This window comes from Antarcticibacterium sp. 1MA-6-2, assembly GCF_021535135.1.
GTDB lineage: Bacteria > Bacteroidota > Bacteroidia > Flavobacteriales > Flavobacteriaceae > Gillisia.
The window spans coordinates 3,343,077-3,804,449 of record NZ_CP091036.1 but is presented as its reverse complement, the minus strand read 5'-3'; the positions used below and the strand labels follow the sequence as shown (position 1 = coordinate 3,804,449).

Sequence of the window (461,373 nt, the reverse complement as noted above, 5' to 3'; positions counted from 1 at the left end):
CAATCTGGTTTTACCTCGCCACGTTTGTAACGGTTGCAGTATTACACATTTTCAATAGCCTTGCACTACCTGTAGGATTATTTAAAAGTTATTCAGCTTATGCAGGGGTGCAGGATGCGTTAGTACAATGGTGGTATGGACATAATGCAGTTGCGTTCTTTCTAACTACTCCGTTTTTGGGTCTTATGTACTATTTTATTCCTAAAGCTGCAAACAGGCCTGTTTATTCCTATAAGCTTTCAATTATCCACTTCTGGTCATTAATATTTATCTACATCTGGGCTGGTCCTCACCATTTATTGTATTCAGCTTTACCAGATTGGGCTCAAAACCTGGGAGTAGCATTCTCGGTTATGTTGCTTATGCCTTCCTGGGGAGGAATGATCAATGGATTATTAACTCTACGTGGAGCCTGGGATAAAGTAAAAACAGATCCCGTATTAAAATTTATGGTTGTTGCCCTTACTTAGTTATGGGATGGCCACTTTTGAAGGACCCATGCTATCTCTAAAAAATGTAAATGCAATTGCCCACTTTAGTGACTGGATCATTGCTCACGTACACGTAGGAGCTCTGGCCTGGAATGGTTTCTTAACATTTGGGATGGTCTACTGGTTAATCCCCCGAATGTTTAAAACAAAATTGTATTCAACCAAACTAGCCAATCTCCACTTCTGGTCTGGAACACTGGGCATAATAATCTATACAATGCCACTTTATGTAGCGGGATTTGTGCAGGCTTCCATGTGGAAACAGTTTAATCCTGATGGAACATTAACGTATGGTAATTTTCTAGAAACAGTAACAGAGATCATTCCTATGTACTGGATGCGTGCAATTGGTGGTAGTTTGTATATAGTAGGGATGTTCATATTAGTGTACAATGTTTACAAAACTATTAGGGCAGGTTCTGAAGTTACAGATGAACTGGCGGAAGCAGCTCCGTTACAAAAAATAAGTGGTAAGCGATTAGTAGGTGAAGGTTTTCATACCTGGCTGGAACGTAAACCTGTGCAGCTTACTATACTTGCAACTATAGCTATATTAATAGGAGGAGTTATTCAAATTGTTCCAACTATCCTGGTGAAATCGAACATTCCAACAATCAGCAGTGTAAAACCCTATACTCCACTGGAACTTGAGGGACGAGATATTTACATTAGAGAAAGTTGTGTTTCCTGTCACTCTCAAATGGTAAGACCTTTCCGTAGTGAAGTGGAGCGTTACGGTGAATATTCTAAAGCGGGGGAATACGTATATGATCACCCATTCCTTTGGGGTAGCAAACGTACTTAGTCCCGATCTCATGAGGGTAGGTGGAAAATATTCCGATAACTGGCACTTTAACCATATGTATGATCCCCAAAGCACCTCTTCAGGTTCTATTATGCCCGGATATAAGTGGTTAATTACTGATGAACACGACTAGTCAAAAACTCAGGAAAAGATGGAAGTGATGGTAAAACTAGGCGTGCCGTACACTCCTGAAGAAATAGCAAATGCTTATGCCCATATGGACGCACAGGCTACTCAAATTGAAAAGAACCTTTACAGTGATCCGGATTTTGTCAAAACTTATGAAGCAGATAAAAATTATGCTGAAGAAAACGGATTGGAATTCGTAGAAATGCGAAACCGGGAAATCATCGCTCTAATTGCTTATATGCAACGCCTGGGAACAGATATTAAAGTTAAAGATCCTAAAGTAACATCTATAAAATAACCAGCTATGTTCAAATTTATAAAAGGCCATATGGAGACAATAGCGGGGGTAGAAGTCTACCCCATCATCTCCCTTCTCATCTTCTTTATATTCTTTGTATTGCTATTCTGGTGGGTTTTGACTGCCAATAAGGAATACATAAAAGGTATGGAAGAAATTCCTCTCGAATCTGAAAACGAACAAACACTATGAGAAATCTAATTCCTGCCTGGTTACGGGTAACCGCAATCTTTTTAGTAATAATCGGCTTAACTGAATATTTTATTGATTCCGGAAAAAACCTGGCTATTATTGAAAACCCCATCCTTCAGGTGGTGCTGTTGGTAGCCTTGTTATTCCTGATTTCTGCTGAAGTAATTGTTTCTGCGATTGAAAATACCATGTTCAAAACTCTTTCCGAAGAAGCGAAAGAGAATTACATGAGAGCCGAACAGGCAAAAGCCGAAAAATACAACCTGAAAAAAATAATGAGAAAATGGTCTGGCACCCGGCCGTTATCTGAAGAAAGAGACCTGGAACTGGACCACAATTACGATGGAATTAAGGAGTTGGACAATACGCTCCCGCCCTGGTGGCTTTACTCCTTCTATGCTACAATAATTTTTGCAGGTGCCTATATGGCCTGGTATCATGTTTTTGATGGAATAACTCAGGAGCAAGAGTATCAAATGGAAATGGCAGAGGCCAACATCCAGATCGAAGAATACAAAAAAACTGCACCCGATCTTATAGATGCAAATACTGTAGAACTTCTCACCTAAGCCAGGAAGATGTAGATGCAGGAAAAAGCATTTATGTAGCCAATTGTGCAGCGTGCCATAAAGTAGATGCCGGGGGAGGTATAGGTCCAAATCTAACAGATGATTACTGGATATTGGGCGGCGGAATCAAAAATGTCTTCCATACCATTTCTGAAGGAGGCCGTTCCGGGAAAGGAATGATATCATGGAAAACGAATCTAAAGCCAAGAGAAATGGCACAGGTAGCAAGCTATATTCTTAGTCTTCACGGCGCAACTCCTGTAGATGCTAAAGAACCAGAAGGTGAAATATGGATGGACGAGGACGCATTAATTGATGACGTGAATTTCAAAGAAATTGATTCAACTACAATGGAAATAATTATAGAGGACGACCCTATTGACCTGGATCTAAAAACAGAAAAAGAATAACAGGTAATCAAATTACAGGCCTGAATAATTCAGAATAAATTACAGTGAGACCAACAGAGACAGAGGAATATAGAGACAGGATATCTACAGTAGATGCCGAGGGGAAGCGCTCGTGGGTATATCCAAAAAAACCTGAGGGAAGATTTTACGATTACCGAACCGGGTTAACCTACGTCCTTCTCTCCTTCCTTATTTTAAGTCCGTTCATCCACATCAACGGGAATCAGTTTATGATGTTCAATTTTCTTGAAAGGGAATTCAACATTTTCGGCCAGCCGTTCTGGCCCCAGGACTTTTATATTGGAGTGTCGGCAATGATAATTGCAGTGATCTTTATCACTCTTTTTACTGCAGCTTTTGGAAGAATCTTTTGTGGCTGGATATGTCCCCAAACCATTTTTATGGAAATGGTTTTTCGAAAAATAGAATACTGGATAGAAGGAGATCGAGGGGCACAGATAAGGCTTGACAAACAGGAATGGAATACAGAGAAAATTAGGAAAAAAGGTTTAAAATGGTTTATATTTTTTCTCTTCTCCTTTCTTATCGCTAATGTTTTCCTGGCTTATCTTATTGGGAGTAAAAAGCTGCTAAAGTACATTGAGAACGGCCCTGTGGAAAACCTTAGCACCTTTGTCGCCCTCTTATTTTTTACGGGAGTATTTTACTTCGTATTTGCCTGGTTTCGGGAGCAGGTTTGCACTATTGCCTGCCCCTATGGAAGATTACAAAGTGTATTACTTGATAGAAAATCTGTAGTAGTTGCTTACAACCACAAACGCGGGGAAAGAGAAAATGGCCGGGCCAGGTTTAAAAAAAATGAAAACTAAGCAGGAGCTAGGAAAAGGGGATTGCATAGATTGTTTCCAGTGTGTAAATGTATGTCCCACCTAAGCATAGACATCAGGAACGGGACTCAGCTTGAATGCATAAACTGCACCGCCTGTATAGATGCCTGTGATGCGATCATGGAGAAAGTAGATCTTCCAAAAGGTCTAATTGGATTTTATTCTGAAGAAAATATCGAGAAAGAGGAGAAATTTACTTTTGATAACAGGATGAAAGGCTTCTCTGCAATTCTGTTTGTGTTAGTGGGATTACTCGTGGGCATGATGTTCCTTCGAACAGATGTTGAAGCCACTGTTTTAAGATTACCTGGACAGCTATATGAGGAACAGGCAAATAACGAGATAAGTAACGTTTATACGTTTAAACTGATTAACAAAACCACTGATGATTTTAACCAGGTACATTTCGAGCTGCTTTCTCATAAGGGAACAATACAATCGGTCACCAAAGAAGATATTAATATCCCAGGGAAGGGTTATGCTGAAGGAACCCTGTTTATCAAACTAAATCAGGCAATACTTAAAGGAGAAAAAGAAGACATTGAAATAGGAGTATTTAACGGAGAGGATTTAATAGAAACAACCCGGACTAATTTTATGGGGCCGCGAAGCTTCAGATAAAATAATTAGAACTAATAATTATCGAACTATTTTCTGACTTAAAATCTTCTGAAAAACAGATTAACAAAAGTCACGACGGTTGCAGTACGACTTCAGTGTAAATGATAAATATAATATTCCCGCGGGAGAAATTCACTGGCTAGCGATGAATGAAGTTGGTGTTGTAAATGATCAAGGGTTGAAATACTAAGAGGCTTTATTTGCTTCTACAAACATCTTAAAAATAACAAAATGAAAATTAGCTGGGGAACAGCCATTGTGCTGGCAATAATTAGTTTTATGACCTTTATTCTATACCTGGTCATTTCAATGACAACAGATAAGAATTTTAATCACGACCTGGTCACAGAGGAATATTATAAACAAGAGCTGTCTTTTCAGGGAAAGCTGGACCGTGAAACGAATTCCCTAAACCTTCTCTCGAATATTAAGGCTTCTGTAGAAAACGAAGGTGTGGTAATATATTTTCCCGAAAATTTAAATTATGAGGATGTGAAGGGATCTATTTTTCTCTACAGGCCCTCAGACAAGGAACTGGATTTTACCATTCCTATTGAGCTAACTGCCCATCAGGTTTTAATTCCTGCAAAATTCCTGAAAGAAGGACGCTGGAATATTGAGATCGATTGGTCATACCTGGGGGAATCCTACTATTTCAAAAAAGAATTTACATACTAAAAATGCTTTACACCGCTTTTATATTAGGCTTGCTCGGCAGTTTCCACTGTATAGGAATGTGTGGGCCTATTGCTTTTATGCTTCCGGTTTCACGGGATAATAAGCTAAAGAAGTTTTTTCAAATTTTTCTGTACCATGGTGGGAGGCTTCTGGCCTACAGTACCATTGGGCTTGTTTTTGGCGTGGTGGGCAAAAGCCTGAATCTCTTTGGAATGCAGCAACAACTTTCAATTTTTATTGGGATTTTAATGATCCTGGTGATCCTGATACCTGCAGCAAAATTTAATAAATATAATTTCTCCCGGCCTATAAACAGGTTCATTGGAAAAATAAAGTTTTCTATGGGTGCAGCATTTAAAAAGAAAACCCCGGATACTTTTTTTACTATTGGTTTTTTAAATGGGCTTTTACCTTGTGGGCTTGTATACATGGCAGTATTTGGTGCGGTTGCTACAGGAAGTATTTTGAGCGGAAGTGCATATATGCTGTTGTTTGGCCTGGGAACAATGCCCTTAATGACTACAGCGGTTTATTTCAGCAACCTCTTAAGTAACAGCTTACGGCTGAAGATGAGAAAACTTGTACCTGTTTTTATAATCATTATAGGCAGTCTTTTTATCTTACGAGGTCTTGGTTTGGGAATACCCTATGTCTCACCTCAACCTGTAAACCAGCAGGTTACAGCTACTTTAAATTGTCATTAATAAACTTATTAAAAATTAGTTGAAGCCCCACCCGGGGCTTATTTTTTGTCTATTTCTGAATGCAAACGTTGTAGTTGTCATCTTCTGAAAAGCCGCAGCGGTAAAGGTTTTCAGAATCTTTTGAAAACATTCCAAAACCTGATACTCGTCATAATTTATCCTGCATTCCTGGTGCAACTTTGTATCAAATTAAAAAGGTAAATCATGAAAACTCTAAAGAACATTAAACTGGTAGTAGGAACTGTACTAATGATGGTGGTAACTGCTCAATTTTCTATAGCCCAAACTTATAATCTAAATAATACAGCTTCCACTTTAAAAGTAGAAGGAACCTCTAACGTTCACGACTGGGAAGTAGTGGCAAAAGACCAAAAAGGGAAACTTGTGGCAGAGTTTGCCGATGGTCAACTGGTAAAGATCAGCCAACTGGAATTTGCAGTACAGGCTGAAAGCTTAAAGAGTGGAAAATCCGGGATGGATAAGAATACTTACAAAGCTTTGAAGACAGATAGTAACAAAGACATCACTTACAAGCTGAACAAGGTAAACAATATAGACTGTGTCACTGCCGGAAGCTGTAAAGTAACCACCAGCGGAACTCTCACTATAGCCGGAACATCAAAACCTGTAGAGATCACTTTTGACGCTAAAGTAACAGGAGACAAAGTAACCCTTACCGGAAGCAAAAGCTTAAAAATGACTGAATTCAAGGTAGATCCTCCAACAGCGATGTTTGGTACCATTACTACCGGGGACCAGGTCAACATAAAATTTCAATCAACATTTTCTAAATAAAACTATCCACAACAACAATTAATTCTATCACAATGAAAACCTCAGTTAAATATTTAAGCATCGCACTTCTGGCACTAGTTGGTTTACAAGCCCAGGCACAACAACGCGACCTTGAGAACTACAGACTTCCTGACCAACGTGGGATCAACCAGTTTGAAGCTCCAAAAGATACTACCGATACTTTTGACGGTGTAAATGTAAGAATGGGAGGAGCCTTTGCTATCCAGTTCCAGGCTCTTGACCACGAAAGTACAGGATCCCCTGTGAACGCAGCCGGAGAACTAGGTGGGACTAATAGAGATTGGGAATAACTTCAACCTTCCTACTGCCAACCTTGACCTTGATGTTGAGCTTTATGATGGGGTGAGAATGCACCTTAGAACTTACCTTTCTTCACGTCACCACCCGGAGCCATACGTAAAAGGCGGGTATATCCAAATAGACAAGCTTGATTTTATAAGCGAAGGCTTTATGCAGCCCCTTATGAATAATATGAGAATTAAGATTGGTCATATGGAGAACAACTATGGTGATATGCACTTTAGAAGAAGTGATAACGCAATGGCACTTTACAATCCCTTCGTTGGAAACCTTATAATGGATGCCTTTACCACCGAAGTTGGTGCAGAAGTGTACTACTTCAACAATGGCCTTATCGCTATGGGTAGTGTAACAAACGGTAAACTTAACCAGGCTGTAAGCAATCCGGATGTAACAGGACCTTCTTACATAGCAAAACTTGGATATGACAACAATGCCGAAGAAGGACTAAGATTCCGCTTAACAGGATCTGTATACCACACCAACAAGAGTGCTAACGCATACCTTTACAGTGCAGACCGTGCAGGATCAAGATACTATCTTGTAATGGAAGCCACAGGAGCAACCCCTGCAGCCAACTTTAGCTCAGGCAGGTTCAACCCGGGCCTAAGAAATGAACTTACCGCCTTTATGGTAAACCCATTCTTAAAGTATGGCGGACTTGAATTCTTTGGAACCTATGAAAGAGCTACCAGTAAAGCAACAGCTGAGCCCGATACAAGAACCTTCAACCAGTATGCAGGTGAGCTTATCTACCGCTTTGGAAATAACGAGAACTTCTATGTAGGTGGTCGTTACAACCTTGTAGACGGAGAGTTAACTGCAGGTAAAGAAGTAGATATCACCCGGTACAATCTAGCAGGTGGATGGTTTATGACAAAGAACATCCTTGCAAAACTTGAATACGTGAACCAGGAGTACAATGGATTTGCCAATACAGATATAAGAAACGGCGGCGGATTCAACGGACTTATGTTTGAAGCAGTAATAAGCTTCTAAAAAGAAAATGTTGATCTAATAAGGAGGGGCAATCGCCCCTCTTTTTAAACTTAATAAGATGAAAAATTTACTGTTATGTTTGCTGGTTTTTTGCCTGGGCTTTACAGGCTTTTCGCAAAATAGTTATGAGAAGAAAACAGTACGAATTTTACCAGACAGTCACCTTAAAATCACAGGTGACACCAATATTAGCAAATTTAAATGCGACTTTAATACTGCTCGTCTTGAACGAACATCTTCTGTAGAATATAAGGTGCACGAAAACCATATAAAGTTTTCCAATGCCACACTAAAACTGGAAAATGAAGGCTTTGACTGCGGAAATAAAGCTATAAATAAAGATTTTCATTCCCTGCTAAAGACGGATAAATACCCCCAAATTTCTCTGGAATTAACCGAAATTCATTTATATAAGGAGAAAAGCGGTAAGGCGTACGTCACAATTACAATAGCAGGAAATAAGAAAGATTATACATTACCTGTTGAAATCTCAAAAAAAGCCTCTGCAGCTAATTATGCAGGAACTTTAAAACTTGACATTCGGGATTTTGATCTTGAACCACCTAAAAAGATGTTTGGTTTAATAGTAATTAAAGATGAGATCGAAATAGATTTTAATCTCGCTGTAAAATTTTTGTAAATATGATCCCCCAGCTAAAAATAGTATCAGCACAGGATGCCGTCTCCCTTGTAAAATCAGGACAACGGATTTTCCTCCAGGGTGCTGCAATGACTCCCAATACATTAATTAATGCCTTGTGTGAGCGTTATGCGGAATTACAGGAAGTTGAATTATTTCAAATTCATACCGAAGGAATAGCGAAGTATACGACTGCCCCCTACAGTGAGGCATTTAAAACTAACAGCTGCTTTGTGGGTGGGAACGTAAGAGAGTCAGTCAATTCAGAATACGGTGCTTATATCCCCATTTTTCTAAGTGAAATTCATTTGTTATTTAGAAAAAACATTCTCCCTATAGATATTGCGTTTATCCAGGTTTCCCCTCCCGATAAGCACGGCTATTGTTCCCTTGGAGTTTCTGTAGACATTACTTTACCTGCAATTCAAACAGCCAAAAAGGTAATTGCGCAGGTCAATCCTAATGTCCCACGTACTCACGGGGATGGGATAATACACGTGAGCAGTATTGATGCAGCCATAGAAGTAAATGAGCCCATTCATTCTACCCATATTAATATCCCTACAGAAATTGAACAACAAATAGGAAAACATGTAGCTGAATTAATTGAAGATGGCGCCACCCTGCAAATGGGAATTGGTGGTATTCCAAATGTAGTTTTAAATAACCTCCTCAACCACAAAAGACTAGGTATCCATACCGAAATGTTTTCCGACGGAATACTGCCTCTGGTGGAAAAAGGAATTATTACAGGGGAAGACAAAAAAGTTAAAACCGGAAAGATCGTTACCTGTTTTGCTGTTGGTTCACCCAAAATGTACAATTTTATAGACGATAACCCCATCGTCCATTTTAAGGAAGCAGCTTATACTAATGACACCGCCATTATAAGACAAAACCCTAAAGTAACGGCAATAAATTCAGCAATAGAAATAGATCTAACGGGACAGGTTTGTGCAGACACAATTGGAAAATATCAATATTCCGGAGTGGGTGGACAAATGGATTTTATTCGGGGTGCCTCTTTATCTGAAGGTGGGAAAGCAATTATAGCTATGCCTTCAGTAACAAATAAAGGAGTATCTAAAATTGTTCCATATTTAAAGGAAGGAGCTAGCGTTACTACAACGAGAGCACACGTTCATTATATAGCTACAGAATACGGAATTGTAGATCTTTATGGTAAAAACCTGAAGCAAAGAGCAAAAGCACTTATTTCCATTGCACATCCCAATCACCGGGAACAGCTGGAACAGGAATTCTATAGCAGATTCCAACAAGTAGTTTAGAAAGAATTTCAAGTGGCAACAATTCCTTAAAATACTGGCAGGTACCAAAGATTTTGAATAAATTGTATGGACAAAATTATAGGCCATGAAAAGTAGTTTTAGTGAAATTATTAATGATGAAAAACTAGGTACTTGTAGATTTCTTTGCAGACTGGTGTGGACCTTGTAAAATGCTTGCTCCAATTTTAAAGGATACAAAAGAAGAGTTGGGTGATGCGGTCAAAATTGTGAAAATTGACGTTGATAAAAATGAAGAGTTAGCGGGAAAATATCAGGTACGTGGAGTGCCAACAATGATCCTGTTCAAGAACGGAAAACAATTATGGAGACAATCCGGCGTGATACAAAAATCTGATCTTGTTCAAATAATAAAATCCCATCAATAAAAATTATGATTCCAGAAAACCTTCTGCTTGATTTTGGTGCTAGAAAAATTGCTTATGGAAAGGGCGACCAGTTATTCAGAGAAGGAGACACAGCAATAAATTATTACCAGGTTGCATCGGGAGAAATTAAAATGAACAACTTTAATCTTGACGGAAAGGAGTTCATTCAGGGAATATTTTCCACAGGACAAAGCTTTGGGGAACCTCCCCTATTTGCTAATGTGAAATATCCTGCTAATGCTGAAGCTATTTCAGACAGCGAAGTTATTCAGCTTCACAAAACAAGTTTCCTCGATTTACTGGCTTCACATCCCGATATTCATCTTAAGATCACCGAGACTTTAGCTAAAAGACTTTTCTACAAAGCCATCATGGCTTCAGAAATTTCCAGCCAGGAACCGGAGCACCGCATTTTAAGAATTCTGGACTATCTCAAGAAATACGTTCACAAAAAAGAAGGAAAATTTACCTTTAAAGTAGACCTCACCCGTCAGCAAATTGCCGATCTCACTAAGCCTGCGGGTAGAGACTGTGATCCGCTCTACAAAAGCTTTGGAGAAAAAAGGTGAAATAAAAATTCAAAACAGGAAGGTCTTCAGGTAATCTGTCCAACATCAATAGATTCAAAATCAAATAGTTAAACCCTGAAAGATTCAGGAGAAATTGCCCGTTTTATGATCCTGATCATATTTCTTCCAGGGCATTGTTTATAGTTTTACAGTAGTAAACAAAAAACAAAAACTATGAAACTTTATAATGCTTTATACAAAGATTTTGATGATCTATTCGTTGGTTCTTCTGCACTTTCCATAATTTTATCCAGTTGTTTAGGATCTGTAGCTGTAATGCTTATTCTTATGAATGGGCACAGTGTGGTTCAAATGGTACAATTATTCTTTGCCGTTGTTGTTTGTATGGGATATAATACCGCAGTACTTGCACAACTTAAACATAAACTTGTTTTTAATTCACTTTTGGTAAGCCTGGCTGTAAGCATTATCTTAATCTTCTGGAATATTATCATCAGGTACTAGAATTATTAGCTGAAATAATGAAAAATGATATACAAAACAGGGGTGATGTTTTCGCCCTTGTTTCTGCTTTTTATACTAAAGTAAGAGAGAACCAGGAAATTGGGCATTTCTTCAATGAAACCATTAAAGACTGGCCAAAGCACCTGGAGCAACTCACGGACTTCTGGGAAACTAACCTTTTTATGGTAAGTAAATTTCGAGGAAATCCGGTGCGGGCACACAAAGAGGTGGACGATAATTTTAATCACAGTATTGAACAAAAACATTTTGGAGAGTGGCTGACCATGTGGTATGCTACTATAGATGACATGTTTGAAGGTGAAAGAGCAAATATTGCAAAGAATCGCGCCCGAAATATGGCTCATAATCTCTTTATGAATATGTATATGAGCAGGACCAAAGAAATAGATTTTTAGTTGCTCAGTTTTTCAATTGATCTACAACAAAAAAATTTCCTGTTCCCTTAAAATTTTAAAATTATAAATCCTGCGTTTTATGATATATATCATAAACTGGCATTTTTAAGATAACAATCTTTGAGGTTTATTTTAAAAAATCAGGATTTATGAATTCCCTTTCTCCACACTCTTTCCATATACCCGTTATGGGATTAGCTTTCACTATAGACTCTCCCATTAAGGTAGCCTGCTATGGTATTAATTCTGCAATTTCTATTATTGAGGATAATCTTATAGAGGTCATGCGGAAGTATTATTATCAGCAGAATAATGAGCCATACGAACCAATAGAAAAAACTGAAGAAAATTACCGCTCGCGCCGGATTACAGATTATTTAAACCTGGTAAACAGGAGTGTGCAGACAAAATTTGAGAAACTGCGCGCATCTGCCTTTGAAACAGGGTCTGAAATCGTGAAGTATTTTGAATTGTTGCCGGAGGAGAGTTTACTAAAGCAACAATATTACCGCTTTACCAATTCTTCTAATACAGAAGAGAAACAGGAACTGGAACAATTCCTACGTTCGAACTTGAGACCCGGAGCGATTGAAGTGAATATTATGACCAAGGTTGATAAAAACAATCTTGATGCTAAGGGAGAAATTATTCCAGATGGATCTGATGCTCTTGGGGCTTTAAAAGCTTATGCCGAGAGTGATCTGGAAAACTCGGCAGTTATCTTTTCTGCAGGTCTAAATCCGCGACTGTACAACTACCTCGAGAATTTCAGGGAATTTGATGCTACCGGATGGGGAGTTTTTAAGAAGAGGGTAATTATAAAAGTAAGTGATTACTAGGTCTGCGCTCATCCAGGGAAAATACCTGGCAAAAAAAGGAATTTGGGTAAGTGAATTCAGAATAGAATCCGGATTAAACTGTGGCGGACATGCTTTTGCTACCCAGGGAATTCTATTGGGACCCATTCTGGAGGAATTCCGCAGTAAAAAGGAAGAACTGGCTGCAGAATTGTTTAATCTTTATAACCCCGCTGTAAAAGCCCGTGGTGAAAAAAAATTTGAGAAACCTCATCCAATAACTATTACTGTTCAGGGTGGTATTGGTAATCCTGAAGAGAATGAACTGCTGCTGAAACACTATCAAATAGACAGAACAGGTTGGGGAACTCCATTTTTGCTGTGCCCAGAAGCCACTACCGTAGATAAAGAAACTATGGATCTGCTGGCTAAAAGTGGAAAAACGGACGTCGTACTGAGTAAATCCTCTCCTCTTGGAGTTCGATTTAATTACCTGAAAGGCACCAGTTCAGAAAAAGAGCGGCTAGAGCGTATTCAAAGAAATAAACCGGGAAGCCCCTGTACAGAAAAGTTTTTAGTCTCCAATACTGAATTTACCAAAGAACCAATCTGCACCGCTTCGTTGAAATATCAAAAGCTGAAGCTTGAGCAACTAGCAGCCTCTAACCTTCCGGAAGCAGAATACCAGAAACAAAAAGACGAACTTCTTGAAAAAGAGTGCCTGTGCGTTGGCCTTAGCAATTCTGCCTCTGTTAAATATAAAGAACCTTTCCTAAAGAAACTTAGTGCCGTCACGATTTGTCCCGGGCCAAATATTGTGAATTTTTCTAAAATTGCGAGTCTGCAGGAAATGACAGATCATATTTATGGAAGAAATTCCCTGCCACTGGATCCTAAACGACCGCATATGTTCATCAGGGAGTTACAACTTTATGTTGAATATTTAAAGGAAGAAATAAAGGATTGTTTTCAACCTACTGCCAAAGAAATAAAGAACTGGATAGTCTTCTGTGATAATTTAATAGCGGGATTGGCTTATTATGAAGCTCTGCAACTCACTACTAACCTTATAAATAACAAACAGGATTTCTTATGTAATCTATTGCTCGCCGGGGAAGAAATTGCAGGAATAAAGCAGTGGCTTGAGAAGCAATAAACCTTTAAACTTGCTGAAGACTTTAAACTTGCTGAAGATGAGATATGACCTGAGTCATACCTCATCTTTTCTTTTACCTTTTTCTTTGCTGAAGAAAAATTTACAAAAATGACTGAAACTATAGATATATCAGGACTGGAAAAAGGTCATCCCGTTGCTATCTATTTTCTTGAAAAAGATATCATTATCGGTTTGTTGCAAGAATTTCAGAATGCAGATCCGGTTTCTGAATATCAGAAATTTTACAACATCTTTAATCAGCTACAGGAAATAGAGCGCATTAGTTTGAACGGAAGGAGAATCAGCTTTTTCCATTTCTTGAAAAGAAAGGTTGGAATGGACCTTCAATGAATATGTGGTCCTTTCATGACACCATAAGAGAACATTTTCGGTTACTGCGGAAGAAGATCGAGTTACGGGAGGTTCATAACCTGGAGCAGGATCGTTCTTACCTCATTAGTAACATTCACCTAGTTATTACTCACTGAGGAACATACTTTATTTCCAAATGCTTTAGACATCCTGTCTGAGAAAGACTGGATGGAAGTTCGAAAGGGCGAAGAAGAGATTGGCTGGATGTTACCTGAAGAACCTGTACAATTTCCCAAAGAAGAGTACATCCACCCTTCCCGGGATTTTACCAAAAGAGAACTGTCTTTTTCAACAGAGAACTCCACGCACTATGATGAGGGTTATATGACTGTGGAGCAGGTAAATTTATTGCTGAAGACAATGCCACTTGACCTTACTTATGTCGACGAAAATGATAAGGTAATTTTTTATAACCGCGGGGAAGAACGGGTATTTCCCAGAAGTGCAGGAATTATCGGGCGGGAGGTAAAATTCTGCCATCCCCCTAAAAGTGTGGGAACGGTTTTAAAGATTCTCGAAGAATTCCGAAAGGGAACAAAAAGTGAATCCTCCTTCTGGATCAATTTTAAAGGCCGTCTTATCTACATCAGGTATTTTGCAGTACGCGACGCTCAAAAGAATTATAAGGGCGTAATTGAAATGTCTCAGGATATAACCGACATTAAGACTATTGAAGGAGAAAAAAGGCTCCTGGATTGGAACTAAAAAATTGCCCCTGGCTTCAGCCAGGGGCAATTTTCATATTGTCATGGAGAACAGCTGGGTCTCCGGCTTACTCCTTTGCAGAAGTAAATCAAAAGCCATACATACATTTCTCACATAAGGCCGACCAGCTTCCGTTATTTTAATGCTTTTACTGCTCATTTCCACCAGCCCGTCACTCTCCATTTCTTTCAGCTTAATTAGAATGTCAGGAATTTCGGAAAAATAGACATTTTTATCCTCCCAGGAAGTTTCAAGCCTGCACATAAGATTTAGAATATGCTGCCGGATCACCTCATCCTCTTCAGTTAAAATATGACCCCGGTATAACGGAAGTTCATTCGCCTCCAGCCTGTCATAGTAGTCTTCGATCTTCTTTTCGTTTTGGGCAAATCCGCTCCAGCTGTCGCTAATTGCAGACACTCCCAGACCAATCATTACCTTCGTTTTGGAAGTGGTATAACCCATAAAATTCCTGTGGAGCTTCTTCTCCTTTACTGCCTTATATAAAGAATCAGATTTTAAAGCAAAATGATCCATTCCAATTTCTACATATCCGGCTTCGGCGAGAAGCTGCTTTCCGGTCTCATACATCTCGCGTTTCACATCGGCCGTTGGAAGATCTTCTTCTTTAAAACCGCGCTGCCCGTTTCCTTTTATCCACGGCACGTGAGCATAGCTATAAAAAGCGATCCTATCCGGCATTAATTCTTTTGTTTTCGCAATGGTGGTTCTTATATGTTCTACTGTTTGAAACGGCAGTCCAAAAATTATATCATGGCCTACAGAAGTATATCCTGCTTTTCTCGCATTTTCTGTAGCATCTTTTACGTTCTTAAACGGCTGAAATCTATGAATTGCGAGCTGTACTTCCAGGTTGTAATCTTGAACTCCATAGCTCACCCTGGTAAAGCCCAGCCCGTAAAGCATTTCCAGATGTTCCGGCTTTGTATTATTAGGATGCCCCTCAAAACTAAAATCGTAGTCCTCTGCCCTGTCTGCTTTTTTAAATAAACCTTCAATGAGCATTTTCAGATTTTCCGGAGAGAAAAAAGTTGGAGTTCCACCTCCTAAATGAATTTCCCTTACAAGCGGCCGCTCCTTCAAAAGATCAGTATAAAGATCCCATTCCTTTAAAACTGCTGTGATATAGGGTGATTCAACTTCGTGTCTCTTCGTAATTCGTTTATTACAACCGCAAAAAGTGCAGAGACTTTCGCAAAATGGCAGGTGGATATATATACTTATTCCTTCTGACTTATTACTGGCTGCAAAGGAATCCTGTAGGCTTTTTTTATAATTCTCAACAGAGAAAAGATCGGAATTCCAATAGGGCACAGTGGGATAACTTGTATACCGTGGTCCCGCGACATTATACTTCTGAATAAGTTGACTGCTCATGTTTCAAAGTTTGGAAAGCAAAATTACAGCCACTGTATTTTTTGTAATATGATATGGATCAGGAAAAGACAATAAAAATGGAAATTATATTCGTTTAGGAATTCTATCCCCTTCTGTGGAATCTATTCTTTATATAAATTGAATGTGAGCTTCTCTCCAGGCTTTACGAGCTCCCAAAATCTCATTGCATTTTTTGGAAAAGCTATTTGTATAGATTTGATTTTCTCCGGATTTCTCATTTCTTCTGAATTTTTACCCGTATTAATTACAGCAATAATATAATTCAGAATATCATTCCCCGTACAAATTTGCCTAAATGCAGGAATTACTTCTGCACTTTCTGCCATACAAACATTTCCGAATTGATCTTTGTCAGCAATAAAGCTTAGGCCCATATGACCCGCAATTCTTTGAGCCAACTCTTCATCCAGATCTGCAGGCGTAATTATATGTTTAGGATTTTTAGTTCCTTCGTGCAATTGCCGATTATCTGGACTTATTTTCCAGAAGTTGCAATTCGGAAATATTTCGTCCAGAGTAAATTCGAGATCTTCAAGATTTCTTTCAAAACCCATAAAAGCTGCACCTTAATTTTTAATATACTGCTGAAGTTAAAAAATTCTACGAATGAAGCCTTCGATAAGACAGTAAAATCTGGCACTCTTAATGCCGGAATTTTAATAACTTGCCGCTCCTGAATTTAAATCCCGCTGCTTGAAACTAAAAGCAAAACGACGATTAATCACTTACCTGAATATCCTTGACCAGCCAATACGGTTTAGTCCCTTTCTTTTCAGCAGGAATTTCCTGCTATGGGCTCTTCTGGGAATAATTGGAGGTTTAATTTCAGGTATCTACTGGATCGTTTTGGAAGCTTTAACTCACGGTCTGGAAATTTTCACTAGCTGGTTGGTTATCCCAACCATGGCTATAGCGGGATTTGCGGCGGGAATTATCATTCATTTCTTCGGAGATCCGGGGGAAATAGATCTTATTGTGAACAACATCAGGTTCAATAAGGGCAAACTAGATCCAAAAAATAATCCATCCATGATTTTATCTTCTCTCCTGTGTGTTGCTTCAGGAGGAAGTCTGGGCCCCGAAGCTCCCCTTGTACAGGTGACTGGCTCCACGGGATCCTGGTTTGCAAAGGTTTTACGCCTTAAAGGAGAGGATTTTCGATCTATGACCATAGCAGGAATGGCATCAGGGTTTACAGCACTTTTTGGCGCTCCATTAGGTGGAAGTTTATTTGCCCTTGAGATCCTGCACCACAAACACGCGGCAGAATATTATCAGGCTATTATTCCTGCTTTTGTTTCCAGTTGTTTCAGTTATATCATATTTGCTCTTATAATTCATCTGGGCCTTGGTCCCATTTGGGACCTTCCCACTTATGAAATGCAGGATAAATTCGATTTTGCCTATGCAGTACTCTTTGCTGTAGCCGCTACTCTCTGCGGATGGATTTTCATTTTCTGCACCAAAAAGTTGAAATCTGTATTTCAAAATTTTCCTCTTCCCATTTACATAAAAACATTTATTGGCGGACTAGCCCTGGGAGTGATTGCCTTTTATTTTCCTCTAACCCGGTACTTTGGTCATCATCAAATAAATGAACTACTTCTAAACGATCTCACCTTAAACATTCTTTTTGCCATTTTAGCCTTTAAAATTCTCGCTATTGCAATAACAGTCACCTCAGGTTGGAGAGGTGGATTCATTATTCCCTTATTTTTTGTGGGAGCCACATTAGGATTAATCATTCACAGGATCTTCCCGTTTGTTGACCCTGCTTTGGCAATTATAAGTTGTATGGTAAGCATTAACGCCTGTGTCACGAGAACACCTATGAGTACAACCATTTTACTGGCCACTCTTACAGGATTTACTTACTTTATTCCAATTCTTTTTGCCAGTCTTACCGGATATTTTCTTGCCCCACGCATTCCTTTTATTGGCTCTCAATTGCAAAGAACGAAAGAAAGCTAAAGGAAGAATTTTGTCTTAGCCGAAATAATTTTAAATTGGAGGAAACTCAAAGGATAATTAATGTCTTCAAATAACGAAATCTGGACCATTGGACACTCTACGCATCCTCTACCCGAATTTTTGGAGATTCTATTTTCCTTTAAAATTGAAATTCTGGTGGATGTAAGGAGATTCCCCGGCTCAAGGAAGTTTCCGTATTTTAACAAAGAGAATCTTCAAATTTCGCTTGCTGAAAATAAAATTAAATACGTTCATTTTGAAGACCTCGGCGGCAGAAGAAAGGTGCAGGCAGATTCTAAGAACACAGCCTGGCGCCTTCCCTCTTTTCAGGCATATGCCGATCATATGGAAACAGAGATTTTTCAGGATTCTGTTGAACAACTCCAGGAACTGGCTATAAATTCCCGGGTAGCTTATATGTGTTCCGAAGCTGTTTGGTGGAGTTGCCACCGCTCTCTAATCTCAGATTACCTAAAGGTCCGGGGGTGGAAGGTGAATCATATAATGAGTATCAACAAAGAAATGGAGCATCCTTATACGAAACCAGCCAAAATTGTTGATGGAAGGTTAGATTACTCCAAGCAGGATACTAAGGGAGAGGTGTAACCTTTAGTGCATCCAGACCTTCGATAATTCAGACTTGAAAATATTCGAAATTTCACCCAACTGTTTTAAAAACAAAAAACCGAACTGTTTCCACAATTCGGTTTTTAAATTTCTTGTTGGCCTACTCAGTCTTTTTTCGACTGTATTCAAAACTTCCAATCACAGGAAATATAAGTTCGAAATATTCTGAAAAAACTAAAAAAAACTCTTAGAAATTTTCAATTGAAGTTTACCTACCGGGGCTCCCTTCGGCTTTAATTCAGTACAGGCCTCCCGCCCTACATAATCAAAAACAAAAAACCCGAACCAAAGTTCGGGTTTTCAATTGAAGTTGGCCTACTAGGGCTCGAACCTAGACTCTTCTGGACCAAAACCAGACGTGTTGCCAGTTACACCATAGGCCAGCGTTTCAATGCGGATGCAAATTTAAAACAAACTTTATTCTACACAAATATTTTTTTCACTTTTTATCATCTTCTTTTCTTAGCACCTCAAAAACAGAGTATAAAAAATAATTTCATTTGAATACCGTTATTAAACCATTCCTTTAAATATTTCTTAAATTCGCCACATCATTTTTACAACCATAGCAAAACATGACCGATTTTAGCTTGAGTAAGTGGAACAAAATACTGGGCTGGCTGGTATTTTTAATCGCACTTATAACCTACACTCTTACCCTGGAACCAACAGCAAGTTTCTGGGACGCAGGGGAATACATCGCAACATCTGCAAACCTTGAAGTAGGACATCCGCCGGGAGCACCATTGTACCAAATGATGGGAGCCTTCTTTGCAACCTTTGCATCAGATGCTAGCCAGGTGGCCTTAATGGTCAACTTCATGTCTGCAGTAGCAAGTGCCTTTACTATTCTTTTCATGTTTTGGTCTGTAGTTATTCTACTGCAAAAAATGATTAAACCTGAAGAAACTTTAACATCCTCCAATAAAATTGCCATTCTGGGCAGTGCTTTTGTCGCTTCACTAGCTTTCACGTTTACCGACAGTTTCTGGTTTAGTGCCGTGGAGGCAGAAGTTTATGCCATGGCCACTTGTTTGATGGCTCTGCTCTTCTACCTGGGACTACTGTGGGAAAGAGATATGTTTGCTCCACGAGGAAACCGATGGGTAATTTTAATTTCCCTAATTGTAGGATTGGTTTTTGGGGTTCACTTTATGGCACTTCTTACTATTCCCGCTATTGGTTTTCTCTACTTCTTTAAAAATTACCAAAGGGTCACCGTTAAAAACTTCATCATTGCAAACATTGCTGTTGTAGTGGTACTTATGTTTATCTTCAAACTCCTCCTGCCATATACGCTGACTTTCTTTGCAACTTCAGAAGTTTTCTTTACCAACACTATCGGCCTCCCCTTTAACTCGGGAACCATAATCGCTACCCTGATTATAATTGCAGCTTTCTATTATGGAATTCAGTATACCGGGAAAAACAATTATTACCAGCTAAACACGCTGTTTCTTTGCATCTTGTTTATCCTTATTGGTTTTTCCAGCTGGACAATGCTCCCTATAAGAGCAAATGCCAATACAGTCATTAATGAGAATAGTCCTGATAACGCAAGGGAATTACTGGCCTATTACAACCGGGAGCAATACGGGGAAACTCATCTTTTTTTCGGGCCGCAATGGACAGAAATGTATGCAGGACTTGATCCTGATAATCCTTATATGGATGATAAACCCAACTATGAAAAGGCTGAAGAAACAGGAAAGTATGTAATCGTGAATGACTACAAAAATGCCCGTCAAAACTTAGATGACAGGCATAAAGCGGTGCTGCCAAGGATGTGGAGCACCCAACATGCCACTAACTATATGGAATTTACCGGGCCACTCGAATTCAAAGTTAAACCGGAATACCAGGGGGAAGAGCAGTTGTTAATGGCAATTACTGAATTCAGAAAAAATTACGCCCAGGGGCGGATGGACTACGAGGATTACCATAGTTTTCTAACCCAGTTTAGTCAATATATTGATGTTGAAAAACCCTCCTTTGCTTCCAACATTGGTTATATGTTCGAGTACCAGTTTGGGTATATGTACTGGAGATATTTCATGTGGAACTTCGTAGGACGCCAAAATGATGAACAAGGCCAGTATACCGATCTTAAAGGGAACTGGTTGAGTGGTATCGACTTTATTGATGAATGGAGGCTTGGAAATCAGGATGAACTACCGGGTGATATGAAAAATAACAAAGCGAGAAATACTTATTATTTCCTGCCATTTATTTTAGGAATTATTGGTCTCGTATTTCATTTTAACAGGGATATTAAAGGTTTTTGGGTACTCACCGTTTTCTTCCTCTTTACAGGAATTGCCTTAAAAATTTATTTAAATGAAAGGCCATTTGAACCTCGGGAAAGAGATTACGCCCTGGTTGGTTCTTTTTATGTCTTTGCAATATGGATAGGATTTGGAGTTTATGCCATTTACGATTTCTTACGAACAAAAATAAAAGCTACTGTTGCGGCACCCGTAGCTATTGTAGTTAGTTTACTTGTGCCCGGCATTCTTGTGGCAGAAAACTGGGATGATCACGACAGGGCGGGAAGGTATACCGCACTTGCCATGGCAAAAATGTACCTGGATTCCGTAGATGAAAATGCGATCTTATTTACCATTGGCGACAATGATACTTTCGCACTATGGTATGTGCAACAAATTGAAGGGTATCGAAGAGATGTGCGTATTGTAAATACAAGCCTTTTTGCGACCGACTGGTATATTGACCAAATGAAAAGGAAAGCCTGGGAAAGTGATCCTATTCCTTCACAGCTGGAACACAATCAATATCGCGCAGGAACAAATGAATTTGTAATTCACCAGAATATTACCCAGGATACTATGTCTATTCAAAACTGGATGAACTGGATTGCGAGTGATAACCCTGGTACAAAGGGAGAACTTCAAAGTGGCCAGGTGGTAAATACTTTCCCTACGAAGAACATAAGGGTTCCTGTGAAAAAGGAAAATGTTCTTGAATATGGAATAGTCAAACCAGAAAATGCTGATGAAATTGTAGACAATATCTTTATCAAATTAGAAGGAAACGTTATTTATAAAAACCGACTTTTAATGCTGGACATTATTGCTAATAATGACTGGAAGCGGCCAATATATTTTACCGGAGGAAGCTTTGGTAATGACGACTATTTATGGATGAAAGATTACCTGCAGCTTGACGGTGTGGCTTATAAACTTGTACCAATTCAAACCCCTGTTAATCCCCGTACTCCTTTTGATATGGGAAGAATAGATACAGATAAGATGTACGACATCGTTATGGACTGGGATTGGGGGAATATGGAAGATCCGGGAATATATCACGATCCTGAAACCCGAAAAAATTCCATTACCTATCGCAGCAACCTTGCAAGATTGACTGAGGCTCTTTTAAATGAAGGAGATACAGCCAGGGCAAAAGAAGTATTAGATCTGGCTATAGAAAAAATGCCAGTAGACCATTATGGATTTTATACACTTCTGGAACCGTACATCAGTGGCTATTTTGAAGTGGGTGAACCGGAAAAAGCAAAGGAGCTTTGGCAAAAGGTCGCCGAAAAGTATCAGGAGAACCTGAAGTACTACAGCAGTTGGGATGTTGAGAGACAATTTGATAATGCCGATATCATTATTTCTGATATGGAACGATATCGCGGATTAGTAGACATTCTTTTCATGCACGGGGAACAGGAATACGCGAGGAAAAAAGCCGAAGAATTTAATACTTATTTGAGTTTGTACCCGAGATTCTATCAGGAAGATGAGGAGATACAGGAGCCGCCGAGACCAACGAATAATGCAATTGACAGGGAGCTGCGGAATCCACAACAAATAGATTCCCTGGACAGTACTCTGGTGCAATAGTGCAAAAATATGTCCTTCTTAAAATATACTTCTATGGCAGGGAAGTTACTCTTCCCTTCCCTGCTTTGGAAGCATAAGGAGAATTCCCCCATTATATATTTAACCTTTGATGACGGCCCGATTCCGCAGGTTACTCCCTGGGTATTATCACTTCTGAAGGAGTATGACGCAAAAGCAACTTTCTTCTGCATTGGAGATAACATCAAAAAACATCCGGAAATTTTTCAGCAGGTTTTAGCTGAAGGGCATTCCATAGGGAACCACACTTTCAACCACCTTAACGGGTGGAAAACTTCAACCGGGGATTACATCCAAAATGTACTTTTAGCTGAAGAAGAAATTTTCAAACAGGTTGGAAATTCCAAATTCCAAATTCCCAATTCCGGGATTTCAAGACGACAAAAAACCGAAAACAGAAAACTGAAAACTGAAAACCTACAACCCACAACCAAAAACCAAAAACTCTTCCGCCCACCCTACGGCAGAATAAAACCTTCTGAAATGAAGGAACTAAAGAGATTGGGATATACAATTGTGATGTGGGATGTTATAAGTGAAGATTATAACCAAAAAAGATCAGAAGAAAAATGTTTTCAGGGAGTTGTAAGTCAGGCTGGGCAGGGTAGCATTATAGTCTTCCACGACAGTAAAAAAGCTTCAAAAAACCTGATGGAAATTCTGCCACGACTACTGGATTTCTATAAAAATAAAGGATATAGTTTTAAAGCTCTCTAGACGTATTCTTTGAGTAGGCCGATAAGAGTATTTGCATCCTGCTCTCCACTCTGTCTCCACTTCATTTCTCCGTCTTTATAGATCATTAAAGTAGGAAGTCCTTTTACTCGTAAAGCTTCAGCCAATTGGGTATTTTTATCGACATCAATTTTTATGATCTTGGCTTTGTCTCCAAGTGCTGCTGCAACATCCCTAAGAACCGGGTGCATAGCTGTGGAAGCCTCATTCCAGTCGGTATAGAAATCTAAAAGCACCGGAATATTTAAATCTATTAATTCCCCAAATTTTGACATAAAATAAAAAACTAATTAAGACCAGATTCAATACCAATAAATAATATATAAAGCCAAATATACTAATTTATCTTAATTACACAGGTTTTGCTCCTTTACGTAGTTCAATTACTGTAATTTCCGGCCAGATGCCAACTCTACCTGGATAAGCCAAATAACCAAAGCCACGGTTCACATTAATGTACCTACCGAACTCCTCATATATCCCTGCCCAGTTTTCATAGCGATACTGCACAGGACTCCACCTAAACCAGCCAGGAATTTCAATTCCGAACTGCATTCCATGGGTGTGACCACTCAAGGTAAGCTGGAAGTTCTTAGGATCTGTTTTTACCTTCTCCTGCCAGTGGGAAGGGTCATGACTAAGTAAGACCTTAAAATCCTTTTCAGATAATCCAGCCGAAGCTTTATCAAGATCCCCTGCCTTTTTAAAACCTCCAATTCCCCAATTTTCGACACCCACCAATGCAATTCGCTGCCCGTCTTTTTCAAGAAATCTGTGCTCATTAAGGAGTAAATCCCAACCCATCTTTTTGTGAGTATCCTTAACCGCCTGAAGATTTGCAAATTTTGCCCTGTCTGTCTCCCAGCTCACATAATCTCCATAATCGTGATTCCCCAAAACTGAAAATACACCATCTTTAGCCCTTATCTGCCCAAAAGCCCCCACCCACGGCTCCATTTCTATAGCCATGTTATTTACAAGGTCTCCTGTAAACAAAACTGTATCACTTTGCTGCTCGTTAATTAGATCTATCGCATACTCTATTTTCTTCTTGTTGTCAAAACTTCCGCTGTGCACATCACTAATCTGCGTGATGCGGTAACCATCAAAAGCATCGGGTAAATCAGGAAAATGGAGAGAGTATTTTAAAACCTTATAATTATATTTTCCCTGGTACATTCCGTAGATAAGAGAAGCAAAAGGAATGGCCGCAATTCCAAGTGCAACCTGGCTAATAAACCTTCTCCTCGATGGAAGAGAAAATGATTCTGAAGGGGTAGTAACTTTTACATAACTAAGCAACAATTAATCGCACAATGTCTTCTCCAAACATTACTACTGTCGTAATAAGATTGGCCGATAAAAATGCTAATAAAAATCCCAGAGCATAACCTCTGCCACCAGTAAATCCGCCATTAGGATTTGGTTGTGTCCACTGATAAATAAAATTCCCAAGAATGACCAGAGACAGGAGAATGTATGCCCCAAGAACCCAATTGCTTTTCGTAAGAGTTTTTAAGGCCTGGAAAGAGTAAATATTAAGCAGAATGTAAAGAACAATAAATATAATCCAGCGCATTTGTAATTTTTCTTTTTTTGCAAAGATACTCCTAATCATTGCTTTAGCGCTCCTTTTGTTTTATAATTAACCTTAAAATGATTTGGAGCTTTTGTGTATTTCCTGATGGTCACGAATTATGCCATTCATAATTTTAAAAATGTCTCCTGAATATTTTATCTTTAAATCCTTCGGAATTAATTTTTATGAAAAGACGCAAATTTATTAATCGCTCTATTTTGGCAGGTGCCGGAATAACATTTTCGCCTTCAATCCTGAATGCGACAAATCCCTTAAACAGTTTATCTCCAATGACAAAATCCTCATTCCCCATTACCATTGCGACGTGGAATTTTGCAAATGCCAGCTTAAAAGCAGGTGAAATGATGGCTCAAGGTGCCACAGCGCTTGATGCAGTCGAGCAGGGAGTAATGGTGGAAGAAGCTAATTTAAAGAATACTACCGTAGGAAAAGGCGGCGCGCCGGACAGAGAGGGAAATGTGACTCTCGATGCCTGTATTATGGCTCCTGATGGCAATGCGGGCTCTGTCGTATATTTAAAGAACAACACTCACGCAGTTTCTGTAGCCAGGAAGGTAATGGAGGAAACTCCGCACGTGATGCTGGCGGGGGAAGGTGCCGACCAGTTCGCGAGGGAAATGGGCTTTGAAAAAGAAGACCTCTTAACTGAAGACTCTGAACGGGCATATAAAGAATGGCTGAAAAAGAAGGAATACAAACCCATTATTAATATTGAAAATCATGATACTATAGGAATGCTATGCATCGACCAGAATGGTGACATAGTAAGTGCCTGCACCACTTCGGGCCTGTCATATAAAATGAATGGTCGTGTTGGAGATTCGCCTATTATAGGATCGGGTTTGTTTCTTGATAATGAAGTTGGAGGAGCAGTAGCTACAGGTTTGGGAGAAGCTATAATGAAAAACGTGAGCAGCTTTCTTGTGGTGGAATTAATGCGAAATGGGAAATCGCCACAGGAAGCCTGTGAAATAGCAATACAAAGGATAATCGCCAGAAGTCCTGATTTTAAGGATTTCCAGGCTGCTTTAATTGCCATTAATAAAAAAGGAGAAGTGGGATCTTATTGTATCCAGAAAGGATTTACTTATGTGAAATATCAGGATGGAACTAATAATAATATTCCTAGTAAATATTATATCTAAAATTCCCCTGACTGAAGTCAGGGGCAATTTTGTGACTGAAGCCAGAGAGACTTTTACTGGCTCATTGCTTCGCTTTGATCAAATTCCCTGGAAGTTTGAGGTTTTTCAACATTGTTTTGTGAGATAGGGCTTTGCTCCTGCAGTTCCTGTACAAGTTTGGTTACCTCAATTATCATTTCGGTACAAATCACTATTAGGGATCCTTTTTGAGCATTTTTTATGGCATACGTCACAGCCTCTTTTTCATCTTTAATAACAGTTGTCTTTTTATCGGGATCGTGAGATGCTATACCTTCTTTAATAAATCCAATAATTTCTTCGGCAGTTCTTCCTCTTAAATGTACATCCTGCCTGATGATGATCTCATCAAACATTTGAGCAGATATCCTGCCGATACTCTGTGTATCCTCTCGTTTTCTATCCCCTACTCCGGTTATGATCCCAACTTTTACACTGGCATCTATTTTATCTGTAAACTCCTTTACAGCCAGCATTCCTGCAGGATTATGAGCATAGTCCAGCAGCAACTGAAAATCGTTGAACTGAAAGAGGTTCATTCTACCAGGAGTTTGTGAAGGAGAAGGCTGAAATGTTTCTAACGCCACCTTTATATCTTCAATATTAATTCCTTTAATATGTGCTGTAAGTACTGCAGGCAAAACATTTTTAATCATAAATTCTGCTTTGCCTCCAAAAGTGAGGGGCACCTGGGCAGCCTTTATTATTCGCAATTTCCATTCGCCTTTACATATGGTTATATATCCATTTTCATAAACAGCGGTGAGGCCGCCCTCCTTCTGCATTTCTTTAATCCTTGGATTATTTTCATCCATGGAAAACAGAGCAACATTCGAGACAACATCCTTTCGCATATCATATACAAGGTCATCATCTGCATTTAATATAGCATAGCCATCGGGCAGAACGGTTTCAGGAATTACACCTTTCACCCTTGCCAGCTGTTCCACCGTGTGAATCCCGTTTAACCCAAGATGATCTTCAGAAATGTTTGTGACTATTCCCACATCACAATGGTGGAATCCTAAACCCGCACGCAGCAAGCCGCCCCGGGCACACTCCAGTACCGCGAAATTGACTGTGGGATCTTTCAACACAAATACTGCACTTACGGGTCCCGTACAGTCTCCTTTCATTAAAAGCCTGTTTTGAATATACACGCCGTCACTGGTTGTGTAGCCAACTTTATAGCCTTCCTGTTTTGCAATATGAGCTATAAGACGCGTAGTGGTTGTTTTTCCGTTTGTACCTGTAATTGCCACAATAGGTATCAATCCTGTAGATCCTTGCGGAAAAAGTTTATCAATAACAGGCGCTGCAACATTTCTGGGTAAACCTGTTGCAGGAGAAAGATGCATTCTGAAACCCGGTCCTGCATTTACTTCAAGTACAGCTCCTCCTGTTTCAGAAAGCGGCTTACTAAGATCTGTTGTCATAATATCAATTCCACAAATATCCAGGTCGATAATTTTGGAAATTCGTTCAGCAATAAAAACGTTTACAGGATGAACTTTATCTGTAACATCTTCTGCAGTACCTCCCGTACTTAAATTAGCTGTATCCTTCAGAATAAGCTTTTTACCCTCTTCAAGAATGCTGTCGAGGCTGTAACCTTCAGCAGCAATAATAGTTTTAGTAAGGTCATTTATAGTTATTTGAGTAAGAATTTTTTCATGACCGTAACCTCGCCTGGGATCTTTATTGACCTCTTCTATAAGTTGCTGAATTGATCGTGTGCCATCACCTGTTACGTGAGCGGGATTTCGCTTTGCGGCAGCCACAAGTTTGTTATTGATCACCAGAAGCCTATAATCTTCACCAATTATCTGCTTTTCAACAATTACCCTGCTGGAAATCTTTCTTGCAGCTCTATAACCAGTAAGAGCTTCTTCCATAGAATTTATATCTACAGTAATTCCCCGACCGTGGTTTCCATCAACCTAGGTTTTGTAACGAGAGGAAAACCTATCTTCTCCACCACCCTTTTCAGCTTTTCCTCACTCCTTATAATCCGTCCCCGCGGCACGGGAATTTCTGCCTGTTCAAGTAAATATTTTGTCTCCTCCTTATCACAGGCAATGTCTACAGCAATATTGCTGGTTTCACTCGTCACCGTGGCCTGAATTCTTTTTTGATTGGCACCATAACCAAGCTGGCAAAGAGAATATTTATTAAGTCTTATCCAGGGAATGCCCCGGGATTCTGCCTCTTTTACTATAGACCCTGTACTCGGTCCCAGCCTAACTTCCTCACGTAGTTCCCGCATCTCCTGAATATCATCTGTGAGATCGTAATCTTCTCCTTTAATTAAAGCCTCACAAATCCTTACTGCTGCCCTGGCTGCATAACGTCCAACTTCCTCTTCCATATAAGAGAAGACCACATTGTAAACTCCTTTTTCACCAAAACCCCTTGTCCTGCCAAACCCCACATCCATCCCGGCCATTGTTTGAATCTCCAATGCGATATGTTCAATAATGTGACCCATCCACGTTCCTTCATCTACGCGTTCAAAAAATCCTCCCGGAGTACCAACAGAACAGGTGTGTTCATACAAATTGGGCAAAAGCTTCTCTAAATTCTCTCTAAAACCTACTATTTTATTGGATGGCATTTCTTCCATCTCCTCGAGGTCCAGCACCATCACTATCAATTTATGCTTACTTACTGACCAATAATTTGGTCCCCGCATCGCGTTAATCTTTCTAATTTTCATGAATTCTTTTTCTTTTTTATTTCCTTTTTTCCCGGAAGGATTTAAGGATTACCCCTCTTAATTTATGAATCAAAATATAATTAAGTTAGTTTTGCAATCAATTTTAATGTTATTTTATGATTAAAGGAACCCTCATCCCAATTGGAGGAAATGAAGATAAAGGCTATCATAAAGCCAACAGATTCAGGTTGGAATATATAAGTAAGGGCATACTTGCAAGAGTACTGCTTGAGAGCGGAGGAAAAAATTCAAAAATCCTTGTGGTAACCACCGCATCAGGTATACCCGAAGAAGTGGGAAATATGTACATTGATGCCTTCCGTAAACTTGGATGTGAGAATGTAGAACCTCTTTATATTGGTTCAAAGGCTGAAGCAGAGTACGAAGCCAACCTTGAGAAATTGCGTACTGTAGATTGCGTTTTATTTTCCGGAGGAAATCAGTCAAAAATTACCACTTATATTAAAAAAACTGAATTTCACAAGATCCTGATATCTCGTTATAAAAATGAAGAGTTCGTAGTGGCAGGTACAAGTGCTGGTGCGATGTGTATGTCTTCAGAAATGATCTCCGGCGGGAGCAGTAAAGAATCTTTCATAAAGGCTTCTACCAAAATGCGACAGGGAATGTCTCTACTTCCCGATATAATTATAGATACTCATTTTATCCAGCGAGGCCGCTTTGGAAGATTGTCTGAAGCCGTAGCAAGATTTCCCAATAAAGTGGGAATAGGCCTGGCTGAAGACACGGGAATGGTAATTAAAAATGGAGATGAATGTGATATTATAGGATCGGGAATGGTTATCATTTTTGATCCCGGACAATTAACACATAATAACTATAAGATCCTGAAGGACGGAACTCCCCTCACAATGCGCAATTTAGTAACTCATGTGCTCTCCTGGGGTGATAAATATTTTATATCTGATAGAAGAGTGGAGGTAATGGCTACTTCCAAAAGTTTGATCTAGATTTTTTGGAGATCGGGTTAAGTAAAAAAGGTCAGAGGAATTTCAGATTTAATAAAGTGAAATAATCTTTATCCATAAATCGAAACCTCTTCTAAACCGGAAGAGGTTTTAAACCCCCTGTACATTCCTTCCGTATTAAAAGGTAGGGCGACATTACCTTTAGAGTCTACAGCAATTAGTCCGCCGTCACCTCCTATTTTAAGTATCCGGTTATTAATAACTTCGTTTGCAGCTTCTTTAAGGCTCAAACCTTTATATTCCATCAATGCGGAAACATCGTAGGCTACAACACCTCTTATAAAAAACTCTCCGCTCCCCGTACATGACACCGCACAAGTGTCGTTGTTTGCATAATTGCTTAGCACCTATCATCGGGCTATCTCCTACTCTCCCAAATTTCTTATTGGTCATTCCCCCGGTAGAAGTTGCCGCAGCAATATTTCCCTCTTTGTCACAGGCTACTGCTCCCACAGTACCGAACTTCGAATCTTTTTTCACAGAATGGTCCAACTGAAAGCTATCTGAATCTTTTATTTCCAGCCACTGCCCGTGCCTGAATTCATCATAAAAATAATCTGCTTCTTCAAAAGAATAGTTAAGTGTTCTTGCAAATTTCATCGCCCCTTCCCCTGCCATAAACACATGGCCACTTTTCTCCATCACGTCTCTGGCGAGAGAAATGGGATTTTTTATTCCGCTTATGAGGCTTACCGCTCCCGCATGTAAATTTTTACCATCCATAATGGCCGCGTCCATTTCATGAGTTCCATCTGCAGTAAAAACACTTCCTTTTCCCGCATTAAATAAAGGAGAATCCTCTAAAATTTTTACTGTTTTTTCAACTGCATCTACGGCCGTCCCTCCCTTTTCTAATAGTTCATAACCTGTATCCAGTGCGCTTTTCAAAACCCGGCGATATTCTTTTTCCTTTTCAGCTGTCATTTGTCCTTTCAACAAAGTACCTGCACCTCCATGAATTGCAATTGAAAAATTCTGTTCCTGTTTCATACTCAAGTTTTTCCTTTTAAAACGGAAGGTAAAAAAGATGAAAATCGTCTTGCCGCTCCTCATTCATTCTCAATACTCACTTTTCAATTCTCAATACTAACCTTCCCTTCTCCCCCAAAATAACGAATTGAATTTTAATTGCGGCAGGAAGTTTCGTAGTTTTACTTTCTCTTAAGATTTCAATCAATGGCAGATCAAAAACGCTTATTCCTTCTCGACGCATACGCCTTAATTTTCCGCGGCTATTACGCATTTATAAAGAACCCGATTGTGAACTCCAAAGGCATGGATACTTCAGCAATTATGGGGTTTATGAATTCCCTTTTTGATGTAATCCGCAGGGAAAAGCCCGATCATCTGGCTGTATGTTTTGACAAAGATGGCAGTACAGAACGTACAGAAATGTACAGTGAATATAAAGCAAATCGTGACGCCACACCCGAGCCAATTTTAAAATCCATTCCATATATACAGGATATTTTAAAAGCCATGCATATTCCGGTAGTTGTGCTGCCGGGTTGCGAGGCCGATGATGTTATTGGAACACTTGCAAAGCAAGCGGAAGGAGAAGGCTACAAGGTTTTTATGGTAACTCCCGATAAAGATTTTGCCCAGTTGGTAAGTGAAAACATTTTTATGTACCGTCCCGCAAGAATGGGGAATGGTATAGAGATTTTAGGAATTCCCGAAGTAAAAAAGAAGTTTGGAGTAGAACGTCCTGAACAGGTGATAGATTTTTTGGGAATGATGGGAGATGCATCAGATAACATTCCGGGAATTCCGGGAGTGGGCGAAAAAACTGCCATGAAATTCCTGAAAGAATTCGGAAGTATGGAAGCTCTTCTTGCAAATACTGATAAGCTGAAGGGAAAGATGCGCGAAAGAGTAGAAATGAATGCGGAACAAGGGTTGCTATCCAAGAAACTCGCTACTATTAAATGTGATTGCAGCGTACAATTTCATGCTGAAGATTACGAGCTCTCTCCACCTGATGCTGAGAAGGTGCAGGAAATCTTTGAGGAACTTGAATTTAGAAGGCTTAGAGATCAATTTATAAAGTTATGGTCTGGCGAGGATAACGGGCCACAACCCCAGGTGACTTGGGACAGCTACAGGTAAAGCACAGGCAGTAACTGCTTAGTGCCGGGCAGTTTTCGTTGTTTGGAGAAGACGCTGAAAAAATAGAAAAGACTTCAGGAAGAAAGAGTTTAAAGAACAAACCCCACGTGTATCAAAGCATTGCACCCGGTATGGCTATGTCACTTTTTCTTCAGAATTTAAAAAAACAAAAAAGCGTATGCTTTGATACTGAAACAACCAGTGAAAATCCGCTGGAAGCGAAATTACGCGGAATTGCCTTTTCCTGGGAAGCTGTAGAAGGATTTTACCTCCCTTTTCCGGAAGACGATTCAGAAGTGAAGGAATACGTTGAGCAGCTAAGACCTTTCTTTGAGGATGAAAACATTCAGAAGATCGGGCAAAACCTGAAATATGAAATTAAAGTTCTCGCTAAGTATAATATTGAAGTCAAAGGGCCTCTCTTTGACACAATGATAGCTCATTATCTCATCAATCCCGACATGCGCCACACGATGGGCATTCTTGCTGAAACTTATTTAAACTACTCCCCACAGCTTCTGGAAGATCTAGTCGGTAAGGGTAAAAATCAAAGAAAGATTAAAGATATTCCACTCGATAAACAAACAGAATATGCTGTTGAAGATGCAGATGTGGTATTGCAACTAAAACAGCATTTTGAGCCGGAATTGAAAGAGGCAAATACAGAAAAACTTTTTCAGGAAGTGGAGATTCCACTGGTAAGAGTTCTGGCAGAAATGGAGCTTGAGGGAATAAGGCTGGATGAGGAATTTCTTCAGTCTCTTTCCGTAGCATTAGAAAAAGATATTGCAGAGCTTGAAGAAAACATTTTTGCTAAAGCAGGGGAAGAATTTAATATTGGTTCGCCCAAACAACTTGGAATTATTCTTTTTGAAAAACTGGAACTTGTAAAGAAGCCAAAGAAAACCAAAACGGGACAGTACTCTACAGGGGAGGATGTTCTTTCTGTACTGGCTACCGAACATGAGATTGTACGATGCGTTCTCGATTACCGCGGACTTGTAAAGCTGAAAAACACATATATAGATGCACTGCCAACCCAGGTTGAAAAAACCACAGGACGTGTACACACAGATTATATTCAGACCGTTGCTGCAACCGGAAGATTAAGTTCAAATAATCCTAACCTTCAGAATATTCCAATTAGGACTGAAAGGGGCAGAGAAGTAAGAAAAGCTTTTGTTCCAACGGATGAAAATTATGTACTATTAGCTGCCGATTACTCCCAGATTGAACTTAGGATAATTGCTGCTTTGAGTAAGGAAGAAAATATGATCAAAGCTTTCCAAAGCGGGGAAGACATTCACACTTCTACAGCAGCCAAAGTCTTTAATGTGCCTCTTGAGGAAGTAACAAGAGAACAAAGGAGCAATGCGAAAACCGTAAATTTTGGAATTGTGTATGGAGTTTCTGCATTCGGATTAAGCAATCAAACCAATCTCTCAAGATCTGAATCCAAAGAACTTATCGAAACCTATTATGCTACCTATCCTCAATTAAGAGATTTTATTAATGAGCAGGTAGAATTCGCAAGGGAAAACGGTTATGTTCAAACAGTTTTAGGCAGAAGGCGATATTTAAAAGATATAAATTCCCAAAACGCAGTGGTGAGGGGTGCCGCCGAAAGAAACGCAGTAAACGCCCCTATCCAGGGAAGTGCTGCCGATATCATAAAACTGGCCATGATCAATATTCATCAAAAGCTAAAAGAAGGCAAATTTAAAACGAAGATGTTACTACAGGTGCATGATGAATTGGTATTTGATGCACACAAGGATGAAGTGGAGCAGGTGAGCAAGATTATCAAATCTGAAATGGAAAATGCTTTTAAACTGGATGTACCTTTAGAGGTGGAATTAGGCATAGGTGATAACTGGCTGGAGGCACATTAGAAACGCTTTCTGGTTTCTGGTTTCGAGATAACAGACCTCACAGGTTTTAAAAACCTGTGAGGTCTTTCTATTTCCTTTCCAAATCCATCTTTTAAAATCTTCTTAACTACTTTCTCCGCAAAACTTCCCTAAATTCAAAATTATCAATAGGAAATTATATTATGCCTGAAAACGAAAATTCGGTGAAGCAGTACAACTTTGTTCAAAAAGTTTGGATTGTTGCTTAAGCATATTTTCTTTACTCGCAGCGATCTTTTTACTTTTTGAAGCCACTTTTAGTGTGCTTATCCTAATTTTTGCTTAAGTGTGTTAATCGCCTCTTATTTTAGGGGATTTAGCACCTGGTTAAGGAAGAGGACAGGATGGAATTCAAAGATTACTCTTAGCCTTTCTATTTTCATTACCCTTGCATTAGCAGTTGGTTTCTTCTGGCTGGTGGGAGCAAAGGTGAGCCAGCAAATGGCGGAGCTGGAAGATAATCTGCCAACGCTATTTGAAAAGGTTGAAAAAGCTCTTAATGGCAGCACTATAGGACATGAGATTGTGGAAAAAGGAAATGAGGTCAGGCAGTCTGAAGATATGGCGACTTATATTTCCAGGTTTTTTGCTACCACTTTTGGTTTTCTGGGTGATATTTATATTATTCTGATAATAGGTGTTTTTTTTACTGCCTCTCCTTATATGTATAAATCGGGTATTATTCAACTTGTACCTCCAAAACGCAGAGAAAAGGCTAATGATGTTTTTGAAAAACTGGCTTCCGGACTAAAAAAATGGCTGGCTGCAAAATTTTTAGCCATGCTCGCTGTTTTTATTTTAACGGCAATTGGATTGATCATTTTGGATATTCCTATGTGGCTGGCTCTGGCCTTATTGGCCGGACTTCTTAATTTTGTTCCTAATTTTGGACCTTTGGCTGCAGCCATTCCCGCAGTATTGGTAGCACTGGCAATAAGTCCTTCAACTGCCTTATGGGTAGCAGGTCTCTACCTGGTGGTACAACTTCTGGAAAGCAGTTTGATCAATCCTCAGGCACAACATCACCTCATAAAAATACCACCCGCCCTTATCATTATTTCCCAGCTTTTAGTGGGATCCCTCACGGGAATTTGGGGAGTTATTTTTGCCACACCCCTCGTCCTGGTTATAATTATTCTTGTGCAGGAATTGTATATAAACCAACTAAATAAAAATAAAGAGCAACAAGAAACGGCAAAAGCGGAATAGGAGTTAATTGCAATTATAAAAGCTTGTTTTAAATTAAAACAAATCAGGAATTCAGTACAATTATAAGTAATCGACACTCACTACTCAATTCTCAATACTCAATACTAGAAAAAAATAAGTTAAGCGAGAAAAATTCTGCACTTAGCTGGGGGATTAACACTTACTGTAATATTGGTGTGGCTCCGCTGTGTCGGGAACCTTTTACTTTTTAATTGACCTTTCTATATTTCATTTCAACATTTCCTATTGAAGAAGTTGCTGTTCCTGAATCATCATTAATATAACGAGACGCTTCACTACGGGGAAGAGAAATTGACAATAGCTGATTATTTTCTGTAAGAATAATTGTTCTTGTTTCAGAAGCACTTTGGCCATTAAATACGAAGGAGATTTTTAGTTGATCTCCGGTTAAAGTATAACTGGCAGTATAAGTCCCACTGTCACAGTTTTCAATTCCTGTATTATTATAATTAAAATAAAGCCTCGCCTGAGTAGCAGTTACAGCACTTAGCAGCATCAAAAACATAATTCATACCGTCAAAACAATTGGTCTCAAGTAGAATATTAGTATTTTTTACATCATCTGCATCATTAAAATCTACAGGCATATCAGAAATCATAGATTCCAGCTTCCAGGTTCCAACCAAATCTGCCTGATCAAAAGTAATATCGGCAGTTACCAAGTCCTGAGAATAGATCTCAGCATTAAGGTCATCCAGGTCTTCACCTCCACAAGATAGTAGAGATAAGCACAGACCAGTTAACAAAACAGAATTTTTAAAATAATTTTTCATAGCAGGGGGAATTAATCGTTTTCTTTTTCGGGGACAAATTTAGAATACTTTGACAGAATTTTATGACATTATTAACACTTAAATTGCCGTTAATCGTTATTTAAAGTATTTGGTCGATTAAATTTGCTGATTAGTTTTAGTAGAATGGACACAAAACAAGGTTTTAGATTCATTTAACTCCCTGTCCGTTATCGATTTTCTTACTTTTGAAAATTATTCCAAACAAGTTAATTCACTTCTAATAAATTAATTACCTCCAGTTTGCATTATGAATTTATAATTGTACATTTGCACCCCTGTTTTCACGAATCAAATCGTGTTAGCGGGAATGGAATGTTTAATAACAAGTAAATTTAATTAGTGTGGACACATTAAGCTACAAAACAGTATCGGCCAACAAGGCTACCGTGACCAAAGACTGGGTACACGTAGATGCTGATGGTCAGACTTTGGGTCGTCTTGCTTCCGGGGTTGCTAAACTCCTTAGAGGTAAGTACAAGCCAAACTTCACCCCACACGTTGATTGCGGTGACAATGTAATTGTAACAAACGCTTAGTAAAATCAACTTAACAGGAAAGAAATGGGATTCTAAAGAATACATTCGCCACACCTAAGCTATCCTGGGGGTCAACGCAGTTTAACTGCAACCGAATTATACAATAAAGCTCCTGAGAGGCTTATTGAAAATGCGGTAAAAGGAATGCTTCCTAAGAATAAATTAGGAGCGGCAATATTCCGTAATCTAAAGGTTTATGCAGGATCTGAACATGATCAAACTGCTCAAAAACCTAAAACTATTAACTTAAACGATCTTAAGTAATGGACGTTATTCACAAAATTGGCCGTAGAAAAACGGCTGTTGCAAGGGTATATGTTAATCAGGGAAAAGGTAACATTACTGTTAACAAAAAAGATCTAAACGAGTATTTCACAACAGGACCTCTTATCTTCAAGGTAATGCAGCCTCTTAACATGACTAATAACGAAGAGAACTTCGATATTAAAGTTAATGTATACGGTGGTGGTATCACAGGTCAGGCAGAAGCTATCCGTCTTGCTCTTTCCAGAGCTATGGTTGAGCTTGATGCAGAGAACCGTGCGATCCTTAAACCGGAAGGTTTAATGACAAGAGACCCAAGAATGGTAGAGCGTAAGAAATTCGGACAGAAGAAAGCGCGTAAGAAATTCCAGTTCTCTAAGCGTTAAAAAATTTGGGCACTGCCCTAAAAGTTCATTTAATATTAAAAGATTTTTGTTGTTATTCCGCTTGCCGCGGAAGTTAGTTTAGCATCTAAACGGTCAGGGCCGGATTATAAATCGCCACCTGGTTGTTGCTATCTCAACAGAACGTAAACTATTACAAAAATGGCAAACAAAGTAGAAGTAAAAGAATTACTTGATGCAGGTGTACATTTTGGACACCTTACAAGAAGATGGAACCCAAACATGGCCCCATATATTTATATGGAGCGCAACGGGATTCACATCATCAACCTATATAAAAGTGCTGCAAAAATGCAGGAGGCTAAGTGAGGCCCTAAGAAAAATTTCTGCCAGTGGTAGAAAAATTCTTTTTGTAGCTACTAAAAAACAGGCAAAAGAGATCGTTACCGAGCAGGCTGAAAGAGCAAACATGCCGTACATCACAGAAAGATGGCCTGGCGGAATGCTTACCAACTTTATCACCATTCGTAAAGCCGTTAAAAAAATGGCTTCTATTGACAGGATGAAAAAAGACGGAACCTTTAATACTCTTTCTAAAAAGGAGCGTTTACAGGTTGACCGTTTAAGGGCTAAGTTGGAGAAAAACTTAGGATCTATTGCAGACATGAGCCGTCTTCCGGCTGCATTGTTTATAGTAGATATTACCCGTGAACACATTGCTGTAAAAGAAGCGCAAAAATTAAACATTCCAATCTTTGCGATGGTTGATACAAACTCAGATCCGCGCGAAGTAGATTACGTGATCCCATCTAACGATGATGCATCTAAATCTATAAGCAAGGTGGTTTCTTACGTTGCCGATTCTATTATAGAAGGTCTTTCTGAAAGAAAGAATACTAAGGATTCTAAGGATGACGAAGATTCTAACGAAGAAAGAGAACCAAGAACAAAAGCCCCTAAAGCTAAGAGATCTAAAGAAGACGCAGAAGTTCCTTCTAAAGATCCTCAGGATGTGAAAGACATGAAAGAGGCTAAGCAAGATGTTAGATTAGAGTCCAAAAAAGAGACTGTAGCTAAAGCTACTTCCTCAAACGACGAAGAAGAATAACATCAATATTTGATTAAAAACATGAGTCGTTTAGTTTTCTTTTCTAAAAAAACTAAGCGGCTCATTCTTTATAAACTAAAAATATTTTAAACGTCATGGCAAATATAACCGCCGCAGAAGTAAATAAATTAAGAAAGTCTACGTTATGCGTATGATGGATTGTAAAAAAGCTTTAGTTGAAGCTGAAGGAGATTTTGACAAGGCTATTGAAGTTCTTAGAAAAAAAGGACAGAAAGTAGCTGCAAACCGTGCCGACAGAGAATCTACTGAAGGTGCTGTTATTGCAAAAGTAAACGACGACTCTACAAGAGGAGTAATTGTTTCTCTTAATTGTGAAACTGACTTCGTTGCCAAAAACGAATCTTTCATTCAATTGGCGACTGATCTTGCTGACATGGCTCTTAACACTTCTTCAAAAGAAGAATTACTTGCTGCTGACTATAAAGGAATTTCTGTTCAGGACAAACTTACTGAGCAAACAGGTGTTATTGGAGAAAAGATTGAAATAGGTGACTACCGTAGTTTAGAAGCTCCTTTTGTAGGATCTTATATTCACGCAGGTAACAAGATCGCTGTTCTAACAGGTCTTTCTAAAAAAGTTGACGGTGCTGAAGAAGTTGCAAAAGACGTATCTATGCAGGCTGCTGCAATGAACCCTGTGGCACTTAATGAAGAAGGAGTTGACCAAACTGTAATCGATAAAGAAATTGAAATTGCTAAAGATCAATTAAGAGAAGAAGGAAAGCCAGAAGAAATGCTTGACAATATTGCTAAAGGTAAGATTAAAAGATTCTTTAAAGATAATACTCTAGTAAATCAGGACTTCATTAAAGATAACAAAATGAGTGTTTCTGAATACGTGAAAACATTAGACAAAGATCTTAAGATTGTTGCTTTTGAAAGAGTAGCTTTAGGATAATCTTTTCTTCTGAAGATTTTCAGAATATATAAAATTGCCGTCGGTTTCAACTTAGCGGCAATTTTGTTTATTCAATTTTATATAAAACAGGCCTTGAAGGTGCCGCATCATTTTCAAAAGATGCCACCTGAAGATTAAGTAAATAATCTCCGTCTTCTATCTTATTAGGAACATAAATAAGTTCTGTAATAGTGGAATTGATCCTGGTATTCTTTGGGTAGTCCCAAAAAGCTTTATGTGCCAGTAATTTGCCTCCGTCCTCTTCCCTGTCTACGGAAGGCAGATCAATAAGTAAATGTTTTATTCCGCAATCCCTGATGTATTTTGCTGTGGCTTCAGAGAGGTATGGCCAGTTGGTGTGTGAGTAATGCCGGGTCCGTTTTTCAATATAATTGGGAAGAGTTCTAATTACTATAGCATCTACTTCCCCGGGCTTTACTTTTTTGCTGATCAGTTCTTCAGTAATGATGTGGTCCTCTCCTCTTCTTTCCGGTTCAACAGATATTAATCTGGCTGTGAAAAAGAAAGTTTTGAGGCTTTCATTTATGCTGATAAATTCCCTCGTTATATGTCCAACACATTCTGTATGGGTGGCATGTGCATGCGGGTTAAAATGTATACTATTAAAATTTACTGATCCTCCCTCGCTTACTTTACCCACAAAGCCTTCACCTTTTACAGCCTGTATTTTTGGGGCATCAAGATACCAGGCCACAGGATTTTTATTGTCTCCTCTTAAACCAATAGAACAATCCAGAGGTCTGGAGAGATCAATTTTATATTTTTTATTGTTGTAGGTTATTTCTGCTTTCATTGAAAAATTTAGGCCTTAACATACCTCCTTTGGCTGCCAATCCCTATAAAAAGGAGGAATGTTTATGAGGTCTTTGCTCCTTCCCTTTTTTAAGGGAAGGTGGCTTAATCAGCACTAGCTGATTAAGACGGAAGGGTTCCTCGTTACCTGCTCCCGCTCTTCTTATTCCTCATCCAAATTTACCAAAAACAAATCGGCAGCGATGCCATCGCTCAGGAATTTTCCTTTATCTGAAATTTGCATTTTGTCTCCATCTATAATCAATAACTCCTTCCTCAATGGTCCCTGTGCCTGCTCCATGAGATACTCTAAGTAAGAATTTCCAAACCGCTGCTGTACCTCTTCCAGAGATATTCCCCACATAGTTCTAAGGCTCGTCATTACATATTCATTGTATTTGTCAGTCACAGAAAGTTCTTCCACCTCAGCCGGAATTTCTCCTTTCTGAAGAGCTTTAATATATAGCGAATTATTACTAACGTTCCACTTCCTGTTTTTACCGTCATAGCTGTGAGCTGATGGCCCTATGCCTACATAAGATTTCCCCATCCAGTAAGCTGTGTTATTCCTGGAAAAATATCCCTTCTTCCCAAAATTGGAAAATTCATAATGAACATAACCCGCTTCTTTCAGCACTTGCAACAGGACCTCAAAATGCTCTTTGGCAGCATCCTCGTCAACAGGTTTTATACTTCCTTTTTGGATAAGTTTTTTTAAGGCGGTGTTATCTTCTACTGTAAGGGCATAACAGGAGAAATGTGGTAACTCCAGGTCCAGGGCTATCCGGATATTTTCCCTCCAGCGGCTCTCGCTCATTTCAGGAATTCCATATATAAGATCGATTGAAATGTTGTCAAAATACCTCTTCGCCAGCTGCAGACTTTCCATCGCCTCTCGCGCATTGTGGGCCCTGTTCATCATCTTTAGATCTTCTTCAAAAAAAGACTGCACTCCAATACTAAGCGTTAATACCGGAATTCTTAAGAACCTGTAGCTTTTCCTCATCGAGATCATCGGGGTTGGCTTCCAGAGTGATTTCAGGATCTTCAGAAATTTCGTAATAAGAGTAGATCGTAGTAAAAATTTGCTCTAATTCTTCAGCATTGAGTAAAGAAGGGGTTCCGCCTCCAAAATAAATTGTTTCCACCTTACTTCCCTCCAGCTCATTTTTCCGACGTTCCAGTTCCCGGCACAGCATATCAACCAGTTCATCCTTCTTCTTCATAGAAGTAGAAAAATGAAAGTCGCAGTAGTGACAGGCTTGTTTACAGAAAGGAATATGTACGTAAATGCTTAGCCATTAGATTTATTTAGTAGTGAGTATTGAGTAGTGAGTATTGAGAATCTACCTGACTTTATCCTGATTTTGCTTTACAAAAGCATCCCAACCTGTGTAGCTTTTGCCAATTTCAACTTTACCCGAATTGTAAAAATGGCAAACTGCAGCAGCAAGTCCGTCTGTAGAGTCGAGATTTTTAGGAAGTTCTTTCAGTTTTAGCAGACTCTGGAGCATTTTTGCTACCTGTTCTTTACTGGCATTTCCATTTCCTGTAATGGCCATTTTAATTTTCTTCGGAAGGTATTCGGTTATGGGAATTTGACGTGACAATCCTGCTGCCATTGCTACTCCCTGTGCCCTTCCCAACTTTAGCATTGATTGCACATTCTTTCCGAAGAAAGGTGCTTCAATTGCAATTTCATCAGGATTATAGGTTTCAATAAGTTCAATGGTACGCTCAAAAATACATTTCAGTTTCACATAAGGATCTGTATACTTACTCAACTGCAACTCATTCAGCTGAAGAAAAGTCATGGTTTTATTCTCGACTTTTATAAGTCCAAAACCCATTATCGTTGTTCCCGGATCTATTCCTAAAATAATTCTTTCGGTCTTCAAAAGCTTAAATTGTGGATTTACCGCCTACTCCAAAAGGCACTACAAAGCTAAGCATTTATAAGGAGCTATTCTTACCTTTAAGCCGCACTTACGGCACCCGGATGATCTTCTTTTCAATTCTTATTACAGCTTTATATTGCCTGCTCATTGGAGCCCTATATATTGGCTGGAGAAGGATTCCTGAAGTTGAAAAAATATATTCAGAACCTGAAAAAAGATTTTCGGTCATTATCCCCTATCGAAACGAAGCTCAAAATCTTCCCGGCTTATTTTTATCCCTTTCTAAAATTGTATACCCGGAAGAACTGTTTGAAATTATTCTTATAGATGATGAATCCGGTGATGATTCTGAACCACTCTGCATCTCATTTAAGGAGGATCATCCTCACCTTAGGGTGAAGCTTCTTAACAACTTAAGAAAAACAAATTCGCCCAAAAAAGATGCTATTAATGAAGGAATAAAATATTCCCAATATGAATATATTATAACTACTGATGCGGATTGTGTAGTTGGTGAACTTTGGCTGAATCATTTCAACAACAGCCTTGTTAAGAGTGGCGCCAGTTTTATAGCTGGACTTAGTAGATTATCTTCCTTCAAAAGGGATGAAATATTTTCAGGCTTTTCAGAAAATGGATTTTATGAGTCTGCAGGCAGCGGGGGCAGGAGGATTTGGGTTGAATTTGCCATTTATGTGCAATGGTGCAAACCTATGTTATAAAAAAACCGCTTTTTTAGAAGTTGAAGGATTTTCAGGAAATGAAAATATTTCCAGTGGGGATGATGTTTTTTTACTTCAAAAATTCACTGCACATCATTTTCCTGTAGCTTTTCTAAAATCGAGAGAGGCAACGGTTTTTACCAAACCTCAACCTGATATTAATTCATTAATTTCTCAACGCATTCGCTGGGCAGCAAAAACACCTGCATATAAAAGCTTCTTTGCAAAAACTCTCGGCCTGGTGATCCTGCTTATGAATCTGTGGATATTGACAGGTGGAATTTTTGTATTATTTGACTCTGTTGACCCGGAAGTTTTGGTTTTAAGCTTTTTCCTGAAGTTCATTTTCGATCTGCTTTTAATTTTTCAGGCAGCAAAATTTTTCAGAAGAAGAGATGTCCTACAGCACTTTCTTTGGAGTAGTATTCTTTACCCATTCTTTTCTGTTTACGTAGTTGTACTTTCTCTTTTTAAAGGATTTGAGTGGAAAGGCAGAAGGTTTGTAAGGTAGAAAAGTGAAGTTAGAAGTACGAAGTTAGAAGTACGAAGTTAGAAATACGAAGTTAGAAATACGAAGTGCGAAGTTAGACGTTAGAGGTGCGAAATCAAATAAGGAAAGTTGGGACCAGTTAAGGACCACCACGTCCGCCGGGGCGGACACCCCTCCGGTGGAGGGGAATTCATTGGTGCAAACTGGAATAACCTATCCTCTTTCCACTCTCCTCTCTCCACTAAAAAAAGCTTAGTTCTCTTCAGCCTTAATAACTATCGGCATTCTATAGGTGCTTGATACAGGGATACCTCTTTTGCTTGCGGGGTGGATTTTGGGGAGGGAATCAACGCTTTGCTGAAGCCATAATTTTATATCAGGCAACTGATTGGTAACTGTAGTATCCAGGTGTATAGAATCAATTGCAGGACGACCATTTTTGGCAATTTGCAAATAAAGAACAACTGTATCGTCTATTGCTTCAGTCACTATCGGCTCCTGCTTTTCAAGATAAGCGTAGATGGAATTTGCCATTGTGCGTTCAAAGCAATTTCTGGCTCGTTCAATTTCAGTAATATTTTTGCAGTTTTCAAAAGCGGGATACTCATCTACTTCTTTCCAGTTAAGGCTTTTGGACTCCTGATCCAGCACTTCTTCCGAAGAAATTTTACGGGTTTCAAAATTTTCACAACCCACTGTAACAAAAAATAAAAACAGTAGAAAAAGGATTCTCATGGGCTAATTTTGATGCTTTGATTATAAGTCAAAAATAGCGAAATCATAACCAACACGCCTAGACAAATAACATTTTTACCTGCGACATCTTATTTTCCTCCTATTATAGTAAAGATTTTTTCATTGGTGGTCGCAGTTTGGTATTAATAGGTTAAAAAATGTGCATTTTTAAAGCATTTCACCATCCCAAATCAATACATCCATTTTATAAATCCTGAATTTTACAAATCTACCCGAACGCTAACAACCATTATCCACGGTTTTCGAATAACCTTAATTCAGATAAATTTCCTTTTTGGCAATTTGAATGTCATCAGCAACTCCCGCTCTTATATGTGTACACATTGAAAAAGATTTTATAGCAGATAAAAATCCAGATTAATGATTATGGCGTGTTATAATATTTAGTTGATAAGGATAAATAACCTATTTCAAAAATCTGTCTCTGGTATGGAATTCTTATAAAATAAGAATGATTATAACAACCCAAAAAAGTTACTTGATCCTGAATGGAGATGCAGGCAATCCTTCTTTATTTTGCAAATTAGGATTGTCGGGATTATCTGCCCAGGCATAACGGACGTATTTTGGATTTGGAACATCTTCACTCCAAACGATCACGTTGTCACCTTCTATCTTCGTTTTTGCCCAAACAAATTTTTTATCCTCTCCTGCGATTGCAAACTCACCTGGATCCTCACCATCATCTGTAACCAGGCCGCTACCAATATTAGAAAATGAAATTATTACTTTATTTCCTTCGATTTTATAATCTTTATAAAGAGGCCCAGAGAAAACGACATCCTCTCCATAAGCAAGTTTTTGAGCGGCAAGGGCCATCCGTTCTCCCACGTCTTTCTTGTTGTCAGGATGTATGTCATTCCATTCTCCTAAATCTATATTCACTGTCATAGCGGTATTGGGGGAAGAGAGAGCCTTAAGTTGAGATTCCCTTAATTCAGCCCAATTACTTTCCGAAGGCATGTAATTTACATCCATGAAATTAGGTAGCTGCGCATAAATAAAAGGAATACCAGATGAATTAAAGACCTCTCTCCAGCCATTGATGAGAGCATCCATATAGGACTCATAAGTTTGAGGGTTTCCCGTATTGCTCTCCCCCTGGTACCAAAGAATTCCTTTTAATGAAATTTTGGTAAAGGGAGCTACCATGGCGTTATAGAGTGCCGTGGGTTCGTTCTGAGGATTTATCCTTCTTGGCCGCGGCTCATCCTCATTATTTCTTGAAAAGAAGGAATAGTCAAATGGAGCAAATACTTCTCCCACTTTGTACTGCCAATACCCCTTAAGATCTACAGTATCTTTATTTGTAAAAATGTAATAGGGCTTGTCCGGTACGAAACCGCCTTTACCTGAGTTATTGGTTACTCTTATAACAAAAGTGTTCTTACCGGATTTGAGCAGGTCAGCCGGAACGTCATATCTTCTTTGCGGATATTGATAAGTGGTATTTCCCACTTTGGTACCGTTAATGTATAACTCATCAGCGTCCACAATTCGCCCAAGGAATACTGTAGCTTCGTTACCTGCCATGGATTCAGGAAGTTCTATTTCCCGGCGATACCAAACCACTCCGTTTAAATCTCTCACTCCCTGATCTTCCCAATATCCGGGAATGTTTATTCTCCTCCAGTTCTTTGGTGTAAAATTCACATCAAACCAGGGTACTTCTCCAGTTAAACCTTTGTCTGATGATTTACTTGAGGGTTGGTTAAAGGATGAAGGATTTCTCATTTGATTATTTACAAATGCAGTGTCCTTATTTTCTTTAATAATTTCTGAAATTTCCGGAAATGTATTAAATCCTTCTTCAGGTATCCAGGCCTCGATGGGAGTACCGCCAACACTTGCGTTAATTAGTCCTATCGGAATTTGATGCTTTTCATAGATCTTTTTTGCGAAAAAATATGCGACAGCAGAGAATGGTCTCAATTCTTCACCCACTGCTTTTTGCCATTCCCCACCGGGAAGATCCTTTTGAGGTCCTGAAAGTGCGGTGGCAGTAGGCACTTTAAAATGCCGTATTTCAGGATAATTGGCTGTGGCAATCTCCCGGGCATATGTAACATCATGGATGTCCATTTGATGTACCATATTAGATTGTCCTGCGGCAAGCCAAACATCACCTATCAATACATCTTTAACTTCAATTCTATTCTTACCTGCAATAATCATAGTAAAGGGACCTCCCGCTTTCATTTTGGGGAGCTTAATACTCCATTTCCCCCCGGCCGATGCCCTCGTTTTATACTCCTTTCCCTTAAAAGTGAGGCTAATTCGCTCGTCAGGATCGGCCCATCCCCATACAGGAATTTCGGCATTCCTTTGAAGTACAAGACCGTCGCTAATAATTTCGGGAAGTTTTACTTCTGCTAAACAGGTGGAAATAGAAGCTGTTAGGATTAAGGTGAATATTACAAGTACTTGTTTCATTACAATAAATTTTTTTAGCTCACTCTGAAAATGATTTCTCTTTCTGATTCACTTCCATACAATAGGAGATCCTAATGAAGTGTCATCAGTAAAACTCTTTTTTAATATAATTTTTCGCCGTAACAGACCTCTTTCTGCTAAATATATCTTTTAATGTTTTTACCAGATGTAATTTTTACTGTGAAGGTGAATTACATAAAATATATTTTACAGCTTTATCCATACCTCTCTGCCACTTTTGCTTTGAGGAGTCAAAACAGCTTTTAGATTTGCATTCACTAAATCACGCAACTTTAATCCAATTTTAATTGCTATTGTTTGTAGTTGTTAGCATATATCCCATATATAGCTATAGTCCCTATTTCTTATAATTTTCTGGTTCTTACAATTCAGAAAAATTTGATGTTCCCATAGATTATTCAGCTTCTAAAAGGAGATCAATAATTCCCACACTTGCCTGTTCTTCCGAACCTATTCTTTTAAAAACAAAATACACATCCTGAAGTTTTGTATCCTGTACATCCCGCAATACTTTAAGAGTAGCCTGGGAAGGTTTACGCACCTCTACTCCTACTCCCAGAATTTGTTCCCCCAGCAATTCTCCCTCGGGATTCCCAAGTCGCATTTCCATTTTCCATCCCTTTCCTGTAGTTTCTCTCATCCCATAACTCACCTGCACCGCATTCACATCATAGAGACTGATTTGAGGAAATTTGATCCAGCTATTGTCCTCATTTATTACTTTGATCTCCTTACCTCCCATAGTCATATTGGAAATACCAGAAGATGTTTCTCCTGTTTCCAATTTAATTAATGGATTACGGAGAACATAATTTTCCATTTTTGTAAGCGAAGGCAGCTTATTAAAGCCTTTATCTGCATAAGATGCTGAAATTAGGATATCACCTTGAGGTTTCAATTGGAATTTTTCTGAAGGAATAAAAGAACCTTTCATTGGCATACTCTTCTCCTGTATATCCTCGTTAGCCAGTGATAAGATATAAGTAACAATTTCTTTGGCATCAGATAACGGAAGGTCAGGATGTGCAGCCATCGCCATTTGACCCCAATTGCCACTACCTCCTTTTATAATAGTTTGCGGCAGGAAGTTCATTGCTTCCGGATTATTTTTGTAACGTTTTGCCATTTCCTTATAAGATGGCCCTATAGATTTTTCATCTGCTTTATGACACGCCACACAATCCAAAGACTCAATTTTAGTTTTTCCGGGAAGACCCTTAGCCATAGACTGAAGTGTTGAGCTATGAAGTGCAGCCTGATCTGAACTTTCCAAATAATCTGCTTTTACATAACCTCTGGCCTGTAAATCTTCCGGTCCCAGTTCTCCATCTTCGGGATCCTTTACTTCAACATTATAGTTAATTGCTTTACCCGGAAAATAGAAAGTGGAATTTCCGGCAACGTCTATATTAATTTGTGGGCGGCTGTTCCCTGCAAATACCTGGATCTCCTCACTTCTTGATGTAGTATTTTGTTCATCTATAACAGTTAAAGAAACATTATAGATTCCACTTTCATTGTAAGTATGTTCAATGTAGGGATCCTTAGTCTTTTTCTTCGACCCATTGCCTAAATCCCATACATACTTTAACTTATCACCATCAGGATCAAATGTACCTTCTGCTGAAGCTTTTATATTTAGTGGCACGGCCTCAGCATCTTGATCCAGCGTATATTTGACTACCGGGGGGCGGTTGCCACTGTTGTATTTAAGTACTGAAAGTGCTGCTCCAGGATTTTGGGAATACCAGCCTTTTCCGTATTCCACCACATAAATTTGCCCATCGGGACCTACTTCCATATCACTAATGGCCCGAAAAACGGTATTTTCCATAAATGGTTCTATAGCTTCCAAATCTCCGTTTTCACTCATTGTTACAGCCATTATCCAATCCCGCACCCAGTCATATATAAAAAATTTACCATCATAGTATTGTGGGAATCTTTTATCTTCAGGAAAATCATTTACATGATATATAGGACTAGCCATGGAAGTACGGCCCCCGTTCCCCAGAACCGGAAATTCACGGGAAACAGTATAAGGATATTCAATAAAAGCTGCTTGTCCCGGTGGAAGTTCTATTAAACCTGTATTATTGCGGGAATTGTTACCAGGACCTTCGGGATTAAAAGCCTGTCCTGATTCTCCTGTTTTATAATTATATTCCCGATAAGGATAATTTTTTCCTATAAAATAAGGCCACCCGAAATTCCCGGCTTTTCTTGCCTGATTAATTTCATCATATCCACGGGGTCCCCGGGTAGCAAGGCTGTCATTATTTGCATCTGGACCTACCTCACCCCAATATAAATAGTCTGTCTTTTTATCTACTGAAATTCGATATGGATTCCGGGTTCCCATTACGAAAATCTCAGGACGTACTTTAGGATCGTCTTTTGGAAAAAGATTTCCCTCCGGGATACTATAAGATCCGTCTTCATTGACTTTTATACGTATAATCTTTCCACGAAGATCAGCAGAATTGCCGCTGGAACGACGGGCGTCATAATTTTCCAATCCGGGTCGATCATCCAGAGGAGCAAAACCGTGGGAGTTAATGGGATATGTTTTTCCGGTTTCCGGGTTAATCTCATCGAAGGGAGTAGTATTGTCTCCGGTAGAAAGAAAGAGATTTCCATTGGAGTCAAATGCTATTGATCCCCCCGTATGGCAAAATATTTCCCGGGTAGTTTCTACCTCAAGGATCACCTGTTCTGAATCCAGATCAAAATTTCCGTTCATGAATTTAAACCTGGACAAACGATCTACCGATTTATCTACTGGAGAGTAATACAGGTAAATCCAGTTATTGGTAGAAAAGTCTGGATCGGCTTGCATTCCCAACACTCCAAATTCGACATTCACCTTCGCTTCAAGAGCCTTATAATACACATCCATATTCGCCACAACTGAAAGAGTTTGGCTACCTGCACTATAATATTTTATTGCTCCTTTTCTTTCTGCAATTAGTATATCCAGGTTTGGAAGAACTGTCAATTCTGTTGGTTCATCCAGCCCTTCTGCCAGAATTTCCTTAGAAAAACGATTTTCTTCCGGCACCTTTAAAGCTGTTGCCTTTCCATAATCTAATTCGTTGTTTTCCCCAATAGCATAATCAATTCCGGCTTTTAATAAGTTTAAAAAATCAGGATCTTTGTACGATTCCGGCGTATGCCCCAGTGCCATATAGAATCCTCTGCCACCATCATATTCGTGATACCAAACCACAGGATGCTCTTCTCCATTTTCTCCGCCTTCATAACTTTCTTCATCAATACTCACCAGGACGTTAACATTTTCAGGAAGTGATATAAAATTATACCATTCGTCAGTTCTTACCCAGGGGTTTGGTAGAGATTCTGTAATTTCAAATTTTTTATCGGCATGTATATCTAGTTTCGCTTCCTGAATGGCAGGATGATTTTTAAAATATGCGCCAATTAACTTTCCGTACCACGGCCAGTTGTATTCTGAATCAACAGCACCATGAACTCCCACATATCCCCCTCCTGCCTGAATGTAACGCTGAAACTCGACCTGCTCCCGGGTATTCAAAATATCCCCCGTAGTACTCATGAAAATAACAGCAGAATATTGCTTTAAAGTATCTTCCACAAATTTTGCCGAAATCGATGTAGTATCTACTTTAAAACCGTGTTCCTTACCAAGTTCCTGAACAGCTTTAACTCCATCGGGAATAGAAGCATGTTTAAATCCCGTTGTTTTCGTAAAAACTAACACCCGGGGTTCCCCCGCACGCCTCTCGCTATTACTGGAACAACCGGAAAAGAGCAAACCAATAATAAAAAACGATACAGGTAATAAATTCTTTAAGTTCATCTTATTCGCAAATATTTTATCCTGAAAAATTATACCTAAGGTGGGGGGGGGGGGGGGGGGGGGGTTATAGTATATATGACAATAATAAAAATTTTTGCAATGATATATGCAATTTTTGCAAAAACATTTTGTTACAAATATTATTTCTGAAGTTTAATTAGACAAGATCTCTCATTTTTAAACTAATTTAAAGGGTAAAATCCTCCTTAATTCTCTTTTTCTACTTAAGATGGTTATTATTATTTTTTTTTGAAACTTTAAATATTTTTCCATTTTTCAGCTTTAAACGATCTTAATAATAATTAATATTTTTACTGGTTCAAATTAATGAATGTGCATTAGGTTTATTAAATTGTCACCGATTATTGTAATTCAAAAAAATATAAAACAAGAAAAAAATGGGTGTTAAAATCAAATTAGGAATAGTTGGTGGTGGTGGTGATTCCCTTATCGGGGTTCTTCATCGCGTAGCTTCTGCAATGTTCGATCGTTACGAATTAGTAGGTGGCGTTTTCAACCCTGAACTAAGTGAAAGTATTGCTTTTGCCAAAGAAATAGGATTAAGAACAGATAGGGTTTATAAAGATATCGATTCCCTTATTGAAGAAGAAGCAAAACTACCGCAAGAGGAAAGAATTCAGGTAATCTCAGTCTTAACTCCCAACTTTCTCCATTTTCCTATGGCCAAAAAACTGCTGGAGAATGGTTTTCACGTGATTTGTGAAAAACCTCTTACTACCACTTATAAAGAAGCAAAAATATTAGAACAGACTCTTCAAAATTCAAAAGCTATTTTTGCCGTTACCTATACCTATACTGGATTATCCAATGGTAAGGCAAATGAGAAAGTTAATTGCCGCAGGAGAAATAGGGAAAATTCATAAAATAGATGCACAATACTATCAGGGCTGGATTAATGAAATAGTTCATGATCAGGAAAAACGTTCCACAGTTTGGCGCCTAGATCCAAAGAAAGCAGGTATAAGTAGTTGTGTGGGAGATATCGGGACCCACGCTTTTAATATGGTAGAATTTGTTAGTGGTCTTCAGGTAAAAGAAATTCTGGCAGACCTAAACTATCTTTATGAGGATAATAAACTTGATATAGACGGAACCATTTTAATCCGATTCTCAGATTATGTGAAAGGCATCATTAGATCCAGCCAAATTGCAACCTAGGTGAGGAGAATAATCTTTCGATAAGTGTATATGGAGAAAAAGGAGGCCTGAAATGGGAACAGGAAAATCCAAACTACCTCTACCACATGGTAGATGGGCAACCAATACAGGTATTGAAGCCGGGGCACTCGTATAACAGTAAACTTTCACTTGAAGGAACTAAACTCCCTCCTGGACATCCTGAAGGAATTTTTGATTCTATGGGAAATATCTACAAAGGGGTTGCTAAAGCAATTAAAAATGAAGATTACGATCCAGCCGAATTTCCAACAATGCGAGACGGCATTCGGGGAATGAACTTTATTGAAAAAACGGTAGAATCCCATAAGAATGGCAATGTTTGGGTAGAAATTGATGAGTAAAAATATTTATAAGTCATCACCCTGGCCACTAACCCCGGAGGTTGGAATATTTTGAACCGGAGATTTTTATAATTCCGAAAAATCTTAATTTCTCCAAAGAACAGGAGAAGCACCTCCAAACAGTTAGCTATTAGCGTTAAATAAAAAAGCGATCAAGCCAAACTTTACCTAGCTTGATCGCTTTTTTTTAACAACCCTTTTTAAAGGCAACTATCTTTAGTGATTAGCGCCTACTACTGTTTCTTGTTTTGTGTTTTTTTGCCAGAAAAATAGAATTGTAAATAAGACGATCAAAATAGCTGGAAAGGCTATCATTTTTTCGAGAGTATCCTGACCTGCAGCCAGCTCCAATGCGTCTCCTGCAAGGCCCGCGGCCCGATTATCTTCCATTGCGTTATCAATCCAGCTTCCAATTATAGGTTGAAAAATAGCAGTAGAGAACATTCCCACACCACCAATAACAGACATTCCCAAGGCACTGCTCAATGGTACCCTTTGTGCGACAGCACCTACCATTACAGGCCAAAAATAACTTATCCCTATGGCAAATATTACAGCCGCCACATAAGCCATAGGTCCGGTAACTGTACTAAACATATAAATTCCAATTGTAGCTAAAATTGCAGAGATTAGTAAAACTCCTGTTTGGCCCATTTTTCCTACCACAGGTCCCCCAAAATATCTCGCAACTGCCATAAGCCCAGTAGTAAGTGCTAATATGATCATAGGTTCTGCACCGCTGCTACTCAGGATTATTGTCACCCACTGGTTGGGACCAAACTCTGAAATTGCTGTAAGGGCCATACATACAAACAGAAAAATATAAAGAGGACTTAACATGGCCTTAAAGTTTTGAGCAAGAGAAGTTGCTCCTTCCACTTTTGGACGAGGAAAAGTTTTTCCAAAAACATTACAGCGTAAATTATAGTTGGCACCATAATGATCCACATTTGCACCTGCCAGGAAAGACCTGAATCTGTCATGAATTTAGAAATTAAGGCACCTAAGAAGATTCCGCCCGGAAACCACATATGGAATCTATTCAACATCTTATTCATTCTTACCCCGGTATACATATCTGCAATCATCGGGTTACACGCAGCCTCAGTACATCCATTCCCAAATCCAATTAAAAGCGTAGATAGAAGTAAGCCTGTATACCCTCCTGCATAAATGGTCAAAATAATTCCGAGAGTATGCGTTACAAAAGCCACTATCATTATATTCCTGGGGCCGAATGAATGATAAACCAATCCTCCTATGATCATAGAAATAGGCATTCCAAGGAACCACATGGAATTAATAAATCCTAACTGTTCAGCGGAAAGTCCAAACTCATTACCTAATTGAGGAAGTATTCCTGCTCTTATGGAAAAAGAAAATGCAGTGGTTATGAGTGCAAAGCAACTCCCATAAAATAAAGCGTTTTTGTTAATGGTCTCATTCATGAATTTCGGTTTAGATGATTAGAAGAAAATATTTCCAATCCAGGAAACTAGAAGTAAAAAAACAGAACTTAAATAAACCTGGTGGTCATTAAAAAAATACTCAGTGAAATTTCTATGTATACTCTTTTTAAATAGCTATAAAGTAATTTATAGCCAGGGCAGCACTAATAATTAATAAGCCAAAAAATTCCCGTGCCTTCTCAATATGTGGTTTTGTGGCCTGCATGCTTTGAACAATACTTTCTTGTTTATACTTCGTTATCCAGTCAAGCACTCCATCTTTTTCAAAAAACAATTTTATTGCATAACCTAAATAAAAACTTATGACGACAAGATAAAATACAGGAAAATACATTTCAAACATTGCCAGTCCACAGGCTATTGATGCAATTAAATAAATTGGTACCCAAAGGAAAGAGTCTCTGTCATTTAAATTCACATATGCAAACCCTGCAAAGGCTATACAAAAGAGGGCATTTAAAATAATAAACAACATACCAGGGGGATTATTTTAATTTTAAAAAATATTTTATTTTCATGCCTTTTCAGTTTGAAGTTACTTACAACCAGGGACGCAAAAACAACCTCCAGATTGCAGCTTTTAAATCATGAATAATAGATTATACTTTTAAAGTTCCCTCACCCAGATATTCCGGAAACTAACCGGGTTACCATGATCCTGAAGATGAATAGGCAATTTATCCTCGTGTGCTGTATAATTAGGAATTCCTATATATTCTGTAGGACCGCGTAATTCAAAATTATTCTGAACCAAAACACCGTTGTGTAAGACAGTTATTCTCGCAGGTGTTACAAGCATTCCTTTGTCATTAAACCTGGGAGCAGTAAAAATTACATCATAAGTGTTCCATTCCCCGGGTGGATTGGTCGCATTAACAAGAGGAGGAGATTGTTTATAAATACTCCCGGCCTGTCCATTAGTGTAAGTGTTGTTCTCATATGAATCCAGGATTTGCAACTCGTATTTTCCCATAATAAAAACTCCACTATTTCCTCTTCCCTGTCCTTCTCCCTTAATTTGAGAGGGAGAACGCCATTCCAGGTGGAGTTGAATGTCACCAAAACCCTGTTTCGTTTTTATTCCTCCTGTTCCAGGATTTACGGTCATATTTCCTTGTTCTACAATCCACTTAGCCTCAGCACCTTCTCTCTCACCTTCCCAGGAAGAGAGATTTGTTCCATCAAAAAGAACAATAGCATCACCAGGAGGTGTAGTTGTAGATTTACCCGAAGAAATGACCGGGGGTACAGGTTTATAAAATTCTGTTGCTTCGGGTGGAAGTTCTGTTTTTTGAGCCTTGATATCGTGACTCATTAAAAAGAAGGAGCAGCTTATAAAAACTCCGGAAATCATTTTTCTCATATCAAATTTAATTAAAAGATATATTGGGGTAAATGTTACAATTTATTAAACGAGTTTTTTTTTGTTCAGTAAACTTTTAAAATAGTTCCTGCAAAAGATGCAGAACATGGTATGGGTGAATTAATCAATTATTCTGACCTTAATTAACCTTAGATTAAACCTGTAATAAGATTTCCATTTATCTCCTATTCGTTCTTCGTAATCTTTCCCGCAAAGAATTTTATTAGCAAAAAACCTTGTCTAGTGACAACTTGTTGAATAATAAATTCGGAAATACTCTACCTTCTGAGCAAGCTGAATTACTCTAAGTGTCTTAAATTTTTATCCACATTATTTCTAAACCTTCCCTAATTTTCTAAAATTTATGGGACCAGGTAAAAATTTCAAAATAGTTTCAGAAAACAAGTATTCGAAGTATTTTCTGAAACTATTTTAAACATTATTCAGGAAAAATTTTGATCTATTTTGCCTTTCTCTTTAACACTTTTTCTGCTGCCTTTATAATTGCATCACTGTTGAGCCCGTACTTTTCCATTAACTTTTCAGGGATTCCGCTTTCCCCAAAGGTGTCCTGAGTTGCTATGAATTCCTGGGGAGTAGGTAAACTTCTGGACAGAAAACCAGCGACACTTTCTCCAAGGCCTCCTAAATAATTATGTTCTTCTGCTGTTACCACACAACCTGTTTTTTTAACCGATTTAAGGATCGCCTCTTCGTCTAATGGTTTAATAGTGTGGATATTAATAACTTCCGCTGAAATTCCTTTTTCTTCAAGTTTTTCCGCAGCCTGTATTGCTTCCCAAACTAAATGTCCTGTAGCTATAATTGTTACGTCACTACCTTCATTGAACATAACTGCCTTTCCCACTTCAAATTTTTGATCGGGATCTGTAAAAACAGGAACTTTAGGACGGCCAAATCTTAAGTATACTTAGCCCGTCATAATCAGCAATGGCAATGGTCGCTGCTTTTGTTTGATTGTAATCACAAGGATTGATAACTACCATCCCCGGTAGCATCTTCATCAATCCAATATCTTCCAGGATTTGATGGGTAGCACCGTCTTCCCCTAGAGTAAGTCCTGCGTGAGAAGCGCAAATCTTTACATTCTTTCCAGAGTAAGCAATAGACTGACGGATCTGGTCATAAACTCTCCCTGTGGAAAAATTTGCAAATGTACTTAGTGAAAGGAATTTTTCCGCTAATGCTCAAACCTGCGGCAATACCCATCATATTTGCTTCAGCAATTCCTACCTGAAAAAAGCGATTTGGGTTTTCATCTATAAAATCCTGCATTTTTAGAGATCCTATCAAATCGGCACAAAGAGCAACCACATTAGGGTTGTTCCTTCCCAGTTCAGTAAGACCGTCGCCAAATCCGCTTCTGGTATCATTCGTTTCTGTATATGTATATTTTTTCATTTTATTTTAATATCATTATGGCATTTACTTTATCTACAATCTCCTCTTTGCTTTAAGATCTAATAATCCCCTAAAGTTTCTGGATTTTGGGCTAATGCTTTTTCAAGTTGTTCGTCATTTGGAGCTTTCCCGTGCCAGGCGTGGGTATACATCATAAAATCTACCCCGTGACCCATTTCTGTATGCATAAGAATACATACAGGTTTTCCTTTACCTGTTCGCGATTTTGCTTCTTTTAGACCATCTGCCACTTCCTGAATGCTGTTTCCATTTTCAATTTCCATAACCTCCCAACCGAAGGCTTCAAATTTTGCCCGGAGGTTTCCTAAAGGCAAAACATTTTCTGTACTGCCGTCTATTTGTTGCCCATTTAAGTCAATGGTAGAAATTAAATTATCTACATTATTTCCGGCTGCATACATTATAGCCTCCCAGTTTTGCCCTTCCTGTAATTCCCCGTCGCCATGGAGACTGTAAACAGTCCTGTCATCATTGTCGAGCTTTTTGCCCAAAGCTGCACCAATAGCTACAGACATTCCCTGGCCCAAAGAACCCGATGCAACCCTTACACCTGGCAATCCTTCATGTGTGGTAGGATGCCCCTGTAAACGGGAATCAATTAATCGAAAGGTGTGTAATTCTTCTACAGGAAAGTAACCACTCCTGGCGAGCACACTATAAAAGACCTAGTGAAATATGGCCGTTTGAAAGAAAAAAGAGGTCCTCCCCTTTCCCGTCCATATTAAAAGAAGGATCGTGTTTAAGGATTTCCTGGTATAGCACTGTAAAAAATTCGGTACATCCCAAAGAACCTCCTGGATGACCAGAATTTACCTTATGTACCTGTCTTAAAATATCTCTTCGCACCTGGGTAGCAAAGTCTTCTAATTGTTGAATATTCATGATTTATAATTTAAAAGATTTAGCGTCTTCCAGAAATTTTTCAAGTCCGCTGTCGGTAAGTGGATGCTTAAGTAAACCTTCAATGGAAGATAAAGGACCTGTCATTACATCGGCACCAAGTTTAGCACAGTTAATTACGTGCATGGTATGTCTTACGGAGGCAGCCAGTATTTCGGTTTCAAAGCCGTAATTATCATATATAAGTCTAATATCTGCTATAAGATCAAGACCATCTGTTGAAATATCATCCAGCCTTCCAATAAAAGGAGAAACATAAGTAGCTCCTGCCTTTGCAGCGAGTAGTGCCTGTCCTGCAGAAAATACGAGCGTACAGTTGGTGCGTATCCCTTTATCAGAAAAATATTTTATAGCTTTTATGCCCTCTTTTATCATCGGAACTTTTACCACAATTTGTTTATGTAGTTTCGCCAGCTCTTCTCCTTCTTTTACAATATTGTCAAAATCTGTTGCAACTACTTCAGCAGAAACATCGCCATCTACGATATCACAAATGTGAAGGTAGTGCTGTAAGATATTCTCTTTTCCTGTAATACCTTCCTTTGCCATTAATGAAGGATTGGTAGTTACACCATCCAGCACTCCAAGAGCCTGAGCTTCCCTAATCTGATCAAGGTTCGCCGTGTCTATAAAAAATTTCATTTAATTTTAATTTACAATTTATTAATTTATTATTGCCCGTTAAAAATAATCATTACCCACGCAACAGCAGCAAGAATAAGTACAGAAAATGCAATATCTTTCCAATTATAACTGGCTCTGTTCTCCACCTTGTCTTCTGCAGAAATGGTTTGGAAGGTAAGGTTTCTTATTTTTTCTACTGTAGGAACTGAGCTTAACCAGCTAACCACTGTTACCAGAATTACACAAAACAAGAAGAACCAGGCTCCAAAAGAAAGGAAATTTGCACTTCCAATAACATACAGCACCCCATTTGGATCCAGATCATCTTTAATCAATTCCAGCACAATTCTCGCTGCCCCAACGAGAAGACCAACAACAAGAGTCACAAAAGCACCTAATCCATTGATCCTCTTGTAGAAAATTCCCAGTAGGAAAACTGCCGTTATAGGAGGTGCAATATAAGATTGTACAGACTGCAGATACTCATAAAGTACTCCCGAAATGTTAGCCATAATGGGTATCCATAGAATTCCAATGATAACAATTATTACGGTGGCAATTTGTCCTGTTCTTACCAGTTTTTTCTCCGGAGTATTTGGTTTTAATTTTTTATAAATATCTACAGTAAAGAGTGTAGAACAGGAATTAAATACTGAAGCCAGAGAGCTCATTAGTGCAGCTAAAAGACCCGCCGCAACCAATCCTCTTAATCCTGAAGGTAATAAATTACTCATTAAAACTGGAAATGCTTCATCTGGACTATCCCAATGTAATTCTCCTCTCATTTTAAGGGTTAAAGCAATAATACCGGGAATGAGGAACAGGAATACAGGAAGTAACTTTAGGAGAGCGCCAAAAATAGTACCTCGTCTTCCTTCTTTTATATTTCTTGCCGTAAGAGTTCGTTGTACAATATATTGATCGGTACACCAGTACCAAATCCCTACAATTGTACTTGTTATTAAAAGAGAAGGCCAGGGAAAATCAGGATCAGTGGCAGGTCGCCACATATTGAGATATTCCGGTGAGACAGTTTCTTTCATGCTTTCCCATCCCCCAACAGCATCAAGACCTATAAAAGTTAAGGCACCAGCTCCAAGAACAAGGATCATAGCCTGCAAGGTCTCAGTATAAACAACAGCCTTCATTCCTCCTAAAACGGTATAGATTCCCGTTAAAAGTACGGTCGCTATTGCCCCTGTCCAAAAATCTATTCCCAGCAAAGCCGATACTACAACTCCACCTGCATATATAGTCACCGATATTTTAGTAAGCACATAAGCTATAATAGAAAAAATAGAGAGCACCCATCTCGATCTCGCATCAAACCTTTTTTCCAGAAATTCGGGCATAGTGAATACCCCACTTCGCTTATAAAAAGGCAGGAATACCCATCCCAGAATAAGTACTACCCAAGCCTGAATCTCATAAATTAACATAGGGAGTTTATCTCCTGCCCCTGCTCCTGCCAGCCCAACCACGTGTTCCGAACCTATATTAGATGCAAATATTGATGCCCCTACAACAAACCAGCCTACATTTCGGCTAAGCGAGGAAATAATCTTCTGTATTCTCCTGTTTTTTGGCTATTACCCAAACTACGATCCCCGCAAGGATTAAAAAGTATAGCCCTATTGCTATCCAATCGTATAAATCTAATGGTATCATAGCCCTATTTTACAGAAAACTTAAAGGAAGTTTTAGAAGTATATTTTTCTCCCGGTTCCAATACTACGGAAGGAAAATTTTCCTGATTTGGGGAATCGGGATAATGTTGAGTTTCGAGACAGAAACCTGTCCTTCTATCATAAGTTCCCTCTCCGCCAGCTTGTGGCAAAGTGCCATCCAGAAAATTCCCAGTGTAGAACTGAATACCGGGTTCATCTGTAAAGACTTCCAAAAACCGACCGCTGGCAGGATGATGTGCAGAAGCGGCAAATCTTACTCCATTATCCTGCTCGTTTAGCACCCAGCAATGATCATAACCTAAACCTCTTTTTAATTGAATATCTTCTTCTTCAATTTTTTCTCCTACAACTCTGGGCTCGGTAAAATCAAAAGGTGTACCTGCCACTGCTTTTATCTCCCCGGTAGGAATCAATTTTTCATCCATCTAAGCACGATACTGTCGGCATTAATTTCCACAACATGATCAAGGATTGGCTCATCAAAATTAGCCGATAAATTAAAATAAGCGTGCTGTGTTAAATTGACTACGGTTTTCTTATCTGTTGTCGCTTCATAAAGAACATCCAGGGAATTATCATCATTAAGGGTGTAGGTAACAACAGTTTCCAGCCTACCGGGATACCCTTGTTCCATATCTTCACTGATGTAGGTTAATTTAAGTGAATTTGAATCTTTTCCAGGTTCTTCAGCTGTCCAAACCACTTTATCAAATCCTTTATCCCCCCCATGAAGATGATTTTCACCATCATTTTTGGGCAGGGTATATTCTTCTCCATCCAAAGTAAATTTTCCTTTTCCTATTCTATTTCCGTAACGACCAATTAATGCTCCAAAAAAAGGATTATTTGAGGTGTACTGACTCAAAGAATCAAAACCTAAAACCACATTCTCTAATTGACCATTTTTATCAGGCGCTTTTAAGGATGTAATACGGCCTCCATAGGTAATAATTTCAACCTCCATACCGTTTTCATTGGACAGGGTATAGTGATCTACTTTTTCACCACTGGGGGTTGTCCCATAATCTCTCTTTTTAATTACATTGCTATCTTCCATATTTGTAACATCATCATTAACTTCTTTTTTTTCGTTTTTACACTGTACAGACATTAAAGCCAGACTCAGAATGATCAAAAAAGAAAGTGGTTTGTTTAGTTTTTTCATAATTGTGGTTATTTAGTTTTACATCCTGTGTTGAAACAAATGAAAGTAAGCTTCATTGGCATTAATTCTATCCTTATAATCTCTAATACTGGTTTTTTGATCAATTACTAAAAGTTCTATTCCGGCAATATCAGCAAAATCTTCAAGAAACTCTGTAGTTAAAGCCTGGGTATAAACTGTATGATGTGCACCTCCCGATAGGATCCAGGCTGTAGCAGCAGTATCAAGATCGGGTTTAGGATCCCAAAGGACACGTGCTACAGGTAAGTTAGGTAATTCCCCTTCAGGTTTAACAGCTTCCACTTCATTTACAATAAGCCTGAACTAGGTTTCCAATATCTACCAGTGATGCATTTAAAGCTGCACCTTCAGGAGAGTTAAAAACTAACCTTACCGGATCCTGTTTTCCTCCAATTCCTAAAGGATGAATTTCACAGGAAGGTTTAGCATCGGCTATTGAAGGACAAATCTCCAGCATGTGGGAACCTAAAACATAGGATTTTTGAGGAGTAAAATGATAAGTATAATCTTCCATAAATGAAGTCCCACCTTCTAATCCTGTAGCCATTACTTTCATTGCACGTAATAGAGCTGCCGTTTTCCAGTCTCCTTCAGCCCCAAAACCATAACCATCGGCCATTAGTCTTTGAACAGCTATTCCCGGCAACTGCTTTAATTCTCCAAGGTTTTCAAACGTATCAGTAAAAGCTTTAAATCCACCTTCTTCCAGAAAGGCTCTTAAACCTATTTCTATTCTGGCTGCATCAACTAAAGAACTTCTTTGCTCCCCACCTTCTTTAAGCACATTAGAGAGAGCATAGGAAGATTCATATTCAGCAAGAAGCTTGTTTACATCTTCTTCTTTAACGGCCTTAATATGTTTTACAACATCGGAAGAGTCATAACCGTTAACGGACATCCCAAAACGCATTTGCGCACCTACTTTGTCTCCCTCGGTTACAGCCACTTCCCGCATGTTGTCTCCAATACGGGCCACCTTTAAATGTTGAAGTTCATCCCAACCTAACACGACGCGTGACCATATACCCAGCTTTTTCTGAACCCGGTTTGATTCCCAATGTCCTACTACTACTTTTCTTTTCTTACGCATACGGGTCATTATAAAACCAAATTCCCTGTCGCCATGGGCTGACTGGTTAAGGTTCATAAAATCCATATCAATACTTTCCCAGGGAATTTCAGCATTAAATTGAGTATGCAAGTGACATATAGGTTTATCGAGAATATTTAAGCCTCTTATCCACATTTTAGCAGGAGAAAAGGTATGCATCCAGGCAATAATACCTATACATTTTTTCTCAGCGTTGGCGAGTTGAAACAGGTGTGCAATTTCATCTGGGGTTTTGACCGTATCTTTATGTACGATTCTTACAGGAATATCCTTAGAAACATTCAAACCATTAACTATAGCTTCAGAATTTTTTGCTACCTGTTTTAGGGTTTCTTCTCCGTAAAGGTGTTGACTTCCGGTAACAAACCAGATTTCCTTTTCTTCTATTTTAATCATTAAGATTTGATTGGAATTAGTATTATTTTATTTTTGGCCGTAATAAGCGTTTTTGCCATGTTTACGCTCATAGTGTTTTTTAATAAGGGAATCTTTTAACCTGGGTGCTTCAGGATTTATTTGCAGGGTTAAAAATGCCATACGTGCCACTTCTTCCAGCACTTTTGAATTATAAACTGCTTTAGCGGCATTTTTCCCCCAGGTAAAGGGACCGTGATTCCCAATAAGAACCATTTCCACTTCTTTATAAGAAAGTTCTTTTTCTTTAAAACAGTCCAAAATCTGGATCCCGGTGTTATGTTCATAATTTCCTTCAATTAGATCATCGCTCATTGGAGCAGCACAGGGAATATCCTTTGTAAGATGATCGGCATGGGTGGTGCCAAAAATTGGAATGTCTTTTTGTGCCTGAGCCCAGGCTACCGAGTAAGTGGCGTGTGTATGAGCAACACCTCCAATATCTTTCCAATTCTTATAAAGAAAAGAGTGTGTTTTAGTATCTGATGAGGGGCGCATTTCACCTTCAATTATATTATTGTCAAAGTCCAGAATGACTATATTTTCAGGTTTTAGATCCTCGTAAGGTACTCCGCTGGGTTTTATTGCAAATACATTTCTATCACGATCTACAGCACTAACGTTTCCGAATGTATATATTACCAGGTTTAGAGCATTCAACTGCATGTTAGCTTCGTAGCATTCCTGCTTTAGTTCTTTAAATTTTGACGGCATGCCTTTGTTTATTTTGGTTAATAGTCTCTTCCATAAAAGAACTCAAATTCTGGTATGATTTAAGATGTTGCTCCAAATCCTGTAGTTTATCTACCTGGGGATGATATTCTGCTTCAAAGTTACTTCCCAGTACCTTCGCTGCCTCTACTACATTGGGGTACAAATTTGCAGCCACAGCAGCATAAATGGCCGCACCCAAAGCCGGAGCTTCATCAGACTCGGCAATTTTAATAGGCTTATTAAGAACATTGGCGAGGGTTTGCATAATATAAGGTGATTTTCTTGCCACCCCTCCAATTCCAATAACAGTATCAATTCGCACTCCTTCCTCTTCAAAGCGGTCCACGATCATTTTTGAACCAAAACATATGGCGTTAATAAGTGCCTTAAAAATGTGCGGTGCATTGGATCCTAAAGAAAGATTGCTTATTGCAGCTTTTAATTCCTGATTGGCATCTGGTGTTCTACGGCCGTTGATCCAGTCCAACGCAACCGGAATACTTTCAGACAACTCAATTTTTTCTGCTTCTTCTGAAAGTTTTTTGATGAAGTTATCATCTATTTCCTGTTTCAGCTTTACTTTTTGATCTTCAGATAAAATACCGGACTCTAAAACCAGCTTGTCTATGGGCCATGAAAGTACATTCCTGAACCATGCAAGCACATCTCCAAACGCAGACTGACCTGCTTCCAGACCAATCATTCCCGGGATTACAGAGCCATCTACCTGTCCACAAATTCCTTTTACGGTTTTAACTCCAAGGTTATCTTTTGAAGATACAATAATATCACAGGTAGAAGTCCCCATTACCCGTACCAATGCGTGCTCATCAATTTTAGCACCTACTGCCCCGGCGTGAGCGTCAAAAGTTCCCACTGCTATGACAGTATTTGTGCTTAAGCCCAGTTTTTTAGCCCACTCCTCATTAAGATTACCCGCAACTTCATTGGAAGTATAGGTTTCCTCATATAGTTGATCCCGAAGATCTCCCAGGTATGGATCCAGTTTTTCAAGGAATTCTTTAGGTGGTAACCCATTCCAGTCCTTATGCCACATTGCTTTGTGATTAAGCTGCACAACGGCTGCGTTTAAAGCTTCCCAAATCCTGATTATCTGAAAGTATAAAAGTCATCAAATCACAATGCTCCATCCAGGAATAGGCAGCGTGTTTTACCTTCTCATCTTCTCTAATGATGTGGAGGATCTTTGCCCAAAACCATTCCGAAGAATAAATACCACCCTCATACTTTGTGAAATCTTCCCCACCCCAGTTTGCTGCCAATTCATTAATCTCATTGGCCTCCTCAATAGATGTATGGTCCTTCCAAAGCACCATCATCGCGTTTGGGTTTTCTTCAAAACCTTCAACAAAGGCTAAAGGAGTTCCATCTTTAGTTACCGCAATGGGAGAAGAACCAGTGGTATCTATACATATTCCAGATACTTTCCGGGCATCAATTCCGCTTTTTTCCACTACCTTTCTTATAGTTGATTCCAAACCTTCTATATGATCCAGAGGATGTTGCCTGAACCTGTTTGATCCCGGATCACAAAATTTTTGTTCCTGCCATCGTTTATAAAGGTGAACGGCGGTGGCCAGCTCTTTACCACTGGAAGAGTCTATTAATACAGATCGTACTGAGTCTGTTCCATAATCTACTCCTATTACATATTTTTCCATTCTAATTTTAAATTCTGAAATTTTACTGTTTTTTCAATAGTCTTACATCATAAATACCTGCAGTTCTGGAGCCGGGATTAGCCTCAAAGCGTATGATAATCTTCTCCCTATCCTTATGATCCAAATCTTCTGGTAATTTATATTCCTTTGAAAAAAATAGGTCTCCTTCTTCTCCCTGAAAATTTTCCTCTGCCAGGATCTTCTCATTAATATAAATGGAAAATTGACGACCTGAATCTTTTCCGTAGTAGGTGATTTGAAGCTTTTCAGCATTATGATCCCTGTTTTTCAACTCGTAGCTAAACCAGCCTGTTGCATCCCGCCAATGACGATTTTGATGAACGCCCGTATTAGAATTCTTACTCTTAATAAAATGATCAGATTCTGGTTGTTGCTCTCCGGGAACTACCCTGTCTATAGTACGGGATTGCAGTTTTCGTTCAGCAATTTCCAGTTTTTTTAATTCTTCCTGCTTTTCCTTATAGCTTTTACTGGTTTCCAAGGGTAGATAAATGGCATACCGTGACTCGTGAATATTATAAAAAGGAATAAACTCCAGTTCCTTAAATTTTTCAGGATAAATAACTTCATTTACTGAAAAACTAAGGTCTTCAGCATTTTTCTTTTTTACCTTTTTCACCAGATCTTCCAGATCATTAGTTAAAAAAATAAGCATGGCTGAAATTGGAATCTGTGGGCCTTCTGCAATATGTCCGCCGCGACTGTCATCAGCAAAAACTCCTTTTTGATCCTCATTTCCGGTTTTTGTTCCCAATACAACAGGACCGTATTTTAATGCAGCATAATTCGATCCGTCGGGTAATTTTTCTGCAGTAATCTGCATTGGCAATTCTGCCTTTATCCTGTCTCCGTTTTTCCAGTTACGTTCAATACTTACGTAAGAGCCTGGTTCCTGATTTACCGGAAAAAGCTCATCATTAATAAAAATTTTGAACTCACCTTTTTCTACCCAGGAAGGATACCTGATCTTTAGCGTGAAATTTTGAGGCTTTTGGGTTTCTATTTTAAAACTCGTTGCTTCTTCTTTGGGAAAATTGGTTATTTGATAAAGTTTAATCCCCATTTCCTCCCAGGTTAAAGTTGAGGGGATAAATAGATTTACATACAACTCATTTTTTGAGTGCGTATAAATGAATTCATTGTATTTCCCATGATTTTCTATACCCGATCCCACACAGCACCAAAAGCTAGTTTGTGGCTGGGAATAAACCCGGTAATGACCCGGTTGCATTGGGGTAAAATAAACAAAACCTCCCTTTTCCGGATGTTGCGAAGAAAGGATGTGATTGTATAAAGCCCCTTCATAATAATCTATATATTTTTCATCGGCATTTGAGAGGAACAATTTTTCGCTCAGCTTCAGCATATTGTAGGTGTTGCAGGTTTCAGGACCCTGTACGCTGGAAATCATTTCAGAGAAATCGTTTTCGGGATGAAAATGCTCTCTTACACTGTTTCCCCCTATGGCAACTGAACGTTTATTGACAACATTATCCCAAAAATAAGTTGCTGCATCGTGATAATCTTTATTGTTATCTAATTCAGCAATAGTTTCGAAGCCAATCACTTTTGGGATTTGGGTATTGGCATGCATTCCATTAAGGATATCACTGTTGGAAGCTAATGGATTCAGTAATTTTTGATGGGAAAACTTATATGCCAGCTCCAGGTATTTGTTCTCGCTAGTAATTTTTGCTACATCGGCAAAAATTTCATTTAAGCCTCCATGTTCCGAAACCAATATTTTTTGCATTTGTTCCTCAGAAAGATGTTTGGTAACTCCAAGCATCCAGTCAGAAAACTTTATCAGCATTTTTTTGGCACTGGAATTCCCGGTAATTTGATAAACATCCCTTAGTCCCGCGTAGGTCTTATGAATATTGTATAGGGGAACCCATTTCCCATTCAGGCTAAAACTGGCTGCATCAATAGTTCCGTTCTCAATTTCATCCCATAGTTTTTTACTACCGGGAACGCCTCCAATATAACCGTTCCCATTGGCCTCCTGCACTCTTTTTAATTCCCCTAAACTATAGGTAAGCAGGGAATCAGCCTTTTTACTACCCGCAGAAGCCTGCATTTGGGCAAGGGCTGTTAAATAATGACCGCCAATGTGCCCATCTAATCCTGAGTTTTCCCAGTTGGTATAATTTTCTGCTTTTGGTTTTAATCCGGCTTCACGTAAAAAAGGGGCTAAAAGTTTATCAGGGTTTAATTCCAGAATATAATTTAGATCCACCAACATCGCATTGCGAAAAGGCCCATCTTCCAGGCTGACATCCTCAAGCTTAAAAGTTTCCAATTTCGACTGCTGCCCCAGCATAACTGAAGTAGCAAGAAAAACAATTAGACTTAGAAGATTTGTCCGAATATCAGCAAAGAATAATTTCATAGAGAATTATTTAGAGGATAACACCACTACAGAAAACGGTGGCAGGCTTATTTCCAGCTTTCCTTTTCTTAGCTTAAAATCTTTAAATTCGCTGATGTTGATTTTATCGGGATTATCAAAAGTATTGTGGTCCTGAATTTTTCCTGATCTCAGGATTTGTCCTGCAATATCTTTTACATTCAGCCCTTCCAGATCGATCTCAAGTTTATGTTCCTTTTTAGCATCAATGTTCACCAAACTAATATTGGTTTTTCCTGCCTCATTTTTAGAAGCTGAAACAGAGATCGCGGGTATTGATTCACCTTTAAAAGTGTACATTGGCGAATCAAAATCAACTAAGCAATAACTGTGCATCGTGATGTACTGTGTACATCTTAAAGACATGATAGGTAGGCGTGAGGAGCATTTTCTCTCCGTCTGTGAGCACAACAGCCTGTAAAACATTTACCGTTTGTGCAATATTGGCCATTTTCACCCTTTCACTATAATTATTAAAGATGTTTAAAGTGGCACCCGCAATCATAGCATCTCTCATCGTATTTTGCTGATAAAGAAATCCGGGATTGGTTCCTTCTTCAACGTTGTACCAACCTCCCCACTCATCTACCACAAGATCTATTGTATTATCGGGATCATATTTATCCATTACTTCGGAATGCTTTTCCACAAACTCTTCCATTTTTAGAGCTTCTTCCATACTTCTGAAGTAAATCTCCTCATCATATCCTGTGGCAGATCCTTTGTTTTCCCAGTCAATCACCGCATAATGATGTAATCCCACTGCTTCTATTAAAGACTTTGGAACCTCCCGCATTAAAACTTCGGTCCAATGGTAATCACCACCTGATGCTCCTGCAGCAATCCTATAAAGATTGTTCTCATTTTCCCAGCTGGTCATGAAAGTGGCATACTGCTTATAAATATTCGCATAATATTCCGCAGTCATATTTCCTCCGCATCCCCACATCTCGTTTCCAATTCCCCAAAATTTCACATCCCACGGCTCTTCTCTGCCATTTTCTTTCCTCAATTTTGCCATTGGACTTCCTTCGGAATGATTGGTGTATTGTAACCAATCCATAAAATCTTCTACTGTTCCACTTCCTACATTGGCAGAAATAAAAGGCTCAGCCCCCAATTCTTCACATAGATTTAAGAAATTGTGGGTTCCAAAGCTATTATCCTCTGTCACCCCACCCCACCAGGCATTTACCATTGTAGGTCTTTCCTCCGGTGGTCCTATCCCGTCTTTCCATTGATAAGTATCGGCGAAGCATCCTCCGGGCCATCTTAGATTAGGTATTTTTATCGCCTTTAAAGCTTCTATGATATCTGTCCTAACGCCATCTTTATTAGGGATCGCACTCGTATCTCCCACATAAAAACCATCATAAATAGATCTTCCAAGATGTTCAGCGAAGTGGCCGTAAATATGTTTACTAATTTTTGGAGCACTTTCAGAAGGCTTAAAAACTATTTTAGTATCCTGAGCATTAATGCTAAAAATACATCCAAGCATTAGAACTAATAAAATTTTTACCTTCATATCCTTATTGTTAAGATTAAAATTAAATATATTTACAGACCTTAAGTGTTAATTGTACATTTCCAAATATAATTAAATTTAGATGTGTAAAACAATTTTAATTAACATATTTTTAAATTTTTTAATTTATCCCCAATATTAGCAGTGCACTTACTTCTAAATTTTAATAAAATGCAGCATGATTTATAAATATCAATCAGAAGACAAAGTTCTACTGGCAGTAGATTGTATTATTTTCGGTTTTGATGAGGAAGATCTTAAAATCCTTCTTATCAAAAGAAATTTTGAACCTGAAAAAGGGAAATGGTCATTAATGGGAGGTTTTTTAAAAAATAATGAAGATCTTAATATGGCAGCCAATAGAATTCTCTTTCAATTGACGGGCTTTGAACAAATCTACATGGAACAGCTATACGCCTTTAGTGAAATTGACAGGGATCCGGCGGAAAGAACTATCTCGGTTGCATATTTTGCTCTTATTAATATTAAAAAACACGATAAAACCTTAATTGACAAACACTCGGCCAAATGGTTTAGCGTTACTGAGCTTCCAGAATTAATATTTGATCATTCCCAAATGATTAGCAAAGCTATTGCGCGATTGCGCTATAAAACCTCCAAAAAGCCAATAGGTTTTGAACTGTTGCCTGAAAAATTTACTATGCGACAACTTCAAAAATTGTACGAATCAATTTTAGGAGAAGAACTGGATAAACGAAATTTTATAAATAAAACAAAAGCCCTGGATATTTTAATAAAACTGAAAGAAAAAGACATGAATTCTTCGAGAAAGGGTTCTTTTCTTTACAAGTTTGATGCTACGAAATATAAAGAAAAGGTAGAAGAAGGTTTTTCTTTTAAACTATAAGAGGAGAATTTAAAGACACTTTTATCAAAAAATAATGAGAAAAAATGGTAATTTATACCTTCTATATGAAAGAAATTATCATTAAAATAACTCATTTAAAAAGGTCCACCCTATTATCTGCTTTTATTTGTCTCATACCAATTGCTACCTATTGCCAGGTAGGAAATCTTTTTTCTACAGATGGAGAACTTTCCAGTAGTTTAATAAATCAAATCTACCAGGATGACAAGGGATATATCTGGATTGCAACTGAAGATGGTTTGGATAGATATGACGGAGCAAAATTTACTATTTTCAAGCAGAAAAATAAGGATTCTACTTCCATTTTAAATAATTATGTAAAGTCTGTTTTTCAGGATAGTAAAGGAGGGCTCTATTTTGGTTTTTTTAACGGCTTGCAATATTTTGACCATGCTACTGAACAATTCCACGAGATCTCTTTATTAACAGAGGACAACACCCCCTATCCTGCTCACGTCACTTCTATGACCGAGAGGAAAAATGGGGAAATATTAATTAGCTCATCCGGTCAGGGAATATTTAAATTATTGGAGAGCAATGGGAAACTTGTGGCCCGCAAATTCCCAAAAATGGTCCCCAGCTCTTATTTGACAGGTATATTTGAAGATTCCCATGAAAACCTCTGGGCACTTAGCCAGGATAGAGGACTATTTAAGATCACGAAAAACAATAAAATTCACGAATATTTCCATGAGAACGAGTACGAGACAAACATCTCGAGTATTGCTGAAGATGAAAAAGGCGATCTCTATGTTGGGAGTTTAACCAAAGGTTTATTTAAATACGACCGGGGGAAGCAAAAATTTATTATCATAGAAGACTCTGAAAACCTCCCGGTAAAATCACTTTTCGTCACTGATAATAATGAAATATTGGTGGGTACCGATGGGATGGGTTTAAAGATCTATGATCCCGTTAAGAATAAAATGAGTTTAAACGATTTTAGCATTGCTAATTTTGACTTTACTAAAACAAAAATCCACTCGGTTATACAGGATGAAGCAAATAATCTTTGGTTGGGGATCTATCAAAAAGGAGCTTTACTAATACCTGATAAAACAAATAATTTTGGATATATAGGTTACCAATCTTTAAATAAGAACATAATAGGTTCTAATAGTGTAATATCAGTATTTAAAGATAATCAGGATGTTTTATGGGTAGGTACTGATGGGGATGGGTTATACGGCATCACCAATTTAAATAATCAGGAGTTTCATTTAGACAGCAATGGTAGTCGAAGTTCTGCCAGCATAATGAGTATTTATCAAGACTCAGAAAATGATTTATGGATAGGAACTTATTTAAATGGCTTAGCAAAACTTGACAGGAAAAAGAGGGAATTACAGTTTATTGAGAATCTAAAGGACGAGCAGGAGAATACTGTAGAAAGAGTTTACAGCATTATTGAAGATGGCCAAAAAAATCTCTGGATAGGTTCCCTGGGATTTGGACTTTATTCCTATGATCTCAAAACTAAAACAGCCCAAAATCATAATGTAATTGAAGGAGGAACCGCTTATGACAGATTACATAATAGATGGATTAATACCCTCTTACTATCGTCAGACAATAAACTTTATATAGGTACCTATGATGGTCTTTCAATTTTAGATCTTGAAGAAAATACTTTTCTGGACGGGGAGGGAAAAAATCATATATTAAATAATAAAATTGTTTACAGCCTGTACGAAGACGAAAAATTTAATTTATGGATTGGCACTTCTGAAGGCTTACTTTATAAACCATATAAAGACACCATAACGGAAATTTACACTACCGAGGATGGGCTTCCCAGTGACGTAATATCAGCAATTGAAAAAGATTCCAACAACAATTTATGGATAAGTACCAATAATGGGATCTCAAAATTTGAACTTCAGTCAAAAGAATTCAAAAACTACTATTTCCGCGATGGGCTTCAGGGAAATGAATTTAATAAAAATGCTTCTTATGCCGGGGAGAATGGCCGCTTGTTCTTTGGCAGCACCAATGGTGTAACCTTTTTTGATCCTTCAGAAATAACATCAAAAGATAGTGATGTGGATCTTCGAATTACCGGGTTTTACCTTCAGGACAAGTAAAAAAAGGAATGAAATCGGGACCATATTCTATTATTGACGAGGCAATTATTGAAGCAGATACAATTAAGCTATCTCACAAGGACAACGATTTTAGCATTGAATTTTCATCATTTACGTTTAAGAATCAGGACTGGATAACCTATACCTATTCTTTAAATTCAGAAAATTGGATAAAATTAAGACCCGGATTAAATACTGTAACATTTAACAATCTTGTACCGGGAACATATGAATTTAAAGTTAGAGCTAAGGATTATGGAGAATTTTATGATGAGCAGGAACTCACCATAATTATCTACCCACCCTGGTATTTTACTACCTGGGCGAGAATTATGTACCTGGTGCTTTTTGTCATTATTGCTATTGTAATAATCCAGCAAATCTTACAGAGGCGAAAAACGAAAATGGAGTTGCAGGAACACCTGCGGGCAGAACAAATTAATGAAGCTAAACTTCAGTTTCTTACAAATATTTCCCACGACTTAAAAACTCCGATATCCCTAATAATAAATCCATTAAGGAAATTAATGAGGAAAGACAAGGAGGAAGAGCGTCAAAAGCTCTATAAAATTATGGAGCGAAACTCCGAAAGAATCCTTCATCTCCTAAACCAACTAATTAATGCGAGGAAGTTTGACCAGGGTAAGATTGAATTAAAGTATCAGGAAACAGAAATAGTGAGCTTTGTTAATTCTATTATATCCCTTTTTGAAGACCAGATTGAAAGCCGCGAGATACAGTTTAAGCTCAATCATCCCGATACAAATTTAATGGCTTATATAGATCCTAACCATTTTGATAAAATAATTCAAAATTTAATTTCTAATGCTATAAAATTTACTCCACAAAAAGGCACAGTTGAAGTGAATATTGGACGGCTTGAGAAAGAAGATAAATTCTACATTAGTGTTAGAGATAATGGAATAGGTATCAAAGAAAGTGAATTAGGCAATATCTTTAATCGTTTCTACCAGGTTTCAAATAATAAGAGTAGACAGTTTGAAGGAACGGGTATTGGTCTACACCTTACAAAAACTATAGCCGAGTTACACCACGGAACAGTTAAGGCAGAAAACAATGAAGATCAAAAAGGTTGTAAATTTATAGTTACTGCACCGCTGGGGAAAGCCCACCTTGACAAACAGGAAATAATTTTAGAACCTACCTCGGCAGTTGCCACTAAAACCGAAACACTGCCAATAACCTCAGCCTATGTAACAGATGAGCTTAAGGAAATAACTCCGGAAAGAAATAAACCCACCATTCTTATTGTGGATGATGACAGCGATACACGAAATTATATTGCTGCAGAATTGCTTAGCCATTACAACATCATAAAGAAGTCTAATGGAAAATTAGCCTTTCCCGAGGTGGTAAAAAACTTACCCGATTTGATCATTAGTGATGTGGTAATGCCGGAAATGGATGGGATCACCTTAACCCGAAAAGTCAAAAAAAATATTAACACCAATCATATCCCCGTAATTCTCTTAACCGGAAAAACCGATAAGGAAACTAATTTGGAAGGGCTTGATATGGGTGCAGATGCTTACCTCAATAAACCTTTTAATATAGATATCCTCAAGAAGACCGTTAAGAATTTAATCAAAAACAGGACTTTATTAAAAAACACCTATTCCGGTAACCAGTTACAGGAGGATAAAATTAAACAGGTAGATGTAAAATCGGGAGATGACGCTTTATTAAATAAATTTATGGATGTTGTAAATAAAAATATAAGCAATCCGGATTTAAGCGTGGAAATGGTAGCTTCGGAATTGGGAATAAGCAGGGTACATCTTTATCGTAAATTAAAACAATTCACCAATCAATCTGCCGGAGAGCTTATAACCAATATACGATTGAAGCAGGCAGCCGATCTATTGATTTCCAAAAAAATAAATATTGCTGAAATAGCCTATGCTGTTGGTTTTTCCAGTACCTCAAAATTTTCAACAAAATTTAAAGATTTATACGGAATGCCTCCCAAGAATTATAGGGAAAAACAAACACAAAATTAGTTATTAATACAAGCTCCAGGTGGCGGGTTTTAGTGAAAGAACCCGCCTCTAAAGTTTAATGTAACTTCATTTCAAAATATAAAATTCTCAAAATTTTAAAACCGACGTTTTATTTGGATATAAACACCAAATAGAATTTACTTTACAGAAAATAATAGTTCTTTACTTCTGAGTTTTAAATAACAATGGGGCAAGCTGGTATAAGCTACGACGCCAGGTTTGGAACTCGTGTGCTGTTCCTTCAGAAACATATGAAACCGCATTAAAACTAGCTTTCTTTAATTCAGAAACTGCTGTTTTTACAGCATCAGGTCTTTCTTTGCTTCCGGTGCTAATAAATATTAAATCGGGTTTGGTTCTTCCTTTAAGTTCTTCCGGATTATAGGTGCCTCCGCTAAACAAGGCATAACTGGAAAATACCTCCGGCTTGTTAAGAGTGATAAGTTTGGTTTCAAAAGCTCCCATCGATAAACCTGCCATTGCTCTATTTTCCTTATTGGCCTTTGTTCTGAAATTATCATCTATATAAGGAATTAATTCATCTACCAATACAGTTTGAAATGGTTTAATATCAAAGTCTCTCAAACCTCCAAATTCAATTTCATTGGTCATCCCATAAGTCATGACAATAATAAAAGGTTCTGCTTTTCCATCTGAGAGAAGGTTGTCCATAATAAGATTGGCTTTACCCTGGTTAGGCCATGAAGTTTCATTTTCTCCATAACCATGCTGCAGGTATAAAACAGGGTATCTTTTTTTAGGATTTTTATGATACCCGGGCGGAGTATAAACATAAGCCGTACGGGAAGTATTCGTGCTTTCTGAAGGAAACAGGATTTTTTCAACAGCGCCATGGGGTACATTTTTAAGTTCATAAATTTCCTGATCACGTGCTGGTACATCAATTCCACTCCCCCACCGATTTGCTCCAAAGAAAAATAAACTACCCGGATCTGGCACAGAAGCACCATCTATGTTTAACTGATAATAATGAAACCCTTCATCCTGAGGAGCGGACTCACCAGTCCATACACCCTTATCATCTTTTACCATATCATATTTAACCCCGCCAATGTCCAGCTGAACCTTTTTGGCTTCCGGGGCAATTATTTGCGCACGTACCTGCCCCTTAGCGTTAACCATGGGATATTCCCTGCCCGGCTGATTTACAGGAGATGGTTCAAATTGATCTTCCTTGCTCCCCTGTTGCTCTTGTGCAACACCAAGCTGGAATAAAAAAGTTAATGCCAGAAAGAATATTGTCTTAGAATTTTTCATAATTCAGGTTTATTTAGTGGTTATTCATAAAATTTAATAATGATTAATAGTTTGAATTCTGCATCCATTGCTTAGAATAAGGACCGCATCAATTTCTTACCTGAACAGCAGTGGGGCAAAGGAGAACAGGTTGTGGCGCCAAACTAAGCCAGGTATGTCCGCCGGGATATTCACTGTATTTGTAATCTATTCCCAACTCGTCAAATTTGGCCATCATAGCCTTGTTATTATTAAAAGCTATATCTTCTTCACCACCCATAGCAATCCAGAAAGATTTAAGATTGCTATTAATCTTTGATGCATTCTCCTTCATAAATGCGTATTCCGGTTGGGACAGCTCCTGATTGTTAGCAAACCAACCCGAGCTAAAAACACCTAAATAGCCAAACATATCGGTATTATGAATGCCTGCATAAAGGGTTTGAAGCCCTCCCATTGATAGTCCTGCCAAAGCCCGGTTTTCTGACCCCGGTGCCACACGATAATTTTTCTCTACGAAAGGAATGACTGCCTGCTTCAACTCCTGCTCGAAAGCCTGAAGAGATTGACCAAAGGATTCACGGGAACCCAGGTTGCCATCCATCATTACCACCAGCATTGGTTTTGCAGTATTTTCGGCTATAAGATTATCAAGAATCAGGTCCGCACGCCCCTGGCTTGACCAGCCACGTTCGTCCTCACCACCACCGTGTAACAGGTATAGAACAGGATATTTTTCATTTACAGAGGTATCATACCCTGGAGGGGTGTAAATGAGCATTCTGCGCCAGGTGTTTGTTACATTAGAAAAATATCGTTTGCTGCGAAGATCTCCATGCGGCACTTCTTTTAAGGAGTAAAAATCTCCCTCCCTGTTAGGAATTTCAATTCCGCTAGCCATACGACCCATACCATAAAAAGTTTCACTGGCGGGATCGGCTACAGATACCCCATCAATAACTAAAGAATAATAGTGAAATCCACGTCCTATGGAATCGGTAGTAACCATCCACGTTCCGGTGCTGTCTTTTTCCATGTCATATTTACGGCCGAGATCAATCTGTACTTTTTTTGCTTCCGGAGCATTCACTTTGAAGATCACACGATTATCCGGAAGAATTTGAGGATAGGCTGCGTTACGGATATTTGTGGTAGCCGGAGTTCCCAGTACTGTATATTTTGAGAAGGTCGATTTATCTACTGGTTTAAACAGAAACTGGCTAAACATATACAAACCACTTTTCCAAACTTTAAAATCGTGTCCACCTGGCTCCAAATAGTAAACATGTGGAATATTCTGCTGGAAAAGGAAATCATGCGTACGTTGGCTGATATAAAGAAGATTGTCTTTATCTCCACAGGAAATAAAGAGCAGTTTCAATTTTTCTTCGGCTTCCCCGGGGTTAGGGATAAGCAACTCCGGTTGTTTAGTGTTGGGTGCGGCCGAAAAAGCTCCTACCCAGGCAAATTTATCCAGATTTCCCAACCCAAAGTTCAGGGATTGTCCTCCACCCATGGAAAGGCCTGCAATTGCCCTCTTTTCACGATCCTTCAGCACCGGGTAATTCTTCTCAACATAAGGAATCAGGTCGGTCAGTAACTCCTGCTCAAACCAGGCTAAAGGCTTCAATCTTATCTGGTGAGAAAATATTACCTACAGGCTTAGTCATCTTTCATTGCTCTTCCGTTTGGCATGATCACCAGCATTGGCTGGAGGTTATTTTCTGCGTACAGGTTGTCGAGGATAACCTGGGGATTAGCACCATTTAGCCATTCCTTTTTATCACCCCCAATGCCGTGAAGGAGATATAATACCGGATATTTCTTCCCTTTTGTATATCCCGGAGGAAAATAAATTAATGCCTCGCGTATATTTCCTACTGTTTTGGAAGAATAAGAAATGGTGTCAATTTTTCCTTTGGCAATGCCTGTACGTTCAATATCAAAACCCGCAGGTGCTTCCAGAGGAATTTCCTGAGCCATTGTGAAATTCCCGAGCATCAGAAAAATAAACAATAGAGAATTAAGTGTTTTCATAAAGACAAATTTTTAGAATAATGTAAATGACTACAGTAGCGAAAGCATTTTTCTTCCATAACGCTCCCCTAACTCCCTATATCCCGCTGCCGAAAAATGTAATCCATCATTTACGGCTTCACATCCTTTGGAAGAGATTATGTGAGCATTCGGAATTTTCTCAGGAAGCCTCGCAAGTATACTATTCATACTGGCACATTTGCCGCCCTGTTCTTCTGAAACCATTTCTCCGGCTAATAGCGGAACATCTTCAGCATTTAAATTTAAATCCCGTAATAAATTATTATATACTGCTTTCACCTTTTCGGGCCACTCCTCACCTCCCGTATTTGACTCCCCCTGATGCAAAAGAATTCCTTTAATTACCCCCTTTTCCTGGGCTTTGCGTGCAAGATCTACTAAATGCCCATAAGGATTCCCATTGTATTTATTAATTGCCGGAACCATCCAATGTGGAGCACTGGAGACGTATTCTTTATAATTATCTTTATCAAATAATTCAATTTTGGAACCTCCTACTGCAACATTAATTACCCCTACTTTTATATCTTCAGGTAAATTTTGAACCAGGGTTCTTCCAAAATAATCGGTTGGAGTTAAGCAGGTATCACACCTGGACAATGGAGGGACCGCCGGGTACCACTTCCCAGCTTCCCGACCCAACTCGGGACAATCTACGCTTTGTAAAACCTGGAATCTTTCATTTACCAGAGTATCCTGCGCTTCAAACTTTGCGTGGCCTTCCATATTAGATTGGCCAAAACTTAAGTAAACGTGGAAATTAGGATCCTGAGCAAAACCAAATTGCCCAATAAAAATAATCGCTATAAGAAAATATTTTGCTTTCATATTAAATCCTCTATAAAAATTAAAATAGTTTGAATTCCAGATATTTAGTTGGCTTGTGGAGTAATAATTTGATATTTACCACTTAAATGCATCAGGCTAAACAGGTAAAGCAGCCCATCGAAATAAGGGTCAAAATACCCATCTTCATAAGGTTCTAATCTTGCGTTCCACACCTCATCTAAAAATTTCCAGCCTTTCGGGTGAGTAGCCATTAGTGAAGCTGTACCTAAGCAGTAGAAACTAAACCAAGTGAATGCCTCAATTTTTGATAACCTCCCGCCGGGAGTATCCAATCAGGAGTGGATCCATCAATATTATATTGATCTACATATGTTTCTAAACCTTCGCAATAAAGGAAGTTCTGTATTCGGTCTGCGTATTCCTGCTGCCACTCTATATCCTTCGCATACCAGCTATAATCCATGGCGATATTCATAGGCACACGCCAGGAATCATATCTAAACGCATCTCCCATTTTTCCGCTGCAATGCGGTTCCCCGCTAAATTCAGAATAGTCTGGTGTAAGTCCGGTTTCGGGATGGGTCGCCCGGTGAAGAAAAGCCCGGGAGGTATCGGCAACTTCTCGATAAAAATCTTCGTGGCCATCATGGGCATATTCTGCCCAAACTTCGAAAAATGCTTAGACATGATATGAAGGATCTGTCCAGTCATATCCTCCATCGTGAGGTACAAAATTTATTTGCTTATGTTCTACATTAAGTACATTTCTCACCCCAGCCGTACCGTCTTTGCTCCACATGGCATCAAGAATTCTTCTGGCTTCGGAATAATAATCAATTCCTGTATCGTTACCCCAAAGATTGGAAGCGAAGAGGAGAGCAGTAACAAAATACAGTTCCCCATCTGAAGCTGATCCATCTGAATTTTTCTTTCCCGTTTTTGGATCTACACTCCAGGCAAAATATGCTTCCCGCGGTCCTTCCTGGTGCTGCATATACTTTACAGTCCACCGCCACAAGCGATCAAAAACATCTTTTTTATCAAATTGAACTGCTACCATTAAACCATAAGAAAGACCTTCGGTACGTGCGTCTTTATTTTTAACATCAGAGACGTAAGCCAGGGAATCCTCAACTTCAAAATATACTTTATCAGGCCCTTCAAAAAGGTCATAATAAGCTTTTTCCAGCTTAGCATCTATCGCTGCCTGAGGATATCCGGCCTCAAGGAAGAGGTTCCGGTATTTTCCCGTTTCCCAGGCTCCCTTTTTCCAGGGCTCCGTATGTCCCCGAGGATCTTCAACTTTTTCTTTACAATCCTGTGCAACTATTATCCCTGAATAACACAGCAGGCTAAAAAAGCATAGAATGTATGTGTAATTTTTATTTTTCACTATTTCTCTTAGTCAGGGTTGATTTTAAGTAAATACTATTCCGCAGGAATAGCGTCATTTGCTGTTGTTGCATATAAGCCTAAAAGAGTACCTGTAAAACCGCTAAGCTACATTGGTAGATAATATATCACCCGACACAGTACCACCTAAATTTTCAAAATCCCCACCGTTTAAGGCATAACTAAATTTATAATCATCTCCTTCTGCTTCTACCTTAAGCTGAATTTTTTCTTTAAAATCTATTTCCTTACTGGCAAGTATTTTAGAAGAACCTTTCTCCGTTCTTTCTAATACTATAAAATGCTTTTTGTCCTTTCTGGTAACTCCAAAAACATAATTAAACTTTTCACTTTGTACAGCCGTAATTCCTGCCAGTTCTTTTTCTGACTTAGGTTTATATTCCAAGGTAGTGGTAAAGGAAAAGTCTTTATGTTGCTGCCTGTGAAAAAGAGTGGAAGTAGGTTTTACCTCTTTAATGTTTACTTCAAATGGATTTATTTTTAGTCCCTTCTTTGTGATCTCAATAAAATCTTCCCGCGGGCCTCTTAACCCAATCCAACGATAATCCAGTTTTTCTGAATTAAAATCTTCAGAATAAGTAAAATTGCCATTTGGAAAAAATTCTCCTTCTCCCGCTTTATATTCTACACCTTCAGGTAACTTAAGTGTCGGTTCCATTGGGACCAAACCATTCTCGAAAACAGGAAATTTACCTGACCAATCAACGGGTAAAATAAAGGTTTCCCTTCCGGTATTTACTCTGTCCTTATCATTTGGCCGTATTCCTAAAAATACCCCATAGTACTTATCATCGGGACCCACAACCAAATCGGCGTGTCCTACCCAATCTACTTTATTTTCCCTGTTTCCTGGGAAGTGACGCTGGGTTAGAATAGGATTACTGGGTGCGGGTTCATAAGGGCCCATTGGATTATCACTTACAAATATTACTTCACTGTGCCAACCTCCGGTTCCACCTTCAGCACACATTAAATAATAAAGACCGTCTTTTTTATATATATGAGGTGCTTCAATCCAAATAGGTTTTTTTGACAGATCCACTCCCCCGTTGACAATGATTTTATCAGTCCCCGGCACAACCTGATCTTTTTCCAGATCATATTCCCAAATCTTAATAACTCTATGTCCCTGATATAATTCTTCTCCTTTATTAGGAGCATCATTATGAACTACATAAGCTTTCCCGTCATCATCAAAAAAAATTGCAGGATCTATCCCCTGAAAATCAAGTTTTATAGGGTCACTCCATCCCTCCCGTGGGTCTTTCGTTTTTACTACCATATTACCGAAACCACCTGCAAACTGAGTAACGATCATATAAAAGGTATCGTTGTACGGATTATAACGAATATCCGGAGCATAAATACTAGCACTAATTCCCGTATCGTGGACTTTTAACTGTGTTTTACGATCCAGCACATGACCAATTTGCACCCAGTTTACCAGATCATTGGAATGAAAGATGGGGACACCGGGAACCATTGCAAATGAAGAGGCTACCAGGTAATAATCATTTCCTTTACGTGCAATGGCGGGATCTGGATAAGTACCCTGTAAAATTGGGTTGTAAAACTCATCAGCTTTAAGTGGATTCTCATTATATATATCATCATTCCCTTCGTACACTACCTTGGAGAAAACGGGAATATTTTTTTGTGCATTACAGCTTGTAAAGACAAACAAAGCCAGAAGGACCGGGAATAAAACAACTTGATTCTTTTTCATTATAACTTTTAATTATTAATTCTTATGGTATTTAAATTTATTTTGAAAATCTCCAGTAGTCAAAATGGAGAATCTGGCCAGGAGCCTTTCCTTTAAAGACAAAAAACACATCATGAACCCCTGTTACTTTTTCCATTTCTGTAGTGACAAGTTCCCACCTGTCATCACCTCCGGTTAAGGGAACTTCAATAGATCCCAGAAGTTTTCCATCTCTTGCATCGAGCCTTATTTCCAGACTAACATCACCATTATGAGTCGTTCCAACTCTCCCCGTAAATCTGGAAGCACCATGTTCTCCAAAATCTACTGCCTGCACCTTTATAAAGGAATTATTGCGAGTCGCCACTATAAAATTTCCGACCACATCATTCTCTTTCGAATTTATACCTTCAGACCAGGCAATGGTTTCAGCCTGGTTCATCTGGTAAGGATTGATTTTTTTTAAAGCATCCTGTATTCCATTCGTCATTTTTACAGGTTTTATTGAGCCGTCCTTATTGAAATTTAATTTTTCTACAGCTACAGAGCGTTTAAAACCACTTCCCCGGGAAGTGCCGCATTGTGGTAGAAGAAGTAGGTATTCTCTTTAAAATCTACAACTCCCGGATGATTGGTAAAAGCACCACCTTCCTGCGGCATTACCACACCCTGATATTTATAGGGGCAGTAATACTCTTACTTGTGGAATAGCCAATATGCTCCGGGATAGGCCCGGCAGCAAAAAATAAATAGTAGATTCCGTTTTTTTTATAAACCCAGGGACCTTCTTCATATGTCGTTGGCTAAGCGTTCGTCCTTTTCACCTGTACGTTTTCCAAACGTCTCAATAGTATTGGGAATCTGGGAAATTTCGCCCTCAAGGCTTATCATATCTTCTTTCAGTTTTACAAAATACGGCACAGGATTTCCCCAAAAAAGATATGCCTGCCCATCATCATCAATAAAAACCGAAGGATCTATATCATCCTGACTATTACTAATTAGTGGTAAGCCTAAAGGATCTTTGAACGGTCCATAAGGACTATCAGCCACCGCAACGCCTATTCCATTTTTTCCTTCCTTGCTGGTAATTGGAACGTATAGAAAAAACTTACCATTTCTTTCTATGGCCTGAGGTGCCCAGGCATTTTTACCCGCCCATTCGAAATCGTTATAAGCCAATACTGCACCGTGATCTGTCCAATTAACCATATCTTCAGTGGTATATAAACGCCAGTCGTTCATAGTAAACCATGTAGAATGATCTTCATCATGTGAGGTGTATAAATACAGTTTATCATTATAGACCAAGGGTGCAGGATCTGCAGTGTAGTTAGTTTGGACAATGGGATTTTGGCCTATACCTATCCTGAACACCATTATTAAACCCAGGCACAGTAAATTTCTTTTATACAGCATATTTTCCGTTCTGCTTTATTTTACTTTTTAGTTTTTAATGTTCCCTTCCTTTGATCCTTTAGGAGATCAATACCACAAAGATTTAAATGAAAACTTAAAACTGAAGCACCACTTAATTCTCATTTATTTTATTCATTTTCAGCGAATATTGTTTTCCTTTAGAAGTTTTCAAATCATATTCAAAGACCTTCTGTATTTGCACTTCATTTAACCCGGCTTCTTCTGAAACCAGAGGAGATTTTATTTCAGGAATGCTATAAAATTCATTAGAATTATTTCCTTTGGCCGCTTTCAATCCTTTTCCTTCCAGTGGCCAATATGACCTAATTCTGAGGTTTCCACCCAATTTTGAATCGACTATAACTTCAGCGTTATTCTCCTTCCAGTCTATGGCAACCTCAAAACCTCCCCGAGCTCTTAAGCCGGAAATATTTCCTTTTTTCCAGTCTTCCGGTAAGGCCGGGAGCAGGTGGACTGCACCATCATGACTTTGAACCAACATTTCTGCAATTCCTGCCGTACATCCAAAATTTCCATCAATTTGAAAAGGAGGATGTGCATCAAAAAGATTAAGATAAGTGCCGCCTTTTCCTCCAAAACCTTCCTGATTAGAGGGGGTTAATTGATCTTTAATTAACTTTAGAGCGTGGTCACCATCCAGCAATCTCGCCCAAAGATTTACCTTCCACCCCATAGACCAGCCAGTAGATTCATCTCCCCGGGCCATTAAAGAAGTTTTGGCAGCATTAAATAATTGCGGGTTTCTATATGGAGAAATTTGATTTGAAGGGTAAAGACCGTAGAGGTGAGACACGTGTCTATGATCAGTCTCAGGATCATCCCAATCTTTTATCCATTCCTGTAACTGTCCCCAACTTCCAATATGCATAGGAGGCAAGTGCTTAATTTTATTATTTAAGGCAGCTATAAACTCCTTATCATCTCCAAGAATTTCTGCAGCTCTTGCGGTTTTAGAAAAAAGATCGAATATCAATTGATTATCCATTGTCGTCCCATAGGTTAAAGAAGATTCCGGATGTGCTGTAGGTGCATGTTCCGGAGAAATGGAAGGGGATACTACTAACCAGTTATTTTCCGGTTCTTTGATCATAAAATCCAGGTAGAATTTAGAAGCATCTTTTACTACGGGGTATACAGATTTTAAAAATTCCTTATCGCCTGAAAATTCATATTTATCAAATAAGTGCTGAGACAGCCACACTCCACCCATAGGCCACATTCCCCAATAAGAGCCGTCTATTGCACTTAGTCATACGCCAGATATCTGTATTGTGGTGCATCACCCAACCCTCTGCATCATACATCTCCCGGGCGGTTTCTCTTCCGGCTTCTGAAAGCTCCTTAACCATTTGTATAAGGGGTTCATGGAATTCGGCTAAATTGGTGATCTCCGCAGGCCAGTAATTCATTTCTGCATTAATATTGACAGTGTATTTACTATCCCAGGCAGGAGTTAGCTGGTCATTCCATATTCCCTGAAGGTTTGCTGGCTGGGTTCCCTGCCTGGAAGAAGTGATTAAAAGATAACGACCAAACTGAAAATAGAGGGAGACAAGGGCAGGATCATCTCCGGTTTTAAAATTTTTGATCCTTTCATCTGTGGGTAATTTTGCTGCTGCGGTTTGACCTAAATCAAAGGAGACTCTATTAAAATAAGATTGATAATCTTCGAGGTGTGTTTGATAGATTTTTTCCTGATCTTTATTTTTTAAAGCAGAAAGGTATCCTGCCGCTTTTTCAATTTCATCTATACTTAAGTCTTTATAATTTTTAAAATTAGAGGCGATGGAAATATAAATGGTGACATTGTCTGCATTCTGAATTTTAAGAACATCGTTTTCTGCAATTATTTCTCCACCTTCATTTTTAATTTTTGTAATGGCCAGAAATTTTATTTTCCCTTCCACTCCTTCAAAATCACTGGTCTTACCGTGTAGTTTTAATTCACCATTATCGGTAGTAGAAATAATAGCGCCTTCGGGACGATCCATTGTTGCCGTGAAATTGAGCGATCCCAATTTATCTGCTTTGATTTGAACAACAATTACCTGATCTGGATGTGAAGCGAAAACTTGAGTTTCATAGCCTACCTCTCCAACTTTATACCGGGTTGTGGTGACCGCATTTTCTAAATTGAGTTCACGATAATAATCGGAGTAATTTTGATGATCGGGAAATGATAATTTTAAGTTTCCCGCGGTTTGATACGGCATACCGTGAGAGGTTTTGCTTATAAAATGTTGATTGACCAGCTCCTGGGCTTCCCCGCTCTTCCCTTCAAATAAAAGTTCCTGTACCTTTGATAAGTATTTTTTGGCTTCGGGATTATCATTTCTGTTAGGCTGTCCTGCCCAAACCGTATTTTCATTTAATTGAATTACCTCCTCAACAGGATTTCCATAAACCATTGCGCCCAAACGACCGTTTCCTATTGGAAGTGCCTCCACCCATTTTTCTGCAGGCTTATCATACCAAAGTGTTAATGCAGACTTTTCCTGGCTCTGCACCTGGAAGGTCGATAACAGGCAAAAAACTCCTATTAATACGAAAATGCGGTACCTGAAAATAATGTTCATAAGCATCTTCATTTATTAATATTCATCTCTCAAAGATTTGAGCTGGTTAATTAAAAAATCTATTTCTCCAAAATCACTTAGTTCCGGGACATTACGGGATATATTAACTATTTTTCCTTCCTGTTTAAGGTAGAGGCATCCTCTATTTTAAAGTAATCAAAATCAGCAAAGCCTCCCGCCTCCTGAGTAGCGTAAGTAAACAAAGCAAATCTATAGCCCATAAAATGAGGAAGCGTGTAAGACATTTTAAGTTCGTTACCTATTGATTTCCAGTTTCTACCATCCAGACTATAATAAAATTCCGCAGTATCTTTCCTATTCCTAAAATCACACACAGCTTTGAGATATAGCACCTCCTGTTCCAACGGGATTCTCTCAACCTCCAAAGGTTTTTCAGAAGCACCATTGATCATAACAACATGCTTAAGATTGTTTTCGATCTTGGCACCAACGAACCCAAAATTTTTCTGAAGTAGTCCAAGTCCAGCATAATCCCCTTCCTTCATTCCTGCAATGTCAACTTTAGTAATTGCAGTACTCTCTGGACCAACAGTTCGTTGCGTAAGGGTATTTCTTGTATTCAAAAAAGAGGTGTCAACCCTATCAGTAGTTAATCTTAAGTAACCCTCTTTATCTTTTAAAGACCAATAATCCTGTTGCGGATTATGGTTCCATTGCCAAACCAGGGGTAAATCTCTTTCACCAGACTTTCTGCTAAAATCATCTGAGGCCACAATTCCTGGAATTAAACCTTCACTCGCTGGTAAATTTAAATTTTCGGGCACTTTTCCATTTTCCCCTAAAACCTAGCCAGGCATCTTCCCACTGTAGGTACCAGATAAGGAATTCGTCCTACTGCGCCATAATCCCGAAACAAGTAAGCAAACCAATCCCCGTTTGGTGTGTCAATTAAGCCTCCCTGTGCCACGCCTTTATCCTGAAAAGCAAGCTTTCCTTCGTAAGGACCAGTAATCTTATCGGCTCTATGAATGATGACTGTTCTCATCCCCTCCCTTGGCCAGGCGATATTGAATAAATAGTATTTACCTTTAACCTTAAATAATTGAGAACCTTCTGCAGGTAGAATAATTTTTGATCCAATAGGCTCAGTAGCATTCTCTATTAACACTCTTTCTGTTCCTTCTTTCACCCCTGTAAGATCATCCTTAAGCTCAACCATTCTTAAATTCCCACCTCCCCAAATGAGATAAACTTTACCGTCATCATCAAAAAATAATGTATTATCGTGGTATGAGGGAGAAAAGGAAATTTCTTCCCATGAACCATTTTCAATATCCTTTGTTTTAAAAATATGGGTCTTACCTGTATTTTTGGAAAAAGTGGTCACATAAAAAACTCCTTTATGGTACCGCAAGGAACTTGCCCAGGAACTAAGCGCCATAGGCATCTTCACCATTTTCCAATTGAAGAGCATCTTCGTTTCCTAAAATATTATAGGCATAATTGACTATTTCCCAGTTAACCAAATCACTAGATTTCATTATTGGTAACCCGGGACTCATATGCATTGTGGTACTGCTCATGTAATAATTATTCCCTACTCTGATTATAGACATATCGGGAACATCGGCATGAATAATAGGATTATGAGCCTTCTTTTGTGCTGAAGATACATTGCCTAAAAACAGACTTAATAGTATAAGCAGTAAGTTGTTAATTTTCATATAAGTTTGTAACAATCCTGATTATTAACCTGGAGTATTATTTAATTTGTAATTACAAAACCTCCCTGCGGTTGAAGGATTACTTCAAATTTTCCGCTCTTTCGTTTAATTTCTTTTTTTCAGATCTTCCTTTCCCGGTATCGTTTATTATATTAAAGTTACTTCCCTGAAGCTGTGGCAGGGAAAAATTAATTTTCCGGGGCTCTTCTGAAGCATTAATCCCGGCGATATACCACTCTTCCCCATGTCTCCTGGCTATAACACTATACTTTCCCGGTTCGCCTTCTATAAAGATAGTTTCATCCCAGGTAGTGGGAATATTTTTCATGAAATCTATAGCAAATTCGGGAGCATCTTTGAGATTATTGGGGGTAAGTGCAAAAAACTGGACAGGAGTTTGAAACAAAACAGCCGTTGCTAACTGGAAAGCATCAGATGTTTTTCTAAAATTCCCTCCATCATTGTTTCGGTTATATCTTTCATTTAAAACAGTTCCCCCAAAATCCATACTTCCCACAGTATTACGTATGAAAGGGTGAGTTGCGGCACTTCGGGCTTCCTGATCATTAGCGTACTGACTAAACATAAGATTCTCTGAAGCAAGAACGGCTTCGGTACTAATAAAGTTAGGATACATTATCTCCCATCCTCTTGGAATTGTGGCTCCGTGAAAGATCATCATCAATCCGTGATCATTGGCATCGGACATAATATCTTCGTATAGCTGAATGGTCTCTTGTTTATCCCCTCCCATAAAGTCAACTTTCAAACCTTTCACGCCATTTTCCTGCAGCCATTGCATTTCTTTTTTCTGGAGATAGCCCTGTGCATTTTATTCCTGGGAGTCATGGGTGCGTCATTGGCCACTCCGTTGGAGTTGTACCATAAAAACACATTCACATTTTTACTCTTCGCATACTTAATGAGATCTTCCATTCTTTCGTAACCAATCTTCTGGTCCCAAAGTGCATCAATTAAAATATATTCATAACCCATTTCGGCAGCAAAGTCTATATAAGTAACCTGGTCATTATAATTCATACTTTGATCCTGCCACATAATCCAGCTCCACACGCCCCGACCAAAACTGTAATCCTCAGAAGCCTCATAAAGCGGCTCTACCACATCAAAAGGAATAGTCGTTTCTACTATTGGTTTAAGGCTTTCTCCTACAGTAATAGTACGCCAGGGAGTGCTAAAGGGAAGTGAAATTGCCGCGCAAGTACTTCCAAAATCATTATTTTCTGTACTGTGAGGAAAAGCAATACTGTATTCACCTTCCTCAGTGGGATCGCTCAAATGAGATCCTACATAGGTCCCGTCTACGCCTGTTTCTGAAAGTAATACCCAGTTATTTTCAGTTTTAAATAAACCCGGAAAAGTATAGCCATGATTATTGACTGAAGCTGTAGTAATATCCTTGTCCAAATAGTAGCCTTCCTCATAACTTGGTTTGGTACGTTGAAAACCTACCATAGACTTCGATTGGGGTGTTAAAAAACTTTTGGCTGTTTGTGGAAAATCAAAACCCGTAAATTCCGTTGTGATTATATGAGCAACGGTATCATTATATTTGGGAAGGTGATATCTAAAAGCTATATCGTTATTACTCACCTGAAAAATCACATCCATTTCCTGCCCTTTTTCATTTACGAAAGTGCAGGTTAATTCCTGTGCCTTATATTCAATCTTTGATTCTTTAAGCTTATGAGATTCGTAAGTTTTTTCTACAGATTTAGTCTCACTTCCCTTATAGCTTAGATCTTCGGAATAATTGGTAATATTGGTTCTTAATCCTAAAGGAGATTTTTCCAGCACAATATCTTCCTTGTAATGTACTGAATACAAAGGTTTTCCTGATTCAAGGTATACTTGTAGTTTTATGGCTTCATCAGGACTATTTATTACAGCCTCCTGGGAAAAACCACAATTGAAGAGGTGTAGCAGGCTTATAAGAAAAATAAGATTCTTCATCAATAATTTTAGAATTTCATCAGGTTATTTTGCTGAAGCTAGTTCAATAAGTGCATTTACCACTGGCTTTGCCTTGTTTTCACGATCGAACAGCAGGGGATAATCGGTCCTTCCTCTTACTGGCCAGTTGTTTTTCCAGGAATTTCCATCGTTCACTCCCCAAAGAGCGACGCGTGAAATTTTATCCTGATGTTTCAGGAAAAGTTTAAAAAACTCCAAATATCTGTTAGTGAATTGTTGCTCCACTTCTTGAGGTAAGCCGTTGGGAAACGGGTTCATCTTATCTTCATATTCATAATTATCTGAAATTTCTGCGCTTAAGCATCTCCCCAGGGGGATGGTAAAACACTGAGATCAAGTTCTGTAATCATAACTTTACCAAGATTCCCATAAGCTTCCAGGCTTTTTTCAAATTCTCTAATATCAGGATTATTTAAGCCTATATGTCCCTGCATTCCTATTCCGTGAATTGGAATATTTTCACTTTGTAGCTTTTTAACCATTTTGACAACACCGTCCCGTTTTCGGGGATTGGCCATAGAATAGTCATTATAATAAAGCTGCGCATTAGGATCAGCCTCATGGGCAAATTCAAAAGCCAGCCTGATAAAATCCTCACCTATTATCTCATAGAATTTACTCTTTCTAAAACTTCCGTCATCTTCAATGGCTTCGTTTACCACATCCCAGGAATGGACTCTGCCCTTATACCGCCCTACTACCGTTTGAATATGATCTTTAATACGTTTAATAAGGACTTCTTTAGAAACTGTATTTCCATCTTCCCCAACAAAAAACCAGTCGGGAGTTTGGGAATGCCATACTAAAGTATGTCCATGAATATGCATATTGTTTTCTTCACCAAATTTTACAAATTCATCGGCAAGAGAAAAGTCAAATTCCCCTTGTTTAGGTTGAATTCTGCCGCTTTTCATTATATTTTCAGCAACAATAGAATTGAAATGTTCCTTTGCAACTTTTACTTCCTCCGGCTGTCTTCCCCTAATTTGCCATGCGTTAAGGGTGGTTCCAATATGGAAATTATTTTCAAATGCCCCCTTCAAAGTTTTATCGCCTGATACTGTTGTGAGATCCAGGTCCTTATTACTTTTACAGCTTACCAGTGATACACAAACACAGGCAAGCAAAACAAACAAGAGACGTTTGCAATTTTTAAAGGTCATTTTTATAAGTTTTAAAATAAATTTCTAATTTTTAAATTCCCTGCTTCTATAAAATGTTTGTACTGGTTTAGCACTATTTCCTATTCCTGGTTTATAATTTACACCATGGGAACCCTTAACTCCCAGCTTCAACTACAAAATTCTCCAATGGCTCATTAAGGCTAATTTAAAATGTGAATTTCTCACCTCAAGTTTAAACAGGCTGTTCATTAAGGTGTAAACCATCACTGTAGCCAATCTTTCCTTTTGGTGTTAATGAGCCTTAGGAGAACTATTATTAAATCAAGAGTAGCAATTAAAGGTATGTACCTTCCCTGTTTAAACTCCTTTAAAAAAGAGGGGAACTGCAGGATTAAAATAATTTCTTTCCAGGTTCTGTTTTTGGTTTATAGATTTTTCAGTGCATCTGCAAAACTTGCATAAGGTAGGTTTCCTGTTTAAATTAACCGTCCATAAGCCCTGAAATTCTCCCGGAAGCCAGTTTGCATTTGCAGGACTATCAGTAACTCCCCAAACAGTAATACCATATCTTTGCGACTGTGGAACATTTTCCTCGTAAGCCTCCACGACATACCTATACATATCGGCTTGTTGTTGTAAAATTTCAGCTGTAGGTTCAGAAACATTTGTTCTTACATCCAGTTCAGAAACTTTTACCAGTTTCCCGGTTGCAGCAAGAAGCTGGAACATTTCTGCTATTTTATCTTTATCAGAATCTATACTTATATGCATTTGAGTGCCTATTCCATCGACGGTTGCACCCTGACTTTCGATGTATTCAACAAAATCAATAATACCACGGGTTTTATCCAGGTTATATTCCAGATTGTAGTCATTTATGAATAAAAGGTCGTCCGGATCTCCATATTGCCTGGCAAGGTTAAATGCCTTTACTGCATAATCCTTACCTAAATAGTCCTGCCAGTAGAACTCATCGGCCGCTAATTCCCTTCCAACACCTGTTTTAAGTTCAGAAGGATTTCCATCGTCCATGGGTTCATTTACTACATCCCAGGCATGAACATAGTCGTTGGCAACTTCCATCATGCCCGCAATCCATCTTTCCATTTCGGCGGTAATTATCTCCTCCTTTTCTTCCGGTGTTTTCTCTATAACACCTCCAGCATTGGGGTTCACACGCGAAAGAGTTACGTCATCAATATAAACCGTGCCTGCAAAGTCACCATAGCTAATAATAAATCGTGAACGGTCATCCTTGGTAATCGTCGTTTGCAAAGTAATCTCCTCCCAGTCTTCCGATACATTAAATGTCCCAAACGCATCACTTGAATAATCAGATGGCGATTGTATCTCGGCACGAATAGTACTAAGCAGTATTTGCCTTTACTTTAAAATTCAATACATAAGTTGCCCCCATTTCTAATATTGGAAAATCATAAGCAATCTGTGCCTCCCAAAAATTCACAGCGGAGGGATTTGTAAAAGTAAAAGCATAACCAGCACCACCATAGCCTTCACCTTCTGCTGAGCGCTCCCTGGTAGAGCCATTTCCCCAGCCACCCCAGCCGTCGATGCTATTTTCAAAATCAGAATTGGTAATTACACTTGGATCCAATGCGGGACCACCACCACCGCTGCCCTCCTCGTTATATTTTTTCAGGCTTATGTTATCAAAGTAATAAGTAGTGGCAACAGTGCCGAGATTAAAAGCAATAGTACTTGTCCCTGCAACTTCTTCAGAGACAATAATTCTTTTGGTGAAAGTTGTCCATTCAGGTGAGGAGGGAATAGCACCAAAAAAATCCCAGTGTTTATATTCGCCAGGTTGAATATGAGCCTGCGTAGCAAAAGAAGCATCAACATCTGAACGAACATCCATAGTAAGTTCATATTCTTCCCCTACTACCATAGGCGGAGAAAACTTTAAAAAGAACTGGCTTTCCCAATCGTTTGCCCGAACTTCTTCATTGGTCACAGCCAATGCCCTGCCCTCACCGTCTGCACCTTCTCCGTCAGCCGTATAAGAAATTACAGCGTTTACGTTACTCTCATAATTTGCTGCCTCATCTGTTTCAAAGTCAGCACTGGTAACCTCATCCCAGCTTGGTCCGCCTCCTGTTACCGTTGGCGCAATAGTGCTGTTCAGGTATTCAGCATTTTGGTTGGCATGCCACACAAGGGTATGGCCATAAACAGATAATCCGGCTGCATTTGCAGTTTCGAGAAATTTCCCGACATCCGCTAGATTAAGACTTCCGTCCTCCCTTACCACGGCCCCATGTTTCATTCCATATCCCGCCGTCACCTCCTGGAAATTTGAATTGACGAGGCGATACATTACCCCCTTAGTGTTATATTCCTGGATGCTAACTGCTGCGCCCAAAGTGATATTAGAGGCATCTTCTCCCAAATAAGTTTTTAGAGCATCGTAACTGTTTAACTCTTCCTGATTTGCTATGCTTTCAGGCTTTTCTACCTGAAAATTATCAAGGGGTTCATAATCTGTGCACGAGGTTATCAGAGATAATCCTGCCACACAAAATCCTATTTTATATAAACTTTTCATACAATTTTCATCTTTATATTATTTGATTATTCGAGGACAGGAGTAAACAGTTCCATTTCTACACCCCGATTTCTTAATACCAAAGTGTCAGAAGAGGAAACGCTAAAGTTTTCCAACTCAACCTCGTAATTTAGATAGATAGCATCGCGGTCCTGATTACCCCAGCTATTTACTTCTCCATCCTTTACAAATTCTCCGCTGCCAGTAACAGTGAAATCATTAGAATTAGTTCGCACTGTAATATTTCCTTCCTCATCAAAACTCAGGATTAGCGGCACATCAATATCGGTTTCATCGCTGGCTTTAAAAGTTAGAGAAAACAAGACTTCGTTCAGGGATTGAGTAGCCAGCATAACTACTTCATCATCTTCAACAAATTCTTCACTTCTAACAATCGTCTGATCAAGTTCAGAATTTCCATTATTCCCTACAATAACATCCTCGCCTCTGCGCAGGTAATATCCGTGCAGGCGATTTATATACTTTACAGCATATAATACAAAGTCTTTAGGCTGGACTGCCCAATCACCCGCTACCGTTCTTCTCCCTTCTCCAGCCAGCGGTTCCCCCACCAGAATAGAGTCAGCCTGCTGAACATTGGTCATTCTCACTGGAATTACATAATTTCTATGTATTGACAGCGAATCTGCAAAAAACGCTTCTGTGAGTTGAACTTCAACACCTCCTGTTACCCTACCTTTAGGAATAATAATATTGTCAGAAGCCAAACTATAGTAATTGCCGGGCATTGCCAATACTTCTCCTCCATTTGCAAAAGCTAAATCATTGACCAAATTATTATCAACTGTTATGTCTATGATTACGTCATTTACATTTTCATAGACCCCACCTGTTGTGGCCATAATTTGAAATTTCCATTCATTATCCAGAGTGGTATCAAAAATATCCTCACCCAATGTAATTGTTCTTACAGGATATTGATGGGCAAAGTACACCGTCTGGTACTCAAAATCCGGAAATTCCCAATCTTCATTCTCGCATGAAACGAAGAATATAGAAACAAATAAGATTGAGAATAAATAAGCTATCTTTTTCATGTTTTTCAGTTATTTTAATTTCAATTAGATATCCGGTAATACCGATTTCATCGGTGTTTACCATCCCATATTTTGTGTAAATCCAAACTTCAATATTTCGCTATACGGGATGGGACCGTAAATCATATAGTCGGCATAAAGTCTGGGTTCAACCGGAATAATTGTATGATTCCCGTTTTCAATCTTATCTCCCATTGCCATTTCTGAAAGGTCTTCATTCCACCTGCGTAAATCCCAGAAACGGAAACCTTCAAAACTAAGTTCCAGCCTTCGTTCATTCCGAATGAGTTCTCTCATTGCATCCTGATCAGCTTTAATAGACTCCAGATAAACATCACCACCATTTTCACTGAGTCCTGCCCGCTCACGTATGGCTCTAATTACATCATAAGCTGAATATGTGTTCCCTCCACTGTTCATGGGACCCCAGGCTTCGTTAGCAGCCTCTGCATAATTCAGGTAGATTTCAGTGTATCGAATAAGTGGATTAATGTGTCTCTGCTGATTCACGCTTTGAGGATTAAGATTAACATCCTCCCGAAGCAGCTTGCGAAGATAGTAACCCGTACGGGTCGAAGATTCTACAATATTTAACCCATCAATTGTACCTCCATCAACTGCGGTAAGGATAGTTTCATTAAAAGGTCCAAGTTGACTGCCATTCACTACAATAAACTCCAGTAAGCGCGGATCGCGATTAGCATAAGGATTTGCAGGATCGTATCCGCTTTCGAGATGTGTAATTGGAAAACCATTGGCCATTGGAAAAGCATCAACCAGATTCTGGGTAGGATTAACCAATCCATCTCCAAAAAGTGAGGGAGGATAGATTTGCTCTTCAAGCGCACTACTTGGCCCGGGCATATTGGAACGCCAAAGAATCTCAGGCGGGTTAATGCCCGCAGCAAGATTATCAATCTCTGATCTATTATCGTACCAGGTTACACCATTTGAAGCCAGGACATTCCCGCCGTTTTCATCTATAACATCTGCAGCATAGTTAGCCGCATCTTCCCAGGTAGTGGTCGTACCCTGGTTGAAGGCAGGACTGGCCGCCAACAAGGCAGCTCTTGAACGAATTGCAAGAGCAACACGTCCGGTCATACGAAGGCGATTAGTTTTTCCTAAAACCCGGTTATAATCGTTAACATTTGCATCCATATTCAGGTATACGTCCGGGATTCCAGCTTCACTACCAATGTCTTCGTAGTCAAGCGGAAGCAAATCAATGGCATTTTGTATATCACTGTAAATTTGCTGCATAACAGCCTCAAAGGTAGCTCGCTGCAGACTTGAAAAATCTGTATTGGAATCTTGTGGTTCAAGGAAAATGGGAACTCCCAGGATCTCACCTCCAGCCATACCACCGTGGGCTTGCAGGAGGTTGTGCATAAAAAAGGCACGCAATCCATATACTTCCCCTTTAGTACGGTCCTTAAACATCTGGTTCACTGCAGGGCTCTCAGCATAGGTAACTGTATCAGCCTTTGAAAGCATCAGATTCAAATACTGGATCGCGGCATATGAATTTTGCCACTGACTTACAGGGTTAAAATTGGCAGCCCATTGCCCAGTGGCCATATCAGAATAAGCATTATCCTCGTCACTACTTACAGCATCATCTGTAGCCATATCATTGAATGAGAAGCCTCCCGGTAAACGAGTGTATCCATTATAAAGCAACCCCAGGGCAAAACTCGGCTCATCCTGAATATCGTTAAGGTCACGATTGTTTTCAATTGCTGGTTCAAGAAAGTCCGCTTCACAAGAAGACAATCCCAGGGCAACCAAAACAAAAAAGAGTATTTTCTTATACATAATTTTTCAATTTTTAAATTCCATTAAAAGGTGGCTGTAACACCAATATTGTAAAAGCGTGTCTGAGGTGCACTTCCTATATTTAATTCCAAGATGTCCCTATTGGGAGCAATTGTTAATAAATTAGCTCCATTTAGATACACCCCGAATTCCTTTACCAAATCGCCGCCGAAAAAATATTCCGGAAATGTATAGGAAACCTGAACCCTTGCCAGATCGAAACGGTTGGTGCTGTACTGCCAAAAATCTGAATTCCGGAAGTTATTATCCCCGCCCCCGGTTGTGAGTCGTGGATATGTAGCTGTTTCCATAGTTTCTTCAGTCCAACGATTCCTAACAACCTCTGAATATTTATCCTGACCGTTTACCCAGAAATAATTGTTGTTTTTTATACCTATTGCACCCATACGAGCAACTCCAAGAGCAAAGAACGTGAGGTTCTTCCATTTTGCCGTTAAGTTAACTCCCCCGGTAAAAGGAGAACTTACCCAACCGCCTCTTCCAAGGTATACCTCGTCCTGGGCATTAATTACACCATCTTCATTTTGGTCTATATATTTAATATCCCCCGCTTGCACTGCACCAAACGCAGATTCTGGTGAGTTAGCAATATCTTCAGCACTTTCAAAGAAGCCATCACTTTCTAAACCCCAAATGGCATCTACGGGTCTTCCCTGCCTGTTCTGATATTCATTCTCAAAAAATTCGGCTCGTTTGGAAGCTTCAGTTGTGTAATAAGTTCCCACTAACCCAACCGTCCAGTCTACTTCTCCGGTGCGTTTATTCAGGTTCAGACTAAAATCAAATCCTGAGCGTATATCTTCATTATAATTCACATACGGGATAAAAGATGAATTTGGCCATCCGGTTTGAAAATAATTGGGATATAAAGAAGAGAGTTGATCTACAAGCCCTGTCATCCTGCTCATAAAAATATTTCCATTAAAGACCAAAAAATTATTAAAAAGAGCAGCATCCAGACCAAGGCTAATTTCCTCACGCTTTGGCAAAGTTAGACCCAGATTCTCACCCCGACGTGAATCGGTGCTTCGGGCGGGCGCAGATAAATCTGCCCATCCGTACCAGGCTCCATCTGTTTGTGTATAGATAGCTTCATAAAGGTAATAATCATCAATATCCAAATCGGTATGTAATATACCCGCCGAGACAGACAACTTTAAATTGTTGATAACAGAGGAAGACGCCAAAAAGTCTTCTTCGCTAATCCTCCAGCCTAAAGATAATGTAGGAGAAAATGCAGTCCTGTTGTCTTCCGGTACTCTCGTAGAGTATATCATGGCACCATTAAATTGTGCGAAATATTTATTTTTAAAGTCATATCCCAGATGTAAACCAAGATTAGCATTATTGATGCCCTGGTAGATACCAGATTGAGACCTTTGAAAGCCTCCCGCAATTAACATTGCAGTTATATTATGATCATTAGCAAACAGAGTTTCATAGTTCAATTGTCCGGAAAAGGCCAGTGTTTGACGATACGAGCTATTGCTAACATTTAGATCACCCGAGCGGGCATCCTGTCCATACTGAGTTAGAGAACTTATCATATCAGTTCCCGCGTAGTTGGTCCAGTTTGGCTGAAATACTGCATATTCATTATTAAAGGCTTGAGTATATGAGGTGGCATAATCTATCCCAAACATGGAACTAAAAGACAAGCCTTCCAATACATTTTGTAAGTCGGCATCAACACCAGCATTGAATTGAAATTGCTTAGCTTGTAAATGTATTAGAACCACTAAGCATAGATACCTGCAATTGGATTGCTTTGATCCAGTTGCGTACCTCCTAGCAGGTACTGCCCGCCTATTAAATTATCGGTCCCTTCTATCAGGTCCCAGGAAGCCTCATCACTTTCTTCGATCATACTGATTGGGATAAGCGGGGTAAACTAGTGTGGTCTTAAACTAGCAGCACCTCCCCAATAGTCGGTGTTGACACCTATATTATTGGAGAATATAGCACCTAAGTCTACATTGGCAGTAATATAATCACTCAATTCCATGTCTACGTTACCCCGGATATTGAACCTTTGATTTTTATTGTTCTCAGCTTCACCAAAATCCAGTAGCGAACCTTCTGTAAGAAACCCCATGTTAGTATAGTAACGGGCCTTTTGGTTTCCACCAGCAATTTCCACCGTTCCATCATAGCGGCTATAAGCTTTTTTTAAATAATCGTCTGAATAATAATCCACGTTAGGGTAGCGGTATGGATTAATACCTGCAGCGTGGTTATAGATTTCTTCCTCAGAAAATAAGGTGCCAAGCCCGTCATTTTCCCGGGCTTCATTGTAAAGCGTCATATATTCCGCAGAACCCAGAAACCTGGGATAACTTTTCGGAACAGAAAGCCCTGCATTAACCCTGACATCTACCGTTTGTTCGCCTATTTCCCCCTTTTCGTGGTGATAAGGATCGCGCCTTTGGCAGCCCGGCTACCATACAATGCTACCGCGGAAACTCCTTTTAGAAAAGTAATTTGATCAATTGCAGTAGGTTGAACACTACCTACATCACGAGGTACACCATCTACCAGCACCAGGTACTCGTCCATACCCCAAAGGTTACCGTGAAAACCCGCTACCAGGGCTTCCATATTGTCCAGAGGATAAGTGATATAATTTTTATCCAGTAATTCAGGCATATTTATATAAGATATGCCCCCCAAAAGGTCCTCCTTTTCTTCTTTACGATAAGCTACCTGTACCAGCTCCATACCTGAGCTTAGCACAATTTCCTGCAGGTCCTGAGTTGCAGCAGCAAATTTAGTTCCATATTCAGCAGTACTAATTGACAGGATAGCATTAGGCGAGACTTCCAAAGAAAAATTTCCAAGACTATCAGTAAGCGTTGAAACATCATCCTGCTCACTACTTACAACAGCTCCCTTAACAGGCAATCCTTCCTCCGTTCGTACCACCGCCATTACATTTATCTTTGTGGTAGTTTGTGCGAAAAGCAATACAGGAAGTAGAATCACAATAGCGCACAAAGCAATTTTTAGTGTTATATATTTCATTAGTTAGTGTTTCGTCGTTAAGATCTTTTAATACCTAAGAATTAAACCATTTCATTACCCGCTACCATCCCGGATTTTGGTAGAAATCTGGACATATACTAACATCCGATACTTTTAGAGGCAACCAGTAGTGTTTCTCACTGAAATTTCGTTCAAGAATGACTTCTTCTCTGAGATTCAGTACACGGTTTTCCCTGGGGGTTTCCGGATCAAAGGATGCTGCCCTGTCAAATTCGTGGGATGTTTTAATGGTATAAGGCTCTTCAATTAACAACAACCAACGGCGAAGATCATTAAAGCGGTGACTTTCAAAAGCCAGTTCCACGGCACGTTCACGTCTCAGTTCCGGCAAGAAAGCATCTACAGAGCCAGTAAATTGACTATGTACAGGATCTACACCAGCCCTGGCCCGCACAACATTCACCGCTTCCACTGCTGTTAGGCCAAAACCTCCCGCAGTACTAGTGGGATTATAACCAACTGCGGTAGCCTCGGCATACATCAGGTAAACATCGGCCAAACGCATATAAGGCACCATAAGGTGAAGGGCATAGCCATAATCAAACCTTCGGTCAAATCGGTTGGCTGTTAAGGGAATAAATTTATGATTAGCATAACCAGTACGGCTTCCGTTAATCTCATCACGGTAAGCACCTCCAGTGAAAAGACTTGCATAACGTAGCTGCTGCGGATTTTGTTCACCTGGAGGTATGGATCCTTCGACAACCTGTACCCCGTCATAAAGAATATCGTGGTAAAAACGGGGATCACGTCCTTCCCAGGGATGTTGAGGATCATATCCAGATTCAGGATCGGCCTGTGTTATATCATCAGGCAAGGGCAATCCATTGGCCATACCATAGTAATTAACATAATTGGCCGTAGGATAAAATCTGGAAGGATCCCCATGGTCATTTACTACAGAAGGCAGATATTGAGCGCTAATTCTCCAGTTCGAAGCATTAGCAGAAATATAAGTTGGGCGGAAAATAGCTTCAGTACCACCCGGGATAGCCCAGTTCTGACTAGGTTGTATAAAAATTCTCACTGTACCTGTCAAAAGGAAGCAGGGCATATTGAGTTTCCCCAGCTTCGACCAAAGACAATAATTCCCCGAATGCAACTGCCGCCCGTTTAGCATATTCCGAATTATAAGTCCTACTTCCGGTTGATTCATAATTCATTAAGGGACTGGCAGCCCAAAGGAGGTTTTTGCCTAAATAACCCAGGGCCATTATCTTATTGATGCGCAAACCGTTTTTTCCAAGTGTACGCCTACCTGCCACTGTATTGTCCCAATTGATCGGCAAAAGGTCAGCAGCCGCTCTTAAGTCTGTTGCAACGCGGTCTGCACTCTCATGATAACTCAGACGGGGTTCACATAATGGTTCATCTGAAGGGAGCACCCTGTCGATGTAAGGCATGCCTCCAAAGTACTGGATCAATTGAAAATGACACCAGCCCCTGAAAAATAGTAGTTGACCTTCAATCAGGTCTCTTTCCTCCTGCGTAGCATCTGTCATGAGGTCGAGATTGGCCAGACCAATATTTGCTTTTCTAATTCCATACCAGGCAAGCGCCCATAAGCCTCCACTACCGTCGGTAGCAGCACTCCCGTCCATCCAGCTTAAGCACCCCAGCCGTCATGCTCAGCTTGCCACCCCCAGAAGTCTCCATTTTCAATTTTAACCCCAAAATGAAAGTTAGGACCAGGAGATTGGATCTCATCGTCCCCCCAGTTCCAGGAAGAAGTATAGTAAGTGGTAGTAAAGTTTGGAACCACCATATAAAGCTCTTCTGTAAATCCCTGAAAATTTTGAAAATTGCGAAAGGCAGTTTCTTCTGATAAAACCGATTCTGGTGATCTCTCCAGATAGTCCTCACAGGAAACTATCATGAGCATTGCTATAAAAAAGATGCTCTTAAATATAATTTTTATATATACTTTCATAAAAATGAATTTAAAATGTAACATTTAAACCTAGATTAAACCTTTTAACCGTTGGGTATGCTCCCTGGTTACCTATTCCCGAAAAGTTTGATTCCCGATCGTCAGGCATTTCAGTCCACAGCAAAAGGTTATTACCATTTACATACACCCGCAGGTTTTGAAGACCAAACCTACTCACCACATCAGTATCGAAACGGTAAGCAATTTCTGCATTCTTCAGGCGGAGGTATGAACCATCGTAGAAATACCGGTTCCCCATAAAGTTTCCGGGAGGAACCGAACTCCAACGTGGCATTGGCGTATCGGCATTTGGGTTGTCTTGGGACCAGTAGGTACCCTGCTCAAAAACTGTATTGGTTTGTCCTCCAAGGCTGGTAAGCGGTACATTACGTGTAACATTATTTACTCCGTAGAACTGCGCAAATACGCTAAAGCCTTTCCACCCAAATCCCAGATTGGTGCTAAAGGTATTCTCCGGCACGCCGGAATATCCGAAAGGGGCTGCATCAAAAGTATCAATTACTCCATCACCATTATAGTCAAGGATCTGGTAGTTCCCGGGAATTTTATTGAGGTTATTGGTATTGTGGACGGTGCTCGCATATAGTTCGTCCCAAGTATTGTAATACCCACTTGCAATATGGGTACGGGTCTGCCCCAGTGCATATCCCGCCTGCTTTTGATAGTCGGGTAACAAGGCGGGATCATCCCGATCAATTATTTCATTCTCTGCATGAGTCATTGTAAAGTCGCCCCATACGTTTAATCCATTTGTAAAGGTGTGGTCAAGTCCTACAGTAATTTCATAACCCTGCGTACGTACCCGACCCAGGTTGGCTGCAGGAGCATTTACTCCAAAATAGGTAGGTACTGCCCTGTCATCCCTCATAAGGATATCCTTTCTGTCATTCCTGAAGACGTCTACAGACCCATCAATTAAACCCTGGAAAAAACCAAAATCCATACCCAGGTTAGTCTTGTATACTGTCTCCCAACGAACAAAAGGGTTACCCACCTGTTCCTGTGTGTACCAGGTATAAGGGCTTCTTTCACCACCCTCACCAACTAAGCCAAGTTGAGAATTTCCTCCGTAAGCCCACTCATCCATGAACAGAAACCGGGCACCTATTTGGTCGTCTCCCACTTCTCCATAATTAGCTCTCAATTTCCAGGTGTCCAGGAAAGAAACCGATTCCATAAAATTTTCTTCAGATATCATCCAGGCAAGTCCTCCTGAAGAGAAGAAAGCAAACCGATATTCAGGAGCAAATTTTTCCGATCCATTGTAAGCACCGTTATACTCCAGCATATATTTTCCTCTATAATTATAGGTAGTCCGGAAAACCCAGTCTTCGCGAAATTCTGGAATTCCATTGCCCCTGGCATCTTTCTGCTTAGTTCATCAGTCCCATCAGGTTAAAGTTATGATCCTCTGCAATGGTAGTTGCATAATCCAGCTTTAACTGATAGAAAATCTTACGCCAGGCCGCACCAACACTTCCACTGGCAGGAGACCATTGTGGGCCTGGAGTATAAAAATCCAGCCCTGTGGTAGAACTTACACCCTGGGCAAGAACTACCCGCCCGGTTTCGGGATCAATCCACTTTTCCTGGGCGGCATTGAACTGGTCATTAACTCCCCTGTCATTTTCTATAAAGGTGTTATCCACAGCCAGTGTACCATTAAAAGTCAATCCTTCTAATAGCATTCCTAAATCCTGATCAAGCACAAAGGTTGTATTGATACGGGCAGTAGTTTCCATTTCTACTCCACTAATGGCCAGAATCCGGACAGAGTTATACCCTAGTTGTATATTAGGAGCATAGTACCCATAGAGACCGTCTGAATATTGTGGCATAAAAAGGGTAGGATCACCCCGATAAGCGGCATCCCAAAAACCATAATCATTACCCCCACCCCAGGGACTTCTCCGGACACCGTAGGTACCTCCAAGGTCAGTTCGTAATTTAGTAGTGGATGTAAGTTGAAAATCTAAATTACTACGGAAATTAAGGCGATTATATTCATAACCAGGATCGTAATCCCTGTTATTGGTGAAATCCCGAAACAAATCTCCTTCATTCTGAAAATCGAGAGTAGCAAAATATTTAACGAATTCTGTCCCTCCGCGGATGTTTACGTTAGCGTTGTAAGCCATGGCATAATCCTTAAACAATACTTCCTGCCAATTAACATTAGGATAACGTTCCATTTCCTCAATATTGGCCGGATTAAGGTACTTATACCTCGTTGCTTCAGGAATAATATCGCCCCAGCTGGAGGGATTGTCGGAAAGTTCATATTCAATTGCCCTGTTCCTAACCCCAATGGCATCGTAAGCATCATATTTACCAGGCAATTTAGAAACCGCCTTCACGGTTGAACTAAAATTGGCTGTGATCTCTGCCTTACCTGTAAGTCCTCTTTTTGTCGTTACAATGATTACCCCATTGGCACCCCGGGAACCAAATACCGCGGTAGCCGAAGCATCTTTCAAAACAGATATTGACGCAACGGAACTTATAGACATGTTATTGAAAAATTCAGGCCGCTCTACTCCATCCACCAAAATCAAAGGAGATGCACCATTCCAGCTATTTTGGCCCCTTATCACAATTTGGGGACTTTCCCCTCCGGGTATACCTGTACTGGCAGTGGTTACTAAACCGGGTAAAGCACCTGTCATTGCAGCACCAAGATCTGATACTCCACCGGTACGTTCCAGGACTTCGCTAGTGGTTTGAGCAACGGCACCCACAACAGTTTCCTTCCTCTGCGTTCCGTATCCTACGATGACAACTTCTTCAAGAGAACTTTGATCGGTTTGCATTATGACATCAATCTCAGTGTTATCTCCAATTTCCCTTTCTACAGTCTCAAAACCTATAAAACTGAAGGTTAAGGTAGTAGCTGACGCGGGCACAGTGATTTCATATTCCCCGTCAATATTAGTAACAGTTCCTATAGAAGTACCCTTAACGATCACATTTACTCCCGGTATACCTAAGTTATCCTCAGCAGCTATTACTGTTCCACTAATAGTTTTTTGTTGCTCACCTTCTCCTCTCAGCTCGTTTTCATTAGCATAAATAGTGGTAGTAAGCAGAAATTGAACTATTAGTCCTATAACTGTCAATTTTGTCAGATATGGAAATTTTTGAATTCCTATTCTCATATTATAAAATATTTTAAAACTTGATTAAAATGACACCAGATCACTACAAGGTGCTTAGTACACAAATACGATATCGATATAGTAGAAAGATAAACTTCAGCCATAACAGATGAATATTTTATAAGCTGAGGGAAATTTGCTCCTGGATATTGGAGAGTAATTTAGAATCATATTAAGTGATTTTTCGATTAACTTTTTTCACTTCCTCATTTTATAGATTAATTTTTTAAGATAATCTTAAGAACCAGATACCTTTTATAACCTTAAATGTGAAAGTTTCTTTAAAATCTTAAAATCAAATATATTTTTTAAATGAATTAAACCCGGCCCGCTATGTTACAAATCCTTTACGCTATGTTACATGGCTATAAAAGCAATGAAAAATGAGGGTTAATTTGATAGAATATTTAGATAGATAAAAATAGCTCATCCCTTTATTCAAGAGGCATTTGAGAGAATTACTTGAGAGTTGAAGGAACAGCTTAAAGTAAATGTTAATTTTACACTTTAAAAAGGAGTACAGGTTTGGTAAAAGGTTTTATTAAGCCGATATTTTTATTTTAGGGCTGTGTTTCGCGCCTGTATTTTTACCCATTTTGTTCCTAATCCTCAAATTAACACCGGAAGAGTCAAATTATCCTTAATTGGAAAAAGTGTAAATACGCAAAAAGAAGGGATATTATTTTTAATAAAAAACTAATTATTGTCTAGCTATTCTTAGGAAGATAAATTACAGAAGAAACAAGACACTCAAATGTAATAGTAGCAAATTCCATCATACTATAGCTTACCCAGGAGATTTTTAAAAACAATCCCGAAAACCTACTCAATCTTTAAGGGAAAAATAAATTAGAGAAGCCTAAATCCATAGTACAGGCATTTTGTTCTCAAATGAAAATATAGCTCACAGCAAATTAAGCTTGAGTAGAAGATGTACTTTATTCTCCCTCCAAATGACGTTGCTTTTTTAGATCTGCAATTCTTGATTCAGCCAAATTCAGCAAGCGCTCATCTCCTATAGAATTATATTTGTCGAGATAGGATTGATAGTAGGAAATAATTGTAGATAAATCCTTAAAATAATTATCTGCTACAACCGCACGTTCATATAGTGCGCGTTCATTTTGTGGGTTTTCTTCCAAAGCTTTATTCAAGTATTCCAATGCATCCTTAAATTCTTTCTTATACTTAAGAGTTATTCCCAGGCTGAGATATTCTGCATCCACGGGTTGTTTTTTTATAAGAATAGCCATTAATAAATGTGCTTCAGATTTTTCAAGTTCACCCTGAAGAGCGTATAATTTTCCCAGAGAGTAATGAGTTCCGAAGTTTTTATCCTCAATTTCAAGTGCGCTCAGGTATAAGCTGTTATGGCATCTTCCAGATTGCCTTCGTGAAGATAAGCGTAGCCAAGCCTGGTAAAAATAAATTCACTCTTCTCCCCCAGTTCGACGAGTTTCTCAAAAGGAGGAATAGCTTTTTTATATAATGCCCGTGCAGAGTATGCCTGAGCAAGAATAGAAAGTAAGGACACATTCTCCGGATGGTGCTCAAGTCCCATTAAGGAGTAATTCTTGGCCATGTCATAACTCCTGTTTTGAAGCTCATTCTTTGCAAGCTTGTACAAAGCTGGCTGGTGAGACTGGTCTTTCTCAATCGTAAGTTTATAGAAGGGCAGGGCCTCTTCATCATTCTCCTGTTCCTGCTCCTTTATTAATCCACGCTGGTAGTAAAAATTTGCATTTTCAGGATATTTTTTATTCAATTCCCTGTAAACACTGTCAGCTTTCATTAGCTGATTATCTTTTACAAGAGCTTTCGCATACTCTATTGTTGCCAAAATTTTTTCAGGATTTTGGTGCAGGACTTTTTCATAATATCCTACTGCTTCTTTAATATTTCCTTTGGCAGCATTATACTGCGCCAGTTTAAGAATGATAGAAATAGTGGCAGGGTTAGAACCTTCCAGCATCTCTATGGCTTTTGCGGTCTCTCCTACAGTAAACAGGCTATCTGCAACAGCCAAAGCCGGAGTTTGTGCTCCGGCCCTGACAGCTAACAAAATAATAAAGGTTATTACCAGCTTATTCACCTACCTGGAATACTATAGGTAGCGAGTAAGACACGTTTACCTCCTGACCATTATGTTTTCCAGGCGTTATTACGGTAAGCTGTTGATTACGCGTTTAGCTTCTTCTTCCAAAGCAGGATGTGGTGCGCGGGAACGAACATCTATTACCTGCCCCTGAGAATTTATTTTAAAAATTGCAATTACTCTATTACGCCCTGTTAAACCTAATTGTTTACCCAGGCTTGTATTAAATTCCTTTTGTACGTGTTCCTGAATCTTTTGAGACATACAATTTTTTCGTTCTTCGTTTGTTTCAAGGCCTTCACATCCAGGAAATACTGGCACCTCTTCAATTACAGCAAAAGGAATATCGTCGCCTTTCTCGTATTTTATGGTTTCAGATTTTTCTTCTCCATTAGCATTCTTAGTACTTCCGGGTAAATTTATATACATATCATACTTGTCACTAACTTCTAATTTTATGTATCCTTCTGGTACTTCCTCATTCCTACTATGGACAGAATAAGTTATTTGATTTCCTTCAATGGTTGCCCAGCTTACATAATCCGGATTGTTAATGAGAAAATCCTCATATTTTTTGTGGATCTCCCTCTTTTCATTGGACATTTCCTCTTGTTTGTTCATGGTATAACTATACTGGGAAAGTGAATCCTCTTCTTGATAATTCATAGAAGAATTCTCATCTGAGCAGGCCACGTAAGTGAGCATTGCCATCACTAGCGGTATCATTACCAGATACTTTAATTTTGCTGTTGTTTTTGATCTTGACTTTTGTAACATAACAATTCGTTTTTTGATTAATGATTGATTTATAAATTGGTTGATGAATGAAATATTTGTGGTGTTAAAAGCTGAATTTAATAGTTGTTCGTAATAAGATCTTTTAGGTGTACTCTTCACCACGCTTGCATCGGCAATAAATTCGTGAACAGCCGCCATCCTGTTCTGGTAGATATAAACGAGCGGATTAAACCAGAAAATGATCTTTAGTATCTCAAAGAACAAAAGGTCCAGACTGTGCTTCTGCTTAACGTGGACTAATTCGTGAGACAGGATTTGAAGTTTTTCGGTTTCAGTTAATTGATCACCTAAAAAGATTGTTCTGTAAAACGTGCAGGCGATGTTGGAATTTGGAACCTCAATAATGCGCAGATTCTTTTCAGCAGAAATTGCCCTAAAACGGAATAATCGGCTCAAATTCTGAAATTTTCTGAAGAAAATCCCCAGGCTTACCACTACTCCCGTTCCATAAACCAGCAGCCACCAGTTAATCTTAGCAATTTCCGCAGAAGCTTCAGTAGTAAAACGACTTTGAGCCGCTACTAAGCGCATCTCCAATAAAAACTTCCGGCAACCAGATGAGGTAGTTTCCCGCCATAGCCTCTGCAGGTACTATATAAGCAAGTGCTTCAATTTTTAAGAACGGTAATAAAAGTGCTAATACTGAAGTAGTAAGTAAATACCACCTGTTGTAAGTGAAAAAAGTTTCCTTCTTCAGCAGCACTTCATACACCAGTAAGAACAGGAGTTGAAAAAATACGACTTGTAAAATATATGCAGTCATTTTTTAAAATTTAAGATATCACACTTAACGAAGATCTTTTTCTGTACTTGAATTGGTAGGGGCTTTACTTATGCTACTCATTATTATCGTACAGCATAAAGTACTCCAGCGACCTGACCATTGTGTTTTCCTGGCTCCATCTGCGGAAGGGAATTTACTGCCTTGATTGCTTCCCTTTCAAGGATTGATCTTTCATCCACATCAAGTTTTGGAGAAGTAGCCCTTGCCTTTGCACCTGTTACTTTTCCTGTTTCATCTATTCTAAATACCACAGTTACATTTCCCCCTTCAGGTTGTGTAAATAAATTTACAGTGTCTTCGGAAATATTAGTTTTTACGAAATTTGTTACTTTTTCTGCCATACAATTTTTACGCGCATCACTGGAATCAAATTTTTCACATCCCGGATAAACGGGTGCTTCCCCGACTACTGCGAAAGGCACATCAGGCACAGGTTGTGAAGAAATGCTTGTGCCCGGATTTGGAGAGATCTTTCCCTGCTGTTCTCCTGTTACAGGGTCTACGCTAAATTCCAATGTTTTTTTATCATCTTTTACAACTAAGGATTTATAGGCTCTCTTTTCCATTACCAGGGAAACCTTGTTTTCCAACATCCTTTTTTGTTCTACGGAAAGCTGGTCGAGATCTTTAACTTCAATAACTAAATCTTTAGATGAAGTATCAATTGATCCTATTTGTTGCTCAAAAGAATAACCTGTAAATGACAGCATTATCAACATTAGAGGTAAAACCACCAGGAATTTGGTTTTAGCTATAGCTTTTGATTCAGATTTTTGTAACATAATGATTCGTTTTTTGATTAATGAATGACTAAAAAATTGATTGATGAATGAAATGTCCCGGGAACTGAAGGCGCTGTTGCAACTGCTCATAATAATTGCGCTTCCCGGTTTCCCTGACAACAGCTGCATCGGCGATGAATTCGTGCAGAGTGGAAATTCTGTTTTGATAGATATAAACCAGGGGATTAAACCAAAGAACTACTTTTAGAAATTCAAAGAAAAGAAGGTCGATGCTGTGTTTCTGCTTTACGTGTACCAGTTCGTGAGGAAAAATTTGTTGTCTCTCATTTTCGGTTAATTGATCACCAAGGAAAATGGTTTTGTAAAATGTACTGGCAATATTAGAATTGGGAATTTCAATGATCTTCCAACCTTCTTCCGAAGCAATAGTTCTAAACCTGAACAATCTCTCCAGTTCATTATATTTCTTCTTTAACAGATAAATACTTCCGAAGACACCTGCAGAATAAATGATGATAAACCAATTGATCTCTGCACCCCCTCCATTGATCTCTCTTGCAGGAGTAGATCCAGAAATTCCAGATTCCAATAATGCTAAATTAGACCACCATATATCTGAAATTTCCGGAAGAGCATTAGGAGTGATAAGAAAGGAAAGCTCTTCCAGCTTGAGAAAAGGCAATAGAAATGAAATGGCTGCTGTCATAATTAAATACCACCTGTTCCAGTTAAAAAAAGTTTCTCTTTTAAGCAGCACTTCATACACCAGTAAAAACAGGAGTTGAGAAAATACGACCTGCAAAAAATAGCCAATCATCCTATTGATCTTTTTTATTAATTTCCTTTAATATTGCTTCCAGCTCTTTGGTATCAAGATCATTTTTCTTCATAAAGAAGGAAACCATACTTTTAAAAGAACCATTAAAATAGCTGTCCATTAGTTTATTCATACTTTGGTTGGTGTAAGTTTCCTTATCCACCAGAGGGAAATAGAGGTAGCCTTTTCCCTTCTTTTCATGGTCTACAAATTCTTTGCTTTCCAGGATTCGTACAATTGTTGAAACCGTATTATAGGCGGCTTTAGGTTCCGGCATTACATCTATAATTGCAGCAACATTGGCTTTCTTAAGCTGCCAGAGAATTTGCATGATCTCTTCTTCGGCTTTGGTTAGTTGTTTTATTTTCTCCATTTCTTCTTTTAATTCAAAGGACTCAATTTCAAATTTAAACTAAATAATTAGTTTCACCTAATTTTTTAGTTGAATAATTATAATAAAAATAATTTTCTTACTTAACACAGTTTGAGAAGCCGCTATAAATAAATTCCTTATTTTTAAATTTAATTTTCTAGAAATGGATAAAGAAGAGATCAAAAAAGAATTTAATCAGTTCCTGGATTCAGCTTCAGACGAAACTATTAAGGATTTTTTACAGTTCCTAAAAGACAGAAAAGCAAAAAAATCTATTCCACAATTAGATTTCACCAAAGACATTAAAGTTGATCCCAGCCTCTTTAAAAACAGGGCTAATTAATGGACATAATTTTAACTGCTATAGGCGGGATTTTAATGATAGTGGGGATCCTGGGAAGTTTTTTACCTGTTTTACCGGGAGTTCCTGTTAGCTGGGTTGGCTTGCTCCTTTTGCACCTCTCCCCTTCTGTTCCTATGAATTACTGGTTCCTGGGAATAACATTTGTAATAGCAGCATTTATTTATGGGTTAAATCTCGTAATTCCGGCAATGGGCACTAAAAGATATGGTGGCAGCCGTACAGGAATGATTGGTGCTACTATTGGTTTAGTAGCGGGCCTAATTACACCTATACCCTTTGGAATTTTTTTAGGAGCATTTATTGGGGCATTTATTGGAGAGATCATTAATAAAAGTGATCGTAATTCGGCTTTAAAAGCAGCCTATGGATCATTCATAGGTTTACTTGCCTCCAGCTTCATGGAATTTATTGTGGCCTGTGGTTTCCTTATCCTGTTTCTTTATAAGGTGTGGGATTTCAGGGAAGTGCTGTTTTAAGCAAAAGCCCGCTACAAAACAACGGGCTCTAACACAAAAAACAAAATAAACAATACCGTTTCCGGTATTAATGGGCCATAATTACAGCTTTTCTCTTCTTCAGCTGTTTTTCAATCTCACGGGTAGTTTCTTTTGCGGCTAATTCAAAATTATGATCCCTGGAGGAGGCAAATATTTTGGGCCCTGGTGTACTCAGTTCTATTTCGCAGATCTTACCGTTTCCAGATGGATCATTTTCTTTTTTAAAAAATACCCGGGCCTGAGTTATCCACTGATATCTTTCACCTAATTTTTCCACCTTACTTACCACATATTGCGTCATAGTTTCACTAAAGGGCATCTTCACATATTGTACATTAATATTCATAATCTGAAGTTTTAGGAATTATTTTACTCAAAGGTATAGACTATGTTCAGCTCTAAATATGAGGATTATCAGGTTCTGTAGGATTTCCATATTCTTTTCAAAAACAGCTTAAGAGCAACATCATTTTAAACTCCTGAATTATTAGGAACAGAATTCTATTCAATTGGACATCTTTCCCAATCTCCTGTTCTTCCTCTAATTCGATTAGTCTCTTAACCATCTACAATTGTCCAACTTTAAATTATCCTTTCGACATTCCTCCAATTTAAAGACCATTTAAGCCGACAGCAAACGACAACAAACAATTGCAAACGACCATAAATGAAAGTAAATATTTATCTACCGAATAAAGATTTACACCTCATCTAAGTTTGTCTCGTTGAATCATAGGAATTCAATTGCATTAACTGTTTAACATTTAAAAATTTAAAATTATGAACGCACTTAGAAACAAAGTACAGTTGATTGGAAGAGTAGGACAGGATCCTGAAATTTTAAACCTGGAAACCGGAAAAAAACTGGCGAAGTTTTCCATCGCCACCAATGAGAACTTCACCAATGCTAAAGGTGAAAAAGTTGAACACACAGACTGGCACAATATTGTCGCCTGGGGAAAGACTGCCGAGATTATAGAAAAATTTGTCAATAAAGGTAAAGAGGTTGCAGTAGAAGGAAAGCTTACCAATCGCTCCTGGGAAGATAAAGACGGGCAAAAGAGATACACTACGGAAGTAGTTTGCAATGAATTGCTTTTGCTTAGCAAATAACAGGTTCCAGAATTCGCCGGAAGATCCTCCTCCGGCGAATTTTACTATGGTAATATTCACTTATTCAGATAAAACAGCAACTTATGTATTTCGATTATGGAAAAATGTCAAAAAATAATCAGGCTTCTAAAAACACATTTCGGTTTTGAAAATTTTAGATTAAATCAGGAAGAGATTATTAAGGAAATACTTTCTTCTAAAGACACTCTTGCGATAATGCCAACAGGAGGTGGTAAATCTATTTGTTTTCAATTACCTGCTCTCATTTTAGAGGGAACAACAGTTGTAATCTCCCCTCTCATTGCTCTTATGAAGGATCAGGTAGATTCCCTATTAGCTAATGGTATTGCAGCTGCCTTCTAAAACAGTAGTCAAAAGCAGGAAGAACAGGCATCGATATTACAGAAACTAAAACAACAAGAACTAAAATTATTGTATGTAGCTCCCGAAAGCCTTATGGGTTTACTTCCAATTATTCGCTCGTGTATAATAAACTTTTTTGCTGTTGATGAAGCACACTGCATCTCCTCCTGGGGCCACGATTTTCGCCCTGCTTATACTCAATTATCTATACTAAAATCAGAATTTCCTGATAAACCTATACTAGCCCTAACAGCTACTGCCGATCCTGCTACACAGGATGACATTTTAAAACAGTTAAATATTCCCTGTGCCTCAAAATTCATTAGCTCGTTTGACCGAAAAAATCTCTTTCTCGAAGTACGGCCGGGAAATGACAGGAACCCACAAATTTTAAAATTTTTAAACCTCCGCTCCAATGAGAGTGGAATTATTTATTGCCTTACCCGAAAGAGCACTGAGAAACTGGCCATTTTCTTACAGGACCAGGGGTTTGATGCCAAAGCATATCACGCAGGCATGCCCCCTGAAGAGAGAATGGAAATTCAGGATGATTTCCTTAGTGATAGGTTATCCATTATTGTTGCAACCATTGCATTTGGAATGGGAATAGATAAAAGTAATGTACGTTGGGTAATACATTATAATTTACCTAAAAATATAGATGGATATTATCAGGAAATTGGCCGGAGTGGGCGCGATGGTTTACAAGCCCACGCTTTGCTCTTTTACAGCTATTCAGATATAAGACAACTAAGAAAGTTTATCATAAATACCCCTACAGAAAAATTCCAATTGGCAAAATTAGAGCGAATGCAACAATTTGCTGAAGCTTTGAGCTGCCGAAGGATTATTCTATTAAATTATTTTGGGGAACAGGTTTATTCAAACTGCGGAAATTGTGATAACTGTAATACTCCTCCCAAAGATTTTGACGGTACTATCCTGGCACAGAAAATTTGTTGTGCCATTGCCCGACTTAAAGAAAAGGAGGCTGCCGGAATGGTGATCGACTTCTTAAGGGGTTCCCGGAATTCTGCAATTTATGACAGGGGATATCACAAACTTAAAACCTATGCCGTCCTTAAAAATATTTCCAGGTTCGAGGTACAACAATACATTATTCAGTTGATAAACAGGGGGATTCTTGAAATCCATTTTCATGACAATAGTAAATTATGTCTTTCTCCTTTGGGAAAATCTGTTTTGCATAATAATACCATTGTAAAACTCTCTCGAATAGAGCCTATTGAAAAAGAAGATTATAAAGAAGAACATAAAACTGAGATTAACCCCGACAATTTATTTGAAAAGTTACGAAAGCTCCGGTTAAACCTGGCCAATCAAAAAAAGGTACCTGCATATATAATTTTCAACGATGCCAGCTTAAAAGATATGCTTATGAAACTACCTGTCAATCCCAAAGAGTTCGCGCAAATTAATGGGGTAGGAAGTGCAAAACAGGAAAAATATGCAGAAGCATTTACTAAGTTAATAAAGGATCATCTTCAACAACAACAACAACAACAACAACAACAACAACAACAACAACAACAACAACAACAACAACAACAACAACAACAACAACAACAACAGGAAGAAGATCATTATAAAGCAACAAGGCGCAGCTTTTCATTAGAAGAAAAACGAGCAGTTTACAAAAACGCCTATTCCCCATGGAGACGGGAGGATGATGAAAAATTGCAATTGTTCATTTTAAAGGGGATGCTTGTAAAGGAGATAAGCGAAATTTTCGAAAGAAATCCTGGGGCTATCAGGTCAAGAATAAAGAAGCTTCAATTATAATAGAGTAGAAAAAATTCTTCTGTTCACAAAACCCGGGAAAAATTTCAGATAGGCTAAAAAAGCTTGCTCCTTCTTCACCTGGTGTTAAATAAATTCCAAACCTGTTTTATCTTATGGAGTTACAGTGCAGATATTCTAATTTAGGAGAAATGATTTAGCCCACTATGGAAAAATTAATCACTCTCACAGTAAATCCAGCCCTGGATGTTTATACAACAGTAGAAAAGCTCGAACCTGAAAAAAAATTACGCTGCACTCCCTCCTCTAAGGACGCAGGAGGAGGTGGGGTTAATGTTTCCCGTGTTTTAAAAAGATTGGGACATGACGCCAGGACAATTTACACCCGCGGCGGCTATACAGGAGAAATTTTTGGAGAGCTTCTTAAAAAAGAGAATATTAGCCAGGATCCTGTAGAGGTGAAAAATGACCTAAGGCAAAATTTCGCAGTAAGTGAGACTTCCACAGGAAATATTTTTAGATTCGGATTTCCGGGGGCGGAACTCGAAGAAGATGCATATAACAGGATCCTACAAAAACTTGAAAATATTGAGGGAGCTAAATTCCTTGTCGCCAGTGGTAGTTTACCTCCCGGGGCACCAAAAAATTTCTACACAAGAGTAGCACGAGTGGCTAAAGAGCAGGGATTAAAATTAATCATGGACACCTCTGGAGATGCTTTATGTGAAGCATTAAAAGAAGGTGCTTTTCTAATTAAGCCAAACAGTGAAGAGTTGCAGGATATAATAGGTAAAAAAGCATCTAATAACGAGGAGCAAAAAGAGCTGCTAAGGGAAGTTTTGGAAAAATTTCCTGTTGAAGCTATTGTTCTTTCGCAGGGGCCGGACGGCGCCTTTCTCGCCACCCGTAAGGGAATTAATCATTTTCCTGCACCTAAAGTTGAGTTTGTAAGTTCAATTGGTGCGGGTGACAGTATGGTCGCAGGAATTGTCTCCCGCCTATGTAAAGGAAAATCTCTTGAGGATGCTGTTCTATACGGCCTCTCCTGTGGAAGCGCTACTATTAAATCTCCCGGAACAGAACTTCTCAAAAAAGAGGATGTAGAAGAATTATACGCGAAGCTCGTAGAGCGGGTAAAACAGGAGAGCTGAAAAGTCTAAATCCATGTATGAATTATGAATACATGGTTTTATAATGCTTCAATACGTTCCCAGCCCTGGATAAATCACCGCCTTTCATTTTCAGATTATGCTGCATAAATTGAAAATTTTATTCTGAAAGATCTACTGTCCCTATATTCTTTTTAGCCACTCTTCTTTTAGAGCATTCACCTTCCTGGTAACAAATACAAGCTTCAAAGAAAACAAGGCTTCACCTTCTTCAGAAAAAAATACCTCTACTACCGAATTACGAAATTCAAACCTGCTCCTCAGAAGAAAGCTCTTATTTTAAGGTAATTTTTCCACTAAAGCCGCTAAAGGAAATTAGTGTCAAACTCCTATTCTTCACATTTTTCCAGTTCATTCCAAAATCCAATACGTTTAGGAGCAATTCAAATACTCGATAACTCCACAAATGTTACACTTTTCCCAAGGTAGATAGCCTCCATTAAATTATTGATTATTTTTATTTTCTATGGAAGAACATTACCTTATTTTGGCGGCTATAGGTTTTGCTACACTTGTAATGGCCTGGCTTCCTTCTATTTCCAAAAAGATTAAAATTAGCTTTCCAATTCTTCTCCTGTTCATAGGCTTTGCACTATTTTATATAGGCACTCCACTAAAGTGGCCTGACCCTTTATGGGGTGATGAGGAAATGATGTATTTCTCTGAAGCTATAGTAATTATAGCTTTAATGGGTGCAGGTTTGAAAATAGGGAGTGTTTTCTCCTTTTCTTCCTGGAAAAGACCTCTGTTGTTGGTATTCGTTACAATGCCACTGGCAATGGCTGCTGCTTATTTCTTAGGAATTTATTTTCTGGCGCTTAGCGTCCCTTCTGCCCTTTTACTGGCAGCTATACTTGCACCTACAGATCCCGTCCTGGCTGCTGAAGTACAGTTGGATGAACCCACCCGGGAAAAAGAACCCGAAGATAAACGCCGCTTTACACTTACTACAGAGGCAGGTTTAAATGACGGAATGGCTTTTCCCTTTACTTATTTAGCAGTAATGGTTGCACAAGCAGGGGTTGGGCCACTTTAAATTTCAGCAACTGGTTTTGGGATAAATTGTTGTTGAAGATCATTATAGGGGTCGTAATTGGAATTATAATAGGGAGATTAATGGGCTATTTGCTTGATCGTTTACACGTAGTTACTGGCGTAAAGACTTTTGATGGATTTGTTTCTCTTTCTCTCACTTTTATGACCTACGGCTTAACCGAGTTTCTCCATGGATATGGATTTCTTGCAGTTTTTTTTGTAGGCCTAACCCTGAGGTATTATGAAAAGATAAGTGGGGACTATAAAAAGAAAATGCACGATTTCATTCACGAAATTGAACGGCTGCTTCTAACAGTTTGGATTATTCTCTTTGGTGGCTCCTTAATTAATGGTGTCCTGGAAATGACCGATTGGCGCGGCTTGGTATTTGCTCTTATTTTTATCCTTATTATTCGACCTCTTGCAGGTTTAATAGGACTTGCAGGAGTTAAAGATCCTATTAGGTCGAAACTTGCAGTAGGTTTTTTGGGTATACGGGGAATTGGTTCTGTGTTTTACCTGGCCTGGGCTATGGTGAAATTTGAAGAATTCGAAAGCAGAACAGAACTTTACGGCATTACCGCCTATGTTATATTAATTTCTATTGTATTACACGGTATTACTGCACCTTCTATTATTGAATATTTTAAAGATTCCAGAACCCAAGAACAACCTGAAAAATCAGGCAAGGCTGAATAAACAATAACAGTATCCGGACTTTCCTTTGGAGGAGGATCTCTTCTCTAAACATTTCACAAATAGTATTAAAATTTTTAATCTTCTATTGTTGCGACTTATCTTAAAGAGAAGAGATTATACACAGTATTAAAGGCTATAAAATGAAAAGGATCAAAAAAATCAAATCCCCCAAAAAAATCAAATTTTCCGGATGGAAGAAAATTATTGTAAAAGTAAAAGATCGAATTGCAGAAGATAATCTTACAATTGTTGCAGCAGGTGTAGCATTTTATGCTTTTCTGGCCATTTTTCCTGCCCTGGTCGCCTTACTTTCCATTTATGGTCTTGCTGTAGATCCACAGCAGGCTGAGCAACAAATTACCCAACTATCAGGCATGATGCCTAAAGAAGCTTTTTCAATTATTAAGGAAAGAATAGATAATTTTCTTGAAACATCGGGTAGTACACTAGGCTGGGGAACTGCATTGGGAATTTTAATAAGTTTGTGGAGTGCAAATGCAGGCACAAAATCTCTTTTTGCAGGAATAGACATTGCTTACAATACCAAAAACAAAAGAGGATTTATTAAACAGAATGCTCTCACTCTCGTCTTTACCTTAGGAGCTATTATTACCCTGTTTTTAAGTATGGCACTTATCGTAATTTTCCCGGCTGTCGTCCACGCATTTGGCCTTCCTGAAAAGATTGATCTTCTAGTTAGTTGGTTGCGCTGGCCACTTTTAGCAGGTATAGTAATATTCGTTATTAGCCTCATCTATAAATTTGCACCAGACAGGGGAATCCCAAAATTTAAATGGGTAATGTTAGGTGCATCATTAGCTACCATTTTATGGCTTATTGCCTCCCTGGGTTTTTCCTTTTACGTAAGTAATTTTGGGAACTATGGAGAAATGTATGGTTCTATAAGCGCGGTGGTAATTATGCTTTTATGGTTGTTTCTTACCAGCTTCATAATTTTAATTGGTGCCGAAGTTAATGCTCAAACTGAAGTTTATGCCGAAGAAAATTACTAAATCCTAAACCTATAATTTTTCTTTAAAAGAAGGTTAGCCTAGTTAAAACTGTGTTATTTCAAACTCCCTTAACTCTTTAAGCTTCAAAAACCCGAAATTAGATAACTATAAAAAAACATTAATGACATTAAACGGCAAAGTGGCTGTAGTAACAGGAGCCAGTAGCGGAATTGGAAAAGCTATAGCGTATAAATTATCTGAGTATGGCTGTAAAGTAGTGCTTGCGAGCAGGAGCAAAGAAAAACTGCAGATGATTAGCGACAGTTTAAAGGGTGAGAGCATGGTGGCAGAAATGGACGTAAGCAGTTCTAATAGCGTTGCCGCAGCCTTTAGAAGGATCAAAACGGAATATAATAAAATTGACATCCTGGTAAACTGTGCGGGAGTAATGCCGTTAACTTACTTAAAGAACAGGCACCTTGAGGAATGGCTGGAAACCATTGAAGTTAATGTTAAAGGTACTTTACGCTGTATACATGAAGTGCTTCCTTTTATGAAGGATCAAAACAGTGGGCATATTGTAAACATTGCTTCTGTAGACGGAAAAGAAGTATATCCCGGCGGAGCGGTTTATGGCGCGTCAAAGGCTGCTTTAATTGCATTATCAACGGCCATGAGAATGGAACTTTCTCCTGAATTCAACATTAGAATTACGGCAATAGAACCCGGCACTGTTGATACTGACCTGAGAAAGGATATTACAGACCAGGAGTTGCTGGATGATAAAGATTATGGAAATGGGGAGGCAAAGCTAAAGCCGGAAAATATTGCAGATGGAGTATTTTATGCTCTTACCCAACCCGAAACTGTAAACGTAAATGAAATATTAATAAAGCCAACTGGCAAATCATAGGATTACTAATTTAAAAATCAGAAATTATGAATACCGATACAATTGTAGAACTGGGAAAAAAATATTTAAAAGGTAAAGTGGCTATTAAAGCAGGAAAATATTTACTGACAAGACGGGCAGGATTTATTGGACTGGGTATAGGTGCAGCCGCAGGTGCGGGTTATCTGGCTTACAACTACTTTAGCAATAAAAAGAACGGTACAATTACTCACATAGATGATATTGATGCTAATCATCCAGAAACTAATGGTGAAAAGAAAATTGTTATTTAAACAGTATGTATAATTTAAAAAGGCCTGGTAAATTAACTTACCAGGCTTTTTTAATTAAATACTTATTTCACCTGCAGCTATAGCCTTATCAAGATCTACAAGAACGCTGGTATGGCTTTGAAAAAATTTCTTCCCATCACCCCTTTTTAACCTGGCCTGCCTTATTCCATCTTTTTTTGTTTCAAGAGAAACTATTTCAACCTCATTGCCAAATTCTCTTTTATAATTCACAATTCCACCCCTTTTAATTATAAAATTTTTCTTCGGAAAATGAATATGTTGAAATTCCTGTCCTGAAGGTTTTTCAATGGTAACTATAGTTCCTACCTCTAAAGTTTTTAGTTCCTGAGCCTGAACTTCAAGGGCTAATATTATCATAAATGCAATCAACAACGTCTTTTTCATATTTTTCGAATTTAATGTTCTTTTTGGAATACCAAATTTGTCAAAAATACAAAAAATTCTAAAATTGAACAGGGACTGGAATGCTCTTTGGGTGAAAATTAACCGGGAAATTAAATGACAGGATTAAAATTTTTAACCGGAAGTGTTGATTCTCTCTCAACAATAGTGGTATCAAGGATTTCCTGAACCATTGGTGCAGCTAATTTTTTTTCGATCCTCTTTATCATAATTTCTGCTGCCAAAGCTCCCTGCTCCTCTGCATGTTGTTCCACAGTAGTGAGAGAGGGAACAAAATTTTCTGCCATTATTCCGTTTGTAAATCCTATGACCGATAACTGTTCAGGAATTTTGTACTTGTGCTTTAAAGCATTCTTAATAACCGAAATAGCAGAGAGCTCGTCTGAAGCAAGAACCGCGTCAACTTTCTTTTCCTTTAGAACCTTTATTAATGTTTCTTCAAAACACAAATAGTTTTCCATGTAGACTGAGAAGGCTGTAATACCTAATGATTTCATAGCCTCATTGTAACCGTTTTCCCTTCTATTACCTACGCTGGTGCCGTGAATAGTGGAGAGAAAAATAATATTCCTGCATCCTGTATTATAGAGATAATGGGTAGCCTTTTTTGCGGCCTCCTTATCATTAATGGTAACTTTATCACAGGGAAATCTTCCGGTAATCCTGTCAAATAATACTACCTAGCAGGTCATACCTTACCGCATCATTAAAATGATCGTAATTCCCTGTAGATTGTGTCTCTTTGGAAAGGGACATAATAACCCCGTCTACATTCCCATTAATAAGATTTTTAAGACTTTCAGCTTCCTTTTGCAAGGATTCATTGGAGAGACATATAAATACTTTATAGCCATTTTCATTTGCTGTAGTTTCAATACCGTGCATAGCCTTGGCAAAAAAGTGGGCTAAAACGTCAGGAATTATTACCCCAATCGTCTTCGTATTTGATCCCTGTAAACTTTGTGCTAAAGGATTCGGGCTGTAATTGTGAAAGGCAGCCACCTCTTTTACACGTTGGCGGGTGATTTCACTAATTTCTGAACTATTGTTTAAAGCTTTTGAAACAGTAGAAATAGACAAATTCAATAATTTTGCTAAATCTTTTAAAGTGGTCTTACCTCTCATTTTGAAGCCTGGTATAGTGAATGTCGGGTAAGTTTCGTAAAGCTTCTGCAGCCTGTTCGGCAGTAATATCTCTTTGGGGGCTGGCGAATAACTCATAACCCACCATGAATTTCTTAACAGTTGCCGATCTAAGTAAGGGCGGATAAAACAACATATGAAAATGCCATTCAGGATGATCTTCCCCTCCAGTAGGAGCCTGGTGAATCCCTGAAGAATAAGGAAAGGAGGTATTAAAAAGGTTGTCGTAGCGTATGCAGAGTTGTTTTATAATTTCAGCAAAGGCTGATTCCTCTTCAGTATTGAGCTGTCCAATATGTTGATAATGCTCCCTTGGAACGATCATTACTTCATAAGGCCATACCGCCCAATATGGAACCAGGGCAACAAAATGATCGTTTTGAAGAATTACCCTTTCCTGGGTTTCCAGCTCCTGCTCAAGATATGCCTTGATCAAACTCTTTTTGTTTACTTCCCAAAACTCCAGTTGATGTTTGGACTTCTTTACAATTTCTGGCGGAAGCGATCTTTGGGACCATATTTGACCATGAGGATGAGGGTTGCTACAACCCATTACGTCTCCTTTATTCTCGAAAATCTGGACATAATTTATTCCCGGCTGCGAACCCAGCTCCTTATACTCTTTCTTCCAGGTTTCGATGACTTTTACGATATCCTGAATTTCCATTAAAGGAAGCGTGAGAGAATGATCTGGCGAGAAACAAACAACTTTACAAATACAGGTTTCAGATTCTGCCTGTAATAAGCCGTTGCTAATCTTTTCTGAAGGACCTTCGGGCATCAAAGCAGGAAAATCATTTTCAAACGTAAATGGCTCCTTATAATCGGGATTTACAGCACCACTTGAACGGGTGTTTCCGGGACATAAATAACAATCTGGAACGTACTGAGGCCTTTTCTCAACAGCAGCTTTTTCAGATTTTCCCTGCCAGGGTCTTTTGGTGCGATGGGGAGATACCAAAACCCATTCTCCTGTAAGAATGTTATACCTCCTGTGAGGTGCAGAATTTAAGGTTTCGCTCATAGCACTCGAATATTAGGAATAAAATTTTATTTCTGCAATAGTTAAACCTACAGGGGAAGAATAAATTGTCAAATTTTGTTTACTATAGTTCCTTCTCCCGGCACAACCGTAATAAATTCGGGTTTAATACCAAATTGTTTCTCATACGCTGTTGAAATTTCAATTTCAAAATCAGCAATTTTATCTTCCTCGATAAGATTTATGGTACAACCCCCAAAACCACCTCCCATCATTCGGGAACCGTGAATAAAACTTTTATCCTCAGTAGCTTTTACCAAAAAATCCAATTCTTTACAACTTACTTCATATAGATCCCTTAGCCCATAATGAGATTGGTACATCAATTTTCCAAATGATTGGAGCTCTCCTGCCATAAGGTGTTCTCTACTCTTCAACACCCTTTTGTTTTCACTTAATACAAAACTAAGCCTATTAAATTGTTTTTCGTTAAGAAGGTCCCGGGCTTCTTGCAACATCTCCAGGGATACATCTCTCAAGGTTTGCACTTTATCATATTTCTTCTGCAAAATTTCCAAAGCAGACTCGCACTCACGCCTTCGGGTATTATATTCTCCTTCTGCAAGGCTGTGGGAAACCCCGGTGTTAATTAAAAGAATTTTGCAGGAATTAAAATCAGCAGGAATAAAATCTGCTTCCAGGGAAAGACAGTCGAGAAGTAGCAAATGATCTTTCTTACTCATTACAGATGCGTATTGATCCATAATTCCGCAGTTAGAACCCACAAAATTATTTTCGGCCGCCTGGGAAAGATATACTATTTCCTGCTTTGACAAATTTAATTGGAACAACTCATTTAACCCCGATGCCAGCCCGCATTCCAGGGCGGCAGAAGAACTAATTCCGGCTCCAATGGGAAGTTCACTGTTAATTACACAATCAAATCCATCGAGAGTTTTTCCCAGTTTTTGTATCTCATCCACTACTCCCAAAATATAATTTTCCCAATTGGAACTGCTTTTCCTAAAATCCCGAAGGTTAAAAGAAAACCAGGAACTAAAGGTTTTACTATAGATGTTACAGGTGTGGGAATGGCCATTTCTCTGTAATTCGAAATAGATCTTTTTGTCAATGGCCGTGGGCAGTACAAAGCCCATATTATAATCTGTATGTTCACCTATAAAATTAATACGGCCCGGAGATTCTACAGATATACTCCCCGAAAAATTTTTAAAAAGGTGTGGGATGTCCTTTTGTTTTGGTAAATCCAAAAGCTCTATTTTAAATTGTTGCTGATTCTTCCTAAATTCCAAAGATAATAAACGTAAACCATACCTTTAATTGAATCTTTAAAAAAATAAAAGCAATTGCATATATTTAGCATAAATACCAAAACGCTCATTCATGGCTGAATTTACAATGGATTATTATGCCAATAAAGACAAAATGTATGTCGCAACCGATTGTATTATTTTTGGATTTGATGATGGCAACCTTAAACTATTGATTTTTAAAAGACGTGTAGAACCACTAAAAGGGGTGTGGTCTTTAATTGGAAGCTTTGTAAGGATTGATGAAGATATTAAAGATGCGGCCAAAAGGGTGTTAAAGGAAATCACCGGGTTGGAGAATGTATTTATGGAAGAACTACGTGCATACGGTGCAGCCCAACGGGATCCCGGTTATAGATGTATATCCATTGGTCAATATGCCTTAATAAGAATTAATGATTACGACAAAGAACTTGTAGAAAAGCATGGCGCTCACTGGTACGACATTGATGAGGTGCCCGAGCTTGTGCTGGATCATGATAAAATGGTAGAAGATGCCCTGTTAAGGATTAGAAGAAAAGCCCGGTACAAACCTATTGGCTTTGAATTACTACCAGAAAAATTTACAATTCCCCAATTGCAGCAACTTTACGAGGCTATTTACCGAACCCGGCTGGATTCCCGAAATTTTAGAAAAAAGGTACTTTCTCTCAACGTGCTAATAAAGCTGGACGAAAAAGATAAATCCAGCTCGAGAAGAGGAGCATTTCTTTATAAATTTGATCACAAGAACTACACTAAATTACAGGAATCTGGTTACAACTTCGAAATAATGTAATTTTATAAACGAAAAAACGGCTTTATTACAAAGCCGCTTATCCGTTACTATTTTATTCTTTAATTCTGCCAGTGCGTGTCTTAGAGAATATAATCTGTACTCATGAAATTAGAATTACTGCTTTGTAGCAAACTTCTTATTATTTCATTATTCTTTTCATTGTCTTTAGAAGCTACAAATGTTCTAATTGAAAATGAACGCAATGCATCATGAACACTTAAAGTCCCAACTGCCGAATCTTTTCTACTGGTAAATGGAAAAACATCTGGTCCTCGCTGGCAGGAACTATTTAAATTAACTCTACATACAAGGTTTACCAAAATGTCTATTAGCGGAGCAAGTTTTTCAATATTTTCTCCAAACAAACTCACTTGTTGCCCATAATTAGAATCTGCAATTTCATCCAGAAGCTCATCAATATCAGTAAATGATTTTATTGGAATAACAGGACCAAACTGTTCTTCCTGATAAACTCTCATCTCCTGGGTTACGGGATACAAAACGGCGGGAAAAATAAAATTATCTGAAATTTCACCACCTCGCTTATTTAAAACAGATGCTCCCTTGCTTTTGGCATCTTCTATTAATTCGTTGATGTATCCTGGCTTTTCAGGTTCGGGTAAGGGAGTGAGACTTACTCCATCTTCCCACGGATTTCCAAATTTTAGTTCATCTACTTTTTCAGCAAATCTTCTTGTAAATTCTTCCCGTATCTTCTCGTGCACGTGTATAATTTTTAAAGCTGTACAACGCTGGCCGTTGAATGAAAGCGTACCTGTGAGACATTCCTGGATTGCGAGATCAAGATCTGCATCTGGAAGAATAATTGCCGGATTTTTTGCTTCAAGACCTAATACAAGACGTAACCTGTTTTTATTTGGATGCTGATCCTGGAGAGCAATAGCAGATTTACTGTTACCAATGAGAGCCAGAACATCTATTTTTCCTGATTTCATTATTGGCGCAGCAACTTCCCGTCCTCTACCGTAGATAATATTTACGACACCTTTAGGAAAACTGTTTCTAAACGCCTCCAACAGAGGTGAAAGTAAAAGCACCCCATGTTTGGCAGGTTTAAATACAACTGTATTTCCCATTATTAAAGCAGGAATTAACAAAGCAAAGGTTTCATTGAGCGGATAATTATATGGACCGAGACAAAGCACAACCCCCAAAGGCCCACGCCTAATATGAGCATTGACATTTTCACGCTTATAAAATTTAGCACTGTCCCTGTCCAGCTGCTTATACTCTTCTATAGTATCCTCAATATATTCTACTGTCCTGTCAAATTCTTTTTGTGAATCTTTTAAAGTTTTTCCTATCTCCCACATTAATAGTTTTACGACCTGCTCGCGTTGGGTTCTCATTTCCCTAACAAAGGATTGCATATTCTCTATTCTCTCCGCTACCTTCATTGTAGGCCAATCTCCCTTGCCTTTATCATAAGCTTTTGAAGCAAATTCCAATACTTCTATGGCTGTTGAAGCATCCATATGTGGGACGCTTCCCAATAATGTTGGTTCATATTTTTCTGAAGAAGAAATAGTGGAATAAACTTCATCTTTTTTTCCGTTCCACTTGATCAATTCTCCATTCGCGAGGTAAGTTTCCTGGTGTAGTAAATCTGTGATTTGATAGTCTCTTGATTCCATTATAATTGTTCAGTTGTGAGGAAACAAATTAGCTTAACTGTCTCCTGAATTAATTGACTAACCTACTCTAAATTTTAGGAAAGACAAAATCCATAAGTAAATATTTTATCCAAATAAATGAACAGAATTCCACTACAACGATTGAATCCTGATTTAAAATTATTTATTTAACAAATGAAGCAATTTAAAAAGTTTTGAGAATTATTTAAACCATCCACACATTTAGCAGTCTAAAAATTAAATCCTTATAGCACTCCTAATAATTTACCTTCAAAATTTCACCTATGCCCTCAAAGATTACTTTCATCTTCTTATTATTTTCAGGAATTATTCACTCACAGGAATTTAATATCACTAAGCAAAATTGTAGATGTAGATGGCGAGCCACTGGAATCTGCCACCATTTTTGTTGAAAAATTTTCTGACAGCAGCCTTGTTACCTACACTATTTCAGAAAGAAGTGGAGATTTTGTTTTGAAGGGAAGGTCCAGTGAACCTAAAGCATATCTATCTGTTTCCTACACGGGCTATAAAACTATTCGCCGAACAATTTCCCTTGAAAAAAGTATGGTAATGGAACCTGTTGTGCTGGAGATTTCAGAAAATTTATTAGGCGAGGTTACTGTCACAGCATCAACCCCTCCTGTTACAATAAAGAAGGATACCCTGGAGTACAATGCCGATTCTTTTACCACCCGGCCCAATGCTAATCTGGAAGAGCTCATGAAGAAGCTTCCGGGAGTAGAAGTAGATACTGAAGGAAATATTACTGTAAACGGTAAACCTGTAAATAAATTTCTTGTAAATGGAGAGGAATTCTTTGGAGATGATCATAGGATCGCAACAAAAAACCTTCCGAAGGAAATAATTGAAAAGATACAGGTGATGGACACCAAAACAAGATCCCAGGAATTTACTGGAGAACCGGGTGACCCCGATAATAAAACTGTTAATATCACCATCAAAGAAGATAAGAATAAAGGTTATTTTGCCCGTGCCACTGCTTAGTGGAGGGACAGATGAAAGGTATGAGTTAAGTGCTATTGCAAATTACTTTCGTGACAAACTAAGGTTAAGTGCATTGGCCAGTTCCAATAATATTAACAGTTCAGGGTTTAGTTATGACGAAGTTTTTGGAATGATGGGCAGGAATGCTTAAGCAGAAATGTTTTTAATGGCAACGGGGGAGGAATTACAAAATCGGAAACTGCCGGGATAAATTTTGTGAACGAATGGGATAATGAACTGGAACTTAGTGCCGATTATTTTTTTGGGAGAAATGATACTGAGAGAAGAACCACAGCAGCCAGAGAAAATATACTGCCGGGCTCCCGTTATTTTACCAACTCCGATAACAGAAGTAATTTGCTTAATGACAGTCACCGTGCAAATTTGCGCTTTGAAGTTGAATTTGACACGCTTACCAGGCTTTCCATTAGCCCCAGGTTTAATGCAAACTATGGAGAATCCTATAGTTCCAGGACTGAAGAATCACTTGATGAAAACCGCAATTTGATCAATAATACCGAGAGCCGCGAAAATGAGCTTTTGGAAAGGGAGAACTTTAGAAATAATATAGATTTTATTAAGCGTTTTGGTAGCAGGGGTGCTTATTTAAGATTGGGGGCAGATCAAAATCACAGCATCCAGAGAAATGATAATTTTTATTATTCTGAAAGTATATTTTTTGTTGAAGGTGACGAGGTGACAGAAATTCAGGATCAATTTATAGATGAAGATGAGAAGGAGAACTCTTATTCCTTTGATATTAGTAACAGAAGTGTACTGGCTGAAGATTTTTTCCTAAATATTTCCTACGATTTTGACTATTCTACTTCAGCCAACAAAAGATACGTCTACGAGAGCGAAAACGAAGACGGGAACTATACGATTTTAAATAATGTTTTGAGCAGTGATTTTGAAGTAAAAAGTTTTAGGCACACACCCAACCTGGGGTTAAATTATGAAGGAGAAATTTGGAGAATTAATACTAACATAGGGCTTCTCCACACGAAGCTTGAAAATGAAAATTTTCTTGAAGAAAGCGGCTTTAAAAATACATATAACAACCTTTTCCTTGAGGCAAGGCTAAGATATGAAATTGAAAGATCAAAGAATCTTTCCTTTCGCTACGGCACTAATATAAACGTTCCTTCTATAAGACAATTACAGCCTGTGGTAGACCGCACTAATCCCTTAAATATTGTGGTTGGAAATCCTTCCCTGGAGTAGCTTATCGCCAAAGTATCGACCTGGATTATCGCAATTTTGACCATGCTACAAGGAGCGGATATGCTGCCTGGGTAGATGTAGATTTTACAAATAACAACGTGGTGCCAATAACTACAGTAGATGAAGATCTTGTGAGATACACCACCTTTACTAATGTTGATGGTGCAATGAGTGCCGGGATTGGTACTTTTTTCAACAAACAAATAAAAAGAGAAACTTACGAGCTAAGGTTTAGAGGTGGAGTAAACACTTCTTATAATAAAAATATTGGATTTATAAATGGGGAAAAATACCAGGCAAACAGGTATGGCATAAATCCAAATATTAGATTTAGCTATGTAATAGATGAAGTCCTGGATATTAATCCTAATTATTCCCTGAATTACACCACGAGTAGTTATGACATAAGTTCAAACAGGGATGAAGAAGCAACAAACCATCGAATAGGTTTGGAAACAACTACTTACTGGCCTAAAAATTTAATCTTTGGAAATGATATTTCGTATAATCGATTTGGAAATGTCTCTCCCGGCTTTGACAATACTTCTATCCTCTGGAACCTGAGCCTTGGCTACCAGTTCTTGGATGAAAATGCCACAGTAAAAGTAAATGTTTATGATCTCCTGGATCAAAATGTAGACACAAGGCGAATAATAGGAGATGACTTTATCCAGGATACAAGAAGCCTTATTCTTACGCGCTATGCTATGCTTAGCTTCACTTATAAGTTAAATAATTTAGGAGGAAATCAAAATGATAGAGGCGGAAGGAGAAGATAGAAAGAATAATAAATAGAACTAATTACCTTAATTGCTGCTGTATTTTTAAAAGAAGTTCTTCTATATCAAAAGGTTTTGCAATAAAGTCACTGGCGTGATTTTCTGCCAGATTTTCAAGATTGGCGTGGGCAGACATTAAGACAACGGGCACATTATTAGTTTCTTGTTTTTCACCCAGTCCCCTGCACAAATCAAGACCATTGCCATCTGGTAACATAATATCCATAAGAATAAGATCTGGTTGTTGAAGAGCTATAGATTTTCTAAAAGCTTCGGCAGTTGGGAAGGAAGCAACTGAATAATCTGCACTGGAGAGAAGATACTCCAGTAACTCCCTAATGCCGTTATCATCCTCAACAATATAGATTTGTTTCATTCCATAAAAATAAAAACCAGTTAATCCTACAGTGAAAAAATCTTGTTAAAGTTTTTTAAGGCTTCGGATTTAATTAATCTCTAAACTTCTTATTCATTTTTAAGTGGCAGGTAAAAGCTGAATTCTGACCCTTCTCCCAGAGTACTTGATAGACTTATCTCTCCTTTATGCCGATCAATAATTTGTTTGGTGAGATATAATCCAATTCCCAAACCACTTATACCTTTTGTGTTCTCGGCCCTGTAAAATCTTGTAAAAAGTTGTTTTTGTTGTTCTTCAGAAAGGCCTATTCCCTGGTCCTTAACTTTTACCACCACCCTATCTTTGTGAACCTCAATTTTCAGGTAAATCCTGTCAGCTTCAGGTGAGTATTTTATAGCATTAGTCACAAGGTTTATAACTGCCTGTTCAATTCTCTGCCTGTCTCCATGAACCATGGCAGACCCTACGCCTAAATCGAACAAAATTTGATGCGTACTATAGGAGTAACTAAAAGTTTCAATAATTTCCAATACCATCTCACGAAGATCAAAATCCTCGAGAGTAAAGTCCAGTTTTCCCGCCTCTATCCGCGACATATTAAGAAGATCTTCTACAAGTGTGTTTAGCTTATTTACCTGGTTAAGTGCTTTGTCAATAAAAAGTGCGGTCATTTGGTCCTTTTCTTTCTTTTCCAGAACCTGCAGATATCCTTTAATAGTAGTTAAGGGAGTTTTCAATTCGTGACTGGCCAAAGCGATGAATTCATCTTTCTTATCACTTAAGGATTTCACCTGCTCAAAGAGTTTAGAATTATCCAGTGAAATAGCAGCCTGAGCAGCAATGTTCACCACCATTTCTTCATGTTCATGTTTAAAAACCCCACTTTCGGGATGCCCAAATAGAAGACCACCTATAACTAAACCAGATTTTGAAATAACAGGAACCGCCAGATAACTTACCACCGGAAGATGTCCTAGTGGCATTCCTGAAAGAGGAAAATTCTTCCCGTACCTGGGATCTTTTGTAATATCATCTACCCTAATAGGACCCTCTCCCGTAAATGTTGGCCGAAAAACATCTGTATGCCGTGGCATCCCGAATTTTTCAAATGCCTCCCTTGGGGCCCCAGATAAATTATAGAGCATCATAGCCCTGCCCTCTTCATTAATATGGTTATAAAAAAAGGCTCCAAATTGAGCTCCTGTGAGTTTAGTTGTAGCATCAGTAACGCGCTGGAGTACTGCCTGAACGTCCAGGTTTTCAGAAATACTTTTTCCTATTGAATTAAGAATTTCCAGATTTTCAGTATATCTCTTAATCTCCTCCTGTGCCCTTACCTGTTCCGTAATATCACGTGCTATTTTTGATGCTCCAATGATAGTATTCTTGCTATCTTTAATAGGTGATACAGAAAGTGAAATAGGAATCTCTTTGCCTGATTTCGTCCTACGCACTGTCTCAAAGTGGTCCAGACTCTCGCCGTTTCTTATTTTTGAAAGAATTTTAGCCTCCTCCTGAAGCCTTTCTTTAGGAATAAGAATAGTGATGGATTTGCCTACCACTTCTTTTTCTGAATATCCGAAGATCCTCTGTGCTCCCGGATTCCAGCTTCTGATGATTCCGTTTAGGTCTTTACTAATAATAGCATCATCTGAAGATTCTACAATTGCTGAAAGCATAGCCTGCTTTTCTTCGACCTTTATTCTATCTGAAATATCCCTTGCAATTTTTGAGGCTCCCACCACTTTACCCTTAAAATTTCTGAGGGGAGAAACGGTGATGGATAATGGTATTTCTTTACCATTTTTAGCTTTTCGAATAGTTTCAAAATGATCTACCCTTCTTCCCTGTCTTATTTTTGAAAGAATTTGTGTTTCTTCTTCTAACAAGTATTCCGGAATGAGAATAGTAATGTGTTTACCCAGGACTTCTTCTTCTGTATACCCAAATATTCTTTGGGCACTTCTATTCCAGCTAATGATCTTTCCCGTAAGATCCTTACTTATAATTGCATCATCGGAAGATTCTACAATTGCTGAAAGAGTAGACTGTTTTATTTGCCCACTTTGCTGGTCTGTAACATCAACAAGAGAGCAATATGCGCCTATTATGTTTTGATTTTCATCAAAAATGCGCTGTGGAAATGCCAGAAGATTTTTAATTGATCCATCAGGTCTTTCAATGTATATTTCCTGCTTTATTAATGGGTCTTCATTCCCAATAGCCTTCGCCATAGGACATTCCTCTCTCTCCATAGGCTGGCCGTTGGGGTGAAAGGTTTTCCACGAACCACACCAAAACGTCTCACCTAAGACGGGTTCAACCCCCCATAAACGGGCAGCTGCAGGATTATAATAAATGATACGGCCCTGGCTGTCGCAGGCATAAAAAGCAACAAGAGAATTGTCGTGAAAATGCTGAAGTTCCTTCAATATATTTTTTTTCTGGAGATCCTCTACTTCTGTTTGCACCTTCTCGATCTTACCGGACGAAAAAATAGATTTCATTAATTTGGCTTTTTCAGTCAAACCTAAATTATTTCAAGCCGCTGATGAGACCTCAATATTACGAAACTATTCGCTTCTTAAGTTTTTTTTAGGGAATGTTTAAGATTCCAGTTAACATAGATTGCTAATTCGAAATTATAGACTTCTCACCTGGCATTACTTTTTTATAATTGGTAAAATTAGTAGTTGTTCTATAGAAGAAACAGGAAATTAAAAAGAGGGGCGATTGCCCCTCCTTATTAGATCAACATTTTCTTTTTAGAAGCTTATTACTGCTTCAAACATAAGTCCGTTGAATCCGCCGCCGTTTCTTATATCTGTATTGGCAAATCCATTGTACTCCTGGTTCACGTATTCAAGTTTTGCAAGGATGTTCTTTGTCATAAACCATCCACCTGCAAGATTGTACCGGGTGATATCTACTTCTTTACCTGCAGTTAACTCTCCGTCTACAAGGTTGTAACGACCACCTACATAGAAGTTCTCGTTATTTCCAAAGCGGTAGATAAGCTCACCTGCATACTGGTTGAAGGTTCTTGTATCTGGCTCAGCTGTTGCTTTACGGTAGCTCTTTCATAGGTTCCGAAGAATTCAAGTCCGCCATACTTTAAGAACGGGTTTACCATAAAGGCGGTAAGTTCATTTCTTAGGCCGGGGTTGAACCTGCCTGAGCTAAAGTTGGCTGCAGGGGTTGCTCCTGTGGCTTCCATTACAAGATAGTATCTTGATCCTGCACGGTCTGCACTGTAAAGGTATGCGTTAGCACTCTTGTTGGTGTGGTATACAGATCCTGTTAAGCGGAATCTTAGTCCTTCTTCGGCATTGTTGTCATATCCAAGTTTTGCTATGTAAGAAGGTCCTGTTACATCGGGATTGCTTACAGCCTGGTTTAGTTTACCGTTTGTTACACTACCCATAGCGATAAGGCCATTGTTGAAGTAGTACACCTCTGCACCAACTTCGGTAGTAAAGGCATCCATTATAAGGTTTCCAACGAAGGGATTGTAAAGTGCCATTGCGTTATCACTTCTTCTAAAGTGCATATCACCATAATTGTTCTCCATATGACCAATCTTAATCCTCATATTATTCATAAGGGGCTGCATAAAGCCTTCGCTTATAAAGTCAAGTTTGTCTATTTGGATATACCCGCCTTTTACGTATGGCTCGGGGTGGTGACGTGAAGAAAGGTAAGTTCTAAGGTGCATTCTCACCCCATCATAAAGCTCAACATCAAGGTCAAGGTTGGCAGTAGGAAGGTTGAAGTTATCTCCAATCTCTATAAGTCCTACAGGTTCTCCGGCTGCGTTCACAGGGGATCCTGTACTTTCGTGGTCAAGAGCCTGGAACTGGATGGCAAAGGCTCCTCCCATTCTCACGTTTACACCATCAAAGGTATCGGTAGTATCTTTTGGAGCTTCAAACTGGTTGATCCCACGTTGGTCAGGAAGTCTGTAGTTCTCAAGGTCGCGTTGTTGTGCCTGGGCTTGTAAACCAACTAGAGCCAGAAGTGCGATGCTTAAATATTTAACTGAGGTTTTCATTGTGATAGAATTAATTGTTGTTGTGGATAGTTTTATTTAGAAAATGTTGATTGAAATTTTATGTTGACCTGGTCCCCGGTAGTAATGGTACCAAACATCGCTGTTGGAGGATCTACCTTGAATTCAGTCATTTTTAAGCTTTTGCTTCCGGTAAGGGTTACTTTGTCCCCTGTTACTTTAGCGTCAAAAGTGATCTCTACAGGTTTTGATGTTCCGGCTATGGTGAGAGTTCCGCTGGTGGTTACTTTACAGCTTCCGGCAGTGACACAGTCTATGTTGTTTACCTTGTTTAGCTTATAAGTGATGTCTTTGTTACTATCTGTCTTCAAAGCTTTGTAAGTATTCTTATCCATCCCGGATTTTCCACTCTTTAAGCTTTCAGCCTGTACTGCAAACTCCAGTTGGTTTATCTTTACCAGTTGCCCATCGGCAAACTCTGCCACGAGTTTCCTTTTTGGTCTTTTGCCACTACTTCCCAGTCGTGAACGTTAGAGGTTCCTTCTACTTTTAAAGTGGAAGCTGTATTATTTAGATTATAAGTTTGGGCTATAGAAAATTGAGCAGTTACCACCATCATTAGTACAGTTCCTACTACCAGTTTAATGTTCTTTAAAGTTTTCATGATTTACCTTTTTAATTTGATACAAAGTTGCACCAGGAATGCAGGATAAATTATGACGAGTATCAGGTTTTGGAATGTTTTCAAAAGATTCTGAAAACCTTTACTGCTACAGCTTTTCAGAAGATGACAACTACAACGTTTGCATTCAGAAATAGGCAAAAAAATAAGCCCCGGGTGGGGCCTGTATTAAAACCAAATAATAAAGTTTTTAAGTGATATCTATTATTTCCAAATTTCAGGAACACCTTCTTTTTTTCCGAAGAAAGGATCAGTATCAGGAATTGGAACTTTTGAAATGTTCTTATCAGCTGCTAGGTCTTTCTCCCTCTTTTCCGTAGTTCATATTATAGTCCCGTCCATCAGGATAAGCTCCAACAATTTTAAAATTTTCACTTCCTAAATTTTTGTGGCCAACTCCGGCAGGAATTACAATTATATCTCCTGCCACTACTTCAATTTTCTCTCCTTCTTCCCCACCAAGGTGCAACAAAGCTTTGCCGCTATAAACTCCCAGTACTTCGTGGGTATTGCTGTGGTAATGGTGGAAATCGTATACTCCATTTCTCCAGGAATTCTTCCAATTGTTCGATGTAAAGTTCTCCTCAAGCATATTCGCAGCTTCTTCTCCGCTTTCGATAAATGCTCCTTTGTAGAGTAATAAAGGGAGTTTGTTATTGGGAATTTTTCCGTCGTCTTTGAAATTATACTTCTTCAGCTCCATAAGATGTAGTTGTAAATGTTCTTCTTCTGAAGTTAAAAAAATTTTGGGAAGAAAAAACCAGAAAGATTCTCCCTCTTTCCGCTAAAGCTTAAAACTACCCCGATCCATTTTCAGAACCGGAACAGCTCCGGAATCTTCGAAGATCAGTTTGGTAATTGCTGTTTTTCGAGGGTGTACTTCGCTGCCGGAGTAATGAGTATGGAAAACGTATAGCAATTCATTCTTACTGTTCCTAAAAAGATCCCCATGGCCAGGACCATTTTCACCCATAAAGCTTCGGGAAATGATGGGGCCGTTATTAGCTTTTCTCCACGGCCCCAGCGGACTTTTACTGGTTGCATAGCCAACAGCATAATCTGGATTTCGAAAATCATTGGCAGAATAAATAAGGTAATAGTATTCCTGATATTTAATTACAGTAGGACCTTCAGTTCATAAGCCACTCAACATTTTGAGTATTTTCCCATTCTTCCTCCCCAGAAATAATTTCCTGAAGAGTTTCTGTTTTAATACTTTTGAAATCATCGTTCATTTCAGCAACAAAGATCCTGTTTCCATCCTGGAGACGAACGTGGTAAAGATATTTTTTGCCTTCTTCATCAATAAATATAAATGGATCTATTTGTTTTACCGGGGCTTCTAAAGCTTTTGCTGAAGAATTTAAAAAGGGCCCCAGAGGACTTTTAGCAGTTGCTATGGCGATTTGTTCATCGGCAGTGTATGCCATGTAAAATATACCTTTATATTTGAATACCTGTGGTGCCCAAAAACCTTTAGTTCCAAAAGAATCCCCCTTTTTTAGTGCAAAACCATCCTTCGCACCTACAGGTCCCTTCCATTCCCTCAGGTCCTTTGAAGTGTACACCAGGAAGCCCTGTTCTTTAATGGAAGGATCATTATTGGTACCATACAAATAATATGTTCCTTCATTTTCAAATACAGTGGGATCTGCAAGTAAAATTGTTTGAGCGTTGGCCTTTAGGTAGTTTGTGTTCTGCGAAAAACCTTGTTTGAGTACAAAGCACAATAAAAAGGTTATTATAAATTTCATCTTTCGCTTTCTTATCTTATAAATCTTAAATCTTATTTCCATTCATTTGCTCCCTCTCCCTCTCCAATAACCGGAAAAGCACTTATTCTTAACCTTGCTGCGCCCATAGGAATTAATTCTACCGTCTCAACGGGTTCATTAGACTTTACGGGACTGTCATTTAATTCACCTGCCAATCCATGTTCATCTATCTTCCATGAAGGAATTTTTTTAGCTTTAGCCTTAATAACTATGGGCGCAGATTCAACCGTGAATGGAAAATTATTTTCCGGCCACGCCCGATTCTCAATAGTAAAAGATTCCTGAAGATCGTCTTTATTTATAATTAGCCCATAATTCCAAGGTGTTGTAGGGTGTATTTCAAATGACGGCCATTCCTCCTTATTCACCCCTTCCTGCCATTTGGAATCACCTATTGCCGTTTCATCGCTCTCTTTTTTAATATAATCTTCCCCTATTTTGAGGGAAAACGTCAATGGACCGTATGCGACACTAATACTGTTGTGGTTTTTCTCCCAGGTGGTTAATTTCAATTCTTTTGGTAAGGACAATTTGACCACATCTCCATTTTTCCAGTTTCGGGAAATACGAAGATATTTTCCTGCTTCAGGAGTTGCTTGAATTTGTTTATTGTTGATAGAAACAGAAGCTGAGGCAGCCCAACCGGGAATTCTTAGATACAGAGGGAAATTAACTTCTGTGCTGTCTAAATTTAGTTTGAATTCCAGATCCTCCTCAAATGGATATTTGGTATCAGAGGTAATTGTCACTTCTTTACCATCAGCAACTTTGGCATTAACAGTACTCGGAGCATAAATGACTGCAGCCAAACCATTATCAGGGGTAGCCATCCAAAGGTTTTCTATTAAATACGGCCATCCCTGCCCGTGGTTGTGTTGACAGCAACGTGAACTAAAAGGATTCATCATAAGAAATGGTCCGTCGTTCATAATTCCCGGACGGTGATTTTGGTCATCATTTAGAACCATATTAGGACTGGTGATGTACCTTAAAGCTTTAAAATCTGGCATCATTGTCGCCGGAAGCGTATTAAAGGTAATTTCTTCAGTATGATCAGCCCAAAAAATGTCTCCCGTTATTTGTAGAAGATTTTCATTGGAATTCATTTGCTCCACCACGCCGCAGGTTTCTATCCCCTGTCGTGGGTCATCATAACCCGGTCGGGCGTTTTCATCTGCTCCAAACATTCCACCCGGTACCTGGCCAAAATGTTCTCTAATTATCCTAAAGTTTTCATACGTTGCCTCCAGATCCTCCCCGTTATGGCTTAACTGGTAATATTGTGCTTAGTTCACGAAATCCCTGAGCAACATTAACATTATGCCAGTCCACCAGGTTAGAATACCAGGAAGGCCAATCTGTGCCTTCCCTGGTTTCCTTCCAATTTCCTATTTCTTCCAGGGTATTGTCTCTTTTAGACCAGGGAGCAGTGTTCCGGTGAATTTTTTCAGCCAAATTCAAAAGCCATTCCTCCCCTGTTCTGTTGTAGAGCCAAAAGACACTATGTAGGTTATCACCTCCCCTTATGCGTTGCCAGTAATGACTTTTAGATAAGAATTCTTCATCAGGCACCTGTAACTGGTATTTAAAATACCTGGACATAAAATTTATTACCCACTCATCACCACTATATTCATAGTAAGATTGCAGGCAATATAACATGATCATATTAGACCAGAAATCCTGAGTCCCATCCTTACCGATCATCTTGGGGCCAAAATTTCCATCGGGCCGCTGACTCGAAAGCGCAGCTTCTATCCATTTTTTGGTTTCCGCAATCATTTCCTCATCTTTCAAAATATAGGCTGTATTGCCATATCCTTTAAGCCAGTAAGGTACTTCTTCCCAACCCCAGGATCCTGTTCCGTCTTCTGAAAGCCAGGCATTGTCTTCTTCTTGAAGCCAGGCACTGATTTCTCCCAGGTTTCCCATCAACCCATTGGCCTGTCTCTCCAGAGCGACCTTCAGCCAGTTTTCGGGTGTGACTGCTCCTACCGGGAGTTTTATAAGGACACTCGATGTGAGAGGAGAACGGTTACTTAAATAATTTGAGTTCGTAGAGCTGGTATCTGGAATTATTACATTCTGAATGTTCAATACCTGCGACTTTTCCGTTTGACAGGAAATCATAAAAATTACCAGGCTCAAAAACAAGCAGGACAGAAGTGTTTTCATGTTCAGAAATATTAAATTCCAGTGGGTTTTTTAAATCCTATTCCCACTTTTCCTGTAAAAGCTTTATAAAATAACCTCCCACCACGCTTCTGGCCTTAAAACCTCTCACGTCCCCACTGGTAGTAAAATGCCAGTCACTCATAGGAACCCTTCCACCTGTCTCTGTCGCGAATTTGTATACGGGAGTAATAAACTTTTTAAATGTTTCATCACTTTCGGCAAGTGTAGCCGTCCATATTATCCAGTCAGATTTTGAATAATCGGCGCGATTATCTAAGGGTAGCCCATACTCATTTTGTTTTGTGAGGTAAAATTTAAGCTCCTCATCAAAAACTTCCCTGGGGAAGATATTTAGATCCATTACCTTATCCCATACAAGATTATATTTTTGACTCCAGGTATTCTTATCATCAAAAGTCAGGGCGTAATGATCTCCGGCATCTGCAAGTTCCATCCACTTTTTAGCCATAGATCTGGCCATAATTGTATATTCTTCAGCCGTTTGAGTTTCTCCAATTTGTTCTGCCATATATCCATAGCTTCCAATTGCTACAATAGCTTTAACAGATAGATTAGCATTTCTTGCCAGGTGCCCGGAGAAATCATCAGTAGACAATTGATTGGCCGGGTCAAGTCCTTCTTCTGCAAGATAATTTGCCCACTGGGTTAGTGACTCCCAATGTTCCTTTGCATACTGTGCATTGCCTTCAGCTTTTGCTATAGCAGCAGTAAGAATTATCATGTTTCCTGCTTCTTCAACAGGCATATCCTCTCCATAAGTTTGTCCTGTTGCAATTGGATATGTACCTAAATCGTGAGCCGGAAAAGGCTTCTTCCATTTTCCGCTCTCGCTGTAATAAAAGATTCCGTTAAGCATACCTTTTAAAAGGTCTGGATTATAGACCAGATATAATGGAGCAGATGGATAAGTTACATCTACAGTATTAATGGATCCGTTACTATTATTCTCCTTAGACAGGAATAGAATTTCCCCTTCCGGACTTTTTACCAGTTTGTGGGCCGCAATACTTTGACGGTAGCCTATTTCAAGTAATTCAGCATATTCTTTTCCTCCGGCTTCAATACCATCTTCGTAAAGCTTTTTATCAAATGCCTTACATTTTTCTATTATTGAAGAATAGTTTTGATATGCCTTACTCAGCTCCTTTTCCAAAGTGTTTTTACCATCTGAATTCCACCATGGACGCAGGTTTTTTCCGAAGTAATTAATAGAATATTCGTCGTCATAACCCAGAAGTACAAGATGATCTTTTTCTGAAGTTATTTTGGTTTTAGGAAATACAGTATTAAGAATTAAATTCTGGCCTTCTCTTACTGGCTGTACTTTTGAACCTTTAAAAGCATTAAAAGCATCGTTAGCCAGAGAAACAGTTTGTTTTGCATTAGCATCTTTTGAAGCTGCTACGTATAAATATCCCCAATCTATTCTTAGATCATCTCCGCTTTTTTCTAATATCTCCTGAGATTTTGTTCCGGCTTTTAAATAGCTGAGTTCATTTGTAGAAGATAATTCTGCTGTAACTATTTGATTAGATTCGTTAACTGCGATAGCCGTTGAAGCTCCAAAATACACCTGCACCTCATGTGCTTCATTATCATTAGGAGTAGTTTTAATAGAAATATAAGAAACTAGTCTTGCAAGAACATCAAGATCATCCATAAGGAGTGGAGAGGTAAAAGTAAGATTCACATCTACTCCCCCACATCTTAAAACATATTCGGTTTGGGTAGCTCTAAATTCCACCGATAATTGCTCTGCAGCTTCTTTTTTACTTTTGTCTTCCAACTCCCGTACTATTCCTATATCAAGGAACTGGCCTCCTGCGGTATTGTTTACGTGAACCGCCAAAATATTGTCCTTGCGTTTTAGTTTTTTAACTGCAGCCTGTGGGATTTCAAAATACTCATACTTATGATTCCAACCATTTCTGCTGAAGATTTGTTCTCCATTTAGAAACACCTCTACATTATCATCGTGGCTGAGTTTGAGATAAAGTTTTTCATCCTTCACCTGTTCAAGATCAAATTTTCTTCTCAACCATAAATTATCACTTTCCCAACGTGTTTCTGCCTGTTGAGTATTGCCAAAAGGAGCAGAAGCCGATTTCCAGTTCCTGTCATTAAAGTTGTTCTTCTCCCACCCCTGTGCAGGCTTTTTTTCAGTTATCTGAGCCTGATATTTTTTTTGATCTGAAGCTGAAAGCACATCCTGATAATTACGGACTTCGCTCCCCAAAAACCAGTAATTAACACCATCCACATTTATATAGCCGAGGAGGTCATGATCTGTTCCCGTCCAATGTTTTGTGGGCTGAGTATTAATTTCATCTGTAAATGACCATATACTCAAATATGGATCATGTGTAATTAGCGGATAAGCAGGAGCTTCCCGGTCCTGGGCGTAGAGTAAATTACTTAAGCCTATAAGTGCAATAAGAAGGAACTTCTTCATAACAAAAATTTAATTTTTATCTCCAACAGTAGAGAATTTATAAATAGAAACTGTATTGTATTCTTCCCCCGGTTCCAGTGTAATAGAAGGAAAATCTTTTTGGTTTGGGGCATCAGGGAAATGTTGGGTTTCCAAAGCAAAGGCTGTTCGATAATCATCTTTAGCTCCACCTTTGAACGTATTTTTGCTCTCCATAAAATTACCGCTGTAAAACTGAACTCCCGGCTCTTCAGTAAAAACTTCCATTTTGATACCGGATTTGTCTCCAATAAAAGTGGCGGCTTTATTCATACCGTTCTCCATGGTGCCATTCAGAACAAAGTTATGATCGTAACCATCCCCGTTTTTCAGCTGTTCATTATCAGCTTCAATAAACTCTCCTATAGTATGCGGCTCCCGAAAATCAAAAGGGGTACCTTCTACATCTTTTAATTCACCCGTAGGAATTAATCCTCCATCTACCGGAGTAAACTTGTCGGCATAAATTTCAACTTTGTGATCCAGGATTGTTCCACTGCCTTCGCCATTGAGATTAAAAAAGGCATGATTAGTAAGATTTACAGGAGTAGATTTATCTGTAGTAGCTTCATACTCCATTTTTATTGCCCTGTCGGTAGTTACCGAATAAGTAACTTTTACATCAAGATTTCCAGGAAATCCTTCCTCTCCATCGGGTGACCTATATGTAAGTATTAGAGTTTTATCATCCGGCTGCTCCGCATCCCAAACAACATATTGAAAACCTTTGTTTCCTCCATGAAGGGAATTTCCATTGTTATTGGCTGGAATTGTATATTCCTGCCCATTGAGCTGAAACTTCCCCTTTGCAATACGGTTACCTACCCTCCCTATGGTAGCACCAAAATAAGGCTCAGTTGAATTAGCAAATCCGAAAACACTGTTCATCCCGACAACAACATCTGTCATCTCTCCATTTTCATCGGGAACCCATAGTCCTACTATTCGACCACCGAAATTCGTAAATGCTACTTCTATGCTGTCATTCTTTATCCAGTAGAGTTTCACTTCTTTTTCATCAATTACAGTGTTAAAATTTTTAGCTTGTAAATTGTGCTCAGAAGTTTCTGCTTTTGTAGTCATATTGTTATCGGGATTTTCAACTTTTTTGTCCTCTTTGCAGGAAGCTGCCAGCACAAGAGCGCCAATAAGGAGAATGTAAAGTTTTTTAGATTGTATCATCTCTAAAGTATTATGCAGATTTTATAAGTATTATTAATATTTGAATGTAATGCTACAAAAGTATCTATCCTTTAATTTGATTATTCGGAAGCTTCTTTGTTCAATTTTTTAATTAGATCTACTTCTTCCTGCTTAAGGAGTGCCATCTTTTCTGAAAATATCATGAAACCATTCCTCAGGCTCAGCGCCACTTTCAATAGGGGTATCCCAGGCATAGATCGTATTTGTTTTTCCGTTTACTAATCCCCAGTTAATAGCACCAACATTGTATTCTTTCAACATTGGTAAAGTGTTCTGAAAATAATTATTACGGGTACGAGCCATATATTCCGTACATATCATAGGACGGCCGTGAGATTTCAAAAGTTCGATTACCCTCCTATGCCAGTCCGGCGACTCATAATCGTGGTAGGTAATAATATCAGAATGTAATGCCTGGTAGGCGTTAAGATCGGTTAAATTCCACGCCCAAAGTCCAACAGATACAGGTTGGGAAGGGTTTACTTCTTTTGCCCAGGTGAAAACCTTTTTAAGCAAAGGAAGGGATTCATTTCCTTTATTATTGTTGCCGGGTTCATTGTATAAATCCCAGAAAAGAACACGCTCATCATTGGCATAGGTCCTCAAAATATCTTTTACATAAACTTCCAGCTCCGGAAAGAGGGCCTCATTATTTGAAGCAGGATACCCGGGATCCTGCATCCAGCCGGAATTATGGATTCCAGGCTTCGGTGCTCGCTGTTTCCCAATTTTGGGATTTGCATCCCAAACGTCATCAAAAAAGACGAAAATGGTCTTGATGTTATGTTTGTCTGCAATTTTAAGATACTGTTCAATTCTCTTTTTGAATCCTTCTTTGTCAGCTTTATAAACAAGGCTATGAAGATATACCCGCATGGTATTAAAGCCAATCTCTTCAGCAAAACCCAATTCCCGGTCTATGGTTTCAGCATCAAAAGTATCAGCCTGCCACATTTCAAGCTGGTTAATTGCAGTACTGGGAATGAAATTGGCTCCTGTAATCCAGTCATGTTCGGCGTACCATTCTTCTGCCTTTTCTATAGACCATCTGTTATTTTCTACAAGAGATGCTACTTCCTGGGAAGCAACAGTTTGAAATGTAAAAAGTACAGTAAGGGCTAAAATAAAATTCTTTATCATTTTTCTCTTTTTTTAGCTATTAATAATCATCTTATTTATGGTTCTGAAGGTACAGGTAGTTCCCTGCCTTCGGGAACAGGAATTCCTAAATTGGGAGTACCGTCCTTATTCCATGAAATTTTCTGCATTCTTGGCGATCTTTCTCTTCCACAACCCTCGCCCGGTTCTGAGTTAGCGTGATACAGCAGCCAGTCCTCAGTACCATCAGGTGACTTAAAAAAGGAATTATGCCCGGGACCATACACTTCATTTTCACCCGACTGCTGAAAAATGGGTTTTTTATGCTTAGTCCAGGCAGAAGGATCCAACAGGTCTTTTGTTTCATCAAAACTTAACAGACCAAGACTGTAATTATCTGTCCAACATCCGCTGGCAGAAAAAACGATAAAAACTTCACCTCCTCTTGAAAGAAACTGCGGCCCCTCGTTCACGTAAACGTGGGAAGGATTTGAGCCAGCACCTAAATACCCATAAGTTTCCCAGGAATTTACGGGCTGCGCTATTAAAGTTCTTTCTCCCTCCATTTCGTGAGGGTTTCTCATTTTGGCGATATAAATATTCTGTTGTCCATTTTCGTTGCCTTCCCAGCCGGACCAGATCATATATAATTGATCTTTATATCTGAAGACATTTCCGTCTATAGCCCATTTATCTGATTCTGTTGCCAACTTCCCTTTAAACACCCAGTTATCCGTCAAAGGATCTTCGGAAGTATTTTCCACCACATACATCCTGTGGTTTTCATTTTGGCCATCATCTGCAGCAAAATAGACATACCATTTGTTATCAATGAAATGTACCTCCGGCGCCCAAATATTTTTTGAATAGAGAGTATTTGGAGGAGGTACCCAAATTGTTTTTTTCTCAGCAGATTTTAAATCGGCAAGGCTTTTTGTTTTCCAAAGCACGAGGCGATTGCCTGCCGTATTTGTATAATAATAATGGCCATCGTGGTAAGTACTATAAGGATCGGCTCCCGAGGGCATTAGAGGATTAGTAAACGTTTTTTCCTGTGCAGATCCGGAGAAAGCAATAAGCACAAAGCACATTATTAAATATAGCTCCCGAATCATAATTCTTCAATGTTATAGCTGATAGCAAAAAATGAAAATTTCGTAAGCTCCTGATTACTTCCATTATGGAACAAGCCGGGCCTGGCGCTCCTGTCCCATTGCGGAAGATAATTGCCATCATAGAAATCGGTAGTGGCACCCTGGATTTCCTTCCATTGATCTTCACTCAGGCTCCAAAAGAACCTGCATTTATAACCATCTTCAACCAGCATTTTTATGTTCAAAGCTGCTTCTGAACTAATAGCTTCTTCAGCTAAAACAGTTTTCACGTTATCTTTTATTTCCACTAGCTGAAGTTTACCTGCCTCTAGTCCAAAAAGTACTGCCTGATTTGCATCTCCATATAAAACCAGTCCTTTATAGGAAGGGTTTCTGTTTATCACTTCGGTGCTAATTTCATAATCACCAAAAGCCAAGCCTTACAGTGAGAACTGTTCCTGCCTTGTTATCCTCTTTAGTATTTCCTGATAAAATAAGGTTCCCATCTTCCAGTTTTACTTCAGGCTCAGCATTTCTAAAATCCCATTGCCAAACAGGAGAAAGAGAAGAAGACTTAAAATCATCCCGAAAGGAGTTATTGACTTTTTGCTTCTCTGCCTGCTCAGAAATATCTGCCACGGAGGAAGGAGCATCTGCACTTTTAAATTGCGGCCAACCTGAATCCTGATCCCAGCTAATTTCGTCTAACAACGCCTGTCTACTGGTATAAACATCGTCTTCCTGACTGTAGGCATGATACATATAAAACCACCTCCCGTCTTCAGCCTGAACCATAGTTCCATGCCCGGGACACTTCCACTCTTTATTTTCCTTCAGAATGGGATTACCTTTATAAATTTGATACGGACCGGAAAAAGATTCTGCCCGGGCTACCCGAATATCGTAATCACAGTTTCTGCCACAGCAAGCACCTTCAGAATAAAAGAGGTAATAAAAATTATCCTTTTTAATTATGTATTGCCCCTCAATTCCGCGGGAATTCTCATCTTTTAATAACGAAAAAGGTTCACCTTCCACTTCCAAACCATCTTTTGAAAGTTTTGCAGCAAGAATTTCTATTGGCCTTTCTGCAAGGCCATAAGCTTTCCAGCTAAGGTAAAGCTGATCCTCATCTTCTATAATAAAAGGATCTATGGCTTCATTCCCATAGGATAATAGTACACCCTGATCTTCAAAACCCTGGAGTGGATCTTTAGAAGTTGCTACTCCAATACAGGAGATACCATCACTTTTCCTTTTCGCCACGTAGTACAAATAAAAGGTGTTGTTGTAATGGAATAATTCAGGCGCCCAAAAAGAGGAAGATGCCCACTCGGGTGTTTCAGGTAATGCATAAGATTGCTGTTCCCAGGTTCTCAGATCTTTTGAAGTGAATAAGGGAAAATGTGGCGCCCATTCTGATGATGTACCAACAGCATAGTACGTATCCTCTACCCGAATAACTGAAGGGTCTGCGAAATCTCCGGAAATTACGGGATTCGAATAATTTAAACTTACCGCAGCTTCATCAACTGGTTCAGCAGCCGAATGATCTTGTTTACAGGAAACAATCATTATGGCTACTAAACCCAGGATGATAAAATAAAAGTTCTTCATTTAATGGAGAAATACTTTAATCTAAGGCATTAATGACTTCCTGGTTCGCTTGTCTTATTCTTTCGATATCCAACTTATCTACTTTTCTGTCATAAGTCATCAAACCATTCACCTCTCCTTCAACATCGGTGGTTTGAGTATACACCGCCCCAGAAAATCCAGTTTTCACCAGGCGCTCCAGTTTTTCAGCAAATTTCACATACTGGTCGGTAACTTCTTTTGAATTTTTAAATTCTACATAACCCCAGTTCCTGTCGGTTGCCCACAGGTGGTCCTCCAAAGCCAGGCCTATTCCACCGTATTCTCCCAAAACTGTTACTCTTTGCGCGTCATAAAGGTATAAGGAAGGATCTGGATAATTATGAAGATCAAGAATATCTCCTGTTTGGAAATGATTCCCGCCACTGGCAGAGTTTACCAACCTGGAAGGATCGTAATTCTTCGTCCACTCAGTAATTTCTTCAGTTTTGAATTGTCCCCAGGCTTCATTAAAAGGTACCCACACCACTATACTGGGATAAGAGTACAGGTAATCCATAATGTTCTTCCATTCTTTTCGGAAAATAGCTTCTGATTCTGCCGATCTTTGAAGTTCATTCCCTTCAAAGTATTTTCTCATTTGCCAATTGGGTTGAGCATCACCATTTGGCATATCCTGCCAAACCAGAATTCCAAGTTCATCACAGTGCGTGTACCATCTTGCAGGTTCTACTTTAACGTGCTTACGAATCATGTTGAAACCCATTTCTTTGGTTTTTACGATATCATATTTAAGAGCTTCGTCTGTTGGGGCGGTGTATAAACCATCAGGCCACCATCCCTGGTCCAGTGGTCCAAAATGGAAATAATCTTCGTTATTAAGTTGCATCCTAACGATGCCGTTTTCGTCCCGTTTTTTAGAGATTTTCCTCATGGCAAAATAACTCTTCACCTCATCTGTTACCTTACCGTCACTTATAAGTTTTACGGTTGTTCTATAAAGAAAAGGAGATTCCGGGGACCACAACTTCGGGTTATCTATATAAATTTCAAAATCCTGATCAGCAGATGCTTTCACCTTTTTGATCTCTTTTGAACCATCATAAACAGTAACTTCAACAAGATCTCCATAGGCAGAATTGGAAGTTTCAGCAGAAAATTTTACCACATTTTGATCAATGTTAGGGATAAATCTTAGGTCTTCAATTTTCTTCTTATTTACTTAGCTCCAGCCAAACTGTTTGCCAAATACCTGTAACAGGTGTGTACCAAATTCCTTCAGGATTTTTTACCTGCTTTCCTCTAGGTTGAGGTCCGTCATTAGAAGGATCCCATACTTTAACAGTTAGTTTCTGAGATTGCCCACTTACAAGGAAAGGTGAAATATCAAAAGAAAAAGGATCAAAACCACCTTCGTGAGAACCAATTTTGATGTCATTAATCCAAACATCAGCTCGCCAGTCTACAGCTCCAAAATTGAGCATAATGCTCTTATTTCTCCACGATTTTGGCACATTAAAGCTGGTATTGTACCAAAGTTCCTGATCAGTACCCACGGTTTTCATTACTCCGGAAAGACTGGATTCAACCGCAAAAGGAACCAGAATTTTTCCATCCATCTGGGTTGGCCGTGGCTCTCCTCGTTTTGTTATTTTATAATCCCAAAGTCCATTCAGGTTTTGCCAATCGTTTCGCTCCATAATTGGCCGGGGGTATTCCGGAAGAACATTGTTGGGATCCAGATTTTCACCCCAGGTGGTCTTAAGCTTATCTCCAGCTGGTTTCCATTGAGCTTGCAGAGCAGGTGATAGGAATATTAACAGCAATACAATAATTAAGAATTGATTATTTCTCTTTTTAAACATTTTTAAATTCTTTATTTAAGAAGGAGTACACATAATTTTGTTCTGTAGATTTTCTTAGAAATTCTATCTAACAATTTTACCGTACTCCTTCTAAGGGGATTAATATTTGGGTACTTGCTACAAAGTTAATTTTTGGACAGGAGAAAATAACATATCTTCAACTCCTTCTATTTTCACTCCAATTCGGGCGAAAATATAGTTCCTGTCATAGTCGCCTGGAATTTCAACGCTCATCATAAGGTTACTTAAATCTTCCAGGTTTGCATCACCTCCCGCAATATTTTCATCACTATTTTCTGAAACGAATTGTGCGTCGTTAAGGTAAAGTGTTACCCGCTCAACATTTCTTCCACCTTCTCCTGTAATGATTTGATTTAAACTTGCAGATCCTTCAACTACATTTCCTGAAACATTATAGGCTGCATTGCTGATCATATAATAGGGAGTTACCTCGATATCCATAGTTGTATTCCCATTAATAATTATCTGTTCCTCACCAGTGTTTGCCTGGAATGGACCTTCTCCACTTAGAAGACTCAGCAGGTATTCTCCACTAAAAAGAACTGCACTAAATGATCCATCCTGCGCAACATGAACATCTAAAGGACCTTCATTCCCAAATCCAGTTTGCCAAAGCTGAAATCTCACCTCATCTGCTGCAACCCTTACAGGCTCACCCTGATATGTAAGCTGACCGGAAAATAATGCATCCGGTTCGTCATAATTATCAATTTCACAGGATCCCAGTGACAGGATGACTCCAAGAAATAAAATAAAATATATAGTTTTCATAAGTTTACTTTTTGTTTCTGTTATTGATTTGGATTTCTTACTATCAACGGATTGTTGTTGAGAATATCCTGCCCTATTTCGGAATAATAATTTCCTAACCTAAAACGGTAGGCTCCTGTTACTCTTGAGGGAAGGACAATATCATAAACCCAATCTTCATGATCTTCACTCCCAGGATTGTAAATTTTGTATGGCCATAGACCATAAGGTTGAGTATTTTTATCTGTTGGATCACAAACATCTTCAACCACATCACCTTCAGACATAGCGGTTCCATCCAGAACAGTATGGGCTAATCTCCATCTTTTTAGATCAAAGAAATAAAGACCTTCAAAGGCAAACTCTACGTATCTCTCATGGGCAATTCTGTCAAAATTAATGTCTCCCGGAGTAAGTTCGGTAATAATTCCTGCTCTGGAACGTACCTGGTTCATATAATCTGCAGCAATACCTGTTTGACCCAATTCAAAGGCTGCTTCAGCTGCGTTTAATAATACTTCTGCATAACGATACCTGATAAACCACACGTCACTTTGAACGCCACGTTGTCCAGACCCCGCTTTTGGATCTAAATATTTTCTGAGGTAAAACTTAGTTTGGGCAGTATGTTCCAGACCATCTACAGGTCCATCAAAACCTACAACCTTTTCCTGCCCGTTTGAACCTGGAAATTCTTTTTGTTGACCCCGGGCATCCCCTGAAACGATTTCTCCACCAGGAAGCAGTATCCCGGCCATTATATCCACTTCTCTACCTTTGAAAGTTGAGCCTGGTACTATTACAGTTCCCTGTAAACGGGCATCCCTACCTGCAAAAAGGTCCTCTGGTTCCTCATATTCTATAAAATTTCCAGAGGCATCTTTTATAGGTAAAGGTTTACATTCACCTTCAATAGTTTCAAAGGACTGAACAAGATTTAAAGATGGATTAATTCTCCCTCCCTCTTCCTCTTCTGCACCATACCTTGGCTGATTGGCAATAGTAAAGCCATGCACTTTTCCACTTTGCAACATATAATCTTCTACAAAAATGGCTTCCGGATTGTTAGATTTATCGTAGAAAATACTCGCGAAATTTTCAGAAAGCTCTGGTTTTTTCATATAAAGTGAATAAGCTCCCGCTTCGCCGTTAATAATAGCCTGTGCTGCATCAAGGGCGGTTTGATAATATCCATCTGCTCTGGAAGCCGGAATACCCACTTCTCCACCCGGAAGAGAAACCTGGGGAGTTCCACTCCCATACTTTGCAATTGAACTAAGCGTATAAAGCGGCCCGACTTTGCATTGCAAGAACGGCCCCTTTTGTAGCTCGTGATTTCCTGTTTGCATTAGCAGGCAACATGTCTTTAATTTCTTCTGCCTCCTGGATAACAAAATCATATATTTCAGCTTCAGTTGAACGTGGAGTTTGCAGGTATGTAGGATCGCCGCTAAAATCGTAAGTCAGGGATTCAGTTATAAGAGGTACACCCCCCATTCGTTTAACCAGTGTGAAGTAATAAGAAGCCCGAAGAAACCTGGTCTCTGCTATTAAAGCATTCCTATCTTCTTCGTCCAGTGCTTCTGAAGCTTCAAGCCTTTCAATAAAAAGGTTCATATGTCTTATATAGCCATAATCCCAGGTACCCCAGTCTCCATAGCCCCGCTCTGGATTTTGAAAACGCCAGTAATCTCCCTGATTTGAGTAGAACGCCTGATTAAAATCTGCCAGGGTCCACCACTGTTCCACGCTGCCGAAGTCATGATAACGATTATACAAATCTGCCAAAATGGATACGGGCAATTCAGGATCACTAAAAATTTGATCCTCTGTTAGGATATTTGTGGGTTCTCTGTCCAGGAATTCCTGATCTGAGGTACAACCCACGGCAATAATTGCCATTATTAAAAATACTATTACGTGCTTTTTCATTTTTTCTAAATTTATATAGAGATATTCACTCCCACATTAACAAATTTATTCTGAGGATACTGTAACCCGTTGGTATCAGAAATTTCCGGATCAATTCCAAAATCTTTTAGATTATCGAAAGAAAATAGGTTGTATCCATTTACATAGAACCTTGCTCTTTCCAGGTTAAGTTTTGTCAATAAACTTTCCGGCAAAGAATATCCTAATTCTAAAGTTCTCGCTCTTAAATATGTAACATTATGCAACCAGAAAGTCGAATTTTTATTGTAGTTACTGTGCCCACTATTATTGTAACGTAAAGCAGGATATTTGCCGGGTATCCATTCACTATCTGGATCAAAAGGATCTGCTCGATGCCACCTATCTAAAAATATTTCATTTAAAGCTCCACCATTTTGGAAAGGTATTCTGGTTTCCCACTCCTGGTTATAAGAATATCCTGATGCTCCTGAAAAATCTGCCGAAAAGTCAAAACCTTTGTAAGCAACGTAAATACTCAATCCCATGTTTACCCGAGGACTGTAGTTATTAAAACCAATTGGCCGCTGATCATATCCATCTATTCTTCCATCATCATTAACGTCTTCATAAATAATATCTCCGGGAAGAAGACTTTCATTTCCTCTTCCGTCAATATTGACCGGGTAATTATCAATTTCTTCCTGAGACTGGAACTGCCCAAGTGCAGTGTACCCCCAGAAAATATTTTGATAAGGTCTTCACTGGAGTTCCTGTATTGGTCCCAGGAATTGTTAAATCGCGGCTTATACGAGGAAATAAATTTATTTCGGGCCAGGGAAGCATTTGCAGAAACGTTAAATGTTACTTCTCCAATTTTATCATTGTACCCTATTGCTCCTTCAACTCCAAAAGAAGCATCACTATTCACATTCTCATCTGGTAGTCCATATCCTAATTCGTTTGGAAGAAGAATATCGTATTTTCTACCCCTTAATCCTGTACGCAACCTGTAGAAGTAATCAAAAGTTGCAGAGAGCTTGTTGTCAAAGAAATAAGCATCTAAACCTATGTCTGTAATCTTACTTTTAAACCATGTAATATTGGTAATAGGCTGACCCCGATCCCTACTTGCTATAACTGGAACACCATCTAAAATAGCTACCCCCTGGTTGTAGTTATATCCTACTCTATAATCAAATGCTCCAATACCAATATCATCATCTCCCAACACTCCATAAGATCCTCTTATTTTCAAATCATTAAGAAAACTATCTGACCCCAAAAGATTCTCCATAAAAGGTTCTTCAGTAATTCTCCAACCTGCTGATGCAGAAGGGAAGTACCCTACCCTTTTATCAGGATGAAATTTCCAGGATGCATCTCTTCTTCCGGAAAGTTCCAGGTAATATTTATCTCTGAAATTATAACTGATTCTTGCAATGTACCCTATTCTAGCTTCTTCACTTTCACTATCATCATAAGTATCCACATCAGAAAAATAAATAAGCGGTAAAGTATTGGTTTGCGGTACAGCATGAACCCAATTTCGGGTATATTTTGCTTCCTGCCGCTCTACGATAAACATAGCGTCTACGGCGTGGTCACCAAAGTCTCTCTTATATTGTAGCTGTCCCTGGTATATATTACGAATAACTTTATTTTGTTCGCGCTCTCTCCATGGGTTAGTACTACCACCAGTTACGTTATAAGTTTCACTCTCTGGATCATAAGTATAAGCCTCATAGGTATATTCATGCCCATCCATTACATGATCTGCAATATAATAAGAGTACATACCGCTTATTTCAAGCCCTTCAATATAAGGAATATCATATTCTGCAGTAAAGTTGTTTTGAAGTACTCTCCAGGTATCAAGTTTGTATCCTCCTATTTCGAAATTATGTAATGCCCAGTTGGTTTCGTTATGACCAATATCGTTTAGATATTCCGGATTATCATTGGCATATGGCCGCTCGTAAGGTCGGTTCCTTAAGATTGCAAATCGTGGTAACCAATAATCATCAAACCCTGGTATTCCCGGATTTTCCCTTGTTTCAATTCTTCCATTAATTTGAACACCAACCTGTAAGCGATCTGTAATGCTTGCATTCACATTACTTTGGATATTGCTCCTATCAAATCTAAATTCATCACCTAATACTGATTCCTGAGACAAATCTGTAGCAGATAAATAGTAATTTATATTCTCAGAACCACCGGAAGCGCTCACCTGCACACTGGTTAGCGGGGCATTCTTCTTAATAATAAAATCTTTCCAGTTAAAGGACTTATATCCTTCCTCTGTTCCAACTCTATATCTCTCAAGTTCATCCTGAGTTATATTTGTTGATCCAAACTGGTTGACCTCAGCTTCTGCCTGTAGCCTCACATAATCATAAGAATTAGTTACGGGCTCAGGAAATCTAGACCAATTTTGCCAACCTGTATAAGCGTTAATAGTAACCGTGCTCTTAGTATTTCTTTTTCCTCGTTTAGTTGTAACAACCACAACTCCATTTGCCGCTCTCACACCATATATAGCAGCTGAGGCGTCCTTAAGTATGGTGAGACTTTCTATATCTCCCGGAGCAAGGTTGTTGAATTGGCCTTCATCTTGCTGGATTCCATCTATAACATATAGAGGAGTTCCCATATTTCTTATCTGGATACTCGCACCTGCACCTGGGCGTCCATCATTCATCCGGAAGTTAACTCCCGATAGTTTTCCAGCGAGACCAGAACTTACCGTAGCACCACCGTGCACCCTTTCCAGGTCTTCACTTGTCACTGTGGAAATTGCGCCTGTTATAGATCGTTTCTCCTGAGTTCCATATCCTGTTACTACCACTTCATCAAGTGCCGAAACGTCTTCTCTTAATACAACATTAATTACACGGTACTCCATCAACAGCAACCTCTCTTGATGCAAAACCTACATAAGTAAAAACCAAGGTAGAATTGTCCGGTGCATTTATGCTGTAATTTCCATCAAAATCTGTAACAACGCCATTGGTTGTACCCTTCACCATTACCGTAACACCCGGGAGCGGTAAATCGTCCTCACCCGTAACATTTCCAGTAACTTCAATTTGGTCCTGCGAAAATGATTGTTGTGTTCCAAGAAAACACATAAAAACAGGAACCAGAAAAAGACTCTTCTTCAAGAAGGCATGTAATAGTTTTTTCATTGATATTCATTTTAAGTAATTAATATTTCAGGTTAAACAATTCCAGAATCTTCATCTATATCCTTCCTCCTAATGATTAGCCATTTTTAATTATAAATTTTGTTTCAGGGGGACAATAAAATATTCAGGAAATAGGAAAGGCTAAATCGATATAGTTTTATAAACGTAAATATTACTCTTATTTTTAAATTATCAAAAATTTATATTAATTTTTTTCTCAAAAAGTTTAATATCTCCTTAATTTGCTCAGTCTCTCACCTATTTATTGATAAATTTATTTAAGCTAAAACGATTAACCTTTTAAAAGAATGTCTATCTTACGCTTTTATTTTAAAACTTATTTATGAAAAATCTCCTCTATTTGTCTATCCTTTTTTTTGGAGTAGGATGTTCAGCTCAAAAAAACCAATCAGAAACTTCCGGTAATAACAATCCTGTTTTTCCCGGGTGGTATGCAGATCCTGAAGGAATTATTTTTGACGACACATACTGGATTTTTCCAACCTACTCTGCTCCATACGAGAAGCAGGTTTTCTTTGATGCCTTTTCTTCTCCCGATCTTGTCAACTGGACAAAACATGAAAAGGTATTGGACACCTCTGCAATTAAATGGGCTAACAGGGCAGTTTGGGCTCCTTCCATAATAAAGAAAGATGATCGTTACTTCCTGTTCTTTGGAGCAAACGACATCCAGAGCAACGAAGAAAAAGGTGGGATTGGAGTTGCAGTTGCTTCTACTCCTGAAGGACCCTATAAAGATCATATAGGTAAACCCCTTATTGATAAATTTCACAATGGAGCACAACCAATAGATCAATTTGTATTTAAAGATGTAGACGGGGAGCATTACCTCATATACGGAGGATGGCGTCACTGCAATATTGCCAAATTAAATGATGATTTTACGGGCTTTGTACCCTTTGAAAATGGTGAAATCTTTAAAGAAGTAACTCCTGATAATTATGTGGAAGGCCCATTTATGTTCGTAAAAGATGGAAAATATTATTTTATGTGGTCTGAAGGCGGATGGACAGGACCAGATTACAGCGTTGCTTATGCCATTGCTGATTCCCCTATGGGGCCATTTAAACGTATTGGAAAAATTCTCCAGCAGGATCCAAAAATTGCTACCGGAGCAGGACATCATTCAGTCATTAAAGTACCTAATGAAGAAAAATATTATATAGTTTATCATCGCAGGCCTCTTGGTGAAACCGATAGAAACTCCAGGGTGACTTCTATTGAAGAAATGCACTTCGACGAAAATGGATTGATAAAGCCTGTAACTATAACTCATGAAGGTGTAGAAGCCTATCCTTTAAAAAAGTAATTACCTCGAAGCGACTAATAGAACATTTAATGATACTGCACCCATTGAAAAATAAATCTCTCTCCCTTCAAAAGATCTTCTATACTTAAGCATTTGTGCTGTTGTATTACCCTTCTTCACAAGCTGCGAAAAATCTGTTGCCAAAGAAGGAGATAATGTAGAATTAGAAAATCTGGAGGACCTTGCTCAATATGTAGATCCCTTCATAGGAACTGCAAAAATGGGACACACCTATCCCGGAGCGACAGTGCCTTTTGGAAGCGTACAGTTAAGTCCTGATACCGATACTATTCCTTACGCCGTAGATGGAAAATACAATCCTGATGTTTATAAATATTGTGCAGGATATCAATACGATGATGAAACCATTGTGGGATTTAGCCATACCCACTTTAGCGGAACAGGACATTCCGATCTTGGGGATTTTTTAATTATGCCTACTACCGGAGATTTAAAACTTAATCCCGGAACTGAAACTAATCCTGACAGCGGCTATCGATCCAGGTTCTCCCATAAGGAGGAAACTGCGGAACCCGGCTATTACAGCGTCCTCTTAAAAGACTATAACATCAAAGCAGAATTGACGGCAAGCAGCCGTGTTGGGATGCACCAGTATACTTTTCCGGAAGCCGGAACTTCTCACATAATCCTGGACCTTGTAGCGGGAATTTATAATTATGATGATAAAAATGTATGGACTTTTGTAAGGGTAGAAAACGATACTTTAGTGACAGGATACCGCCAAACCAATGGCTGGGCCAGAACCAGAAAAGTATATTTTGCTCTTTCATTTGACAAACCCATTAAAAATTACGGCCGGGAGAGATATGACCAACAGGTGTATGGTGGTTTCTGGAGGAAATTTGATCAATCCCGTAACTTCCCTGAAATAGCAGGAGAAAAAATTAGAATGTATTTTGATTTTGACACGAAGGTGAATGATAAGGTAAAGGTGAAACTTGCAATATCTCCTGTAAGTGCTGAAGGTGCTTTAGAAAATATGAAAAAAGAAATTCCTCACTGGAACTTTGAACAGGTAAAGAAAGAAGCACGGGACAAATGGAATAAAGAACTTAACAAAGTTATTGTTAAAACAGATAAACGTGAGGATATGGTGAACTTCTACACCGCTATGTACCACGCCTTTTTAGGTCCTACGGAATATATGGATACAGATGGACAATACCGCGGGATTGACCAGGGAATTCATAAGGCTGAAGGTTTCACAAATTATACAAGTTTCTCCCTGTGGGATACCTATCGCGCATTGCATCCTCTTTTCAATGTACTACAGCCAAAAAGAAATGCTCACATGGTAGAGTCCATGATGGCCCATTATGATCAAAGCGTGCATACTATGCTTCCGGTGTGGTCCCATTATGCCAATGAAAACTGGTGTATGATAGGCTACCACAGCGTATCTGTTATTGCAGATGCTATTGTAAAAGGTAACGCCGATTTTGATCAGGAAAAGGCTTTAGAAGCCATGGTGCAAACAGCAAAAACGGGCTATTACGATGGCCTTCAGTATTATATGGATATGGGATATGTGCCTGAGGATAAAAATGGAGCTTCGGTCTCAAAAACTTTAGAGTATGCTTATGATGACTGGGCGATAGCACAGGCTGCCAAAAAATTAGGTAGGGAAGATATCTATAAGGAGTTTATAAAGCGTTCTGAAAACTACCGAAATGTCTATGATTCAAAATCGGGATTTATGAGGCCTAAATTGAGTGATGGTAGCTTTAAGAAGGAATTTGATGCGCTGGACACTCACGGCCAGGGATTCATTGAAGGAAATGCCTGGAACTATAGTTTATATGTACCTCACGCTCCGGCTGAAATGATGGAATTGATGGGTGGTAAAGAAAAATTCTCACAACACCTCGATTCGTTATTTACTATGGATCTTCCGGATAAATATTTTGCAAATACCGAAGATATTTCGCGGGAAGGCATTATTGGAAATTATGTTCATGGAAATGAGCCCTCCCATCACGTCGCATATTTATACAATTGGACCAATACTCCCTGGAAAGCTCAGGATAAAATAAGAATGATATTAAAAGATCAATATCAAACCGAGTGCAGACGGGTTGGGAGGTAATGATGATTTTGGGCAAATGAGTGCCTGGTACATTTTTAGTTCTTTAGGTTTTTATCCGGTTGCTCCCGGAAGTGTGGAATATGCTCTGGGAAGCCCTGCAGTTAATGAAGGCCTTATTAATCTGGAGAATGGAAAGAAATTCAAGATTATTGCGGAAAACCAGAGCGAAGAAAATGTTTTTGTTGAAAAAGTAGAATTGAACGGAAGGAAACTGGAAAAACCATTTATACAGCACGAGGAAATTTTAAAAGGTGGGGAATTAAAATTTTACATGAGTTCAACCAGCAATTCCGAAATAAGATAAACAGCTTTTGGCAGCTCCCGGGAGGGCAATTTTTGAGTCAGAGTTTCACAAATTTAATTTTCAAATTTTAACCAGGATATTTCTTATAATGCATCAAAAATTTAAATTGGAGGAATAAATAAAAGAATCCATATAATTTTTATTCGCATTTTATAAAATATCGTAACCTGAACCTCTCTCCGGAATTCTCCTTTGATTAAAAGAAAAATTGTGAAATTTATTTTTCAGCTAAATAGGATTTGCTTTGAACAGCTTCCTCATCCCCTTTGCTATGTAGGGCATATGAAAATCCTGGATGTATGCAATAAGAGCCTACCTCTCCATTCTTATTCAGTGCCAGAAATGCCACCTGAAAATCCTTTAAATCTGTAGGTTTTTTTACAATCCTCTCTACCGCAATTTCACAGGCTTCCTGAGGACTTTTTCCTGATCGCATTAATTCTACAATTAAAAATGTACTTACATTTTTAAGAATTTCTTCTCCCAAACCTGTTGCCACTGCACCCCCAACTTCATTATCAATAAAAAGTCCCGAGCCAATTATTGGGGAATCCCCTACCCGCCCTCTCATTTTGTAAGCCAAACCTGAAGTTGTACAGGCACCTGCTATATCCCCCTTTGAATCCAGGCAAAGCATTCCTATCGTGTCGTGATTTTCAATGTTTATAATAGGTTTATATTCCTTCTCAACCAACCAGTTTTTCCACTGTTTTTCCGATTCTTCAGTTAATAAATTTTCCGGTTCAAAGCCCTGGCTTAATGCAAATTGATAGGCTCCCTCGCCAACTAACATATTATGTGGTGTCTCCTCCATAACCTTTCGTGCTACAGAGACAGGATGTTCAATATTCTCAAGAAAAGCAACACTGCCAAAATTACCATTTGGTGCCATTATTATAGCATCCAGAGTCACCTTTCCATCTCTATCTGGTGCACCACCTTTTCCAACGGTATGATTTTTAATATTTGACTCTTCTATTCTCACCCCTTGCTCAACTGCATCGAGAGCAGAGATTCCCTTTTGTAGTAACTCGCCTGCTGTTCTATTAGCTTCCTGAAAATTCCAGGTGGTAATAGAAACCGGACTATGAACTGGTATATTCTTATTACCAGATAAATCAAAAGATAGATTGTTAGGGATCAAAGGCAAGCCTACACCTGCTATTCCTATATTTCTTATAAAATTTCTTCTTTTCATAATATTATATGATTGAATTAAAAATTAAACACTTAATCCTGTTAAACCACATTTTTCTTTCGGTGAGAAGCAGAGGTTAAAAAATTAGGTTGGCACCTATAACTTTATCCGGATATCTTACATTCAAAATCATTTAAATACACCCCCACTTCTTGATCAATAAACGTTCTTTAATAGTTCACAATGGGTTTATCTAATTCAAAACTGGTATTGACATTTTCAGTTTAATTCAGAAACTTCAAACTAACATAATTTATTTTCTCCCGATTGTAGGTATACGTAATATGAATTTGTCCATCTTCTCCCTGGATGATTGCCGGGTAACTAAATTCACCTTCAGCTTCATTCTCCAATTGCAATATATCCTGCCAGTTTTCTGCATCTTTTGAAACAGCAAGATTTAATTTATTCCTGCCATTAAACCAATCCCGCCCAGAAGCTAAAGGATTGTAAACCATAAGAAACATTCCATTATCAAGGCTAACAGCATCAATTCCGGAATTTGGATTTGGCAATTTTGAGGGTGTAAAAGCAGACCAATTTTCTCCATCATCCTTACTCACACTTTCCAAAATAAAATCCTGATCACTTCGGAAAAAAGCTTTTAAAATTCCTCCTTTTAGCTGAACAATACTCGGCTGAATTACTTTATATTCTGAATCGTGATTCACCAGAATCTTTCTCCAGGTTTTTCCTGAATCATCTGAAATTTCCATATGTGCACGCCATACTTCACCGTCGTCCAGTTCCACACTTGAAGGACTAATAATCCTGCCACTTTCTAACTGAATTGGTTTATTCTTTATAGGACCTAAAATTCCAGATGGTAATAATACAGCATGAGACCATGTTTTCCCGTTATCTTCTGAAGTTTTATAGGCTCCCCACCAGGTGGAAGGGGAAGGTCCAATTTTATAAAAAAGGAATAATGTTTTTTCTGTGTTAAATAAAACCGGATTCCACGTGGGATAACGCAAGCTATCATTAATTACACCATCTGCAACCTTTTTAGGAGGAGACCATTTACCTTTCTTTTTAAAACTTGTGTAAATACTTACATCTTGATGGCGTTCGTGGGTACCGCCAAACCATGCACTAATCAATTTACCGTCTTTTAGTTCGGCAACTGTAGAGGCATGAGAGCTTGCAAAATCGGCCTCGGAATATATAAACTCATTTTTAAGAATTTCAAATTCTATATCCTCCTGAGCCCTGGATGTAATACAGCTCAGCAAGATCATAAACCAACAAACCCTTGTTTTCTTTCTCACATTTAATATTAATAATTGAAGACTCTCCTGTTTAACTTTAATTCTCAATTAAAAATGCAATTGCAGATATGTTTTTAGTGGACCTGATTTTTTGGGGTATTACCACCTCCAACTTGTTTCCTTTTATTTTATATCTAACCTTCTCCCCTGTTTCCAACAATGTAATTTTAGCTTTTTCTGATGGCAAATTTTTAGACCAGCTAATTGTCCCCGGCAATTGACTTTCATCTTCAAAAACAGCAATTGCATACAGCTTTTTTCCGTTCTCAGTAAAAAAGACATTACCGTCCTGGTAATTATCAATAGCATTAGTATGATAAATAGCTTCACCATTTTTGTCCAGCCAGTTCCCTATTTTCTCTAATATATTCACAACCTCATATGGCAATGTTCCATCTGGCTTGGGACCTACCCCAAGGAGCATGTTTCCTCCTTTGGCAACAACCTCTATGAGATTATGAATTACTGTTGTTGGGGATTTTAGAGGATCATTTGGCACGTAACCCCAATTATTTCCTAAGGGCAGGCAACTTTCCCAAGGAACATCCAATTTGGTTTCGGGAATTTTACGTTCGGGTGTCTGGTAATTTTCGTAGGGGCCATGAACGGTACGATCTGCAAATATGATTCCCGGTTGCGCTTCCCTTGCCATTTCAGCGATTTTGGGCATGTCAATTTCCTGACTTGCTTCGGGAATTGGTGCACCCCAGGCACGAACTTCGTCATTTACTGTTTCTTTTGGCCGTATCCAGCCACCATCTAACCACAGAATATCAATGCTTCCATAATCGTGCATCAATTCACTTATTTGATTAAAAGAAAACTCTTTAAATTTGTTCCAGCGCCAATCATATTTTTCAATATCATAATTTGCGTTTCTGTTTGGAGTGGCGTATTTATCCCACCAAAAATACTGGGAATGCCAATCGGGTTTGGAAAAATAAGCTCCAATCATAAAACCTTTATTGCGGAAAGCCTCGAACACGTATTTAGCAACATTCGCTTTTGGATGATTTTGAAAAGGCCCGTTGGTGATCTTATAATCTGTTTGCTGCGTATCAAACATATTAAAACCGTCGTGGTGTTTGGTAGTGAAAACTACGTACTTCATTCCTGCATCTTCCGCAGCATCTGCCCAACTCTCAGGATCAAAATTAACAGGGTTGAAAATCTTGTCTAAATTCCAGTACCATTTTTTGTAATCATTATAAGCAATAGTACTGTCGCGCTCAATCCAATCTTCAGAATTTAAATTCCACGACTCCATAATTCCGGGAACCGAATAAATTCCCCAATGGATTAGCATCCCAAATTTCTGGTTCTCCCATTTCGAAAGTTTCTCCTTTACCAAAGGATCTTTTGGCGCAACATATTCCTCTGATCGTTGGTGCACTCCCTGTTCTTCCTGTGCTTCTATTAATTGGCAAGAAAACCCCAGGACAAATATGACAAGGATTCTAATTTTGTTAATTCTAAGCATCTTCCTGTTTAATTTTTTATTGCTATTGTTTCCTGTAATTCAAAAGAGGTTTCCAATCTGATATCTTCAGAGGAAGAACCAATCATAAAAAGAAATTTTCCCGCTTCTGCCACCTGCTCCATTTCAACGTTATAAAGGGATAATTCTTTTGGAGTTAACTCAAAAAGAATGGTTTTAATTTCTCCCGCTTTTAAAGAAATCCTCTCGAATCCCCGTAATTGTTTAACCGGAGTGAGTACACTGCTGGTCATATCCCTTACATAAAGCTGGACCACTTCATCGCCATCCTTATTACTTATGTTCTTAACTTTTAAACTAACATGAAGCTTTATATCCTTTCCTGTTCCTTCAACAGATAAGTCTAAATCGGAATATTCAAATTCGGCATAACTTAATCCATAACCAAAAGGATAAAGAGGATGGGCATCGTTTTCTACATAATCCCTCCTGGTCGGAAACCAGTAGTTATAATAAACAGGTAGTTGTCCTATGGATTTTGGTACGGAAACAGGTAGTCTTCCCGCAGGATTATAATCACCAAAAAGGACATCTGCAACAGCATTTCCACCTTCCTGCCCGGGATACCAGGCATCTAAAATAGCAGGAACATGTGCTGAAGGCCAATTTAATAACAAAGGCCTGCCTTTAATTAAGACCAAAACCGTAGGCGTCCCGGTAGCTACAACAGCTTGTAATAATTCCAGTTGTTTCCCCATTAAGTTAAGGGTAGAACGATCATAACCCTCACCACTCTCCATATCGCTTAAAATTTCTTCTTTTGAAGAGGAAACTGTTGCCGCTCCTGTTTCTAAATATTCAGTCTTAAAATTCCTGGCACTGGACCCTCCCAATACTACAATGGCAACCTCAGCATTTTTAGCAGCTTCTACAGCTGCTGGAATATTAGTTTGAGTAGTATCCCGAACAGCGGTCCCTTTTACGTAATGAATTTGGGTGTGGGGCATTTTATCCTGTATTCCTTCCAGTACGGTTACTATATTCTCTTTAGCCTGGGGAGCTGTGTAATCTCCTAATTGGTTGTATTGCACATCTGCATTGGAACCAATTACAGCAATTCTTTTCAGGTTCTTGCTTAGAGGCAGGAGGTCATTTTCATTTTTAAGTAAGATCATGGATTGACGGGCAACTTCTCGGGCTAATTTTACATGCTTGGGATTCCTCACCACTTTTCCGGCATTTTCAACATTCACATAAGGTTGATCGAAAAGTCCTAACTTAAATTTTACAGTTAAAACTCTTTTTACTGCTTCGTTGATCCGCTTTTCTGAAACCTTACCCGATTTTACTGCATCCAGTAACGCACTATCAAATCCATTTCCGCCAAGGTCGACATCCACCCCGGCATTCATGGCCACTGCTGCAGCATCTTCTGCAGTAGAAACAATATGATGACTTCCACGAAGCCCTTCTATACTACCAAGGTCAGATATTACAAATCCATTAAAGCCCCACTCTTCTCTTAAAGTGTGAGTTAATAAACCTTTATGAGCCGTACTGGGAATACCATCAATTGAACTATATGCCGTCATTATAGATAAAACTCCTGAATTTACGGCCTCTTTGACAGGGTACATATAATTCTGAAATAAATCCCGCTGTCCCACATTTACTGCGCCTCCATTATGCCCGCCTTCAGAAACTCCATAAGCGGCAAAGTGTTTTAAAGTAGCAGCCACATGTTCTCCATTTTTAAGATCTTCCGCAGTCTCTCCCTGAAATCCAAGGATTATTGCCTTGCTCATTTCTGAAATGAGGAAAGGATCTTCACCAAAAGTTTCTTCCACTCGGGACCATCGGGGATCACGGGCAATATCAATGATGGGTCCATAAGCTACATTTGCTCCCTGCGCTCTAATTTCCTTTGCGATAGCCTCAGCCATTGAATTAATGAGCTCTGTATTCCATGTACTACCCTGTCCAATCGCTGTAGGAAAAACAGTTGTTCCAATGGCCATATGACCATGCATAGCTTCTTCTTCTATCAAAAGAGGAATTCCTAAACGGCTGTTCTCTATAGCATATTTTTGAATATTATTAGTAATTTTTGCCGCTTCCTTAGGACTAAGTCCTGTTTCTAATGTTTTTTGCGTCCAGGGATCGGCTCTTAGTAAGCCCCACAATCCGCCAATGTGTCGGTTATTAATTTCCTTTTTGTAGAGTTCGCTAATTTCGACAGTATTATCTTTTTTAGCATACATCTTCCAGCCTAGAGGGGTGGTAAGTTGACCTATTTTCTCTTCCAAAGTCATTAAAGAAACAAGATTCTCAACCCTGCCTTCTACCTTTAAAGATGCATCCTTATAAGCAGCGTTCTTAATGTCCTGACTTAAAAGCGTATGAGTAATTAAGAAAAAGAGAAGGCAACTTTTCTTCATCGGTATTATACATTTAAGGGGAGTTGATCCTCGCTAGAGAATCGATTCCCGTTCATTATTAAGATAAACTGACTAGTACCTCTCCTATTCGCCAATTTTTTTCCACTTTAAGAAGCCATTTTTTACACTCCAGTCGTTTCCAAAAAAACTAGCGCCTAACACTCCTTTTAATCCTTCTTTGCCCATAGTATTGTCAAAGATCATTATATCAGGAAAAAATGTACCGTTAACCAAATAGTCATTGGCATAAGCCGCATACATTCCTTCTTCCCCGGTAGCTGTCACTACACCCACGCTGGCAATTTCACTATCTGCCCTGGGATAGATAAAGTAGGCCCCAAGGTTTTCTCCCTTAATGATCTTTTCTCCTATTTGCATTTGATTATTTGAAACCTGTACAGGTGCGTGGTTCAATACCTTCCTCCAGGCGGCATTATTGGATTTATTGCCATATATGATCACATTTCTATCTGGAAAATCTGAAGCTTTAAAATCGGTATCTTTTACAATATCCACACTTCCGTTTGCTCTGTAATAGAATTTTTCGGCATCAAATTTCGCACGATTATAATACCACTCATTTTCATTTTTAGATCCCTTTGAAGCATAAACAAAAACCACATTATTTCTAAAAGCATCTTTAAAGCTGCCGTTCCTGTGAGGACCTTTTTCTGAAGCTTCCGGTTTTTTGGAAATTTTCCAGTTTCCATTTTCCTTCTCCAGGTAAACAAGCTTAGCTTCGGGTATCGATATTTCCTGGTTATCAATACTAACCTTTGATAAGTCTGCCTGCTGCATCGCTTGTAAATCTATCGCCAGGGTTAAAACATTTATGGTTTTAAGTTCAAACCCATTTTCTGTTCTCTTGAAATCAAAGTTGCTGATTTCAAATGGAGTTTCCTGCTGAAGAATATCTACAAAATGAGAACCTGCAGATACCCCGGGAGAGGCGGTTGTGAAATCAATTTTATTAATTTCATTGTCTGCCTTTATTTTTCGCTAAGTTAAAGAAATAGAATATTGGCGGCCAGTCTACACTTTCATCACCAAACCAATGCTCTCCACCGGGATATTCATAATATGCAAAATCATTATGAAATTGGCCCAGGCGCTCTCTCATTTCCTGAGCAAGATAAGTAGGTACCACATTATCTGAATCACCATGAAGTATATAAACCCCGTAATGCAGATAATTATTCTCCAGTTTCAGGGTACGGCTTGGATTACCCGCCCTTTTGATTATTTCATCCAGTTGTTCTTCTTCAGCATTGGAAAAATCCTCACTCATTCTTTCCTCAAATTCTGCCTTAGTCATTTCAAAATACTGCTGAATCTGATCTTCAGACATGCGGCTCATACGACTTTGCCTGTACCCTAAAAGGTCGGGATAACCTGCTGCGGGTGCGATAGCTGCAAACCTATCGGGATAAGTGGCCCCAAGATACCAGGTTCCATGTCCTCCCATTGAGTAGTAAGTCAAATAAGTTTGTTGCGGATCTGTTTCCAATAATTTTTCTGAATGATTTAAAACCTCCATTGCATCCAGCCTTCCCCAGTCTTCCCAGGCAAAACCAAAAGGCCTCCTGTTAGTAGGAGCAACAACATGTCCCCAATCTTTTTGTTTATAGGCGTTTGCCTGATTTACCGCTTCTACAGACGCACCATGTACCGATAAAAATAGTGCCTGATTTTCTTTGTTTTTGGTCAGTGAGGGTACGAGGCTGTAATACTGAACGCTCTTGTCAATATCACTTAAAAATGTGTTTTTATGATGTTTGTATTTTGATTTTACCCCCAATTCTATTTTTGTGGTATCGATAATTTTATTCCTGCCATCTTTTAGATAAAGTATAGCTTCCACAGATTCTAAAGCCTCTAAATTTGAGGGGATTGGAATAGAGAAAGGCACTTTCCTCACATCCATTGGTAATATATCGGCAATTTTTGTTTCTCTTGAAGCATCACCTACTTCAACTAAAATTTTTCCACCTTTTATCCAGGTATCTTTCATATTTATTACCCTAATTGCTCCCCAAAGTGGGGATTTTTCTTCTATCAGTAAATCGGGTAAAGTAAGATCCCTGCTTGTGAATTCAACAGGTTTATAAGTATTTAGAAGACGGGCACGCATATGAGAAAATCTCCCGCCAGACAGTACAAATTCATTCCTTCCTTTTTTAAGCTTTACGGGAATAAGACTCCACCCAAAATCATAATGGTCCCCTTCATGTGGAAAGCCATTAATAAGAACGGTTGTATGCCCCGAAGCTTCAAAAAGTACCACTTGTTCTACCTTAGAATCATATTCCAGGTACAAATAACCTGATCCCAATCTTCTTTCATTAAACTCATTGTTTTCTTTAACTTCAATTCTTTCCCACTTTACTTCCTCACCCTTAAAATCTTTCCCCTCGCTTTTACCCTCGGTAATTCCACTTTCGGATTTAGCTATTATCCGTGCGAAAATAGGATCACTTAGAACAGATTTTGGTTCAGTAGGAAAATTTCTCCTACTATACATGAGGCCCTCTTTAAAAATATGGATGATATCCCCCTCAAGAACATCTTCTACTTTTTCTTTTCCAAAATATTCTACAATATTCCCTTCTTTTTCCTGACCATATGAAAAGGAAAAGAGCATCATTATGATTAGCAGGTTAATAGCATTAAATTTTTTCATTACTGAATACTTAAAGTTATTTAAAAAAAAGGGAACTTTTTAAAATTCCCTTTTTTCAAAATCCAAATAATTTTACTAATTGACTTAGGGCTTTTTATTGAATCGGCCCGGCTCCGTAGTCAGGATTTTCTTCATCCCACCAAATCCTTTCATTATTCAGGATATTAGGATCGTTGGTTCCTGTTGTAAATCCCTGATTTGTATAAGCTTCCATTGCATTCTGGAAATTTTTATTATCCTGTGTAGGAGTATTAATCATAAATCGACGAGGAATAATTAACTCAGAACCTCCAGCCAAAAGAGGATCCCAGGCAAACACTTCACTGTTTCTCTTAGGAATTCCTGAACGACGCACAGTTGTCCATAGATCACCTGGAGTTGCAGCGAAATTAATATACTGCTGGATATAAACTTTTTCCAGACCATTTGAACTTAGATCATAAGCTGGTTGAGACAGTAAGTTTTGTATTTCCCCAGATTTTAAAGCAGTAGCACCCGCCGCAGCTAATTCAGCATTCGTGTACACGGGATCTTCATTATAATATGGAAAACGGTTATTTTCTGCCAGTTCATCTAATCTTCCAACCGAAAGCTCTACTCCTCTGTTAAAGTATTCCTGAGCTTCTCCAGGTATATTTGCACCCAATAATTTAAATTCAGCTAAATAAAGATAAGTTTCCGCTGAAGAACCTAATATCACTTCAAGAGGCGGGTAATTATCTCTTAATTCCAGAACACGTCCTCCAGGTTTTGTAGGATACACAAACGGATAACCAGTACGAACTACTCTCTCATTAAAATCTGAGGTAGACTCATACGTTTTTTCAACACCACCTAAATTTATCCTGTTTACGATACCCTGATTGAAATAAAAATCATTTCCACCCTCGAAAACTGCATCTGGAGCAAGAGGTGCTCCAAAATATCTAACCCAGGGCTCACCCGGTCCAGACCATCCTGCGAAATTTCCGGATCCATCAAGTTGTACATATTGTTCTACGTATGGAGGTAAAGGTTTTCCTGCATCAATAAATGCCTGTACCACCTCACCGTTAAATGAGTTTTTTTCAAAAAGAACCCGTACTCTTGGATCCTTATTATCAACCATAAAGTCGATTAAATTTTCCCCACCAATACCTGGTTGCACTCCTTCTCCTGTTCCAAAATATTCTATTCCTCTTTGGTAGATAAAATCGTCCTCAAGACTGCTCATATAACCTGCAGGAGAGTTTATGACTTCAGCTACAATACCAAGAGCTTTTGCCCTATCAGCATTTACAAGTCTGGCAGCAATTTTTAACTTCAGAAGATTACAGAATTTAGCCCATTTAGTGTAATCACCACCATAGATTACATCCTGTGCACCAATTTCAAATTGATCTGGTGCCAGTAAATCCTCTATAGCAGCATCCAGTTCAGCTAACCAAATATCAAAGAGTTCTTCCTGTGAATCATACTTAGGAGTAATTAATGGAGGGGAAGTATAAGGAGCCATCCCCGCTTCTGAATAAATAATAGAACCATAATAATCACTAAGGCTTATAGTAAGCTGAATTTGGATAGGAAAGGTCATGGCTCTCATTGCCCGTCTCTCTTCCTGCTGTTCAGGACTCATCGCGTCGATTCTTGCTCTTATATCTCTTACAGTTGGAATTAAAGATGCATATATATTTTGATCACCAGTAGGCCCCATCTCAACGACACCCTCTGTATTACCACTGTTTACACCCCCTGTAACTACCTGGGACCATGGGTAAGTGTAATCAAACGCGTTGTAAAACCAACTCGTATAATCATTCCCATACATCTGTTCCACTGCCTTAGTAATGGAAAATCTTAGCTCCGGTTCAGAAACCGTAGATGGATTACTATTTAATTCTGCAAAATCCTCTTTGTCACACCCGATGGCAAAAATCATCAGGAAGAATAAGATTCCTTTATATGTATTTTTCATAATAATTACTATTTTTTCTTAAAAATCTAACGATACTGTCATTGTATAACTAGCCTGATACGGTGTAAAAGATCTTTCCCTAAAAGAGTCAGAACTCGTTGTACCCCTGAAGCTTTCAGGATTAATATTATTAGGCATTGAATTATATAAATAAGCTAAATTTCTCCCATTAACACCAATGTACAGGTTGCGGGCATTTAATTTTTCACTGATGCTTCTTGGGAAAGTGTATCCTATAGAGATATTTCTCAAAGAAACATAAGTAAGTTCAGTAAACCAGTCATCATTTACAACACCACCCCCCCAGGAATTAGAAAAATAGTGATAATAACCAGCGTGTGTAGGCTCAACATAGCCCTGATCAAATGCTTCCTGATATGTCATTCCTCCAACCTCAACGACAGCACCATTTGGTGTAGTAACTGTTTGTCCTGATTGAAAAACTCCTTCGGGAATAATTCCATCACCAAACTGTTGCCCCTGTGTATCAGGATAAGTTGAAGTCCAGGAAACACCTCCAAATTCAGGAGCTCTACCTCTTAATGAAGCATCTAAATATCCATAGGCCGTTCCATATCTACTGGAATAAGAAGCGATATGTCCTCCAATTCGAGCATCCATTAAGATTGACAAAGAAAGACCTTTATAAGTAAATTCATTGTTCCATGATCCTTCAAAATCTGGTTGAACTTTTCCAACCTCTTCCACCGTGCCACTTCTAACAAAGGCGGCTCCTCTCCTTGAATCACTGTAATTCAATAATGGCATACCATTTCTTGGATCGTCAATAGGATTCCCGTTAGCATCTGTAGATTGCCATAATTTCTTTGCACTATCAGACATTAAAACTCCATATTCTCCTCCTTCAAAAGCAACAGAACCTATTCGGAAATTTCCATAAGATATATCTCCTCCTAAAGTTTTATAATCACCATAATCCTCATGTAGATCTAATACTTTTGTTGTATTATTCCAGTAATTAAATATTGATCTCCATCTAAAGTCTTCTGTTCTAATAGGATCTACTGTTAAACTTAATTCAACCCCATAATTACTAAGAGTACCAATATTGGTAAATAAATTATTGTAACCTGACTCATAAGGAATAGGAACTGAGCCTATCTGATTCTTAATAGTTTCGTCATAGTAAGCAACATCCAACCCAAGACGGTTATCAAATAATCTTACATCTGCTCCTATCTCAAATGAGTTTTTTCGTTCTGGTTGTATCTCCCTGTCAACTAAAGTAGTTGATATGCTGTTATGATAAACAAAATTACCACCTTCCATTTCATAACTTCCAATACCATACCCCTGGTTTATTGCATAAGGGTCTGTATCACTACCTACCTGAGCCCACGATGCACGTAATTTACCAAAAGTAACCCACTGTGGTAATTCAAAAGTTTCATCAAAAATCCATGAAGTGGAAACTGAAGGATAGAAATATGAATTGTTACCAGTTCCATTTGTGTAAACTAATGCCGAAGACCAGTCATTACGTCCAGTTACATCAAGGAAAAGTTGTTCTTTGTAACCAAAACTTGATAAAAAGTAAAGAGAATTAATTTGTTTAGTACCGGAAACACCAGCAGTACCAATTGGATCTCTCCTTGAGTTTCCTATAAAAAATCTTCCCGGAACTACTAGTCCTCCGTCTGTTCTAACATTACTATTAGACCTCTCCTGATCCCATATTTCACCTCCAACTAAGAGTTGAATTGAAAGGTCATCACTGATTTGTCTGTTTGCGTTTAAAGTTATTTTTCCGGTTCTACTTACATCTCTTGAATGATCTAGTGTATAACCTCCTCCTTCATTAGCAAAGCCAGATCCTAAAGATTTTGATTCATAATGAATGGTGTAATAATTCATACTACCTTCTACTCCCAAAGTTATTCCCGGAGCAAGGTCCATTGACAAACCGACGATAGGTCTTACAACAGTTTCTTTGCGCGCATCATCCATGGTATTAAATCCAAACCAAAGACCGCGATTAGGTGCATATGCATATTCATCACCATAGTTAGTACTTGGTACCCCTCCGTGAGGAGCCTGCCAATATTGTCGCTGAGAAAACTTATCGGTATTATAAATCCTCTCAAATCCTCCTGAGAAAAACAGTTCCGAAATATCACTTCTGGCATTTCTCGCCGCAGACTGTGTAAAGGAAATAGAACCATTTGCTCTTAACCATGGAGCAAGTTCATATGCAGCTCTAAGAGATACAGAGTTTCTATCAAAACTATTATTAGGTAAAACTCCGGTTCTTGTACTATAGGAATCCGATAGGTAAAAGTTACCTTTTTCATTTCCTCCACTCACTGCAACGTGAGTATTACTATTTAAACCTGTCTCATATGCATCGAGCATATTATCTTCCTGAGGCAAATATGGCACCATATTACCGTCATAATCCTGAATTTCCCTTCCATCAAATCTTGGCCCGTAGCTCAATCCGCCTCCAGGGTGATTAATTAAAGTAGGATCTCCCTCTTCATTATAATAAAACTGAGGAGAAAACCTATAATAGTTACCTTGCTCATCCTGCTCTCCATAACCTACATAGCCGGGAAGAGTTCCTGGACCATATTCATTTTGTAGACCAGGCTGCCTGTAAACGTGATCAATACCAATAGACTGACTTATATTTACACCTAATCCTCTCATCTAGCACCACTCTTAGTCTCTATTAATATAACTCCATTAATACCTCTTGATCCATATAACGCAGTGGCAGCAGCACCTTTTAGAATCGAAACACTTTCGTAATCATCGGGATTAAGGTTCTTTAAAATGTTACCGTAGTCATTGGCATTTGATGCCCAATCTGGACTTTCATTCGAAACATTATTATCCAGAATTACTCCATCTATAACAAAGATAGGCTGGTTATTACTGGAATTTAAGGAAGATACCCCTCTAATTTGAATTTTAGAATTACCAAAAAGACCTCCATCTGATGCTCCAATACTTACCCCAGCAACTTTTCCCTGTAATCCACGTACCGGGTTAATGGTATTGGTCTGCACCAACTCCTCTCCGTCCACCTCACTCATCGCATATCCCAGTGCTTTAGTCTCTCTCTTAATACCTAAAGCTGTTACAACTACTTCATTGAGAGATTCCATATCTTCAGAAAGCTGAACATCAATGTTGGTTTGTTGACCAACTTCAACTTCATAAGAGCCAAAACCAACCATTGAAAAAACCAGAACAGCCTCAGAAGGCACATCAATGGAATAATTTCCATCTATGTCGGAGGCAGTCCCATTATTAGTGCCTTTCTCGACCACCGTAACTCCCGGTAGAGGCATTCCGCTTTGTGCATCGGTAATAGTTCCAGATACCGTCTGGTCCTGAGCAAAGCCGTTTTGGCTTAAAAAACCGAACACAATACTGTAGAAAATAAGTAATTTAATTTTCATGTTTTTATAATTTATTTTAATTGTGAATGAGGGTAAATATAAATCAATTGTTATAATAGTGTTAAGTATAAACACCATTTTCGACGAACAACAGCAGGCAATAGCTGAACAACATGCGGTCTAAATACTTACAGCAGAGAGCGGGAACTACTTTTTATTGGTTAGATCAAAGTCAAGCCTGGAAGCTTCTAATAAACTCTTAAAAGAAACAAAAAATGTGTTTTTCAAACTTCTCCCGTTAAGGCTAATATCCTTAATTATCTTATTTTCATCTGAAGCATTAGAGCTTATAATGAGTTGACTTCTATTAAAATAATTTCTGTCTAAATTAATAGTGATTTTTTCAAAAGAAGGGGCAATTAAGGTATACATAGGCTTACCCGGAGTAATGGGATATATTCCCATCATAGAATAGATTACCCACGCACTCATTGTTCCCGTATCATCGTTCCCGGGGAGACCATCCGGAGAGTTTTTATAATAAGTCTTTATTAATTCTCCTATCTTTTCCGAAGCTTTATACTCTTTCCCCGGGATAAAATTATACAGGTAACCGTAAGCAAAATCAGGTTCATTCGCCATGTCAAAATGTCCCCTGGCGAAAAGCTCATCCAGTCTTGCCTCAAATTTACGCTTACCTCCCATTATTTTTATTAGACCATCAATGTCATGAGGAACCATAAAAAGGTACTGCCATGCATTTCCTTCAATATACCCAGGATTTTTGGTAAAGTTGGCCCCTGCCAAAGGATCAAAATCTGCATACCAGGAGCCATCCTTGTTTTTTGGCTGGAGAAATTTTGTACTGGGGTTATAAAGCTTTTTGTAAGATAAGGATCTATCTAAAAATTCCTGATAATCTCCTTTCTTTCCTAACTTTTTCGCCAATTGTGCGATGGCATAATCTGCAATGTTATATTCCTGTGTAATAGAAACAGGGCCTTCAATATTGCTGTCAACACCTATGTATCCATTATCAATGTACTCCTTTAACCCCGGCCGCAAAGGATTATTTACCGTATCTCTTGCGCTTTTCAACATAGCTTCGTAAGCTTTCTCTACATTAAAATTTGTAAGGCTCTGCAAATAAGTGTCTGCCAACACAACTGCAGCGGGATCACCAACCATAGTAAAAGTTTCAGTAGAGTTCAATTCCCATTTTGGCAACCAGCCGTTTTCATCATACATCTCCAGCATGGATTTTACCATGTTCAATTGTTCTTCAGGATAAAGCAAACTCATTAATTGGTGATAATTTCTATAAGTATCCCAGAGTGAGAAAGTAGTATAGCGGGTTCCTTCAGTTTTCCCCGTTTTTCCTGTAGCTATTTCAGGATATTCTCCATTGATGTCATTCAAAATATTGGGATGAATTTGAGTATGATATAGAGCGGTGTAGAAAATAGTTTTTTCATCTTCAGTTCCTCCCTCAACTTCAATAACTTTCAACTTCTTATTCCATTCCTCCCTTGTATTGGTATAAACTTTTTCAAAATTGGAATCTCCTACTTCTTTCTCCAAATTTTCTCTTGCATTTTCTATACTCACATAAGAAACTCCAATTTTTACCTCCACTTGTTGGGGTTTTTTAAAGTCGTAACTCATATATGCCCCAATGCTATCCCCCACAACCTCACGTGTAAATCCATTTTTAATACGGGTTTTTCCATTGTAGGTCATCCACTGTGCCTCCACTCCTTCATATTTGTAAGGTGTTTTCCAAATCCCAAAATCATCAGTAGTTCTGAGAATTTGGCGACGAAATAAACCGGATAAGCCTCTTCTGCACTATTATAGCAAAAACTACCAACCATACGCATTCCTTCAATTTCGCTGGGGGAAACAATATGAACCATCGCCCCCTGCTCATTAGTTAATCCCAAACCTAAGTTGAGCAGAATGTTGGATTTCCCTGCTGGAAAGGAATACCTTGTAAGTCCGGTCCTGGTAGTGGCAGTCGCTTCTGCCTTTACATTATACTTATCCAGGTTAACCGAATAATAACCAGCTTTTGCAATTTCCTTTGAATAGGTAGTGCCGTATTTTAAATGATCTGTTTCAAGTGATCCCGTTGTAGGCATTGTAATAATGACTCCCAGCTCGGGACAGCCTACCCCACTCATATTTACGTGACTAAAACCCGTTAAAAAAGTATTCTCGTATACGTAAGGATTTGACAACCACTGGCTGTCTTTTTCAAGTTTGTTTTCCTTTCCCGCAACATTAAAAGGAGAAACACTCGCCATTCCTCTTGGTGCAATTGCTCCAGGGTTTGTCGCTCCGTAATTGGAAGTTCCAATAAATGGATTTACATAATTTACTAGAGTGAAAAATCTTCCTGTGCTCTACAAAAATGAACTGAAGCTAAAACCAAAACCCCCGATACAAATAATTTTAACCCTGAAACCATAGTTTTATTTTATTTCAATTTCATCTAAAAATAACCAGGAACCTCCGCCTGTGGGATTTTCTTTTAAAGGCACGGCGGTTACTCGAACAAAGCTGATGTTATTTTGAGGTTCAAACTTTATAGTAAAATTTTCAATTTTTGCTCCAGGATTACTTTGGAATTTGCGCGGTAAGTTTCCTACAGTTCTATAATTCATTCCATCTTCAGAAACCTCGACTTGAATGCTTTCAGGAAAATATATTCCCGTTCCCTGCTCCTCAAGACTTCCTACTATAACCTGATTAACATCTAAAGGCTCTTCCAAATTAATAGTAACAACTGCAGGACGATTTATCCATCCCTGCCAGCGACCGTCTTTGAAATATTTACTTCCTCTTAAAACATCCACAAGTCCTGTTTTTCCGCCTCCATTATAATTCTCGTTATATGGAAATTTATATTCAACAGGTTTGGCAACAGCCTTATGAAAAACATAAGATTTGTTCATAGTAAGCCCCAGCAATTTTCCATTTTCAAAAACTGCTGCTTTTAAGGAAGTAGATGAATCAATTTTTAACGGCTCTCTATATATATTGGCATTAGCTGTTAATTCTGCATCACCAAAAGCATATTTAATCTCCACATCGGGAAATTCCGCTTCAAGAGAAACCGTTACTTCTCCCGTTTCCAGGTTAATTTCTGATTCAGGTTGTATGCCGTAGGCGCTTTTTGCGTAATTAATTCCCATAATTTCAAATCGGTCCATCAACTTCTGAACTCTCACCGAAAAATCTTTCCATTCCAGCTGATCATCTGGTGTCCATACCACTTCTGCTAAAGCTGCTAATCTTGGAAAAAGCATATATTCTGAATGTTCCGGAGTTGGAATATATTCTGCCCAAAGGTTCGCCTGTCCTCCAAGAATATGCTTCTTTTGCTCAACCGTCATTGAATCTAAAACCTAGCCTGAATTGATAAACCTGGCTAAGTGATGTAAAAGCATTAAAAGCAATCAAGTTCGTAATCGGGACTTCCCTGATAATAATCAAAGTACATAGGGCTTGTTGGGGTCATTACAACATCATGCCCTTGTTTAGAGGCTTCCCACCCTCCTTCATATCCGCGCCAACTCATAACAGCTGCATCTTCAGGCAGGCCGCCTTCCAAAATTTCATCCCAGCCAATAAGAGTTCTGCCATTTGCTTTCAGAAATTTCTCTATGCGTTTCATAAAATAGCTTTGCAGCTCATGTTCATCTGCAAGTCCTTCTTCTTTAATCCTTCGCTGACAATCGGGGCAGGTTTCCCAGTTAGTTTTAGTAGCTTCATCACCTCCTACGTGAATATATTTACCGGGGAACAAAGCCATAACTTCGATTAACACATCCTCCAGGAATTCAAATGTAGACTCCTTTCCGGCACAATAAATACTGGTAATAGGCCAGACACCTCCTGAAGGAACAGCGATAGGTTCTCCAGTACAGGAAAGCCAGGGATAGGAAGCAATTGCACTCATTACGTGGGCTAAGCATTTCAATTTCAGGAATTATACGAATTCCTTTTTCCTGAGCATATGCAACAATCTCCTTTATATCATCCTGAGTATAATATCCACCATAAGTTGCTTTGGTTTCCAGATCATTTACGCTTCTTGCATTCCAGTGCTTCTCTTCCTGATTTACCCTGAAGGCTCCAACTTCTGTTAATTTGGGATATTTTTTGATCTCAATTCTCCACCCCTGATCATCGACCAAATGAAAGTGAAAAGTATTCAATTTCAGAAATGCCATTCGGTCAAGGTGAGCTTTAATATATTCCTTTCCGAAGAAATGGCGGGAAACATCTAACATACTGCCTCTCCACGAATATTGTGGTGCATCCAAAATTTCCACATTTGGAATTGTCCAGTTGATGTTTGATACTATTGATCTACTTTCTACTTCCTTTGGTAGTAATTGCCTGATGGTTTCCAGTGCATATACAAATCCTAACCTGGAATTGGCCTCAACAACCACTTTATCATTAGTTACCGAGAGCTGGTATCCTTCTGCGGGAATTTCAGAATTTTGCGATAATTCAATAAAATTATCCCCCGGAACTTCCCTGGAAAGTTCCAGTTGAAAACCTAAGCAGATTTTTCGAATAGATCATTTAAAATGCTTGTAATAGAGCTTAAACTATCTGCTGGTATTACTAACCTGGTATTTTTATCTACAATAAAACTTCCTCTATTAATTTTAATTGATTTTGGTTGCGGGATTAGAACCAGGTCTTCTTTTTCAAAGGATGGATTCTCAGTTTCTTCGCAGCTTATTCCCAACAAAAAAAGAGAAATAAGAAAATACTTGGCAAATTTCATATTTATCAAAAGTGTTCAGGTGTGGACACAAGTTCACTCGCCCCTGCCTCCAGTCTCCCTGTAATCAATACAGGGAGCTTTTCCAGTCAAATATTTTCAATACTCAAGATCCAGAAAAGTACTGAGGCATGGGAAAGGTACCCGTGTTATTTTTTTGAATTTTTCACGGCTTCAAGAGTTTCGGGAGTAAATGCCTGCCCGTCAAAAAACGAAATACCTTTTGCCCCGTTGTCTTTTGCCAACTGTATTGCCTTACTTAGTTTAGCGCCGTCCATATCGGGAAGATATACTCCCGTGTGAAGTTCCACATTTTTACTTTCCAGGTCTTCAACACCCTGTTTGGTAGCAAATCCAATCCAATCTATTTCTTCATTGTAAAAACCGTGATAAATCATGGGAAGCACAGCGTCTATTTTCCATTTATCCCAGCGTTGTCTTACCATATGATCTGCCATTTCGGGATAAGGAAAAACTGCTGCCGTTAAAATTTTACCATTCTTATGCGCAATTTCATAGGCATCATCAACCACTTCTTTTATTTTGTTCAGGCGAAATTGTTTCCATTCCATATCTATGGCAGGATTTTCAAAATTACGTGGATTTTTATGATGAATTTTCTCAAATTCTGCCACACATACGTCACAATAGCAAAAATCAAATTCCGGAAGTTCCGTTTCCTGTTTCAAATTGTACTTCGGAAGTAAACCTATGGGTAAATAAATGTCTGGTAGGCGAATATAGTCAAGGTGAACACTCGTCACTCCTTTCACCTTTGCCAAGCCTTCCACCAAACTCAATACGTGATCCCTGGAACCTTCACGGGTTGGGCAGAGCCACTGGTAATAATCCACATAAGGTCTGGTATCAAAAGAAGAATTTCCTTCCCTGCTCACTGCATACCAATCGGGATGCTGTAGTGCGATACTATCTCCCGGCCTGTTCATTGCCATAATCCAGGCGTGTACTTCAAGACCTTCGTTTGTGGCAAGAGGAGTTAAACGGTCAAGCAGTTGAGGATCAGTATTTGTATTAATTAACACAGCATCCAGGCCGTATTCCTTATATTTTTTAAATTCAGAGGTGTAGGACGAATCGGGTCTATTAGAGTCTGCTGTGATCCAGGTCCAGTATTTAAAGTCTGTCTTTTCTGCTTTTTCTTGTGAAGCCAAATTCTCTTTTGACTTTTGAGTGGCAGGCATGTTATCCTGGCAGGAAACACTGCAAAAAGAAACGCTTAACGCAAGAAGTAAAAATTTCAGTTTCATAATTTAGGTTTTGATCTTCAATTGCCAAATGGCTGCTTAATTAGTTACTTAATTGAATAAATTTTCCATTGTTATTAATCAAATACTTAATTCCTGTAAAAGGACTTTCTATAACTATATTATATCCTGCGGAATGAATTTCGATTTCAGGATGAACAGGTGCTCCTAAAATAGAAATGGGCTCAAGTTCAATTTTCTCTATTGAACGTGCCCATTTTTGATGCTTTTCAAAATATTTCTTCTGCGCCCGATATAGCTCGTACATCTTCCAGCGAATATGCTCATCTTTTGGAAGAGAAAATGTGAAATTCTTTGAAGGATTATTATCGCTGAAGTAGACATATCCCCAATGTTCTGGTTCATGCATATTGATCACGCCCTGCGGGGACCATACCCAGTTATATTCCGGCAAAAAATTACCATCCTCAGCTTTCTTTCTTGAATACCTCCCTTTCGATATATGATGATCCCAGTTCACCCTCGAGAAATTCACCCGCCAAAAATCATTAACCGGAGTTTTACTACTATTACCAGCCTCAGTCAATACAGACCAGGGCATAGCAATTTCAACTTCCCAATATTCATCAATATCTCCAGAATTATTTAGGGTTCCTTCGATGTTTACTGCAGATTTCACCCCAACAATATTCCAACTATCAATCGCATTTCCTCCTTCCCTGTAGGCTTCAACTAACATTAAATCCCATACGGTATTTAAAGCATTCATCTCAAATTCCATATATTTTTGAGCGTCACCATCAGGATCAATAAAAACTTCAAAATCATTATTGTAAAAAATAACAGTATCTCTTTGTTTTAGCGTTGCCCATATATGGGGCTCCTCCATTTTTGCGTAAACATAAAAGTATTTCTCATCCCAAAGCATCTTTACATTCGTTTTGTACTTCGGAATTTTTTGACCTTCAATATCAATAAAATCTGCCGTCCAAAGGGCCTCTTTCCAGTCTTTTTCATCTGCCCTCCCGTCAATGTCTATATTCTCTGAAGCTTTGTGAGCCACATACACCCGCGGAGGATCCTGCGCAAAACAATTCAGAAAAAATAGATAACCAAAAATGGCTGAAAATATTTTCATCTATAGCGTGTTATTCTTTACAAATTCAATGATGTTGCTAATCTTTCCAAAAGCAACAGCGGTTACAGTATCCGCAGCTCCATAATATAACGCAAGTTTATCCTCCTCATGAGAATGCAATGCAGCACAAGGGAAAACGACATTTGGAACATCCCCGGCAAGTTCGTATAATTCAGCCGGAGCCATAAGATAAGGCTGAGAGCGATATTTCACCTTCTCGGGTTCCTTTTCATCTAAAATAGCAGCACCTACAGAATATCGAAATCCATTACAGGTGGCAATAACTCCATGATAAAACAATAGCCAACCTTCACTTGTCAATATTGGCACAGGACTGGCACCTATTTTTGTACATTGCCATGCGCTTTTTTCAAAGGGAGCAACTTTCATAACACAACGATGCTCTCCCCAATACTTCATATCTGGACTATAACTAATATAAATATCACCAAAAGGAGTATGCCCATTATCACTTGGCCGACTGAGCATAGCATACCTGCCGTTGATCTTTTTAGGGAATAAAACTCCATTGCGGTTAAAGGGCAGAAAAGCGTTTTCACACTGAAAAAATTCTTTAAAATCAAAGGTGTAAGCTATTCCTATTGTGGGTCCATGATAACCATTACACCAGGTAACCCAATAACGATCTTCGATAAAGGTTACCCGGGGATCATACTTATAATCAGATTCAATCATTTCAGTATTTCCCGTTTTCATTTGAATAGGTTCGTGGTTAATCTTCCAATTTAACCCATCATCACTAAACCCTGCAAAAATATTCATTTGCACCGCCTTGTTGTCACATCGAAAAACTCCGGCAAAACCATTTTCAAAAGGAACTACAGCACTGTTAAAAATACTGTTAGATGTAGGAATTGCATAGCGGTCTATAATTGGATTATTGTCATAACGCCAGAGGACATCTTTACAACCTTCTGGTTTATCCTGCCACGGGATATTCTTCATTCTCTATATTTTTTAATTTATTTACTTTATCCAACCAGGTGAATTTCAGTATAACACTTGTCACTATAAAAACTGTAAGCGTCATCCACATTTTATCATAATCCCTCACCACCAGAAATATGGGTAGTAAAATCATACCTGACTGCCAGATAATGCCGATAATACAATTGAACATATCTAACCAGAAGTGATTATTCTTCTCCACTTCCCCGCCTGCAAAATTATCTTTTCTAGCTTCCAAAAACCCCAGGGGCGAACATTTTTATAAAAAAGTTTCAAGGTCTTCATATCTGTAGGTCTTGTGAGGAAGGTTCCTAAAAAGGATCCCAGCAAGGAGAAGCTAAAGATTATTGGAAAAAGATATATCGCGGGAATTTCAGAAAGGTCGTGTAACAATGTTCCTGCTCCAAAATTTCCTTTATTTTGATCAAGTACATATTGAACAGTAGCTATTATTAATCCTGCCAACATACCCCAAAAATACCCCCAACCATTAAAGCGCCACCAAATCCACTTTAGAAAATTGGAAGCTATATAACCCCCGTAAAGTGCACTGGTAATCCAAAGAGTGATTGAATTAATAGAATCTGCAAAAAATCCCATTATAACTCCTAAAATAACTACGGCAAAGGAAGCAATATGGCTAATTCGCACAAAATGCTTATCTGTAGCAAACTAGTTTAAAATATTTCTTATAAATATCGTTCACTATATACGCGGGATCAGCATTTACAAATGCTGAAAAGGTTGACATAAACGCTGCAAGTAAACCTGCCAGCAAGAGTCCTTTTATTCCAACAGGAACGTGGTCATTTATTACTTTTGGAAGGACGACTTCTAAATCATTTCCTGAAACCGCACCACTTTCTATCATTTGAGGAGCTACGAAAACCAATCCTAAAACAACAATTCCTGCAATAAGCAAATATCGTGGAATAAATAAAATTAAATTAGTAAAACCGCTCATATAAGCAGCCTCCTTAACATTGCGTGTAGAAAGGATCCTTTGCATGTCGTAACCCGGAGTGGGACTAAGCAACGCTGGCAAAAAACCCTTTAAATAATGTCATACCAATAAAGGCTCCAAACATTTTATATCCCTGCGTATCAATGAGCTGATTGAAATCTTCATAATCTTTAGACCAGAAATTGGAAAGTTCGTTCGCGAAAGCAACATTTTTCCATTCTTCAGGAATTAGTGCATTAATTTCAACATCAGTAAAAGCGTAGAATGTATAGCTAAGCGATTAAAAATCCTGAAAGTACCATAATGCCGTACTGTAAAACTTCAGTAGTAACAACAGAAAACATTCCACCTTTAATGGTATAAATTGTTGTGAAAAATATAATCCATAACGCGTAACTCTGTTCAGAGGTGAGCAGGATTACATTGCCTACAGTAAAGCTTAGATCCCACGGTAGGATTACAGTCATAAATTTACTTAAGCACCTTCAAAAAAATATGCAATAAAACCTATGGAAGCAATAACAGCAAAAATCGCCACTATTAAATGGGAAGCACGTCCAGCTTTACCATCCCCAAATCTCGTAAGAATCCATTCAGACCCGGTCATGACTTTGGATCTTCTTATCCAAACTGCAAGAAACATCATTACAAAAACCTGATTCCATATGGGCCACATCCACATGAACATAAAGCTTTTTACCCCATAAAGGAATAATATCCCCACCATCCAGGCTGTACCAGAAACATCAAACATTCCCGAACCATTACTTAAACCCAGGTAATACCACTTAATTGTTTTACCGCCCAAAAAATAAGATTCCAGGCCCTTGCTCGCCTTTTTAGATACCCAAATACCTACACCAAGGGTTATGAAAATATAAAGTACAATAATAATAAGATCAATAATATGCATAAGCCCTGCTTATTTTATCCCCGGATTTAATTTTTTAATTATTATGAGCTTAAGATTTTGCTATTCTCCAAATTACCGAATCAATGAAATTTAAGATCGATCAACTTTAATATAATAATCTTACTGCAACATCAAGAGGTATTTTAGGATTCCGGCTCTTATCTTTTCGACCCTGAATCGAAAGAGAAAAAATTACTGCGGACTTAAAAATTTCTGCAAAGCGATGCATATTTTTGTCTGAAATTAAATTCATTTATATCCTCTTTTAAGGGTTTGCAAAATAACAGTTGATCCCCTCTTTAAATATCTATGGAATACACCTGAATTAAATATTTGGGGAGTAGACATAAAATGTTAAAGCTTTTATAAAATTGAATATATTGAGGCGATAAAAAAATAAAATTAGACCAGTAACAATTCCACTGGGATAAACGACCAAATACACCTAATATGTCTGTTAAAGGATGGCTTCAAAGGGAGTTTTATGTAAACTCTTCTACCAGTTTTAAAGTAACCACTGTACACCATATAATATTTTGGACCATTTATTTCTTATTTAATTTTTTAAGGTGGGGAAGTTATTACGATAACTATGCACTTTCTTTAAAAGGAAATCTATTAGGTTTCCCAATTCATATCATTTTAAGTTATTTTACTATATATTTTTTACTCCCCAGATACATTTACAGCCGGAAATTCTTCAAATTTTCTATTCTACTGCTCGCGGCACTTTTTATAATGGTCTATATTAAATTTTATCTCACCTATTTTTTAATTAGCAATAATGTATGGCCAGAGGGTCCCGTAGAGACTTCCAGGCTCACTGCCAATTACATTATAACAATGATGTTGGGTGAGCTCTATGTTGTTTCTTTCGCAACTGCTATAAAACTTACTATTGACTGGATGCAGGAGAACAAACGCGTATCTACTTTGGAAAAGACTCATCTTGAAACTGAATTGAGATTTTTAAGATCTCAAATCTCTCCACACTTTTTCTTTAACACCTTAAATAATATATATTCTCTTACGTTAGAGAGATCTAATAAAGCTTCTGATACTATTTTAAAATTATCAGAACTTATGCGTTATTTACTCTATGACACCATTGAAAACAAACAATATCTTTCAAAGGAAATAATGTGCCTTCAAAATTATATGGATCTTGAGAAGATCCGCTATGGACAATCCCTGAAAATAAATATGGCAATAGGTGGGGATATAGAAGATAAGCTTATTGCACCTATGTTATTAATTCCGTTCCTCGAGAATGCGTTTAAACATGGAGCAAATAAAAATTTAGGAAAAGTATTTATAAACCTTGATCTTCAAGTGGAGAATAGTTTTTTATACTTTAAAATCACCAATACCTTACCACACGTACAGGACTCCTTAAACCTTTCTCAAGGCTCTGGAGGAATAGGTATAGCCAATGTGAAAAAAAGGCTTGAGTTAGGTTATAAAAAAGGAGAATATGAGCTTAAAAATTATGAAAAAGATCAAAGTTATATTGTTGAATTAAAGTTGAAGCTGGAATGACCTATAAATGTTTAATAATAGATGATGAACCACTTGCAATAAATGTGATAAAAAATTATTTAGCACAAGTTAAAGATCTCTCGGTACCCGCAACTTTTAGTAATGGCATAGACGCTTTAGATTATCTTAGAGAAACAAAAGTAGATTTGCTTTTTTTAGACATTAATTTACCTATTTTAAATGGGATTGGACTTCTTAAAAGTCTGGATAAAAAGCCATTGGTAATTATTACTACTGCACATGAAGATTATGCTGTACAAAGTTATGAGTTGGAAGTTCTAGATTATCTGGTAAAACCAATTTCATTTCCCCGCTTCTTAAGAGCAATTAACAAAGCACGAAATAAGTTGCAGGAGCAAAATAGAAATCCACCAATACCAGAAAAAGAATTTATCTTTATAAAAATAGACTCTAAAAAATTAAAAAAAATATATCTGGATGATATATTGTTGATCGAGAGCTTAAAAGATTACATCAAAATCGTAACCGCACCTAAAAATTACATCGTACATCAAACCCTGAGCAGTTTTACTAATAAAGTTTCTGATTCAAATTTTATTCGTATTCACAGATCTTATACCGTAGCAATAAATAAGATAGATATTATAGAAGGAAATAGCGTAGAAATTGCCGGGTATCGATATACTATTGGCAGAAGTTATTTAAATGAGGTGAAGGAACGAATTCTGAATCGTCTTAGTGACATTAATTAAGTCCTTATACTTGTTTTTTGATCTTTTTATAAAAATACAGAAACAGAAAGGAGTTAATATGGCTCCTTAATCCAGAAGGAATTAAATTTTAAAATTATAATATTTTTACTCATTGGTAAGTATTACAGAGACTTTTTTAGCCCCCTGTGCACCAGTTACTAATGTCTGTTCAATATCAGCTGTTTTAGAAGGACCTGCAATAAATAATCCATAACTGTAATCTTTTTCTTCTACCCGTTCATAAGCTTCATCCATGGTAGGTACCAGCTGATTTTTGGAGAGCAAAATGATCAACTCTTCAGGAAGAAATGCTAATATCCTAAAGGGAAGGACTTCATCATCCAACCACATTGCTGCATTCTCGGCAACCCCAAATCTTGCTTCACATAAAAAAACATCTGGAGTGTTGGCTTTGTTAAACAGATCTGTTTCGTTCAATAATATTGGATATTGTTCTTCATATCCTTTTATGGAAGATTGAATGTTCTTGTTATCTTCTATTGAATGAAGTACTTCTGAAACATTAGTCTTCGCAACCTCGATTACCTCTATACCTGCTAAAGTGGCCATTTGAGTGAACTGTTCGATCAGGAAATGATTTTCGCGATTATAGTTCATTTCAGGCAAATCGATCTTTAGTGATTGAGCTGCTCTTAAACTAACCAGAATCTTTTCCCTGCTCTTCATTTTTTATTCTTTTTATACCATTCCCGGAAACTCTCTTTAGGGAGATCTGAAAAAACCCTGCCTTTATTCCATGGATTAAAATCGGACTTTAATACTACGGAAGAAATTTTCATACGTGCACATTTTCCTGCCAGGCTGTATGCAGTTTTATTAGAAAGTAATTTTGTTCCAACTTTCATCCCCACTGTTTTTTTAAAGTCTCCTGAAGTTTCCAGAGTAAGCTTCTGTCTCCATTTATATAGCAATCCCGCCAGATCAATTTTGACGGGGCAAACATTATTACAGGATCCACACAAAGTTGAAGCAAACGGCAGGTCTTTGTTCTCCTCCTTACCATAAAACGGCGCTAAAACACTTCCTATTGGTCCCGGCACAGTATTATGATAAGAATGTCCTCCAGAACGACGGTACACGGGGCAGGTATTCATACAGGCTCCACACCTTATACACTGCAGGGCTTCTCGAAATTCCTCATCCTTATAAATTTCCGTTCTTTTGTTATTAACTATAATTATATATTCTCTCGTCTCTGCCCGGGGTCTTCTGTAGTGGGAGGTATAAATAGTAATTGGTTGTCCTACAGCCGACCTGGCTAATAATCTCGTGAAAACGGAAAGTTCTTTTAGTCCGGGAACTAATTTCTCTATTCCCATACAATGTATCACTACCTTTTTACTATGTACCCCCAGATCGGCATTTCCTTCATTTGTACATACTACCACACTTCCGTTTGAAGCTACTCCAAAGTTTACTCCGGTAATCGCAGCCTCTGCCCTTATAAAGTCTTTTCTTAAAGAAACACGCGCTGCCTCTGCCAGATAGGAAGGATTAAAATTTCCTTCTTCAGTATTTAAAAATTGATGAAAGGTATCACTCACCTGCTCCTTTCTCAAATGAACGGCAGGAACAACGATGTGACTTGGATGCTCTTTGCGTAATTGAACTATACGTTCACCAAGATCGGTATCCACAACTTCGAAACCGTTCTTCTCCAGGAATGGATTTAAGCCGCACTCTTCGGTGAGCATCGACTTACTTTTAACAACAGAGGAAACATTATTATCCCTTAAAATTTTAGCGACCAGCTCATTTACTTCTGCACCATCCCATGCCCACTCCACTATCATTCCGTTTTTTTTGGCCGCAGCCTCGAATTTCTCCAGGTAATCAGGGAGATACGATAGGGTATGTTTTTTTATCTGGGAGGCAGTTTCCCTTAATTTCTCCCATTCCGGCAACTTATCTTTAGCGATGTCTCGCTTTTCACGCAGGAACCACAGGGTATCGTTATGCCAATCAGCATCTTTGCGATGAGCCAGAAAATTTTCGCTTAACTGGGCATGTTTGGCTTTCATAGCTGGGAATTTAAAATTTCAGTGATATGTAATACTTTAATTCCTGCATTGTTCTTATTAAAAACACCTTCAAGATGCATTAAACAGGACATGTCTGTCGCAGTCAGGAATTCCAGCGCCTCCTCTTGAACATTTTTCATTTTGTCTTCTCCCATTCTCACCGAAATCGCATTTTCAAACACAGAAAAGCTTCCTCCAAACCCACAGCATTCATCGCACATGGAGGGTTTTACCAATTCAAGACAATGAACTTTATTCAACAAGTTTTCAATTTTAGAAAACCCTGATCCACCAAGTTCTGATGCTTTGGCTAATTCAAGACCTCTTAGTCCATGACAGGACTCATGTAAACCTACTCGATGCGGGAAATGGCTTCCCAGAGTCACATTTGGTTTTAGGTCATGTAAAAATTCTGTTATTTCCCGAATTTTATCCAGTTGGTCCCTACCTGTTTTTTCCTTTAATAAATGATGAGTTAAATGATAGGCACAGCTTGCAGAGGGTACCACTAAATAATCAATCTTTGGAAGAGCTTCAAGAAACGGGGTGGCATAATTATTTTTATCGGTATAATGTTGAAAACCGCTGTTGTCCATAGGTTGCCCGCAGCAGAGAATATCCTCAAGAAAGATCACTTCACACTCTGTCTTCTCAAGTAGTTCTAAACTTGCCTTTCCAACCTGCGGATATAATTGGTCTATGTAGCAGGGAACAAATAATCCAACTTTCATTTTATTCATTTAGAGAAAAAATTTTATCCATTAAAACCCACTTCTCCCCCGCTCCTGAAGTTGGTATTCGCTCCTGGTATTTCCACATTAGCTCTTCCCACTCCCGAACCCTGAAATTTTTATCATCCATCTCCGCCTTTTTTTCAAAAGAAAAATCAGTTGTGGTTTCAATTACCATAACCAGGCGGTTACCTACACTAAAAATTTCCATGTTTTGAATTCCACTCTGCCTTATACTTTTCAATACTTCCGGCCACACCTTTTTATGATGTTCTATATATTCCTTTTTTAGCTCATCATCATCCTTGAGATCACAGGCAAGAACATACTTCTTCATTTAAATCAATTTATACGTTTTTTATAGACATTTCTTCCGTAGAGCCCCACTACCAAAAAGCAAATAGCCGGGAGTATAAAGGAAAAATTTACTTCTGGCACCCCAAGAATGGTCGTATCCACGTATCCCGGACCACCAATATCCAGCAACAGCCCCTGTAGACTGGGCATTAATGCACCCCCAACAATAGCCATTACCAGGAACGCGGCTCCAAATTTGGCATCTTCTCCACGTCCTTCTAAAGCAATCCCGTAAATAGTAGGAAACATAATAGACATAAAAAAGGATATCGCCACCAGTGCATACAAGCCTGAAGGTCCTGTAATACAAATGGTCAAGATAGTGCAGATCATGGCACCTATTGCAAAAACCATTAATAATTTACCTGCATTAATGTACCTGAGAAGCGCTGTACCTATCCATCTTCCAATAAGAAATAGCACCAGGGCTGAAATAGCATAATTAACTGCTGTACTATTTGGTATTCCTATGGATTCAGCGTATTGATAAATATAGGTCCAACACATTATCTGAGCTCCCACATAAAAGGCCTGTGCTACAACACCACCATAAAATTTTGGATGCTTAAACAGTCTCTTTATAGATTTAATTATAGGAACATTTGATTCTTTATTCTCATTTTTAGGCATTTTTACCAAGAGGATCACCACGAAAAAAAGGACCACCACCAAACCAAGAAAAATATAGGGATCCCTGATCACCTCAAGATCTGAAGTGCGAATATTTTCTCTCGCCTCTTCTGGTAATGTACTATAAATAAGATTCCCCTCTTCATCCAGATCATCAGTCTTTAAAGCATTAAGAATGAAATTTTGTGCAACGATGAGACCTCCTAAAGCCCCCAGGGGGTTAAAAGCCTGAGCAAGATTTAATCTTTGGGTGGCAGTTTCTTCTGCTCCCATTGATAATATATAAGGATTTGCCGTTGTTTCAAGGAAAGCCAATCCAAAAGTTAAAATGTACAGAGCGGCAAGAAAATAATTGTATTCCTGAAAAGCAGCTGCAGGATAGAACAATAAAGCTCCACAGGCATACAACGCCAGTCCCAGTAATATTCCCTTTTTGTAAGAAAACCAGTTCACAAATATAGCTGCGGGAATGGCCATGGTAAAATAACCTCCATAAAATGCCAGCTGCACTAAAGAAGCCTGAAAGTTATTTAGTTCCAGAATTTTTTTAAAAGCTGAAACCATTGGATTGGTTATATCATTGGCAAATCCCCATAGAGCAAATAAAGAGGTGATAAGGAGAAAAGGAAGGAGGATTTTTCCTGAAACCATAAGTGCTGTTGTTCTGGCCATATAAAACTCTACGTTAAGGATCTATCCAGGTGAACATACCCACCATCTGGATTAAAAAATTGAGCAGTAGTATGAGAAGATCTTTCAGAAAGCAGGAAAACGGCAAGATCTGCTATCTCCTCGTCTTTGGTCATACGCTTACCCAACGGGATTTTTGAAATTATCTCTTGCAGTTTCATTTCGGAGTCTTCAAATGACTCCAGCCAACTTTTATAAAGCGGCGTCATAACTTCTGCAGGCATAATGGCATTTACACGAATCTTATAAGGCAAAAGTTCAGCAGCCCATTCGCGGGTAAGCGCCAGTTGAGCACCCTTTGCAGCAGCATATCCAGAAGTACCTCCCTGGCCTGTTAAAGCGACTTTGGAACTAATATTTAATATATTTCCCTGGGAAATTTTTAAATGTGGGAGACAATAATGCGCCATCTCGTAATAATGGTTTAGATTATTAAAAACCGAATTTGCAAAACTGGCTGGATTCCCTTTTTCAAGTCCTACACCGTCATTTATTCCCGCATTATTAACCAGGGCATAGATGTGTCCAAATCTCTGTACCACTTCCTCCACGACTCTTTTACTGGTGTCTATCTCATTTAGATCTCCCTGTACAAAAGCTCCCTGAAGGTTTTTCTCACGCAACTCCTCTTCAAGGCTTTCTCCTGACCCGGGATTTCTTCCAACAAACAAAGGCACCCCACCTTCACGGGCCACTGCCCGGGAGATAGCACCACCAATACCCTGTGTTCCACCTATTACCAAAATAACTTTATCTTTTAGTTTTAAATCCATGGTTCTTATTTCTGATTTAGCGTGATCACCCCTATCTCTCCAATTGAGATTGCTCCACTATTATCTGTGGTTCTTATTCCTTTTAGTTTTATATATCGGGCATTTACCTAGGTTTAAATGTTACGGTTTGCTCTATGGGATTGTTCTTTATGTTTCCAAATTCACCTGAAGCTGCTGTTTTCCATGTTTTATTGTTGGAACTCACCTGAAAATTGTATTCTGAGATGATTCCAAACGTCCATCTTCCTTGGGGGGGAGTATAAGTAAACCCCTGCAAACTGTATTCTTTTTTCAGGTCAATCACCACTTCCTGTGGCAGTCCTCCATCTCTTGCTGTAGACCACGAGCTATTTATATCTTCATCAATTATTTTAGATGCTTCTTCAGTTTTACCAGAGCTTACCTTTACAATCTCCCAATCTTTTTTTGCAATATCAAAATTTATAGTTTTTGATTCGCTATACTCCCCTGTTTCAGGATTAAAAGCCACGGCTTTAATTTTTAAGGGTTCTAACCGTGTAAAGGAATTAGTATATTTTTTTGACTTTTTCGTTGGCTCACTACCATCTAAAGTATAGAACAATTCTACATTTTCATCTGGAACCTGTAATGTGATTTCACCCGAAGTAGTTCTTTGAATCTCTGGAGCTACCAGTAAGACAGGAGCATTATAAACTTCAATATTAGAAATAAGTGCACCTGCTTTGGCATCCAGTACTTTAAATCTTATCGACGTCGCTTTTACAGGATCAAATCTTAAAATACGCTTATAGCCAATAGTTGTTTGCCTGTCGATTTCCTTCCAGGTTCCGTTTACCAAAGCCTCGATGCTGAATTCTTTTACCCTTTGTCCCAATGAGATATACTCCTGAGCCAAAAATCTATTAAAAGTCGTCTCCTCCCCAAAATCAAGTGTAAGAGTAGCCTCCACCTCAGCCTCTTTAGGCGCCCAGTATGTTTGCTTATCTCCGTCTATAGCTTTACCAGCAGTATATTTTAAAGCATTTCCTCTTTCTGAGCTTGCAGTTATAACAACATCTTTAGCTAGGTTTGTCTTAAAATCTTCATCAATTTTCTTCCGAAGCTTCATTAACTGCTCTACATCTTTTTCATGAACCAGCCCCCTATTATCGACAGGAAGGTTAAGCAGCAGGGAAGCATTTCTTCCTATTGAACGATAGTAAATATCCAGCAAGTGAGGTAAAGATTTCACCAAATGATCCTCCTGAGGATGGTAATACCAACCGGGACGTATGGATACGTCCGCCTCAGCGGGCACCCAGTGAGTACCGTCTTCATGTCCATACTGTAGCTCCTTATACTTTGGCCAACCGGGATATACTTCATCTCTCCTTATTATACTCCAGTTAGTTTTGCTAAGCAAAACCTTCTTCGTTACCTACCCATCTTACATCAGGGCCATTATCACTAAAGATCACGGCGTTGGGCTGATACTTTCTTACCATTTCCGTAACTTTATCCCATTGATAGTAGGTCCTGTTATCAATTTTACGCTCTTCATTAGCTCCACCATAATAACCTGTCCCGCCGTTCGCACCATCAAACCATACCTCGAATAACTCTCCATAATTGGTTAGCAGCTCTTCCAGTTGTTTGTGAAAAACCTCAACATATTCTTCCCATCCATATTCGGGATGGTTCCTGTCCCACGGAGAAAGGTACACTCCCAGTTTGAGCCCATACTCCTTACAAGCTTCTGCAAGCTCTTTTATTACATCACCCTCACCTTCCTTCCAGGGAGAATTTTTTACTGAATGTTCTGTCGTTTTAGTAGGCCAAAGCGCAAATCCATCGTGGTGTTTAGCCGTAAGAATTATTCCTTTCATACCTGCTTCCTTCGCTACGCGCGCCCATTGACGGGTATCCAGATTTGTAGGATTAAACTTTTCAGGAGATTCCCCTCCCTCTCCCCATTCCATATTGGTAAAGGTGTTCATGTTGAAATGAACAAAAGCATAGTATTCCATTTCATGCCAGTCTAACTGCCGCTGAGACGGCAGGGGACCAACAGGTTCGGGTTCCTGGGCACCTGCAAAAAATGTTGAAAGTAGGAACAGGCTGATAAAACTATATCGATATAGGGTTTTCATAAATAAAGTTTTTAGGTAATCTATTGATTAACTATTGGTTATAATGTTTTAAGGTCAGCACTAAGAATTACTTCCTTGCCGGAAAGCAGGTTTATTACAACTTCAGTTCCTGCGTAATGAATCTTTTGTTTTTTCCCTTCCTTGGCTCTTAAAACCAGTTCTTTTAATAAACCTTTTTCCCACCGGATATCTACTTCAATATCTCCTCTTGCCTTTAAACCTGCAATTTCTCCGTTTTCCCAGGATTCTGGAAGTGCAGGAAGGATCCTTATAAAGTCTTCGTGGGACTGAAGAAGCATTTCCGCTACTCCTGCAGTAAATCCAAAATTACCGTCTATCTGGAACGGGGGGTGCAGATCAAATAAATTTTTTGCCAGAGAGATCTGCATAAATTTATCTATGTTTTCTTTGGCCGATCGCCCGTCCAATAGGCGTGCATTAAAGTTGATCATCCAGGCACGACTCCACCCGGTTCCTGCCCCTCCATGCTGAAGACGGTAATCAATAGAATTTTTTGCAGCCTCAAAAGCTCCAGGTGTGGATTGGATAATATCATTTCCCGGATGCAGCCCGTAAAGATGAGAGAGATGTCTATGGCCTTTTTCCGGTTCCTCATAAGGTTCATTCCACTCAAGCAACCTTTCATCGGGACCCACCACAATCCCGGGAAAAAGGTTTTTTCGTTTTTCTTTTACTTCTTTGACAAAATCATCTTCTATTTCCAAAACCTCAGCTGCGGATAGGATATTGTCGAATACCTCTGCAATGATTTGATGCCCCATGGCGCTGCCATAAGAGACCGCTGCCCTTTTTCCTTCCTTATTAAGATAAGAGTTTTCCGGAGAAGTTTCAGGAAAAGAAACCCACTTTTGGGTCTTTTCATCCCATACCAACCAGTCAAGATAAAATTCAGCAAATGATTTTATAGCGGGGAAAGCCCTTTCTCTGAGAAAAGTCTTGTCTTTTGTAAAATTATAATGCTCCCAATAATGTTGTGCCAGCCAGCCTCCACCGTGTATCCAGCTTCCCCAGTAAGGTTGCTCGGCACGCATAAATGCGGGGGCCCAAAGATCTGTAGCCTGATGAGCTACAGCTCCTCTTTTTATACCATATTGTTCCCTTGCTGTTATACGACCCCGTTCTATGAGCTTATCTGTAAAATCGAAGAGGGGCATATGCAATTCGGTAAGGTTCGTCACTTCTGCGGGCCAATAATTCATTTGCAGGTTAACATTCAGGTGATAATCAGCATTCCAGGGTGCGGCAATATGTTCATTCCAGAGACCCTGTAGATTCGCAGGATTAGTTCCCGGGCGCGACGATGAAATTAGGAGGTAGCGACCAAACTGAAATAGATCTGCTACTAATCCCAGATCTTCCTTTCCGGTTGCCAAATTTTTGAGCCGAATATCTGTGGGCAAATTTACCTTTTGTGAATCCCCCAATTGAAGACTGACTCTATTGAAATACTTTTGATGATCCCGAACGTGTCTTTTAAAGATTTCAGAATATTTTATGTTGGAAAGACGGCGCAACTCTTTTTTGTTCTTATCTTCAAAATCCTTGTTATAAAAGGAGGTGTTCGCAACTACTTTTAGAGTTACTTTTTTTACACCCTGCAGAATTAGGCCACCATTTTGGGCTGTTACAGTACCACCCTCATTTTCGGCTTTTAGAACTGTCTCAAATTTAACACCATAGTCTAAAGGTGCTTAGTTGAGAATGTTTTCTTCCCCCATATTGGGTTACTTCACCTTTCATAGAAATTTCAGAAGAGGATGGATTACTAAGGGTAACTGTTGAGTGACCCTCATCTTTTGGCCGATCTAACCTGAGTTTAAGATCCATTCCTTTTTTTGAAGTAGTAGATAGTTCAATAATTACCACATCATCGGGCGCACTGGCCAGAACTTTTTGGTTATAATCTGCGTCTCCTGAAGTGTAATTTACTACCACTTCGGCAGTATTAAGATTGAGAGACCGCCTGTAATTTTCTATAGGACCGCGATCTTCAAATTGTATAAAAAGATCGCCCATAGTTTGATGGGAGCGTACAATTCCCTTATAAGAAAACCTTTCAACGATCTCGTTATCGGCCTGTTCAATATTTCCATTTTCAATCAATTGCCTCAGAAATTTTAAATCTTCAGGAGTTCCTTTGGAATTTCCCCAATCTGGTCCACCGGGCCACATGGAATCTTCATTAAGCTGAATTCTCTCATTTTCAGGATCACCAAATACCATCGCCCCCAACCTGCCGTTCCCTATTGGTAAAGCCTGCAACCACTCTTCTGCTTAAGTGCTTCATACCATAAAATGTGTTGAGGAAGAGTATCTGGCTGCACCTGAACTTGCTCCGCTTTAAAAGAGGAACAGGAAACCAACACCGCAGAAAACAAAACGGAGATCTTCTTAATCATATTTTATAAAATTTCAAAGCATTATTACCCATTACTTTTTCCAAAGCGGAACTACCACGCGTGGCAAAAAAACTTTCTATGATTTGCACTGTATCCCCATAAGTTCCTGCTGCAAGGCATACTTAGCCAATCTGATCCAAACATCAATCGATCTTCCCCGAAAACACTTAGCCACAGTATCTATAAAAGGCGTAAAATCATTGGAACTCCATTTATAATCTTCTGTCTCAGTAAGAAATCCTGACACTTTACAATAGACATTATCACAAGCTCCCAAATTGCTGATGTTCTTCTCCCATTTCCCGGAATGACCAAATGAAATTTGAGGTTTCGCCATATGATCCAGAACAAAGCGCTGGGAAGGAAATTCTTTTACAAACTCAACAATTTCTGGTAATTGTTGTTCCTGTACAAGCAAATCGTAAGTGAGATCAAATTTACTGAGGAGTGCAATTCCTCTTTTAAAATGTGGAGTGATAATCTCCCTTAAATCTTGACCCTGCAGCGAGTATCGTATTCCTTTAAATAATGGATTTTCTAAAAAATATTCTAACCGCTCTTCACAATTATCGGCAGCCAGGTCCACCCAGCCAACCACACCCTTTATAAAAGAGTTCTGACGTGCCAGGTCTAGTAAAAATTGTGTTTCTTCTTCTGAATTATTTGCCTCCACAGCAATACAGCCATCGAAATGGTGCTGAGAAAGAACAGGCTTAAGATCTTCAGGAAAAAAATTCCTGCGGATGGCCTTCATATTCTCATTTATCCAGCTTTCCCGTTGCGAATCATAGGCCCAGAAATGTTGATGGCTGTCAACTCTCATTTATTTTTTATAAGCTCTTGCTGTTTGTTTGGATGTTCCCAGTCCATCAATACCCAGTTCTACTAGATCTCCCGGTTTTAGGTAACGTTGTGGGTTAAGTCCCATCCCAACCCCAAAAGGGGTTCCTGTTGATATTATGTCGCCTGGTAAAAGGGTCATAAATTGACTTATATAGCTTACTAATTGGGGAATATTAAAAACAAAATCTGAAGTATTACTTTGCTGCTTAATCTCTCCATTTAATTTTAGCCATAAATCTAAATTATGTGGATCCTTTATTTCATCTTTAGTTGCCAAAAAAGGACCGAGGGGTGCGAAAGTGTCACAGCTTTTTCCCTTCACCCATTGCCCCGATCTCTCTATCTGGAATTCTCTTTCACTGTAGTCATTATGTAGAACATACCCTACAACATAATCCATAGCTTCTGCTTCATCTACATAGGAGGTTTTCTTACCAATCACTACACCCAACTCCACTTCCCAATCTGTTTTCTTACTTCCGCGGGGAATGATCAAATCGTCATTAGGCCCAACAATGGCACTGGTTGCTTTAAAAAAAAGAATAGGTTCTTTAGGGACATCCATCCCACTTTCAGCAGCATGTTTGGCATAATTTAGACCTACACAAACAATTTTTGAAGGACGTGCAATAGGAGAACCAAGCCTTACATTTTCCCCAATTTCCTCGCAATTTTCTTCATTTGAGCTGAGCCAGGTATTTAGTTTTGAAATTCCATCATTAGCAAAAAAATCTTCGGTATAATCTGACTCAAAGCCAGAAACGTCAAGACGCTTTCCATTTGCCAGTTGTACTCCAGGTTTTTCTTTTCCCGCCTCACCAAATCTTATTATTTTCATTTTTATAGAAATTAGTAATTTTCAATTTTAAATGTCCAGGCATCGTGGGAAGGTAATTCCCCATATTTTATCTCACCTGTGTTTATATATAGTTTTTCTTCCTTATACCACCATTTTAAATCTCTTTCCAATCCCAGCATTTGAACTGTGGCTCCGTCCCGGGGTTTTGGTATGTTTAACTCCAAAATTTCTTCCGGCCATTCAAAGCTTATGGCAAACACCGAATTAGTATTCCTGGTATACGCCATATGAGTTTTCAAAGAATTATATTCTCCTGAAATTCCGGCGTCATTTCGATTTTGATCTAAATAAAAAGCTGAAGGTGGAATAATATCCTTTTCTTTTCCCTTTGTGCTCCAGGACAACTTTACCATGGCATTTTGCTTCTTTTCCCTGTACTCCAGCACCAGGTAGTAAGGCTTATTTGCCGTAAGATTTATCTCTGCCCGGTTGGAATTACTGGTATTGGCATTCATAACCTCAGCCTCTTTGTCTGGGGCTGTATAATTGTTATTTATAATAGTTTTACCGTCCAGTTTAAGAACTGCTTCATCATCAGCTTCCAGTTCCAGAATGTACTTCCCGCTTTGGGGAGGAAACAGAAATCCTTCCCATTTCACAGAAAAATCATCCTCCCGAATTCCCTTCATTGGTGCATTACGTACCCAGTTAAAGTTTATATTGTTATCTATTCTTGATATTTGAACTTCTTTCTCTTCTTCAATTACAGAAAAAGATTTTGTACCATAAATTGCTTCTCCATTGATCTTAAGCCACTTCCCTAACTGTACAAGGCGTTCCTGCTGGATCAATGGGATCTGCCCGTCAGCTCCGGGACCTACGTTGAGGATCATTCCACCACCATTGGCAACCGCTTGCACAAATTTTTCAACCAATTCCTTTGAAGTGCCATAGGCTTCCAGATCTTCATTTCTATTAAGGCCGAAGGATCTCCCAATTCCCCTAACTTCTGCCCAGGGCCTGGTAGTTTCTTTTATTCCCGCACTATATTCAGGGGTGAGAAAACCTACATCCAGCCCACTTCCCCAGCGGTTGTTTACAATAGCCTCATCTCCCACCAGATTATAATACCAGTTTATTAATTCTGCTGAATGCCATTGCTCTGCAGTATTGAACCATTCCCCATCAGCAAAGATTAAGGAAGGTTTATAGGTGCTTACCAGTTCTTTAAATTGGGGGATCATATAGGTATCAACATATTCGCCTATACTATCATGGGGATCTGCATACCAGCGGTGCAAGGGATGATTCCATTCTGGCAAGGAGTAATACAGTCCCATTTTTAATCCTGCACCCCTTACAGATTCTGTAAGTTCTCCCACAATATCCCTTTTTGGACTTGTTGTCTGCACTATTCCAGTTCCTGTTGTATTTACTTGGCCATAAGGCATATCCATCGTGATGTTTGGACACCAATACTACATATTTTGCCCCCGCCATTTTAAAAAGATCAGCCCATTCTTCCGGATCAAAAAGTTCTGCTTTAAACTCATGGGCCAGGTCGTTATAGGTAAAATTTTCGCCATAGGTGTTCTTCAAAAAATTGGTGCGAAGACTGTCCTTCATTTGTAAGCCCCTCAGAAACCATTCAGAATAACTCTCCTTGCCGCCATAAGCAGGAACTGAATATAACCCCCAATGCACAAAAATCCCCAGTTTAGCATCCTGAAACCAGCCAGGGAATTCCCGGTTCTCAATCGCTTTTTTCGCCTCTTCGTGGGAAGTTTGACCGTAGGCTGTTGCTAAAAAAAGCGAACAAAATAAAGTAAGTATTATTTTCATTAACCGTTTAGTTTAATAAAACCTCCATCAATGGGAAAATTAGTTCCTGTAATAAATGATGCTTCATCAGAACATAGATACAATGCTAAATTGGCTATCTCCTCTGTAGTTCCCATTCTTCCAATGGGCTGGGTTTTGGAAAGCTTTTCGAACATTTCGGCCTCTTTGCCCGGATAATTTTTGGTAATAAAACCATCAACAAAAGGTGTGTGAACCCGGGCGGGAGAAATACTGTTGCAACGAATTCCAAAATTAAGATAATCTTTAGCTATAGAATAAGTCATCGTTAAAGCAGCTCCTTTAGACATTGAATATGCAAACCTATCTGCTATTCCCACGACCGATGCTATACTCGCCATATTGATAATACAACCTCCGCCATTTTTTTTCATATATGGAATTACAGCAAAAAGGCAATTATAGACCCCTTTAATATTTACCTGATAAAGGCGATCCATATCTTCTTCGGTGGTATTTTCAACATTTCCCACGTGAGCAACCCCTGCGTTATTTACAAGAATATTAATTGGTGTTGACTTAGCTATTTTCGATATTACCTGCCTTACCTCTTCCTGCTTTGATACGTCACAGGAATGAAACTCAGCTTTACCTTCATTCCCGCGAATTTCTGCCACCAATTTTTCTCCCTCCTCAATATTGTATTCCAAAACGTGAACAGTTGCACCCCGGGCTGCAAATTTTTCGGCTATTGCCTTTCCTATTCCGCTACCACCTCCAGTAATTACTGCTGTTTTCCCTTTGAGACTAAATAAAGACATTTGTGTAGTTACTTTAATTTTATTTCTAAAGTTGTTGCTATATCATTTCTTTCAGCTTTAGGTACCTTTATAAAAGTTCCATAGCTTGTCTTTTCTAATTTTGCTTTCCTTCCGGAATCATAAAAATTTACTGACGCTATTTCTGCATCAAATTTTTTAATAAAAACCAGTTCCTGGTCATCCAGTAGATGCAGATAGATTTTACCGTTTTTTTGAGTGGAAACCATTTGTTCATCTGCTAAGTATAGGTCCCTGTTTGCTGCCATAAATAAGGTCTCCATATTGATTTAGCCAGCTTCCAATACTCCTCAAGGTTTGTTTGTGGTTTTCCTGAATTTCCCCATTAGGCATTGGCCCCACGTTAAGGAGAAAATTCGCCCCATAACCTGCTGTTTGGATCAAATAGCGAATTAACTGCTTGTCTGATTTATGAGTATCGTCCTGTAAATTAAAACCCCATGAATTGTTGATAGTCTCGCAAGTTTCCTTAGGGAGTGCTCCCACACTTGCAGGATCATTTCTATATCCTTTTGTATTCTTTCCGGGAAGGTCTTTCTCAAACATTTGAAAATCTTCTCCATCTATTGGAGCTGAGTGATGATTATTCCCAATGAGGGCCTGGGGCTGTAAATCATGAATAAGTTTATAAATTTCGTCGTAGTTCCAGTTGGCTTCAGGTTTATCCCAATGGCCGTCAAACCAAATTCCACCTATTTCACCATAATTTGTAAGTAATTCTGTGAGTTGAGCTTTCATAAAAGTTATATACTCCTCCCAATTGCCTTTTGTGGATCTATCCCGGATTTCCTTACCCGTTTTCCCTTGCGGATAATAATCGGGATGCCGCCAATCCAACAGGGAGTAATAGAAAAACAATTTAATATCCTCCTTCCTGCAGGCTTCTGCCAGCTCTTTTAGAATATCCCTTCCAAATGGAGTATTATTTACTATGTTATAATCTGAAGCTCTGGTGTCGAACATAGAAAATCCATCGTGGTGTCGTGAGGTTATGGTAATATATTTCATCCCGGCATCCTTGGCCACTTTTACCCACTCTTCAGCATCAAATTTTGTGGGGTTAAAAAATTTAGGAAGCTTTTCATAATTTTCAATTGCTATATTCTGGTTGTTCATAACCCATTCCCCATCTCCAAGGTTACTGTAGACTCCCCAGTGGATAAACATCCCGAATTTAGCTTCCTCAAACCATTGCCTGGCTTCCAGGTTTTCTTTGTGAGGCACGTAATTACCCTGAGCTGTTCCAGCCTGGATACTCAAAATCATTACCAGTAATAGAAAAAGATTTTTCATTTTCTCTTTTTAAAGTGATACTCCCCGTTTCCACGGAATAAAATCGTCCTGACCAAGATTGTCTGCACAAGTCTTTTGTCTGCCACTTGCTACCTCTATAATAAGATCTAAAAGATCATTTGAGAGATCCTCTAAAGATTTCCTTTCCGAAATAAATTTTCCGGCATCAAAATCAATAATATCCTTCATTTTTTGGGGTAGTTTAGAATTGGAAGATATTTTTATAACAGGACAAACAGGATTTCCTGTAGGAGTTCCTAATCCTGTTGAAAAAAGTATAAGGTTTGCTCCAGATCCCGCCAAACCTGTGGTACTTTCTACATCATTCCCGGGGGTGCAAAGAAGATTCAAACCCGGTTTTGTAACATACTCTCCGTAATCCAGAACATCTGCAATGGGAGCTCGTCCTCCCTTAGTCGCAGCTCCTGCAGATTTTATGGCATCTGTTATAAGACCATCTTTAATGTTACCGGGGGATGGATTCATATCGAAACCAGATCCAACCTCCCTTGCCCGATTATTATAGGCTTCCATTAAGGAAATAAATTTTCCCGCTATGTCTTGATTAACACATCTATCGATCAAATCCTGCTCCACACCGCACAATTCAGGAAATTCAGATAAAATTGTAGACCCTCCAACAGCATTTATTTTATCAGACACTACACCAATTAAAGGATTTGCAGTTATTCCTGAAAGCCCGTCTGATCCTCCACACTCCAAGCCCACAACTAATTTACTTAAAGGTGCAGATTTCCTGCTGAAGGTATTAACCACTTTTAGTTCCTGGTAGGTTTTATCAAGAATTTCAGTAAGCATATGATTTTCTGAAGAGTACTGTTGTTGTTCGAAATATAAGACTTAACTTTATGATTATTTAGGAGATCCAGTGCTTCCTGAAGCATACTCATTTGAGCATGTTGACATCCCAAACTCAAAACAGTTGCCCCCGCCACATTAGGATTTTTAATGTATCCTGATAACAAATTTATTAGGGCCTGGGCATCGGCTCTAGTTCCTCCACAGCCGCCTTCATGGGTCAGAAATTTTATTCCGTCAATATTTTCAAATACCTTTTCTTCGTTTCTTTGAAAAAAATCATCCTTACCGGAATGTTCACCATTTATAAGCGTCCTAAGCTGTAATTTGAGCGAATTTTCTTTTTTATACCCCAACTCTGTTTCAAAAGCCTCCTTTAGCACTTGAATATTTCTATTTTGACAAAATACCAGGGGAATAAAAAGCCAATAGTTCGCCGTTCCTACCTGTCCATCTTTTCGATGGAAACCACTAAAGTATCGCTCTTCAAGAGCAGGAAAAGAATCCGGTTTGTAGTAGATTTCCTCTTTGAAATCATCATTAATTCTATAGTAAGCAGTGCGGTGTTTTACATTGCTGGTAGTTAGCACCCCACCCTTAGGAATAGGCCTCACTACTTCAGCAACAGGAACACCATACATAATTATAGTATCTCCTACATTGAAAGCCTCGAGTGCCAGTTTGTGTTTTGCAGAAATATCTTCCACAAGCCTTAAGGATATTCCGCGGAAGTTCAATTCCTCTCCCGCTCTTAAATCCTCTAAAGCAACAGCAACATTATCCCCGGATGATATTATTGTAATTTTGTCCAAAAATGGAATAGTTTAAGTACATCTATAATCCAAAAATAGGATATAATAGGGCAGCTACTTTGTACAATTTTATAATAATATTGAACAATATTTGCAGGTAAGGCAATAATATTATTATTCTTGCTAAATTACTTCAATATGAGGCTCCATTACTTACATAAAAATTTAAGTACTAATGTTCAGTTTTCTGTACATACCGAAAAAGAATTTCTGAGATTATGGCATTATCATCCCGAACTGGAACTAATCTACATAGTGAAAGGTGAAGGCACCTTATACGCAGGCGATTTTATTGGGAATTATACTGAAGATGATATCTTCATTTTAGGAAAGAACGTTCCTCACATGTTCTCCAGTAAAAGCTTTGCAGAAACACAAATAATATCTAAAGCCTGTGTTTTCCATATAAACTACTCTTTTCTAAGCAGTGGTTTTAGCACTTTGCCAGAGTTTCATTTTTTACAACACATCCTTAAGATTAGTGAAAGAGGAGTCATGTTCAGGGAGAAGCGGAATAAGGAAATTCTTGGGTACCTTGAAAACCTGGACCACAATACACCTTCAGAAAATGCCCTGATGGTTTTTCAACTACTTTTACATCTCTCTAATTATAAAACTTTCAAAAGCCTTGGCAGTCTTAACTGGCTTGACTACTTTCAAATTTCAGACTTGCGAATTACTGATGTCATTGAGCACATTATTCTTCACTTTAGAGAGGAAATACCTCTTGAAAAGGCAGCGGAAATATCGGGTATGAACAAATCAGCTTTTTGTCGCTACTTCAGGAAAAATACTTGCAAGACATTCATTAGTTATTTAAACGAAGTACGTATTAACTACGCCTGTAAACTTCTTACCGAAAACATTCCTTCAGGATCGATTTCAGAAGCTTGTTACAAATCCGGGTTCAACAGCCTATCCTATTTTAATCGGACCTTTAAAAAAGTAATGGGTGTATGTCCTACCCAATATCAATCTAAAATTAATCTCCCTTCTAATTCCAGATCATAACCTCCTATTTCCCGAAAAAATACTATAGTCAACTGCGTTTGATTTTTAGAAATAATGGATTGAAGAGATGTTAAACAGGGAAATTATAAAAGGAATGCTGGGAATTTAAATAAACTAGCTAATTCTCTGACAGGTAAAACTTTGATTAAACATTTAAGTAAAAAAATAAAACAGCCACATATACAATAGCTAACTATTACTCCTAAGTTTCATTATTTGAAATTTACAGGGATGTGTCGGGGAGATATAACAATATAATCAAAACGGAATACTACCCTTCTTTAGTTACATTCTTTACAGGAATAGAGTTCAGTTTTAGTCAAAAAATTACGGCCTAACTTTAATTGCGGCTCATATTCTATTCAAATGCGACAGTATTAAATCATAAACATCTACAGGTTCGATAGTTGAAGATTTATTGACAGTGTTATTTTGAGTTATAAACAATGGCCAGTTTTCAGTTTGCTTACTTAAGCGTCCGTGAGACCCCTTCACCAGTGTGGCATCCAGGGGAATAACATCCATTAAATATCTAAACCCAAGTTTTTTCTTTAGGAGCGTCCATCCAATTTTTCCTTTCAGGAATTTAATTTCCGGATCGGCAATGGTTTCTACAGGGTCATAACCCGGTTTACGATGTATGTCTACCGTTCGGGCATAATCGGGTGCTTTTTTGTCGTCCAGCCAAAAGTAATAGGTGAACCAGGAATCTTCATTCGCCATTACTACCAAATCTCCCGCCCTGTCATGATTAAGGTGATGTTCTTTTTTCCTTCCTCATCCAGAACGAGTTCTATTCCCGGAGTATTTTCTAAAAGCTTCTTTACGGCAGGAATATCCCGGTAGTCTCTTACATAAACATGGGCCAATTGATGATCGGCCACTGCAAAAGCTTTACTAGCCCAGGTGTCCAAGGTTTCCCTTCCAAGCTCATCTTTTACAGCTATATAATCATTATTCCTGAGAATCCTGTTAATATGTACTGGATTGGAAACATCGGTTATTCCGTATTCTGATACAATCACTACCTCTGCTCCCTGTTTTTCGTAATAGGTAATTAGATCTTCACATACTTTATCGATCTCCTGCAGGTCCCTGCCAATCTTATTGAAATCTATACCTACTCTTTGCAGATTATAATCGAGGTGCGGCAGGTAAATAAGGGTGAGAGTTGGATCGTGCCATTTATCCACAAGCATAGAAGCATCAGCTATCCAACGGGTGGAGCTAATGTTGGCATTAGGTCCCCAGAATGAAAAGAGAGGAAACTGCCCCAGCTCATTTTGCAGCTTTTCTCTAAGATCCATGGGCTGGCTATGAACATCGGGTAGTTTAAGTCCTGTGGCGGGATAAAGTGGTCGGGGTGTAACTGCGTAGTCTACTGTAGAATTCATATTGAACCACCAGAACATATTGGCGCAGGTAAAATTTGGATCTTGCTTCTTCAACTCCTCCCAAATCTTCGGAGCCTGAACCAGCTTATTTGACTGCCTCCAAAATTTTATTTCATACTCATCTTTAAAGCACCAGCCGTTACCAACTACTCCGTGCTCTTCCGGCCATTTACGGTGAAATAAGTAGCCTGGGAGGAACAGGTTACAGTAAGCAATAGCGGTTTCACATTTAATAAAGATCCTTTTTGGGACCATTCCCTGAGGAAAGGTGTATGCTCCCCTATAAGCCGGGGAGAAAGGGCTACCACGTTTAAAACAACGGTTTTCTTCATTTTAAAAATTTTTCTGTACCCATTTTAATTCCCTTACAATTGAATCTACAATTTCCAGTTGAATATCATTGGGTAAAACTTCCCAGGTATAAGTCTCCACCTCCAGGTGACGGGTCGTTTTCTCGTTTTTTAGATGGTTAAGCACGTCTAAAATATCTTCCTGGGTAGATTGCAGTTGCCCGTAACGGGAAAGAAAAACAGGGACGTGAAAGTGCGTGCGCCATTGTGTGGCATCAGTTTTATTAACATTTTCAAGTGCCTGAGGCAGGTCGGGATAATGAGTGAGAAATCCTTTCACATCCTTTTCTACCACCTGGTGTAAATATGTAGACTCCACAAAAGGTGCAAAGGCATCTTTCAGCCAGGTCCGGTTTTCTATATCTTTATGCAGATCAGCTTTTAGGGCAGCACTTATCTGGACCTTTCCAATTTTTATTCCTTCAGCTTCCAGCAATGAAAAGACTTGTGCAGGTTTTTCATAAACAATAGCAAAATGACACACGTCGTAACAAAGGCGGATGTGATTTTTAAGACATGCTTCTGCTTGCTCCGCAGATAGATCCAGGTGTTCCTTTAAGTAAACCGTTCCCATAGGAATTAGCCAGTTTCTATACCATTCAATTACTCCCTGGGTATTTTCCAGGAGTCCGTCTGGCTCTGGTTCAATATCCAAATGTAATGTCTTACCTTCATTCTCCTGAAAATGATAAAGCCGCTCTGCCACCTTCACCATATGGAGCGTTGCATTTTCAAATACTTCCTGTTTATTAGTACTCGCAGCCTCCCAGTATTTGTAAGATAGTGGAGATGTTGAAATGCCGCCCTCCATTCCCTCAGGAAGAATACTATTAAGTATATCAAATAGTCTAAGAGTATAATCCAGTCGTTCGGTCGTGGTCCAGTCAGGATAATGCACCTGATCTTTTACAGCTTGATGATGGAAACCTCCAAAAGGAAATCCGTTCATAGTAAAGACATAGCAGTCATTTTCGATTAACCAGTGTTTAAAATTCGAAAGATTTTTTTCCTTTTTTAGTGATATACTGGCATCATTGGATAATCGCAAACCTATCCCAAATGCAGCATCGGGTGAAACTTCGGTCTTTACTTTGGGAATATAATTCTTTAAATTTTCAAAAGTCTCCTCCCAGCTCTCTCCCGGGTGGATATTGGTACAATAGGTAAGATGATATCCGTTTTTATACATTTTAAGAATATTTATTCAGGCAAGGTCGTTAGGCAAACTTAAAACCTTCTTCCTGAAACTCCTGAAGTTTGTCTGCTGAATTAGAAATTACTGTGGAGTCCATTTGATGAACCTCCACTCCCTTTCCTATTTCATCAAGCAGCATAATAGTTAATTGCCCTCCCAGATGTTCCCTGAATTCCTCCAGGCCTTTCAGAAGGTTTTCTCCGGATAATTCCGGAATATGAACAGCAAAATTTAATTTCTGAAACAAATTAATGATCCTGTGTAAATCCTCTTCAGAAATCATTCCTTTGAGATAAGAATAAGTTGAATCCAAACATATACCTATAGCAACAGCTTCCCGTGGCGCAGGTTATAATTTGTTAATTGTTCTAACTTATGTGCCGCCCAATGACCAAAATCAAGGGGTCGTGAAGAACCAGATTCAAAAGGATCTCCACCTGCAATATGGTCAAGATGCATTTGTGCACAGCGATAGATTAATTCCTCCATTGGCGGCATCTCCCTGCTAGCCAGTTTTTCAACGTTGGCTTCTATCCATTCAAAGAAAGAAGCATCTTTTATAAGAGCCACTTTAACAGCTTCAGAAATACCCGCACACCAATCCCTCGGGTCTAAAGTTTTTAAAAAAGTACTGTCATTTATTACTGAAAAAGGAGGAGCAAATGTTCCGAGGAAATTTTTTTTATTATAGGCATTTACGCTATTCTTTACTCCTATTCCCGAATCATTCTGAGCCAGAACAGTGGTTGGGATACGTATATGTCTAATCCCCCTGTGGGCAATAGCCGTTGCAAAACCTACCATATCAAGAACTGCACCTCCACCAATGGCCACAATAAAAGAATGCCTGTCTATACCGTAGGTATTACTGGCCTCCAGAATTTGCTCAACGTAAATTTTCTCATTCTTGACACCTTCACCTCCCGGTATAACCAGCGGGTCTGCGCACAGCACAAAAACACCTAAGTGTTAGCCTCAGCATAATTTTTAATATTGTTGATTAGGGAAGGGTGGGTATTTACTACCCCATCATCAATAACAAAGAAAACCTTTGCTACCCTTGAAGTTTTAACCACCTGTGCAAAAATGGGGTTGCTTATATTGAATATATCTTCTGTAAAGTGAACAGCGTATGTAAATGGAACAGAAAATGTCTGCTGAATAGATTTCATTTAATTAATTTATTATAGTATATCCTCCGGATCTTCTCAGGTAACAGAAAATTTTTTTGCAATAACCAGGGAAATTGGCAACAATAATAATACCAGCAGCCCATATATCCAGCTAAGCAAATACTGTAGCCAGTGAAGCATCAAACACAATAAGCGCCAGAACACCTGCCTTAACAGCTTTCCCTATTAATTGAGGCTCCTGTTCTTTCAATGCTTTAATAAGTGGCCGGAAGATTAGAAATGAGAAAAGAAGCACAAATGGCACCGCCTGCCACCAGGGTATGATAGATGTAAAAGCAAGAATAATTATTGCCACAATTATAATGGTGTACATAAAAAATCCTGCAATGATCGCTTTTCTATTTCCTCCATGAACTTCTCCCCTACTTATCATAGTAATTGCTGCAATATAGATTACTGAGTAGCAAAGCGATCCACCAAAGATCCTGAAGAGCAGCTGGAATGACACTCATCCCTAACAACAAATTTGTCCCCCTGCACAGTCCCATATTCACAGGTCCAAATAAGGTTTGATGTTTCCCCCAAGAATTATACATAACAGCTAGTACGGCTACCACAACGGCAATTAAACCGCTGAGAGAAGATACCTGAAAGGCTGATATGATGCCCACAATAAATAATATTGCCCCCAGGACACTGGCGCTTAGCACCGAGGCTTTTCCGCTGGGAATAGGTCTTTCCGGTCTTTCTATTTTGTCAAGTTCAGCATCAAAAACATCATTAAAAACAATTCCTCCACCATATAATCCTATAGTGGCCAAAATTAACCACAGTAAAGAATTCAATAAAAAAACGGATTCCCCTCCCCTGAATTAAAAAGTTCCACCGCAGCACCAGATACTGCATAGCCCGCTAAAATATCTGCAATTGCTGTTAGAATATTTGCAGGACGCATCAACCGTAAGTGAGCGAGGAAGGAGTTCATTTATAGGTTCTAAGGTAATTCATCTTAATTTTCAACGAAATCTGAAGATGTATCACCTTCTACTTTTGGGGTTTGGCCTCCCCGTAACACGGTATTACCTGAAAGCTTTTTGCGTTGATCTATAGGTTCTGCATTTAACCAGTCACTTTCTCTCATCTGTCCACTCTGCCCATAAGCTGTAAGAGCATTTTGGTAGCAGGCAAGATGAATAAGATCCTCTCCTATACCTTTTTCCGCCATTAATTTGGCAGTCTTGGGAACAGCAAGGGGGTCACTAATGCCCCAATCGGCAGCACTATCCACAATTATTCTCTCTGCCCCATATTGTTTTATAATTTCAACCATTCTTTCACTACCCATTTTAGTATGTGGGTAAATAGTAAAGGCAGCCCAATAGCCTCTATCTAACACTTCTCTTACCGTCTCCTCATTGTTGTGATCTACTATCACCATAGAAGGCTCAAGCCCATGTTCTTCACTTACATCCATACTTTTGGTAGTCCCTCTTTTCTTATCCCTGTGAGGAGTATGGATCATAACCTAAGCAAATTCACTTCTTTGGCCAGATCGAGCTGAAGGCGGTAGTACTTATCCTCAGCTTTAGTTTGATCATCATAACCAATTTCCCCCACTGCAACTACTCCCTCTTTTCCAACGTATAAAGGCAACAACTCCATTACCTGTTCTGCCAAAGCTTCATTATTTGCCTCCTTGGAATTTAAGCCGATAGTACAATAGTGTTTAATTCCAAACTGGCTCGCCCGGAAACGTTCCCAACCTACAAGGCTATTAAAGTAATCCTGAAAACTTCCTACTTTTGTACGGGGCTGGCCCAGCCAAAATGCAGGTTCTATAATAGCTTTAATACCTACCTTTTGCATAGCCTCGTAATCATCGGTTGTACGTGAGCTTACGTGAATATGTGGATCTATATACATTCTATTCTTTTTTTAAAAGCTACAGAAAGCGTAGCAGATTTATTTTTTCTGAAAATATTATTTCTTTCTCTTTAGGCTCATCCTTTTAAGCACCTAATTCATTACTTAGAAAGTTCGGTCCGGTATTCCTCACCCACTAAAGTCCAGTTCAATTCCCCGGTATGTATGCTATTCTTTACATCAGGAAACTGATCAAGTAACTGTTTTGCCTCAGGAAGCTCATTTTGAGAACAGGCCAGTAAACCTGCTCTTTTTTCAAGATCTTCTCCTTTAACTACTTTTTCAATATCATTAAACCTTTCAGAATTTAAAAACGGACCTACAAAACGCCATAGTTCCGGTAAAACTTTTCTGTTTGCTGCCCACCGTTCATGGGCAAAGTCTATAAGCATTGCAGCTAATTCAGGATTTGCACGTTCATCTGCACGATAAATACGGTACAAAGGTCGTTGCATAAAAACAGCTTTTAAAACCATTTGATTCCAGGCTTAGCTCATTAAGAAAATCGGCAGGATAAGGATTGTCCAGAGCAATGGCATCAAAAACATCGGTAATATTTGTTCTTATTCCCTCCGCCGCACGTTTTGAATTAATTGAAGGATATGGAAGAAGTGGTAATGCCGCATATAAAGTTACCTGTTCCTCAACATCTGCCGTTTCGTGAAGTTTGGTAAGATTATGTTCGTAGGCTTCAGCATCTTCTTGTGGAAGCATTAAAAGGAAATAGGTACGCACACATTGCAGTAAATTCCAGGATTGAGGTTGGAACCCTTTGCGAATACTATCTGCACGGGCTAAAATCTCCTCAGCACTATCAAGATTACTTTTCCTGATAAAACGAGAGGCAGAACTGAAAGCAAGGTAAAAAGAACGCAATTCAAAATTATTCTGAAGTTTATCCTCCTGCTTAGGTTTACCCATTCCAACTCCTTTACATTGGAATTTTTTTCAATAATATTTTTCAGAAACCTGGAAGCCTGCGAAAAATCTACCTGAGCGGTCATAAATCATTTATATTTTAGAGATATAAAGGTAAAGATAAAACATAGGTTAACACAGCAAAACTACCGGGATTTTCATGTTTTAACTGAATCAACAAAAGTAATGCAGGCAACTTAAAAAGATAGTCTTTCCGCCGAATTTATGACTTTAACCGGGCTAGGTTTTTAGAACGTTTTATGAACCATCCATTTAATGCTGCCAGGCCTATAATTAACGAAACTATAAATAGCCCAAAAGACTCCCGGGCAACTTCCATATCGGGAGTTTTCATAGAAAGATCTGCCTGTTGCCACTCCTGAAGAACCCAATCTCTCACAGAAGAAGGAAATAGGTATATCCCTCCAAAAAATGCTGCTATGGCTACCACTATTAGGAGCGGTAGATAAAACCGTTCAAAGGCTGCAAGTACGCACATTAGTGCACTGAAGAAGTAGATACTCACCCAAACTTCGGGATCAGGATCGTTCCATTGCCAATAAGCGAAGAGAAGAAATAATAAGCTCCATATCGCAAAAAAGATACGGGAAACCTTCATAAAAAATACACTCTATTTTGAATTTTACCTTAATCCTAAAAATGCCATTCCGTAATCATGGAATGGCATCTCAGGATATTTTTTTTACCTGTTACTTCTTCGATTTATCATTCAAAGAGTTTATATAGGCTGCTATTTTTAAACCGTCTTCTTTAGAGACCTGAGGCATTGGAGGCATTGCAACAGGATAATCGGGCCAGTTCTGAGGTTCCGGATTATGAATAAGCTCCAGGATCCTTTCATTGCTATAGTTTCGTTTGGCAACTTCCATATAAGAAGGACCAATTTGCTTTTTATCCACAGCATGACAGGCAAAACAAGTATTCCGCTGAAGAATTGGCTGTATAGTTTCAAAATCTGGCACCTGCTGCTTTGAGGTAGCTACAGTGGTTTTAGTTGATTTTGCAGTTTCTGCTTTTGCTTTTGCCGCTGTCGTAGTTTCTTTTGCACTACTTGTCTTTTTCAAGTCAGCCAGCTTTAATTTCTCTCCATCTGGAATAACATTTAAAGTATAGTAGGCAGTAGGATGAACTAACGAATAAGAATTTTCTTTAGCCCTAACTCCAAAAAGGGAAATGTTATGAACGAAATTCTCTCTAAGATTATCAACTACTATCCGCACCTTCATTCCGTCTTCTGAAACCTTTACACCCTGGATTTCATTTTCTTCAAGATTAACCGGGGGACTTCCATAAACAGCATAATATTTATATATAAAGCTATTTACAAAATAGGAAGCCGGATCCTCTGCCGTTTTGCGATCTACTAGCATAGTGAATTCTATTTCAAATCCATCAGGCATTGCCCGAACGGCCTTCATTTCAAAAGGAAGTTTTTTATTCCACACCAGGCGCTGTAAACCCTGGTTAGCCTCACTAAGCAGATCCCCATCCACGGTTAGTCTCACCTACAAAAAGAGAACCGTCCTTTGCCCAGGCCAATCGCAGTACTCCCGACTGGAAACCACTTCGGAAAGCAAATGCAGCTCCCTGGTGAACTCCATTGATCTCCTCCATGAAAACTCTCATGATCATACTCATTCCCTGATCACCTACCAGCAATTGACCTTCAAAAGGACCAAAATTTCCTTCAGGTATCTTTAGAATTTCAGAATTAGAAATTCCCAGAATTCCGTGAGGCAACCATACCACAGGAGTTTTAAGTTGTGGAAATTCATCTTTTAACTCGTACAAACTTACGAAGTCTGTATTTTGAGAATTTTCTGGTTTGATATATCTTCCATTCTCATTCTTTTCCTGCATTGGGTCAACCTGGGCATACAATTGTTCTGTAGTGATATTTACTGGAGAACCGGGTTTATTAGACCAGCGCAAACCTGCAGGATGCCCGGTAAAAGTTCCTTTATCTACTTTCCACACACCACCGGATCCCATCCAGTCTCCCTGATTTTCAGCGTAGAAAAATTCTCCATCAATCATTCCAAGACCTGCAGGAGATCTCATACCTGTAGCCCATGGTTCCATTTTACCATCTTCGCTAATCTTCATCGTCCACCCTCTCCATGGCACACGACTCTCTCCTCTCCACCATTCTTCATCCCCAAAAGCAACATTACCTGTTACAAAGAAGGAACCATCTGGTGCTATTTTAGGTCCGAAACTATATTCATGATAATGACCGGACAGGGGCCAGGAATAAACTGTTTCATAGACATCGGCCTTTCCGTCGTAATCTGTATCTTCCAGTTTAGTTAATTCCCCCCGTTGTGCTGCATAAAAAGCGCCATCCTTATAAGCCAGGCCCAGAGGCTCATGTAATCCGGAAGCAAAGTGCCGGAAGAAAGGTCGCGAGCTGGTGGGATTTTCCACAATATATATTTCCCCGCGGCGTGTAGCAATTCCTAGATTACCATTGGGAAGAACACAAAGACCTCCAACCTCCAGAAGTATTCCTTCAGGAGTCCTTATATTTCTAATGTTAAAAAAATCCTCCTCCATAGGCGATTCCTGGGCAGAGATAGTCGTACAAAACCCGGAAGTCAATATTGCAAAAATAAGGAGATGCAACTTTGGTAGAAAAAATTTACGCTTGTTTGGTATCATTTTATAAGCCATATTATAAATATTAAAAAAGAAGGGTGTAGGTAAGCTCTCTGTCTACTGGCACCAAAAGTTCCTGCACATTGTTACTGCCTTTCACAACAGGTTTTGCCTTGCCAATATTATCCAGGCGGATGTAGTATTCCTTATCACCTACCAGGTATAACTCATTTGAAAGCTTCTCTATTTTCTTCCCACTAAGCAAGTCTTACGTGTAAGTTTTCCACCGGGGAATCAACTGAAATCTTTCTTTGAATTCCGTTCGCACCGTCCAATAATCTTGCGACGTCTTCCACCTTTACACCGTAGATACTGTACCTAAACGTAGGCATATCATTTTCATCAAGTTTATATCCAAGATTTCTAAAATTACTACCTGTGGTATCTGCTGCCCATTCCTGTTGTGGAGATGAAAGTTTTCCTAACGATCTTGTTGGTTCTCCAAGATGTAAAATGCTTCCCTGTGGTCGTGAGGTACCATTCCCACGACTATACCACATAGGAGTAGCATCAAGAAATCCCCCACGCCATAATTGCACAATAGCGCCTCTGTTAAGATCGTAAGTATAATGTAACTGTTTAGGATTACCAACAGAGACTGCATGGGTAATTAAATAATTTTTTGAATCCTCACCTCCGGGTAAGTTCATAAAACTGCGGAACACCTTCGGGGTATTTGCTTCTACCAAAATAGGATCTACGGGATCTTCAAGATTTCCCCCATCTTCACTTATAAGGTATTCTCTAATTCCTTCCCCTGAAAGGGTTAAGCCTAAACCTGGGTCGGCCCAATCCTGGAATTTAGAATACAGTAGTTCAAAAGGAAGTTCCCCGGCTGTAAATTCACGGTAGCTCTTCCTCTTCCGTTAGACAAAGGAACAACTTCATTTCCGTTTATCCTTATCAAACCTGCCCCACCAGAAGTATTCAGGTTGAATGTATATTCTCCTGCCTCTTCCACCTGAAGATCGCTTGTATACCTAATTAAAAATTGTTCTGATTTTGTACTTAAATCTGAAGTTAACACCACAGATTCACCTTCAGCTTCAGGAGGAAGATTATTGTAGTTAGGTTCTTTATCAAATTTTCCTTCGTATACTTTAAATTTAAGATTTGTCAATTCAGGACGTGGCTTATCAAAACCTGTGATTTCCATATTACGAAATGCTACCGCCCCGTGATCTCCCTGGATACGAAGAGGTCCTTTGGCTTTATCCCCAGCTTCCATACTTCCCCGGGTAGGTCCTGAAAGTTCTAAATCTTCGTGAATGGTTACCCCATTCAACCTCACATATATAAACTTCGCGTTTTCTATTTTTTCTCCCTGCCCATTAAATCTGGGAGCCTGAAATGAAACCTCGAGATGCTGCCATAAACCAGGAGCCCTGCTAACATTTTGACGGGGGGCATATCCCTGATATCCTTTCTCTCCTTCCGGTTTTTTATCATCCCAACGCTGGTAAACCCCTCCATTCTCACCAGAGGTAATAGCTGTAAGACCCCAACTATCTTTTAACTGAAGTTCATATTGTCCCTGAAAATAAATTCCTGAATTTGAACCTTTGGCCATCATATAATCCACTTTCAAATCTATGTTACCATATTGATCTTTAGTGTAAAGATCCTGGCCAGCCTTATTTTCGGGATCATTTACGAGGATCCCTGTACCTCTGGAGGTTTCCAGTTCATTAGTCTCATCCAGATCTGCATGAACATTGCCAACAATTTTCCAGCTCTTTCCTGGATTTTTAAATGCAGAAAGATCCTGAAAATCAAATTTCTGCACCTGGCTATAAGAATTCTGTACCAGGACCAGAAGGGCCAGAAGAAGAATGGTTCTTCCACTCCTAAAAGGGTGGCAAAAATAGGTGTGTTTCATATTGAATTGCTATGGGTTTATTAAAAATTTAAACTTGAAGTAAATTGCTAAATCGTTTGAGCCTTTGAATCGTAAAGATTGCGCTTATTTTTAAAAATATCAAAAATAAACATTCTTTTTTCGTTTTTACAAATTAGATCCACCTTTGGGCACATTTATTCCTGGAATATAGAACTGCTGCGAATAAAGAAAATGTTTCCCACCACTTTAGGATCACTGGATTAGGGAACTTAAATATTTTTAGGCCTACATTTACTTTTTTTTATTTACTTTATCAAATTAACACTTCCCGCTTAATCTTTGAATTTTTTGAAAATGAAAAAACTATTTTTATTACTCCTGGTAATTTTCTCCAACAATACTAATCTCTATTCACAGGATTCGGAATTTGATAAACTTATGCAACAGGATTGGGCAAATCTACAGAAGTACAGCAGCGACAATAAAAAGCTTCAGGAAGAACAGGTAAAACCATCTGTAGTGTTTATGGGCAACTCCATAACTGAAGGTTGGGCAAGAGCAAATCCACAGTTTTTTTCTAATAATAACTTTGTGGGAAGAGGAATTAGTGGGCAAACAACTCCTCAAATGCTCATTAGATTTTTTCCTGATGTCATTGATTTAAATCCAGAAGCTGTAGTAATCCTGGCTGGCACAAATGATATTGCAGGAAATACCGGGGCTTCCACAGTGAAAATGATTACAAATAACATTACAGCAATGGCACAGCTTGCACAGGCAAATGGGATAAAGGTAATATTAGCCTCTATATTACCTACTTATAATTACCCCTGGAGAACCCAAATAAAACCTATTGAAAAAATTACAGAAATAAATGAGTGGTTAAAAGAATATGCAGAAGAAAACAATCATACTTATTTAGATCTTTACTCAGCACTGGTAGATCACAGAAAAGGCCTCAAAGCTGAATATTCTGAAGACGGAGTCCACCCCAATGAGAAAGGCTACTCAGTTATGGAACCATTGGCAAAAGAAGCAATCAGGCAAACCCTGAGCAAATAACTTTATATATTTTTACTGAAAATATTTTACAGGAGTGAGAGATCATAAGGTCGTCAATCAGCACATAGGGCTAATGGAAATTACCTCAGCTTTGGTAAAATGAGTTTTATTACTAACAGGATTATTAGGTAAAAACCTGGTAGTAAGAGTATGGCCTCCATAAATAAGAATAGATCATGACAAGTAGAAACCTTTTAATAAACTTTATTTCCGTCTTTAGCCTTTTTTTCTTCAGTTGCCAGAAAGACTTTTCTTTATCAGAAAAAATTGAGGTTTCTACAACTAAAGAAACTATTGACAACAACTATCAAACTCTTAATGAGTTGGTCCATAAGGTAAATGAGCAACATCTTCTTCAGGAGGTGCAACAAAAATTTCCTAATTCCGCAAAACCTGTAATTCAGGCAAGGGTCGTAAAGACAAAAACTTCTTTTGAACTTCCGGGAAAAAAAAGCGAGACTTATAGTCTGTCGGTAGACCTTTCGATGAATTATGAGAAAACTAAAGCCGAAGAAGCCGCTGCAATTTTAAGGTTCTATAAAGAACTCTACAGTGAGGAATTGAGAAAACTCAATGTGCCCGTAAAAAATTCAGAAGAAATAGTTTGGGCTGAATAGAAAAAGATCTGTTAGTTTACTGTAACTACCACTTTTCATCAAAATTAAAAGCAGATTTTTTTTCACTAAATCATAAGAGCACCTGTGCATCACTTCCCAAAACTCATTATAAATTATCGAGAAGTGAGGTAAACTTCAAATAAAAAGCCATTCCTTTATTTTATCTTTATAGGATCTTCCGGAAGTAATTACAGTTTTAGCAGCATCAGTCATCGCGATACTGTACCTGTTGTTAAAATATTTTTGGACATCCTTCACGTGCTCCTTATTTAAAATAAAAGATTTATGTACCCTTATAAAATTGGGTGGGAGTTTAGCATCTAATTCTGCAAGTGAGATATTACTCAAAAAATTTTCTTTGGCTGTCTTTACAATGACATACTTTTCACTGGCTTCGAAATACAGGACTTCTTCCAGCTTTACAAAAACAAGCCTCTCTCCTTTTTTGACACTTATAGAAGTTAGGGCTTTTGTTTTCTCCTTTAGCGCAATATTTTTTAAAAAAGACAGGATTTCAGCAGGTGAAAGCTTACTCTCAAAATGCTGTAATTTCTTTACGGTTTGTTCTAAACGTTCAAGGCGAACTAGGTTTTAGGAGATAATCCAGACAGTTGGTTTCAAAGGCTTTTAAGGCATATTGGTCGTAAGCAGTACAAAAAATTACAACAGGAAGTTTATCAAGTTTTTCTAACACTTCAAATCCTGTAAGTCCAGGCATTTGAATATCAAGAAAAATTAAATCAGGTTGTAGTCGCTGAATTTGTTCCCTCGCCTGACTTCCGTTTTCGGCAGTACTAATAACATTAAATGTCTCCGGAAAATTTTTCAATAGTTGTGATAATCTCTCCCTTGCAGGAGGTTCATCATCTATAATGAGAGTAGAATAAACTCGGTTATTCATGAGGGTCGTTTATTACTGTTGATCTATTTTAATTTTAATCTCCTTTACAGCGTATTATTCCATTGAATAGTTGCTTTATTGCCATAGCTAATGCGCAGCAGGTCATAGATGGTTTGCAAGCCATGGCCACTAACCAGTCCTTTAGGGAAATCAGGACCATTGTCTCTTACCGCAATAATCATTGACTTGTCTTCTTTATAAATAGCAAGAATAATCTTACCTTGTCCTTCAATTTTTGAAATTCCATGTTTTACGGCATTCTCAATAAGGGGCTGAATGATAAACTTCGGAATTTCTTTTAAATTTAGAGAAGGATCTATTCCAATTTCAAAATCAAGACGATCCCCAAATCGTATTTTTTCTATCTCCAGGTAATTCTTCACCATTTCCACCTCATCTGCAACTGTTGCTGTCTTCTTGTTCTTCTGATTTATGGTGTACCTAAAAAGATCAGATAGACTTAGCGCCATCTTTTCTGTCTTAACCGCATCAATAGATGCCAACCCGGCAATTGAATTCAAAGAGTTGTAAAGAAAATGGGGATTAATTTGAGCTTGTAACAATTGAAGCTGGGATTGCGAATTGAGCTCTTTGATCCGGCTTAATTCCAATTCTTTTTCCTTTACCAGGGATTCTGAATAATGGTTGAGGTACAGCAATATTCCCCTACCCAAGGTCAACAACAATGCAATATTTGTGAATAAAGTAGAATCAAATTGATATGCAAAATATTCTTTTACTAAAGTAATTAAAATGATGATGGGGATTTGAATGGACAAGAATAGAAAGAGCATTTTCAAGATCAATTCCAATTTAAAATTTGATTGTCCCTTAAGGGCAAATTTTTCGAGGAGCCACAAAATCAAAGAAACAACAATAGCCAGTAAAATTCCCGCTGCATCCACCAGGAGAAGCACTTTATCTTGCACAAATGAATGGGTAAAAAGTATTTTATAAAGAAAAACCAGGTTTATGGTCAAGAAAGAAACGATCAAAAAAGGAAATAAATAATTAAAATAAGTGAACCTGAACTTTTTTCGGGAGAAAACATCCATAGAAAAAACTAATGTCAATACTATTATTAAAATGAACAATGTAAAGGTCAGTGACATCATCAAATCATAGTTCAGGAACTGGAAAGCATACCACCAGCTATATCTACTGTATAGATATTCTTTGAATTGCTCCAGAAAATCATCAGAATATAACTTTTGGATCAAAAATTTGTCATTCTCGGTAAGAGGAAAATTTTCAGGTGTAAATTCTGAAGTATGAAAAAGGGGATTTATTTCGGGCTCGCTCTCCTGCCTTTCCTTCTGTTCAAATTTCACCAGACACAAACTTCTCCAAAAGGAGTAGGCAATAAGTTCCTTTCTTTGTTCAGGTGAAATGCTATCAGTTAATTTAAATGATATTGTTGGAGCTAAATAAATTTCCCCGCATGATGTTCAAATGCTACCTCATTCCCATTTTGGGAATAATCTTTTCTCAGAAATTCATGTTGTTTATTTTCAAAATTGAAAAGTATAGAAGTTGCGCCTCCCTTTGGAAGGGGCTTATCATTAGGCCATAATGTTGTGAAATCACCTGCATATATAATATTGTTGTTTGAGATCAAATCCTTAAGATCACTCACTAATCCATCTATAACAAGACTATCTTCCTTTGTAGCTCCCCAAAGAATAGGTAAAATATAATGTCCTAGTTTAGGTGCGCGGGAAGTTTTACCATCAAATAAGCGGTTTTCCACATACTTCCAATTTGTATCCGATGACGCCCCATATCCCATTCCATGAGTAACGAAATGTTTCACGTTAGAATCAGAAGAGAATTTATACTCCTTAAATGAAAAATTACCATTGGGTGACCGCCTCATCATATCACCCACATCTGGTTTTAACAGAAATGGAAAAAGTATAATGGCAGTTAAGATAGCCAGCAAATAGTAAGATTTTTTCATGATAGTGGAATGATAGATTTATTCCGCAAATAAAGGACGGCAACCAGGAAAATAAAATAACTTTCTGATGAACTGCACAGGGTGGGAATGTACTGCATTTCCGGTACAAAATTTTCTTTGGCCTTTCTTACAGATAATCTTTTTGTGAAAAGAGAGATTTAAAAGGATACCATTATACAAGTTATAGAGGTATACCAGAGAAGTTCAGTAATTAAGATTGTGGTTTTTTAAATATAAAGATTTTTAACCTAACTGGAGATCAATTGTCGTTCTTCCAAAGATTATAAAATAATAAAGTGTAAAAGGTAAATCTACTCTATTTATTAATCTCTATTAATTCATCCGCTCTATAGCCAGTTTTCTAACTTCACTATCATTATCAAAATTTGCAAAATGCGACAGCGAACTTTGACTGGTTAGTCTATTAACCGCAGCCTTTCTCACTTCACTGTCCTGATCAAAATTTGCTATGTGAAAAAGCGAACTTTGCTTTGTCAACCTTTCTACGGCTACTTTTCTAATTTCCGCATTTTGGTCAAAACTTGCGATATGAAAAAGTGAACTTTGCTTTGTCAACCTTTCTACGGCTGCTCTCCTGATTTCCACATCCTGGTCAAAACTTGCGATATGAAAAAGTGAACATTGCTTTGTTAATTTTTCTACGGCTGCTTTTCTAACTGCGCTAACCTCGTCAAAACTTGCAATATGAAAAAGTGCACTTTGATTTTGAGGTCTCTCTTGTTTGTTTTCTTTAAACCCCTCTGTGACAGCTGTTTTAGTTGAAGAATGTTTTACTTCATAAGTAAAAGTGGTACAGGAAAAAAGAAGCGAAGTTCCTGATAAAAGTAGAATATATCTTCTCATAGTGCGGATTTCTATATTGTTTAATTTTATTGTCCCTAATTGCTTTACCTCTACTCTTCCCTATATACCATTATATCTGTCCCTTTCATATTGGTTATATACTCCCTAACATTAGAGACAACCAAAGTTTTTTCGTCAATTTTACTATAGGCTTTATACTCCCCATTATCCAACTTTTCACTAATTACGTAGATGTGCCACATATTTTGTCCCGAAACCAGAGACACGAGGACGTATCGATTATTAGACAACTCCTCATCTATAGCTTTAAACAAATCTGTTAACGGGAAATTAAGGTCGCGTTTAAGATTAAATTTATGAGAGAATCGAAGACCATTTATTAATAGATTATCAAAATTTTTGAAGGTTCCATCTGTTTTGTTTCCCCATATTTGCTGATAGTTATAGAAATCGGTTTCAACTTTACAGTTTAATTTTAATATCATTTCAACACCTGATGGAATGCAGGAGCTTGTATTAATTTGCTTAAGTGCAGATGGATTATCTCTTCCTGAAACTTATTTGAAGCACTGCTTTGTGCAGAAGTTTTTAAACTGAAAACTATGCTTATAAATAAGATGAGGGTAGTATTGAGAATAGGATTATAGTTTGTTTTCATATAAGGAAATTGACTGGCAATAATTTATCATATTTTATTTAATTAAACGGCAACAATTTTCCTTTTCTACCAATTTTTCAGAAAACTTCGATCCTCAATTGATCTAAAAATAAATAACCTATGTTATTTTTCGGTTATAACTTCAATTTTCCCACCTCTTTTAAACAATTCATGAGGAACAAAATAGGAATGATGCTCCATCCCATCTACCAAAATTTTCTTTAAATTTCTTCCTCCTTCAGGCTTTTCAATTATGAGAGTGTTATTCCCTACCTTCCATTCTATATGATCAAAAATTGGAACGGTAACCAGGTATTCAGTATCTGCAGGCGATAATGGATATAAACCTAATGCAGCCATGACATACCAGGATGACATTTCTCCTGCATCATCCATTCCTGAAAGGGCCAAACCATCCTCCCCTATTCCGTAATAATTTTCCAGAAGCTGATCTATAATTTTTTGTGATTTTTCGGGTTTCCCCACGAAATAATATGAAAAGGGCGCCTCGTGATCTGGCTGATTTCCATGGCTATATTGTCCCATAAAACCTGATACATTCCGTGCAATATGTTTAGGATTCCAGGGAAATGTAAACAGAGAATCCAGTTTTTCCTCGAACTTTTCTTCTCCACCATATAATCTCACCAGTCCCGGCATATCGTGGGGAACATAGAAAGACACCTGCCAGGCATTGGCTTCCCTGTACATATATTCGTAATAGGGATATTCAGCATTAAAAGGAGTTATCCAGTCACCATTTTCCAACCTTCCACGCATAAAATTTTTATTGGTATCAAAAACATTTTTGTAGTTGCCAGATCTTTTCATCAGCTCTTCATATCGTTGCTCATCTCCTAATGACTTTGCCAACTTGGCTAAGGAATAATCATCATAAGCGTATTCCAGGGTCTTGGAAACTCCTGCTTTTGCTTTTGTCTCCACAACTGGGTTCTTCACATCGGGATCAGATATAAAACCTTTTTCAATATACTCGGTTATATGAGGACGTGGCCCTCCTTCTTTAGTGGCATTATTAAGAAGGAACTCATAAGCTTTTTTTGCATCAAATTCATCAACTCCACGCGCATAAGCTCCGGCGATGAAAGGCGCTGCATGATCACCATGAAAAAATGTTGGTATAAACCCTGTTTTCTCACCCTGATCTATCAGGGATTTAATCACATCTGTTGTAACATCTGGAGAAACAATAGTTAACAGCACCAGTTTATTTCTATAAGTGTCCCAAAAGGAGGGATTTGTATAATAATTAAAATCCTTCGTTTGCACCTCTCCCTTTACATCTGTAAATTGACCGTTAATATCACTCCTCAAGGCTTAGCCAAAGAAAGGACCGATAGAGAGAGGTATAAAATAATTCATTTTGTTTATTGTTGCCGCCCTTCACATCTATTTTAGATAATAAAGAATTCCAGGTAGATTTAGCATTCAGGTGAACATCCTCAAATGTGGAGGAGCCAATTTCTTTTTCAAGATTTTCAGCAGCATTCTCTGTACTCACATAGGAAAGACCTATTTTTAAAATTACCGGACCCGCTCCACCATTCCTTAAATTTACAAGTGCATAGCCATCACTTTCTCCAGGCTTTTCCTTAACTATATCAGTCACAGGATGACTTAGGGTTGCAAAAAAGTAAATCTTATCCCTGCCAACTCTTTGGTAACCACTAACTGTTTTATCTGTAATTTGGTTGATCTCCCAATTGGATACCCTATTATTTGCTTTCCCGAGGTCAAAAAGTATCTTTCGGCTATTTCCATTTTCAAATGTGTATTCGTGTATTCCACTTCTTAATGTTGAGCTTAGCCTTACATTTACTTTTGTATCTTCCAGATAAACGCTATAGTAACCCGGGGAGGCTTCTTCTTTTTCGTGAAGGAAAGATGACTTAAAAGGGTATGTTCCCTCACCAGAAACCGGAAGAACAGGAATATTTACCAGGTTCCAGTGCCCTTTATTTGTATGGGCAAATCCTAAGATTTCTGTGTCTTCATATTCATACCCTGCCCCTGTTCCATATTCAGTAATTGGGCTTAACTGCACCATGGCATTTGGTAAGGCCGAGCCGGGATAAACCAGGCCTGCCCATACTCTCCAACCTTCAGGGGGAGTATATCCAATAATTTTAGTATCAGTTAATGGTGCAGTCCCGATAAAGGGATTTACAAAGGCTGTATAATCTTTTTCTCCTTCGTTATTTTTTTCCAGTGGAGTAGTATCCTCGAATTTGCAAGACCCAGTAAAAAAGATAATTCCCAAAAGGGTAAAAACCCGTAATCCATTGCTGTTGAGGATGTAAAATTTTTTTTCCATAGAATATTTTATAATTTAAATTTTCCAGTTAAAGTAGCAGGACTGGTACAAAAAATTAATTATCGAGTTGGCAGCTCCTTTTTAACGCTTTTCCAAAATTCTTCATTAAAGAGGTAGGAGGAACCAATAATACTTGCTTCTTCTGTATTTTCAATAATATTTGTTGCAACCGTACAATTTTTTTGCTCCCAGTATTCTTTGAGCTTTGGCAAAAAGAGAGCATGAGCTTTAGCTATATTACCGCCCAGGACTAAAAGATCTGCATCAAATTTTTCCAGATAGGGCAGCATAAACCTGCTTAAGTTTTGAGAAAATTCTTCAAATATATTTTTAGTACTTATACTATCTTCATTTACAATCTCCCTAACCCCTTTTATACCATTTGATCCGGTCAAATCATAATGACGTTGCAAGAACCATCGCGTAGAAAAATAATCATCAGCAAAACTTTCTTTAAATTCTTTATCCCATAGACAACCCCCTTCAGGAACATCACTACCATTTACTACTAGCACTCCTTTTTTGAGGAAAGAGGCCCCAAAGCTTAAGTGCCCAGAGTAACTGCTATTGTATTTTTCGCATCTTTTAATTCAGTACTGAGGGCTCCCCCAATCCCGAATGAAGAAGCATCGTTTAGGAATCTTAATTTCAAATCTTTATATAAAAGGTATTTTGGAAATTCTTCTCCAACCGGAACCTGAAACAAAGCTTCATATTTATCATTTTCCTCAAAAAGGGCTATTCCTTTTCGATATTCAAAGGGACCGAGCATGGCCACTCCAATTCCCAGCAGCTCATTTTCCTCTACTTCCTGAAGTGTAAGATTAATGACGGCAGCCCACCGTTTAAAAATTTCATCTTTTGATGCTTTACTGTCAACCTCACCGTGATGATAGGTGCCGGGAATTGTTTGATGGGTTAGTAAGTTGACTGCAGCACTACTAATGTGGCTGCCCCCAATGTCTACTCCAATAGCTATTGGCATTTCATTTATTTTATTTAATGTCTCCTGGAACGGCTTTCTGGTTGTTCAGAAGCAGGAGCAGGAATAGGGATGGGCTTACTGATTTGAGTTTTTGCAAATATAAAATATTCGGCAATATACTAAAACGATTTAGTAATTCAAATGAAAAATTATTTATGATTATATTTTTTTTATAATTTTCAAGAAGTTATTATGAAATATTTAGAGAATCCCGGCTTTAGAAGAGTTTCTCACTTTTAATTTTGCCTCAAGGACAACTTTGTGCAAAGGTTTTTTTTCAGCACCAGACTCCAGGAGATCAAACATGATATTCATAAGTTCTTTCCCAATTTTTTCAAGGGGTTGAGCCACAGCAGAAATAGAGGGAGTGTATATTTTGAAGAGATCATTATCGTCAAAGGTAATTATTCCAAATTCATAAACTTTTTGCGGAAATTTTTCCTGGATCACTTCCAGGCCTACCTGAGTAAGGTAATTAGTAGAAAAGAAAACCGCGTCTAAATCTGGATTCTCCTTGATGAATTCTAAAAAGAGTTTTTTGCCACTTTTTGAACCTGTTTCGTTGAAAGGAATTTTCAACACATATTCCTCCAGGCCGTTTTCTCTCAAAGCTTTTTGATATCCTTTTAACCTGTCAACCATTTGAGTTTGAGCAACATCAACAGTAATAAACCCTATCTTTTTAAAGTTACTTTCCATTAAATGTAAGGTTCCTTTGTAGGTAGCATTTTGATTGTCCAGTATAACATAGTTGGTTTCTAGATCAGGGAAAAATCTGTCAAACAAAACAACTGGAATTTTGTTCTCAATGAGCATTTGTATTTGATCTTTAATGCCGGGTGAAGGAATAATTATAAAACCATCGACCTGTCTTTCATAAAAAAGCTGGATCAATTCACGGGAACGTTCATCATTGTTCTCGTTACTACAAAAAAGCACTTTATAGCCCTTTTTATAGGCAATATCCTCAATTATACGCGCAATTTTAGAGAAGAAATAATTACTTATGTCCTCCACCATAAATACCAGGATATGCGTTTTTCCAGTACGAAGGCTTTGAGCAAGCTGGTTTGGTTTGTAATTTATCTCATCTGTATATTTTAGAATTTTTGCCGCTACTTCGTCTGAAATTCTTTTTTCTTTAGCTTTGCCATTTAGAACAAAGGAGACAGTAGTTATTGAAACTTTTAACTCTGAGGCTATATCTTTAATGGAGTGCCTTTTATTTTTCATTAAACGGATAGTATTAATTATGTACCATAGTTCCAATCGTTTTAGAACTTTAAATAGGTAATATCAGAACAATTATTATTTGCGTAAAACCACTTCAGGTTAAGGGAACTTTAAAAGTAAGCATTTTAAATTCAGATATAGATTGCTATTTTTTAAATCTTTTACCTACTCCGTTAAAGATGCCTGTTCAATATTAATGGAAAATTATATATTTGCCACCATTATTCCTCTTTTACATGATAAATATATAAAAAATGTACATAATGCATTTTTTATACTCTGCTAAAAGGTTATAGCAAATAATATTTTCTAACTTCCATCCCAAAATGTAATTCAAAAAATTTCCCGAGAAAAATGGAAAATAAACAATCTTACCGCAAAGCATTCATATTTTTAACCATCTTGTTTTTTTTATGGGGATTTATTACGGTACTCGTAGATTCTCTAATTCCACGACTTCGTGAAGTTTTTACTCTTAGCTATTTTCAGGCAGGAATGGTCCAGTTCGCATTTTTTGGTGCGTATTTTTTACTTTCAATTCCTGCAGGTTATATCTTATCACGTATTGGTTACAAAAATGGAATTATTTTAGGACTCGGTACAATGGCAGTGGGCTGTCTTTTATTTTATCCTGCAGCTTCCTACAGGATCTTTGGAATATTTATGTTAGGTTATTTTATACTCGCAGGTGGAATAACAATTTTGCAGGTGGCAGCAAATCCATATGTCACCTTGTTAGGCCCGGAAAAAACTGCGTCGAGCAGGCTTAATCTTTCTCAGGCGTTTAATTCCTTAGGTACTGCTATTGCTCCGGCAATTGGTGCTTTATTTATTCTGAAGGATAAAGTAAAAACCAAAGAAGAAATTGAATTGCTGGATGCTGCTCAAAAAAACGCATATTACATTTCTGAAGCTTCCACTGTCCAAAACCTATTTATAGGAATTGCCATCTTTATCGTATTAATAGCCATCATTTTCGCTTTCGTTAAACTTCCTAAGATTGGAGACACAGCATCATCCAACGACTATTCCCGTGTACTAAAAAATAAAAACTTAATAATGGGGGCATTTGGGATATTCTTTTATGTAGGAGCAGAGGTTGCTATAGGAAGTTACCTGGTAAATTATTTTCTTAGTCTGGACCTGGCAACAACAGTTAGAGATACACCCTTTATGAAAACTGTTGCTGAATGGATATTAACATCAGGAGTATCGGAATCAAGCGATATGGCGGTGGTTGGAGTTTTCGTTACGTTTTACTGGACGGGAGCAATGATAGGTCGTTTTATTGGATCCTACTTTACCAAAATTTTTAATCCTGCATTCATCCTAAGTTTCTTTGCTTCCTGTGCGATAATTTTAATAATAATATCTACCCTTTCTGTAGGACTTACAGCCATGTGGTCTATAATCGCTGTGGGACTATTTAATTCTATAATGTTTCCCACCATTTTTAGTATTGCTCTGGATGGGCTTGGAGATGATAAGCCCCAGGGATCGGGAATATTATGCACTATGATAGTAGGAGGTGCTTTGATTCCTCCTGCTTTTGGTTTTCTAACTGATAGTTTTAATTTCCATACCGCCTTAATCCTGGTCATGGGATGTTATGCCTATATCCTTTATTATGGATTTAAAAATGCGAAACGAAAGGTAGCTCCCATTATCTAATAGTAGAAAATCTACAATTAAAGAGGTTCTTTAGGGGCCTCTTTTGTTTTATAGCCTTTCGTATCCTTTAGAAATAGTATTAAATCAACGCTCTTAAAAAATTTTGACTAAATCGATTTAGTTTTTATAGAAATTTCTTAACTTTCCCTTTCTCTTAAGAAGTAGGGGAAATTCTCTCTCTTCAACATAAAAATTAAACTTCTAATGAAATCCTCATGAAAAAATTACTGGCAAGTTTATTTGTCTTTTTTATCTGCACTCAGGTACAACAGGCACAAAATGAGCTCATTGACAATGTTAGCAGCCCTGTAGATTGGGTTAAGCCTTTAATGGGAACAGACTCCAGCCCGGGCTTGTCTACAGGAAATACCTATCCGGCAATTGCCATGCCCTGGGGCATGAACTTCTGGACACCTCAAACAGGTAAAATGGGTGATGGTTGGGCATATACATATGATGCTAATCAAATTAATGGTTTTAAACAAACCCACCAACCCTCTCCCTGGATGAATGATTACGGCCAGTTCGCAATTATGCCTATAACAGGAAAGCTAAAGTTTAAGCAGGACGAGAGAAAAAGTTGGTTTTCTCATAAAGCAGAGGTCGTTAAACCTCACTATTACAGTGTTTATTTAGCCGATCACGATGTCACCACAGAGATAACTCCAACAGAAAGAGCTGCACGGTTTAGGTTCACCTTCCCCAAAGCTGATAGTGCCTATGTGGTAATTGATGCGACTGACGAGGGTTCCTATGTGAAGATCCTGCCTGAGCAAAACCGGATAATTGGTTACAGTTCGAAAAATAGCGGAGGAGTTCCTGAAAATTTCAAAAATTACTTCATAATTGAATTTGATAAAGAATTTACCTACACCGCAACCTTTAAAGACGATGTTCTTTCAGCTTCCCGGGAAGCCGAAGCAAACCATGTAGGTGCTGTAATAGGTTTTAAAACAAAAGAAGGAGAAATAGTAAATGCCAAAGTTGCCTCCTCTTTTATAAGTCACGAGCAGGCAGAACGAAACCTCAAAGAGATTGGCAATAAAGATTTTGATGCTTTAAAGGAAGAAGGAAAACAAATTTGGAACAAAGAATTGAGCCGAATTAAAGTTGAAGGAGGAACTCCAGATCAAATTGCGGTTTTCTATTCCTGTTTATATCGTTCGTTACTTTTCCCCAGGAAATTTTTTGAATACGATGAAAATGGAAAGGTAGTTCACTACAGCCCCTATAATGGAGAAGTAAGACCAGGCTATATGTTTACTGATACCTAGCTTCTGGGATACTTTTAGATCCCTCTTCCCATTCCTTAATTTAATGTACCCAGAGCTAAACGGAAAAATGCAGGAAGGTCTCTCTAATGCTTATGATGAAAGTGGATGGTTGCCGGAGTGGGCAAGCCCTGGTCTAAGAAATATTATGGTTGGGAATAATTCTGCTTCTGTAGTGGCTGAGGCTTATCTCAAAAGCGGTAATGCATATAAGTACGACATAGAAAACCTATATAAGGCTTTAATAAACGGTGCTAACAACGCTGGTCCTATGACAGCTGTGGGACGTGCAGGAGCTGAATATTATAAGGAACTGGGATATGTCCCCTATGACGTTGATATCAACGAGAATGCCGCAAGAACGCTTGAATACGCTTACGATGATTTCGCGATCTACCAGCTTGCTAAAGCCCTTAATAAACCCAAAGAGGAAATTGAACTTTATAAGAAGCGCAGCCAGAATTACAAGAATTTATACGATCCGGAAACTCAATTAATGAGAGGAAAAAATAAAAATGGTGAGTTTATGACTCCTTTTAATCCTTTCAAATGGGGAGATGCTTTTACTGAAGGAAACAGCTGGCATTATTCCTGGTCAGTTTTTCACGATATGCAGGGACTTATAGATCTAATGGGTGGAAATAAGGAATTTACAGATCAACTTGACAGAGTTTTCTCTCTTCCTCCCATTTTTGATGAAAGTTACTACGGAGGCGTCATTCATGAGATAAGGGAAATGCAAATTGCCAATATGGGACAGTACGCCCATGGAAATCAACCAATCCAGCATATGATTTACCTGTACAATTATGCTTAGTGAACCCTGGAAAGCTCAATACTGGGCAAGAGAGACTATGAACAGAATGTATCACCCTACCCCTGATGGTTATATTGGAGATGAAGATAATGGGCAAACCTCTGCCTGGTATGTCTTCTCTGCATTAGGTTTTTATCCAGTAGCCCCTGCCACAGATCAATATGTGCTTGGTGCACCTTTGTTCAAAAAAATAACTCTTAAACTGGAAAATGGAAATGAAGTGGTGATAACTGCTCCTAAGAATAGTGCTGAAAATATCTATATCCAGAAGATGACGGTAAATGGAAAACCATATACTAAAAACTGGTTAAGCCATAAGGAGTTAATGAAGGGAGCTACTATAGATTTTGATATGACCAGTAAACCCAACAAAAGCAGGGGAACGAAAAAAGCAGATTTCCCCTACTCCCTTACAAACGAATAAGTTTTAGGTTTGTTTAGACGGTGATTAACCGGAAAAAGCGGGTTCCCTACAGCTCCTTTTTCCGGTTTTTCTATTTAGAATTGGGAAAGAATATAACTTCCACTATATTCTACAGTTGAGAGGTACACTGTTCTAAAACTGTTTTGAGAAAATTGTATTTATTATTTTACTGAAAAGTCTTCAGTAAAAATAGTGCAACATCAATTTTACTGAGGATGCTCAATTTACTGTATAATCCACGAGAGCTGAAAATAAGGAACTGGAAGAAATTATTCCCTCTCCAGAATTAACCTTCTGATATTAATTTTTGACTTCCCAGGGTTGTTCTGAAAACGCAGAGTAATGGTTTCTTTAAATTCATCTATTACCAGGTCACAGATATATTTTTTATCTTCCAGTTGCCTTTCTTCAGCATAAAATGAAACAGATTTTGCCAACTCTTTTTGCCTTTGCCAAACACTAATTTCTGTACCGTCAGGTGACTTTTCTATATCTGCATATAATTTATAAGAACCACTGGGAATATCGCTAAGATCAATTCTCACCTGCCCTTCTGTAGTTGAAATAAGAATATCTCTGTCTACCTCAACCTTACCCGCAAAACTGTATTTCATTAATTGAGGGTAGAGCACAAAAGTATTTGGAACATAAACCAAAGTGTTTTGATTACTCGGTTCTTGTTGCTCCAGGTGAACAGGAGCATCAGCATAATAATAAGCTGTTGAAGTATAATCTACTAGGTTTATTATTCTCTTCAGGACCATGTTCTATAGTATGATGTATTTCTTCATTAAAAGGCATCTTATCAGAAATAAATAACCTGTATCCGCCTGTTCGTGAAAACGGAAGAGAATAATCAAGAGCACCGTGTAAGGGCAAACTAATTTTTCGATCCCATCTATCGAGAAGAGCATACCACCCTCCATTAAAGTAATCTTCAGATCCTGTACCGTGTACTCTCACTTCTCCATCAATAGTAGTTACATCATCTCCTTCAAAAAATAGCGTCATCCCGGGTTCTAATCCCTGCGCCTGTAATACGGTACCCACGTAATGCCCTTTTCCTTTCCCTTTTAACAAGAGATGAGGCTCACCAGTAGGTGCATTAAAATTACTATTCCAGTAGACGTAAAATTTCCCTTCTTTTTCCCGATCCCTTTTTTCTTTCCTGAAATAGATCTTTCCTTTAACAGGTATTGCATTATTCCCTGCAGAGGAATCTGGGGAGCGATATACTATTTCAATTTTGGCTCCGGAATCAAAAGGCATAGGAAAATAACTGTAATTAACATTGTCTTTGGTGCCTAACAATAAACTTTGCATTGAGATTTTACCAAAGGCATATCCAAAAAAATCTGCCAGCGGGGCATAGATTGCTTAAGCTTATTTTCCCCATTCCAGGTAATTTTAATATCCACTAACTTCCTGAGTCCTTCAAATACTGCTGCATTCTCTATTTCCAAACCAACGATTCTCCCTCCTTCTGCAATTTCGCCAAGTGTGATCGTCTCGCCGGGTTGGACCAGGGTATCGGTTTCTATGACCTTTACCTTATCAAAAACACCAATATGCTCCCATTTCAAAATTAATTTTTGCAGTTCTTCCCGGTCTTCTATGGAAAGTTCTTCAGAAAAATTCGTGACATTGTAATTGCGGGGAAGACTACGGTGCTGGATTTGATAAAACTGAAGGTGTTTCCCGCGGAAAACAATTTTACAACCATCCTTAAACGGAATAGGGAAATAATTATAATATCCGCCAATCTCATTCCCTGCGAGCGGACTAATAAAAGGATAAACTTTTCCCGAAAATAAATCAGAGAACTTTACCGAAAATGAAGGTTCTTTTGACTTTCCGAAGTAAAAATCCAGAGTATCTTCTGTAGGAGTGGGTGTCCAAATGCGGTTAATTACCCCTTTGCCTTTTTCTTCAAATATTACCAGGGAGCTGTCGGGATTTCTCCTAATAAAGGAATATTTGCCACTAAAGCCATCGTCATTACCACCTGTTGTATCATGAGAGGAAACTTGTAGGATTCGGGTGCCGCTTTTATAATTGGGAAGTTTATCAATTTCCCTTAATTCCTTTAATTGGGAAGCTACAGTTACAATTCTTTCCTGAGCCTCCAATTGGGCAGAGAAAAAAAAGAATCCTACAAGAACTAACAATACAATTCCTCTCATTTTTTATCTAATTAGATTATTACAGCGCAAAATTTTCTCTGGTACAGGTTTTAGATTTACTAATACTGGATTTGGGGGAAAGTCTCTTTCGCCTTTGTTAACTGGTTTTCCCATTCAGTAGGCCAGCCAAAAGCTTCCTTAGCCAGGGGTTGCAAATCTTCACCCGCTGCACCACTCCAAAAGTGCACAAACTCGCCCATATCCATTCTTCGTGAAAAAGCAGTTCCCTGGTTATTTTTGGGAAAATGTTCAGCCAGTAAATCATAAAAATTATTTAGAACTTTAGACTCACCATACTGAGTATAAACCGGATAAAACCAATCTTTAAACCATTGAGTATCAGGTCGCGGAAAATCATCATATTGATTCAACATCTCATCGTGAAATTGTTGAGCGAAGCTATCTTTTCCTATTCCTTTATAGACATCATAGATAAAAATTTCTGCCCATTTACTGTCCTTCCAAATATCCCACGCCGGATTATTTTTAATTCCGTTTGTTGATCCCTCTACTATATGGCCCACTTCGTGAATTATTAAGTTTAATCCTTCCTGAGGTAAAGCTTGTCTCCAGCTATAGGGCCCACAGTCTACTACATTTCTATAATCGTGACTTGCATCCATATATACCGAAGGATGACCTCCACTGTACCTGCCTGTATGGAGAATGGCATACAATCTTGGATCTTCTCCAAAATTTCCGTAAACACTTTTAATATACTCCCATACATCTGAAAGTATAGTTTTTGGCCACTCAATCGTTCGATCTACATCATTGTCATAATAAAGCGCAAGGTCATCGTCATAATAAACTCTTGTTACCAGTTGATTATGTTCAAACCAATGTTCTCTCCACAATTTTGGAGGAGCATCTGCTGCTTCTCCTTCATCGGGTGTTTCGTTCTCTTTTGGTGTATCAACGACATTCTCACTGGAGGCATCACTTGATGAGCAGGATGATAAAAAACTGCTGCACATCACAATAACACAAATAATTACTCTTTTTAAACTCATAGCTTTATTTGTTGATAACTATTAAATGATCCCGGGAGCTTTTTGATATGCTGCCCAAAGCTCATCCAGAGATTTCCCGGTGTATTTTTCCCAAAGTTCCTGGTCATAAGTTTTTTCCCTTAGATGTTTGTCCAGCTTAAAAACGAAATCCTTATCGTACTGCTGAGTAATCCATAGTAGGAATCGAGCGGTTATACGGTAACTTTGGGTATAGTGATTTTTAGAAGAGTACGCAGGTAAAGACCATCCTGCTCCAACATTATCAACACCGTAGACGTGCCGTGCGTAATCTGCAATACCTTCTGTAAGCCACCCGGGGCCACTGTGATTTGGATAAGATTGTACAATATGCATTACTTCATGAGTTATAACATCAATATCCTCCGGCTTCTTCCGCAACCATTCAGAACTTATTGTAATTTTTCCATTGTGTGCATATGCCACCTCTTTATAAGAGGTATCAATTTTAACCTCCAGTGTTTTTATAGCTTCAGGATTAAAGGCTTGTACCAATTTTGGATAAACAGCAAAAAATGTATTGATGAGGTCATTTTTTACTTCTGCTTTAAATTGAGGATCCTCATTAATAAACACAAGAGTAAGATCTCCTCTTTTAAAGGTTTCTTGCTGTTGAGACCTTGCTGAAATTGAGATAATTATTAGCAAGAAAAAAAATAGTTTACCCATAAGACGTACTATATTCCTGTTATTAATTTTGAGCAGTTGCCTTTGTTAAAGAGAAAGGTTTGTCTTCAATGTCTGTTCCCCTATCCTTATTAGGATTTTTGCTCATTTGATAAATTAAATTTCCTCCGGCGGTCAAATCCTGGTATCTAATATAATTTTTAGAATAAGAAGCTCCATTAAGGGAAGCCGATTGGATGTAAACATTTTCTTTGTTATTGTCTCTGGCATCGATCACAAACTTTTCACCATCTTCAAGGGTGATTGTTGTTTTTTCAAATACAGGGCTTCCTAAAACATATTGATCTGTTCCGGGTGTAACACTATAAAATCCAAGCGCACTTAAAACATACCAGGACGAGGTTTGCCCCTGGTCTTCATCTCCTGGATAGCCATTTTCTGTAGAATTATACATTTTTTCCATTATCTCACGTGCTCTGCTTTGGGCCTTCCATGGTGCACGGGAATAGTTGTATAGATAGATCATGTGTTGAATGGGTTGATTACCGTGAGCGTACTGTCCCATATTGGCCATTTCCATTTCGGTCATCTCATGAATCCTTCCTCCGTAAGTCCCTACATTTATAGTGTTCGGAACAGTAAAAACTGAATCCAGCTTTTTATTAAAATTCTCTTCTCCACCCATTAAATCTATTAATCCCTGTGGGTCCTGAAAAACTGACCAGAGGTAATGCCATGCATTTCCCTCTGTATAAGGCCCACCCCACTCATATGGGTCAAAATTTTCTACCCAATCTCCATTGGATTTCCTGCCTCTCATAAAGCCGGTTTTGGGATCATAAACATTTTTATAGTTATACATTTGACGGCCAAAAACATCCTTATAGAATTGATTCTTAGTCATATCAGCAAGCGTATAACCACACCAGTCGTCATAGGCATATTCTAAAGTTTTAGCTGTCGCTTCACGAATTTCAGGATAAGGAACATAACCTAAAGTGAAATATTCCTTCCACCCATGTCTTCCATTGGCGGGACCCCACGGTCCTTTGTTTGTTGCTTCATGATAATAAGCATCAAGGGCCTGTTCAGGATCAAAAGTTCTAATTCCTTTCGCCCAGGCATCTGCAAGTAGGGATATTGCATGGTTTCCTATCATACTCCCGGCTTCACTTGGGAAAGACCATGATGGCAACCAGCCGCATTGTTCCTGTGCATCAAGCAGTGCTGCAACATACCTCCCCTGCATTTCTGGATATAAAAGAGCGTTAAGAGGAAACTGGGCTCTAAAAGTATCCCAAAAGCCTAGGTATCTGTATACATATAACCGTCATGGACCTTTCCATCGTAAGGGCTATAGTAGTAGGGTTCTCCTTCTTTGTTTATTTCATAAAATTTCCGGGAAAATAAACTGGCTCTAAAAAAGCAGGAGTAAAAGGTTTTCATTTGCTCCTCAGTACCTCCTTCAACAACTATTTTGTTTAGATGCCTGTTCCAAATATCTTTAGCGGCCGCCCTGGTGTCTTCTAATTTTCGATGTTTCCCTAATTCTGTTTCAAGATTAAGTTCAGCCTGTTCGGCGCTGATGTAGGAAGAAGCGATTTTAGCCTGGACCGTTTGCCCATCCTTAAATCTAATATATGCACCAATACCTTCCCCTTCTTCTGAAGTCTTGTTCTCCCATTTTTTGCCATTCCTGTTTTCCCAAATTCCAGTTGTTACAAAAGGTTTGTCAAATTGAATTACAAAGTAATTTTTGAAGTTTTCAAATCTTTGCATCCCTCTTCCATTGTGAACATAGCCCGTTATTCTTCTATTTTTTACATCTATGTTAACTTCACTTCTTCCTGTATATCCATCAAGGACAACAAAAGCATCCTGATTTTTGGGAAAAGAGAAACGGATATGCACACCTCTTTCTGTAGGCGACATTTCTGTAGTTATATTATTTTCAAGCTCTACCTTGTAGAAATAAGGTTTGGCTACTTCCTTTTCGTGACTAAACTTTGCTGCCCTGGCCTCATCGTCCAGCACCAGTTTTCCAACAACCTAAGCATCAAAGAGAAGACTGCATAATCGTTGCTCCAGGAACTACATTGATGCGCCTGTTGAAACCCTCTAATGGAATCTTTAAAGTATTGATATTTCCAGCCATCACCGTTTCTACCTAGTTTGTGGCGTCCAGGTGTTCATGGCAAAAGGTAAAGCTGTAGTAGGATAAGTATTTCCCCTGGTTAATTCATGTTTTGAATTTGTACCCTGTAATGTATTTACATAATCAACAAGGTTTTTTAATGGATCTTTTGTGGTAGACCAACTACAAAAAGTAGAAAAAATAAATAGAAGGGTAACATAAAATAATTTCATTATATCAGAATTTACTTTTTATTCAAACAAGATTTAAGACTGGCTATTACGCATTGTATATAAATCATCAGAAGTCATTTTTTCTAAAATTTATATAGTGCTTAGTATTATTCAATTCCATTTTTCACATTGTGCATTCTGGCAAACATTTCAATAAAACCGCCCTGATCCAGCAATTCTTTTTGTGTATTAATAACAGTACTTTCACTGGCTCCCTTAAAGCTTCCAATGAAAAGTCCACTTTCGGGATCACGGGAATTTTGCCAGGCAAGGTCAAGAGAATCCTCATACGCGTCTATATATTTTGGCTCATTATCTACCTGATATAATTCAACAAAACCTCTAAACATAATTGCTGAAAACCAGATGTGCCTATCCCTGACTATTCTCATTTGGTTACCTCCCGTAGTAATGTAATTTTCAAAGAAATGCTGATAACAGGCTTCTGCAAGAGTTCGTGCATCTGTAAGGTATTGTTGCTCCCCGGTGACATTGTACAATAAAACCGCAGCCTGCATCATTTGGCCCGAATTGTAGTGGTATTTAGCTTCATCTATGGAACCATCGGCAGTACGGATATTATCCCAATAGAGATAATCCGCCGGATCCTGAAGATTTTCTTTTGTCCAGGCATACAACTCTTTTGCCGCGACCAGATATTGCTCATCCTGTGTCACCTGGTACATTTTAACTCCCATAACCACGACTGGTGCATTAGAACAGGTGTTTTTGGTGCTGTGGTCACCTTCTTTCCAATAAACTCCGTCTCCAAGAACTTCATCCCTGCCGCTCATAATAAAATTCCAAACGATTTTTGCCTTCTGAAGGGTCCAGTCTTCCGGAGTATGTTCATATAATTCAAGAAAGTCAATTCCAATCCAAACGTTATCATCATAATATCGGTCGTCATGACTGTTCCCAAAAGATGCATAACCGGGAGGGGACTTATCTGAATTGTCATAAACAGCAAGACCGTCAAAAAGAGCATCCCCGTATAAATCATAATACTCTTCATAGCCACCTTCAGTTTTTGTATGATGGGTAAGGGCATTATAACCGGAAAACACAGATGAAAAGCCCCATAAAAAGGTAAAGCCTCTATCGTAGGGAAGCCTGGAAGAAAAGTTAGAGGAGCGTCCTGCACTTTCGTTAGGGTATTTATCGTAAAAAACCTTTTCGGTATCATTCCACATATTGCTAAAAATACTGTTCATAGTAATTTTAGCACGGTTAAGAAATTTGTTTTCAGCACTTTCAACTCCATCCTGAACAATACTCACTGCTTTGACCTTTTGCCCCGCTTTAACCGTTATACTGGAAGATCTTCTTGTTGTACCAGTATGGTCCAAGGGTTCTACAAATATCTCATCATTACCCTCACCTTCAGTTTTACTGAGGCTAAACCAGGAATCATCCTCCACAGTTATCACCCATTTAGAATTTGATTGGATGTTAAAGCTCTTTTTATCGTCCTGTGCTGTAAAAATCAATTCGCTTTTTGAAATATTTAAAGTCGCATTTAAAGGTTCCTCCACCCCTTCTTCATCTTTTGAACAGCGTAAAGGCCAAAAACAGGAGAAGGAAAAATGTTAAGGATTGATTTGAAAAGGTCATTGTGTTAGTTGTTGCCATTTATATTTGAGTTTAATTCCTTCAGGATCCATTCCCATTTAAGTGAAAAGATTATAGAATAGCAATTTCTTCTGCTCTTCCACATTTAAGAATCCATCAGGATAAAATTTAAATCTGTTTTGCAAATAATTATCACCTGATTCACATCACATTAGGTTAGCTAAAACGATTTATTTATAAATATAAACTTATTTTATGAAAAATTTCACTCTATTCATTTTTATTGCTCTTTTTCTTTCTTAATTCTCCAATAGGTAATGATGAAATTGATAAAATATCAATTGTGCTAATCGATAATAAAGAAATTTACGTTAACCATTTAAACGTTGGATACCTTGTGAAAAGTGAAGTTCGTTTTCCGGTTTACGTAAAATTTCGGGAGCAGCAGGACCGAAGCCATCTTAATTCATATTAATCAAGTAGCCTATAAAATATACACTTCAGAATAAAGAAAACGTCTGAACCAAAAAATATATCCTGGTAAGTACATTTGGTGCGGAGTTGTATTACAGGTGTGCATTTAAAGTCGAATAGAAAAGTAAATGATCGAGCTAAGAACCTCTCGAATATTTTCTAATCTATAATTTTTACTTATACTGAATTAACGTTGGACTATTATTTCAGGACCTGGAAATATTGAATTAAAAAGCCGGGAATCGTTATCCCGGCTTTTTTTAATAATTTGATTGAACTTATTTATAGAAGCACAACTATCTTAAAAATATTATTCTGCAAATAGACGCCATTCTGCAACCTGGAAAAGACTGGCTCCACCATTAGCATTTATCTCCAGTTTATAGTAAGTGTATGTATCCATATTATCACCAACCAAAAACTCCTTAGTTTGTCCTCTTTCATCAAAAACTATATCTGTCCTTTGATCGATTTGAGTAAAATTCTCATTATCATTCGAACCGTACAGCGTCCAGCTTTTCGGATCCCTTTCAGATGCGTCATTCGCCGAGGTTAAGGAGTATTTAGTTACCCTCACCCCTGGTGAAAAGTTTAGCGTAAGGTCCAATGGAAAAGTAACATCAAAAGTTAAGAACTTTGTAGTAAGATCATTATCTACTAATTTTGTTGAACCTTCATTAGAGTCTGCACCACTTCTATTTTCTTGGTTTACTGTTAATATTCCTAGACCAGTAACATCCTGTGGTCCAAAAGTAAGCAGCTTTAGATTTATTAATCTCCACTCCGAGAGCTGTATAAGACCTCCTCCATTATTGGCATCCAATCTAATTCTATAGTACCTAAAAGCCTGTTCATTTTCAAAAATAAACTCCTTTGTTTGGTTCCTTTCCGAGAAGGTAATATCAGTTCTCGAATCTAATTCTTCAAAATTTCCACCATCATTGGAACCCAGTAATACCCAGGTTTTATAATCCCTGTCTGGGGCGTCATTACCAGAGGTAAAAGTATAACGATTTACAACCTGTGGTGTTTCAAAAACTTGTTGCATATAAAATTCCTTTGGAAAGCCTGATGTAAGGAATTTGGTCGAAAGATTGTTATCTATTAATTTGGTAGATCCTTCTCCACCTTCTGGACCAGAACCATTTTCACTGCTAACCTCTATCCTGGCATTTCCTACACTCGTCACATCTATTAATTCTGAAGCAGGTTCAAACGGATAATTCAAACTAGGAAACTCACCTCGTGCCTGCAACAATTCCTGTTGATTAACATCACCAAAATTAAATGCAGCTTGTGCGAGGTCTTCTAAATCGTCACCTGTAGATCCACTAAAAAAGTGTACTATTTCACCTAAAGTTAAATTTCTAGCATATTGGTCGCCGTCAATTGGATAATTGGATGATAATAAATTAAAAAATCTTCGGAAGGTGGTTGCACCATCATAAGTCTCATACAATGGAAGGAAGAAATCGCGGAACCAGTTAACTCCATTAAATGTAGTTTCCATGTACTCTGCCTTAACTCTTTCAGCATCTGCTTCCATTCCAAGACCCACATAGAGATCATAAGTAAAAATTTCTGTAAATGCATCTCCCCAAACTTCTGAGCCTGGCGCTGTTTTTACATTATTATTCGCATTTTCAACTAAATCAGCCAACAACATTATGGCCTCATCTGTCGTTTCCGGAGTCATTTCAGAATTCAATATTGGAAAATCGATAATATTTCTATTTCCTGTTTCCTCGTCGAAATAAGTGGAGAAAAAACTCGGTTTTTCCTCACCATGTCCTACAACATAAAGACTATTTACTGAACCAATTTTTCCATACGTATTGGTTATATAACTCCAGGCATTCGGAAAAAACTCAAGTGGCCATTCTATAGAGCGATCTACTTCGGGATCATAATAAACACCTACCGAACCAGATAAAATTTGCCTGTTTAGTATTTCGTCGTGGCCGTTATAATTTTCCGTAAAGCCTCTGGGAGGCGAACCCTCAGGATCTGTGTTTACAATTGAATCTGGTAAGCCATCTATAAATGAGCTATTATCTTCTTCACATGATTGTAAAAATAAGAATAGTCCCACCAAAAGTATTTGCGATGTAATTCTTTTCATAATACATAATGTTTTTTAGTATTCATCAAAAAAGGTATGTCTATCTGTAAATTTTTAAATTATTTTAAAAGATTTTGCCCCTCTCAATTAAGAGGGGCAAATTCCCCGGCTAATTGAAAATTACCATCCTGGATTTTGGTTTAGGGATGGATTAGCATTTATTTCATCCTGGGGTATAGGCCATAAATAATCCTGAGGTCTAAATACCCTATTCTCAAATTCTACAATATTGTAGAAATCGGCTTCCTCCCTGGCATTTATATCCATTCCATAAGCGGGTCCATCCAAAACTTCATCAGCAATTAACCAACGCCTTACATCAAAATATCTTACACTTTCCACGAACAATTCAACGCGACGCTCTTTGTGGATAGCTTCACGCATCTCAGCCTGAGATGATGGCGCTTCAAGAGCAGGAGAACCGTAAAGAGGAATGCCTGCTCGTTCTCTTATGAGGTTCAGGTATTTCAGGATATCAGCATTTCCCGGATCATACTCATTCAAGGCCTCAACATAATCCAGATATAATTCTGCTAACCTAAACATAGGTAAGGCTCTGGAGGGGTAACATTCTCCCACAGGGTAAGATTTTCTAACAACATATCCCGTTGGAGGATAATCATTTGTACCAGCTCTTCTTCCTGAGTTACCACCATACCAGGTTTTAGTAAATATATCTCCACCTCCACGGTTTAACCACAGTGCTCCATTGTACGTTATACTATTGTAAAAACGAGGCTCTCGATTAGTCCAGGGATTGTAGGTTGTTCTGGTAGTAAAATCAAAGGGTGCCTGAAATTCTGAAAATCCATCTTCAGTATAATTAGCCTGAGGGTCATCTATGGACCTACCGTTTGACGTAAAAAAAGCATCTACTGCTGCCTGGGTTGCACTCAAGCCACCGCCACCTCTGTTACAACCGTCTGCACCAAGATGATAAGGAGTAATATCATACGTGTAAGCATCTCCACCTCGTGGACGCGCATAAATTATTTCTTCATTAAAATCGGTAATCATGACATTACGAACCGATAGATAGGGATTTAAAGAACCGTCAGAATTCTGTTCGGTATATAATCTAAATTTATTCGGAACGAACATTTCAATGAAAGCTTTGGAAACATCTGCTGCTGCTTTCCACTTTTGCTCATTATAAGTTTGAGGAATTAAATTCTCACCTTCTGAATTTACAAAGTCTGAATATTGTGTATTCCCATTGAATAAAGGACTTGCTGCAAACAAGAGCGTTTTTTGCTTAACAAACATTGCAAAAGGAACACCCACTCTTCCAGCCTCACTGGTCTCTTCAAAGGAAACATTTTCAAGATCTTGAATAGCTATATCCATTTCAGAAGTGATATATTGAGTTACTTCATCTATAGAATTTCTTTGCAATCCAAGCTCCTCCAAATCGGCATCAGGAGGAATTGGTGTATCACCTAAAAGAAGTACCGGACCCCAGGATCTCATTAAGTTATAGTAATAAAAAGCTCTTAAAATTCTGGCTTCGGAAGTATATTGCTTAATATCCTCTTGTGTACAATCTGCACAATTTTCAATGTTTGCAATGAAAGTGGAAGCAGATCGAATTCCTCTGTAAAAGTTGGACCACAAATTACTTACCTCTTGAGTTGTTGCATTCCAATCGGCTACATTTAAGTAATTCCCCATATGAAATCCCCATACGTATTCCGCCTCATCAGAAGCTCCTGTCCAGGGACCGGAATTGTCTGAGGTTGTATATCGTTGAGCATATTCACTTGGAATTTGGGAATACACATTTGCAAGATAGCGTTGTGCATTTACTTCAGTTTTAAAAGTATCTTCAAAAGTTAACCTGTCATCAGGCACCTGATCTAGAAAATCATCATTACAGGATACGATAAAAATTGTGCTAATTATAGCAATGAATAATTTTTTCATCTTATTTATTTTTTTTGATCTATTTCTCACGGTCATTTTTTAAAATTGGAAGGTTCCTCCCACTGCTACAACAGAAACATTTGGATAACGACTACCATTATTAGTATTCAATTCCGGATCCCATATTTTAAAGTCGCTAATCGTGAAAATGTTAGTAGCTCTCGCATAGATCCGGAAATTATTAATTCCCACTTTCTCTGTTAATTCTACAGGAAGAGTGTATCCTAATTCCGCAGTTTTAAGTCTTAAAAAATCGATATCCCTTAGCCACCAGGTACTGTTTTGTCTGTTATTATTTGATCCGGCACTGGACGATCCAAAAGACAATCTAGGTGAAGTAGCATAAGGATCATTATTCTCTGGTGTCCATCTATCTAAGCTGGCCTCATAAAAAGTACCTTCTCCTCCATCCCCAAGAAAGGGTTGTATTCCGGCGCCACCAATAAAACGATCTGAAAAGTTTTGCCCCTGAAAAAATGCGCTAAAATCAAAACCTTTGATTTGTGCAGTTATTCCAAAACCATAAGTTAATGCAGGCACATCCCCATCTCCCAGAACTTTTCTATCAAAAGCGTCAATTTGACCATCTTCATTCAGATCCTGATACTTGATATCACCTGGCTGGATTTGTCCAAATTGAGTTGGAAAACCATCATCTGGGGTTATAAATCCGTCCCCATCAATGTCATCTTCTAAGGTAAATAATCTTTCAGCAACATATCCCACATTGGCTATCAATCCCGTCCCTCTACGATCTAACCAGGGAAATGGCTGAACAGGCACTCCATTCTCAATAATCTTATTCTTATTATAAGAGAAAGTACCTCTAAAACCAAGTTTTAATTCCTGTGCGATTATAGTATTGTAATCTATTGTTCCGTCAAATCCTTTATTATCAATGACCCCAAGGTTTCCGAATGGATCAGAATTCAAACCAATGTAATTGGGGATATCACTTCTTCTAAGAAATGCTCCTTCTGTTCGTTCTGTAAACAAATCAACAATAATTCTTAAATCATTATTAAAAGCATTTACTTCTATACCTAAATCACGTTTCCTGGATTCGGCCCAACGAACGTCTACTCCTGTAAACGTTTCTGCTATACCACCTATACCGTTACCACCATTAGAGCCGTAAGTATAACCATCAGCTCCCTCAACCCGGCTTAAATAAGAGAATCTTCCAGCTCCAGAATCTGATCCCACAAGACCATCGGAATATCTAATTTTTAGGTAATCAATTGTACCGCTTAGAGGTTCAAAAAACTTTTCGTTGGAAATTACCCAACCAGCTGCTACAGAAGGGAAAAAACCATAACGGTTATTGGGCGCGAAGTTTTCTGATCCATTGTAACTAAGCATTTACTTCGAAGAAATATCTATCGTCGTAAGCATAAGTAGCACGACCTGCAAGACCTTGATTTCTAAAAGGAATAGCATCTGTGAAATTTCCGGCAAACGCATTTACATAATCTGTTCTATTGGCGAGTAACAATCCACTAACAGCATGCTTTCCAAACGCTCTATCGTAGTTAAGGGACATCTGCAAATAAAATCTTCTATTCCCTCCATTATTATTAGAATAACCAAGAAATTCACTACCAGATGTATATGTTTCATTTAACACATATTGACCATCTTCTGTAATAGGAAAATCCTGATCAACAAAATAAGTACTTTGTCTTTTAGATCTAATTAAATTTTGCGCACTATAGGTATCAAATGCGAACAAACCATTTAAAGATAATCCCTCTGTTAGGAAAGATAGCTCCTGACCAATATTAAGGTTCGTATTTAACTGGTTCTTTGTAAGAGTTCTGTACCCTCTCAATGCAACATCGGCATAAGGATTTCTTAATCCTCCATTTGCACTTTTCCCCGGTACAAAACCTCCTGGATATAAAACAGGATATTCTACAGGTGGTACCTCCAGAGCTGCACCAAATATACCATTCACATCAACATTGTTGGCATCACCACCTGTTGCTCCCGGATAAGTACCTTCTGAGAGGTAACCCTGTATTCCCACATTAATTTTGGTAGTTTTGGTAATATCAATAGTGAGATTAGAAGTGAAATTGTAACGTTTAAAGCGGGTACCGGAATCATAATCCTCTAACCCGTCTGTTACAAACAATCCTGTTTCATCATAGTAACCCAATGAAACATAATACTGTGCGTCCTGAGCACCACCATTAACGTTAAGCAAAGCCTGCCTATTCCGTCCATAATCTTTAAAAAGTTCGTCCAACCAGTCTACATTAGGATATAGGATTGGATTTACACCAGATTCTGTAAGATCAATATACTCCTGGGAATACTTGGGTACTTCGCCACGGGTTGTCAAAGCCTCATTGGCAAGATTCATATATTGAACCCCATCAACAATTTTAGGCACTTGTGTGAAATATGTTAAACCTTCGTAATAATCTAATGTAACGCTCGGTTTGCCTTCTTTACCTCTTTTTGTTTCAATTAAGATTACTCCATTTGCACCACGCACTCCATATACAGCGGTTGCAGAAGCATCTTTTAAAATTGAAAATGAAGCAATATCTCTGGGATTAATATTATCCAGAGAACGCTCAACTCCATCTACCAAAATTAGAGGCCCTGAATTTCCGAATGTAGAAATTCCTCGTATCCATAAATCGGCTCCATCAAAACCTGGCAAACCATCTCTTTGAACCCCTGTCACACCAGCTATACGTCCGGCTAACATTGTTCCTAAATTTGCAATCAGCAATTCAAGTTCTTCAGCCTTAATAGTAGAGGTAGCTCCAACAACGCTAATTTTCTTTTGTCTTCCATAACCCACGAGAACCACCTCATCTAAAGACTGCGCATCATTGGCCATTTGGACATCGATGTTTGACTCTCCATTTACAGGTATCTCTGCGGTCTTTAGACCAACATAACTAAAAACCAGAATTGCATTTGCATTTCTTACTTTAATAGAATAATTCCCATCGAAGTCTGTTAGAACACCATTTGTGGTGTTTAATTCCTGAACATTCACACTTGGCAGAGGCATGCCATTACTATCTGTGACTGTACCGCTAACAGTAATTGAACCATCATCCTGCTGAAAGGCGAAGGTAGGTTGAGCTACCGAGCCAAGAAAAATTAGAAATAGACCCAGCAGAGACATTTTGCCTTTTCTCATTTTTGAACAGGTTTTTTTCCTGAAAAATTTAGTAGTAGTTGTTTCTTTCATTAATGTTAATTTTTTGGTCAGTTTAACACCAGTTTAATACTAGCTAATATACTAAATCGTTTTAGTTATAAAAATTTTGTTCGACTTTTTTTACTAATTATATAATAATCCTCATGCTTTAATGATATAATAGCAGTCTCATGGCTTATTAACAGTGGAAAAATGTGTTTTTTTTGAAATTAATAATTATTGTAAAAAACAAACTGTTTGTTACATTAACCGGAGATTTTAACGAATTTCCTGATAAACTTAAAATTACTAAATGGTCAAAAAAGAGAAGCTCCTCCAAAAATGGAGAAGCTTCCTGCTGATAATTTTAGCTACTTATTAATTTCTTTAAAATGAGCGTTAAAAAAAAGTAAAGGATTCTATAATTTGCGAAAAGGAGCTACAAAGAAGATGTTATTTAAACCAATACCCAAAACATTAAGACGCCATTTAAAATTGCCTTAGAAAAGGGCCTCTTCTTGTATAGAACATTAATATTTCCTAATTACACCCTAATATACTTGCTTTTTGCTGTTGAGTGATGAGACCCTCCTTGACAAGATTATTAGCAACTGTTGTAATGGCATTTCGTCTTAGCCCTTCAGTGAGATAAGAACCTCCTTCAACTTGATCAAATAAATCAGACATCCATACCCCGCATTCCAATGTCTCTAAATTCGGCACTCCCGAATTACAGGCTCCTAGGTGTACTGTTGCCTCAAGGTTAGAATTAAGATACCCATCATTTAAAACATCTTCCTCATAATCTACACAGCCATCGGCGTCATTATCTTCACATAATCCAAAAGCAATGTTGTCAACACCCACCCAGGCATCATTATGGGAGGATGACAAGACTATTTGAGAAATGGTTTCTTTCCCCGTAGTTCCCCAAAATAAACCCGAAAAAGAAGCTTTCACAATTTCTTGTACCAAACCTGTAGAAAATGTCACTTCAATAGTTACTTCTTGTGAAGCTTCTGGTATAGGAACTGGAGTAGGTTCAGTACCGTCTGTTCCAGCTTCCATTGCATATGGAAAACTTAAAATTTCAAGACTCACACTTTGCACATTAGGAACAAATCTTATTACAAGTTCATCACCCGCGGTTTGAGCATAGATGACTTTCGAATAAGAAGATCGCACCTTCTGACCGTAAAGTCCAATAATGGATTCCTTTCCACTATCGGGATTTAGAGAAGAAATCTCAACACCTACTTCTATTTCATTTGGCTGAAATTTTCCCACCCAGGATAGAGAATTTAAGGGTCCATAAAAAATTCCGGCATCATCCGGGGCTATACGACCATCTTCAAAACCCTCCACCGTTAAATTATTACAGAAAGTATTAAAAAATACTGCACCTTTATCTAAAGAAGAGTTTTCAGCATGGGATTTGTTTAAGTTTGCTGATTTCGCCTCAACTTTCTGAACTTTATTAATATAAGCTTCAAGGTCAACACCCGAATGAACAAAATCGTAAAGATTTTTTGGCTTCTGCTTCTCTGTTAGTTCCATTTCAGGTGATTCAATAGATTCTTTTTCACAGCCTACTGTTAGGGCTAAAAATAAGATTAATGCAGAACATAATTTAATTGATTTCATAATAAGAGAATTAAGGTTTATACGTACAAGTGGTTTGATAAATTTTTTCCATTAGAGAGCATTGCAGCGATAAAACATACCACTACTTCAAAAAAATGTGGGGAGAAAATTGTACCAGGAGTTAGGGAGACTTGAATACGAAATAAATCTATTTAAAAAAGAAACTCCTCAAAAAAGATTTAGATGAAATACCTGCTTATTTGTCAAGATGCATTGGTTAGAATAAAACTTACAGAATTTCTTACATTATTGGCAATCAATATAATATGCTTCCTCAGATGAAATTGCAAATGGATAGTAAGTGCTAACCTATACTGCTAAATTAAGGCTGAAAAAATTGAGAACCTTGTATTATTGCATAAGCTGGAGTAAAGCAAACACAATAAAAAAGAATGGGAAAACGCTTAGATAAAAAAACAAAAAAGCCTCTTTCCAATCAAATGGAAAAAAGCTTCTCATTGGTGCAACACTAATTAAAAATCAGTATTTCAACCACACTCCCGAAAAGTCGGGAACAACACAACTTCTTATATAACAAAAGAGTCAGAAAAAACTCTTTTGCTCCCAAACCAGTTAAGATTTAGATTCAATAATTTATCAGGAACCAATTTTAGTTTCATCCTGAAGGAATAGCTAAGGACAAAGATATAGAATTTCATTTGCTGAAGAAAAAAATGATTCTTTAATTCTGCTGCTTTTGGAAGAAATTACCTGTTAAGGTACCCTCTCCGGGAATTGAATTAAAAGCCAAAAAAATAATTTCAATTTAATTTAGTTCATTCAATCTCCTTCTCCCTGATTTATTTCTCCTTCCCCACCATACTACAAATCCCGTAACCGGAAGAGTGGCGACAAACAAGCTACCTACAAAAGCTAATATTTTTCCTGTTAAGCCCAAATATTGCCCGGTATGCAAACCATAGCTCATCTCCTGTAGCTGCAGTCCAAAACTCTTATCTTCATATAAATGTTTAACCAGAAGTCCCCCAGTTTGCGGATGAAAATAAAAATTAGACTGATGATCAAATTCCAATGCATCCGGATAAGAACCTGAAACAATGGGAGCATCGTGGCCCTGCTCCCAAACAAAAGACATATTGCTTCCGGGTTGCATTTCCAGGGTGTGAATAAAGGCCAAATCTATAGCCGGAGTCGTTGTAGGAGAAGCTGTGGGAGCAATTATTGGTGAGGGCTCATCCTCGGGGTAATGCTTTCCAAGATTTCCTATCGTATAAAAACTTTCGTGCATCCACTCGTAAGAAAAACTAAGACTGGGTGATTGCAAGAAACATTGCAAATATTGAGAGATAAACTCCTGTAGATTTGTGCAGATCATAATTTTTGCGCCGCCACCTTGCGTCCCATTTCACCTTTAAATTCTTCCTAAAACTCTTTTTCTGCTTTGGCCACCATAAAATAATTCCGGTAAAGAGCATTACAATGAAAATAAGAGTTGAGACTCCGACTACCTGTTTTCCTATTTTTTCAGGCAATAAAAGGTGCATATGAAGATCCTGAATAATAGTAAAAAAATCATTATTTAAATTTTGAATTTTCAGAAGATCACCAGTATAGGGATTAAAGTAAATATTATGTGGTACTTCATTCAGAATAGTAAAAATATGCCCTGGCCTTTCCCTGTCCTGGTAAATTACCATACTTACATCTGCATCAGGAAATCGTTTTTTTACCTTTTGCTGAATGACAGAGGGAAGAACAAACGCAGACTCCTGAGACGGAATTTTACGCCAATCCTGGGTTATATCCTTGATCTCATCGTGAAACACAAAAATACATCCGGTCACAGCTACTATAAAAACGATAATTCCGGAAGCTAAACCCAGCCAGAGATGTAATTTCCCTGCCCATTTTTTTAATTTACTGTATTTTCTCTTTTCACTTTTCATATAAAAACCGCCTGACGCAAAGATCATCAGGCGGTATGGCCTCAAAATTATTTAAAAGTTATAGGTAAAGCTTGCTGCAAAATTTCGTGGGGTTTGGGGATTTATTGTTGACCACCCATTGTAATATTCTTTATTCGCAAGATTATTAAGCTTCAGATTTACAGAGAACTTTTTCACGGAATAAAAGAGAGCTGCATTTAGCACTGTATAAGAAGGTAAGGTGAAAACGCCACCTAATTGCCTGTTAAAGATCATGTTTTCACTGGCATAGTTTCCGCCGAAACCAATTCCCAAACCTTGCATATTACCAGAAGTAAGCCTGTAACTGGCCCATATATTCGCCATATCTTCGGGTCCTGCCGATTCTGGTCTTCTTCCGAGGAAATCTGTTTGGTCAGATTCCGTAAGTTTACTGTCGTTGTGACTGTAACCAGCAATGATATCAAAACCTTCAAAAGGAGTAGCTGTAATACTGGCTTCAAATCCGCGGCTATACTGTTCCCCGTCCTGCACAAAATAAAATGGCCTTCCGGTTTCTTCCATAACTATATTGGAAACCTGAATATCGTAATAACTGAAAGTGGCCGAAACTTTATTCTGCACCAGGTTTAATTTTGTTCCCACTTCCAACTGTCTTGCTCTTTCAGGATCAAATGTTACCGTTGTTGTTACTCCCTGAGCAGGATCTCCCTGTTGAGCTGCTACATTACTAAATCCATCCATATAGTTTGCAAAAAGGGATACCCTGTCAAGTAGTGGCTGATATACTATTCCAAATTTTGGAGAAAGAGCTGTCTGGCTGTTGTTCTCACTTTCGAACTGATCTATACGCAGACTGGCCATAGCTGATAATGCAGGCGTAAAATTGATAACATTAGAAATGTAAGCGCTATAGACATCTTCTTTGGTTGAATTGTTATTAAGTTCTGTTCCTGCAAGTAAATTGTCTGAAGCTGCTCTCGACAATCTGCCGCTGTCATTACTATAAATATATTGTGAAGGATCATAAATGCCAAAGACACTTTCATTTATATTCTCAATACTGGCATTTCCTATATATACGTCACCATTTTTTACATATCCTGAACCGTTATCTATAACCTTACGGTTAAAATAATCCAGCCCTATCACTACCCGGTTTCTCATATTGCCCAATTGAAAATCTCCAATAAAATTCTGTTGAATATCGGTTGAAAGGGTTGAGGAATTCTGCTTATTCATATATCTGGTGAACACTAATCCTTCATCCAGATTAGTTATCTCTCCCGGTACCTCTTCCCTCCCCTGTAAATATTGAGTAGTTTCATATAAATAAGAATAATAACCTAAAGACCGGGAAGCACCTCTTGAGAATACTGTTTGCGAAGTCCAGCCATTCCCCATTTTGTAGTTCATTTGTCCCTGTAAGCTAAAATTGGGATTTCTAAGAGTGAGGTCGTTGCTGGTATAGGAACGGTTAGGATCATAACCCAACTCCTCAATATTAGTTGCTCTTAACGGCGCCCCACGATCCACAAAAAGCATAGTAGGATTAGTAGTTTCGCCTTCAAAAATTTCTGTATTAATGAAGAATGATAGCCTGTTATTCACTTTATAAGATAGAGCAGGTGCTATAAAGAAAGATTCCCGGAAACCCAGATCCTGGAAGCTGTTCTGCCTGTGATAAGCAGTATTTACTCGTAAGGCAACCTTCCCTGCTTCATCCAATGGTGTATTTACATCGGCAGTAACCCGATTAAGTCCAAAACTTCCCATAGTGTAAGAGACGTTTCCTCCAAAGTATTCATAAGGTTTTTTCGTTGCAATGTTTATAAGTCCGCCATAAGAGATAAGACTACTGCCATAAAGGGTTCCTGAAGGTCCTTTAATAACTTCAATTCTATCAATATTAGCAGGATCGGGGCTACCGTTTGTAAGGCCGGGTAAGCCATTTACCAGAGTAGGTTGTACAGGAAAACCTCTTAAGGAAAAATATCCTGCTCCATCATTTCCGCGTCCTGTTGACTCCCATAATTTAGAAATTCCGGGAGCATTTTTTATAGCATCATCAAAGGAAGTAACAACCTGCTCTTCCAGTAATTCAGCTGTAATATTGTTATAAACCTGTGGATTTTCAATATCCTTTAGAGGAAGTTTAGCTACAAATTCACTCTTCCCCCGGGTAAAATTATTAATGTTTCCATTAGCCCGTACAACTACCTCTCCAAGATTTTCATTGTTAGGATTAAGAACAATTGCAGGCAGGGAAATGGTTTTGCCGGGAGTAACTGCAACTGCCACTTCTTTCGTCTGGTAACCTACATATGATACTGTGAGTTGATATGCACCTTCCGGAATGCCATATAAATTAAACCTTCCATCTCTGGTAGTTTCAGTACCTATTGTGGTACCCTTAATATTAATATTTACATCCGCGAGCGGTTCTCCGGTGGTTGTAATAATGGTTCCTGTTAAATTTCCATTTGATTGACTAAAGCCAATAGTCGTGGCCAGTGTAAATAAGCATAAGAAGAAAAGCTTCCTGATCATAATGAGGATATAATTTATTTAGATTAAATATAAATAGAGCTGCAAATGTAGAATAGAAGAACAAAATAAAAAAGCTTATTTATAATTATTATAAATAAAAAAGCAGACGCAATGTGTTAATTTAAGTGTATCAGCGATTTATGGGAAAATTGACTTAATACTACTATGAAGTTATGCAGTAGCCAGTTTTCTTTTCTTCACGGGCCGGGCTGAAGCTTTGGATTTGCTCTTAAAGTTTCGGCCATACCAGATTATAAAACCAGTTACAGGTAAACTGGCGCAAATAAGACTTGCAAAAAATGCCAGTATTTTTCCCGGTAGTCCTCCTATAGCTCCTACGTGGATGTCATAGTTCATACGCATCACCTTCTCTGAAAATCCTGCTTCTTCGTAAGCACCGTAGATGGTTGGTGAAGCTACTTCCTCAAGGGTATTTTGATCATAGAAGCGATAATCAGCATTATAATATACACCTTCTGTATAACCCACTTCTACGTAAATACTTTCTGAACTCGTATAAGGATAATGAAATTCCAGATCTTTTGCCTGTGGGTATTTTTCCTTAAGCTGAAAATAGAGCCTGTCCATTGGTGCAGTTTCAGCATATTCGGTAACAGAACCGGAAGGATTCTCCGGCACTCTCCACAACACCTCCTTTTCACCACCCAAAGTTTTATAGGTTACTCCATTGAACCACTCAAAGGCCATAATAAGACCTGTGAACACAATAATGACTGCCAAAAAGCTTATGTAAAACCCCGCCACGGAATGAAGATCATAATTTTTTCTCTTCCACTTTGTAGAATTCTTCCAGTCGAAAGAGAAGCGTTGTTTCCTGCTTTTTTTATTTTTAGGCCACCACAGGACAATTCCCGTGATAAGCATAATAGCAAAAATTACTGTACTCCACGCCACGATTTGTTCTCCTATTGGTTTTGGCAACCAAAGATATCGATGACCTCCAAGAACTATAGGAAAAAAGCAGTAAGGTTGTTCTCTACCTTCATCACTTCTCCTGTGTACGGTTGTAAATAAACTGTACGATAAAATTCAGGTTCAGGTTCGTAAAAAATTACTTTTACTGGATCAGTCTCTTCTTCGTAAAGGGTACCGTGAACATGTTTATCAGGATAAATGCTTTTTGCTATACTTTTGGCTTCAGTGGGCAAAATGACTGCTGTATCCTGGCTTTGAACTTCCGGCAGATCATAAGTGAGAGCAGTAATTTCTTCCTGAAATGCCCACAAACATCCGGTAATAGCGACAATAAAAATAACAAGACCGCTGGCCAAGCCCAGGTATAAATGTGCCTGTCTAACAAATTTCTTAATTGTATACCCTGATTTGCTTTTGCTCATTCCGCTTATATTTAGACTAATTCTAAATAAAATGCTAAAGTAAACTGCCGTATCTATATACGCAAAAAAATATTCAGAATTTTTTTCGGGAGATATTAAAAATTTTTTCTAAAAATATTTTATTCACTGTTATTCAACCTATTAAAGATCTTCTTCCCATTAATTGCACCTCTAAGACAGTATTCACATTACAGGGTTTGAGGTTGTGGCTTTCGGGAAAATATCTCTAACCTGCACAATTAAACACAGACTTTCCCCAGGCCGATGAGCAAAAAGCGCATGAATCCTCTCTTGCAAACTGGACTAGAGACACAGAATTTTGTCCCGGTAGAACCTGAAAACCTTTATTCCTATTTTTACAGTTGCTAATTATAAATCCGGATTTTTAGCTATTTTGGTTCCGCAATAAAAGACCTCAATTCTCTATAATGACAAAATTTCAAACTCTTGCTCTCTTATTTTTTTGTTCAACTTTGCTAAATGGATGTTCCTCTGATGATGACTGCATGAAAACCGTTATTGTCCAATATGAACACACTGTAAATGGGCCTTTGGGATCTGTTCATTTTCCGGAAAAAACACAGGACATTCCTTGTGATGCTCCGTCACCTGAGGTAGAAGAGATACAGGAAATTGCTGCCATGGAAAATTTTTCTTACGAGGTAATATCCTTTGTATTCACTCCAGATACAGGTAATAATACGAGCAGGTTACAATTTGAAATAGAACTTCAAAATCAAAATAATTATCCAGTTCAGGGCGTACCTGTTTTGACGTTAATTACAGATGGACTTGAAACTTCAGCCAGCTATTCCCGATATACCACATCCCCTTGCTATGAAATTGGCGCTAATTCCACCTGTACCCTGATATATGACATGGAATCTTCACTAGATATTGCTCTTATTGAGAAGGTAGAATTAGTATCTGTTCAATATGTTCTTAGTAATTGATATTCTATTAATCAATTATTTACAATCAAGACCTTATTCCTTGTAGTGGTGAGGTCACTATTTAACCAACCTGTCACTTTGTAAAACAAAATTTTTTTAAAAAATTAATTCAATTTTAATTTATAAAGCACTAGAATTAGTTATAACCATTCATTCTTTATTTACGGGAATCAAGTATTAACTCTACTCATTGTATTTTTCCATACCTGAGGCAGAGAAGCTATTAAATCTGGCCTTTAAAGAAGATCCAGAAACATAATAAACTCTAAATTTTAAGGCAGACCAATTATATTCTGCTATTTTAGCCTACTTAACTTTAAAACCCAAATCATGAAAAAAATTGTTGAAAATATCCAGACAACCTTTGAATCTTTCCAAACAGAAGCTACTGCTCAATTAGAAGATGGCAACAAAAGCGCAGGAACCCGGGCAAGAAAATCTTCTTTGGAATTAGAAAAGTTGCTAAAAGAGTTTCGTAAAGTATCTATTGCCGAATCAAAGAAGTAAGAAGCTTTCTAAACATAAATGCCCCCAAAAAGTTTGAGCTTATTGGGGGCTTTCTTTTTTAATTGAAAAATTTAGAGATATAGCTTCTCTATTTATTAAGAGCATAAGTCTAAAACTGTGCCTTTAGAAATCTACTTCTTCCTACCATTTCTGGTGAACTTCTTCCTTTAAAAAATTTACATAGATTTCATTCATCTCCTGCACTTTTTTGTTGCTAAGCTCAGGCAAATCATAGATAGATAAATTAGAGAGCAATTGCTCTTCTTTGGATGCACCGGGAATAGTACAGCTTACTTCAGGATATTTTAAAATCCACTGTAAAGCAATAGGAGCTAAGTTTTGAACTTCAGGAAATAATTTTTTAAGCTCCTCTACAGCTCTCAAACCATGATCAAAATCAAGACCTGAAAAGGTTTCCCCTTTATCAAAAGCTTCCCCATTGCGATTAAAATTACGATGATCTTCTTTATCAAAGCTCGCATTCGTATCGAACTTCCCGGTCAATAAACCGCTGGCAAGAGGAACACGCGCAATAATTCCAATATTCTTCTCTCTTGCCTGCTGAAAGAAAAGTTCTGACGGTCGTTGCCTGAAAAGATTGAAAATAATTTGAACAGTATCTACAATATCATATTCAATTGCTTTCAAAGCCTCTTCCACTTTTTCAACACTTACCCCAAATTTGTCAATCTTTCCCTGCTGTTGAAGGCGGTCAAAAGTTTCAAAAATTTCAGGTAGGTAATAAACATCGGTTGGAGGACAATGAAGCTGGATAAGATCCAGTCTCTCCAAACTAAGTATTTTTCAAACTGTCTTCTACAAATTTGGTTAGAATCTGTGGTGTATAGCCTTCAGTCTCATGAGGAGATATTTTACGTCCACATTTGGTAGCAACATAAATTTTCTCTGATCTCGACTTAACCACTCTTCCAACTGCAGCCTCACTTAATCCGTTTTCATAAACATCTGCAGTATCTATAAAATTAATTCCCTTGTCTATTGCAGTATGTATGGTTTTTTCAGCAATTTTATCGCTAAAACCTGATCCCCATTTTCCTCCAATTTGCCAGGTGCCAAGTGAGATTTCTGAAATTTCGAATCCTGTCTTTCCTAATTTTCTATAATTCATTTTTTATTTCTCTTTATACAATTTAATAGTTGTGGTCCCAGAATAAGATCTATACTTACAAAGTTTAATTCTTTGAATTTAATAAGTCTTGCAGGATTTCAAAAGTAAAAGAAGTACAGTAACCCTAAATCATACTAAACTTCTCGAAGTACCTCTCCACATTTTCCATTGATTCCAAGATCAGGATTGTCAAATAAGTTTAAGATCTGATTTTTTCTATTTCACTTTCGCACTTTCCGGGGGGCCTAAATAGGAATTTTTCTTTTCTCCGGTTATAATAACTATTTTTTGAAGCACAATACCCGTTTCTATTGCCCATACCTTTAGGGTGTGATTTCCTGGGTTGAAATTAACTGTAACACTTACTTTTGTAACATTATTCGCTACTGAAGTATCCCAATTATCCTTAGTTTGCCCTTGCATATTAATTACCTGAGGCGCTCCGTCATCAACAGAATAAGCAAACTCCAGCCCCCCCTGATTTCTGAAATCAATTGTGGGGGATAAATAAAACTCCACCTCAGCCTTTCCCTGAGTAAAGCTGTAAAAATCATACGCCAGGTAAGGATTATCTTTAGATACTTCCTGTTGGGTAGGCTCATGAGGAAAAGAAGTCATTGCAGCGCCTGTTCTTCCAAGATTTGGAATAAGTTGCCATCCTTTTCCATCTACCTGTACGTTTTCTGAAAAATTATCAGCTTCCATCGATATAAACCCATTGCTTTCTACAAAACCCTGAATTTTCCCTTTATTAAAATTTTGAACGGGAACTTTAATTGTAACTTGCTTATAGGTTCCATTGACCTGAAAAGAACAGGTACTACTTCCTTTTGGCGCTTTCCCCCAATTCACCTGCACCTTAAGTCTCTTTTGATCCTCTATAGTACCCTTTTCTTCGGAAAGTTCTAACCAGGATGGTTTTTTCTGAATATGATGCTCAAAAGGCTTCTGCCCCTTATTAAAAATTTCTATGTAAAACTCCTGATCGTTAAATGGATCAAACGCGGGAAGAGTTGTGGTAGAACCATTCCCCGTAACCACGCTTTCCAAACCCTGGACTCCTACTCCCATTTCAGCATTTTCCTGAAGCGGAATCTCGCCAACCTCCGGCATGTTATTCTGGTCTGGCTGTTGCCAGTAAGTATAACCAATGTGAGTTTGAGACATCATGTGATTCCATTTTCCGCTAAGCTAATTCAGTGTGGTACTGGTTGGTAAGTTCCGCGTCCTTTTCAAAAAGTTCTTTCGTTTTCGCGGCATATATATTTGCTGCGGCTCTCCCCTGCGCTGCATACAATTTATTCTTTGCTGCAGATACATACAACTCATTAAGGTTCGCAGATGCCTTTACCGGGAACAGGACCAGTTGGAAATAGGCGTCTCTATATTTTTTCTGAATCTGTCTATAGATCGCTTCAGCTTTTTCTACCAGCTCGTTATACTCTTTTACAACTCTCTCAGCTTCATTAAAATTAGAAAGGCTGTACGTCCCGGGACTAATCAATTCGGGTTTTCTACGGCTGTTATACTTCGTATATGTTAAAAGAATATCTGCTATTTCTTTAGAAAATTCTTTACCTAATTGCCGGGCAGCCCAGTTTTGAGTATATTCTTTCAGGTCTCCTGCTCCTATTTTTTCAGGATCCCAGGCAAAATCCAGGAAGAAACTTGTGGGATATTCCATAGGTTTAATATCTCCCACATTTACTATCCACAGCTTGTCTGCTCCAAATTTATATGCCAGGTTCATTTGCTCCCAAACTCTGGAAATTTGAGTGGTGTTGAGCCATTTATAATTTCTTGGACCTCCTACATAATCAAAATGATAGTATATACCATACCCACCTTTCCGGGAAGCTTCCTCAGGATTTGGTAGCTTTCGAATATTTCCCCAGTTATCATCTGCCAAAAGCAAAGTTACATCATCGGGAACCCGCATTCCCTGGTCATAATAATCCTGTACTTCTTTATATAATGCCCAAACCTGAGGAGTCTCCTCTGCTCAGCTTTCCGGTTACTTCCGAAATAATTTGCCGCTGGTCATTAACTATTTTTTCGAGTAATTCAATGGCAGTGCCTTCACTCATAGGTTCATCGCCATCACCACGCATGCCTACAGTCACCACACTTTCGTAGTCTCCCATTCTTTCAATTCCACCTCTCCAGAATTCCTGAAGATTTTTTGGATTTGTATTATAATTCCAATCCCCTTCACCAAATCGCCGCCACTCGTCGTGTGCCCGCATTAGAGGCTCATGGTGAGAAGTCCCAATAACTACTCCGTACTCATTTGCGAGTTCAGGATTGCGGGGATCATCATCGTAAAAAGCTCTTCCCCACATGGTTAGCCACAGGTAATTTCCCTGCATGCGCAGTATCAATTCAAAAACATGTTCGTAAAATTTACTGTTGAAACCACCGAAGTTTTCTGTTGCCCACCCCGCGAGTGCCGGAGCTTCGTCATTAATAAATATCCCCCGGTATTTTACTTTTGGAGTACCTTTTGTATGTAACCCTGGCTGGACATAAAGAACATCAGATTTATTTGGGGGAACATCTGCCCAGTAGTACCAGGGGGAGACTCCAATTTCTCTGGAAACGTCATACATCCCAAAAATAGTACCCCGTTTATCACTACCCACGATCACAAACGCTTGTTTCACTCCAGGAAATGGATTTTCTACTACCTGAATAGCAAAAGTTTCCCATTTTCCTTCTATTTCTGATACACCGATCTTCCTGGTTTTTACAAGCTCATCAATTAATTTGCTTTTCCCCAGTGTTCCAACAATAATAAGCATCCCTGTAGATACCTCAGCAACTGTTTTAAGTTCGGGTAGCTTCCCGGTTACCCTTTCAATATCTTTTTGAAGATCTTCAGCTACACGATGAACCCCTTTAAAATCATCCTGATCAATGTAAATAGCTGCAGTTCCATTTACAGAGACCAGCGGGAAATATCCTGTTTCTTCAGAAGTAGTAATGTAAGATTCCTGTGCATAAAGCCCGGAGTTCATTCCTAAAACCGACAGGAACATAAAAAGGATTATCGTGTATTTAAATTGGGCTGTCATCCTGTTATTTTAACTATTCTTCTTCGACATTTTCTTCATTCCCGAAATTTATGACTTCATAATACACCTTCTTTCGCTGCATATTCTCATCAAACAAAAGCGGATAATTTTTTCTGCCTTCCACTGGATAATGATCCAGCCAGGAATATTGATCGGACAAGTTCCAGAAGGTCACTCCCGTCAACCCATCTTTGTAATCCCTAAAAACTTCAAAAAACATTTTATACGCCTCTACCTGACGCTGTTCAAGCTCGGGAGTAAAGTCATCATTATCCTCAACTGTTAATTCCCGTTGTTCCTTTTCCCAGGGGTATAGTGAAACATCCAGTTCCGTGATCTGTACATACAGCCCTAAAGAGGAATACATTTCCATAGCTTTTCGCAGTTCCTCTTCAGAGGGTCCGTGAATAGACCAGTGGCCCTGAATTCCAACTCCGTCAATAGGTACATCATTATCAACCAGGTTCTTCAGCATTTTATAGATTCTATCTCTTTTTTCGGGAATAATGGCGTTATAGTCGTTATAAAAAATCCTGGCATCAGGATCAGCTGCACGTGCATATTCAAAAGCTTTTGCAATAAAATCTTCTCCAATGATCTCCAGCCATTTTGATTTACGAAGCAACTCATCAGGATTGTCAGAGATTGCTTCGTTCACCACATCCCAGGCATAAATAATTCCTTTATAACGTCCCACTACAGAGTCTATATGAGTTTTCATCCTTTTCAGTAATTCTTCTCTGTCTACATCATTCCCATTTTCGTCTTCAAATATCCATCCCCCGGTTTGCTGGTGCCATACCAAAGCATGTCCCCGCATTTTGAGACCATTATCTTCTGCAAAAGCAGCAATCTTATCAGCATCCTCCCAAAAGAATCTATCTTTTTCAGGATGAATGGGTCCCATTTTCATCACATTTTCAGGAGTAATGCTGTTAAATTCAGCCATAATAAGTTCGGCAGATTTTCCTTCAACAGTTCGCGGTGCAACTGCTACCCCCATGGGAAAATATTCTGAAAAATAATCTTTCAGTCCCTTTTCCTGCTGTTTCTCCTGAGCTATAGGATCCTGTTCATCTTTTTCCGATTGATTTTTACAAGCTGTGAAAAGCAAAATAGGCAGCAGTAGATAAGCAGATTTTTTAATAAGTTGCAATGGTTCCATATATTTCACTTCAGGTTTTCCAGTATTCCAAGTTCCAGTCCCCGCAATTCAGCCAGTCCTTTTAATCTTCCAATGAAGGAATAACCTAAGCATAGTATTTCTTATCATTTTCCAGGGAGTGCAGGTAACCATGATCGGGCCGCATTGGTAGGCTTTTTTGTTTTTCCTGCTGTAATTTTAAAATTTTCTTCATTACTTCAGCCATTGGAACGTCACCGTCGAGATGGTCTGATTCCATAAAGACGCCTGAAGCTTCCTTCCTCACATTCCGCAGATGCAAAAAATGAATTCTGTCACTGAATTTGTCGAAGATCTCCAGTAGATCGTTTTCGGGGTTTGCTCCCAAAGAGCCTGTACAATAGCAAAGTCCATTTGCCGTTATATCAACATTCTGAAAAATGTATTCCAGATCCTTCTGCTTACTCACCACCCGTGGCAATCCCAGTACTGAAAAAGGTGGATCATCGGGATGGATTGCCAGTTGCACCCCATTTTCGGCCGCTACAGGAGCAACTTCTGAAAGGAAAGAAACTAAATTCTCCCGCAATTTTTCGTCATTAATGTGTTGATATGTTTCCAGCTGCTCTTTTATAATTTCCGGGGTAAAATTTTCTTTACTCCCGGGAAGGCCCAACAGTATATTTTTAAATAGCTGCTCTTTTTCTTCTGAAGATAGTTTTTCCCCCAACTCTTTTGCCTGGGCAATTGCCTCCGGGGAATAATCATTCTCTACGTTTTTCCTCTTAAGTAAAAAAAGGTCAAAAAAAGCGAAGGTAACGGGGTCATATCGCAATACAGTAGCTCCCTCCTTATTCTCAAAATGGTGCTCTGTGCGCACCCAATCAAGGATAGGCATAAAATTATATGCCACTACATTAATCCCGGATTTTCCAATGTTTTGGAGGCTTAACTTGTAATTGGCAATGTACTCTTCATAATTTCCGGCTCTTTTTTTTATATCCTCATGCACCTAAGCAGGCTCTCGATCACACTCCAGTTTAAACCGGAATCTTCTATTTCTTTTTTCCTCTCCAAAATTGCCTTTTCAGTCCAGACTTCCCCAACGGGAATTTCATGCAGGGCAGTAACAATACCAGTGATGCTTAGCTTGTTTTAATTCCTTTAGCGTGAGCACGTCGTTAGGACCGTACCACCGCATGGTTTGAGTCATTTTGTACATCTTAAAAACCTATTGAGTTTCCACCATCAACCCGTAGTACAGTACCAGTGGTGAATTTTGATTCTGAAGTTGCGAAGTAGTAAACTGCATCTGCCACATCTGATGGTTCCCCTAACCTGCCCATAGGTGTTCTGGACAGCACCTTATTCTTACGTTCAGGATCATTATCCAGCGCTTTACTGGACATATTCGTTTTAATAAATCCAGGGGCGACAGCGTTTACCCTAATTCCAAATTGAGCAAGATCTACAGCCATGGCACGGGTCATCCCGTCTATTGCCGTTTTACTGGCCGAGTAAGCAATTACTTTTGGAATCCCATATTGAGCAGCCATAGAACTGATGTTAATAATACTCCCCGAATTATTTTTCTTCATCACTTTGGCGACTTCCCTGCTTATAGCAAAAAGTGCCAGTACATTAGTATGAAGTATAGATTGGAATTCTTCATTGGTGACTTCAAGAAACTCCTTTTTCATATTGATCCCGGCATTGTTCACCAGGATATCAATTTTTCCCGCTTCCTCCGTCACATTTGCGACTGCTGCTTGTATTTCATCAAGATTGTTGAGATCGAGGATAAAAGGTTGAGCATTGGGTCCAAGCTCTTCACAAGCTTCCAATGTCTTCTCCTTATTTCTGCCATTTACAAAAGTTTTAATTCCGTTGTCACAGAATTTCTTTGCGGTTGCAAAGCCCAGACCAGCATTGGCGCCAGTAACTATTGCTGTTAAGTTATTATTCATATTTGTTTTTAATGCCAGGAAGGACTAATGCCAGGGGCATAAGGAAATTCCAGCGATTGATAATATTCTAGATCGTGTTCAGGTTCAGGAATGAAATCGGGTAACTCCATGCCCGAAAACTGCTGAAAGTACAGAAGTACTGCATTACGCCACCATTTCGCTTCTTTTAATTGAATTTGCAGCAGCATTTGAGTCTTTTCAAAGCTTTGGTCATCCACATACTCCTTCATGGAATTCCAGGTCTTCACCATCTCCTCTACATCTTCCACACCCTCCTGGTATTTTGCTGCCATATTATACCACAAGGTATTACCGTTTCCCATTTGGTAATCCCAGGGCAGGTGATGGAACCAAAGCAGGTATTTTTCCGGAGTGGTTTCAACGGAATTATATTTTTCCACAATAGGAGCAGCATACTGTGAAAGTGCTTTACTCCCCGTAGCCGTGCGATCAAAACCTACTCCCAAAGAGTCTGCCCTGTGATAATAAACAGGATTCCATTCAGGACGACCTAAATTGTCAATCCAGGGGCCGGGGCCGTAATGATGCCCCGTATCCATTATATGGTGAAGCCCCAACGGGGTCATATAATTTACCACTGCTTCCCGGGAAGCCATCATCATCTCGCTAACCTCCTCCACAAATTTTTCTTCATTAGAAAAGGTCATTTGTAACCATTCTTTCGCAATCTCTTCAGAATCCAGATAAGGATCCCAGGCAAGTCGACCGAAACCATACCAGTTAGCTTGCCCAAAAGGATGGCCTGTCCAGTTTTTTGCAGTTCCAATATTGGCAACTCCCGCAATTCCCGTTAATTTTTTATTTGACAAGGTCCCGTCAACCACTTTCGACACGGTTGATCCTTCTCCATTTACAAAAGTATCTTCATCCAGAACCTCTTTAAACATGGCAGGTAAATACACCAGGTGGGAACTAAACCCAAGATATTCCTGGGTAATTTGAAATTCCATCATAAGAGGAGTATCTGGCATTGCACCAAACATAGGATGAAAAGGCTCCCGTGGCTGAAAATCTATTGGCCCGTTTTTGACCTGTACCAGCACATTGTCGTGAAACTTTCCATCAAAAGGAACAAATTCGGAATAAGCCTGTTTAGCCCTGTCTTCAGGATCGTGTTGAGAATATACGAATGCACGCCACATCACGATCCCATTGTGAGGGGCAACAGCTTCAGCCAGCATATTGGCTCCATCAACATGAGATCTGCCATAGTTATTAGGACCGGGTTGACCTTCAGAATTTGCTTTTACCAGGAATCCGCCAAAATCAGGTATTTCAGCATAAATTTCCTCTGCTTTCTTTTTCCACCATTTCCTTACTTCCGGGTCCAGAGGGTCGGCAGTTTCAAGATCTCCCGACTCAATAGGCGAAGAAAAGCGAGCAGTTAAGTAGACTTTAATACCGTAGGGCCTGAATACCCCGGCCAGGGCTTTCACTTTTTCGATATAATGAGGCGTGAGAATTAGGGAATTGGCATTGACGTTTGTTAGTACTGTCCCGTTAATTCCAATGGATGCATTAGCCCGGGCATAGTCAATATATTCCGGTTTAATAAGATCAGGCAGGTGGTGCCAGTCCCAAATTGAGAAACCTAAGCATAACCCCTTTCCACAGTCCTATCCAGGTTATCCCAATGATTGAGAACCCTTAATTGGATTTTTGGGGAGTCCCGTATATTTAATGCTGTAATACTATTTTGCAACTGCATTTCCTTAATAAACCTAAAGGTACCATAAAGTACTCCAACATTAGTATTACGAGTAACTACGGTAATGGGCGAATCCCTGTAGGAAATACTTTTAACTATAAAACCTTCTTCATTTATTTCGGAAAAACTTTTTTCGAGAAGATCTATAATTCCTGCTTAAGTAGAAATTCTTTTGTTCCCAGTACTACAGAATTTGGCCTAATATCGGGTAGGGATCTAAGGTCCTTTTGTAATAAACCCATATAAGCTCTACTTATCTCCCCGGATGCCACTTCAAGAGTTGGGCTGTCACCAAAAACTTTTAAGTTCTGCAGGACCTTTAAATAGTCTTTCCTGGTTCCAGAATCTTCAATTTTATCATACTGCAACCAGAGATCATATCCTTCCTGTGCTTAAGCAATATCCCTGGCGATCCACAAATAATAAGGGCTGCAAGGAGTATTTTTTTTATCATAATAGGGTACTAATTAGAGGTTACGCATCTACATTTAAAATGTTGCGGAAGGAAAATTAGGCAAAAATAAAATAGCTTCAAAATATATTGCGCAATCGGTTGCGTTTAATTTAAATTTATGTTTAATTTGTTAAGCTTATCTCCTCCAAATGATTATCAAAATACAAATGCTCTTTACCCTATTATGTCTTATGAAAAGAGCTATATTCAGGGTCGTTTTTAAAATGATCCCTATAACATTACACGGTTATCCAGATGCACGAAAAAATACTTTAGTTAGAAATTTTAAAAATATTAACCAGAGGTTCTACCCGGGAGAAAGATTTATGAGTCTTAATTATACTTTACCTATAATTTTAATTAATAAAATACTTCCCCAAAATCCTGTTATTCCTGAAATTTTTTCCCAAATAACCTCATTTAAAATAGCCAACCAAACCTGAATAAATGAAAAATTTTATAGATGAAGATTTCCTTTTGGAAACTGAGGCTGCAAAAACGCTGTATCACCAATATGCCAAACACCTCCCGATAATTGATTACCACTGCCATTTACCAGTAAAAGATATAGCTACTGATCGAAATTTTCAAAACCTTACTGAGCTTTGGATAGAGGGTGATCATTATAAATGGCGGGCAATGAGAACATTGGGGATTCCAGAAAAATATATTACAGGCGACAGCACAGCTGAGGAAAAATTCGAGAAATGGGCTGAAACCATACCATACACCTTTAGAAATCCTCTCTATCATTGGACACACCTGGAACTTCAGCGGTATTTTGGAATTACAGAAATCCTGAGCCCTTCCAATGCCCGAAAAATATTTAATCAATGTAATTCCCTTCTCTCGACTCCTGCTTACTCCACCCGAAATTTGCTCCGCAAAATGGAGGTGAAGGTGGTTTGCACGACCGATGACCCTGCAGATGATCTTGAATACCACCGCCAAATAGCTGAAGATAATTTTGAAATTCAAATCCTTCCCACCTTTAGGCCGGACGGGCTGTTGAACATTGAAAGTAAAGAGTTCAATAATTATTTAAAAGAAATAGAGCAAAAGACAGGAATAGCAATTACAACAATCCAATCTTTCCTGAAGGCAGTAGAAGCCAGAGTTGAACATTTCCATGAGCACGGCTGCAGACTCTCTGACCATGGTCTTGAATTTACTCCGGCTGAAGATTTTACTGATGAACAATTGAATGACATCCTTCAGAAAAAATTAGATAACAGTGAACTTAATACTGAAGAAGTACTGGTTTTTAAATCTGGTTTAATGTTCCATTTGGGTAAATTTTATGCTCTAAGGAACTGGTCAATGCAATTACACCTGGGACCCATTAGGGATACTAATTCCCGCATGTTAAATGATCTGGGTGCTAATGCCGGAGTAGATAGCATTGGGGATTTCCCGCAGGCAAAGACCCTGGCAAAATTTCTAAATTCTCTGGATCAAATAAAATCCCTTCCTAAAACCATATTATACAATGTTAACCCTGCAGAAAATGAAGTAATGGCATCAATGGCAGGAAATTTTATGGGAGACACTCCCAAGGGGAAGATCCAGCACGGTGCAGCCTGGTGGTTTTTGGATCAAAAAGATGGTATTGAAAAACATCTTAATACGATTTCAAATATGGGATTGATAAGTTGTTTTGTGGGAATGTTAACCGATAGCAGGAGTTTTCTATCGGTTCCCAGACATGAATACTTTAGAAGAATTTTGTGTAATTTGTTCGGGAATGATATAGAGAAGCAAGAACTTCCTGCAAATTTTGAATGGATTGGCAAAATTATTCAGGATATATGCTATCACAATGCTAAGGAATATTTTCAATTTCCTGAATTGGTAAAACTGGAAAAACAACAGTAATATGCAAAAACTTGTAAGCCTTGGCGAAATTCTAATGCGGTTAACCTGTGAAAATTATTTAAGGTTTTCACAAGCAGAAAAGTTGGAAGTTGGCTATGGTGGCAGTGAAGCAAACGTATTAATTTCAGCTGCAAATTTTGGAAAACCCAGTGAATTTGTATCTGTTCTTCCTAATAATGATCTTGGAAAAGCAGCAGTCGCAGACCTTATACTCAATGATGTTGGCACTACAAATATCATTTATAGAGGAGAAAAGCTTGGGTCTTATTTTATGGAAAGGGGCGCAATTAACCGCTCTGGAAAAATTATTTATGACCGGGCCTATTCTGCCTTTTCTGAAATTCAAAGGGAATGGTTTAACTGGAGGGAAATTTTAAAGGACTGTGATTGGTTTCATTGGTCTGGCATTACTCCTGCCGTTTCTAAAAATGCAGCAGATGTTTGCCGGGATGCTATAAAAACTGCAGCCGAAATGGGAATCACTATATCTGCAGATCTTAACTATCGTGCTAACCTTTGGCAGTATGATGTAGATCCACAGGAAATAATGACAGAATTTGTGCAGCAGAGCCATATCCTCCTGGCAGGAAATTTTCCCTGTGAGAAATTTTTTGCTCTTCAAACAGAAGGGTTAAACAACGAAGAACTAACTAAGCTTTTAATTGACAAATTCCCGAATTTAGAAAAGATTGTCGTTACCAACAGAAAAGAAATCAATGCATCCCACCATACCTGGTCAGCATTTCTATTTAGTAATTCCAAAGGATACACTTCAGATACTTATGAGATCTTCCCAATTGTAGACCGGGTAGGCACTAAGCGATAGTTTCATGGGTGCACTTATTTATGGTCTTCAAAGCTTTGACGAGCAAAAAGCCCTAGAATTTGCCACTGCCGCATCCAGTCTTAAACATACAATCCAGGGTGATTTCAATCGCGTAAGTAAGGATGAAGTGCTTGGGGTTGTAAAAGGCGAAAGATCGGGTAGAATTAGTAGATAAATATTATGAGAAAACATTCAAGACCAGAGATAGCTACAAAATTAAAAGAAACGGGATTAGTTCCACTTTTTTACCATGCCAATTCACAAATTGTAAAAGATGTTGTGCTTGCCTGCTATAAAGGGGGAGCAAGATTTTTTGAGTTCACCAACAGAGGCGAATTTGCACACGAAGTTTTTGCTGAAGTAATAAGGTATTCACGTAAACACTGCCCCGAAATGATCCTTGGAGTAGGATCTGTAACAGATGCTGCTTCGGCTTCTTTGTATATGTCATTAGGTGCAGAATTTGTTGTTAGTCCGGTACTTAGGGAAGATGTTGCAAAGGTATGTAACCGCAGAAAAATACATTACCTGCCGGGTTGTGGTTCGCTAAATGAAATTTCCATTGCTGAAGAATTAGGTTGTGAAATTATTAAACTATTTCCCGCTGCCGTATATGGACCACAATTCGTGAAGGCAGTGAAAGGACCTCAACCCTGGACATCCCTTATGCCAAGTGGGGGTGTATCTCCAGACAGGGAGAATCTTAAAAACTGGTTTGATTCCGGAGTATTTTGTGTGGGAATGGGATCTTCTTTAATAACCAAAAGTTTAATTGAACAGGGAGATTATAGTGCTCTTGAAAAAAACGTGTCAAATGTTCTGAAGATAATTTCTGAAGTTAGGAACGAATGAAAAAACGGCTGACGCTTATCTTTCTTGTTTTATCCTGCTTCTCCTGTCAAAAGGAAAATGAGACAAAATTCCTTAAACTGGGGCATAGCCTGGGATTGTCTCACCCTGTTCACATAGCAATGGAATTTTTTGCAAAAAGGGTGCGTGAGAAGTCGGGAGGAAAGTTAATTATAGAAATTTATCCCAGCGGTCAATTGGGAGGAGAAAGAGAAAGCCTGGAACTTTTACAAATTGGCAGCCTGGCTATGACCAAAGTTTCTTCTGCCGTAATGGAAAATTTTTCTCCTAAACTACAGGTTTTTGGTTATCCTTATTTGTTCAGAGACAAAGAACACAGATACCAATTGTACGATAGCGAGCTTGGACAGGAACTGTTAGCTGAAGGAAAACAATACTGGCTTAAAGGTCTTACTTATTTTGATGCAGGCAGCAGGTCATTTTATACTAAAAACACAAAGATCACAAGACCTGAAAATCTTGAAGGTTTAAAAATTAGGGTAATGGAGAGTCCCACTGCCATTAATCTTGTGAAAACATTGGGAGGTTCACCTACCCCTGTGTCCTGGGGAGAACTCTACACCTCCCTGCAACAAGGAGTGGTTGATGGAGCTGAAAACAATCTCCCGAGTTTCTATTCCTCCAGGCACTACGAAATTGCCAAGGAATTTTCTGTAGATGAACATACCTCTATTCCTGACATTCTTGTAATAAGTACTCTAATATATGATAGCCTTACCACCGATGAACAAAAGTGGCTACAGGAAAGTGCCCGGGAAGCTGCTATAAAACAAAGGGAACTTTGGGAAGAAGCAGAGACAGAAGCTTTAAAAGAAATTACAGCAGCAGGAGTGAACATTACCTATCCAAATAAGGGGCTTTTCAGGGAAAAAAGTCTGGTTCTTATAGAAGATCTCAAAACCAGGGACAAAGCTTTGTATCAATTAGTACAGGAAATTAAAGAATTGAATTAATGCGGAAGAATCTAAATCTATTGCTGGAATGGATCGTGGTTATTCTATTAATCGTAATGTTGCTAAGTGTTCTTTGGGGCGTATTGACACGTTATATTTACGACGACCAAAGTACCTGGACAGATGAGCTTGCCAGGTTTATGCTTATTTGGGTAAGTATCCTTGGAGCCGCCTATGTTTCCGGTAAAAATGCCCATATAGCAATTGATCTCTTACCAGCAACCTTTTCAAAAAAGAAAAAGTTTTTACTGGATATTATGACCAGTATTATTATCACAGTATTTGTTTTTGTAACCTTTCTCGTAGGAGGACTGCGTTATATATATATTTCTTTTAAGCTGGGACAAACTTCAGCTGCTCTTGAAATCCCTATGGGTTATGTTTACCTCGTACTCCCTGTTGCAGGAGCTTTAATTATTTACTTTAAAATTTTGGCCATCCTGGATGCCCGTAAAGCTCTAAAACTTATTGACTAATGGAAATTTTTATGCTTATAGTAATTTTCATTGTTCTAGTAGGGATACGTGTTCCAATTGCCTGGAGTATAGGAATTGCCTCACTGTTTACCATTTTGTTCAGCATAGATTCAATTGCGGCTTTTACGACTATTTCCCAACGTGTAGTCACTAAGCCTTGACAGCTTTTCTCTTCTTGCTATTCCGTTTTTCATTCTCGCTGGACATATTATGAACAGCGGTGGAATTGCAAAACGCCTTATAGAATTTGCGAAATCGCTGGTAGGCTCCCTCCCTGGCGGTCTGGCCCATGTGAATATAGTTGCAGCCATGATGTTTGGAGCTATTGCAGGCTCTGCAGGTGCGGCAGCCGCAGCAATAGGCAGTTTTATGTCTGAGAGAATGGAGAAAGAAGGCTATACCAGGGAGTACGGGGTAGCAGTAAATGTTACAGCAGCAACTACCGGGCTTTATTAATTCCGCCAAGTAATATCTTCATTATATACTCCCTTGCCAGTGGTGGGGTAAGTATTGGAGCTTTATTTCTTGCTGGATATATACCCGGAATATTAACAGGATTAATTTTAATGATCATCGCTCTCATTTGGGCTCGAAAAAAGGATTTCCAACTTCTAAAAGAAGTTCAGCCGCACATATTTTTAAGTCTTTTCTTGATGCACTTCCCAGTTTGCTACTTTTGATCATTATTATTGGAGGAATAGTAGGCGGAATTTTCACTGCTACCGAAGCTTCTTCAGTAGCAGTAATTTACTGTCTCCTGTTGGCATTTTTGTATAAAGAATTGAACCTGAAAAATCTAAAAGTTGTTTTGGTTCAATCAGTTGGTACCATTTCCCTGGTAATGCTTTTAATCGCCATGTCCATCGCTATGTCCTGGGTAATGTCTTATGAAAACATTCCGCAGGAAGTCACTTCTGCATTGTTGTCTTTTAGTGACAATCCTATAGTTGTAATGATTCTTATAAATCTAATTCTTTTATTTATTGGGATTTTTATGGATATGACCCCCGCTGTTTTAATTTTTACTCCCATTTTTCTACCTGTAGCTGTAGCCATGGGAATTGACCCGGTACATTTTGGAGTAATAATGGTGTTAAACTTATGCATTGGGTTATGCACTCCTCCTGTGGGAGCAGTACTATTTATTGGAGTTGGGGTTGCTTAAGCACAACTATACAAAAAGTGGTAAAACCTTTATTACCTCTTTTTGCAGGAATGTTAGTTTCGTTAATTCTGGTGATACTTTTCCCTGCGCTAAGCTTGTGGTTACCCAAAGTTTTTGGGTTTTAGGAAGGTTTCCTTCTGCTGGAATCCCTAACAATAACTTCTGTGTCGAGCATTGTAATTTCAGAAATACTGGATCCTAAATTGTCCCTTGAATGCTCTAATATTTTTTGAGCAGAGAGCTCTCCCATTTTACGGGCAGGATGAGAAACTGTTGAAAGAGAAGGCTCTACGATGGAGGTGACAGGATCATCATTAAAACCAATAATTGCAAGATCCTGTGGAATTCGAATCCCTTTTTGTTTAGCCAATAAGATAGCACCAACTGCAGCAGTATCATTAGCTGAAAAGAGCCCGTTAGGTGGACGTTCCATATTTAAAAGATTTTCCATAGCTTCACTGCCTTCTTCTAAACTCAGAGTCTTTAATTTGATAATTAAACTCTCATCGACTTCCAAACCACTCTCCTGTAGTGCATCTACATATCCCTTTTTCCGGAGTTTGTAAACCTCTACGTGTTGGGCTCCGGCAAAATGAGCAATTCGGGTACAGCCTTGTTCTATTAAGTGTTTTGCTGCCCGGTATCCCGCAGCATAATTATCAATGATGACCCGGTAAGAATTAAATTCCTTAGGAACCCTATCTACAAAAACAACCGGAATATTCTTTTCTAAAAACTGCTTAAAGTGGCTTGTGTCTTTTGTTTCCATTGCTAAGGAAACTATTAACCCCCCTACCCTACTATCATATAGAGCTTTAGCATTATTTACCTCATTTTCATAACTCTCATTTGACTGGCTTATAAGAACGTTATAATTGCCCCTTCTTGCAGCATCCTCTATACCGCTAATAAGAGTAGACATAAAGGGACTATTGATCCTTGCGATCATTATTCCAATGGTCTTGCTCTTGTTGCTGCGCAGGCTAGCTGCAAGGGTATTGGGACGGTATCCTAAACGTGCAGCCGTTTTCTGCACTTCTTTAGTGGTTTTTTTTCCAATACTCTTGTGATTATTTAGTGCCCGGGAAATTGTAGAAGGAGAAAAATTCAGCTCTTTTGCCAAATCATAAATAGTAACTTCCTTTTTCTTCATGGAAAAGTTATTGAAAGTAGCTCTAGGCTGAGATAAATTAAATTAGAAGATTAAAAATAAACATTTTCGATCAATGTAGGGCACTATTTTTAATTAACTTCTTCCACTTTTCCTAAATTTTTTTAAAACTCAAAGTTAAAACCTCGCTTAGTTAATTTTTTATAGATCTCCTCATCAAACTTATAAAGCTTTGCTGCCCGATGTGAGACATCTTTCTGCTTTTCATTTACGTCAACGAGTAATTTCATTCGTAAAAACTTCCTTCTAAAGTTAGGCTTATCCATCTCTATGCCCAGAATACGTTCATAAAGTTGCATGAGTTGCAGGAGAGTAAATTTTTCGGGCAAAAGACTAAAACCAATTGGAGCCTGTCTTACTTTTTTCCTTAGATTTTCCAGACTATACTCCAGGATTTCAGTGTGATCATAAATCAACTCAGGAGCATCTTTTATGTTGAACCATTTGGCTTCAGAAGCAGTGAAACCTGCCCTTGCGGGATACTCCTCTCTCTTAACCAGCGCATAGTAGGCTACGGTAATTACTCTCCCTAAAGGAAAACGATCCGGCTCTCCAAAAGCTTTTAACTGCTCTAAATAAATATTCTCAAGTCCTGCGACTTCCCGCAATAACCTGTGAGCAGCAGCATCAATCCCTTCTTTTTCCTGTATCCACCCTCCCGGAAGTCCCCATTTTCCCTGACTTATTCCCTGTGCATGCTTCACCAAAAGCACCTCAAGCTCTCCATTTTCAAACCCAAATATGGTACAATCTATAGTTATTGAACCCATTCCTTCAGGATTTAATAACATACCTGATTCTATATTTAAATAACCTCTGTTCATTCCAGTTTATAACCAATTTACACTCAGGATAAATTTTTTCTTCCGCTATCTTTTAAGATAAAACTAATCCACAGGATTAATTTTAATATTCCTTTAATATTAGCATCAATTAATTGCTAAATTAAAAATAAATATTTAAACTTGTGGTCATAGTAACCATAAGGATATTGATAATGGCAGAACCTCAAACTTTTAACAGTAAATACATTGTGTTGATTACCGTTGTTGCCAGTCTTGGCGGCCTCCTTTTTGGCTATGATACGGCGGTAATCTCAGGCGCCGTAGGGGCTCTTAATAATTTTTTTATAAGAAGCCTTGAACAGGATCCTCAACTGGCCCTTCAGGCAATTTTGGAATTTAAAATAATCATAAGTATTTGTATCCTGGCAATAGGTATACTTTTCGCTTCCTTCATTCTTAAATTCTTTAAACGAGGAACAGCTATAGGAATTATCGCTCTTATACTACTCCTTGGAGGTGCAATTTATTATTTCCAGTTCCTCACACTTCCAGGCGTACTAACCGAAAATTTAAAAAATTCCATTTTAGGGTTTATGGTAAGCAGTGCCCTGGTAGGGTGTATAATTGGAGCTGCATTAGGTGATAAAACAGCTAACTCTATTGGTAGGAGGAACGGGCTTTTACTTGCAGCCTTTCTTTTTCTATTATCAGCCGTTGGTTCAGCCTATCCCGATGGGATGAATTTTTTCTTTGGAAGTTCTCTCTCCTCCTTTATCCTGTATAGAATTGTTGGAGGAATTGGGGTGGGACTCGCCAGTATGCTTGCCCCCTTATACATTGCCGAAATGGCCCCTGCGAAAATTCGCGGAAAACTTGTTTCTTTTTATCAGCTCGCAATCGTTACAGGTATGATGGTAGTATACTTCGTTAACTATTTTATTGTGCAGGGGCAAAGTGAGGAATGGATAGATGCGACAGGCTGGCGTCAAATGTTCCTTTCAGAAAGTATTCCATCTTTTCTGTTTTTTATATGCTTGCTTCTGGTTCCAAAAACTCCCAGATTTCAGGTAATGAAGGGCAAGGATGAAGAAGCTATGAAGGTTTTAAATAAACTTAATCCTCCTGAAAATGCCCGGAATATACTTAGGGATATAAAAGCCTCTTTCAGCGTAAAAAAAGCACACTGGCTGGCATTTGGATGGGGAGTAGTTGTAATTGGTCTGCTACTTTCAGTTTTTCAGCAGTTTGTAGGTATTAATGTAGTACTGTATTACGCGCCTGAAATATTCCGCGGTATGGGAATGGAAACCGATGCTTCCTTGCTGCAAACCATTATTGTGGGGGCGATCAATATGATCTTTACTGTAGTGGCCATTTTTAGTGTGGACAATTTTGGCCGTAAAAAATTGATGATGATTGGTAGTGCTGTAATGGCTTTTAGTATGATTGGCCTTGGCTTTGCTTTATATACCGGGAATACTGGTATGCTTGCATTATTGCTTATGCTGTTATATATCGCCGCTTTTGCTATGTCCTGGGGCCCGGTGGTATGGGTTTTACTTTCAGAAATTTTCCCTAATTCCATTAAAGGGGTAATGGCGGTTGCAGTAGCTGTACAATGGCTGGCAAATTTACTTGTTTCCTGGACCTTCCCTATGATGAACAACAACAGCTTCCTTGTAGAGACCTTCAACCAGGGATTTCCATACTGGATTTATGGTGGCATGGCTGTACTCTCGGGATTATTTATCTGGAAATTTGTTCCTGAGACAAAAGGAAGAACTCTGGAAGATATGGAAGAGATCTGGAGGGGTAATAAGGAAATTGAATAATTAAAATTAAATTTTATGTACTTCTTAGGGATAGATCTTGGTAGCTCTTCAATTAAATTATCAATTTTAGATGGGGATAAGGGCTTAAGCATATGTTCGGTTAAAGTTCCGGAAAATGAAATGGAAATTCAAGCCCCCAGGTTTGGTTGGGCAGAGCAGGATCCCAACATGTGGTGGGAATATGTGAAACAGGGATTTGGACTGCTTAAAGAAAAGAACAATATAGATCTCAAAAAAATAAAGGGAATAGGAATAGCTTATCAAATGCACGGACTGGTGCTTACTGATGATAAACTAAACCCGGTACGTCCATCGATAATTTGGTGCGATAGCAGGGCGGTGGAAATTGGAAATAAGGTATACCAGGCTATAGGAGCTGAAGTTTGCCAGAGCCAGATCTTAGGGAGCCCAGGAAATTTTACAGCATCAAAGCTTAAATGGGTAAAAGATAACGAGCCGGAAGTTTTTAAAAAGGCTTCATTTATGATGCTCCCCGGCGACTTTATTGCCGCAAAACTATCGGGAGTTCCTCAAATAAGTACTTCAGGATTATCTGAAGCAGCATTATGGGATTTTTCTAAAGGTAAAATTGCCTCACAGGTTTTAGATCAAATGGAGATTTCCATAGATCTTATTCCTGAGGTTGTTCCCAACTTTGGCCATCAGGCAACAGTTAGTGCTGAAATGGCTGCAGAATTAGGCCTTGCTTCCGAAGTTAAAATTACTTATCGCGCAGGAGATCAACCAAATAATGCTTTTTCCCTGAATGTTCTTAAAAGCGGGGATATCGCCACCACGGCAGGTACTTCTGCAGTAATGTATGCTGTTACTGATGAAAATACAGGCGATGCACAAAACAGAATTAATACTTTTTTACACGTTAACGACACAGAACTTCAAAAATCTAACGGTGTCCTGCTTTGTATTAATGGATCAGGAATCACCTATCAATGGCTTAGAAAATTACTATCCTATGGCCGGGAGGAAATGGTTTCTTATGAAAAATTAAATGCCGAGGCTTCAAAAGTAGATCCCGGAAGTGATGGTTTAAGATTCTATCCTTTTGGAAATGGAGTTGAAAGAATTTTTAATAATAAAGAAGTGAATTCCGGAATTGAAAATCTTAACTTCAACATACATAAACCCGCACACCTGGTAAGATCTGCCTGTGAGGGAATTGTATTTGCCATGAATTACGGCTTTGAAGTAATGAAGTCTCTCGGGGCAACCGGGCAGGTTATCAGGGCAGGAAAGGAAAATCTATTTTTAAGCCCGGTCTTCAGGGAAATTTTCACCAGTACCACTCAAACAACTTTAGAACTTTACAATACATCGGGATCTGAAGGCGCTGCCAGGGGTGCAGCTTATGGTTATGGATTTTATTCCCAATTCGAAGAAGCCTTTAATAGCTTAAAGTGTCTTGATACTATTGAGCCACAAAAGGAGCTCTCTTTACAGTACCAGGAAATTTACGAAGAATGGAAAGCAAATATTAAAATAAAACAATGATCATGGAGAACAAATTTTTTAAAAACGTAGAAAAAGTCAAGTTTGAAGGGAAAGGGAGTAACAATCCTTTAGCTTTTAAATATTACGATGAGAATAAAGTAGTTGCAGGTAAAACCCTGAAGGAGCATACGCGGTTTGCGATGGCCTACTGGCATACCTTAAACAATACAGGATCAGATCCTTTTGGAGGACCTACTGAAGTTTTTGAATGGGATAAGAGCAGTGACGCAATCACCAGGGCCAAAGACAAAATGGATGCGGCTTTCGAATTTATTCAAAAACTTGGACTGGAATTCTATTGTTTCCATGACGTTGATGTAGTAGATGATGCTCCCACGCTGGGAGAATTTGAGAAGAGGTTGCAAACAATGGTGGATTACGCCAAGCAAAAACAACAGGAAACGGGAATAAAATTATTGTGGGGAACATCAAACCTTTTCAGTAATACCCGATACATGAATGGAGCCGCTACCAATCCCAATTTTGATGTACTGGCTTATGCCGGGGCACAGGCTAAAATTGCCATAGATGCTACTATTGCCCTTGGAGGTGAAAATTACGTTTTCTGGGGTGGCCGTGAAGGTTATATGAGCCTTTTAAATACAGATATGAAACGCGAGCAGGATCATCTTGGAAGATTTTTAAATACCTGTAAAGATTATGCACGTAGCCAGGGCTTTAAAGGAAATTTCCTTATCGAGCCTAAACCTATGGAACCTACCAAGCACCAGTATGATTATGATGCAGCTACTTCCCTGGCTTTTATCAATAAATACGGTCTTGAAAATGATTTCAAATTAAACCTTGAGGTGAACCATGCTACCCTTGCAGGTCATACTTTTGAACATGAATTACAGGTAGCCGTTGATGCGGGAATGTTGGGTAGTATAGATGCAAACAGAGGTGACTATCAAAATGGCTGGGATACAGACCAGTTTCCTATAGATGTTTTTGAGATCACCCAGGCTATGCTCATCATCCTTGAAGGAGGAGGAATTCAGGGTGGTGGTATTAATTTCGATGCCAAAGTAAGAAGGAATTCAACAGATCTTGAAGATAAGTTTATTGCCCATGTAGTAGGTATGGATACCTTTGCACGCGGACTTATAGCAGCTGATAATATTCTTCAAAATTCCAATTATAAGGAATTACGAAGAAAGCGTTATGAATCCTTTGACAGCGGTAATGGTGCTAAGTTTGAAAAAGGAGAACTTTCCCTGGAAGAACTGAGCAAGATCGCAAAAGATGGCGGAGAGCCAAGACAAATAAGCGGACAGCAGGAGCTATTCGAACAAATTGTTGCCAATTCTTTTTAAAATTTTATATGACCAAAGATGAAAGCGGTACATTTTAAAGGAAAAAGGTGTGTACCGCTTCATTTTTTATTTTCTGAATAAACTCCAATTACTTGAAAGCTACTTTTATATTTGGAGATCTACTGCCTCGTCTTTTTTACACCTCAGTTCATTTGGCTGAAGAAAGTAGGTGAAACACGCTTTTTTTATAAAGGTTGACCCTCCAGTCCTGCGGTAGCTTACTAAGTGGCTTTAAATAGTTTTAAAGAGCCACAGTTACTCATTCATGGGTTCTTTTTACTACAAGCTGCTTCACATCAATCTGATATTAAACAGAGATAATTTTTCAAACTAATACTCACACAATCGGTTGCTTTAAAAAAACCAGAAATAAGTTTAAAATATTGTCATTTGGGGATACAAACCACTCATATCATTGCTGTTAACATATTAAAAAAATAAAATTTACACGAATACGATTGATAAAAAATACCTATTTTTAGCATAGTAACCATCTTTTATAACAAACATTCCTAATTATTTAATTTAACTTAAATGGAAAAGAAAAAAACTCCCTTTTACAAATCCGCTTTGTTCACCTTGTCAATTCTTGCAATTACAGGTTGCAAAAATGAAAATAATTCAAGCCAGACCGAAGGAGCTCCAGAAGACACCACAAATCTTTCTAACGATACCCTACCCAAATTCGCTTCGGAACCCTTAGTGACAGATAATTATACAGCCGATCCATCGGCCCACGTATTTGATGGAAAAATATATATCTATCCTTCTCATGACTGGGATTCAGGTATTCCTGAAGATGACACTGGAGCTCACTTTGATATGAAAGATTATCACGTATACTCTATGGACAGTATTGGAGGAAAAGTAACAGATCACGGGGTGGTACTTGATGTAAAAGATGTTGCCTGGGCTAAACGACAAATGTGGGCTCCAGATGCAGCAGAAAAAAATGGCAAATACTATCTTTATTTTCCCGCAAAAGATGAAAAGGATATCTTTAGAATTGGCGTTGCAACAAGTGACTCTCCTGCAGGACCGTTTACTGCTCAAAAAGAACCAATAGCAAAAAGTTATAGTATAGATCCCGCAGTTTATAAAGATACAGATGGGAAATATTACATGTACCTGGGCGGTATATGGGGTGGCCAGCTGCAACGGTACCGTAATAATGAATATCAGGGCGAAGAAGATGTTTATCCAGCAGATGATGAACCTGCCCTAAGTCCCAAAGTGGCCCGCATGAGTGATGATATGCTCGGTTTTGCTGAAGAACTGCGGGATGTACAAATTTTGGATAAGGACGGAAATCCTCTAAGCACAGGAGATAATGAAAGAAGATTTTTTGAAGCCGCGTGGGTACATAAATATAACGACACCTATTATTTCTCATACTCAACAGGTGATACACATAATATTGCTTATGCCACTAAGCGACAGCCCCTATGGCCCATTTACTTATCAGGGGGTAATATTAGAACCCGTGCTTGGCTGGACCAATCACCATTCAATTGTAGAATTTGAAGGTAAATGGTATCTCTTCTACCATGACAGTTCACTTTCAGGAGGTAAGACCTATTTAAGAAGTATGAAAATGGCAGAACTACAACATAAGGAAGACGGTAGTATAGAAACTATTACTTCCTATGCAAATGATAATCAATAGCTTAAAAGTGTCTTTATAAAGGGTCTATTTGATTCTATATAAGGACACTTTTTCGATTTCCGGTTTTGGCAGGTGAAATACCAAATCTAAAACAGAAGGGAATGATCCTTCAGCAAAATTGAGAGTGGAAGGAATGGGAATAGCTCCCTCAGAAGAAGTCTTATCCTTTTCCCTTAGAAGCACTTCCCCAGAACAATGATCTGGTAGAAATATCTGTCTAAAAATTAAAGCTGATAAAGCAAATGTTTTATCAGCTTTGTTTTTTTAAAAATGTTTAATAATACCAAATTCAGCCAGACAGGAACCACATTTAATTTAACAAGCGATTGCGGGGAGTTCAGAGATTATAAGCATCGTTACAGTTACCCCTTTTAATCCCGAAAACTTTTAAAAAAAACTCTCTCCTTGGAAAAAGAAGAAATTAGTTCCAAATGTTTGTACTTTCTTCCCTGCCACTATGGTACTTTCCTATAATTTCTATGGCTTCTTCTGCTAAACTCACAGGGTATTTGCACGTTTTATTCTGACATACGTAGATCAAGGTTTCCCCCTCTACAAGTTTATTCTCGAGGAGTGGTAAATTTTCTTCATTGCCTCCCATAAAAATAGAGGTAGGCAAGTACTCGTTTTGAACCTGAAAATTCTTTTGTTGGGCACTATGTCCTACAATGGCAATTTCATACGCACCAAAAGCATTTGTACCCATTAACTTTGTCCAATTCGCGTAAAAAGAAGGGTCTTCCATTGTGAGATCATACATTTGGCTCATCATTTTCTCACTCATCTTTAAGTATTCTTCCTGTTCCAAAAGTGTCCCCAGGATAAAAAGATTTTTCGCCATAACAGAATTAGATGAGGGAATTACGTTATCATCCAATTCCATTTTTTGCGCAACCAGGTTGTTATTGGTTTTTGAAGTATAATAAAACATTCCGCTTGTGTCATCCCTAAAATTGCTGATAGCATAATCGACAATTTTGTTCGCCTTTGTAAGCCACTCCTTTTCCAGAGTGATTTGGTAAAGATGAATATATGCCTGGCTAAGCATTGCATAATCATCGAGAAAAGCAGCAATCCTGCCTTTCCCATCTTTATAACTCCTCCATAAACTACTATCCGGACTAAGCATTTTTTCGTTTAGGAAATTAGCACCATCTATTGCCCTTTGAAGATATTCGGGATTATTAAGAGCTAAAAAGGCCTCCAAATATGCTTCGATCATTAGGGCATTCCATGAGGTTAGAGATTTATCATCCACACTGGGCTGTATTCTGGTTTGTCGTTGTTTCAAAAGCTTTTTTCGGGCCTCATTGAGAGAAGTTTGGAGCTTGCTGTAATCCACACCTTCGCGACGTGCAAATTCTTCCATCGAGGATTTTCGAAAAAGTATATTTTTCCCTCTTTCCCAGTTTCCGTAGGGTTCAATATTGAAATAGTTAGTAACCAAATCAATTTCAGAAGGAGCTAAAGTATTGCGCAGTTCTTCCAAAGACCAAACGTAATATTTTCCTTCTTCACCATCTGTATCGGCATTTAAAGAAGAGTAGAAACCACCTTCATTATTTGACAGTTCCCGTTCTACGAATTGAATGGTTTCGACTATAACATTTTTATATTCTTCTGATGGAATAACTTTATACGCTTTAGAGTATAAGCTTATTAATTGGGCGTTATCGTAAAGCATCTTTTCGAAATGCGGAATCAACCAATCGGGATCTGTGGTGTATCTTGAAAAACCGCCACCTAACTGATCGTAAATTCCTCCCCTGGCAAGATTATCAAGCGTTGTCTTAACCATTTCCAGGGCTTTTTCGTTTTCGGTAAGATAGTAATACTGTAGAAGTGCATCCCAGCTTACGGGTAATGGAAACTTCTCCTCACCCCTGTAACCCCCTTTTGCAGTGTCAAACTTTGGCTCCCACGCTTCCATTAAAGCAATATAATCATCCTTGGAAATCTTATTTTGCTTCATTCCAAGATCCCCCAGTTTGTTTGTACTCTTAATTCCTTCAGTTAAAGCATTTGCGGTCTTAATTAAGGGCTCCTTATTTTCTTTATAAGCTTTAGCAATTTGGGTTAAAATGTTTTTCCATTCTTCAGGTGGAAAATATGTTCCTGCGAAAAAGGGCTTCCCATTTGGAAGAGTTACTGCATTCAATGGCCAGCCCCCACTACCGTTTAATAACTGTGCTGCATTCATATAAATTTTATCAATATCTGGTCGCTCTTCACGATCAATCTTTATAGAAACGAAATCACGATTCATGATTTTTGCTACACTTGAATCCATAAAACTTTCCCTTTCCATGACATGGCACCAGTGACAGGAAGCATAACCAACACTAATGATAATAGGTTTATCTTCTTCCCTGGCTTTTTCCAGAGCTTCAGGCCCCCATTCATACCAGTCTACAGGATTATCTGCGTGCTCTTGTAAGTAAGGACTATTAGCACGTGCGAGACGGTTTCCTTTGGTAAGTTCTTTCTCTGTTTCGTTTTTACACCCGGCTAACGTGCAAAGGGTGAGGATTAAAAACGGTAAAATAAATTTTATCTTAAATGCCACTGAATTAGGAGATCAAATTGAAGTTTAAAGATAGGGGAATTTCATAAAATTAATTTAAATTTAAGGAAACCGATTGCGTTCATGAAGTTTAAATATTGATTTATCCGAAATAACCACCCACCCAAAGATTAATCGAGAGTAAACTGATTTTTACACGCAGAAAATTAAATTTTTCAATGATAAGAATACATTATTTCCTGATACTTTTTCTAATTGGTACCTTCCAGTCCTTCTCTCAGCCTTCGCAAAAATTCAGGGATAGTATAAATAGGCTAAGCAGCGAAGATCATAAATTAATGATGGAAAAGCTGAACATTAGTGAATTGCGGTCGGGTCCATCTGGTAATCCCGAAGCTCCAAACGCAGCAAATTCTGATGAGACAAAAGCTTCTCCCTACGATAGCCTGCCGGATCCTTTAGTTTTTAAAGATGGTTCAAAAGTAAAAACTCCCAGGGATTGGGAACGAAGGAGGGCCGAAATTAAAGAAGATTTTGACAGAGAGGTTTATGGACGGGTTCCCGCAGAGCTTCCTGAGGTACACTGGATAGTGACTAAGCAGAAAAGATACAGTTATTGGGGGGCATCCTGTAACGCAGAAAGAATTATTGGGACGGGTTGACAATTCAATTTATCAAGAAATAAAAGTTGAAATTGAACTAACTCTCACCACTCCCGCAACAGCAAATAAACTTGTGCTTAGTTATAATGGAATTTGGATGGAACTGGCCTTCCCACATACCCCGGACTGTTCCTGAAGGTAAATCCTGGCAGGAACAGTTACTTGAAAAAGGCTGGGGCTATGCAATCCTGATTCCTACCAGTTACCAGGCAGACAATGGTGCTTAGTCTAAGGGAAGGAATTATAGGACTTGTAAATAAAGGACAGCCAAGAAAACTGGATGACTGGGGAACGCTTCGAGCCTGGGCATGGGGAGCAAGCAGAGCTCTGGATTATTTTGAAACTGATCCCGATGTAGATGAAGACCGGGTGGGAATAGAAGGTTTATCCAGGTACGGAAAAGCTGCTATTGTGACCTATGCCTATGATCCTCGTTTCGCAATTGGATTTATAGGTTCCTCGGGAGCAGGTGGGACAAAAATATTAAGACGGGAGTATGGGGAGCAGGTAGAAAACCTGGCCTCTTCTGCCGAATATCACTGGTTTGCTCCAAATTTCATAAAATATGCCGGACCTCTTACACCTAACGATCTGCTTAGAGTTGATGCCCATCAACTCATAGCAATGGCCGCGCCACGGCCAGTATTTATTAGTTCCGGAGATCCCGAGGTAGAAGGAAAATGGATAGATGCCAAAGGAATGTTCCTGAGCAATGTACATGCTGCTCCTGTATATAAACTTCTTGGGAAAAATGGAATGGGAACTACAGAATATCCTACTGATCATAAAGCTCTTCTGGAAGGCGATATAGCATTTCGGGAGCACAGAGGTGGTCATACAGTGGTGCCTAACTGGCCTTATTTCATTGAATTTGCATGTAAATACTTTACTAATAAAGAAAAATAGTCACACCCCATAACCAAAGATTGTGAGATACCTCCTTATATTTTTCACTCTGCTTCTAGCAAATAAAACACCTGCGCAAAATCAGTTTAACGTTTTTCTTTTCACTAAAACTGCCGGATGGCATCACGAATCTATAAATGAAGGAGTTACAGCTTTAAGGTCTATGGCTAAAAGACATAAATTTGATCTGCAATGGCACGAAGACGCCTCAAGGTTTAATGATGATTTTCTTCAACAGTTCGATGTTATTGTTTTTTTAAACACTTCCGAAGACATTTTAAATGAAGAGCAACAAGCTGCTTTTCAAAAATTTATTCAATCGGGAAAAGGTTTTGTGGGTGTACACAGTGCCTCCAATACAGAATATGAATGGCCCTGGTATAACCAACTGGTTGGGAAAATGTTTCATATTCATCCATTGGAACAAACTGCAATGGTAGATGTAATAGATACTAATTTCCCTGGTATGGAGATTTTCCCAAAACGCTTTCTTTGGACCGACGAATGGTATGAATTTCTTCCGGAAGAATATTCCAGCCACCTGAACATATTGCTAAGTGTTGATGAGGATTCATACAATCCCGAAGTTCAGTGGGAAGAGAAAAAAGGCAAAAGGATGGGCGATCATCCAATTGCCTGGTATCAATATTTTGACAACGGAAGATCTTTCTATACCGGATTAGGTCATATAGCAGAAATATACCAAAATCCCTGGTTTCTGCACCATCTTTATGGAGGTATTTACTGGGCTGCTACAGGTAAAGGAATTAAAGATGATTCCCGAAATTAAAAAGCAATTAAAGTAAAAGTACTCTCAAAATTCTAAATCCAAATATCTTACACTAAAAGTCGCATTTCTATTTCACTTCTTGTGTATGCCGGGGATCGCTCCAGGCAGTAAAATTTAAACCCTCACCAAGGCCATTTTTATAAATAAAGCGTAGCCAGCCGTCCGGCTTATAAAGTTAATACTATGCGCATTTAGTCAATAATTAATTTGTAGATCTTGAGTCGGGAACTATCATTTAGACAGAGCCGGAAGTTAAATAGAGTAAAAATCAGCTTTAATTGTAGCAAAATTATCCATCGGGATAGAATGTTCCAGACAAAAAAAGACCCTTTCAAATTATGAAAGGGTCTTAATTATCTTATTTAAAAATGTTTAGTAACCAGGATTCTGGTCCTCCTGTCCTATGCTTTCATTTGCAGCAATCTCGTCATTTGGAATTGGCCAGATCTCATTCTTTCCAGCCTGGAAACCATATTCTGAAAGATAATCTGCCGCAAGTTCCCATCTAACAAGGTCAGGGAAACGTACTTGTTCTCCCGCGAGCTCCACCATTCTTTCGTGTACTATAGCAGTGAAAACTTTATCCTGGGAAAGATCCATAGAAAGTGGTTGCAAATCTGCTCTCTCTCTTACTTCGTTAATGTATTCTATAGCTTGTTCCGGGTTACCCAGTGCGTTTTCAGCTTCAGCCATCATTAAAAGAACATCAGCATATCGTATTACTTTAAAGTTAATTCCGGAAGCCATATCCTCATTAACATCTTTGTAATAATTTTGATATTTTCTCCAGGCCGCGCTTCTATCGTTAGGAATAGATTCTATAACCCCACCTGCAAAAGTATCTCCAACAGTATAAAAGGTCTCATCAAATCTAATATCTCCATCTTCATATTCACTAAGAAGATCTTCTGAAGGATAAACATTGAACCAATCATTAAATCCATACTCCTGACCGCGGAAGGTAACTTCATTTGCACCTTCTCCTGATGCATTGGAATTCCAGACAGCAGAGTTTCCTAAATCATCATCGTAGTTTACTTCAAAAATAGATTCCGGTCCAAACTCATCTTCTTCTCTAAAATTTGCATAGTAATCTTCTTCAAGAGAATAATCTCCATAGATATTACTAAAAGCATCAAGAGCCTCCTGGTATTGCTCTCTATATAGATGTGTTTTACCTAATAAGGCATAAGCAGCACCCTGAGTAGCTCTACCATTTTCGGTACGGCCTCTTTCCCATAGAGACTCGCTTGCATCATTTAAATCCTTTACGATTTGATCATAGACATCTTCCTTGGGAGAACGAGGGAAACCAGATCCATCTTCGGGAATTACAGTGATCAAAGGAACATCGCCAAAACGGGTAACCAAAAGAAAATAATAAAACGCCCTCATAAATTTAGCTTCTCCAACAAACCTGGCTTTTTTATCATCACTTAAAAGAGAAGAAGGAATTTCATTAATTCTTTCTTCATTATTGATAACAAAATTGGCTTTGTTTATCCCACGGTAACAGGAATCCCAGTACCAGCTAATAGGAGGATGACTCGCATCAAAGGAATACTCAAGAAAAGCTCTTTTATCAGCCTCCAATTGAGAGTTTCCTGCATTTTCATGAGACATATTATCCATGGCAAAGAAATAAATCCTTGTATACAATCCTATTGTCTGCATATTAGCATAGATGGCATTCACAGCAGACTGCACCTGAGTCTCTGTCCTAAAATAAGTTTCAGGAGAAAGACCGCTGGGGTTGCTTAGCTCAAAATCTTCTTCATCACATCCATTTACTGTGAACAATGCGACAAAGACCATTAAAATTATTTTTATTTTTTTCATAAATTATTTTTTTAAAATCCTAATTGAAGACCCAATGTAATAGAAGTAGGCTGCGGATACAAACCTCTATCTATACCTATAGCTCCTGTACCCTGGAGTAAAACATTATCAACACCAATCTCGGGATCTAACCCTGAATAGTCAGTTAACGTAATCAAATTTTGACCGCTTAAATAAATTCTCAAATTAGAAAGTGATTCTCCAAATACAGCTTCGTCAAAAGTATATCCAATATTCAAGTTCTTCAATCTGGTATAAGAACCATCTTCTATAAAACGATCTGAAGCATTAAGATTTTGAGGCGCACCCAGGGCTCTTGGAATTGTGTTTGACGTTCCTTCTCCTGTCCATCTGTCCAGCACAGCCACTCCACTGTTAAACAACCTTGGCATACCTTCAAGGTCATAAAGATTGGTATTATAAATATCCTGGCCATAAGCTCCCTGAATGAACAGGGAAATGTCGAAGTTACCATATTGAGCACTTAAATTAAGTCCCATTGTAAGTGTAGGGTATGGATTTCCTATTACTGTTTTGTCTGCTGCATTTATATCACCATCTCCGTTAATGTCCACAAATCGAATATCTCCCGGTTGCACCACTGTTTGATCGGGATTCGCAGTATATACTGCATCCACTTCTGCCTGATTTTGGAAGATCCCATCAGTTCTTAAACCATAAAAGTGAAATAAAGCTTCTCCCGGAGCGATCCTTGTTAAATTCTCATTTTCGAAAAATCCACTCTGGACCTGAGTTAAATTTCCAATTGATAACACCTCATTTTTACTGGTTCCCAAATTTAGATTGGCAGACCAGGTAAAATCCCCTTCAAAATCATTATAGCCAAAGTCAGCTTCAAAACCTTTAGTCTCCACAGATCCTACATTAGAAGCTATTGTAGGACGATTATAACCTAATGTTGGTGGAAGAGGCAAGTCAAATAGAAGATCATCACTACGATTAATATAATACTCCACGGATAGGGTAAACGCATTGTTCCATACTCCTAAATCCACTCCAATATTTTTCATTGTCACCTCTTCCCATTTAAGGTTTGGATTAGCAAGTCCTTCGGCAGTAGTTCCCTGAAAAGCTGCGCCTCCAAAAGGGTATATAAAACTTGTAACTAATGTTGAAGAATAAAGATAATTTCCTATTTGATCATTTCCGGTTGTACCCCAGCTACCTCTAATTTTTAAATTGTTAATTTCTGAATCTTCCATAAAACTCTCCTTTGCCACATTCCATCCTGCAGCCACAGACCAGAAACTACCCCAGCGGTTATTGGCACCAAAACGGGTAGATGCATCCTTACGATAAGAACCCGCTAAAAGATATTTTTGGTCAAAGTTGTAATTTAACCGACCTAAAAATCCTACTCTTCTATATTCTGAAGACGCTGAAGATAATCCAGGCTGATTTAAAGAAACTTCTTCTACATCATCAGTAATAGGGTTCTGGCTACTTGCATCCAGGCTTTCACTATCAATTCTTTGATCTTCAGCTAAAGCCAAAATTTCAAAATTGTGTAAATCTGCAACATCAAATTTGTAGGTAAGGCTATTTGTAAGAGTAAGAGATTGGTTTGTACCACTGTTTTTGGTGATCTGTGCAAAACCAGATTGATGTGTGGCTCCGCTGCTGTCATCGTTATAAGAAGGTATGAAACTATCATTATTAAATTTGTAATAATCCAAACCTGCCTGGCTCCTAAAAGTAAGACCATCGATTATTTCATATTCTGCAAAAAGACTTCCTAAAACAGTCAGACCTTTATTTAGAGCATTACCTAAAGTTTGTACCCTTACAGGGTTCGCAGCATCCTGACCATCCAATGCAGAATTTGGCCCCTGGAAACCGCCTCTGTTATCAGGATTGTAAACCTGTAAGTAAGGTGCAGATTTAATAGCATGTTCTATAATTGACCTTCCACCATCAGCTCGTTCAGGATTTTGTGCTGTAAAAGAAACATTCAAGGTTTGGCCGAAGCTAAGTTTTCCAAAATTTACATTGCTATTAGATCTAAAATTAAATCTCTCAAATTCTGTTTCAATAACAGCTCCCTCCTGATTAAGGTAACCCCCTGAAAACCTGAAATTACTACTTTCATTACCTCCTGAAAAACCGAGGGTAATACTTTTTAAGATACCCGTTCTAAATATTTCATCCTGCCAGTCGGTTTCATTATCAATAAAATCAGCATATTCTGGATTGGTAAGACGTTCAGGATCAGTGTCTGTAATCTCTCTTGCGTACTGTATATACTGTTCCCGGTTTAATAAATCAAATCGGTTACTATTAAAATTAACACCTGAATAAAGGTCTAGGCTTAGCTGGGCTTTTTGAGATGCTTTTCCCGACTTTGTTGTAACCAGTACTACTCCATTCGCTCCTCTCGAGCCGTAAACAGCAGTAGTAGAAGCATCTTTTAATACCTGAATGTTCTCAATATCATTTGGATTAAGACTACCTAGTCCACCCGCTATAACACCATCAATAACATATAATGGGTCATTATTATTAGGGGAGGCAAGTCCTCTAATTCTTACTGCTAAGCGTGTTACCCGGAGCACCGGAGTTGATTACAGTCACACCAGAAGCTCTTCCCTGTAAAGCCTGCTCTGCAGTGGCAACAGGTAAACTGTTGATCTCATCGGCATCAATAGATGAAATAGCTCCCGTAACCTCAGCTCTTGACTGGGTACCGTAACCTACCACTATAACATCGTCCAATGCCTCTGCACTGGCAACCATATTAACGTCAATAACAGATCGGCCATTTATTGCCACTTCTCTTGTTTCATAGCTAATATAGCTAAAGACAAGCCTGGAATCGGGCCCTAGATCTTCATTCACCTGCAGTGAATAATTTCCATCAAAATCTGTTGTAGTACCTACCGTTGTCCCTTCCAGAATCACATTCACTCCGGGAAGCGGCCCATTTGCATCAGTAACTGTCCCAGTTATAACCTGTTGTGCCGAAAGGAATCCAAAACACATAAAGCATAGGAAAAACAGACTACTCTTAAAGTAATTTACCCTCATATTAAAAATTGTATTGTTAGTTAAGGTTAAATGTATAAAAAACATTTCCATTACGCAATCGGTTTCGATAAAATATTAATGAGGCCTTATAATCCCAAAAGGATTACCCTTAAATCCCTATTATTTTCCGTATCTTATTGAAGTTCTGATAAGTTGGAAGAGTTCACCCCGATGAATTGTAAGCGGTCATTGTTCTTCACGGGCACTATAATTTCCCGGCCATTGAAAGTCAGGGATAAAAGATCTTTTACATCTCCCGGCACGAAAAAACCACTTTGTGAAGCACCTGTCTCTTTAAAGCCACCCTTTCCATTTCCTTTCAAAAACATCCCATAGCCCGCATCATTACGTGTGGTCTCCACTTCTGACCAGAAGAGGTTTCCGGCAATTAATGCATCCAGATTTCCGTCCCCATTGTAATCATCAACGAGAATTTGATTTATGGAAGAGACCTGCGCAGCAGGAGGTAGTTCATGCCTAATAAATTTTCCGTTCCGGTTTTCCAGATAAACACTGGCGAAGGATTTCACCTGGTAATGAAGAGAGTTCTCAAGGCTTTTTTCAGTATAAACATCCTCCAGCGTGGCAGTTGAAAATGATTGATAATCGGGAAATTTGTTCTTTATCCCTGGCATTTGTTGCGAAGAACACTCTCTTCCCCGTAAAGGAAATTTTTCTCCCTCGTTATAATAACTTAGCACGATGTCCTGTTTATTATTCTCATCAAAATCATTGAAGTAGATATCAAAGGTTTCTTCTTCATTGGCCGTGTATTTGTAATTACGGCCCAAATTTCCCACGAGAAAATCCTGGTCCCCGTCACCATCGAAATCCCCTGTTTTAATACTCCACCACCAGCAGGTAGTATCGGCTAAGCCCAGGTCTTCTGTAATTTCTTTAAAACCTTTTTCTGAATTTTTAAAAACTCTTATGGGCATCCATTCTCCTACAACCACAATATCCTCCCATCCATCATTATCAATATCTACGATCTCGGCACTGGTGGCCATTCCCAGTGACTGAAATTCCGGGGCTATATTTTTGGTGATATCCCGGTACTTTGCTTTGCCATTTCCTCCTATGTTCTTCAGGATATAAGATTTTGCAGGTATAGGATAATTTCCGGGAACCAGGCGTCCTAATACCAATAGATCTTTTTTCCATCCTTATCAAAATCGGCCTCATAAACTCTGGAACCACTGGTGCGCATTTCCGGCAGTGCTGACTCATCTTTTTGAAAATTACCCTTAGTATCATTTAGGTACAACCTGTCTTGCAGATATTCAGAATCAGGAGCAAATTCGTTTCCTCCACTAACTACATAGATGTCATTGTGCCCATCCCCATTTGCATCAAAAATTAAGGCACCTAAGTCTTCAAACTTTTTGTCCTGTTGAAAGGCTGTGCTTTGCTGCTTTTCAAATCCTGTTGCAGTCTGGAAGTAAACATAAGCTTCATAGTTAGATGCTGCTCCTATAAAGAAATCATCCTTACCATCTCCATTTAAATCACCCACTGCAGCACCGGGACCAAATGTAGAGGTACGATGAGGCAGAAGAATTTCTTCTTTAAAATCGTCGTATTCATTTTCTATATGCTTAGTGACGCGGGAAAGAAATAGTATCGTTTATAGCTGTAAACAAGGGTTCAGGTTTAGAAAGCACCTCCTCCATTATTTCAGCTGCGTTTGTATAACTAAAAGTTAATCTTTGATTGGCTTTAACGTCATTTAAAATTTCAGCTTTACCATCTGGCCATACTATTCTAATTTCGTCAATAAGCTCATTTTGTGCCAAACCAAAGTGCAGTTGAGGAGCAACAGATGACTGAAATCCTCGTGTAAGGGTAAGTTCCTGCATTTGTTCCATTTCATTTGTCTTTACATAAGCTCTTGTTCCCAAACCAAAAACATTCTGCTCATTACCTTCAAATTCTATCTGCACGAAATTATTTTTTTCTGAACTGGTATTTTCAAAAAGTGAGGCCCTGTCATCAATGTTATTAGTGACAATTTCCAAATCGCCGTCATTATCCAGATCTGCATAAACTACCCCATTAGACCAGCCTTCATATTCTATTCCCCATTTTTTATTTGCTATTTCAAAGGATAAATCTCCGTTATTCCTGAACATGAAATTATCAATTTTTTCAGAAGGAATGTTAAGACTTTTTTCCAGTTGGTTTTCTTCTACCATCCTGGTATCCTTTAGATTATTGAAGTAATCGTTATTATTAATCTCTCTTCTGGTACCATTGGTTACAAATAGATCTTTAAGACCATCATTGTCAAAATCTGCAAACAAAGGCCCCCAACTCCAATCTGTAGAAGAAGCTCCCATTATACGGGAAAAATCAGCAAAAAAAGGATTTTCATCCTCAAAAACACCTGTGTTGGTTTGAAGTACATTTTGCATATACTGGTAATGAAAGTAAGCATCAACTGTGCTCCAGAACAATTCCGGGTTCATACTTGCCATGTTGGCTTTTTTCCTTCTGTTCTTCTTGGCAGACATATCTACCTGGTAAATATCCAGATTCCCATCATTGTTATAATCAGCGATATCCACACCCATACCAAAAAATGCGGTATGTGAGGTTGCTTCCTTTACAACCTCCCGAAAAGAACCATCTCCATTGTTCATATACAAGAAATCAGGAGAGCTAAAGTCGTTCGAAATATAAATATCAGGCCAGGTGTCGTTATTTAGATCGGCAACGGTTGCAGATAGGGAAAGCCCAAAGCTTCGTACTCCCGCTTCGTTAGTAACATCTGTAAACTTCCCTCTATCGTTTCGCAATAAATGATCAGATTCCAGATCACTTACATTTTTCATTTTAAATTCGTAGATAAAATTGGGTGAATCAAATCTTGTAGGAGGATAATTGGCAATGTACACATCAAGATCTCCATCTTTATCATAATCAAAAAAGGTAGCCTGCACGCTATTACCTGGATCATCCAATCCATATTCTTTAGCCCTTTCCTCAAAAGTACCATCTCCGTTATTAATGAAAAGCTGGTTATTCTTTGGCCCGAACTTTCCTCCTACAGAAAGATATATATCAAGGAAACCATCTCCATTTACATCGGCCGTCGTTACCCCGGTATACCATCTATCGTCTCCGGAAACTCCCGCAGCCTCAGTTACATCTTCAAAAACAAGATTTCCCTTGTTGAGATAAAGCTTATTTGGCACCTGATTTCCTGTAAAATACAGATCCTGTAAACCATCATTATTAAAATCACCAGCAGCGACACCTCCTCCCATATAGATATAGGAATAGGTGAAATAATTAAGCGAATCATTTTCGGTTAAATTATTACTGAAATCGATTGCGGAACTTGTCGAAAAAATAGGTCTAAAGATGGTGGTTTCTGAAGATTGAGCTAGCTCACCAGTCTCCTCTTTCTTACACCCGCCTAACACCACGAAAATGGTAATTGTTATTATCTTAAAAAAGATCCTCATATATAGTTTTATGGTTGAAATATCGTTCATACTAAGGGAGATAAAGTAAATTTTTCCTAAGTTTATGGAGCTAAATTATAAATTTATTCAGTGGGTATTACGGTAAGCAGCAACTTTTTAGTAAAGGATCGAAGGTCATTATATGGCTAATAGAGGCTAATTTTATAATTGGTTATTTGAAAAACCATTTTTTACAACTCCCTCTTTTGGCTATATTTCCAAACTCCGCGGCTAAATCCTATCCTATTAATCGGAACCTTTCTTACTTTTCTTAATATCCTGAAAGCTTGAGGATAAATTTATAAAGAATCCTTTTCTCATATATCTTTGTTGCGCCCGGTGATTTCAAATTTATTTTTTTATTGAAAGACCAGAGAAGATTAAATTACATAATATGAAATACGTAACAGGGATTTTATGTTTTTTATTTTTAAGCCTTGTCTCCTGTGACGACGAGCCCACAATGCCTGAAATAATTAGAAAAACCACTGAGGAACAATTTGATATTCCTGAAAATATTTATGCATCTACCCTGCGAATTGCCTATTTTGATAGTTTATCTAAAGTAGCTCCTTCCAATGAGAAAGAACGCTTCAATCTCAAAAAAGCAGATGCACTACTTTACGCGGGCAAAACTAAAGAAGCTATTGTTATACTCGAAAGACTGTGGGAAGAAAGTAACAACGGCAGATTACGTTATAAGCTGGAATCCTTTGAGGAAGAAAAGATTGGACCCTTACTGGCACTTGCCTATATGCGTTTGGGAGAGCAACAAAACTGTATACATCACCACAATGCTTCCGCCTCCTGTATTATACCTATAGATTCCGAAGGCTTTCACCAGGCTCCGGAAGGTTCAGGAAAAGCAATAAAGCTATTTGAGCAATTCTTAAAACAGGATCTACACGATGATAACAGTCGCTGGCTTTTAAATATCGCTTATATGACTTTAGGGGAGTATCCCGAAGGTGTCCCGGAAAACTATCTAATTCCCGAAAGTGTTTTTGAATCGGAATACCCGTTAAAGAAGTTTAAAGATATTGCTCCCAAATTAGGATTAAATGTAAATGATCTTTCGGGAGGGAGTATAGTTGAAGATTTTAATAATGACAATCTTTTAGACGTGCTGGTATCCAGTTGGTTTCTATCTGGAGAACTCAGATTTTTTATTAATGATGGACAGGGAGGTTTTATAGAAAAAACAGGATCAGCAGGCCTGGAAGAAGTTGCAGGTGGTTTAAATATGGTGCAGGCAGACTATAATAATGATGGATTTCTGGATGTTTTTATCTTACGGGGTGCATGGATGGGAACTCTTGGAAAACATCCTAATTCCCTGCTAAAAAATAATGGAGACAACACTTTTACCGATGTTACTATAGAAGCAGGATTGCTGTCTTTTCACCCAACTCAAACCGCAACCTGGGCAGACTTTGACAATGATGGATGGGTTGATTTATTTATAGGAAATGAATCTGAAGAAGGAAATATTCACCCTTCTGAATTTTATAGGAATAACGGAAATGGCACGTTTTCTAACTTAACTGCCCAGGCAAAGCTCACTGTGAGTAATGAAAATGAATTTTTCTATGTTAAGGGAGTAACCAGTGGAGACTATAACAATGACGGATGGATGGATATTTATGTCTCTACACTTCACCCCACGAGCAAAAATTTACTTTTTATAAATAAAGGCATTTATGAAACCGGAAAATTAAGCTTCGAAGAAGCAGGTGCTGTTTTTGGTTTAGGTGAAAAAATCTCAAGTTTCCCCACCTGGTCTTTTGACTATAATAATGATGGATGGACGGATATTTTTGTGGTAAGCTATAAAAGAAGTAACATTTACACCATAGTTCCCGATATTGTGAAAGAATACTTAGGACAACCGAATAAGGCAGAGACTATGCGTCTTTATCAAAATAATAAAGGCACTTTTAAAGATGTTTCTGCTGAAGTTGGATTGAATAAAATAGGCTACGCCATGGGAGCTAATTATGGGGATCTGGACAATGATGGGTATCCCGATATTTACCTGAGTACAGGAGAGGTAAGTTTTGAATCCATAATTCCCAACAGGGTATTTCGAAACGATTCGGGAGATAAGTTTCAGGATGTGACCACCGCGGGAGGGTTTGGACATATACAAAAAGGACATGCGGTATCATTTTCTGATATTGATAATGATGGAGACCAGGATATCCATGTAGTTATGGGAGGAGCTTATGAAGGCGATATCTTTTTCAATTCTCTTTACCTTAATCCTTATCAGGATGAGAATAACTGGATAAGCTTAAAACTGGTGGGAACACAGGCAAATAGGGCTGCTATAGGAAGTAAGATCGAAGTGACCGTTATGGAGGAAGGATTAAAACGTTCTATCTTTCATACCATTAGTTCAGGCGGAAGTTTTGGATCTTCCACCCTAAGGGCCCAAATAGGATTAGGTAAGGCATCAAAAATTAGTGAGATAAAAATCTTGTGGGCCGGAAGCAATAACCTACAAGTATTTACAAACCTGGAGTTAAACACCTTCTATAAAATAAAAGAAGGTAAAGCTGAAGCAGAAGAACTTGAGCTGCAACCCATTCTTCTGTAAATATAGACATCCGTTAAGCTTCAGGAATAGTAAGTATTGATTCCTGTCCCAAATGAACCTTTTTAAATTACCAGGCACAGAACTTCAGAAGGAATCTGTTTCTTTAAAATTTATAGGAGGCCGGAAAAAGAGAATCAGTGTCTACTAAAGAGTATTACATTTTCTGCTTGGGTAAATTATTTACTTCCAAAATGTCGCATAAAATCATCGGGATTTGCTCCTGTTCGGTATTCCCTGTCCAGAGCATCTATTTGCTGAATATCTTCTTTGGAAATTTTAAAATTAAAAACATCTGCATTTTCAAAGATCCTGTCCCGGTGTACGCTTTTTGGAATGGTAACCACTCCTTTTTGAAGATTCCACCGTATGACTACTTGCGCAATGGACTTATTATATTTCTCTGCCAGTTCTTTAAGAAGATCCAAATTAAAAACCTCTCCTCTCATTAAAGGTGACCAGGACTCATATTGTATATTCCTTTTTTTACAGTAATCCAGTAACGACTGCTGCACAAGCCTGGGATGAAATTCGTTTTGCAGGACCATGGGTGTTATTTCGGAATTATTTATAACATCTTCTAAATGATGTTCAAGAAAATTGGAAACTCCTATGGCTCTAATCCTTCCCTGTGAGTAGAGTTCTTCAAGAGCCTTCCAGGTTTCGAGATATTTACCAGGCACATAGCCAGTGTATCAGGTATAGATCCAAATAATCCATTTTAAGCTCAGCCAGAGATTTATCAAATGCTTTAAGAGTGGAATCAAACCCCTGATCATCGTTCCAAACCTTTGTAGTGACAAAAACCTCTTCCCTTGGTATACCTGAAGTTTTAACAGCTTCCCCAACACCATTTTCATTTCCATAAAAACTGGCCGTATCTATATGCCTATAGCCTGCATCCAGAGCATGTTGCACCGCATCGATCACCTCCCGGCCTTCTCTCGCTTTATAAACTCCCAGCCCAAGAACCTAAGCATATTTACACCATTACTTAGGCTGGTAGTCCCCGAAATATCTTTAATGTCCATATGATCTACTTTAATTTCAAAAATTCTAAGAACTTAGAAAATAGAATTTTTCCTTTATATCCTTATTCTGGGTTTCTAAAAACAGGAAAGCTGAATATTAATTGCCCTGTTCTTTTTGATATACTTCATCATCTCCCAAATAACTAAACCAGTCAAAAGCTGCTTTATTTTTTGATTCTTCTTCATTGGAAGTAGTATACATCCCTAAATTATTTCCTACAAAGCCACCTGCAACTTTTGTACTTAAATATTTGCCATCGAGTTCTCCTCCCAGGTTCTTCCATTCTGATCCTGTTTTATAGAAAAATCTATAAACATCTTCATCAAATTCCACTTTAAATTCTATTGCTTCACCCGAAGCTGGAAGCTTTTGACTTGCCAGCAACTCCTCACCATTTTCAGCACCTTTGAAAAGCTGAACAACAGGAGAATTTCCCTCATAGGATTTTGCTATAAAATAAAAATGGGCTTCATTTTGAAAAGCTATTAATCCTGCTTTTTCATTTTCCTTTTTAGTATCAAAATTCAGTGAAACAGCTGCTTCACCTTTTAAATGTTGCTGCCTGTGGGATAAGAAACTGGGATTGGCAGTACCTGAAACTGTCTCGGCTCTTGTTTTCATCACGAGATATCCCTCCCTGTCCTTTAAGCTATACCAATCTTCTTTTGGATTACGCAGGAACAGCCAGTGAAGATCAAGCTTCTTATTTTCAAAATCCTTTTTAAATTGAAAATTTCCATTGAGCGGAAAAAGATCCTTATTAATTTTAGTTCCTTCCGGGAGTGGGTATTCATATTGGATTTCCTCTCCTCCCAAATCAAAAATTGGCCAGTCATTTTCCCATTTCACCGGAGTTAAAAAGGTTTCCCTGCAGGTATTATAAAAATCTCCTTCGTAAGGGCGTACAGCAAGAAAAACACCATACCAATCTCCATTTGGATGCTGAATAATATCTGCATGCCCCGCAGAGGTGACAGGATCTTCCCTATCTGGATCCAGATGCCTTTGTGTCAAAATAGGATTTTCTTTAAATGGAATAAATTCATCATCTATATCACGGTTCCTGTAAATCATTTCTGAATGATTAATGGCAGTTCCACCCTCTGCAGTCATCAGGTAATAATATCCATTAAGCTTATAAATCCGTGGACCTTCTGCCCATACAGGTTTTGTAGAAATATCAACCCCACCGTTTACCAGGATACGATTCTCTCCCACAGTTTCAAGGTTTTGTTTATCAAATTCAAACATTCTTATCGTACGATGGCCGTCATATAAAGGTTTATTATCGGGAGCATCTCCGTTATAGACTATATAGGATTTTTCAACGTCAAAGAATAGTCCGGGGTCAATTCCCTGCACTTCCGGCAACCAAACGGGATCGCTCCACGGGCCTGCAGGATCTTTGGCTGTGACCACAAAATTACCTTTACCGTCTACAACTGTACAGGTAACATAGAAGGTTCCCTCATCAAAACTAATATCAGGAGCAAAAATAGCTCTTGATACTCCAAAACCTTCAAGATCAATTTGATCGGGCCTGTCAATGACATTGCCTATTTGTTTCCAGTTTACAAGATCTGTACTGTGAAAAACAGATATTCCGGGATAAAAAGCAAAAGTAGAATGAACCATATAAAAGTTACCCATGCCATCATCAGTAATCGCAGGATCTGGATACCAGCCCGCCAGGATGGGATTTTTAAAAGTTTCCTGCCCTGGGGATTGAAAAGCAAATCCCAAGATAAACAGCCCCAGGGCCAGTATTTTCTGTATTTTTAATTGTAGACCCATAATATAAGATTTTGAAATTTTTAATGAATTGCCAGCACTTCTTCCAGGTTAATATCTGAAACTGAATTTACAGTTACGTCGGGTTTAAAAGCATAGTTGTTTAAGTTCTCTCTTTGAGATACACTTAGTGAGAGTGAGGATCGTGGTATATCCTAACTGAATTCCTCCCAATATATCTGTATCCATAGTATCACCTATTATTATAGTTTCCCGGGCTTCCAATCCTAAATATTTTCTTGCCGACCTCATCATGACAGGACTGGGTTTTCCCACTGAAAATGCTATTTTGCCTGTTGCTTCCTCTATCATAGCCACAATAGCTTTAATACCTAAATTTGTCCAACCTGTTTTCTTAGGAGAAGGATCAAGATTGGTGGCAATAAAACGTGCCCCTCCAAGGATCATATCCACGGCATTATTTACCATTTCCAAAGTAAAATTGCGACCCTCCCCCACCACAACGAAGTCGGGGTTCTGATTCACGAGTTGATATCCCTGTTGGGTAAGGCTGGTAATAAGCCCTCCTTCTCCCAATACATAGGCACTACCCTTTGGCTGCATGAATGAAAGAAAGGAAGCCGTCGCCATTGCACTGGTATAAACATTTTCTTCTTTAATCTTAATTCCCATTCGGGCGACTTTATTCACGGTATCAAGAGGTGTTCTTTGGCTATTATTAGTCATGAAAAGAAACGGGATTCTTCTCTTTTGAAGTTCAGCTATAAAAGAATCAGCTCCCGGAATGAGGGTATCATTTCCATAAATAACTCCATCCATATCTATTAAAAATCCTTTTTTCATTCTCTTTCTGAATTTTCAGTTCTTTATAAAGCGAGTAACTATGATATAAAATCTGCTAAAATAATTTAACCACAACAACTTGTTGTCATTATTACTATAAGCCAAGATAGGAATATTTTTAACCTGTTTAAAGAGCATCTGAAAATTATCCAGAAAACTACACTATCATTTAAATAATAATTGAGCATATTGATGTAAAGACCTTCTCCAGGTCAACCATTCGTGAGAAGTATCAGGGGAAGAATAAAATGTGTAGTCAATCCCCTTATTTTCCAACATATCCCGGAAGGCATTAACAGTTTTAAAAAACACCTCAGCCTCTTTAGTTCCCAATCCCAGAAAAAGCACTTTTAGTTTCGATTCTACTTCTTTTGCATCGCTGAAGGCTCCATTTAAAAAAGTCTCTGCATCCAGCTCTTTATCTCCGGGAAAATTAGCAGTACCGCTAAATCCACCATAGTAGGAAAAGTAATCCAGGTTGTTCATAATAATAGCCATTGTTTGGCTGGCTCCCATGGATAGTCCCGCAATGGCCCTATTCTCCCTGTTTGGAATAGTTCGGAATTTCTTGTCAATATGGGGAATGACTTCTTCTATTAAAACTTTTTCAAAAGATGAAGGAGGACGATTTCCCCCTGCTTCCTTAAGGTCCTCCGGACTGTAGGCATACCCATTGTCCATTACAATGATCATAGGTTTCGCCTTACCTGAAGCAATAAGGTTGTCCAGAATTAAATTGGTGTGTCCCTGGGAAGCCGATCCTGTTTCATCCTCATAACTTCCGTGCTGAAGGTAAAGAACGGGATATCTCTTTTCAGTATCTTCGAAATAACCAGGTGGAGTGTAAACAAAATTGCGTCTCCATTGTTTTGTTATTTCTGAAAAATATAGATTTTCAGAGACTGTTCCGTGAGGGACATCTTTTAGAGCGTAAAATTCTTTATCGCTGGCAGGAATCTCTATTCCGCTACCCCAACGGTAAGCACCATAGAAATATTTAGAACCCGGATCTGGGACTGAAGCACCATCTATATTAAGTTGATAATAATGAAATCCTTCGTCCTGAGGAGCAGATTCCCCTTCCCATATCCCTTTTTCATTCTTCTCAAGATCGTATTTTACGCCGCCAATATCCAGCTGTACTTTGTTAGCTTCAGGTGCTTCAATTTGGACCCTTAGCCTCCCTTCAGAATTCACCTTGGGAAATTCCTTACCTGGTTGATTCAGCGGGGAAGATTGAAAATCTTCTACGATCTTTTCCTGTTCCGTTTGCGACATACCAATCGAGACGCAAAAAATAAATAAGATTTGTAATAATCGATACTTCACAATTTTGTTTTATTTGATCCCTATTTCCTCTCCAGCTTTAAATCCCGTCTATAACCACATAACCATAAAAGTAAAATGTAATAATAACACTTAAAAATAGTAAAAAAACACTGAGGTTTATCCTTTTTCTCATAATTGTGCAATTATTTTTTGATTATAAGAGAGGATCTGGTAAATAGTCACATATACAGTACAAAAATATCTGCATTAGTAAGATCCGCTTTTCCCGAATTACTGGAATGGCCATTCCACTGGCAGCAAACAGAATACGTTTTGGGTGGTGGAACTACCGATTATTTGTTCCTGATCCTGGCTGCAGATAATCTTTAAGTAAGAGTAATACCGGGGCACTTTTGAAGATTAGATTTTGGTGAACTAATAATATGCAGGATCCCTAAAGAACATTCTTAAAAGGGAATTTTCCACACGGAAAACACAGGTATAATAATCTTCCTGCTTACCTCCTGATATCTATTTCATAAGTAAAACTATCAGCACGGTAATATCCTATGTTGTATTCAATAGGTCGGTCCCCGGGATCGCAAACCAGCCGTTTCCTTAATAACAGTGGACTACCTACCTCTACCTTCAGGAATTTGGCCTGGTCCTTATTGGCTGTAATAGCGTTAATACGTTCTTTGGAAACCGTTGGAACCGTAGCATAATCATATTCAAGGATATCGTACAGGTGTCTGGAGAAATCCTCTTTTCCGGTAAGTCCAATGCGGGGATGGAAAAATGATATAAATCTTACAAAAGGTCCGTTTTCAAGCCCTCTAAGTCGTTCTAACTTCAGTACCTCCTTATTTTCTTCAATCTGTAAATTATCAGCGACCGATTTAGAAGCCTTTGTCCAGGAAACATCTATGCCGTAATTTATAAACTGCACACCTTTACTATGCATTTCTTCACTAAAGCTCGCCCAGTTATTAAGCTTGGTACCCAATGTTTCCCTGACTGCACGAGTTCCCACTCCCTTTTTCCTCAATAGAAGATTTTCGTGTTCTAGTCTATTGGTTGCCTGGCGAACTGTGTTGCGAGAAATCCCCAGCATTTTTGCCAGGTCTACCTCCTTGGGCAGCAACTTCCCCTCCTGGTATTCCGGCTCCTGAATTATCTTCCGTAGCAACTGCTCTACCTGGTAGTGCAGGGGGAGACCGCTATTGTGGTCCAGTCTAAACTGAACCTCTTTCTGTTTTTTACTGGGCATTACAGGTGAATTCATTAGAGCTTACAAAATTAACAAAGGTATTACTATTTATCTTTTTTGAATTAGAACCTGGGACCATCCTGAAAAATCTCCCCTTCAGTTGATAATTTCCAGTTATCAGTCCGGAAAGGAACCAGCGGTAAACCTTCGGAATTATAAAGGTCCAGTTCCCCGGGATTATCACTCCAGGCATATCGTACAGCCACAGGGGATTTAACCTGGTGAGACCGAACCACAATGGTATCATTTACTAAACTTGCCTGTGCCCAATAAAATTTTTTATCGCTCCCCGCAATTTGAAAACCTCTTATATAGCCGTATTTATCTTTCGCAACTAGTCCTTTTCCCGTATTAATAAAACTAATTACTGCCTGATCTCCTTTTATTTCCATCCCATCAAATCTGGGACCTTCTGCAAGTATATCCTTGTCATATGCGAGTTTAAGGGCCAGTCTCCCCAGGCGCTTTCCTACATCTTCCTTGTTTTTAGGATGAATGTCATTTGCTTCACCTAAATCTATGGCTACGGCCATTCCGGTATTTTCTTCTTTGAGAGCCAACTCCTGAGCTTCCCGTAGCTCTGCCCACAATGATTCATTCGGTTCCTGGGTCTCCTCCCGGTAGTTAGCGAGTTGTACGAACAGGAACGGAAATGGGCCCTGGTCAAATTGCTTCCTCCAGTCCTTTATCAATGCCGGGAAAAGGCTTCGGTATTCATAGGCCCTTAGCTCGTTAGATTCACCCTGATACCAAATGACTCCCTTTATTCCCAATTCCAACAGAGGTGCTATTGTACCGTTAAAAAGAACAGCAGGAGAAGAAAAGGGAGAGACATTGGCCAGTTCAGGACTTGTAAATTCTGTTGCCTCCACGGCCTTACCTCTATAGTATTCCCAGGTTCCCCAGAGAATTTCATTTCCCCAAAAGGCGTTTGTTGTAAATCCTCCAATACCGCCTGCATCAAACACGCGAACTACTAAAAGATTCTTGTTTTTCTTAAGGTTTGATACGGCTACCTTATAATTTCTGTGATTATGCCGCCCAAAGGTCTCCCCCACCTTTATATTATTGACCCATGTTATATCATGATCATCAATTTGTGAAAGTTGAAGAGTTAAAGAATCCCCTGTGAAATTATCTGGCAGATCAAAAGATTTTCGAAACCACACCGCACCATCATAATCTTTAAGATCTTCAACATTCTCCCAGGTATTTCCCGCAACTTCTATAGGCTTCCAACCAGAAGCAGGTTGATTTGATCCCTTATACCATTGCTGTTGTAATCCCTCACCTTCATAATATTGATCCTCAGACCAATTTGCAGTACCTTCTTTAAATTGTTCTCTCAGCTCCTTAAAACTTTTTCTGTCTTTCGTTTGAAACTGCGGAAATTTAGACAGTGCTTCATTACTCATCCAGGTCTCTATAGTTGTAGCTCCTAAGTTTGCTGAAATTATTCCCAATGGCACACCTGTTTCTTTATAGATAGATTTTCCAAAATGATAAGCCACGGCAGAAAAGTTGGCTATATTTTCATCACTTAATGTTTGCCAACCCAAATTTCTACTTTCTTTTTGTGGTTGGTAATCTGTCTCAGGTAATATTTTTAACAGTCGAATTTCAGCCTCTTTGATCCAGCTGCTGTCCATTTCTTTAAAATTGGTGTTTTTCACTAAGCCATTCCATGTTAGATTGCCCGGAAGCGATCCATACATCTCCCACCAATACATCTTTAAGGTCCCTTCTATCAGTACCCGACACAACTGAAATGGTATAAGGCCCTTTTTCTTTCAGCGGAGGCAGCGCCACTTGCCACTGCCCCTGGGAATTTGTTTTAGCCGAAACATCATTGCCGTTCATGCTTACTCTTACCTTTCTTCCCGGTAAGGCAGAACCCCAAATATTTATAGGTTTGGTCCGTTGCAGCACCATGTGGTCCTGAAACAAATTTCCAAATTGCAGGTCTTGTTTTTCCTGGGCGTGGAGAGGTATCAAAACCAGCATAAAAAATAAAAAGCAAATTCCCCCCCGTAAGGAAGGAATTTGCTTTTGTAGGAACAGAAGTTGTTTCATATCAATATTTCCTAAAATTTTAAAATTAGCTTATCCGGTCAGGAATAGTTACATACTCTTTCAAAAAATTTTCTATTTTCTTACAAAAGCTTTAACAGTGGCGAGCTTTTTTCCTTCCGATTCTCCAAATGGCCTGATAGTATATTCAGTTACCGAGGCGGGAACTATAAAAGTTTCAGCATAATGTACCACAAAGGGTTCAAAAGCACCTGTGGGGCTTTCCACAATTGCTTCCTCTCCTTCCACAAGGTTCAGTATATTTACTCCATCTTCGTTTTTATGGGGTACTGTTCCCGTAAACCAGTGTCTCCTGGTTTCAATGAACACAGTAGGATAGAGCCCTGTTCTTTCTTCTACCCAACCATCTCCTTCATCTACTATTTCTATCTTGTTGATCAATTCTTTCTGGCTGAACTCCTCTCTTCGGGACCAGTCGATCACCTTTTCACCGTGTTCTATATTTATTGGCCTTGGAAGGTTGTCCAGCCCAAGTCTGCCCCAATCCCACAGTTTAAATGTAAATATATAAGGAGTAGCGCTAATTTCGAGGACAACGCTGTCCTTTCCTGAGCAATGCACCGTTCCGGATGGAATTAAGATGTGGTCGTGCTTTTTAATTTCGTATTTTCCTACATGCTTATCAGCATCAAAATCACCCCCCGTTTCCTGGGCTACTTTTAATTCTCTGATCATTTCATCGGGATCCACATCATTTTTAAGCCCCAGGTATACGACGGCGTCATTACCTGCCTCCATCATATAATAACTCTCGTCCTGGGTGTAACTCATCCCAAACTGCTCTTTAATATAATCCTTGTCGGGGTGTACCTGCAAACTTAAATTTCCACCCTTCATAGTGTCAAGAAAGTCAAATCTTATTGGAAATTCAGCTCCAAATTTATCATACACATGGTCTCCCAGCAATTGAGGAGCTTCCCTCAGCACCAGGTTTATTGCAGGAGTTTCAAAAGTTTGATCTCCAAATCCCAGGAGCAAACTGTTTTCTTCTGGCACGCAATCAAAACTCCATGCAAAATTTATCTCAGTCCGGTCCAGATCCATAACCTCCTTCATCCACTGTCCTCCCCAGGGTCCCGGATCAAAAAACGGAACTACCCGAAATGGCTGCTGAGTAGCTTTTTTCAAAGCAGCGTTAAGAACCGACTGCTCTATCATTTTAGGCTCCCCTTTTTTATTAGCATCTACAAAGAAATCGACCTTATCAAAAATCTTCATTTTATGACGGTCCATAACTCTCCAGTCTACAAAGAAGGATTGTTTATATCTACGGGCGATATCTACCGTCTCGTTGGACACTCCTAAATTACTTATCTCATCCTTTCTCATTCGTTGCTGAATTTCCCAACGTGCCATATCAATATACACGGTAACATCGGCCTCAACCAATAAACTTGCTCCAGGGCCATAAATAATTTTAAGAGAACCGCTGTCCTTCTCAATCTGCTCCTTCAGTTCTTTAAGTTTGGGCTGATCGAAAAAATCATTCATTTCCAGATTGGACATATATCCAAAAATCCGATCATCTGTAACGAAAGGAAAAACCATTTCTGCTATAAGCTTCTCCTCCTTAAATACTTTTTTGGTTTCATAAAGCTTATCAGGAGACATTTGCTTTAAGGCCAACAAAATTTCTGTATCATCCACTCCCTGGTAAGTATCTATGGCGAGTTTTACACCATTTGATCCGGAGATGGCACGGAGTTTCTCATTTAGATGTGTCAGTATATTTTCCCAACCTATTTTTAAATCATTATTGTTCTCACTAATCTTAATCTTCGGGGTCTTATTGTAATTAGATTTCATGCTATTTTTATTTTTCCAGGGCCTTTCCGGCTCAATTTTTTTTCTTTCCTGATTCCAGTTCTGGTATCTATTGAACTGTTTTTGAAGAATTCTTAAGTTGCTTCTTTATTCTTGGTAATTGGACTAACCCTGTAACAGGTTAGTCCCAGCTTGCAACTTTTTAGACGTCCTTTCATATTTTCTGCAGTTTAGTCTTTACCTATTCACTCAAAATCTCCATTTAAACTATATGTTTCCCGAGCAAGTAACACAACCCAAAGAAGTCCGGCATATTTAGATTGCTCTGCAGCCACAATCTCGACTCCTGCTTCTGAAAGCCAGGAACGTTCCCCCACTCTCTTCTCAAGAAATGGAATTATTTCTTCTTTACTCTGCATAACTCCACCTCCAAGGATCAGCTTTTCGGGATCAAATGCGTGTAAAAGGTTTATTATTGCTGCAGCCCAGGCCTCCAGGCTTTTTAACTTAAGTTTCTCTGCTACTTCATCTCCCTGGGAAGCTTTGGTAAAAACTTCTAAAAAGTTTAAAGTCTCTCCCTGTGCAAGGCTGCTGCTCTTATAGTTTGGTATCTTTTCTAAATTTCTCTTTAGTGCCCAGGTGGATCCGGCAGTCTCAACACAACCCTTATTCCCGCAGTTACAAAAATCTCCCTCAAAATCTATTGACATATGTCCTCCCAAATTTCCGGCGAGGTAATTTTTGCCTCTTAAAAGTTCAGCATTTATTAAAACTGCGGAACCCATTCCGGTTCCCAGGGTGACCATTACAAGATTATCACAATTTTTTCCCGAACCATGTTGCCATTCTCCAACCAGTGCTGCCCGGGCATCATTTTCAATAAGTAAGGGAACATCCCAGTGTTTTTTAGCCCAACCTGGGATATCTGTTATATGGGCCTGCGGGTATTTCACATATTTTGACAGGATTTGTCCTTTGTCAAAATCTATTATTCCCGGAAAAGCAATTCCGATTCCTTTTAAATTATAATCTGTACTAATTAGCTCATTTATATCAGGAACCAGAGCCTCCAGCCTGTTTTCCATCGTCATTTCCGCCCGGGAGTTGAGACTTTTAACCTGTATAATTTTACCGTTGCCATGGATAAGCGCAATCTTTATTTGGGTGCCGCCCATGTCCATTACTAAAAATACTTCTTTCAAACTTTTCTATTTTTTAAGCTTAGGTCCAGATCTAATTGTTGGAGGGAAATAAAAATTTTCCGATTCATCCTACTCTTTTGATTTTACGTCCATTTCAGATAACTTTTCTGGTGATCTCCAGCTTTTTTCGATTTCTTCCAGGCTTCTCTGTTTAGTTTCTGGGATAAATAACCAGGTAAAGATGAGCAGGAAGATGGAGTTGCCCATGAATATAAAGAAAGTTGTTGCTCCTCCCAGATTTTCTAAGGCCATAGGCGTTAACTGTGTTATCAAAATGACCCCCACCCACAGGATAAGCGTGCAAAATGACATGGCCACACCCCGGGTTTTGGTAGGAAATATTTCAGAAATAAGCACCCACGGGATCGGTCCTAAAGAAGAGGCAAAACTGGCAATAAACCCCAGGATAAACAATAACAGCCACGGCCCTCCAAACAATTCGAACTGAAAGCATAATGCTGTACCCAAAAGGCACAATATCATTCCCGTCACTCCTCCTAAAAGCAGTTTTCTCCTTCCTGCTTTGTCGATAAGCCAGATGGCAAGAAAGGTAAATATGGTATTAATAATTCCTATCAAGATCGTTTGAAAAAAGGCTGACTCTACGCCCATTCCTATGCTCTTAAATATTTCAGGGGCAAAATAAATAATGGCATTAATCCCTGTGATTTGTGAGAAAAGAGCAAGCACGACACCTACGATAAGTGCCATACGATATTTCTTTCCAAAAAGTTCTTTAAAAGTTCCCCTTTCCTCATTTAAGGTAGATTTAATTTCATTTTCAATTGCCATTGCCTCAGAACCATTAATTCTTGAAAGGATGTCCCGGGCTTTATCGTCATGTCCATTAGCCAAAAGCCAACGCGGACTTTCCGGTACTAAAAACAATAAAATAAAAAATATACCTGCAGGAATAATTTCAGAACCCAACATCCATCTCCATCCTAGATCTATATTCCATTGGGGATCACCTGATACAGAGATAAGATAATTGACAACATAAATAATATTGATTCCCAGGACTATTGCAAGCTGGTAAACACTCACCAGAGTCCCCCGTATCTTTGCAGGAGCAGATTCTGATATGTAAAGTGGAGACAACATTGAAGCGGCTCCCACTCCCACACCTCCAATAAACCTGGCGACAATGAATATACTTAAGTCATTAGCTAATGCAGACCATATTGCCGAAAGAGAAAACAATAAAGCAGTCACCAAAAGTATTTTTTTACGTCCCCATTTATCACTGGCATAGCCAGCTACAAGTGCACCTAAAACGCATCCCCAAATGGCACTACTTGCTGCCCAGCCCACCATAGCGGGACTTAAATTGAATTTTTCCTGCAGGAAACCTATTGCTCCTGCAATTACTGCGGTGTCATAACCAAAGAGAAGTCCTCCAAGGGCAGCAACAACAGTTAATTTAATAATATATTTCTTTGAGATTTGTGCAGTTGACATGGTTCGGCTTTTTCTACTTATTAAATTTAATTTTCACGAACCGGGGTCTGTAAAGATTAGGTTTGCTTTCAATTATTTCAAAGAATTTAAAACTGTTCACATTATAACTTACAAGTAATTCCCCCGGACCTGAAATTGCAGGATGAGCTTTTGCATTGTAAGTAAAAAGATCAGGATCATCAACCTCCTGTGAGGTATTCCAGATTTCTTGTTTTTCGCCAAAAGGACCAGCCGGAGTATCTCCTAATTGCATAAAAATGTTAGGATTGATTCCTCCTCCCTGATAAATAAGTGCATATTGACCATTTTCCAGCTTTGAGACACTTAACTCATTCGAAACCTGCTGTGCAATATTTTCCATTAGTCCGTGCTCTTTTGTCCAGATATCGGGAGCCTTAAATTCCCAGGTACTAAAATCTTCAATAGTCTCAGCTTTCGTTCTCGCTACCACTAACTCTTTATTTGGTCCTCTTACTCCATAGATATAAACATCATCACCCTCGGTATAAACACCTGCACCAAAAGAAATAGGAGGCCCCGAAAGCTCTTTGTAGGAATGAGGAATTGGAAGTTGACTTGTTGTTTCCAGAGGGATTTGATCCTTATTTTCAATTACTAGCAAATCATTTCCTACTTCTTCAAAAGGAAAAGCACTCCCGTCATGAGTATCCCTAATGCGGTAGGCAAAAATATAAAGCTTGTCATTTTTGGGATTAACAAAACCATCTCCCAGCCAGTAATATTCATCACCTTCAGTATTGGGAGTAAACATACTAACCTTTTGACCTGATTCATCTTCCGACAGAAAGAAGTCGGTATTTAGGAGATCCTGTCCTTTTTTAAACAATCCAACCGAATTATGTACCATGCGGTAACCTGGTACCAATTCCCCATTCTCTATTTCTCCAAACATAGTGTCACTGAACAGAAATAGAATACTATCTGATTCGGTTTTATTATCATCTCCGGAATATGGAATTGCAAATATTCCATCTCCTCCAAACCAACCGGAGTTGCGTTTAAACACTGCACTCCATTCGGGTGCAGGAGCTACAGTAAACTCCAATTCATTTTCGGTTTCTGTTGAAACATCTTCCTTTTTATCTTTATCGGAATTACAGGACCAAACCAGAAGCGAAAAGATTAAAAAGTACTTTAAGGAGTTGCTGTAGGAATTCTTAAGCATAATATTGAATTTAGGATTATCGGGCATTTAAACCTGCCATTCTTTACTGTTTAAACAGCAGGTCAGGATAGCTATTGACCTGCTGTCTTTACTTATTTACATATTTCTTAGTCTCTGGGTTCCGGTTCAAAAGTGTACAGGAAAGTTTCAATTCCAAGACCAAACACCGTAAGATCCACCTCCAGGGCTAATTGAAGTTGATCTACGCTAAGAGTCACTAATCTATAACGCTCCTCCTGAATAATATCGGGAGTAAAGACATTGTATTTTTCCATTACAAAAAACTCCCCATCCTCAGTGATATACCAGTTCGCATAAGGAGTGAGGCCGTCAAAACCACAATTTCCGGTTCCTGTAATAGCACCGTAGTCTATACTCATAGTTCCGTCCGCATTAAAAAGGAAGGAATTGTCTTTTTCGCAGTCATTGATCACCTCTGCATTATCCTCATTTACGTGTTTGATTGAAGTCCAAACCCATCTTTTTGTCACCAAATTATCCATTGGTGATAAGGTCACAACGGCTGTAAGATCACTCGTTTGCATTTTTCCTGAAGTTGTAACCGCAGTGAAAGTAAAACCAACAAGTTCATCAACATCTGTCACAGTAGGTTCGTAAGTGAATTGGTAGTCAAAACTGTTTCCGGTTGCCTGTACTTCCATTGATCCTCCACTCCCAAAAGACGCATCAGCTTCCAGGTTGAGAGTTTTATAAATCATGAGGCTTTCAAGATTTTCATTTGATTCAACGTGAACATCTACAGTTAGCGTTTGATCAGATTGTAGTACAGTTCTATATTGACCTTTTCCCGGACTTTTTTGAGCATCCAGTTGCACAATAAAATCTCCCTGGTCATAGAAATCTTCCGGTCCCTGTGCATCATCTGACTCACAACCTAGCACCAGTGGCAGGCATAACATAAGGCCAATACCAAATATTCTGAATTTTTTTATTGCTTCAATTTTAAATTATTTCCTCTATTAATAACCATCATTTTGTGGAAGGTTAGGATTTACATCACGCTCCCGCTGAGGGATTGGAAAAAGATAATGATGGCTGGATACTGATACTCCTTTAGCTTCCATAACCGCTTCTTCAAGACGTCCAAGACGTGTAAGGTCAAACCAACGTTGTCCTTCGGCCACAAACTCTCTTCCTCTTTCTTCAAGAATTAAATCAATAAAATCTTCCATATTAGTAGCTGAAATTTCTCCAAGTCCTGCCCGTTCCCGAACCATATTAAGGTAGTCATTTGCTACTCCAAAATTGCCCAATCTTGCTTGCGCTTCTGCATAAACCAATAACACATCGGCATATCTAATTACCGGGAAATCCTGGTTGGAATCACCACCATTAGGTTCTGCAGTCCTATCCCAGTATTTATCAATCCAAACCCGGTCTAAAATTACATTGCTACCGTCATTGGCCACGAACTGTGTAAGAAAGGTAGCTTCTTTGCGTTCATCAGTATCAGCAAAAGTCTCGTATAGATCATTGGTAGCATATTGCCAACCCTGAGCATTAGTGATTCCGGCTTCAGAACTCAGGCGGGAAGGTAACAGCCTCACATTGAACTGACCCACTTCCCAGAAGGATATAGCTCCACCTCCTGTACCAAATCCAACTGAAAAAATACTTTCCTTTCCTCCTCTGTTAGGAATTCTGAAATTATCTGAAAAATCTTCCCAAAGTCCATAAGGATGATTGTTTATAACATCTAAAGCAGCTTGTGAAGCCTGCTCGTACATTCCTATTCTAAGGTAAACTTTTGCTAAAAGAGCTGTTGCAGCCCCACAGTAGCTCTACCTCGTTGTATCTCCCCAACCATTGGAAGATTTTTAGCATCTGATAGATCCTGAACGATCTGGCTGTAGATCTCTTCCACAGTAGCGACTTCAGGATTTAGAGGTGAATCCTCTGATACCAGTAAGGGTACTTCCCCAAACATACGAACCAGATTAAAATACAGCAGGCCGCGAAGGAATTTAGCTTCATCTACAAGACGCTCCCGAAGATCCTCGTCCATTTCAATAAGCGGGATCCTTTCTATAGCAATATTTGCCAGATAAATAGTCTTATAATGCATTTGCCAAATTTCCAGAATAGCAGCATTTTCTGCATTGTGAGAGAAATTGGCCAACTGGTCAAACTGTGGAGTTCCCAATTGATTGCTTAACATTTCATCTGAAGCCAGGCCAAGTGTTACCCAAAAGGTGCTGTGATATACCCCGGCAGTATTGCCAGCGTTATATGAACCCAAATATCCATAGATGGAATTTACGGCAGCAATGGCATCTTGTTGGGTTGTATAGTAATTACTGGTAGCCACCTGATTTTGAGGATCCTCTTCCAGGAAATCACTACAGGAAGTGAACATCCCGAGCAGAAGAACACCAATAGTGACTTTTATAGAGTTTAATTGAAAATTTTTCATGTCTTCTTATTTAAATTTTTTATAGTCCTATGTTAATCCCAATCGTATAGGTTTTCGCCATTGGATAGGTTCCGCTATCGATTCCCACGAGGTTAGTAGAGCTAGATAAGCATTCCCTTCAGGATCATATCCGCTGTAATCTGTGATTGTAAAAAGATTGGTAGCACTACCGTATATACGTAGTCTTTCTATTCCCACTTTTGTTATTATTCCCTCAGGAAGTTCATATCCCAGGGTTATGTTCTTAAGCCTGATGTAAGAGGCATCCTCAACAAACCGGGACGAGAAGGCAGAGTTAAAAACATCATTTGCATTTGCCCGGGGATATAAGTTGCTGGGATTATCTGGTGTCCATCTGTTTAATCCTGCTTCAGCAAGTACGTTTTGTTGTCCATTCAAATTTTGTAAATTCAGGGTATTCATATTTACCATCTCATTACCTTCAGAACCCTGAAGAAACACGTTCAAACTGAAATTCTTATAGGAAAAATCATTGCTGAAGCCCCAGGTAAAATCAGCCTCGGCCGTTCCAAGGATAGTTCTGTCAAATTCATCTACAAATCCATCAGGCTCACCGTTGGGACCACTAAGGTCTCGATACATTCTATCTCCTGCCTGAGGAGTTTCCCCTCTTAGTCTGGGTCCTGAATTAGCCTCCTCCTGACTTTGGAAAATCCCGTCAAATACGTAACCTTCAAAAGTTCCAATAGGATAACCCTCTCTTAGGATACTTCCACCTGCTAAGAGATTAATGTCCTCATCCCTGGAAAGATTGGCAATTTCATTCCTGTTTACAGAAATATTTCCAGAAGAGTTCCAGGTGAATTCACCAGTGAAGACATCTGCAGCCAACTCCAGTCCAAAACCGCGGTTATTCACATTTCCAACATTAAGTAAGGTTGTTTGAAATCCAGTTGTAAACGGGATAGGTGTACCCAACAAAAGATCAGAAGTCTTTTTATCATAGAAATCGGCAGTTAATGTCAAACGTCCATTCCAGAAGCGGGCATCTACTCCAAAGTTAGCCTGGCGGGTAGTCTCCCATTTTAGGTCCTGATTAGGATAACTCGTTGGCTCCTGTCCGAAAAAAACTGTTGCATCTGGCCCATAATTAAAAACCCCTTCTCCAAATGGTGCAATAAGCGCCAGAGAATTGTATGGACCTATAGACTGGTTTCCTGTCACACCATAACTCACACGAAATTTAAGGTCATCAAAGAAATCATTGTCCTGCATGAAAGGTTCATTGATGATTCTCCAGGCGAAAGCTCCCGAAGGGAAAAATCCATATTTATTACCTTCAGCAAATTTCGAAGATCCGTCTATCCTTCCCGATAAAGTAAAGAGGTACTTATCCTTCAGGGCGTAATTTACTCTTCCCAGGTACGAAAGCATGGACCATTCTAATTCATTATTAGCCGGATTTTGAGGATTTTCTGCAGCACCTAAATTGTGATAACCCGTCCTGCCGTCAGGAAAACCAAAAGCCAGAGCAAAAAGAGATTCGTTCCTGAATTGTTGCATTGTAAAATCAAGCAAGTGCCGTAAGCCTGTCAGTGTCATTAAACGAGTGATTAAAAGTTAAGGTGTTTTCATTCAACCAGGTAAGGGCCTGCAGGTCACTTACTGAGGCTTCCCCACCACTGCTTTCTGCCTGCCTTAAAAAATTCGGTCCAAACGTACTTGCTTTTGTAGTTACCGCATCAATACCAAAACTTGTTCTGAAATTAAGGTTACTAATAAGCTCATATTCAGCAAATGCATTTCCTAAAAGTCTGGAGGTATTGGTAACGGCTATATACTCCAAAGCTTCGGCCACAGGGTTTTGAATACCCTCTTTTCTATCGTGCTCGTAAGTATAACCTCCCGGAATATTTGGATTATAAACCGGAAGTATAGGATTCATTTGAAGAGCATTGGCAATGACTCCCTGGTTTAAATTACCTGCCCCGGTCAAAACACCGTTAGAATTGATCCTGGCATAGGAAAGATTGCTCCCCACAGTTAACCTAAGTCATTGATATCTCTTTCCAAATTTGTTCGGAAGGAGTAACGTTCGAAATCTGAACCAATCACAATACCATCCTGTGTAAAATATCCTCCTGAAATGGAATAACTGGTTTTCTCATCCCCTCCCGAAAAAGAAAGCTGATAATCGGCTACAGGTGCCAAACGGAATAATTCTTCCTGCCAGTCGGTCCCCTCACCCAAAGTTGAAGGATTTACATAAACAGGGTTTCTTCCCACATTCATTTGAGCTTCATTTACAAGTTCTGCAAATTGAGAGGCATTTAAAAGATCTAATTTATTGCTCACCTGTTGTACCCCGTAATAAGCATTAAAATTAACGGTACCTGCTCCCGCTCTTCCTTTTTTGGTGGTAATTAAAATTACACCATTGGCTCCGCGGGAACCATAAATTGCTGTAGCAGAAGCATCTTTAAGAATCTCTATAGATTCTATATCATTGGGATTGATGGTGGCCAAAGGTCCAACCCTTGGTCCTCTTGCCCCCATAGAAACTTCGTTTCCATTGCTGTTAACCAACATCCCGTCGATCACATATAAAGGTTCACTACTTGCATTGACCGAGCTGGTACCACGAATCCTGATGTTGGTCTCCCCACCGGGAACACCTGTAGTTTGAGTGACCTCCACTCCCGCAGCTCTTCCCTGCAGTGCCTGTTCAAAAGTAGTAACAGCAACATTCTGCAGTTCTTCTGCACTCACCGAGGAAATTGCTCCAGTCAAATCAGATCTGCGCTGGCCTCCATAACCTATTAGCACCACTTCTGAAAGTTCATTTTCGCCCCCTTCCAGCTGAATATTAAATTCTCGCTGATCACCCACTCTCACTTCCTGAGTCTCAAATCCTAAATAGGAGAAAACCAGTACAGCATCCTCATTGGGAACGCTGAGTGTAAAGTTTCCATCGAAATCTGTAATGGTACCTTCCGTAGTGCCTTTAATAAGCACATTCACCCCCAGCAAAATCTCTCCATCGGTCGAGGTAACCGTTCCTGTTATAGGGATCCCCTGCTGAACTACCGGAATGGGAGCTGGAGAAAAAGCTGTGACATTAAAACCAAAGCAGAACAGGAAAACCGGTAACAGCCAGGCTTTTGGATAACGAAAAACTTTCATATTATGAATTTTAGTGGATTAAAAAACGATTTTAGATTTATTGATTCAGTTGAATTTTGTGGTTGAGATGCGTACCTATTATTAATTCTAATACCTTAAAAATTTACTTTGCCCCCCATTTTATATTTGGTTCAGGACCTAAATAAATCTCCAGTTCTCCACCCTTTGCAAATAATTCGTGTGGAAACCAATATTTTTTATGACCCTTACCATTAAGAGTGGCACTCTGGATGTACATATTTTCCCTGGAATTATTATGGGTCCTAATCGTGAAGGTGTCTCCAGTATAGTATTTGGGATCTAATTTTATCACCACCTCATCAAAGATGGGGCTGGTAATATCATAAACTAAGCTGATTATCGACAGTTCCTTTAAGGCTGAAAATTCCAATAGCCATTAAAGCACTCACTCCTCCCATTTGTCCCTGGTCCTCATCATGCCCTCCATATCCTAATTCCGGAGTAGTTCCACCATAAGCCTGCTCTTTGACCCGTCTCACCCAATACTGGGTCAACCAGGGTTTACCTGCATGATTAAAGACATGGGCATTTGAACAGCCGGGTTGATTTGCATAGCTTAAATAACCCTCACTGTATCCAAACACAAAGTCATCATCCTTGGCCATTTCAAAAGCGTGGTTTAATTTCTCACACAGTACTTCCTCCCCATCCATTAACGCAGCAAGATCAGGAATAGCATGTGAAACTGACCAGGTTGCCTGCCAGGCATTAGCCTCTACCCAACCTGCTCCTGATAGGGGATCGTCATGCATGAATTCCCCTTCCCTGTTCTTCGGAAAGACCAGGTTCTGGCTTTCTTTAAAAAGCTTTTTCCAGCCCATTGAACGACCTTCAAAGAATTTAGCATCGTCTTTCTTTCCTATTTTCTTTGCCCATTGTGATAGAGCGTAATCCTGAAACGCAGCTTCTAATGTAATACCTGCATTTCCCGGCCAATAGCCATTTTTAGTATAGAATTTAATATCCTCTTTATCTCCCAGCATCCCACCAGGCAGCAGGTTTTGCTTAACTTTTTCATAGGCTATAGCTGGATCAATTTTGGTAAGAAGTCCCTTTTGGAAAGTGGCAGCAATAAGATTAGTGGCTGGAGAACTGGTCATTATGTAAGAATAACCTCCCCCTGATGGACCCCTTGGCAGCAGGTAGCCATTTTCTGCATATTGTACCATGGATGCAGACATTTCATCCATGACTTCCGGCCAGGCCAGGCCCCAGAGGATATTCAAATTCCACTGTGAAAGCCACCAGGCATCAGAATTGTACATATTAAACTTTAAATTCCCCTGTTCGTCTTTTGGTAATGTTTTTACTTTAAAAACGGCATCGGTGAAATTACCTTCTCTTTTCCCGGTTGTACGGTCGGGATAATCACCTGAAATATCATTAATTTTCTGCCTTCCAAGTAGCACGTGCCAAAGATCAGTGTAAAATTTGACCCTTTGCTCGTGGGTACCTCCCTTAATCTGAATTTTTCCTAACCAGTCATTCCATATATCTCTGGAATCTTTTTTCACCTTATCAAAATCCCAGTGAGGAAGTTCTGCCTCCATGTTATTTCGTGCGTTAGCAATACTGGTATATGAAATAGAAATTTTCATTTTTAGTTCCTCTCCTGCCTTTACATCGTACAGATTAACAACCCCAAGACTATCTCCTTTGACCTCCTTTACGTCCCGGATACGCTTCTGTTCATCCCACGCATCCATCTGCTTAAAGGGTTTATCAAAAGCAGCCACAAAAAACACTTTAACCTCCTTAGGTCCTCCCCAGAAGCGGTCCACCGTACTAAAAGAACCTTCAAATTCAGTAGAGCTTACCTTTTTCACTTCAGCATTTGTCATAACATTATTATTGACAAGACCAGAAAGATTGGTGATAATTTGGGCTTCCATATTTTTTGTAAACTAGTACTTATAAAAGCTTACCCTTTCTGTAGTAGTGTTTTCTACCCATATATTGTGATCGCGAAGAAAAACCCTGTGAAAGCCGGGGCTTACAATTTCGTCTTCATGGCTAAACCTGGACTTCCAGCTTTGCCTTCCATCAGTAGGATCTATATGGGCTGGAGCAGGCATAACCTCAAGACCTCCCAGCATCCAACTATGGATTTGGTGAAACCCAAGGATATATTCAGAATTATAGTTATAACCTCCACCATACTGGTTCTTATTGCGGGTCATAGGGGCAGCTGATGCCATTCCGAAGGGTCTGGAACCAGTAATGAAGAATATGTAGCGGCCCCTGCTGGATTCAATATAAGGATCTACCCAGTCAATAGGATCATTTGTATGTTGGGGAGCAGCAAAAACTTCAATTTCGGAAAACCCGATATCTTTACCGTCAGCATCGGTTACCTCTATTTTTAGCCATTCTATTGTTTTAGATTCAAAAGTAATTTCTTTCCCATTTCCATTTCCGGGAATCTGCCTAACATAAATTTCACTTCCATCACTAAATACTATTTTTACACTCGCGGCATTTTCTTTTTCTGTCGCCCTATCATATAGAACGATACGGTTAATGATTTGAGGTTCTTCCCATTCCATTTTGATCCAGGGCAATTCAATATATCCCCAGCTTGTTTTCATTCCTTCACAAGCCCATTCCCCCATATCTTCCACACCAATAATTCCATCAGCAATTTTATCAGCAGACTTTTCCGGACTTAAAACGCTTGACGCGGTTATTTCTGCATCCTTAGCTAAATTATGATTCTGGCCCAATAGCGAAAACGTTATAGAAAAAAAGGTAAAGAGAAGTAAACTTTTATATAACAGGTTCATAAGAATGATCTCGATTAGTATGTTCAAACATATGAACATTTAAAAGGAAATCCTAATAAAACTTTAAAATTATCTTCCTGTTCCATTTTTGATCTATTTCAAATGAGCGGATAATGATAGGATTTTGCCCACGTGGAACTGTACTTTCTGCCAGCCAGCGTGGCCAGGCGCAAAATTGAATCTCAGATTTTAAGGATGTAGAAAATCCCTTTACAGGAAAGAAATTGAAGATTAAGAAGGGAATTTTGCCTTCATTTTAAATGGATTGTCCAAAGGTCAATAGGTTATTATCGGGATCAAGTAAGTAAAATTCTCTTTGTCCCCAGGTTTTGATTTGCAGATTTCCGTTTGGGTGTATGTTTACCTTCCTATCTAAAAAGAACTGGTATAGATGGTCAATGTTGCTGGTCCTGATGTAGACCTGTCCATAATTTTCTTTTGGATTGAGGTCTATAAATTTAAAAAAATGAATTTGGACTTGGTCCTTTTCCAACATTAGATACTCAGGATATTCAGCATCTCCAAATTTTTTAAATCCCAGATTCATATAATATTCAATGGTCCTATTTCTATTCCGCATTGGTAATTTTGGATGTATCCCGGTTAACATAATTATTATTTTTTTGGAATTATATTTAGTTGAAGCATACAAACAAAGATTAGGAACTTCTCAGGAGGTGATCCCTGCACCTCTATCACGGATTAATTTTGCCTGTCACCGAAAAACCGGGAATTTAATTTAAACTTAAATTTCCCCAAGTTACCTTCTCATAATTTCTATTTCTCTGTCATTTTAAAAAGGCCCGGCTCCGGAGTTGATCCCATAGTAAATTCCAGTACAGCACCATCTCTTAATTCCTTTAAAGGAATTTCTTTTTTCAAATAAGGTTTACCGTTTAAAAGGATTGATTGGATATAAAAGTTTTGAGGACCATTTTTATTAGTCCTCATAGTTAGGGTCTTACCTCCTCCAACGTCAATTTTTACTTCTTCAAAAAGAGGACTTCCAAACTGAAAGGATGGCTCGGTTTCAATGAGCCCCTTAACATCAAATAATCCAATAGCGGACATTACGTACCAGGCTCCCAACTGCCCCTGATCCTCATCCTGGCCAAAGCCATAACCATGAATTTCTCCTGTTCCATAAAATTCATCATTGATCCTTCTTACCCACTTTTGAGTTAACCAGGGTTTGTTTGTAAAATTGAATAACCAGGGAATATGAAGGTTTGGCTGATTTCCCTGATTATAGAGGTATTTAACCCCCGCAAAGGCATCTATATCTTCCCCTCCAAATTTCGTTTTTTCAGAAACAGTAAAAATAGAATCCAGTCGGTTCACAAATTTTTCTTCCCCCATGGTTGAAACTAATTCTTCAGGAGTATGAGGAACATAAAAAGTATACTGCCAGGCATTTCCTTCCTGAAATCCAACCCAGGGAGCAAAAGGATCAAAATCAACAAGAAACTCTCCGGTAAGCTGTTTTTGGGCGCACAAAATCTATGGAATCATCGTAAAGATTTTTCCAGTTTTTTGAGAGTTTCATCAATTCCCGGTATTCTTTCTCCTTGCCTAAAGCTTTGGCAAATTGCGCTACTGCATAACTGCTATAACTGTATTCCAGGGTATGTGAAACTGAGAAAGCAGATCCCCCGGGAGTGGTATCCCACCCGGGCACATATTCGATATATCCCTTATTTACAAATTGCCCAAGATCTGTTTTTCCTGCCCCCGGATTGCGATCAAGATGCCTCACCTCGTTTTCATAGGCCGCCCGGAATGCTAGTTCTACATCATAATCCCTAATTCCACTTTGATATGCCGAAGCTATAATGAGACCAACAAAATTAGTCCCAACACCTGAAACAAATTTTGAATTGGCTAATCCATCTCCTAACCAGCCGGAATTCTTATACACTGCCAGTTGCGATTGTACAAAATCATTGTAATACTCCGGCCACGCCAGAGTCCATAATTGTGTAAGGTTCCAAAATGCCCCCCAAACCGAATCTGTATTGTAAAAAGTGAATTCAGGTTCTCCATTCTCATCCAGTGGAATTTGACCCACTGTCCCATCATTCTCAGGAAAGTGGCCATTTACATCATTACCCAGTCCTCTTCCCAACAATGCGTGATACAGCCCGGTGTAAAATTTCGTTTTGTTTACTTCAGAAGTATCAGTAACCTTTATTTTATTTAATTCTGAAGACCAAACCTGCTGAGCACTTTTTCTTGCCTCTTCAAAAGACATATTTTTAGCTTCAGTTTCTAAATTTAATCGGGCATTTTCAACAGAGGTATATGAAAAGTCGGTTTTAATGAGGATCGCCTCTCCTTCTTCAGTATTAAATTTTAAATATAACCCGGCCCCATTACCTGTTTGCTCTTTGGTATTTGCAAAAATCTCTTCTCCTTTAAATGTTCCTACCTCACCCGGAACCTTATCAATTACACCAGAAAAATACATTCTAATTTCCCCTTCCGGTTGATACTTTTTCACATATTCGGGATAGGTAATTACCCAACCTTCAATAGTGTTATCTTCATTAAAAGTAACAGAAGCATCTTTTACCTTCCCACTTTCTCCCAGTTGGTTTCCTATATCAAAAAGAAGATAAGATTCATCAGACTCAGGAAAAGTATACTTTTGAAAACCCACTCTTTTTGTAGCGGTGAGTTCAGCTGTAACATCATAATCTTCAAGCTTTACTTTATAATATCCCGGGGTGGCAATTTCTTCTTCTTTGTTAAATCTGGACCTGTACCCACTCTCAGGATCTTCAAGGGATCCCGGAGTTGTTTGAAGTTCTCCTGTAATCCCGGTAAAGAGGAAACCACCAATTTGAAATTCATGCAAATTAGCAAAACCCTCTATACTGGTATGTCTTCCATCATAGCCTACCGCTTCCCATCCATTTTCATTTCCGTAGCTGCCGTTGGTAGAAGGTCCCAACTTGGCCATTCCAAAAGGAACTGCAGCCGGAGTATAGAAAAACCAGCGGCTATGCGCGGTACCAATATTAGGATCTACATAATCAATGGCTTCTTTTAAGGGGGTCTGATTTTTTTCAGAAGTGACAGCAGTACTGCAGGAGAAAAATGACAGTACCAGGAACGGGTAAACTATAAATTTCATTTCAGAATATGTTTTTAAACGGAAAATCATTAAAAGTACAGAAGACATTTTAATCTTCTCGATTTATATCCGGTCTTTAAATCAAAATAAAGGCAAACATATTCATTTAATATTATTCATTCAATTCTATGAAATCAAAAACCAACAAATGATAAAGTTTCAAAATTTCGCTTTTGAACAAATTTCGACTGCGAAAAAACGCCCTATAAATTTAAAAAAAGAGAAAGTTTGACTATTTTAGGAGTAGGAATCACCTATCAACCTGCTTTCTCCCATTTAATGGAGTTTGTAACAAATTTATACTCTTGAAAATTCACCTCCCCGCTTCCCTGATCTTTTCTTTTTTCTTCACTTTTTCCTACGCTCAAACAGAGGAAATGGATACTGTTTACCGTCCCCGAACCTACTCTCTAAAAGTGGAGCAGTTTCGCAGCTATCCTGATTCTAAAACAGATATTATTTTTTTAGGAAATAGCCTTACGGAGTATACTGACTGGAATGAATTACTGCAGTTACCTACTGCAAAAAACCGCGGAATTTCTGGTGACACCAGCTTTGGAATTTTGCAACGTCTGGACGAAGTAACTGAAGGTAAACCCTCAAAAATTTTCCTCCTGGTCGGGATAAATGATATATCCAGAAATGTACCTGCAGAACTTATACTGCGGAATTATGAAAAGATAATCCAGCAAATTAAAAAAGCGAGCCCGGAGACTCAACTTTATGTTCAAACCCTCCTGCTTAGTGAATAATAGCTTTACCCGCTATAAAAACCATTACAACAAAGACCACGTGATAAAAGAAGTCAACGAAGGAATAAGAGAGCTGGCTGCAAAGGAGCAGGTAAATCTTATAGATCTACACCCACATTTTCTCGATGAGGAGAAGAAACTGAATAAAAAATATACTGAAGAAGGTCTCCATTTAAATGCTGAAGGATATCATGTATGGGCTAATATCCTCCAGGCTTACTTAAAATAAAAACTACTGTACAATAAATACTGGTTTTAAAAATTCTCCTGTTTCACTTTTTAGAAACAGGTAAGTCCACCGGATCTTTTAAAATATAACTTTCTTTTTGTGTAAAGGTACGGCCGAACATATCTGTCGCTTTAACTTCTATAATGTGCTCACCTTCCTCCAGCTTTACAGGAATAGAACCTCGCCAGAGATGTGTTGAAATAACAGGATCAGAAGGTCGTCGTCCCGGCATCAACTCTGTTTTTAGATCCCATTCCATCACGTTTTCAATGAATGCGGGATCTGCTCTTTCTGCTTTTTGCATCCTTTTCCATTCGCCATCGTCGACCCTATACATAACTGTATCTTTTTCACTCCCCATAAAGAAATTCACGAAAATTCCTGCTTTCGTATTCTTCCCTCTGGCCACAACCTTTGGAGCAAAAATATTCATTTGGTAATCCGCAGGTTTTCCCGCAACCTTATAATCTATAGAATATTTGGCCCCGTCAAAATTTATGACAGCATAGCCTTTAGGTGTTCCATCTGCCATTGTGGAATAAGGAATTCCCTGGTTATCCAGTTTTCCCGAATACCAGTTTCCGGAAGTTGTTCCCACATTATAATGATGATGCGGCTTTTCCTGAAGCCACCCATCTTCAGCAGTTAAAAAATCCTGCCTTTGGATATGGGTGTGAGCAGAAAGGGAAAGGGTATTAGGATAATCCTTTAAAATCCTGAACAACTCCTTTCGATCTTCATCTCTAAAGGAATCACCTCTCCCCGGTTCGCTCAGAGGGATATGAAAAGCCAATACAATTAAATGATCTTTAGGAACATACCTAAGATCATTTTCTATAAATTCCAGTTGATCTTCTCTTAAACCACCCCAATATCCTTTTTGATCCCGTGGATCGGGATAAAGGATATCGTCCAGGATGATGAAATGAACTTTACCGTAATTGAATGCAAAATTTGCAGGACCAAAATGAGCTTCAAATGTCTCATCGGCCAACTCGTCTGACACTGCGTCGAAATTAAGGTCATGGTTTCCTATGACATTAAACCAGGGAGTATCAGCTTCTCCAATTGCTTTAACATAGGGTTTGAACAGATCAAGGTCGTTCCCCACCAGGTCTCCCAGGCTAAGTCCAAAGAGGATGTTTTCACTTTTTTCTATTTCTGAAACAATTCCTTTTCTGAAATATTCCACCTCCTGAGCTGTATATGGCTGGGGATCTCCAAAAAATAGAGCAGAAAATTCTTCTTTTTGTACTGAAGGAATTAAAGGAAAATTAACCGATGAAGGTAATTTTCCCGTAGGAGCCACTCCCGGAAATTTTAATTCCGGAGAACCTTTTGGCTTATATATGTAAAAGAACTGTGGTAAATTGTTTTCATCTACGGGAAGTATATAACCTGCCGGTTTTATTACCGAAACTATGTCTCCCTCCTTAATTTCTAAATTATAGTTACCATTCTTATCGGTGAGAGTTACCACTCTTCCATTGGTAACAGCCACTTTATTCAGGCCTTTTTCTGAAGGATCTAATCGTCCATTATTATTAGCATCTCTAAATACCTGCCCCTGTATCTTTGTTTGAGCAACAAGCATTACAGGTATAAACATCAGAAAGAGTAGGGCAAAAATTCTTTTCATAGTTTTCTTTTATTGATCCCACCAAACTTTGGTGTTAATATCGTCACTACCCCCAAGCATTTGTACTGCTTCCTGGTAATTTTCAGCATTGCTTATTTGAACATCTGTAGGATAAAAGAAACGTGCAGGCATTTCCCCGTTGTTTTCCATAGCTTCAGTCTTTGGAAGCTCAGGAAATCCTGTTCTCCTGTATTCAAACCATTGCTGATAATCTACAAAATATAGTGCAAAATATTTCTGAAGCATTATTTGTTCTAAAGTTCCATCGTAAGCTGCGTATTCATTTTCAAAATAACCTTCAGGAACTTCGGCTTCCAATTGTTCTATAGCTGCAGTAACCGCTGCCCTGTAATGCTCTTCAGGATTTGGTATGAATCCTCTTTGTGCGACTTCAGCTTTAATAAATTCTACTTCAGAATAAGGAAGAATAATTATTTGCATAGGATTTTCAACCTGCTCAATATTAAGAGTAGAGGGATTAAATTCAAATTGTGATTCGGCACCTTCATACGCACTTGGGATCCCTTTATAACCTATGGGTTCACTCTCAGGATCCCGTGCCAGGGTAGCTATAATTGGTCTTCTTGGATCTTCAAGTTGGTTAAGATTATCAATAAAGAATTCTGCCATTGCGACGTTCAACCTGAAATCCTGAGGCCTTCCCCATGGGGAAACATTGGGAGTAACTCCTGTTACCTCAAGAATGGCAGATTCCTCTGTACTTTCAAAAACAGGATATTCTTCAGGATTCCCGATCATCATGGCCAGCTTTTCAAAAGAATTTGCTTCCTCTCTGTTGGAAATTCTAAGCAACAGCCTCATATGCAGGGAATTTGTGAATTTTCTCCAACTTTCAACATCATTTTGAAAAAGGATATCTTCAGCATAAACCATATTTTGCTCCGGGTCATAGAGCGAATTTGCCCTTTCAAGATCTGCCAGGATCTTTTCATATATGCTTTCCTGGGAATCAAATTTTGGGTAGAAATTTCCCTCTTCTCCCATCACCGCTTCGGTCATTGGAACTAAGCCCAAAAGTATCTGTCAACTGTGCAAACAAATAGGCCTGAAAAGTAAGAGCGATAGCCTCGTAATTAGGATCTTCTGCCTCAACAGCGGCAAGTCTCATTTCTTTCACATTGTTAAGCCACCTGTAATACCAGTACCAGGAGGAGTTTCCAATATTCGGGCTCACGTCATACCTGTGCAAACCTCCCGATACACTGGGAAAAGGTAAGGCCACCTGCATTAGATCAAAAGTAATACTGGCCGCCCTGCTAAGCGTTATGATCGGCAAGACCATATATGATTGGATTTAATAAGGTCCCGGGGCTAATTTCGGCTATCCGGTTAGGATCTTCATTTATCTCTTCAAAATCTGAAGTACAGGCAATGGATGAAAATAGAATTACCAAACCCGCTAATAAAATATTTAAATGTTTCATTTTGTTCGTTTAAAAGTTCAGTTTAAGATTCAATCCATATGTAGCCGGAGATGGCATTTGTCCCATTTCAATTCCCGGCAAAATGGTATCCCCGTTTAATGCTGCGGTTTCAGGATCGTAGATTGGAAAATCTGTGATCATAGCAAGGTTTCTTCCGAATAATGAAAGATCAACTCCCTGAATCCCTATGTCGTCAATCCAGTTTTTAGGAAGGGCATAGGACAGGCTCACCTCTCTTAGTTTTATAAAAGAAGCATCAAAAGAATTGGATTCAACATTTGCCCTTCGGTAAAATCTTCTATACCAATCTGGTGTAACGGCTTCATAAGTATTTGGAGTGTAAGTTCCGTCTTCATTTAAAACAACTCCTTCCCCAACTATAAATCCTGTTTCCCGTCCTCTAAAGGTTGAGCGAAGTTTCCCCTGTTCCATTAATTTATGATGGGTTTGAGAATAGATTATTCCTCCATATTGTCCGTCCACCATTACATTAAGGGAGACATTTCCAAATTTAAAACTGTTATACAAACCAGCATTCCAATCGGGACTGGCATCTCCTATATACATAATTTCATCGGGATATGCAGGTAGACCTTTATCATCGTACACAATTTCTCCCTCTGGTGATCTTACAAAACCATAACCATAAACTGCTGTGGTAGTTCCTCCTACTTTAGCAATTAAAGTAGCCTGTCCTCCCGAGCCAATTTCCTGCTGGCCGTCTATTCCATCGGCCAGTTCCATTACCCTGTTCCAGTTTTTGTCCCAGGTAAGTGTTGATCTCCAACTAAATTTATTGGAATCTATAATTCGACTTATGAGAGTTAATTCCAGTCCCCTGTTCCGCACTTCTCCTGAATTTAAAACTCCAGAGCTGTAACTTAGTGGTAATATCCAGGGGAACCGATATAATTTGATTCTTTGTTAGGGTTTGATATGCTGTTACATCAAATACAATCCTGTTCTTAAATAACCTGGATTCAAAACCTGTTTCGTAACTGGTCGTGATCTCCGGTTTAAAGTTGGCATTGTAAAGAGTGGCAGGAACTGTGGCTGAACTTGGGAAAGCGTTCTGGCTGTAGTATTTGCTCGTCTTATAAGGATCTGTATCGTTTCCTACCTGGGCATAAGAGAATCTGTATTTTAAATATGGAATGGCAGAAGGAAGTTCAAAAATATCTGAAAGAATAAAACTTGTATTTACAGATGGGTAAAAGAAAGAATTATTTTCTACTAGCAGGGTACTGGACCAGTCGTTTCTTCCGGTCACGTCCACATAAACTTTATCATCAAAAGAAAGAGATAACAATCCATATAAACTGTTTACTTTTTTATTTTTATCATAAGTAGCAATTATTGGACTGTTTATCCCGTTGGCAAGTTTATATACCCCCGGCACTACAAGACCTTCAACAGAGGCATCTGTTCGGCGATATTTATAGCTCATTGCATTACCTCCTGCCGAGAAGGAAAATCCAATTTTTTTCGAAATTTCAGCGTTATAGGACAGCAGGAAATCTGTATTCACCTCCTGTTTATTTATATCCTGGGATTCATAATAACCCCGCGCATACCTAGTTGATGCTGTAAGGCCTTTGTTGTGCTCTATCCTGGCTATAAGTATTAAGGGAAGTTCGTAACATTAATTCCAGATTTGGAGCAAGATTAATATTAGCAAAAATGTTCCCCACGATTTGATCACTATCTAAAGGGTTTGTAGCTTCATAAGCAATCAAATAAGGATTATCAATAAAAGAACTGAAAGGAGCTATCTTTTGAATTTGATCCTGACCCTGCATCCAAATAGGACGATACCAGTCCAGGGAAATGTTAGGGTTCTGGAAGATCATAAAATAGGAAATAGAGCCATTGTTATAATAAGCTCCCGGCAGGTTATCACTTTTCCTGTTGTTGTAATTTATTACAGAACCAATTTTTATTTTTTCTGAAATCTGGAAATCTGCATTTATGGAGGCTGTTATTCTTTCAAAGCCCGTATTAGGCATAAGCCATTCATTCTTTTGATGTCCTACTGAAGCTCTCATATTTCCTTTTTCACTACCTCCCTGCAATGAAACATTATTATTAAGAGTAACTCCCGTTCTCCAGAAATCTCTTCTGTTATCTGGATATGCCTGCCATAGTTGTCGCTCGGCAGATTGTCCTTCTAACTCAGGATCATATTGAAAAAAATATTGACCGTTAAAACGTGGACCCCAGGCACTACTGGTACTTCCGGTATTACTACCATCTTCTGAACTACCAAAGGAATAATACGGATTTCCCTCATCATCAAAAGATTTTCCTGATCCCTGCCCGTATTCGTATTGATAATCCGGCCATCGCTGTATCACGTCAAGACTTACATTAGAAGTATAAGTAACTCCAAGGCCTTTAGAAGCTTTTCCTGATTTGGTTGTAATAATCAATGCTCCGTTAGCCGCTCTACTTCCATATAAAGCTGTTGCTCCGGGACCTTTTAAAACAGTTACACTCTCGATATCGTTTGCGTTAAGATCCGAAATTCCATTTCCATAATCAATAGGAGAATCGTTTCCCCCATAGGCACTTGAGGAACCTGAAGTGGTCATTTCATTATTAACTAAGTACTCCATCAATAACAATTAATGCATTGTTACCATTTGGGTTAAGCGAGTTATTTCCCCTTAGAGTAATTTGCTGCGAATTTAAAGGACCCGAACCTGAAGAAACAATATTTAAACCTAGCTACTTTCCCTTTTAAACCTGAGGACCAATTCGTTGGGACGGTTTGGTTGAGGTTGTCAGAATCTATAGAGGCTTGTGAGAATCCCAGTCGTTTCTCTTCTCTTTTTATTCCTAAAGCAGTCACAACTACTTCGTTTAAAACATTGGTGTCTTCTGTAAGAACTATTTCCTGAAAGTCATCTGGATCTGCAATTGTTTCACCAGGCTGAAAACCGAGAAAAGAAATTTGCAGTATTACAGGATCCTGTGATACCTGTAAACCAAAATTCCCGTCAAAATCAGTAATGGTTCCATTAGAGGTTCCCTTCACTACAACTGAAGCGCCCGGCAAAGGCATTCCTTTGGTGTCTTTTACTATTCCTTTTACCACAAGTTCCTGAGAAGAAACAAATCCTGAGGTAAAGCAGAATAAAATTAATACTAATGTTTGAATTGTTTTTTTCATTAATAGCGGTTTACGTTAAATGCTAGGATTCAATTACATAAACGGAAAATAGTATTCCTATTACTTCCGAATGGTTAGTGTTATAAAAACGAAGGTAATTAAAAAAAACAAATAAAAATACATTTTTTGTTAAATTAAGAAAAATTAGCTTTTTTTATGTTACTTTTAATTCTACATTTGTCTTTATAATATGGTTCTTGATGAAAAAAGAAATAAAAGAAAATAGTTTTGACAGGGAGGGTTTCCTTCAAATTGTAAAAGATCCTTCGATACTTTGGGATATTATAATTGTAGGAGGAGGAGCAACTGGTCTTGGGGTTGCGCTGGATGCTGCATCGCGGGGATTTAAAACCCTGCTTTTAGAACAGGCCGATTTCTCCAGCGGCACTTCCAGCCGAAGCACAAAACTGGCTCACGGAGGTGTGAGATACCTTGCTCAGGGAAATATAAGCCTCGTCAACGAAGCTTTATATGAAAGAGGCCTAATGCTTAAAAATGCTCCCCATTTAGTAAAATTGCTCCCATTTATAATCCCGAGCTATAATTGGTGGGGAAAATATTTTTACGGAATAGGACTAAAAATTTACGACTGGATGGCCCGTAAGCTTAGGATGGGAAAAACGGTTTTACTAAAGTCCCGCGAGGTAAAGGAAATAATGCCTGATATTAAAAAAACCGGGTTAAATGGCGGAGTCCTCTATTTTGACGGGCAGTTTGATGACTCGAGATTGGCAATTAATCTCGCCCAAACCTCTGCAGAAAACGGAGGTGTTCTTTTAAATTATATGAAAGTCACTTCCCTTATAAAAGATGACAATGGAAAGATTTCAGGAGTAACAGCACAGGATGTAATAAATGGAGAGGAATTTACCTTAAAATCAAAAATGGTAATTAATGCTACCGGGGTTTTTGTTGATAAGATCCTGAAGATGAATTCAGACATTAAAGATCCTATTGTTACTACCAGCCAGGGAATCCATCTGGTTCTGGACCGATCTTTCTTCAGGGGTGATCATGCTTTAATGATTCCTTCAACTTCAGACGGCAGAGTGCTTTTTGCAGTACCCTGGCATGGCCACCTGTTGGTAGGAACAACAGACACTCCTTTGGATTCTGCCAGCATGGAACCAGTGGCTCTGGAAAGTGAAATTTCCTTTGTATTAAAAAACTTAAGTACTTACCTGGAGAAGAAACCCGAAAAAAAGGACATCCTGAGTGTCTTTGCAGGACTGCGACCTCTCGTAGTTCCCGAGAAAGAAAAAGGAACAAAAGAAATATCAAGGGATCACAAACTCATGGCTTCTCCTTCTAATCTTATTACCATAACTGGCGGTAAATGGACTACCTACAGGAAAATGGCCGAGGATACTGTAGATGAAGCTATAAAAATTGGAAACCTTGACAAAAAAGCCTGTAGAACTATGAATTTGAAAATTCATGGAAACACTAACATTTTACCCAAAAATTCACATCTTGATATTTATGGGAGTGATTTAGAGAACATTACAAAATTAATTAAGAATAATAGTGAATTAAATGCCAAATTACACCCGGAATTTCCTAATATTAAAGCTGAAATTGTGTGGATTGTGCAAAATGAAATGGTTGTAACACTGGAAGATGTTCTAGCCAGGAGACTTAGAGTTTTATTTCTGAATGCCAAAGCGGCTATTGAAATGGCTCCGGAAGTTGCACACATTATGGCTGAAGAATTGAAAAAAGATTCAAACTGGGAACTAAAGGAAGTGAAGAAATTTACAGAACTGGCACAAAATTATTTACCGGAACCTTATTATCCCCCGGTTCCTGCAACTAAAACAGAAAGTCCAAAACTAAAAAAAATCTAAACCACAATTATGGCCCAATTTATTCTTGCTTTTGACCAGGGAACTACAAGTTCCAGAGCTATCGTTTTTGATCATAAAGGAGAAACAGTTTCAGTAGCACAAAAAGAGTTTACTCAAATATTTCCAAAACCGGGATGGGTGGAACACGACCCTGCAGAGATTTGGTCAACTCAAATTGGAGTAGCTGCAGAGGTTGTATCCAAGAGCAAGTTGAAATCAGAAAATATTGAGGCCATTGGAATTACCAACCAAAGAGAAACTACCATAGTTTGGGATAGAGAAACCGGAGAACAAGTTTACAATGCAATCGTGTGGCAGGACCGTAGAACTGCGGACTATTGCGACCGTTTAATGGCAGATGGCCACGAACCAATGATCAGAGAAAAAACAGGTTTGGTCATTGATGCCTATTTCGTAGCAACAAAAGTAAAATGGATCCTCGATAATGTTGAAGGCGCAAGACAAAAAGCCAATGAAGGAAAGCTGGTCCTGGGCACTGTAGACTGCTGGCTTATATGGAATCTAACCGATGGAAAAAAACATATCACAGATATTACTAATGCCTCGAGATCACTTCTTTTCAATATAAATACCCTTAGCTGGGATAAGGAATTACTGGACCTTTTTGAAATTCCTGAAAGTATGTTGCCCGAAGTTTGTTCCTCAAGCGGAATGCTTGCAGAAACTTCAGGTTCTATTTTTGCCAAGAAAATTCCTATTACAGGGGTAGCAGGAGATCAACACGCCGCTTTATTCGGGCAAATGTGTACTGAAGAAGGAATGGTAAAAAACACTTATGGTACAGGATGTTTCATGTTGATGAACATTGGGAAGAAACCAATTTTATCAAAAAATAAATTACTAACCACCGTCGCCTGGAAAATTGGGGACGAGGTAAATTATGCCTTTGAAGGCAGTATCTTCGTAGCCGGAGCAGTTGTGCAATGGCTAAGAGACGGTTTGGGTATAATTTCCACCGCTTCAGAAATAGAAGGGCTTGCTTTAAAAGTAGAATCGAGTGAAGGAGTTTATTTAGTCCCTGCCTTTGCTGGATTAGGAGCTCCTCACTGGGATCAACATGCGAGAGGCACAATAGTAGGCCTCACCCGGGGCTCTACCAAAAGTCATATTGCCAGGGCCGCTCTTGAGAGCATCGCCTTTCAAACCTTTGATGTCCTGAAAGCAATGGAGGCAGATTCCGGAGTAAGTATTAAAGAATTACGGGTTGATGGAGGAGCAACTGCAAATGACCTGCTAATGCAAATCCAGTCTAATATTTTAAACACAGCTATTGCCAAACCTGAGACTGCAGAGATCACCGCTCTGGGCGCCGCTTACCTTGCAGGTCTTGGAATAGGCTTTTGGAAAGATATTCCTGAAGTAAGGGAGAAATGGAAAATTAGAAAATCTTTTAGTCCTGAAGCTGATTGTTCCCGGGAAGAAATGCTGAAAGGTTGGAAAAGAGCTGTAAACGCAACTATTTCCTGGTCAAAAAACGAAGACACTAAAAACTAGAACTATGACAGATTTCACTGCAGAATTCATTGGGACAATGGTTCTCATCCTTTTAGGAAATGGAGTTGTTGCCAATGTAGTTTTACATGGTACTAAAGGAAATAACAGCGGTTGGATCGTAATTACCATAAGCTGGGCACTTGCTGTTTTTACAGCAGTTGTAATTGCAGGGCCATACAGTGGTGCCCACATCAATCCTGCCGTTACTCTTGGACTTGCAATTGCAGGAAAATTTTCCTGGGGTTTAGTACCTTTGTTCCTGGGAGCTCAATTATTGGGTGCTATGGCAGGAGGTTTACTGGTATGGGCGATGTATAAAAATCATTTTGACGCCACAAAGGATTCGCTTTTGCAACTGGCAGCCTTTAGTACAGGGCCTGCTATAAGAAATAATATATCCAACATCTTCAGTGAAATAGTGGGAACATTTATTTTAATATTTGTTATTTTTTATGTTACCAACCCGGTGATCCCGGGGGAACAGGAAACACCCATTGGTCTTGGTTCACTTGGAGCAGTACCTGTTTCCCTCCTGGTTTTTGCAATTGGTCTTTCTTTGGGAGGAACAACAGGCTATGCTATTAATCCTGCCCGGGACCTTGGCCCCAGGATCGTTCATTCTCTGGTACCCATAAAAAATAAATGTAAAAGTGACTGGAGCTATGCCTGGATTCCCATTGTAGGACCTATTATTGGTGCTTCCTTAGCAGCATTTCTTTATCTAATTTTAAGCTAACTAAATATAACCATGAAATCGAGTATTATTGCCTCTGTTTGTTCCTTAATTGTCATTCTATCCTTAAACAGCTGCAAGGCCAGCGACCCAGACAAAATTGTAGAAAGATCCTTTCCTGAATTTTTTAAAGAAGGTCATCGCGGGGCAAGGGGGCTCATACCGGAAAACACAGTTAAATCCATGAAACAAGCCATTGATGATGGTGCAAATTTCATTGAGCTGGATATTCAGTTCAGCAAGGATAAAAAGGTGCTGGTAGCACATGATGCTACTATTAATAAAGAGATTTCATTAATGCCGGACGGTTCAGAGATCCCTGAAGCTTCAGAGTTTGTGCTTTATCAAATGAATTATGAGGACATTAAAAAGTTTGATGTAGGTACAAAACCTAATAGACACTTTCCTCAACAAAAAAATGAGAAAACTTCTATTCCTTTATTTTCAGAATTAATTGATTCCGTGGAAAATTATATTGCTGAAAAAAATATTGCATAAGTAATTTATAATATAGAGATCAAGGCAAGTCCGGACAAAGATGGATTTTTTCAGTAAGCACCTAAAGAACTGGTTGGACTTGTTATGGATGTAATCAAGGAAAAAGGCCTTAAACCGGAAAGGTATCAAATCCAGTCCTTTGATGTAAGACAAATCCAGGAAGTAAACCAGAACTATCCCTATGTAGTTACAGGCTTCTTAACCGGGAACAAGAATAAATCCCTCGAGGAGAATCTTAAGGAGCTAGGATATGTTCCCCAGGTTTACAGTCCCAACTTCCAATTGGCGACTCCGGAACTTATAGAAAAAGCGCATTCCTATGGGATGAAATTTGTTCCCTGGACCGTAAATGAACAGGAGGATATGAAGAGATTAATTGGTTGGGGAGTAGACGGAATTATAACCGATTACCCACACTTACTAAGTGAATTAAAATGATGTTCTAAGTTGTAGTTTTTCTGAAAAAGAGAAATCAAAAGATCAATCTACAATTGTCACTTTAATCCCATAATCTTCCAAAGTTTTTTTGGTAAAATCTGAAATACCGGAATCTGTAATAATTTCATCAATAAGATCAAAACCGCATATTCTACCAAAGCCTCTTCTACCGAACTTTGTAGAATCTGCAAGAACGATGGTTTTTTGAGAAACTTCTATCATTTTCCGGTTTAGATGGGCTTCCATTACATTGGTAGTGGTTAACCCAAAGTCAAGATCTATCCCATCCACTCCAAGGAAAAGTTTACTGCAGGAGAAATCTGATAGGTTTTCTTCAGCATATAATCCTGTTACCGATGCTGAACGTTTTCTAAGAACTCCGCCTAAAAGAATTACTTCAATTCCCAGATGCTTGTTAAGTTCAAGAGCCACATTTAAAGCTGAAGTAATTACCGTAAGGTTTTCTTTCGGCTGAATATTTTTAGCCAGATATAAAACTGTGGTACCCGAGGCTATCAGGATGGAATCGTGAGCATTTACCATTTTGGCTGCGGCAGCTCCAATTTTTACTTTTTCAGAAGAATACATCTTTTCCTTCTCATTCACATGCCTGTCAGTCGCATAAGGATCGTTGAGCGTTGCACCCCCGTGCATCCTGTATAGCAATCCTTTTTCTTCAAGCAGCTTCAGGTCTTTTCTGGCAGTTACAGGAGAGATCTGGAAATCATCGCAAAGTTCCTGAACCTTTATTTGACCGTCTTTAGTAATTCTTTTTATTATTTCTTTGTGTCTTTCTATTGTGTTCATTAGACGGCTTGGTTTTTCGCTGTTTTTTTAAATTGAACTTTTTACGGATCAAAAATACTCTTACTTCCTACAAAGTGATAATAAAATAAGAAATTTTAAGGTTTTAAAGCTAATGTTGAAAGAATAAATTGTCCATTACTGGGAAAATTGCATTAAAATGGCAAAAATTGGGATTAAGGCTTCTCTTTTATACCGAAATCGAAAAGAAAGGACGAAGCCTGAATTACTCCCGTCCCGGAAGCGTCAATTTTGTACAGTGTTTAGAAGGTTCCAAATCTGCACCTTAATTAGCTTTTAAACACAATCTCTAAAATTAAATCACAGATTTATTGATGCCAAAATGAGGATTGCATTGCAAAAGAAACTTATATAATTTGGGTAGTTCGGAAAAATGAATCAGTGAGTATTCGCATACTTCATTATATTAAAGTAGGTATCTACATAATAGTCCCTGCTGTTATTGGCTAAAAACTGCAATAGTTCCTCGTGGGCTTCTGAAGATACAGTAAGGTAATCTCCTCCTACCCCGTGAAATATAATGTTTACTAAGGAAGTTCCGGCGGGTAAATTTTTTATATAATCTATTAACTCACGGCCACTCACCTCATTGGGAGCCCAAACCACAGAGAAACCTGTCTCTGTTCCCTGTCCTTTATAAGCAATAAAAAGTTCCCTTAACTTCTCAATATATTCCTTTTCAATTCCTGCCATAAGATCTCCACAAGGCGGTGTAAAAGTGCGTTCAGTTTTTCCGTCCAGCGCCTTTAAAAATGTGTTGGCAGTAGTTAGCTCCTCTACCATCTTTTCTAAACTATACTCATCGAGATCGTGATGGCGTGGCACCCACTCTCTGCCGGGCCGGGATTTACGACAGGGATGATATACACTGTGGTTGCCTAATTCATGGCCTTTTTCGGCAATATCCTTCCATTCTTCTGTTCGTTCAAAAAGAGAGGGAGCATTTGGCAGAATATAAAAAGATCCTTTTAAATTAAACTTTTCCAGTGCTTAGCACCACATTATCTAACTGGCTGTTTAAACCGTCATCATAGGAAAGGCTTACAGCTATTTTCTGTCCTCCGGGCCAGGTAATTTCTTTTACTTTATCCTGGGAAAATCCATTCCCAAAGATTCCCAATACCGAAATAAAAAAGAATATACATCGAATCATAACCAGGATTGTTTTATTTTGATCCACAAGGGAAGTTGAAAATTACATTGTACCAAACTTATTACCTAACGTATTGTTAATTTACTTTTGTAAATTTCCGGGGTATGCGTCACTTCCTCAAAAAATTATTTTATTTAAATTTTGCTTTAGCAGTTATCTATAGTTCCTGTGGCCTTGCGCAGGATTTACCTCCCATTCAAAATTTTGGCCCCCTTGATTATAGTGGAGAATACCAGAACTGGGCGATCACCCAATCCCATTCCAAAAAAATATACGTTGCCAACCACACCAGTTTAATGGAGTATGATGGGGTGCGCTGGAAGAAATATAAATTACCCTTAGAAACAATTATCAGGTCTGTTCATGCCGTAGGGGAAAGAATATATATGGGGTGTTATGAAGAATTCGGGTATTGGGCGCGGAATCAAAAGGGGATTCTGGAATACACTTCAATATCCAATAAATTTAAAAGTCAAATTCTGGATAACGAGGAGTTCTGGGATATTCTGGTTGTTAATTCCAGCATATTATTCCAGTCACTTGATAGAATTTATATTTACGATCTGGAGACTGAAAAACTTTCAGTAATAGAGGCTAAAACCGAAAAAGCCAAGCTTTTTGAAATTGGTTCCAAAGTCTATTTTCAGAAAAAAGAGGAAGGGCTGTTTACCCTGGAAAATGGAAAAGCGGTATTAGTCAGCGATGCCGGAGAGATTAAAAATAGTAGTATTATTAATATTTTTGATACCGGGAACAACCTCCTGATGATCACATATGACGGGATTTTTTATTCTTATAGTTCGGGAAAATTTGAGCTGTGGAATTCAACAATAAATGAGCGGGGAATAAAGATGTATTCCGCAATTCGTTTAAGTGACGGGTCTTTTGCCCTGGGAACCATTTCCGATGGTTTATACCATATGTCTGCTGAAGGGGAAATCATTGAGAACATTAAGCAAGCCAATGGATTAAATAATAATACCGTGCTTTCCCTTTTTGAGGATGTAGATGAAAATTTATGGTTAGGTCTGGACAATGGTGTAAGCATTATCAATTTAAATTCTCCATTTAAAGAATATACAGATCGGGTTGGAAATCTCGGTTTAGTTTACGCAGCTCTTAAGCATAACGGGCATTTATACCTGGGGACAAATCAGGGCCTGTTCGTTAAAGCTTATGACAGCAAGGATAAATTCAGTTTAATTAAAGGGACCGAAGGCCAGGTTTGGAGTTTGCAGTTGGTAAATAATACTGTTTTTTGCGGCCATAACAGCGGCACCTTTGTTATTTCCAACGATCAGGCGCAGCTGGTTTCCACATTTCCGGGGACCTGGGTTGTGAAGCAAATTCCCTTCAAAGAGGACCTTGTGATTCAGGGAAATTATAATGGATTGAGTATCCTTGAAAACAAGGCCGGGAACTGGTCTTTAAAAAATGTCATAGACGGCTTTGAAATCTCAAGTCGTTTTTTTGAGATGGATTCCCTTAAAATGGTGGTCAATCATGAACACCAGGGGCTATATTATTTAGAATTAGACCCCGATTTAAAGGAAGTACGGAAAATAAAAAACACGGCCCGCCAGGGTTATGGCTCAAATATTTTTGAGTACAATGGCGATTTGATCTACAAAACCCACGAAGGCATTTATAACCTTGATTACGAGGGAAAAGAATTTCAGAAGGAAGAAAGCCTGAACCAGTTGATCTTCGAAGAAAATAAAAAACCAATCAGCCGAATTATTACTAATGCTAATGAACCCAGGCTTTGGTATTTTACTGAAAACGGGATAAGTTATCTGGACAAAAATACCATAACCGGAAAAGCCATTACCGCTCACATCCCGGCTGCCGGAAACTTTATTACTAACCTCGGGGTGGCCGGATTTGAAAATATAACTTATATAGGACCAAATCTCTATTTGATTGGGATCTCAAATGGTTACGTAAGCCTTGACCTGGATAAGATCGACCCTCAGGAGTACCAAATTGAGATTAATGCTGTTTATAATGGCGATTATGAGAATACCTCTAATACTTATTTAAATACTGAAGGAAATTATGATTACAGGAATAACAACCTGGGATTTGAATTTAGCGTTCCGGAATTTGATAAGTATATAGAAGTTAAATATCAGTATAAGTTGGAGGGGCTCGATGAGGACTGGAATGAATGGTCTTACATTCCTGAAGCAACCTACAAAAACCTGAATTATGGTGACTACGAATTCAGCGTTAGGGCAATGGTAGGAAATCAACTCTCAAACAACCTGGCAAGTTATAAATTTAGCATCGCCCGCCCCTGGTACGCCTCAAATTTGGCCATAGTATTGTATAGTCTGGGCTTATTATTGATAATCTTTTCAGTACATAAATCTTATAAAAAATATTACAGAAGAAAGCACGATCTCCTTATCGCAGAAAATGAAAAGGTACTGGAACAAAGGAGATTGGAAGAACAGGCTAAAATCTCGAAGATCTTAAATATAAATCTAAGGAACGAAATTGAAAGTAAAAACAGGGAATTGGCCATTTCTACTATGAGTATTGTAAAAAAGAATGAATTTCTCTCAGCAATTAAATCCCAGCTCAATTCGGTTAATGAAAAAGAAAAAGCGGTGAGTACAGTGATTCGCAAAATAGACCAGAACCTCAACAGCGAGGAAGACTGGAAATTTTTTGAAGTAGCTTTTAATAATGCTGACAAGGATTTCTTATTGCGCATCAAGGCGAACCACGAAAATTTAACTCACAACGACCTTAAACTGTGTGCTTATCTCCGCTTAAATCTTTCCTCCAAAGAGATCGCACCTCTTTTAAATATTTCTGCAAAGAGTGTGGAAATGAAAAGGTACAGGTTAAGGCAAAAACTCAACCTCTCTCACGAAGACAATTTAATGGATTACATTTTAAATTTCTAGATAATTCTCACTTTCTATGACTTTACCACTCTACAACTTTCTGAATCACCTCTACAACACCTCTACAGGTATTGTTTTTTAACATATTAACTCCTCCTGATACTCAAGGTCCTTCAACAGAAGATCTTTTCGGAAGCCTCATATTTCAGAGGGCTTTTTTAAGAAATCATTAATATATCCACCTCAAATTATTAATTGTAGGTTTTTTATAGAGGCTGCTTTTTCCCTAAACCCTTTTAAATGTCTCTATGTTTGAGAACAACCAAAATTCACTGAAATGAGATGTGGTATCATAACAATTATTTTTCTCCTTTTTACAGCTTACGGATTTTCACAAAACAGAACAATCACCGGAACGGTATCTGACAATATGGGACCCATTCCCGGGGCCACTGTTTTGGTAAAAGGAACTACTAACGGCACTGTCACCGATTTTGACGGAAACTACAGCTTATCTAATGTTACTGAAGATGATATCCTGGTGTTTAGTTACTTCGGATATAAATCTATTGAAGTAGCTGTTGGCGAAAAGGATATCGTTAGCGCAAACCTGGAGGAAGACACCCAATCCCTTGATGAAGTCGTCGTTGTAGGTTACGGTACCCAACGAAAAAGCAATGTGGTAGGTTCTGTGAGTAGCGTCGAAGTTGATGAGGCCACCTCTATTCCCACCACCAATGTTTCTGAGATGCTTAGAGGAAGAGCTGCAGGTGTGCAGGTAAACCTTGGAAGTGCGAGACCCGGTGGAGGATCAAATATTGTAATAAGAGGAAATGTTTCTGTTGCACCCAACGGTAACTCTCCTCTAATTATAGTTGATGGGGTACCATTTGACAGTTTAAATGATGTTGCACCCGATGATATTGCGAGTATAGAAATTCTTAAAGATGCTGCTTCAACCGCTATTTACGGTTCAAGAGCATCAAACGGGGTAATTCTTGTAACTACTAAAAGAGGTATTGAAGGTAAATCCACAATAAATTACCATGGGTATACCACCATCCAGTCCCTGACCAAGAATTTCAATCTGTATGACGGCTCACAATTTATAGATCTAAGAAGAGAAGCAAACAGGAACAGGTTCACAGGCGATTACCTTAGGGATCAGAACATATTTAGCCCTTTTGAATTGGAAGCCATTGAAAATGGCGAATTTGTAAACTGGGAAGACCTGGTGTTAAGAGACGCGGTAATTCAGTCGCATTCCCTTAGCTTTTCAACAGGAACAGAGAAAACCAAGATATTTTCAAGTGTAAATTATTTTACCCAGGATGGTATTATCCCCGGCTCCGCTTTTGAGAGAGGAACTTTTAAATTGAACCTGGAGCAGCAATTAACCGATAAACTAACCTTCAGAGGTATTATAAATTATCAAAACTCTAATCAGGACCAGGAAACAGGAGGATTAAACTTTACTACCATAACGCCCCTGGCAAGACCTTTTGATGAAAACAACGAACTGGTAAAGTTCTACCTTGGGAATTCTATAACGGCAGTAAATCCGTTATGGGACCAAAGAGAATCTGTAGATGAAAGCAAGACAAATCTCACCGATGTTAATCTAAACCTCACCTATGCCTTTACTCCGTCTTTAAGCTATACCCTGAATACTTTCCTTAGAAACAGGAACACCAACAGAGGTATTTATCGCTCCTCCCTCCACTCTGCGGGGGATGAAGGAATAGGCGGAATTGGCGTGCTCGCGAATTCATTATTTAAACAGGTGCTTATTGAAAACATAATAACCTATAATCCTGAGATTGGTGAAAATCATAGCCTCGACTTTACAGGAGTGCAGGCCTTTGACGAACAGGACAATGAATATACCCAACTTGATAAATCAGGATTCACTAACAATGCCCTGGGTTACAATGGCGATGCCACTACCCTCCTTGGGAATGTTAGAAATGTTTCAGAAAGAAGGCTACTATCCTTTCTGGGCAGGGTGCGTTACGGGTATTTGAACAGATATCTTCTGGAAGCCACTGCACGGGCAGACGGAGCTTCTGTTTTTGCAGCCAATAATAAATGGGGATATTTCCCGGCTGTTTCTGCTGCGTGGAAAATTCACGAAGAACCATTTCTGCAAAACTCAGAGAACATCAACGAACTGAAACTCCGTTTAAGTTATGGAGCTACAGGAAACCAGGGGATCAATTCTTTGGAATCTCTTGGGGTTGCAGATGATCGTCCTTATGTTTTTAATGGTCAGACGGTGGGTGGAGCAACGGCTTCCTCTCGTTTGCCAAACCCGAATCTAAAATGGGAGACTACCACCACCTTTAATGCGGGAGTCGATTTTAGATTATTTAAAAACTTTTTTGAAGGTACCGTGGAATACTATAAAGCCAACACCACAGATCTTTTGTTAGACAGAGCGATCGCGGGAACTACAGGTTTTAACGTAATCCGTTTTAATGTGGGGGAATTACAGAACCAGGGTCTTGAAGCTTCTTTAAATACTAACTTCATCAGGACGGCAGATCTTAGATGGACTATGGGGCTGATTTTTTCAACTAATAAAAACGAGGTTATTTCCCTTAGCGAAACGGATGATGACGGAAATCCTATAGATATTACAGACAGTTCCGGAAGAAGGCTTTCTATTGGACAATCCATCAACAATATCTGGCTGCCGAAGTATGACGGGATCTACCAGGTAGGAGATGACATTGCAGGATCAGGAAATCCTTTAGCGCAACCGGGAGATGTTCGGGTGATCGATCAGGATGGGAATGGCCAAATTGATAACAGGGATAATGTATTCATAAGGACAGATCCCGATTGGTATGGCTCTGTTACCAACACCCTCCACTATAAAAATTTCGAACTTTTTGCCGATGTATATTTCGTGCAGGGAGCAACACGCTTAAACACTGTTCTTGCTAACGGGGAACTTTGGAAAGGAGCAATTAATGGGATAAGAACCAAGTACTATACTCCGGAATTCCCATCTGCTGATTATCCAAGACCAAAACCGGATACTCACCTGCACCTCTTCCCTTTTGCAGTACGTGATGCTTCCTACATTCGTTTGAGGACCCTGACTTTTGGCTATACTATTCCGAACAAAGCCTTTTCGCAGGCCGGAATCCAAAACGTGAAGATTTATGCTACAGGAACCAACCTGTTGACATTTACAGATTTTAAATCCTATAGCCCGGAACAGGACCCATTAAGCAATGGCGCCACCTCGTTCCCGGAAACCAGAAATATCACTATAGGAACCAATATTATATTTTAAGCGACTAATTTAATTTCCCTCTCATTTTAAAGGGATATAAAATTAGACCAGATAAAACTAAATAAATAGCAAAAGATGAAAATTATAAATGCTTATTTGTTATCGAAAAGATTCTTTCTAATTCTTGTTGCAGTGCTGTTGACAACGTCTTGCGAAAAGGACTTTTTGGAAGATAAATTATTGTCAGATACCTCTGTTGAATTCCTTTACTCCTCTCCTGAAGGTCTGGAATCTGCAGTTGTAGGGCTTTATGCTCTTAACAGGACGATCTACGAAGACAACAGACTAAACGGCACCATTCCGTTGATCTTACAGGCCAAGAGTGATCTTGGTGCGGGAATAACAGGAGAAGTTTCCCTTTACAGCAGACTCTTATGGGGAGCAAGTTTAGGTGACTATGGTACTTCGGAAGGTCTCAACGCCTACTGGGTGTATTATTACCGAATTATAGATCGTGCAAATGCTATTATCCGCGGAGCTGAAAATTTAACTGATGTTGATGAGGACAGAAGAAATCAGATCCTGGCAGAAGCAAAGACTATGCGGGCGAATTCCTATTTTATTTTGTACCGCCTTTTCAATAATATTTTCATTACCACAGAACCCACAACCCCTGAAAATGCTTTTGATGTGCCTCAGGATGCATCTTCTGAAGAAGAGATCTTTGCTCTGTTGCATTCAGATCTTGATTTTGCTATTGAACACCTAAGCTACAATCCCGAGCAATTTGGAAGATGGAGCCAGGGTGCCGCAAGACATTTACGTGCTATGGTTGCACTTTGGGAAGAAGATTACAGTGAGGCCGCCGAACAGGCTGATGCTGTTATTAATAGCGGTGCTCACAGTTTAACCGAAACTACTGCTGAAGTTTTTGCGGGAGACCTCAACCATTCAGAAACCTTATTTGCAGTGAATTTTGAGTTTCAAACCATAGGTGGTGGTAGCCCGCACATATTGAACTGGAATATGGTATCTTCTTATGCTGATGCTCCCGGTTTGGTACAATCTGTTGAAAATGGCGGGGCCGGAGCAGGATTTATTTCCCTGAATCAGTACCTTATAGATCTTCTTAAGGAAGATCCCAATGATACCAGGAGAGACAATACTTATTACATTTTTGAATACAAATACAATGACGAGAGTGGTCTTCCCCCCGGCAAGGAGATAGGAGAACCCCTGGACCTATACACAAACAGTGAAACCAACCAAAATGAGTTTATGCTGTATTACCGCAGGCAGAATCCGGGTGTTTTAAAATTCTTTGATGAAACCGTAGAGCCTACGGACAGAAATCATTTTAAGAACATTATGATCTATCGACTTGCCGAGACCTATCTCATTGGTGCTGAAGCCCACATGATGCTGGGCAATAATGCAAAGGCACTGGAATACCTGAATGCCGTAAGAACAAGAGCAAATACCGATCCTGTTACGGAAATAGACCTGCAGGAAATCCTCGATGAAGGCGCAAGAGAACTGGCATTTGAAGGCCAACGCTGGTATACCCTAAAACGTACTGTAGAACTATACACCTTCCTGCTGGATCATATGAACAATGATAACCTCAACGAATCCTACCCTGAAGGAAATCCTAAGAACATCCTGAGGGAATACATGAAAAACTGGCCTATCCCCCAGCAGCAAATTGACCTTCTTGGACCCAACTATCCGCAGAACGAGGGCTATAACTAAGAGTTGAAAAAATAAGGTAACTAAAAAACCACGAAATGAAACGGAATAGTATAAACCAACACCTACAGAGTTTTAATTTACCTCTAAGGCTGCTTCTCGTATTTATGGCAATCGGCTTAATGATTTCCTGCGAGGCGGAAGATGATATTCCTCCTCCATCTGCTTATGTGGAGCCGGAACTAGTAGAAGGTTGTGAATTTGAAGTAATAATCCCCAATCTTGCAGAGGGAGTGATAAACTTTGAATGCGGTGCACCTGAAACCACCTTCTTTGGAGAAGCTGCGGGTTCCTTAACCATTGAGCTAAGCTGATAATCCCGATAAGGAAGGCATAAATACTTCAGATAAAGTAATGAAAGTTACCCAAACGGCAGGTGTGGAAGGCTGGGCCGGATTTTTCTTTGATCTCTCCGGAAAAGTAGATTTTTCAGAAAAACAAACCATTAAAATAAAAGTCTATTCCCCGGCTGCAGGCCAAAATGTAAACCTGAAACTGGAAGACAGTTCTGATGGTTCCGTCTCGAAAGAAGTTACTATGACCACAACCAAGGCTGAAGAGTGGGAAGAGATATCATTTGCCTTTTCTCCAAGTGATACCGATAAGTTCGACAGAATGGTACTGTTCTTCAATTTTAACGGAGACAAGGGTGGCACAACAGTACATTATTTTGATGACATAATTCTGGCTGAAGGTGGTGCTACTGAGGAGCCCGGTGATGATTCAGAGCCAACTGAACCAAGCCCCGATCCTACTGTTGCTGAAGATAAGGTAATATCTTTGTTCAGTGACGTTTACACCAATGTAACTGTAGATACCTGGAGAACAGAATGGTCTAATGCAAGCCTGGAAGAAATTACGATAGACGGGAATAATGTAAAAAAATACAGTGATTTAAACTTTGTTGGAATTGAGACCGTTGCATCCCAGATTGATGTTACTGCAATGACTCATCTCCATGTAGATATCTGGACTGCAAATGCTACAGAGTTTAAGATCAAACTGGTTGATTTTGGAGCCGATGCTGCTTTTGAAGGTGGGGATGATGTGGAACACGAGATCGTAATTGCCAATCCAACACAAAAGGAATGGTTTGCGATTGATATTCCGCTTGCAGATTTTACCGGGCTTACCACAAAAGAAAACATTGCACAATTGCTCTTTGTTGCAAGTCCTTCCGGGGAAAACACTACTTATGTAGACAATGTATATTTCTATAACAGCTCAGGCATATCCACTGAACCGGTATCTGCAGCTCCGGCACCTACCCGTGCGGAATCAGATGTTATCTCCCTGTTCAGCGATGCTTATACCGATGTAACAGTAGATACATGGAGAACAGGGTGGTCTTCAGCAACTTTAGAAGATATCTCTATTAATGGAAATGCGGTGAAAAAATACAGCGGACTTAATTTCGTAGGAGTTGAAACCGTAGGAACTCAAATTAATGCTTCAGAAATGGAATACTTCCATACCGATGTGTGGACGGCCGATGCTACTGAGATCAGGATTAAACTAGTGGATTTTGGAGCAGATGGCGCATTTGAAGGTGGTGACGATGTGGAACATGAAATTACCATAGCAAACCCCCAAAGGAATAGCTGGGTATCTTTAGACCTTGCGCTTTCAGACTTTACCTTGCTTAACCAGCAGGGCAAATATTGCACAAATAATTTACGCGGCACAACCTGCAGGTAACGCAACTATCTTTGTAGATAATGTTTATTTTTACAGGGAATCAACTGCGGCAACTGAACCGGAAGCTGCAGCACCCACTCCCAACATTGATGAGGGAGATGTAATTTCTCTGTTCAGTAATGCATATTCAAATGTAACAGTAGATACCTGGAGAACTTGCTGGTCTGCAGGGACACTGGAAGATATTTCGATAGACGGAAATGCAGTGAAAAAGTACAGCGACCTGAACTATGTGGGAGTTGAAACTGTGGCTAACCAGATAGATGCATCAGAAATGGAGTTCTTTCATACCGATGTGTGGACTGCAGATGCTACAGAGATCAGGATTAAACTCGTGGATTTTGGAGCAGATGGTGGCTTTCAGGGCGGTGATGATGTGGAACATGAAATAACAATAAGCAATCCTGAAAAAAATACCTGGATCTCTATAAAACGTCCGCTTTCAGACTTTTCAGGATTGACCACAAGAGCAAATATTGCGCAATTGATCTATTCCGCACAACCCTCAGGAAGTGCGACAATCTTTATTGATAATGTATTTTTCAGTAAATAATCCTGAACACGGAATATCTGAATAATTATCATCAGGAATAAATGCTCAACTAATGAACTATGAACATGATAAGGAATAATCCCTTTTACAATTTAAAACCTATGAGCTACCTATCTTTGACTTTTTTTCTGCTATTTCTTGCAAACTCCTGTAGTTCCGGAGATTCAGAATTTACTACAGCCGTTTCCAACTTACAGGTAGAGGTAAACATAGTTGGTGCTACAGAGCAACAGCCAGAAGGAGATGGTTCAGGAGTGGTTAAGGTAACCGCTACGGCCGACAATGCTGTGAGATACGCCTTCCGTTTTGACAATGCTGCAGTTCAGGAAAGTACTTCTGGGACTATAGAATACACTTTTCCACGAGAGGGAACACATGCAACCAGTGTTGTAGCCTGGGCTTATTCTGAATCAGGAGAATTTATAAACAAAACGGTGAATTTCACCATTTTTAAGTCTGATGAAAAATTCACGAACCTTGTTTTTTCTGATGAGTTTGAGGAGGAAGGAAATCCCGATGGAGAAAAATGGCATCATCAGGTTATTCCGCCCAACAATGGCAGCTGGCACAATGACGAATTACAACATTACACCGCCCGGCCTGAAAATTCTTATGTGAGCGACGGTACTTTAAAAATTAAAGCCCAAAAAGAGCAATATACCTATGGTGCCTCCACGAAATCCTACACCTCGGCCCGCCTGAATTCGAAATTTGCATTTACTTTTGGCCGCGTTGAAGTACGGGCCAAACTTCCTGCAGCAGCGGGTACCTGGCTAAGCGATCTGGACCCTGGGCGCAAATTGCAACGAAACCGGAAGTGTTTTTCAGGGCCAGTATGGCAGCGGACAATGGCCTGGCTGTGGTGAGATTGATATCCTGGAACAAACAGGATGGAATAAAAATGAAACCATCTCCCACTTCCATTGGGGAGACAGAAATACCGGAGAATACAAGAACATGGGAGGTACACTACAGGTTGAAAATACAGCCGAAGAGTTTCATGTCTATGCCATGGAGTGGACGGCAAGCAGCATTAAAACCTTCGTGGATGACGAACTGGTCTATGAATTACCCAACTCAGCCGACAAGCCTTACGATCATCCGCATTATTTATTGTTGAATATTGCAATAGGCGGAAACCTTGGCGGTGACGTTCCGGCAGACTTTTCCGAAGGAACTTTTGAAATAGATTACGTAAGGATCTACCAGTAAAATTGAAGTACGAAGGACGAAGTTAGAAGTTAAAAGTACGAAGTTAAAAAATGCGGGAAGTTGGAAGTCGGAAGTCGGAAGTACGAAGTTAGAAAAGCGGGAAGTTGGAAGATCGAAGATCGAAGTTGGAAGTTTGAAGCCGAAAGTTCTTCTGTACAAATGCATTTATCTTTAGGTCCTTCCGGTTAATTTCTGTGCCAGTTACTGAAACTACAAAAACATTTTTTCCAGTACATCCCCTACGTAGTAAGCCAGTAGTGCTGCAATTCCGCCTAACAATAATGTTTCCAGGATTCCAATTAGTACATTTTTTTCGGTTACCAAACTTTTAAGAGCTCCTACAATTGATAATGCAATTGCAGTTAAAATACAGGAGTAAAGAAAAAGTTGGGAGTCCAGCGTTGAGATATCATTACTCATGAACACATAGGAAAGCAGGGGAACAGCTCCCACCAATATAAAACTTACAAAAGTTACTCCCGCAGTTTTATAAGGGGTTTTTTCACCTCTCACCATCTCGAGTTCTTCTTTCATCATAGTGTCTACCCAAACCTCCTTGTTGGCTGTTATAACCTCTACTACCTGTTCCAGCAATTCTCCGCTAAACCCCTTCGCACTATAGATCTCCCTTACTTCCTGCACCTCCTTTTCCCTTAGGTTTTCAATCTCCCAGTATTCTACCCGCCTGTGTTTATCAAAATTATCTTTTTCAGTTTTGGTAGAAATAAAATTACCTACAGACATGGAAAAGCCATCTGCAATTAAATTAGCCAGTCCCAGTATGATAACTACCGAAATTCCAAGGCTTGCACCTTCGGCACTTACCACAACAGCAAATGTTGTGATAGCGCCATCTATGCCACCATAGACAAACTCACCAATATATTCTTTACTAAAAAATAATCTCTTTCCACCGGAATGGAGAATGGTTTCATTTTTCGTAGACTGCTCCGGTGGCTGCTGATTTAGCATAGCAAATTTATATTTTTATGAAAGTTAATTGAAAAAGATTAGAATCTCAGTGGAATAATATTAAGTATATTAGTTAGTTACACAACATAACTTCCAACGCCCAGATTTTCCTCTTTCCACTGTTTCCAATTTACAAACTTCTCCCGCGCCCAGACTATCCTCCTTCCACTCTCCACTTTCCACTTTCCTCCAACCTACAACATACAACCTACACAAACTCCAAACTTTCAAACTCCCTTTTGTGTGTTGAGGGGCTTTTTTTACTTTTGGCAAATGATAAGATTCCTTCTCCTAAGCATTTTTAGCCTCATCCCTGCTCTCCTCACTGCGCAACTCGTGAATATTGAATCGAAACGTATGCAGACAGATTCGGTGAGGTTTGCACTAAACGCCGATTTTTCTTTTAACCACACCAATAATGACGGCAACCAGGTAAACCAGATAGATGCTGCCCTAAGTACGCAGCTGAAATCAAAAGACCTGAGGAAGCTTTATTTTTTCGTGGGGAATTACAGGCTTATAGATTCCGGAGAAGAAAATCTACAGAATGCATGGTTTCTGCACGGCCGATTTAATTATAAATTTGAAGGATTAGAGTTATTGAGATTCGAGAGTTTTATCCAGGGCCAGTACAACCAACTTTTGGTCGTGGAACAGCGCAACTTGGTAGGTGCCGGACTTCGGGTAAAGTGGATAGACAGGAGACGTTTTAGCGGTTATGCTTAAGCAACAGTTATATGTATGAAGTCGAATATAGTGACCGGGCAGGAACTACCAATTATAACCACCGCAACAGCACCTACCTTACATTAAATTATACTGCCAAATCCCAGAAATTTTCTGTTGCCAACACGGTTTATTATCAGCCGCTTTACAGGGATTTGAACGATTACAGGATCCTGGAGCAATTCCGCCTCGACATTCCTCTCTCCGGCTGGTTCAAAGTTTTCACGCTTTACAATTATTATTTTGACAGTCAAACTCCGCTAAACACCCGGGAATATACTTCCAATCTTAATATTGGGGTGGGGGTAAGTTTGTAGTTTGCTGTTTTAATATTTTCTAATAAAATTTGGTCCCCGGAATTTTACGTTGAAAGCCGCTCCCCTTTCCTTTTTAACTTTTTAACTTCTAACTTCTAACCTCTAACTTTTTAACTTCTAACTTTTAACTTCGATCCGCGTAAGAAATCTTGAAAATCAGCGTTATAAAGTTTCATCAATCAAACAAACATCATGTTCAAACGCTTTTTTATCTTCTGCTCCGGGGCAGACACTAAGATACTTGACTCCTGTTCTCCCGGCGAACAAACAAAATATGCAGGCATAGGCGCCACTGTTTTCTTTACGGCCGTCATGGCATTTATCGCTTCTTCTTATGCGCTTTACACGGTATTTGACAATTATCTTACCGCAGTTTTCTTCGGTTTGATCTGGGGTCTCCTTATTTTTAATCTGGACCGTTTTATCGTCTCAACGATCAAAAAGAAAAACAACTTCAGGAGTGAGTTTCTTCAGGCCACCCCGCGTATTATTCTGGCAGTAATCATAGCAATTGTGATCGCCAAACCGCTGGAGCTTAAAATTTTTGAGAAAGAGATCAACCAGGTCTTGCTGGAACAAAAAAATGATATGACCCTCGCAAACCAGGAGCAGATCGCCACCCAGTTTACTCCGGAGATATCCGCTCTTAATGCGGAAATAGCATCCTTAAAGGAAGAAGTGTCTGCTAAGGAAGCGGAGGTAAACGCCCTCTACAACACCTATATCACAGAAGCCGAAGGTACAGCCGGAACCAAAAAATTAGGCAAAGGCCCGGTATATGCTGAAAAAAGGGAAAAGCATGATGCAGAATTGCTGGCTCTTCAGGAATTAAAGGAAACAAATGCTGGTAAAATCGAAGTTGCCCAGGGGAAGATCGATTCCTTAAACAAAGATTATGAGGCCAAAGTAAATGAGTCGCAGCCTGTTATTGATGGCTTTGACGGACTTATGGCGCGAATAAATGCTTTAAACAAACTGCCGTTCCTGCCACCTTTGTTTATTATGCTCTTGTTCCTGGCAATTGAGACCTCCCCTATTATTGCCAAGCTGCTATCGCCGAAAGGAGCCTACGACCTGAAACTGGAAGAAGAGGAAAACGCACTTCAAACCTGGGTCTCACAACAAATTCAGCAGCGGGAACTCATCCTTAAAACCGATGCTTAGTGTGAACAATCGGGTATATGCAGACATTGCCGAGGAGCAGGAACTCTACGACTACAAGCGAAAAAAAGCCCGCGAGCTCATGCAACTGCAGACGGATGCTTTTTATAATAAACAGAAACAGATCCTGGGCTAGCGATCAAAGTGGAGAGTGGAGAGTGGAAAGTTGTAGGTTGTAGGTTATAGGTTATAGGTTATAGGTTATAGGTTGTAGGTTGTTGGTTGATGGTTAGTTCCAGAAAGTCTACTTTATTAAAGCATATCCACTCCAGAAACTTGAAACCAAAACCCTATTCTTTGAACCTTGAACTTGAAACCCTGTCCCTGAATCCTTGAACTTCGAACTTTAAACTTTGAACCTTGAACCCTTTAATCAACCTCTTCCGCAATTTCTTCCAGGGCATTTACCATCACAAGGATGTCTTGTGGAGAGAGGTATAGACGGGCCTTTCTTTTTTTATATGAATCTGTTAACTGCGAGTGATTGAGGATGAAATCTTTTGTTGCAAAAATATAATTGCCCATCCTGTGGTTGATTGCGTAAGTATCGGCTGTGCGTTCTGCTTTTTTAATGAATTTTTCTGAAGAGGAATACCGGGCTCCGAATTTCAGCAGCTCTGCAGTTGATTTTTCGCGGTAGTCCATAATATGACCCAGTTCGTGCCCCAGCCAGCCTATAAGTACTTCAGAAGGTGCATCGGCCATAGCAAATTCTGCGTCTTTGATGAGGAACTTACTGCTCATATAAACATTATAGCTACGCTCTTTTTTTCCTTTGAACAGGTCCGCAACTTTTGGCTGTGCCTGCATAAAAGAATTCTTCATCTTGTTCTTATATCTGAACTCGATTTTCACATCCTCAAGTTCAGGGTAATGTGAGAGGGCAATTTTAACTTCCTCGAGAATATTTATCGGAATGATTTTATTACCGCCTACAGTAACCTTTTCCTCTGCAATATTTCTATTTGCAGCACAGCTCCCAAGAAGGAGTGAAAAAATTAGCACCAGGGCAAGAATTCCGGGGGGAGGATTTATAAAGTTTAAATTTTGGAGCACAAGTTAAACTAAAATTGAAGAGGGGAAACCTTTGATATTTTTTCATAAAGAGGGGCTGCCGAATTAGAGAATTATGAATTAGCAGCAAATCAACCATTATGCCATAACTTTTGGGGTGATCGGGTGAAGTGGAGAGTGGAGAGTTGTTGGTTATAGGTTGTAGGTTGTAGGTTGTAAGTTGTAAGTTGTAAGTTTTATTGAATAGGCAACCTTAATCAGGCGAGCTCCAACCTGAAACTTGAAACCTTAAACCTTAAACCTTTTTTTACCATTTCATCTGCAAAAAAATGTGGCTCATCAAAATCTGTTATTTTGGTAGTTAGATGTTGCCATACCCCAAGATGCTTCCCATACCAGGTTACCGTTTCCCCCGGACCTATTAATCCGCTGGTTCTTCCTCCAACTGCTTTTTCATTTGAAGTCATAACCATTCTGGACTGAAAATCTATATTTCTGGCCAGATCAAATACAATCTGCTGCTTAGCCATTATATATGTTTCCAACCTGATTAAGCATTCTTAGAGTATTTACTTCTTTGAGGGGATTTAGGCTTTTAAATATCTTGAACCTTGAACTTTGAACTTTGAACCTTGAACCTTGAACCTACCCAAATAATCCTTTTATATTTCCCCCGTCGTGACTAAGAGTTTGGCTAAGTGACGTACCCTGAGAGCGGTGAGAGCAACCAGGTGGCCAGAGAGGCAAATTCTTCAGCTTTTCCCATTCTTCCCACGGGAATATCTTCGGCCAGTTTCCTGCGCATTTCCTCCTGCGACTTCCCACTATCCTCACTTCTTTTTTGAATCACCCGTTCTATTGCCGGAGTTTCATGAGAACCCGGGGCCAGAACGTTCACGGTGATTCCCATTTTGGCAATTTCCAGCGCCAGGGTCTTGGCAAATCCCACGACACCCGCGCGAAAAGAATTGCTGAGCACCAAAGAAGGAATAGGCTGTTTTACCGACTGGCTCTCCAGAAACAAGATTCTGCCGTACTGTTGTTTCTGAAAAATAGGAAGCAGGCGTAGCACCAGTTCCACTTTCCAACGCAAGACTGACCTAGTAAGCCTTATCCCATTGCTGTATATTGGTTTCCAGCGCCGCCAGGGCTTGGCGGACCACCTAAGCATTCAGCAGCATTCCGTGCAGTTGCTTTTTCTCAAGCCGTTTCTCCAATTCAGAAATAACCGCATCTTTTGTTAGATCGCCGACAAAGATTTCCACCTGCTCCGGAAATTCCTGCTGTAAAGCCTTTAGTTTTTCTTCCCTTCGCGCCACAGCAAAAACATGAGCCCCTTCCTGTAACAAACTTTCCGCTATCGCTCTCCCAAATCCGCTGGAGGCACCACAGATCAAAAATAATTTGTGCTTAAGTTGTAAATCCATTTGCTTCTTTTTTGGCTCATTAATATAAAGTGAAAACCCTAACATTGGAGGCAAAAGGAAAAAAAATTAATTTAAAATTGCCAGGAATTCAGATACTGTTCTATTGCCAAACCCAGAATGCTTTCCATACAAGGTAACTTGTTCCTCAGGACCTCTCAATGTAATGTTCTCTGTTATAATTTGTTTCTTCAGTTCATTTACCCTTATTGGAAAAAAAGCTGGAGGATTATTTCGAGAGAAAATAAACTAATGAAAAAAGCCGCTAAAACAGCGGCTTTAAGTTCAATTATTCATGTTATGGTTCTTCTTCCGGTGGTTGTTCTTTGGGTTCTACCTGTTCTTTTTCACCATCAGTTGAAGAGAGGTTAGGGGAATTCATTATTTCTGCTAAACTCTCTCCTGTGCAAGAGATAAGAGATAAATTCCCTAACAGAATCAATACTATTAAGCTTACTTTTTTCATTATTATCTTTTTGAAAAATTTGACAATTGATTTCCTGCTGGTTGAAAACCAGAATTTTTTACAGGTAAATCTTGAATGCCGCGAAGGCGGGTATGATGGGAAGTAATGATTCGGTACGGCAGAAAAGAACTACTTCCCGGTGGCCCTATCGGCCGTACCAATCATATTTATGAAAAAGAGGTGCGCGTGCTCCCGATTTGCAATTCCGAAGGTTACTCTCAATCACAGATCAAATTAAAGAAGGAAAAGGCAGGACCTGTTGGACACAGACAGGACAATAGTTGGACAATTCCTGGACAAAAATGTCTTTGTGGTTTTCCGTAAGGAAACAAGAGAAGTTTTCTTACTTTTATACAGCTGATTTTCATCCAAATGACTGACCAACTTTTAGAAATAGCATTTGAAAAAGCCGAAAAAGAAACAGGTAAGGATTCGGCGAATGGCAGAGCTGAATATATTTCAGAATATATTTTAACGGAATTTAAATACCCTATCTCTGCTAAATCCTTGATTCGATATTACAAGAGGGAATCTACCCCCGGTAAGGAAACTAAAGATTTTCTTGCTCAATTTTTGGGTTATAATAATTATGAAAGTTTTGTTGTAGAACATTCAGGAAATCCTGAAGGAGGAAAGAGGAATATGGCTAAACCAAAATTTTACGTTCCCAGAAAATCTCTTTTTGCAGCTCTGTTATTTATTCCCATTATTGGAATTTCTGCTTTTATAGGTTATACAAGTGGAGAAAAAACATGTATGGTTTGGAAAGAAGACCAGTATATTAGAACTACCTGTAACGGCGCCGAACTGGAACGGGAGTTTATTCCTTATCTGTATGAAAATTTTAAAAAAATAAAGGTTACAGATACCACCACTTTTTTTGAGAATGGAGAAGTCAGGATTTAGTACGATAAGAGCAATAACAAACTGGAATTTTTCACTGCTCCGGGGATACATCCCGAAAACGGAAAAACTTTGCGACCCATTACCGAATATATGATTGAAAAGTATATTCGCTAAATAATAATTCTTTCACTCGAATAATTCTATTAAAATTCTTGTATTAAGTGGTACGGTAAAAGGTACCTGGATAGTTCTTGAGAAGAGTATTTTTATAAGATATAAATAAATTTTTCACAGTCTAATTCCGGATTATGACTTCAATAAAAGCTATTAAACCAGGACCAAAACCTAAGAAAGATGACGGTACACCTGACAAAAGAAGACGAGTTACACCAGAATCAAAACCAAAGCATCCCAAATTGAGACCCCATAGACACAAACCCAATGACTAAGAGTATATTCAGAATTTTTTTAATGGGAAATGCGATTTAATTTGCAATCAGGATGGCATACCTAGGAGGAAAAAGCTTACAATAACTCCAGAAATAATTTTTTATACAATTGCGGTTAAGCTTTTCGTGAAATAGAATTCGTAATAAACAACATCAACCGTTTAAATACTCACACAACCCCTTCTTTTTATTTCTGTTAAACAATTCACAAAAATTTTTCCTCCTTTTACGGGAAACCGTAACAATCTGAATTACAGAGTGCTTATGTTTGGTAAATAATCTACCAAAATGGGCTTCAGATTTCAAAAGAGGATTAATTTAGGAAAAGGCCTCGGTTTAAACATAAGCAAATCGGGTATCTCCCCAAGCATCAGGACAAAAGTGGGATCGATAAGTTCCAAAGGCTACTCTGTAAGAACTAGGTGTTCCTGGTGCCACCTATCGCAAAACATTTTCCAAAAGTTCAAAAGGTGGTTGCGTTTTAAGCCTCCTTTTCTTCATAACATTTTGTATCTCCAGCTTTTTCTTCTTCACTAAAATTCACTAACCAATGGAAAAAATTCTTATTCCTACCGAATTAAAAAGTCATTTTTTAAGATTGTATCAAATGGCTTTATCCGATGACAGATTTGATGTTTTGGAACTTAAATTATTATATCAATTTGCTGATGACAGGGGTGTTCCTAAAGACGAACTGGACCGACTCCTTCTAAATCCCGTCGATCATTCTACCAGCATACCAAAGGATATCACTACAAGAATCGAATACCTCTACGATCTCGCCTGCATGATACTGGCCGATGATGTTATAACTGAAGACGAAATAAATACTCTGAGAAAATACTGTAGGAAATTTGAATTTTTGGATGAAAATGTAAATGAACTTGCTGATTATTTACTGGTCTGTGTTCAAAAAGGAGTATCCAAACCTGAAATTATTAAAAAACTTAACGGATGATTTATGGAATCAATTAGGAATTTATTCGCAATTAAAAACTCAGTAAATAATAATTCTACTGGCAATGGTGAACTTGAGGAAAATATTGAAGACCGGGAACAGATAAGGATTACCTATTATCAAAGCGGTTTTGCTGCCTCCACAAAAGCTTCGGGAAAACCTATTGTCTTACAAGCCTGTTTCCAGAACCTCTTTGCAAGTTTCGAAGATCAATGTAGACGCCAACAGGCGGAACAGGAACGACTTAAACAACCTTACAGGGAAGAGCAAGAAAAATTGCGCACTGAACTGCGAAAATTAGAAACCTAGCTTAGGGATTTTTGAAAAAAAGGAATCAGATATTTTAGAAGCAATTGAAACAGTAAAAAGGGAAATTGTAGATGTAAAAAATAATCCCGGGGAATATGGAGTAGATGCAGATAAGAGGCCCAAGGCTCAATTTTATATAGGATTGTTTGTACTCCTGCCAATCACTTTATACTTATTGGTTTTTTATATTTCTGCTTCGTATTCTGCTTTCTTTAAAGAATTTACTGATGATGTTCTCTCCGCGGCAATTTTCGACAAAGATGCTTTTACTAATGCATTTAACGATAGCTGGCTGGAAGGTTTACTTGTTGTTACCATTCCTTTTGTTTTTATGGGTCTGGGTTACGTAATACATATGATGCAGAAAGGAAAAGGGTTTTTCAATTATTTAAAATTAGGAAGTCTGCTAATAATAACATTTTTATTTGATGCACTTCTTGCTTATCAAATTGAGAAGAAAATATATGATTTTAATAAGACATTAAATTCTCCTCCTTATGACCTGGAAATAGCTTTAACCGAAGCAGAATTCTGGATGATAATTTTTGCAGGTTTTGTGGTATACATAATCTGGGGGCTTGTGTTTGACTTTATTATGAAGGAATACGAGAATATTGACAAAATAAAAGTATTTATAAAACACAAAAAGGAGGAAATATTCAATTTACAACATACACGTAAAGAAATTGAAGAAAAGCTGGATGGGTTTAGAGATAAAATGACAGAGGTGCAGGGAAGAATTACTGAGATTCAATCCAAAATAAACGGTTTCATTTTTCCAATTAAAGAATATCTTCTTTATCACTCACAATATAAAGAAGGATGGTTTCAGGCAATAAATACTGAAATTGCTTTACCCACACAACAAAAGAATAATTTACTGGAAGATTGTGAAAGAACATCTATTGAATATCTGGCAAAGATGAATTTAAGTGATTCTGATTACCAACACCTAATTTATTCTAAAAACTAAAAGATGAGCAGTAATAAAATTAAACCGAAATACTTTATTCTTTTGTTACTTTTAGGCATTTCCTGCAAAAGTGATACACCCGTATCTCAACCGCAGGAGGAAGAAGTAGCTCAAATACCTTCTGATAATACAACAAGCACAAATCTAAACATAAGTATTCTTCTTGATCTTTCCGACAGGATAAATCCCGACAAATACCCCAATCCTGCAATGGAATATTATCAAAGAGATGTGGCTTATGTAAAGTCTGTTTCTGATGCTTTTGAATCCCACCTCGGAACAAAAAAGGTGAGGCAGATTAATGATAATATTCAGCTCTTTTTTGAACCAGAACCGTTAAATAAAGAAATTAATTCAATTTCGGAAACTTTAAAATACAAGTTGACCAAAATGAATGTCTCTAATGAAATATTAGCTGAATTTTCTGAAACTTATAAAACTGAACCCTTAAAAATATATGAGCTGGCAATTCAAGATGACAAATTCATTGGCTCTGATACCTGGAAATTTTTTAAAAATAAAGTACAGGACTACAGCATTGAAGAAGGATATAGAAATATCCTTGTTATACTTACAGATGGTTATATGTTCCATAAAGATACACGCATCACCGAAGGAAATAAGACCAGTTTTTTAACTCCAGAATATATTCGAAGCATCAAATTAAATTCTTCCAATTGGAAACAAAAATTTGAAGATGAAAACTTCGGTTTTATACCTGCGGCTCAAAATTTAGACAATCTCGAAGTTCTCGTTTTAGGTATTAATCCAGATACAAAAAATGTTTACGAGGAAGAAATTATTAAAAATTTCTGGAGCGATTGGTTCCAACAAATGGGCGTAGCCCGGTATGAAATTAAAAATGCCGATCTTCCTTCTAACATGGATAAGATCATCCAGGATTTTATTTTAAAAACTTAATTAATGCAAGGTTTACTTCCCCTCCTGTTCTTTGTTCTAATTACCTTTTCCTGCAATCAGTCGGAAGCTTCCGCTGTTGTAGGAAAAACAGGTTCTCAAACGGCAAATGCAGATTTAGCCGGAGGAAAAATTCTCTTTAAAGCAAAAGTAACTGGTATTATTGATGGAGATACAGTTGATATCCTATACCACGAACTCCCTCTAAGAATCCGCATGGAACATATTGATGCTCCGGAGAAAAGAGGAAAACAAGCTTTTGGAAATAAAGCCAAAATAGTTATTTCCAACCTCTGCTTTGGGCAAATTGTAACTATTATAACTAATGGAGAATTTGATATGGGAGGAAGATTAATAGCGGAGGTTATAAATGAGAAAGGGATGAATGTGAACAAAGAAATGGTAAAACTCGGATACGCCTGGCATTTCAAAAAGTATAGTAACGATATGTCCTATGATGCTCTGGAAATGGAAGCTCGGAAATTAAACATTGGATTATGGCAGGATAAAAATCCTGTGGCTCCCTGGGACTTTAGATAATAAAATTCAACTTTAATTTTGAACCAGTAAAGCACTAATCTAATTTCCCCCCATTATGAAAAAGTTATTTCTAATTCTCTGCGTAGCAGCCCTCAGTACTTCTGCTACGGTGTACGTGCCATTTACTGTACAGGACGTTTTTATATGTGACAGTAAAGGCGGTAAAAAATATCATTTTAATAAAAATTGCCGCGGACTAAGTGCATGTAAAGCACAGATAAAGAAATTAACTCTTACTGATGCTAAAAAACTGGGAAAAGACATTTGCGGCTGGGAAGATTGATATAAATCCAAAAACGAAATTTTAAAAATTTCAATTCATTAGTCAAAGTTTTAAGAAAATTTTTAGATTTACTTTCTCATAATTTTTGAATCTGCTCTACCCTACCTGCAGAATTAGAAAAAAGGCCTAAACCTGTAATCCTAATTTAAAGCTGTTTCACCATGAAATTAGAGAAGATTCTCGATAAACTTGGTTCTTTAGAAAAGAATTCTTTTATCAAAATTGTAGACAATATCATTTCAAAGCAACCGAAAAATATCAAGGAAATTGAGAAAATATTGAGTGCTACAGACAAAGGTTTGAAATCTGTAGATAACCAGAATATTTCTAAAATTTTTCTTCTTATATCTGATGAGTTTGCAGAATGCATTCATAGCGAATTTCAAGAGGCTTCTTCGCAATTAGATATTCTTATTGATATTATAATACGTGATGGCAACTGCATCATGAGACAGGACTGGTTTTCGCGGCTCTACGAAAAGGAAATAAAAAATCTGAAGAATGGGATTAAAAATTTAGAATCTGAATTAAAAGAAGGAAAATCTGAATTAGGGGATGCCAGGATTAGAGATTATAAAATTTATAAGTCCTGTCTACATACTGCGTACAATAATGATATTGGAAATAATAGGGATGCTAAGATTAGTTCCGATGAATTGTCCATCATACTAACTCTGGCACGGCAACTGGAGCTATCTCAGGAAGAAGTAAAGCTTATTAATTATTCAATACTGCCAATTAAGAAGTTCGAGATCCAGGAAGTAATAAATAGCCTTAAGAATATAGGAGTGATTTTTTATTCTAAAAAAGACAGTACTATTTATGTTGCCGATGAAATGGTTCGGCTTTTAAGGAAAATTCGCGAAAAAGAGGTTGCTAACAAATTCTACCGAAGAACATTAAAATTGCTGAGGGAACCTATAATAAATCAAATTGCAAAAAGGCATAATATTAATCGCAAGTTGAGCTATTCTGAAAAAATAGAAGAGATATTAAAAGAAGGAATTTCTTTTTCCGGCCTGCTTACCAATGATATTTACAAGGAGGGAACTACCTTAACCGAAAAGAAAAAAACTTTAAATGAGCTTTGCGAGAATAGCTTAAACATAAAAAATCTTAGAGGTAGTACTCTTGAAGATAAAATTTTCAGTTTAATAGAATATTTTGAAAACGTGGAAAATGATGAAAAGGTAGGTATATCTCTTGACGGGTTTGAGAGACTGCTTACCGAATTAAATATTACCCTTCCAAAATTTAACAATCAAATAAAAAACCAGTTTGAGTTACAGGACGAGAATGTTTTAAGGGCAGATTACCTTTTGGATTACAATATAAAGCCACGTGATCTTCTTGACCTTATTCAAAAACCTGATATGGTTGAGTTCATTAAAGAGAATGGTATAAAACAACGTGGAGATGACATCTTAAACATTCTGGAACATTACAAGGATACGGAAAATCTTTACCTGGAAAATTATGAAAATGTGGGCTACAGAAATTTAAACCTCCTAAAGAGAATGGTATCTCCACTAAAGAAAGCGAACTGGGAATTAAATTCGAAGAACTAACAAAAGTGCTGTTTTCCGGCCTTGGATTCAATGTAGATGACAAGCTAAAAAAGCAACTAAATACTAATAAGGATATGATCGATATTCTTATAAACTTAGGAAACAATGAGGTCATCATTGTGGAATGTAAAACCAGTAAAGAAAAAGGTTATAATAAATTCAGTACAGTTTCCAGGCAACTAAAATCTTACCAGAAATTAGCATTACATAACGATTTAAGAATAGTCAAAATATTACTTATTGCTCCTGAATTTAGTGACGATTTTGTTACTGATTGTGAGATGGATACAGAAATGAATCTTTCGTTAATAACAGCTTCAACAATGTTGAAAATCTACGACTCTTTTAAACAATCTAAATACCCTTCTTTCCCGTATGTGCTCTTTAGAGATATTGTGATCAACGAAGAACGAATTCTAAAGGCTTTAACCAAGTGATCAATGGTTCACCTAACATTCATAGTTTCAACCTTGTCTAAGGTTTACATCTATACCGAACACGAACCCCTGCGCGAGGAGATCTTCTAGTGCATGGACAACCGTCCAAGGATTTAAAAGCTAGAGAAATTGGGGAAAGGATTATTGGTAAGGTGAGGGAATTTGTGGAGGTGTTTGTAAGGGGGGTGGGACTTAATAAAATTTAATGAAAGACTAATTGTGAAACAGCATCAATCCAAATTTACTATTTCAAAATTGTTTTTTCAAATTACCATAACGACCAAATTTATTTAGAACTAATGAAAAAAATAAAATAACCTTTAATAAAGAAAAGATGGGCAGCAAAGAAATAGTACAGAATAAAAAGTTCAAATCCGTAAAAGATAAATTAGAATTTATACAGAAAAACTGTCCTGAAACAGAGTTATTTGAGGACCTGAGAATTTTATTTCAAAAAAAGGGATTCGATAATGTTCGAATTACACATGGAAATAGAGAGTTTGGAAAAGATTTGGTTTTTTCGAAATTGGATAAAGAGCTAGAAGTTGAAAAGTGGTTTGCTATTATTGTGAAGAATAAAAATGCTAGTCAAAATGATTTTTTGCCAGGAAATGAAATTGGAAATCAAATAAACTTGGCTTTAAGTAAGCCTTACAAAAATCCCAAAGGTGAATTTAAAAACATTTCTTCGCTCTTTATTATTATCAATGGTAGAGTCTCTGACCAGGCAACCGAAGTTATTTCAGAATTTATCCCTCCTATAGTTCTTCCTCATATTAAAATTTTTGATTACCAGGATTTAAAAAACCAAATTGAAAAGTTTTCCAAAGATTCTTTTTTGGATAATATAGAACCCGGATTAGGACTTTTTCTTTCAGAACAAATAAAGCACCTATCAGATATAAGTTCTACCAGCAATGTGTTTGACCTTAAAATTGATGATATTAATGAAATATTTGTTAATGTACAAACCACCTATTCGCGTGAATTAAAAAAAATGAATAATTACGTCTCTTTTGAAAAAAATGAAAAGAAATATATCGAGGAGGATTTGGAAGGATCAAATGAAATTTTAACTTCTAACGAAAATTTTATAATTCACGGAATCCCTACGAGTGGCAAAACTCTTTTTCTGAAACGAATAGGTATTAGAGCACTAAAAGAAAATAAAATAAAACCAAATGGAGTATTCTATTTTGATTTACAAAATTTTGATTCTGATCTTTTAAATATAGATTTTCTAATTAGAGAACAATACGAAAAACTTACAAAGGAAAAGGATTTCAACTTTGAGGATTATGAAAAAATAATATTACTGTTTGATGGTATTGATTTTGTCAGAAAAACAGATGTTAGAACTGAAATTTACCAAAGTATTGGCCGCTATTATTTGAGTAATAAAGATCTATTTAATATCCAAATTATTATAGCGACCCGTAATTTGGATTTTGTTAAAGAACAAAAAGGCCTAGAAGGTTTTAAGGATACAGAACTATTGCCTTTTAACTTTGTGCAAGCCATTCAACTAGTTAAAAAAATTATTCCCAATGATGAAAAAAAGAAAAATAATTTTATCCACGCTCTTAAAAATTCTCTTTTAAATACTTCTCTCCAAAGAACACCATTGGCATTAACTTTATTAGCTATTCTATATAGAGATGATCAAGTTGATTTAAGGGAGTTACCTGCAAATATTTTTGCTCTTTATGATAGGTTTACAGATGTCTATTTGGATAAATGGAATGCCTCCAAAGGTTTATCGCAATTATATAAATACGATCAGACAAAAAATATTTTGGGTTTTATAGCTTTTCATCTTCATGACAATGGACAAAACTATATACATGAAGGGGATTTACTAAATTTCTTATCCTCCTTAAGAAAACAATATAATTATGATGAGTTAAAGAACATTCCTAATTTTATAAATTATCTTAAAACTCAAACTGGAATTTTTAATTTTGATCCAAACAGTCAAACCTTTTATTTCTTCAATCACTACTTCCAAGAATTTTTTACCAGTCTAAGTATTGAAGATGATCAATCAAAAGTTTTAATAGATAATTTTTTCAGTCAGTGGTGGAGCAATTCTGTCGTTTTCTATTGCGGCAAAAATTCTAAAAGTTTCCAGTTACATAATAATATTTTGAAGAAGATTATTCCTGTAGGTTCTAACCAGAAAATGTACTATATAGATCAACATTCAAAATGTTTACAGGCGAGCCATGCGATTTCAATAGATGATAGAGAAAAAGTAGTACGTCGTCTATTAAAAGAATTTAATGGATTCTTTGAAACTTTATTTGAAGAAGGAGAATCACATGAGGAAGCTCTCGTTAATGTTATTCCCTTTGTTAATTTATTAAATCAAAGCAAAACTATTTTTGAAAATATTTTTGGATCAAAACATATTTCGACAGAAGAAATAATTGAGCTTTTTGAAAATATCCTTGTAGAAGATAACAATTACTCAAATATAACAAATTATAATATTGCCTATTTTTTAGCTTTTCATCAAAATAATGCCGCTCCTTTTGAAATTTTCGAAGCAAAAATTGAAGAGGATATTGTTTATAGTAGAATATTATATGTTGATATAAATTTCTTAAACCTCAAAAAGAAAACGGATAGTAAAAAGTATGTAAGGATACGGAGAAAGATGAACAAAAATAAATTTTTAATTCAACATATATTAAGTAGTACTAATCCGGAAATAAAAGCCTTAAAATAAATCCCTAATATACGGCCTAGAATTCTCAAAAAAAATATTTGCAGATGGAAGGAGGAGTTTGTCACTCCTTATCCAATGCATAACTTATGTTCCCTTGTTATGCTTTGCCTAACCTCGTGCCTTCTCCCAAAGCAAACCAATCACAAACACTCATAGATCATCATCATCGCCAAGGTTATCGGAAACGCAGAAGCGGAGCAGTACCTTTTAATTGTAAAGGAATGCAATTGAAGATGAAATAGATTTTTATATTAGATTAACACTACTTTAAACTAATAAACCAGCTTTCCTCTTTTAAAGACTCAAAAAAAATAGAAAGCTTTAGCCAACGAAAGCCGCTATGACGCATATCTATGAAAAGAAATTGTGAGGTGGTAACAAGTTGGAATTCTACTCCGGTTTAGGCTCACACCATCCGGAAATAGTAGATCCATATATAGCTGTAGTATCTGCTTTTTTCTTTATCAATGGATTTTTAGAGCATTGAATAGAATTATGGAAACAGTTCTCAAAATGTTTTCGTTACCATTCCTTCCTCATGAGGTTCAGAAGTGTTTTTAATCACAAAATCCACCACCCCAAGTACCAGTTCCTCTTCTGTAATTACATCAACTCTCCATTGGCCTTCCTTAAGGTTCGTTTTATGAGTATATCCCCGGAAACCAAGGTCCCGTCCACTAGTAACTTTAAAGCTAATGTCATCAGTTACTTCCCATTTTTTAGTTTCGGGATTGTACCATTTCCACCTGTGAAAAATAGCCTTTTTTAAATCTGTAGGTGCAAAAACAGAAGTGAACACATAAACTCTTTGACCTGCCTGACGATGTAAATTGGTGTCATGTTTACGCCAGAATATATACCAGGGATTCTTCTCGTAAGTAACGATGTATTCGTTATTTTTCCTTTCCACATTATGAGCCACCAACCCGGTTTCCATAGCCAGCGGCACCGGGGGAATAAGATTGAAATAGTAAAAAACATTAATTGTTATATAGATAGAAAGGATAAGACCAATCAGTTTTTTCAGACTTGTCTCAGCTCTTGTGCCCGGGCCTGACCTGTATATAAACGTGATGAGTGCCAGCGTACATCCCAAACTTACAAGCCCCGAAATGATGAAAATAAAGGTATTCATTTGCCTGATGAGCGTGGGGATCATAAAAGCGAAAAAGGTAAAACTGATAAAAAAATAAACACTAAACTGAAGGTATTTATTAGAGATCTTCTTTTTAAGAAACTCGTTTGCAAATAAGAGCAGCACCAGGAGTATGAAAAAAAACATGGTTTTTGACATGGACACACTTCTGAAAAAATAAATGACAAAAGCACTGGAAAGTGCGCCAAAGAAGAACTGTATGAGCAGCGGAAAATATTCGGAATAACGACTTATGAAAGTACCTTCCCACCTGTCATTATCCACTGTATTATATAAATAAAGCGTTATGGATAACAAGGTCATATGCGAGCATAGTACCAGCGTATCATAAACCCTATCTATTCGCCCTAAGGTCAGGGTGTCAAAAATAAAGCCACCCATAAAGAAAAAAATGGGAATATATTTTTGATTGCGAAAAACAAAACTTCCAAAAGCAGTGTTTCTATATCTTACTAAAACTCTTTTCATACTATATTTAGTAGCGCCAAATTTAGCGTAAAAAAAGAACCAGGAGTCACGAACCAGGAGTCAAGAGTCAAGAACCAAGAATCAAGAATCAAGACTAAAGACTAAAGACTAAAGACTATGGACCTCTCCACAATTAATCACACTTTATCCAGCTCTTCCAGTAGCGCTAGCCGCATTTTATATTTTTCCCTTAGATATTCCTGGAGTTCAATCAACTTTTTCTCGCCTCCCAGTTTTTTCATTTGCCGTAAATAGGTTAGTAATCTTTGATAATATTTCCTGCCCACATTTTGTTCCAGGTCATCTTTAACGGCCACGGAATAAAGATCTACCAACTGTGCTTCATAATCTTTTGCCAGATATTTTCTATTTTCAGAAAGTTTAGTTAGCGTCGGGTTTTGGCTAATAAGCCTAAACAATTTGTCCCAGCGTTTTTCCTTTATATAAATATTTCTAATTAAATCAAATTCTCTCCACCCGCCCGTGGCCTCTATTTCTTTCACCAAATCGTTTACGAAAACTGGCCATGCTACCGTAGATACATTTTCTTTTAATACTTCGTAAAAATCTTCTATTGGCATATAATCATCCAGGTATAAAAATTTCGCAGATTGAATAATCATCTCCCGGTCATCCAGGGCACGACCAATTTTTAACAGGTATTCATACCAGTCTTTTAGATACCCGGAGCCCGTTTTGGAATCCTGACGAATGCCTCCTTTAGCTAAAGCTATTCCGAGATTGAAATCCTTATTATCAATAGCTTTCTCAATTTCGGCCTTTCTAATGAGTCTATTGGAAAGATTTTCCCTTAAGAATGCTTCGGCTGCTTCCTTTTCTTTAAACTTCTCTAATAAAACCAGTTGTAATGCCTGGGCCTCTTTCTTATCCAATCTATCTTCAGAAACACCTTTTAGTATTTCCAGCAAGAGGTCGGCTTCTGTTTCAGTTTTTGTAAGTGCTACTGAAAATTTCAACATCCCCAGGTGCCAGTCCCATCCTGAAAAGATTTCCTTTTTGTAAGCAGAAACACTGTAGTTAAATAATTCCTTCCGAAGTTTTTCATCCAGGTCTTCCGCAGTTAACTTTTCAAAAATAGTCAAAGCAGCATCTATCTGCGCCCCAAGATATCCCGAACTGTCATCGGTATAATCCAGCGCTTTGGTAACCTCCTCCAAAAATGCGGCACACAGATGAAAAGAGGTCCTGAAATTTTTGGCCTGAAAATGATTTTGGGCATTTTCTAAAAAAGGAACTATGTCATTTACCAGGTCTGGCATATTCCTCCAGTGTATAAACCTCCTGTTGCCCCCTGCCTGTTTAAAAACGCTGCGTAATTGCTGTTGGTATGTTGCTTTTGAAATTTCCCCGGAAGGAATAAAATATTCGTAAGTAGCAAAAAAGTTATTTCTGAAGGTCTTATCATCCTTCGCCTTGTCGTGAATAAAAGCTTTTAAATCACTTTCCGAAAGCTGCACCAGTATATCGCTTAGCTTTTGTGCTGCCGTACCTGATCCCGATTTGGATCTTTTAGATGACTTTGCAGTTGCTTTTTTCTTCTCTTTCTTCTCCGGCTTTTCAAGATCCATTAGAAGTATATCCTTCTGAAGGCTGAAGATGGCCGCAACTATATGTTTACAAACAAGCCCCAGGTCATAAGGGCATTCACAGTTGTACCTGGTAATACTGTTATTTTTTACCTGTAGGGATACCACATCTTCCTCACTGCCCATAACTATGGCTTCATATTCCCCTTCGGCAATCTCCTCAATATCCAGAACATTCCCGTCATTATAATAGTTAAATCCTCTTTTTAGAATGGTCCTGTCAATTACCTGTTCAAATTCATCCAGGGGTATGGTCATAACAAAATTATTGAGGGTTTTAAAAGGAAAAGAAATATAGCTTCACTTTTTTAAGGAAGCAAAAAAGTCGGCTAAATTTTTTAATTCAGCACTCGTTATTCCTTTCTGTTTTCATTTTGAAGAATTGCTACAACTTTATAAAGTCTCCATTCTCAAAGAAGAGATATGGGCAAGATGGTGTTTGCAATGCCAGGCGTACATCCCTATAGCCTCTGCTATACTCGTTTCTTTTCCCACTGCAGGATGTATGTATTTCCTTTGAAGTTCCTTTTCGTCCAGACTACTTAACAAATGTGCCCAGCGCCAATGCAATCCTTTTAGGAGCAATAAAGAAACATCAACAGGAAGTTCCTTAGTGTCTGCAAGCTCTGCCCATTTATCTTCCCGGTAGGGTTTTATTACAGGATGATCCTCTGTTAAGGCCAATTTTATCCTGCATAACGCATTCATATGACTGTCTGCACAATGATGCACTACCTGCCGGGCTGTCCAGCCACCTTCCCGGTAGGGAGTATCCAGCTGTTGGTGAGATAAATTTTCTACCTCATTGGTTATTCGTTGAGGAAAGGTTTTAATGACTTCAATCCATTCTTCAATTGATTGCCGATTTATGACTTCAGGTTTTTCAAATTTTCCTATTGGATATTGTTTATCGATCATACTGGTAATGTTTCTTTTAAAGCAAATTTTCCCTTTAGATTAGTATTCAGGCAGGGGTATTTTCAGAATAAAAATTTATACTTGTTAGTGCTATAAAATGTAAATTATAAAAGCCAGACAATAACATTTTAAAAGTAAATAAAATCTTAGTTTCAAAAATTCGCTATTATTATTTTATCTGAAATAAAATCACTGTTACAATGGGCTTAAACTCTTTAATGGAAGTTACAGGAGGAGATATGGGTCTTAAACAGTAACAAAAACATATAATTTTTAAGATTTTTTCATTTACTTTTTTCAACCCTGATTTTTTCATTTTTTTAATCAACCAGGATTAAACAAATTATAAAACCTTTGATGAGCCTAAAGTTATACTTTCCTGAAATAACAGAAACGGGGAGACGTAGTATTTCAATTACTGTTTTTGTAAAGATGTATCTTTGATTTAAACAAGGAAAGTTGACAGTAAAGAAGAAAATCCAGGAAGACCAGCGATTACAGTTTCTAATTGGAATCGGATTAATTCTCATGATCTCCTTTATTTGTTATCTTTTTATTAATGTAATAGGCTACCACATTGTTGCCCTTATCCTATTGCTCACGGTCTCGGTACTTGCTATGTTCTTCAAAATATGGCCCGTAGTAACTGTTGCTGTCCTTAGTGCATTGATCTGGAATTTCTTATTCATCCAACCCAGGTCTACTTTTAGTATTACAACTCCTGAGGATGCTTTATTCTTTTTGATGTATTTTGTCATAGCCGTTATGAACGCGGTCTTCACTACCAAGATTAGAAAAGCAGAAGAAGTAAGCCGAAGGAGAAAAGAAAGGGAAAATGAAATGAAATTGTACAACACTTTCCTGAATTCCTTGTCACACGAACTTCGTACCCCAATCTCTACCATTATAGGTTCAATTGATACTTTAAAGGAAAATTCCACCAAACTCTCCCTGCAAAACAAAATTGATCTTTTTACTGAAATTGAGATTGCAGGCCATCGGCTTAACAAGCAGGTAGGAAATCTTCTGAATATGAGCTTACTGGAAAGTGAGTTTGTAAAACTTCAGTTAGACTGGTATGATATAAATGAAATTATTTATTCCATCATTCAGCTAAATGAATCTGAAGCAATAAATCACAACATACATTTCGAAGCCGATGAGGAGCTGCCATTGTTCAAAATAGATGCAGTATTATTTGAACAAATCCTCCAGAACATTCTTAACAACGCCCTTCAATATACTCCCCCAAATTCGGTCATCACCATTCAAACCTCTTACAATTTAAAGGAATGTATAATTCATATTTCTGATAATGGAAAAGGTTTTCCTGAAGATAAAATAGAGAAGGTATTCGACAAATTTTATAGGCTTCCTAATACCGCGACGGGTGGTACTGGTCTTGGCTTATCTATAGCACAGGGATTTGCACAGGCGCATAATGGAACTTTATCCCTGGAAAATTTAAAAACCGGAGGTGCAAAATTCACTCTTAAAATTCCGGCTGAATTGGCACATCCTAAAAATTTCAACAATGACTAAGGGTGAAATTTTAATTATTGATGATGAACCTCAAATAAGGAAGTTACTACAAATTTCCCTTGAGAGCAACGACTATAAGGTCATCCAGGCTTCCACGGGAACAGAAGGTATTCATCTGGCTGCCAATCATTCTCCCGATCTTATAATTCTCGATTTAGGACTTCCCGACAAGGCTGGTCACGAAGTTTTAAAAGAACTCAGGGAATGGTTTGAAAAACCCATCATAATTCTATCTGTACAAAATGAAGAGCAGGATATTATAAAAGCACTGGATAACGGGGCTACAGACTATCTCGCCAAACCATTTAGGACCGGGGAGCTCATGGCGCGTATTCGCTCTTCCCTGCGAATGAATCAAAATGCTGAATGTTCTCCCGTTATAGTTTCCGGCTCCCTGGTGATAGATTTAAGCACCCGGAATGTTTTAAAGAACACTGTTCTTTTAAAGCTCACTTCTACAGAATATAATATTCTTGCCCTGCTCGCTAAAAACCAGGGAAAGGTTCTTACCCACCAGTACATTCTTAAAGAAATATGGGGAATTGGAGCTCAAAAAGAAACCCAGTACTTAAGGGTGTTTGTTGCTCAACTGCGAAAAAAAATAGAAGACAATCCCAACACTCCACATCATATAATTACCCAGAGCGGTGTAGGTTACAGGTTTACCTAATCTTTATAAAATCTTTATACCCTGCGCCTAATCCTTATATTCTCCTTATATGCTTCAGCCTAACTTTGTACTTCCTTAAATGTATTAAAGTGATTGAAGAAAAAAGGGCTAAATCTAAAGAGGAACAGCAAAGTTTCCGGCATTTAAAATGGCCCGCCATCATATTGGGTATTTTAATTTTTTTACTCGTAGTCTCTTTAAATTACTGTTCCAAAACAGGAACCCTCTAAGTTTCAGAATTTGGAATACCAGGAACTTCTCAAGCGAAGAAAAAATGAGATGCGTCTCAGCCAGTTAAGAAGACTCTCCTTTTGGTTAAGTTTCCTGGCAGTGGGAGTAATTGTTTATGACCTTGGCTTTAAACACGATCTTACAACCGAATTTTATTTAACCAACATTTACTTCTTCACCCTGTCCATCGGGATGATTACTATTATCACCCGCTACTTTCTCAGAAAGGAACTGCTGGCAAAAAAAGTAAAGATATTTGACGCTGTAATCCTGTTCCTTTATACTATTCTTCTGTTGGCCAAGGTAACAGATATTCCTGAAGACCTCGGTTTTCTCAACTTTTTCAATAAAATGGGCTGGGTGTATGTAGCGGTCCTCACCTATTTTGTAAGAGAGCTCTCCACTTCCAACATACACGTTAATAATGATCAAATCAACCCGGCGCAGCTGTTTATCGGCAGTTTCCTGGTATTGATACTTTTCGGCACATTTCTATTAATGTTACCCCAGGCATCCTATGAGAACCTTTCTCTTATAGATGCCCTTTTTACATCTACCAGTGCTGTATGTGTTACTGGTTTAATTGTAGTAGATACGGGTACTTACTTTACGCAATTCGGGCAGACTGTAATTCTTATCCTTATCCAATTGGGAGGTTTGGGAATAATGACCTTTGCCAGTTATTTCAGTTATTTTTTTAGAGGAAAAAGCTCTTACGAAAACCAGATCATGCTTAAGGATGTCACAAATTCCCAGAAAATTGGAGAAGTGTTCGTGGTTCTTAAGAAGATCATCCTGCTCACTTTTTCAATTGAATTAATTGGAGCTGTGTTTATATTTTCTTCCCTTGAAAAAGACCTGATCCCGGGAATTTTCAATAAAATATTTTTTTCCATCTTCCACAGTATTTCGGCCTTTTGCAACGCGGGATTTTCGACCCTGGAGAACAGCCTTTATGAACCGGAATTTGAATTCAATTATTTGCTTCAACTCGTAATTATTGCGCTTTTTGTCCTGGGCGGAATTGGCTTTCCATTACTTTTTAATCTCTACAGGTATTTCGTCTACTCTTTCAAAAAACGACTGGTGAGTTTTAATAACCCTAAGGAATGTCTTCATCTTCCCTGGGTCCTTAATCTTAACAGCCGCATCATTCTTGTGACTACAGGAGTGCTATTGTTAGCTGGTACCGTTTTATTTTGCTTTTTTGAATATGACAATACTCTTGCATCCCACTCCCCCTTTGGAAAGTTTGTAGTATCACTCTTTGGGGCGGCAACTCCCCGTACAGCAGGTTTTAATAATGTGGACATGTCTGCCCTGAATTTTTCCACAGTAATGGTGATTTTTTTGTTAATGTGGATTGGTGCTTCTCCAGGCTCAACAGGAGGTGGTATTAAAACAACAACTTTTGCTTTGGCAACTTTAAATTTTTTGAGCATTGCAAAGGGGAAAGATCGGGTAGAAGTATACAGGAGGCAGGTTTCTGATCTTTCCATGCGCCGGGCTTTTGCAATAATGGCTTTGTCGCTGGTAGTGATAGGAACGGCTGTTTTCCTCATCGCTTCTTTTGACAGCGAAATGACCTTGTTAAGTATAGCCTTTGAATGCTTTTCGGCATACAGTACAGTGGGTTTAAGTTTAGGAATAACCGCCTCTCTTAGCGGCTCCTCAAAACTTGTGATTATTGCAGTTATGTTTATTGGCAGGGTAAGCATGCTAACGATCTTAATTGCCCTATTAAGAAGGGTCAAACATCTCAATTACAAGTATCCACAGGAAGAAATATTAATGAATTAATTATGAAGTACATTATTTTAGGCTTAGGAAATTTTGGAGCATCACTTGCTGAAAAGCTCACGGGAATGGGAAATGAAGTTATTGGTGTAGATACTAATATGAGTAAGGTAGAATCCTTAAAAGATAAAATTACCCATGTCGTAAATTTGGACTCTACAGATATAACTGCTGTTTCAAACTTACCTCTTAAAGATACAGATGTAGTAATTGTCGCGATTGGAGAGGATAAGGGAGCAAATATTCTTGCCACTGCCTTAATGAAACAATTACAGGTAAAACGCCTGATAAGCCGGGCTGTTTCCCCGCTGCAGAAATTAGTCCTGGAGGCTATGGGCGTGGAGGAAATTATTCATCCTGAAGAGGAGACAGCTGAACGCTGGTCGAAAAAACTGAATTTACAGGGTGTGGTAGATTCCTTTGAGGTGAACAGAGACTATAGTATCATTGAAACTTCAGTCCCGGAAGAATACGATGACAGAACCCTGGAAGAGGTAGGGCTAAAAAGAAAATATGGAATTATCGTTCTTACTACTATGAAGGTGACAACCGAGAGAAATATGCTTGGCGCAAAAAGGCAGGTTTCTGAAGTAATGGGTGTAGCTTCAGCAAAAACCATCTTACATAAGGATGATATTATGGTGCTTTATGGTCACAACGCCAATATTAAAAAACTGCTTCAGGATCAAAATAAGTATTAATTTCCGGCTGAACTAATGGGAAAGAAGATCAATATCTCCATTCCCATTTTAAACAGATCTGCTTAGTTCAAAACCCTCATTCCGGAATCTCCCGACTCAAAGCATTTTTTAGTTCAGTAGCCGCATTCTTTATACAATCCTTATTAAAGTATAGCTCTTACGGAGCCACACTTTTATAAACCTTATTCTCCTTATTTCCTCCTGAAATCAGGTAGGCCATCAAATCTTTTAGTTCTTCGGGATTGAGACTGTTGATCAAACCTGGCAGCATCACAGAAACATCTGAAGCTTTTAATCCTTTAACTTCATTTTTTGCTATTTCCCTAAGATCCTGAGGTGCAAAAGGATTTTGGGAAACAAAGTAAGTTTCCTGATCCTCTTTTATAAGCCTACCTACAATGGAATTTCCATTATTAAGTTCAAACACTGTAGCTGCATATTGATCAGAAACTACTTCATTGGGATGTATAGTGGCTTCAAGGATATCTTTAGGGGTAAATCTGTTCCCTAACTGGGTAAGATCAGGACCCACAATACCTCCTTCTCCATTCATAGTATGGCAGGAAATACACAGCGTCGCTGCATAGAGTTGCTTTCCTCTCTCAAAATTTCTGTTATCCAGGCTATCTTTTACAACCGCTAAAGCTTCATCTACTGTCCACTGCCTGCCGGGTCCTTTAGGTCCTTCTACATCTGCCAGATCATTGCCTCCACCGCTAACCAGGGAATCTCCAGATAAGGTATTATAGTAATCAAATTTATCTTTAGAAACGTGACTTAATGCTCTCCGGCGGGCTACATCGATAAAACCAACATAACTCCTGCCTCCTTTGTAATCAAAAGAAGATCGAATCCAGTTAAAATATTTCTCATAGAGATCGGGGGTCCACCCGGTCTTTGCTTCACTTAATACGGTTGCATAATAAACCTGTTGCCCGGGAGGAGTTTTTGCCAGCATTGCTGCTATATCCAATCCATATTGGGGGTTTCTCATGATCAAATCCGTAGACTCTGTAAATGTTTCCTGATCTGAACTATCATCCTTGGCATCTTTGAGTAAAGCAATAGTCTTCGACACTGCCTTAGGTGCCTGCAGATTAACCAGTAATTTACTTAGTGACTAAGTTGAGGTTATTAGATGGAGCAGGATACTGAGCATCCAAGTATGTTATCACCTGCTCCTTTAAAGCTTAAGTGCCGGATTTCCTTTACGGAAGAGTACTATTTCAAAAGCCCGTAGCAAATCCTGTTGTTCCTGCTCTGAAAGATTTCCGTAGTCAACCGAAATAAGGGATTGCAACATTTCATCGACCGGGTTTTGTTGGCTATGTCTTGCCAGAGCGATAATTGCCTGTGACAAAGCCCGGGGATCTTTTTCATTTAAAGCCCTTGCCTGCCATTTACTTACAGGCTGGTGTTCTATAGCAATACGGGCAGCGTAGCGTACAAAGCGGTCATTATGGCTCAAATAAGGCCATGCAACCTCTATTGCCTCTTCTTTTTCTCCGGTATGAAATTCCTCCAGCTGTTCGCGTATTTTGGATTCCTCTGTTCTTTTAAAGGATTTACTTAGGTGTTTGAAGCTAAATTTGAACTTTCATCCTCCTCATTAATGTACGAAACCCGATAAAGATCAGATTCTAACTTAGCGGCCACCTAGTGAGAAAGTAGAGGGCACCATCGGGTCCAATTACCCCATCAGTCAAAGGTAATGGGGATCCTGATAGAAATTCTTCTGCCTGTGCTGTGTAACTGGCACCACTAGGTTCAGGAAAGATAGCATATATAATTCCAAAGCTCCAGTCAAAACCGAACAGGGCATTACGGTATTTTTCAGGAAAATTAGCATCACCTCCGGAAACCAGATTGGTTGGAGATCCCTGCCCAATATTAATTGCGGGAGGTAAATTATCTGCATAAACAGGAGACCATTTCCCGTTACCTGTTCGCCACCCAAATTCACTACCGCTTGTGGCATGCACTACTCTTGTAGGTCTATACCAGGGCAATCCAAAATCCCACTCCATATCAGAATCATATACAAAGAGATCCCCTGCTTCATTAAAGGCTATGTCAAAAGGATTACGGAATCCTGCACTTATAAGTTCCCAGTGCTGTCCAAGGGAATCCACTTTAGCAATCCATCCTCCCGGAGCTTCCCTGTCATTCGCATGACCCCGAGGATCCTTTATTTCAGGAAAAAGATTGTCGTAGTCCCACACTGCAGGAAGCTTGGTAAGTTTCCATCTCCGGCACATCGGTATGATTTCCGGCTACCACATATAAGGATTGTTTGTCGGGAGATAAAACAATGCTATGCGGCCCGTGTTCTCCCGAGCCTACTAAAGTTTTGAGTAAGGTTACCTTATCGAACTGATCATCACCGTTGGTATCCTGAAGGCGGTAAAGTCCGCTACTTTTACTGAATTCTTCATTGTTGCTGTGATTGTTCACCATCACATACAGGCTGTTAAAGGCCCATACTAATCCCTGAGCGTACCCCATCCCCACACTAAGGGAATCAGCTTCGTTCCCTTCTCCAATAATCAGTTTTTCTACTTTTGGTTCGATGGTATCAGAAGCAGGAATTTCCAGGCGGTAGAGCGCTCCAAATTGATCAGAAGTAATTAATCTGTCTTTATCATCAAAGGTCATGGCTACCCAGGAACCCTTGCCATTATCGCCCGGGCTGTATAAATGTTCTGCCAGGAAACCTGTTGGTAATTTTAATTTTTCAACTTTGGGATGGACAGGACCAGCCTGGTAGGATTCAGTTTCTTTATCTTTGCAACTAATTAAAGCGGTGAACATAAAAAGGAAAGAGCATGCCGCTACAGCTTTAAGACTTTTGACTTTTTTCATAAAATAGACTTCCTAAGATCTGTGAATCCAACTATTTTGGGATTTGGATTTATAACTATTAACTGATCAAATACAGGTATTTAGATAACTGAGAATCTGGCTTTTTTAAGTGATTTTTCCTGAAACATGTTGCAACTACTTCTGCAATAAACTGCAGGTTATAATTTTCTCTAAATCTTAAGGTACAAGCTTCCATTGTTCTGAAAGATCTCTATAGTTCCTTTAATCTTATGTTCCGGTATTCTACCTTCATTGGAGGTCCCACGTGTACCTGAATTCCGAGTTTTCCGGAATCTTTTTTGTGAACCGTATCATTATCTGTTACATCACTCATTAATATTCCATTAATAAAGTGCTGCATTCGGTTTTGATTTACTACAAGATGAATCTCATTCCATCCCTCTTTTTTTATTAAAGTCGCTAAGGAGTCAGTTTCACCCAGGGATTCAACTACAGATCTTTCGGTCCAGGCATTATTGACTACATTATCTCGTAAGGTCCCCGACCTATCACCAGGAGGATTTATAATTACTTTTTCCCCCCGATAACCAAGAGTTGTTCGTCCCCGTTCCTCATAACTTTGTCCCGTATAATTATTTTTCCCGTCAATGTCAGCCTGATATCCTTTGAGTGCAAAAGGAATGGTTTCTACAGCTTCACTTCTATAATTAATTCCGCTGTTTCCTTCACTGGATATTCGAAATTCAGCTTTTAATTCAAAATCTGCTTAAGCTCTCCATCTTTCCATATTATGAAGGTATTTTCTTTTAGAGGAGTTGATGGAGTTATCTGCCCAACCAGATTACCGTTTTCGACACTCCAGTAAGTAGAATCTCCCTCCCAACCATTTAAACTTTTACCGTCAAATATTTTTACAAATTCATTATTCCTGTTGCTGGCACCGCTATTGTTACAACCCGCAGTCAGGGAAATAAGAAGTAAATGAGGAAATAAAAATTGAAGTAATAATTGATGATATTTCATCTTATATAGTAGATTATTAAGGGATATAAGAGCAAGTGTTTATTGAATTTTTCCAAATATATTATTTCTATCTCATTAAACAATCCTGAACTGTGTTGTATTGGTCATTTTATTCTTAAAAAATCTTAATTGTAAATAGATTTGTAAGTCATTTTTAAAGATCAGTACCTGACAGGAAATTATCTTCGGAAGTTTTAACAACGGAAATCACTTCATCAATTTTGAACTCAAAATTCAGCGAAAATGTTCTCAGGCGCTACTGCACGGTATTGTCCTGGCAAGAATATTTATATATAAAGACTGCCTAATAAGGAACGTATTCTTCCGGAAGAAACTGGAGAGAAACCGGTATAATTATTTTTAAAAAGAACAGGAGAGGCTTTCCGGTTAAAATTGAAATCTCCTAGCTTTGCAAATTTTAACTATTATTTTTAGCCCTGAAATTCTTCCGATTACTGGAAAAATTCATTTTTTGTAACAGATATTAGGCAATAATTAATGGAAAAATCAAATGTCTTAGGGTAGATACGGTTAATTCTGTTATTTTAGCATGCTTAACGAAAAAATCTAATTATGAAAAAACTTGTTGAAAACATCCAAAGTACTTTTGAATCTTTCCAAACCGATGCTTCTGCACAATTAGAAAATGGCAATAAAGCTGCCGGAACCAGAGCAAGAAAATCCTCACTGGAATTAGAAAAACTATTAAAAGAGTTTCGCAAAGTTTCTGTTGCAGAATCTAAAAAGTAAAAACTCACATTTTTTAAAGTGCCCCCAGGAAGTAAACACCTTCTGGGGGCACTTTTTATTAATAATTACCTACTCCTATTCTTCGGAATAATTATTTCTCCGGCACTTTCATCTCCTGCCGAATATCTTCAGCTAATTTTTTTTAGAGCGCTAATGTATTATCATTACTGTCTGGAAGAGGAGAGAAACCCTTTGCCTCCACTAAAGTGCGTGAACTAGTTTGTGTTTAAAGTTTTAATTGGGCATCTGTAAGTTTTACTAAATGGGGGAATTTACCCATTTCACATGCTTTTCCTAAAACTTAGCTTCATAAGACTTAGTTTCATAATACTTCCATTACCAGTTCCTGGCCCCCACTCCCCTCCCGGCCCCGGTAAATTGATGTAAGCTTCTTAGGAGTTTAAATTAACCAATTGTTTATTACCATGAAAACCTTTAGCCTATTCCTCGCCTACCTTTCAGTTTTCACATTAATCTTCACTTCGTGCAGTAAAGATGAATCCGGATCCATCAATTCAGATCCTGAAAAAGCCACTGTTTCATTTGGAGCAATAGTGAATGATCTTGTAACAAACAGTGCAGCTTCAAAACAATCTATGGGAGATCTTCCTGATTGTTCTGATGATACTCCTGCTTATGTGAGAATTGTTCTTATGCAAGGTGATGAAGAAGTAGTAGGCACATCGACTTCCCCGCACCGCGTGGACCTGGTGGCCGGAGAAATATTTACAGTAGAAGATGCTGAACTTGAACTTGAACCTGGTAATTATACTCTGGAACATTTCTCTGTTTACAACAGCGATGATGAAGTGATCTGGCTTGCTCCACGTGCAGGAAGTAATTTGGGCGCCTATGTAAATACTACTTTACCCATTGCTATAGATCTAAGGGCAGGAGTTAAGAAATATGTAGATGTTCCTGTTTTGTGTTTTGATAACCGTGAAGTAAATCAATATGGCTACTTATTCTTCGAATTGGATACTAATGTTGCACTTACTTACTGCTTCTTTGCAAACTATTGTAATGATGATGGTATGCATTATCCTGCTCGTTACAGTATAAGCATCTGGTCTGGTAATAATGCAAATGGTGTAGCGATTTATACTAATGAGACTAATTTTACAGGACAACATAATAATGGGGATTACTATGCCACACCATTATGTCTTGCCTTGCCAGATAATGATGACCTTGATGAAGAGTATTTATATTATGAAATGACTCTCCTTGATTGGGATGAAAATTACGGTGATGTTGAGCAGGTGATGATGTCTGGTACTATAACTAAGAGAGAAATCCTGGCCAACTTTGGTGATAGCGAAGAAGACAATGTTGAATATGAGCACGTAAGGTTTTGTGGTGACGATGGAGAGCCTTTAAATGACACTGATGGAGATAATATACCGGATTATTTAGATCAGTGTCCGGAAGAGGCAGGTTCTGCTTCCAATAATGGGTGTCCTGCGAAAACCTGCCCTGGACTACCCGCCGTTTGTAATTTTAATATGGGAACTCTCCCTGCAGATTGTTATCTCACAGTTCTTGAAGGCGCTAATGAAGGCGGGTACGTAAAAATTGAGAGTGCAGCAGACATCGATCTAATTCAGACTATAATTGGTGAAGAATGGGGCAAGGTTAACGTGATGATCTCTGAGAGTGGTAGTGTAATGATTTCAATTGATGGAGGACTACCAACAGATAGAATTAAGTCTTATCAGGTAATAGTAGCATTAAGTGAGCATGATAATATGAGTTATTCCTGTAGAGAGTCTCAGTGTAATGCCTTTGTAGAAGATGTTGCCGGGGATCAACCTGCTATTGAGTTAACTTTTGACGGCTTATCCTATGCTTATCCTATTTATTTACAGGTATCTACAGTAACATGTGAAGCTTTTGAAGAAGGAGAGTAGGTTTAAAATTTATATTTCGCTTCAATGAGGAATACCAGTTTTGAAAAATTTTTCAAATTTCCACATTTGGCGCCAAAGGTATAAAGTATTGCTGCTTTTCCTAAAAAGCAGCAATTGACAAAGGGACAAGAAGTAGGGATTATTAGAGTACCCTATAAAAACGAATAAGTTTTTTTGAGCTAATAAAATATTTTTATGGTTGTAAAACCAGTGAAGCAGTACTTCAACGATTGCTAGCAATCAATATCCGGGTCCTATGGCTCCTCTCCACAATTTAAAACTCAAGCTATTATGTCAATCCCAACTTTTTTTCCTGATCCAAGGGTTTAGAGGTGTGAAAAATATTGAGTTCTTCCTATTCAGATTAACTAATATTTTTGCTTAGTCCACAACATTCATGCTTGATCCATGAGATACACAACACAACTTCAGTTTACCCCATAAAAAAAGCCTCTCATTTCTGAAAGGCTTTTGCAATTTTGCGGTCTGGACGAGACTCGAACTACTCCTGAAACACCCAGTATTACTGGGTGTTCCAAAGCACCATTTTTTAAACTCACCGAATGCGGCACCTTTAAGAAAATTTTAACAAGCTTTATTTCCTTCAAATAAGAAAGAAATGGTGTCAATAAAATTTAAATCAACTTTCCAATTGTCTAAAAATTGGGCTGAGAATTATAAAAGCAATTTCCATCTGGCCTAATTAATTTGAAATATCTCTGCCTTACTACTAACCTATTAAAAAGATTAAAACGTTACGGCTATCAGAGTGGCGTGTAATGAAGATTCCACTTTTAGTTGAACCAAGTGTTCCATGTAAATAAATGTAGTAAAATAGCTCTCTCAAAAAGTCATTTCTGGACAGTCATTGGTGTTCCCTGGCTTATTCCTCCAAACAGCTTCTACACAGGTAAAATATAGGTTTATATTTTTGGATATTATTTAAGTTTTACTTAAATTTGCCATAGAACGAAAATAATAAACATGCTCACATATTTAAAAAATCTACGTGTTTTGATTTCAGAAAAAATAACAAATGATTTTACTAATTGGGTTGTTTCAAATCCGATTAATTATGCTACTAAATTTTGTGAGCTTACTAATGAAGTTAATAATGAAATGTTGAATATTTCTCTTAAAGCCTTCTCCAAATTCGATTCTTCTAATTATTGGAAAGAAGAAGTGTATTTCGATAAAAATATACAGAGGGAAGTCAAGGAACAAGATATTCTTAGAAGACAAATTCAACGTTTGATTGATGATTATGTTCAGGAGTATGAATTGTCCAAATTAAGTGACGAGGATCTTATAAAAATAGCTAATGAGCTATTTAAAGGAGATTTTCATTATGACATACTCTCGGATATTAAGGCGTTTGAAATTTCTCGAAAACGAGAGAAATATTACAAAAGGCAAAAAGGACTTTTTCTAAAACGGAAGCGTAGAAGCTTAATAAATTTTAGGGAAGTTTTTCGCAAACTCTATTGTTTTCACTTTAAAAATTTAGATGACGAGCACGATCTTGCTTATACTAATCTTCATATGATAAGTTAAGCAAGGTCAAATTATATTTTAGGCCTTGTATTAAATAAATAAAATTTAATATAAAAAGGCATGAATAAAGATAAATTAATTAAAGATATAGATAATGCAATAGCATCTGATAAGATAGATGAAAACACAAGGAAATTATTAATTCATTATCGAAATGAATTATCTATTACAACTAATAAGAAGAGATATATTGAAATATTTGTTAGCCTAATTCGATTAATCGGGATTGGCTACGATATATTCTCCAGCTAGGATAAATATTATGGAAATAGGTCAAGTTCTACAGAAATTAATTAAGCAAAAGGGTTTAACTCAGGCAATGTTAGCTCAAAAAATAGGCAAATCGCCCACGGCACTTTCTCAGATTATTAAAGGTAGGTATTACCCTAATCCTGAAACTTTAGATAAAATCTGTGAAGTTTTAGAGGTGCCATCTAACTATTGTTTATTTCCTATCTATTTCGGAAAAAGATATACCGGAAGAGAAAAGAGCCCTTTATCAAATGATTGGCCCGAGTCTAAAATCATTTATTATTCAAATTTTCGGAGAAGAACCTTTAGAATTAAAAGAAAAATTGGAATTGCAAAAAAATTGATTCGAATTAAATGTGCGCAGCCTATGCACAACGTTTCGATTATAAAAAGTGTTCGCACGGCCTTTCGATATAAGACTTAGGTTTATATATAGCTTATATTGTTTGGCAGAGCTTAATTCATTTTTGAATGTCTGCGTTTTTCATTCTAACAGCTTCGTTTAATTGTGCCCAACGGGCTAGGTTATTTGTAGTGCGGGATTTCAAGGTACTTCATTGTCCACCTGCCGAAAAATTTGTTTGATGTATTTCCTTTCTCATCAACACTTTCGCTCGCTTTACGTATAGCCAATGTTGTCTGTTCGTGCTAATTTTCAAGTTCTTCAATAGTCACTAGTTGTATACCTTTTCCAAATTTGGCTTTAAGATCATCCTCGGTAATGCTTTCGGGAAAAGCCATAGCGAGCAGGTGCTTTGGACGAGATAATGCCACGTAAATAATTCGTTGCTTTTCGCTTGGAAATTCCTGCCCGCTGGATTCAATGTCTGAAAAAGTTATGTTGTCTTTGTGCTTCTTTTCGTTGAAAAAGACTAGGATAGAATCCAATGATTTTCCCTTGACTTGGTGAACGGTGGTAATGGGGATTTTGCTATCGGAATATGACCTCTTAAAATGATCTTTAAGGGGTTCATTTAATATTGCTTTATCAAATTTCCCTTTATAGTTTCTTTCCTTTTGCTCGAAATTGACATTCTCCGTTAAATCCAACCTTTCCTTCAGGAATGTTTGAGTTGAGGTAGTCCAATCGGAAATGGTCTGGTCAAAGCTCGGAAGATCGTGCAGTAGATTCAACAACAGGGCATTAAACCGATTGTTTGTTTTGAGATCTTGTTCCAACTCTTTAATGTCAACCATTTCTTTGCCCTTGGCAATGAGCAATACCGCAATGGAACGGATTGCCTCAATGGCCGCCTTTATTTCATTGCCTTCATATTTATGCTTGGCATCGATAATGCGGTAAGGAAGGTCCTTTTTCCATGGCACCTGATCGACTGATTTGCCTAGCATTTGATTTTTTAATGCATTTCCTCGGACAACGATCTGGTTGTCTTCCAATCTGCTTTCTTCGCAAAGTTGGTCAAAATGCTGCACAATGAGCGGAGAATTGGTCTTATTGTATCGATAAACCATAACAGGCAATCCAATATCGTTGTTACAGGTGGTATATATGGCAGGGTCGCCTTGCTTGCGAAGGATTGAAAAGCAATCAATTATACGTTGTGGGGATCTTCTGTTGTCGCATAAATCCAGCCCTTGCCAATTTTGAGCATCGGCATATTTGGTATTGAAGAGTTCGGGGTCTGCGTCTCGCCACTCATAAAGGCTTTGATAGGGGTCTCCTATGAATTCGAGATTAAGGAGGCCGAGTTCTGCGAGTTTTTCAAAAAGGGCATGCTGAACGGCTGAGGTGTCTTGTGCTTCATCTACGATTATATGAGGAAAGCGAAGCGCGAGCCAATTACCGATTTTGGGTTGGTCGCGCAGCAGACTATACGCAATGAATGCGGAATCGCTCGTGGTTATCAGACCTAGGTTTGAATTTGCCATTTCTTTAGCGCTGTGCAATAATTTTTGAAAACGTCAGGTGCCACCTTGTCCCGGGAAGGTTTATAACCGTTTGACGACAAAGAACCATCACTTTCAAACCTGATGGAGGCAGGAGGGTAAGCAAAGCAAATGAGCTGATTATTTCTCGCCCTAAATTGGAATCTACCTTTCCAAGCATCATTTAGGAAACCAGGATCATCAAGTATTTTAGGCCGCTTGCCATTCTTTTCAAAGAGATAGTAGTATGGCAGAGTGATGTACTGATTGATAAAGCTGTCGATGGTGGAGACCTTGTGGGGAAAACCTAAAAAATCCCCGCTCAATACGGTGTATTTTTCGCTTATCTCGTCTTTTGCTGTATTGGTAAATGATAAACAGGCAATGCCGCTGAAGCGGCTAAGGGACGTTTTGTAATCGTCCTGCAGCAGCATAAGTTTTCTTGCTATGGCTGTGGTTTTTCCGCTTCCGGGGCAAGCATTCAGAACAATTTTGCCTCGTGCATCCATATAGGCTTGTCGTTGTGGATTAATCTCAAATTCCATAGCCTTAATTCAACTGAGATAAGGCTGTCTTTATATACTGCGGAATCACAAAATTCTGCCGTGCACTGTCGAGATTTTCGAGAATATAAAGGGCAAAATCTTGAGCAAAAACGGCCTTTCCTGGCATTGCTTTCCAGAGTAGAATGGCTGTTCTACGATGTTCCTCGTCACTCAATTCGTCATTCGCGAACGTGGCGGTGTAGGTTTTAATCGGATCGGTTTTGCTCGAATCCAAATTTGTTAGGTATGAGAACAGAAAGTTAGCTGTCAGCTTAGTTCTGTCCTTCGGAACATTAGCAAGGGCTAATTCATATTCCAATGTTTTAAAAGCAGTGTTTACGCTTATTGATGCATTTCCATTCGCAACCGAGGCTAGGTTAGCAATTCTTCTAATTGGTGTGCCTGCTTGAATTTTGGTGTCTAGCTCAATAAGTTTTGCATAGTTGTTTTTAAGTAATTTGTCCAAGCCATATTCGGTCTTCTTTGAAGAAATGAATTGATCTTGATCTGTTAAAATAGCAATGGATTTGTCAACTCTCTTCTTTGCGTCCGTGGAATTGAATAGGTAAAGGAAGGGATAGAAGGAGGTGCCACGGACATTCACCAGTTCTATTCTATAATCTTCTAGCCTATATCCCTCGACTTGTGTGAAGGCAGATATAAGTAGCTCTTCGGATATTCCTTCTACAAAAAGCCCAGACTTGGCAAACAATAGTTGAGACTTAGTTACATCTATGTACCGTTCTAATTTCTTTCGCCTTATTTCAAAATCGAGTTTTGTTAAGGGGTTGTTCTTTGAGGTGTCTTCAATAATTCTCTCGGCTTCTCGGTCATTAAATAGGTTTCCGAGCCTGTAAGCCTTGGTTTTCTCCAGTAGTATGAGGTTTTTAAGTGGCACTTTAGACGTGAGTGTTGGGGAATGGGAGGTAATGAATAGTTGACTGTTATCTGATTTATTTGCTTGCTCTAAGAAGTTGTACAGGCTGAGTTGGAGTTGTGGATGCAGGTGCGCTTCTGGTTCTTCAATGAGCAACGCAAAATGGGGCGTGCCATCGTCTGCAATTTGTTCTTTTATGTCGCCAAGAACGGTGGCGATATAGATAAGGTTATTATAGCCAAGACTGTTTTGCCACAGATGGAAACCTTCATCTTTCAGTGTCTCCCGGTTATGTGGCAAGAAGGGCTTAATGGCATTGACGATGTATTCAGTTTTAGATTGCTCAATCTGCAACCCTATTTTGTTGTCTTCAAATGCCTTGAATATTCCTTTCAGGTTGCTGTTAACACCCTCGCGTGTGTCTTTTACTTCGTCTCGCTCCAACAACTTTTCATTGGCAGTCTTCATTATTTCCTCTATTTCAGCTTCGCTGCCTTTCCTACCTACGAATCGTCTAATGACCTTTCCAAGTATGTTACCTCTTGAATTGAGTAAATCTTTTGTGCTGTCCCTAAGTGCTCCCAGATAATAATGTTGGAACAATTCAAAGGTTTTGTAATCTGCTCTCTGCCCCTCAACATCGTTGATGCTATATGTGAAATACGGGTATTTCCCATTCCTGTTCTCATATTGAAGCTTAATCTTAGCATAATCATTATCCTTGTTATCTGGATCAATGACCATGTATTCATAAAAGGCACCTTTTTGAGAATTAGTCAGCCCTTTAAAATGGTAGGTGATTGTTACCTTCGTTGCAGTCTCCATTTTGATTTCGTCCTCTTCTTTTGTAGCTTTTTCGTGAAAGTCATTCAGCGAAACCGAAATATCGCGAATTGGTTCCCCTATGTTATAAAGCAGGCGAATGGCATCAATTACAGCCGATTTATTGCACCCATTTTCACCGATTATGATATTAATGTTAGGGTCGAAATCGACTTCGAGGTAATCAATTCCACGATAATTCTCAATGCTCAAGTAGGATAAGTACATTCTTAAATGTTTTTTTGCATGACAGCCAACATATAACTAAAACACCATTACAGTTTAGTATTGGTAAACTGTAATGGTGTTTTTATTTCTTTTTAGTTTCAAGGCAGCTACCTTTTCTTCAACAACTCCTCCAAGTATTTCACCTTCTCCTTCTCCGCCTCAACAAGACGCTCATAAAGTTTTTTGCTTTCCTCATAGGACTTTTTCAATTCCTCGAGAGGATTAAATATACAATGGTTGTTATAGACTTGGCCAGTACTGTTGTCATAGAAATTACTGAAGTAGTTGAAAACAGCTTCTTCAGAAAAATTTTCAATTGCCTCTTTAGTGACTCCCAAAGCCTTCGCTACTTGTTCCAGTTTTTCATCCTCAATAGTTTCACTCTGCTCAAGATGTGATACACTCTGCTGACTAATGCCCAACTCTGCGGCAAGAGCTTCCTGCTTCATACCTCGCAGTTCCCGGATGCGACTGATCTTTCGACCTATGTGGTTAGATTTTGTTGCTGTCTCCATACTTAAAAATAAAGTTTCTTCTTTTTAAATTTTAGAAATACCAAAGTAGGTAAAAAACAATCCTTCTTTGGTAAAGTACCATTGCTTCTGGTTCGGTACGGTACCAACTCGATATAGCTTGTAGGGAAGTTATAGAGTCGCAATATTAACGCCAATTTAGGAAAATTATGGAACATGCTGATGAAAATTACAAGGCCATTGATCCCAATGTTTTAAATAAGTTTAGACAGAAGATTCAGGCAGTGGAAGATATAGAACAAGTTTATCTTTCGGAAGCTATAAGGGAGGGTACTGTTATTACCATACTAGTTAAGCAAGAAAGCCCGGTGCTGTCACAAAAAATTTCCTACCTGATGGAGAATCTCCTCGAGAATCTGCCAAAACTTAGGTTTAGAATTTACAATTTTGCCTATGCAAAACAGGAATTGGAGAAAGGAAATTTATACTTCATTAAAAATTGCATTCTTGGAGAGCTGATCTCCAAAGGTTCGACTTTAGAGAAGCTGAATTTAAGGAACAGAGAAGAACTTGAAACTCTTATAGAAAAAGCAGCTTTTGAACTTGAAAACGAAATTGAAAGGATCAATTCATTTACTGTAGGCATTAGCTTTTACTGGAAGAGAAAAGAATGGGCGGGTGCTGCATTTCTTATTCACCAAAAAATAGAATGGCTTTATCGGTGCGTGGAAACGTTTGCAATGGGAAAACCTCTAATCTGTCATAAGATTAAAAATCATTTGAACTATGCCCACCCTTTTATACATGGAGCCGGACCTCTATTCGATACTAACAGAAGAATCAATATTCAGTTACTTGATATTCTTGACAGAGCGTACATAGAAAGCAGATATTCTTCAGGTTATGACATTACAAAAAAAGAAGTAAAAATTCTTAGTAAAAGAGCTGAAATAATGGAGCAACAGGTAAGGGAAATTTTTAGTTTCCGGTTAAAGGAGTGTTATGAGCTGCTGGAAAAAGAAAAATTAAGTGCAGAAATTCCACTTGAACAACCAAAAATCCATAAGCCCGCAGAATCCCCAACTGAGAAAACGGATCAAACTAAAGAACATTTTCTGGCGGAAAAGCTTTTAAACAACCTAGTAATGCTAAAACCACATGACACATACAAAGGAAAATACAAGGTTGATCTGCTTTATGTTGAAGGTTATGGGGAACTTTTATTTACTATTCGTTCTCTGCTGTACCTGTGCATTAATTCTCTGGAATATGGAGATTTTAAAACCTACTCACCAGATCGAAATCCTAAAAGTAATATTCAAGATGTTCTGGAATTAGTATCAAGACTAATTCCTATTGAGGAAGGAGATCTTCTGGATGAGTTGAGGGAGATCGTACAGAGCCGAAGCTGAGGAGATTCAGAAAAAGCTTCAAATTGTCGATACTTGTAGTTGTATTCTCTCTACTCTCCCTTAAAACAAGGCATGAGAGATTTTATTTAGGCAAGAGGTTTGAATCTCCTATCCTAAGTGGCAACTGATGAGCTCCCAATTTTGCAAAAGATCATTTGCTACTAACACTTTGAGGAAATTGCCTTCACCTTTAATAATGCAAATAACTGCTTATAGTACGGAAAAAATGTTCCTTGGTTAAATCGGCAAATCTTCAATGGACTATGCTCAACAAATTGTAGATTTTTATGCTAAAGAGGCAAAGAAAAAATATTTATTATAGCTCCTCTTAAACCTCCCCAGCTACAGAATTATCAGCGCCCAAGAAGCTCACCCTAGACAGATGAAGTTGAATTTATAAACCACGTGGACCCGCTAATGGCGGTGATTTATTTCTCTAATACCTGATGTCAACCTTGTCTAAATAATCCCTTAGTCTTTTTAGATCTTCAGAATTAAAATTTTTTACTTTCTTATTCATTACCTGATAAGGAATCCTCAAGGTTGGATTCTTTTTATTGGCGAGCGGAAGTAAATCCTTCAGGTAATCTCGGAAAGCTCTCTGGCGGATTCGATTATCTTGTTTTTCCCCCGGGAGCAACTCTGGAAATATGGCATCTTTACTTCCAAGTTTGGTAAGGGTAGTTTTTCCAGGTTTAATACGTGCTTTTGCATTTAAGTTTGCATAGACTTCAAATAAGTAATTAGTTTCAACATCCTGATAAAACTTTAAACTGATTTTCCTGAATTGGTTGAAATGCTGTTTCTCATCAAATTCCACGGCAAAATTAAATGGTTCTCCTATCCAGATATCGTATGATTGCTGTTGCGCAAGTTTTTTATCCGGTAAATCAATAATAACTTCTTCCAGGTCAACCTGCCCATTTACCAGTTCGAAATGAAGTTCTCGTATAGAGGGAAATTTTTTAATTAAACTCAACTTAGGATAAGTCAGTAGCCAATCCGGTTTATACTCGAGCCTATAGCTAGTCTCTTTTCCATATCTTTGCTTCAGATAAATCAATAGCCAACGAGCCAGTACTTCTAATTTATGTTGTTTCTCCTGTTTTTTCTCCTTAGGAATAGTTTTGGGTGATTTATTATTGAAAGAATTTTCTTTATTTCCCGAATGAGGAATAATCCATCTGGAGCCATTTTGAAATGCGTGAGGAATTTCTCCATTCCGGCACTTTTTACGCAAAGGTGAACCTGCCCGGGAAGCGGAATCAGATAAGATGCCTTTCCTGTCTAGCCAGGCATTTACTTCCGGTGGTGTTGTCGTTGGTTGTTTATTTATTTCGAGAAATTCATCAATTGCTTTAATTATTTCTTTGGAAGAAGCCATGGATTGAATATATGAATTATTGACCTTATTTTCTCCTCTTCAGACCATCAAAAATTACAGGATCTCCAGTTTTAAGATAAGCAAGTATTCTGTTAGATTGTGGAGCAGCCACGAGATTAAATTTCTCTCTAATTTTGGGGCCGTGAATGAGTAAGAGCTTATATCGTTCTATAGCTTCCCTCTCCTCTTCCTTTTTTGTTTGTGCTTTTGGTTTGGCAGGTTTCTCTTTGTATTGCGGATAAATGATCGACTGATCCAGGCGATTTAGAATTATTTGTTGATTCTCCAGGATCATGTCCATCTTCTGCATGAGTTGGTTAATTAATTTTTCCATTCTTCGGAAGGATTATGTAAAAATTCAAGTGGTTAGCGATGCCCAATGGTTGGAAAATCCTCTATATACAAACCACTTCCTACAGGGAAAGATAATCTAAAACTATTATTGGCACCACAGAAATACCAGAAAATTCATCCTCTAGATAATTTTTGTACAAAGTATACTGCAAAAAATTTTGCGGGTTTCACCCATTTGTTATTAATTTGTAATCGTCATACTCAATAAAAAATGAAGCATCAGATAAAACATTTGGCAAAGATAACCTCAGGGATATATCTGAAAGGGAAACCTTCCGGGGATGTTTTCAACCTGCAGGCCCGGGATGTAGATGAGTTTTACAGGTTCAGGAAGGGATTAAGCCCGACAGCGTTTTCAGATGCCAAGGTCGAAAAACATTACCTGCACAAAGGAGACGTTTTGGTGGCTTCCAAGGGAAACGATTTTTTTGCAGTTGTTTACAACGAAGAATATTCTCCTGCTGTAGCCTCTTCAATATTTCTAGTCATTAGAAACCTGGATATACATAGGGTGGTGCCGGAATATCTCTCCTGGTACATTAACCATCCAAAGACTCAACATTTTTTTAAAAGCGTATCTAAAGGCACCTCCCTCCCTACCATCAACAAAAATTATTTGGCTTCCTTAGAAATACCTTTGCCTTCGATTGAGAAACAGAAAAAGATCGTTTTATTTGATAATCTAAAGGTGAGACGTATGAGACTTCCTTAGCAAAATAAACGACCTGAAAGAAAAATTAATGTATCAACAACTACTAAACACCATAAATAAATCATGAATACCTCTTTAAAAACCCAGGATATCAACAGAACCGTGTGGAATGCCTGCGACACCTTTCGCGGTGTAATCGATCCTAGTCAATACAAGGATTATATTCTTACCATGCTTTTTCTTAAATATGTAAGCGATGTAAATAAGGAAAAACGAGCCGCTTATACAGAAAAATATGATGGTGATGAAAGCCGTGTAAACCGTGCTATGAGTATGGAGCGTTTTATTTTACCAATAAATGCGCATTTTGATTACCTGTATGATAAAAGAAATGAAAGCAACATTGGGGAATTAATTGATATCGCACTGGCAGATATTGAAGAGGAAAACCGGGAAAAGCTTACCAGTGAAGACGGTTCAGGAATTTTCAGGAATATTTCTTTTAACAGCAATAATTTAGGAGATTCGAAGCAAAAAAACCAGCGGTTAAGAAATCTTCTGGTAGATTTTAACAATCTGGATTTAATGCCATCCCATTTGGCTTCAAGAGATGTTATAGGTGATGCCTACGAATTCTTAATAGCCAATTTCGCCAGTGATGCAGGGAAAAAAGCGGGAGAGTTCTACACACCGGGAGAGGTTTCCACTCTTTTAGCTAAACTCACAAAAAGTGAAGTTGGGGCGAGGATATATGATCCAACATGTGGATCTGGTTCTCTTTTGATCAAAGCAGCAAAAGAAGTAGGATCAGATAACTTTTCGCTTTTTGGGCAAGAGGCAAACGGAAGCACCTGGGCTTTAGCGGTGATGAATATGTTCCTGCACGGCTACGACGGCGCATCCATACGCTGGGGGGATACGATTAGAAATCCAAAGCATAAAGAGGAGGACTCTTTAATGAAGTTTGATACAGTTGTGGCTAACCCTCCTTTCAGCCTCGATAAGTGGGGAGCTGAAGATGCTGCTGCTGATACCTTTTCAAGATTCTGGAGGGGAGTTCCACCAAAAAGTAGAGGGGACTGGGCTTTTATAACCCATATGGTAGAGGTAGCAAAAGAAAACACAGGAAAAGTAGGTGTAGTGGTTCCTCACGGAGTTCTTTTTCGCGGAAGTAGCGAAAGCAAAATTCGCCAACAATTAATAGAAGAAAACCTTCTGGAAGCGGTTATAGGACTCCCTGCTAACTTGTTTTTTGGAACAGGCATACCTGCTGCCATTTTGGTGTTTAATAAAAAAAGAAACCTGCCAGATAAGAAGAATACAGCAGTTCTTTTTATCGATGCAAGTCAGCAATTTGAAAGCGGTAAAAATCAAAATAAACTAAGGGATGAGCATATAGAAAAAATCCTGCAGGCTTATCGCGACTTTGCAGTCGGAAATACAACACCTGGCGAGATCGAGGAGAAATTCAGCTATGTTGCCACTTTTGACGAGATCAAGGAAAATGACTTCAACCTGAACATCCCGCGATATGTGGATACTTTTGAAGAAGAAGAAGAAGTAGATATTCCTGCTGTCCAAAAAGAGATAGACCAATTAGAAAAAGAACTTTCAGAAGTTGAGGGAGAAATGAACCGCTATATGAAAGAGCTTGGGTTCCAGGAATAAAAGCACCAAATAAACCACCTATGAAAGTCACAAATTTGATAGAGCAAATCGAAGGGTTAAAACAGCAAATCGATGTTCACGGGAAATTACCTGAAGAGGTGCTGAAAAAAGTCAACTACAAATTTCGCCTTGACTGGAATTACTACAGCAACAGGATGGAAGGCGGCACCCTTACCCGCGATGAAACCCGCAGCGTAATGATTGGTAATGTCTCTGTGGAAGGAAAACCTCTGAAGGATGTTCTAGAGATGAATGGACACGATGAAGTAGTGCGGGAAATTTTGAATATTGGAAGTGGAAAAAGTCGTTTATCCGAAAAAAGAATAATAGAAGTCCATAAAGCTATTATAAAGGAAGATAATGATCCTGACAAAAAACGACAGATTGGGAACTGGAAGGAACAGCCAAACGAGATCATCAATTACAAAGGAGAAAAGATCAATTTTACCTCTCCCGAAGAGGTGCAGGAGGAAATGCACAGATTATTGAATAGGACGAATGCTGACCTTGACGCTTTTTTCAACAAGAAAAAAGATGCTAAACATCCTTTATTCATTGCCTCAGATTTTCACGTGGATTATGTAAGCATTCACCCCTTCTTCGACGGCAACGGTCGAACTGCCAGAATTTTCACTAATCTTATTTTGATTTCCTGCGGTTATCCTCCTGTGGTTATCAAGGACGAAGAAAAGGAAGGTTATTATAAAACTCTTGCAGATATCCAGGCTTATGGTGGCGACAGAGAATTTTTCTATGATCTGATGGGGAAGGTACTTTTACGTTCCACAAGGTTAGTATTAGATGCCATTGAAGGAAAGGATCTGGAAGAACCGGGTGATTTGGAAAAGAGACTTCAGCTATTAAAACAGTTGGCTGAAGCAGAAGATGAAGAAACCATAAAACTTACCAATAGACAAATAAAGTCAAAGGAGGTCTTATACGAAATCATTGCACCTGTCTCGAAATCTCTTTTAAAGCCATTTCGAAAAGTAGCGCCTCTTTTTTCTGAAAATTATTTTAAAATTTCAATCAATTCTAAAGGTGGAATGCTCCAACCACAGGAAGATTTAGAAGACTTTTTAATTTCTCATTTTTCTTCGCAGAGCATTTTTGATGGATCTGATCTAAACGAATACAAATTAGAACTCGGACATCAATATTTTAAAAAAGGTGGAGTAAATGCCTTTCATGTTTGGTGGGAAGCAATAATAAGATTTGAAAGCACAAGATTTGAGGTGTACATTAATAGAAGTAATCAACCCGCTTACAAAAAGCTATACCACCAGATAGTAAGTACAGAGGAAGTCAATTCCATAGCAGAGGGCTATCTTAAATATATTCTGGATGAAATCGACCGAAACCTAGAACAAATAAACAGCATTGAAGATTAAGCATATGATGGAAAGTATTTCAACTTCAGGGAATCTGGAAGTTAGATCTGGTTACAAAAGAACCAGACTTGGTTGGATCCCAAAGAATTGGCTAGTTCAATCCCTAGGAGAAATTTTGGATTTTAAGAATGGCGTGAATGCCGAGAAAGAAAGTTATGGCAAAGGAAAAAAGTTCATTAATGTGATGGAAGTCATTAAATACAATGTCATTACAGATTCGAACATTCCTGGAATGGTCATTTTATCCGATTCCGCTTTTCGTCAAAATCAAGTGAAATCTGGAGACATTCTCTTTAATAGAACATCTGAAACTAATGATGAAATAGGAATAACAGCATTGTATCTGGGGGATGAAGACGTTGTTTTTGGAGGCTTCGTAATTCGGGGTCGACCTAAAAATGCAGTGTTAACAAATGACTTTAAGAAGTATGGGTTTTCAACATCAATAGTACGAAAACAAATTATCTCTAAAGGACAGGGTGCTGTTAGGACGAATATCGGCCAAAAAGATCTAGAAAAGGTTTATTTGGCAATTCCTAGTAAGAATGAACAACAAAAAATTGCTACTGTTCTTTCGACCTGGGACAAGGCTATAGAAAATTTGGACTTAGCTCATTGAACGAAAAGAACTCCGAAAGAAGGGCTTGATTCAACAATTGTTGAGCGGGAAAAAGAGACTGCCGGGGTTTAGCGGGGAATGGAAAGAATACAGATACAAGGAGGTTTTAAAGGAAGTGAAAAGGAACTTTATATGGGATGATGAGGAATTGTATCCTTTGATAAGTGTTCGGAGGCGTAGTGGCGGACTTTTTCATCGAGAAAGTCTTTTTGGTCATGAAATAAAGACTAAGAATTTGAGATCGGCCAAGGAAGGCGACTTTTTAATTTCTAAAATGCAAATCGTGCACGGAGCTTCTGGTTTAACATCCAAAGATTTCGATGGGATGAAAATTTCTGGTTCTTATATAGCTTTAAGAACCAGAAATGAAGATCTTTTGGTTATTCATTTCTTTAACTGGTATTCTAAAACACCTTTTTTCTACCATCAATGTTACATATCAAGCTACGGAGTTCATATCGAAAAAATGACTTTTGATTTTAAGCTTTTTTTGAATGAAACTTTAATTCTTCCAGGAATTGAGGAGCAAAGGGCAATTACAAAAGTTCTGGACACGGCAGCTGAAGAAATCCATGTTTTAAAACAAAAACTGCTGAAGCTAAAAAAACAGAAAAAGGGACTGATGCAGGTGTTATTAACTGGAAAGAAAAGACTGATTAAATAAAGAACTTTATGGACTTTAATATATATAGTGATGAAAGTGGTTTAGAAGCTTTAATCGATAAAACGGCACACAAATATGTCGGCATAGGAAGTATTTGGATGCCTGCTGATTACAGAGCCACTTTTAAGGAAGAATTTAAAAGAATACTTGCGAATCACAACAAATACGGAGAGCTAAAATGGCAAAAAGTTTCTCCAAGTTACTTCGATCTATACCTTGACGTTCTGGAAATGTTTTTCAATCTCGATCTTTTAAGATTTAGGATCATCGTAATTGAATCTAAAAGTGTTGACCATATTACCTACAACAAAAACGACGCTGAATTAGGCTTCTACAAGTTTTACTACCAGTTATTTCATCACTGGATATATGACTTTAATAATTACAGTTTTTTTCTTGATCATAAGGAAAATCGGGAAGTAGATAGACTTTCTGTACTTCGGGAGTCTTTAATGCTCTCTAATTTGTCTTCTAAGATATTAAATGTTCAAGCCCTTCCTTCTAATGAAAGCCTGGGAATCCAATTGGCAGATATTCTTACAGGTTTAGTGCTGGCTAAATATAATAATCAAATTACCAGTAAAGCCAAAACAAAAATGATTTCCGCTTGTGAAAGCCATTTAGGTCGAATAATTGGTCCCACTGGAAAATGGGAAGAAAAATTTAATGTGTTTAAAATTGATCTAAGGGGTGGGTGGTAAATATAAAAAGATTAAGCCGTACGAATTAACGGAACAGGAATTAAGAGAGATCTGGCATAGTACTTATTGTGCCGGAAATGTAACAATTTTCACTCTTGACGGTGTTCTGGTAAAGTTTTATGAAGATCAATTTGATCATTGCTTTTATGAAAGTGCAAATCGAAAACAAAGGGACAAATCAATATTATCATTAAATAGACTTGAAAAAATTTATTGGATTAAAGACACTCTAGAAGATCCTGAAGCTATCCTTAAAAGCGGATGGTTACGTGATAAACAAACTTATAACCACAGTAGAAGATTAGCTCTGGTAAAGGAAAATTATGTTGTAATTATTCGTTTTATAAAAGCTGAACGAGCCAAATTTGTAACTGCCTATGAAATTAATGATGACGAAAGTCTTGAAAAGATTAATGAGAGCCCAGATTGGAAAAACCCTTATAAAAAATAAAACGCTGTTTCGGGTACAGCGTTTGAAACCTTTGTAGGTTCCCTACCTCTGGTAAAGAACAAGGCAAATGTACGTATATTTTAAACCTATACAACATTAAGTCGGGAATTTAACGACTTTTTAAGAACCTACATAACACTAATAAAATTAACACTTTGTTTGATGGAAACGCTCAGCTTTAAAGAAGATCATATTTCTCAACTTCCGGCACTTAAGATGCTTATCAACTTAGGCTACACCTATTTACATCCTAAGGTGGCACTGAAAGCCCGTAACGGCAAATTCAGTAACGTGCTGTTGGAACCTGTTCTGAGGGATCGATTAAAGAAGATTAATACTTTAAAAGTCTCATCCAGCCGTAGTGCCGAATTTAGTGATGCCAATTTAGCGGCGGGAATTCTCGCTTTAAAGCAGGTTTCTATGGCAGAGGGTTATATTGCGGCTTCAGAAAAAATTTATGAGCTACTCACCTTGGGAAAGGCTTTAGAACAAAGTATAGATGGGGACAAAAAAAGCTTTACGCTGCAGTACATTGATTGGAAAAATCCCGCAAACAATGTCTACCACGTTACCGAAGAATATGAGGTGGCCCGTACCGGAAGCAAAGAAACCTACAGGCCAGACCTGGTCTTGTTTGTGAACGGGATTCCACTTTCCATCATTGAATGTAAACGACCAGACATTAAGAAACCTATTGCCCAGGCTATTTCACAGCACTTAAGAAATCAGCAGGAAGATGGAATAAGGGGCTTATATATTTATGCACAGTCTTTAGTAAGTATTTCAACAGACTTGGGGCGGTATGCCACTCTTGCTACTCCCGAGAAATTTTGGGCACACTGGGAAGAAAAGTTTGAAAGTAAAAAAGAGGAAGATCATATAAATGAAAAAATATATCGATTGAAAAATCAGCAGCTGTCGTCGGAGGCAAGAAAAGAAATTTTTAGAGACCGTCCTGAAGTAGCTGATTTCTTCTACAGTCTTGACGCGGATTCTGTTTTACCTGCACCTCAGGATTTTTACTTGTATGGCCTGTGCAGCCCAACCCGTCTTCTTGATTTCGTATTCAATTTTATCCTCTATGATAATGGTGAGAAAAAAATCGCCCGGTACCAGCAGTTCTTTGCAATAAAGAAAGCTTTGCGGCAGGTGCGCCAAATAGAAGGCGGCAAACGAAAGGGCGGAGTTATCTGGCATACTCAGGGAAGCGGCAAATCATTAACCATGGTGATGTTGGCACAGGCAATTCTTTTGGAATCTTCTATTAAAAATCCGAAAATAATATTGGTTACAGATCGTACTGAACTGGATGATCAAATATCCAAAACCTTTGCTAAATGCGATGTTCCGGTGGAAAAAGCAGCTAATTGCTAGACTGGTAGAATTACTGGAAAGTGATAGCGACAAAGTGATTACAACTATTATCAACAAATTCAACACAGCAGTAAAGAAGCTAAAGGAGCCGCTTACCAACTCTAATATCTTCGTTCTGGTAGATGAAGGACATCGCACCCAACATGGCACCTTTAATCTTGAAATGGAAAAAACACTCCCCAATGCCTGTTTTATTGCATTGACAGGTACACCCCTATTCAGGAAAGACAAAAATACACTCAGAAAATTTGGCAAGTTAATCGATGCGTATACGGTAGAAAAGGCTGTGAGGGACAAAGCAGTAGTGCCTTTATTATATGAAGGACGCCACGCGTTCCAGAAGGTCACAGACGCACCCTTGGACCAATTCTTCGGAATGATTTCCGAACCTCTCACTCCCTATGAGAGAGCAGATCTAAAGAAAAAATTCAGCAACGCAGAACAACTCAATATTGCTGATCAAAAGATCCATGCGATTTGTTGGGACATAAGTCTGCACTACAGGAAGAACTTTCAGGATCTACCTTTTAAAGCTCAGTTGGTCACCCAATCTAAAATAGCAGCAATTCGATACAAGAATTATCTTGACCAGATCAATATTGTTACTTCAGAAGTTATAATGTCCAAGCCAGATGATCGCGAGGGAGAAGACAGTGCTTTTGGAGAAACCCCAGATGAAGTGAAGCGATTCTGGAAGAAGATGATGGATCAACACGGGAATCCGAAAAGATACGAAGAGAACATCGTCAACCGATTTAAACATAATGATTCCCCCGAAGTTATAATTGTAGTGGACAAACTGCTAACAGGTTTTGATGCCCCCAAAAACACGGTCCTTTATCTAACCCGTAACTTAAAAGGCCATACCCTGCTGCAGGCCATCGCCAGAGTTAACCGTATTTACCCGGGAAAGGATTATGGATACATTATAGACTACTATGGTGTTATCGAGAATATAGACGAAGCTCTGGACACCTACTCTTTTGAAGATTTTGATGAAGAGGACTTGCGGGGAACGTTAATCGACATGGACAGGGAAATATCGAAATTGTCGCAAAAACATTCTGAGCTATGGGAACTGTTTAAAGATGTAAAGAACAAACGGGATCTTGAAGCTTTCCAGCAGGTATTGCGAGATGAGGCGTTACGGGCAAGGTTTTACGATACCTTATCGGCATACGCACGCATTTTAAAACCTGCACTCTCTTCCATTGAATTTCATCGCAAAACAGATGAAAAGAGCATTGCCCGGTACAAAGAGAATCTCGGATTTTTCATGAAGCTGAAAATAACGGTACAGCAGCGGTATTCAGACACCGTAGATTACCGCCAGTACGAGGGGCAGATCCAAAAATTAATCGACACCCATATCCCTACTGAGAAAGTGGAAGTGATCACTGATCTTGTTAATATTTTCGACAAGGAGGCATTCCAGAAGGAACTGGAAAGGACCACCGGAGAAGTGGCCAAGGCAGATAAGATCGCTTCCAGAACTACAAAACATATTACCGAAAAGATGGAGGAGGATCCTGCCTTCTACAAGAAATTCTCTGAAATGCTGACGGAAACCCTCCAGGCATATCTCAACCACAGAATTACAGAAAAACAATACCTCCAAAAGGTCCAGGACATAATGGATAAGGTGCTTTCGCGGACAGATACAGAAATTCCAAAGGAACTGGAGGAGAAAGAAGTTGCACGGGCTTTCTATGGTATCTCCCTTAAAGAGTTGGAAGAAAAGGTTCCCGATGAACAGATTTTAAAAAGTCTTTCCACCGAAATAGCTTTAAAAACAGACGAGATAATCAATGACCTCATTGTAGTGGACTGGCATTCCAATAAGCCTGATATTCCTAAGAAAATGGTTTTTCTAATTGGGGATTATCTAATTGATGAAGTAAAGGATAAGTACGAGCTTGATCTAAGTTTTGGGGAAATTGATGAGTTGGCAAAAAGAATGGTAGATGTTGCGAAAATCAGGTACAAATAGATGATTGATGAAATTGCTTTTGGCGAAGAAACCATTTCCTATGAAATAAATTATGCCAGCCGAAAAAGCCTTGGTATAAGCGTCAACCCGGAAATGAAAGTGCTGGTAAAATCTCCGGAAGGAGTTCCTATTGAAAAGATCAGGGAAAAAGTAAAAAAAAGAGCCCCATGGATCTTGAAACAAAGAGACTTCTTCCTCTCCTTCCACCCACGAGTTACGGCGCGGCAATATGTTAGTGGAGAGACCTTTCTCTATATGGGCCGTCAATATTTATTGAAGGTCAACATATCAGATAAAAATGAAGTCAGATACAAGGGCAGGTTCATAGAAGTTGAAACCATTCAAAAAGATAAGACGAAAAGCCTAGTCATAGACTGGTACCGGGAACGAGCTAAAATAAAATTCCCTGAGATAGCAGAACCGCTCATCGAGAAGTTCCAAAAATACAAAGTCCAGCCTAGCAATGTTTATATCCAGGAAATGCCACAGCGCTGGGGAAGCTGTACCCCTAAGGGAAAGATCATTCTTAATCCCGAGTTGATAAAAGCTCCTAAACCCTGTATACAGTATGTAATCATTCATGAACTCTGCCACCTCGTCCACAGGAACCACAGCCCAGCTTTTTTTGCACTCCAGGAACGTGAGATGCCAGATTGGGAGAGGTGGAAGGAGAAGTTGGAGTTTTTGTTGGCTTAGAAAAAAATCAAAAAGGACATTATTAGAATAAATTTAATCCCATGATACTTTCAGGATATGACAGAGAGATTCTCCACATCGTAATTGAAGATTTAGAAGACCTTTTCTCCGAATTTGGTGGTGTTGAATACAAGGGATCTAAGCTGCGGAAATCCTCCTCTACTCTAAATATGTTATTAATAGAAAATTCCTTGTTAAAGGCGTACAAGATAATTTACGGCAAAATGTCATCTCCTGTTATTGCAGCCCCTAACCTTGATCTTTATCTTGATGCAGATGAAGACAGAAAAATAGTTTGTGCCGTAGCGGGCGGAGCTACTTTTTTAACTCATGAAGTTGCTTTAATTATATTAGGAGGTGCAGGAAACACAAACTTTTATCACGCTGAAGATTATAAGTTTAATTTTACTAGCTACCTTAATGGAACTTCCTTTTTTTCGATGGTCATAGAATATCCAGAGAAGTTATTATAAAATATATAGCAAATAAAAGAGGAGGTAAACATATTGATTTTAAGCGGAAAGGAACCCAGTTGGATAAATTATACGAGATACTCGATAAACATGCTGATTTCTTTAACTTTTTCGGCAAAAGCGGACTTTTCGTGGAACTTCACGCCATTATTCAAGCAATGCAGAAATCAAACGACATCCAAAAATTTATGCGGGACGGGAAAAAGATTATAGCCTTGGCTTAAAAAATAACATTCAGTCGGCTGCTGGTAAAACGCAAACGAAGCGCAGCGAAGTGCTGCAAGCCCTAAATCTACCAGAACTAATACTATGTTGTGAGGCAAAAATTCTTGAGTTCTGGCTTTACTATAAAAATATTTACTAAACGGTTTTATTAATGCAATGTCAATAAGAACAATTATTTACTTTTGGCATATTGACCAACATGTTTATGAACTTTTCAAAGCAAGTAATACTATCGAAAATCATTTTTCCCCTAAAATCTACCATAACTTACCTGCGCCGGATCCTATGCTGTTTTTTTAGTGTACGGGAAGTTAAGCGTTAAGAAAAAACAGCATAGGGCGCATCCTACTTACGTTTTACTGTAAATTTTTGCCTGTTCTTAAGGGTTTCCAGAAGATTTACTGTAAATCTTATATATCTTAATTATCCCCTGCTCAAAAGGAGAGCTCATTTAATACTGTATTTGTCGCAAAATTGTGACGGTTTTAAGGTGTTTCAGGGCATTTGTCGCAAACCGAAGTGCTTCTTAATTGTCATTACAAATCTTACTTTTGATCATCTATCCACTGGCAATACTTTTCTTTAATTTCAGAATGTGCCGCAAAAAATTCCTGTTGGAGCTGATTTTCAGATTCTAAAAATAACTTAGTAGATTTGAGAGTTTTCTTCCCGTTGTGCATTTGCGGTGTAACTGAAATACCCCACCAATCCTAAGGCAAAGATTCCCAGTGCGCCGAAAAGGATGAGAAGATAACTAGGAATAATTCTGGCGTTTTTTAGTTTTTGATCAATAGACTTTAAAATTTCATCCCTTTCCCGGCTTTCCAATTCCTGCTTTTTTAGGAATTGGTGCAGGTTCTTTTCCATCGCTTCTGTGCTGATGGGGATGCTCAGCTCAGTTAATAGCCCGGAAAGCAATTGAAGTTGCAAAATAGCAGTTTTAAAATCAGCCATTTCATCTGCCATCAGTTCCATGATCTCGTCTAGTTTTTTCATCGCTCAGGATTTTAATGTCAAATACCAATTCCCGTATCCAATGCTCTTTTAATAACTCCTTTAATGAGTTCTTTGCCTATTTTGGTTGTAAGACTGGCACTTAATTGTACTGTTTTGTCCAGAATCTGCAGGCTTTTGGGCGCTTCAATTGACCTGGTCCAACTTCTATTCCGTGATATTTCAGCAATCAGTCTATTGCCACTCATGTTCCGGTGTACCTCGCTTGCTTTTAGATTTACTCCTTTGTATTCAAACCGAAACCCCTGTAGCTCGTTGGATTTGTTGATAGTAGGAATCACTTTCACTTTATGCTCTTGCATCTGTCTGATATAACTGTCGAGTGATTTTGGCCTTGAACCCAACACTTTTTCATGGATCTTTCTAATTTCCTGCCGGATTCCATTTAACTCCTGAAGCTTTTCCTTTTGTACTTCCCGTACTCTTGTAAGTCCTAATTCTTTTGCCACCTTATCTGCAGCCAGCTGGCTCCGCTTTCCAATAAAATTGTCTTTGTAAACTTCTCCGGTAAGACTGATCCTGTTGACGTAGATATGAATATGCGTATGCTGTTTGTCCCGATGTACAAATGCAATGGCCTGATGGTTTGTTAGTTTCATTTCCTGTAAAAAACGCCTCGCAACTTCTCCCAGATCTTTCCTGCTTAGGTTCTTTCCATCTTCTATGGTAGGACTTACAACAAAACTCAGGGTGTTATTAATGCAACGTTGGTTTTGGGACTGGATGATCTTAAACTCTTCAGTAATTTCTTCAGGGGTATCTCCGGCCAGGTACTCTTTGAGTACAACTTCAGCTTCTTTCTCCTGGTTCCAGCCATACGCAATAGATGCTCCTGTTCTGGAGATGGAATGTCCTTTCCCGATCATTTTTTAAAGTTTTTTAAATGGCTCCTTATTTCCTCCGCAAGCTTCTCCACCGTTGCAGCCAGTTTTGGGTCCCGCTTTTTGAACATACTGCTGATCCTGGCAAAATTGTTTTTATACTGTACCAGCATCCGGTAATATTCCAACTGCTCCGGAGTAATCCGTTCTACAACATTTCGTTCAAAGGCAGTGGAACGAAGATATTCTGAAAGGGAAATTCCTGCCCTGGCCGCCCTTCTTTTGAGTAGCTTCTTTTCATAGATCGAGCAACGGATCTGGATGTATTCCCTCTTCATTTTTAAAAAACTTTGCAACCTCCGGGCGTAAAGTAAGATTGTCATTACAATGACACATCTTGCTTTGCTACTCAAAAAAATATAACACTCTCTTTAGGTAACTTTTATTTGCACTCATTTTGTATTCAGAAGTTTTTCATTTAAGTCTTTAAAGCCTGTATAAATTGAACTTCTATCGATGATTTTTGGGCTGCTTCTCAACAAATTGCCCGTGGCTTCTAAACCTGAAAAATCCCTGTCCAGGTATAAACTAATTGTAACGTAGTTTTCTAAAAGGGGTAGAACCTGAGGAATAAAGGAAAGGGAATTCAGAATCAGCAGATCTGAATTTTCTACTTCTTCCGGAGATATGATAGCCAGAGATAAGAGATCGAACATCCCTTCCAACACTACAAGATGTTGTTTATCCTTCTTCCTATAGGAGTAACTCTTAGGTGAGGTGGAACTTTTGGAGTACAAATTCCGAAGCTCCCATCCGAGCAAATGGTTCTCAAGACCCACGGCAAAGAATATCCTTCCATTGCATTCAAACCAAATTTCCCTACAGTAGATTTTAGCTACTGAAATTGAAATTTTTCGGGAAATAAGGTACTTCTTCAGTAAGGGATGTTCTATTGTTTTCACCCTGAGTACTATATTTTTAGGCTTTGTTTTCCTTTCCCTAAATTCGTATTTACCATAGTTTGATAATACCGGAAGTTCATCTGAGAGATAGGATAATGCATCTATAACCGAACAATTAGAGACAAGGCATACCAGATCTATCACGTTTCCTCCTCTTCCAATTCCGAAGTCATACCACCTGTTCAGGGGAAGAGATACCTTAAAAGAGGCATGGGTTTCTGACCGAAGGGGACTTAGAAACCAGGCTTCTTTTTCCGAAATGCGGCTGGGAAAGTGGCCCAACCTCTCAAGAGTTTTGACGATGCAAATGCTACGAGCGCTTTCACAGCTTATTCTTTTTGTTTTCATCAGCATTTTATATTTCCAAATTCGGTTCTGTGTGGAATCATTCAACTCTTCTCTTTATTCATCATTTTTATTTTGATGACAGTTTGATGACAGAATGATGACAGCCGTAACCCTTGCTATTACTGGTTTTATCTTACTTTATCATCAATTCATCAAAAAATATATAGTCTCTAAACTTTTTCTTTCAAAAGCAACTTTTATTTCGATGATTCGATGACAGCAGCTGAAACCCTCATCAAACACTGAAGGTTTCCCGTCATCATTTTTTCATCGTTTCATCAATTTTCCCTGGAGAATTTAATTCAGCTGAATTTTTCCTCCTCAAAGTTCTCCAGCAAGAAACTTTTATCTATAGTGAAATAGCGTCCTTTAGCATCCTGAAAATTGGTGCTGCCATCCGACCAGATGACAAACTTCCGGTAGTGATTGGAATTAGGCTGGTTCTCTAGTTTCCAATCCTTCTTCAGGATCTTTCTTATTTGGGTAAGATCGGTGCGCAGCCTTGTTTTACTGATGGCATTGAAGGCATCCAGCGGACAGAGATCGAGCTGCTCCAGGTCGTGGTTTTCCATCACCATCATAAAAATACCTAGCTAATTCTCTTTCTACCCGGTTCCGGTTGTTCTGAACCAGCTTCTTCAGGGCAGGTGTTTCTATTTGATCAGCAGAAAACCACATACGGGTTTGGTGTTTAGTTGAGAGTTTCCGCTTCTTCAGGTAATTCAGAAAAGCCGGAATCTCTACAGCTAGGGCTTCAAGAAATTCTGTTTGCTCTTTTGTTATGGAAGGCACCTGTATGACCCAGAAACGGGTTTCGTGGTGGTCGATCTTTATGAAGTTTTCTTCATTATTACTGCATAGGATAAACTTACCAAAGAACTCTACTTCCCTTTTATCTTTTCCTTTAGCCTCCAGTTTATTAAAATTCGTAGTGCTTAAGTATTTGATCCTTTCAGTTAGTTCTTCTTTATTAAAAAGCACTTCATCTATACAAATGAGGAGTTTATTGGCCCAGTCTGAATTGAACTGGCTGGTAAAGCTGTCATTGGTGAGATATTTTAGGTTGTTCTCAAAGATCAATTTCAGCCACTTTAGAAAAGTACTTTTTCCTGTTGAGCGTTCCCGGGATACCAGGCAAAGGATTGGAAGGATCTGGGTAGGTTTTACATACAATAATTGCAGGTAGTCAAGACCCAGTTCATAATGACTTCCAAAGATGTGCTTTATAAAATTTAAGGAAACCGGGCATTCACCTTCACCCCATTTATGACTGAGGGGTGCATAAGTGTTGTAAAAATTGTGGTAGGAATATCTAAAATTTAAATGATCTGGAATACAAGTGAAACCATCAAATTTTGGAATTGCCCCAAGATATGTCTTCCCATGATCTTGCCTAATGGTTTCAATATTCCAAAGCACCAAGGATTCACCTATATGACCGGAAATACTAGGTATTTTAACCTGCTTATAATATTGGGTTCCAACTCTAATATATATATCCTGTTTTTTCACTTAATGGAATCTAAATGTATTGACAAAACAACATTTAAATTTAGTAAAATAACCAATTGATTACCGAATATTTACAAAACATTTATTTTTATTGCGAATAATACAATTTAAACACAATTAATAGGAAGGCCAATTATTTTCTATTTATATGATATCATTTGTATAGACAGTAAAATTTGGTTCAATAGAGGTTTTAAAGGAATTGCAAAGAAAAAAGTCAAAAGAGGATAAATTTGACAGAAGGTTCTATATCAGGTTCTTGAAATTAAAAGAATGGGAAGAAGGAGCTTTATTTTCGACCGAAGGAGCTTGAAAATAAAGCTCCTTCTTCCACTTCTTTTTGAGCTCCCATTTTTATGGGTGCTCGCTCATGCTGAAACTTCAAATGGCAGGCCACCTTTAGTGACTTTCAATGGGATTTATGGCAGCATACCCTACGATGTTGCCATTCTCTAATCTCTCAAGACCATAAAAAACAGGCGCATCAGAATAAAAACGGGCGCTTAAATACTAGCTGTAATAAAAGTAGGCGCAGTTAAAGTTTTCTAACAGGGGAAATGAACTAGCTATATCTTCCTCGATTCTACCTTTTAAAAAAGTAGAAGGGGCTTTATTTTTGACCGAAGGAACTTGAAAATAAAGCTCCTTCTTCCGCTTCTTTTTGAGCTCCCATTTTTATGGGTGCTCTTTCGTGCTGAAACTTCAAATGGAAGAACACCCTTAGTGACTTTAAATGACGATAAGTGTCTATTACACAGGTCGCCCTACCTTAAATAAAATGCTTATTTTTTCTTTTTCTGCACATTCTTATTTTGCTGCTCCAGAATTTCCATATCTCTACCAACTTTCTCATCTAAAACCTTTGCATAGATCTGCGTGGTCTTAAGAGAACGATGACCCAGCATCTTGCCCACACTTTCGATAGGCACCCCTTTAGAAAGGGTTACAGTGGTCGCAAAAGTGTGACGAGCTAAATGGGTGGTAAGATTCTTTTTAATGCCGCAAGCGTCAGCTATTTCTTTTAAATAGGAGTTTGATTTCTGGTTCGTCAATACCTTAGCAGCACTCCTTTTCCGGCTTTCACATATGGATGAGCTGAATATTTCTCAATTATGGCTTCCGGGATTTCCAGTAGAGGAATGCTGCTAAGGGATTTGGTTTTCTGCCTTTTTGTCTTGATCCACTTTTTTCCGTTTATGTTATGGACAATATCATCTGAAGAAAGTTTTTTTACATCGGCAAAAGCCAAACCCGTATAACAGCAAAACAGGAATATATCCCTCACCAGTTCCAGTCGGGGAATATCAAAATCTTTTTCAGCCATTTCCTGAAGTTCGGCATCAGTTAGATATTCCCTTTCAGAAGATTTCCAGCTTCCTTTCCAGTGAAAAAAGGGATCTTTCTCTATCCACTGGTTGGCATAAGCGATACGGATGATCTTTTTAAAATTCACTATATACTTCTGTGCAGTATTGTGGGCGCAGTCTTTTTCTGATCGTAAGAAATGGTCGAATCCTGTAATAAATTTATGATCCACATCTTCTACGGGAATATCTTTCGCCTTTCCCCTGAAAGCCAGGTAATCTTCAATATGTTGCTTACAGGCATTGTACCGCTGTAAAGTTCCTTTGGTATATCCTTTCCCTATTAATTTCTCCATTTGATCATTATGATCCTGAAAGATTTCCAGCAGCATATACTGTTTCTCTTCTTTTCCAAGATGGATATCCTTAATTATACTGGCTGAAATGCTACGATCTTCTCTTAAAAGTCTGTCGTGAATATCGTATAAGCTTAATTTTAAATTATCTAAAAATCGATTAACAGATCTTGATTGCTCTGAAGTTCCCCGCGCTTTCCCGCTTTTACTGTTCCAGATGGATAGGTTGATCCGTCGGCTGGTACTGAACTCCGCTCGTTTACCTTTGTAGGTAATTCTAGTATAAAGAACAGCAGATTCGTCTGAATCTGAAGCTCTATGTTTTGGGTAAAATAAAATTGAAAATAAAGAAGCCATAGGTGACAGTTTTAAAATGCTCACCGAAAGGTACAAAAAGAAGGGCCTTGAAATTGTTAAAGGAATCGTGCAACGCATTAATTAACAGTGCTTTAGGAAGATTCTGGTGAGCATTTTTTGGCGGGAAAAATGCTCACCGAATTGAGCACCAATTACTTACATTTATTTGGTATTATTTGATATCAAATCAAATAAAAAAACCTCTAAATAATTGATTTAGAGGTTTTTAAGTGTGTTTTGATAATCAAAAAGCGGTCTGGACGAGACTCGAACTCGCGACCCCCTGCGTGACAGGCAGGTATTCTAACCAACTGAACTACCAGACCGTTGCTTTATTGCGAGGGCAAATATACAGCAGATTTTATATTACACAAACATTTTTTTAGATTTTGTTTCAGGAATATTATCTTCTAAGAGGCAAATTTTTGTCTCTCAACAAGATAGGTAGTCAATGTTTTTTCAAAATTTTCTCCCACGTCTGCTTCTACGTACTTTATCCTGTATTTGGCACACTGTAATTTAAGTGCTGCAAAATATTCTTTAACCGCGAGAGTATAAGTATCTCTAAAATTTTCAGCATAAAGGTCTATGTGTGCACCTGATTCTACATCTGTAAAACGTTTTGGCGTATCATCAAAATCAAAATTTATTTCCCTCTGCCTGTCCACTACATGAAATAGAACTACCTCATGTTTATTATACTTAAGATGTTTCAAAGCTTCAAAAAGCTCCTTCTCATCCTTATCCTCCTGAAACATATCTGTAAACAGAAATATTAAAGACCTACGTTTAAGTTTTTCAGCTATTTGATGAAGATATGTAAAACTATCAGTAGATACCGTCTGCCTAGGTTGGGTGACCAGCTTGTCCAATTCATTTAAGAGCATCTGGTGATGCCTCTCACTGCCTTTCTCCGGCGCGTAATATTCGTATTGATCACTGTAAATGCTCAAACCTACTGCATCTCGTTGTTTCTTTAGAATTTGCATTAGAGAAGCAGCTGCCAGGACTGAAAATCCTATTTTATTGAGATTATTCCTATCCAGTTGCTTTACTTCCGGATAAAACATAGAAGAAGAGTTGTCGATGATTATGTGACATCGCAAATTTGTTTCTTCTTCATATCGTTTGGTAAAAAGCTTATCTGTTTTGGCAAAAAGTTTCCAGTCAATATGCTTCGTGCTTTCACCATTGTTATAGATTTTATGTTCAGCAAATTCAGCAGAGAAACCGTGAAAGGGACTCTTGTGCATTCCTGAGATAAAACCTTCCACTACCTGCCTGGCAAGTAACTCCAGATTGGCAAATCCGCCAGACTTATATATTTCCTGTTGTAGATCCATAGGCGCCGCCTCATCTCTCTCCTGAATAATTTAGAGAGTCTGGTATTTTTTTACTAATATAACTATTTGAAAACAGAAAGGCCCGGCAGTGCCGGGCCTTTTATATGTAAATTTCTCTTACTACAGCAATGCATCAAGTGCATCTGCATAAGTATTCTTAGGGGCAACACCCACCTGGCGACCTACTACTTCTCCATTTTGAAAGATCAAAACGGTTGGGATATTTCTTACTCCATATTTTGCGGCAAATTCCTGGTTGGCATCTACATCGAGTTTTCCAACAACTGCTTTACCTTCATAGTCTTTGCTAATATCATCAATGATTGGACCTACCATTCTACAAGGTCCACACCAGGCTGCCCAAAAGTCAACCATAACTAGCTTTTCACTCTTTAATACCGTTTCTTCAAAATTAGCGTCTGTTATCTCTAAAGCCATAATATTTGTTTTTCGATTATATTCAATATGTAAAATTAGTCAATTTTTTTTCCAATTCTTACAGTCTAAAGATAGGTTTTGGCTATTAATCTATTGCACCACCCTATCCCGGAGCCTGTTTAATTTAATTTATAATGCACCTGAACCTCTTCTAATGCATTCAGCAATTCCTGGGATATCTTCACTTTTTGTTTCCTGCTGGTCATGCTCACTTTCACCATTTCCTTCATCTCATATACTATGAAATTGAGGTTGTGATCGCCGCGATGCGCGCGAAGAATATCTTTTAAAGAATCTATTTGATCAGATTTCAGGTCGTTAATGTCCAGCTGAATAGTCAATTTCCTAGCGTACATGTCCATGACGTCGTGCAATAGCTGGAAATTATTGAATTGCAGCCTTGGATCTCCCTTACTTCCGGTTTCCTTATTTGTCCAACCTTCTTTTACTAAAGCTTTAATGAAAACAAAGGAATTGGGCACGAGGAAATGCTGAAATTTGAGATACTCTTCTCCAAAGATCCTGAACTCATAGGAATCCCAGTAATCTTCAACAGTAAAAGCAGCCCAGCCTTTTCCCATTTTTGAGGTGCGATGCTGCACTTCAGAAATAACTCCTCCAAAAGCCAGCTCCCTATTGACAAAATTTTCCAAAGTATTAAAGTCGGAAACTTTTGCGTTACAGAAGTAATTGATTTCAGCTTTAAAATCATCAAGCGGATGGCCTGAAATGTAAATTCCCACAACTTCTTTTTCCCGCCTTAACTTCTCCATAGTCCCCCATTCTTCACAGGGAGGTACCGCAGGCTCCGGAATTTGAACATCGCTGGCTTCGCCAAAGAGGCTCACCTGCGACGAATTCTCACTCTCCTGGAATTTTGCCGCGTATTTTATGGCTTTTTCGAGGAAGCTTATCCCATCCCCGTCGTGGTGGAAATATTGAGCACGGTGATTTTTAAAGCCGTCAAAACCTCCGGCCAAAGCGAGGTTTTCAAAAGCTTTTTTATTTGCTGCTCTGAGATCGATTCTCTTAGCCATATCAAAAATAGAAGAATAAGCTCCTTTTTCTCCCTTACGGTTTTCAACTATGGTAGCCACAGCTCCTGCTCCCACTCCTTTAATAGCTCCCATTCCAAAACGAACAGCATTTTCTTTGTTTACAGAGAATTTGTAGTATGATTCATTTACATCAGGACCAAGAACGTTCAGCTTCATTCGCTTACATTCTTCCATAAAGAAGGTCACCTGCTTAATGTCATTCATATTGTTGGAAAGGACAGCCGCCATATATTCCGCAGGATAATGGGCTTTTAAGTAAGCTGTCTGGTAAGCGATCCAGGCATAACAGGTGGAGTGGGACTTATTAAAGGCATAGGATGCAAATGCCTCCCAGTCTTTCCAGATCTTTTCAAGAATATCTTTGGGATGTCCCTTAGCTTCTCCTCCTTCAATAAACTTTGGTTTAAGTTTTGCCAGCAGGTCTACCAGCTTTTTTCCCATCGCTTTCCTCAACATATCGGCTTCACCCTTTGTAAAGCCTGCAAGCTTTTGGGATAGAAGCATCACCTGCTCCTGGTAAACTGTGATCCCGTAGGTTTCCTTAAGATACTCCTCCATCTCGGGCAAATCATAGGAAATCTCTTCATCTCCATGCTTACGCGCAATAAAGCTGGGTATGTATTCCATAGGTCCCGGCCTGTAAAGGGCGTTCATTGCAATAAGATCATCAAAAACCGTAGGTTTAAGATCCTTCATATGCTTTTGCATCCCGGGAGATTCGTACTGAAATATTCCTACTGTTTCACCTCTCTGGAAAAGCTCGTATGTCTTCTCATCATCTAGAGGAAAATTATCTGGATCTAAAGTTATATTGTGACGACCTTTTACAATTTTAACCGTGTCTTTAATAAGAGTTAGGGTCTTCAAACCCAAAAAGTCCATTTTTAGAAGACCTGCACTTTCAACGACCGAGTTATCAAACTGGGTAACGTAAAGATCTGAATCCTTAGCCAGAGCAACGGGTACATAATTGGTAATATCACCCGGAGTAATAATTACCCCACAGGCGTGAATACCAGTATTCCGCACCGATCCTTCAAGGATTCTGGCCTGATTTACTGTTTGTGCCTCCAGGTCATCCCCATCGGCAATGTTTAGCAGCTCGTTAACTTTATCAAGATCTTCACTTCGGAATTTCTTTTTCAGCTCCTTTTCTTCCAGACCAAATATCTTATTCAGTTTGGACATATTAGGGATAAGCTTCGAAATACGATCTGCTTCATTAAGCGGAAGATCCAGTACTCTTGCGGTATCTCTTATCGATGATTTTGCAGCCATTGTTCCGTAGGTGATGATCTGCGCCACCTGATTGGAACCGTATTTTTTGATCACATAGTCCATTACGCGGCTACGGCCTTCATCATCAAAATCAATATCAATATCAGGCATACTCACCCTGTCCGGATTAAGGAATCTCTCAAAAAGCAGGTCGTACTTGATTGGATCTATATTTGTAATCCAGAGACAATAGGCTACCACACTACCTGCCGCCGATCCTCTTCCCGGACCAACTGAGACATCCATCTCCCTGGCTGCTCTTATGAAATCTTCCACAATGAGGAAGTAACCCGGATACCCGGTGTTTTCAATGACCGAAAGCTCGAAATCCAAACGAGTTTTAATATCTTCGGTTATTTCACCATAGCGTTTTTTGGCACCTTCGTAAGAGAGATGTTTTAAGTAGGCATTTTCACCACGTTTCCCACCATCAAGTTTGTCATCTTCCACCAGGAATTCCGCAGGAATATCAAAAGTCGTAATAATACATCTCGGGCCAGCTCATAAGGCTCAATTTTATCGACGATTTCCTGAATATTAGAAATAGCTTCCGGTAAATCCCTAAAGAGCGACTTCATTGCAGAGTCACTTTTGAAGTAATACTCGCTGTTTGGAAGTCCATACCTGTAACCTCTACCCCTACCAATTGGAGTTGCCTGCTTTTCCCCGTCTTTTACACACAAAAGGATATCGTGGGCATTTGCATCTTCCTGCGAACAGTAGTAGGTGTTGTTGGTAGCAATCAGCTTCACATCGTGCTTTTTGGAAAACTGGATAAGAACATCATTTACCCTATTCTCTTCCTCCTGATTGTGCCGCATCAATTCGATATAAAGGTCTTCTCCAAAAGTTTCTTTCCACCAAAGCAAAGCTTCTTCAGCCTGGTTTTCGCCGACATTGAGGATCTTTCCCGGAACCTCACCATAAAGGTTTCCGGTAAGGACAATAATGTCTTCTTTATATTTTTTAATGACTTCTTTATCTATTCTGGGAACATAATAGAAACCTTCGATATAAGCTATAGAAGCCATTTTTGCGAGGTTGTGATATCCTTTTTTGGTCCTGGCCAGTAATACTACCTGGTACCCATTGTCTTTACGCGATTTATCAAAATGATCTTCGCAAACAAAAAATTCACAACCCACTATAGCTTTTAATTCCTTTGCTACCGGAACTTCATTTTTTGCCAGCGCAGCTTCATTACGGGCTTTGACCGCTTTGTTGTAACTCCCTACTTCTTTTACAAAGTGAAAAGCACCCATCATGTTTCCATGATCGGTAATCGCAACTGCAGGCATTTGTTCTTTACCCGCAGCCTCAACAAGATCGGGGATACTAATCGTAGATTGTAAAATGGAAAACTGGGAATGGTTGTGTAAATGAGAGAATTTGACCTCATCCAGCTTTTCCAGGTTTTCCCTTATTTCTGCAGTAGATATTTTATCGGGAGCATTTAACTTCTGAAGTTTCTCCCTTATTTCTGCGGAAGCTTTTTTAAGATTGATATGCTTTAAGCCTATCAATTTAATTTTTTGCGGATTCGCTTCAGAAAAATTTCTGAAATAATCTACAGGTACATCCAGCTCTTCTTTTGTGAAAATTTCTTTCCTAATCAATTCGAGGAAACAACGAGTAGTTGCCTCGACATCTGCGGTAGCATTATGAGCTTCAGCAAAAGGTTCAGAAAACAGAGCTTTGTGGAGTTCGGTAAGAGTTGGCAGTTTAAAACGCCCGTATCTTCCACCCGGGAGTTGGCAAAATTCGGCAGTCTTCTCAGTACAGGTATCGAGGACAGGAAACTGCTGTAATAGATTTTTCCTTTGCTCCCTAAGGAACTCTGCTCCCATAATATTAATGTCAAAACCTACATTTTGACCTACTATAAATTTACATTTTTTTAATGCCTCCTGGAATTTGTCAAGCACTTCACTTAAAGTTTCACCCTGTTCTTCGGCAAGTTCAGTTGAAATACCGTGCACTTTCTCGGCATCAAAAGGAATGTTGTAACCTTCAGGTTTGACAAGAAAATCCTGGTTTTCAATGAGGTTTCCCATTGCATCATGCACCTGCCAGGCGATTTGAATACACCGGGGCCAATTGTCAAAATCAGTTAATGGTGCATCCCAGCGTTTTGGTAAACCGGTAGTTTCTGTGTCAAAAATAAGGTACATTGAGGCAATTTTTTTAAGTAGTGCAAAAGAGGAAGGCAAGTTGCAGCTTCATCTTATCGTGCTAAAATAAGGATATTTTGAGGTGAGTTAAAGACAATTTTTCACCAGTTATTAACGCTGATTTTGCATCCCGTCAGATTATATTGCATTCCGTCGGAAAACTCTTTAGTTAACCCAACTTAGAAAGTTTATTTGCTCTACACAACGAACTTTCTAATCTTTACCACAATGAAAAAACTATTACTAGTTGTCCTTTGCCTTAGTTGCTGGACCCAGTCTTTTAGCCAATCAGAAATTGATCTTACCGAAGAACAGAAAGAGGAGGCGTGGAATTTTATTTTAAAGACTTATTTTTCACAAAGTTCCAAGTGGTTCCAAGGAGCGGAAGTATTTTATGATGATATTGGCTATTATATTAAAAATGCGACCGCAAATGACAGCTTAATGCTTCAGGGATTAATACCTGTTTTAGACTCTGTAATACCCCAAAACGTTTATTACGCAAAAGATGAAAAATCAGCGAATTTTATAATAAACATAAGTTACCCGAAAGCTACTGATTCTATAAAAATTCGATGGAATCACGACACTAAAATTGCTAATAGAAAAGGAAATTACAATAATGAAATAGAATCTCAGCATTTTGATCTTGTTGCACCAGAAAATCTGAGGGAAAATATGATTAGAAATTCGGCTGTGATAGGATTAGTTGCCGGATTAAAATATAGGCAAAACTTAATAAGAGAATATAGTGAAGAATATATTGATTATAATAGTGTACTGCTAAATTTCTTTATGCATAAAGATGTGCATAACACTCAGTATTCAAAAACGAAAGAATACGACAATTACATAATAGATCAAATTTACTCCCCAAATTTAAGAAACAAAGCAGAAGAATATGTAAGGCAAGAATTCAATTTTTGGCAGTATATAAACTGGAAGTTTGGAGGAGAGAACACTAGAGTATTAAAAATTTTAATCTTTATATTTTACTTTTTAATCACTCTTTTTATTGGATATAAGATACTTTTTTCAAGAAAAAACACAAAATCCTTAATTGGATATTTTCTTAATTCAACATACTTAGGAATAGTCCTTGTAATTGCATTTATAATTTATCTCAGTACACCTGTATTATCTACAGACTACTTAAGAGAAAATAACACCAATTTTGATTATACGACAATTGTTTTTATTCTCGTCAGTACATTAATTATATCTTTAATTGGGATTATTCTCTATTTTACAGAAAAACTCACTTTAGCTACAATTAAAAACCTTTTCCTGAAATCCTTCATAAGGTTTAGTATCCAAATTGCAGTTTGTTTTTTAATATTATATGGAGTCACCCTTTTTTTCTTTCTTAAAGGAAATAATTATGCATTCAATCAGACCGAAGATATAATTTTACTTAGTTACTCTTATCTTTATAATAGCCTCTTTCGCCAGGAGTGCATTTCTTTATTTCCAAGAAAAGAATGAAAATCTGATCTCAGAAAAAGACCTTCAGTTGAGTTATCTGTCGGCTTCAAAAGCCGAAGCTGAAGTTGCTTCCCTTCACGCACGTATTAACCCACACTTTCTCTACAATTCATTAAATTCTATCGCTTAGTTTGGCGCACATAGATGCAGATAAAACAGAAAGAATGGCGATTTCCCTTTCTGATCTATTCAGGCATAATCTCAACAGGAAAAATGAACCCTACTGTTCGCTTCAGGAAGAAATAGAAGCAGTGGAAGCCTATCTTAAAATAGAACAGATCCGGTTTGATGACAGGCTCGACTACAAGGTAGACGTTGATGACACCTTACTGCAATACCTTATTCCAAGAAATATTATTCAGCCATTGATTGAAAATGCCATAAAACATGGAATATCAAACCTGACAGAAACAGGAAAAATTAAGCTTGAAGTTGTTCAAAACCACGATCAAATGGAAATTTCGGTCTATGACAATGGACCTGCTTTTCCTGAAGACAGCGTAAGGGGCTACGGATTACAAAGTATATTTGACATTTTAAATCTCACCTACAAAGATAAAGCTGGGCTTTCCCTGGATAACCAGCCAGAGAAACGGGTTTGGGTAAGCATTCCTATAACAAAATTAAAGAAACAAAATGGTATTTAAGACCTTGATCATTGAAGATGAACTACCAGCGAGGTTACGCCTCCAAAAGCTGCTATCAAAACATTCGGATAAAATTGAAATTATTGGCACCGCAATTGACGGCAACGATGGCCTTAACCAAATTAAGAAATGTAATCCAGACCTTATTTTTTTGGATATACAGATGCCTGGTATGACTGGTTTTGAAATAATTTCAAAATTGGAAAAAGTCCCGCTTAACATTTTTTGCACCGCTTATGATGAATATGCCTTACACGCCTTTGAAACCAACAGTATCGATTACTTGTTAAAGCCCTTAAAAGAGGAACGTCTGGGCCAGAGCATTTTGAAACTGGAAAGGCACCACCCGGGTTTGAACAACAAGGAAATCCTAAATTTTTTAAGGTTTTACGAACAAAAGGAAACAAAAAAAGAAGTCACCTCACTAACGGTGAAAAGTGGCAAAAAAATGTTTTTCCTGAAATTAAAAGAGGTTGTTTATTTTAAAGCCGAAGATAAATATGTGAAAATTTACATGAGAAATGGTGATGAGCATCTTTCTGAACAAAGTCTACAGGCATTTGAGAATTTGCTCCCCCAGGATTATAAAAGGATTCACCGTTCTTTAATTATAAACTCAAACTATATAAAAGAAATCCACACTTATTTCAATAGCAGGTTTTCCTTTATTTTGAATGATAAAAACCAAACCAAACTTATAAGCAGTAGATCGTTCTTAAAAGAAATAAAAGATTGGACAAAGATTTAATAGACCAAAGAACCGATTACTTAAAAAAAACCTTTGGGGTAGTGCGGTAAAGCACAACCCCAAAGGTTTTAGCTAATTCAATCTTAAAGGCTTTCTATCAAGCTCTTTGCTCAAGTGATTTCACTTTATTAAGAGCTGCAGTAATAGCATTGCGTTGTTTCATAAGGATATTCTGTGTTGAGGGCGGAATTTCAGGCGAATGTAGGACATTGTTATATTCCTCTACAGCCGCTTTTTCTCCTCTCACGGTTTCTTCAAGTACCGCCTCTTCTTTATTTCCGGAAAATGTGGTTTTCAGGTTCATCCAGGATCTTTGTACATCTCCTTCCAGGCTACTACCTTTGTCCGGGCTTTCACCAAAATTTCTGATTTCCGATTTTAGTTCGTGACCAAAATCATATCTCTCCTGTGCTCTTTCATTGAAATAAGACTTCAGTTGAGGGTCATTTACATTTTCTGCTGCATATTTATAACTCTTTTCAGTGTCATAATTCTTTTCCAGCAGGTCATTCAGCTTATTAGCAATTTTTTCTGAATACTTCATGATATATATATTATATAATTATTAGTTTTATTTCCTTCTTTAAAAGTACGCGCTAAAAGACACGAAATCAATTCATTTAACAGGCTTTAGTAGTAATTAACGGCTTTTAACAGGAAGAAATAGTAATCACCAGAGAGATATTTGAAGCAGCTGCAGATGACCCAAATAAAGAAAAGAACTATTTTTCTTTAGATCAACAAATTATGCTTCAGTAAAAAGAAATATAGTATCTTTGCACACTTATTAATAATCGAGGTCGTGAACCTCACAAATTAATTTTTATGCCTGTAAAAATAAGATTACAAAGACACGGTAAAAAAGGGAAACCATTTTACTGGATTATTGCTGCTGATGCACGTGCACCTCGCGACGGAAAATACCTTGACAAAATAGGTATTTACAACCCGAACACAAATCCTGCAACTATTGATTTAGATGTAGACGGTGCCGTAAAATGGCTACAAAACGGAGCACAACCAACAGATACTGCCCGTGCAATTCTTTCTTACAAAGGAGTTCTTCTTAAGCATCACCTTGCTTAGTGGTGTGAGAAAAGGCGCCCTTACTGAAGAGCAAGCTGATGAGAAATTCAATGCCTGGTTGGAAGAAAAAGAAAACAAAGTAACAGCTAAAAAAGAAGGCTTGAACAAAGAGCAGGAAGCTGCCCGTAAGAAAGCCCTTGATGCTGAAAAAGAAGCTAACGCTAAGCGTGAGGCTGAAGCTAATGCAGCTGCAGAAGCTGAAGCTGCCGCTAACGAAGCTGCTGCAAAAACCGAAGAAGGTGAACCAGAAGCTAATGTTGAAAAGCAGGTAGACGCTGAAACTGCTACTGAAGCAAGTACAGACGAAAAGCAGGCTGGCGAAAACATGAAGTAATTTACTTTTAACGATGCTTAAACAAGAATGTTTCTATTTAGGGAAAATCGTTAGTAAATTCAGTTTTAAAGGGGAGGTATTGATTAAACTTGATACCGATGAACCCGAAGCTTACACAGGAATGGAATCAGTTTTCGTTGACTACAACGATAATCTGGTTCCATTTTTTATTGAAAAAGTTCCCTGCACAAGAGCGATCTTCTACGTGCAAAATTCGAAGATGTAAACACAGAGGAAGATGCCGATGATCTTATGCAATGCGACCTTTACTTACCTCTTTCCTTACTTCCCGAACTTGACGAAGATCAGTTCTATTTCCATGAAGTCATAGGCTTCACAGCTGAAGATGTTAACTTCGGAAAAATGGGTATTATAAAAAGCATCAATGATAACAGGGCCCAGCCTCTTTTTGAAATAGACCACGACGGCAAAGAAATTCTTATTCCTGTAAATGATGACTTTATATCAAAAGTTGATAAGAAGAACAAAGTCATTTTCTTTGACACTCCCCCGGGATTGATTGAAATTTACTTATAAGCCCCCGGCCCCCGAAGATACTATGGTGAATTCCTAATTATATAGAGATTATCTCTTCTTTTTTTTAATTTTGTTTAAAAGAAGGCTTCGGTCAATTCGTTGATTCGAAGTCTATCTAGTGCGGGGCTTTGGGCTCCGCTTTTTTTGGAATTTGGTTTATACTTTTATTTTCTTTTTTTGATTGGGTCCAGTCATAATCCTTTCTATATTCTTCATCTTTTTTCCAGAGGGTATAGGCAAGGATCAATAATTTTCTCATTCCGGCTACTATGCCTTTTCTTTTAATATCTGGATTTCTCTCTTTCACTCTTTCATATAATTTTTTAATAGGCTCATTAGCTTGAACAGCACTCATAGAAGGCATATATAAAGCCTGGCGTATCCTTGTGTTACCTCGTTTTGAGATTCTTGTTTTTCCTTTATATTTTCCAGACTCATTTTGTGTTACATCTAATCCCGCATAGCTTACCAATTGGCTAATGTTATTAAAAAGAGCAAATCCATTTGTTTCACATACTAAAATCACTGCTGTTTCAAACCCTAATCCTGGGGTGGTTTTTATTTTTCTTATTTTCTCTTTTAAAACCACATCCTGATTTACCTTGGCTTTAATATCTTTTTTAATGAGCTTAATGGCTTTTTCAAAGAATTCAATTTGTTCTCTCTTTAATTTTAAAACGACTTCCAGCTTTCTATGAGACTTTTCAAGGGCATGAAGTTGCGATTGGGCTCGTTGCTTTTCTTTTTTAATACTAAGAAGTTCTCTACATAGATCCCTAAGATCTTTATAGCCTGGGGACATTGGTTGCCATTCTTCCAGTTTTCTTTCTATTCCAAAACCGGTAATCATCTTTGAGTCACCCTTGTCTGTTTTTGTTTTGATATTAAGGCTCTTAGCGTAGTTCTTGATTTTATTAGCCAGCACTACAGATACATTCTGGTCATTAGCATATAGAAAATATGCCAGATTCTCATAATAGATCCCTGTGGCCTCCATTACGAACTTGAGAGAATAATTATTCTTTTGCTGTTTTAAAGCCCAAGAATAGAATTCCTGGAATCCTTTTTCTGTATTTTCAAAAGTACGGGTGCCTTTAATCTTAATAACATCATTTTCTGTTCTTAATTTAATACAGGCATGAAAATCATTCATAGAGATATCAATGCCAACCACAAGCTTTTTCATAAAAGGTTTTTTAAATTAAAGGAATTCTTCTTTTTATCTTTCCTCGTAATTATACGGGATACAAGTGATATACAAGTTCCCTAGATACTATTCAGATTTTGAGAAGAAAAGAAACAGGAGCAAAATCTTCGGGTCGATATACATCAAAAGAGTTATCTAGGGGGAGTTGCTAATCCTGTTCCTTCCTTAGTTATAATTAAAATAACCAAGATAATCTCTACTAACAAAATCTTATATTTGAAATAGTAATCAAGATTCAAACATACGAGGGGGACTGAGAATTTATCCTTTAAAACTGTTTCTAACTTCCCTGTTATTTTTACTCAATACTCATTACTCAATACTCAATACTTTTTTATGTCCAAGCCTTTCAAATTTAAACAGTTTACAGTAGAACAGGATCGTACCGCAATGAAAATTGGTACAGATGGCATTCTTCTGGGAGCATGGGCAAATGTGGAGAATACAGCTTCTGTTTTGGATATTGGTGCTTAGTACCGGAGTAATAGCTTTAATGATCGCTCAAAGAACAGATGCAGAAACAATAGATGCACTGGAACTGGACGAAGACGCCTATGAGCAATGTGTGGAAAATTTCGAGAATTCTCCCTGGGGAGACTGGCTGTTTTGCTATCATGCAAGTCTGGAGGAATTTTCAGAAGAAATGGATGAAGAGAAATACGACCTCATCTTATCCAATCCTCCTTTTTTTGAACTTCCTGTTTTAAAAAATGATTCTGAAGAATTCTCAGCAAATGCGCGGGAGAAAGCGAGGTTTTATAATTCCCTGCCCTTTGAAGAGCTTGTCGAATATGCTTCCGGCTTATTATCTGATAATGGGAGCTTTTCCGTAGTTATTCCTTTTTCTGAAGAAGAAAAGTTCCTTCAGCTCTGTGAAGATGTCAATTTGTACCCGAACAGGATTACGCGGGTTCGCGGGAACAAAGATTCCTCTATTAAGAGAAGCCTCCTTCAACTCTCCTTTACCAATTCTGAAGTAGATGAAAACGAACTCGTCCTCGAGATTTCAAGACACGAATACACTCCTGAGTATACTGAGCTTGTAAAGGAATTTTACCTGAAAATGTAATTACCCTTACAATCTTAGTCAGAAATTTTTCTTTTCCCTATTTTCCTGATCTTTAATTTCATATTCCTCATAATTATAGATCATTAAAAATTGTTTCCTAATTTACCGTTGGCTAAATTTGTTTAAAACCAACCTTGAATGAAACAAGATCTTTTTCAGGCACCCGACTATTATAACATTGACGACCTGCTTACCGATGAACACAAAATGGTACGTGATGCTGCACGGGAATGGGTAAAACGGGAAGTCTCCCCTATAATTGAAGAAGCGGCCCAGGAAGCAAAATTTCCTAAAGGAATTATTAAAGGTCTTGCTGAAATTGGAGCTTTTGGTCCTTACATTCCTGAAGAATATGGCGGGGCCGGACTGGACCAGATTTCCTATGGACTAATTATGCAGGAGATTGAACGCGGTGACAGCGGGGTACGCTCAACAGCATCTGTACAATCTTCCCTCGTTATGTATCCTATCTTCAAGTATGGTAATGAAGAACAAAGGAAAAAGTATCTCCCAAAACTGGCTAGTGGAGAGTGGATGGGCTGCTTTGGCCTTACAGAACCTGATCATGGTTCCAATCCGGGAGGAATGACTACTAATATTAAAGATAAAGGAGATCATTATTTGCTGAATGGCGCAAAACTATGGATCTCGAATTCTCCCTTTGCTGATGTTGCTGTGGTATGGGCAAAAGATGAAAACGACCGTATCCAGGGATTAATAGTAGAAAGAGGCATGGATGGTTTTTCCACTCCTGAAACTCACAACAAATGGTCTCTTCGCGCGAGCGCAACCGGAGAACTCATTTTTGATAATGTAAAGGTTCCAAAAGAAAATCTCCTTCCAAACAAAAGCGGACTTGGTGCTCCGTTAGGATGCCTTGACTCTGCTCGATACGGTATTGCATGGGGAACAATTGGTGCTGCTATGGATTGTTACGACACTGCCCTGCGATACGCAAAGGAACGCACCCAATTTGGGCAACCCATTGCCGGATTTCAGCTTCAGCAAAAAAAGCTGGCAGAAATGATTACCGAAATTACCAAGGCTCAACTATTGGCATGGAGACTGGGGGTTTTACGAAATGAAGGCAGAGCAACTTCAGCTCAAATTTCTATGGCAAAGCGCAACAACGTAGCTATGGCACTTAACGTGGCACGTGAAGCAAGACAGGTGTTAGGCGCAATGGGAATAACAGGGGAATATAGTATTATGAGGCATATGATGAACCTTGAGAGCGTTATAACTTACGAGGGAACACATGATATTCACTTGCTTATAACAGGAATGGATATTACTGGAATTTCAGCTTTTAAGTAAGCAGATCTTACATCTAAATTTTAAGAATACGCCACAAATGGTCAATCACATAGGAAATGTCATCAGCAAAAAGATTTACTAACGCGTACAAAAATGCCCGGCGTATCTCTTTTAATGACAGTTCCAAGTTTGTAATTTTTAGTGATTGTCACAGAGGCAACAATAGTTTTGCTGACGATTTTGCCAAAAATAAAAACAGTTATTTTCATGCACTATCCTATTACTACAGAAACGGTTTTACATACTGCGAATTAGGAGATGGGGATGAACTATGGGAAAACCTCACCTTTGAAGCCATTTTTGAAGCTCACAAAAATGTATTCAAACTTCTAAAATTATTCTTTGCTGAAGGAAGACTTCACAGGATTGTCGGTAACCACGATATGGCTTATACAGATAAGGACTATGTTGAGAAACATCTTTCCTCTTACTGTGACAATGCAAAAGAAGAAGAAATTCCGCTTTTCCCGGGAATAACTTTTCCTGAAGCTCTTGTGCTCCAGCATGAAGACACAAAACAAGAACTTTTCATGGTTCACGGCCACCAGGCAGATGGTCTTGGTTACTACCTATGGAAAGTTGATCGTTTTATGGTACGGGTATTATGGCGACAATTGCAAATTTTCGGAATTGGCGATCCTACCAGCCCTGCAAAGAATAATATAGAATTAAATAAAGTTGAACGCCGCACTAAACAATGGATTATTGCCAATGACAATATCTTTACAGTAATACAGTCATACGCACCGTCCCAGGTTTCCACAACCCGGGGAGATTCCGTATTTTAATGATGGGAGTTGTGTTCACCCGCGTGCAATAACAGGACTGGAAATCGAAAACGGAGAGATCTCCCTGGTAAAATGGGAGATTGCAACTACTGAAGAAGGCTATTTAAAAGCTATTAGAGTGGTGTTGGAAGGACCACAGAAGTTGATTTCCTATAGCAGGATCACCATCTAGACCAGATCAAAACAGGGACAACGTTTGCAGCGGTTTCCCTTTTTATACTTTTCACAGCATTCGCTCTTCAATGCCCGGGGCTTTTTGGCTACAACACCGTCCACCCGTAAATAATCCTTTGACTTTCTAGAATAAAAGATCAAAACACTAATAATATTTCCCGGTCCTGCTCCCATCATCAATTTTCTTATAAACGTCTTAATCGTATTACGTAGATTCCGGCGCAAGTTTCACCTCCAGACCTTCAAGTTCCTTTGTAATAAAAATCTGGCAACCGAGCCTGCTGTTATCTTCTACATAGAACGCCTGGTCCAGCATATCTTCTTCTTCAAAACTCTTTTCAGGAAGCAAATGCTGATGACTAAGGACATAACACTGGCAGGAAGCACACATAGCCATTCCACCACATATTCCAATAGTTCCCTCGGGAGCGAGCTCGTAAGAACGCACCACCTCCATTAAGTTCATATTCATATCTGTAGGAGCGTCTACTACGTGAGCTTCTCCTTCACGGTCTATAATAGTAATTTTTATATCGGACATGGTATACAAGCAGACCTCACAGGTTTTAAAAACCTGTGAGGTCTATTTTTGTTACTAATTAATACTTTTTACAACTTCTCTTTTAGCTTCTTTTCTGGAACCGTCAAAACCATCTACACCACTAACAGTAGTGTATTTCATCACGTACTTCTTATCAGGAAAAATACGTTGGTAAGCACTTTGACACATAATAGCAGCCTCGTGAAAACCGCAAAGGATGAGCTTTAATTTTCCGGGGTAAGTATTTACATCTCCAATTGCATAAACGCCAGGGATGTTTGTCTGGTAATCGTAAGAATTATTTACTTTAATAGCATTCTTTTCAATCTCCAGTCCCCAGTCACCTATTGGACCTAACTTGGGTGACAAACCAAATAAAGGAATAAAATGATCTGTAGGTTTCTCCTCCTCATCGGTAGCCTGACCTTTGTGCCTGATGATCACTGTTTCCAGTTCATTTTCACCTTTAAGATCAACAACCTCAGCATCAGTAATCAATTTGATCCTGCCTATTTTTGAAAGTTCTTCAACTTTTTCAACAGAATCTAACGCGCCTCTAAAGTCTTTTCTCCTGTGCACAAGGGAAACCTCACTTGCTACATTAGAAAGAAAAATTGACCAATCCAGCGCAGAATCTCCACCGTAAGCAATAACAACTCTTTTATTTCTATAAACTTCAGGATCTTTAATTATATAAGCCACGCCCTTGTCTTCGTAATCCCCTATGGAAGGAATAGGTGGTTTTCTGGGTTCAAAACTTCCAAGTCCGCCAGCGATCACCACGACCGGGGCGTGATGCTTTGTACCTCGTGAAGTTGTAACGATAAAACTACCGTCCTCCAGTTTTTCCAGGGTTTCAGCTCTTTCTCCTAATGTAAAACCGGGATCAAAGGGCTTTATTTGCTCCATAAGATTGCTAACAAGGTCTCCTGCTAAAACTTCAGGAAAACCCGGAATATCATAAATAGGTTTCTTTGGATAGATCTCAGAACATTGACCTCCCGGCTGTGGCAATGCATCTATAAGGTGGCATTTTAATTTTAATAATCCTGCTTCAAAAACGGCAAATAGGCCTGTGGGTAGCCCCTATTATAATTATATCTGTTTTGATCATTATATTTGAATTCTAAAAAGGGGAAGATTTTACCCTACATTCACTACTTCTTCTATTTGCGGGACGTATCTCTTGATGGTCATTTCCACTCCTGACTTTAAAGTCATTGTATTCACGTGACACCCTACACAAGCTCCCAAAAGCTGCACCTTCACAAGACGGTCATCCTCAATGGAAACAAGAGAAATATCGCCTCCGTCACTTTGTAAAAAAGGACGGATTTCAGCTAAAGCTTTCTCGACATTTATTTTAATTTCTTCTGTGTTCATCTATTTCTTTTTAACTGCACTACAACCTGCCATGGTAGTAATCTTTATGGCTTCTGTTGGCGGAAGGCTTTTGTTTCTGTTCACTGTCTCCTGCACCACATTTTGAGTAATTTTTTCAAAGGCTGTTTCAAGAGGCGTTGCTGTTTGCAAAGCAGCAGGCCTTCCTATGTCCCCAGCTTCTCGTATGCTCTGCACCAGGGGAAGTTCTCCCAGAAAAGGTACGTCCATATCTTCAGCAAGATTTCTGGCTCCCTTTTCACCGAAGATATAATATTTATTCCCGGGAAGCTCTTCAGGAGTGAAATAGGCCATGTTTTCTATAATTCCCAAAACCGGAACACTGATGCTTTCCTGTTGAAACATGCTAACCCCTCTTTTTGCATCGGCCAAAGCCATTTTTTGAGGCGTACTTACTATTACAGCACAGTAATTGGAAGAGACTGCATTATTGAGAGATGGATATCTCCTGTACCGGGAGGAAGATCTATCAACAAGAAATCCAGTTCTCCCCAGGCTGCATCAAAAATCATCTGATTTAAGGCTTTTGCTGCCATGGGACCTCTCCATACCACAGCCTGGTTAGGCTTAGTAAAAAATCCTATAGAAAGCATTTTTACTCCGTAATTTTCTACGGGTTTCATTTTTGACTTTCCGTCTACGTTAACAGATAATGGTCTTTCAACTTCCACGTCAAACATAATAGGCATTGAAGGACCGTAGATATCGGCATCCAGAAGACCTACATTAAAGCCCATTTTTGCCAGTGTCACGGCAAGATTGGCGGTAACTGTAGACTTCCCTACTCCACCTTTTCCCGAAGCAACCGCAATAATATTCTTTATTCCGGGAATAGATTTTCCTTTTATCTTAGGTTTATCAGCATTCTCAACCTTTATATTAACCTTTACTTTAGCTTTCTCGTATACTTTTTCATGAATAGTCTTAAGAATATCTACTTCAGCTCTTTTTTTAATATGTAATGCAGGTGTAGTTAAGACGAGGTCTACCACAACCTCATCACCAAATGTCATCACATTTTGTACTGCACCACTTTCCACCATATTTTTCCCTTCTCCGGCTATGCTAATGGTTTCCAGGGCAGCTAATATTTCTTTTCTATCTAGTTTCATCTTAAAATCTTATTTGCAATTATGCTTTTTGCATTGGTTATCTAAAGTAAATTTGATTATAGTATCTCTATTAATTTGATAACCTCTTATGTAGATTCATTCTAAATGCAAATATAAGGGGAATACCTAAGATTATGAAGGAATTAAACTATAATTGACTGATGCAATAATAACTCCAGACTATTGTAAAAGATCCTCTTCCCGCCCAAGTTCAATAGAAGGATCCCAAAATATCTTTTCAAAATCCTGCACCTGATTTTCCCTGATCTCTACACCCTCACTTTCCAGCATTTGTTGCATAGCTGTAGTACCTCCAAAATGATGTTTCCCGGTAAGCATCCCGAAACGATTTACAACCCGTTGGGCAGGTACAGACTCGATCCGATGAGAATTATTTAATGCCCATCCTACCATTCGCGAACTTCCCGTGGAGCCAAGGTATCGGGCAATTGCACCATAGGAAGTAACTCTCCCGGCAGGGATCTTTTTGACGACCTCATAAACCTTTTCAAAGAAATTCTCCTTTTGTTCCATTAGTAATAGAAGATCCTGATGAGAGTTATTATTACCAATAACAGCATGAGGAATGCCATAAAATAATTAGAGTAGCGAGTAATCAAAGCTGTCTTATCTTCTATTTGAATAAAGGATAAAACGTAAAAATAGAGTGTCGTAAAAGTTCCCATTGTTGCAGCAAGGACAAACGAGATCATTAAAGTCCAGTCATGAGAAATATCCCCTCCTACGTTTAAAGCTGCTCCCAATGCGACGAAATATGGAATAGGAAAAATATTAAGAACCGCAACCAGCATTCCTTTGAAGATACTATTGGAATTAGCCTTTGTAGAATGAGTTGCAATGTGAGGATCCCTCCTTGCTTTTACGAAAAAATAAACGGTGAGAAGAATAAAAATTACCAGTCCTGCCCGTAACAAAATATTCCTCACGAAGGGATTATTAAAAATATACCGGGCCAGCAAAACTGCAATAAGAGCCTGAAAGAAAACTACAATTGTGGCTCCAATGGCCACATACATTCCATTTTTTTTGCCACTTTCAACACAGGTTTTGGCCACAGTCATATTAACCAAACCGGGCGGTACCACTCCAATTAGAGCGGCAAAATAGGTGATAAGGAAAAGTTTAGTTTCCTCCAAAGTGTTATTTTATCTTAAACTGAATGTAAGTAATAGGTTTTCCCTGTTCAAGGTACTGTTTTTCGTAGAATGTTTGTATTCCCGTCACTTCTTTTGGAGAATATTCATTTTTATAGACGTCATGGTTTGCCTGAATGATCTCATGACCTTCCCCGTGAAGAAGCCCTAAAGTGTAACCGTGCATAAATTCGCTGTCGGTTTTTAGATTTACCATTCCACCTGATTTTAAAATTCTCTTATACTTTTTTAGAAATTCAGTATTGGTTAACCTATGTTTTGTGCGTTTGTATTTTATCTGAGGATCAGGAAAGGTTATCCAAATTTCGTCTACCTCGCCTTCTTCAAATAGAAGATCTACCAATTCTATTTGAGTACGAATGAAACCCACGTTATTAAGTTCTTCTTCCAGAGCTGTTTTGGCCCCTCTCCAAAACCTGGCACCTTTTATATCTATACCAATAAAGTTCTTATTGGGATGTTGCATGGCCAGTGCCACACTGTATTCCCCTTTCCCACAACCCAGTTCCAAAACAATGGGGTTCTCGTTTTTAAAGAAATCTTTGTTCCAGTTTCCTTTTAAAGGATAAGCACCCTCCACGATTTCCTCTCTTGAAGGCTGCACTACATTTTCAAACTTTTCGTTTTCCCGAAATCTCTTAAGCTTATTCTTACTCCCCACAGATCTAATTTTGGGCTAAAATTAGTTAAAATCGATCAAAAAGATGCAAAACCTTTCCAACTGCTTTAGCTTAATGATTCTATATTTGTATATGCCTAAAAAGAAAATCCTGGTTGCACCTCTAAACTGGGGCCTGGGACATGCTACCCGGTGCATTCCGGTCATTAATGAACTTATAGGTCAGGATTTTGAACTAGGTTCTCGCATCAGATGGTGCTGCTCTTCAAATTCTTCGGAAGGAATTTCCGGATCTTCAATATTTTCATCTTCCTTCCTATAACATAGTTTATTCTAAAAAGGCCTACTTCTTAAAATGGAAACTATTGCTGAATACACCTCACATCTTAAGGACTATTTCTGAAGAAAAAAAGGTCGTTAGGGAAATAGTTCGGAAAGAGGGAATTACAGGAATAATTTCCGATAATCGATGGGGAGCCAGGTCGCTCCTGGTGCCATCAGTTTTTATTACCCATCAGGTAAAAGTACTTTCAGGAATTACGACTTTTTTAAGCAGTAAAATTCAGCAGAACTACATTAAAAAATTTGATGAGTTATGGATCCCCGATGTTGCTGAAGAACCCTCCCTAAGCGGGAAAATGGGTCATAACCATAGTTTTAAGATCCCGATAAAATATTTGGGGCACCTTAGTAGATTTCAGAAGGAAAATGTTGCTACTAAATATGATATTACAGCAGTACTTTCGGGTCCAGAACCTCAGCGATCTATGCTGGAGGAAAAACTTTTAAAACATCTTAAAGGTATCCCGCAAAAAGTAGCAATAGTAAGAGGTGTGGTGGAACCTGAACTAAAGGTTACTGAAGATGAAAATTTAGTTATTTATAATTTTTTACAATCCAGGGAACTGCAGGATTTACTTAATGCCAGTAAAATTGTTATTACACGCCCCGGCTACACTACACTAATGGACCTTGCAAAACTGAAAAAACAACTATTTGTTATTCCCACTCTCGGCCAGTACGAACAATTATATCTCGCAAAGAGATTGATAAAAAACAATTTGGCGGCAGGTTGTAAACAGGGGGAATTCAATTTAATTAAACTTGAGGATATTGCAGTATATAAAGGCTTAGGCAGTTTTGAACCTTTTAACTAGGTTTAAAAGTGTTTTTACTCTTTTCGAGGGTAAATGAGAATTCACTTCCCACCCCAAAAACGCTCTCTACATAGATCTTTTCATTATGAGCTTCAATAATGTGTTTTACTATTGAAAGACCCAGACCCGATCCTCCTTCTTTCCTGGATCCACTCTTATCAACCCGGTAAAACCGTTCAAATAATCTGGGAATGTGGGCTTTTTGTATTCCTTCACCATTGTCGGTCACCCTTACTATAATCTTATTTTTAATAAGGTTTTCAATATTCACTTCAGTTGTACCTCCCTTTTTACCATACTTAATAGAATTGACTACCAAATTGGTTATTACCTGTTGTATCCTTTCCTTATCACCGTATACCAAAATAGGTGCTTCATAATCCATATCAAAAGTAAGGGTGATGTTTCTTTTAGCAGCTTTCATTTCCAGCAGGTCAAAAGAGCTTTGAACCACTTCAACAATATTGAAATTTTCCATGTTCAAATGGAGATCACCCGCTTCGAGCTTTGTTATCATATCCAGGTCCTTTACAATATAAATGAGCCTCTCCACTCCTTTATTCGCCCGCTGGAGATATTTTTTCCTTACCGCCTTATCTTTTAAAGCCCCATCCAGGAGAGTAAGAATATATCCCTGAACTGTGAACAGTGGTGTTTTCAATTCGTGAGAGACGTTTCCCATAAATTCCTTACGATAGGTTTCCCTTATTTGTAAAGTTTCAATTTCGAGTTTCTTATCTGCAGCAAATTTTTCAACTTCCCTGGTGAGGGTAGCCATATCTGTAGTAATAGGGCTTGGCCTTAGAGTAGTAGCATCCAGTAAAGTAACATTATCATATATCTTCTTTACCCGTTTGTAAATGAAATGCTCTACCCTGTATTGGATGATAAAAAAAGAAAAGAGATAAGAGGTTACAGCAAAACTTAAGATGGGCAACCATTCAAGATCATACTGTATGAATAAAAATACACCTACAAGCAGCGTAAGAAAAATGGTAATAAAGAAGGAAGTCTTTACGGCAAATTTATATGATCTCTTAAAATCGGGCATTATACTACGAACTTGTATCCTACTCCTTTAACGGTCTTAAAACTATCGTCTCCTATTTTTTCCCGCAATTTTCTTATGTGAACATCAATGGTTCTACCGCCTACCACAACTTCATTTCCCCATACCTTATCCAGGATTTCTTCTCTTTTAAAAACTTTTCCCGGAGTTGATGCTAACAGGGAAAGTAATTCAAATTCTTTACGGGGAAGTATGAGTTCTTCATCATCTTTAATGATCTTGTATTCATCCCTGTTAATAGTTAAATTACCAATAGTAACTATGTTGGAGCTTCCAGTATTATCTTTAAATCTTCGCAGCAATGCTTTCACTTTGCTCGTAAGCACCTTTGGCTTTATAGGCTTTGTTATATAATCATCGGCTCCTGCGTCAAAACCTGCCATTTGCGAATAATCTTCACCCCTGGCAGTGAGAAAAGTAATAATTGTATCACCAAGTTCCGGAATCTTTCTAATTTGTTCACAAGCTTCTATGCCATCCATTTCCGGCATCATCACATCCAGGATTATAAGATGAGGCTTCTTTTTCCGGGCCAGCTTAACTGCTTTCACGCCATTTTCCGCAGTGATAACAGAATAACCTTCTGCCGAAAGATTGTAGCTCACGATTTCCAGAATATCTGGTTCGTCGTCTACTAACAGTATTAAAATATCCTTTTTCTTCATAGGGTTATGATAATCATTCATTAACAAAAGTAAGATAAAATTGATCATCTGCTCTTAAGTACAAACACGGTGGTAACATTGGGTTAACAAATAATACATGGATATTTTTTCTCTGCTTCCTTATGTATCACAGTTGTACAGGTGTTTTGGGTATTACTGAAGATTATTAAAATAAAACCTGATGGGAGTTTCGAAACTTTAATATAACATTTCTTCCGGCCTGCTTAACGCAAAGTTAAAGTTTACGTAAGCTTCAGGCCGAAATGGGGTGGTTAATTTGCTGCATAGAATTAAACCACATAATGAACAGAATTTTAATTATAGCAGCTGTTTTTTTAAGCTCAATTTTAAACGCGCAGGAGTCGACTCAGGGAACGATTGCAGGGAAGTTGACTGATGGGGAAATGAATGGAGAACCTCTTCCCTTCGCCAACATAGTTATTAAAGGAACATCTCTTGGAACAATGTCTGATATTGACGGATTGTTCGCCCTGGGCAAACTCGATCCCGGGACTTATACGGTCTCCTTTAGCTTTGTGGGATACGAAGTGCGTGAAATACCCAATGTTGTAGTTTCTCCGGGAAAAGTGACTGAAATTAATGCAGAGCTTGGGGCGAGTGCTGCCGCTTTGGATGAGGTTGTAATTTCAACTGTCTCAAGAAGAGATTCTGAAGTAGCATTACTTCTGGAGCAAAAAAAGGCTATTACAATAAAACAATCTATTGGAGCTGAAGAACTATCCCGAAAAGCAGTTAATACTGTAGAACAGGGACTTTCCAAAGTCTCAGGTATAACAACTGTGCAGGATCGCGGGATTTTTGTTCGTGGCCTTGATGACAGATATAATTATTTAATGGTAAATGGCCTGCCACTTGCCTCATCAGATCCTGATTTTAAGATCATTCCCTTAAGTTACATTTCAACTAATATTGTGAGTTCTGTAGATGTTTTCAAAACTTTCAGCCCAGAGCTGTATCAGGATTTTGCAGGAGCGACATTTGTACTGGATACAAAAACAGCTCCCTCTTCCTCTGTCACTACTGTTAACGTAGGAGTGAATTATAATACCAACACTACTTTCCAGGAATTTAAAACTGATGATAGCGGGGATTCAGAATATTTTGGATTTACAGGGGGAGGTCGTGAATTACCTAGCCGTTTTTGAACGTAATAGATTTAGTCACCGCGCAAATGCCGGGGAATCAGCTGAATTATTTAACACCTCCTGGACTCCGGAGACAAAAAATGCTCCATTGGATACCCGCTTTGGTTTTACCCATGGACAGAGAATCTACAGCAACGACAAAGAAAATTTGGGGTATTTTCTTGGAATAAACTACAGGAATTCTCACAGAAGACAAAGTGGACTTGAACGCACTTTAAATTCTGAAGGAAGCTCCGGCCAGGATTTTAGGAGTGAAACCTTTGAATATACTACTCAAAAATCATCTTTATTCTCTTTAAACTATAATCGGTTTGAAAAACTTAAGCTTGAATTTAATACCATTTATCTACAGAACACCTCCAATTTCATAAGAGAGGCTGCTTAGTAGAAATGATGGTTTCACTCAACTTAACAACAGGGATTTCTTTATAAGAGACATGAAGTATACTGAGAATGATCTAATCACCATTCAACTTGTTGGCGATTTTGAATGGGCGAACCAAAAACATCAAATCCATTTTGGTGGCTCGGGAAGTATGGGAAAAAACAATGTTCCAGATCGCCGGGTGCTTCGTACAGCCGGGGTTGGTGAAGCTGCTGAATACATTACTACAAACGGTATAAATCCTTTCAAGTTTTATCAAACTCTGGAAAATCTTAATTACAATACACGAGTTGAATATGAATTAGGACTGCAAAGGAATGACGAGGGAAATTTTAAAACTAAAATAAAAGTAGGACATAATTTTGACCTGCTTCAGTATGACTTTTTCACAAGGTTCATTACAGTCCAGGCCAATGGAACCAATTTACCAAACCTGAACACCAATGATCCCGAAAGTTTTTTCCGGCAGGGTTTTTCTCAGGGGTTCCTTACCTACAACAGCACATTTGATCCTACTGCGACCAGCAAGATCGACCAATACATAAATGCAGGATATCTCAATGTCATTAAAGAATGGGAAAATCTTCTTATCGATCTTGGGCTGAGAGGAGAATATGCCCCACGGGAAATAACTTTTAGAGGCCCGCTGGACAGGCCTGAAACTCCTTATGAGGTTATTACATATGATCCTTTTGACCTTAGCCCCTCCTTAAACGCAAAATATACAGTAAATGAAACTTCAAATTTAAGACTAGCGGCTTCAATTACCACTACCAGGCCAAGGTTAAGGGAAATTCTCCCTACAGTTTACCAGGATGGAGATGGAAACCAGGTAATAGGAAATCCCTCGCTGCTTAATTCGCGTAATTACAATTTTGATTTAAAGTATGAAGTATTTCCAACTAACGCACAATTGCTGGCCTTAACGGCTTTTGGAAAATACCTGGAAAATCCCATAGAACGTTTAGTGAGGTCAACATCGGTAGGGTACAGGACATTTTTTGACAATTTTGACCAGGCATATTTATATGGATTAGAATTGGAAGCAAGAATGAATCTTGGCTCCACCTTTAAAAGTCCGGTTCTGGAAAAAATAACTTTTGGTTTTAATGGAATATTAATGACATCCACTGCCACTGCCGATGTAAATAACCCTCGTTTTGCCGCAGTTACAAATAAGGAAAGAGAACTACAGGGAGCTTCCAATTGGGGCGTAAATGCCGATGTAGGTTATGAGCTGTATAAAACCGATGTAGCAGAATCCACTATTAATATCATCTTTAACACTTTTGGAAAAAGGATCTATGCAGTGGGGGTTGAGGGAGCAGATGAAATTTATGAGAAACCACTAAATCAACTGGATCTATCCTGGAACACCCAATTTAATGATCACTGGGGATTAAATCTTAGCATAAGTAATATACTCGATGAGAAGTCACTATTTACTCAGGATCCAACACAGGACATCAGGTTTCCCGAAGTCTTCAGTAATGTAGTTGAGACTTTTGATCAGGGAACCACCTTTGGTGCTAACCTCACTTACACATTTTAAACTATAAACAATTAAACCTAAAATTATGAAAAGAACCTTTTTATCAACCGTATTTGCTTTGGCCCTCCTTTCAGGATTCACTTCCTGCAGCAGTGGAGATGATGACCTGGCTCCTGTAACCGATGATGTGACCGGAGGTATAGATGGGGTTTTACAGGGTACTGTTTTAACCGGAAATATTACTGAAGATCTACTTGTAGAAACAGGAAATTATAGCCTTAAAGGAGCTGTAACAGTAAAAAACGGTGCCACTCTCACCATTGAACCCGGCACAACCTTTACAGTAACTGCAGATGATCAGGCAGCAGGAATAAACCTTTTATTCGTAGAACAGGGAGGTAAAATTATGGCAGAAGGCACAGCAGCTCAACCTATAGTTTTTACTTCAAAAAATAAGAATGCTGAAGGTGGTGACGGCGACTGGGGAGGAATAGGAATTCATGGCCGTGCAACTATGAATGCACCGGGTGGAACTTCTATCTCTGAAGCAGGACAACTTCCTTACGGTGGGACTAACGACAATGACAATAGCGGAAGCTTAAAATTTGTACGAGTCGAATATGCCGGGCAGGCTTCATCTGACGGTCAATTTGAATTTAATGCCTTTTCTTTCTTTGCAGTGGGAAGTGGAACTGTATTAGAAAATCTTGAAGCTTTTGAAGGAGCTGATGACGGATTTGAATTTTACGGAGGTACAGTTAATGCCAAAAACCTTTCTGCAATAGGTATGGAAGATGACTCAGTAGACTGGGATGAAGGTTATAGGGGTACTATAGATAATGTTGTTATTTACCAATATGACAATGTAGGAGATTTTGCTTTTGAACTTGCAAACCGAAGTGGAGAAAATAATGCCTCTCCAAGATCTAAGGCCACAGTAAAAAACATAACAGCAAGAGGACATAACAGAAGTGGAAAATCTGCCTTTGATCTCAAACAGGGAACAGGAGGAATATTTGACAATCTTGTAGTATATAACTATGAAACGATTATTTTCCTTAACAACCAATTACAGGAAGTAGAAAATGGAAATTTAAAATTTTCAAATGCAAACTTTGATTTCAGTGAAAATTTACTTGTAAATAATATTGATCAAACAAATGTTGCAGATCTATTTATTTCAATGAACGAAGATGCCACAGGTGCAGATCTTACAGCATTTGAAGGATGGTCAAATTTTGATTCAAAAGGCGGTTTCTAATTATCTGGACTGTAAAGATTCCCTATCTCTTACATATTTTCTAAAAGGGTGGTTTATAGAAATCACCCTTTTTATTATCTATTCATTGTATGTTGAAATTTTTTAAAATTAAAATTTACAGAACATGAAGATCAACCCTATACTTAATATTTGCTTTTTAACAGGAATGGTTATGACTAGTTGCAGTAATGATGATATCACTCCTGAAGTTTATCCTAACGATCCGGTTTATAGTAACAATGAATGTTTAAGACTGGAAGGTCACGAGATCACGAGCATTACAGCATCAAAAACTTCCTATTTTACAGGAGTAGATTCTTTGGGATCAGAAATAACCCTGACTATTCCTCAAGGAGCAATGATTTTAAGAAGTGTTTTCAGGAAAAGTTCAAATTTGCCAATCTTCATTATAAAAGAATAATTACCGGAGAAATTAATTATCCATTCCTAAAAAAAAACATAGGTGTATTAGTAATAATTTTAAATTCTTAATAAAAAGATAAAAGAGTTGCTTCTTCCTTTTCAATTCCTTTTGAAAAATTTTTGGTTTAACACATTTTATGGCTCGATTTTTGAAATTTTCTTTGTAAGTTTGTTATTAACCTATTTAGAGAGAATGAAGCAGCACTACTTATTTAGTTTTTTATTAATATGTCTTTTGCTGTTCTCCAACAACTTAGCAGCACAAGAAACCAGCCCTCCTGCTTTTGCTCAGGAGAAACCTATTGCTGGGCTATCTATATATCCTAATCCGGTGACTGGAAACAAGATTTTTATCACTTCAGAAAAAAATCATACAAAGGAAGTAGAAGTTTATAATGTTTTAGGAAAAATGGTGTTATCAGCCAGGCTTGTTGGTAAAGAACTTGACGTGACAGAATTAACTCCGGGAATATATATTGTAAAGATAAAAGAAGGAAATACACAGGCTACACGTAAATTGGTAGTGAGATAAAACCTTTTCATAAAAGTTTAAAAAAGCTTCTGATCTCAGGAGCTTTTTTTATTTCTAACTTTGCCCGGCTTAGAATCTTTCAGCAATGGACTCTCAACGTATATTTTCTATTTCTTCCGAAGAACAATTTGAAGAAGTTGCTTTAGAAGTTTATAGATACCAATATAAAAAAATACCTGTTTACTAAGCAATTTGCTGATCTCCTGAAGAGGACTCCTCACAGCGTACGGCAAGTAATAGATATACCTTTTCTGCCTATTCAATTCTTTAAAAGCCATAATATTGTAACTCCTGGAGTTGAACCTGAAAAAATCTTTACCAGCAGTGGTACTACTAGCAGCACTACGAGCAGGCATTTGGTTACCAATCTTTCTCTTTACGAGGAGAGTTTCGTAAAAGCCTTCACCAATTTTTATGGAAACATAGAAGATTATGTTATTCTCGCACTCCTCCCCTCTTACCTGGAGCGGGAAGGTTCTTCTCTTATTTATATGGCCGATTATTTTATAAAAAAGAGCAAACAGGCCGAAAGCGGATTTTATCTAAATGATCTGGAAGGACTGAATGAGAAGCTGATATCCCTTGATAGATCTGGTAAGAAAATACTGTTGCTGGGTGTTTCCTTCGCGCTCTTAGACCTCGCAGAGATGCGGCGTCTACCATTAAAGAATACAATTATTATGGAGACAGGCGGGATGAAAGGCCGTAGGAAGGAGATGATCCGGGAAGAGCTTCACGCTATTCTAAAAAATGGTTTTGGAGTAGAAAACGTTCACAGCGAATATGGAATGACGGAGCTACTTTCACAGGCTTACTCAAAAGGAAACGGAATTTTTAATTGCCCCCCCTGGATGAAAATATTAATAAGAGATCCTGAGGACGCCCTGCACTACCCTTCTAAAGGCAAAACAGGCGGAATTAATGTTATCGATCTTGCCAATTTAAATTCCTGTTCGTTTATAGCAACACAGGATCTGGGTAAAATAAAAGGTGAGAATGAAATCGAAATTCTCGGGAGGTTTGACAACAGCGATATTCGCGGGTGTAATTTAATGGTTATTTAATCTACTCCACTCACCCTCAGAAATATTTGATCAACCCGAAGAAGATCTAACTCTTCATTAATATTTCCTCCCTAAACTTACCTGTATGTACAACAGAATTCTTCTTTGTAAAAATTAAGGTTAGGCTGTATTAATTATATTGGTCAAACTTTTTTTCCCTGCTGAATATACTTCTGCTAATTCTCCTATTCTTCTGATGCATAAAAAAATTAAAGTCGGGACTAAAATTTAACATTTTACTGTGTAATGATTTGAGAATCTCCCGACCTATATATTGTAAACAGATTTGTGGTTAGGTTTTGTTTACACTAGATGAAAGTTTTTTCATATTAGATTGGTTAGTTAGTTGCAAACCCCTTTAGGCTCTCGCTTGAAGGGGTTTTGTAATTTAGACCACGCTAATAATATAGGTATTACGTTTCCCTTTATTCAGGATAACATATTTGTTGTTAATGAGATCTTTTGAGGTAATTTGATACTCCTCGCTTACTTTATCCTTATTAACCGATATAGAATTTTCCTTTAACGCCCTTCTGGCTTCCCCATTTGAATTTAAAAATCCTGTTTTAGCCGAAAGCGCTGCTATCATATCCAATCCATCCTCGACATCTTTACGGGCAACTTCAGCCTGGGGCACTCCTTCAAAAACATCCAGGAAAGTAGCTTCGTTTAAGCCTTTAAGATCATCAGCTGTACTTTTACCAAACAATACTTCCGAAGCTTTCAGTGCATTATCATAATCTTCCCGGGAATGAACCATTACCGTAATTTCCTCAGCAAGTTTTTTCTGCAACTGCCTAAGGTGAGGTTCTTTTTTATGATCTTCAACCAGCTTTTCTATTTCCTCTTTTTTGAGGAAGGTGAAGATCTTTATATATTTTTCGGCATCCTCATCGCTTGAATTTAGCCAGTATTGGTAAAATTTATAAGGAGAAGTGTAATTGGGGTCGAGCCAAATGTTCCCGCCTTCCGTCTTTCCAAATTTCGTCCCATCAGCTTTGGTAATAAGAGGGCAGGTAAGAGCATATCCTTTTCCCTGGCCTATTCTTCTTATTATTTCTGTACCAGTAGTAATATTCCCCCACTGGTCACTTCCTCCCATTTGAAGAGTACAGTCGTATTCCCGGTACAAGTGCAGGAAATCATATCCCTGCACCAGTTGATAAGTAAATTCAGTAAAAGACATTCCTTCTGAAGCATCTGAAGACAATCTCTTTTTTACTGAATCCTTAGACATCATGTAGTTAACGGTTATATGCTTTCCCACATCCCGAATGAAACCCAGGAACGAGAAATCTTTCATCCAGTCATAGTTATTCACTAAAACTGCAGCATTCTCACTGTTACTTTCAAAATCCAAAAATTTCTTTAGCTGATTTTTAATTGAATTTTGGTTATGTCTTAAGGTTTCCTCATCCAGCAAATTTCGTTCTGCAGATTTTCCTGAAGGATCTCCAATCATTCCCGTAGCACCACCTATAAGGGCAAAAGGTTTATGTCCACATAATTGAAAATGTCTCAACATCATCACACTTACCAGATGTCCTATATGCAGCGAATCTGCCGTAGGGTCTATTCCCACGTAGGCAGCGCGCATTCCTTCCAGTAAATGTTCTTCAGTTCCCGGCATCACGTCGTGCAGCATGCCTCTCCAGGTAATTTCTTCTACAAAATTCATATTGGTCTAATCTTATTCAACATTAATAAACTTCATGAATAACAGGAATCAGTTCTATGTATTTACCTGTATTCTGAAATAAAAACAGCGGTAAAGATACCAATAACTCACATTTTTCCTAAGCTGAAATGGCTATATTTACCTTATGATATTAGTTACAGGAGGCACAGGTTTAGTAGGATCTCATATCCTGCTGGAAATTCTTAAAACCGAAGAAACAGTAAAAGCTATTTACCGCGAAAGCAGTAATGTAGACCATGTAAAAAAAGTGTTCTCTTACTACATGCCCGAAGAGGATGCGCAAAAATATTTTTCCAGAATAGACTGGCTAATAGCTGATCTTAATGACATTCCCTCCCTGGAAAAAGCTTTTGTGGGAGTAAAAAAAGTTTATCACTGTGCAGCTTTGGTTTCCTTTGATTCTTCCCTGGCCTCAAAACTAAGAAAGGTTAATATAGAAGGAACTGCTAATATTGCAAACCTGTGTATAGCACATAATATTGAAAAGTTGTGCTATATAAGTTCCATTGCCACTATGGATGCCAATGTGGGAGACGATTTTATTTCTGAAAACTTTACCTGGCACCCCGAGAAAGATCATACAGAATATGCTATTTCAAAACACGGCGCCGAAATCGAAGTTTGGAGAGCGGCCCAGGAAGGTGTTCCTGTAATCATTCTAAATCCCGGTATTATCATAGGACCCGGATTTTGGAACAAGGGAAGTGGAGAGATTTTTAACCGTGTCCATAAAGGCCTAAAATACCACTTTCCAAAAATAACAGGATTTGTAGGTGTAAGAGATGTTTCCCGGGCAGCAATTCAATTAATGCTGTCTCCGGTTAAAAACGAACAATATATCCTGGTTGCAGAAAATCTTGGTTTTAAAGAAATTCTCGATAAAGTAGCTATAGAATTAGGCAAACCAAAACCTGCAAGCGAATTAAAACCATGGATGATAACAACGGGTTGGCTCTACCAGTCATTCCTAAGCATTTTTGGAGGTAAAAAACTCTTAAACAAAAGCGATTCAAGGTCTCTTTTTGAAAATGCTTTCTATAAAAATGATAAAATTGTACGGGAGCTGGATTTTCATTTTACCCCTATAAAGGAAGTGATAGAAGAAACAGCAAATTTTTACAAAAGGAACAATTCCGGTTAAGTAGGATTTCTGTTTCGTCGCATTTCAGGAAGAGGCTTTAAAGTGTCTATAGCCTTAGATACGGGCACAAGATTATTTCCTTTCACTAACGAATCTCTCCTTGTTCGCAAAGAATCACCTTCAGGAACAAGGGAATTAATAGAATCCTGAATTCTTTTCTCCTCTTCCCTTATTACTTCTAAATCAGTTTTTAAGGAATCCAGATTCTGCTGTACTTTCAAGTAAATTCGCTCCAAATTAGCCGGGTCCTTAGCATAAAATTTTGTGCTTTCCGCCAGGCTAAGACTGTCAATGTTATGCTTTTGGTAAAGGAACTCTCCAGGTTTAAAACCTGTTTCTTCCAGCATTCGCTAAGTTAAAATTTCTTGCAGAAATCATTAACGAGAGATCTGTCAAAACCTCAACCATTTTACTTTCAGGTATAAGATTTTCCGGCCTTTCTACTTTCTCAATATCCTGACAGGAAAGAGCAAGTAAACCCACTAAGATCAGCATCCGGAATTTCATAAATTTATTTTCTGTCAAAGGTCAATTGTTCCGCTCCGGGAGCAAAAGGCAAAAATTTGAAATTTTTATATACCAGCCTCCCATTCACAAAGGTATGGGTGATCCTTGATTTAAACGTTACTCCCTCAAAAGGAGACCATCCACACTTATATTCAATATTGCTTGGTTGCACGGCCCAGGGCGAATTAAGATCTACCAGGACAAGATCGGCTTTATAACCTACCCTTATGAATCCCCGCTTTTCTATTTGGAACAGGATTGCAGGGTTATGGCACATCTTCTCGACAATCTTCTCGAGGCTTATCTTCTCCTGATGATAAAGCTGAAGCATTGCTTAAGCAGGGCGTGTTGTACTAAAGGCCCACCACTTGGAGCTTTAGTATATACGTTCTTTTTTCTTCCCGTGTATGTGGGGCATGATCTGTGGCTACTACATCAATACGATTATCAATTAATCCCTGTAATAGTGCTTCCTGATCATTTTTGGTCTTAATTGCAGGATTCCATTTTATAAATGTTCCTTTTTTCTGATAGTCGGCTTCGTTGAACCATAAATGGTGCACACAAACTTCTGCAGTAATTTTTTTATCTTTTAATGGCTTCTTATTTTCAAATAATGATAATTCCTTTGCAGTCGAGAGATGAAACACGTGGAGCCTTGCACCTGTTTTTTTAGCCAATGCCACTGCTCTTGAGGAAGAAATATAACAGGCTTCTTCACTTCTTATTTTTGGATGCAGTTCCACGGGAATATCGTCACCATATTTTTCTGTATACTCTTCAAGGTTCTTTTGAATAGTAGCTTCATCCTCACAATGTACAGCTATCATTAAAGGTGACTTTGTAAATATTTCTTCCAGCACCCCGGGATCATCTACAAGCATATTTCCCGTTGAGGAACCCAGGAAGAGTTTAATAGCCGCTGTGGTTTTAGGGTCTACCTTTAAAATTTCTGAAAGGTTGTCATTTGTGCCACCAAACATAAAGGAATAATTGGCGTAGGAAGTATTTTTTGCCAGTTCAAACTTCTCCTGCAATTTTTCAATTGTAGTAGTTTGTGGCAATGTATTGGGCATTTCAATAAAAGAGGTTATTCCACCTGCTACTGCCGCCCGTGATCCCGATTCTATAGTTTCCTTATGAGTTAACCCCGGTTCCCGGAAATGCACCTGATCATCGATAACACCCGGCATGAGATAATTTCCCTCGGCATCTATAATGTTTACATCAGGAGATTTGGCACTTATGCTGTCTGCTATTTCAGCTATAATACCATTTTCAATAAATACATCTCCTTCGGTTATTGTTCCTTCATTAACAATACGTGCATGCTTAATTAAAACCTTCTTCATTACGTAGACATCTTATTAAAAAGACTTTTAAATTTCATATTAATTACCCCAAATACAGCTTCAGAAATTATGCCGCTGCTCATTTTTGAAGTTCCTCTTGTCCTGTCGGTAAAGATTACCGGAACTTCCTTTATTTTGAAATTTAACAAATGGGATTTAAATTTCATTTCAATTTGAAACGCATATCCAACAAATTGAATTTTCTCCAGTTTAATATCTTCCAGAACTTTACGTTTATAACAAACAAAACCTGCGGTGGTATCGTGAATTCTCATTCCCGTTACTACCCTAACATATTTTGAAGCCAGCCAGGACAATAAAACCCGGCTCATGGGCCAGTTAATAACGTTAACACTTAAGTTACGTACCGCGATCCAATGGCAACATCGGCCCCTTTCCTTGCACAAGCATTATACAACCTAATGAGGTCATTAGGGTTGTGCGAGAAATCGGCATCCATTTCAAAAATGTACTCGTAATCCCTTTGAAGTGCCCATTGAAACCCATGAATATAAGCGGTTCCAAGACCGTTCTTCTCCTGGCGTACTTCCAAAAACAGTGCCCCAAAAAATTCTGCCTGTAATGCTTTAACCTTTGAAGCTGTTTGATCGGGAGAATTATCATCAACCACTAAAATGTGAAATTTACGCTGCAGGGAAAAAATGTTTCTAATTAAGCGCTCAATATTTTCAATTTCATTGTAAGTGGGTATTATAATAATCCCATTTGACATGCCAAAATTTTTGAGCAAATGTAACTAATTTTGAGCTTTACAACTTCAAAATTACTTCCAACTTTTAACCCTATAAATTATACATTTGCATAAAATAAGAAAATTTGGAAGCCTTAGAAAGATATAGTACTTCTAATGATTTGCCTACAATGGTTATTATACTTGTACTACTATTACTAGTGCTTGGAAAACAGCTATTTCAGCATAGGTTTGATGACTTTATTTCTATCTTCAGGTCTGGAAAGTTTATGATCATTAAGAATAAAGAACATAAGGCCCTTTTTGGATTTAATGTCATTATGTTCTTTGTTCATGTTCTTAGCATATCGATATTCCTGTTCATATTATACCGCATTTTTATTTCACTTAAGCATTAAAGGATCCGGGAGTCATAATTTTAAGAATTTTCACGGCTTACAGCTTTTTTGTTCTTCTAAAAATTACCGTGGAAAAAATTATTGCTAACGTTTTTGATATAGATGATACTGCAGAACATTATTTATTTCAAAAGCATACCTATAGAAATTTTATTACTCTTTGCTTTTTACCTGTTATAATTTTCCTTGTTTATTCCCCTAATCCTGCCAAAAATGCAATTTTCACAGTTATAGGAATTTTTGGCTTTGCTATTCTCTATACCTATTTTCGTATCATTAGAAAAAATGGATCCCTCGTTTCCCGCAATTGGTTCTATTTTATTTTGTACCTTTGCGCTCTCGAAATTACCCCTTATGTTATTTTGTTTAAGCTAATTACAACCAGCTAAAGATTAAATGTGATATTATATGAAAGTGAAAACAATTTTGATTTCTCAACCAGAACCTAAATTAGAAAACTCACCGTATTCTGAGCTGGAAGAAAAACAAAAGGTAAAAATTGATTTCATTCCTTTTATCCACGTTGAAGGGGTTTCTTCTAAGGACGTAAGACAACAAAAAATTGATCTTACCCGGTATTCTGCTGTCATTCTTACAAGTAGAAACTCTGTAGATCATTTCTTTCGTATTGCTGAAGAAATGAGATATAAGGTGCCGGACACGCTGAAATATTTTTGCTTAAGTGAAGCCGTAGCCTACTATTTACAAAAATATGTAGTCTATCGAAAAAGGAAGATCTATGTAGGTAAAAGAACGTTCGCTGAACTTTCTCCCTATATAAAGAAGTATAAGAATGAGAAATTCCTTCTCCCTGCTTCTGATATGCTAAAACCCGATGTGCCTAAAACTCTAAATAAACTTGGAGTTGACTGGAAGCAAGGCGTTTTTTACAGAACGGTAGTAAGCGATCTTTCCCATTTGAGGGATGTGTATTATGACATCCTTGTTTTCTTTAGTCCCAGCGGAATCAAATCTCTATTTGAAAATTTCCCTGATTTTGAACAAAAGGAAACTAAAATTGCGGTTTTTGGAAACACCACTGTTAAAGCAGCAAAGGAACACGGGCTGATTGTTAATATCCAGGCTCCTACTCCAGAAACGCCATCAATGACAATGGCTCTTCAAAAATATATTAAAGAAGCTAATAAAAAATAACAATTACCTTTCCTCAATTGTAATTTAGAAAGCCTAAGCATTCATTCCTGAGATGATTACTCTACTTTTGCTTTTAGTAAGCTTAAAGGTTATATAATTGGTCCTCCCGAGAGGATTTCTTTATTAGCGTTTTCTTCAAATTTGGCAAAGTTGGCCTTAAAAGAACTTAGCCAGCTTTTTTGCCCTGTCATCATAAGCACTTTTGTCGTGCCAGGTTTCTCTCGGGTTTAATACATTTGACGGTACATTTGGGCATTCCGTGGGCATTTGCAATCCAAAGACCGGATGTTTTGTGTAAGAAACATTTTCCAACTGCCTTCTAAAGCGGCATCAATCATGGCCCGGGTATACTTCAACTTCATCCTGCTGCCAGTACCATAGGCTCCACCAGTCCACCCCGTATTCACAAGCCACACGTTTACATTCGCTGCCTTCATCTTTTTGCTAAGCATTTCCCCATATACAGTGGGATTAAGCGGCATAAACGGGGCTCCAAAACAGGCTGAAAAATTTGGCTGTGGCTCATCGATCCCCTTTTCAGTTCCTGCAACCTTTGCAGTGTACCCACTTATAAAATGATATGCTGCCTGACCTGGGTTTAATTTGCTTATGGGAGGCAATACTCCAAAAGCATCTGCTGTAAGAAAAAAGATATTTTTGGGGTTCTTTCCAATAGATGGAACAGCAATATTATCTATGTGATAAATAGGATAACTTACTCTTGTGTTAGGAGTAATAGAAGTATTGGTGTATTCCACATCTCCATCTTTATCCAAAATGACGTTTTCTAAAATTGCACCGGGTTTTATAGCCCGAAAAATATCGGGTTCATTTTCTTCTGTAAGATTTATCACTTTTGCATAACATCCACCTTCAAAATTAAAGATAACATTATCTGTTGTCCAGCCATGTTCATCATCTCCTATTAATTTTCTATTGGGATCTGCAGAAAGAGTTGTCTTTCCCGTTCCCGAGAGTCCAAAAAAGATAGCTGTATCATCGTCCCTGCCAATATTTGCTGAACAGTGCATTGGAAGTGTTTTCTTATGTACTCTAAGCAAAATAAAATTCAAGGCCGAAAAAATGCCTTTTTTAATTTCTCCCGTATAACTAAGTTCCTCCAATAAGAGCTATTTTCCTGGAAAAATTTAAAATAGAAAAATTTTCCTGTCTTGTGCCATCTTCTGAAGGATTTGCCTTAAAGCCCGGAGCATTGATAATAATCCAATCCTCTTTGAAATCCCGGAGCTCGTCTTCTTCGGGTCGAAGAAACATGTTATAAGCAAAAAGATTAGACCAGGCATATTCGTTCACCACCCGGATGTTTAACCTAGGTGATTTCCTTCTGCGCATGCATAGCAGTCTCTAACAAATACTTCCTTCCCGGCCAGGTAATCCACCACCTTAGTATACAAAGCGTCAAACTTCCCAGGATCAAATGGGATATTGATATCCCCCCACCAAACCCTGTCTCTGGTTTCATCATCTTTCACAAGGAATCGATCCTTTGGTGACCTGCTTAAGTAAATTCACCTGTATTCACTGCCAAAGCACCGGAACTGGCTTCCATTCCCTGTCCCTTTTCAATTGTTATTTGATGAAGTTCTTCCGGAGACAATTGGTAGTGTACTATGGAATTTTTTATCCCGTACTTTTTCAGCGCAATCGTTTTCGTAATTTCTTTGTTTGCCCACATAAAAATTTGAATTGAATGTTTGTTTAGGCTACAAAAGTAGAAAATCCTATACGTAAAGCCGTGGAAAACTTTTTTTTATTCCTTTTTTAACTTTATAAAATAAAACAATAATAAGCCCCAACAAAAGATTAACAAACTCCCACCAATGGGAGTTACAGGACCAAGTACCTTAAAATTCATCCCGGTTAATTCATTAGTAGCGAGCAGGAATATGGATCCTGAAAACAGAAGAATTCCAACAACAAGAAAGTAAAATATCCAATTAAAAAGGGGAGAAAAAGCAGTCTTCAAATTGCCCAGAATCAGCAGCAGTAAGGCATGGTACATCTGGAACCTTACTCCCGTTTCAAATGTGTCTCGTGCTTCTGGTGTGAGAACTTAGCTTAAGTCCATGGGCAGCAAAAGCACCGAGAATAACTGCCGTCAATCCAAAAATTATTCCTGCTATATAGAACCGTCTGCCCATTCTGAAGTTTTTTAAGTGTCAACAATTAATTACATTCGTGTAATTAGCCTGTAAAATTAATTAAGAAAATTTTAATATGCGACAAATCCTGGTAATAGGTGCTAGGTAAATCGACTTCGGTACTCATTAATTATCTTCTGGAAAAATCTTCTTCTGAAGATCTTTTTCTCATAATTGCTGATAAAGATCTCTCCCAGGTAAAAAAACTTTCTCAAAGCCATGCCAGGAGCAAAGCTATTTCTCTTGACATCTTTAATAAAGAAGAGCGAGAAAAAGCTATTATGGAAGCAGATATTGTGATTTCCATGCTGCCCGCAAGATTTCATATCGAAGTCGCACGCGATTGCCTGAAATACAACAAGAACCTGGTAACAGCCTCTTATGTAAGCAAAGAAATGAAAGCTCTGGATAAGGAAGTCCAGGAAAAAGGTCTTGTCTTCATGAATGAAATTGGGGTAGATCCCGGAATTGATCATATGAGTGCCATGCAGGTTATTGACCGTATTAAAAATTCAGGAGGGAAAATGCTAATGTTTGAATCTTTCACCGGAGGTTTAGTTGCCCCGGAAAGCGATACAAATCTATGGAATTACAAATTTACCTGGAACCCCCGTAATGTCGTGGTAGCAGGACAGGGAGGTGTAGCTGAATTTATCCAGGAGGGAAAATATAAGTACATTCCTTATCACCGCCTTTTTCGCCGAACTGAGTTCCTGCATATTGAGGGCTTTGGGAAATTTGAAGGCTATGCAAATAGGAACTCTCTTGACTACCGCAGTATCTATGGCCTGGAAGACATACTCACCCTCTACCGCGGAACCATAAGAAGAGTAGGTTTTAGCAGAGCATGGAATATGTTTGTGCAACTGGGAATGACAGATGACACTTATGAGCTACAGGATTCTGAAAATATGAGCTACAGGGATTTTGTGAACTCCTTCCTACCCTATTCTCCAACAGATACTGTTGAGTTAAAGTTGCGTCACAGTCTTAAAATAGATCAGGATGATATTATGTGGGATAAAATTGTAGAACTGGACCTCTTCAACGCCAAAAAGAAAATTGGAATTGCCAATGCAACTCCTGCACAGGCACTCCAAAAAATTTTAGAAGACAAATGGACTTTGGCTGAAGATGACAAAGATATGATCGTGATGTACCACAAATTTGGATATGAAATTAATGGAGAGAAGAAACAAATAGATTCTACTATGGTGCTTCTTGGACAGGATCAAACCTATACCGCAATGGCTAAAACAGTAGGTTTACCTGTAGCAATTGCTACTCTTGCCATTTTAAATAAAAAAATACAAACCCCCGGCGTCCAGATACCTATAAGCAAAGAAGTATATAATCCATTGCTTGAAGAACTTGAAGCACACGGTATTATTTTTAAAGAAAAAGAAACTGAATATTTAGGCTATAACCCCTTCGGGGAAGTCGGCAATTAAATCTTCCCCCACCCCAAAATCCCTAAACCATGAAGATAGTAGATGAAAAAGTAAGTATTGATGGAATAGATAAAACCATCCTTAACTACTTAATGGAAGATGCCCGTAAACCCATTTTAGAAATTGCCCGAATTATTGGGATAAGTGGAGCCGCTATTCATCAAAGATTGAGAAAACTTGAGAAAGCTGGTTTAATAGAAGGCACTAAATTAATGATCAACCCCAGGATTTTAGGCTACACTACCCTGGCCTTTGTAGGAGTTTATCTTGACAAAGCTGTGAGTAACCCTCAGGCTGTAAAGAAACTTAAAGAAATCCCCGAAGTTCTCGAATGTCATTACACCACAGGAAACTGGTCAATATTTTTAAAGATCCTTTGCAAGGATAATGAGCATTTAATGGCTGTTCTTAATAAAAATATTCAGGCAATTGAGGGTGTTTCAAGAACTGAAACCTTCATCTCGTTAAATCAACAAATTCAAAGACAAATAAAAGTTTAATTACTTGGATTAATTCTAAATAAGAAATATTTTTGTTCCCAACTATGAGAACACTTTTCCAGTCCCGGCGATACACCTCTTACCAGTGCGATAATAGCAGGTGTATTTTCATTGATTTTCAGGGAAAAATAATAAAGTTCAGTTTCTGTCAACTGCTTGCTTTAAGGCAACAGGTAAAGAAAATTGACCTTCACACCCATTTTTCCGGAGAAAATAAACACGGTTTGGAGATTTTGGTACTTTGTAACAGGGAACACATCTTTATTCTTGACACTTCAGAAATTATAGATCTTAAGGATCTAATTCACGGCAGTTTTGTAATGCTGGAATTAAATTCCCTGGTTACATTTTAGTACATTCCCTTTAACAAGATCAATTATAAATTAGCTCGTCATCACGCTAATTCTTCCCATTTGCTTAACTTTATAAAAAAAGGAAGATGAAAGATTTAGTGAGACAAAAGTTAGGAATTCATGTAGATATCATGGACCTTCTTAATGAGCAAATAAAAAAGGAAGCCCACTCTTCTTCTGTGTATTTAGCAATGGCTTCCTGGTGCGATCAAAACGCCCTCACCTACAGCGCGAAATTCTTTTACGATCAATCTGCTGAAGAAAGGGAGCATATGATGAAGATATTTCATTTTATTAATGATAATGGAGGTACTGCCTATTCTCCTGAAGTTGACAATATAAGTCACGATTTTAACTCTCTTCAGAAAATTTTTGAAGCTGCCCTGGACCAGGAAATTGCGATTACCAAATCCATTCATAACATTGTATTCCGATGTAGAAAAGTGCAGGATCTGGCATCAGAATATTTTCTCCAGTGGTTTGTCCAGGAACAAATGGAAGAGGAACAAACTATTAGAAGAGCGCTGGATCTTTTTGACCTTATGGGTACTGAAGGAATAGCACTTAAGCTACTGGACGAGAGAATTGCGCAGATAAGAGGTTGAAAAAAATCTATTACAAAAAAAAGGGCGGTTTCTGAAGAAACCGCCCTTTATATTTTATAATTTCCCTAATCTCTCCCAAGGTAGATACTCACAAAATATAGCAACGTAGCAAGAGAACCTATTGCCGCCACAACATATGTACGTGCTGCCCATTTTAGAGAATCTTCAGCTGCATCGTGTTCCTGTGGTGATAACATATTTTCTGTTTCCAGCCAAACAAGTGCCCGCTTACTGGCATCATATTCTACAGGAAGGGTTATAAAACTAAAAAGCGTTCCCATTCCATATAGAATAATTCCTATAAGTAATACAGTTTGCCCCACCCCTACTGAGACCATCGTCATAAGTATTAAGCCACCCATGATTGCCCATTGAGAAAACCGGGATGCAATACTTACCACTGGTACCAGTTGACTACGCATTTGTAACCAGCCATATGCCTTGGCATGTTGAACTGCGTGACCACATTCATGTGCCGCCACCGCAGCAGCAGCTGCATTGCGCTGTGTATAAACTCCTTCACTTAAATTTACTGTCTTTTTGGCCGGGTTGTAATGATCTGTCAGCATTCCCGGAGTGGAAATTACTTTTACATCAGTAATACCATTATCATAAAGCATTTTTTCAGCGATTTCTTTTCCACTCATCCCATTTTGAAGATGCACTTTGGAATAGGTCTTAAACTTGCTCTTAAGTTTATTGCTTACGTACAAGCTTACAATAAATATAAGACCCGCTATTACATAATATCCTATCATTATTAGTTTTTGTTTTAATTTTCTTATAAATCAAAGATAGCAAAAATCCGGCCAATCCTATGACCTGTAATATTGTCAAAACCCTCGCTATGCTTACCTCCAGCAGCTATAAACTTAAATTTTTCCTAAAAAGGCAAAGTAAAATACATTAGGCCAGGCCAATTCATTCACAATTTAAGATATTGTCTATATTTGCAACACTTATCTAAAAATCCTTATGCAGTACAACAGAATCCTCTTGAAGTTATCGGGTGAAGCCTTAATGGGAAACCGACAGTATGGAATAGACCCTCAACGTCTTTCAGAATATGCCGCGGAAATAAAATCTGTTTGTGATTTAGGGGTAGAAGTGGCAATTGTGATTGGTGGAGGTAATATTTTTAGAGGAGTGGCAGGTGCCAGTAAAGGGATGGACCGGGTACAGGGTGACCATATGGGAATGCTCGCAACAGTAATTAATGGTTTGGCATTACAAAGTGCCCTGGAAGATGCAGGTATACAAACACGCCTTCAATCTGCAATAAAGATTAATGAGGTAGCAGAGCCTTTTATAAGAAGGAAAGCTATAAGACATCTTGAAAAAGGAAGAGTGGTAATCTTTGGAGGGGGTACTGGAAACCCCTATTTTACAACAGATTCTGCCGCGGTTTTAAGAGCAATTGAAATTCACGCCGATGTTATTTTAAAAGGCACCCGGGTAGATGGAATTTACACTGCAGATCCTGAAAAGGATAAAATGGCTACTAAATTTGACTATATTTCTTTTGACGAGGTTTTGAAAAAGGGGTTAAAAGTAATGGATACCACTGCTTTCACACTAAGCCAGGAAAATCAATTGCCAATAATAGTTTTTGACATGAATACACCCGGAAATCTTCATAAAGTGGTTTCAGGAGAAAAAGTAGGCACAAAAGTTAATTTATAATATACAGACTTTTTTCAAACTTAAGACAAGAAGAAATGAACGAAGAAGTAGATTTTATACTGGATAGCACAGAGGAAAATATGCAAAACGCTATCAAGCACCTGGAGAAACAACTGCTAAACATTAGAGCCGGGAAGGCAAGTCCTGCGATGTTGGGAAGTGTTATGGTAGAATACTACGGTAGTATGACTCCACTTAACCAGGTTGCAAACGTAAATACTCCCGATGCCCGTACTATAACTGTTCAACCTTTTGAACGCGGAACAATTCCTCAAATTGAAAAAGGGATTATGCAGGCCAATTTAGGTTTTAATCCTATGAACAATGGTGACAGTGTTATAATTAGCGTTCCTCCTTTAACCGAAGAACGTCGGCGGGAATTGGCTAAACAGGCTAAAGCCGAAGCAGAGGAAGCAAAGATTGGAATTAGAAACGATCGAAAAATAGCAAATAACGACCTTAAGAAACTTGATATTTCTGAAGATGCACTTAAAATTGCTGAAGATAATGTTCAGGAATTGACTGATAAACACATTAAAAAAGTGGATCAGATTTTTGAAAATAAAGAAAAAGAGATCATGACAATCTAGGTTGTGCTTCTTTTTTTCTGAAAAATCCTCACTTCAGTATTTGGTTTGACTATGAACCTGAAATACTGAAGTTTTTTTTTGATGAGATACTAAACTTATGAAATATATTTTAGCTTTTCTTCTGTTTACTATTTTCGTCCCTTCTGTTTTCTCTCAACACACCTTAAAGGTGGTTGATGAAAGTGGAAATGCTATCCCTTTTGCTATTCTCAAATTTTCCGAAGAACAGGTTTACTTTACAAATCTCCAGGGAGAATACCCGCTCCCGGAAGACCAAATTTCTAAAGAATTTACTCTCTCTTATCCCGGCTATTTACCAAAAAGCATCAATGTCTCTACCTATGATTTATTTGTCCAGGTAAGGCTGACCCGAAACGTGGGGGGTTCAGACAAAAAACTGGAACAGAACTCCGCTAATTCTATCGTTCAAAATGCAATAAAGCACAGGAGCAAGAACGATCCCGAATTAAAGCTTAGCTCCTTTAAATATAAAAGCTATAATAAATTATTTATAGACAAGGCAAATAGCTAGGTTTGGTTTGACCGCTCCTCCAGAGCCTAAAGAAGAGCAACAAAGAGGCCGAAGGTTTTTAAGCGAAAATGTATCTGTACATTCTTTTAAAAAGGGCCAGGGAGGAAAAAGAATAGTTGAAGGTATTTCTACAGCAGGACTAAATACGCCTGCATACAAACTTATTGAAAAAAAACTGGAGCTTCCTTCCCTGTACAAAAATGATTACCCACTCTTCTCCGGCAATTATGCGGGCCCTTTAAATGAAAATGCTCTACAACATTATTCCTATAAAATTTTAGATACCGTAAAATCGAAGGACCGTGCCGCCTATGTTATTTATTTCCGTGCGAAAAGAAAAAAGGCTTTTGCCAAATTGGAAGGTATTCTAATGCTGGATACTCTTTCCTATGCAATTCAATATGCAAGATTGGGAGATTCGGGAGAAATAGTAATGGAAGCAGAGCACCAATACAGTTATTTCGAGGAAGAAGATCTTTGGTTCCCCCAAGAACAGCAACTCTTTTTAAAACCAGGGAAAGGAGGCAGTAACCTTTCTCTTTTTAGTGGCAGTATTGCTTTGGGAACAGTTCAAAAAAGATTTTCAATTCTCGATTTTTTGCTGTCACCCGATGATATTGAAGAAAACCTGTTCCTTAAATCGACCACGGTAAATTTTGACATTAATATCGACTCCCCGGTAGATATCCCGAGATATTCTTCTATGATCAAAGTGACTAATGAAGCCGGAAATCAACCTCCGGAATATTGGGAGACGAACCGAAAATTAGAATTTGAGGACCGCGATAAATTAACTCATCTTCAATTGACAAATACAATTGCCGAAGGGAAAATAGAGGATAAAATTGAAATAGCCAATGGCCTTTCTAACGGCTATTATCCCATTGGATTTTGGAACTTTGATCTTAGTCAACTTATTGGGTATAACAAATACCAGGGAATAAGGTTAGGAGTTGGCGGGGAAACAAATTCAGCCTTTTCAAAAACATTTAAGCTCAACGGTTATGCTGTGTATGGATTTAAGGACAGGAGATTAAAATATGGACTGGGAACGGGAATTCTCCTTAACAACCGCACCGGGACCTGGTTTAATTTAAACTACAGAAATGACATCAGGGAAATTGCCAGCCATCATTACCTTAAAGGTGAAAAAGAGTTTGCCTTGCTGGAACCCAGGCTTGTTAATATTAATAATTATTACATCCACGAAGATTTGGAGGCCAGCATAGAACACCGTCTTACTCCCAGATTAGAAAGTAAATTTCTGGTGGTGAGGAGCGATATCTCACAATTGACTGATTACTCATTTCTTCATGAAGACAGGCTCTACCAGGATTATGTAGTTTCAGAAGCAAAAATGAGTTTTCTATGGCGCCCCTTTAGCGGGTTTATAAACACTCCTGCATATTTTAATATTTACAACCGGGAGTATCCGGTCGTTACGGGTCAAATTTCCCGAAGTATTCCGGGAATGTTCGGCGGCGATTTTGATTTTACACGGCTGGGACTAAAAGCTGAATATAAAACTGAAAAACCCGACCGCTCTTCTACTCATCTAATTTTAGAAGGTAACATTGCGTATGGTGAACTTCCCCTTACCCACGCTTTTCACGCACAACCCAACAATGCCAATAAACCTAAAATCTTACAGCGATATGCAGTAGCAGGAAAAATTGCTTTTGAAACCATGTATTTCAATGAGTTTTTCAGTGACAGGCAGGCAGCATTTCACATTCGACACCAACTCCGCCCATTTTTTATTTCCAATAAGTTTCAACCAGAAATGGTTTTAATTTCGAGACACGTAATTGGGGATTTCAGGAACATTAATGCACATAAAAATGTCAACTTTAATACTCTGGAACACGGCTTTTCGGAAGCTGGTTTAGAAATAAACAAGATTTTTTTGGGATTTGGTTTGAGCACAGCATACAGGTACGGGGCTTACCACTTACCCAATTTAAATCAAAATATATCTTTTAAATTTACTTTTACTCTACAAATTTAAAATAAGCGTGATTAATTAGCTTAAAATCAATATATACCATTGCCTTTTTTTACCTTTGCGCTCGCTTAAAAAACACCAATGTCCAAAATTTTTAGTTTTGATTTCTGGAATTCCATTGCTCGCGTAATTCTAAGAAATCGACTGGTTTTTATAACAATTATAGTAGGTATTACTATTTTTCTCTCTACCCAATGGCAGTATATGCGTTTTTCATATACTGAAGCTAATTTATTGCCAGACGATCATGAGATCAATTTAGAATACAATCGGTTCCTCGATAAATTTGGGGAAGAAGGAAATATAATTGTCCTGGCGATAAAAGATTCTTCACTCTTCACCCCCGAAAAATTTACTGCCTGGAATAAGCTTTCAGAAGAATTTAAATCCTTTTCAGAAGTTGAAAATGTTATTGCTATAGGCAATCTAAAAACTTTGGAAAAATTTGAAGATCCTAACAGGTTTGAGATGGTTCCTTTTATTGAGCAGAAGAAATGGTCATCACAGGAAGTTCAACAGTATAAGGAGGATCTATTTAACAATCTTCCTTTTTACGAGAACCTGGTCTACAGCAAAAACTCTAATACCGTACAAACTGCCATTTACCTTGAAGAATCTATTGTAAATTCAAAAGAGAGGAAAATCTTTGTTACAGAAAAGTTGCAGCCACTAATCGCCGATTTTGAGAATAAAAATGATTTGGAGGTTTATGTATCGGGAATGCCGTACATACGTACTCTTAATTCTATTAATATTATTGACGAGATCGGCCTCTTTATTGGGGCTGCGTTACTTGTTACTTCCCTTATATTCTTTTTCTTTTTCCGGTCCATAAGAGCTACCGTAATCTCTATGGTTACTGTAATGATTGGAGTAATGTGGGCCTTCGGAATTATTGGCCTTTTTAATTATGAAATTACCGTACTTACGGCACTCATTCCGCCATTGATAATTGTAATTGGGATACCCAACTGTATTTTTCTGATAAATAAATATCAGCAGGAGGTGAAGAATCATGGAAATCAGGCAAAGTCTCTTCAACGGGTTATTACGAAAGTAGGAAATGCCACCCTACTAACCAATGTCACAACTGCATCGGGTTTTGCAACCTTTATTCTTACTGACAGTACGCTACTCAAAGAATTTGGTATTGTAGCATCTATTAATATTCTCGCGATATTCCTGTTGAGTTTAATCATAATCCCCATTATTTACAGCTATATGCGGCTTCCAAAGGATAAACATCTAAAACACTTAAATAAGAGGTGGATAGAAGGTTTTGTTTCCTGGATGGAGAATATGGTGAGAAACAGGAGGTTTTCCATTTATGCTACCTCTGTTCTATTGCTGGCCATAAGCATCATAGGTATTTATAACATTAAAATTTCCGGAAGCCTTCTGGAAGATATGCCCCAGGAAGCTGATTTTTTTAAAGATGTGAAATTTTTTGAAGACGAATTTAATGGGGTTATGCCATTGGAAATCGTCATAGACACAAAACGTCCCAGGGGAGCAATGTCCCTTTCCAACCTTAAGAGAATGGAATCCCTGGAAACTGCTATAGCCGAGGTGCCAGAATTATCTTCTCCCCTCTCTGTTGTTAGACTGGCCAAGTATTCGAAACAGGCATACTATAATGGAAATCCCAAATATTATCAACTACCTTCTTCACAGGAGCAAAATTTTATATCTTCTTATTTAAAAGGAATTTCAGGTGATGGAAATATACTTTCCTCTTATGTAGATTCAACCGGACGTTATGCGAGAATGACCACCTTTATGAAGGACATAGGGACAGAAGAAATGGAAAGAATTGAAGAAAACCTTCAGCCGCAAATAGAAAAGATCTTTACTGAAGAACGCTATGAGGTAAGTCTTACAGGGAAAGCTCTTATCTTTCAAAAAGGAACAAATTACCTGGTAAAAAATCTTATAATTTCCCTGTCGCTGGCCATTATACTTATTGCTTTATTAATGGCCTGGATGTTTAGATCTTTCAGGATGATCCTTGTTTCGCTCATTCCAAACCTTCTGCCTTTGATAGTTACAGCCGGAATGATGGGTTTTTTAGGTATTCCAATTAAACCCTCCACCATCCTCGTTTTTAGCATTGCCTTTGGAATATCAGTAGACGACACTATACATTTTCTGGCTAAATACAGGCAGGAGTTAAAAGCGAATGACTGGAAAATAAAGAGATCTGTTTATGCAGCCCTCAGGGAAACAGGTGTGTCTATGTTTTATACATCTATTGTACTGTTTTTCGGCTTTTCCGTATTTATGATTAGCAGTTTTGGAGGCACTGTTGCTTTGGGAGGATTAGTTTCTGCCACACTTCTTTTTGCAATGCTTGCCAACCTTCTTTTATTACCTTCGCTGCTGTTATCTCTTGAAAAGAGTATTGCAAACAGGGAAACTTTAAAAGAGCTAAGCAATGCAAATTATTACTGAAGATGATGACATTTTAAAAGATGAGTAACCACACGAAAATCAAAATTACTCCCTTGGTAAGCTAGCAAGGAAGATTTATCTTTGATTTTTCAAAAATTTAAATAAATGATCAAAGCAAAAATTGCTGAATTATTAAATAGCGACCAGTTTTTACAGGAAGTTGAAGTTAATGGCTGGGTAAGGTCTTTTAGAAGTAACAGGTTTATTGCAGTTAATGATGGCTCAACTATTAATAATATCCAGTGTGTTATAGATTTTGAAAACACGGGGGAGGAAATATTAAAGAGAATTACAGTAGGAGCTGCAGTAAGGGTCACAGGAACACTTAAAGAGAGCCTGGGAAGCCAGCAAAGCGTTGAAGTTGAAGTTAATAAGATTGAAATTCTGGGAGATGCAAATCCTGAAGAAGTGAAATTAACTATTTTGTCTCCTAAACGCCATACTCTGGAAAAACTGCGGGAGCAGGCTCATTTACGGGTGCGAACCAATACTTTTGGAGCTGTAATGAGAGTGAGGAGTAAACTGGCATTTGCTGTACACAGCTATTTTCAACAAAATAATTTTCACTACGTAAATACCCCCATAATCACTGGTAGCGATGCTGAAGGAGCAGGGGAAATGTTTAAAGTCACTGCTTTTGATCTAAAGAACCCTCCTAAGAATGAAGACGGCAGCATAGACTTTAAAAAGGATTTCTTCGGAAAGGAAACTAATTTGACGGTCTCGGGTCAACTTGAGGGGGGAAGTATATGCGATGGGATTAGGGCAAATCTACACATTTGGTCCAACTTTTAGAGCCGAAAATTCCAACACATCCCGCCATCTTGCAGAATTTTGGATGGTAGAACCAGAAATGGCTTTTTGCGATCTTGATCAAAATATGGATCTGGCTGAAGATTTTATAAAATTTGTAGTTAACTACGCTCTGGAAAATTGTAAAGATGATCTTGAATTCCTGGCAGCAAGACAGGAAGGTGAAGATAAAACAAAGCCACAGGAGGAACGAAGTGAGATGAGCCTTCTAGCAAAACTTCAATTTGTAACAGAAAATAATTTTAAAAGAGTAAGTTATACTGAAGCTATTGACATACTTAAAAATTCCAAACCTAACAAGAAGAAAAAATTTCAGTATATCATAGAAGAATGGGGAGCAGATCTTCAAAGCGAACACGAACGTTTTCTTGTGGAGAAACACTTTAAATGTCCAGTAATACTATTTGATTATCCGGCGAACATCAAGGCCTTCTATATGCGCCTTAATGAGGACGAAAAAACAGTACGTGCAATGGACATTCTGTTTCCCGGAATTGGAGAAATTGTGGGAGGATCTCAAAGAGAAGAACGATTGGATGTATTGACCAGGAAAATGAAAGCGCTGGATATTGACGAGAAAGAACTATGGTGGTACCTTGATACCCGGAGATTTGGTACCTGCGTGCACAGCGGCTTTGGTCTTGGATTTGAACGTTTAGTGCAGTTCGTAACAGGAATGACCAATATTAGAGATGTTATACCATTTCCACGTACCCCTCAAAATGCAGAATTTTAATCCAGAAATTTGAAAATACTTGAAACGCATATTGTTCCTGCAATTTCAGAAGAAATTCGGTTGCAGGATTATGCGCCTCAGGTATTTAAGATCATTTCCTCCCGTAGCGGGATAAAAAAAGCCATTAAGAGGGAGGAAATTTTAATTGATGGCAAAATTGGAAAAACATCAGACTGGGTAAAGCCAAATCAAAAAATTGAGCTTCTTCAGCAGGAAAAGCAGGAAAAAAAGATTTTTCAGCTAAAACTGGAAGTGGTTTTTGAAGATCAATATCTGGCAGTGGTGAATAAACCTGCAGGATATCCCACCAGTGGGAACTTCTTCAAAACTATTGAAAACGCCTTACCTTTTAATTTACAAGCTTCTCAAGAAGACGATTCGTTACCTTATCCTCTACCCGTACACCTAAGCTTGACAATCCTACAAGTGGACTATTAATTGTTGCTAAAACACGGCAGGCCCAGGCAATTCTTTCTCAAAGCTTTGAAGAACGGCGCGTTCAAAAGATCTATTTAGCACTAGTAGCTGGAAAGGCACCTAATAAGGCCGTTTATAATGATGAGCTGGAAGGAAAATCGGCAGTTACCACTACAACTCTTTTAAAAGAATATTTAATAAACGGCAGGTTCTATTCTTTATTAGAAGTTTCTCCGCACACTAAGTCGAACTCATCAAATAAGAAAACACCTCTCGATGCACAACTTACCAATAATAGGAGAAGATCTTTATGGTAGTGGCACACCCCTGCCTTCCTTTAAAGGTTTATATCTCGCGGCTATTGGATTAAAATTTTCTCATCCCATAAGTGGTGTGCCTTTATCTTTAAATTTACCTCTTCCAAAGAAGTTTAGGGCATTCTCCCTTTAACAACTAAAAGTTCATCTTAACAAAAATTTACCAGCAGCATTACTATGCCAAAGCTGCATTAGCATTGTTTTTGCTTAAATTTGTAGAAAGAGACTATTATTATTTATGCTAAAACAGCAATTAAATTTTAAATTATCACAGAAGCTTTCCCCTCAACAAATACAGTTGATGAAGCTTATTCAATTGCCTACCCAGGCTTTTGAACAACGCATCAAGCAGGAACTTGAAGAGAATCCTGCCCTGGAAGACGGAAAAGAAGATTTTGATGCCGATTTTGATGAGGAGTTCTCAAATAATGAATATGAAGATGATGATTACGGCAATGAAACTATAGAGAGTGATATTGACGTCGATGAATATCTTAGCGATGACGAGATCCCTAATTATAGACTGCAGGCAAATAATTACAGTGCCGATGATGAAGACAGGGAAGTACCATATGCTTCAGGAACATCTTTTGCACAATACCTTAAATCCCAGCTTAGCACCTTCCGCCTGAGCGAAACAGAAAAAGAAATAGCAGAGTTTCTGGTAGGCAGTGTGGACGAAAGTGGATACATACGCCGTAGCATTCAGGATATAGTAGATGACCTTGCCTTCACCCAAAATGTATATACCGATGAGCCTACCGTAGAAAAGGTATTAAAATACGTTCAGGAACTGGATCCCGCGGGAGTGGGCGCAAGAAACCTTCAGGAATGTCTTCTTATTCAGCTGCATCGAAAAGAGCCTAAAAAAGATGTTTCCCTGGCTATAGACCTTCTGGAAAAATCCTTTGACCACTTCAGTAAAAAACATTATGCCAAGCTCCTTACCCGTCACGATATTAGTGAGGATGAATTACGGGATGCAATAGATGTTATTGAACATTTAAACCCAAAACCGGGAGGAACCTTTTCTGGCAATACCCGAATGGTTGAGCACGTAATTCCAGATTTCACAATTAAAATAGTGGATGGAGAGCTGGAATTAAGTTTGAACGGAAGGAATGCTCCTGAAATGCATATTTCTAATGACTATAATAATATGCTGAAGGGCTATAAAGAGTCAAAGGAAAAAACAAAAGCACAAAAGGACGCAGTTTTATTTATTAAACAAAAGCTTGACTCGGCAAAGTGGTTTATTGAAGCTATAAAGCAAAGACAACAGACCTTAATGGTGACTATGAGTTCCATTATGCATTACCAGAAGGAATATTTTCTTTCAGGGGATGAACGTAACCTACGTCCTATGATCCTTAAAGATATTGCCGATGAAATTGGCATGGATGTTTCTACCGTCTCCCGTGTAGCCAATAGTAAATATGTAGATACTCCTTACGGAACCAAGCTCATCAAGGAATTCTTTTCTGAATCTATGAAAAACGACCAGGGAGAAGATGTTTCTACAAGAGAAATAAAGAAGATTCTGGAGATGTCTATTGAAGATGAAGACAAGAGAAAACCTTTGACAGATGAGAAACTGGCAAAATTATTAAAACAAAAAGGATATCCAATAGCACGGCGTACAGTTGCCAAATATAGAGAACAACTGGATATTCCTGTTGCCAGGATGAGAAAGGAAATTTAATGAGGTGGTTCGTTAAAAGCGCGTCATACCTGTTTCATCCTGTTTGGATGCCTTTCCTGGGAAGCCTTATTTATTTTGTTGTAACACCCCGGTTTTTTCCTCTCCCGCTTATTAAGGCAAAGCTACTGGCTATTGCAATTACAACAATGTTCATTCCTATTGTGTTTTATTTCCTGCTGAAGAACCTGGGAAAAGCTCATTCTCTTTTCCTTAGTGATGTAAAGGAAAGACGCTGGCCCCTGTTTTTCTTTAATCTCCTTATTTGCCTGAATCTTTACCAGATCCTGGATGTTTATAATTTTCCGGCCCTTTACTATTTCTTCGTCGGAATTTTATTTTCCTCGATCACGGGATTTCTCCTGGCTCTTGTTAAACTGAAGATTAGCCTGCATATGGTGGGACTTAGCGGAATTTTAATGTTTGTATTAGCTCTAAGCATCTTCTACAGAATAAACCTCATTTACACCATATCTTTTATGATAGTGGCCATAGGATTAACTGCAACTTCCAGAATGGAACTTAAAGCCCACACCTGGCTGGAATTGATCCTTGGATTTTTTATTGGCCTGGTCCCTCAAATCATTGTATTGAACTTCTGGCTATAAAATATAGAACATTAAACCCAGCTTTAGAGTGGACATACCTATTTCAGACTGATTAAGGGCAGCATCCTGAAAGAAGGGATTCAGGCTGTAGTATACGTGAAAGTTAAAAGTATTATAGCCGAACGTCAGGGTGCTTCCTATCCTGAATCGCTGAAATTCCGGAACTTCTTTCTGCATTACCTGATTGCCGTCCTGTTTAAAGTTTGTTTTAAGAAAATAAGCGTAACCCAGCCGCACTCCCGCATATACTCTCCAGAACTTATAAGTCTCCGGGGTAGAGGTACGCCACCTAAATTCTATAGGTACTTCAATAAGATGAGTGGACAACCTATTAGTGTCATACTCAATATCCCGGGCATTTAGATCCCTGAAAATAGTTTTCCCCTCCTCATCCTCACCAATGAACAATTCATGTCCATAGGTATTAATGGACCATCCCAAACCTGCACCCAGTGCAATATTACGTCTTTGATTAATAGGAAAATCCCGAATAAACCCTAAGTGAAAACCTCCCGAAAATGCTTTTTGGGTTACCTCGCCGGGTAAATCTGTCAATAAATGGAAAGTTAAACCCACATAAATCTGGTCTTCCCGATAAGCACTATCTATTACTGTTGGCGCTATAATAGTTTCCTGAGCAATTGCTGATATTGATACCAGGTTTCCAACCAGGAAGAGAAATAAATTCTTCATTAATTACAGATGTAAAAGACGAAAGATAAAAGTAAAAAAAAACATCCCAAAACCGGATGCACTTAAGTGGGATGTTTTAAACAGTAATATAATTATTTTAATTTCTACCTACCTCACCTGTTAAGGTTGTGTAGTTTATCTTAAGTGCTTCAGCTTTTCTAAGCTCCTGCTTAATATCTGATACAAGACCCATATTAGTTTCTACGTCAACTTTTAAGGCCGTAGTAAGGTAAGGGATTAACTCCTCACGCTTGGATTCTCTTTCAGAATATATAAACTGCTGCACTTCACTCACATCAGCAAACTTGTCGTTTAACTGTATACGTGCTTCTGTACCAAAACGTTGTTGATATCTCTGGCTTGGCTTACCCGCATAGATATACATTACCAGGTCCTTTTTATCCAACTTCTCTACCTGATCTGCAAACGGTAATTGATTTTGAACCATCAATGTATTTTGACGCATTACCGTAGCAACCATGAAGAAGAAAAGTAGCATAAAAACAATATCGGGAAGGGAAGCCGTACTAATTGCAGGCAATTCTCCGCTCTTTTTCTTTTTAAATTTACTCATAATTCTTCTCTTTTAACTTGTTGGCTCTGCTTCAGATAGTTTTTGAGGATACATTTCTTTAACAATATCGATCTTCTCTCCTAAAGCTTCTCTATCACCTCTAAAATTAGGATCATTGTACTGAGCCTCCATTTCCTGGAAACTTCTTCCATAAAGCCTTTGAGCCTCACGGTTCCTCAACTCATTGTAGGCTGCAACCAATTCATTTTGAACAGATATATAAGTTCTATATTCCGTTTTTCGGTCGTTCACCAACGAGATAATTGCTTTTTCAGGATTATCTGAAGATGCGGGATCTCTCGGTCCCTGGCAATAATCACATGCCTCCTCACCTGTTCCGGCACCATTATCTAGAAATTCAACTGCTGCCTGACGTAGAGCAGAAAGTTCCATTACTTCCTCTTCAACAAGAAGCTCATTATTTCTGTTCACAATAACAGTAAAGATGTTCTTCTGTTTAATAATAAGCGGTACAACATTGTCTTCTGGGATAGGAGGCAGTTTCCTGCTTATCCCACGATCTGTCTCAATGGTTGTAGTTACCAGGAAGAAAATCAATAGCAGGAATGCTATATCGGCCATAGACCCGGCATTAACTTCTGGTGATGCTCTTCTTGCCATAATAGTATTATTTAATTAGTTTCCTTATTCCGGAGACTACCATTGCACCTACCGCAATTGCAGCCAGGATATAGAAAGTAATCAAACTTAAGCACCAACCCAATGATCAGTACTGGCCGATAGAATTTCTCCATCCTTTAATGTTTTCTGAGTTCCATCAGAAAGCACGTAAGCTACTGCTACAATAAGTAAGAATGCACCTACTGAAATAAGCGTGTTTTTAATATTTCCTCTAAACAGACCTTTAATAACAAAGAATATAACAAGCACCAGGATCACTGCCATAACTATATAGGCCAGCCAGAGAAATGGAGTTACTACACTTTGCTGGGTCGCAGCAGAGGATTCTATAGCATCATCGTAAGTCATAATAATCCTACCCAGAAGGATAAGACCTATCACACCAATAACGAGTGCCAGATATTTTAAGATTTTATGAATGGTCATAGTTTATTGCTCTTAGATTCTTTTTCTGTTTTTGTAGTCAACAAGCATGTCGATAAGAAGAATAGAAGCATCTTCCATATCATTAACAATACTATCAATCTTAGCGATAATGTAGTTATAGAAAATTTGAAGAATAATAGCAACAATTAAACCAAATACAGTAGTAAGAAGTGCTACTTTAATACCTCCTGCTACCAAAGATGGTTGCATATCTCCTGCAGCTTCGATTCTATCGAAGGCCTGAATCATCCCTATTACCGTACCCATGAACCCAAGCATAGGAGCAAGAGCAATAAAAAGAGATACCCAGGAAACGTTTTTCTCTAACGTTCCCATTTGAACACCACCATAAGCAACAACTGCTTTCTCTGCAGCTTCAATGCTCTCATCGGCTCTATCAAGACCCTGGTAGTATATAGAAGCAACAGGACCTCTTGTATTACGACAAACTTCTTTAGCAGCTTCAATCCCGCCACTGTTTAAAGCGTCTTCAACATCCTGTGCAAGTTTTCTTGTATTTGTAGTAGAAAGGTTTAAAAAGATAATTCTCTCAATGGCAATGGCCAGTCCAAGAATTAAACACAAAAGAACGATCCCCATAAAGCCAGGGCCTCCTTCAATAAATCGTCTTTTTAATTCCTGGTGAAAACCAACGGATTCTTCCTCTTGTGTATCGAGGGCTACTTCTTCATCCTGAATAAAATTCACGATATTATCCGGCTGTGCAGTCACATAATTAGTCGCGTTTACTTGCGCAGCTCCAAATAACATAATCGAAGCGATTACCAAAGTTGAAAATAATCTTTTCATTACTGTTTCTTAATTAATTAGTTAAAGGGTTAAAGATATAAAAATAATTTTTTATTAAAAACACTTGCAGAGAGGAAGGGATTCGAACCCTCGATACCCTTGTGGGGTATACACACTTTCCAGGCGTGCGCCTTCGACCACTCGGCCACCTCTCTATTAAGCTGTTCTAAATTGGTGCGCCAAATAACAAAAAAAAACCATTACCATCAAATAAGATTCGTTAATTTTATAACATTTCCCCACGCAGGGAAGTTTCAAAAATTGTCTTAAAAACCTCTGGTGACAGTTCTTTCCCCAAAAGATACATCAATTTTGCAACTGCTGCTTCAGTTGTGATATCTTTTCCTGACACCACTCCTATTTTCTTTAGTTGCGTACTTGTCTCATATTGACCCATTGAGACACTTCCTGCTATACATTGAGTGACATTTACTACCACCAATCCGCGGGAAATATATTTTTTTAAAATTTTAATAAACCATTTGTCGGTAGGGGCATTTCCACTTCCAAAAGTTTCCAAAATAACCCCTTTTAAATTTTTTCTCGAGAGAATATGATCAATCGTTTGCTCATTTATGCCCGGAAACATCTTTAAAATTAGAACATCTTCGTTAAGTTCTGTATGTAATTTTGTTTTTCTCCTCCTGTTCGTCTTCCAAAGTGCATTATAATTGACAGATAAATATACTCCAGATTCTACCAAAGCAGGATAATTAAGAGAGGAAAAAGCCTGAAAATGTTCCGCATTTAATTTAGTGGTTCGGTTTCCCCTGTAAAGTTTATATTCAAAATATAAACCAACTTCAGAGATAACCTAAGTTTCCCCTGCTTTTGTAATCCGGCGATCTGGATACTGGTAATAAGATTTTCTTTAGCATCAGTCCTTAAATCTCCAATTGGTAATTGGGAACTTAGGTGAAAATAATAGGTTTGGTAAGATCTTCAAACATAAAACTTAGAGCAGCTGCAGAATACGACATGGTATCGCTGCCGTGCAAAACCACAAAACCGTCATATTTCTCATATCGCTCCTCTATTATCCGGGCAAGTGATACCCAGTAAACAGGGTTCATATTTGAAGAATCAATTGGTTCTTTGAAGCTTACAGTATCTATAGTATGCTCCAGAAGCTTTAACTCAGGGATATTCTGCAAAAGCTCACTAAAGTTAAAAGCTTTTAAAGCACCCGTTTCAAAATCTTTGATCATACCAATGGTACCATAAGTATAAATAAGTAAAATTCTAGATTTTGCCTTCATTAAGAGCTTCCTTATTTATAACAGGATTGGCATACATTAAAAGGTAGCTATTCACTTCCAGGGAATTTTCACAGTTTATTCTACGGGTGAGACGTCGTTCAAATTGCCTTTTTTCTTTCTGAGTATATTTTGAAGAATGACTGTCGTTATTAAGGAGAAGATCACAGGCTATATAATTGGAAGGCCACAATTTATAATTAGAGTGAATCTCTTTATCTATATTTAAAGTAATTGTTTTAAGAAAATCATTTACAGAGGATTCTTGTTTTACAACAGGCTCAAACCATTCTTTAGTAAAAACTTTCCCTGCCTCTATATGAATGCGCCCTTTATTTCCTAATGCCCCCTTCATAATAGATTTAAAATCCTCATTTGCAGATTTCACATAAGTTTCCTCCATTCTTTTCGCCATAATTTCTGGCATTTTCATGATATCTGTAGGATCAAATTCATAAGAAATGGAAACAGGAACAATTTTAATTTTTGAAAAATATTCTGAAAGACTCATCTCTCCCTTGGCCATTGCCAGCATTTTTAAAACGCCCTGTTGAGTGGTATCATTCCCATCTTTTGTACGACCTTCCCGCTGCGCCATCCAAACGGACCGATTTTCTTCAAAAAGCAGATGTTTAATATATTCGGAAAGATTCTGTGAGCTCTGAAGCATTGTTCTCGGGCTAAGTCCCCGCTGAACAAGAAAATTGCGATTAATTCTTGAAAGCATTAATAAAAATGGCTTCTGCACAAGATTGTCACCTATAGCTGAAGCTGTCATGATCAAATCCTGTTCATACAGGAGGTAGTTAAGGAGACAGGTATCCAGAATAATATCGCGATGATTGGAAATATATAGATAAGATTCATCCTTCTTCAGCTGGTCAAAACCACTATAGGTTAATCCTTCTGAACTTTTCTCCAGTACCCTTTGAACCGTTTTATAAATTATTTTTGTTTGAAAATCTCGAATCGAATGGCACTGAGCCGCTATTGCTTCAATTTCACTATAAGAATTTTCAGGAAAAGTAAATTGAAGCAAAGCTTTGATCATTGGATGATGCACATACTTTTTAAGTGCAGGCTGCACTTCCTCTTCATTATAAAATCTTATATCTTCGAATCTAGACACAGGCTTGGTTTGATTAGCTTAACAAAAGAACAAAATTAATATTTAAATATAGTTTTATCTACCGAAGATATCAAGGGAATTCCCTGTGGTTACAGCTGCTACTTCCTCAAGCGGAACATTATATAGTTCAGCTACTTTTCCGGCAATAATCTTCAGGTAAGAACTTTCATTCCTTTTACCTCTGTAAGGAGGTTGCAAGGTAAGGGGCATCTGTTTCCAGCACTATATTTTCTAAGGGTATTTCAGCCAAAAATTTATCCAGTCCACCATTCTTAAAGGTCACAACTCCACCTATCCCAAGTTTCATATTGTAGGAAAGTGCTCGCCGCGCCTGTTCAAGATTCCCGGTAAAGCAGTGGAATATTCCAAACAATTTTTCGTCCTTCTCCGTTTCTAAAACTTCAAAGACTTCATCAAAAGCATCACGGCAATGAATTACAATTGGTAAATCATAACTCCTGGCTAGCTTTATTTGGTGACGGAAAGCGATTTTTTGTTGCTCCAGAAGAGTTTTATCCCAAAAAAGGTCTATTCCTATTTCTCCCACCGCATAAAATTTTCTTTTCGCCAGCTCCTCTTCTACAAGTCTTAATTCCTCTTCATAATTCTCTTTGACTGATGTAGGATGCAGGCCCATCATCAAAAAAACATTGTCTGGAAAGTTCCTTTCAAGATCATACATAGCTTCTGTATGTGAAGAGTCTATGGCAGGAATAAAAAATCGCTTTACATCTTCTTCCATTGCATTCTTAACCATCTGTAATCGATCGCTTTGAAATTCTTTGGAGTATAAGTGTGTGTGGGTATCAGTTAAAATCATAAATGCAAAAATAATTTATTTTGAACACCTATCTTTGCTCAAAAGAAAAAGAATGTCCTCTTTAAAGAAGCTATTGATAGCTAAAGGCTACCATCGCATTAAACTAAATTACACCGAGACGAACCACTTCGAACTGGTGGCAAAGATCAATAAAATTGAAGGTAATTTCATATTAGATACAGGAGCCTCCAGCTCGTGCGTAGGCTTTGAAGCGGTTAAGCATTTTGAACTTCTGGCCGAAGACAGCGATATCAGGGCAGCTGGTGCTCAGGTGCTACTAACATGTTAACCCAAATAGCACAACAAAATAATATTGAAATTAAGGGCTGGAAAAAGAAAAAAATAGACCTGGTCCTTTTTGATCTCACTCACGTCAACGAAGCTCTCCTAAATCATAAAGCTGAAAAAGTTCACGGAATCATTGGTGCTGATATTCTTAAAAAAGGAAAGGCAGTAATTGATTACAAGAATAAGTCTCTCTACCTCAAATAAACAAAAAATGGGGAAATTTCCCCATACTCTTCCCTGGCATAATAAATTATATTAGTCATTATAATTATTAAAAGGGGGCAGTATGAATCAAGAGATAAAAAAAGGCTCAATAAGTGATTTGGGGATGGCTATTCTTGCTGTAGCAGTGGTGTTTGTACTACTTTTAAACATCTTAAATTTACTCGAGGTATTTTAGTAAACTGTAAAATAAAAAAAGCGGGCAGCAATAAATTTGCTGTCCGCTTTTTTTCTCTCTGAAGAAATTAAAGCTCCAAAGCTCTTTTTACATCATTATCCATTAGTAATTCTTCCGGATTTTCAAGAGCTTCTTTTACAGCTACCAGAAAACCTACAGATTCCTTACCGTCAATGATCCTGTGATCATAAGATAATGCAACGAACATTATAGGTCTTATCTCCACATGTCCATCTATTGCAACAGGCTAAGTCGACTATGTTGTGCATTCCAAGAATTGCACTTTGGGGTGGATTAATAATAGGCGTAGATAACATGGATCCAAACACTCCACCATTTGTAATAGTAAAGGTCCCACCAGTCATCTCATCTACTGTAATTTGTCCATCACGTGCTCTTAAAGCCAATCGCTTTACCTCATCTTCAATTCCCCGGAATCCAAGATTTTCAGCATTTCTTATTACCGGAACCATCAAACCTTTTGGTCCTGAAACAGCAATACTAATATCTTTAAAGTCGTACTTCACCTGGAAATCCCCATCAATCATAGAATTCACATCGGGAAATAGATCAAGTGCTCTAACAATTGCTAAAGTAAAAAAGGACATAAAACCTAATCCAACACCATGTTTATCTTTAAACTGGTCTTTGTACTGTTTTCTTAAAGAATAAATGGCAGACATGTCTACTTCGTTAAAAGTGGTAAGCATGGCCGTCTCATTCTTTGCACTTACAAGACGCTCTGCCACCTTTCGGCGAAGCATTGACATCTTTTTACGGGATTCCCCTCTCTTTCCGCGACCGGGAGTTCCCATTGAAGCTTTTGCCTGCACCGCATCTTCATGCGTAATCCTACCATCTCTGCTTGTTCCATTAACCGATTTTGAGTCTATCCCTTTCTCATCAAGAATTTTCTTTGCTGCCGGAGACGGAGTTCCTGTAGCGTAAGTCTTATCCTGTTTTTGAGAAGGAGTTGAAGACTTAGAAGGGGTCTCAGTTTTTGGTTCAGCTTTATTACTGTCAGCCTTAGATTCTGTTTTTTCTCGCTCCTCGGTAACTTCTTTTTCAGCACTTTCTTTTGCATCTCCTCCCCCGTCAGGCCTTGCTGCATCTG

417 protein-coding genes, 3 tRNA genes and 52 pseudogenes (2 of these 472 running past the window's edge) are annotated in these 461,373 nt (G+C 38.5%); 173 read left to right on the top strand and 299 right to left on the bottom strand.

Annotated features, from left to right (window positions below; translation table 11 throughout):
* The 19 genes and pseudogenes from ccoN to LZ575_RS19190 all read left to right on the top strand — a co-directional run.
* A pseudogene (gene ccoN, locus LZ575_RS19270) lies at window positions 1-1,723 on the top strand (cytochrome-c oxidase, cbb3-type subunit I) (it extends 475 nt beyond the left edge of the window).
* Between the two features lie 6 nt (window positions 1,724-1,729).
* Entirely contained in the window at window positions 1,730-1,915 is a 186-nt protein-coding gene (locus LZ575_RS19265; RefSeq protein ID WP_235326615.1) for a CcoQ/FixQ family Cbb3-type cytochrome c oxidase assembly chaperone, read from the top strand.
* Window positions 1,912-2,484, top strand: a complete 573-nt coding sequence (locus LZ575_RS24005) for a cbb3-type cytochrome c oxidase N-terminal domain-containing protein (protein WP_311195864.1) — start codon at window positions 1,912-1,914, stop codon at window positions 2,482-2,484. Before LZ575_RS19265 ends, LZ575_RS24005 begins: the two co-directional genes overlap by 4 nt.
* Window positions 2,427-2,894 carry a c-type cytochrome gene (locus LZ575_RS24000; protein WP_311196129.1) on the top strand — a complete coding sequence of 156 codons (468 nt, stop codon included), beginning with the start codon at window positions 2,427-2,429 and terminating at the stop codon, window positions 2,892-2,894. The genes LZ575_RS24005 and LZ575_RS24000 overlap by 58 nt, the downstream gene beginning before the upstream one ends.
* Window positions 2,895-2,938: 44 nt before the next feature.
* Window positions 2,939-4,363, top strand: a pseudogene (ccoG, locus tag LZ575_RS19255) (cytochrome c oxidase accessory protein CcoG).
* Between the two features lie 231 nt (window positions 4,364-4,594).
* Entirely contained in the window at window positions 4,595-5,041 is a 447-nt protein-coding gene (locus tag LZ575_RS19250; RefSeq protein WP_235326614.1) for a FixH family protein, read from the top strand.
* Between the two features lie 2 nt (window positions 5,042-5,043).
* Window positions 5,044-5,745 carry a sulfite exporter TauE/SafE family protein gene (locus LZ575_RS19245; protein WP_235326612.1) on the top strand — a complete coding sequence of 234 codons (702 nt, stop codon included), beginning with the start codon at window positions 5,044-5,046 and terminating at the stop codon, window positions 5,743-5,745.
* A 204-nt stretch (window positions 5,746-5,949) separates the two neighbouring features.
* Entirely contained in the window at window positions 5,950-6,540 is a 591-nt protein-coding gene (locus LZ575_RS19240; RefSeq protein WP_235326610.1) for a YceI family protein, read from the top strand.
* Window positions 6,541-6,572: 32 nt separating this feature from the next.
* Entirely contained in the window at window positions 6,573-6,851 is a 279-nt protein-coding gene (locus LZ575_RS23995; RefSeq protein ID WP_311195863.1) for a hypothetical protein, read from the top strand.
* Window positions 6,826-7,860, top strand: coding sequence for a hypothetical protein (locus LZ575_RS19235; RefSeq protein ID WP_311195862.1), 1,035 nt, complete (start codon window positions 6,826-6,828; stop codon window positions 7,858-7,860). The genes LZ575_RS23995 and LZ575_RS19235 overlap by 26 nt, the downstream gene beginning before the upstream one ends.
* A 58-nt stretch (window positions 7,861-7,918) precedes the next feature.
* Window positions 7,919-8,500, top strand: coding sequence for a YceI family protein (locus LZ575_RS19230; protein WP_235326608.1), 582 nt, complete (start codon window positions 7,919-7,921; stop codon window positions 8,498-8,500).
* Window positions 8,501-8,502: 2 nt separating this feature from the next.
* Window positions 8,503-9,789, top strand: a complete 1,287-nt coding sequence (locus LZ575_RS19225) for an acetyl-CoA hydrolase/transferase family protein (RefSeq protein WP_235326606.1) — start codon at window positions 8,503-8,505, stop codon at window positions 9,787-9,789.
* An 85-nt stretch (window positions 9,790-9,874) separates the two neighbouring features.
* A pseudogene (trxA, locus tag LZ575_RS19220) lies at window positions 9,875-10,175 on the top strand (thioredoxin).
* Window positions 10,176-10,180: 5 nt separating this feature from the next.
* Window positions 10,181-10,744 carry a Crp/Fnr family transcriptional regulator gene (locus LZ575_RS19215; protein ID WP_311195861.1) on the top strand — a complete coding sequence of 188 codons (564 nt, stop codon included), beginning with the start codon at window positions 10,181-10,183 and terminating at the stop codon, window positions 10,742-10,744.
* Between the two features lie 174 nt (window positions 10,745-10,918).
* Window positions 10,919-11,209, top strand: coding sequence for a hypothetical protein (locus tag LZ575_RS19210; RefSeq protein ID WP_235326604.1), 291 nt, complete (start codon window positions 10,919-10,921; stop codon window positions 11,207-11,209).
* Between the two features lie 17 nt (window positions 11,210-11,226).
* Window positions 11,227-11,625: a group III truncated hemoglobin gene (locus tag LZ575_RS19205; RefSeq protein WP_235326601.1), complete on the top strand. Its 399-nt coding sequence runs from the start codon at window positions 11,227-11,229 to the stop codon at window positions 11,623-11,625.
* Between the two features lie 149 nt (window positions 11,626-11,774).
* Window positions 11,775-12,464, top strand: a complete 690-nt coding sequence (locus LZ575_RS19200) for a hypothetical protein (protein WP_235326599.1) — start codon at window positions 11,775-11,777, stop codon at window positions 12,462-12,464.
* Window positions 12,454-13,578 carry a hypothetical protein gene (locus tag LZ575_RS19195; RefSeq protein ID WP_235326597.1) on the top strand — a complete coding sequence of 375 codons (1,125 nt, stop codon included), beginning with the start codon at window positions 12,454-12,456 and terminating at the stop codon, window positions 13,576-13,578. The genes LZ575_RS19200 and LZ575_RS19195 overlap by 11 nt, the downstream gene beginning before the upstream one ends.
* A 108-nt stretch (window positions 13,579-13,686) precedes the next feature.
* Window positions 13,687-14,655, top strand: a pseudogene (locus LZ575_RS19190) (PAS domain-containing protein).
* A 33-nt stretch (window positions 14,656-14,688) separates the two neighbouring features.
* Here LZ575_RS19190 and hemN read toward each other — a convergent pair.
* Together hemN and LZ575_RS19180 are read right to left on the bottom strand one after the other, a co-directional pair.
* Window positions 14,689-16,053 (bottom strand): oxygen-independent coproporphyrinogen III oxidase, encoded by a 1,365-nt coding sequence (gene hemN / locus LZ575_RS19185; RefSeq protein ID WP_235326595.1) that lies wholly within the window; start codon window positions 16,051-16,053, stop codon window positions 14,689-14,691.
* A gap of 122 nt (window positions 16,054-16,175) precedes the next feature.
* Entirely contained in the window at window positions 16,176-16,628 is a 453-nt protein-coding gene (locus LZ575_RS19180; RefSeq protein WP_235326593.1) for a hypothetical protein, read from the bottom strand.
* A gap of 139 nt (window positions 16,629-16,767) precedes the next feature.
* Here LZ575_RS19180 and LZ575_RS19175 point away from each other — a divergent pair, with 139 nt between their 5' ends.
* Window positions 16,768-18,045 (top strand): chloride channel protein, encoded by a 1,278-nt coding sequence (locus LZ575_RS19175; RefSeq protein ID WP_235326590.1) that lies wholly within the window; start codon window positions 16,768-16,770, stop codon window positions 18,043-18,045.
* A 60-nt stretch (window positions 18,046-18,105) separates the two neighbouring features.
* Window positions 18,106-18,651: a DUF488 family protein gene (locus LZ575_RS19170; protein ID WP_235326587.1), complete on the top strand. Its 546-nt coding sequence runs from the start codon at window positions 18,106-18,108 to the stop codon at window positions 18,649-18,651.
* Window positions 18,652-18,982: 331 nt separating this feature from the next.
* Here LZ575_RS19170 and LZ575_RS19165 read toward each other — a convergent pair.
* Window positions 18,983-19,055: transfer RNA gene (locus LZ575_RS19165), tRNA-Gln, on the bottom strand.
* Between the two features lie 192 nt (window positions 19,056-19,247).
* Between LZ575_RS19165 and LZ575_RS19160 the strand changes: the two genes are divergently transcribed.
* Both LZ575_RS19160 and LZ575_RS19155 read left to right on the top strand, forming a co-directional pair.
* On the top strand, window positions 19,248-22,541 hold the full coding sequence (locus LZ575_RS19160) for a DUF2723 domain-containing protein (RefSeq protein ID WP_235326584.1): 3,294 nt from the start codon (window positions 19,248-19,250) through the stop codon (window positions 22,539-22,541).
* A gap of 33 nt (window positions 22,542-22,574) precedes the next feature.
* Window positions 22,575-23,276: a polysaccharide deacetylase family protein gene (locus LZ575_RS19155; protein ID WP_235326581.1), complete on the top strand. Its 702-nt coding sequence runs from the start codon at window positions 22,575-22,577 to the stop codon at window positions 23,274-23,276.
* On the opposite strand, the gene LZ575_RS19150 is transcribed toward LZ575_RS19155, so the two are convergent.
* Both LZ575_RS19150 and LZ575_RS19145 read right to left on the bottom strand, forming a co-directional pair.
* Window positions 23,273-23,569 (bottom strand): co-chaperone YbbN, encoded by a 297-nt coding sequence (locus LZ575_RS19150; RefSeq protein ID WP_235326578.1) that lies wholly within the window; start codon window positions 23,567-23,569, stop codon window positions 23,273-23,275. The genes LZ575_RS19155 and LZ575_RS19150 overlap by 4 nt on opposite strands.
* Before the next feature lie 76 nt (window positions 23,570-23,645).
* A pseudogene (locus tag LZ575_RS19145) lies at window positions 23,646-24,873 on the bottom strand (metallophosphoesterase).
* Between the two features lie 185 nt (window positions 24,874-25,058).
* Between LZ575_RS19145 and LZ575_RS19140 the strand changes: the two are divergent.
* Window positions 25,059-26,039, top strand: a complete 981-nt coding sequence (locus tag LZ575_RS19140) for a N(4)-(beta-N-acetylglucosaminyl)-L-asparaginase (protein WP_235326576.1) — start codon at window positions 25,059-25,061, stop codon at window positions 26,037-26,039.
* A gap of 53 nt (window positions 26,040-26,092) precedes the next feature.
* Here LZ575_RS19140 and cphA read toward each other — a convergent pair.
* Window positions 26,093-28,773: pseudogene (cphA, locus tag LZ575_RS19135) on the bottom strand (cyanophycin synthetase).
* A gap of 116 nt (window positions 28,774-28,889) precedes the next feature.
* Between cphA and LZ575_RS19130 the strand changes: the two are divergent.
* Window positions 28,890-29,744: a cyanophycinase gene (locus tag LZ575_RS19130; protein WP_235326574.1), complete on the top strand. Its 855-nt coding sequence runs from the start codon at window positions 28,890-28,892 to the stop codon at window positions 29,742-29,744.
* 68 nt (window positions 29,745-29,812) lie between these two features.
* Here LZ575_RS19130 and LZ575_RS19125 read toward each other — a convergent pair.
* Window positions 29,813-30,752, bottom strand: a pseudogene (locus LZ575_RS19125) (isoaspartyl peptidase/L-asparaginase family protein).
* Between the two features lie 186 nt (window positions 30,753-30,938).
* On the opposite strand from LZ575_RS19125, the pseudogene polA reads away from it, so the two are divergent.
* Window positions 30,939-33,763, top strand: a pseudogene (gene polA / locus LZ575_RS19120) (DNA polymerase I).
* Window positions 33,764-34,069: 306 nt separating this feature from the next.
* Entirely contained in the window at window positions 34,070-34,990 is a 921-nt protein-coding gene (locus LZ575_RS19115) for an AI-2E family transporter (RefSeq protein WP_235326572.1), read from the top strand.
* A 208-nt stretch (window positions 34,991-35,198) separates the two neighbouring features.
* On the opposite strand, the gene LZ575_RS19110 is transcribed toward LZ575_RS19115, so the two are convergent.
* Together LZ575_RS19110 and LZ575_RS19105 are read right to left on the bottom strand one after the other, a co-directional pair.
* Window positions 35,199-35,507, bottom strand: coding sequence for a hypothetical protein (locus tag LZ575_RS19110; RefSeq protein WP_235326570.1), 309 nt, complete (start codon window positions 35,505-35,507; stop codon window positions 35,199-35,201).
* Window positions 35,461-35,784, bottom strand: a complete 324-nt coding sequence (locus LZ575_RS19105; protein WP_235326568.1) for a hypothetical protein — start codon at window positions 35,782-35,784, stop codon at window positions 35,461-35,463. The genes LZ575_RS19110 and LZ575_RS19105 overlap by 47 nt, the downstream gene beginning before the upstream one ends.
* 362 nt (window positions 35,785-36,146) lie before the next feature.
* Here LZ575_RS19105 and rplM point away from each other — a divergent pair.
* From rplM to tsf, 4 genes and pseudogenes are all read left to right on the top strand, one after another.
* A pseudogene (gene rplM, locus LZ575_RS19100) lies at window positions 36,147-36,605 on the top strand (50S ribosomal protein L13).
* Window positions 36,605-36,991, top strand: a complete 387-nt coding sequence (gene rpsI / locus LZ575_RS19095; protein WP_235326566.1) for a 30S ribosomal protein S9 — start codon at window positions 36,605-36,607, stop codon at window positions 36,989-36,991. The pseudogene rplM and the gene rpsI overlap by 1 nt, the downstream one beginning before the upstream one ends.
* Window positions 36,992-37,150: 159 nt before the next feature.
* Window positions 37,151-38,057, top strand: a pseudogene (gene rpsB / locus LZ575_RS19090) (30S ribosomal protein S2).
* Window positions 38,058-38,152: 95 nt separating this feature from the next.
* Window positions 38,153-38,976, top strand: a pseudogene (tsf, locus tag LZ575_RS19085) (translation elongation factor Ts).
* Window positions 38,977-39,043: 67 nt separating this feature from the next.
* Here the strand turns inward: tsf and LZ575_RS19080 are convergent.
* From LZ575_RS19080 to ruvC, 4 genes and pseudogenes are all read right to left on the bottom strand, one after another.
* Window positions 39,044-39,790, bottom strand: coding sequence for a cyclase family protein (locus LZ575_RS19080; RefSeq protein ID WP_235326564.1), 747 nt, complete (start codon window positions 39,788-39,790; stop codon window positions 39,044-39,046).
* A 162-nt stretch (window positions 39,791-39,952) separates the two neighbouring features.
* Window positions 39,953-40,153 (bottom strand): hypothetical protein, encoded by a 201-nt coding sequence (locus LZ575_RS24420; protein ID WP_409187226.1) that lies wholly within the window; start codon window positions 40,151-40,153, stop codon window positions 39,953-39,955.
* A gap of 486 nt (window positions 40,154-40,639) precedes the next feature.
* A pseudogene (locus LZ575_RS24415) lies at window positions 40,640-41,069 on the bottom strand (radical SAM protein); the annotation flags it as partial.
* Window positions 41,070-41,135: 66 nt separating this feature from the next.
* Window positions 41,136-41,687: a crossover junction endodeoxyribonuclease RuvC gene (gene ruvC, locus LZ575_RS19070; RefSeq protein WP_235326562.1), complete on the bottom strand. Its 552-nt coding sequence runs from the start codon at window positions 41,685-41,687 to the stop codon at window positions 41,136-41,138.
* Window positions 41,688-41,698: 11 nt separating this feature from the next.
* Between ruvC and LZ575_RS19065 the strand changes: the two genes are divergently transcribed.
* A complete protein-coding gene (locus LZ575_RS19065; RefSeq protein WP_235326560.1) occupies window positions 41,699-42,409 on the top strand; it encodes a glycosyltransferase in 711 nt (236 codons plus the stop codon).
* Window positions 42,294-42,920 carry a glycosyltransferase family 2 protein gene (locus LZ575_RS19060; RefSeq protein ID WP_409187176.1) on the top strand — a complete coding sequence of 209 codons (627 nt, stop codon included), beginning with the start codon at window positions 42,294-42,296 and terminating at the stop codon, window positions 42,918-42,920. Before LZ575_RS19065 ends, LZ575_RS19060 begins: the two co-directional genes overlap by 116 nt.
* Window positions 42,921-43,151: 231 nt before the next feature.
* On the opposite strand, the gene LZ575_RS19055 is transcribed toward LZ575_RS19060, so the two are convergent.
* From LZ575_RS19055 to LZ575_RS19045, 3 genes are all read right to left on the bottom strand, one after another.
* Window positions 43,152-43,634 carry a hypothetical protein gene (locus LZ575_RS19055; protein WP_235326556.1) on the bottom strand — a complete coding sequence of 161 codons (483 nt, stop codon included), beginning with the start codon at window positions 43,632-43,634 and terminating at the stop codon, window positions 43,152-43,154.
* Between the two features lie 495 nt (window positions 43,635-44,129).
* Complete coding sequence (locus LZ575_RS19050) at window positions 44,130-46,088, bottom strand: sialate O-acetylesterase (protein ID WP_235326554.1); 1,959 nt, start codon at window positions 46,086-46,088, stop codon at window positions 44,130-44,132.
* A gap of 415 nt (window positions 46,089-46,503) precedes the next feature.
* Window positions 46,504-49,950, bottom strand: a complete 3,447-nt coding sequence (locus LZ575_RS19045; RefSeq protein ID WP_235326552.1) for a ThuA domain-containing protein — start codon at window positions 49,948-49,950, stop codon at window positions 46,504-46,506.
* 398 nt (window positions 49,951-50,348) lie between these two features.
* Here LZ575_RS19045 and LZ575_RS22970 point away from each other — a divergent pair.
* A pseudogene (locus tag LZ575_RS22970) lies at window positions 50,349-51,491 on the top strand (Gfo/Idh/MocA family protein).
* Between the two features lie 216 nt (window positions 51,492-51,707).
* On the opposite strand, the gene LZ575_RS19030 reads toward LZ575_RS22970, so the two are convergent.
* From LZ575_RS19030 to LZ575_RS18965, 15 genes and pseudogenes are all read right to left on the bottom strand, one after another.
* Window positions 51,708-52,370, bottom strand: coding sequence for a sugar MFS transporter (locus LZ575_RS19030; RefSeq protein WP_235326548.1), 663 nt, complete (start codon window positions 52,368-52,370; stop codon window positions 51,708-51,710).
* Entirely contained in the window at window positions 52,325-52,939 is a 615-nt protein-coding gene (locus LZ575_RS19025) for a sugar MFS transporter (RefSeq protein ID WP_235326546.1), read from the bottom strand. The genes LZ575_RS19030 and LZ575_RS19025 overlap by 46 nt, the downstream gene beginning before the upstream one ends.
* Before the next feature lie 127 nt (window positions 52,940-53,066).
* Complete coding sequence (locus LZ575_RS19020; RefSeq protein WP_235326544.1) at window positions 53,067-53,435, bottom strand: transmembrane 220 family protein; 369 nt, start codon at window positions 53,433-53,435, stop codon at window positions 53,067-53,069.
* Window positions 53,436-53,567: 132 nt separating this feature from the next.
* Entirely contained in the window at window positions 53,568-54,323 is a 756-nt protein-coding gene (locus LZ575_RS19015) for a DUF1080 domain-containing protein (RefSeq protein ID WP_235326542.1), read from the bottom strand.
* 460 nt (window positions 54,324-54,783) lie between these two features.
* Window positions 54,784-55,745 (bottom strand): annotated as a pseudogene (locus LZ575_RS19010) (transketolase family protein).
* 59 nt (window positions 55,746-55,804) lie between these two features.
* Window positions 55,805-56,651: pseudogene (locus LZ575_RS19005) on the bottom strand (transketolase).
* A complete protein-coding gene (fsa, locus tag LZ575_RS19000) occupies window positions 56,652-57,308 on the bottom strand; it encodes a fructose-6-phosphate aldolase (protein ID WP_235326540.1) in 657 nt (218 codons plus the stop codon).
* A gap of 29 nt (window positions 57,309-57,337) precedes the next feature.
* Window positions 57,338-58,958, bottom strand: a pseudogene (locus tag LZ575_RS18995) (sodium:solute symporter).
* A gap of 4 nt (window positions 58,959-58,962) precedes the next feature.
* Complete coding sequence (locus tag LZ575_RS23990; protein WP_311195859.1) at window positions 58,963-59,403, bottom strand: hypothetical protein; 441 nt, start codon at window positions 59,401-59,403, stop codon at window positions 58,963-58,965.
* Window positions 59,388-60,143, bottom strand: a complete 756-nt coding sequence (locus LZ575_RS23985) for an aldose epimerase family protein (protein ID WP_311195858.1) — start codon at window positions 60,141-60,143, stop codon at window positions 59,388-59,390. Before LZ575_RS23985 ends, LZ575_RS23990 begins: the two co-directional genes overlap by 16 nt.
* Before the next feature lie 18 nt (window positions 60,144-60,161).
* Window positions 60,162-61,671, bottom strand: a pseudogene (gene araA, locus LZ575_RS18985) (L-arabinose isomerase).
* A gap of 27 nt (window positions 61,672-61,698) precedes the next feature.
* Window positions 61,699-62,403 carry an L-ribulose-5-phosphate 4-epimerase gene (locus tag LZ575_RS18980; protein WP_235326538.1) on the bottom strand — a complete coding sequence of 235 codons (705 nt, stop codon included), beginning with the start codon at window positions 62,401-62,403 and terminating at the stop codon, window positions 61,699-61,701.
* A pseudogene (locus LZ575_RS18975) lies at window positions 62,387-64,085 on the bottom strand (ribulokinase). Before LZ575_RS18975 ends, LZ575_RS18980 begins: the two are co-directional and overlap by 17 nt.
* A gap of 22 nt (window positions 64,086-64,107) precedes the next feature.
* Window positions 64,108-66,498 (bottom strand): glycoside hydrolase family 127 protein, encoded by a 2,391-nt coding sequence (locus tag LZ575_RS18970; RefSeq protein ID WP_235326536.1) that lies wholly within the window; start codon window positions 66,496-66,498, stop codon window positions 64,108-64,110.
* Between the two features lie 6 nt (window positions 66,499-66,504).
* Window positions 66,505-68,044, bottom strand: a pseudogene (locus LZ575_RS18965) (alpha-N-arabinofuranosidase).
* Window positions 68,045-68,222: 178 nt separating this feature from the next.
* On the opposite strand from LZ575_RS18965, the gene LZ575_RS18960 reads away from it, so the two are divergent.
* Genes LZ575_RS18960 through LZ575_RS18950 form a run of 3 tightly spaced genes read left to right on the top strand, consistent with a single transcriptional unit; the run spans window position 68,223 to window position 73,038 of the window.
* Complete coding sequence (locus LZ575_RS18960) at window positions 68,223-68,912, top strand: NrtR DNA-binding winged helix domain-containing protein (protein ID WP_235326534.1); 690 nt, start codon at window positions 68,223-68,225, stop codon at window positions 68,910-68,912.
* Window positions 68,913-68,956: 44 nt separating this feature from the next.
* Window positions 68,957-71,017 carry a two-component regulator propeller domain-containing protein gene (locus LZ575_RS18955; RefSeq protein ID WP_235326532.1) on the top strand — a complete coding sequence of 687 codons (2,061 nt, stop codon included), beginning with the start codon at window positions 68,957-68,959 and terminating at the stop codon, window positions 71,015-71,017.
* An 8-nt stretch (window positions 71,018-71,025) separates the two neighbouring features.
* Window positions 71,026-73,038, top strand: coding sequence for an ATP-binding protein (locus tag LZ575_RS18950; protein WP_235326530.1), 2,013 nt, complete (start codon window positions 71,026-71,028; stop codon window positions 73,036-73,038).
* A 162-nt stretch (window positions 73,039-73,200) separates the two neighbouring features.
* Here LZ575_RS18950 and LZ575_RS18945 read toward each other — a convergent pair whose 3' ends face one another.
* The 40 genes and pseudogenes from LZ575_RS18945 to LZ575_RS18775 form a co-directional block, all read right to left on the bottom strand.
* A complete protein-coding gene (locus LZ575_RS18945) occupies window positions 73,201-74,316 on the bottom strand; it encodes an alpha/beta hydrolase-fold protein (protein WP_235326528.1) in 1,116 nt (371 codons plus the stop codon).
* A gap of 88 nt (window positions 74,317-74,404) precedes the next feature.
* A complete protein-coding gene (locus tag LZ575_RS22965) occupies window positions 74,405-75,925 on the bottom strand; it encodes an alpha/beta hydrolase-fold protein (RefSeq protein WP_255702706.1) in 1,521 nt (506 codons plus the stop codon).
* 32 nt (window positions 75,926-75,957) lie between these two features.
* Window positions 75,958-76,332 carry an esterase family protein gene (locus LZ575_RS18935; protein WP_255702705.1) on the bottom strand — a complete coding sequence of 125 codons (375 nt, stop codon included), beginning with the start codon at window positions 76,330-76,332 and terminating at the stop codon, window positions 75,958-75,960.
* Window positions 76,333-76,362: 30 nt separating this feature from the next.
* A complete protein-coding gene (locus LZ575_RS18930) occupies window positions 76,363-77,181 on the bottom strand; it encodes a sialate O-acetylesterase (protein ID WP_235326526.1) in 819 nt (272 codons plus the stop codon).
* 44 nt (window positions 77,182-77,225) lie between these two features.
* Entirely contained in the window at window positions 77,226-77,393 is a 168-nt protein-coding gene (locus tag LZ575_RS18925; RefSeq protein ID WP_235326524.1) for a hypothetical protein, read from the bottom strand.
* Window positions 77,394-77,407: 14 nt separating this feature from the next.
* Window positions 77,408-78,535: pseudogene (locus LZ575_RS18920) on the bottom strand (glycosyl hydrolase family 8).
* A 102-nt stretch (window positions 78,536-78,637) separates the two neighbouring features.
* Window positions 78,638-80,281, bottom strand: a complete 1,644-nt coding sequence (locus tag LZ575_RS18915) for a glycoside hydrolase family 43 protein (protein WP_311195857.1) — start codon at window positions 80,279-80,281, stop codon at window positions 78,638-78,640.
* 37 nt (window positions 80,282-80,318) lie between these two features.
* Entirely contained in the window at window positions 80,319-80,750 is a 432-nt protein-coding gene (locus LZ575_RS18910) for a carbohydrate-binding protein (protein ID WP_235326521.1), read from the bottom strand.
* Window positions 80,751-80,800: 50 nt separating this feature from the next.
* The gene (locus LZ575_RS22960; protein ID WP_255702704.1) at window positions 80,801-80,926 is read right to left on the bottom strand and encodes a hypothetical protein; all 126 of its coding nucleotides are present in this window, start codon (window positions 80,924-80,926) and stop codon (window positions 80,801-80,803) included.
* On the bottom strand, window positions 80,920-81,018 hold the full coding sequence (locus LZ575_RS22955) for a hypothetical protein (protein ID WP_255702974.1): 99 nt from the start codon (window positions 81,016-81,018) through the stop codon (window positions 80,920-80,922). The genes LZ575_RS22960 and LZ575_RS22955 overlap by 7 nt, the downstream gene beginning before the upstream one ends.
* Window positions 81,019-81,049: 31 nt before the next feature.
* Complete coding sequence (locus LZ575_RS18905) at window positions 81,050-81,679, bottom strand: family 43 glycosylhydrolase (protein ID WP_255702703.1); 630 nt, start codon at window positions 81,677-81,679, stop codon at window positions 81,050-81,052.
* Between the two features lie 112 nt (window positions 81,680-81,791).
* Window positions 81,792-82,910, bottom strand: a complete 1,119-nt coding sequence (locus tag LZ575_RS18900; protein ID WP_235326519.1) for a glycosyl hydrolase family 95 catalytic domain-containing protein — start codon at window positions 82,908-82,910, stop codon at window positions 81,792-81,794.
* The gene (locus tag LZ575_RS18895; protein WP_235326517.1) at window positions 82,876-84,288 is read right to left on the bottom strand and encodes a glycoside hydrolase N-terminal domain-containing protein; all 1,413 of its coding nucleotides are present in this window, start codon (window positions 84,286-84,288) and stop codon (window positions 82,876-82,878) included. Before LZ575_RS18895 ends, LZ575_RS18900 begins: the two co-directional genes overlap by 35 nt.
* Window positions 84,289-84,383: 95 nt before the next feature.
* Window positions 84,384-85,061, bottom strand: coding sequence for a hypothetical protein (locus LZ575_RS18890; RefSeq protein WP_235326515.1), 678 nt, complete (start codon window positions 85,059-85,061; stop codon window positions 84,384-84,386).
* 14 nt (window positions 85,062-85,075) lie between these two features.
* On the bottom strand, window positions 85,076-85,693 hold the full coding sequence (locus LZ575_RS18885) for a family 43 glycosylhydrolase (RefSeq protein ID WP_255702702.1): 618 nt from the start codon (window positions 85,691-85,693) through the stop codon (window positions 85,076-85,078).
* Window positions 85,668-85,961: a family 43 glycosylhydrolase gene (locus LZ575_RS22950; protein WP_255702701.1), complete on the bottom strand. Its 294-nt coding sequence runs from the start codon at window positions 85,959-85,961 to the stop codon at window positions 85,668-85,670. Before LZ575_RS22950 ends, LZ575_RS18885 begins: the two co-directional genes overlap by 26 nt.
* Before the next feature lie 79 nt (window positions 85,962-86,040).
* The gene (locus LZ575_RS22945) at window positions 86,041-86,763 is read right to left on the bottom strand and encodes a glycoside hydrolase family 97 catalytic domain-containing protein (RefSeq protein WP_255702700.1); all 723 of its coding nucleotides are present in this window, start codon (window positions 86,761-86,763) and stop codon (window positions 86,041-86,043) included.
* Window positions 86,736-87,935 (bottom strand): glycoside hydrolase family 97 N-terminal domain-containing protein, encoded by a 1,200-nt coding sequence (locus tag LZ575_RS18875; protein ID WP_255702699.1) that lies wholly within the window; start codon window positions 87,933-87,935, stop codon window positions 86,736-86,738. The genes LZ575_RS22945 and LZ575_RS18875 overlap by 28 nt, the downstream gene beginning before the upstream one ends.
* 24 nt (window positions 87,936-87,959) lie before the next feature.
* Window positions 87,960-88,214 carry an endo-1,4-beta-xylanase gene (locus tag LZ575_RS22940; RefSeq protein WP_255702698.1) on the bottom strand — a complete coding sequence of 85 codons (255 nt, stop codon included), beginning with the start codon at window positions 88,212-88,214 and terminating at the stop codon, window positions 87,960-87,962.
* A 38-nt stretch (window positions 88,215-88,252) separates the two neighbouring features.
* A complete protein-coding gene (locus tag LZ575_RS18870; protein WP_255702697.1) occupies window positions 88,253-89,119 on the bottom strand; it encodes an endo-1,4-beta-xylanase in 867 nt (288 codons plus the stop codon).
* Window positions 89,120-89,437: 318 nt separating this feature from the next.
* Complete coding sequence (locus LZ575_RS18865) at window positions 89,438-90,355, bottom strand: endo-1,4-beta-xylanase (protein WP_235326513.1); 918 nt, start codon at window positions 90,353-90,355, stop codon at window positions 89,438-89,440.
* Window positions 90,356-90,446: 91 nt separating this feature from the next.
* Entirely contained in the window at window positions 90,447-91,646 is a 1,200-nt protein-coding gene (locus LZ575_RS18860; protein WP_235326511.1) for an endo-1,4-beta-xylanase, read from the bottom strand.
* A 26-nt stretch (window positions 91,647-91,672) separates the two neighbouring features.
* Window positions 91,673-92,704 carry a DUF5627 domain-containing protein gene (locus LZ575_RS18855; RefSeq protein ID WP_235326509.1) on the bottom strand — a complete coding sequence of 344 codons (1,032 nt, stop codon included), beginning with the start codon at window positions 92,702-92,704 and terminating at the stop codon, window positions 91,673-91,675.
* 57 nt (window positions 92,705-92,761) lie between these two features.
* A complete protein-coding gene (locus tag LZ575_RS18850; RefSeq protein ID WP_235326507.1) occupies window positions 92,762-94,522 on the bottom strand; it encodes a RagB/SusD family nutrient uptake outer membrane protein in 1,761 nt (586 codons plus the stop codon).
* Window positions 94,523-94,545: 23 nt separating this feature from the next.
* Window positions 94,546-96,282: a hypothetical protein gene (locus tag LZ575_RS18845; protein WP_235326505.1), complete on the bottom strand. Its 1,737-nt coding sequence runs from the start codon at window positions 96,280-96,282 to the stop codon at window positions 94,546-94,548.
* Window positions 96,282-96,410 carry a hypothetical protein gene (locus tag LZ575_RS22935; RefSeq protein WP_255702696.1) on the bottom strand — a complete coding sequence of 43 codons (129 nt, stop codon included), beginning with the start codon at window positions 96,408-96,410 and terminating at the stop codon, window positions 96,282-96,284. The genes LZ575_RS18845 and LZ575_RS22935 overlap by 1 nt, the downstream gene beginning before the upstream one ends.
* A 24-nt stretch (window positions 96,411-96,434) precedes the next feature.
* Window positions 96,435-96,848, bottom strand: coding sequence for a hypothetical protein (locus tag LZ575_RS18840; RefSeq protein ID WP_235326503.1), 414 nt, complete (start codon window positions 96,846-96,848; stop codon window positions 96,435-96,437).
* A gap of 83 nt (window positions 96,849-96,931) precedes the next feature.
* Window positions 96,932-97,564 carry a TonB-dependent receptor plug domain-containing protein gene (locus LZ575_RS18835; RefSeq protein WP_235326501.1) on the bottom strand — a complete coding sequence of 211 codons (633 nt, stop codon included), beginning with the start codon at window positions 97,562-97,564 and terminating at the stop codon, window positions 96,932-96,934.
* A 61-nt stretch (window positions 97,565-97,625) separates the two neighbouring features.
* Complete coding sequence (locus LZ575_RS18830) at window positions 97,626-98,639, bottom strand: RagB/SusD family nutrient uptake outer membrane protein (protein ID WP_235326499.1); 1,014 nt, start codon at window positions 98,637-98,639, stop codon at window positions 97,626-97,628.
* Complete coding sequence (locus LZ575_RS18825; protein ID WP_235326497.1) at window positions 98,590-99,186, bottom strand: RagB/SusD family nutrient uptake outer membrane protein; 597 nt, start codon at window positions 99,184-99,186, stop codon at window positions 98,590-98,592. Before LZ575_RS18825 ends, LZ575_RS18830 begins: the two co-directional genes overlap by 50 nt.
* A 5-nt stretch (window positions 99,187-99,191) precedes the next feature.
* Window positions 99,192-99,515 (bottom strand): hypothetical protein, encoded by a 324-nt coding sequence (locus LZ575_RS18820; RefSeq protein ID WP_235326495.1) that lies wholly within the window; start codon window positions 99,513-99,515, stop codon window positions 99,192-99,194.
* Window positions 99,516-99,525: 10 nt separating this feature from the next.
* Window positions 99,526-100,824 carry a TonB-dependent receptor gene (locus LZ575_RS18815; protein WP_235326493.1) on the bottom strand — a complete coding sequence of 433 codons (1,299 nt, stop codon included), beginning with the start codon at window positions 100,822-100,824 and terminating at the stop codon, window positions 99,526-99,528.
* 85 nt (window positions 100,825-100,909) lie between these two features.
* Window positions 100,910-102,691: a SusC/RagA family TonB-linked outer membrane protein gene (locus LZ575_RS18810; RefSeq protein WP_235326491.1), complete on the bottom strand. Its 1,782-nt coding sequence runs from the start codon at window positions 102,689-102,691 to the stop codon at window positions 100,910-100,912.
* Between the two features lie 938 nt (window positions 102,692-103,629).
* Window positions 103,630-103,944, bottom strand: a complete 315-nt coding sequence (locus LZ575_RS18805) for a tetratricopeptide repeat protein (protein WP_235326489.1) — start codon at window positions 103,942-103,944, stop codon at window positions 103,630-103,632.
* 101 nt (window positions 103,945-104,045) lie between these two features.
* Window positions 104,046-104,753, bottom strand: a complete 708-nt coding sequence (locus LZ575_RS18800; protein ID WP_235326487.1) for a lipopolysaccharide assembly protein LapB — start codon at window positions 104,751-104,753, stop codon at window positions 104,046-104,048.
* 99 nt (window positions 104,754-104,852) lie between these two features.
* The gene (locus tag LZ575_RS18795) at window positions 104,853-106,115 is read right to left on the bottom strand and encodes a M56 family metallopeptidase (RefSeq protein WP_235326485.1); all 1,263 of its coding nucleotides are present in this window, start codon (window positions 106,113-106,115) and stop codon (window positions 104,853-104,855) included.
* Entirely contained in the window at window positions 106,078-106,347 is a 270-nt protein-coding gene (locus LZ575_RS18790; protein ID WP_235326483.1) for a hypothetical protein, read from the bottom strand. The genes LZ575_RS18795 and LZ575_RS18790 overlap by 38 nt, the downstream gene beginning before the upstream one ends.
* An 83-nt stretch (window positions 106,348-106,430) precedes the next feature.
* Window positions 106,431-107,150, bottom strand: a complete 720-nt coding sequence (locus LZ575_RS18785) for an energy transducer TonB (protein WP_235326481.1) — start codon at window positions 107,148-107,150, stop codon at window positions 106,431-106,433.
* 28 nt (window positions 107,151-107,178) lie between these two features.
* Window positions 107,179-107,928, bottom strand: a complete 750-nt coding sequence (locus LZ575_RS18780; RefSeq protein ID WP_235326479.1) for a M56 family metallopeptidase — start codon at window positions 107,926-107,928, stop codon at window positions 107,179-107,181.
* Window position 107,929: 1 nt separating this feature from the next.
* The gene (locus LZ575_RS18775; protein WP_235330774.1) at window positions 107,930-108,292 is read right to left on the bottom strand and encodes a BlaI/MecI/CopY family transcriptional regulator; all 363 of its coding nucleotides are present in this window, start codon (window positions 108,290-108,292) and stop codon (window positions 107,930-107,932) included.
* Between the two features lie 172 nt (window positions 108,293-108,464).
* On the opposite strand from LZ575_RS18775, the gene LZ575_RS18770 reads away from it, so the two are divergent.
* Together LZ575_RS18770 and LZ575_RS18765 are read left to right on the top strand one after the other, a co-directional pair.
* Window positions 108,465-108,644 carry a hypothetical protein gene (locus tag LZ575_RS18770; RefSeq protein ID WP_235326477.1) on the top strand — a complete coding sequence of 60 codons (180 nt, stop codon included), beginning with the start codon at window positions 108,465-108,467 and terminating at the stop codon, window positions 108,642-108,644.
* A complete protein-coding gene (locus tag LZ575_RS18765; protein WP_235326475.1) occupies window positions 108,644-109,141 on the top strand; it encodes a DUF456 domain-containing protein in 498 nt (165 codons plus the stop codon). Before LZ575_RS18770 ends, LZ575_RS18765 begins: the two co-directional genes overlap by 1 nt.
* 67 nt (window positions 109,142-109,208) lie before the next feature.
* On the opposite strand, the gene hpf is transcribed toward LZ575_RS18765, so the two are convergent.
* Window positions 109,209-109,508, bottom strand: a complete 300-nt coding sequence (gene hpf / locus LZ575_RS18760; RefSeq protein ID WP_235326473.1) for a ribosome hibernation-promoting factor, HPF/YfiA family — start codon at window positions 109,506-109,508, stop codon at window positions 109,209-109,211.
* Window positions 109,509-109,942: 434 nt separating this feature from the next.
* Between hpf and LZ575_RS18755 the strand changes: the two genes are divergently transcribed.
* The 9 genes and pseudogenes from LZ575_RS18755 to LZ575_RS18720 all read left to right on the top strand — a co-directional run bounded on the left by LZ575_RS18755 (window position 109,943) and on the right by LZ575_RS18720 (window position 117,440).
* The gene (locus LZ575_RS18755) at window positions 109,943-110,275 is read left to right on the top strand and encodes a single-stranded DNA-binding protein (RefSeq protein WP_235326471.1); all 333 of its coding nucleotides are present in this window, start codon (window positions 109,943-109,945) and stop codon (window positions 110,273-110,275) included.
* A gap of 96 nt (window positions 110,276-110,371) precedes the next feature.
* Window positions 110,372-111,820 (top strand): annotated as a pseudogene (locus LZ575_RS24410) (RecQ family ATP-dependent DNA helicase); the annotation flags it as partial.
* Between the two features lie 6 nt (window positions 111,821-111,826).
* Window positions 111,827-112,441: an HRDC domain-containing protein gene (locus LZ575_RS24405; RefSeq protein WP_409187225.1), complete on the top strand. Its 615-nt coding sequence runs from the start codon at window positions 111,827-111,829 to the stop codon at window positions 112,439-112,441.
* A 164-nt stretch (window positions 112,442-112,605) separates the two neighbouring features.
* Complete coding sequence (locus tag LZ575_RS18740) at window positions 112,606-113,550, top strand: 1-phosphofructokinase family hexose kinase (RefSeq protein ID WP_235326467.1); 945 nt, start codon at window positions 112,606-112,608, stop codon at window positions 113,548-113,550.
* Window positions 113,551-114,034: 484 nt separating this feature from the next.
* Window positions 114,035-114,604: a cation:proton antiporter gene (locus LZ575_RS22930; protein ID WP_255702695.1), complete on the top strand. Its 570-nt coding sequence runs from the start codon at window positions 114,035-114,037 to the stop codon at window positions 114,602-114,604.
* Between the two features lie 32 nt (window positions 114,605-114,636).
* Window positions 114,637-115,302: a cation:proton antiporter gene (locus tag LZ575_RS22925; RefSeq protein ID WP_255702694.1), complete on the top strand. Its 666-nt coding sequence runs from the start codon at window positions 114,637-114,639 to the stop codon at window positions 115,300-115,302.
* A 140-nt stretch (window positions 115,303-115,442) separates the two neighbouring features.
* Window positions 115,443-116,315: a YihY/virulence factor BrkB family protein gene (locus LZ575_RS18730; protein ID WP_235326465.1), complete on the top strand. Its 873-nt coding sequence runs from the start codon at window positions 115,443-115,445 to the stop codon at window positions 116,313-116,315.
* 121 nt (window positions 116,316-116,436) lie between these two features.
* On the top strand, window positions 116,437-117,168 hold the full coding sequence (locus LZ575_RS18725; protein ID WP_235326463.1) for an SDR family oxidoreductase: 732 nt from the start codon (window positions 116,437-116,439) through the stop codon (window positions 117,166-117,168).
* Window positions 117,169-117,194: 26 nt separating this feature from the next.
* On the top strand, window positions 117,195-117,440 hold the full coding sequence (locus LZ575_RS18720; protein ID WP_235326461.1) for a hypothetical protein: 246 nt from the start codon (window positions 117,195-117,197) through the stop codon (window positions 117,438-117,440).
* A gap of 54 nt (window positions 117,441-117,494) precedes the next feature.
* On the opposite strand, the gene LZ575_RS18715 is transcribed toward LZ575_RS18720, so the two are convergent.
* The 5 genes from LZ575_RS18715 to galK form a co-directional block, all read right to left on the bottom strand.
* Complete coding sequence (locus LZ575_RS18715; RefSeq protein ID WP_235326459.1) at window positions 117,495-117,845, bottom strand: hypothetical protein; 351 nt, start codon at window positions 117,843-117,845, stop codon at window positions 117,495-117,497.
* Between the two features lie 110 nt (window positions 117,846-117,955).
* Complete coding sequence (locus LZ575_RS18710; protein ID WP_235330772.1) at window positions 117,956-118,492, bottom strand: LacI family DNA-binding transcriptional regulator; 537 nt, start codon at window positions 118,490-118,492, stop codon at window positions 117,956-117,958.
* A 37-nt stretch (window positions 118,493-118,529) separates the two neighbouring features.
* Window positions 118,530-118,988: a LacI family DNA-binding transcriptional regulator gene (locus tag LZ575_RS18705; protein WP_235326457.1), complete on the bottom strand. Its 459-nt coding sequence runs from the start codon at window positions 118,986-118,988 to the stop codon at window positions 118,530-118,532.
* The gene (locus LZ575_RS18700) at window positions 118,978-120,030 is read right to left on the bottom strand and encodes a UDP-glucose--hexose-1-phosphate uridylyltransferase (protein WP_235326455.1); all 1,053 of its coding nucleotides are present in this window, start codon (window positions 120,028-120,030) and stop codon (window positions 118,978-118,980) included. The genes LZ575_RS18705 and LZ575_RS18700 overlap by 11 nt, the downstream gene beginning before the upstream one ends.
* A 68-nt stretch (window positions 120,031-120,098) precedes the next feature.
* Entirely contained in the window at window positions 120,099-121,259 is a 1,161-nt protein-coding gene (gene galK, locus LZ575_RS18695) for a galactokinase (RefSeq protein ID WP_235326453.1), read from the bottom strand.
* 133 nt (window positions 121,260-121,392) lie between these two features.
* Here galK and LZ575_RS18690 point away from each other — a divergent pair, with 133 nt between their 5' ends.
* The gene (locus tag LZ575_RS18690) at window positions 121,393-122,097 is read left to right on the top strand and encodes an NrtR DNA-binding winged helix domain-containing protein (protein ID WP_235326451.1); all 705 of its coding nucleotides are present in this window, start codon (window positions 121,393-121,395) and stop codon (window positions 122,095-122,097) included.
* An 80-nt stretch (window positions 122,098-122,177) separates the two neighbouring features.
* Here LZ575_RS18690 and LZ575_RS18685 read toward each other — a convergent pair whose 3' ends face one another.
* On the bottom strand, window positions 122,178-123,752 hold the full coding sequence (locus LZ575_RS18685) for an NADP-dependent glyceraldehyde-3-phosphate dehydrogenase (protein ID WP_235326449.1): 1,575 nt from the start codon (window positions 123,750-123,752) through the stop codon (window positions 122,178-122,180).
* Between the two features lie 474 nt (window positions 123,753-124,226).
* Between LZ575_RS18685 and LZ575_RS18680 the strand changes: the two genes are divergently transcribed.
* From LZ575_RS18680 to LZ575_RS18665, 4 genes are all read left to right on the top strand, one after another.
* Window positions 124,227-124,760, top strand: coding sequence for a hypothetical protein (locus LZ575_RS18680; protein WP_235326447.1), 534 nt, complete (start codon window positions 124,227-124,229; stop codon window positions 124,758-124,760).
* A complete protein-coding gene (locus LZ575_RS18675) occupies window positions 124,741-124,911 on the top strand; it encodes a hypothetical protein (RefSeq protein WP_235326445.1) in 171 nt (56 codons plus the stop codon). Before LZ575_RS18680 ends, LZ575_RS18675 begins: the two co-directional genes overlap by 20 nt.
* A gap of 65 nt (window positions 124,912-124,976) precedes the next feature.
* Window positions 124,977-125,984 (top strand): outer membrane beta-barrel protein, encoded by a 1,008-nt coding sequence (locus LZ575_RS18670; RefSeq protein ID WP_235326442.1) that lies wholly within the window; start codon window positions 124,977-124,979, stop codon window positions 125,982-125,984.
* A gap of 101 nt (window positions 125,985-126,085) precedes the next feature.
* Window positions 126,086-126,763, top strand: coding sequence for an outer membrane beta-barrel protein (locus LZ575_RS18665; protein WP_235326440.1), 678 nt, complete (start codon window positions 126,086-126,088; stop codon window positions 126,761-126,763).
* 22 nt (window positions 126,764-126,785) lie between these two features.
* Here the strand turns inward: LZ575_RS18665 and LZ575_RS18660 are convergent, their stop codons facing one another.
* The 25 genes from LZ575_RS18660 to LZ575_RS18555 all read right to left on the bottom strand — a co-directional run bounded on the left by LZ575_RS18660 (window position 126,786) and on the right by LZ575_RS18555 (window position 150,961).
* Window positions 126,786-127,139, bottom strand: coding sequence for a response regulator transcription factor (locus tag LZ575_RS18660; protein ID WP_235326438.1), 354 nt, complete (start codon window positions 127,137-127,139; stop codon window positions 126,786-126,788).
* An 89-nt stretch (window positions 127,140-127,228) separates the two neighbouring features.
* Entirely contained in the window at window positions 127,229-129,628 is a 2,400-nt protein-coding gene (locus tag LZ575_RS18655) for a PAS domain S-box protein (RefSeq protein ID WP_235326436.1), read from the bottom strand.
* A 258-nt stretch (window positions 129,629-129,886) separates the two neighbouring features.
* On the bottom strand, window positions 129,887-130,012 hold the full coding sequence (locus LZ575_RS23980; protein ID WP_311195856.1) for a hypothetical protein: 126 nt from the start codon (window positions 130,010-130,012) through the stop codon (window positions 129,887-129,889).
* A gap of 86 nt (window positions 130,013-130,098) precedes the next feature.
* Window positions 130,099-131,172, bottom strand: coding sequence for a hypothetical protein (locus LZ575_RS18650; protein WP_311195855.1), 1,074 nt, complete (start codon window positions 131,170-131,172; stop codon window positions 130,099-130,101).
* A 32-nt stretch (window positions 131,173-131,204) separates the two neighbouring features.
* Window positions 131,205-131,615, bottom strand: a complete 411-nt coding sequence (locus tag LZ575_RS18645) for a YceI family protein (RefSeq protein ID WP_235326434.1) — start codon at window positions 131,613-131,615, stop codon at window positions 131,205-131,207.
* Window positions 131,585-131,794, bottom strand: a complete 210-nt coding sequence (locus LZ575_RS18640) for a hypothetical protein (protein ID WP_235326432.1) — start codon at window positions 131,792-131,794, stop codon at window positions 131,585-131,587. The genes LZ575_RS18645 and LZ575_RS18640 overlap by 31 nt, the downstream gene beginning before the upstream one ends.
* A gap of 304 nt (window positions 131,795-132,098) precedes the next feature.
* On the bottom strand, window positions 132,099-132,515 hold the full coding sequence (locus LZ575_RS18635; protein WP_235326430.1) for a cupin domain-containing protein: 417 nt from the start codon (window positions 132,513-132,515) through the stop codon (window positions 132,099-132,101).
* Window positions 132,516-132,596: 81 nt separating this feature from the next.
* Window positions 132,597-132,902, bottom strand: a complete 306-nt coding sequence (locus LZ575_RS23975) for a family 43 glycosylhydrolase (protein ID WP_311196128.1) — start codon at window positions 132,900-132,902, stop codon at window positions 132,597-132,599.
* A gap of 40 nt (window positions 132,903-132,942) precedes the next feature.
* Complete coding sequence (locus LZ575_RS23970; protein ID WP_311195854.1) at window positions 132,943-133,566, bottom strand: family 43 glycosylhydrolase; 624 nt, start codon at window positions 133,564-133,566, stop codon at window positions 132,943-132,945.
* A 32-nt stretch (window positions 133,567-133,598) separates the two neighbouring features.
* Entirely contained in the window at window positions 133,599-134,837 is a 1,239-nt protein-coding gene (locus tag LZ575_RS22920; RefSeq protein ID WP_311196127.1) for a beta-L-arabinofuranosidase domain-containing protein, read from the bottom strand.
* A gap of 10 nt (window positions 134,838-134,847) precedes the next feature.
* Entirely contained in the window at window positions 134,848-135,762 is a 915-nt protein-coding gene (locus LZ575_RS22915; RefSeq protein WP_255702693.1) for a beta-L-arabinofuranosidase domain-containing protein, read from the bottom strand.
* A 37-nt stretch (window positions 135,763-135,799) separates the two neighbouring features.
* Window positions 135,800-138,235, bottom strand: coding sequence for a glutaminase family protein (locus LZ575_RS18620; RefSeq protein WP_235326428.1), 2,436 nt, complete (start codon window positions 138,233-138,235; stop codon window positions 135,800-135,802).
* Window positions 138,236-138,244: 9 nt separating this feature from the next.
* Entirely contained in the window at window positions 138,245-139,435 is a 1,191-nt protein-coding gene (locus LZ575_RS18615; RefSeq protein ID WP_235326426.1) for an aldose epimerase family protein, read from the bottom strand.
* A 132-nt stretch (window positions 139,436-139,567) separates the two neighbouring features.
* Window positions 139,568-140,596 (bottom strand): cellulase family glycosylhydrolase, encoded by a 1,029-nt coding sequence (locus tag LZ575_RS18610; RefSeq protein ID WP_235326424.1) that lies wholly within the window; start codon window positions 140,594-140,596, stop codon window positions 139,568-139,570.
* A 35-nt stretch (window positions 140,597-140,631) separates the two neighbouring features.
* A complete protein-coding gene (locus LZ575_RS18605) occupies window positions 140,632-141,645 on the bottom strand; it encodes a family 43 glycosylhydrolase (protein ID WP_235326422.1) in 1,014 nt (337 codons plus the stop codon).
* Window positions 141,646-141,665: 20 nt separating this feature from the next.
* Entirely contained in the window at window positions 141,666-142,052 is a 387-nt protein-coding gene (locus tag LZ575_RS18600; protein WP_235326420.1) for a hypothetical protein, read from the bottom strand.
* 19 nt (window positions 142,053-142,071) lie between these two features.
* The gene (locus LZ575_RS18595; protein WP_235326418.1) at window positions 142,072-143,265 is read right to left on the bottom strand and encodes a glycoside hydrolase family 43 protein; all 1,194 of its coding nucleotides are present in this window, start codon (window positions 143,263-143,265) and stop codon (window positions 142,072-142,074) included.
* Window positions 143,266-143,281: 16 nt separating this feature from the next.
* On the bottom strand, window positions 143,282-144,412 hold the full coding sequence (locus tag LZ575_RS18590; RefSeq protein ID WP_235326416.1) for a glycoside hydrolase family 2 protein: 1,131 nt from the start codon (window positions 144,410-144,412) through the stop codon (window positions 143,282-143,284).
* A 46-nt stretch (window positions 144,413-144,458) separates the two neighbouring features.
* Window positions 144,459-145,109: a sugar-binding domain-containing protein gene (locus LZ575_RS18585; protein WP_235326414.1), complete on the bottom strand. Its 651-nt coding sequence runs from the start codon at window positions 145,107-145,109 to the stop codon at window positions 144,459-144,461.
* A gap of 117 nt (window positions 145,110-145,226) precedes the next feature.
* Window positions 145,227-145,901, bottom strand: a complete 675-nt coding sequence (locus LZ575_RS18580; protein WP_235326412.1) for a DUF3823 domain-containing protein — start codon at window positions 145,899-145,901, stop codon at window positions 145,227-145,229.
* A gap of 20 nt (window positions 145,902-145,921) precedes the next feature.
* Window positions 145,922-147,190: a RagB/SusD family nutrient uptake outer membrane protein gene (locus tag LZ575_RS18575; RefSeq protein ID WP_235326410.1), complete on the bottom strand. Its 1,269-nt coding sequence runs from the start codon at window positions 147,188-147,190 to the stop codon at window positions 145,922-145,924.
* The gene (locus LZ575_RS18570; RefSeq protein ID WP_235326408.1) at window positions 147,156-147,812 is read right to left on the bottom strand and encodes a RagB/SusD family nutrient uptake outer membrane protein; all 657 of its coding nucleotides are present in this window, start codon (window positions 147,810-147,812) and stop codon (window positions 147,156-147,158) included. The genes LZ575_RS18575 and LZ575_RS18570 overlap by 35 nt, the downstream gene beginning before the upstream one ends.
* An 11-nt stretch (window positions 147,813-147,823) precedes the next feature.
* Window positions 147,824-148,318, bottom strand: coding sequence for a hypothetical protein (locus tag LZ575_RS18565; RefSeq protein WP_235326406.1), 495 nt, complete (start codon window positions 148,316-148,318; stop codon window positions 147,824-147,826).
* Between the two features lie 53 nt (window positions 148,319-148,371).
* A complete protein-coding gene (locus LZ575_RS18560) occupies window positions 148,372-150,678 on the bottom strand; it encodes a SusC/RagA family TonB-linked outer membrane protein (protein ID WP_235326404.1) in 2,307 nt (768 codons plus the stop codon).
* Entirely contained in the window at window positions 150,659-150,961 is a 303-nt protein-coding gene (locus LZ575_RS18555) for a carboxypeptidase-like regulatory domain-containing protein (RefSeq protein WP_235326403.1), read from the bottom strand. Before LZ575_RS18555 ends, LZ575_RS18560 begins: the two co-directional genes overlap by 20 nt.
* Before the next feature lie 343 nt (window positions 150,962-151,304).
* On the opposite strand from LZ575_RS18555, the gene LZ575_RS18550 reads away from it, so the two are divergent.
* Both LZ575_RS18550 and LZ575_RS18545 read left to right on the top strand, forming a co-directional pair.
* Window positions 151,305-152,291, top strand: a complete 987-nt coding sequence (locus LZ575_RS18550) for a glycoside hydrolase family 43 protein (RefSeq protein WP_235326401.1) — start codon at window positions 151,305-151,307, stop codon at window positions 152,289-152,291.
* A gap of 172 nt (window positions 152,292-152,463) precedes the next feature.
* Window positions 152,464-154,702 (top strand): annotated as a pseudogene (locus LZ575_RS18545) (GH92 family glycosyl hydrolase).
* 217 nt (window positions 154,703-154,919) lie between these two features.
* Here the strand turns inward: LZ575_RS18545 and LZ575_RS18540 are convergent.
* The 13 genes and pseudogenes from LZ575_RS18540 to LZ575_RS22900 all read right to left on the bottom strand — a co-directional run bounded on the left by LZ575_RS18540 (window position 154,920) and on the right by LZ575_RS22900 (window position 173,578).
* Window positions 154,920-155,900, bottom strand: coding sequence for a N(4)-(beta-N-acetylglucosaminyl)-L-asparaginase (locus LZ575_RS18540; RefSeq protein WP_235326399.1), 981 nt, complete (start codon window positions 155,898-155,900; stop codon window positions 154,920-154,922).
* A 224-nt stretch (window positions 155,901-156,124) separates the two neighbouring features.
* A complete protein-coding gene (locus tag LZ575_RS18535) occupies window positions 156,125-157,171 on the bottom strand; it encodes an exo-alpha-sialidase (protein WP_235326398.1) in 1,047 nt (348 codons plus the stop codon).
* Between the two features lie 37 nt (window positions 157,172-157,208).
* The gene (locus LZ575_RS18530; protein ID WP_235326396.1) at window positions 157,209-158,651 is read right to left on the bottom strand and encodes an alpha-L-fucosidase; all 1,443 of its coding nucleotides are present in this window, start codon (window positions 158,649-158,651) and stop codon (window positions 157,209-157,211) included.
* An 8-nt stretch (window positions 158,652-158,659) separates the two neighbouring features.
* Complete coding sequence (locus tag LZ575_RS18525) at window positions 158,660-161,047, bottom strand: glycoside hydrolase family 3 N-terminal domain-containing protein (protein ID WP_235326394.1); 2,388 nt, start codon at window positions 161,045-161,047, stop codon at window positions 158,660-158,662.
* A gap of 84 nt (window positions 161,048-161,131) precedes the next feature.
* Window positions 161,132-161,845, bottom strand: coding sequence for a hypothetical protein (locus LZ575_RS18520; RefSeq protein WP_235326392.1), 714 nt, complete (start codon window positions 161,843-161,845; stop codon window positions 161,132-161,134).
* 178 nt (window positions 161,846-162,023) lie between these two features.
* Entirely contained in the window at window positions 162,024-163,727 is a 1,704-nt protein-coding gene (locus tag LZ575_RS18515; RefSeq protein ID WP_235326390.1) for a hypothetical protein, read from the bottom strand.
* Between the two features lie 94 nt (window positions 163,728-163,821).
* Window positions 163,822-165,681: a SusD/RagB family nutrient-binding outer membrane lipoprotein gene (locus tag LZ575_RS18510; RefSeq protein WP_235326388.1), complete on the bottom strand. Its 1,860-nt coding sequence runs from the start codon at window positions 165,679-165,681 to the stop codon at window positions 163,822-163,824.
* A gap of 18 nt (window positions 165,682-165,699) precedes the next feature.
* Window positions 165,700-168,351 (bottom strand): TonB-dependent receptor domain-containing protein, encoded by a 2,652-nt coding sequence (locus LZ575_RS18505; protein WP_235326386.1) that lies wholly within the window; start codon window positions 168,349-168,351, stop codon window positions 165,700-165,702.
* Window positions 168,348-169,109: a carboxypeptidase-like regulatory domain-containing protein gene (locus tag LZ575_RS18500; protein ID WP_235326384.1), complete on the bottom strand. Its 762-nt coding sequence runs from the start codon at window positions 169,107-169,109 to the stop codon at window positions 168,348-168,350. The genes LZ575_RS18505 and LZ575_RS18500 overlap by 4 nt, the downstream gene beginning before the upstream one ends.
* Window positions 169,110-169,256: 147 nt before the next feature.
* Window positions 169,257-171,409 (bottom strand): annotated as a pseudogene (locus LZ575_RS18495) (GH92 family glycosyl hydrolase).
* 114 nt (window positions 171,410-171,523) lie between these two features.
* Entirely contained in the window at window positions 171,524-172,447 is a 924-nt protein-coding gene (locus tag LZ575_RS22910; protein ID WP_255702692.1) for a family 20 glycosylhydrolase, read from the bottom strand.
* A gap of 53 nt (window positions 172,448-172,500) precedes the next feature.
* Window positions 172,501-173,013: a family 20 glycosylhydrolase gene (locus LZ575_RS22905; protein WP_255702691.1), complete on the bottom strand. Its 513-nt coding sequence runs from the start codon at window positions 173,011-173,013 to the stop codon at window positions 172,501-172,503.
* Window positions 172,895-173,578, bottom strand: a complete 684-nt coding sequence (locus tag LZ575_RS22900) for a family 20 glycosylhydrolase (RefSeq protein ID WP_255702972.1) — start codon at window positions 173,576-173,578, stop codon at window positions 172,895-172,897. The genes LZ575_RS22905 and LZ575_RS22900 overlap by 119 nt, the downstream gene beginning before the upstream one ends.
* A gap of 75 nt (window positions 173,579-173,653) precedes the next feature.
* Here LZ575_RS22900 and LZ575_RS18480 point away from each other — a divergent pair, with 75 nt between their 5' ends.
* The gene (locus LZ575_RS18480) at window positions 173,654-173,920 is read left to right on the top strand and encodes a hypothetical protein (protein ID WP_235326382.1); all 267 of its coding nucleotides are present in this window, start codon (window positions 173,654-173,656) and stop codon (window positions 173,918-173,920) included.
* A gap of 82 nt (window positions 173,921-174,002) precedes the next feature.
* Here the strand turns inward: LZ575_RS18480 and LZ575_RS18475 are convergent, their stop codons facing one another.
* From LZ575_RS18475 to LZ575_RS24400, 4 genes and pseudogenes are all read right to left on the bottom strand, one after another.
* Window positions 174,003-175,121, bottom strand: coding sequence for a putative glycoside hydrolase (locus LZ575_RS18475; RefSeq protein ID WP_235326380.1), 1,119 nt, complete (start codon window positions 175,119-175,121; stop codon window positions 174,003-174,005).
* 40 nt (window positions 175,122-175,161) lie between these two features.
* A complete protein-coding gene (locus tag LZ575_RS18470) occupies window positions 175,162-176,217 on the bottom strand; it encodes a carbohydrate-binding family 9-like protein (protein WP_235326378.1) in 1,056 nt (351 codons plus the stop codon).
* Window positions 176,218-177,183, bottom strand: a complete 966-nt coding sequence (locus tag LZ575_RS18465; RefSeq protein ID WP_235326376.1) for a glycoside hydrolase family 130 protein — start codon at window positions 177,181-177,183, stop codon at window positions 176,218-176,220. It abuts the gene before it with no gap.
* Window positions 177,158-179,063, bottom strand: a pseudogene (locus LZ575_RS24400) (sodium:solute symporter family protein). Before LZ575_RS24400 ends, LZ575_RS18465 begins: the two are co-directional and overlap by 26 nt.
* A gap of 450 nt (window positions 179,064-179,513) precedes the next feature.
* Between LZ575_RS24400 and LZ575_RS18435 the strand changes: the two are divergent.
* Window positions 179,514-180,602, top strand: coding sequence for a sensor histidine kinase (locus tag LZ575_RS18435; RefSeq protein ID WP_235326365.1), 1,089 nt, complete (start codon window positions 179,514-179,516; stop codon window positions 180,600-180,602).
* Window positions 180,599-181,315: a LytTR family DNA-binding domain-containing protein gene (locus tag LZ575_RS18430; RefSeq protein WP_235326363.1), complete on the top strand. Its 717-nt coding sequence runs from the start codon at window positions 180,599-180,601 to the stop codon at window positions 181,313-181,315. The genes LZ575_RS18435 and LZ575_RS18430 overlap by 4 nt, the downstream gene beginning before the upstream one ends.
* Before the next feature lie 105 nt (window positions 181,316-181,420).
* Here the strand turns inward: LZ575_RS18430 and LZ575_RS18425 are convergent, their stop codons facing one another.
* From LZ575_RS18425 to LZ575_RS18345, 17 genes and pseudogenes are all read right to left on the bottom strand, one after another.
* On the bottom strand, window positions 181,421-182,002 hold the full coding sequence (locus LZ575_RS18425; protein ID WP_235326361.1) for an LUD domain-containing protein: 582 nt from the start codon (window positions 182,000-182,002) through the stop codon (window positions 181,421-181,423).
* A complete protein-coding gene (locus tag LZ575_RS18420) occupies window positions 181,999-183,357 on the bottom strand; it encodes a lactate utilization protein B (protein ID WP_235326359.1) in 1,359 nt (452 codons plus the stop codon). Before LZ575_RS18420 ends, LZ575_RS18425 begins: the two co-directional genes overlap by 4 nt.
* Window positions 183,354-184,088, bottom strand: coding sequence for a (Fe-S)-binding protein (locus LZ575_RS18415; RefSeq protein WP_235326357.1), 735 nt, complete (start codon window positions 184,086-184,088; stop codon window positions 183,354-183,356). Before LZ575_RS18415 ends, LZ575_RS18420 begins: the two co-directional genes overlap by 4 nt.
* 1 nt (window position 184,089) lies before the next feature.
* Window positions 184,090-184,425 (bottom strand): L-rhamnose mutarotase, encoded by a 336-nt coding sequence (locus LZ575_RS18410; RefSeq protein ID WP_235326355.1) that lies wholly within the window; start codon window positions 184,423-184,425, stop codon window positions 184,090-184,092.
* A gap of 5 nt (window positions 184,426-184,430) precedes the next feature.
* Complete coding sequence (gene fucP / locus LZ575_RS18405; RefSeq protein WP_235326353.1) at window positions 184,431-185,747, bottom strand: L-fucose:H+ symporter permease; 1,317 nt, start codon at window positions 185,745-185,747, stop codon at window positions 184,431-184,433.
* A gap of 8 nt (window positions 185,748-185,755) precedes the next feature.
* Window positions 185,756-186,538: an SDR family oxidoreductase gene (locus LZ575_RS18400; protein WP_235326351.1), complete on the bottom strand. Its 783-nt coding sequence runs from the start codon at window positions 186,536-186,538 to the stop codon at window positions 185,756-185,758.
* Window positions 186,539-186,543: 5 nt separating this feature from the next.
* Window positions 186,544-188,526: pseudogene (locus LZ575_RS18395) on the bottom strand (discoidin domain-containing protein).
* A 161-nt stretch (window positions 188,527-188,687) separates the two neighbouring features.
* On the bottom strand, window positions 188,688-190,184 hold the full coding sequence (locus LZ575_RS18390; RefSeq protein ID WP_409187175.1) for a glycosyl hydrolase family 95 catalytic domain-containing protein: 1,497 nt from the start codon (window positions 190,182-190,184) through the stop codon (window positions 188,688-188,690).
* Between the two features lie 154 nt (window positions 190,185-190,338).
* Window positions 190,339-190,932 carry a glycoside hydrolase N-terminal domain-containing protein gene (locus tag LZ575_RS18385; protein WP_235326347.1) on the bottom strand — a complete coding sequence of 198 codons (594 nt, stop codon included), beginning with the start codon at window positions 190,930-190,932 and terminating at the stop codon, window positions 190,339-190,341.
* A 213-nt stretch (window positions 190,933-191,145) separates the two neighbouring features.
* Window positions 191,146-191,892, bottom strand: coding sequence for an amidohydrolase (locus LZ575_RS18380; protein ID WP_235326345.1), 747 nt, complete (start codon window positions 191,890-191,892; stop codon window positions 191,146-191,148).
* Complete coding sequence (locus LZ575_RS18375; RefSeq protein ID WP_235326343.1) at window positions 191,893-192,750, bottom strand: fumarylacetoacetate hydrolase family protein; 858 nt, start codon at window positions 192,748-192,750, stop codon at window positions 191,893-191,895.
* An 11-nt stretch (window positions 192,751-192,761) separates the two neighbouring features.
* Entirely contained in the window at window positions 192,762-194,093 is a 1,332-nt protein-coding gene (locus LZ575_RS22895) for an alpha-L-fucosidase (protein ID WP_255702690.1), read from the bottom strand.
* Window positions 193,984-194,553, bottom strand: coding sequence for an alpha-L-fucosidase (locus LZ575_RS22890; protein ID WP_255702689.1), 570 nt, complete (start codon window positions 194,551-194,553; stop codon window positions 193,984-193,986). The genes LZ575_RS22895 and LZ575_RS22890 overlap by 110 nt, the downstream gene beginning before the upstream one ends.
* Entirely contained in the window at window positions 194,553-195,332 is a 780-nt protein-coding gene (locus LZ575_RS18360; protein WP_235326341.1) for an SDR family NAD(P)-dependent oxidoreductase, read from the bottom strand. Before LZ575_RS18360 ends, LZ575_RS22890 begins: the two co-directional genes overlap by 1 nt.
* A gap of 8 nt (window positions 195,333-195,340) precedes the next feature.
* Window positions 195,341-195,598 carry a hypothetical protein gene (locus LZ575_RS18355; protein WP_235326339.1) on the bottom strand — a complete coding sequence of 86 codons (258 nt, stop codon included), beginning with the start codon at window positions 195,596-195,598 and terminating at the stop codon, window positions 195,341-195,343.
* Window positions 195,564-196,643 (bottom strand): alpha-L-fucosidase, encoded by a 1,080-nt coding sequence (locus LZ575_RS18350; protein ID WP_235326337.1) that lies wholly within the window; start codon window positions 196,641-196,643, stop codon window positions 195,564-195,566. Before LZ575_RS18350 ends, LZ575_RS18355 begins: the two co-directional genes overlap by 35 nt.
* A 9-nt stretch (window positions 196,644-196,652) precedes the next feature.
* Window positions 196,653-198,274: pseudogene (locus LZ575_RS18345) on the bottom strand (UxaA family hydrolase).
* Between the two features lie 138 nt (window positions 198,275-198,412).
* Here LZ575_RS18345 and LZ575_RS18340 point away from each other — a divergent pair.
* Complete coding sequence (locus LZ575_RS18340; protein ID WP_235326335.1) at window positions 198,413-199,285, top strand: AraC family transcriptional regulator; 873 nt, start codon at window positions 198,413-198,415, stop codon at window positions 199,283-199,285.
* A 351-nt stretch (window positions 199,286-199,636) separates the two neighbouring features.
* On the opposite strand, the gene LZ575_RS18335 is transcribed toward LZ575_RS18340, so the two are convergent.
* From LZ575_RS18335 to LZ575_RS18255, 18 genes are all read right to left on the bottom strand, one after another.
* Window positions 199,637-200,008: a hypothetical protein gene (locus tag LZ575_RS18335; RefSeq protein ID WP_235326333.1), complete on the bottom strand. Its 372-nt coding sequence runs from the start codon at window positions 200,006-200,008 to the stop codon at window positions 199,637-199,639.
* 2 nt (window positions 200,009-200,010) lie between these two features.
* Complete coding sequence (locus LZ575_RS18330; RefSeq protein WP_235326330.1) at window positions 200,011-200,934, bottom strand: alkaline phosphatase family protein; 924 nt, start codon at window positions 200,932-200,934, stop codon at window positions 200,011-200,013.
* Between the two features lie 78 nt (window positions 200,935-201,012).
* The gene (gene eboE / locus LZ575_RS18325; RefSeq protein ID WP_235326328.1) at window positions 201,013-202,218 is read right to left on the bottom strand and encodes a metabolite traffic protein EboE; all 1,206 of its coding nucleotides are present in this window, start codon (window positions 202,216-202,218) and stop codon (window positions 201,013-201,015) included.
* 28 nt (window positions 202,219-202,246) lie between these two features.
* Entirely contained in the window at window positions 202,247-202,537 is a 291-nt protein-coding gene (locus tag LZ575_RS18320) for a hypothetical protein (RefSeq protein ID WP_235326326.1), read from the bottom strand.
* Between the two features lie 8 nt (window positions 202,538-202,545).
* Window positions 202,546-203,178 (bottom strand): 3-dehydroquinate synthase, encoded by a 633-nt coding sequence (locus LZ575_RS18315; protein WP_235326324.1) that lies wholly within the window; start codon window positions 203,176-203,178, stop codon window positions 202,546-202,548.
* A gap of 8 nt (window positions 203,179-203,186) precedes the next feature.
* Window positions 203,187-203,396, bottom strand: a complete 210-nt coding sequence (locus tag LZ575_RS18310) for a hypothetical protein (protein WP_235326322.1) — start codon at window positions 203,394-203,396, stop codon at window positions 203,187-203,189.
* Window positions 203,397-203,508: 112 nt separating this feature from the next.
* Window positions 203,509-203,790 (bottom strand): hypothetical protein, encoded by a 282-nt coding sequence (locus LZ575_RS18305; RefSeq protein WP_235326320.1) that lies wholly within the window; start codon window positions 203,788-203,790, stop codon window positions 203,509-203,511.
* The gene (locus LZ575_RS18300) at window positions 203,780-204,202 is read right to left on the bottom strand and encodes a UbiA family prenyltransferase (protein WP_235326318.1); all 423 of its coding nucleotides are present in this window, start codon (window positions 204,200-204,202) and stop codon (window positions 203,780-203,782) included. Before LZ575_RS18300 ends, LZ575_RS18305 begins: the two co-directional genes overlap by 11 nt.
* A gap of 164 nt (window positions 204,203-204,366) precedes the next feature.
* On the bottom strand, window positions 204,367-204,879 hold the full coding sequence (locus tag LZ575_RS18295; protein ID WP_235326316.1) for a hypothetical protein: 513 nt from the start codon (window positions 204,877-204,879) through the stop codon (window positions 204,367-204,369).
* Window positions 204,876-205,280, bottom strand: a complete 405-nt coding sequence (locus LZ575_RS18290; protein WP_235326313.1) for a TatD family hydrolase — start codon at window positions 205,278-205,280, stop codon at window positions 204,876-204,878. Before LZ575_RS18290 ends, LZ575_RS18295 begins: the two co-directional genes overlap by 4 nt.
* 101 nt (window positions 205,281-205,381) lie before the next feature.
* Window positions 205,382-205,735: an EboA domain-containing protein gene (locus LZ575_RS22885; RefSeq protein ID WP_255702687.1), complete on the bottom strand. Its 354-nt coding sequence runs from the start codon at window positions 205,733-205,735 to the stop codon at window positions 205,382-205,384.
* Window positions 205,698-206,201 carry an EboA domain-containing protein gene (locus LZ575_RS22880; protein ID WP_255702686.1) on the bottom strand — a complete coding sequence of 168 codons (504 nt, stop codon included), beginning with the start codon at window positions 206,199-206,201 and terminating at the stop codon, window positions 205,698-205,700. The genes LZ575_RS22885 and LZ575_RS22880 overlap by 38 nt, the downstream gene beginning before the upstream one ends.
* Window positions 206,202-206,421: 220 nt before the next feature.
* On the bottom strand, window positions 206,422-206,817 hold the full coding sequence (locus LZ575_RS18280) for a transmembrane 220 family protein (RefSeq protein ID WP_235326311.1): 396 nt from the start codon (window positions 206,815-206,817) through the stop codon (window positions 206,422-206,424).
* A 91-nt stretch (window positions 206,818-206,908) separates the two neighbouring features.
* Window positions 206,909-207,712 carry a c-type cytochrome gene (locus LZ575_RS18275; protein ID WP_235326309.1) on the bottom strand — a complete coding sequence of 268 codons (804 nt, stop codon included), beginning with the start codon at window positions 207,710-207,712 and terminating at the stop codon, window positions 206,909-206,911.
* Window positions 207,693-208,880 carry a hypothetical protein gene (locus tag LZ575_RS18270; protein ID WP_235326307.1) on the bottom strand — a complete coding sequence of 396 codons (1,188 nt, stop codon included), beginning with the start codon at window positions 208,878-208,880 and terminating at the stop codon, window positions 207,693-207,695. The genes LZ575_RS18275 and LZ575_RS18270 overlap by 20 nt, the downstream gene beginning before the upstream one ends.
* 22 nt (window positions 208,881-208,902) lie before the next feature.
* Entirely contained in the window at window positions 208,903-209,082 is a 180-nt protein-coding gene (locus tag LZ575_RS18265; protein WP_235326305.1) for a hypothetical protein, read from the bottom strand.
* Complete coding sequence (locus tag LZ575_RS18260) at window positions 209,075-209,527, bottom strand: hypothetical protein (protein ID WP_235326303.1); 453 nt, start codon at window positions 209,525-209,527, stop codon at window positions 209,075-209,077. Before LZ575_RS18260 ends, LZ575_RS18265 begins: the two co-directional genes overlap by 8 nt.
* Window positions 209,528-209,649: 122 nt before the next feature.
* Window positions 209,650-210,756, bottom strand: coding sequence for a DUF1080 domain-containing protein (locus tag LZ575_RS18255; protein ID WP_235326301.1), 1,107 nt, complete (start codon window positions 210,754-210,756; stop codon window positions 209,650-209,652).
* A 315-nt stretch (window positions 210,757-211,071) separates the two neighbouring features.
* Between LZ575_RS18255 and LZ575_RS18250 the strand changes: the two genes are divergently transcribed.
* Window positions 211,072-211,779 carry an SGNH/GDSL hydrolase family protein gene (locus LZ575_RS18250; protein WP_235326299.1) on the top strand — a complete coding sequence of 236 codons (708 nt, stop codon included), beginning with the start codon at window positions 211,072-211,074 and terminating at the stop codon, window positions 211,777-211,779.
* Between the two features lie 176 nt (window positions 211,780-211,955).
* Window positions 211,956-212,396 (top strand): hypothetical protein, encoded by a 441-nt coding sequence (locus LZ575_RS18245; protein ID WP_235326297.1) that lies wholly within the window; start codon window positions 211,956-211,958, stop codon window positions 212,394-212,396.
* A gap of 135 nt (window positions 212,397-212,531) precedes the next feature.
* On the opposite strand, the gene LZ575_RS18240 is transcribed toward LZ575_RS18245, so the two are convergent.
* From LZ575_RS18240 to LZ575_RS18195, 11 genes are all read right to left on the bottom strand, one after another.
* Complete coding sequence (locus LZ575_RS18240) at window positions 212,532-212,771, bottom strand: LytTR family DNA-binding domain-containing protein (protein ID WP_235330769.1); 240 nt, start codon at window positions 212,769-212,771, stop codon at window positions 212,532-212,534.
* A gap of 199 nt (window positions 212,772-212,970) precedes the next feature.
* Window positions 212,971-213,297, bottom strand: coding sequence for a LytTR family DNA-binding domain-containing protein (locus LZ575_RS18235; protein ID WP_235326295.1), 327 nt, complete (start codon window positions 213,295-213,297; stop codon window positions 212,971-212,973).
* Between the two features lie 44 nt (window positions 213,298-213,341).
* Window positions 213,342-214,628, bottom strand: coding sequence for a sensor histidine kinase (locus tag LZ575_RS18230; RefSeq protein ID WP_235326293.1), 1,287 nt, complete (start codon window positions 214,626-214,628; stop codon window positions 213,342-213,344).
* Between the two features lie 92 nt (window positions 214,629-214,720).
* Window positions 214,721-215,257, bottom strand: a complete 537-nt coding sequence (locus LZ575_RS18225) for a hypothetical protein (protein WP_235326291.1) — start codon at window positions 215,255-215,257, stop codon at window positions 214,721-214,723.
* 333 nt (window positions 215,258-215,590) lie between these two features.
* On the bottom strand, window positions 215,591-216,121 hold the full coding sequence (locus LZ575_RS18220; RefSeq protein WP_235326289.1) for a hypothetical protein: 531 nt from the start codon (window positions 216,119-216,121) through the stop codon (window positions 215,591-215,593).
* A gap of 50 nt (window positions 216,122-216,171) precedes the next feature.
* Complete coding sequence (locus tag LZ575_RS18215) at window positions 216,172-216,567, bottom strand: hypothetical protein (RefSeq protein WP_235326287.1); 396 nt, start codon at window positions 216,565-216,567, stop codon at window positions 216,172-216,174.
* Between the two features lie 296 nt (window positions 216,568-216,863).
* Window positions 216,864-218,075 carry a glycoside hydrolase family 92 protein gene (locus LZ575_RS22875; protein WP_255702685.1) on the bottom strand — a complete coding sequence of 404 codons (1,212 nt, stop codon included), beginning with the start codon at window positions 218,073-218,075 and terminating at the stop codon, window positions 216,864-216,866.
* Window positions 218,065-219,075 (bottom strand): glycoside hydrolase domain-containing protein, encoded by a 1,011-nt coding sequence (locus LZ575_RS22870; RefSeq protein ID WP_255702684.1) that lies wholly within the window; start codon window positions 219,073-219,075, stop codon window positions 218,065-218,067. Before LZ575_RS22870 ends, LZ575_RS22875 begins: the two co-directional genes overlap by 11 nt.
* A gap of 59 nt (window positions 219,076-219,134) precedes the next feature.
* A complete protein-coding gene (locus tag LZ575_RS18205) occupies window positions 219,135-219,590 on the bottom strand; it encodes a hypothetical protein (RefSeq protein ID WP_235326285.1) in 456 nt (151 codons plus the stop codon).
* 29 nt (window positions 219,591-219,619) lie between these two features.
* Window positions 219,620-220,060, bottom strand: coding sequence for a hypothetical protein (locus tag LZ575_RS18200; protein WP_235326283.1), 441 nt, complete (start codon window positions 220,058-220,060; stop codon window positions 219,620-219,622).
* Between the two features lie 201 nt (window positions 220,061-220,261).
* Entirely contained in the window at window positions 220,262-221,293 is a 1,032-nt protein-coding gene (locus tag LZ575_RS18195; protein WP_235326281.1) for a LacI family DNA-binding transcriptional regulator, read from the bottom strand.
* A 354-nt stretch (window positions 221,294-221,647) separates the two neighbouring features.
* On the opposite strand from LZ575_RS18195, the gene LZ575_RS18190 reads away from it, so the two are divergent.
* Window positions 221,648-222,964, top strand: coding sequence for a sugar MFS transporter (locus tag LZ575_RS18190; protein WP_235326279.1), 1,317 nt, complete (start codon window positions 221,648-221,650; stop codon window positions 222,962-222,964).
* Window positions 222,965-223,179: 215 nt separating this feature from the next.
* Window positions 223,180-225,476: pseudogene (locus LZ575_RS18185) on the top strand (GH92 family glycosyl hydrolase).
* A 269-nt stretch (window positions 225,477-225,745) separates the two neighbouring features.
* Here LZ575_RS18185 and LZ575_RS18180 read toward each other — a convergent pair.
* From LZ575_RS18180 to LZ575_RS22830, 19 genes and pseudogenes are all read right to left on the bottom strand, one after another.
* Window positions 225,746-226,240 (bottom strand): hypothetical protein, encoded by a 495-nt coding sequence (locus LZ575_RS18180; protein ID WP_235326277.1) that lies wholly within the window; start codon window positions 226,238-226,240, stop codon window positions 225,746-225,748.
* Entirely contained in the window at window positions 226,179-226,799 is a 621-nt protein-coding gene (locus LZ575_RS18175) for a DUF2961 domain-containing protein (protein ID WP_235326275.1), read from the bottom strand. The genes LZ575_RS18180 and LZ575_RS18175 overlap by 62 nt, the downstream gene beginning before the upstream one ends.
* Window positions 226,781-227,659 carry a DUF2961 domain-containing protein gene (locus tag LZ575_RS18170; RefSeq protein WP_235326273.1) on the bottom strand — a complete coding sequence of 293 codons (879 nt, stop codon included), beginning with the start codon at window positions 227,657-227,659 and terminating at the stop codon, window positions 226,781-226,783. Before LZ575_RS18170 ends, LZ575_RS18175 begins: the two co-directional genes overlap by 19 nt.
* Window positions 227,660-227,718: 59 nt before the next feature.
* Window positions 227,719-228,672 carry a hypothetical protein gene (locus LZ575_RS18165; protein WP_235326271.1) on the bottom strand — a complete coding sequence of 318 codons (954 nt, stop codon included), beginning with the start codon at window positions 228,670-228,672 and terminating at the stop codon, window positions 227,719-227,721.
* Between the two features lie 21 nt (window positions 228,673-228,693).
* Window positions 228,694-229,359 (bottom strand): basic secretory family protein, encoded by a 666-nt coding sequence (locus tag LZ575_RS18160; protein ID WP_235326269.1) that lies wholly within the window; start codon window positions 229,357-229,359, stop codon window positions 228,694-228,696.
* 22 nt (window positions 229,360-229,381) lie between these two features.
* A pseudogene (locus LZ575_RS22865) lies at window positions 229,382-230,578 on the bottom strand (GH92 family glycosyl hydrolase); the annotation flags it as partial.
* Between the two features lie 44 nt (window positions 230,579-230,622).
* Complete coding sequence (locus LZ575_RS22860) at window positions 230,623-231,351, bottom strand: glycoside hydrolase domain-containing protein (RefSeq protein WP_255702683.1); 729 nt, start codon at window positions 231,349-231,351, stop codon at window positions 230,623-230,625.
* A 129-nt stretch (window positions 231,352-231,480) separates the two neighbouring features.
* Entirely contained in the window at window positions 231,481-231,684 is a 204-nt protein-coding gene (locus LZ575_RS18150) for a hypothetical protein (protein ID WP_235326267.1), read from the bottom strand.
* Between the two features lie 107 nt (window positions 231,685-231,791).
* Complete coding sequence (locus LZ575_RS18145) at window positions 231,792-233,219, bottom strand: glycoside hydrolase family 76 protein (RefSeq protein ID WP_235326265.1); 1,428 nt, start codon at window positions 233,217-233,219, stop codon at window positions 231,792-231,794.
* 821 nt (window positions 233,220-234,040) lie between these two features.
* Window positions 234,041-235,852 (bottom strand): discoidin domain-containing protein, encoded by a 1,812-nt coding sequence (locus tag LZ575_RS18140; protein ID WP_235326263.1) that lies wholly within the window; start codon window positions 235,850-235,852, stop codon window positions 234,041-234,043.
* 120 nt (window positions 235,853-235,972) lie between these two features.
* Window positions 235,973-237,775: a RagB/SusD family nutrient uptake outer membrane protein gene (locus LZ575_RS18135; protein ID WP_235326261.1), complete on the bottom strand. Its 1,803-nt coding sequence runs from the start codon at window positions 237,773-237,775 to the stop codon at window positions 235,973-235,975.
* A 39-nt stretch (window positions 237,776-237,814) separates the two neighbouring features.
* Window positions 237,815-239,137: a SusC/RagA family TonB-linked outer membrane protein gene (locus LZ575_RS22855; RefSeq protein WP_255702682.1), complete on the bottom strand. Its 1,323-nt coding sequence runs from the start codon at window positions 239,135-239,137 to the stop codon at window positions 237,815-237,817.
* Window positions 239,130-240,992, bottom strand: coding sequence for a SusC/RagA family TonB-linked outer membrane protein (locus LZ575_RS22850; protein WP_255702681.1), 1,863 nt, complete (start codon window positions 240,990-240,992; stop codon window positions 239,130-239,132). The genes LZ575_RS22855 and LZ575_RS22850 overlap by 8 nt, the downstream gene beginning before the upstream one ends.
* A 489-nt stretch (window positions 240,993-241,481) precedes the next feature.
* On the bottom strand, window positions 241,482-242,585 hold the full coding sequence (locus LZ575_RS18125; protein ID WP_235326259.1) for a hypothetical protein: 1,104 nt from the start codon (window positions 242,583-242,585) through the stop codon (window positions 241,482-241,484).
* 766 nt (window positions 242,586-243,351) lie between these two features.
* Window positions 243,352-243,834, bottom strand: coding sequence for a PepSY domain-containing protein (locus LZ575_RS22845; protein ID WP_255702680.1), 483 nt, complete (start codon window positions 243,832-243,834; stop codon window positions 243,352-243,354).
* A 16-nt stretch (window positions 243,835-243,850) separates the two neighbouring features.
* On the bottom strand, window positions 243,851-244,492 hold the full coding sequence (locus LZ575_RS22840; RefSeq protein ID WP_255702679.1) for a PepSY domain-containing protein: 642 nt from the start codon (window positions 244,490-244,492) through the stop codon (window positions 243,851-243,853).
* 51 nt (window positions 244,493-244,543) lie between these two features.
* On the bottom strand, window positions 244,544-247,021 hold the full coding sequence (locus tag LZ575_RS18115; protein ID WP_235326257.1) for a TonB-dependent receptor: 2,478 nt from the start codon (window positions 247,019-247,021) through the stop codon (window positions 244,544-244,546).
* Window positions 247,022-247,192: 171 nt separating this feature from the next.
* Window positions 247,193-247,963: a PepSY domain-containing protein gene (locus LZ575_RS22835; protein WP_255702678.1), complete on the bottom strand. Its 771-nt coding sequence runs from the start codon at window positions 247,961-247,963 to the stop codon at window positions 247,193-247,195.
* Between the two features lie 26 nt (window positions 247,964-247,989).
* On the bottom strand, window positions 247,990-248,379 hold the full coding sequence (locus LZ575_RS22830; protein ID WP_255702677.1) for a PepSY domain-containing protein: 390 nt from the start codon (window positions 248,377-248,379) through the stop codon (window positions 247,990-247,992).
* Window positions 248,380-248,885: 506 nt separating this feature from the next.
* Between LZ575_RS22830 and LZ575_RS18105 the strand changes: the two genes are divergently transcribed.
* Complete coding sequence (locus LZ575_RS18105) at window positions 248,886-249,332, top strand: hypothetical protein (protein WP_235326255.1); 447 nt, start codon at window positions 248,886-248,888, stop codon at window positions 249,330-249,332.
* Window positions 249,333-249,662: 330 nt separating this feature from the next.
* Window positions 249,663-249,839 (top strand): histone H1, encoded by a 177-nt coding sequence (locus LZ575_RS18100; protein ID WP_235326253.1) that lies wholly within the window; start codon window positions 249,663-249,665, stop codon window positions 249,837-249,839.
* Between the two features lie 141 nt (window positions 249,840-249,980).
* Here LZ575_RS18100 and LZ575_RS18095 read toward each other — a convergent pair whose 3' ends face one another.
* The 11 genes and pseudogenes from LZ575_RS18095 to LZ575_RS22800 form a co-directional block, all read right to left on the bottom strand.
* On the bottom strand, window positions 249,981-250,631 hold the full coding sequence (locus LZ575_RS18095) for an aldo/keto reductase (RefSeq protein ID WP_255702676.1): 651 nt from the start codon (window positions 250,629-250,631) through the stop codon (window positions 249,981-249,983).
* 1 nt (window position 250,632) lies between these two features.
* Window positions 250,633-250,968 (bottom strand): aldo/keto reductase, encoded by a 336-nt coding sequence (locus tag LZ575_RS22825; RefSeq protein WP_255702675.1) that lies wholly within the window; start codon window positions 250,966-250,968, stop codon window positions 250,633-250,635.
* Window positions 250,969-251,184: 216 nt separating this feature from the next.
* Window positions 251,185-252,138, bottom strand: a complete 954-nt coding sequence (locus LZ575_RS18090) for a hypothetical protein (RefSeq protein WP_235326251.1) — start codon at window positions 252,136-252,138, stop codon at window positions 251,185-251,187.
* Between the two features lie 16 nt (window positions 252,139-252,154).
* The gene (locus tag LZ575_RS22820) at window positions 252,155-252,907 is read right to left on the bottom strand and encodes a glycosyl hydrolase 115 family protein (RefSeq protein ID WP_255702674.1); all 753 of its coding nucleotides are present in this window, start codon (window positions 252,905-252,907) and stop codon (window positions 252,155-252,157) included.
* Window positions 252,908-252,935: 28 nt separating this feature from the next.
* Entirely contained in the window at window positions 252,936-254,042 is a 1,107-nt protein-coding gene (locus tag LZ575_RS22815) for a glycosyl hydrolase 115 family protein (protein WP_255702673.1), read from the bottom strand.
* A 13-nt stretch (window positions 254,043-254,055) separates the two neighbouring features.
* Window positions 254,056-255,207 carry an endo-1,4-beta-xylanase gene (locus LZ575_RS18080; protein WP_235326249.1) on the bottom strand — a complete coding sequence of 384 codons (1,152 nt, stop codon included), beginning with the start codon at window positions 255,205-255,207 and terminating at the stop codon, window positions 254,056-254,058.
* 5 nt (window positions 255,208-255,212) lie between these two features.
* A pseudogene (gene uxuA / locus LZ575_RS18075) lies at window positions 255,213-256,378 on the bottom strand (mannonate dehydratase).
* 10 nt (window positions 256,379-256,388) lie between these two features.
* Complete coding sequence (locus tag LZ575_RS18070) at window positions 256,389-257,132, bottom strand: SDR family NAD(P)-dependent oxidoreductase (RefSeq protein WP_235326247.1); 744 nt, start codon at window positions 257,130-257,132, stop codon at window positions 256,389-256,391.
* An 8-nt stretch (window positions 257,133-257,140) separates the two neighbouring features.
* Window positions 257,141-258,691, bottom strand: a complete 1,551-nt coding sequence (locus tag LZ575_RS22810; protein ID WP_255702971.1) for an alpha-glucuronidase — start codon at window positions 258,689-258,691, stop codon at window positions 257,141-257,143.
* A gap of 53 nt (window positions 258,692-258,744) precedes the next feature.
* The gene (locus LZ575_RS22805; protein ID WP_255702970.1) at window positions 258,745-258,948 is read right to left on the bottom strand and encodes a hypothetical protein; all 204 of its coding nucleotides are present in this window, start codon (window positions 258,946-258,948) and stop codon (window positions 258,745-258,747) included.
* Window positions 258,949-259,004: 56 nt separating this feature from the next.
* Window positions 259,005-259,229, bottom strand: coding sequence for an alpha-glucuronidase family glycosyl hydrolase (locus LZ575_RS22800; protein ID WP_255702672.1), 225 nt, complete (start codon window positions 259,227-259,229; stop codon window positions 259,005-259,007).
* 533 nt (window positions 259,230-259,762) lie between these two features.
* Here LZ575_RS22800 and uxaC point away from each other — a divergent pair.
* From uxaC to LZ575_RS24385, 9 genes and pseudogenes are all read left to right on the top strand, one after another.
* The gene (gene uxaC / locus LZ575_RS18055) at window positions 259,763-261,190 is read left to right on the top strand and encodes a glucuronate isomerase (RefSeq protein WP_235326245.1); all 1,428 of its coding nucleotides are present in this window, start codon (window positions 259,763-259,765) and stop codon (window positions 261,188-261,190) included.
* Between the two features lies 1 nt (window position 261,191).
* Entirely contained in the window at window positions 261,192-262,016 is an 825-nt protein-coding gene (locus LZ575_RS18050) for a sugar kinase (protein WP_235326243.1), read from the top strand.
* A gap of 4 nt (window positions 262,017-262,020) precedes the next feature.
* A complete protein-coding gene (locus LZ575_RS18045; protein WP_235326241.1) occupies window positions 262,021-262,191 on the top strand; it encodes a hypothetical protein in 171 nt (56 codons plus the stop codon).
* A 5-nt stretch (window positions 262,192-262,196) separates the two neighbouring features.
* Entirely contained in the window at window positions 262,197-262,868 is a 672-nt protein-coding gene (locus tag LZ575_RS18040) for a bifunctional 4-hydroxy-2-oxoglutarate aldolase/2-dehydro-3-deoxy-phosphogluconate aldolase (RefSeq protein ID WP_235326239.1), read from the top strand.
* Window positions 262,865-263,839: a TRAP transporter substrate-binding protein gene (locus tag LZ575_RS18035; protein WP_235326237.1), complete on the top strand. Its 975-nt coding sequence runs from the start codon at window positions 262,865-262,867 to the stop codon at window positions 263,837-263,839. The genes LZ575_RS18040 and LZ575_RS18035 overlap by 4 nt, the downstream gene beginning before the upstream one ends.
* The gene (locus LZ575_RS18030) at window positions 263,839-264,315 is read left to right on the top strand and encodes a TRAP transporter small permease (RefSeq protein WP_235326235.1); all 477 of its coding nucleotides are present in this window, start codon (window positions 263,839-263,841) and stop codon (window positions 264,313-264,315) included. Before LZ575_RS18035 ends, LZ575_RS18030 begins: the two co-directional genes overlap by 1 nt.
* On the top strand, window positions 264,315-264,476 hold the full coding sequence (locus tag LZ575_RS24395) for a hypothetical protein (protein WP_409187174.1): 162 nt from the start codon (window positions 264,315-264,317) through the stop codon (window positions 264,474-264,476). Before LZ575_RS18030 ends, LZ575_RS24395 begins: the two co-directional genes overlap by 1 nt.
* A 49-nt stretch (window positions 264,477-264,525) precedes the next feature.
* Window positions 264,526-264,771, top strand: a complete 246-nt coding sequence (locus LZ575_RS24390; protein WP_409187173.1) for a TRAP transporter large permease subunit — start codon at window positions 264,526-264,528, stop codon at window positions 264,769-264,771.
* Window positions 264,771-265,480 (top strand): annotated as a pseudogene (locus tag LZ575_RS24385) (TRAP transporter large permease subunit). Before LZ575_RS24390 ends, LZ575_RS24385 begins: the two are co-directional and overlap by 1 nt.
* Window positions 265,481-265,601: 121 nt before the next feature.
* On the opposite strand, the gene LZ575_RS18020 reads toward LZ575_RS24385, so the two are convergent.
* Window positions 265,602-266,633 carry a LacI family DNA-binding transcriptional regulator gene (locus LZ575_RS18020; RefSeq protein WP_235326233.1) on the bottom strand — a complete coding sequence of 344 codons (1,032 nt, stop codon included), beginning with the start codon at window positions 266,631-266,633 and terminating at the stop codon, window positions 265,602-265,604.
* 122 nt (window positions 266,634-266,755) lie between these two features.
* Entirely contained in the window at window positions 266,756-267,475 is a 720-nt protein-coding gene (locus LZ575_RS18015) for an NrtR DNA-binding winged helix domain-containing protein (RefSeq protein WP_235326231.1), read from the bottom strand.
* A gap of 173 nt (window positions 267,476-267,648) precedes the next feature.
* Here LZ575_RS18015 and xylE point away from each other — a divergent pair, with 173 nt between their 5' ends.
* The 5 genes from xylE to LZ575_RS23965 all read left to right on the top strand — a co-directional run bounded on the left by xylE (window position 267,649) and on the right by LZ575_RS23965 (window position 273,759).
* On the top strand, window positions 267,649-269,268 hold the full coding sequence (gene xylE, locus LZ575_RS18010) for a D-xylose transporter XylE (protein ID WP_235326229.1): 1,620 nt from the start codon (window positions 267,649-267,651) through the stop codon (window positions 269,266-269,268).
* Window positions 269,269-269,283: 15 nt separating this feature from the next.
* Entirely contained in the window at window positions 269,284-270,777 is a 1,494-nt protein-coding gene (locus LZ575_RS18005) for a xylulokinase (protein WP_235326227.1), read from the top strand.
* Window positions 270,778-270,779: 2 nt separating this feature from the next.
* Window positions 270,780-272,093, top strand: coding sequence for a xylose isomerase (gene xylA / locus LZ575_RS18000; RefSeq protein WP_235326225.1), 1,314 nt, complete (start codon window positions 270,780-270,782; stop codon window positions 272,091-272,093).
* A gap of 534 nt (window positions 272,094-272,627) precedes the next feature.
* Window positions 272,628-273,617, top strand: a complete 990-nt coding sequence (locus tag LZ575_RS17995) for a family 43 glycosylhydrolase (protein ID WP_311195852.1) — start codon at window positions 272,628-272,630, stop codon at window positions 273,615-273,617.
* Window positions 273,577-273,759 carry a hypothetical protein gene (locus LZ575_RS23965; protein ID WP_311195850.1) on the top strand — a complete coding sequence of 61 codons (183 nt, stop codon included), beginning with the start codon at window positions 273,577-273,579 and terminating at the stop codon, window positions 273,757-273,759. Before LZ575_RS17995 ends, LZ575_RS23965 begins: the two co-directional genes overlap by 41 nt.
* A gap of 421 nt (window positions 273,760-274,180) precedes the next feature.
* Here the strand turns inward: LZ575_RS23965 and LZ575_RS17990 are convergent, their stop codons facing one another.
* Window positions 274,181-276,325 (bottom strand): thioredoxin domain-containing protein, encoded by a 2,145-nt coding sequence (locus tag LZ575_RS17990; protein WP_235326223.1) that lies wholly within the window; start codon window positions 276,323-276,325, stop codon window positions 274,181-274,183.
* 176 nt (window positions 276,326-276,501) lie between these two features.
* Between LZ575_RS17990 and LZ575_RS17985 the strand changes: the two genes are divergently transcribed.
* From LZ575_RS17985 to LZ575_RS17970, 4 genes are all read left to right on the top strand, one after another.
* Window positions 276,502-276,945, top strand: coding sequence for a hypothetical protein (locus LZ575_RS17985; RefSeq protein ID WP_235326221.1), 444 nt, complete (start codon window positions 276,502-276,504; stop codon window positions 276,943-276,945).
* A 71-nt stretch (window positions 276,946-277,016) separates the two neighbouring features.
* Window positions 277,017-277,172 carry a hypothetical protein gene (locus LZ575_RS17980; protein WP_235326219.1) on the top strand — a complete coding sequence of 52 codons (156 nt, stop codon included), beginning with the start codon at window positions 277,017-277,019 and terminating at the stop codon, window positions 277,170-277,172.
* Window positions 277,162-277,851 carry a hypothetical protein gene (locus LZ575_RS17975; RefSeq protein WP_235326217.1) on the top strand — a complete coding sequence of 230 codons (690 nt, stop codon included), beginning with the start codon at window positions 277,162-277,164 and terminating at the stop codon, window positions 277,849-277,851. The genes LZ575_RS17980 and LZ575_RS17975 overlap by 11 nt, the downstream gene beginning before the upstream one ends.
* A gap of 22 nt (window positions 277,852-277,873) precedes the next feature.
* Window positions 277,874-278,641 (top strand): ThuA domain-containing protein, encoded by a 768-nt coding sequence (locus LZ575_RS17970; protein ID WP_235326215.1) that lies wholly within the window; start codon window positions 277,874-277,876, stop codon window positions 278,639-278,641.
* A gap of 372 nt (window positions 278,642-279,013) precedes the next feature.
* On the opposite strand, the gene LZ575_RS17965 is transcribed toward LZ575_RS17970, so the two are convergent.
* The 6 genes from LZ575_RS17965 to LZ575_RS17940 form a co-directional block, all read right to left on the bottom strand.
* Window positions 279,014-280,480: a RagB/SusD family nutrient uptake outer membrane protein gene (locus LZ575_RS17965; protein WP_235326213.1), complete on the bottom strand. Its 1,467-nt coding sequence runs from the start codon at window positions 280,478-280,480 to the stop codon at window positions 279,014-279,016.
* Between the two features lie 11 nt (window positions 280,481-280,491).
* The gene (locus LZ575_RS17960; RefSeq protein ID WP_235326211.1) at window positions 280,492-283,053 is read right to left on the bottom strand and encodes a SusC/RagA family TonB-linked outer membrane protein; all 2,562 of its coding nucleotides are present in this window, start codon (window positions 283,051-283,053) and stop codon (window positions 280,492-280,494) included.
* The gene (locus tag LZ575_RS17955) at window positions 283,019-283,480 is read right to left on the bottom strand and encodes a carboxypeptidase-like regulatory domain-containing protein (protein ID WP_235326209.1); all 462 of its coding nucleotides are present in this window, start codon (window positions 283,478-283,480) and stop codon (window positions 283,019-283,021) included. The genes LZ575_RS17960 and LZ575_RS17955 overlap by 35 nt, the downstream gene beginning before the upstream one ends.
* A gap of 179 nt (window positions 283,481-283,659) precedes the next feature.
* Entirely contained in the window at window positions 283,660-284,673 is a 1,014-nt protein-coding gene (locus LZ575_RS17950; protein WP_235326207.1) for an FG-GAP-like repeat-containing protein, read from the bottom strand.
* On the bottom strand, window positions 284,664-285,041 hold the full coding sequence (locus tag LZ575_RS17945) for a VCBS repeat-containing protein (protein ID WP_235326205.1): 378 nt from the start codon (window positions 285,039-285,041) through the stop codon (window positions 284,664-284,666). Before LZ575_RS17945 ends, LZ575_RS17950 begins: the two co-directional genes overlap by 10 nt.
* Window positions 285,042-285,123: 82 nt before the next feature.
* Window positions 285,124-287,025: a CRTAC1 family protein gene (locus tag LZ575_RS17940; RefSeq protein ID WP_235326203.1), complete on the bottom strand. Its 1,902-nt coding sequence runs from the start codon at window positions 287,023-287,025 to the stop codon at window positions 285,124-285,126.
* 364 nt (window positions 287,026-287,389) lie between these two features.
* On the opposite strand from LZ575_RS17940, the gene LZ575_RS17935 reads away from it, so the two are divergent.
* Complete coding sequence (locus LZ575_RS17935) at window positions 287,390-289,594, top strand: CRTAC1 family protein (protein WP_235326201.1); 2,205 nt, start codon at window positions 287,390-287,392, stop codon at window positions 289,592-289,594.
* 176 nt (window positions 289,595-289,770) lie between these two features.
* Here the strand turns inward: LZ575_RS17935 and LZ575_RS23960 are convergent, their stop codons facing one another.
* The 5 genes from LZ575_RS23960 to LZ575_RS17915 form a co-directional block, all read right to left on the bottom strand.
* Entirely contained in the window at window positions 289,771-290,274 is a 504-nt protein-coding gene (locus LZ575_RS23960; protein WP_311195849.1) for an aldo/keto reductase, read from the bottom strand.
* Entirely contained in the window at window positions 290,264-290,521 is a 258-nt protein-coding gene (locus LZ575_RS23955; protein WP_311195848.1) for an aldo/keto reductase, read from the bottom strand. Before LZ575_RS23955 ends, LZ575_RS23960 begins: the two co-directional genes overlap by 11 nt.
* A gap of 198 nt (window positions 290,522-290,719) precedes the next feature.
* Window positions 290,720-292,417, bottom strand: coding sequence for a glycoside hydrolase family 43 protein (locus LZ575_RS17925; RefSeq protein ID WP_235326199.1), 1,698 nt, complete (start codon window positions 292,415-292,417; stop codon window positions 290,720-290,722).
* Between the two features lie 84 nt (window positions 292,418-292,501).
* The gene (locus LZ575_RS17920) at window positions 292,502-293,218 is read right to left on the bottom strand and encodes an HAD-IIA family hydrolase (protein WP_235326197.1); all 717 of its coding nucleotides are present in this window, start codon (window positions 293,216-293,218) and stop codon (window positions 292,502-292,504) included.
* Between the two features lie 165 nt (window positions 293,219-293,383).
* Window positions 293,384-294,496, bottom strand: a complete 1,113-nt coding sequence (locus LZ575_RS17915; RefSeq protein ID WP_235326195.1) for an alpha/beta hydrolase-fold protein — start codon at window positions 294,494-294,496, stop codon at window positions 293,384-293,386.
* A gap of 201 nt (window positions 294,497-294,697) precedes the next feature.
* On the opposite strand from LZ575_RS17915, the gene LZ575_RS17910 reads away from it, so the two are divergent.
* Window positions 294,698-294,877 carry a hypothetical protein gene (locus tag LZ575_RS17910; protein ID WP_235326193.1) on the top strand — a complete coding sequence of 60 codons (180 nt, stop codon included), beginning with the start codon at window positions 294,698-294,700 and terminating at the stop codon, window positions 294,875-294,877.
* A gap of 127 nt (window positions 294,878-295,004) precedes the next feature.
* Here the strand turns inward: LZ575_RS17910 and LZ575_RS17905 are convergent, their stop codons facing one another.
* The 18 genes and pseudogenes from LZ575_RS17905 to LZ575_RS17825 all read right to left on the bottom strand — a co-directional run bounded on the left by LZ575_RS17905 (window position 295,005) and on the right by LZ575_RS17825 (window position 314,979).
* A complete protein-coding gene (locus LZ575_RS17905) occupies window positions 295,005-295,757 on the bottom strand; it encodes a GntR family transcriptional regulator (protein WP_235326191.1) in 753 nt (250 codons plus the stop codon).
* A 62-nt stretch (window positions 295,758-295,819) separates the two neighbouring features.
* Window positions 295,820-297,430 (bottom strand): sialate O-acetylesterase, encoded by a 1,611-nt coding sequence (locus LZ575_RS17900; protein ID WP_235326189.1) that lies wholly within the window; start codon window positions 297,428-297,430, stop codon window positions 295,820-295,822.
* On the bottom strand, window positions 297,411-297,830 hold the full coding sequence (locus LZ575_RS17895) for a hypothetical protein (RefSeq protein ID WP_235326187.1): 420 nt from the start codon (window positions 297,828-297,830) through the stop codon (window positions 297,411-297,413). The genes LZ575_RS17900 and LZ575_RS17895 overlap by 20 nt, the downstream gene beginning before the upstream one ends.
* A gap of 72 nt (window positions 297,831-297,902) precedes the next feature.
* Window positions 297,903-299,654 carry a class I mannose-6-phosphate isomerase gene (locus tag LZ575_RS17890; protein WP_235326185.1) on the bottom strand — a complete coding sequence of 584 codons (1,752 nt, stop codon included), beginning with the start codon at window positions 299,652-299,654 and terminating at the stop codon, window positions 297,903-297,905.
* A gap of 203 nt (window positions 299,655-299,857) precedes the next feature.
* Entirely contained in the window at window positions 299,858-300,814 is a 957-nt protein-coding gene (locus tag LZ575_RS17885; RefSeq protein WP_235326183.1) for an ROK family protein, read from the bottom strand.
* A 69-nt stretch (window positions 300,815-300,883) separates the two neighbouring features.
* Complete coding sequence (locus tag LZ575_RS17880) at window positions 300,884-302,275, bottom strand: sugar porter family MFS transporter (protein ID WP_235326181.1); 1,392 nt, start codon at window positions 302,273-302,275, stop codon at window positions 300,884-300,886.
* 13 nt (window positions 302,276-302,288) lie between these two features.
* Window positions 302,289-303,461 (bottom strand): hypothetical protein, encoded by a 1,173-nt coding sequence (locus LZ575_RS17875; protein ID WP_235326179.1) that lies wholly within the window; start codon window positions 303,459-303,461, stop codon window positions 302,289-302,291.
* 107 nt (window positions 303,462-303,568) lie between these two features.
* Window positions 303,569-304,381 carry a hypothetical protein gene (locus tag LZ575_RS17870; protein WP_235326177.1) on the bottom strand — a complete coding sequence of 271 codons (813 nt, stop codon included), beginning with the start codon at window positions 304,379-304,381 and terminating at the stop codon, window positions 303,569-303,571.
* A 60-nt stretch (window positions 304,382-304,441) separates the two neighbouring features.
* Window positions 304,442-305,209, bottom strand: coding sequence for a RagB/SusD family nutrient uptake outer membrane protein (locus LZ575_RS17865; protein ID WP_235326174.1), 768 nt, complete (start codon window positions 305,207-305,209; stop codon window positions 304,442-304,444).
* A 23-nt stretch (window positions 305,210-305,232) separates the two neighbouring features.
* Window positions 305,233-305,895 carry a RagB/SusD family nutrient uptake outer membrane protein gene (locus LZ575_RS17860; RefSeq protein ID WP_235326172.1) on the bottom strand — a complete coding sequence of 221 codons (663 nt, stop codon included), beginning with the start codon at window positions 305,893-305,895 and terminating at the stop codon, window positions 305,233-305,235.
* A 27-nt stretch (window positions 305,896-305,922) separates the two neighbouring features.
* The gene (locus tag LZ575_RS17855) at window positions 305,923-307,458 is read right to left on the bottom strand and encodes a SusC/RagA family TonB-linked outer membrane protein (protein ID WP_235326170.1); all 1,536 of its coding nucleotides are present in this window, start codon (window positions 307,456-307,458) and stop codon (window positions 305,923-305,925) included.
* Window positions 307,427-307,897, bottom strand: a complete 471-nt coding sequence (locus tag LZ575_RS17850) for a hypothetical protein (protein ID WP_235326168.1) — start codon at window positions 307,895-307,897, stop codon at window positions 307,427-307,429. Before LZ575_RS17850 ends, LZ575_RS17855 begins: the two co-directional genes overlap by 32 nt.
* Before the next feature lie 2 nt (window positions 307,898-307,899).
* Window positions 307,900-309,039, bottom strand: a complete 1,140-nt coding sequence (locus LZ575_RS17845) for a SusC/RagA family TonB-linked outer membrane protein (RefSeq protein WP_235326166.1) — start codon at window positions 309,037-309,039, stop codon at window positions 307,900-307,902.
* 103 nt (window positions 309,040-309,142) lie between these two features.
* Window positions 309,143-309,355, bottom strand: coding sequence for a glycoside hydrolase domain-containing protein (locus LZ575_RS22795; RefSeq protein WP_255702670.1), 213 nt, complete (start codon window positions 309,353-309,355; stop codon window positions 309,143-309,145).
* A gap of 25 nt (window positions 309,356-309,380) precedes the next feature.
* Window positions 309,381-311,843: pseudogene (locus LZ575_RS24380) on the bottom strand (GH92 family glycosyl hydrolase).
* Between the two features lie 256 nt (window positions 311,844-312,099).
* Window positions 312,100-312,453, bottom strand: coding sequence for a VOC family protein (locus LZ575_RS17835; protein WP_235326164.1), 354 nt, complete (start codon window positions 312,451-312,453; stop codon window positions 312,100-312,102).
* Window positions 312,454-312,620: 167 nt separating this feature from the next.
* Entirely contained in the window at window positions 312,621-313,340 is a 720-nt protein-coding gene (locus tag LZ575_RS17830; RefSeq protein WP_235326162.1) for a glycoside hydrolase domain-containing protein, read from the bottom strand.
* A complete protein-coding gene (locus LZ575_RS17825) occupies window positions 313,300-314,979 on the bottom strand; it encodes a glycoside hydrolase domain-containing protein (protein WP_235326159.1) in 1,680 nt (559 codons plus the stop codon). Before LZ575_RS17825 ends, LZ575_RS17830 begins: the two co-directional genes overlap by 41 nt.
* Before the next feature lie 305 nt (window positions 314,980-315,284).
* Here LZ575_RS17825 and LZ575_RS17820 point away from each other — a divergent pair, with 305 nt between their 5' ends.
* Window positions 315,285-315,731: a GDSL-type esterase/lipase family protein gene (locus LZ575_RS17820; protein ID WP_235326157.1), complete on the top strand. Its 447-nt coding sequence runs from the start codon at window positions 315,285-315,287 to the stop codon at window positions 315,729-315,731.
* A complete protein-coding gene (locus LZ575_RS17815; protein WP_235326154.1) occupies window positions 315,724-315,960 on the top strand; it encodes a GDSL-type esterase/lipase family protein in 237 nt (78 codons plus the stop codon). The genes LZ575_RS17820 and LZ575_RS17815 overlap by 8 nt, the downstream gene beginning before the upstream one ends.
* Before the next feature lie 43 nt (window positions 315,961-316,003).
* Here the strand turns inward: LZ575_RS17815 and LZ575_RS17810 are convergent, their stop codons facing one another.
* The 6 genes and pseudogenes from LZ575_RS17810 to LZ575_RS17785 form a co-directional block, all read right to left on the bottom strand.
* Window positions 316,004-317,599 (bottom strand): calcineurin-like phosphoesterase family protein, encoded by a 1,596-nt coding sequence (locus LZ575_RS17810; RefSeq protein WP_235326152.1) that lies wholly within the window; start codon window positions 317,597-317,599, stop codon window positions 316,004-316,006.
* 9 nt (window positions 317,600-317,608) lie between these two features.
* Window positions 317,609-319,044: pseudogene (locus LZ575_RS17805) on the bottom strand (SusD/RagB family nutrient-binding outer membrane lipoprotein).
* A 9-nt stretch (window positions 319,045-319,053) separates the two neighbouring features.
* On the bottom strand, window positions 319,054-319,893 hold the full coding sequence (locus LZ575_RS17800) for a hypothetical protein (RefSeq protein WP_235326150.1): 840 nt from the start codon (window positions 319,891-319,893) through the stop codon (window positions 319,054-319,056).
* Window positions 319,838-320,572, bottom strand: coding sequence for a TonB-dependent receptor domain-containing protein (locus LZ575_RS17795; RefSeq protein ID WP_235326148.1), 735 nt, complete (start codon window positions 320,570-320,572; stop codon window positions 319,838-319,840). Before LZ575_RS17795 ends, LZ575_RS17800 begins: the two co-directional genes overlap by 56 nt.
* A 46-nt stretch (window positions 320,573-320,618) precedes the next feature.
* Entirely contained in the window at window positions 320,619-321,659 is a 1,041-nt protein-coding gene (locus LZ575_RS17790) for a TonB-dependent receptor plug domain-containing protein (RefSeq protein WP_235326146.1), read from the bottom strand.
* Between the two features lie 41 nt (window positions 321,660-321,700).
* Window positions 321,701-322,216 (bottom strand): carboxypeptidase-like regulatory domain-containing protein, encoded by a 516-nt coding sequence (locus LZ575_RS17785; RefSeq protein ID WP_235326144.1) that lies wholly within the window; start codon window positions 322,214-322,216, stop codon window positions 321,701-321,703.
* Window positions 322,217-322,416: 200 nt separating this feature from the next.
* Between LZ575_RS17785 and LZ575_RS17780 the strand changes: the two genes are divergently transcribed.
* From LZ575_RS17780 to LZ575_RS24375, 5 genes and pseudogenes are all read left to right on the top strand, one after another.
* Window positions 322,417-324,063 (top strand): glycerol-3-phosphate dehydrogenase/oxidase, encoded by a 1,647-nt coding sequence (locus LZ575_RS17780; RefSeq protein WP_235326142.1) that lies wholly within the window; start codon window positions 322,417-322,419, stop codon window positions 324,061-324,063.
* Between the two features lie 9 nt (window positions 324,064-324,072).
* Window positions 324,073-325,578 carry a glycerol kinase GlpK gene (gene glpK / locus LZ575_RS17775; protein ID WP_235326140.1) on the top strand — a complete coding sequence of 502 codons (1,506 nt, stop codon included), beginning with the start codon at window positions 324,073-324,075 and terminating at the stop codon, window positions 325,576-325,578.
* Window positions 325,579-325,582: 4 nt separating this feature from the next.
* Window positions 325,583-326,314, top strand: a complete 732-nt coding sequence (locus LZ575_RS17770) for an MIP/aquaporin family protein (protein ID WP_235326138.1) — start codon at window positions 325,583-325,585, stop codon at window positions 326,312-326,314.
* A 12-nt stretch (window positions 326,315-326,326) separates the two neighbouring features.
* Window positions 326,327-327,166: pseudogene (locus LZ575_RS17765) on the top strand (glycerophosphodiester phosphodiesterase family protein); the annotation flags it as partial.
* 6 nt (window positions 327,167-327,172) lie between these two features.
* Window positions 327,173-327,247 (top strand): hypothetical protein, encoded by a 75-nt coding sequence (locus LZ575_RS24375; protein ID WP_409187224.1) that lies wholly within the window; start codon window positions 327,173-327,175, stop codon window positions 327,245-327,247.
* Between the two features lie 42 nt (window positions 327,248-327,289).
* Here LZ575_RS24375 and agaR read toward each other — a convergent pair whose 3' ends face one another.
* The 3 genes from agaR to LZ575_RS17750 form a co-directional block, all read right to left on the bottom strand.
* Window positions 327,290-328,054 (bottom strand): transcriptional repressor AgaR, encoded by a 765-nt coding sequence (gene agaR / locus LZ575_RS17760; RefSeq protein WP_311195847.1) that lies wholly within the window; start codon window positions 328,052-328,054, stop codon window positions 327,290-327,292.
* A gap of 396 nt (window positions 328,055-328,450) precedes the next feature.
* Window positions 328,451-329,023: a polysaccharide deacetylase family protein gene (locus LZ575_RS17755; protein ID WP_235330766.1), complete on the bottom strand. Its 573-nt coding sequence runs from the start codon at window positions 329,021-329,023 to the stop codon at window positions 328,451-328,453.
* A gap of 22 nt (window positions 329,024-329,045) precedes the next feature.
* Complete coding sequence (locus LZ575_RS17750; protein WP_235326136.1) at window positions 329,046-329,225, bottom strand: hypothetical protein; 180 nt, start codon at window positions 329,223-329,225, stop codon at window positions 329,046-329,048.
* 104 nt (window positions 329,226-329,329) lie between these two features.
* Here LZ575_RS17750 and LZ575_RS17745 point away from each other — a divergent pair, with 104 nt between their 5' ends.
* The 9 genes from LZ575_RS17745 to LZ575_RS22775 all read left to right on the top strand — a co-directional run bounded on the left by LZ575_RS17745 (window position 329,330) and on the right by LZ575_RS22775 (window position 340,728).
* Window positions 329,330-332,143 carry a triple tyrosine motif-containing protein gene (locus LZ575_RS17745; protein ID WP_235326134.1) on the top strand — a complete coding sequence of 938 codons (2,814 nt, stop codon included), beginning with the start codon at window positions 329,330-329,332 and terminating at the stop codon, window positions 332,141-332,143.
* A gap of 277 nt (window positions 332,144-332,420) precedes the next feature.
* Complete coding sequence (locus LZ575_RS17740; RefSeq protein ID WP_235326132.1) at window positions 332,421-335,387, top strand: TonB-dependent receptor; 2,967 nt, start codon at window positions 332,421-332,423, stop codon at window positions 335,385-335,387.
* Between the two features lie 75 nt (window positions 335,388-335,462).
* A complete protein-coding gene (locus tag LZ575_RS17735) occupies window positions 335,463-337,079 on the top strand; it encodes a RagB/SusD family nutrient uptake outer membrane protein (protein WP_235326130.1) in 1,617 nt (538 codons plus the stop codon).
* Between the two features lie 35 nt (window positions 337,080-337,114).
* On the top strand, window positions 337,115-337,390 hold the full coding sequence (locus LZ575_RS17730) for a hypothetical protein (protein WP_235326128.1): 276 nt from the start codon (window positions 337,115-337,117) through the stop codon (window positions 337,388-337,390).
* A 40-nt stretch (window positions 337,391-337,430) separates the two neighbouring features.
* Window positions 337,431-338,774, top strand: a complete 1,344-nt coding sequence (locus tag LZ575_RS17725) for a carbohydrate binding domain-containing protein (RefSeq protein WP_235326126.1) — start codon at window positions 337,431-337,433, stop codon at window positions 338,772-338,774.
* Window positions 338,695-339,327, top strand: a complete 633-nt coding sequence (locus LZ575_RS17720; RefSeq protein ID WP_235326123.1) for a hypothetical protein — start codon at window positions 338,695-338,697, stop codon at window positions 339,325-339,327. Before LZ575_RS17725 ends, LZ575_RS17720 begins: the two co-directional genes overlap by 80 nt.
* Before the next feature lie 101 nt (window positions 339,328-339,428).
* Window positions 339,429-340,193 carry a glycoside hydrolase family 16 protein gene (locus tag LZ575_RS17715; RefSeq protein ID WP_255702662.1) on the top strand — a complete coding sequence of 255 codons (765 nt, stop codon included), beginning with the start codon at window positions 339,429-339,431 and terminating at the stop codon, window positions 340,191-340,193.
* Complete coding sequence (locus LZ575_RS22780) at window positions 340,108-340,539, top strand: glycoside hydrolase family 16 protein (RefSeq protein WP_311196126.1); 432 nt, start codon at window positions 340,108-340,110, stop codon at window positions 340,537-340,539. The genes LZ575_RS17715 and LZ575_RS22780 overlap by 86 nt, the downstream gene beginning before the upstream one ends.
* Window positions 340,540-340,599: 60 nt before the next feature.
* Window positions 340,600-340,728, top strand: a complete 129-nt coding sequence (locus LZ575_RS22775) for a hypothetical protein (RefSeq protein ID WP_255702661.1) — start codon at window positions 340,600-340,602, stop codon at window positions 340,726-340,728.
* Window positions 340,729-340,749: 21 nt separating this feature from the next.
* On the opposite strand, the gene LZ575_RS17710 is transcribed toward LZ575_RS22775, so the two are convergent.
* Window positions 340,750-341,511 carry a VIT1/CCC1 transporter family protein gene (locus tag LZ575_RS17710; protein WP_235326121.1) on the bottom strand — a complete coding sequence of 254 codons (762 nt, stop codon included), beginning with the start codon at window positions 341,509-341,511 and terminating at the stop codon, window positions 340,750-340,752.
* Window positions 341,512-341,784: 273 nt separating this feature from the next.
* On the opposite strand from LZ575_RS17710, the gene LZ575_RS17705 reads away from it, so the two are divergent.
* The 3 genes and pseudogenes from LZ575_RS17705 (at window position 341,785) to LZ575_RS17695 (ending at window position 343,851) form a co-directional block, all read left to right on the top strand.
* The gene (locus LZ575_RS17705; RefSeq protein ID WP_235326119.1) at window positions 341,785-342,237 is read left to right on the top strand and encodes a DUF481 domain-containing protein; all 453 of its coding nucleotides are present in this window, start codon (window positions 341,785-341,787) and stop codon (window positions 342,235-342,237) included.
* A gap of 11 nt (window positions 342,238-342,248) precedes the next feature.
* Window positions 342,249-342,554 carry a hypothetical protein gene (locus LZ575_RS17700; RefSeq protein ID WP_235326117.1) on the top strand — a complete coding sequence of 102 codons (306 nt, stop codon included), beginning with the start codon at window positions 342,249-342,251 and terminating at the stop codon, window positions 342,552-342,554.
* Between the two features lie 192 nt (window positions 342,555-342,746).
* Window positions 342,747-343,851, top strand: a pseudogene (locus LZ575_RS17695) (DUF4407 domain-containing protein).
* Window positions 343,852-344,084: 233 nt separating this feature from the next.
* Here the strand turns inward: LZ575_RS17695 and LZ575_RS17690 are convergent.
* From LZ575_RS17690 to LZ575_RS17675, 5 genes are all read right to left on the bottom strand, one after another.
* Complete coding sequence (locus LZ575_RS17690; RefSeq protein WP_235326115.1) at window positions 344,085-344,720, bottom strand: hypothetical protein; 636 nt, start codon at window positions 344,718-344,720, stop codon at window positions 344,085-344,087.
* A 266-nt stretch (window positions 344,721-344,986) separates the two neighbouring features.
* Window positions 344,987-345,259, bottom strand: a complete 273-nt coding sequence (locus LZ575_RS17685) for a hypothetical protein (RefSeq protein WP_235326113.1) — start codon at window positions 345,257-345,259, stop codon at window positions 344,987-344,989.
* Window positions 345,260-345,423: 164 nt separating this feature from the next.
* Window positions 345,424-345,900 carry an SDR family oxidoreductase gene (locus LZ575_RS17680; RefSeq protein ID WP_255702660.1) on the bottom strand — a complete coding sequence of 159 codons (477 nt, stop codon included), beginning with the start codon at window positions 345,898-345,900 and terminating at the stop codon, window positions 345,424-345,426.
* On the bottom strand, window positions 345,893-346,156 hold the full coding sequence (locus LZ575_RS22770) for an SDR family oxidoreductase (RefSeq protein ID WP_255702659.1): 264 nt from the start codon (window positions 346,154-346,156) through the stop codon (window positions 345,893-345,895). Before LZ575_RS22770 ends, LZ575_RS17680 begins: the two co-directional genes overlap by 8 nt.
* Window positions 346,157-346,451: 295 nt before the next feature.
* Window positions 346,452-346,619 (bottom strand): hypothetical protein, encoded by a 168-nt coding sequence (locus tag LZ575_RS17675; protein WP_235326111.1) that lies wholly within the window; start codon window positions 346,617-346,619, stop codon window positions 346,452-346,454.
* Window positions 346,620-346,991: 372 nt separating this feature from the next.
* Between LZ575_RS17675 and LZ575_RS17670 the strand changes: the two genes are divergently transcribed.
* The 11 genes from LZ575_RS17670 (at window position 346,992) to LZ575_RS17630 (ending at window position 356,631) form a co-directional block, all read left to right on the top strand.
* The gene (locus LZ575_RS17670) at window positions 346,992-347,525 is read left to right on the top strand and encodes a hypothetical protein (protein ID WP_235326109.1); all 534 of its coding nucleotides are present in this window, start codon (window positions 346,992-346,994) and stop codon (window positions 347,523-347,525) included.
* Between the two features lie 677 nt (window positions 347,526-348,202).
* Window positions 348,203-348,451, top strand: coding sequence for a DUF4236 domain-containing protein (locus tag LZ575_RS24370; protein ID WP_409187172.1), 249 nt, complete (start codon window positions 348,203-348,205; stop codon window positions 348,449-348,451).
* 13 nt (window positions 348,452-348,464) lie between these two features.
* The gene (locus tag LZ575_RS17665; RefSeq protein WP_235326107.1) at window positions 348,465-348,872 is read left to right on the top strand and encodes a hypothetical protein; all 408 of its coding nucleotides are present in this window, start codon (window positions 348,465-348,467) and stop codon (window positions 348,870-348,872) included.
* A 3-nt stretch (window positions 348,873-348,875) separates the two neighbouring features.
* Window positions 348,876-349,181: a hypothetical protein gene (locus LZ575_RS17660; protein ID WP_235326105.1), complete on the top strand. Its 306-nt coding sequence runs from the start codon at window positions 348,876-348,878 to the stop codon at window positions 349,179-349,181.
* Window positions 349,182-349,323: 142 nt separating this feature from the next.
* Complete coding sequence (locus LZ575_RS17655) at window positions 349,324-350,154, top strand: hypothetical protein (RefSeq protein ID WP_235326103.1); 831 nt, start codon at window positions 349,324-349,326, stop codon at window positions 350,152-350,154.
* Window positions 350,155-350,157: 3 nt separating this feature from the next.
* Window positions 350,158-351,075 carry a hypothetical protein gene (locus tag LZ575_RS17650; RefSeq protein WP_235326101.1) on the top strand — a complete coding sequence of 306 codons (918 nt, stop codon included), beginning with the start codon at window positions 350,158-350,160 and terminating at the stop codon, window positions 351,073-351,075.
* A 3-nt stretch (window positions 351,076-351,078) separates the two neighbouring features.
* Window positions 351,079-351,612, top strand: coding sequence for a thermonuclease family protein (locus LZ575_RS17645; RefSeq protein WP_235326099.1), 534 nt, complete (start codon window positions 351,079-351,081; stop codon window positions 351,610-351,612).
* A 55-nt stretch (window positions 351,613-351,667) separates the two neighbouring features.
* Complete coding sequence (locus LZ575_RS17640; protein ID WP_235326096.1) at window positions 351,668-351,895, top strand: hypothetical protein; 228 nt, start codon at window positions 351,668-351,670, stop codon at window positions 351,893-351,895.
* Between the two features lie 161 nt (window positions 351,896-352,056).
* Entirely contained in the window at window positions 352,057-353,463 is a 1,407-nt protein-coding gene (locus LZ575_RS17635; RefSeq protein ID WP_311195846.1) for a hypothetical protein, read from the top strand.
* Window positions 353,464-353,468: 5 nt separating this feature from the next.
* A complete protein-coding gene (locus LZ575_RS23950; RefSeq protein ID WP_311195845.1) occupies window positions 353,469-353,900 on the top strand; it encodes a hypothetical protein in 432 nt (143 codons plus the stop codon).
* A 334-nt stretch (window positions 353,901-354,234) separates the two neighbouring features.
* Complete coding sequence (locus LZ575_RS17630; RefSeq protein WP_235326094.1) at window positions 354,235-356,631, top strand: NACHT domain-containing NTPase; 2,397 nt, start codon at window positions 354,235-354,237, stop codon at window positions 356,629-356,631.
* 508 nt (window positions 356,632-357,139) lie between these two features.
* Here LZ575_RS17630 and LZ575_RS17625 read toward each other — a convergent pair.
* The 3 genes from LZ575_RS17625 to LZ575_RS17615 all read right to left on the bottom strand — a co-directional run bounded on the left by LZ575_RS17625 (window position 357,140) and on the right by LZ575_RS17615 (window position 360,780).
* On the bottom strand, window positions 357,140-358,255 hold the full coding sequence (locus LZ575_RS17625; RefSeq protein WP_235326092.1) for a DUF2914 domain-containing protein: 1,116 nt from the start codon (window positions 358,253-358,255) through the stop codon (window positions 357,140-357,142).
* Window positions 358,256-358,392: 137 nt separating this feature from the next.
* Entirely contained in the window at window positions 358,393-360,120 is a 1,728-nt protein-coding gene (locus tag LZ575_RS17620; protein ID WP_235326090.1) for an SWIM zinc finger domain-containing protein, read from the bottom strand.
* A 135-nt stretch (window positions 360,121-360,255) separates the two neighbouring features.
* Window positions 360,256-360,780 (bottom strand): YfiT family bacillithiol transferase, encoded by a 525-nt coding sequence (locus LZ575_RS17615; RefSeq protein WP_235326088.1) that lies wholly within the window; start codon window positions 360,778-360,780, stop codon window positions 360,256-360,258.
* Between the two features lie 459 nt (window positions 360,781-361,239).
* Between LZ575_RS17615 and LZ575_RS17610 the strand changes: the two genes are divergently transcribed.
* From LZ575_RS17610 to LZ575_RS17595, 4 genes are all read left to right on the top strand, one after another.
* A complete protein-coding gene (locus LZ575_RS17610; protein ID WP_235326086.1) occupies window positions 361,240-362,322 on the top strand; it encodes an ATP-binding protein in 1,083 nt (360 codons plus the stop codon).
* Entirely contained in the window at window positions 362,315-362,992 is a 678-nt protein-coding gene (locus tag LZ575_RS17605) for a response regulator (protein WP_235326084.1), read from the top strand. Before LZ575_RS17610 ends, LZ575_RS17605 begins: the two co-directional genes overlap by 8 nt.
* A gap of 279 nt (window positions 362,993-363,271) precedes the next feature.
* Window positions 363,272-365,023, top strand: coding sequence for a TrkH family potassium uptake protein (locus tag LZ575_RS17600; RefSeq protein ID WP_235326082.1), 1,752 nt, complete (start codon window positions 363,272-363,274; stop codon window positions 365,021-365,023).
* A 2-nt stretch (window positions 365,024-365,025) separates the two neighbouring features.
* Window positions 365,026-365,721, top strand: a complete 696-nt coding sequence (locus tag LZ575_RS17595) for a TrkA family potassium uptake protein (protein WP_235326080.1) — start codon at window positions 365,026-365,028, stop codon at window positions 365,719-365,721.
* 157 nt (window positions 365,722-365,878) lie between these two features.
* Here the strand turns inward: LZ575_RS17595 and LZ575_RS17590 are convergent, their stop codons facing one another.
* From LZ575_RS17590 to LZ575_RS22760, 6 genes are all read right to left on the bottom strand, one after another.
* Window positions 365,879-366,799 (bottom strand): c-type cytochrome, encoded by a 921-nt coding sequence (locus LZ575_RS17590; protein ID WP_235326078.1) that lies wholly within the window; start codon window positions 366,797-366,799, stop codon window positions 365,879-365,881.
* 105 nt (window positions 366,800-366,904) lie between these two features.
* Window positions 366,905-367,189 (bottom strand): hypothetical protein, encoded by a 285-nt coding sequence (locus LZ575_RS17585; RefSeq protein WP_235326076.1) that lies wholly within the window; start codon window positions 367,187-367,189, stop codon window positions 366,905-366,907.
* Between the two features lie 172 nt (window positions 367,190-367,361).
* A complete protein-coding gene (locus tag LZ575_RS17580; protein WP_235326074.1) occupies window positions 367,362-367,943 on the bottom strand; it encodes a hypothetical protein in 582 nt (193 codons plus the stop codon).
* Entirely contained in the window at window positions 367,915-368,583 is a 669-nt protein-coding gene (locus LZ575_RS17575) for a hypothetical protein (protein ID WP_235326072.1), read from the bottom strand. The genes LZ575_RS17580 and LZ575_RS17575 overlap by 29 nt, the downstream gene beginning before the upstream one ends.
* Window positions 368,584-368,794: 211 nt before the next feature.
* Window positions 368,795-369,256 (bottom strand): family 16 glycoside hydrolase, encoded by a 462-nt coding sequence (locus LZ575_RS22765; protein WP_255702967.1) that lies wholly within the window; start codon window positions 369,254-369,256, stop codon window positions 368,795-368,797.
* A 38-nt stretch (window positions 369,257-369,294) separates the two neighbouring features.
* Window positions 369,295-369,567 carry a family 16 glycoside hydrolase gene (locus LZ575_RS22760; protein WP_255702657.1) on the bottom strand — a complete coding sequence of 91 codons (273 nt, stop codon included), beginning with the start codon at window positions 369,565-369,567 and terminating at the stop codon, window positions 369,295-369,297.
* A 573-nt stretch (window positions 369,568-370,140) separates the two neighbouring features.
* On the opposite strand from LZ575_RS22760, the gene LZ575_RS17565 reads away from it, so the two are divergent.
* From LZ575_RS17565 to LZ575_RS24365, 4 genes are all read left to right on the top strand, one after another.
* Window positions 370,141-370,317 (top strand): histone H1, encoded by a 177-nt coding sequence (locus LZ575_RS17565; RefSeq protein WP_235326070.1) that lies wholly within the window; start codon window positions 370,141-370,143, stop codon window positions 370,315-370,317.
* A 425-nt stretch (window positions 370,318-370,742) separates the two neighbouring features.
* Window positions 370,743-372,227: a hypothetical protein gene (locus LZ575_RS17560; protein ID WP_235326068.1), complete on the top strand. Its 1,485-nt coding sequence runs from the start codon at window positions 370,743-370,745 to the stop codon at window positions 372,225-372,227.
* A gap of 984 nt (window positions 372,228-373,211) precedes the next feature.
* Window positions 373,212-373,781 carry a hypothetical protein gene (locus LZ575_RS17555; protein ID WP_235326065.1) on the top strand — a complete coding sequence of 190 codons (570 nt, stop codon included), beginning with the start codon at window positions 373,212-373,214 and terminating at the stop codon, window positions 373,779-373,781.
* 262 nt (window positions 373,782-374,043) lie between these two features.
* Window positions 374,044-374,457 carry a helix-turn-helix domain-containing protein gene (locus tag LZ575_RS24365; protein ID WP_409187223.1) on the top strand — a complete coding sequence of 138 codons (414 nt, stop codon included), beginning with the start codon at window positions 374,044-374,046 and terminating at the stop codon, window positions 374,455-374,457.
* Between the two features lie 224 nt (window positions 374,458-374,681).
* On the opposite strand, the gene LZ575_RS17550 is transcribed toward LZ575_RS24365, so the two are convergent.
* The 4 genes from LZ575_RS17550 to LZ575_RS17535 form a co-directional block, all read right to left on the bottom strand.
* Window positions 374,682-375,923: a UvrD-helicase domain-containing protein gene (locus tag LZ575_RS17550; protein WP_235326063.1), complete on the bottom strand. Its 1,242-nt coding sequence runs from the start codon at window positions 375,921-375,923 to the stop codon at window positions 374,682-374,684.
* Window positions 375,905-376,465 (bottom strand): UvrD-helicase domain-containing protein, encoded by a 561-nt coding sequence (locus LZ575_RS17545; protein ID WP_235326060.1) that lies wholly within the window; start codon window positions 376,463-376,465, stop codon window positions 375,905-375,907. The genes LZ575_RS17550 and LZ575_RS17545 overlap by 19 nt, the downstream gene beginning before the upstream one ends.
* Window positions 376,466-376,469: 4 nt before the next feature.
* Window positions 376,470-378,377: an ATP-dependent endonuclease gene (locus LZ575_RS17540; RefSeq protein ID WP_235326057.1), complete on the bottom strand. Its 1,908-nt coding sequence runs from the start codon at window positions 378,375-378,377 to the stop codon at window positions 376,470-376,472.
* A 122-nt stretch (window positions 378,378-378,499) separates the two neighbouring features.
* Complete coding sequence (locus LZ575_RS17535; RefSeq protein ID WP_235326054.1) at window positions 378,500-378,907, bottom strand: helix-turn-helix domain-containing protein; 408 nt, start codon at window positions 378,905-378,907, stop codon at window positions 378,500-378,502.
* A gap of 167 nt (window positions 378,908-379,074) precedes the next feature.
* On the opposite strand from LZ575_RS17535, the gene LZ575_RS17530 reads away from it, so the two are divergent.
* Complete coding sequence (locus tag LZ575_RS17530) at window positions 379,075-380,277, top strand: hypothetical protein (RefSeq protein ID WP_235326051.1); 1,203 nt, start codon at window positions 379,075-379,077, stop codon at window positions 380,275-380,277.
* A 436-nt stretch (window positions 380,278-380,713) separates the two neighbouring features.
* On the opposite strand, the gene LZ575_RS17525 is transcribed toward LZ575_RS17530, so the two are convergent.
* Both LZ575_RS17525 and LZ575_RS17520 read right to left on the bottom strand, forming a co-directional pair.
* Window positions 380,714-381,661, bottom strand: a complete 948-nt coding sequence (locus LZ575_RS17525) for a hypothetical protein (protein WP_235326048.1) — start codon at window positions 381,659-381,661, stop codon at window positions 380,714-380,716.
* Between the two features lie 25 nt (window positions 381,662-381,686).
* On the bottom strand, window positions 381,687-381,995 hold the full coding sequence (locus tag LZ575_RS17520; RefSeq protein WP_235326045.1) for a hypothetical protein: 309 nt from the start codon (window positions 381,993-381,995) through the stop codon (window positions 381,687-381,689).
* A gap of 231 nt (window positions 381,996-382,226) precedes the next feature.
* On the opposite strand from LZ575_RS17520, the gene LZ575_RS17515 reads away from it, so the two are divergent.
* From LZ575_RS17515 to LZ575_RS17460, 12 genes are all read left to right on the top strand, one after another.
* Window positions 382,227-382,727 carry a restriction endonuclease subunit S gene (locus tag LZ575_RS17515; protein ID WP_235326041.1) on the top strand — a complete coding sequence of 167 codons (501 nt, stop codon included), beginning with the start codon at window positions 382,227-382,229 and terminating at the stop codon, window positions 382,725-382,727.
* Window positions 382,728-382,790: 63 nt separating this feature from the next.
* On the top strand, window positions 382,791-384,335 hold the full coding sequence (locus LZ575_RS17510) for a type I restriction-modification system subunit M (RefSeq protein WP_235326039.1): 1,545 nt from the start codon (window positions 382,791-382,793) through the stop codon (window positions 384,333-384,335).
* A 20-nt stretch (window positions 384,336-384,355) separates the two neighbouring features.
* The gene (locus tag LZ575_RS17505) at window positions 384,356-385,726 is read left to right on the top strand and encodes a Fic family protein (protein WP_235326037.1); all 1,371 of its coding nucleotides are present in this window, start codon (window positions 384,356-384,358) and stop codon (window positions 385,724-385,726) included.
* Window positions 385,716-386,345, top strand: a complete 630-nt coding sequence (locus LZ575_RS17500; RefSeq protein WP_235326035.1) for a restriction endonuclease subunit S — start codon at window positions 385,716-385,718, stop codon at window positions 386,343-386,345. The genes LZ575_RS17505 and LZ575_RS17500 overlap by 11 nt, the downstream gene beginning before the upstream one ends.
* A 40-nt stretch (window positions 386,346-386,385) precedes the next feature.
* Complete coding sequence (locus LZ575_RS17495; protein ID WP_235326033.1) at window positions 386,386-387,009, top strand: hypothetical protein; 624 nt, start codon at window positions 386,386-386,388, stop codon at window positions 387,007-387,009.
* Window positions 387,010-387,017: 8 nt separating this feature from the next.
* Entirely contained in the window at window positions 387,018-387,710 is a 693-nt protein-coding gene (locus LZ575_RS17490; protein WP_235326031.1) for a DUF3800 domain-containing protein, read from the top strand.
* The gene (locus LZ575_RS17485; protein ID WP_235326029.1) at window positions 387,700-388,161 is read left to right on the top strand and encodes a hypothetical protein; all 462 of its coding nucleotides are present in this window, start codon (window positions 387,700-387,702) and stop codon (window positions 388,159-388,161) included. The genes LZ575_RS17490 and LZ575_RS17485 overlap by 11 nt, the downstream gene beginning before the upstream one ends.
* Window positions 388,162-388,323: 162 nt before the next feature.
* Window positions 388,324-389,535, top strand: coding sequence for a type I restriction endonuclease (locus LZ575_RS17480; RefSeq protein ID WP_255702656.1), 1,212 nt, complete (start codon window positions 388,324-388,326; stop codon window positions 389,533-389,535).
* Complete coding sequence (locus LZ575_RS22755; RefSeq protein WP_255702655.1) at window positions 389,471-391,525, top strand: type I restriction endonuclease subunit R; 2,055 nt, start codon at window positions 389,471-389,473, stop codon at window positions 391,523-391,525. Before LZ575_RS17480 ends, LZ575_RS22755 begins: the two co-directional genes overlap by 65 nt.
* On the top strand, window positions 391,526-392,221 hold the full coding sequence (locus tag LZ575_RS17470) for a M48 family metallopeptidase (protein ID WP_235326027.1): 696 nt from the start codon (window positions 391,526-391,528) through the stop codon (window positions 392,219-392,221).
* Between the two features lie 41 nt (window positions 392,222-392,262).
* On the top strand, window positions 392,263-392,694 hold the full coding sequence (locus tag LZ575_RS17465; protein WP_235326025.1) for a hypothetical protein: 432 nt from the start codon (window positions 392,263-392,265) through the stop codon (window positions 392,692-392,694).
* A 59-nt stretch (window positions 392,695-392,753) separates the two neighbouring features.
* Complete coding sequence (locus tag LZ575_RS17460; RefSeq protein ID WP_235326023.1) at window positions 392,754-392,918, top strand: hypothetical protein; 165 nt, start codon at window positions 392,754-392,756, stop codon at window positions 392,916-392,918.
* 646 nt (window positions 392,919-393,564) lie between these two features.
* Here the strand turns inward: LZ575_RS17460 and LZ575_RS17455 are convergent.
* The 12 genes and pseudogenes from LZ575_RS17455 to dnaE form a co-directional block, all read right to left on the bottom strand.
* Entirely contained in the window at window positions 393,565-393,915 is a 351-nt protein-coding gene (locus tag LZ575_RS17455; protein WP_235326020.1) for a DUF6730 family protein, read from the bottom strand.
* 17 nt (window positions 393,916-393,932) lie between these two features.
* Window positions 393,933-394,799, bottom strand: coding sequence for a relaxase/mobilization nuclease domain-containing protein (locus LZ575_RS17450; protein ID WP_235326018.1), 867 nt, complete (start codon window positions 394,797-394,799; stop codon window positions 393,933-393,935).
* Window positions 394,796-395,092, bottom strand: coding sequence for a mobilization protein MbpA (gene mbpA, locus LZ575_RS17445; RefSeq protein ID WP_235326016.1), 297 nt, complete (start codon window positions 395,090-395,092; stop codon window positions 394,796-394,798). The genes LZ575_RS17450 and mbpA overlap by 4 nt, the downstream gene beginning before the upstream one ends.
* A 114-nt stretch (window positions 395,093-395,206) precedes the next feature.
* Window positions 395,207-396,064 (bottom strand): toprim domain-containing protein, encoded by an 858-nt coding sequence (locus LZ575_RS17440; protein ID WP_235326014.1) that lies wholly within the window; start codon window positions 396,062-396,064, stop codon window positions 395,207-395,209.
* Between the two features lie 302 nt (window positions 396,065-396,366).
* Window positions 396,367-396,636 carry a hypothetical protein gene (locus LZ575_RS17435; RefSeq protein WP_235326012.1) on the bottom strand — a complete coding sequence of 90 codons (270 nt, stop codon included), beginning with the start codon at window positions 396,634-396,636 and terminating at the stop codon, window positions 396,367-396,369.
* On the bottom strand, window positions 396,572-397,576 hold the full coding sequence (locus LZ575_RS17430) for a DUF5906 domain-containing protein (RefSeq protein WP_235326010.1): 1,005 nt from the start codon (window positions 397,574-397,576) through the stop codon (window positions 396,572-396,574). The genes LZ575_RS17435 and LZ575_RS17430 overlap by 65 nt, the downstream gene beginning before the upstream one ends.
* Before the next feature lie 782 nt (window positions 397,577-398,358).
* The gene (locus LZ575_RS17425) at window positions 398,359-398,628 is read right to left on the bottom strand and encodes a tyrosine-type recombinase/integrase (protein ID WP_235326008.1); all 270 of its coding nucleotides are present in this window, start codon (window positions 398,626-398,628) and stop codon (window positions 398,359-398,361) included.
* Window positions 398,625-399,593, bottom strand: coding sequence for a site-specific integrase (locus LZ575_RS17420; protein WP_235326006.1), 969 nt, complete (start codon window positions 399,591-399,593; stop codon window positions 398,625-398,627). The genes LZ575_RS17425 and LZ575_RS17420 overlap by 4 nt, the downstream gene beginning before the upstream one ends.
* Before the next feature lie 252 nt (window positions 399,594-399,845).
* A tRNA-Asp gene (locus LZ575_RS17415) sits at window positions 399,846-399,919 on the bottom strand.
* Between the two features lie 84 nt (window positions 399,920-400,003).
* On the bottom strand, window positions 400,004-400,936 hold the full coding sequence (locus LZ575_RS17410; protein WP_235326004.1) for a DUF58 domain-containing protein: 933 nt from the start codon (window positions 400,934-400,936) through the stop codon (window positions 400,004-400,006).
* Between the two features lie 120 nt (window positions 400,937-401,056).
* Complete coding sequence (gene trxA, locus LZ575_RS17405; RefSeq protein ID WP_235326002.1) at window positions 401,057-401,374, bottom strand: thioredoxin; 318 nt, start codon at window positions 401,372-401,374, stop codon at window positions 401,057-401,059.
* 119 nt (window positions 401,375-401,493) lie between these two features.
* Window positions 401,494-405,881 (bottom strand): annotated as a pseudogene (dnaE, locus tag LZ575_RS17400) (DNA polymerase III subunit alpha).
* Window positions 405,882-406,325: 444 nt separating this feature from the next.
* On the opposite strand from dnaE, the gene LZ575_RS17395 reads away from it, so the two are divergent.
* From LZ575_RS17395 to LZ575_RS17385, 4 genes are read left to right on the top strand one after another with little or no spacing between them, the layout of a single operon-like run.
* Window positions 406,326-407,366, top strand: a complete 1,041-nt coding sequence (locus tag LZ575_RS17395; protein ID WP_235326000.1) for a hypothetical protein — start codon at window positions 406,326-406,328, stop codon at window positions 407,364-407,366.
* 28 nt (window positions 407,367-407,394) lie between these two features.
* On the top strand, window positions 407,395-407,496 hold the full coding sequence (locus LZ575_RS24360; RefSeq protein ID WP_409187171.1) for a sensor histidine kinase: 102 nt from the start codon (window positions 407,395-407,397) through the stop codon (window positions 407,494-407,496).
* Window position 407,497: 1 nt separating this feature from the next.
* On the top strand, window positions 407,498-408,013 hold the full coding sequence (locus LZ575_RS17390) for a sensor histidine kinase (RefSeq protein ID WP_255702654.1): 516 nt from the start codon (window positions 407,498-407,500) through the stop codon (window positions 408,011-408,013).
* Window positions 408,003-408,761, top strand: a complete 759-nt coding sequence (locus tag LZ575_RS17385; protein ID WP_235325998.1) for a LytTR family DNA-binding domain-containing protein — start codon at window positions 408,003-408,005, stop codon at window positions 408,759-408,761. The genes LZ575_RS17390 and LZ575_RS17385 overlap by 11 nt, the downstream gene beginning before the upstream one ends.
* A gap of 97 nt (window positions 408,762-408,858) precedes the next feature.
* Here the strand turns inward: LZ575_RS17385 and LZ575_RS17380 are convergent, their stop codons facing one another.
* Window positions 408,859-409,305 carry a PA2169 family four-helix-bundle protein gene (locus tag LZ575_RS17380; RefSeq protein ID WP_235325996.1) on the bottom strand — a complete coding sequence of 149 codons (447 nt, stop codon included), beginning with the start codon at window positions 409,303-409,305 and terminating at the stop codon, window positions 408,859-408,861.
* Between the two features lie 281 nt (window positions 409,306-409,586).
* Between LZ575_RS17380 and LZ575_RS17375 the strand changes: the two are divergent.
* Window positions 409,587-410,181, top strand: a pseudogene (locus tag LZ575_RS17375) (30S ribosomal protein S16).
* Between the two features lie 13 nt (window positions 410,182-410,194).
* A pseudogene (rimM, locus tag LZ575_RS17370) lies at window positions 410,195-410,718 on the top strand (ribosome maturation factor RimM).
* A 115-nt stretch (window positions 410,719-410,833) separates the two neighbouring features.
* Here rimM and LZ575_RS17365 read toward each other — a convergent pair.
* Window positions 410,834-411,904, bottom strand: a complete 1,071-nt coding sequence (locus LZ575_RS17365; RefSeq protein WP_235325994.1) for an IS110 family transposase — start codon at window positions 411,902-411,904, stop codon at window positions 410,834-410,836.
* A gap of 357 nt (window positions 411,905-412,261) precedes the next feature.
* Between LZ575_RS17365 and LZ575_RS17360 the strand changes: the two are divergent.
* The 3 genes and pseudogenes from LZ575_RS17360 (at window position 412,262) to LZ575_RS17350 (ending at window position 415,271) form a co-directional block, all read left to right on the top strand.
* Window positions 412,262-412,994: pseudogene (locus LZ575_RS17360) on the top strand (tRNA1(Val) (adenine(37)-N6)-methyltransferase).
* A 138-nt stretch (window positions 412,995-413,132) separates the two neighbouring features.
* The gene (locus LZ575_RS17355) at window positions 413,133-414,311 is read left to right on the top strand and encodes an acyl-CoA dehydrogenase family protein (RefSeq protein ID WP_235325992.1); all 1,179 of its coding nucleotides are present in this window, start codon (window positions 413,133-413,135) and stop codon (window positions 414,309-414,311) included.
* Between the two features lie 56 nt (window positions 414,312-414,367).
* Window positions 414,368-415,271 (top strand): annotated as a pseudogene (locus LZ575_RS17350) (serine/threonine protein phosphatase).
* A gap of 207 nt (window positions 415,272-415,478) precedes the next feature.
* On the opposite strand, the gene LZ575_RS17345 reads toward LZ575_RS17350, so the two are convergent.
* From LZ575_RS17345 to trmB, 7 genes and pseudogenes are all read right to left on the bottom strand, one after another.
* On the bottom strand, window positions 415,479-415,814 hold the full coding sequence (locus LZ575_RS17345; RefSeq protein WP_235325989.1) for a 2Fe-2S iron-sulfur cluster-binding protein: 336 nt from the start codon (window positions 415,812-415,814) through the stop codon (window positions 415,479-415,481).
* Window positions 415,815-415,868: 54 nt separating this feature from the next.
* A pseudogene (locus tag LZ575_RS17340) lies at window positions 415,869-416,928 on the bottom strand (NAD(P)/FAD-dependent oxidoreductase).
* A 29-nt stretch (window positions 416,929-416,957) separates the two neighbouring features.
* A complete protein-coding gene (locus tag LZ575_RS17335; RefSeq protein ID WP_235325987.1) occupies window positions 416,958-417,197 on the bottom strand; it encodes a NifU family protein in 240 nt (79 codons plus the stop codon).
* A pseudogene (locus LZ575_RS17330) lies at window positions 417,198-418,327 on the bottom strand (P-loop NTPase).
* A 180-nt stretch (window positions 418,328-418,507) separates the two neighbouring features.
* The gene (locus tag LZ575_RS17325) at window positions 418,508-418,861 is read right to left on the bottom strand and encodes an MGMT family protein (protein ID WP_235325986.1); all 354 of its coding nucleotides are present in this window, start codon (window positions 418,859-418,861) and stop codon (window positions 418,508-418,510) included.
* On the bottom strand, window positions 418,861-419,484 hold the full coding sequence (locus LZ575_RS17320; RefSeq protein ID WP_235325984.1) for a LysE family translocator: 624 nt from the start codon (window positions 419,482-419,484) through the stop codon (window positions 418,861-418,863). The genes LZ575_RS17325 and LZ575_RS17320 overlap by 1 nt, the downstream gene beginning before the upstream one ends.
* 4 nt (window positions 419,485-419,488) lie before the next feature.
* The gene (gene trmB / locus LZ575_RS17315; protein WP_235325982.1) at window positions 419,489-420,163 is read right to left on the bottom strand and encodes a tRNA (guanosine(46)-N7)-methyltransferase TrmB; all 675 of its coding nucleotides are present in this window, start codon (window positions 420,161-420,163) and stop codon (window positions 419,489-419,491) included.
* A 323-nt stretch (window positions 420,164-420,486) separates the two neighbouring features.
* Between trmB and LZ575_RS17310 the strand changes: the two genes are divergently transcribed.
* Window positions 420,487-421,278, top strand: a complete 792-nt coding sequence (locus tag LZ575_RS17310) for a glycosyltransferase (protein ID WP_311195844.1) — start codon at window positions 420,487-420,489, stop codon at window positions 421,276-421,278.
* On the opposite strand, the gene LZ575_RS17305 is transcribed toward LZ575_RS17310, so the two are convergent.
* Both LZ575_RS17305 and LZ575_RS17300 read right to left on the bottom strand, forming a co-directional pair.
* Window positions 421,271-422,329, bottom strand: a complete 1,059-nt coding sequence (locus tag LZ575_RS17305; protein ID WP_409187170.1) for a sensor histidine kinase — start codon at window positions 422,327-422,329, stop codon at window positions 421,271-421,273. The genes LZ575_RS17310 and LZ575_RS17305 overlap by 8 nt on opposite strands.
* Entirely contained in the window at window positions 422,329-423,012 is a 684-nt protein-coding gene (locus LZ575_RS17300) for a response regulator transcription factor (RefSeq protein WP_235330763.1), read from the bottom strand. Before LZ575_RS17300 ends, LZ575_RS17305 begins: the two co-directional genes overlap by 1 nt.
* A gap of 302 nt (window positions 423,013-423,314) precedes the next feature.
* On the opposite strand from LZ575_RS17300, the gene LZ575_RS17295 reads away from it, so the two are divergent.
* The 7 genes and pseudogenes from LZ575_RS17295 to LZ575_RS17265 all read left to right on the top strand — a co-directional run bounded on the left by LZ575_RS17295 (window position 423,315) and on the right by LZ575_RS17265 (window position 429,335).
* Complete coding sequence (locus tag LZ575_RS17295) at window positions 423,315-424,178, top strand: TonB-dependent receptor (protein ID WP_235325980.1); 864 nt, start codon at window positions 423,315-423,317, stop codon at window positions 424,176-424,178.
* Complete coding sequence (locus LZ575_RS17290; protein ID WP_235325978.1) at window positions 424,156-424,563, top strand: hypothetical protein; 408 nt, start codon at window positions 424,156-424,158, stop codon at window positions 424,561-424,563. The genes LZ575_RS17295 and LZ575_RS17290 overlap by 23 nt, the downstream gene beginning before the upstream one ends.
* A 52-nt stretch (window positions 424,564-424,615) precedes the next feature.
* Window positions 424,616-426,115 carry an outer membrane beta-barrel protein gene (locus tag LZ575_RS17285; protein WP_235325975.1) on the top strand — a complete coding sequence of 500 codons (1,500 nt, stop codon included), beginning with the start codon at window positions 424,616-424,618 and terminating at the stop codon, window positions 426,113-426,115.
* Window positions 426,116-426,140: 25 nt separating this feature from the next.
* Entirely contained in the window at window positions 426,141-427,316 is a 1,176-nt protein-coding gene (locus tag LZ575_RS17280) for a hypothetical protein (RefSeq protein ID WP_235325973.1), read from the top strand.
* Window positions 427,317-427,440: 124 nt separating this feature from the next.
* Window positions 427,441-427,737, top strand: coding sequence for a hypothetical protein (locus LZ575_RS17275; protein WP_235325972.1), 297 nt, complete (start codon window positions 427,441-427,443; stop codon window positions 427,735-427,737).
* Window positions 427,738-427,932: 195 nt separating this feature from the next.
* Window positions 427,933-428,271, top strand: a complete 339-nt coding sequence (locus LZ575_RS17270) for a T9SS type A sorting domain-containing protein (protein WP_235325970.1) — start codon at window positions 427,933-427,935, stop codon at window positions 428,269-428,271.
* Window positions 428,272-428,356: 85 nt separating this feature from the next.
* A pseudogene (locus LZ575_RS17265) lies at window positions 428,357-429,335 on the top strand (acyl transferase).
* A gap of 388 nt (window positions 429,336-429,723) precedes the next feature.
* Here the strand turns inward: LZ575_RS17265 and tyrS are convergent.
* On the bottom strand, window positions 429,724-431,013 hold the full coding sequence (tyrS, locus tag LZ575_RS17260) for a tyrosine--tRNA ligase (RefSeq protein ID WP_235325968.1): 1,290 nt from the start codon (window positions 431,011-431,013) through the stop codon (window positions 429,724-429,726).
* A 145-nt stretch (window positions 431,014-431,158) separates the two neighbouring features.
* On the opposite strand from tyrS, the gene LZ575_RS17255 reads away from it, so the two are divergent.
* Window positions 431,159-432,175 (top strand): SDR family oxidoreductase, encoded by a 1,017-nt coding sequence (locus LZ575_RS17255; protein ID WP_235325966.1) that lies wholly within the window; start codon window positions 431,159-431,161, stop codon window positions 432,173-432,175.
* Here the strand turns inward: LZ575_RS17255 and LZ575_RS17250 are convergent.
* From LZ575_RS17250 to LZ575_RS17235, 4 genes and pseudogenes are all read right to left on the bottom strand, one after another.
* The gene (locus tag LZ575_RS17250) at window positions 432,172-432,522 is read right to left on the bottom strand and encodes a DUF4296 domain-containing protein (protein WP_235325964.1); all 351 of its coding nucleotides are present in this window, start codon (window positions 432,520-432,522) and stop codon (window positions 432,172-432,174) included. The genes LZ575_RS17255 and LZ575_RS17250 overlap by 4 nt on opposite strands.
* Entirely contained in the window at window positions 432,500-432,682 is a 183-nt protein-coding gene (locus tag LZ575_RS17245; RefSeq protein ID WP_235325962.1) for a DUF4296 domain-containing protein, read from the bottom strand. The genes LZ575_RS17250 and LZ575_RS17245 overlap by 23 nt, the downstream gene beginning before the upstream one ends.
* Before the next feature lie 4 nt (window positions 432,683-432,686).
* Window positions 432,687-434,034, bottom strand: a pseudogene (locus LZ575_RS17240) (dihydroorotase).
* Window positions 434,034-434,767 (bottom strand): annotated as a pseudogene (locus LZ575_RS17235) (polyprenol monophosphomannose synthase). The pseudogenes LZ575_RS17240 and LZ575_RS17235 overlap by 1 nt, the downstream one beginning before the upstream one ends.
* Before the next feature lie 104 nt (window positions 434,768-434,871).
* Between LZ575_RS17235 and LZ575_RS17230 the strand changes: the two are divergent.
* The 3 genes from LZ575_RS17230 to LZ575_RS17220 all read left to right on the top strand — a co-directional run bounded on the left by LZ575_RS17230 (window position 434,872) and on the right by LZ575_RS17220 (window position 436,299).
* Window positions 434,872-435,144 (top strand): hypothetical protein, encoded by a 273-nt coding sequence (locus tag LZ575_RS17230; protein WP_235325960.1) that lies wholly within the window; start codon window positions 434,872-434,874, stop codon window positions 435,142-435,144.
* Between the two features lie 68 nt (window positions 435,145-435,212).
* Window positions 435,213-435,533 (top strand): DUF4271 domain-containing protein, encoded by a 321-nt coding sequence (locus LZ575_RS17225; RefSeq protein ID WP_235325958.1) that lies wholly within the window; start codon window positions 435,213-435,215, stop codon window positions 435,531-435,533.
* Between the two features lie 19 nt (window positions 435,534-435,552).
* Window positions 435,553-436,299 carry a uroporphyrinogen-III synthase gene (locus tag LZ575_RS17220; RefSeq protein WP_235325956.1) on the top strand — a complete coding sequence of 249 codons (747 nt, stop codon included), beginning with the start codon at window positions 435,553-435,555 and terminating at the stop codon, window positions 436,297-436,299.
* An 89-nt stretch (window positions 436,300-436,388) separates the two neighbouring features.
* Here LZ575_RS17220 and pckA read toward each other — a convergent pair.
* A pseudogene (pckA, locus tag LZ575_RS17215) lies at window positions 436,389-437,995 on the bottom strand (phosphoenolpyruvate carboxykinase (ATP)).
* Window positions 437,996-438,070: 75 nt separating this feature from the next.
* Window positions 438,071-438,322 (bottom strand): DUF423 domain-containing protein, encoded by a 252-nt coding sequence (locus LZ575_RS23945; RefSeq protein ID WP_311195843.1) that lies wholly within the window; start codon window positions 438,320-438,322, stop codon window positions 438,071-438,073.
* A gap of 215 nt (window positions 438,323-438,537) precedes the next feature.
* Between LZ575_RS23945 and LZ575_RS17205 the strand changes: the two are divergent.
* The 4 genes and pseudogenes from LZ575_RS17205 to LZ575_RS17190 all read left to right on the top strand — a co-directional run bounded on the left by LZ575_RS17205 (window position 438,538) and on the right by LZ575_RS17190 (window position 441,370).
* A pseudogene (locus LZ575_RS17205) lies at window positions 438,538-439,912 on the top strand (saccharopine dehydrogenase family protein).
* Window positions 439,913-439,941: 29 nt separating this feature from the next.
* Window positions 439,942-440,412, top strand: a complete 471-nt coding sequence (locus tag LZ575_RS17200) for an Lrp/AsnC ligand binding domain-containing protein (RefSeq protein ID WP_235325954.1) — start codon at window positions 439,942-439,944, stop codon at window positions 440,410-440,412.
* A gap of 44 nt (window positions 440,413-440,456) precedes the next feature.
* Complete coding sequence (locus LZ575_RS17195) at window positions 440,457-440,765, top strand: hypothetical protein (RefSeq protein WP_235325952.1); 309 nt, start codon at window positions 440,457-440,459, stop codon at window positions 440,763-440,765.
* Window positions 440,766-440,851: 86 nt separating this feature from the next.
* Window positions 440,852-441,370: a ferritin gene (locus LZ575_RS17190; protein WP_235325950.1), complete on the top strand. Its 519-nt coding sequence runs from the start codon at window positions 440,852-440,854 to the stop codon at window positions 441,368-441,370.
* Between the two features lie 65 nt (window positions 441,371-441,435).
* On the opposite strand, the gene LZ575_RS17185 is transcribed toward LZ575_RS17190, so the two are convergent.
* Window positions 441,436-442,128, bottom strand: a complete 693-nt coding sequence (locus LZ575_RS17185; RefSeq protein WP_235325948.1) for a zinc metallopeptidase — start codon at window positions 442,126-442,128, stop codon at window positions 441,436-441,438.
* Window positions 442,129-442,345: 217 nt separating this feature from the next.
* Here LZ575_RS17185 and pyrH point away from each other — a divergent pair, with 217 nt between their 5' ends.
* The 11 genes and pseudogenes from pyrH to LZ575_RS17130 all read left to right on the top strand — a co-directional run bounded on the left by pyrH (window position 442,346) and on the right by LZ575_RS17130 (window position 453,221).
* Window positions 442,346-443,053, top strand: coding sequence for a UMP kinase (gene pyrH, locus LZ575_RS17180; RefSeq protein WP_235325945.1), 708 nt, complete (start codon window positions 442,346-442,348; stop codon window positions 443,051-443,053).
* A 35-nt stretch (window positions 443,054-443,088) separates the two neighbouring features.
* Window positions 443,089-443,643, top strand: coding sequence for a ribosome recycling factor (gene frr / locus LZ575_RS17175; RefSeq protein ID WP_235325943.1), 555 nt, complete (start codon window positions 443,089-443,091; stop codon window positions 443,641-443,643).
* A gap of 97 nt (window positions 443,644-443,740) precedes the next feature.
* Window positions 443,741-444,175, top strand: a complete 435-nt coding sequence (locus LZ575_RS17170) for a hypothetical protein (protein WP_235325941.1) — start codon at window positions 443,741-443,743, stop codon at window positions 444,173-444,175.
* Window positions 444,176-444,182: 7 nt separating this feature from the next.
* On the top strand, window positions 444,183-446,183 hold the full coding sequence (locus LZ575_RS17165) for a DUF5686 family protein (RefSeq protein WP_235325939.1): 2,001 nt from the start codon (window positions 444,183-444,185) through the stop codon (window positions 446,181-446,183).
* Between the two features lie 78 nt (window positions 446,184-446,261).
* Window positions 446,262-448,659: pseudogene (locus LZ575_RS17160) on the top strand (efflux RND transporter permease subunit).
* 77 nt (window positions 448,660-448,736) lie between these two features.
* Window positions 448,737-450,180: pseudogene (gene asnS / locus LZ575_RS17155) on the top strand (asparagine--tRNA ligase).
* A gap of 9 nt (window positions 450,181-450,189) precedes the next feature.
* Window positions 450,190-450,618 carry a hypothetical protein gene (locus LZ575_RS17150; protein WP_235325937.1) on the top strand — a complete coding sequence of 143 codons (429 nt, stop codon included), beginning with the start codon at window positions 450,190-450,192 and terminating at the stop codon, window positions 450,616-450,618.
* Entirely contained in the window at window positions 450,618-450,914 is a 297-nt protein-coding gene (locus LZ575_RS17145; protein WP_311196125.1) for a pseudouridine synthase, read from the top strand. Before LZ575_RS17150 ends, LZ575_RS17145 begins: the two co-directional genes overlap by 1 nt.
* Window positions 450,874-451,047, top strand: coding sequence for a hypothetical protein (locus LZ575_RS17140; protein WP_235325935.1), 174 nt, complete (start codon window positions 450,874-450,876; stop codon window positions 451,045-451,047). Before LZ575_RS17145 ends, LZ575_RS17140 begins: the two co-directional genes overlap by 41 nt.
* Before the next feature lie 105 nt (window positions 451,048-451,152).
* Window positions 451,153-452,616, top strand: a complete 1,464-nt coding sequence (gene rpoN / locus LZ575_RS17135; protein ID WP_235325933.1) for an RNA polymerase factor sigma-54 — start codon at window positions 451,153-451,155, stop codon at window positions 452,614-452,616.
* Window positions 452,616-453,221, top strand: a complete 606-nt coding sequence (locus LZ575_RS17130) for a hypothetical protein (RefSeq protein ID WP_235325931.1) — start codon at window positions 452,616-452,618, stop codon at window positions 453,219-453,221. Before rpoN ends, LZ575_RS17130 begins: the two co-directional genes overlap by 1 nt.
* Here the strand turns inward: LZ575_RS17130 and LZ575_RS17125 are convergent.
* From LZ575_RS17125 to LZ575_RS17085, 9 genes and pseudogenes are all read right to left on the bottom strand, one after another.
* Window positions 453,216-453,914: a porin family protein gene (locus LZ575_RS17125; protein WP_235325929.1), complete on the bottom strand. Its 699-nt coding sequence runs from the start codon at window positions 453,912-453,914 to the stop codon at window positions 453,216-453,218. The two genes, LZ575_RS17130 and LZ575_RS17125, sit on opposite strands and share 6 nt — an antisense overlap.
* Window positions 453,915-454,011: 97 nt before the next feature.
* Window positions 454,012-454,488, bottom strand: a complete 477-nt coding sequence (locus tag LZ575_RS17120; protein WP_235325927.1) for a biopolymer transporter ExbD — start codon at window positions 454,486-454,488, stop codon at window positions 454,012-454,014.
* A gap of 12 nt (window positions 454,489-454,500) precedes the next feature.
* Window positions 454,501-455,109 (bottom strand): biopolymer transporter ExbD, encoded by a 609-nt coding sequence (locus LZ575_RS17115; protein WP_235325925.1) that lies wholly within the window; start codon window positions 455,107-455,109, stop codon window positions 454,501-454,503.
* An 87-nt stretch (window positions 455,110-455,196) separates the two neighbouring features.
* A complete protein-coding gene (locus tag LZ575_RS17110) occupies window positions 455,197-455,556 on the bottom strand; it encodes a hypothetical protein (RefSeq protein WP_311195842.1) in 360 nt (119 codons plus the stop codon).
* Between the two features lie 12 nt (window positions 455,557-455,568).
* On the bottom strand, window positions 455,569-456,366 hold the full coding sequence (locus LZ575_RS17105; protein WP_235325922.1) for a MotA/TolQ/ExbB proton channel family protein: 798 nt from the start codon (window positions 456,364-456,366) through the stop codon (window positions 455,569-455,571).
* Window positions 456,367-456,433: 67 nt separating this feature from the next.
* Window positions 456,434-456,521, bottom strand: a tRNA-Ser gene (locus LZ575_RS17100).
* A gap of 71 nt (window positions 456,522-456,592) precedes the next feature.
* Window positions 456,593-457,625: pseudogene (locus LZ575_RS17095) on the bottom strand (asparaginase).
* The gene (locus LZ575_RS17090) at window positions 457,609-458,751 is read right to left on the bottom strand and encodes a 1-acyl-sn-glycerol-3-phosphate acyltransferase (protein ID WP_235325920.1); all 1,143 of its coding nucleotides are present in this window, start codon (window positions 458,749-458,751) and stop codon (window positions 457,609-457,611) included. Before LZ575_RS17090 ends, LZ575_RS17095 begins: the two are co-directional and overlap by 17 nt.
* A gap of 54 nt (window positions 458,752-458,805) precedes the next feature.
* A pseudogene (locus LZ575_RS17085) lies at window positions 458,806-459,571 on the bottom strand (TatD family hydrolase).
* A 52-nt stretch (window positions 459,572-459,623) separates the two neighbouring features.
* On the opposite strand from LZ575_RS17085, the pseudogene LZ575_RS17080 reads away from it, so the two are divergent.
* Window positions 459,624-460,063 (top strand): annotated as a pseudogene (locus LZ575_RS17080) (retropepsin-like aspartic protease).
* A gap of 263 nt (window positions 460,064-460,326) precedes the next feature.
* Here LZ575_RS17080 and odhB read toward each other — a convergent pair.
* Window positions 460,327-461,373, bottom strand: a pseudogene (gene odhB / locus LZ575_RS17075) (2-oxoglutarate dehydrogenase complex dihydrolipoyllysine-residue succinyltransferase) (it continues 230 nt past the right edge of the window).

Bases quoted from the DNA above. Each gene is read 5' to 3' on its own strand.
- LZ575_RS19265 (WP_235326615.1), top strand. From the start codon at position 1,730: ATGTTCAAATTTATAAAAGGCCATATGGAGACAATAGCGGGGGTAGAA.
- LZ575_RS24005 (WP_311195864.1), top strand. From the start codon at position 1,912: ATGAGAAATCTAATTCCTGCCTGGTTACGGGTAACCGCAATCTTTTTA.
- LZ575_RS19250 (WP_235326614.1), top strand. From the start codon at position 4,595: ATGAAAATTAGCTGGGGAACAGCCATTGTGCTGGCAATAATTAGTTTT.
- LZ575_RS19245 (WP_235326612.1), top strand. From the start codon at position 5,044: ATGCTTTACACCGCTTTTATATTAGGCTTGCTCGGCAGTTTCCACTGT.
- LZ575_RS19240 (WP_235326610.1), top strand. From the start codon at position 5,950: ATGAAAACTCTAAAGAACATTAAACTGGTAGTAGGAACTGTACTAATG.
- LZ575_RS23995 (WP_311195863.1), top strand. From the start codon at position 6,573: ATGAAAACCTCAGTTAAATATTTAAGCATCGCACTTCTGGCACTAGTT.
- LZ575_RS19230 (WP_235326608.1), top strand. From the start codon at position 7,919: ATGAAAAATTTACTGTTATGTTTGCTGGTTTTTTGCCTGGGCTTTACA.
- LZ575_RS19225 (WP_235326606.1), top strand. From the start codon at position 8,503: ATGATCCCCCAGCTAAAAATAGTATCAGCACAGGATGCCGTCTCCCTT.
- LZ575_RS19215 (WP_311195861.1), top strand. From the start codon at position 10,181: ATGATTCCAGAAAACCTTCTGCTTGATTTTGGTGCTAGAAAAATTGCT.
- LZ575_RS19210 (WP_235326604.1), top strand. From the start codon at position 10,919: ATGAAACTTTATAATGCTTTATACAAAGATTTTGATGATCTATTCGTT.
- LZ575_RS19205 (WP_235326601.1), top strand. From the start codon at position 11,227: ATGAAAAATGATATACAAAACAGGGGTGATGTTTTCGCCCTTGTTTCT.
- LZ575_RS19200 (WP_235326599.1), top strand. From the start codon at position 11,775: ATGAATTCCCTTTCTCCACACTCTTTCCATATACCCGTTATGGGATTA.
- hemN (WP_235326595.1), bottom strand. From the start codon at position 16,053: ATGAGCAGTCAACTTATTCAGAAGTATAATGTCGCGGGACCACGGTAT.
- LZ575_RS19180 (WP_235326593.1), bottom strand. From the start codon at position 16,628: ATGGGTTTTGAAAGAAATCTTGAAGATCTCGAATTTACTCTGGACGAA.
- LZ575_RS19170 (WP_235326587.1), top strand. From the start codon at position 18,106: ATGTCTTCAAATAACGAAATCTGGACCATTGGACACTCTACGCATCCT.
- LZ575_RS19160 (WP_235326584.1), top strand. From the start codon at position 19,248: ATGACCGATTTTAGCTTGAGTAAGTGGAACAAAATACTGGGCTGGCTG.
- LZ575_RS19155 (WP_235326581.1), top strand. From the start codon at position 22,575: ATGGCAGGGAAGTTACTCTTCCCTTCCCTGCTTTGGAAGCATAAGGAG.
- LZ575_RS19150 (WP_235326578.1), bottom strand. From the start codon at position 23,569: ATGTCAAAATTTGGGGAATTAATAGATTTAAATATTCCGGTGCTTTTA.
- LZ575_RS19140 (WP_235326576.1), top strand. From the start codon at position 25,059: ATGAAAAGACGCAAATTTATTAATCGCTCTATTTTGGCAGGTGCCGGA.
- LZ575_RS19130 (WP_235326574.1), top strand. From the start codon at position 28,890: ATGATTAAAGGAACCCTCATCCCAATTGGAGGAAATGAAGATAAAGGC.
- LZ575_RS19110 (WP_235326570.1), bottom strand. From the start codon at position 35,507: ATGCTGCTAAGTGCTGTAACTGCTACTCAGGCGAGGCTTTATTTTAAT.
- LZ575_RS19105 (WP_235326568.1), bottom strand. From the start codon at position 35,784: ATGAAAAATTATTTTAAAAATTCTGTTTTGTTAACTGGTCTGTGCTTA.
- rpsI (WP_235326566.1), top strand. From the start codon at position 36,605: ATGGACGTTATTCACAAAATTGGCCGTAGAAAAACGGCTGTTGCAAGG.
- LZ575_RS19080 (WP_235326564.1), bottom strand. From the start codon at position 39,790: ATGAAAGCAGAAATAACCTACAACAATAAAAAATATAAAATTGATCTC.
- LZ575_RS24420 (WP_409187226.1), bottom strand. From the start codon at position 40,153: ATGTGGGGAATATCTCTGGAAGAGGTACAGCAGCGGTTTGGAAATTCT.
- LZ575_RS19060 (WP_409187176.1), top strand. From the start codon at position 42,294: ATGAAATATTTTCAGGCTTTTCAGAAAATGGATTTTATGAGTCTGCAG.
- LZ575_RS19055 (WP_235326556.1), bottom strand. From the start codon at position 43,634: ATGAGAATCCTTTTTCTACTGTTTTTATTTTTTGTTACAGTGGGTTGT.
- LZ575_RS19050 (WP_235326554.1), bottom strand. From the start codon at position 46,088: ATGAAACAAGTACTTGTAATATTCACCTTAATCCTAACAGCTTCTATT.
- LZ575_RS19045 (WP_235326552.1), bottom strand. From the start codon at position 49,950: ATGAACTTAAAGAATTTATTACCTGTATCGTTTTTTATTATTGGTTTG.
- LZ575_RS19025 (WP_235326546.1), bottom strand. From the start codon at position 52,939: ATGAATGAGACCATTAACAAAAACGCTTTATTTTATGGGAGTTGCTTT.
- LZ575_RS19020 (WP_235326544.1), bottom strand. From the start codon at position 53,435: ATGTTGTTTATTATTTTAAATGCCCTCTTTTGTATAGCCTTTGCAGGG.
- LZ575_RS19015 (WP_235326542.1), bottom strand. From the start codon at position 54,323: ATGAGAAAAATGATTTCCGGAGTTTTTATAAGCTGCTCCTTCTTTTTA.
- fsa (WP_235326540.1), bottom strand. From the start codon at position 57,308: ATGAAATTTTTTATAGACACGGCGAACCTTGATCAGATTAGGGAAGCT.
- LZ575_RS23990 (WP_311195859.1), bottom strand. From the start codon at position 59,403: ATGGATGAAAAATTGATTCCTACCGGGGAGATAAAAGCAGTGGCAGGT.
- LZ575_RS23985 (WP_311195858.1), bottom strand. From the start codon at position 60,143: ATGAAAAAACTAAACAAACCACTTTCTTTTTTGATCATTCTGAGTCTG.
- LZ575_RS18980 (WP_235326538.1), bottom strand. From the start codon at position 62,403: ATGCCGTCAAAATTTAAAGAACTAAAGCAGGAATGCTACGAAGCTAAC.
- LZ575_RS18970 (WP_235326536.1), bottom strand. From the start codon at position 66,498: ATGAAATTATTCTTTGCTGATATTCGGACAAATCTTCTAAGTCTAATT.
- LZ575_RS18960 (WP_235326534.1), top strand. From the start codon at position 68,223: ATGATTTATAAATATCAATCAGAAGACAAAGTTCTACTGGCAGTAGAT.
- LZ575_RS18955 (WP_235326532.1), top strand. From the start codon at position 68,957: ATGGTAATTTATACCTTCTATATGAAAGAAATTATCATTAAAATAACT.
- LZ575_RS18950 (WP_235326530.1), top strand. From the start codon at position 71,026: ATGAAATCGGGACCATATTCTATTATTGACGAGGCAATTATTGAAGCA.
- LZ575_RS18945 (WP_235326528.1), bottom strand. From the start codon at position 74,316: ATGAAAAATTCTAAGACAATATTCTTTCTGGCATTAACTTTTTTATTC.
- LZ575_RS18935 (WP_255702705.1), bottom strand. From the start codon at position 76,332: ATGAAAACACTTAATTCTCTATTGTTTATTTTTCTGATGCTCGGGAAT.
- LZ575_RS18930 (WP_235326526.1), bottom strand. From the start codon at position 77,181: ATGAAAGCAAAATATTTTCTTATAGCGATTATTTTTATTGGGCAATTT.
- LZ575_RS18925 (WP_235326524.1), bottom strand. From the start codon at position 77,393: ATGGCTACTCACCCGAAAGGCTGGAAATTTTTAGATGAGGTGTGGAAC.
- LZ575_RS18915 (WP_311195857.1), bottom strand. From the start codon at position 80,281: ATGAAAAAGAATCAAGTTGTTTTATTCCCGGTCCTTCTGGCTTTGTTT.
- LZ575_RS18910 (WP_235326521.1), bottom strand. From the start codon at position 80,750: ATGACGAATGGAATACAGGATGCTTTAAAAAAAATCAATCCTTACCAG.
- LZ575_RS18905 (WP_255702703.1), bottom strand. From the start codon at position 81,679: ATGCTGTATAAAAGAAATTTACTGTGCCTGGGTTTAATAATGGTGTTC.
- LZ575_RS18900 (WP_235326519.1), bottom strand. From the start codon at position 82,910: ATGGGTGGAGTGTGGCTGTCTCAGCACTTATTTGATAAATATGAATTT.
- LZ575_RS18895 (WP_235326517.1), bottom strand. From the start codon at position 84,288: ATGAAGATGCTTATGAACATTATTTTCAGGTACCGCATTTTCGTATTA.
- LZ575_RS18885 (WP_255702702.1), bottom strand. From the start codon at position 85,693: ATGGTGAAGATGCCTATGGCGCTTAGTTCCTGGGCAAGTTCCTTGCGG.
- LZ575_RS22950 (WP_255702701.1), bottom strand. From the start codon at position 85,961: ATGAAAATTAACAACTTACTGCTTATACTATTAAGTCTGTTTTTAGGC.
- LZ575_RS22945 (WP_255702700.1), bottom strand. From the start codon at position 86,763: ATGCAATGGCTGCAGGAAAATGGCGTGAAAGGTTTGAAAGTTGACTTT.
- LZ575_RS18875 (WP_255702699.1), bottom strand. From the start codon at position 87,935: ATGAAGAATCTTATTTTTCTTATAAGCCTGCTACACCTCTTCAATTGT.
- LZ575_RS22940 (WP_255702698.1), bottom strand. From the start codon at position 88,214: ATGAACCCGTTTCCCAACGGCTTACCTCAAGAAGTGGAGCAACAATTC.
- LZ575_RS18870 (WP_255702697.1), bottom strand. From the start codon at position 89,119: ATGACCTTTAAAAATTGCAAACGTCTCTTGTTTGTTTTGCTTGCCTGT.
- LZ575_RS18860 (WP_235326511.1), bottom strand. From the start codon at position 91,646: ATGAAAAGTTTATATAAAATAGGATTTTGTGTGGCAGGATTATCTCTG.
- LZ575_RS18855 (WP_235326509.1), bottom strand. From the start codon at position 92,704: ATGAAAAAGATAGCTTATTTATTCTCAATCTTATTTGTTTCTATATTC.
- LZ575_RS18850 (WP_235326507.1), bottom strand. From the start codon at position 94,522: ATGTATAAGAAAATACTCTTTTTTGTTTTGGTTGCCCTGGGATTGTCT.
- LZ575_RS22935 (WP_255702696.1), bottom strand. From the start codon at position 96,410: ATGATCGAAGAAAGTGATGAGGCTTCCTGGGACCTGATAGAAGGGACC.
- LZ575_RS18840 (WP_235326503.1), bottom strand. From the start codon at position 96,848: ATGACGCTTTACAATGAAGCCCGGGAAAATGACGGGCTTGGCACCTTA.
- LZ575_RS18835 (WP_235326501.1), bottom strand. From the start codon at position 97,564: ATGAAATATATAACACTAAAAATTGCTTTGTGCGCTATTGTGATTCTA.
- LZ575_RS18830 (WP_235326499.1), bottom strand. From the start codon at position 98,639: ATGCCCTGCTTCCTTTTGACAGGTACAGTGAGAATTTTTATACAACCT.
- LZ575_RS18825 (WP_235326497.1), bottom strand. From the start codon at position 99,186: ATGGACGGGAGTGCTGCTACCGACGGTAGTGGAGGCTTATGGGCGCTT.
- LZ575_RS18820 (WP_235326495.1), bottom strand. From the start codon at position 99,515: ATGAAAGTATATATAAAAATTATATTTAAGAGCATCTTTTTTATAGCA.
- LZ575_RS18815 (WP_235326493.1), bottom strand. From the start codon at position 100,824: ATGCTGGAGTATAACGGTGCTTACAATGGATCGGAAAAATTTGCTCCT.
- LZ575_RS18810 (WP_235326491.1), bottom strand. From the start codon at position 102,691: ATGAGAATAGGAATTCAAAAATTTCCATATCTGACAAAATTGACAGTT.
- LZ575_RS18805 (WP_235326489.1), bottom strand. From the start codon at position 103,944: ATGGCTATTCTTATAAAAAAACAACCCGTGGATGCAGAATATCTCAGC.
- LZ575_RS18795 (WP_235326485.1), bottom strand. From the start codon at position 106,115: ATGCGCTTAGTAGCGGCTCAAAGTCGTTTTACTACTGAAGCTTCTGCG.
- LZ575_RS18790 (WP_235326483.1), bottom strand. From the start codon at position 106,347: ATGACTGCATATATTTTACAAGTCGTATTTTTTCAACTCCTGTTCTTA.
- LZ575_RS18785 (WP_235326481.1), bottom strand. From the start codon at position 107,150: ATGTTACAAAAATCTGAATCAAAAGCTATAGCTAAAACCAAATTCCTG.
- LZ575_RS18780 (WP_235326479.1), bottom strand. From the start codon at position 107,928: ATGATTGGCTATTTTTTGCAGGTCGTATTTTCTCAACTCCTGTTTTTA.
- LZ575_RS18770 (WP_235326477.1), top strand. From the start codon at position 108,465: ATGGATAAAGAAGAGATCAAAAAAGAATTTAATCAGTTCCTGGATTCA.
- LZ575_RS18765 (WP_235326475.1), top strand. From the start codon at position 108,644: ATGGACATAATTTTAACTGCTATAGGCGGGATTTTAATGATAGTGGGG.
- hpf (WP_235326473.1), bottom strand. From the start codon at position 109,508: ATGAATATTAATGTACAATATGTGAAGATGCCCTTTAGTGAAACTATG.
- LZ575_RS18755 (WP_235326471.1), top strand. From the start codon at position 109,943: ATGAACGCACTTAGAAACAAAGTACAGTTGATTGGAAGAGTAGGACAG.
- LZ575_RS18740 (WP_235326467.1), top strand. From the start codon at position 112,606: ATGGAAAAATTAATCACTCTCACAGTAAATCCAGCCCTGGATGTTTAT.
- LZ575_RS22930 (WP_255702695.1), top strand. From the start codon at position 114,035: ATGGAAGAACATTACCTTATTTTGGCGGCTATAGGTTTTGCTACACTT.
- LZ575_RS18730 (WP_235326465.1), top strand. From the start codon at position 115,443: ATGAAAAGGATCAAAAAAATCAAATCCCCCAAAAAAATCAAATTTTCC.
- LZ575_RS18725 (WP_235326463.1), top strand. From the start codon at position 116,437: ATGACATTAAACGGCAAAGTGGCTGTAGTAACAGGAGCCAGTAGCGGA.
- LZ575_RS18720 (WP_235326461.1), top strand. From the start codon at position 117,195: ATGAATACCGATACAATTGTAGAACTGGGAAAAAAATATTTAAAAGGT.
- LZ575_RS18715 (WP_235326459.1), bottom strand. From the start codon at position 117,845: ATGAAAAAGACGTTGTTGATTGCATTTATGATAATATTAGCCCTTGAA.
- LZ575_RS18705 (WP_235326457.1), bottom strand. From the start codon at position 118,988: ATGAGAGGTAAGACCACTTTAAAAGATTTAGCAAAATTATTGAATTTG.
- LZ575_RS18700 (WP_235326455.1), bottom strand. From the start codon at position 120,030: ATGAGCGAAACCTTAAATTCTGCACCTCACAGGAGGTATAACATTCTT.
- LZ575_RS18690 (WP_235326451.1), top strand. From the start codon at position 121,393: ATGGCTGAATTTACAATGGATTATTATGCCAATAAAGACAAAATGTAT.
- LZ575_RS18685 (WP_235326449.1), bottom strand. From the start codon at position 123,752: ATGGAATCAAGAGACTATCAAATCACAGATTTACTACACCAGGAAACT.
- LZ575_RS18660 (WP_235326438.1), bottom strand. From the start codon at position 127,139: ATGAAACAAATCTATATTGTTGAGGATGATAACGGCATTAGGGAGTTA.
- LZ575_RS18655 (WP_235326436.1), bottom strand. From the start codon at position 129,628: ATGAAATCTATTTTTTCGTCCGGTAAGATCGAGAAGGTGCAAACAGAA.
- LZ575_RS23980 (WP_311195856.1), bottom strand. From the start codon at position 130,012: ATGACAAAGAACATCCTTGCAAAACTTGAATACGTGAACCAGGAGTAC.
- LZ575_RS18650 (WP_311195855.1), bottom strand. From the start codon at position 131,172: ATGAAAACCTCAGTTAAATATTTAAGCATCGCACTTCTGGCTCTAGTT.
- LZ575_RS18640 (WP_235326432.1), bottom strand. From the start codon at position 131,794: ATGAAAACTTTAAAGAACATTAAACTGGTAGTAGGAACTGTACTAATG.
- LZ575_RS18635 (WP_235326430.1), bottom strand. From the start codon at position 132,515: ATGGAGCTGAAGAAGTATAATTTCAAAGACGACGGAAAAATTCCCAAT.
- LZ575_RS23970 (WP_311195854.1), bottom strand. From the start codon at position 133,566: ATGAAATTTATAATAACCTTTTTATTGTGCTTTGTACTCAAACAAGGT.
- LZ575_RS22915 (WP_255702693.1), bottom strand. From the start codon at position 135,762: ATGAAAACACTTCTGTCCTGCTTGTTTTTGAGCCTGGTAATTTTTATG.
- LZ575_RS18620 (WP_235326428.1), bottom strand. From the start codon at position 138,235: ATGAAGAAGTTCCTTCTTATTGCACTTATAGGCTTAAGTAATTTACTC.
- LZ575_RS18615 (WP_235326426.1), bottom strand. From the start codon at position 139,435: ATGATACAATCTAAAAAACTTTACATTCTCCTTATTGGCGCTCTTGTG.
- LZ575_RS18610 (WP_235326424.1), bottom strand. From the start codon at position 140,596: ATGATAAAGAATTTTATTTTAGCCCTTACTGTACTTTTTACATTTCAA.
- LZ575_RS18605 (WP_235326422.1), bottom strand. From the start codon at position 141,645: ATGTGCTTTGTGCTTATTGCTTTCTCCGGATCTGCACAGGAAAAAACG.
- LZ575_RS18595 (WP_235326418.1), bottom strand. From the start codon at position 143,265: ATGAAGAACTTTTATTTTATCATCCTGGGTTTAGTAGCCATAATGATT.
- LZ575_RS18585 (WP_235326414.1), bottom strand. From the start codon at position 145,109: ATGTTTAAAAAGAGAAATAATCAATTCTTAATTATTGTATTGCTGTTA.
- LZ575_RS18580 (WP_235326412.1), bottom strand. From the start codon at position 145,901: ATGAAAACTATATATTTTATTTTATTTCTTGGAGTCATCCTGTCACTG.
- LZ575_RS18570 (WP_235326408.1), bottom strand. From the start codon at position 147,812: ATGAAAAAGCACGTAATAGTATTTTTAATAATGGCAATTATTGCCGTG.
- LZ575_RS18565 (WP_235326406.1), bottom strand. From the start codon at position 148,318: ATGGGATTGAGTATTTACGTTGCTTACAAAGGTTTTGACTTTTCGGCA.
- LZ575_RS18560 (WP_235326404.1), bottom strand. From the start codon at position 150,678: ATGGAGTACCGTGTAATTAATGTTGTATTAAGAGAAGACGTTTCGGCA.
- LZ575_RS18555 (WP_235326403.1), bottom strand. From the start codon at position 150,961: ATGAAAAAACTATTACATGCCTTCTTGAAGAAGAGTCTTTTTCTGGTT.
- LZ575_RS18550 (WP_235326401.1), top strand. From the start codon at position 151,305: ATGAAAAATCTCCTCTATTTGTCTATCCTTTTTTTTGGAGTAGGATGT.
- LZ575_RS18540 (WP_235326399.1), bottom strand. From the start codon at position 155,900: ATGAAAAGAAGAAATTTTATAAGAAATATAGGAATAGCAGGTGTAGGC.
- LZ575_RS18530 (WP_235326396.1), bottom strand. From the start codon at position 158,651: ATGCTTAGAATTAACAAAATTAGAATCCTTGTCATATTTGTCCTGGGG.
- LZ575_RS18525 (WP_235326394.1), bottom strand. From the start codon at position 161,047: ATGAAGAAAAGTTGCCTTCTCTTTTTCTTAATTACTCATACGCTTTTA.
- LZ575_RS18520 (WP_235326392.1), bottom strand. From the start codon at position 161,845: ATGCAGCAGGCAGACTTATCAAAGGTTAGTATTGATAACCAGGAAATA.
- LZ575_RS18515 (WP_235326390.1), bottom strand. From the start codon at position 163,727: ATGAAAAAATTTAATGCTATTAACCTGCTAATCATAATGATGCTCTTT.
- LZ575_RS18510 (WP_235326388.1), bottom strand. From the start codon at position 165,681: ATGAAAAATACATATAAAGGAATCTTATTCTTCCTGATGATTTTTGCC.
- LZ575_RS18505 (WP_235326386.1), bottom strand. From the start codon at position 168,351: ATGAGAGGATTAGGTGTAAATATAAGTCAGTCTATTGGTATTGATCAC.
- LZ575_RS18500 (WP_235326384.1), bottom strand. From the start codon at position 169,109: ATGAAAATTAAATTACTTATTTTCTACAGTATTGTGTTCGGTTTTTTA.
- LZ575_RS22910 (WP_255702692.1), bottom strand. From the start codon at position 172,447: ATGACGGTTGAGCAAAAGAAGCATATTCTTGGAGGACAGGCGAACCTT.
- LZ575_RS22905 (WP_255702691.1), bottom strand. From the start codon at position 173,013: ATGAGTGCAATTGCTTCCTATCCCTGGCTTTCCTGTACTGGAGAACCT.
- LZ575_RS18480 (WP_235326382.1), top strand. From the start codon at position 173,654: ATGCTTGTAATAGAGCTTAAACTATCTGCTGGTATTACTAACCTGGTA.
- LZ575_RS18475 (WP_235326380.1), bottom strand. From the start codon at position 175,121: ATGAAACTGAAATTTTTACTTCTTGCGTTAAGCGTTTCTTTTTGCAGT.
- LZ575_RS18470 (WP_235326378.1), bottom strand. From the start codon at position 176,217: ATGAAAATATTTTCAGCCATTTTTGGTTATCTATTTTTTCTGAATTGT.
- LZ575_RS18465 (WP_235326376.1), bottom strand. From the start codon at position 177,183: ATGAAGAATATCCCGTGGCAGGATAAACCAGAAGGTTGTAAAGATGTC.
- LZ575_RS18435 (WP_235326365.1), top strand. From the start codon at position 179,514: ATGTCTGTTAAAGGATGGCTTCAAAGGGAGTTTTATGTAAACTCTTCT.
- LZ575_RS18430 (WP_235326363.1), top strand. From the start codon at position 180,599: ATGACCTATAAATGTTTAATAATAGATGATGAACCACTTGCAATAAAT.
- LZ575_RS18425 (WP_235326361.1), bottom strand. From the start codon at position 182,002: ATGAAGAGCAGGGAAAAGATTCTGGTTAGTTTAAGAGCAGCTCAATCA.
- LZ575_RS18420 (WP_235326359.1), bottom strand. From the start codon at position 183,357: ATGAAAGCCAAACATGCCCAGTTAAGCGAAAATTTTCTGGCTCATCGC.
- LZ575_RS18415 (WP_235326357.1), bottom strand. From the start codon at position 184,088: ATGAAAGTTGGATTATTTGTTCCCTGCTACATAGACCAATTATATCCG.
- LZ575_RS18410 (WP_235326355.1), bottom strand. From the start codon at position 184,425: ATGAAGAAGTATGTTCTTGCCTGTGATCTCAAGGATGATGATGAGCTA.
- fucP (WP_235326353.1), bottom strand. From the start codon at position 185,747: ATGGCCAGAACAACAGCACTTATGGTTTCAGGAAAAATCCTCCTTCCT.
- LZ575_RS18400 (WP_235326351.1), bottom strand. From the start codon at position 186,538: ATGGATTTAAAACTAAAAGATAAAGTTATTTTGGTAATAGGTGGAACA.
- LZ575_RS18380 (WP_235326345.1), bottom strand. From the start codon at position 191,892: ATGAGAGTTGACAGCCATCAACATTTCTGGGCCTATGATTCGCAACGG.
- LZ575_RS18375 (WP_235326343.1), bottom strand. From the start codon at position 192,750: ATGAAAATAATAAGATTTGGTGAGGCGGGAAAAGAAAAACCTGGAGTA.
- LZ575_RS22890 (WP_255702689.1), bottom strand. From the start codon at position 194,553: ATGAAAATAATACTTACTTTATTTTGTTCGCTTTTTTTAGCAACAGCC.
- LZ575_RS18360 (WP_235326341.1), bottom strand. From the start codon at position 195,332: ATGTCTTTATTTAGTCTCAAAGGGAAAACAGCAGTAATTACTGGAGGT.
- LZ575_RS18355 (WP_235326339.1), bottom strand. From the start codon at position 195,598: ATGGCAGCAAACAGGGACCTATACTTAGCAGATGAACAAATGGTTTCC.
- LZ575_RS18350 (WP_235326337.1), bottom strand. From the start codon at position 196,643: ATGAAAAATCTTTTTCTATTACTGGTAATGATTTTGAGTATCCAGGCT.
- LZ575_RS18340 (WP_235326335.1), top strand. From the start codon at position 198,413: ATGAGGCTCCATTACTTACATAAAAATTTAAGTACTAATGTTCAGTTT.
- LZ575_RS18335 (WP_235326333.1), bottom strand. From the start codon at position 200,008: ATGGCGAATGAAGATTCCTGGTTCACCTATTACTTTTGGCTGGACGAC.
- LZ575_RS18330 (WP_235326330.1), bottom strand. From the start codon at position 200,934: ATGGTCCCAAAAAGGATCTTTATTAAATGTGAAACCGCTATTGCTTAC.
- eboE (WP_235326328.1), bottom strand. From the start codon at position 202,218: ATGTATAAAAACGGATATCATCTTACCTATTGTACCAATATCCACCCG.
- LZ575_RS18310 (WP_235326322.1), bottom strand. From the start codon at position 203,396: ATGAAATCTATTCAGCAGACATTTTCTGTTCCATTTACATACGCTGTT.
- LZ575_RS18305 (WP_235326320.1), bottom strand. From the start codon at position 203,790: ATGATAAGTAGGGGAGAAGTTCATGGAGGAAATAGAAAAGCGATCATT.
- LZ575_RS18295 (WP_235326316.1), bottom strand. From the start codon at position 204,879: ATGATCCATACTCCTCACAGGGATAAGAAAAGAGGGACTACCAAAAGT.
- LZ575_RS18290 (WP_235326313.1), bottom strand. From the start codon at position 205,280: ATGTATATAGATCCACATATTCACGTAAGCTCACGTACAACCGATGAT.
- LZ575_RS22885 (WP_255702687.1), bottom strand. From the start codon at position 205,735: ATGCAACGACCTTTGTACCGTATTTATCGTGCAGATGAACGTGCAAAT.
- LZ575_RS22880 (WP_255702686.1), bottom strand. From the start codon at position 206,201: ATGGGTAAACCTAAGCAGGAGGATAAACTTCAGAATAATTTTGAATTG.
- LZ575_RS18280 (WP_235326311.1), bottom strand. From the start codon at position 206,817: ATGAAGGTTTCCCGTATCTTTTTTGCGATATGGAGCTTATTATTTCTT.
- LZ575_RS18270 (WP_235326307.1), bottom strand. From the start codon at position 208,880: ATGATACCAAACAAGCGTAAATTTTTTCTACCAAAGTTGCATCTCCTT.
- LZ575_RS18260 (WP_235326303.1), bottom strand. From the start codon at position 209,527: ATGAACTTACCCGGAGGTGAGGATTCAAAAAATTATTTAATTACCCAT.
- LZ575_RS18255 (WP_235326301.1), bottom strand. From the start codon at position 210,756: ATGAAACACACCTATTTTTGCCACCCTTTTAGGAGTGGAAGAACCATT.
- LZ575_RS18250 (WP_235326299.1), top strand. From the start codon at position 211,072: ATGAAAAAACTATTTTTATTACTCCTGGTAATTTTCTCCAACAATACT.
- LZ575_RS18245 (WP_235326297.1), top strand. From the start codon at position 211,956: ATGACAAGTAGAAACCTTTTAATAAACTTTATTTCCGTCTTTAGCCTT.
- LZ575_RS18235 (WP_235326295.1), bottom strand. From the start codon at position 213,297: ATGAATAACCGAGTTTATTCTACTCTCATTATAGATGATGAACCTCCT.
- LZ575_RS18225 (WP_235326291.1), bottom strand. From the start codon at position 215,257: ATGAAAAAATCTTACTATTTGCTGGCTATCTTAACTGCCATTATACTT.
- LZ575_RS18220 (WP_235326289.1), bottom strand. From the start codon at position 216,121: ATGAGAAGATATATTCTACTTTTATCAGGAACTTCGCTTCTTTTTTCC.
- LZ575_RS18215 (WP_235326287.1), bottom strand. From the start codon at position 216,567: ATGATATTAAAATTAAACTGTAAAGTTGAAACCGATTTCTATAACTAT.
- LZ575_RS22870 (WP_255702684.1), bottom strand. From the start codon at position 219,075: ATGGAAAAAAAATTTTACATCCTCAACAGCAATGGATTACGGGTTTTT.
- LZ575_RS18200 (WP_235326283.1), bottom strand. From the start codon at position 220,060: ATGCCAATAGCTATTGGAGTAGACATTGGGGGCAGCCACATTAGTAGT.
- LZ575_RS18195 (WP_235326281.1), bottom strand. From the start codon at position 221,293: ATGAAAAATAAAAGGCACTCCATTAAAGATATAGCCTCAGAGTTAAAA.
- LZ575_RS18190 (WP_235326279.1), top strand. From the start codon at position 221,648: ATGGAAAATAAACAATCTTACCGCAAAGCATTCATATTTTTAACCATC.
- LZ575_RS18180 (WP_235326277.1), bottom strand. From the start codon at position 226,240: ATGGTCCTGAAGAGAATAATAAACCTAGTAGATTATACTTCAACAGCT.
- LZ575_RS18175 (WP_235326275.1), bottom strand. From the start codon at position 226,799: ATGCAAAGTTTATTGTTAGGCACCAAAGACAATGTTAATTACAGTTAT.
- LZ575_RS18170 (WP_235326273.1), bottom strand. From the start codon at position 227,659: ATGAGAGGAATTGTATTGTTAGTTCTTGTAGGATTCTTTTTTTTCTCT.
- LZ575_RS18165 (WP_235326271.1), bottom strand. From the start codon at position 228,672: ATGAGTTTAAAAAGAGTAATTATTTGTGTTATTGTGATGTGCAGCAGT.
- LZ575_RS18160 (WP_235326269.1), bottom strand. From the start codon at position 229,359: ATGGGTAAACTATTTTTTTTCTTGCTAATAATTATCTCAATTTCAGCA.
- LZ575_RS18150 (WP_235326267.1), bottom strand. From the start codon at position 231,684: ATGAAATTATTTTATGTTACCCTTCTATTTATTTTTTCTACTTTTTGT.
- LZ575_RS18140 (WP_235326263.1), bottom strand. From the start codon at position 235,852: ATGAAAAGAATTACATCGCAAATACTTTTGGTGGGACTATTCTTATTT.
- LZ575_RS18135 (WP_235326261.1), bottom strand. From the start codon at position 237,775: ATGAAAAAATTATTCATTGCTATAATTAGCACAATTTTTATCGTATCC.
- LZ575_RS22855 (WP_255702682.1), bottom strand. From the start codon at position 239,137: ATGCTTAGTTACAATGGATCAGAAAACTTCGCGCCCAATAACCGTTAT.
- LZ575_RS22850 (WP_255702681.1), bottom strand. From the start codon at position 240,992: ATGAAAGAAACAACTACTACTAAATTTTTCAGGAAAAAAACCTGTTCA.
- LZ575_RS18125 (WP_235326259.1), bottom strand. From the start codon at position 242,585: ATGAAATCAATTAAATTATGTTCTGCATTAATCTTATTTTTAGCCCTA.
- LZ575_RS22845 (WP_255702680.1), bottom strand. From the start codon at position 243,834: ATGCACGAAAGTTTTTATACGATAGGAAATCTTGGAAAGCATTACCCC.
- LZ575_RS22840 (WP_255702679.1), bottom strand. From the start codon at position 244,492: ATGAAAAGTGAAAAGAGAAAATACAGTAAATTAAAAAAATGGGCAGGG.
- LZ575_RS18115 (WP_235326257.1), bottom strand. From the start codon at position 247,021: ATGATCAGGAAGCTTTTCTTCTTATGCTTATTTACACTGGCCACGACT.
- LZ575_RS22830 (WP_255702677.1), bottom strand. From the start codon at position 248,379: ATGAGCAAAAGCAAATCAGGGTATACAATTAAGAAATTTGTTAGACAG.
- LZ575_RS18105 (WP_235326255.1), top strand. From the start codon at position 248,886: ATGAAAACCGTTATTGTCCAATATGAACACACTGTAAATGGGCCTTTG.
- LZ575_RS18100 (WP_235326253.1), top strand. From the start codon at position 249,663: ATGAAAAAAATTGTTGAAAATATCCAGACAACCTTTGAATCTTTCCAA.
- LZ575_RS22825 (WP_255702675.1), bottom strand. From the start codon at position 250,968: ATGAATTATAGAAAATTAGGAAAGACAGGATTCGAAATTTCAGAAATC.
- LZ575_RS18090 (WP_235326251.1), bottom strand. From the start codon at position 252,138: ATGATGTCTCAAACTCACATTGGTTATACTTACTGGCAACAGCCAGAC.
- LZ575_RS22820 (WP_255702674.1), bottom strand. From the start codon at position 252,907: ATGCGGGTTCCCGATGATGTAACTTTGCTTTTGGCAGATGATAACTGG.
- LZ575_RS22815 (WP_255702673.1), bottom strand. From the start codon at position 254,042: ATGACAGCCCAATTTAAATACACGATAATCCTTTTTATGTTCCTGTCG.
- LZ575_RS18080 (WP_235326249.1), bottom strand. From the start codon at position 255,207: ATGGAACCATTGCAACTTATTAAAAAATCTGCTTATCTACTGCTGCCT.
- LZ575_RS18070 (WP_235326247.1), bottom strand. From the start codon at position 257,132: ATGAATAATAACTTAACAGCAATAGTTACTGGCGCCAATGCTGGTCTG.
- uxaC (WP_235326245.1), top strand. From the start codon at position 259,763: ATGAAAAATTTTATAGATGAAGATTTCCTTTTGGAAACTGAGGCTGCA.
- LZ575_RS18050 (WP_235326243.1), top strand. From the start codon at position 261,192: ATGCAAAAACTTGTAAGCCTTGGCGAAATTCTAATGCGGTTAACCTGT.
- LZ575_RS18045 (WP_235326241.1), top strand. From the start codon at position 262,021: ATGGGTGCACTTATTTATGGTCTTCAAAGCTTTGACGAGCAAAAAGCC.
- LZ575_RS18040 (WP_235326239.1), top strand. From the start codon at position 262,197: ATGAGAAAACATTCAAGACCAGAGATAGCTACAAAATTAAAAGAAACG.
- LZ575_RS18035 (WP_235326237.1), top strand. From the start codon at position 262,865: ATGAAAAAACGGCTGACGCTTATCTTTCTTGTTTTATCCTGCTTCTCC.
- LZ575_RS18030 (WP_235326235.1), top strand. From the start codon at position 263,839: ATGCGGAAGAATCTAAATCTATTGCTGGAATGGATCGTGGTTATTCTA.
- LZ575_RS24395 (WP_409187174.1), top strand. From the start codon at position 264,315: ATGGAAATTTTTATGCTTATAGTAATTTTCATTGTTCTAGTAGGGATA.
- LZ575_RS24390 (WP_409187173.1), top strand. From the start codon at position 264,526: ATGAACAGCGGTGGAATTGCAAAACGCCTTATAGAATTTGCGAAATCG.
- LZ575_RS18020 (WP_235326233.1), bottom strand. From the start codon at position 266,633: ATGAAGAAAAAGGAAGTTACTATTTATGATTTGGCAAAAGAGCTGAAT.
- LZ575_RS18015 (WP_235326231.1), bottom strand. From the start codon at position 267,475: ATGAACAGAGGTTATTTAAATATAGAATCAGGTATGTTATTAAATCCT.
- xylE (WP_235326229.1), top strand. From the start codon at position 267,649: ATGGCAGAACCTCAAACTTTTAACAGTAAATACATTGTGTTGATTACC.
- LZ575_RS18005 (WP_235326227.1), top strand. From the start codon at position 269,284: ATGTACTTCTTAGGGATAGATCTTGGTAGCTCTTCAATTAAATTATCA.
- xylA (WP_235326225.1), top strand. From the start codon at position 270,780: ATGGAGAACAAATTTTTTAAAAACGTAGAAAAAGTCAAGTTTGAAGGG.
- LZ575_RS17995 (WP_311195852.1), top strand. From the start codon at position 272,628: ATGGAAAAGAAAAAAACTCCCTTTTACAAATCCGCTTTGTTCACCTTG.
- LZ575_RS17985 (WP_235326221.1), top strand. From the start codon at position 276,502: ATGATAAGAATACATTATTTCCTGATACTTTTTCTAATTGGTACCTTC.
- LZ575_RS17975 (WP_235326217.1), top strand. From the start codon at position 277,162: ATGGTGCTTAGTCTAAGGGAAGGAATTATAGGACTTGTAAATAAAGGA.
- LZ575_RS17965 (WP_235326213.1), bottom strand. From the start codon at position 280,480: ATGAAAAAAATAAAAATAATTTTAATGGTCTTTGTCGCATTGTTCACA.
- LZ575_RS17955 (WP_235326209.1), bottom strand. From the start codon at position 283,480: ATGTGTTTTGGATTCCTTTCGGCACAACAGGTTATAACTGGGACAGTT.
- LZ575_RS17940 (WP_235326203.1), bottom strand. From the start codon at position 287,025: ATGAACGATATTTCAACCATAAAACTATATATGAGGATCTTTTTTAAG.
- LZ575_RS17935 (WP_235326201.1), top strand. From the start codon at position 287,390: ATGAAATACGTAACAGGGATTTTATGTTTTTTATTTTTAAGCCTTGTC.
- LZ575_RS17925 (WP_235326199.1), bottom strand. From the start codon at position 292,417: ATGGGTCTACAATTAAAAATACAGAAAATACTGGCCCTGGGGCTGTTT.
- LZ575_RS17920 (WP_235326197.1), bottom strand. From the start codon at position 293,218: ATGAAAAAAGGATTTTTAATAGATATGGATGGAGTTATTTATGGAAAT.
- LZ575_RS17915 (WP_235326195.1), bottom strand. From the start codon at position 294,496: ATGTCGCAAACGGAACAGGAAAAGATCGTAGAAGATTTTCAATCTTCC.
- LZ575_RS17905 (WP_235326191.1), bottom strand. From the start codon at position 295,757: ATGCCCAGTAAAAAACAGAAAGAGGTTCAGTTTAGACTGGACCACAAT.
- LZ575_RS17895 (WP_235326187.1), bottom strand. From the start codon at position 297,830: ATGAAACAACTTCTGTTCCTACAAAAGCAAATTCCTTCCTTACGGGGG.
- LZ575_RS17890 (WP_235326185.1), bottom strand. From the start codon at position 299,654: ATGAAATCTAATTACAATAAGACCCCGAAGATTAAGATTAGTGAGAAC.
- LZ575_RS17880 (WP_235326181.1), bottom strand. From the start codon at position 302,275: ATGTCAACTGCACAAATCTCAAAGAAATATATTATTAAATTAACTGTT.
- LZ575_RS17875 (WP_235326179.1), bottom strand. From the start codon at position 303,461: ATGCTTAAGAATTCCTACAGCAACTCCTTAAAGTACTTTTTAATCTTT.
- LZ575_RS17870 (WP_235326177.1), bottom strand. From the start codon at position 304,381: ATGTTATGCCTGCCACTGGTGCTAGGTTGTGAGTCAGATGATGCACAG.
- LZ575_RS17865 (WP_235326174.1), bottom strand. From the start codon at position 305,209: ATGTACGAGCAGGCTTCACAAGCTGCTTTAGATGTTATAAACAATCAT.
- LZ575_RS17860 (WP_235326172.1), bottom strand. From the start codon at position 305,895: ATGAAAAATTTTCAATTAAACTCTATAAAAGTCACTATTGGTGTTCTT.
- LZ575_RS17855 (WP_235326170.1), bottom strand. From the start codon at position 307,458: ATGACACTGACAGGCTTACGGCACTTGCTTGATTTTACAATGCAACAA.
- LZ575_RS17845 (WP_235326166.1), bottom strand. From the start codon at position 309,039: ATGAAAGTTTTTCGTTATCCAAAAGCCTGGCTGTTACCGGTTTTCCTG.
- LZ575_RS17835 (WP_235326164.1), bottom strand. From the start codon at position 312,453: ATGTTAACCGGGATACATCCAAAATTACCAATGCGGAATAGAAATAGG.
- LZ575_RS17825 (WP_235326159.1), bottom strand. From the start codon at position 314,979: ATGAAATTTATAGTTTACCCGTTCCTGGTACTGTCATTTTTCTCCTGC.
- LZ575_RS17810 (WP_235326152.1), bottom strand. From the start codon at position 317,599: ATGAAAAGAATTTTTGCCCTACTCTTTCTGATGTTTATACCTGTAATG.
- LZ575_RS17790 (WP_235326146.1), bottom strand. From the start codon at position 321,659: ATGGAGTACTTAGTTAATAATGAAATGACCACTTCAGGTTCCTCAAGT.
- LZ575_RS17785 (WP_235326144.1), bottom strand. From the start codon at position 322,216: ATGAAAAAAACAATTCAAACATTAGTATTAATTTTATTCTGCTTTACC.
- LZ575_RS17780 (WP_235326142.1), top strand. From the start codon at position 322,417: ATGAAAAAAGAAATAAAAGAAAATAGTTTTGACAGGGAGGGTTTCCTT.
- glpK (WP_235326140.1), top strand. From the start codon at position 324,073: ATGGCCCAATTTATTCTTGCTTTTGACCAGGGAACTACAAGTTCCAGA.
- LZ575_RS17770 (WP_235326138.1), top strand. From the start codon at position 325,583: ATGACAGATTTCACTGCAGAATTCATTGGGACAATGGTTCTCATCCTT.
- agaR (WP_311195847.1), bottom strand. From the start codon at position 328,054: ATGAACACAATAGAAAGACACAAAGAAATAATAAAAAGAATTACTAAA.
- LZ575_RS17750 (WP_235326136.1), bottom strand. From the start codon at position 329,225: ATGATTCGATGTATATTCTTTTTTATTTCGGTATTGGGAATCTTTGGG.
- LZ575_RS17745 (WP_235326134.1), top strand. From the start codon at position 329,330: ATGCGTCACTTCCTCAAAAAATTATTTTATTTAAATTTTGCTTTAGCA.
- LZ575_RS17740 (WP_235326132.1), top strand. From the start codon at position 332,421: ATGAGATGTGGTATCATAACAATTATTTTTCTCCTTTTTACAGCTTAC.
- LZ575_RS17735 (WP_235326130.1), top strand. From the start codon at position 335,463: ATGAAAATTATAAATGCTTATTTGTTATCGAAAAGATTCTTTCTAATT.
- LZ575_RS17730 (WP_235326128.1), top strand. From the start codon at position 337,115: ATGAAACGGAATAGTATAAACCAACACCTACAGAGTTTTAATTTACCT.
- LZ575_RS17725 (WP_235326126.1), top strand. From the start codon at position 337,431: ATGAAAGTTACCCAAACGGCAGGTGTGGAAGGCTGGGCCGGATTTTTC.
- LZ575_RS17715 (WP_255702662.1), top strand. From the start codon at position 339,429: ATGAGCTACCTATCTTTGACTTTTTTTCTGCTATTTCTTGCAAACTCC.
- LZ575_RS17710 (WP_235326121.1), bottom strand. From the start codon at position 341,511: ATGCTAAATCAGCAGCCACCGGAGCAGTCTACGAAAAATGAAACCATT.
- LZ575_RS17705 (WP_235326119.1), top strand. From the start codon at position 341,785: ATGATAAGATTCCTTCTCCTAAGCATTTTTAGCCTCATCCCTGCTCTC.
- LZ575_RS17700 (WP_235326117.1), top strand. From the start codon at position 342,249: ATGTATGAAGTCGAATATAGTGACCGGGCAGGAACTACCAATTATAAC.
- LZ575_RS17685 (WP_235326113.1), bottom strand. From the start codon at position 345,259: ATGGCTAAGCAGCAGATTGTATTTGATCTGGCCAGAAATATAGATTTT.
- LZ575_RS17680 (WP_255702660.1), bottom strand. From the start codon at position 345,900: ATGCTTAGGTGGTCCGCCAAGCCCTGGCGGCGCTGGAAACCAATATAC.
- LZ575_RS22770 (WP_255702659.1), bottom strand. From the start codon at position 346,156: ATGGATTTACAACTTAAGCACAAATTATTTTTGATCTGTGGTGCCTCC.
- LZ575_RS17675 (WP_235326111.1), bottom strand. From the start codon at position 346,619: ATGAAAAAAGTAAGCTTAATAGTATTGATTCTGTTAGGGAATTTATCT.
- LZ575_RS17670 (WP_235326109.1), top strand. From the start codon at position 346,992: ATGACTGACCAACTTTTAGAAATAGCATTTGAAAAAGCCGAAAAAGAA.
- LZ575_RS24370 (WP_409187172.1), top strand. From the start codon at position 348,203: ATGGGCTTCAGATTTCAAAAGAGGATTAATTTAGGAAAAGGCCTCGGT.
- LZ575_RS17665 (WP_235326107.1), top strand. From the start codon at position 348,465: ATGGAAAAAATTCTTATTCCTACCGAATTAAAAAGTCATTTTTTAAGA.
- LZ575_RS17660 (WP_235326105.1), top strand. From the start codon at position 348,876: ATGGAATCAATTAGGAATTTATTCGCAATTAAAAACTCAGTAAATAAT.
- LZ575_RS17650 (WP_235326101.1), top strand. From the start codon at position 350,158: ATGAGCAGTAATAAAATTAAACCGAAATACTTTATTCTTTTGTTACTT.
- LZ575_RS17645 (WP_235326099.1), top strand. From the start codon at position 351,079: ATGCAAGGTTTACTTCCCCTCCTGTTCTTTGTTCTAATTACCTTTTCC.
- LZ575_RS17640 (WP_235326096.1), top strand. From the start codon at position 351,668: ATGAAAAAGTTATTTCTAATTCTCTGCGTAGCAGCCCTCAGTACTTCT.
- LZ575_RS17635 (WP_311195846.1), top strand. From the start codon at position 352,057: ATGAAATTAGAGAAGATTCTCGATAAACTTGGTTCTTTAGAAAAGAAT.
- LZ575_RS17630 (WP_235326094.1), top strand. From the start codon at position 354,235: ATGGGCAGCAAAGAAATAGTACAGAATAAAAAGTTCAAATCCGTAAAA.
- LZ575_RS17625 (WP_235326092.1), bottom strand. From the start codon at position 358,255: ATGAAAAGAGTTTTAGTAAGATATAGAAACACTGCTTTTGGAAGTTTT.
- LZ575_RS17620 (WP_235326090.1), bottom strand. From the start codon at position 360,120: ATGACCATACCCCTGGATGAATTTGAACAGGTAATTGACAGGACCATT.
- LZ575_RS17615 (WP_235326088.1), bottom strand. From the start codon at position 360,780: ATGATCGATAAACAATATCCAATAGGAAAATTTGAAAAACCTGAAGTC.
- LZ575_RS17605 (WP_235326084.1), top strand. From the start codon at position 362,315: ATGACTAAGGGTGAAATTTTAATTATTGATGATGAACCTCAAATAAGG.
- LZ575_RS17600 (WP_235326082.1), top strand. From the start codon at position 363,272: ATGCGTCTCAGCCAGTTAAGAAGACTCTCCTTTTGGTTAAGTTTCCTG.
- LZ575_RS17595 (WP_235326080.1), top strand. From the start codon at position 365,026: ATGAAGTACATTATTTTAGGCTTAGGAAATTTTGGAGCATCACTTGCT.
- LZ575_RS17575 (WP_235326072.1), bottom strand. From the start codon at position 368,583: ATGAAAAAAGTCAAAAGTCTTAAAGCTGTAGCGGCATGCTCTTTCCTT.
- LZ575_RS22760 (WP_255702657.1), bottom strand. From the start codon at position 369,567: ATGAAATATCATCAATTATTACTTCAATTTTTATTTCCTCATTTACTT.
- LZ575_RS17565 (WP_235326070.1), top strand. From the start codon at position 370,141: ATGAAAAAACTTGTTGAAAACATCCAAAGTACTTTTGAATCTTTCCAA.
- LZ575_RS17560 (WP_235326068.1), top strand. From the start codon at position 370,743: ATGAAAACCTTTAGCCTATTCCTCGCCTACCTTTCAGTTTTCACATTA.
- LZ575_RS17555 (WP_235326065.1), top strand. From the start codon at position 373,212: ATGCTCACATATTTAAAAAATCTACGTGTTTTGATTTCAGAAAAAATA.
- LZ575_RS24365 (WP_409187223.1), top strand. From the start codon at position 374,044: ATGGAAATAGGTCAAGTTCTACAGAAATTAATTAAGCAAAAGGGTTTA.
- LZ575_RS17550 (WP_235326063.1), bottom strand. From the start codon at position 375,923: ATGGCAAATTCAAACCTAGGTCTGATAACCACGAGCGATTCCGCATTC.
- LZ575_RS17545 (WP_235326060.1), bottom strand. From the start codon at position 376,465: ATGGAATTTGAGATTAATCCACAACGACAAGCCTATATGGATGCACGA.
- LZ575_RS17535 (WP_235326054.1), bottom strand. From the start codon at position 378,907: ATGGAGACAGCAACAAAATCTAACCACATAGGTCGAAAGATCAGTCGC.
- LZ575_RS17530 (WP_235326051.1), top strand. From the start codon at position 379,075: ATGGAACATGCTGATGAAAATTACAAGGCCATTGATCCCAATGTTTTA.
- LZ575_RS17525 (WP_235326048.1), bottom strand. From the start codon at position 381,661: ATGGCTTCTTCCAAAGAAATAATTAAAGCAATTGATGAATTTCTCGAA.
- LZ575_RS17520 (WP_235326045.1), bottom strand. From the start codon at position 381,995: ATGGAAAAATTAATTAACCAACTCATGCAGAAGATGGACATGATCCTG.
- LZ575_RS17515 (WP_235326041.1), top strand. From the start codon at position 382,227: ATGAAGCATCAGATAAAACATTTGGCAAAGATAACCTCAGGGATATAT.
- LZ575_RS17510 (WP_235326039.1), top strand. From the start codon at position 382,791: ATGAATACCTCTTTAAAAACCCAGGATATCAACAGAACCGTGTGGAAT.
- LZ575_RS17505 (WP_235326037.1), top strand. From the start codon at position 384,356: ATGAAAGTCACAAATTTGATAGAGCAAATCGAAGGGTTAAAACAGCAA.
- LZ575_RS17490 (WP_235326031.1), top strand. From the start codon at position 387,018: ATGGACTTTAATATATATAGTGATGAAAGTGGTTTAGAAGCTTTAATC.
- LZ575_RS17480 (WP_255702656.1), top strand. From the start codon at position 388,324: ATGGAAACGCTCAGCTTTAAAGAAGATCATATTTCTCAACTTCCGGCA.
- LZ575_RS22755 (WP_255702655.1), top strand. From the start codon at position 389,471: ATGATCAAATATCCAAAACCTTTGCTAAATGCGATGTTCCGGTGGAAA.
- LZ575_RS17470 (WP_235326027.1), top strand. From the start codon at position 391,526: ATGATTGATGAAATTGCTTTTGGCGAAGAAACCATTTCCTATGAAATA.
- LZ575_RS17465 (WP_235326025.1), top strand. From the start codon at position 392,263: ATGATACTTTCAGGATATGACAGAGAGATTCTCCACATCGTAATTGAA.
- LZ575_RS17455 (WP_235326020.1), bottom strand. From the start codon at position 393,915: ATGAAAAAACTAGACGAGATCATGGAACTGATGGCAGATGAAATGGCT.
- LZ575_RS17450 (WP_235326018.1), bottom strand. From the start codon at position 394,799: ATGATCGGGAAAGGACATTCCATCTCCAGAACAGGAGCATCTATTGCG.
- mbpA (WP_235326016.1), bottom strand. From the start codon at position 395,092: ATGAAGAGGGAATACATCCAGATCCGTTGCTCGATCTATGAAAAGAAG.
- LZ575_RS17440 (WP_235326014.1), bottom strand. From the start codon at position 396,064: ATGAAAACAAAAAGAATAAGCTGTGAAAGCGCTCGTAGCATTTGCATC.
- LZ575_RS17435 (WP_235326012.1), bottom strand. From the start codon at position 396,636: ATGGAAAACCACGACCTGGAGCAGCTCGATCTCTGTCCGCTGGATGCC.
- LZ575_RS17420 (WP_235326006.1), bottom strand. From the start codon at position 399,593: ATGGCTTCTTTATTTTCAATTTTATTTTACCCAAAACATAGAGCTTCA.
- LZ575_RS17410 (WP_235326004.1), bottom strand. From the start codon at position 400,936: ATGGATCTACAACAGGAAATATATAAGTCTGGCGGATTTGCCAATCTG.
- trxA (WP_235326002.1), bottom strand. From the start codon at position 401,374: ATGGCTTTAGAGATAACAGACGCTAATTTTGAAGAAACGGTATTAAAG.
- LZ575_RS17395 (WP_235326000.1), top strand. From the start codon at position 406,326: ATGCTTCAGGGATTAATACCTGTTTTAGACTCTGTAATACCCCAAAAC.
- LZ575_RS17385 (WP_235325998.1), top strand. From the start codon at position 408,003: ATGGTATTTAAGACCTTGATCATTGAAGATGAACTACCAGCGAGGTTA.
- LZ575_RS17380 (WP_235325996.1), bottom strand. From the start codon at position 409,305: ATGAAGTATTCAGAAAAAATTGCTAATAAGCTGAATGACCTGCTGGAA.
- LZ575_RS17365 (WP_235325994.1), bottom strand. From the start codon at position 411,904: ATGAAAAAGCTTGTGGTTGGCATTGATATCTCTATGAATGATTTTCAT.
- LZ575_RS17355 (WP_235325992.1), top strand. From the start codon at position 413,133: ATGAAACAAGATCTTTTTCAGGCACCCGACTATTATAACATTGACGAC.
- LZ575_RS17345 (WP_235325989.1), bottom strand. From the start codon at position 415,814: ATGTCCGATATAAAAATTACTATTATAGACCGTGAAGGAGAAGCTCAC.
- LZ575_RS17335 (WP_235325987.1), bottom strand. From the start codon at position 417,197: ATGAACACAGAAGAAATTAAAATAAATGTCGAGAAAGCTTTAGCTGAA.
- LZ575_RS17325 (WP_235325986.1), bottom strand. From the start codon at position 418,861: ATGGAACAAAAGGAGAATTTCTTTGAAAAGGTTTATGAGGTCGTCAAA.
- LZ575_RS17305 (WP_409187170.1), bottom strand. From the start codon at position 422,329: ATGCCCGATTTTAAGAGATCATATAAATTTGCCGTAAAGACTTCCTTC.
- LZ575_RS17300 (WP_235330763.1), bottom strand. From the start codon at position 423,012: ATGAAGAAAAAGGATATTTTAATACTGTTAGTAGACGACGAACCAGAT.
- LZ575_RS17295 (WP_235325980.1), top strand. From the start codon at position 423,315: ATGAACAGAATTTTAATTATAGCAGCTGTTTTTTTAAGCTCAATTTTA.
- LZ575_RS17285 (WP_235325975.1), top strand. From the start codon at position 424,616: ATGAAGTATACTGAGAATGATCTAATCACCATTCAACTTGTTGGCGAT.
- LZ575_RS17280 (WP_235325973.1), top strand. From the start codon at position 426,141: ATGAAAAGAACCTTTTTATCAACCGTATTTGCTTTGGCCCTCCTTTCA.
- LZ575_RS17275 (WP_235325972.1), top strand. From the start codon at position 427,441: ATGAAGATCAACCCTATACTTAATATTTGCTTTTTAACAGGAATGGTT.
- LZ575_RS17270 (WP_235325970.1), top strand. From the start codon at position 427,933: ATGAAGCAGCACTACTTATTTAGTTTTTTATTAATATGTCTTTTGCTG.
- tyrS (WP_235325968.1), bottom strand. From the start codon at position 431,013: ATGAATTTTGTAGAAGAAATTACCTGGAGAGGCATGCTGCACGACGTG.
- LZ575_RS17255 (WP_235325966.1), top strand. From the start codon at position 431,159: ATGATATTAGTTACAGGAGGCACAGGTTTAGTAGGATCTCATATCCTG.
- LZ575_RS17250 (WP_235325964.1), bottom strand. From the start codon at position 432,522: ATGCTGGAAGAAACAGGTTTTAAACCTGGAGAGTTCCTTTACCAAAAG.
- LZ575_RS17245 (WP_235325962.1), bottom strand. From the start codon at position 432,682: ATGAAATTCCGGATGCTGATCTTAGTGGGTTTACTTGCTCTTTCCTGT.
- LZ575_RS17220 (WP_235325956.1), top strand. From the start codon at position 435,553: ATGAAAGTGAAAACAATTTTGATTTCTCAACCAGAACCTAAATTAGAA.
- LZ575_RS23945 (WP_311195843.1), bottom strand. From the start codon at position 438,322: ATGTACCATGCCTTACTGCTGCTGATTCTGGGCAATTTGAAGACTGCT.
- LZ575_RS17200 (WP_235325954.1), top strand. From the start codon at position 439,942: ATGAAGATAGTAGATGAAAAAGTAAGTATTGATGGAATAGATAAAACC.
- LZ575_RS17195 (WP_235325952.1), top strand. From the start codon at position 440,457: ATGAGAACACTTTTCCAGTCCCGGCGATACACCTCTTACCAGTGCGAT.
- LZ575_RS17190 (WP_235325950.1), top strand. From the start codon at position 440,852: ATGAAAGATTTAGTGAGACAAAAGTTAGGAATTCATGTAGATATCATG.
- LZ575_RS17185 (WP_235325948.1), bottom strand. From the start codon at position 442,128: ATGATAGGATATTATGTAATAGCGGGTCTTATATTTATTGTAAGCTTG.
- pyrH (WP_235325945.1), top strand. From the start codon at position 442,346: ATGCAGTACAACAGAATCCTCTTGAAGTTATCGGGTGAAGCCTTAATG.
- frr (WP_235325943.1), top strand. From the start codon at position 443,089: ATGAACGAAGAAGTAGATTTTATACTGGATAGCACAGAGGAAAATATG.
- LZ575_RS17170 (WP_235325941.1), top strand. From the start codon at position 443,741: ATGAAATATATTTTAGCTTTTCTTCTGTTTACTATTTTCGTCCCTTCT.
- LZ575_RS17140 (WP_235325935.1), top strand. From the start codon at position 450,874: ATGCACAACTTACCAATAATAGGAGAAGATCTTTATGGTAGTGGCACA.
- rpoN (WP_235325933.1), top strand. From the start codon at position 451,153: ATGCTAAAACAGCAATTAAATTTTAAATTATCACAGAAGCTTTCCCCT.
- LZ575_RS17130 (WP_235325931.1), top strand. From the start codon at position 452,616: ATGAGGTGGTTCGTTAAAAGCGCGTCATACCTGTTTCATCCTGTTTGG.
- LZ575_RS17125 (WP_235325929.1), bottom strand. From the start codon at position 453,914: ATGAAGAATTTATTTCTCTTCCTGGTTGGAAACCTGGTATCAATATCA.
- LZ575_RS17120 (WP_235325927.1), bottom strand. From the start codon at position 454,488: ATGAGTAAATTTAAAAAGAAAAAGAGCGGAGAATTGCCTGCAATTAGT.
- LZ575_RS17115 (WP_235325925.1), bottom strand. From the start codon at position 455,109: ATGGCAAGAAGAGCATCACCAGAAGTTAATGCCGGGTCTATGGCCGAT.
- LZ575_RS17110 (WP_311195842.1), bottom strand. From the start codon at position 455,556: ATGACCATTCATAAAATCTTAAAATATCTGGCACTCGTTATTGGTGTG.
- LZ575_RS17105 (WP_235325922.1), bottom strand. From the start codon at position 456,366: ATGAAAAGATTATTTTCAACTTTGGTAATCGCTTCGATTATGTTATTT.